Annotated in this window: 412 protein-coding genes, 4 tRNA genes, 1 other RNA gene and 2 riboswitches (1 of these 419 running past the window's edge); of the genes, 208 read left to right on the top strand and 209 right to left on the bottom strand. The window is 61.3% G+C overall.

Annotation, left to right across the window (positions count from 1 at the left end; genetic code table 11):
* Positions 1-1,124, bottom strand: partial view of a sensor domain-containing diguanylate cyclase gene (locus IU367_RS15605; RefSeq protein WP_274452390.1) — the 5' portion only. The gene continues 433 nt to the left of window position 1, outside the view; the window shows 1,124 of its 1,557 coding nt (coding positions 1-1,124); the start codon lies at positions 1,122-1,124; the stop codon falls past the left edge of the window.
* Between the two features lie 209 nt (positions 1,125-1,333).
* Between IU367_RS15605 and IU367_RS15600 the strand changes: the two genes are divergently transcribed.
* The 4 genes from IU367_RS15600 to IU367_RS15585 all read left to right on the top strand — a co-directional run bounded on the left by IU367_RS15600 (position 1,334) and on the right by IU367_RS15585 (position 8,530).
* Positions 1,334-2,383 carry an efflux RND transporter periplasmic adaptor subunit gene (locus IU367_RS15600; protein ID WP_043134617.1) on the top strand — a complete coding sequence of 350 codons (1,050 nt, stop codon included), beginning with the start codon at positions 1,334-1,336 and terminating at the stop codon, positions 2,381-2,383.
* A complete protein-coding gene (locus tag IU367_RS15595) occupies positions 2,383-5,502 on the top strand; it encodes an efflux RND transporter permease subunit (protein ID WP_274452389.1) in 3,120 nt (1,039 codons plus the stop codon). Before IU367_RS15600 ends, IU367_RS15595 begins: the two co-directional genes overlap by 1 nt.
* Positions 5,503-5,596: 94 nt before the next feature.
* Positions 5,597-5,965: a hypothetical protein gene (locus IU367_RS15590; protein ID WP_043134620.1), complete on the top strand. Its 369-nt coding sequence runs from the start codon at positions 5,597-5,599 to the stop codon at positions 5,963-5,965.
* Between the two features lie 138 nt (positions 5,966-6,103).
* Positions 6,104-8,530, top strand: coding sequence for a YgiQ family radical SAM protein (locus IU367_RS15585; protein ID WP_274452388.1), 2,427 nt, complete (start codon positions 6,104-6,106; stop codon positions 8,528-8,530).
* Positions 8,531-8,727: 197 nt separating this feature from the next.
* Here the strand turns inward: IU367_RS15585 and IU367_RS15580 are convergent, their stop codons facing one another.
* Entirely contained in the window at positions 8,728-9,429 is a 702-nt protein-coding gene (locus IU367_RS15580) for a hypothetical protein (RefSeq protein WP_274452387.1), read from the bottom strand.
* Positions 9,429-10,574, bottom strand: coding sequence for an AAA family ATPase (locus IU367_RS15575; RefSeq protein ID WP_274452386.1), 1,146 nt, complete (start codon positions 10,572-10,574; stop codon positions 9,429-9,431). The genes IU367_RS15580 and IU367_RS15575 overlap by 1 nt, the downstream gene beginning before the upstream one ends.
* Before the next feature lie 489 nt (positions 10,575-11,063).
* On the opposite strand from IU367_RS15575, the gene IU367_RS15570 reads away from it, so the two are divergent.
* A complete protein-coding gene (locus IU367_RS15570; protein WP_274452385.1) occupies positions 11,064-11,291 on the top strand; it encodes a hypothetical protein in 228 nt (75 codons plus the stop codon).
* A gap of 35 nt (positions 11,292-11,326) precedes the next feature.
* Here the strand turns inward: IU367_RS15570 and IU367_RS15565 are convergent, their stop codons facing one another.
* Positions 11,327-11,830, bottom strand: a complete 504-nt coding sequence (locus IU367_RS15565) for a DinB family protein (RefSeq protein ID WP_274452384.1) — start codon at positions 11,828-11,830, stop codon at positions 11,327-11,329.
* A 281-nt stretch (positions 11,831-12,111) separates the two neighbouring features.
* On the opposite strand from IU367_RS15565, the gene IU367_RS15560 reads away from it, so the two are divergent.
* From IU367_RS15560 to aqpZ, 3 genes are all read left to right on the top strand, one after another.
* A complete protein-coding gene (locus IU367_RS15560) occupies positions 12,112-13,035 on the top strand; it encodes a Gfo/Idh/MocA family protein (RefSeq protein ID WP_274452383.1) in 924 nt (307 codons plus the stop codon).
* A gap of 271 nt (positions 13,036-13,306) precedes the next feature.
* Positions 13,307-13,828 (top strand): crossover junction endodeoxyribonuclease RuvC, encoded by a 522-nt coding sequence (gene ruvC, locus IU367_RS15555; RefSeq protein ID WP_043134627.1) that lies wholly within the window; start codon positions 13,307-13,309, stop codon positions 13,826-13,828.
* Between the two features lie 338 nt (positions 13,829-14,166).
* Positions 14,167-14,853 (top strand): aquaporin Z, encoded by a 687-nt coding sequence (gene aqpZ / locus IU367_RS15550; RefSeq protein WP_274452382.1) that lies wholly within the window; start codon positions 14,167-14,169, stop codon positions 14,851-14,853.
* Between the two features lie 123 nt (positions 14,854-14,976).
* Here the strand turns inward: aqpZ and IU367_RS15545 are convergent, their stop codons facing one another.
* The 3 genes from IU367_RS15545 to IU367_RS15535 all read right to left on the bottom strand — a co-directional run bounded on the left by IU367_RS15545 (position 14,977) and on the right by IU367_RS15535 (position 18,644).
* The gene (locus tag IU367_RS15545; RefSeq protein ID WP_274454389.1) at positions 14,977-15,732 is read right to left on the bottom strand and encodes a lytic transglycosylase domain-containing protein; all 756 of its coding nucleotides are present in this window, start codon (positions 15,730-15,732) and stop codon (positions 14,977-14,979) included.
* 157 nt (positions 15,733-15,889) lie between these two features.
* Positions 15,890-17,287, bottom strand: coding sequence for an alpha-amylase family protein (locus IU367_RS15540; protein ID WP_274452381.1), 1,398 nt, complete (start codon positions 17,285-17,287; stop codon positions 15,890-15,892).
* 193 nt (positions 17,288-17,480) lie between these two features.
* The gene (locus IU367_RS15535) at positions 17,481-18,644 is read right to left on the bottom strand and encodes a M23 family metallopeptidase (protein WP_274452380.1); all 1,164 of its coding nucleotides are present in this window, start codon (positions 18,642-18,644) and stop codon (positions 17,481-17,483) included.
* A gap of 476 nt (positions 18,645-19,120) precedes the next feature.
* Between IU367_RS15535 and IU367_RS15530 the strand changes: the two genes are divergently transcribed.
* Entirely contained in the window at positions 19,121-19,561 is a 441-nt protein-coding gene (locus tag IU367_RS15530) for a GNAT family N-acetyltransferase (RefSeq protein WP_052449139.1), read from the top strand.
* Between the two features lie 4 nt (positions 19,562-19,565).
* Here the strand turns inward: IU367_RS15530 and IU367_RS15525 are convergent, their stop codons facing one another.
* Positions 19,566-20,108 carry a YceB family lipoprotein gene (locus IU367_RS15525; RefSeq protein WP_026080151.1) on the bottom strand — a complete coding sequence of 181 codons (543 nt, stop codon included), beginning with the start codon at positions 20,106-20,108 and terminating at the stop codon, positions 19,566-19,568.
* 97 nt (positions 20,109-20,205) lie between these two features.
* On the opposite strand from IU367_RS15525, the gene cls reads away from it, so the two are divergent.
* Both cls and IU367_RS15515 read left to right on the top strand, forming a co-directional pair.
* Positions 20,206-21,687: a cardiolipin synthase gene (gene cls / locus IU367_RS15520; RefSeq protein WP_098984681.1), complete on the top strand. Its 1,482-nt coding sequence runs from the start codon at positions 20,206-20,208 to the stop codon at positions 21,685-21,687.
* 95 nt (positions 21,688-21,782) lie between these two features.
* Positions 21,783-23,045, top strand: a complete 1,263-nt coding sequence (locus IU367_RS15515) for a DUF945 family protein (RefSeq protein WP_274452379.1) — start codon at positions 21,783-21,785, stop codon at positions 23,043-23,045.
* Between the two features lie 84 nt (positions 23,046-23,129).
* Here IU367_RS15515 and purU read toward each other — a convergent pair whose 3' ends face one another.
* Positions 23,130-23,966, bottom strand: coding sequence for a formyltetrahydrofolate deformylase (gene purU / locus IU367_RS15510; RefSeq protein WP_043134635.1), 837 nt, complete (start codon positions 23,964-23,966; stop codon positions 23,130-23,132).
* A gap of 209 nt (positions 23,967-24,175) precedes the next feature.
* Positions 24,176-24,329: riboswitch (FMN riboswitch) on the top strand.
* A 105-nt stretch (positions 24,330-24,434) separates the two neighbouring features.
* On the opposite strand from purU, the gene ribB reads away from it, so the two are divergent.
* Entirely contained in the window at positions 24,435-25,088 is a 654-nt protein-coding gene (gene ribB / locus IU367_RS15505; RefSeq protein WP_098984679.1) for a 3,4-dihydroxy-2-butanone-4-phosphate synthase, read from the top strand.
* Positions 25,089-25,313: 225 nt separating this feature from the next.
* On the top strand, positions 25,314-25,556 hold the full coding sequence (locus tag IU367_RS15500; protein WP_005334342.1) for an Lpp/OprI family alanine-zipper lipoprotein: 243 nt from the start codon (positions 25,314-25,316) through the stop codon (positions 25,554-25,556).
* A 140-nt stretch (positions 25,557-25,696) separates the two neighbouring features.
* Here the strand turns inward: IU367_RS15500 and IU367_RS15495 are convergent, their stop codons facing one another.
* Positions 25,697-26,545: a tetratricopeptide repeat protein gene (locus IU367_RS15495; protein WP_274452378.1), complete on the bottom strand. Its 849-nt coding sequence runs from the start codon at positions 26,543-26,545 to the stop codon at positions 25,697-25,699.
* Positions 26,542-27,264: a 4'-phosphopantetheinyl transferase family protein gene (locus tag IU367_RS15490; RefSeq protein ID WP_274452377.1), complete on the bottom strand. Its 723-nt coding sequence runs from the start codon at positions 27,262-27,264 to the stop codon at positions 26,542-26,544. The genes IU367_RS15495 and IU367_RS15490 overlap by 4 nt, the downstream gene beginning before the upstream one ends.
* Before the next feature lie 275 nt (positions 27,265-27,539).
* Here IU367_RS15490 and IU367_RS15485 point away from each other — a divergent pair, with 275 nt between their 5' ends.
* The 3 genes from IU367_RS15485 to IU367_RS15475 all read left to right on the top strand — a co-directional run bounded on the left by IU367_RS15485 (position 27,540) and on the right by IU367_RS15475 (position 30,122).
* On the top strand, positions 27,540-28,028 hold the full coding sequence (locus tag IU367_RS15485; protein WP_043554066.1) for a C40 family peptidase: 489 nt from the start codon (positions 27,540-27,542) through the stop codon (positions 28,026-28,028).
* A 150-nt stretch (positions 28,029-28,178) separates the two neighbouring features.
* The gene (gene rlmF / locus IU367_RS15480; protein ID WP_274452376.1) at positions 28,179-29,135 is read left to right on the top strand and encodes a 23S rRNA (adenine(1618)-N(6))-methyltransferase RlmF; all 957 of its coding nucleotides are present in this window, start codon (positions 28,179-28,181) and stop codon (positions 29,133-29,135) included.
* 267 nt (positions 29,136-29,402) lie between these two features.
* A complete protein-coding gene (locus IU367_RS15475) occupies positions 29,403-30,122 on the top strand; it encodes a MaoC family dehydratase (RefSeq protein WP_274452375.1) in 720 nt (239 codons plus the stop codon).
* Positions 30,123-30,260: 138 nt separating this feature from the next.
* On the opposite strand, the gene IU367_RS15470 is transcribed toward IU367_RS15475, so the two are convergent.
* Positions 30,261-31,259, bottom strand: coding sequence for a DUF481 domain-containing protein (locus tag IU367_RS15470; protein WP_274452374.1), 999 nt, complete (start codon positions 31,257-31,259; stop codon positions 30,261-30,263).
* 30 nt (positions 31,260-31,289) lie between these two features.
* On the bottom strand, positions 31,290-32,207 hold the full coding sequence (locus IU367_RS15465) for a L,D-transpeptidase family protein (protein WP_274452373.1): 918 nt from the start codon (positions 32,205-32,207) through the stop codon (positions 31,290-31,292).
* Between the two features lie 415 nt (positions 32,208-32,622).
* Here IU367_RS15465 and IU367_RS15460 point away from each other — a divergent pair.
* Positions 32,623-32,712 (top strand) — tRNA-Ser (locus tag IU367_RS15460).
* A gap of 114 nt (positions 32,713-32,826) precedes the next feature.
* Positions 32,827-33,006 carry a hypothetical protein gene (locus tag IU367_RS15455; protein ID WP_274452371.1) on the top strand — a complete coding sequence of 60 codons (180 nt, stop codon included), beginning with the start codon at positions 32,827-32,829 and terminating at the stop codon, positions 33,004-33,006.
* 61 nt (positions 33,007-33,067) lie between these two features.
* Here the strand turns inward: IU367_RS15455 and IU367_RS15450 are convergent, their stop codons facing one another.
* The 17 genes from IU367_RS15450 to IU367_RS15370 all read right to left on the bottom strand — a co-directional run bounded on the left by IU367_RS15450 (position 33,068) and on the right by IU367_RS15370 (position 48,048).
* Positions 33,068-33,397 carry a DMT family transporter gene (locus IU367_RS15450; protein WP_098984672.1) on the bottom strand — a complete coding sequence of 110 codons (330 nt, stop codon included), beginning with the start codon at positions 33,395-33,397 and terminating at the stop codon, positions 33,068-33,070.
* A 17-nt stretch (positions 33,398-33,414) separates the two neighbouring features.
* Positions 33,415-33,798 carry a DMT family transporter gene (locus tag IU367_RS15445; RefSeq protein WP_253852778.1) on the bottom strand — a complete coding sequence of 128 codons (384 nt, stop codon included), beginning with the start codon at positions 33,796-33,798 and terminating at the stop codon, positions 33,415-33,417.
* Between the two features lie 49 nt (positions 33,799-33,847).
* Complete coding sequence (locus tag IU367_RS15440; RefSeq protein WP_098984670.1) at positions 33,848-34,540, bottom strand: hypothetical protein; 693 nt, start codon at positions 34,538-34,540, stop codon at positions 33,848-33,850.
* A gap of 11 nt (positions 34,541-34,551) precedes the next feature.
* Positions 34,552-35,172 carry a phosphate propanoyltransferase gene (locus IU367_RS15435; protein ID WP_274452370.1) on the bottom strand — a complete coding sequence of 207 codons (621 nt, stop codon included), beginning with the start codon at positions 35,170-35,172 and terminating at the stop codon, positions 34,552-34,554.
* Positions 35,169-35,621: a BMC domain-containing protein gene (locus IU367_RS22095; protein WP_098984668.1), complete on the bottom strand. Its 453-nt coding sequence runs from the start codon at positions 35,619-35,621 to the stop codon at positions 35,169-35,171. The genes IU367_RS15435 and IU367_RS22095 overlap by 4 nt, the downstream gene beginning before the upstream one ends.
* A gap of 12 nt (positions 35,622-35,633) precedes the next feature.
* Positions 35,634-36,581, bottom strand: coding sequence for a choline TMA-lyase-activating enzyme (cutD, locus tag IU367_RS15425; RefSeq protein ID WP_098984667.1), 948 nt, complete (start codon positions 36,579-36,581; stop codon positions 35,634-35,636).
* Between the two features lie 113 nt (positions 36,582-36,694).
* Positions 36,695-40,081: a choline trimethylamine-lyase gene (gene cutC, locus IU367_RS15420; RefSeq protein WP_274452369.1), complete on the bottom strand. Its 3,387-nt coding sequence runs from the start codon at positions 40,079-40,081 to the stop codon at positions 36,695-36,697.
* 25 nt (positions 40,082-40,106) lie between these two features.
* Positions 40,107-41,261: a 1-propanol dehydrogenase PduQ gene (locus IU367_RS15415; protein ID WP_098984665.1), complete on the bottom strand. Its 1,155-nt coding sequence runs from the start codon at positions 41,259-41,261 to the stop codon at positions 40,107-40,109.
* 15 nt (positions 41,262-41,276) lie between these two features.
* Positions 41,277-41,534, bottom strand: a complete 258-nt coding sequence (locus IU367_RS15410) for a EutN/CcmL family microcompartment protein (RefSeq protein WP_098984664.1) — start codon at positions 41,532-41,534, stop codon at positions 41,277-41,279.
* A 26-nt stretch (positions 41,535-41,560) separates the two neighbouring features.
* A complete protein-coding gene (locus IU367_RS15405) occupies positions 41,561-43,147 on the bottom strand; it encodes an acetaldehyde dehydrogenase (acetylating) (RefSeq protein WP_274452368.1) in 1,587 nt (528 codons plus the stop codon).
* 53 nt (positions 43,148-43,200) lie between these two features.
* Positions 43,201-43,479 (bottom strand): BMC domain-containing protein, encoded by a 279-nt coding sequence (locus IU367_RS15400; RefSeq protein ID WP_098984662.1) that lies wholly within the window; start codon positions 43,477-43,479, stop codon positions 43,201-43,203.
* A gap of 13 nt (positions 43,480-43,492) precedes the next feature.
* On the bottom strand, positions 43,493-43,777 hold the full coding sequence (locus IU367_RS15395; protein WP_098984661.1) for a BMC domain-containing protein: 285 nt from the start codon (positions 43,775-43,777) through the stop codon (positions 43,493-43,495).
* A gap of 16 nt (positions 43,778-43,793) precedes the next feature.
* Positions 43,794-44,072 (bottom strand): BMC domain-containing protein, encoded by a 279-nt coding sequence (locus IU367_RS15390; RefSeq protein ID WP_098984660.1) that lies wholly within the window; start codon positions 44,070-44,072, stop codon positions 43,794-43,796.
* A gap of 738 nt (positions 44,073-44,810) precedes the next feature.
* A complete protein-coding gene (locus tag IU367_RS15385) occupies positions 44,811-45,326 on the bottom strand; it encodes a FidL-like protein (RefSeq protein WP_172955391.1) in 516 nt (171 codons plus the stop codon).
* Positions 45,326-46,135 (bottom strand): winged helix-turn-helix domain-containing protein, encoded by an 810-nt coding sequence (locus IU367_RS15380; RefSeq protein WP_098984658.1) that lies wholly within the window; start codon positions 46,133-46,135, stop codon positions 45,326-45,328. The genes IU367_RS15385 and IU367_RS15380 overlap by 1 nt, the downstream gene beginning before the upstream one ends.
* Before the next feature lie 21 nt (positions 46,136-46,156).
* A complete protein-coding gene (locus tag IU367_RS15375) occupies positions 46,157-46,729 on the bottom strand; it encodes a TetR/AcrR family transcriptional regulator (RefSeq protein WP_172955390.1) in 573 nt (190 codons plus the stop codon).
* A 413-nt stretch (positions 46,730-47,142) separates the two neighbouring features.
* Positions 47,143-48,048, bottom strand: coding sequence for a LysR family transcriptional regulator (locus IU367_RS15370; protein WP_274452367.1), 906 nt, complete (start codon positions 48,046-48,048; stop codon positions 47,143-47,145).
* A 162-nt stretch (positions 48,049-48,210) separates the two neighbouring features.
* Between IU367_RS15370 and fdhD the strand changes: the two genes are divergently transcribed.
* On the top strand, positions 48,211-49,017 hold the full coding sequence (fdhD, locus tag IU367_RS15365; protein ID WP_274452366.1) for a formate dehydrogenase accessory sulfurtransferase FdhD: 807 nt from the start codon (positions 48,211-48,213) through the stop codon (positions 49,015-49,017).
* A complete protein-coding gene (locus IU367_RS15360; RefSeq protein WP_274452365.1) occupies positions 49,004-51,292 on the top strand; it encodes an FdhF/YdeP family oxidoreductase in 2,289 nt (762 codons plus the stop codon). Before fdhD ends, IU367_RS15360 begins: the two co-directional genes overlap by 14 nt.
* Before the next feature lie 185 nt (positions 51,293-51,477).
* On the opposite strand, the gene IU367_RS15355 is transcribed toward IU367_RS15360, so the two are convergent.
* Together IU367_RS15355 and IU367_RS15350 are read right to left on the bottom strand one after the other, a co-directional pair.
* Positions 51,478-51,553, bottom strand: a tRNA-Thr gene (locus IU367_RS15355).
* Between the two features lie 85 nt (positions 51,554-51,638).
* A complete protein-coding gene (locus IU367_RS15350) occupies positions 51,639-52,379 on the bottom strand; it encodes a phosphatase (protein ID WP_274452364.1) in 741 nt (246 codons plus the stop codon).
* A 465-nt stretch (positions 52,380-52,844) separates the two neighbouring features.
* Here IU367_RS15350 and psrA point away from each other — a divergent pair, with 465 nt between their 5' ends.
* The 4 genes from psrA (at position 52,845) to IU367_RS15330 (ending at position 60,170) form a co-directional block, all read left to right on the top strand.
* Positions 52,845-53,498, top strand: a complete 654-nt coding sequence (gene psrA / locus IU367_RS15345; protein ID WP_043134650.1) for a TetR family transcriptional repressor PsrA — start codon at positions 52,845-52,847, stop codon at positions 53,496-53,498.
* 48 nt (positions 53,499-53,546) lie between these two features.
* Complete coding sequence (locus IU367_RS15340; protein WP_274452363.1) at positions 53,547-55,871, top strand: acyl-CoA dehydrogenase; 2,325 nt, start codon at positions 53,547-53,549, stop codon at positions 55,869-55,871.
* 174 nt (positions 55,872-56,045) lie between these two features.
* Entirely contained in the window at positions 56,046-59,108 is a 3,063-nt protein-coding gene (locus IU367_RS15335) for an efflux RND transporter permease subunit (RefSeq protein WP_274452362.1), read from the top strand.
* Between the two features lie 15 nt (positions 59,109-59,123).
* Positions 59,124-60,170, top strand: coding sequence for an efflux RND transporter periplasmic adaptor subunit (locus IU367_RS15330; RefSeq protein ID WP_274452361.1), 1,047 nt, complete (start codon positions 59,124-59,126; stop codon positions 60,168-60,170).
* A gap of 65 nt (positions 60,171-60,235) precedes the next feature.
* On the opposite strand, the gene pyk is transcribed toward IU367_RS15330, so the two are convergent.
* Together pyk and IU367_RS15320 are read right to left on the bottom strand one after the other, a co-directional pair.
* Complete coding sequence (pyk, locus tag IU367_RS15325; protein ID WP_043134654.1) at positions 60,236-61,675, bottom strand: pyruvate kinase; 1,440 nt, start codon at positions 61,673-61,675, stop codon at positions 60,236-60,238.
* Positions 61,676-61,837: 162 nt separating this feature from the next.
* Positions 61,838-62,692, bottom strand: coding sequence for a MurR/RpiR family transcriptional regulator (locus IU367_RS15320; RefSeq protein WP_165576240.1), 855 nt, complete (start codon positions 62,690-62,692; stop codon positions 61,838-61,840).
* Positions 62,693-63,041: 349 nt separating this feature from the next.
* On the opposite strand from IU367_RS15320, the gene glk reads away from it, so the two are divergent.
* Positions 63,042-64,010 (top strand): glucokinase, encoded by a 969-nt coding sequence (gene glk, locus IU367_RS15315; protein ID WP_103471271.1) that lies wholly within the window; start codon positions 63,042-63,044, stop codon positions 64,008-64,010.
* A 337-nt stretch (positions 64,011-64,347) separates the two neighbouring features.
* On the opposite strand, the gene IU367_RS15310 is transcribed toward glk, so the two are convergent.
* From IU367_RS15310 to IU367_RS15290, 5 genes are all read right to left on the bottom strand, one after another.
* Positions 64,348-65,730, bottom strand: coding sequence for an ATP-binding protein (locus IU367_RS15310; protein ID WP_274452359.1), 1,383 nt, complete (start codon positions 65,728-65,730; stop codon positions 64,348-64,350).
* The gene (locus IU367_RS15305) at positions 65,730-66,404 is read right to left on the bottom strand and encodes a response regulator (protein WP_043134657.1); all 675 of its coding nucleotides are present in this window, start codon (positions 66,402-66,404) and stop codon (positions 65,730-65,732) included. Before IU367_RS15305 ends, IU367_RS15310 begins: the two co-directional genes overlap by 1 nt.
* A gap of 114 nt (positions 66,405-66,518) precedes the next feature.
* Positions 66,519-68,675 (bottom strand): type I secretion system permease/ATPase, encoded by a 2,157-nt coding sequence (locus tag IU367_RS15300; protein ID WP_274452358.1) that lies wholly within the window; start codon positions 68,673-68,675, stop codon positions 66,519-66,521.
* 35 nt (positions 68,676-68,710) lie between these two features.
* A complete protein-coding gene (locus tag IU367_RS15295; RefSeq protein ID WP_274452357.1) occupies positions 68,711-70,075 on the bottom strand; it encodes an HlyD family type I secretion periplasmic adaptor subunit in 1,365 nt (454 codons plus the stop codon).
* Positions 70,072-72,108, bottom strand: a complete 2,037-nt coding sequence (locus tag IU367_RS15290; protein WP_274452356.1) for a peptidase domain-containing ABC transporter — start codon at positions 72,106-72,108, stop codon at positions 70,072-70,074. Before IU367_RS15290 ends, IU367_RS15295 begins: the two co-directional genes overlap by 4 nt.
* Positions 72,109-72,466: 358 nt before the next feature.
* Here IU367_RS15290 and rtxH point away from each other — a divergent pair, with 358 nt between their 5' ends.
* From rtxH to IU367_RS15270, 4 genes are all read left to right on the top strand, one after another.
* A complete protein-coding gene (gene rtxH / locus IU367_RS15285) occupies positions 72,467-72,865 on the top strand; it encodes a protein RtxH (RefSeq protein WP_449197744.1) in 399 nt (132 codons plus the stop codon).
* Between the two features lie 19 nt (positions 72,866-72,884).
* A complete protein-coding gene (rtxC, locus tag IU367_RS15280; RefSeq protein WP_274452355.1) occupies positions 72,885-73,346 on the top strand; it encodes an RTX toxin-activating lysine-acyltransferase RtxC in 462 nt (153 codons plus the stop codon).
* 17 nt (positions 73,347-73,363) lie between these two features.
* Entirely contained in the window at positions 73,364-87,889 is a 14,526-nt protein-coding gene (gene rtxA, locus IU367_RS15275; protein ID WP_274452354.1) for an MARTX multifunctional-autoprocessing repeats-in-toxin holotoxin RtxA, read from the top strand.
* A gap of 377 nt (positions 87,890-88,266) precedes the next feature.
* The gene (locus tag IU367_RS15270; RefSeq protein ID WP_274452352.1) at positions 88,267-88,734 is read left to right on the top strand and encodes a GNAT family N-acetyltransferase; all 468 of its coding nucleotides are present in this window, start codon (positions 88,267-88,269) and stop codon (positions 88,732-88,734) included.
* A gap of 145 nt (positions 88,735-88,879) precedes the next feature.
* Here the strand turns inward: IU367_RS15270 and rimO are convergent, their stop codons facing one another.
* Entirely contained in the window at positions 88,880-90,208 is a 1,329-nt protein-coding gene (gene rimO / locus IU367_RS15265; RefSeq protein WP_274452351.1) for a 30S ribosomal protein S12 methylthiotransferase RimO, read from the bottom strand.
* Between the two features lie 280 nt (positions 90,209-90,488).
* Between rimO and IU367_RS15260 the strand changes: the two genes are divergently transcribed.
* Positions 90,489-91,580 carry an HD-GYP domain-containing protein gene (locus IU367_RS15260; protein ID WP_274452350.1) on the top strand — a complete coding sequence of 364 codons (1,092 nt, stop codon included), beginning with the start codon at positions 90,489-90,491 and terminating at the stop codon, positions 91,578-91,580.
* A 98-nt stretch (positions 91,581-91,678) separates the two neighbouring features.
* On the opposite strand, the gene IU367_RS15255 is transcribed toward IU367_RS15260, so the two are convergent.
* Complete coding sequence (locus tag IU367_RS15255; protein ID WP_274452349.1) at positions 91,679-92,206, bottom strand: NifB/NifX family molybdenum-iron cluster-binding protein; 528 nt, start codon at positions 92,204-92,206, stop codon at positions 91,679-91,681.
* Positions 92,203-92,511, bottom strand: coding sequence for a DUF134 domain-containing protein (locus IU367_RS15250; protein ID WP_274452348.1), 309 nt, complete (start codon positions 92,509-92,511; stop codon positions 92,203-92,205). The genes IU367_RS15255 and IU367_RS15250 overlap by 4 nt, the downstream gene beginning before the upstream one ends.
* A 258-nt stretch (positions 92,512-92,769) precedes the next feature.
* Here IU367_RS15250 and IU367_RS15245 point away from each other — a divergent pair, with 258 nt between their 5' ends.
* From IU367_RS15245 to IU367_RS15020, 46 genes are all read left to right on the top strand, one after another.
* Entirely contained in the window at positions 92,770-93,138 is a 369-nt protein-coding gene (locus tag IU367_RS15245) for an ArsR/SmtB family transcription factor (protein WP_103471265.1), read from the top strand.
* Between the two features lie 4 nt (positions 93,139-93,142).
* Complete coding sequence (gene arsD, locus IU367_RS15240; RefSeq protein ID WP_103471264.1) at positions 93,143-93,511, top strand: arsenite efflux transporter metallochaperone ArsD; 369 nt, start codon at positions 93,143-93,145, stop codon at positions 93,509-93,511.
* Positions 93,512-93,571: 60 nt separating this feature from the next.
* A complete protein-coding gene (gene arsA, locus IU367_RS15235) occupies positions 93,572-95,338 on the top strand; it encodes an arsenical pump-driving ATPase (RefSeq protein WP_274452347.1) in 1,767 nt (588 codons plus the stop codon).
* Between the two features lie 134 nt (positions 95,339-95,472).
* Positions 95,473-96,537 carry an ACR3 family arsenite efflux transporter gene (gene arsB, locus IU367_RS15230; RefSeq protein ID WP_274452346.1) on the top strand — a complete coding sequence of 355 codons (1,065 nt, stop codon included), beginning with the start codon at positions 95,473-95,475 and terminating at the stop codon, positions 96,535-96,537.
* A gap of 49 nt (positions 96,538-96,586) precedes the next feature.
* On the top strand, positions 96,587-97,015 hold the full coding sequence (arsC, locus tag IU367_RS15225) for a glutaredoxin-dependent arsenate reductase (RefSeq protein WP_274452345.1): 429 nt from the start codon (positions 96,587-96,589) through the stop codon (positions 97,013-97,015).
* Between the two features lie 177 nt (positions 97,016-97,192).
* A complete protein-coding gene (gene befA, locus IU367_RS15220; protein ID WP_274452344.1) occupies positions 97,193-97,972 on the top strand; it encodes a beta cell expansion factor BefA in 780 nt (259 codons plus the stop codon).
* A gap of 190 nt (positions 97,973-98,162) precedes the next feature.
* On the top strand, positions 98,163-98,480 hold the full coding sequence (gene fliE / locus IU367_RS15215) for a flagellar hook-basal body complex protein FliE (RefSeq protein WP_043134682.1): 318 nt from the start codon (positions 98,163-98,165) through the stop codon (positions 98,478-98,480).
* 58 nt (positions 98,481-98,538) lie between these two features.
* Complete coding sequence (fliF, locus tag IU367_RS15210) at positions 98,539-100,251, top strand: flagellar basal-body MS-ring/collar protein FliF (RefSeq protein ID WP_274452342.1); 1,713 nt, start codon at positions 98,539-98,541, stop codon at positions 100,249-100,251.
* On the top strand, positions 100,244-101,305 hold the full coding sequence (gene fliG / locus IU367_RS15205) for a flagellar motor switch protein FliG (protein ID WP_098984612.1): 1,062 nt from the start codon (positions 100,244-100,246) through the stop codon (positions 101,303-101,305). Before fliF ends, fliG begins: the two co-directional genes overlap by 8 nt.
* A gap of 68 nt (positions 101,306-101,373) precedes the next feature.
* Complete coding sequence (fliH, locus tag IU367_RS15200) at positions 101,374-102,162, top strand: flagellar assembly protein FliH (RefSeq protein WP_043555967.1); 789 nt, start codon at positions 101,374-101,376, stop codon at positions 102,160-102,162.
* Between the two features lie 71 nt (positions 102,163-102,233).
* Entirely contained in the window at positions 102,234-103,565 is a 1,332-nt protein-coding gene (fliI, locus tag IU367_RS15195) for a flagellar protein export ATPase FliI (RefSeq protein WP_274452341.1), read from the top strand.
* 26 nt (positions 103,566-103,591) lie between these two features.
* Positions 103,592-104,032: a flagellar export protein FliJ gene (gene fliJ, locus IU367_RS15190; protein ID WP_042871992.1), complete on the top strand. Its 441-nt coding sequence runs from the start codon at positions 103,592-103,594 to the stop codon at positions 104,030-104,032.
* Between the two features lie 92 nt (positions 104,033-104,124).
* Positions 104,125-106,071, top strand: a complete 1,947-nt coding sequence (locus IU367_RS15185) for a flagellar hook-length control protein FliK (protein ID WP_274452340.1) — start codon at positions 104,125-104,127, stop codon at positions 106,069-106,071.
* A gap of 57 nt (positions 106,072-106,128) precedes the next feature.
* Positions 106,129-106,647 (top strand): flagellar basal body-associated protein FliL, encoded by a 519-nt coding sequence (gene fliL, locus IU367_RS15180; RefSeq protein WP_274452338.1) that lies wholly within the window; start codon positions 106,129-106,131, stop codon positions 106,645-106,647.
* Between the two features lie 9 nt (positions 106,648-106,656).
* Positions 106,657-107,727 (top strand): flagellar motor switch protein FliM, encoded by a 1,071-nt coding sequence (gene fliM, locus IU367_RS15175; protein WP_043134689.1) that lies wholly within the window; start codon positions 106,657-106,659, stop codon positions 107,725-107,727.
* A gap of 51 nt (positions 107,728-107,778) precedes the next feature.
* Complete coding sequence (gene fliN, locus IU367_RS15170; protein WP_017412373.1) at positions 107,779-108,171, top strand: flagellar motor switch protein FliN; 393 nt, start codon at positions 107,779-107,781, stop codon at positions 108,169-108,171.
* 61 nt (positions 108,172-108,232) lie between these two features.
* Entirely contained in the window at positions 108,233-108,616 is a 384-nt protein-coding gene (fliO, locus tag IU367_RS15165; protein ID WP_043134690.1) for a flagellar biosynthetic protein FliO, read from the top strand.
* A complete protein-coding gene (gene fliP, locus IU367_RS15160) occupies positions 108,603-109,379 on the top strand; it encodes a flagellar type III secretion system pore protein FliP (RefSeq protein ID WP_274452337.1) in 777 nt (258 codons plus the stop codon). The genes fliO and fliP overlap by 14 nt, the downstream gene beginning before the upstream one ends.
* The gene (locus IU367_RS15155; protein ID WP_274452336.1) at positions 109,376-109,507 is read left to right on the top strand and encodes a hypothetical protein; all 132 of its coding nucleotides are present in this window, start codon (positions 109,376-109,378) and stop codon (positions 109,505-109,507) included. The genes fliP and IU367_RS15155 overlap by 4 nt, the downstream gene beginning before the upstream one ends.
* 27 nt (positions 109,508-109,534) lie before the next feature.
* Entirely contained in the window at positions 109,535-109,804 is a 270-nt protein-coding gene (fliQ, locus tag IU367_RS15150; RefSeq protein ID WP_043555973.1) for a flagellar biosynthesis protein FliQ, read from the top strand.
* A 79-nt stretch (positions 109,805-109,883) separates the two neighbouring features.
* Positions 109,884-110,681, top strand: coding sequence for a flagellar biosynthetic protein FliR (gene fliR / locus IU367_RS15145; protein WP_043134694.1), 798 nt, complete (start codon positions 109,884-109,886; stop codon positions 110,679-110,681).
* A gap of 86 nt (positions 110,682-110,767) precedes the next feature.
* Complete coding sequence (flhB, locus tag IU367_RS15140; protein WP_043134781.1) at positions 110,768-111,898, top strand: flagellar biosynthesis protein FlhB; 1,131 nt, start codon at positions 110,768-110,770, stop codon at positions 111,896-111,898.
* Between the two features lie 107 nt (positions 111,899-112,005).
* Positions 112,006-114,108, top strand: coding sequence for a flagellar biosynthesis protein FlhA (gene flhA / locus IU367_RS15135; RefSeq protein ID WP_241324529.1), 2,103 nt, complete (start codon positions 112,006-112,008; stop codon positions 114,106-114,108).
* Between the two features lie 16 nt (positions 114,109-114,124).
* Complete coding sequence (gene flhF, locus IU367_RS15130) at positions 114,125-115,543, top strand: flagellar biosynthesis GTPase FlhF (RefSeq protein ID WP_274452335.1); 1,419 nt, start codon at positions 114,125-114,127, stop codon at positions 115,541-115,543.
* Position 115,544: 1 nt separating this feature from the next.
* Complete coding sequence (locus IU367_RS15125; RefSeq protein WP_042872011.1) at positions 115,545-116,420, top strand: MinD/ParA family protein; 876 nt, start codon at positions 115,545-115,547, stop codon at positions 116,418-116,420.
* On the top strand, positions 116,413-117,132 hold the full coding sequence (locus IU367_RS15120; protein WP_043134697.1) for an RNA polymerase sigma factor FliA: 720 nt from the start codon (positions 116,413-116,415) through the stop codon (positions 117,130-117,132). The genes IU367_RS15125 and IU367_RS15120 overlap by 8 nt, the downstream gene beginning before the upstream one ends.
* Before the next feature lie 123 nt (positions 117,133-117,255).
* Positions 117,256-117,627 (top strand): chemotaxis response regulator CheY, encoded by a 372-nt coding sequence (gene cheY, locus IU367_RS15115; protein ID WP_005298814.1) that lies wholly within the window; start codon positions 117,256-117,258, stop codon positions 117,625-117,627.
* A 12-nt stretch (positions 117,628-117,639) separates the two neighbouring features.
* Positions 117,640-118,380: a protein phosphatase CheZ gene (locus IU367_RS15110; RefSeq protein WP_043134698.1), complete on the top strand. Its 741-nt coding sequence runs from the start codon at positions 117,640-117,642 to the stop codon at positions 118,378-118,380.
* An 11-nt stretch (positions 118,381-118,391) separates the two neighbouring features.
* Entirely contained in the window at positions 118,392-120,560 is a 2,169-nt protein-coding gene (locus IU367_RS15105; protein WP_274452334.1) for a chemotaxis protein CheA, read from the top strand.
* A gap of 32 nt (positions 120,561-120,592) precedes the next feature.
* Positions 120,593-121,708, top strand: a complete 1,116-nt coding sequence (locus tag IU367_RS15100) for a protein-glutamate methylesterase/protein-glutamine glutaminase (RefSeq protein ID WP_043555984.1) — start codon at positions 120,593-120,595, stop codon at positions 121,706-121,708.
* A 2-nt stretch (positions 121,709-121,710) separates the two neighbouring features.
* Positions 121,711-122,448 carry a flagellar motor protein gene (locus IU367_RS15095; RefSeq protein WP_043134702.1) on the top strand — a complete coding sequence of 246 codons (738 nt, stop codon included), beginning with the start codon at positions 121,711-121,713 and terminating at the stop codon, positions 122,446-122,448.
* Between the two features lie 2 nt (positions 122,449-122,450).
* Positions 122,451-123,362: a flagellar motor protein MotB gene (locus IU367_RS15090; protein WP_274452333.1), complete on the top strand. Its 912-nt coding sequence runs from the start codon at positions 122,451-122,453 to the stop codon at positions 123,360-123,362.
* 4 nt (positions 123,363-123,366) lie between these two features.
* Positions 123,367-124,161 (top strand): ParA family protein, encoded by a 795-nt coding sequence (locus IU367_RS15085; RefSeq protein ID WP_043555988.1) that lies wholly within the window; start codon positions 123,367-123,369, stop codon positions 124,159-124,161.
* Complete coding sequence (locus tag IU367_RS15080; RefSeq protein ID WP_274452332.1) at positions 124,158-125,030, top strand: chemotaxis protein CheW; 873 nt, start codon at positions 124,158-124,160, stop codon at positions 125,028-125,030. Before IU367_RS15085 ends, IU367_RS15080 begins: the two co-directional genes overlap by 4 nt.
* Positions 125,031-125,099: 69 nt before the next feature.
* Positions 125,100-125,588 carry a chemotaxis protein CheW gene (locus tag IU367_RS15075; protein ID WP_005298836.1) on the top strand — a complete coding sequence of 163 codons (489 nt, stop codon included), beginning with the start codon at positions 125,100-125,102 and terminating at the stop codon, positions 125,586-125,588.
* Positions 125,589-125,606: 18 nt separating this feature from the next.
* Positions 125,607-125,993 (top strand): DUF2802 domain-containing protein, encoded by a 387-nt coding sequence (locus IU367_RS15070; RefSeq protein WP_043134707.1) that lies wholly within the window; start codon positions 125,607-125,609, stop codon positions 125,991-125,993.
* A gap of 163 nt (positions 125,994-126,156) precedes the next feature.
* Positions 126,157-126,792 (top strand): cytochrome c biogenesis heme-transporting ATPase CcmA, encoded by a 636-nt coding sequence (ccmA, locus tag IU367_RS15065; protein WP_264305540.1) that lies wholly within the window; start codon positions 126,157-126,159, stop codon positions 126,790-126,792.
* Positions 126,793-126,796: 4 nt separating this feature from the next.
* Positions 126,797-127,465, top strand: a complete 669-nt coding sequence (gene ccmB / locus IU367_RS15060; protein WP_274452331.1) for a heme exporter protein CcmB — start codon at positions 126,797-126,799, stop codon at positions 127,463-127,465.
* A gap of 162 nt (positions 127,466-127,627) precedes the next feature.
* Positions 127,628-128,368: a heme ABC transporter permease gene (locus tag IU367_RS15055; RefSeq protein WP_042872032.1), complete on the top strand. Its 741-nt coding sequence runs from the start codon at positions 127,628-127,630 to the stop codon at positions 128,366-128,368.
* 2 nt (positions 128,369-128,370) lie between these two features.
* Positions 128,371-128,577: a heme exporter protein CcmD gene (ccmD, locus tag IU367_RS15050; RefSeq protein ID WP_042872035.1), complete on the top strand. Its 207-nt coding sequence runs from the start codon at positions 128,371-128,373 to the stop codon at positions 128,575-128,577.
* The gene (ccmE, locus tag IU367_RS15045) at positions 128,574-129,065 is read left to right on the top strand and encodes a cytochrome c maturation protein CcmE (protein ID WP_042872036.1); all 492 of its coding nucleotides are present in this window, start codon (positions 128,574-128,576) and stop codon (positions 129,063-129,065) included. The genes ccmD and ccmE overlap by 4 nt, the downstream gene beginning before the upstream one ends.
* An 82-nt stretch (positions 129,066-129,147) precedes the next feature.
* Positions 129,148-131,103, top strand: coding sequence for a heme lyase CcmF/NrfE family subunit (locus IU367_RS15040; RefSeq protein ID WP_043555991.1), 1,956 nt, complete (start codon positions 129,148-129,150; stop codon positions 131,101-131,103).
* Positions 131,100-131,630 (top strand): DsbE family thiol:disulfide interchange protein, encoded by a 531-nt coding sequence (locus tag IU367_RS15035; protein ID WP_042872041.1) that lies wholly within the window; start codon positions 131,100-131,102, stop codon positions 131,628-131,630. Before IU367_RS15040 ends, IU367_RS15035 begins: the two co-directional genes overlap by 4 nt.
* 11 nt (positions 131,631-131,641) lie before the next feature.
* Positions 131,642-132,121, top strand: a complete 480-nt coding sequence (locus tag IU367_RS15030; RefSeq protein ID WP_043555993.1) for a cytochrome c-type biogenesis protein — start codon at positions 131,642-131,644, stop codon at positions 132,119-132,121.
* On the top strand, positions 132,118-133,398 hold the full coding sequence (gene ccmI / locus IU367_RS15025) for a c-type cytochrome biogenesis protein CcmI (RefSeq protein WP_274452330.1): 1,281 nt from the start codon (positions 132,118-132,120) through the stop codon (positions 133,396-133,398). The genes IU367_RS15030 and ccmI overlap by 4 nt, the downstream gene beginning before the upstream one ends.
* An 80-nt stretch (positions 133,399-133,478) precedes the next feature.
* Positions 133,479-134,291, top strand: a complete 813-nt coding sequence (locus IU367_RS15020; protein ID WP_274452327.1) for an MlaA family lipoprotein — start codon at positions 133,479-133,481, stop codon at positions 134,289-134,291.
* A 114-nt stretch (positions 134,292-134,405) separates the two neighbouring features.
* Here the strand turns inward: IU367_RS15020 and sodB are convergent, their stop codons facing one another.
* Positions 134,406-134,990, bottom strand: coding sequence for a superoxide dismutase [Fe] (sodB, locus tag IU367_RS15015; RefSeq protein WP_274452326.1), 585 nt, complete (start codon positions 134,988-134,990; stop codon positions 134,406-134,408).
* A 286-nt stretch (positions 134,991-135,276) separates the two neighbouring features.
* Here sodB and IU367_RS15010 point away from each other — a divergent pair, with 286 nt between their 5' ends.
* The gene (locus tag IU367_RS15010; RefSeq protein WP_043134716.1) at positions 135,277-135,621 is read left to right on the top strand and encodes a Grx4 family monothiol glutaredoxin; all 345 of its coding nucleotides are present in this window, start codon (positions 135,277-135,279) and stop codon (positions 135,619-135,621) included.
* 65 nt (positions 135,622-135,686) lie between these two features.
* Here the strand turns inward: IU367_RS15010 and IU367_RS15005 are convergent, their stop codons facing one another.
* Positions 135,687-136,898, bottom strand: coding sequence for an RsmB/NOP family class I SAM-dependent RNA methyltransferase (locus IU367_RS15005; RefSeq protein WP_098984593.1), 1,212 nt, complete (start codon positions 136,896-136,898; stop codon positions 135,687-135,689).
* 209 nt (positions 136,899-137,107) lie between these two features.
* On the opposite strand from IU367_RS15005, the gene IU367_RS15000 reads away from it, so the two are divergent.
* The 9 genes from IU367_RS15000 (at position 137,108) to IU367_RS14960 (ending at position 149,012) form a co-directional block, all read left to right on the top strand.
* On the top strand, positions 137,108-139,084 hold the full coding sequence (locus IU367_RS15000) for a reprolysin-like metallopeptidase (RefSeq protein WP_274452324.1): 1,977 nt from the start codon (positions 137,108-137,110) through the stop codon (positions 139,082-139,084).
* On the top strand, positions 139,081-139,410 hold the full coding sequence (locus IU367_RS14995) for a hypothetical protein (RefSeq protein WP_274452323.1): 330 nt from the start codon (positions 139,081-139,083) through the stop codon (positions 139,408-139,410). The genes IU367_RS15000 and IU367_RS14995 overlap by 4 nt, the downstream gene beginning before the upstream one ends.
* A gap of 247 nt (positions 139,411-139,657) precedes the next feature.
* A complete protein-coding gene (locus IU367_RS14990) occupies positions 139,658-141,619 on the top strand; it encodes a reprolysin-like metallopeptidase (RefSeq protein WP_274452322.1) in 1,962 nt (653 codons plus the stop codon).
* The gene (locus tag IU367_RS14985) at positions 141,598-141,936 is read left to right on the top strand and encodes a hypothetical protein (protein WP_274452321.1); all 339 of its coding nucleotides are present in this window, start codon (positions 141,598-141,600) and stop codon (positions 141,934-141,936) included. The genes IU367_RS14990 and IU367_RS14985 overlap by 22 nt, the downstream gene beginning before the upstream one ends.
* Before the next feature lie 138 nt (positions 141,937-142,074).
* Positions 142,075-142,713 (top strand): pyridoxamine 5'-phosphate oxidase, encoded by a 639-nt coding sequence (pdxH, locus tag IU367_RS14980; protein ID WP_274452320.1) that lies wholly within the window; start codon positions 142,075-142,077, stop codon positions 142,711-142,713.
* A gap of 44 nt (positions 142,714-142,757) precedes the next feature.
* The gene (locus IU367_RS14975) at positions 142,758-143,372 is read left to right on the top strand and encodes a glutathione S-transferase family protein (protein ID WP_274452319.1); all 615 of its coding nucleotides are present in this window, start codon (positions 142,758-142,760) and stop codon (positions 143,370-143,372) included.
* On the top strand, positions 143,372-145,006 hold the full coding sequence (locus IU367_RS14970; protein WP_274452318.1) for a GNAT family N-acetyltransferase: 1,635 nt from the start codon (positions 143,372-143,374) through the stop codon (positions 145,004-145,006). Before IU367_RS14975 ends, IU367_RS14970 begins: the two co-directional genes overlap by 1 nt.
* Positions 145,007-145,038: 32 nt before the next feature.
* On the top strand, positions 145,039-145,548 hold the full coding sequence (locus IU367_RS14965; RefSeq protein ID WP_016350073.1) for a GNAT family N-acetyltransferase: 510 nt from the start codon (positions 145,039-145,041) through the stop codon (positions 145,546-145,548).
* Between the two features lie 620 nt (positions 145,549-146,168).
* Positions 146,169-149,012, top strand: coding sequence for a hypothetical protein (locus IU367_RS14960; protein ID WP_274452316.1), 2,844 nt, complete (start codon positions 146,169-146,171; stop codon positions 149,010-149,012).
* Between the two features lie 149 nt (positions 149,013-149,161).
* Here the strand turns inward: IU367_RS14960 and IU367_RS14955 are convergent, their stop codons facing one another.
* From IU367_RS14955 to IU367_RS14875, 18 genes are all read right to left on the bottom strand, one after another.
* Positions 149,162-149,575, bottom strand: coding sequence for a hypothetical protein (locus tag IU367_RS14955; RefSeq protein WP_274452315.1), 414 nt, complete (start codon positions 149,573-149,575; stop codon positions 149,162-149,164).
* 185 nt (positions 149,576-149,760) lie between these two features.
* On the bottom strand, positions 149,761-150,891 hold the full coding sequence (locus IU367_RS14950) for a ribosomal protein uL16 3-hydroxylase (protein WP_098984585.1): 1,131 nt from the start codon (positions 150,889-150,891) through the stop codon (positions 149,761-149,763).
* A 165-nt stretch (positions 150,892-151,056) separates the two neighbouring features.
* On the bottom strand, positions 151,057-152,427 hold the full coding sequence (purB, locus tag IU367_RS14945) for an adenylosuccinate lyase (RefSeq protein ID WP_274452314.1): 1,371 nt from the start codon (positions 152,425-152,427) through the stop codon (positions 151,057-151,059).
* A gap of 35 nt (positions 152,428-152,462) precedes the next feature.
* Complete coding sequence (gene hflD, locus IU367_RS14940) at positions 152,463-153,074, bottom strand: high frequency lysogenization protein HflD (RefSeq protein WP_043557589.1); 612 nt, start codon at positions 153,072-153,074, stop codon at positions 152,463-152,465.
* Positions 153,075-153,169: 95 nt separating this feature from the next.
* Complete coding sequence (mnmA, locus tag IU367_RS14935) at positions 153,170-154,276, bottom strand: tRNA 2-thiouridine(34) synthase MnmA (protein ID WP_274452313.1); 1,107 nt, start codon at positions 154,274-154,276, stop codon at positions 153,170-153,172.
* Positions 154,277-154,594: 318 nt separating this feature from the next.
* On the bottom strand, positions 154,595-155,074 hold the full coding sequence (locus IU367_RS14930) for an NUDIX hydrolase (RefSeq protein ID WP_274452312.1): 480 nt from the start codon (positions 155,072-155,074) through the stop codon (positions 154,595-154,597).
* Positions 155,074-156,018, bottom strand: a complete 945-nt coding sequence (locus IU367_RS14925) for a pseudouridine synthase (RefSeq protein ID WP_420796484.1) — start codon at positions 156,016-156,018, stop codon at positions 155,074-155,076. The genes IU367_RS14930 and IU367_RS14925 overlap by 1 nt, the downstream gene beginning before the upstream one ends.
* Positions 156,019-156,155: 137 nt before the next feature.
* Positions 156,156-156,923 (bottom strand): PTS sugar transporter subunit IIA, encoded by a 768-nt coding sequence (locus IU367_RS14920; RefSeq protein WP_241324545.1) that lies wholly within the window; start codon positions 156,921-156,923, stop codon positions 156,156-156,158.
* Complete coding sequence (locus IU367_RS14915) at positions 156,924-157,229, bottom strand: PTS fructose transporter subunit IIB (RefSeq protein WP_241280296.1); 306 nt, start codon at positions 157,227-157,229, stop codon at positions 156,924-156,926.
* Positions 157,230-157,490: 261 nt separating this feature from the next.
* Positions 157,491-158,897 carry a hexose-6-phosphate:phosphate antiporter gene (gene uhpT / locus IU367_RS14910; RefSeq protein ID WP_043134733.1) on the bottom strand — a complete coding sequence of 469 codons (1,407 nt, stop codon included), beginning with the start codon at positions 158,895-158,897 and terminating at the stop codon, positions 157,491-157,493.
* Between the two features lie 466 nt (positions 158,898-159,363).
* Positions 159,364-161,268 carry a fructose-specific PTS transporter subunit EIIC gene (locus tag IU367_RS14905; RefSeq protein WP_274452309.1) on the bottom strand — a complete coding sequence of 635 codons (1,905 nt, stop codon included), beginning with the start codon at positions 161,266-161,268 and terminating at the stop codon, positions 159,364-159,366.
* A gap of 663 nt (positions 161,269-161,931) precedes the next feature.
* On the bottom strand, positions 161,932-162,447 hold the full coding sequence (locus IU367_RS14900) for a P-loop NTPase family protein (RefSeq protein WP_274452308.1): 516 nt from the start codon (positions 162,445-162,447) through the stop codon (positions 161,932-161,934).
* A gap of 31 nt (positions 162,448-162,478) precedes the next feature.
* Complete coding sequence (locus tag IU367_RS14895; protein ID WP_274452307.1) at positions 162,479-163,009, bottom strand: GNAT family N-acetyltransferase; 531 nt, start codon at positions 163,007-163,009, stop codon at positions 162,479-162,481.
* Between the two features lie 199 nt (positions 163,010-163,208).
* Positions 163,209-163,460, bottom strand: coding sequence for a GNAT family N-acetyltransferase (locus IU367_RS22090; protein ID WP_420796483.1), 252 nt, complete (start codon positions 163,458-163,460; stop codon positions 163,209-163,211).
* A 3-nt stretch (positions 163,461-163,463) separates the two neighbouring features.
* Positions 163,464-163,754: a hypothetical protein gene (locus IU367_RS14890; RefSeq protein WP_274452306.1), complete on the bottom strand. Its 291-nt coding sequence runs from the start codon at positions 163,752-163,754 to the stop codon at positions 163,464-163,466.
* Between the two features lie 409 nt (positions 163,755-164,163).
* Positions 164,164-164,427, bottom strand: coding sequence for a hypothetical protein (locus IU367_RS14885; protein ID WP_274452305.1), 264 nt, complete (start codon positions 164,425-164,427; stop codon positions 164,164-164,166).
* 366 nt (positions 164,428-164,793) lie between these two features.
* Positions 164,794-165,705, bottom strand: a complete 912-nt coding sequence (locus IU367_RS14880; protein ID WP_274452304.1) for a BRCT domain-containing protein — start codon at positions 165,703-165,705, stop codon at positions 164,794-164,796.
* Positions 165,706-166,054: 349 nt separating this feature from the next.
* Positions 166,055-167,092, bottom strand: coding sequence for a Mal regulon transcriptional regulator MalI (locus IU367_RS14875; RefSeq protein ID WP_274454388.1), 1,038 nt, complete (start codon positions 167,090-167,092; stop codon positions 166,055-166,057).
* A 316-nt stretch (positions 167,093-167,408) separates the two neighbouring features.
* On the opposite strand from IU367_RS14875, the gene malX reads away from it, so the two are divergent.
* Both malX and IU367_RS14865 read left to right on the top strand, forming a co-directional pair.
* Positions 167,409-168,995 (top strand): maltose/glucose-specific PTS transporter subunit IIBC, encoded by a 1,587-nt coding sequence (gene malX / locus IU367_RS14870; protein ID WP_274452303.1) that lies wholly within the window; start codon positions 167,409-167,411, stop codon positions 168,993-168,995.
* A gap of 82 nt (positions 168,996-169,077) precedes the next feature.
* Entirely contained in the window at positions 169,078-170,280 is a 1,203-nt protein-coding gene (locus IU367_RS14865; protein ID WP_274452302.1) for a MalY/PatB family protein, read from the top strand.
* A gap of 27 nt (positions 170,281-170,307) precedes the next feature.
* Here IU367_RS14865 and IU367_RS14860 read toward each other — a convergent pair whose 3' ends face one another.
* The 5 genes from IU367_RS14860 to IU367_RS14840 all read right to left on the bottom strand — a co-directional run bounded on the left by IU367_RS14860 (position 170,308) and on the right by IU367_RS14840 (position 173,893).
* A complete protein-coding gene (locus tag IU367_RS14860; RefSeq protein ID WP_274452301.1) occupies positions 170,308-170,535 on the bottom strand; it encodes a hypothetical protein in 228 nt (75 codons plus the stop codon).
* A 118-nt stretch (positions 170,536-170,653) separates the two neighbouring features.
* Positions 170,654-171,046, bottom strand: a complete 393-nt coding sequence (locus IU367_RS14855; RefSeq protein WP_274452300.1) for a hypothetical protein — start codon at positions 171,044-171,046, stop codon at positions 170,654-170,656.
* A gap of 98 nt (positions 171,047-171,144) precedes the next feature.
* Positions 171,145-171,435 carry a hypothetical protein gene (locus tag IU367_RS14850; protein ID WP_274452299.1) on the bottom strand — a complete coding sequence of 97 codons (291 nt, stop codon included), beginning with the start codon at positions 171,433-171,435 and terminating at the stop codon, positions 171,145-171,147.
* A gap of 40 nt (positions 171,436-171,475) precedes the next feature.
* Positions 171,476-171,763, bottom strand: a complete 288-nt coding sequence (locus IU367_RS14845) for a hypothetical protein (protein ID WP_274452298.1) — start codon at positions 171,761-171,763, stop codon at positions 171,476-171,478.
* Positions 171,764-171,985: 222 nt separating this feature from the next.
* A complete protein-coding gene (locus IU367_RS14840) occupies positions 171,986-173,893 on the bottom strand; it encodes a PTS fructose transporter subunit EIIC (protein WP_274452297.1) in 1,908 nt (635 codons plus the stop codon).
* Between the two features lie 692 nt (positions 173,894-174,585).
* On the opposite strand from IU367_RS14840, the gene IU367_RS14835 reads away from it, so the two are divergent.
* Positions 174,586-174,741 (top strand): hypothetical protein, encoded by a 156-nt coding sequence (locus IU367_RS14835; RefSeq protein WP_167336119.1) that lies wholly within the window; start codon positions 174,586-174,588, stop codon positions 174,739-174,741.
* A 223-nt stretch (positions 174,742-174,964) separates the two neighbouring features.
* On the opposite strand, the gene manA is transcribed toward IU367_RS14835, so the two are convergent.
* Positions 174,965-176,176 carry a mannose-6-phosphate isomerase, class I gene (manA, locus tag IU367_RS14830; RefSeq protein WP_274452296.1) on the bottom strand — a complete coding sequence of 404 codons (1,212 nt, stop codon included), beginning with the start codon at positions 176,174-176,176 and terminating at the stop codon, positions 174,965-174,967.
* Positions 176,177-176,308: 132 nt separating this feature from the next.
* On the opposite strand from manA, the gene IU367_RS14825 reads away from it, so the two are divergent.
* Together IU367_RS14825 and icd are read left to right on the top strand one after the other, a co-directional pair.
* On the top strand, positions 176,309-177,184 hold the full coding sequence (locus IU367_RS14825) for a helix-turn-helix transcriptional regulator (RefSeq protein ID WP_043134753.1): 876 nt from the start codon (positions 176,309-176,311) through the stop codon (positions 177,182-177,184).
* 201 nt (positions 177,185-177,385) lie between these two features.
* The gene (gene icd / locus IU367_RS14820) at positions 177,386-178,639 is read left to right on the top strand and encodes an NADP-dependent isocitrate dehydrogenase (RefSeq protein ID WP_005312750.1); all 1,254 of its coding nucleotides are present in this window, start codon (positions 177,386-177,388) and stop codon (positions 178,637-178,639) included.
* An 86-nt stretch (positions 178,640-178,725) separates the two neighbouring features.
* Here the strand turns inward: icd and IU367_RS14815 are convergent, their stop codons facing one another.
* From IU367_RS14815 to dsdX, 3 genes are all read right to left on the bottom strand, one after another.
* Complete coding sequence (locus IU367_RS14815; protein ID WP_005328937.1) at positions 178,726-178,902, bottom strand: hypothetical protein; 177 nt, start codon at positions 178,900-178,902, stop codon at positions 178,726-178,728.
* Between the two features lie 340 nt (positions 178,903-179,242).
* Positions 179,243-180,574 carry a D-serine ammonia-lyase gene (locus tag IU367_RS14810; protein ID WP_274452295.1) on the bottom strand — a complete coding sequence of 444 codons (1,332 nt, stop codon included), beginning with the start codon at positions 180,572-180,574 and terminating at the stop codon, positions 179,243-179,245.
* Between the two features lie 17 nt (positions 180,575-180,591).
* Entirely contained in the window at positions 180,592-181,929 is a 1,338-nt protein-coding gene (gene dsdX, locus IU367_RS14805; protein ID WP_274452294.1) for a D-serine transporter DsdX, read from the bottom strand.
* A gap of 226 nt (positions 181,930-182,155) precedes the next feature.
* Between dsdX and dsdC the strand changes: the two genes are divergently transcribed.
* Positions 182,156-183,100 carry a DNA-binding transcriptional regulator DsdC gene (dsdC, locus tag IU367_RS14800; protein ID WP_274452293.1) on the top strand — a complete coding sequence of 315 codons (945 nt, stop codon included), beginning with the start codon at positions 182,156-182,158 and terminating at the stop codon, positions 183,098-183,100.
* A gap of 416 nt (positions 183,101-183,516) precedes the next feature.
* On the opposite strand, the gene IU367_RS14795 is transcribed toward dsdC, so the two are convergent.
* The 4 genes from IU367_RS14795 to smpB form a co-directional block, all read right to left on the bottom strand.
* Positions 183,517-184,667, bottom strand: a protein-coding gene (locus IU367_RS14795; protein ID WP_274452291.1) for an IS3 family transposase whose coding sequence is annotated in 2 segments (ribosomal slippage) — positions 183,517-184,439 and positions 184,439-184,667 — 1,152 coding nt in all. Because the reading frame shifts where the segments join, the coding sequence is not laid out codon by codon here.
* A gap of 156 nt (positions 184,668-184,823) precedes the next feature.
* Positions 184,824-185,186 carry an Arm DNA-binding domain-containing protein gene (locus IU367_RS14790; RefSeq protein WP_274452290.1) on the bottom strand — a complete coding sequence of 121 codons (363 nt, stop codon included), beginning with the start codon at positions 185,184-185,186 and terminating at the stop codon, positions 184,824-184,826.
* Positions 185,187-185,357: 171 nt separating this feature from the next.
* Positions 185,358-185,717, bottom strand: a transfer-messenger RNA (tmRNA) gene (gene ssrA / locus IU367_RS14785).
* 122 nt (positions 185,718-185,839) lie between these two features.
* Complete coding sequence (gene smpB, locus IU367_RS14780) at positions 185,840-186,328, bottom strand: SsrA-binding protein SmpB (protein ID WP_042036966.1); 489 nt, start codon at positions 186,326-186,328, stop codon at positions 185,840-185,842.
* A 157-nt stretch (positions 186,329-186,485) separates the two neighbouring features.
* Between smpB and IU367_RS14775 the strand changes: the two genes are divergently transcribed.
* Both IU367_RS14775 and IU367_RS14770 read left to right on the top strand, forming a co-directional pair.
* Entirely contained in the window at positions 186,486-186,920 is a 435-nt protein-coding gene (locus IU367_RS14775) for an SRPBCC family protein (protein ID WP_042873080.1), read from the top strand.
* On the top strand, positions 186,913-187,272 hold the full coding sequence (locus IU367_RS14770) for an RnfH family protein (protein ID WP_098984561.1): 360 nt from the start codon (positions 186,913-186,915) through the stop codon (positions 187,270-187,272). Before IU367_RS14775 ends, IU367_RS14770 begins: the two co-directional genes overlap by 8 nt.
* 95 nt (positions 187,273-187,367) lie before the next feature.
* Here the strand turns inward: IU367_RS14770 and IU367_RS14765 are convergent, their stop codons facing one another.
* The 3 genes from IU367_RS14765 to yiaY all read right to left on the bottom strand — a co-directional run bounded on the left by IU367_RS14765 (position 187,368) and on the right by yiaY (position 189,789).
* Positions 187,368-188,003: an NAD(P)H-binding protein gene (locus IU367_RS14765; protein WP_274452289.1), complete on the bottom strand. Its 636-nt coding sequence runs from the start codon at positions 188,001-188,003 to the stop codon at positions 187,368-187,370.
* Positions 188,004-188,163: 160 nt separating this feature from the next.
* Entirely contained in the window at positions 188,164-188,502 is a 339-nt protein-coding gene (locus tag IU367_RS14760) for an outer membrane protein assembly factor BamE (RefSeq protein WP_011705347.1), read from the bottom strand.
* A 135-nt stretch (positions 188,503-188,637) separates the two neighbouring features.
* The gene (gene yiaY / locus IU367_RS14755) at positions 188,638-189,789 is read right to left on the bottom strand and encodes an L-threonine dehydrogenase (RefSeq protein WP_274452288.1); all 1,152 of its coding nucleotides are present in this window, start codon (positions 189,787-189,789) and stop codon (positions 188,638-188,640) included.
* A gap of 392 nt (positions 189,790-190,181) precedes the next feature.
* Here yiaY and udp point away from each other — a divergent pair, with 392 nt between their 5' ends.
* On the top strand, positions 190,182-190,937 hold the full coding sequence (gene udp / locus IU367_RS14750) for a uridine phosphorylase (protein WP_043138232.1): 756 nt from the start codon (positions 190,182-190,184) through the stop codon (positions 190,935-190,937).
* Positions 190,938-191,078: 141 nt separating this feature from the next.
* On the opposite strand, the gene IU367_RS14745 is transcribed toward udp, so the two are convergent.
* The gene (locus IU367_RS14745) at positions 191,079-191,807 is read right to left on the bottom strand and encodes an RluA family pseudouridine synthase (protein ID WP_274452287.1); all 729 of its coding nucleotides are present in this window, start codon (positions 191,805-191,807) and stop codon (positions 191,079-191,081) included.
* Positions 191,808-191,996: 189 nt separating this feature from the next.
* Here IU367_RS14745 and rihA point away from each other — a divergent pair, with 189 nt between their 5' ends.
* A complete protein-coding gene (rihA, locus tag IU367_RS14740) occupies positions 191,997-192,932 on the top strand; it encodes a pyrimidine-specific ribonucleoside hydrolase RihA (RefSeq protein ID WP_274452286.1) in 936 nt (311 codons plus the stop codon).
* Positions 192,933-192,965: 33 nt separating this feature from the next.
* Positions 192,966-193,436, top strand: coding sequence for a hypothetical protein (locus IU367_RS14735; protein ID WP_274452285.1), 471 nt, complete (start codon positions 192,966-192,968; stop codon positions 193,434-193,436).
* A 130-nt stretch (positions 193,437-193,566) separates the two neighbouring features.
* On the opposite strand, the gene IU367_RS14730 is transcribed toward IU367_RS14735, so the two are convergent.
* From IU367_RS14730 to IU367_RS14715, 4 genes are all read right to left on the bottom strand, one after another.
* Positions 193,567-194,010, bottom strand: coding sequence for a hypothetical protein (locus IU367_RS14730; RefSeq protein ID WP_274452284.1), 444 nt, complete (start codon positions 194,008-194,010; stop codon positions 193,567-193,569).
* A 66-nt stretch (positions 194,011-194,076) separates the two neighbouring features.
* A complete protein-coding gene (locus IU367_RS14725) occupies positions 194,077-194,373 on the bottom strand; it encodes a winged helix-turn-helix domain-containing protein (RefSeq protein ID WP_274452283.1) in 297 nt (98 codons plus the stop codon).
* Positions 194,370-194,900, bottom strand: a complete 531-nt coding sequence (locus tag IU367_RS14720; protein WP_043140986.1) for a DUF1523 family protein — start codon at positions 194,898-194,900, stop codon at positions 194,370-194,372. The genes IU367_RS14725 and IU367_RS14720 overlap by 4 nt, the downstream gene beginning before the upstream one ends.
* 178 nt (positions 194,901-195,078) lie before the next feature.
* Positions 195,079-196,701 (bottom strand): methyl-accepting chemotaxis protein, encoded by a 1,623-nt coding sequence (locus tag IU367_RS14715; RefSeq protein WP_098984543.1) that lies wholly within the window; start codon positions 196,699-196,701, stop codon positions 195,079-195,081.
* Between the two features lie 164 nt (positions 196,702-196,865).
* Between IU367_RS14715 and IU367_RS14710 the strand changes: the two genes are divergently transcribed.
* Both IU367_RS14710 and IU367_RS14705 read left to right on the top strand, forming a co-directional pair.
* A complete protein-coding gene (locus tag IU367_RS14710) occupies positions 196,866-197,498 on the top strand; it encodes a LysE family translocator (RefSeq protein ID WP_043557625.1) in 633 nt (210 codons plus the stop codon).
* Between the two features lie 259 nt (positions 197,499-197,757).
* Positions 197,758-198,549: a DUF1460 domain-containing protein gene (locus IU367_RS14705; RefSeq protein ID WP_274452282.1), complete on the top strand. Its 792-nt coding sequence runs from the start codon at positions 197,758-197,760 to the stop codon at positions 198,547-198,549.
* A gap of 282 nt (positions 198,550-198,831) precedes the next feature.
* On the opposite strand, the gene IU367_RS14700 is transcribed toward IU367_RS14705, so the two are convergent.
* From IU367_RS14700 to IU367_RS14660, 9 genes are all read right to left on the bottom strand, one after another.
* Complete coding sequence (locus tag IU367_RS14700) at positions 198,832-200,040, bottom strand: cation:proton antiporter (protein ID WP_043140977.1); 1,209 nt, start codon at positions 200,038-200,040, stop codon at positions 198,832-198,834.
* Positions 200,041-200,069: 29 nt separating this feature from the next.
* The gene (locus IU367_RS14695; protein ID WP_098984540.1) at positions 200,070-201,173 is read right to left on the bottom strand and encodes a beta-N-acetylglucosaminidase domain-containing protein; all 1,104 of its coding nucleotides are present in this window, start codon (positions 201,171-201,173) and stop codon (positions 200,070-200,072) included.
* 42 nt (positions 201,174-201,215) lie between these two features.
* Positions 201,216-202,943, bottom strand: coding sequence for a potassium/proton antiporter (locus IU367_RS14690; RefSeq protein ID WP_103471962.1), 1,728 nt, complete (start codon positions 202,941-202,943; stop codon positions 201,216-201,218).
* 279 nt (positions 202,944-203,222) lie between these two features.
* Complete coding sequence (locus IU367_RS14685) at positions 203,223-203,369, bottom strand: hypothetical protein (RefSeq protein WP_098984538.1); 147 nt, start codon at positions 203,367-203,369, stop codon at positions 203,223-203,225.
* A gap of 308 nt (positions 203,370-203,677) precedes the next feature.
* A complete protein-coding gene (locus IU367_RS14680) occupies positions 203,678-204,367 on the bottom strand; it encodes a M15 family metallopeptidase (RefSeq protein WP_241278326.1) in 690 nt (229 codons plus the stop codon).
* Positions 204,368-204,428: 61 nt separating this feature from the next.
* On the bottom strand, positions 204,429-205,556 hold the full coding sequence (dapE, locus tag IU367_RS14675; protein ID WP_274452281.1) for a succinyl-diaminopimelate desuccinylase: 1,128 nt from the start codon (positions 205,554-205,556) through the stop codon (positions 204,429-204,431).
* A 22-nt stretch (positions 205,557-205,578) separates the two neighbouring features.
* On the bottom strand, positions 205,579-205,929 hold the full coding sequence (locus tag IU367_RS14670; RefSeq protein ID WP_043140968.1) for an ArsC family reductase: 351 nt from the start codon (positions 205,927-205,929) through the stop codon (positions 205,579-205,581).
* A 215-nt stretch (positions 205,930-206,144) separates the two neighbouring features.
* A complete protein-coding gene (locus IU367_RS14665; protein ID WP_043140966.1) occupies positions 206,145-207,056 on the bottom strand; it encodes a LysR family transcriptional regulator in 912 nt (303 codons plus the stop codon).
* Positions 207,057-207,371: 315 nt separating this feature from the next.
* Positions 207,372-207,686 (bottom strand): hypothetical protein, encoded by a 315-nt coding sequence (locus tag IU367_RS14660; RefSeq protein WP_274452278.1) that lies wholly within the window; start codon positions 207,684-207,686, stop codon positions 207,372-207,374.
* 282 nt (positions 207,687-207,968) lie between these two features.
* Between IU367_RS14660 and dcuC the strand changes: the two genes are divergently transcribed.
* Positions 207,969-209,345 (top strand): C4-dicarboxylate transporter DcuC, encoded by a 1,377-nt coding sequence (gene dcuC / locus IU367_RS14655; RefSeq protein WP_274452277.1) that lies wholly within the window; start codon positions 207,969-207,971, stop codon positions 209,343-209,345.
* Between the two features lie 106 nt (positions 209,346-209,451).
* Positions 209,452-210,591: a M20 family metallopeptidase gene (locus IU367_RS14650; RefSeq protein WP_274452276.1), complete on the top strand. Its 1,140-nt coding sequence runs from the start codon at positions 209,452-209,454 to the stop codon at positions 210,589-210,591.
* 115 nt (positions 210,592-210,706) lie between these two features.
* Here IU367_RS14650 and IU367_RS14645 read toward each other — a convergent pair whose 3' ends face one another.
* From IU367_RS14645 to asnS, 3 genes are all read right to left on the bottom strand, one after another.
* Positions 210,707-211,378: an adenine nucleotide alpha hydrolase gene (locus IU367_RS14645; RefSeq protein ID WP_274452275.1), complete on the bottom strand. Its 672-nt coding sequence runs from the start codon at positions 211,376-211,378 to the stop codon at positions 210,707-210,709.
* A gap of 159 nt (positions 211,379-211,537) precedes the next feature.
* The gene (locus tag IU367_RS14640; protein ID WP_043140950.1) at positions 211,538-212,881 is read right to left on the bottom strand and encodes an anaerobic C4-dicarboxylate transporter; all 1,344 of its coding nucleotides are present in this window, start codon (positions 212,879-212,881) and stop codon (positions 211,538-211,540) included.
* Between the two features lie 355 nt (positions 212,882-213,236).
* Entirely contained in the window at positions 213,237-214,637 is a 1,401-nt protein-coding gene (asnS, locus tag IU367_RS14635) for an asparagine--tRNA ligase (RefSeq protein ID WP_043557632.1), read from the bottom strand.
* Positions 214,638-214,825: 188 nt separating this feature from the next.
* Between asnS and IU367_RS14630 the strand changes: the two genes are divergently transcribed.
* The gene (locus tag IU367_RS14630) at positions 214,826-215,170 is read left to right on the top strand and encodes a hypothetical protein (protein WP_241278321.1); all 345 of its coding nucleotides are present in this window, start codon (positions 214,826-214,828) and stop codon (positions 215,168-215,170) included.
* Here the strand turns inward: IU367_RS14630 and IU367_RS14625 are convergent.
* On the bottom strand, positions 215,167-215,982 hold the full coding sequence (locus tag IU367_RS14625) for a HAMP domain-containing protein (protein ID WP_274452273.1): 816 nt from the start codon (positions 215,980-215,982) through the stop codon (positions 215,167-215,169). The two genes, IU367_RS14630 and IU367_RS14625, sit on opposite strands and share 4 nt — an antisense overlap.
* 135 nt (positions 215,983-216,117) lie before the next feature.
* Positions 216,118-217,392, bottom strand: coding sequence for an adenosylmethionine--8-amino-7-oxononanoate transaminase (gene bioA, locus IU367_RS14620; RefSeq protein ID WP_274452272.1), 1,275 nt, complete (start codon positions 217,390-217,392; stop codon positions 216,118-216,120).
* Positions 217,393-217,581: 189 nt separating this feature from the next.
* Here bioA and bioB point away from each other — a divergent pair, with 189 nt between their 5' ends.
* From bioB to htpX, 5 genes are all read left to right on the top strand, one after another.
* The gene (bioB, locus tag IU367_RS14615; RefSeq protein WP_274452271.1) at positions 217,582-218,670 is read left to right on the top strand and encodes a biotin synthase BioB; all 1,089 of its coding nucleotides are present in this window, start codon (positions 217,582-217,584) and stop codon (positions 218,668-218,670) included.
* Positions 218,667-219,884, top strand: coding sequence for an 8-amino-7-oxononanoate synthase (gene bioF, locus IU367_RS14610; protein WP_274452270.1), 1,218 nt, complete (start codon positions 218,667-218,669; stop codon positions 219,882-219,884). Before bioB ends, bioF begins: the two co-directional genes overlap by 4 nt.
* Entirely contained in the window at positions 219,877-220,677 is an 801-nt protein-coding gene (gene bioC / locus IU367_RS14605) for a malonyl-ACP O-methyltransferase BioC (RefSeq protein WP_274452269.1), read from the top strand. The genes bioF and bioC overlap by 8 nt, the downstream gene beginning before the upstream one ends.
* 113 nt (positions 220,678-220,790) lie before the next feature.
* Entirely contained in the window at positions 220,791-221,471 is a 681-nt protein-coding gene (bioD, locus tag IU367_RS14600) for a dethiobiotin synthase (protein ID WP_241278316.1), read from the top strand.
* A gap of 112 nt (positions 221,472-221,583) precedes the next feature.
* Positions 221,584-222,456, top strand: coding sequence for a protease HtpX (htpX, locus tag IU367_RS14595; protein ID WP_042651327.1), 873 nt, complete (start codon positions 221,584-221,586; stop codon positions 222,454-222,456).
* 74 nt (positions 222,457-222,530) lie between these two features.
* On the opposite strand, the gene IU367_RS14590 is transcribed toward htpX, so the two are convergent.
* Positions 222,531-224,243 carry a methyl-accepting chemotaxis protein gene (locus IU367_RS14590; protein ID WP_043557636.1) on the bottom strand — a complete coding sequence of 571 codons (1,713 nt, stop codon included), beginning with the start codon at positions 224,241-224,243 and terminating at the stop codon, positions 222,531-222,533.
* A 201-nt stretch (positions 224,244-224,444) separates the two neighbouring features.
* A complete protein-coding gene (locus tag IU367_RS14585) occupies positions 224,445-226,253 on the bottom strand; it encodes an MOSC N-terminal beta barrel domain-containing protein (RefSeq protein ID WP_274452268.1) in 1,809 nt (602 codons plus the stop codon).
* A gap of 391 nt (positions 226,254-226,644) precedes the next feature.
* Here IU367_RS14585 and IU367_RS14580 point away from each other — a divergent pair, with 391 nt between their 5' ends.
* Positions 226,645-228,291, top strand: coding sequence for an NAD(P)-binding protein (locus IU367_RS14580; RefSeq protein ID WP_274452267.1), 1,647 nt, complete (start codon positions 226,645-226,647; stop codon positions 228,289-228,291).
* Positions 228,288-231,893: a pyruvate:ferredoxin (flavodoxin) oxidoreductase gene (gene nifJ, locus IU367_RS14575; protein WP_274452266.1), complete on the top strand. Its 3,606-nt coding sequence runs from the start codon at positions 228,288-228,290 to the stop codon at positions 231,891-231,893. Before IU367_RS14580 ends, nifJ begins: the two co-directional genes overlap by 4 nt.
* A gap of 66 nt (positions 231,894-231,959) precedes the next feature.
* On the opposite strand, the gene IU367_RS14570 is transcribed toward nifJ, so the two are convergent.
* The gene (locus IU367_RS14570; RefSeq protein WP_274452265.1) at positions 231,960-234,452 is read right to left on the bottom strand and encodes a penicillin acylase family protein; all 2,493 of its coding nucleotides are present in this window, start codon (positions 234,450-234,452) and stop codon (positions 231,960-231,962) included.
* A gap of 187 nt (positions 234,453-234,639) precedes the next feature.
* Between IU367_RS14570 and IU367_RS14565 the strand changes: the two genes are divergently transcribed.
* Positions 234,640-235,767, top strand: coding sequence for a helix-turn-helix domain-containing protein (locus IU367_RS14565; protein WP_274452264.1), 1,128 nt, complete (start codon positions 234,640-234,642; stop codon positions 235,765-235,767).
* Between the two features lie 72 nt (positions 235,768-235,839).
* Here the strand turns inward: IU367_RS14565 and IU367_RS14560 are convergent, their stop codons facing one another.
* From IU367_RS14560 to IU367_RS14535, 6 genes are all read right to left on the bottom strand, one after another.
* Positions 235,840-236,055: an HP1242/YdcH family protein gene (locus tag IU367_RS14560; protein WP_005313020.1), complete on the bottom strand. Its 216-nt coding sequence runs from the start codon at positions 236,053-236,055 to the stop codon at positions 235,840-235,842.
* Between the two features lie 286 nt (positions 236,056-236,341).
* Positions 236,342-236,932: a hypothetical protein gene (locus IU367_RS14555; RefSeq protein WP_043557254.1), complete on the bottom strand. Its 591-nt coding sequence runs from the start codon at positions 236,930-236,932 to the stop codon at positions 236,342-236,344.
* Positions 236,933-236,943: 11 nt separating this feature from the next.
* Positions 236,944-238,290 (bottom strand): MATE family efflux transporter, encoded by a 1,347-nt coding sequence (locus tag IU367_RS14550; protein ID WP_241278311.1) that lies wholly within the window; start codon positions 238,288-238,290, stop codon positions 236,944-236,946.
* Positions 238,291-238,424: 134 nt separating this feature from the next.
* On the bottom strand, positions 238,425-240,248 hold the full coding sequence (locus tag IU367_RS14545; protein ID WP_043141018.1) for a SulP family inorganic anion transporter: 1,824 nt from the start codon (positions 240,246-240,248) through the stop codon (positions 238,425-238,427).
* Between the two features lie 70 nt (positions 240,249-240,318).
* Positions 240,319-240,912 (bottom strand): nucleotidyltransferase family protein, encoded by a 594-nt coding sequence (locus tag IU367_RS14540; protein ID WP_241278310.1) that lies wholly within the window; start codon positions 240,910-240,912, stop codon positions 240,319-240,321.
* Positions 240,902-241,159 (bottom strand): GNAT family N-acetyltransferase, encoded by a 258-nt coding sequence (locus IU367_RS14535; RefSeq protein WP_011705401.1) that lies wholly within the window; start codon positions 241,157-241,159, stop codon positions 240,902-240,904. The genes IU367_RS14540 and IU367_RS14535 overlap by 11 nt, the downstream gene beginning before the upstream one ends.
* Before the next feature lie 134 nt (positions 241,160-241,293).
* Between IU367_RS14535 and cysM the strand changes: the two genes are divergently transcribed.
* Positions 241,294-242,208: a cysteine synthase CysM gene (gene cysM, locus IU367_RS14530; RefSeq protein ID WP_241278309.1), complete on the top strand. Its 915-nt coding sequence runs from the start codon at positions 241,294-241,296 to the stop codon at positions 242,206-242,208.
* Between the two features lie 156 nt (positions 242,209-242,364).
* Positions 242,365-242,640 carry a hypothetical protein gene (locus tag IU367_RS14525; protein ID WP_098984517.1) on the top strand — a complete coding sequence of 92 codons (276 nt, stop codon included), beginning with the start codon at positions 242,365-242,367 and terminating at the stop codon, positions 242,638-242,640.
* A 36-nt stretch (positions 242,641-242,676) separates the two neighbouring features.
* On the opposite strand, the gene IU367_RS14520 is transcribed toward IU367_RS14525, so the two are convergent.
* From IU367_RS14520 to IU367_RS14505, 4 genes are read right to left on the bottom strand one after another with little or no spacing between them, the layout of a single operon-like run.
* On the bottom strand, positions 242,677-243,861 hold the full coding sequence (locus tag IU367_RS14520; RefSeq protein ID WP_274452263.1) for an iron-containing alcohol dehydrogenase: 1,185 nt from the start codon (positions 243,859-243,861) through the stop codon (positions 242,677-242,679).
* A gap of 17 nt (positions 243,862-243,878) precedes the next feature.
* Positions 243,879-244,397 carry an SCP2 sterol-binding domain-containing protein gene (locus tag IU367_RS14515; RefSeq protein WP_103471939.1) on the bottom strand — a complete coding sequence of 173 codons (519 nt, stop codon included), beginning with the start codon at positions 244,395-244,397 and terminating at the stop codon, positions 243,879-243,881.
* Positions 244,378-244,980 (bottom strand): TetR/AcrR family transcriptional regulator, encoded by a 603-nt coding sequence (locus tag IU367_RS14510; RefSeq protein ID WP_274452262.1) that lies wholly within the window; start codon positions 244,978-244,980, stop codon positions 244,378-244,380. Before IU367_RS14510 ends, IU367_RS14515 begins: the two co-directional genes overlap by 20 nt.
* A gap of 18 nt (positions 244,981-244,998) precedes the next feature.
* The gene (locus tag IU367_RS14505; RefSeq protein WP_043141034.1) at positions 244,999-246,432 is read right to left on the bottom strand and encodes a coniferyl aldehyde dehydrogenase; all 1,434 of its coding nucleotides are present in this window, start codon (positions 246,430-246,432) and stop codon (positions 244,999-245,001) included.
* 213 nt (positions 246,433-246,645) lie between these two features.
* Here IU367_RS14505 and IU367_RS14500 point away from each other — a divergent pair, with 213 nt between their 5' ends.
* On the top strand, positions 246,646-246,939 hold the full coding sequence (locus IU367_RS14500; RefSeq protein WP_241278305.1) for a hypothetical protein: 294 nt from the start codon (positions 246,646-246,648) through the stop codon (positions 246,937-246,939).
* Positions 246,940-247,004: 65 nt separating this feature from the next.
* Here IU367_RS14500 and IU367_RS14495 read toward each other — a convergent pair whose 3' ends face one another.
* Positions 247,005-247,451 (bottom strand): C40 family peptidase, encoded by a 447-nt coding sequence (locus IU367_RS14495; protein WP_042872518.1) that lies wholly within the window; start codon positions 247,449-247,451, stop codon positions 247,005-247,007.
* 837 nt (positions 247,452-248,288) lie between these two features.
* On the opposite strand from IU367_RS14495, the gene ahh1 reads away from it, so the two are divergent.
* Positions 248,289-250,154: a hemolysin Ahh1 gene (gene ahh1 / locus IU367_RS14490; protein WP_274452261.1), complete on the top strand. Its 1,866-nt coding sequence runs from the start codon at positions 248,289-248,291 to the stop codon at positions 250,152-250,154.
* 86 nt (positions 250,155-250,240) lie between these two features.
* Here ahh1 and IU367_RS14485 read toward each other — a convergent pair whose 3' ends face one another.
* Entirely contained in the window at positions 250,241-251,149 is a 909-nt protein-coding gene (locus tag IU367_RS14485; protein ID WP_065402985.1) for a hydrogen peroxide-inducible genes activator, read from the bottom strand.
* Between the two features lie 146 nt (positions 251,150-251,295).
* On the opposite strand from IU367_RS14485, the gene IU367_RS14480 reads away from it, so the two are divergent.
* Positions 251,296-251,898: a peroxiredoxin C gene (locus IU367_RS14480; protein ID WP_042872512.1), complete on the top strand. Its 603-nt coding sequence runs from the start codon at positions 251,296-251,298 to the stop codon at positions 251,896-251,898.
* A gap of 147 nt (positions 251,899-252,045) precedes the next feature.
* Here IU367_RS14480 and IU367_RS14475 read toward each other — a convergent pair whose 3' ends face one another.
* The 6 genes from IU367_RS14475 to IU367_RS14450 all read right to left on the bottom strand — a co-directional run bounded on the left by IU367_RS14475 (position 252,046) and on the right by IU367_RS14450 (position 258,307).
* On the bottom strand, positions 252,046-253,011 hold the full coding sequence (locus IU367_RS14475) for an alpha-L-glutamate ligase-like protein (RefSeq protein WP_043141648.1): 966 nt from the start codon (positions 253,009-253,011) through the stop codon (positions 252,046-252,048).
* A gap of 3 nt (positions 253,012-253,014) precedes the next feature.
* A complete protein-coding gene (locus IU367_RS14470; RefSeq protein WP_274452260.1) occupies positions 253,015-254,553 on the bottom strand; it encodes an inactive transglutaminase family protein in 1,539 nt (512 codons plus the stop codon).
* Positions 254,554-254,556: 3 nt separating this feature from the next.
* Positions 254,557-255,345 (bottom strand): ATP-dependent zinc protease family protein, encoded by a 789-nt coding sequence (locus IU367_RS14465; RefSeq protein ID WP_043141644.1) that lies wholly within the window; start codon positions 255,343-255,345, stop codon positions 254,557-254,559.
* 52 nt (positions 255,346-255,397) lie between these two features.
* Positions 255,398-256,375 carry a tRNA 5-methoxyuridine(34)/uridine 5-oxyacetic acid(34) synthase CmoB gene (gene cmoB, locus IU367_RS14460; protein ID WP_274452259.1) on the bottom strand — a complete coding sequence of 326 codons (978 nt, stop codon included), beginning with the start codon at positions 256,373-256,375 and terminating at the stop codon, positions 255,398-255,400.
* A 3-nt stretch (positions 256,376-256,378) separates the two neighbouring features.
* On the bottom strand, positions 256,379-257,122 hold the full coding sequence (gene cmoA, locus IU367_RS14455) for a carboxy-S-adenosyl-L-methionine synthase CmoA (protein WP_274452258.1): 744 nt from the start codon (positions 257,120-257,122) through the stop codon (positions 256,379-256,381).
* 336 nt (positions 257,123-257,458) lie between these two features.
* Entirely contained in the window at positions 257,459-258,307 is an 849-nt protein-coding gene (locus IU367_RS14450; RefSeq protein ID WP_274452257.1) for a DUF72 domain-containing protein, read from the bottom strand.
* Between the two features lie 432 nt (positions 258,308-258,739).
* Here IU367_RS14450 and aspS point away from each other — a divergent pair, with 432 nt between their 5' ends.
* The 3 genes from aspS (at position 258,740) to IU367_RS14435 (ending at position 263,242) form a co-directional block, all read left to right on the top strand.
* Positions 258,740-260,506 (top strand): aspartate--tRNA ligase, encoded by a 1,767-nt coding sequence (aspS, locus tag IU367_RS14445; protein WP_274452256.1) that lies wholly within the window; start codon positions 258,740-258,742, stop codon positions 260,504-260,506.
* 92 nt (positions 260,507-260,598) lie between these two features.
* Positions 260,599-261,339: a YebC/PmpR family DNA-binding transcriptional regulator gene (locus tag IU367_RS14440; RefSeq protein ID WP_043557237.1), complete on the top strand. Its 741-nt coding sequence runs from the start codon at positions 260,599-260,601 to the stop codon at positions 261,337-261,339.
* Between the two features lie 286 nt (positions 261,340-261,625).
* Positions 261,626-263,242 carry a phosphoethanolamine transferase gene (locus IU367_RS14435; RefSeq protein WP_274452255.1) on the top strand — a complete coding sequence of 539 codons (1,617 nt, stop codon included), beginning with the start codon at positions 261,626-261,628 and terminating at the stop codon, positions 263,240-263,242.
* A 71-nt stretch (positions 263,243-263,313) separates the two neighbouring features.
* Here the strand turns inward: IU367_RS14435 and nagC are convergent, their stop codons facing one another.
* Genes nagC through nagB form a run of 3 tightly spaced genes read right to left on the bottom strand, consistent with a single transcriptional unit; the run spans position 263,314 to position 266,488 of the window.
* Entirely contained in the window at positions 263,314-264,528 is a 1,215-nt protein-coding gene (gene nagC / locus IU367_RS14430) for a DNA-binding transcriptional regulator NagC (RefSeq protein WP_042872493.1), read from the bottom strand.
* Between the two features lie 4 nt (positions 264,529-264,532).
* Entirely contained in the window at positions 264,533-265,678 is a 1,146-nt protein-coding gene (gene nagA / locus IU367_RS14425; RefSeq protein WP_274452254.1) for an N-acetylglucosamine-6-phosphate deacetylase, read from the bottom strand.
* A 9-nt stretch (positions 265,679-265,687) separates the two neighbouring features.
* Positions 265,688-266,488 carry a glucosamine-6-phosphate deaminase gene (nagB, locus tag IU367_RS14420; protein ID WP_042872490.1) on the bottom strand — a complete coding sequence of 267 codons (801 nt, stop codon included), beginning with the start codon at positions 266,486-266,488 and terminating at the stop codon, positions 265,688-265,690.
* Between the two features lie 273 nt (positions 266,489-266,761).
* On the opposite strand from nagB, the gene nagE reads away from it, so the two are divergent.
* From nagE to glnS, 3 genes are all read left to right on the top strand, one after another.
* Entirely contained in the window at positions 266,762-268,216 is a 1,455-nt protein-coding gene (gene nagE, locus IU367_RS14415; RefSeq protein WP_241324596.1) for an N-acetylglucosamine-specific PTS transporter subunit IIBC, read from the top strand.
* Positions 268,217-268,337: 121 nt separating this feature from the next.
* Entirely contained in the window at positions 268,338-271,001 is a 2,664-nt protein-coding gene (locus IU367_RS14410) for a beta-N-acetylhexosaminidase (RefSeq protein ID WP_274452253.1), read from the top strand.
* Positions 271,002-271,348: 347 nt separating this feature from the next.
* Entirely contained in the window at positions 271,349-273,010 is a 1,662-nt protein-coding gene (gene glnS, locus IU367_RS14405; RefSeq protein ID WP_274452252.1) for a glutamine--tRNA ligase, read from the top strand.
* 102 nt (positions 273,011-273,112) lie between these two features.
* On the opposite strand, the gene fur is transcribed toward glnS, so the two are convergent.
* A complete protein-coding gene (gene fur / locus IU367_RS14400; protein ID WP_005309693.1) occupies positions 273,113-273,541 on the bottom strand; it encodes a ferric iron uptake transcriptional regulator in 429 nt (142 codons plus the stop codon).
* A gap of 244 nt (positions 273,542-273,785) precedes the next feature.
* On the opposite strand from fur, the gene IU367_RS14395 reads away from it, so the two are divergent.
* Positions 273,786-274,259: a DUF4442 domain-containing protein gene (locus IU367_RS14395; RefSeq protein WP_172955377.1), complete on the top strand. Its 474-nt coding sequence runs from the start codon at positions 273,786-273,788 to the stop codon at positions 274,257-274,259.
* 71 nt (positions 274,260-274,330) lie between these two features.
* On the opposite strand, the gene fldA is transcribed toward IU367_RS14395, so the two are convergent.
* The 4 genes from fldA to IU367_RS14375 are packed head-to-tail and all read right to left on the bottom strand — an operon-like array spanning position 274,331 to position 276,253.
* Positions 274,331-274,855 carry a flavodoxin FldA gene (gene fldA, locus IU367_RS14390; protein ID WP_017412672.1) on the bottom strand — a complete coding sequence of 175 codons (525 nt, stop codon included), beginning with the start codon at positions 274,853-274,855 and terminating at the stop codon, positions 274,331-274,333.
* Positions 274,856-274,894: 39 nt separating this feature from the next.
* Positions 274,895-275,191, bottom strand: a complete 297-nt coding sequence (gene ybfE / locus IU367_RS14385) for a LexA regulated protein (protein WP_005309699.1) — start codon at positions 275,189-275,191, stop codon at positions 274,895-274,897.
* A gap of 20 nt (positions 275,192-275,211) precedes the next feature.
* The gene (locus IU367_RS14380; protein WP_042036907.1) at positions 275,212-275,433 is read right to left on the bottom strand and encodes a DUF2788 domain-containing protein; all 222 of its coding nucleotides are present in this window, start codon (positions 275,431-275,433) and stop codon (positions 275,212-275,214) included.
* Between the two features lie 55 nt (positions 275,434-275,488).
* Positions 275,489-276,253 (bottom strand): alpha/beta fold hydrolase, encoded by a 765-nt coding sequence (locus IU367_RS14375; RefSeq protein ID WP_103471928.1) that lies wholly within the window; start codon positions 276,251-276,253, stop codon positions 275,489-275,491.
* Positions 276,254-276,541: 288 nt separating this feature from the next.
* Here IU367_RS14375 and seqA point away from each other — a divergent pair, with 288 nt between their 5' ends.
* Positions 276,542-277,051: a replication initiation negative regulator SeqA gene (gene seqA, locus IU367_RS14370; protein ID WP_274452251.1), complete on the top strand. Its 510-nt coding sequence runs from the start codon at positions 276,542-276,544 to the stop codon at positions 277,049-277,051.
* 57 nt (positions 277,052-277,108) lie between these two features.
* The gene (gene pgm / locus IU367_RS14365; RefSeq protein WP_274452250.1) at positions 277,109-278,773 is read left to right on the top strand and encodes a phosphoglucomutase (alpha-D-glucose-1,6-bisphosphate-dependent); all 1,665 of its coding nucleotides are present in this window, start codon (positions 277,109-277,111) and stop codon (positions 278,771-278,773) included.
* Between the two features lie 105 nt (positions 278,774-278,878).
* On the opposite strand, the gene IU367_RS14360 is transcribed toward pgm, so the two are convergent.
* Entirely contained in the window at positions 278,879-279,760 is an 882-nt protein-coding gene (locus tag IU367_RS14360; protein ID WP_065402995.1) for a DMT family transporter, read from the bottom strand.
* A gap of 95 nt (positions 279,761-279,855) precedes the next feature.
* On the opposite strand from IU367_RS14360, the gene IU367_RS14355 reads away from it, so the two are divergent.
* Complete coding sequence (locus tag IU367_RS14355; RefSeq protein ID WP_103471926.1) at positions 279,856-280,338, top strand: MarR family winged helix-turn-helix transcriptional regulator; 483 nt, start codon at positions 279,856-279,858, stop codon at positions 280,336-280,338.
* Between the two features lie 45 nt (positions 280,339-280,383).
* On the opposite strand, the gene mltB is transcribed toward IU367_RS14355, so the two are convergent.
* The 8 genes from mltB to IU367_RS14315 all read right to left on the bottom strand — a co-directional run bounded on the left by mltB (position 280,384) and on the right by IU367_RS14315 (position 289,228).
* Entirely contained in the window at positions 280,384-281,475 is a 1,092-nt protein-coding gene (gene mltB, locus IU367_RS14350; RefSeq protein WP_274452249.1) for a lytic murein transglycosylase B, read from the bottom strand.
* An 86-nt stretch (positions 281,476-281,561) separates the two neighbouring features.
* Positions 281,562-282,185 carry a CDP-alcohol phosphatidyltransferase family protein gene (locus IU367_RS14345; RefSeq protein ID WP_274452248.1) on the bottom strand — a complete coding sequence of 208 codons (624 nt, stop codon included), beginning with the start codon at positions 282,183-282,185 and terminating at the stop codon, positions 281,562-281,564.
* The gene (locus tag IU367_RS14340; protein WP_274452247.1) at positions 282,178-282,843 is read right to left on the bottom strand and encodes an ATP-binding cassette domain-containing protein; all 666 of its coding nucleotides are present in this window, start codon (positions 282,841-282,843) and stop codon (positions 282,178-282,180) included. The genes IU367_RS14345 and IU367_RS14340 overlap by 8 nt, the downstream gene beginning before the upstream one ends.
* A 16-nt stretch (positions 282,844-282,859) precedes the next feature.
* The gene (locus IU367_RS14335) at positions 282,860-284,545 is read right to left on the bottom strand and encodes an ABC transporter permease family protein (protein ID WP_274452246.1); all 1,686 of its coding nucleotides are present in this window, start codon (positions 284,543-284,545) and stop codon (positions 282,860-282,862) included.
* The gene (locus IU367_RS14330) at positions 284,545-285,735 is read right to left on the bottom strand and encodes an ABC transporter substrate-binding protein (protein ID WP_274452245.1); all 1,191 of its coding nucleotides are present in this window, start codon (positions 285,733-285,735) and stop codon (positions 284,545-284,547) included. The genes IU367_RS14335 and IU367_RS14330 overlap by 1 nt, the downstream gene beginning before the upstream one ends.
* A gap of 22 nt (positions 285,736-285,757) precedes the next feature.
* A complete protein-coding gene (locus tag IU367_RS14325; RefSeq protein WP_274452243.1) occupies positions 285,758-287,950 on the bottom strand; it encodes an FAD-dependent oxidoreductase in 2,193 nt (730 codons plus the stop codon).
* Entirely contained in the window at positions 287,950-288,543 is a 594-nt protein-coding gene (locus IU367_RS14320) for a carboxymuconolactone decarboxylase family protein (protein ID WP_103471919.1), read from the bottom strand. The genes IU367_RS14325 and IU367_RS14320 overlap by 1 nt, the downstream gene beginning before the upstream one ends.
* 10 nt (positions 288,544-288,553) lie before the next feature.
* The gene (locus IU367_RS14315; RefSeq protein ID WP_274452242.1) at positions 288,554-289,228 is read right to left on the bottom strand and encodes a DUF1499 domain-containing protein; all 675 of its coding nucleotides are present in this window, start codon (positions 289,226-289,228) and stop codon (positions 288,554-288,556) included.
* 51 nt (positions 289,229-289,279) lie between these two features.
* Between IU367_RS14315 and IU367_RS14310 the strand changes: the two genes are divergently transcribed.
* Positions 289,280-289,837 (top strand): peptide-methionine (S)-S-oxide reductase, encoded by a 558-nt coding sequence (locus IU367_RS14310; protein WP_274452241.1) that lies wholly within the window; start codon positions 289,280-289,282, stop codon positions 289,835-289,837.
* A gap of 4 nt (positions 289,838-289,841) precedes the next feature.
* Here IU367_RS14310 and IU367_RS14305 read toward each other — a convergent pair whose 3' ends face one another.
* Both IU367_RS14305 and IU367_RS14300 read right to left on the bottom strand, forming a co-directional pair.
* Positions 289,842-290,120 (bottom strand): peptidylprolyl isomerase, encoded by a 279-nt coding sequence (locus IU367_RS14305; protein ID WP_043138524.1) that lies wholly within the window; start codon positions 290,118-290,120, stop codon positions 289,842-289,844.
* 82 nt (positions 290,121-290,202) lie between these two features.
* Positions 290,203-290,577: a hypothetical protein gene (locus tag IU367_RS14300; protein WP_042872451.1), complete on the bottom strand. Its 375-nt coding sequence runs from the start codon at positions 290,575-290,577 to the stop codon at positions 290,203-290,205.
* Positions 290,578-291,170: 593 nt separating this feature from the next.
* On the opposite strand from IU367_RS14300, the gene tamA reads away from it, so the two are divergent.
* Together tamA and tamB are read left to right on the top strand one after the other, a co-directional pair.
* Entirely contained in the window at positions 291,171-292,946 is a 1,776-nt protein-coding gene (gene tamA / locus IU367_RS14295; protein WP_274452240.1) for an autotransporter assembly complex protein TamA, read from the top strand.
* A 76-nt stretch (positions 292,947-293,022) separates the two neighbouring features.
* Positions 293,023-296,808 (top strand): autotransporter assembly complex protein TamB, encoded by a 3,786-nt coding sequence (gene tamB / locus IU367_RS14290; RefSeq protein ID WP_274452239.1) that lies wholly within the window; start codon positions 293,023-293,025, stop codon positions 296,806-296,808.
* Positions 296,809-296,935: 127 nt separating this feature from the next.
* Here the strand turns inward: tamB and IU367_RS14285 are convergent.
* Both IU367_RS14285 and IU367_RS14280 read right to left on the bottom strand, forming a co-directional pair.
* Positions 296,936-297,020 (bottom strand) — tRNA-Tyr (locus IU367_RS14285).
* Between the two features lie 52 nt (positions 297,021-297,072).
* Positions 297,073-297,157 (bottom strand) — tRNA-Tyr (locus IU367_RS14280).
* Between the two features lie 125 nt (positions 297,158-297,282).
* Here IU367_RS14280 and IU367_RS14275 point away from each other — a divergent pair.
* Positions 297,283-297,792 carry a VC2046/SO_2500 family protein gene (locus IU367_RS14275; protein WP_274452238.1) on the top strand — a complete coding sequence of 170 codons (510 nt, stop codon included), beginning with the start codon at positions 297,283-297,285 and terminating at the stop codon, positions 297,790-297,792.
* Between the two features lie 102 nt (positions 297,793-297,894).
* Here the strand turns inward: IU367_RS14275 and hpf are convergent, their stop codons facing one another.
* Entirely contained in the window at positions 297,895-298,236 is a 342-nt protein-coding gene (gene hpf / locus IU367_RS14270; protein ID WP_043138515.1) for a ribosome hibernation-promoting factor, HPF/YfiA family, read from the bottom strand.
* 371 nt (positions 298,237-298,607) lie between these two features.
* Here hpf and IU367_RS14265 point away from each other — a divergent pair, with 371 nt between their 5' ends.
* The 5 genes from IU367_RS14265 (at position 298,608) to yciA (ending at position 305,913) form a co-directional block, all read left to right on the top strand.
* The gene (locus tag IU367_RS14265; protein WP_043138511.1) at positions 298,608-301,124 is read left to right on the top strand and encodes a putative bifunctional diguanylate cyclase/phosphodiesterase; all 2,517 of its coding nucleotides are present in this window, start codon (positions 298,608-298,610) and stop codon (positions 301,122-301,124) included.
* Positions 301,125-301,208: 84 nt separating this feature from the next.
* A complete protein-coding gene (locus IU367_RS14260) occupies positions 301,209-303,125 on the top strand; it encodes a transglycosylase SLT domain-containing protein (protein WP_241324610.1) in 1,917 nt (638 codons plus the stop codon).
* Positions 303,126-303,304: 179 nt separating this feature from the next.
* A complete protein-coding gene (locus IU367_RS14255) occupies positions 303,305-304,303 on the top strand; it encodes a LacI family DNA-binding transcriptional regulator (protein ID WP_241324611.1) in 999 nt (332 codons plus the stop codon).
* 260 nt (positions 304,304-304,563) lie between these two features.
* Positions 304,564-305,376, top strand: a complete 813-nt coding sequence (locus tag IU367_RS14250; RefSeq protein ID WP_241324612.1) for an NAD-dependent epimerase/dehydratase family protein — start codon at positions 304,564-304,566, stop codon at positions 305,374-305,376.
* A gap of 138 nt (positions 305,377-305,514) precedes the next feature.
* The gene (yciA, locus tag IU367_RS14245; RefSeq protein ID WP_241324613.1) at positions 305,515-305,913 is read left to right on the top strand and encodes an acyl-CoA thioester hydrolase YciA; all 399 of its coding nucleotides are present in this window, start codon (positions 305,515-305,517) and stop codon (positions 305,911-305,913) included.
* A 6-nt stretch (positions 305,914-305,919) separates the two neighbouring features.
* Here the strand turns inward: yciA and IU367_RS14240 are convergent, their stop codons facing one another.
* Positions 305,920-306,144, bottom strand: a complete 225-nt coding sequence (locus IU367_RS14240) for a hypothetical protein (RefSeq protein ID WP_042872430.1) — start codon at positions 306,142-306,144, stop codon at positions 305,920-305,922.
* 111 nt (positions 306,145-306,255) lie between these two features.
* Here IU367_RS14240 and IU367_RS14235 point away from each other — a divergent pair, with 111 nt between their 5' ends.
* Positions 306,256-307,101, top strand: coding sequence for an endonuclease/exonuclease/phosphatase family protein (locus IU367_RS14235; protein ID WP_042872428.1), 846 nt, complete (start codon positions 306,256-306,258; stop codon positions 307,099-307,101).
* 84 nt (positions 307,102-307,185) lie between these two features.
* Here IU367_RS14235 and IU367_RS14230 read toward each other — a convergent pair whose 3' ends face one another.
* Entirely contained in the window at positions 307,186-308,733 is a 1,548-nt protein-coding gene (locus IU367_RS14230; protein WP_103471912.1) for a lytic transglycosylase, read from the bottom strand.
* A gap of 69 nt (positions 308,734-308,802) precedes the next feature.
* Entirely contained in the window at positions 308,803-309,567 is a 765-nt protein-coding gene (gene gloB / locus IU367_RS14225; protein WP_274452236.1) for a hydroxyacylglutathione hydrolase, read from the bottom strand.
* 71 nt (positions 309,568-309,638) lie between these two features.
* Here gloB and IU367_RS14220 point away from each other — a divergent pair, with 71 nt between their 5' ends.
* A complete protein-coding gene (locus IU367_RS14220; protein ID WP_274452234.1) occupies positions 309,639-310,361 on the top strand; it encodes a class I SAM-dependent methyltransferase in 723 nt (240 codons plus the stop codon).
* A 69-nt stretch (positions 310,362-310,430) separates the two neighbouring features.
* Here IU367_RS14220 and rnhA read toward each other — a convergent pair whose 3' ends face one another.
* Positions 310,431-310,895 (bottom strand): ribonuclease HI, encoded by a 465-nt coding sequence (rnhA, locus tag IU367_RS14215; protein ID WP_274452233.1) that lies wholly within the window; start codon positions 310,893-310,895, stop codon positions 310,431-310,433.
* 75 nt (positions 310,896-310,970) lie between these two features.
* On the opposite strand from rnhA, the gene dnaQ reads away from it, so the two are divergent.
* Both dnaQ and IU367_RS14205 read left to right on the top strand, forming a co-directional pair.
* A complete protein-coding gene (gene dnaQ, locus IU367_RS14210; RefSeq protein WP_042034628.1) occupies positions 310,971-311,705 on the top strand; it encodes a DNA polymerase III subunit epsilon in 735 nt (244 codons plus the stop codon).
* A complete protein-coding gene (locus IU367_RS14205; protein WP_043138491.1) occupies positions 311,702-312,958 on the top strand; it encodes a TIGR03503 family protein in 1,257 nt (418 codons plus the stop codon). Before dnaQ ends, IU367_RS14205 begins: the two co-directional genes overlap by 4 nt.
* A gap of 81 nt (positions 312,959-313,039) precedes the next feature.
* Here IU367_RS14205 and IU367_RS14200 read toward each other — a convergent pair whose 3' ends face one another.
* Positions 313,040-314,557, bottom strand: a complete 1,518-nt coding sequence (locus IU367_RS14200; protein ID WP_043138490.1) for an HD domain-containing phosphohydrolase — start codon at positions 314,555-314,557, stop codon at positions 313,040-313,042.
* Positions 314,558-314,722: 165 nt separating this feature from the next.
* The gene (gene fadE / locus IU367_RS14195; RefSeq protein WP_274452232.1) at positions 314,723-317,179 is read right to left on the bottom strand and encodes an acyl-CoA dehydrogenase FadE; all 2,457 of its coding nucleotides are present in this window, start codon (positions 317,177-317,179) and stop codon (positions 314,723-314,725) included.
* Between the two features lie 246 nt (positions 317,180-317,425).
* On the opposite strand from fadE, the gene lpcA reads away from it, so the two are divergent.
* From lpcA to IU367_RS14180, 3 genes are all read left to right on the top strand, one after another.
* Complete coding sequence (lpcA, locus tag IU367_RS14190) at positions 317,426-318,004, top strand: D-sedoheptulose 7-phosphate isomerase (protein WP_042872411.1); 579 nt, start codon at positions 317,426-317,428, stop codon at positions 318,002-318,004.
* Between the two features lie 148 nt (positions 318,005-318,152).
* Positions 318,153-318,935, top strand: coding sequence for a class II glutamine amidotransferase (locus IU367_RS14185; RefSeq protein WP_274452231.1), 783 nt, complete (start codon positions 318,153-318,155; stop codon positions 318,933-318,935).
* 321 nt (positions 318,936-319,256) lie between these two features.
* Positions 319,257-319,592 carry an Hpt domain-containing protein gene (locus IU367_RS14180; RefSeq protein ID WP_043138484.1) on the top strand — a complete coding sequence of 112 codons (336 nt, stop codon included), beginning with the start codon at positions 319,257-319,259 and terminating at the stop codon, positions 319,590-319,592.
* 51 nt (positions 319,593-319,643) lie between these two features.
* On the opposite strand, the gene IU367_RS14175 is transcribed toward IU367_RS14180, so the two are convergent.
* Positions 319,644-320,555, bottom strand: a complete 912-nt coding sequence (locus IU367_RS14175) for a gluconeogenesis factor YvcK family protein (protein ID WP_043138482.1) — start codon at positions 320,553-320,555, stop codon at positions 319,644-319,646.
* 113 nt (positions 320,556-320,668) lie between these two features.
* Here IU367_RS14175 and IU367_RS14170 point away from each other — a divergent pair, with 113 nt between their 5' ends.
* Both IU367_RS14170 and IU367_RS14165 read left to right on the top strand, forming a co-directional pair.
* The gene (locus IU367_RS14170; protein ID WP_103471906.1) at positions 320,669-321,853 is read left to right on the top strand and encodes an FIST signal transduction protein; all 1,185 of its coding nucleotides are present in this window, start codon (positions 320,669-320,671) and stop codon (positions 321,851-321,853) included.
* Positions 321,854-321,873: 20 nt separating this feature from the next.
* The gene (locus tag IU367_RS14165; protein WP_274452230.1) at positions 321,874-323,970 is read left to right on the top strand and encodes a hybrid sensor histidine kinase/response regulator; all 2,097 of its coding nucleotides are present in this window, start codon (positions 321,874-321,876) and stop codon (positions 323,968-323,970) included.
* Between the two features lie 229 nt (positions 323,971-324,199).
* On the opposite strand, the gene IU367_RS14160 is transcribed toward IU367_RS14165, so the two are convergent.
* From IU367_RS14160 to narQ, 3 genes are all read right to left on the bottom strand, one after another.
* Entirely contained in the window at positions 324,200-324,775 is a 576-nt protein-coding gene (locus tag IU367_RS14160; protein WP_042872396.1) for an LON peptidase substrate-binding domain-containing protein, read from the bottom strand.
* Positions 324,776-325,380: 605 nt separating this feature from the next.
* Positions 325,381-326,019, bottom strand: coding sequence for a two-component system response regulator NarL (gene narL, locus IU367_RS14155; RefSeq protein ID WP_011705476.1), 639 nt, complete (start codon positions 326,017-326,019; stop codon positions 325,381-325,383).
* Positions 326,019-327,731, bottom strand: a complete 1,713-nt coding sequence (gene narQ / locus IU367_RS14150) for a nitrate/nitrite two-component system sensor histidine kinase NarQ (RefSeq protein ID WP_043138475.1) — start codon at positions 327,729-327,731, stop codon at positions 326,019-326,021. Before narQ ends, narL begins: the two co-directional genes overlap by 1 nt.
* A 79-nt stretch (positions 327,732-327,810) precedes the next feature.
* A riboswitch (molybdenum cofactor riboswitch) is annotated at positions 327,811-327,950 on the top strand.
* Between narQ and moaA the strand changes: the two genes are divergently transcribed.
* From moaA to IU367_RS14070, 16 genes are all read left to right on the top strand, one after another.
* Positions 327,938-328,933, top strand: a complete 996-nt coding sequence (gene moaA / locus IU367_RS14145; RefSeq protein WP_042872387.1) for a GTP 3',8-cyclase MoaA — start codon at positions 327,938-327,940, stop codon at positions 328,931-328,933. (Overlaps the previous riboswitch by 13 nt.)
* Positions 328,934-329,185: 252 nt before the next feature.
* Positions 329,186-329,695 carry a ferredoxin-type protein NapF gene (napF, locus tag IU367_RS14140; protein ID WP_274452229.1) on the top strand — a complete coding sequence of 170 codons (510 nt, stop codon included), beginning with the start codon at positions 329,186-329,188 and terminating at the stop codon, positions 329,693-329,695.
* Between the two features lie 29 nt (positions 329,696-329,724).
* A complete protein-coding gene (locus IU367_RS14135) occupies positions 329,725-329,988 on the top strand; it encodes a chaperone NapD (protein WP_043138469.1) in 264 nt (87 codons plus the stop codon).
* A 129-nt stretch (positions 329,989-330,117) separates the two neighbouring features.
* Complete coding sequence (gene napA / locus IU367_RS14130) at positions 330,118-332,607, top strand: nitrate reductase catalytic subunit NapA (RefSeq protein ID WP_274452228.1); 2,490 nt, start codon at positions 330,118-330,120, stop codon at positions 332,605-332,607.
* A 16-nt stretch (positions 332,608-332,623) separates the two neighbouring features.
* A complete protein-coding gene (gene napG / locus IU367_RS14125; protein WP_274452227.1) occupies positions 332,624-333,358 on the top strand; it encodes a ferredoxin-type protein NapG in 735 nt (244 codons plus the stop codon).
* A complete protein-coding gene (gene napH, locus IU367_RS14120) occupies positions 333,355-334,230 on the top strand; it encodes a quinol dehydrogenase ferredoxin subunit NapH (RefSeq protein WP_274452226.1) in 876 nt (291 codons plus the stop codon). Before napG ends, napH begins: the two co-directional genes overlap by 4 nt.
* Positions 334,230-334,688, top strand: a complete 459-nt coding sequence (locus IU367_RS14115) for a nitrate reductase cytochrome c-type subunit (protein ID WP_043138461.1) — start codon at positions 334,230-334,232, stop codon at positions 334,686-334,688. Before napH ends, IU367_RS14115 begins: the two co-directional genes overlap by 1 nt.
* An 11-nt stretch (positions 334,689-334,699) precedes the next feature.
* A complete protein-coding gene (locus IU367_RS14110) occupies positions 334,700-335,290 on the top strand; it encodes a cytochrome c3 family protein (protein WP_043138459.1) in 591 nt (196 codons plus the stop codon).
* 263 nt (positions 335,291-335,553) lie between these two features.
* Positions 335,554-336,060 (top strand): molybdenum cofactor biosynthesis protein B, encoded by a 507-nt coding sequence (gene moaB, locus IU367_RS14105; RefSeq protein WP_043138457.1) that lies wholly within the window; start codon positions 335,554-335,556, stop codon positions 336,058-336,060.
* A 49-nt stretch (positions 336,061-336,109) separates the two neighbouring features.
* On the top strand, positions 336,110-336,604 hold the full coding sequence (gene moaC, locus IU367_RS14100; RefSeq protein ID WP_274452225.1) for a cyclic pyranopterin monophosphate synthase MoaC: 495 nt from the start codon (positions 336,110-336,112) through the stop codon (positions 336,602-336,604).
* Complete coding sequence (moaD, locus tag IU367_RS14095; RefSeq protein WP_274452223.1) at positions 336,601-336,846, top strand: molybdopterin synthase sulfur carrier subunit; 246 nt, start codon at positions 336,601-336,603, stop codon at positions 336,844-336,846. The genes moaC and moaD overlap by 4 nt, the downstream gene beginning before the upstream one ends.
* 101 nt (positions 336,847-336,947) lie before the next feature.
* Positions 336,948-337,427 carry a molybdopterin synthase catalytic subunit MoaE gene (gene moaE / locus IU367_RS14090; RefSeq protein WP_274452222.1) on the top strand — a complete coding sequence of 160 codons (480 nt, stop codon included), beginning with the start codon at positions 336,948-336,950 and terminating at the stop codon, positions 337,425-337,427.
* Positions 337,428-337,515: 88 nt separating this feature from the next.
* Positions 337,516-338,244 (top strand): molybdate ABC transporter substrate-binding protein, encoded by a 729-nt coding sequence (modA, locus tag IU367_RS14085; RefSeq protein WP_274452221.1) that lies wholly within the window; start codon positions 337,516-337,518, stop codon positions 338,242-338,244.
* A 220-nt stretch (positions 338,245-338,464) separates the two neighbouring features.
* Complete coding sequence (gene modB, locus IU367_RS14080) at positions 338,465-339,145, top strand: molybdate ABC transporter permease subunit (protein ID WP_043138440.1); 681 nt, start codon at positions 338,465-338,467, stop codon at positions 339,143-339,145.
* Positions 339,142-340,242, top strand: a complete 1,101-nt coding sequence (modC, locus tag IU367_RS14075) for a molybdenum ABC transporter ATP-binding protein (protein ID WP_274452220.1) — start codon at positions 339,142-339,144, stop codon at positions 340,240-340,242. The genes modB and modC overlap by 4 nt, the downstream gene beginning before the upstream one ends.
* A gap of 129 nt (positions 340,243-340,371) precedes the next feature.
* Positions 340,372-341,151: an alpha/beta fold hydrolase gene (locus IU367_RS14070; RefSeq protein WP_274452219.1), complete on the top strand. Its 780-nt coding sequence runs from the start codon at positions 340,372-340,374 to the stop codon at positions 341,149-341,151.
* 66 nt (positions 341,152-341,217) lie between these two features.
* Here IU367_RS14070 and moeB read toward each other — a convergent pair whose 3' ends face one another.
* Both moeB and moeA read right to left on the bottom strand, forming a co-directional pair.
* Positions 341,218-341,973, bottom strand: coding sequence for a molybdopterin-synthase adenylyltransferase MoeB (gene moeB, locus IU367_RS14065; RefSeq protein ID WP_274452218.1), 756 nt, complete (start codon positions 341,971-341,973; stop codon positions 341,218-341,220).
* Complete coding sequence (gene moeA, locus IU367_RS14060) at positions 341,970-343,196, bottom strand: molybdopterin molybdotransferase MoeA (protein WP_274452217.1); 1,227 nt, start codon at positions 343,194-343,196, stop codon at positions 341,970-341,972. Before moeA ends, moeB begins: the two co-directional genes overlap by 4 nt.
* 306 nt (positions 343,197-343,502) lie before the next feature.
* Here moeA and folE point away from each other — a divergent pair, with 306 nt between their 5' ends.
* Entirely contained in the window at positions 343,503-344,159 is a 657-nt protein-coding gene (gene folE / locus IU367_RS14055) for a GTP cyclohydrolase I FolE (RefSeq protein ID WP_042872363.1), read from the top strand.
* A gap of 399 nt (positions 344,160-344,558) precedes the next feature.
* A complete protein-coding gene (locus IU367_RS14050) occupies positions 344,559-346,214 on the top strand; it encodes a methyl-accepting chemotaxis protein (RefSeq protein ID WP_043557180.1) in 1,656 nt (551 codons plus the stop codon).
* Positions 346,215-346,343: 129 nt separating this feature from the next.
* Here the strand turns inward: IU367_RS14050 and IU367_RS14045 are convergent, their stop codons facing one another.
* Positions 346,344-348,074 carry a formate--tetrahydrofolate ligase gene (locus tag IU367_RS14045; RefSeq protein WP_274452215.1) on the bottom strand — a complete coding sequence of 577 codons (1,731 nt, stop codon included), beginning with the start codon at positions 348,072-348,074 and terminating at the stop codon, positions 346,344-346,346.
* A gap of 66 nt (positions 348,075-348,140) precedes the next feature.
* On the opposite strand from IU367_RS14045, the gene IU367_RS14040 reads away from it, so the two are divergent.
* Positions 348,141-348,557: a hypothetical protein gene (locus IU367_RS14040; protein WP_274452214.1), complete on the top strand. Its 417-nt coding sequence runs from the start codon at positions 348,141-348,143 to the stop codon at positions 348,555-348,557.
* A 31-nt stretch (positions 348,558-348,588) separates the two neighbouring features.
* Here IU367_RS14040 and IU367_RS14035 read toward each other — a convergent pair whose 3' ends face one another.
* Positions 348,589-349,491, bottom strand: a complete 903-nt coding sequence (locus IU367_RS14035) for a LysR family transcriptional regulator (RefSeq protein ID WP_274452213.1) — start codon at positions 349,489-349,491, stop codon at positions 348,589-348,591.
* A gap of 110 nt (positions 349,492-349,601) precedes the next feature.
* On the opposite strand from IU367_RS14035, the gene IU367_RS14030 reads away from it, so the two are divergent.
* The 4 genes from IU367_RS14030 to IU367_RS14015 all read left to right on the top strand — a co-directional run bounded on the left by IU367_RS14030 (position 349,602) and on the right by IU367_RS14015 (position 352,607).
* The gene (locus tag IU367_RS14030; protein WP_241324635.1) at positions 349,602-350,162 is read left to right on the top strand and encodes a YceI family protein; all 561 of its coding nucleotides are present in this window, start codon (positions 349,602-349,604) and stop codon (positions 350,160-350,162) included.
* Positions 350,162-350,899, top strand: coding sequence for a hypothetical protein (locus tag IU367_RS14025; RefSeq protein WP_274452212.1), 738 nt, complete (start codon positions 350,162-350,164; stop codon positions 350,897-350,899). Before IU367_RS14030 ends, IU367_RS14025 begins: the two co-directional genes overlap by 1 nt.
* Positions 350,900-351,085: 186 nt before the next feature.
* Positions 351,086-352,207 carry an adenosylhomocysteinase gene (locus tag IU367_RS14020; RefSeq protein ID WP_098984458.1) on the top strand — a complete coding sequence of 374 codons (1,122 nt, stop codon included), beginning with the start codon at positions 351,086-351,088 and terminating at the stop codon, positions 352,205-352,207.
* A gap of 88 nt (positions 352,208-352,295) precedes the next feature.
* Positions 352,296-352,607: an Rdx family protein gene (locus IU367_RS14015; protein ID WP_274452211.1), complete on the top strand. Its 312-nt coding sequence runs from the start codon at positions 352,296-352,298 to the stop codon at positions 352,605-352,607.
* Between the two features lie 62 nt (positions 352,608-352,669).
* On the opposite strand, the gene olsF is transcribed toward IU367_RS14015, so the two are convergent.
* From olsF to IU367_RS14000, 3 genes are all read right to left on the bottom strand, one after another.
* Positions 352,670-354,394, bottom strand: a complete 1,725-nt coding sequence (gene olsF, locus IU367_RS14010; protein WP_274452210.1) for a bifunctional ornithine lipid synthase OlsF — start codon at positions 354,392-354,394, stop codon at positions 352,670-352,672.
* A gap of 207 nt (positions 354,395-354,601) precedes the next feature.
* Complete coding sequence (gene pepT, locus IU367_RS14005; RefSeq protein ID WP_274452209.1) at positions 354,602-355,825, bottom strand: peptidase T; 1,224 nt, start codon at positions 355,823-355,825, stop codon at positions 354,602-354,604.
* 595 nt (positions 355,826-356,420) lie between these two features.
* Positions 356,421-356,876 (bottom strand): hypothetical protein, encoded by a 456-nt coding sequence (locus IU367_RS14000; RefSeq protein WP_274452208.1) that lies wholly within the window; start codon positions 356,874-356,876, stop codon positions 356,421-356,423.
* Positions 356,877-356,903: 27 nt separating this feature from the next.
* Here IU367_RS14000 and speA point away from each other — a divergent pair, with 27 nt between their 5' ends.
* Positions 356,904-358,805 carry a biosynthetic arginine decarboxylase gene (gene speA / locus IU367_RS13995; protein WP_043135196.1) on the top strand — a complete coding sequence of 634 codons (1,902 nt, stop codon included), beginning with the start codon at positions 356,904-356,906 and terminating at the stop codon, positions 358,803-358,805.
* 288 nt (positions 358,806-359,093) lie between these two features.
* Positions 359,094-359,282 (top strand): hypothetical protein, encoded by a 189-nt coding sequence (locus IU367_RS13990; RefSeq protein WP_043557171.1) that lies wholly within the window; start codon positions 359,094-359,096, stop codon positions 359,280-359,282.
* A gap of 58 nt (positions 359,283-359,340) precedes the next feature.
* On the opposite strand, the gene IU367_RS13985 is transcribed toward IU367_RS13990, so the two are convergent.
* The 3 genes from IU367_RS13985 to IU367_RS13975 form a co-directional block, all read right to left on the bottom strand.
* Positions 359,341-359,631: a hypothetical protein gene (locus IU367_RS13985; RefSeq protein WP_274452207.1), complete on the bottom strand. Its 291-nt coding sequence runs from the start codon at positions 359,629-359,631 to the stop codon at positions 359,341-359,343.
* Positions 359,632-359,893: 262 nt separating this feature from the next.
* Entirely contained in the window at positions 359,894-361,900 is a 2,007-nt protein-coding gene (locus IU367_RS13980) for a methyl-accepting chemotaxis protein (protein WP_274452206.1), read from the bottom strand.
* Positions 361,901-362,111: 211 nt separating this feature from the next.
* A complete protein-coding gene (locus IU367_RS13975; protein ID WP_043557169.1) occupies positions 362,112-363,407 on the bottom strand; it encodes an SLC5/6 family protein in 1,296 nt (431 codons plus the stop codon).
* A 248-nt stretch (positions 363,408-363,655) separates the two neighbouring features.
* Here IU367_RS13975 and IU367_RS13970 point away from each other — a divergent pair, with 248 nt between their 5' ends.
* From IU367_RS13970 to IU367_RS13955, 4 genes are all read left to right on the top strand, one after another.
* Positions 363,656-364,039 carry a RidA family protein gene (locus IU367_RS13970; RefSeq protein ID WP_043135200.1) on the top strand — a complete coding sequence of 128 codons (384 nt, stop codon included), beginning with the start codon at positions 363,656-363,658 and terminating at the stop codon, positions 364,037-364,039.
* 22 nt (positions 364,040-364,061) lie between these two features.
* Positions 364,062-365,351: an L-cysteine desulfidase family protein gene (locus IU367_RS13965; RefSeq protein ID WP_098984453.1), complete on the top strand. Its 1,290-nt coding sequence runs from the start codon at positions 364,062-364,064 to the stop codon at positions 365,349-365,351.
* A gap of 55 nt (positions 365,352-365,406) precedes the next feature.
* Positions 365,407-366,060, top strand: coding sequence for a helix-turn-helix transcriptional regulator (locus IU367_RS13960; RefSeq protein WP_043557263.1), 654 nt, complete (start codon positions 365,407-365,409; stop codon positions 366,058-366,060).
* 141 nt (positions 366,061-366,201) lie between these two features.
* Entirely contained in the window at positions 366,202-366,789 is a 588-nt protein-coding gene (locus IU367_RS13955; protein ID WP_274452205.1) for a histidine phosphatase family protein, read from the top strand.
* A gap of 57 nt (positions 366,790-366,846) precedes the next feature.
* On the opposite strand, the gene IU367_RS13950 is transcribed toward IU367_RS13955, so the two are convergent.
* The gene (locus IU367_RS13950) at positions 366,847-367,524 is read right to left on the bottom strand and encodes an HNH endonuclease (protein ID WP_274452204.1); all 678 of its coding nucleotides are present in this window, start codon (positions 367,522-367,524) and stop codon (positions 366,847-366,849) included.
* A 281-nt stretch (positions 367,525-367,805) separates the two neighbouring features.
* Here IU367_RS13950 and IU367_RS13945 point away from each other — a divergent pair, with 281 nt between their 5' ends.
* Positions 367,806-368,270 (top strand): hypothetical protein, encoded by a 465-nt coding sequence (locus IU367_RS13945; protein ID WP_274452203.1) that lies wholly within the window; start codon positions 367,806-367,808, stop codon positions 368,268-368,270.
* A gap of 153 nt (positions 368,271-368,423) precedes the next feature.
* Positions 368,424-368,792: a VOC family protein gene (locus IU367_RS13940; RefSeq protein WP_274452202.1), complete on the top strand. Its 369-nt coding sequence runs from the start codon at positions 368,424-368,426 to the stop codon at positions 368,790-368,792.
* Between the two features lie 142 nt (positions 368,793-368,934).
* On the opposite strand, the gene IU367_RS13935 is transcribed toward IU367_RS13940, so the two are convergent.
* Both IU367_RS13935 and gdhA read right to left on the bottom strand, forming a co-directional pair.
* On the bottom strand, positions 368,935-370,524 hold the full coding sequence (locus tag IU367_RS13935) for an alpha/beta fold hydrolase (RefSeq protein ID WP_274452201.1): 1,590 nt from the start codon (positions 370,522-370,524) through the stop codon (positions 368,935-368,937).
* 207 nt (positions 370,525-370,731) lie between these two features.
* On the bottom strand, positions 370,732-372,078 hold the full coding sequence (gdhA, locus tag IU367_RS13930) for an NADP-specific glutamate dehydrogenase (protein WP_274452200.1): 1,347 nt from the start codon (positions 372,076-372,078) through the stop codon (positions 370,732-370,734).
* A gap of 559 nt (positions 372,079-372,637) precedes the next feature.
* Between gdhA and IU367_RS13925 the strand changes: the two genes are divergently transcribed.
* Both IU367_RS13925 and rluF read left to right on the top strand, forming a co-directional pair.
* The gene (locus IU367_RS13925; RefSeq protein WP_274452199.1) at positions 372,638-372,760 is read left to right on the top strand and encodes a hypothetical protein; all 123 of its coding nucleotides are present in this window, start codon (positions 372,638-372,640) and stop codon (positions 372,758-372,760) included.
* The gene (gene rluF, locus IU367_RS13920; protein ID WP_274452198.1) at positions 372,750-373,784 is read left to right on the top strand and encodes a 23S rRNA pseudouridine(2604) synthase RluF; all 1,035 of its coding nucleotides are present in this window, start codon (positions 372,750-372,752) and stop codon (positions 373,782-373,784) included. The genes IU367_RS13925 and rluF overlap by 11 nt, the downstream gene beginning before the upstream one ends.
* A gap of 53 nt (positions 373,785-373,837) precedes the next feature.
* Here the strand turns inward: rluF and IU367_RS13915 are convergent, their stop codons facing one another.
* Both IU367_RS13915 and IU367_RS13910 read right to left on the bottom strand, forming a co-directional pair.
* The gene (locus tag IU367_RS13915; protein WP_274452197.1) at positions 373,838-375,091 is read right to left on the bottom strand and encodes a cyanate transporter; all 1,254 of its coding nucleotides are present in this window, start codon (positions 375,089-375,091) and stop codon (positions 373,838-373,840) included.
* The gene (locus IU367_RS13910) at positions 375,084-375,617 is read right to left on the bottom strand and encodes a nucleoside deaminase (RefSeq protein WP_274452196.1); all 534 of its coding nucleotides are present in this window, start codon (positions 375,615-375,617) and stop codon (positions 375,084-375,086) included. The genes IU367_RS13915 and IU367_RS13910 overlap by 8 nt, the downstream gene beginning before the upstream one ends.
* A 110-nt stretch (positions 375,618-375,727) precedes the next feature.
* Between IU367_RS13910 and IU367_RS13905 the strand changes: the two genes are divergently transcribed.
* The gene (locus IU367_RS13905; protein WP_274452195.1) at positions 375,728-376,570 is read left to right on the top strand and encodes a LysR family transcriptional regulator; all 843 of its coding nucleotides are present in this window, start codon (positions 375,728-375,730) and stop codon (positions 376,568-376,570) included.
* A gap of 30 nt (positions 376,571-376,600) precedes the next feature.
* Here the strand turns inward: IU367_RS13905 and IU367_RS13900 are convergent, their stop codons facing one another.
* From IU367_RS13900 to IU367_RS13880, 5 genes are all read right to left on the bottom strand, one after another.
* Positions 376,601-377,068 (bottom strand): GyrI-like domain-containing protein, encoded by a 468-nt coding sequence (locus tag IU367_RS13900; protein WP_274452194.1) that lies wholly within the window; start codon positions 377,066-377,068, stop codon positions 376,601-376,603.
* Positions 377,069-377,108: 40 nt separating this feature from the next.
* A complete protein-coding gene (rsmS, locus tag IU367_RS13895; protein WP_080741068.1) occupies positions 377,109-377,264 on the bottom strand; it encodes a pleiotropic regulatory protein RsmS in 156 nt (51 codons plus the stop codon).
* A gap of 82 nt (positions 377,265-377,346) precedes the next feature.
* A complete protein-coding gene (locus IU367_RS13890; RefSeq protein ID WP_043135262.1) occupies positions 377,347-377,817 on the bottom strand; it encodes an acyl-CoA thioesterase in 471 nt (156 codons plus the stop codon).
* 20 nt (positions 377,818-377,837) lie between these two features.
* The gene (locus IU367_RS13885; protein WP_274452193.1) at positions 377,838-378,137 is read right to left on the bottom strand and encodes a hypothetical protein; all 300 of its coding nucleotides are present in this window, start codon (positions 378,135-378,137) and stop codon (positions 377,838-377,840) included.
* Positions 378,134-378,982, bottom strand: a complete 849-nt coding sequence (locus tag IU367_RS13880) for a DMT family transporter (protein ID WP_103471872.1) — start codon at positions 378,980-378,982, stop codon at positions 378,134-378,136. The genes IU367_RS13885 and IU367_RS13880 overlap by 4 nt, the downstream gene beginning before the upstream one ends.
* Before the next feature lie 62 nt (positions 378,983-379,044).
* Here IU367_RS13880 and IU367_RS13875 point away from each other — a divergent pair, with 62 nt between their 5' ends.
* Positions 379,045-379,695 (top strand): tellurite resistance TerB family protein, encoded by a 651-nt coding sequence (locus IU367_RS13875; RefSeq protein WP_241278239.1) that lies wholly within the window; start codon positions 379,045-379,047, stop codon positions 379,693-379,695.
* Between the two features lie 195 nt (positions 379,696-379,890).
* A complete protein-coding gene (locus tag IU367_RS13870; protein WP_274454387.1) occupies positions 379,891-380,349 on the top strand; it encodes a GNAT family N-acetyltransferase in 459 nt (152 codons plus the stop codon).
* A 33-nt stretch (positions 380,350-380,382) separates the two neighbouring features.
* Here IU367_RS13870 and IU367_RS13865 read toward each other — a convergent pair whose 3' ends face one another.
* Positions 380,383-381,822 carry an aminotransferase-like domain-containing protein gene (locus IU367_RS13865; protein WP_274452192.1) on the bottom strand — a complete coding sequence of 480 codons (1,440 nt, stop codon included), beginning with the start codon at positions 381,820-381,822 and terminating at the stop codon, positions 380,383-380,385.
* A 120-nt stretch (positions 381,823-381,942) separates the two neighbouring features.
* Here IU367_RS13865 and IU367_RS13860 point away from each other — a divergent pair, with 120 nt between their 5' ends.
* Genes IU367_RS13860 through cydX form a run of 3 tightly spaced genes read left to right on the top strand, consistent with a single transcriptional unit; the run spans position 381,943 to position 384,783 of the window.
* On the top strand, positions 381,943-383,514 hold the full coding sequence (locus IU367_RS13860) for a cytochrome ubiquinol oxidase subunit I (protein ID WP_274452191.1): 1,572 nt from the start codon (positions 381,943-381,945) through the stop codon (positions 383,512-383,514).
* Positions 383,514-384,641: a cytochrome d ubiquinol oxidase subunit II gene (cydB, locus tag IU367_RS13855; RefSeq protein WP_042641813.1), complete on the top strand. Its 1,128-nt coding sequence runs from the start codon at positions 383,514-383,516 to the stop codon at positions 384,639-384,641. The genes IU367_RS13860 and cydB overlap by 1 nt, the downstream gene beginning before the upstream one ends.
* 28 nt (positions 384,642-384,669) lie before the next feature.
* Positions 384,670-384,783, top strand: coding sequence for a cytochrome bd-I oxidase subunit CydX (gene cydX / locus IU367_RS13850; protein WP_005310033.1), 114 nt, complete (start codon positions 384,670-384,672; stop codon positions 384,781-384,783).
* Positions 384,784-384,841: 58 nt separating this feature from the next.
* Here the strand turns inward: cydX and IU367_RS13845 are convergent, their stop codons facing one another.
* From IU367_RS13845 to IU367_RS13815, 7 genes are all read right to left on the bottom strand, one after another.
* The gene (locus tag IU367_RS13845) at positions 384,842-386,014 is read right to left on the bottom strand and encodes an MFS transporter (protein WP_274452190.1); all 1,173 of its coding nucleotides are present in this window, start codon (positions 386,012-386,014) and stop codon (positions 384,842-384,844) included.
* A 283-nt stretch (positions 386,015-386,297) separates the two neighbouring features.
* Entirely contained in the window at positions 386,298-387,101 is an 804-nt protein-coding gene (gene dkgB, locus IU367_RS13840; protein ID WP_241324658.1) for a 2,5-didehydrogluconate reductase DkgB, read from the bottom strand.
* Between the two features lie 115 nt (positions 387,102-387,216).
* A complete protein-coding gene (locus IU367_RS13835; protein ID WP_274452188.1) occupies positions 387,217-387,513 on the bottom strand; it encodes a putative quinol monooxygenase in 297 nt (98 codons plus the stop codon).
* 283 nt (positions 387,514-387,796) lie between these two features.
* Entirely contained in the window at positions 387,797-388,516 is a 720-nt protein-coding gene (locus IU367_RS13830) for a hypothetical protein (RefSeq protein ID WP_274452187.1), read from the bottom strand.
* A gap of 370 nt (positions 388,517-388,886) precedes the next feature.
* Complete coding sequence (locus IU367_RS13825; protein ID WP_274452186.1) at positions 388,887-389,249, bottom strand: VOC family protein; 363 nt, start codon at positions 389,247-389,249, stop codon at positions 388,887-388,889.
* Positions 389,250-389,367: 118 nt separating this feature from the next.
* Positions 389,368-389,604: a hypothetical protein gene (locus IU367_RS13820; RefSeq protein WP_274452185.1), complete on the bottom strand. Its 237-nt coding sequence runs from the start codon at positions 389,602-389,604 to the stop codon at positions 389,368-389,370.
* On the bottom strand, positions 389,601-389,984 hold the full coding sequence (locus tag IU367_RS13815) for a DUF6404 family protein (RefSeq protein WP_274454386.1): 384 nt from the start codon (positions 389,982-389,984) through the stop codon (positions 389,601-389,603). Before IU367_RS13815 ends, IU367_RS13820 begins: the two co-directional genes overlap by 4 nt.
* 194 nt (positions 389,985-390,178) lie before the next feature.
* Here IU367_RS13815 and IU367_RS13810 point away from each other — a divergent pair, with 194 nt between their 5' ends.
* Positions 390,179-391,081, top strand: a complete 903-nt coding sequence (locus IU367_RS13810; protein ID WP_043135247.1) for a LysR substrate-binding domain-containing protein — start codon at positions 390,179-390,181, stop codon at positions 391,079-391,081.
* A gap of 310 nt (positions 391,082-391,391) precedes the next feature.
* On the opposite strand, the gene glpK is transcribed toward IU367_RS13810, so the two are convergent.
* Complete coding sequence (gene glpK / locus IU367_RS13805; protein ID WP_005310059.1) at positions 391,392-392,894, bottom strand: glycerol kinase GlpK; 1,503 nt, start codon at positions 392,892-392,894, stop codon at positions 391,392-391,394.
* A 54-nt stretch (positions 392,895-392,948) separates the two neighbouring features.
* Positions 392,949-393,797, bottom strand: a complete 849-nt coding sequence (locus IU367_RS13800) for an MIP/aquaporin family protein (protein WP_043557135.1) — start codon at positions 393,795-393,797, stop codon at positions 392,949-392,951.
* A 488-nt stretch (positions 393,798-394,285) separates the two neighbouring features.
* Between IU367_RS13800 and glpT the strand changes: the two genes are divergently transcribed.
* From glpT to tyrA, 6 genes are all read left to right on the top strand, one after another.
* Entirely contained in the window at positions 394,286-395,644 is a 1,359-nt protein-coding gene (glpT, locus tag IU367_RS13795) for a glycerol-3-phosphate transporter (protein ID WP_098984429.1), read from the top strand.
* A 101-nt stretch (positions 395,645-395,745) separates the two neighbouring features.
* Positions 395,746-396,504, top strand: a complete 759-nt coding sequence (locus tag IU367_RS13790) for a DeoR/GlpR family transcriptional regulator (protein ID WP_005310067.1) — start codon at positions 395,746-395,748, stop codon at positions 396,502-396,504.
* A 320-nt stretch (positions 396,505-396,824) separates the two neighbouring features.
* Positions 396,825-398,312, top strand: a complete 1,488-nt coding sequence (gene glpD, locus IU367_RS13785; protein ID WP_274452183.1) for a glycerol-3-phosphate dehydrogenase — start codon at positions 396,825-396,827, stop codon at positions 398,310-398,312.
* A gap of 102 nt (positions 398,313-398,414) precedes the next feature.
* On the top strand, positions 398,415-399,497 hold the full coding sequence (gene glpQ, locus IU367_RS13780; RefSeq protein ID WP_274452182.1) for a glycerophosphodiester phosphodiesterase: 1,083 nt from the start codon (positions 398,415-398,417) through the stop codon (positions 399,495-399,497).
* Between the two features lie 354 nt (positions 399,498-399,851).
* A complete protein-coding gene (locus IU367_RS13775; protein WP_043557132.1) occupies positions 399,852-400,925 on the top strand; it encodes a 3-deoxy-7-phosphoheptulonate synthase in 1,074 nt (357 codons plus the stop codon).
* Positions 400,926-401,043: 118 nt separating this feature from the next.
* Entirely contained in the window at positions 401,044-402,183 is a 1,140-nt protein-coding gene (gene tyrA / locus IU367_RS13770) for a bifunctional chorismate mutase/prephenate dehydrogenase (RefSeq protein ID WP_274452181.1), read from the top strand.
* 73 nt (positions 402,184-402,256) lie between these two features.
* Here tyrA and hdfR read toward each other — a convergent pair whose 3' ends face one another.
* From hdfR to IU367_RS13720, 10 genes are all read right to left on the bottom strand, one after another.
* Complete coding sequence (gene hdfR / locus IU367_RS13765; RefSeq protein ID WP_103471849.1) at positions 402,257-403,132, bottom strand: HTH-type transcriptional regulator HdfR; 876 nt, start codon at positions 403,130-403,132, stop codon at positions 402,257-402,259.
* Positions 403,132-403,494: a MaoP family protein gene (locus IU367_RS13760; protein ID WP_042865769.1), complete on the bottom strand. Its 363-nt coding sequence runs from the start codon at positions 403,492-403,494 to the stop codon at positions 403,132-403,134. Before IU367_RS13760 ends, hdfR begins: the two co-directional genes overlap by 1 nt.
* 302 nt (positions 403,495-403,796) lie before the next feature.
* Positions 403,797-404,279: a serine protease inhibitor ecotin gene (eco, locus tag IU367_RS13755; protein WP_043557129.1), complete on the bottom strand. Its 483-nt coding sequence runs from the start codon at positions 404,277-404,279 to the stop codon at positions 403,797-403,799.
* Positions 404,280-404,498: 219 nt separating this feature from the next.
* Positions 404,499-405,056, bottom strand: coding sequence for an Lcl C-terminal domain-containing protein (locus tag IU367_RS13750; RefSeq protein WP_241278224.1), 558 nt, complete (start codon positions 405,054-405,056; stop codon positions 404,499-404,501).
* The gene (locus IU367_RS13745; RefSeq protein WP_274452180.1) at positions 405,053-406,423 is read right to left on the bottom strand and encodes an Lcl domain-containing protein; all 1,371 of its coding nucleotides are present in this window, start codon (positions 406,421-406,423) and stop codon (positions 405,053-405,055) included. Before IU367_RS13745 ends, IU367_RS13750 begins: the two co-directional genes overlap by 4 nt.
* 56 nt (positions 406,424-406,479) lie before the next feature.
* Positions 406,480-408,891: a proprotein convertase P-domain-containing protein gene (locus IU367_RS13740; RefSeq protein ID WP_274452179.1), complete on the bottom strand. Its 2,412-nt coding sequence runs from the start codon at positions 408,889-408,891 to the stop codon at positions 406,480-406,482.
* Between the two features lie 32 nt (positions 408,892-408,923).
* Positions 408,924-410,987, bottom strand: coding sequence for a prolyl oligopeptidase family serine peptidase (locus IU367_RS13735; protein WP_274452178.1), 2,064 nt, complete (start codon positions 410,985-410,987; stop codon positions 408,924-408,926).
* The gene (locus tag IU367_RS13730) at positions 410,987-413,149 is read right to left on the bottom strand and encodes a TonB-dependent hemoglobin/transferrin/lactoferrin family receptor (RefSeq protein WP_274452177.1); all 2,163 of its coding nucleotides are present in this window, start codon (positions 413,147-413,149) and stop codon (positions 410,987-410,989) included. Before IU367_RS13730 ends, IU367_RS13735 begins: the two co-directional genes overlap by 1 nt.
* A 307-nt stretch (positions 413,150-413,456) precedes the next feature.
* Complete coding sequence (locus tag IU367_RS13725) at positions 413,457-415,307, bottom strand: DUF3413 domain-containing protein (protein ID WP_103471844.1); 1,851 nt, start codon at positions 415,305-415,307, stop codon at positions 413,457-413,459.
* A 43-nt stretch (positions 415,308-415,350) separates the two neighbouring features.
* Complete coding sequence (locus IU367_RS13720) at positions 415,351-415,578, bottom strand: YejL family protein (RefSeq protein WP_042034515.1); 228 nt, start codon at positions 415,576-415,578, stop codon at positions 415,351-415,353.
* 73 nt (positions 415,579-415,651) lie between these two features.
* Between IU367_RS13720 and yejK the strand changes: the two genes are divergently transcribed.
* The 5 genes from yejK (at position 415,652) to IU367_RS13695 (ending at position 422,337) form a co-directional block, all read left to right on the top strand.
* A complete protein-coding gene (gene yejK / locus IU367_RS13715; RefSeq protein WP_274452176.1) occupies positions 415,652-416,713 on the top strand; it encodes a nucleoid-associated protein YejK in 1,062 nt (353 codons plus the stop codon).
* 395 nt (positions 416,714-417,108) lie between these two features.
* Complete coding sequence (gene malE / locus IU367_RS13710; protein ID WP_098984415.1) at positions 417,109-418,290, top strand: maltose/maltodextrin ABC transporter substrate-binding protein MalE; 1,182 nt, start codon at positions 417,109-417,111, stop codon at positions 418,288-418,290.
* A 75-nt stretch (positions 418,291-418,365) separates the two neighbouring features.
* Complete coding sequence (gene malF / locus IU367_RS13705) at positions 418,366-420,018, top strand: maltose ABC transporter permease MalF (RefSeq protein WP_043136956.1); 1,653 nt, start codon at positions 418,366-418,368, stop codon at positions 420,016-420,018.
* 12 nt (positions 420,019-420,030) lie between these two features.
* On the top strand, positions 420,031-420,921 hold the full coding sequence (gene malG, locus IU367_RS13700; RefSeq protein WP_043136954.1) for a maltose ABC transporter permease MalG: 891 nt from the start codon (positions 420,031-420,033) through the stop codon (positions 420,919-420,921).
* A 279-nt stretch (positions 420,922-421,200) separates the two neighbouring features.
* Positions 421,201-422,337, top strand: a complete 1,137-nt coding sequence (locus IU367_RS13695) for an ABC transporter ATP-binding protein (protein WP_042865784.1) — start codon at positions 421,201-421,203, stop codon at positions 422,335-422,337.
* Positions 422,338-422,448: 111 nt separating this feature from the next.
* On the opposite strand, the gene ppk2 is transcribed toward IU367_RS13695, so the two are convergent.
* On the bottom strand, positions 422,449-423,264 hold the full coding sequence (gene ppk2, locus IU367_RS13690) for a polyphosphate kinase 2 (RefSeq protein ID WP_043136951.1): 816 nt from the start codon (positions 423,262-423,264) through the stop codon (positions 422,449-422,451).
* Between the two features lie 93 nt (positions 423,265-423,357).
* Positions 423,358-423,534, bottom strand: a complete 177-nt coding sequence (locus IU367_RS13685) for a hypothetical protein (RefSeq protein ID WP_274452175.1) — start codon at positions 423,532-423,534, stop codon at positions 423,358-423,360.
* 38 nt (positions 423,535-423,572) lie between these two features.
* Between IU367_RS13685 and IU367_RS13680 the strand changes: the two genes are divergently transcribed.
* The gene (locus IU367_RS13680) at positions 423,573-424,373 is read left to right on the top strand and encodes an alpha/beta fold hydrolase (protein ID WP_274452174.1); all 801 of its coding nucleotides are present in this window, start codon (positions 423,573-423,575) and stop codon (positions 424,371-424,373) included.
* Between the two features lie 78 nt (positions 424,374-424,451).
* Here the strand turns inward: IU367_RS13680 and IU367_RS13675 are convergent, their stop codons facing one another.
* The 3 genes from IU367_RS13675 to IU367_RS13665 all read right to left on the bottom strand — a co-directional run bounded on the left by IU367_RS13675 (position 424,452) and on the right by IU367_RS13665 (position 426,767).
* Entirely contained in the window at positions 424,452-425,258 is an 807-nt protein-coding gene (locus tag IU367_RS13675) for a MipA/OmpV family protein (protein ID WP_274452173.1), read from the bottom strand.
* A gap of 180 nt (positions 425,259-425,438) precedes the next feature.
* Complete coding sequence (locus IU367_RS13670; RefSeq protein WP_098984412.1) at positions 425,439-426,509, bottom strand: AI-2E family transporter; 1,071 nt, start codon at positions 426,507-426,509, stop codon at positions 425,439-425,441.
* Between the two features lie 15 nt (positions 426,510-426,524).
* The gene (locus tag IU367_RS13665) at positions 426,525-426,767 is read right to left on the bottom strand and encodes a sulfurtransferase TusA family protein (RefSeq protein WP_274452172.1); all 243 of its coding nucleotides are present in this window, start codon (positions 426,765-426,767) and stop codon (positions 426,525-426,527) included.
* A 121-nt stretch (positions 426,768-426,888) separates the two neighbouring features.
* On the opposite strand from IU367_RS13665, the gene bepA reads away from it, so the two are divergent.
* Complete coding sequence (gene bepA / locus IU367_RS13660) at positions 426,889-428,343, top strand: beta-barrel assembly-enhancing protease (protein WP_347005396.1); 1,455 nt, start codon at positions 426,889-426,891, stop codon at positions 428,341-428,343.
* Positions 428,344-428,488: 145 nt separating this feature from the next.
* Here bepA and IU367_RS13655 read toward each other — a convergent pair whose 3' ends face one another.
* A complete protein-coding gene (locus tag IU367_RS13655) occupies positions 428,489-428,968 on the bottom strand; it encodes a TlpA family protein disulfide reductase (RefSeq protein WP_274452171.1) in 480 nt (159 codons plus the stop codon).
* A gap of 60 nt (positions 428,969-429,028) precedes the next feature.
* Here IU367_RS13655 and arsC (IU367_RS13650) point away from each other — a divergent pair, with 60 nt between their 5' ends.
* The 3 genes from arsC (IU367_RS13650) (at position 429,029) to IU367_RS13640 (ending at position 431,134) form a co-directional block, all read left to right on the top strand.
* Complete coding sequence (arsC, locus tag IU367_RS13650) at positions 429,029-429,379, top strand: arsenate reductase (glutaredoxin) (protein WP_043557111.1); 351 nt, start codon at positions 429,029-429,031, stop codon at positions 429,377-429,379.
* Complete coding sequence (locus tag IU367_RS13645; RefSeq protein ID WP_043136923.1) at positions 429,376-429,771, top strand: DUF2069 domain-containing protein; 396 nt, start codon at positions 429,376-429,378, stop codon at positions 429,769-429,771. The genes arsC (IU367_RS13650) and IU367_RS13645 overlap by 4 nt, the downstream gene beginning before the upstream one ends.
* Positions 429,772-430,063: 292 nt before the next feature.
* Positions 430,064-431,134, top strand: a complete 1,071-nt coding sequence (locus IU367_RS13640; RefSeq protein ID WP_274452170.1) for a linear amide C-N hydrolase — start codon at positions 430,064-430,066, stop codon at positions 431,132-431,134.
* 36 nt (positions 431,135-431,170) lie between these two features.
* Here IU367_RS13640 and IU367_RS13635 read toward each other — a convergent pair whose 3' ends face one another.
* Positions 431,171-431,791 carry an acyl carrier protein phosphodiesterase gene (locus IU367_RS13635; protein WP_274452169.1) on the bottom strand — a complete coding sequence of 207 codons (621 nt, stop codon included), beginning with the start codon at positions 431,789-431,791 and terminating at the stop codon, positions 431,171-431,173.
* Positions 431,792-431,972: 181 nt separating this feature from the next.
* Between IU367_RS13635 and iadA the strand changes: the two genes are divergently transcribed.
* A complete protein-coding gene (iadA, locus tag IU367_RS13630) occupies positions 431,973-433,103 on the top strand; it encodes a beta-aspartyl-peptidase (protein WP_274454385.1) in 1,131 nt (376 codons plus the stop codon).
* A 92-nt stretch (positions 433,104-433,195) separates the two neighbouring features.
* Here iadA and IU367_RS13625 read toward each other — a convergent pair whose 3' ends face one another.
* Entirely contained in the window at positions 433,196-434,098 is a 903-nt protein-coding gene (locus IU367_RS13625; protein WP_274452168.1) for a LysO family transporter, read from the bottom strand.
* 543 nt (positions 434,099-434,641) lie between these two features.
* Here IU367_RS13625 and IU367_RS13620 point away from each other — a divergent pair.
* The 4 genes from IU367_RS13620 to IU367_RS13605 all read left to right on the top strand — a co-directional run bounded on the left by IU367_RS13620 (position 434,642) and on the right by IU367_RS13605 (position 437,892).
* Positions 434,642-435,412 (top strand): ABC transporter ATP-binding protein, encoded by a 771-nt coding sequence (locus IU367_RS13620; RefSeq protein WP_043136913.1) that lies wholly within the window; start codon positions 434,642-434,644, stop codon positions 435,410-435,412.
* A gap of 65 nt (positions 435,413-435,477) precedes the next feature.
* Positions 435,478-436,251, top strand: coding sequence for an ABC transporter substrate-binding protein (locus IU367_RS13615; protein WP_043136911.1), 774 nt, complete (start codon positions 435,478-435,480; stop codon positions 436,249-436,251).
* A gap of 204 nt (positions 436,252-436,455) precedes the next feature.
* Positions 436,456-437,196 carry an ABC transporter permease gene (locus tag IU367_RS13610; protein WP_043557106.1) on the top strand — a complete coding sequence of 247 codons (741 nt, stop codon included), beginning with the start codon at positions 436,456-436,458 and terminating at the stop codon, positions 437,194-437,196.
* A 3-nt stretch (positions 437,197-437,199) separates the two neighbouring features.
* Positions 437,200-437,892, top strand: a complete 693-nt coding sequence (locus tag IU367_RS13605; protein WP_042641721.1) for an ABC transporter permease — start codon at positions 437,200-437,202, stop codon at positions 437,890-437,892.
* A gap of 50 nt (positions 437,893-437,942) precedes the next feature.
* Here IU367_RS13605 and IU367_RS13600 read toward each other — a convergent pair whose 3' ends face one another.
* The 3 genes from IU367_RS13600 to IU367_RS13590 all read right to left on the bottom strand — a co-directional run bounded on the left by IU367_RS13600 (position 437,943) and on the right by IU367_RS13590 (position 442,493).
* A complete protein-coding gene (locus IU367_RS13600; RefSeq protein WP_098984393.1) occupies positions 437,943-438,584 on the bottom strand; it encodes an energy-coupling factor ABC transporter permease in 642 nt (213 codons plus the stop codon).
* A gap of 97 nt (positions 438,585-438,681) precedes the next feature.
* Positions 438,682-439,488, bottom strand: coding sequence for a pyruvate formate lyase 1-activating protein (pflA, locus tag IU367_RS13595; RefSeq protein ID WP_080741090.1), 807 nt, complete (start codon positions 439,486-439,488; stop codon positions 438,682-438,684).
* 65 nt (positions 439,489-439,553) lie between these two features.
* Positions 439,554-442,493 carry a sensor domain-containing phosphodiesterase gene (locus tag IU367_RS13590; protein WP_274452167.1) on the bottom strand — a complete coding sequence of 980 codons (2,940 nt, stop codon included), beginning with the start codon at positions 442,491-442,493 and terminating at the stop codon, positions 439,554-439,556.
* Between the two features lie 134 nt (positions 442,494-442,627).
* Here IU367_RS13590 and IU367_RS13585 point away from each other — a divergent pair, with 134 nt between their 5' ends.
* Entirely contained in the window at positions 442,628-444,298 is a 1,671-nt protein-coding gene (locus tag IU367_RS13585; protein WP_274452166.1) for an FAD-dependent oxidoreductase, read from the top strand.
* Positions 444,299-444,389: 91 nt separating this feature from the next.
* On the opposite strand, the gene IU367_RS13580 is transcribed toward IU367_RS13585, so the two are convergent.
* The 5 genes from IU367_RS13580 to IU367_RS13560 are packed head-to-tail and all read right to left on the bottom strand — an operon-like array spanning position 444,390 to position 449,512.
* Entirely contained in the window at positions 444,390-444,818 is a 429-nt protein-coding gene (locus IU367_RS13580; protein WP_043136862.1) for an ion channel, read from the bottom strand.
* Position 444,819: 1 nt separating this feature from the next.
* Positions 444,820-445,848, bottom strand: a complete 1,029-nt coding sequence (locus tag IU367_RS13575) for a hypothetical protein (RefSeq protein WP_274452165.1) — start codon at positions 445,846-445,848, stop codon at positions 444,820-444,822.
* Positions 445,849-445,856: 8 nt separating this feature from the next.
* Complete coding sequence (locus tag IU367_RS13570) at positions 445,857-446,951, bottom strand: HlyD family secretion protein (protein ID WP_274452164.1); 1,095 nt, start codon at positions 446,949-446,951, stop codon at positions 445,857-445,859.
* Positions 446,944-448,449, bottom strand: a complete 1,506-nt coding sequence (locus IU367_RS13565) for an efflux transporter outer membrane subunit (RefSeq protein ID WP_253852742.1) — start codon at positions 448,447-448,449, stop codon at positions 446,944-446,946. The genes IU367_RS13570 and IU367_RS13565 overlap by 8 nt, the downstream gene beginning before the upstream one ends.
* 25 nt (positions 448,450-448,474) lie before the next feature.
* Positions 448,475-449,512, bottom strand: a complete 1,038-nt coding sequence (locus IU367_RS13560; RefSeq protein WP_274452163.1) for an AI-2E family transporter — start codon at positions 449,510-449,512, stop codon at positions 448,475-448,477.
* A gap of 583 nt (positions 449,513-450,095) precedes the next feature.
* On the opposite strand from IU367_RS13560, the gene IU367_RS13555 reads away from it, so the two are divergent.
* The gene (locus IU367_RS13555) at positions 450,096-454,997 is read left to right on the top strand and encodes an alpha-2-macroglobulin family protein (protein ID WP_274452162.1); all 4,902 of its coding nucleotides are present in this window, start codon (positions 450,096-450,098) and stop codon (positions 454,995-454,997) included.
* Between the two features lie 19 nt (positions 454,998-455,016).
* The gene (gene pbpC, locus IU367_RS13550; protein WP_420796504.1) at positions 455,017-457,359 is read left to right on the top strand and encodes a penicillin-binding protein 1C; all 2,343 of its coding nucleotides are present in this window, start codon (positions 455,017-455,019) and stop codon (positions 457,357-457,359) included.
* Positions 457,360-457,473: 114 nt separating this feature from the next.
* Here pbpC and IU367_RS13545 read toward each other — a convergent pair whose 3' ends face one another.
* Positions 457,474-458,433, bottom strand: a complete 960-nt coding sequence (locus IU367_RS13545) for a hypothetical protein (RefSeq protein WP_274452161.1) — start codon at positions 458,431-458,433, stop codon at positions 457,474-457,476.
* Between the two features lie 177 nt (positions 458,434-458,610).
* On the opposite strand from IU367_RS13545, the gene thiI reads away from it, so the two are divergent.
* The gene (gene thiI, locus IU367_RS13540) at positions 458,611-460,059 is read left to right on the top strand and encodes a tRNA uracil 4-sulfurtransferase ThiI (protein WP_274452160.1); all 1,449 of its coding nucleotides are present in this window, start codon (positions 458,611-458,613) and stop codon (positions 460,057-460,059) included.
* Positions 460,060-460,143: 84 nt separating this feature from the next.
* On the opposite strand, the gene IU367_RS13535 is transcribed toward thiI, so the two are convergent.
* Entirely contained in the window at positions 460,144-460,536 is a 393-nt protein-coding gene (locus IU367_RS13535) for a hypothetical protein (RefSeq protein ID WP_042865809.1), read from the bottom strand.
* A gap of 104 nt (positions 460,537-460,640) precedes the next feature.
* A complete protein-coding gene (locus IU367_RS13530) occupies positions 460,641-461,273 on the bottom strand; it encodes a trimeric intracellular cation channel family protein (protein ID WP_042865810.1) in 633 nt (210 codons plus the stop codon).
* Positions 461,274-461,373 lie beyond the last annotated feature (100 nt).

The raw sequence follows: 461,373 nt of genomic DNA, 5'->3' as shown, positions 1-461,373 counted from the left end.
GCTCGGGCCTGTTCAAATTCGTCGAAGTAGTGGCGGTTGAAGGCGCCGGTCAGGGCATCGTGGTTGGAGAGATAGTCCAGCTGCCGGTTCAGGCGGTGGGACTTGAGGCTGGAGAGCGCCGCCAGCACCATGAAGAGGATGGCGATCAGGGTCGGGGCAGATTGCCAGAGCAGGGCCTGCAACAGGGAGGGCAGCGGGATGCGATGGATCAGGGTGAGCCCGGTATCGGGAATGGCGTGGACCAGTTGAAAGGCGCCCTGGCGCCATTGGTAGCTATCCCGTTCGGCCTGGAACTTTGGGACAAAGTCAGCTCCCTGATGGTTGCTGGCCAGGATCTGCTGATGCTGATTGACCAGAAACAGGCTGCCTATGCCGGGTGTGGACTCATCCAGCAGCTGTTCGAGCCGCGAGAGCAGCACATCTATGCTGATGACGCCCACCAGCACCTGATCCTTCACTATGGGTTGCGACAGTGAGATCATCTGTCCCTCCCCGGCAAAGTCCTCGTAGGGGCGCGATACGATGGCGCGCTGGCTGGGATTTTGCTGTTTCAGGGCATCCTGCCAGTAGGATTTCAGATAGATGGCGCGATGAAAGCGAAACTGGCTGGAGGGGATCCAGGGGTAGAGGTAGATGAAGTCATCCACCCCGGTGAAGTAGATCCAGGCAACCTTGTCCCCCAGCAGCTTGTTGGTGGTGGAGAGCAGGGGGGAGAGGCTCAGCGCCAGGTGCAGTCTGGCTTCCCGCTCGCTGCCCCGGGCGGGCAGCTGGCCCAGGCCGGTCAGATTGCCGCTGAGCCCCTCGGGCAGGTTGCCGGGCACCTTGTCCAGCGAAAACCCCTTATCTGGCGAGGCTTGCAGGGCGCCATAGAGCTGGCGGGTCAGCGCCGACTGCGGATTGCTGCGCAGTCGCTCCTCGGCCTGGCCGCGCATGGCCTCGAGAAAGGTCTCCATCTGCTGAAACTGGGATCGCAAGCGGGCGGCCGTGTTGAGGGTGTCGCGCTCATAGAGTTCGGTGACATGTTTCAGGGTCTGATGAATCGTGAGGGTCAGCAGCAGTGTGACGACGGCGCCAAGCAGCCATTGCAGTTTGTGTGTGACGAAAGCGGGACTTGGTGCAGGCATAGGCGGTGGGGCTGGGTCTGGGCGGTTCGGTTCATCAGTGTAGGGCAGAACTGTCAGGAACGTCTCCTGTGGATCCGGTTTAGGTGATCTTCCACCGCTGCTGTTACGTTTTGTCACATTTATACATAGTCACGGCATAGTCAGGGGGTAACATTGTACCCATCATTGATGAAGTGCCCCCCTTTTCTCTTAATTTCATGGATTGCTTGATGAAAATGCGTATGTGGCTGTCGATAGCCTGTCTCTCCCTGCTGATGTCGGGTGTCTGGTATTACCGTAACAACGAACCTGCCAGCAAACCCCAGCCCCGCCAGGTCAATATCAGGGCGCAGACGGTCAAGCAGAGCCTGGCCGAACCCACCATCAAGCTGGTGAGCAAGCTGGCGGCCAACCGCTCCGTGGTGATAAGCCCCGAGGTGACCGGCCGCATCGTCAAGATAGCGGTGCGCTCCGGCCAGCAGGTCAAGCGGGGCGATACCCTGATCGCCCTGGATACGGGCAAGCAGCTGGCGGAGCTCGCGGAGCAGAACGCCAGCGTGCGCGACGAGGCCCGCAAGCTGCGGGACATGCGCCGGCTGGTGGCGCGCGGTGCCATCACCACCTCAGAGCTGGAAGGGCAGGAGGCCATAGTGGCCCAGGCCCAGGCCCGCGCCGATGCGGCCAAGTACGAACTGTCGCTGCGCACCCTGCAGGCACCGTTTGACGGCACCGTCAGCCTGATAGACCTGAGTGAAGGGGCCCTGGTCAATAGTGGCGATACCCTGCTCCATCTCGATGAGCTGGCCAAGCTGCGGCTCGATCTGGCGGTGCCAGAACGCTATCTCTCCCTGCTGCGTCCCGGCATGGCGGTGACGGCGACCAGCTCGGCCTGGCCGGACCAAGCGTTCAGCGGCGTGCTGGAGACCCTCGACAGTCGGGTGTCCAACGATACCCAGAACATCAAGGCGCGGGTCATCATTCCCAATCCCGATGGTCAGCTGCGGCCCGGCATGCTGCTCAACGTCGAGCTCTCCCTGCCACCCCAGAAGATGACCCTGATCCCGGCCCAGTCGGTGGAGTATGCCGGCGCGCAACGTTTCGTCTATCGCCTGGAGGCGGACGGTCGGGTGACGCGGGTGCCCGTGGTGCTGGGGGATACCCATGGCGAGGAGGTGTGGGTCACCGAAGGCCTGAAGGTCGGCGATCGCATCGCGGTCGAGGGGCTGGTCAATCTGCGTGACGGTGCCAGCGTGCACGATCTGGCGGAGGTAAAAGGCTGATGTGGCTCTCCGATATTTCTGTCCGACGCCCGCTGGTGGCGGTGGTAGTGAGCGCCCTGCTGACCGTGTTCGGTCTGGTGGCTTTCAGCAAGCTGACGGTGCGGGAGATGCCGGACGTGCAGATCCCGTCCGTCTCCATCTCCACCACCTATGAGGGGGCGGCGCCCGCCGTCATGGAGAGCCAGGTCACCAAGCCCATCGAGGATCAGCTCTCCGGCATCAGCGGCATCAAGAACATCAACTCTGTGACCCGCAAGGGGCGCTCCGTCATCACTGTGGAGTTCAAGCTTGGCTGGAACATGGTGGAGGGCACCTCGGATGTGCGTGACGCCATCTCCCGCGCCCGCCCCAGGCTGCCGGATGACGTGGATGAACCCATGGTCACCAAGGACAACGGCAACGGCGATGTGGCGGTCTGGCTCAACTTCAGCAGCACCCAGATGGACCGTACCGCCATGACCGACTACGCCAACCGCGTGCTGGTCGATCCCCTGAGTCTGGTGGACGGGGTGAGCGAGGTGGCTCTCTCCGGCGATCTGACCCAGGTGATGTACGTGCGGCTGCGCCCCGCCGACATGGCGGCCCGTGGCATCACGGTGGCGGATGTGCAGGACGCCCTCAAGCGCGAGAACATAGAGCTGCCGGGCGGCGAAATTCGCAACAACAGCATGACGATGGCGGTGCAGATAGCCCGTCTCTACCACACGGCCGCCGATTTTCAGGCCTTGCAGGTGCGCACCGCCGACAACGGCCAGAGCATCTACCTGGCGGATATCGCCGACGTGGAGGTGGGCGCCAAGAACGAAGACAGCGCCTACCAGCGCAACGGCCGCGAGAGCCTGGGGATAGGCATAGTGGCCCAGTCCACCGCCAACCCGCTGGCGGTGGCGCAGGGGGTAGAGAAGAAGATGGCCGAGATGCAGCGCTTCCTGCCGGAGGGGGCCACCCTGGAGATTGACTACGACTCCACCATCTTCATCAAGCAGGCCATCGACGAGGTGTACGAGACGCTGGCCATTTGCGCCGTGCTGGTGGTGGCCGTGCTCTACCTGTTCCTGGGGCAGGGGCGCACCACCCTGATCCCGGCCATTACCGTACCTGTGTCGCTCATCTCGGCCTTCATCGGGGCCTGGTATCTCGGTTTTTCCATCAACCTCATCACACTGCTGGCGCTGATCCTCGCCATCGGTCTGGTGGTGGATGACGCCATAGTCGTGGTGGAGAACATCCACCACCACCTGCAACGGGGCGAGCCACCGCTGCTGGCGGCCTGGCACGGCACCCGCGAGGTGGGTTTTGCCGTGGTGGCGACCACGGCCGTGCTGGTGATGGTGTTCGTGCCCATCGCCTTCATGGATGGCATGGTGGGGCGGCTCTTTACCGAGTTCGCCATCCTGCTCTCCCTGGCTGTGCTCTTCTCCTCCCTGGTGGCACTGACCCTGACCCCGGCCATGGGCTCCTGGCTGATGCGCTCGGTCGACAAGCCCAACGTGCTGACGGCGGCGCTCGATCGCGGCCTCGGCTGGGTGGAGAAGCACTATCGCAATCTGCTGGGCTGGGTGCTGCGCCGCTCGGCCTGGACCCCGCTGGTGCTGCTGCTTTGCCTCGGCGGCATCGGCGCCCTGTTTGGCCAGCTGCCCACCAGTCTGACCCCGACCGAGGATCGGGGCGTGCTCTATGTGTTCGTGAAAGGGGCCGAGGGCACCAGCATAGAGCGGATGAAGCGCAACATGCAGCAGGTGGAGGCGGCCATCATGCCGCTGCTGGGCAAGGGGGTGGTGCAGGCCATGAGCTTCAGCACCCCGGCCTTCGGCCGTGGCGGCGATCAGACCGGGATGGCGATCATCCAGCTCACCGACTGGGCCGAGCGGGATGAAACCGCCACCGAGTTTGCCCAGTCCCTGAGCGGGCGGCTGGCCGGCATTCCCGACGTGATGATCCGCACCTTCCAGCCGGGCTTTCGCGGTGGCTCCACCGCCGCGGTGCAGTTCGTGCTGCAGGGCTCGGACTATGCCGAGCTCTATCAGCAGGGGCTGGCCCTGAAAGAGGCGGCGGCCCAGAGCGGCCTGATGGTGACGCCGGATCTCGACTACGCCGAGAAGACCCCCGAACTGCAGGTGACCATAGAGCGGGACAGAGCCAGCCAGCTCGGCATTCCGGTGTCGACCGTGGCCAGCTCGCTGCAGGCCCTGCTCGGTGGCGTCAGCCAGACCACCTATGTGGACAGGGGCGAGGAGTACGACGTCTATCTGCGCGCCAATCAGCGCGACTTCAACGGCGTGTCCGATCTCAGCCGCATCTATCTCAAGGCCGCCAGTGGCGAGATGGTGAGCCTCTCCACCCTGGCGACCGTCACCCAGGTGGCGAGCCCGCAGCGGCTCAACCACTACCAGCGGCAGAAGGCGGTGACCCTGACCGCCGATCTGGCGCCGGATCGCACCCTGGGCGAGGCGCTGGACTTCCTCGACGGCTGGGCCAGTGCCAATCTGCCGAGCGGCATGACGGTGGATTATGCCGGCGAGTCCAAGGACTATCGCGACAACCAGGGCGAGATGGTGATGGTGTTCGCGCTGGCCCTGCTGGTGGTCTATCTGGTGCTGGTGGCCCAGTTTGAAAGCATGCTGACCCCGGCTGTGGTGATGGTGACGGTACCACTTGGCATCTTCGGCGGTCTGCTCGGCCTCTGGCTGACGGGGCAGGAGATGAGCATCTACAGCCAGATCGGCATGATCATGCTGATCGGCATGGTGACCAAGAATGGCATATTGATCGTGGAGTTCATCAACCAGCTGCGCCAGTGTGGCGAGGCCTTCGACGAGGCCATCATAGCCGGCTCGGTGCGCCGTCTACGCCCCATACTGATGACCTCGTTGACCGCCATTATCGGCGCCGTGCCGCTGATGGTCTCCATGGGGGCGGGTTATGAGAGCCGGATGGCTGTGGGGACAGTGGTTTTCTTCGGGCTCTCCTTGGCGACCCTGGTGACCCTGGTGATGGTGCCTGCCATCTATCATCTGCTGGCCAAACGGGCGGGCATGACGGGGGCGCGGGATCTGCTGGTGGACCAGGCGCTGGCGGCCCAGTCGGCGGTCAAGAGTCAGGACAAACCGGCGGCCTGATACCTACACCCATATAGGTGAAAGACGCAGAAAGCAGATGGCATCACCCCAGCGTGCGGTTAATATATAGCCAGTTTTAACGCTGAGGTGAGCTATGTTGCCATCTGCTATCTATGAACCGCTGCCCTTCGCTTATATGGGCAGCGGTTTGCTGTTGTTGGGGGTTGCCGATCATCCGGGCCTGCTGTTGGCCGGACTGGCATTCTATCTGGCCGGATCCCTGGCCTGGTTCAGACGCAGTGCCTACCGTCGCCCCGACAAGCCCGTGGTGCGAAAGCAGGGCTGGCCGCTGTGGCTCTACGAGAGCCGCCCGTTCGCACTGATCCTGCTGGGCTTGCTGATGCTGCGCCTCGCGACCCACCCCATCTTCCTGGCGCCGGCGCTGGTCTGGTGCCTACTCGGTGGTTATCAGCTGCTGCAGCGCCACTACAGCCGCATAGTGCTGGCCCGCGTCCTGGCCTGATCCCGTTCAACCCCGCGTTATTGAGGCGAGCCCGTCACTGGCTCGCCTTTTCCTCGTGCTCTGTGGGGGCAAAAAGCCATCGCCCCCGCTTCGCTCTGCCGGTATAATGCGCGACCCGAATTGTTCCAGGTGTTCAAAATGCAGCCGGTTACCCACCTTTTCTCCTATCCCCGCTACTGGGCCGAGTGCTACGGCACTGCGCCCTTCCTGCCCATGTCCCGCAAGGAGATGGACAAGCTCGGCTGGGACAGCTGCGACATAGTCCTGGTGACCGGTGACGCCTACGTGGATCACCCGAGTTTCGGCATGGCGGTCATAGGCCGCATGCTGGAATCCCAGGGCTTTCGGGTCGGCATCATAGCCCAGCCGGACTGGTCATCTAAGGATGACTTCATGCGCCTGGGCAAACCGAATCTCTTCTACGGGGTAACGGCGGGCAACATGGACTCCATGATCAACCGCTACACCTCCGACAAGAAGCTGCGCCACGACGACGCCTACACCCCGGGGGATGTGGGCGGCAAGCGGCCGGATCGCGCTACCCTGGTCTACACCCAGCGCTGCAAGGAGGCCTTCAAGGAGGTCCCCGTGGTCATAGGTGGCATAGAGGCGTCGCTGCGCCGCATCGCCCACTACGACTACTGGTCCGAGACCATACGCCGCTCCATCCTGCTGGACGCCAAGGCCGACATCCTCATCTATGGCAACGCCGAGCGGCCGCTCATCGAGGTGGCGCACCGCATCGCCAACGGCGAGACCATGGAGACCATGCAGGACATTCGCGGCACCGCCGTGATCCGCAAGGAGCCGCTGCCCGAGTGGCGCGGGGTGGATTCCAGCAAGCTGGATCAGATCGGCCGCATCGACCCCATCATGAACCCCTATATGGAAGGGGCGCCCTGCTCGGACGATGAAGGCACGGCGCCGGTGGAGCAGGAGGCCAAGCCGGTATTGGTGCAGCCGCCCAAGCAGAAACCCTGGGAGAAGACCTACGTCAAGCTGCCGGCGTTCGAGCGGGTGAAGGAAGACAAGGTGCTCTACGCCCATGCGTCGCGCATCCTGCACCACGAAACCAACCCGGGCTGCGCCCGCGCGCTCTCCCAGGCTCACGGCGATCGCATCGTCTGGGTCAACCCGCCCGCCTTCCCGCTGGAAACCGACGAGATGGACGGCGTGTTCGGCCTGCCGTATCAGCGGGTGCCGCACCCGGCCTATGGCAAGGAGAAGATCCCGGCCTACGAGATGATCAAGACCTCGGTCAACATCATGCGTGGCTGCTTCGGCGGCTGCTCCTTCTGCTCCATCACGGAGCACGAGGGGCGCATCATCCAGAGCCGCTCGGAAGAGTCGATCATCAAAGAAATCGAAGAGATCCGCGACAAGGTGCCTGGCTTTACCGGCGTCATCTCGGATCTCGGCGGCCCCACCGCCAACATGTACAAGCTGCGCTGCAAGAGCCCCAAGGCCGAGCAGACCTGTCGCCGCGCCTCCTGTGTCTGGCCGACCATATGCCCGCACATGGACACCGACCATACCCCGACCATAGACCTCTATCGCAAGGCGCGGGATGTGAAGGGCATCAAGAAGATACTGATCGCCTCCGGGGTGCGCTACGACATCGCCGTGGAAGATCCGCGCTACATCAAGGAGCTGGCCAAGTACCACGTCGGCGGCTACCTCAAGATCGCCCCCGAGCACACCGAGGAGGGCCCGCTCTCCAAGATGATGAAGCCGGGCATGGGCAGCTACTACAGCTTCAAGGAGCTGTTCGACAAGTATTCCAAAGAGGCGGGCAAGCAGCAGTACCTGATCCCCTACTTCATCTCCGCCCACCCGGGCACCACGGATGAAGACATGGTGAACATGGCGCTCTGGGTCAAGACCAATAGCTTCAAGCTGGATCAGGTGCAGAACTTCTACCCGTCGCCGCTCGCCAACGCCACCACCATGTATTACACCGAGAAAAACCCGCTCAACAAGGTGAGCCGCCAGGGTGGGGATGTGTTTGTGGTCAAGGGTGAGCGCCGTCGTCGCCTGCACAAGGCGCTGCTGCGCTACCACGATCCGGCCGGCTGGCCGATGATCCGCGAAGCCCTGCTGGAAATGGGCAAGGGTCACCTGATCGGCAACGGCCCCAACTGCCTGGTGCCGCCGGAAGGGCGCGGCGAGGCGGTGGCCTCGCGCAGCATCAACAAGGGGCTGAAACCGGCCCTGACCCGCCACAGCAATATCGTTCATCAGCGGGGCAATGGGGCTGGCAAGGGTGCCTCTGCCGGTAAGGGCGCAGTGGCTGTCGCCTCGCAAGGCAAGGCTCGCAACGACACCCCAGCTGCCAGCAAGGGCGGCAAGGCGGGCAATGGCAAGCCAGTAGGCTCCCAGCCCCCTAAAGGGGCGGGCGGCAACGGTAAACCCGCCGCTCAAGGGGCAGGTCAGGGCAAACCAGCAGGGCAGGGGAAACCTGTGCACAAGGGTAAAGCCCCGACCCGCGCTGGCTCAGCCAAACCGGCAGCCCAAGGTGGCAAGCTTGCCGCAAAAGGCGGAGCAGCCAAGCGACCGGCTCGCTGATATTCCCTGATGGGAAGAGATAGAAATAAAAAGGGCGACTGGATGGTCGCCTTTTGAATAGCTAATTCATATAAAGAGTTTATTGATAAGTTCATGTCATTATTTAATAAAATCGAAATGTGTAATAGCTTTAAATAGTATTATGTATGGCTTTTTGTCCCCCTTTGCCTTCAGAGTGGAAGGCATAGGGGGAAGTATTAAATAACCGCTACTTTCATTTTGGTTCTGATCTGATTTATGCAATTAAGCAGATTTGAAAATGAATTTACATGTGAGCTTTGTTGCGCCCTGATTATTATCTCATCCAAAAAAGGTTGTGTTGCAACCCCACTTGAATTTGACTTTGAATACATTATCCTATTTTCTCTCAACGCAGTGGATGCATATTTAAAGTGGAATTGAGAGTGAGTGTAATCCTCGCTGTAGTTCCCCATTAATTCAGGATCGTCTGCATTTACATCGTAATATCTCTTGAAGTCGACGAGTAATTTTTCCCTCGGCACTCTTGGAATGGCTCTTCTGTTTGCCAACAGAAATGTTTCAAAGCATCGATTCTGAACAATCACGATAACATGCAATCTGTCTGGTATAACTCTCTGGTCAATTTCTTGGCGAACTGAATGCTCACGAGATACTGGGGATTCCTCATCACTATCAATTATTATTATTAAGTAGTCTACATTCGACATGCTTGCATTCTGAATTGCCCCGTCGATATGATCTATAATGGAAGGGTATCCATTTCCACTCACAAAAAAAATACCGGCATCAGAGTTTTTAAACTGCTCAAAATCCTCGGATGTAGTATATATATTTTTAATAGGAAGTAAGCGTTCAAACCATTTTGGGTAAACGGTCATTTCTGTTGAAATACCTTCAACTAAAACATAAATCTTCATTATCTGCTCCCAGAAGATCTATATTGCTTGCTATTTATAAGCTTAATAAATGAATCATGGGCACTAGTAGATTCCATGATTTCTGTTGCTTTGTTTGCTGATATGAGTCCTCCGTTACGAGTCACAATACGCCAGTCTTTTGGTGTTATTTCGTTAATGATTCTTGGGTGGTGAGTACTTATAATTGTCTGTATATCTGCAGACTGTAGTTCAGCGATTATATCTGGTAAGCAGTTTACACCAAGTCCATTTTCAATTTCGTCAATAAAAAGCACGTTATTCCCAACACCTAAATAGATGTAGGCCATGATCATCATTGATTTAAACATTCCAGAAGATATCATCTCTTGAGATACAACACTATCATCTTCCATGACAAGAGATATTGATACGCCACGTCTATTATTAGAGGCAGAACCATTTTGAGATGGGGCTCTACGCGTTGTTGGCTTTATTTCTTTAACGTTAGAGAAGATTGTTTTGAATAAAAATGATAAATCATCAAATCGTTGCTTGTCATATTTATGGCAAAAGAATAGCTTATGTCTGATATCTAAAGACGGAAATAAGGCATTGACTTGGTCAAAAGATAATATTTTATTATCTTTGTTTGCTTTGGACAGCGCTTTTTCTGTCACATCATTAAAATATATTATCATTCTTTCATCTAACACGCTTCGACCATTCGATGAAATGAAAGTCATAGCTTGCAAGCTGTTGTAAATATCACGTAGAGAGTCATCATCTCTCAATGAATGGATAATACTTTTAAACTTATCGATCGCGGGTAGTTTGGTGCCGTTTAAGAAGGATACACCATTACTTTTACTATAAAGTATATTTCCATCTAACAGAATCTCCTCATTAATCAATACAGATTTGCTTTCTTCATCATAATCTGTTTCTGAAGAGAATTCTCCAGACCACGAAATGTCTTTTTTATCAATGCTGATGAAGCGAACAGTCCATTTATCACCAGGAGAGGATTTCCCAGAAGCTATGGATTTCATTGTACCAAAAGCATTCATAATAGTTGTTTTTCCTGCGCCGGAAACACCAACCAATAAATTAGTTTTACCAAATTCAATTTTTTCAATATTAATTTTATTTAATGCATCTGTAAAAGAAAAATCAATAATTCTCATATGACCACCCACAATACATCTGGAGTATAAAATGGCTCCGACAATAAAACTATCAGTCTATCAACTCAAGCTTTTCTTGCTTTGTCTAGATTCGTATCATGTACAGGACCTTAAGCATGAAATATGGGACCTCCAACTTTCGGTGTGAGGCGTAACACCACCAAATCACACGCTACCGCCCGTGGATTGCAGCTTCCAATTTGCTTCATTGACCAGCGTGGGCAGCAACACATCGTATCGCGGCTCAACAGGTTCTGATGGTCATCGTAAGCCAAACGAAGCTGCTTAGGCGAGCATCAGAACTGATACAGCCATCAGAAAGTTATTGTTTTTTGAACTCCGTCATCAAAGCGCATCACCATATGCAATCAAAGCAGCCAGTTTGAGGTGGCTTTGCTATCTTGGCGGCTGACTAAAGGGTAGGAGAGGCATAGCGGACTCTACCCTGAATACATTGCAGCAGCAGATATCCCTGACAGGAGTGAGCAGATGGCAGTTAAAGTCCGATCCAGAAGAGAGAAGATTGGCAGCGGGATCGGGCTGGTGCTCGGGCTTATTGCGTTCAATCTGATTGCGCCTCTGCTCCTCGAATCAACAGAGATCTCCGATATGACCCGGATGATAGGAGCCATGATCAGCGCCATGATCTGCTCCGAGCTGGGGGCCCGAATCGGTAAGTGGCTCAATGCCAGAGAGCAGGCCAAATCCCCAGAGTAGAGGGCGGCATGGGCCGCCCTTGTTTGGTTTGTCGCTTAGCCACCGCGGCGTCCGGGTTCGCTGCGATGCAGGAAGGTGGTCAGGGTATCGCGCGGGGGCGTGATGCCGCACTGCACCAGAATCCGCCCGATGGCCCCCCTGTGATAGCCGCCGTGGGTCACCAGATGGAGCAGCATTTCCTCGCGGCTCATCTGCCCCCTGTCGCCATCGACAAAGCGAAATGAAAGCGAGGTTTCACCCTCTTGCGGGCTCAGGGTAGCGATGTAATCCATCAGCCAGTTATCCAGTGCCGTGACCGAGCTGCGCAGTGCCGCCAGGGTCGGCGTGTCCGGGGTATTGGTGGCCCTGAAGCCGTGGGTCTCCCCCAGCAGATTGGCCTTGAAGATGGCATCGACCACATGGATATGGTTGAAGATCCTAAGGCAGGTGTGGTGGGCTTCGGCATATTGCTGCGCGTCCAGCGTGGCGATCGCATCCAGCAGCTCGTCATCGGCCCAACGCTTGTAGTGAAAGAGGGATTGCAGCGTCTTGTTGCTCATCGGTTCCTTGCCCCTATGTCTCCTTGAAGTGGGGCATGTTAGCCAAAATGGGTGCAATACGAAACCCGTTTTACTGGCGATGTGCATCACTTCGACCCTCCCCTTGGCAGGGGGGAGTAAAGCCACTTCCGTCTGCTCCTCGCCCTTGCGAAGGGGGAGGCTGAGAGGGGGTAGGGCAGCCCGGGTTGCGGCAAGGCTGGATCTGCGGGGAAAATCCTGAGATGGTGCGGGCACTTAGCCGGTTATCCACTTATCCAGTGATCGAGTGACAAGGAGTCCCCATGCGCATTGCCCTAGTAGGTCTTGGTGATATCGCCCAGAAGGCTTATCTGCCGCTGCTCGCGAGCGACGAGCGGGTCACCCCGCTGCTCTGTACCCGGAGTCCAGCTGTGCTGGGCAAGCTGGCCCGCCAGTATCGGATTGAGGAGTGCTTTACCAAGGCGGAGGCGCTGCTCGCGAGCCGCCCGGATGCCGTGATGATCCACGCCGCCACAGCTGTGCACTTTGAGCTGGCCCGCCAGTGCCTGCAAGCGGGTATCCCTACCTTCGTGGACAAGCCGCTCTGCTTTGATTACGCCGAAGTGGAGGCGCTCGCCAATCTCGCTATCTCCCAAGATTGTCCGCTGTTTGTGGGCTTCAACCGCCGCTATCTGCCCGCCATGAGCGCCGCCCGGGCACAGCCGCTTGCAGATAATCAGCCGCTTACCGAGCTCAACTGGCAAAAGCACAGACACGCCCTGCCGGGGCTGCCGCGTCCGTTCCTGTTCGACGACTTTATCCATGTGCTCGACAGCCTCTGTTTCTATGGCGGCGCGCCTACTGGGGATCTCCATGCTGTGCTGCGGCGAAGCCCCCGGCAGCCTGAGCTGCTGGCCGGGGTGAGCGTCGCCTGGCAAAGCGGGCAGGTCGCGGTGAGCGGCAGCATGAATCGCAGCGCCGGCATCACGGAGGAGCGTATCGACGCCTATGGCGACAACCTCTCTCTGCACCTTGAGAACTGCACCCGGGGCACTATTGCCCGAGACAAGACGCTGCAGACCCTGGCACCGGACGACTGGCAGCCGGTGCTGGCCCAGCGGGGCTTCGTGGCTATGCTCGATCACTGGTATCGACAAATCGAGCTGGGCAAGGCCAATGGAGCCCTCATCGAGAGCTATCTGCAGAGCCATCGACTGGCCGAGCGGCTGGTGGCGCTGGCGACCTGATCCTTCTCCTGCGCCTGTGGGCCTGATTGGGCGGGCCCGCACGGGTGAGGAAACAGGCAGACCACTGTACAAGATGGCGGATCCCTGCGCAGTCAGCCGGCGAGGGCGCCGCCGCGCGAGCCAAGCGGACGCTTGTTTGCTATCTTGGCGCCCATGAACTGCCTTCAGAGCAACAGAGTGTCATGAGCATTGTTTTGGGAATGGAGCCGGGCCACCGGCTCACGGGTGACGAGGCTGTGAGCCGCCCCCAGGCCAGCATGGCGGAGCGGCCATGAGCATTATTCTGGGGATAGACCCAGGTTCACGCATCACAGGCTATGGCGTCATCCGCATAGTCGCAGGCAAGGCGGAATACCTGGGCTCGGGCTGCATCCGCACCGATTTGGGCGAGCTGCCGTCGCGCCTCAAGCAGGTGTATGACGGGGTGAGCGAGATCATCACCCAGTTCAAGCCGGACGAGTTCGCCATCGAGCGGGTCTTTATGGCGCGCAATGCCGATTCGGCCTTGAAGCTGGGTCAGGCCCGTGGCAGCGCCATAGTCGCGGCGGTCAATGCCCTGCTGCCGGTCAGCGAATACTCGGCGACCCAGATCAAGCAGGCTGTGGTGGGCACGGGCGGGGCGGCCAAGGAGCAGGTGCAGCACATGGTGACCCATCTGCTCAAGCTGTCGGCCACTCCCCAGGCGGATGCGGCGGATGCGCTCGGGGTGGCGCTCTGCCACTTCCATACCCGCCAGAGCCTGATCAAGATGGCGGGGCGGGCCACCAGCTCGGTGCGCGGCCGCTATCGCTGAACCCTGCCGACGCTGACTGCGTCTGAGGAGCAATGTGAGAGGAGGGCGCCCGGGCGCCCTCCTCGTTTATCCGTTGCGGCTGGGTCCTCAAGTGTGCGCCATCCTGTTGTTAAAAGCCTCAACAGAGTCACAAGTTGTCGTACCAGATGGCGGGACGCCATTCGGGACTGACGACAATCCTCTTGATGAATCAATTACTTGTGACCTTGATCACACTTTCCTGGCGAGACAGGTTCACTTCGCCTCGTCATGTCACGCTCCCATAATGTGGCGCCGTTTAAGAACGGCGACTTCGTGAGCCCAGGCTCATGTTCCATCCATCATTGGGAGAGTTGAGAGTGAAACCTTTTGCAGCTGAGTTTATGGGCACCTTCTGGCTGGTGCTGGGGGGTTGTGGCAGCGCAGTGCTGGCCGCCGCCTTCCCGAACGTGGGAATAGGCCTGCTGGGCGTGGCGCTGGCGTTCGGTCTGACTGTGCTGACCATGGCCTATGCCATAGGCCACATTTCAGGTTGTCACCTGAACCCGGCCGTGACCGTCGGGCTCTGGGCCGGTGGCCGCTTCCCGGCGTCCGGTGTGCTGCCTTACATAGTCGCTCAGGTATTGGGCGGGATTGCGGCGGCAGTCGTGCTCTATGTGATCGCCAGCGGTCAGGCCGGGTTTGACTTAAGCGCCGGTTTTGCCTCCAACGGCTATGGCGAGCACTCGCCGGGCGGCTACAGCCTGCTGGCAGCCCTGGTGTGTGAAGTGGTGATGACCGGTTTCTTCCTGTTCGTCATCATGGGCGCCACCGACAGCCGGGCCCCGGCCGGTTTTGCTCCCATCGCCATCGGTCTGTGCCTGACGCTCATTCACCTCATCAGCATTCCGGTGACCAATACCTCGGTCAACCCGGCGCGCAGCACAGGGGTTGCCCTGTTCGTGGGTGACTGGGCCCTCGGCCAGCTGTGGCTGTTCTGGGTTGCTCCGATCGTCGGTGCCATTCTGGGTGCATTGGCCTATCGCGGGATCGCGACCAAAGCCTGATCCGTCAGGGCAACAAAGTGTGGTATCGACACGCCCCCGGGCGTGTTTTTTCGTTTCTGGCGGGTACGAAAACGGGCCGCAAGGGCCCGGTTGGTTGTGTTGCAGGGTGAAAGAGGGAAGGGGTCACAGGCCCTTGGTGCTCAACATGTCCTTGTAGCGCTGGCGCAACAGCTGCACCCGCTCCACATAGGCGCGGGTCTCGGCATAAGGGGGTATGCCCCCATGTTTTTGCACAGCGCCGGCCCCCGCGTTGTAGGCCGCGGTCGCCAGCGCCACGTTGCCGCCATACTGCTTGAGCAGCCCCGCCAGGTATTTCACCCCGCCAAAGATATTCTGCTCGGCCATCAGGGCATCGCCGACCCCCAGCTCGCGCGCCGTGGCCGGCATCAGCTGGGTCAGCCCCATGGCACCCTTGCGGGAGACCGCCAGCGGGTTGAAGGCGGATTCGGCGTGGATCAGCGCCCGGATGAGCGCGGGCTCCACCTGATAGGCCTTGGCTGCCGCCTGTATCGTGCTGGCGTAGTCGTAGAGAAATAGGCCAGTGGTGCGCCAGTTGACCTTGGAGGCCGGGTCGCAGGCGTAGCAGTCGTTGAACAGCAGCAGCTCGTAGTGGCCCTGCTCCGGCATCATGTCGGAGTAGCGGATCACGCCGTTTTTTTGCACCGATTTGTAGACCTGGATCTGGCGCGTGCCGGGCGGCAGGCTGGCGGTCAGCCGGGTGGGTTCGGGCCGTGCGCTGGGCGCGGGCATTGGCTTGGGCGCCGCAAGAGGAACTGAGAGGGGGGCCTGCGCCTCTGTGGTCAGGATCACCACCTCGGCCGGCGTGGGAGTCTGGCTCCAGCCGGGCGGGGAAAACAGCGGGATCAATCCCATCAACATCCATGCTTTCAACGGCTTGCTCCCTTAGCCTCGTTAGCCTTGTTGAGTAAAGCATCATGGCGCTGGCAGAACAAGCTGCCGATGAGCGCAGCGCCTGAAATAAACCGGCAAATAAAGAGGGGCCGCGCAGTGGCGGCCCCCGTCCGGTGTCTCTTCCTTATTCCTGCAGCCAGAGCCGGGCACTGCGGGCGGGGATGGCGACCCGTACCCACTGGCTCTGCACATTGATCAGGACGTTGCTGTCGAGCACGTCCCGGTAGTTGCGATACCAGTTCATCTCGAACTTGGCGGTATCGAGCCAGTACTCCTGCTCGTAGTCACACTTGTTGATGCCGACCAGCCCCAGCTTACCGCGCTTGAACAGCACGAAGCAGTCGCCGCTGCCGATGAGCTGCATCGGCTGGCCCTGCACCGTATTGTGGAAGCGGATCATCCCCTTGAGGTCGCTGCGCTGATAGTAATCCTGCCAGCGCAGCCCGTCCTTGGCCTGGGTCTCGCCGTGATCGGAATAGACCAGGGGCGAGCCGCCATCGCGGCCGAGCAGGTAGGCATAGGCCAGCTTCTCGTCGGTCTGGTTCAGGATCTGGTAGCGAAAGCCATCGTTGGTGGGAATGTCGTGGGTGATGGCGAAGGTGACAGCCCGGCTGCCCGGCAGGGCCTGACCGTAGGCACCCGGATCCGCCAGCAGGTTCATGCTGCCGCCATAACCCAACGCCCCGCGCAGGGAGGCAAACAGCGGGAAGTCATAGGCCCCCTGACCGCTGCTGTCGAGATAGGGTTTGAGGAAGCGTTCGTAATCCGTGCTGCCGGCGCCCCCCGTGGTGATCACCTCACCAAACACCTGCACGCCCTGTTTGATCTCGGGGGTGAACACGGCGTTGATCTGGTAATCGCTCATGTGCTTGACCGCATCGACCCGAAAGCCCTTGATCCCCATCCCCTTGAGCGCCTTGAGGTAGGCCTGTTGCTGGCTCACCACCCAGTTGTTGGGGTCGAGATCCGGCAGCCCCTTGTCACCGGCGCCGCCGCACAGGCGCCAGTACTGGACGTGGCCCGGATCGCTCCAGTCGGTGATGCAGCCTTCGGGATGAAAATCCGATCCCGCCAGCAAGTTCTGGCCCAGATCGCCGAACAGCTTCTGGCGCTCGAAGTAGGCGGGGTTGGCCGCATACTGGCCGAGCAGTTCGCTGCCGGGGTAGTTGAGATCGCTGCGCTTCCAGCTCTCGTTGGCCATGTGGTTGAGTACCACGTCCGCATAGACGGCTATGCCTCGCGCCTGCATGGCGGCGATCAGCTGCTCGAGATCCTGCTTGTTGCCAAGGGGGGTGTCGATGAGGCGCAGATCCTGCGGTTGATAGCGTGCCCACCACTCGTTGCCCGATGACTTGAGGGGCGGCGAGATGAGCACCTGCTTGTAGCCGGCGGCCTTGATGAGATCGGCCTTGGCGGTGACTTCACTGTATTTCCAGTTGAAGGCGTGCAGTATGACGTCGGCTTGCGCCAGAGGGGCGATCAGCATGCCTGCGATCACCCAGATTCCCGCTGTTTTTTTCATTATTGTCAGTCCTTGTTTGGGTGCCCATGTGGGCACCCAGAGCCTCACATCGGCCCGCCGGGCCGGCAATCTCCTTTTGACTGTTTTGTGAGCATTTTCAAAGGGGAGTATGCGGATCTGTGACGGCTTGCATAAAACCGTCTAGCCCCCGTCATTACTGACTTTTCCATCACTTCAGCGGCTGGCCGGCAACTCAGTCGAGGCCGTTGTTGTAGAGCGGCTGCCAGGCACAGAAACGCTGGCCGTTGCGGCTGTTTTGCAGCCAGAAACGGTTGCAGTTGTCGTCGTAGTTGCTGGCGCCGACGTTGACGGCATAGCTGCTCAGGCGCTGCCCCTGCAGGGATTGGAACACCCCGTTGTAGAGCAGGGAGAAGTGCAGGTGCGGGCCTGTGGAGGAACCGCCCTCGCACAGCGCCTCGTTGCGGTTGCTGGCATAGGTGCCTATGGGGGTGTCGGCGGCCACGTAGTCGCCGCTGCGTACCGAGATGCCGCTCATGTGGTAATAGTTGGTGGCCCAGCCGTTGGGGGCCGTGACTCGTACCTGGCAGCGGGAGAAGACGGTGACTGTGCCGCTGTTGGCGGCGGTGACCGTGTAGGTGGCACCGCCCCAGCCCGGCCAGTCGTAGGAGACGTCGATGGAGGAGTAGGGGTAGCCCGAGCCGCTATGGGAGTGGGCGCCGTTCACCTTCCAGCTGTAGCCCTGGCGCCAGGGCAGCTGGAACTGGCCGCCGGCCAGCCGGGCTGGCGGCCTTGCAGCAGGGGGCTTGGGCGAGATCATGGCCTCCTTGCCAAACAGGGTCTGCCACTGCTCGCTCAACTGCTGCCGCTCGTGCGGGCCAAGCAGGCTGGCCAGGGCGGCCTGGTGCGCGGCAAGCGGGGGCAGGGCGGGGGCGCTGCGCTGGCTCAGCCGCAACTGGGCCTGGGCCTGATAGAAGCGCTCGGAGAGCTGGCGCGCCATCGACTCAACCTGGTTGTCAAAGCCCCTGGCCTTGACCAGCCGGGCGAATGGCGCCGCCATGGCCTGTTCCGAGGGGGCCGAGATGAGCTGGCTGCTCGCCTCCATCAGGGCCAGCAGCAGCTGGGGGTTGAGGCTGGTGATGCCGCTCCAGTGCAGGATCACCTCCTCCTTGGGCAGCAGGTGGGGCGCCTGTTGCAGCAGGAAGTCGTGCAGATCGAACGCCATGGCCGCCTCGCCAAACACGAAGTGGGCCTCGTCCAGCGGCACAGTGACGGCGTCGCTGGCGATGAGCTGCTGCCGGCTGAAGTGGTAGGGAGCAAGCGGGGTGTGGATATCGCCGGCCCAGCTGGCGGTGGGGAGCAAGGCCAGCATCAGCAGTGAAGGTATGGGTCTGAACATGGTATCTCCTTGGCAAAGTGGTGAAGGTGTCAGCGTGGGAGTGATCCCGCTCAGGCAACGACAGCGCGATGCTATGCCAAGGTTTCACCATAGGGTGACAGGCCGGAATTGCTATTCGAATGAGGCTTTTTGTTGCAGTGGATGACCCGTATCAATTGTTAACAAATGTTTACATAAATAGTTTCTGATGCTAAATCAGCCACTTGTTAACGAGTGAGTGAGGCCTGGTCGTAAAATCCGGCGGATCGAGCAAGCAGTGCCCGTGCGGGGGATAGCGTGATAGGATTGCCCCTGGTTTCTGCGGCCGGTTGCCTGTTGAAAAGTGCGCAAGCAGGGGCTGTTATTGGCTTTTTTGTTACTAAAAGGCGTGATATCTTGCTGGTTAATCTGGTCGGATCTCTTGCCGATCTGCAACTGAATATTGAGGGCTGGGCCGAGTGGCCAAGGATGGAACGGGTGTGATAAGCAAGCGGGCGATGGAGCTCACCTTCGAAGAGTACTGTGATGCGGATCTTTCCCTGATCAGGGACTACTACGAAACCACTTTCTCCCATTACGTGCCGGATCTGGCCGAACGTATCTTCGTGGTGCGCGACGCTCACTGGCTGGTGGGCGCCGTGCGTCTACGCGACGAACAGGATTATTACCACCTGTGCGGCTTTCGCCTGCTGCCCCATTACCAGTCGCTGGGACTGGGCTCCCGTCTGTTGCAGCACGCCTGCAACGATCTGCTGGACAAGCCGGTGGTGTGCCAGGCATTGCCGTTCGAGAAGCCGTTTTACCTCAAGGCCGGTTTTGCCGACCTGCCCCTGCACGAGCTGGATGGCCCGCTCTTCTCCCTCTATGACCAGCAGCGCGAACAGGGTTATCAGATCGAGCTGCTGGTGCGTCAGACCAAGGCCCCCGTCTACAACTGACGGCTCACTGGGGCTTGGTCAGCAGGTGGATCTTGCCCGGTGACAGCTCAAGCCCCAGCAGATTCTCTTTCAGCCAGGCCTGGTTCGGGTCCTTGTCGTTGAGGCGATAGACAGGCTGGGTCTCCAGCCGTTTCTCCATGCTCTGCAGCAGCATGCCGAGCATGAAGCCGAACTTCTGCTGCGCCGCTTCCGGCTCCAGCTTGTACTCAATCAATTTCATGTTGTCGAGGAAGAGGGCGCTCTGGGCCTTGTCATAGCGCGGCCTGGCCTCATAGGTCATGTTCAGGCGCGCGTCGTATTCGGTCTGATCCGGCAGGGCGATTTTCAGCTTGCCCTTGCCATAGACGCGGGCGGTATCCGGGCTCTGGCGCCCGATCTGGACGTCGCTCTGCTCGAGCTGCACATGGGCCTTGATGATGCCGGGCAGCTCCAGCTGTTTGTTCACTTGTACCTGGGATTGCAGGTACTGGTTTATCTGTTGCTCATTGATGTCATATGAGCCTTGGCCTAGCATGGCCAGACTCAGCAGCATAGATTGCAGGATCATGCTAACGACCTGATAGAATGGGTGTGTTTTACAGCATACCATCCTGGCCCCGTGGGATCTGCCCACCGCATGTCACTCTGGTGTACAAGGAGTTCTCTTGATCAATGGCTTGGAGCACGACATCCAGCTGCTGTTTTCCCAGTTCCTCGGCTGGCTGCTGCTGCTATTTCACACCGTGATCGTGACGGGGGTCTCCCTGCGGGTGGTGATGAAACGGCGCCCCATCGGTGTCTCGCTGGCCTGGCTGGCCCTCATCTATGCCATCCCGTTTGCTGGGGTAGGCTTCTACGTGCTGTTTGGCGAGATCCGGCTCGGCCGGCGTCGCGCCGAACGGGCCCAGGCCATGTACCGCCCTTACGCCATCTGGATCCGCCAGCTGGCCCGCCTCTTCCCCCAGCACTGCTGTGAGGTGGGGGAGAAGGCCCAGCCGCTGCACGATCTGATCCAGAGCCGGCTGGCCATGCCCATGCTCTCCGGCAACCGGATGACGCTGCTGAGCAGGCCGGAATCCATCTTGCGCGAGATAGTGCGCGACATCCGCCAATCCTCCCAGTCCTGCTATCTGGAGTTCTACATCTGGCATCCGGGTGGCGATGCCGACGAGGTGTGCGAAGCGCTGATGGAGGTAGCGGCGCGCGGCGTGGATTGTCGTCTGCTGCTCGATTCCATGGGCAGCAAGGCCTTCTTCCGCTCGTCCTGGCCGAAGCAGTTGCGCAAGGCGGGGGTCAAGCTGGTGGAGGTGCTGCCGGTCGGCGCCTGGCGCATCCCGTTCCAGCGCCAGGACTTGCGCATGCACCGCAAGCTGGTGGTGATCGACGACAGGGTTGGTTACACCGGCTCCATGAACATGGTGGATCCCCGCTTCTTCAAGCAGAACGCCGGGGTCGGCCAGTGGGTCGACATCATGATCCGGGTGCAGGGGCCCATGGTGCCGCTGATGTGGTCCATCTTCGTCTGGGACTGGGAGATGGAGACCGGCGAGCGGCTGCTCGACAGCCTGCAGCACGAGCCAGAGGCCTGGCCCCAGAGCAACTATCGGGCCCAGCTCATTCCGTCCGGCCCCTTCGTCGGCGGTGACTGCATCCAGCAGAGCCTGCTGCTGGCCATCTATCAGGCCCGTCACCATCTGGTGCTGACCACCCCCTATTTCGTGCCGGATGATCCGCTGGCGGCGGCGCTCTCCTCGGCGGCGGCGCGCGGGGTGCAGGTGCAACTGGTATTGCCGGCGCGCAACGACTCCCTGATGGCCAATCATGCCTGCAACGCCTTCATGGAGGAGCTGCTGGAGGCGGGGGTCGAGGTCTACCGCTACGATGCCGGTCTGCTGCACACCAAGAGCGTGCTGGTGGATGACGACTTCGCGCTGGTGGGCACGGTGAACCTGGACAGACGCAGCCTCTGGCTCAACTTCGAGGTGACCCTGCTCATCGACAACCCGGTGTTTGTCGCCGAGATGACCCAGCTGGTGCAGGGCTACATGATAGAGGCGACCCCCATGTCGCTGGCCAAGTGGCGCGCCCGCCCCTGGTACAAGAAGGTGACGGAGAACATCTTCTATCTGTTCAGCCCCTTGCTGTGACATCACATATTTGCGGCCGACGCCGAATTGGACTTGCCTAGCCCCGATATGGCCCCGTAGAGTGCGGCAATGAGCCTTTGGAGAATCATATAAAGATGAAGAAGCGAGTAGCGCTGGCCGTCGGTGCGGCCCTGGTAGTGGGTGGACTGGGTGCCTGCTGGCACACGGGCAATACGTTCGATCGCATCATGGCCGAGCAGATTGCCAAGGTGAAGCAGGAGAGCGGCGTCGAGCTGACCTGGCAGCCGGGTGGCAGCAACCTGTTCACCCGCGATGGTGTGCTGAAGGTGGTGGTCACGCCACAGACCCTGGCCAGCCTGGATGGTCAGCTGGAAGGGAGCGAGCCGGTCGAGGCGCAGTTCATCGTAAACAGCCGCATCCTGCCGCTCTATATCAAGAGCAACATGCTGCTCGACACCAAACAGGGCTCGCTGGCCCCTGTGTTCAGCGCGCTCAAGCTGGAGCAGTGGCAATTTGGCATAGAGTCGGTCAGCAGCCTCTGGACCGCCAGCAACAGCAGCCGCTTCTGGGCCAACGAATTCAAGGTCAAGCAGGGGCTCGACGAGTTCAGCTTCCTGCCGATGAAGGGCGACTATCACGGCGATCTGGAAGGCAATGGTCACGTCACCTTCCATTGGCAGGGCATGACGCTGCACGAAGAGCAGAGCAAGATGGACATGGTGCTGGCCGAACTCAAGGGCAGCGCCGACATGGCCGAGATCAGCGGTATCTGGCTCTCGCCTCGCAGCGACATGACCCTATCCGCACTGTCGGTGCAACTGCCTGACAGCGTCAAGGTGTCACTGCAGGGGCTGACCACGGAAACCCAGCTGGCAGGGGACGATGCCCAGACCCTCTCCAGCAGCTATCAGATGAAGGTGAATACCCTCAATCTGGAGAACGAGACCGACAACCTGGCGCTGACCCAGAGCAAGCTGGCCCTGAATCTCAAAGGGCTGGATCTGGAAGGCTATCAGGCGCTGCAGGCCGCCAGCGGCCAAGGGGTGGAAGATCAAGCCATCCAGCAGGCGCTGGACAAGCTGCTCAAACGCGGCGCGACCCTGGAGCTGGTGGACTTGAGCGCCCAGCTCAACGGCGAGCCCGTCTCCATGAAGGGGGACGTCAAGCTGGCGGCCACCTCGCTGGAGCAGCTGTTCAACAGTGAAGAGGGGATGCACGCCCTGTCCGGCCTGCTGCACGCCAACCTCAGCGGCCAGCTGGGCAAGGCAGTGCCGCAACTGGCCCCGATGCTGGAGCAGTTTGCCGCCATGGGCTACCTCAAGGCGGACAAGGCCCAGCTGACCGCCGAGTTCAAGCTCGACAAGGGTGCCATGACCATCAATGGTCTGCCGCTGTAAGCCGAATGCAACAACAGGCAGTGCAGAAACAACAAAGGCTCCCGTGGGAGCCTTTGTTGTTTCTGGCGTGATGCCGCAGGCGGGTTACTTGAACACCACCGTCTTGTTGCCGTAGACGAACACCCGCTCGTTGAGCACCAGCTCCAGCGCGCGGCTCAGCACGGATTTCTCCACGTCGCGACCGGCCCTGGCCATGTCGTCGGCACTGAAGGCGTGGCCGACATGGATCACGTCCTGCTCGACTATGGGGCCCTCATCCAGATCGTCGGTGACGAAGTGGGCGGTGGCGCCGATCAGCTTGACCCCGCGATCGAACGCCTGGCGGTAGGGACGGGCACCGATGAAGGCCGGCAGGAAGGAGTGATGTATGTTGAGGATCTTGCGCGGATAGGCCTCGACGAAGCTCGGCGTCAGCACCCGCATGTACTTGGCCAGGATCACGTAGTCGGGCTGATAGCCGTCTATGATGGCGCGTACCTGCTCTTCGTGCTCGGTGCGGCTCAGATCCTCGTGACTGACGGTGTGGAACGGGATGTCGAACTTGCCCGTCAATTCTGCGAGCGTGTCGTAGTTGCCGATCACCGCCACTATGTCCATGTCCAGCGCGCCGGCGTAGTTCTTCATCAGGATGTCGCCGAGGCAGTGAGTCTCCTTGGTCACCAGGATGACGATGCGCTTCTTGCCGGCCTTGACCAGACGGCGTTGGGCACCGGCGGGCAGGGCATCATCCAGATCCGCCAGCAGGGTCTCGTCGTTGAAACGACCCTCCAGCTCGGTGCGCATGAAGAAGCGGCCGTTTTCGTGATCCACGAACTCGTCGTTCTTGTTGATGTTGAGCTGGTGCTTGTAGCAGATGTTGGTGATCTTGGCGATGAGGCCCTTGGCGTCCGGACAGTCCGTCAGCAGTATTTTCTTTTCCATCTCTGTCATGATTCCGTTTGTGGTGTTGGCGCCTGAGTCTGCGCAGGCTGCGCGTTTTTTCAGGCACTATGCCATAAACAAAATCAGAAAAGACAGTGCCCCGTGCGTGCGTGAGTCAAGTTGCTGGCGGCGGGCACAGGTCGGTTCCATATTCATCTTTGATGGGTTTTGGGCTGGTATCCTGCGTTTTTTTTCTTTAGGCTGTCTGCGCTTATTCTCAGGGCGGGGTGAAATTCCCCACCGGCGGTATCCCGATCTGACTCGGGGAGCCCGCGAGCGCCCGACCTTGCAACCAGGTCGGGGTCAGCAGATCCGGTGAGATGCCGGAGCCGACGGTCATAGTCCGGATGAAAGAGGATAAGACAGATATTGCAGGCATGGCCCCCCTTGGGCTGGCCGCTGCATACCTATCTCTGTCTGCCTTTCCATGCCCTGATTCTGGTCCTTGTCTTGTTTAGGAGTCTTACCATGAATCAGTCTCTACTCAGTGAATTCGGTGATCCCCTTGCGCGCGTCGAAGCGGCGTTGGCGGCCCTGCGGGCCGGTCGTGGCGTATTGGTGGCCGACGATGAAGATCGGGAGAACGAAGGCGACCTCATCTTCGCCGCCCAATCCATGACCAATGAACAGATGGCCATGATGATCCGCGAGTGCTCCGGTATCGTCTGCCTCTGTCTGACCGACGAGCGCGTTCGCCAGCTGGCGTTGCCCATGATGGTGGAGGCGAACTCCAGCCACTATCAGACCGCCTTCACCGTCACCATAGAGGCGGCGCAAGGGGTGACCACGGGCGTGTCGGCGGCCGATCGCGTCACCACCATTCGTGCGGCCATCGCCGATGGTGCCAAACCGTCCGATCTGCATCGCCCCGGCCATGTCTTTCCGTTGCGGGCTCGTACCGGCGGTGTGCTGACGCGCCGCGGCCATACCGAAGCCACGGTCGATCTGATGCAGCTGGCCGGCCTCAAACCGTTCGGGGTCTTGTGTGAACTGACCAAGGAAGATGGCTCCATGGCTCGTCTGCCGGACCTGATTGCCTTCGGCCGCCTGCATCAGATGCCTGTGTTGACCATCGAAGATCTGGTGCAATATCGTCAATTGCTGTCAGAACGTTCAGCCTGAGCCTCATACGAAATTGTAATAAGCCCAAAATTTGGTTACGCTCTGTGCGAACCTCATCCAGAGGCACTCATTTTTGCTTAAAGTTTGCACATAAAGTGTGCAACTAAAAAAAAATGAGGGTTTTAATGCATTTATCTGTGATGGGGCCTATCCAAAGTATGATTCTTTTGTGCCATAATCACGCCGCTTGCTAAACGTCTGGCGAGTTAAAGGGAGCTTTTAAAAATGAAAAAATTGTTGTTGGTAGGTGTTGTTGGTCTGTCCGCTCTGCTGGGCGGTTGTGCAAACACCAGCGAACTGGAAACCTCCGTTCAGAATCTGTCTAACAAAGTTGACCAACTGGCTCAAGATGTTAGCGCAGTTCGTGCTGATCAATCCAAGATCGCTGCTGATGTTGCAGAAGCCAAGCAAGAAGCTATGCGTGCTAACCAGCGCATCGACAACATGGCTACTTCCTACAAGAAGTAATCCATGCGAAAAAATGGCGCATTCATGCGCCATTTTTTTTGCCTGAAATTCGTCAATTCCCCGCTTTCCGCCCCTGAAATCCACCTCGGCAAGGCAATGCCGATCCCTCGGCATCACCCCGTCTTTCATTCCCGCATCGATCAGTAGAGCAGGCTGTAGAGCTTGCGACGGTAGCTCTGTGCCGCCGGGTTGCTTCCCATTGTGGTCAGGATGTCGAGATAGGTCTTCTTGGCATCGCCAAAAGCCAGGTCGCGCTTGAGGATGGTGAACAGCAAGGTCAGCGCCTCTTCCTGTCGACCCGCCTGGTTGTATTGCACCGCCAGCTCCTGGGTCAGGGTGAAATTGTCAGGGTCCTGCTCGTGACGCGCCTCCAGAGCCCGCAGTTCCGGACTGTCTGCGGCCTGCAGTGCCAGCGCCAGCCGGGAGCTCAGGGTCTGATAATGGTCATCCTGCGCGATCATGGGGATCTTGCCGAGCCGCTCCTGCGCTTCATCCAGCAGATTGAGATCCAGCGCCGCCTGAATGAGCCACAGGCTGATGTCGTGGCGTTCCGGAGCCAGCTGATGAGCCTTGGTGAGATGGGCATAGGCCACATCCGCCTGGCCGTCTGCCAGGGCCTGCTGCGCCTGCTCGAACAGCAATTCCTCCTCCTTGGGAGCGAAGGCGGCAAAGTAGTGGCGCAGGGTGGCTTCGTCCTGCGGCCCTTCCAGAATGGCCTGCTCGTCCGGGCGACCCTGATGGAAGAGTACCAGGGCGGGCAGGGCACGCAGGCCGAGCTGGCTGGCCAGCGGTTGCAGCTGCGGATCGTTCATGTCGACCCTGGCCAGGGTCACCTGGGGGTTGGCCGGGCCAACCAGTGACTCCACCAGCGGGGTCATGCCCTGACACTCTGGCATCTGGGGGGCGTGGAAATAGATGACGACCGGCTTTTTCATGGAAGCATCGATCAGTGCGGCTTGGAAATTCTGGGGATTGATGTCGACGATCATGAGGCTGACTCTTGGAAAATGGTGTGAGTTAACATGGGGTTGATGGGGGCGGATTTCAAGTTGTCATCCAGCAGCCAGCCGTTGACGGCTAGGGTCGGGGCGGCGAGGCTGAGCCAGCCGCTGCCCAGGGGCCAGTCCTGCACCCGGTAATCGTGCTCATCGAGCCGGTTGTCGAGCCGCCACGCCTGCTGCGGCACAAAGCATACCTTGTCGAGCCCGGCGGCAATGCCGGCACCGTGGGCCTTCAACACTGCCTCCTTGCGTGACCAGAGCCGATAGAAGGCGCTTTCCTGCTCTTCTGCGGGCAGGGCGGCGAGCCACTCGTACTCGCTGGTTGCATAGAAGCGTCTCGCCAGTGGCAGGGTCTGGCGGCGACGCTGGCCCAGCTCTATATCCACCCCAAGCGGCCCCCTGGCACAGAGTGCGATCACCAGCCAGTTACCGCTGTGGCTGAGGTTGAACTGCCAGCGCTGGTCGCTCAGCTCGGGTTTGCCATGGGGATTGGTGCAAAACAGCAGCTCGCTGGCCTGGCATTGCAGGCGATCGGCCAGCAGGCGCCTGAGCAGCACACGGCTGAGCAGGAACTCCTGGCGGCGTCCCGGATGGTGGATCTCCTGCCACTGTTGCCGCTCTGTCGGGGAGAGTGCGTCCGGCAGCAGAGCCAACTGGTCGGCGCTGATATTTGCCGGTTTTAACAAATAGAGATCCACGGAGATCATAATTTTTCACTTTAAAAGAGGGATGAAACAGCGATAAAAGTCAGTTTGATCGAGCAAGGACGGTCGCTTTCGAGATTGTATATTGTTTGGGCATGATCACATTAATCATGAAAAATACTGCATTTCCTTGCAAAAATGTGATGTCGATAGGGATTTTCGCTTGCCTCGATAGAATTCTTGGATATAGTCGGGTGCTGTTGCCTTATAAATTGCCCTTCTGGGCCGTATTTTAACAAGTTTTACTATTTTGCGGGGATAAAGGATTGCGCCACCTGATGCTACTGCTGGTCGCGCTCGGAATGGTGGGTTGTGCCTCGGCACCCCAGCCCGAGGTCGCGAGTAAGATTGAAGTTTCCATGATGGAACCCATTATTGAACCGGAAGCTTCGCAAACACCCGATGTGAATGAAATCCTGACAGTATATAAAGAGTGGCGTGGCGTCCCGTACCGCATGGGAGGCAGCAGCCAGCGAGGCATAGATTGTTCCGCCTTTGCCCGTGAAGTGTTCCGCAATGCCGTCGGTGTCGAGTTACCCCGTGACACCCGCTCCCAAGTCCATGAAGGCACTCGTGTTTCCAAGCAAGATCTGGTCGAGGGTGACCTGGTGTTCTTCAAGATCAATCGTCGTCTCAATCATGTCGGTATCTACGTAGGTAATGGTGAATTCATCCACGCCTCGACCCGTGCCGGGGTGACGCGCTCCAAGCTGGATAGCTCCTATTGGCGCAGCAAGTTCTGGCAAGCACGCCGGATCGACATCTGAGTCAGGCTGGACAAACGGCTCGCAGTACGGACTGTTTTTCCAACCTCACTTGAACCGGGCTCCTGAAGCCCGGTTTTTTGTGGCCGCAATTTAGACTTTCCGGGGCCAAATCACTATAGTGTGGGCCCGTTTTCCCTCGGCAGGCCCAGCATGAAGACCCACTTCGACCGCAAATCCGGATTGCATCCACGCAATCGCCATCAGGCTCCCTATGATTTCGATGCGCTCTGCCAGCGCACCCCCGAGCTGCGGCCCTTGGTATTCGTCAACGAGCACGGTACTCAGACCCTGGATTTTGCCGATCCTGCCGCCGTCAAGGCGCTGAACAAGGCCTTGCTGGCACTGCACTACGGCATTGCGCACTGGGATCTGCCGGCGGGTTATCTCTGCCCGCCTATCCCGGGACGGGTGGACTACCTGCACAGGGTGGCGGATTTGCTGGCCGAGAGTGCGGGACGTGTACCGACCGGCAAGGGGGTACGAGTGCTGGACATAGGCGTGGGGGCGAACTGCATCTACCCGCTGCTGGGGGCGCGCGAATATGGCTGGCGCTTCGTCGGATCCGATATCGATCCTGTCTCGGTCAAGGCGGCAAACCTGCTGGCCAGGAGCAACGGGCTGGGCGGACAGGTCGAGTGCCGCCATCAGGGCAATGCCAAACACATCTTTCGCGGCATCATAAGCCCGCAGGAGCGCTTCGCCCTGACCCTGTGCAACCCCCCGTTCCATGGCTCGCTCGAAGAAGCGAGCAAGGGCAGCGAGCGCAAGCTGCGCAATCTCGGCAAAGCCGTGAAGGGGGCGCCCCTGCTCAATTTCGGCGGCCAGAAGGCCGAGCTCTGGTGTGAGGGGGGTGAGGCCGCGTTTCTCGCCGCCATGATCGTCCAGAGCAAGGAGTTCGCCAGCCAGTGCCTCTGGTTCAGTTCGCTGGTCTCAAAAAAAGAGAACCTGCCGGCCGCGAAGAAAGCGCTGGCCCAGGTCGGGGCCAGTCAGGTGCGGGTGATCGACATGGCGCAGGGCAACAAGACAAGCCGGATCCTGGCCTGGTGTTTTCTGGATGAGACCGCCTGCGGGCAGTGGTGGCAACCGGCGCAGCGTGACGACGCCTGACGGGCCAGGCAGGGTATAGACAGAGGCACTCGGATGGCATTCCCCCCGTTTCGGCCCCTGTCTGCGCGGCGCCCATGGCCGCCTGACGCTGGCCACAGCAATCGTTTTTCCCCTTGTGCCATCAGGCTTGCAGCCGACAGGTTAGTGACCACTTCTGCCCGTGGTACAGCTGTACGCTGAGATTTTTTTGCACTTGCAGTTGAAACTTTCATAAAATAGGACTGGTTAGACCTCTTTACAGGCTTTGAATCGAATAGGGATCGGTAGATGAAAGTTGTCGATTTTCTGAAGCGCAAGCGCGAAATTCTGGCGCAGCACCCCTTTGAGCTCAAGGATTGGCTCTCTCCGGCGATCCGCGACTACTGGCGTGAGTTTCAGCAAAAGGCACACCTCCACCCTCTGCTGGGTCGTGTGCTGGACCTGCAAGCTGACAGCCAGTCCGTGCAGCGGCAAGCGGGCTCGGCGCAGGTTGCCAACGGCCAGCTTCTGCAGGCTGATGAGCCGGCGGTTGAGCTCAATGGTGAGGCTGCGGCCCTGTTTGCCACTCTGCAGCCCAACATAGGTGCCGAGACCCACGTGGGTGAATGGCTGCTGGTGAGCCAGCAGATGATCAATGAGTTTGCCGCCGTGACCGGTGACAATCAGTGGATCCACACCAACCCCGAGCGTGCCGCTGCCGAGTCGCCGTTCAAGACCACCATAGCCCATGGTTTTCTGACCCTGGCGCTGCTGCCACGGCTGACGGGCAGCATCAACGAGGCGACGCCCGAGTTTCCGAACGCCCGCATGGTGGTGAACTTCGGGCTGGACCAGGTGCGTTTCCCGTATCCTATCAAGGTGGACAGCAACATTCGCGCGCGCACCAAGCTGCTGCGGGTGACCCCCATCAAGGGCGGTCTTGAGCTGCTCAAGGAGATCAAGGTCGAGATCGAAGGCATTCGTCGTCCCGGCTGCGTCATTGAATCAGTCACCCGGATCTACTTCTGATGTCGTGACGGCCGTCACCCTGTGGCATGAATCGCATTGAAACAAAACAGGCTCACCTCGGTGAGCCTGTTTTGTTTATGGCGTTATGGTGCTTGTTTGTGGCTCAGCCATTCGCCCGTGAATGGCTTGCCCTGCTGACTAGAAGCTGGCCCCCAGGCTTATCAGGTGACGCCACTCCTTGCCTGCCAGCTGTTGGTGAGTCCCCTGATAGTCCAGCCAGGCATCATCCCAGTCCAGCTCGCTCGACCAGGAGAGGCGTAAATGATCGTTGAAGTAGTAACGCAGCCCCAGACTCCCCTGAATGGATTGCTCCTGGGTCACATAAGGAGAGGGCTGGGCCAGGTAGCGCTTGTAGCCCCCCTTGCTGAACAGCTCTATGTTCTCTGACCACAAGGAGACAGGCTGTCGGTAGTCCCAGCCCAAGTTGAGGAGCGGATAGTTGATGATCCTGTCATCAAAGATGTCGGCAATGTTGGACTCATCGTAGGCAGCGGGTCTGAGATAGGAGCGTTCCAGACCGGCCTGGGTGATGAGCTCAAGGCGATGTTTCTTGTCGTTCCAGAACCTGTAACCCGGGCCGGAAGCATAACTCAGGTTCAGGTAGTTAGCGTCGAGCATCTCGTATTCATAGTCGATGGAGGAGCGCACGAACCAGTTCTGGTCGAAGAAGAAGTCCAGCATGGGCTTGAGCCGATACTCATGGCTGTTGGTGACGTTGTTGGCCGTCTCGTAGATGTACTCTCCATCCAGCGTATAGCGCCAGTCGAGGTTGGCCACTTCGGTAGAGGCCTTCAGATTGACGTTGTTGGTCTGCTTGTCGTTGTGTTTCAGCTTCACGTTCAGGTCGCTGCTGCCGGTCCACAGCCAGGCTTTCTTGTCATCCGGCGTGAGGGCGAGCAGGGTAATGCCGGTCTTCACCGTCGGTCTTGGCTTGTCCTGCTTCTCGATACGCCAGCGTTTGACCGCCTTGCGCTTGACCGTCACCGGCGAGCTGTAGGGCAGTGCTATGCGTACCTGTTCATCTGTGATCTCCTCTATGGTGCCGGTCAGCCGGTCACCGTTGTCCATCCAGAGGATGTCGGCCAGCGCCATCGGGCTGAGCAACAGGGAGAGCAAGCACCAGAAGCGGTATCTCATGGAAAGTCCTTCATGAACACAGGGTTGCCATTAGCCGCTGACGGGGCGTGGAATGCCGTTCTTATTGTTCAGCACGGCAGCCACCTTGTCACCGTCGATCTCGGGCGCTGCGATAAAGGCCTCTACCTCGGGTGAGAGGATCAGGGGGGCGCCCTGCTCCAGCTCCAGTTCGGTGCGAGAGAGGGGGGAGTGGACCTCCAGCCAGTGGCGGCCATCGGGCTCGCTTGCGGTCTTGACCGGCTGGTTGATCACCCGTACCTGAGTGCCGAGGGGAACTATGTTGAACAGGGCCTCGATATCATCGGGGCGTAGGCGAATGCAGCCCGCGCTGACCCGCAGGCCGACGCCAAACTCCTTGTTGGTGCCGTGAATGAGGTAGTCCTGCTTGCCGTAACCCAGGCGCATGGCGAACTTGCCGAGGGGATTGTCCGGGCCTGGCGGTACCACCGCGGGCAGCGTGATCCCCTTCTGCTCCAGCCAGGATTTGCGCACCATGGGGCCGGGTACCCAGGTCGGGTTGGGGTTCTTGGCGATCACGGTTGTGGTCATCTCAGGGGTTTCCCGCCCTATGTCGCCAATGCCGATGGGCAAGACGATCACCTCATTTTTTCCCTTGGGGAAGTAGTAGAGACGCAGTTCGGGCAGGTTGATGACAATGCCTTCTCTTGGCACATCCGGCAGCAGCATCTGGGTCGGCAGGGTCAAGCGGGTGCCCGGTTTTGGTAAATAGGGGTCAACCCCGGGATTTGCCTCGAGCAGGGCCAAAAAACCAATCTGGGTGTGCTTGCCGATCAGTTCAAGGTGCTCGTCCGGCTGGACTATGTAGTCCTCCAGCTCGCCAATCAAACGGCTGCCTGCCGGTGGCAAGTGATAGGTCGTGGCCCAGGTCGGCGCGATCCAGAGGCTGGCTGTCATCAGCAGCAGTGAGACGATTCGTGCATTGAGCATGGTACTTCCTGTCAAATGGCGTGAGGGCCGGTCACTGCCCGCCCTGAAAAAAGAGGTGAAATTGTTAACCAATCCACTCCTGATTACCAGCCCGCCCCACAAGGGCTACAGAGGAGTCTCTCTTCGAAGAAAGCCCCTTTTGACGACTTCCCACACCTTTTTAGTACAGTACCGGATAACCTTGGATGAACGCTGCCCGTGATGGGATATACCGCGACCCGCAGGCAGGCCTGTTGCAGGGGGGTCACAGTCGCCAGGCTGCCTATGGGACTGCTGCGCCAAAGCGTTGTCGACGTGCCATGTGCAGGCTCACGGTCAAAACTGTGTTTCCTGCCTGTTTTATAGGCAGTCGTTTGATCTTTAAAGAGATTCAGGTTGATTTACCAGACCGGGTTCGGTAAGAATGAAGCCCCGTGGAGAGATGCCGGAGTGGCCGAACGGGATTGACTCGAAATCAATTGTGGTAGCAATACCACCCAGGGTTCGAATCCCTGTCTCTCCGCCATTTTTGAGACCCAACTTGCCATGCAGGTTGGGTTTTTTCATTTTTCCTGTCTGCTGGCATGTCACTGGGCAATGCCACTTGATCTTGACTGGCATGCTGTCGAGCTGTCCTGTATTGGACATTGCCTCGGGCCAGTACATTGTATTTGCCATAGCCATAGCCATAGCCATAGCCATAGCCATAGCCATAGCCATAGCCATAGCCATAGCCATAGCCATAGCCATTGCCATTGCCATTGCCATTGCCATAGATAAGGCTGTGTCATTCATTGATGGTGGGCACGGTCCGATATGAGCAGTGCATGGTACAGATAGTAATGAGGGTTGCTTCTTTGCTCGAAGCAACCCGGATCTCATTACATGCTGGAGAAGACGTTCATGACCACTCCGCCCGAGATAATCAGTATCATCGCCAGAATGGCGGGCAGATCCGGCTTTTGCTTGTAGAGGATCATGGAGCAGATAGTGACCCCGACGATGCCAAAGCCACACCACAGTGAATAGGCAACGCCGACCGGGATAGTGCTCATTGCGCGGGTGAGGGCGAAATAGCACAGGCCGTAGGCACAGACCACCAGCACGGATGGTCCCAGCTTACTGAAGCTGTTGGTTTTTTTTATCATCGAGGTGCCGGTGATTTCTGAGCCGATAGACAGCGCCAGCCATAAAAATCCGAAATTAAACATGAGTCATTCCTTTTCCGTTAGTTGGCGATCTTGTTGTTCATGGAGGCAGCGACTGGCTCAGCTGGAGTTTCATCGCTCTCCTCGCTGCCCATTTTGGAGAACAGGTTCATGATGACGATGCCGCTGGCAATGATGGCCATGCCGATAATGGCCGCGGTATCCGGATGCTGGCCATAAAACGCCATTCCCAGCGTGGACACCACTAGAATGCCGGTGCCGGACCAGGTGGCGTAGGCAAGCCCAACGGGAATGTCTTTTACCGCGCGGGAGAGGGAGTAGTAGCAGGTGCAATAGAGCAGCACGAGCAGACCGAGCAGCAGCATCTTGGTGGTTCCTTCACTGCTGCCAAACATCTTGAGGGTGGAGGTGGCCGATGTTTCGGACACGATCACCAGCAGCATCCATAGCCAACATTTTGTTTTTGAAGACATACGTTAAACTCCGGGTTTGTTATTTAAGGTAAGGTTGTTTTTCTTTTCTTCTGCTTTTCAAAAAATCGATGGCGGCATCGGTCAGCTGTGCCTCGGCCGTGTGTGCCAGCGCCGGATCCTTCTCTACATCGCTGACCGTGAGATAGCGCCGCGCCGTGCCCGCCGGCACAGGGGCTGCGTCGTTCGCCGTTGCCAGCTTCTCCAGCAGCTCATTCATGGTGCACAGTACAACGCCAATCTCGCCCAGACGGCTGAGCGCTGCCTGCATGTGTCCGGCGTATGGCGTGCCCGGTTGTGCCCCCAGCAGCTGGTTCAGTTCGCTGGCGGGATCGCAGTGATAGCGCAGCGCCAGCACCGGCAAGCCGCTCAGCAGCGCATCGTGCAGCCGCCGGGCAACGGGACTGCGCAGCGAGCCGCTCAGCAGGTCCATCGCCAGCGGGTAGTCGAGAAAGGGCAGCACCAGTGCGCGATAGGGGACGGGCGGCAGGGCCTGTTGCCAGACGCTTGCCGCCACGGTTTCTCCCAGCGGCTGCCACAGCGCGCCATCCTCAATGCCTTCTTCCAGCGCAAGCTGCAGGGGCAGTCCACAGCCGGCCAGACGGTTTCGAATGGCCTGCCGATAGCCCTGGGCCGCGGTCACCATCACCAGCAGTGGCGGCTGCAGGCGCCTGAGCATCTGTTCGACCAGGCGTTCAATCTGTTCGTCGGTCATGGTGATCTCCGTTAGCCGAGCAGCCTGACCTGCGCGCCGTTTTTCAAGCCGGCGGCGTTGGCCTCTTCGGTATCGATGTGAAATTCCAGGGCGAAATCGTCGCGCACCCGTACCACCACCTCATCGAAGGTCAGCTGACGCTCACCGTCGCTGCGCACCCTCACCTTCTGGCCGTTGGTCACGTTCAGCTGGCGGGCGTCTTGTGGCGAGATGTGGATATGACGCCAGGCGCAGATCACCTGGGATCGCAACTCCACGTGGCCGGCGGGGCCGATGAGCAGCGCACTGCCCGTATTTTCCAGCTGGCCGGATTCGCGTACCGGTGCCTTGACCCCGAGGGTGAAGCAGTCGGCGCGGGAGATCTCCAGCTGTGAAACCGGCCGGGTCGGGCCGAGCACGCGAACACGGGTCAGCGAGCCCTTGGGGCCGACCACGGTGACGCACTCCTCGGCGGCAAACTGGCCCGGCTGGTGCAGCGGTTTGAGCGGCGTCAGGGAGTAGCCCTTGCCGAACAGGGCGTCGACATCCTGTTGCGCCAGATGCACATGACGGTTGGAGATACCGACCGGAATTGCCGGTGACGCCAGGTTCAGGCGGCTGGCAATTTTTTGATGTAGCTGGGGGTCGATCATGCTTTCTTCCCTTTTCTTGCCGCGGCCTGTCTATCTTCCGCCTGATCTACTGCAGGCTGCGTGGCTGGCGGAGTGGCCGGTTCGGTATCGGCACTGCTTTGCGGTGGCAGGGCCGGGGCTGCGCTCGTTGCGGGCGTTATCTCGGTCCTGGTGCTGGCCGGCACGCGCGGCGGGTAGCCCTTGAGGTTGCTGAGCGCCACTACCGCGCTTGGCTCCGGACGGGCAATCACCAGTGAATGGACCTGCTTGTCGATGGTGGCGGCCACCGCGACGCCACGCTCGATGGCGGTGTGGATGGCACTGATCTCCCCTTCGAAGCAGACACTCACCAGCCCAGATCCCACCTTGCGGTAGCCGATGCAGGTCACTCCTGCGGCTTTGCAGGCGGCGTCCACGGCCTGAATGGCGGCGACCAATCCTCGCGTTTCAATTACGCCCAAACTTTTCATCGTCGACTCCTGTTAATGGCGGACCAAGCGAATATCGAAATCAAATTGTTTAAAGAAGGTCTCCAGCCGATCCAATTCGTCCGGCGTGTAAGACGGGTCTTGCGTAATCGGGTAGGGCATATCCAGCCGCTCATATTTCTTGCGGCCCAGCTGGTGGTACGGCAGCATGTCGATCCGCAGGATATTTCCCCGTTTCGCCAATTTCTGTACATATTCGATGGCGCCGGTAATGGCATCCCATGAATCGTTATATCCACGGATGAGCGGCATGCGCACAATCACCTTGGCGCCGTAATCAACCAGCCATTCCAGATTGCGGCGAATACCTTCATTGCCGATACCCAGCATCGCCTTATGCTGTTCGCTGTTGATTTGCTTGATATCGAACAAAAAGGTATCGGTGACGGGAGCCAGCTGCTGGTAATTGGCCAGCGAGGTGGTGCCCTGGGTCTCTATGGCGGTGTTGATCATCATCTTCTTGCATTCGCGAAACAGCGCGACGGCAAAGTCGGTCTGCAGGCTCATTTCGCCGCCGCCTATGGTGACGCCACCGCCGGAGGAGATGTAAAAGTCGTAGTCCTGCATGATGATCTCCATCAGCTCGCTGACGGTGACATCCTTGCCCATGATGTCCAGCGCGTGCTGGGTGCAGACCTCTTCGCATTTGCGGCAGCCGATGCAATCTTTATTGCGATCGACGAAGTGTTTCATGCTGCCGTTCTCTTCGGCCCGGTAATGGACCCCGGCCGGACAGACATTCACGCAGTCACCGCAGTTGATGCATTTGTCGTGCGAGAACATCACCTGAAATTGGCTATTCAGTCCTTCAGGATTGGCGCACCAGGGGCAGCTAAGGTTGCAGCCCTTGAAAAAAACCAGCGTGCGAATGCCATCGCCGTCATATATCGAATATTTCTGGATATTGAATATGCGGCCGGTTAGTTCATTATTTTCGATCACGCTTGCCTCCATCTCCGGATATGGCAGGCCGCAGTCGCATTATTTGCGACCCGCCATTGCGGAGTACTTCCGGTTATTTTTTCAATACAGGGACATTGCTATCAACGTATCGATTAGAACTTCTCAATCACGGTACGGCTGATAATTTCGTCCTGTACCTCTTTGCACAGCTCGACGAAATAGGCGCTGTAGCCGGCGACACGCACTATGAGGTCGCGGTACTTCTCCGGCTCCTGTTGCGCTTTTTTCAGCACATCGTTGTCGACATAGCTGAACTGCATCTGGCCGTTGCCGAGGATGGAGGCGGTGCGCAGCAGGGTGATGAGGCCATGCCGCCCCTCCTGGGTATCCAGCAGTCCCTTGAGGAACTTGAAGTTATGCACCATGCCGATGTTCATGGTCTCCACGTTCATCTTGCTGACGGACTTGATGATGGCCGTCGGACCCTGCTTGTCCGCCCCCTGGGTCGGGCTGATACCGTCGGAGAGCGGCATCCAGGCCAGGCGCCCGTTCGGTGTGGCGTTGGTCAGCTCGCCGATGGGCGTGTTGTTGGAGATGGAGAGGGTGCCGTGGCTCAGGGTGGAGTAGAGCATCTTGTATTGACGGCACTCTTTCTCGGTCCACTCTGTGATATCCAGGGCGTACTGGTCGACGTAGTTGTCATCGTTGCCGTATTTGGGCGCATTGAGGCAGTCGCGGCGCAGCGCTTCGTACCCTTCGAAGTTGGCCAGCAGCGCATCGCGAATTTGTTCGAGTGTGTATTTCTTCTCCTCGAACACCAGCTTGCGGATCGCCGCCATAGAGTCGACGTAGGTCGCCAGCCCCGAGAAGATGAGGCCAGGTCCGTGGTTGACCACGGCGCCACCGGCGGCGACGTCCTTGCCCTTCTCCATGCAGCCTTCCACCAGCAGTGACATCAGCGGTTTCGGGGCCACGTCACGGTGCACACGCTGGCTGATCACTGTGCCGATCGCCGACAGGCGAACGATGTGGGCAATCTGCTGCTTCACCGCCGCATCGAACTGCTCGAAGGTGCGCAGCTCACGCAGATCGCCGGTATCCAGCCCCTGATAGCTGTCGAACAGCACCATGCGACCACGGTTGAGCACGAACTCGATGGCGATCGGCCACTGGGTGTATCCGGTGGAGGTCCACTGATAGATGCGCCCCGATTTTTGCGGCTCGACGCAGCCCATCAGGCAGTAGTCGCGGGCGTCTTCAAAGTCGAACCCCTTGCGCAGCATCATCTTGATGTGGGCGTCATCGAAGTGGCAGGCCGGGAAGCCCATTCCCGCCTTCACGACGTCGACGATCTTCTCCATGTATTTCTGCGGCGATTGGTTGTGAATGCGGCAGGCCAGCGATGGCTGGTAGACCTTCACGAAGCGCACTGCATCCATGATGAGGTAGGTCAGGTCGTTGCAGGCATCGCCGCCGCTGCGCTTCTGGCCGCCCACGGTCAGGTTGATGAAGGGCTGATAGCCGGCGAAGTATTTCGCCCCCAGCTCGCTCGACATCCACATCAGCTCGGCACACTTGATGATGAAGGCCTGCATCATCTCGAGCGCGCCATCGTGGGTCAGGCGCCCCTCGCGAATATCGGCTTCGAACATGGGGTAGCAGTACTGGTCGACCCGACCGAGTGACAGACCGGTCTGGTTCTCTTCGATCTCGAACAGCGACTCCACCGTCCAGATGCTCTGCAGCGCTTCTTGCAGGGTCTTCGGCGGGTTGGCCGGTACGTTCTCGTTCACCTCGGCTATGGTCAGCAGTTCGACGCGGCGCTGGGCATCTTGCTCTTTCGCCGCCAGTTCGCGGGCATGGGCCGCGATGCGGCGGGCGTAGTTGACCACACCTTCGCAGGTATCGATCGCTGACTTGTAGTAGTAGATGCGATCGATATCCTCCGGGTTCTCCATGCTCAGCTGCGCGAGATGGGCCTGGGCGTCGGCCTTGATGCCGTTCATCCCCTTGGTGAACAGCAGCACGTCGTAGCCCGGGCAGGTATCGCCGCCCCCGTTGATCTGGTGGTAGGAGAGATCGCTGACGAAGGTCTCGCCGCTGAAGGCCCAGACGCCGGCTTCCCGGTACTGCGCTTCGCAAATCTCATCCAGCGAGCGGCCTTCCCAGAACGGCACTATCTCTTCGCGGATGGTCTTCTTGTCCGCTTCGTTGATTTCAAAGGGATCTTGCGGGCGGGTGCTCATGGTATCGAGCTCGTCGCGCACCCAGCGCCAGGCAATGTCCGGTGAGAAGGCGCCGGCACGTGGCTTGCCGCATGGATGGCCGACGATCAGCTCGTCGTCCTGGATAAGGATGGGGGCGGTTTCGCAGGCGTGACGGAACGCCTTGGCCCGCAGCAAGATGGTCGGCATGCCAGGGTTGGCTCTGACGACTTCAGTAAAGGCGAGTGCCCGGTAGATGGAGACGCTGGGGCGCACGGTCAGATAGTGGTTGCGCAGGCGTTGCAGACGCGGCGTCAGGCCCTCCATCACAGGCGTATCGGCACAGGCGGAGAACGGGGCGGCAGAGACGTGTTGCACCCCGCGAAAGAGGCGTACCGGCAGCTTGAGGGCGCTCAGGTTTTGCTGGGCGCAGAGGAACATCTCGGAGAGCGCGTTGATGCTAGCCTGCTCCAGGCTGGCGCCGTGCAGCAGGGCATCAAACATGGGGTAACCGTCGATGGCGCAGGTGGCGCGCACTTCGCTCAGCTGTGCCAGCTTGAACCACAGGCACTCGACGATCTCGTACGCCTGTGGTTCGGTCAGCGCGCCGTTGGCGATATCGCGCTGGAAGTAGGGCAGCAGGGCCTTGTCCGCCCCTTCCGGGTTGACTGCATAGCTACCGTTATCGAGCTGCAGCGCCAGCTGGAACAGGTAGAAAGACTGGCAGGCCTCTTTGAAGTTGCGTGCAGGGTGAGCCGGTACCTGGTGCAAAATGGCGGCACTGTCACGCAGCTCGGCCTGGCGGAACGGGTTGGTTTCGGCGGCGGCCAGGGTTTCGGCGCTGTTGGCCAGGTTTTGCGCCAGCGCCATCAGGGCATCGCAGGCATGGATGGCGGCGCGACAGCCGTTGACTTCGTCCATGCCGCTGCGGCTGACGGCACTGCCCAGCGCGCGGGTTTTCTCTTCCAGCTGATGTTTGATGGCCAGCACGCCTTTCTCCACCACCAGCTTGTAGTCGGGGGAGTCGATGGCACTGTTCAGATTCAGGAACTGGAAGGTGGACGGGAGATGCGCGGCACTTTCGTCGTGGAAAATGGCGCCGTGCGGTGTGCGGGTCTGGTTGCCGACAATCAACTCGTCGGCGCTGATGGTCAGCGGCAGTTGGCGCATCAGTTCATGGAAGCGGCGCGCCGGTTTGACGGCTGCGGGAGTGCCCGCGATGTCGCCGTCCAGCCCGTTCAGCATAGTGGCGTGTTCGCTGCACAGGGTGCTGGTGTGCGCCAGTAAACGTTCAGCCAGCACGTTGACGCGCGGCGTTAAGTTGTAGTGTGCCATGGGTAAGGTTCTCCAGTTCTTGTTCTCAGTGGCTCGGGGCGGGGTAGCCGCACCATGCCTTGCGATAGAGTTCGGTTAGTGCTTGGGCATCCGGCGCGCGCGGGTTGGTCGGGGTGCAGTTGTCGCGCAGCGCCTGGCTGACCATCTCCGCCAGACGCTGGTCGAAATCGGCTGCGATGACGCCGGTATCGCCAATCCCGGTCGGCATCTTCATCTCCTCTTTGAGCGCCTGGATGGCCACCAGCAGGCTGTTGACCCCCTCGCGCGGCGTCTGGGCGGGCAAGTCCAGCAGGTGGGCCAGGCGGGCATACTTGTGGGCGGCATGGGTATCACACTGTCCGTCGCGGTCGGCGTTCCATGCCACTACCTGTGCCATGAGGAGCGCGTTGGCACGGCCGTGCGGGACGCGGAACACGCCGCCGAGAGCATGGGCCAGGCTGTGGGTGATGCCGAGCGAGGCGTTGGTGAAGGCCATGCCCGCCATGCAGGAGGCGTTGTGCATCTTCTCCCGCGCCAGCAGATCGTGACCGTCGCGCCAGCAGGCGGGCAGGTAGCGAAAGACCTGCTGCACCACCTTCTCTGCCAGTGCGTCGGAAAAGTCGCTGGCCGCTCGGGAGACATAGGCCTCCAGCGCATGGCACAACACGTCCATCCCGGTGTCGGCGGTGATGGCTGGCGGCACCGATGCCACCAGCGAGGGGTCAAGAATGGCGATATCCGGCAGCAATGACGGGTCGACCAGCACCAGCTTCTCGCTGCGGGCTTTCACCACGGAGAAACTGGTCACTTCGGAGCCGGTGCCACTGGTGGTCGGAATGGCCACGAAGCAGGGGCGCTCGCGGCTCACATCCGGTTGTGTTTTCGCCAGGGCGAACATAACCGCTTTGGCTGCGTCAATCACCGAGCCGCCGCCCAGCGCGATCACCAGATCCGGATAGCGGCTGTCCATGAGCTTCATGCCGCGTACTATCGTGGTGATATCCGGGTCTGCCACCACATCGTCCCAGAGCTGGAAGGCGATGCCGCGCTGGCGCAGGATCTGCGTCACCCGGTCGGCCAGGCCAAACTTCACCATCATCTGATCGGTGACCAGCAGCACGTTGCGGGCGGGCAGCTCGGTCAGGACGGACAGCGCGTCCTGACCGAAGCGGATTCGGGGTTTCAGCGAAAATTCACTCATTGGGCTATTCACTCCTCAAGCGTCCCGAAACACGTTCTCGACGATGGCGACCACCGACATGGCCTTGTAGCGGTCTCTGTTGAGCGCGAGATACTCCTCGGCTAGTACTATGTCGTGCATGCCTGCGCCGACGCTGTCGACGGCGACCCAGGAGCGGTCCTTCATCGGTTGTTGCTCATCGTCCAGCTGGGTTATCAGCAGCAGGTTGCTGCCGCGCAGCTCATCGCACTTCTGCGTGGCGACGACATGTCCGGTTACCTTTGCGAGAATCATGGTTTTTATCGCCTTATCTCAATGCGTTACTTGCCAAGGCGCTCAAGCACCTGACGGATGACGCGCTCCACGTTCTGCTCGCTGATCTCGCCGCCGACCTCGACCGTGGCGCCGGCAAAGCGGTCATCGGCCGAGTTGCAGGCCTGTACCGGGGAGGTGAAGCGGGCGTCATCGAGGATGCTGCAGCGCGGATCCGCGGCCTGGGTGACGATGATTGGCTGCGGTGCAATAGGCTGATCGGGGGCGCGCAGTTCCTCGATGGAGCGCACGCCGTAACCCACCTTGCGGATGTTGAGCAGGTTCATCGGGCCGACGTTGTCGGAGCTGGAGCCGCCACCGACGGCACCGCACCCGAGCGTCAGTGCCGGCGTGAGGTTGGTGGTGGCCCCGATGCCGCCGAGGGCGGCTGGGGTGTTGATAAGAATGCGGTTGACCGGTTTTTCGAGGCTGAACTGGCGGACCACGTCCTGATTGCGGGTATGGATCACCAGGGTGTGACCCAGACCTTCGTTGGTCAGCAGCTCGACCACGCGATGGCAGGCGGCACGCCACTCCTCTTCCACGTACAGGCCGAGTACCGGGCACAGCTTTTCACGGGAGTAGGGGTTGTTGTGGGAGACTGTGGTCTGTTCGGCCACCAGCACGCGGGTGCTGGGGGGGACGCTGAAACCGGCCAGTTGGCTGAGGTAGGTCGCCGTTTTGCCCACCACCTTCGGGTTGATGGTGCCGTTCGGGCGCAGCAGCAGGGCGGCCATCTTGGCGGCTTCACCCTCGTTCATGAAGTAGGCGCCCTGGGCCGCCAGCTCGCGATGAACCTCGTCGTAGATGCAGCTTTCGACGATGATCGACTGCTCGGACGCGCAGATCACGCCGTTGTCGAAGGTCTTGCTGGTGATGATGTCCTTCACCGCCTGGTGAATGTCGGCGCTGCGTTCGATAAAGGCCGGGCCGTTGCCCGGACCGCCGCTGATGGTCGGTGTGCCGGAGGCATAGGCCGCGCGCACCATGCCTTCGCCACCGGTTGCCAGGATCAGTGATATGTCCTTGCTGTGCATCAGCTCGGAGGTTGCCTCCAGGGTCAACTGGGTGACGCCGTCCACTATACCCGCAGGGGCACCGGCGGCTTCGGCGGCCTGCTTGACGATTTCTATGGCTTTCCAGCTGCACTGGCGTGCGCCCGGGTGCGGCGAAAAGATGATGGCATTGCCGGCTTTGAGGGCGATCAGCGTTTTGTAGAAGATGGTGGAGGTCGGGTTGGTGGAGGGCACCAGCGCGCAGAGCACGCCAAGCGGCACCCCCACATCCATCACTTTTTTCTCCTGATCGTCATGAATGATACCGACGGTCTTCATCTCTTTGATGGCATCGTAAACGCGCAGCGAAGCAAACCGGTTCTTCAGAACCTTGTCCTGCCAGTTGCCGAAGCCGGTCTCTTCAGCGGCCATTTTGGCCAGCACTTCGGCGTGGCGCGCGGCTTCTTCGGCTACGTTCTTCACGATGGCGTCGATTTTCTGCTGCGAAAAGGTGGCCATGATCACCTGTGCCTGTTTGGCGTTGCGCACCAGTTCTCTCGCGTTCTGGCGGGAGAGCAAATCGGTATCGAGTTCAATCATGAATCTGTCCTTCATCAGACTAAAAAAGTGCGGACGGGGCGTGCCCTATCGGCTCATGCTTTGTGCTGTTCCGCGATCTTTTCGATGTCGTTGTGCGGTCGTGCAATGACACGAAAAGTGATCACTTCGCCAATACGCTTCGCAGCCTCGACACCGGAATCTACCGCTGCTTTCACCGCGCCTACGTCCCCTTTCACCATCGCGGTAACCAGTCCCGAGCCGACGTTTTCATAGCCGATAAGCTCGACGTTGGCGGCTTTGCACATCGCATCTGCCGCTTCAATACAGGCCACCAGACCTTTGGTTTCGATAAGACCAAGTGCTTCTTTCATTGGTTTGCTCCGGTTATTCCATGATTTTGTAATGTGCGACTATCTTGTTGATGTCGTTGTGCGGACGCGCGATAACCAGCGAGGTCACCACTTCACCGATGCGCTGTGCGGACTCCACGCCGGAATCCACCGCGGCTTTCACTGCCCCCACGTCGCCTTTCACCATGGCGGTGACAAGGCCGGAACCAACGTTTTCATAGCCGATCAGTTCGACGTTGGCGGCTTTACACATGGCGTCCGCCGCTTCAATGCAGGCCACCAGGCCTTTGGTTTCAATCAAACCCAATGCATCACCCATTTGAGATCTCCCGGCTTTAAGCCTTGTGTTTAATGACGATTTTGTTGATGTCGTTATGCGGGCGAGCGATGACCAGCGAGGTCACCACTTCACCGATGCGCTGTGCCGATTCCACGCCGGAATCCACCGCGGCTTTCACCGCCCCCACGTCCCCTTTCACCATGACGGTGACCAGGCCGGAGCCGATGTTTTCATAGCTGATCAGCTCTACGTTGGCGGACTTGCACATTGCATCCGCAGCGCCAATGCAGGCCACCAGCCCCTTGGTTTCGATAAGCCCCAATGCATCACCCATGGTGATCTCCTCAGAACAGGTTGTGTTGTGTGATTAAGGAAAACCGTCCGTGGCACGGCGTTGAGCCAGGGTTGCGGCGTTCAATCGCCACTATAGGTACTGGCAGCATTTGTGGAATTTGAATCTGAAAAATAGTGATATTTAGTTTGTTATTCTGAATTTATGATTTTTATAAGCCATATTTATATATTCATGCTGCGGCCGCGAGGCGGTTTTCGCCTTGTATAAGGCCGAATTCAGGCTCATGAAAATATCGTCGGTCTATGTTAATGGCTTGTTGGGTAATGGAGGCCGAGAGGTAATTTGGCCGGGCGCTAACTGTGGCGGAGATCATGTTTTGCCGGCGACGCTAAATGTAAAAACCGAGCCGGATGTGACGGGAAGGAGGGATGAAGGCGGTGAGGTGACCATTGCGGCGGGTCAGAGGGGGGAGGTTGCATTGGGATCGGGGCGCGGGTCGTGTGCATGCCAGCGCGAGAGCGCATGGGTCGGGCAGGAAAATCTGAAGGAGCTGGTCCTGCTATGCAATGTGTAAGGGCCGTCTTGTCGGTATAGGGTGTGCAGCCGGGGGAAGGGATCGGGGGGCAATCACCACTATGCTGCCTGCATGCTAAAGGGCTGGCAGGCCGCATGAGGGCGGAGCCATCAAGGGGGCTTGAGCACGTCAGGTGGTCGGGGCAGGGCGGTATGTGCCGCGTCATCGACGCTTGGGTCGGGGCATCCGCAGTATTGTCGGGACTAGTTCAGCTCGCTGCCGGATTTGAGGGTGCAGATCCAGAGCGGAGAGTTGATGGAGCTCAGCAGTATGGCCTGCTGATTGAGCCGTTGTGCACTCAGAAACAGCCCATCGTGGCTGTCGGACATCTCGCGCATGAAGTAGTCAAAGATCACGTCCGGAGACTGATCGATGGAGGAGGCGCTCGCTTCCCATTTGTTGATGCGGTACTGACGCTCGGTGGCGGAGACCCGGCTGCTGCTGTAGGTAAACGTGACGTAGCGCTGGAGGTAGAGCCAGCTTGCGGCTGAATCGGTATAGCCTTCAACCACCATGGAGCCCTTCCCCTGGCGGCCAAAATTGAAGTGGATGTTGCCGTTGACGTTCTCTTTGTTCATGTCTTCAAAGCGCATGATGCCTTTAGTGGCGCAGCTCATGACACCGTCATTTTCTTTGGGCAACTGACACAGGGCATAGGCTGCCGCAGCGATGAATACCGTGCAGGACAAGAGAAAGAAGGGACGCGGCGCAAGTCTCATCACGGCTTCCAGGAGTAGTAGAAATAGTTGTCGCAGTAGCTGAACGGGTTGTCTTCGTGCATGGCGCAGTGGGCCAGAAATACCCGGCCCAAGCCGTTGGTTTCCAGTCTGTCCCCGTAGAAAAACAGGAAACGTTCGCCGGGTTTGCAACTGATGTTCAAACGCTGGCGCACCTGGTCGAAATGCTCACCGTAGGCCGCGGCGCTGACCGAGCGCAGCATCTCGTCGCTGGCCAGCAATTCGCACTGGTTATTGGGGATCCCGGTCAGTGTGACGGGGCGGGGCTCACGGGCATTCAATAGACCGAATGCCACCAGCAGCAGGGCAAAAACGAGCATGCAGCCACCCGCGATATACCAGCATATGCCTCGTGAACGGGGAGTGAGAGGAAGTTGCCACTCGGCAGGGTCGAGTACCGGTTCGGGGGTTGTCACCGTAGATGGCGGTGGCGCTATTTCAATGGGCGGTGCAGGCGCATTATCAATAGGCTCAATGTTGACCTCGGGATTGAGCTGCAAATAACCGCGCGATACCGTGATGATGATATTGTCGATATCGTAGTGGCGAAAGGCCTTGCGCAATATGCTCAGGTATTGGTTGAGATTGCTGTTCGATGACGTTAATCCGTTATCGTCCCAGACTTTTTTAAGCACCTCCTCGCGGCTGATGATCCCGGTATTTCGCAAGAAAAAATAAAACAGCGCATTGGCGGTGATGGACAATTGGCTATCCGGCTCAACACTTTCCCGCTGAGTCAAAGAACCATCGGTCGCGTCATAAATGAAGCGGGCATTGATGTGGTAGCGCATCTCGGCCTCAGCTCATGCACTTCAGGTGGGAAGCGTCATATTATACAGGGTCTCCACCAGCGCCTGACGGTGCTCGGCGCTCATGGTGCGCCCTTCGGTCAATTCCGATAGCCAGATGCCGTCCGCGGCATAACGTACCAGTGTGCCGGTATGGCTATTATCCAGTTCATCGCCTTGCGCCAGATGCGTCAGCATCCAGTCACGCCAGCATTTTCGCAGCACCGGTTCGTCCGGCATGGCCAGCGAGAGCACCATCAGCTGGCGACTCTCCTGGGTGTCCGTCAATTCAGGGGCGGAAAGATAGTGCAGGTAAGCGCGAGTAAAGCGACCATAAGAAGTCGTATCCGCCGTCATCAGTGTTGAAATGGCCTCTTCCATGATGGCCAGCAGACGCGCAAACAGGGCAAAGATCAGCGCCTGCTTGTTGGGGAAGTGGTGTAGCAAGCCACCCTTGCTCACCCCGGCTTCATAGGCAACGGCATTCAACGACAGGGCGGCGATACCATCCCGGCCAGCGATGGTGGCTGCCGATTCCAGCAGTTGTCGATAAAGACGTACAGGGTCTTTTTTTCTATGTTGGGTTTCTATGCTCATGGCGCAATCATACCGACCAGACGGTATGATCATTCTTGATCGCCATCAATGTGAGGAAAGGGGACCGGGAGTAAAAGTTGTTATTGTGTGGTGCTTCACAAATAACCTGAAAATAACGATGAAAGAGTCGCTTTAAATATTTAAAATGGATTCGATTGAGGGCTTAAATTATCTGTTGATTTCGACTTACTTATCCCCTTGTTAACGTATATCCAATGAAGAATAACTATTTTAAGGAGTCGGGATAGGGATTAAGTTGTCATTTATTTACCTCATTTCAGCAATCATTTTCCTGAGTGTTTATCTCTAGTTTTTAACCACGGCACGACTGTTTTTTAGCGGGAAGGTATATATTTCTGCCATCTTTGGCTATGGCAGAAATATCGAGGGGAAGTTCGCCTGTTGGCATCACCTTATTTTTCAAGATTGTCATCCGCCTCTTGCACCAGTTCAAGGAAGGCGCGTATGGCGGGGGTGATGCTGTGCTGACGAGTAAGAAAGACAGTGCTGCCGGCCTCGAGCGGCTCAAGGGGCTGGCAGACCAGGTCCGAGAGCTGGCTGGCGGAGTGGGCGAGGCCCGCGCTGACGATGGCCCAGCCCAGCCGGTGGCGCACCGCGCTCACCAGGTGGAACAGGGAGTCTGTCTCCAGCACCACCTTGAGCGGGATCCCCGCCCGCTCGGCGGCGAGATCCAGGTATCTGCGAAACTGCATGGAACGGCTTGGCAGCACCAGGGGTCTGTGTTGCAGATTTGCCAGGGTCATGGGCTCGGAGCAGGGGAGGGGCTCCGCCGCGCTGCGGTTCATCAACACGGCCATCCGGTTGTGACCCTGAGGGTAAACGTAGAAGGCGCTCCTGCCAGGTTCGCCCGGAGGCTCGTCAAACCCCAGGCCTATGTCGCACTGGTGCAGCGCCAGCTGTGACAGCAGGGCCTCGTTGCTCAGCACCGACAGGCGAATGACGATATCGGGGTAGCGCTGCTTGCAGCGGGCGATGAGCGGCATGATGTCGACGTTGGACTGCGGCACTATGCCGATGCGCAAGGTGCCCGACAGTTCGCCGTGAAACAGTGCCAGCTCCTGCTTGAGCGCCTCCTGCTCCAGCAGCATCCGCTCGGCATACTGGCGCACCAGCTCGCCCGCCTCTGTCAGGGCGACGAACTGGCTGGTGCGCACCACCAGATCCGTGCCCAGGTTCTTCTCCAGCGCTGTGATGCTGGCTGAAAGGGTCGGCTGGGTGATGTGGCAGGCCTTGGCCGCCTTGGCAAAATGCCGATGCCTGGCCAGTTCGTGAAAATAGTGCAGCTGCTTGATATTCATGACGGTGTTGCGCGGCGTCGGGCGGGATGATGCTTAAAATTAATCAATTGAAAATTCATCGTCAATAGAGTGATTCTATCAGGAGATAGATTTAATTCATTGGTTTTGCCGGGGCGGTCTCTCTAAACTTGAATGCAGTTTGCATTTTTAGGTCAACCTTTCATGCCTGCGCCCTGCTTAGTCGGCACCCCTGCCAATCCACCTGCCTCGCCTTCGCTCGACCATCTGGTGGAGGAGGTGGCTGTCTCCATCAACATCAATGGCATCAACCACGCAGTGATGATGGCGACCCCGGACGATCTCGACGATTTTGCGGTCGGATTTCTGTTCTGCGAGTCGATCATCTGGCACAACCACGATGTGCACGATATTCGGGTATCCCCCGCTGAACATGGCTTTGTGCTGGATGTTACCATCGCCAACCGCTGTCTGGCGCGGCTACAGCTGCGTCGGCGCAGGCTGACCGGTGCGACCGGCTGCGGCATCTGCGGGGTGGAGGCGGTCGAGCAGGCATTTCCCGCTCTTCGGCCATTGCCGCTGACTCTGCCCCTTGATGTTGCGCTGTTGGCCGAACTGCGGCCGCAAATCGCCCAGTGGCAGCTCAAGGGGCAACACTCCGGCGCCCTGCATGCGGCGCTGGCGCTGGATGAGCAGGGGCAGATCCTCCACTGCCGCGAAGATATAGGGCGTCACAATGCCCTCGACAAGCTGATCGGCCTCTTGCTGCGCCAGAAACTCCCCTGCGACACCCTGGTGGTGACCAGCCGCTGCGGCAGTGAACTGGTGCAAAAAGCGGCGCTGTTCGGCGCTCGTCACCTCGTCTGCCTGGCGTCACCCAGCCAGTTGGCGGTCAGGTTGGCCCTCAAATACAACCTCAACGTCATCCATATTCCCAAGTTTGATGCCCCGGTCAGCTACTCCAGCTATCGCCCGGCGGATCCCATCGGAGAGTGCCATGAGTCATATTGAAAAGCCTGCCAAAGCAGGCGGTTTTTCGTCCCTGCAGTCCACCATGAAGCAGGTGTTGCGCAGCCAGAAGACCCGCCAGAACATCAAGAATCTGTTGCGGGTCAACCAGACCGATGGCTTCGACTGCCCGGGCTGCGCCTGGGGCGACAACGATCACGGCGCCTTCCAGTTCTGCGAAAACGGCGCCAAGGCGGTGGCCTGGGAGTCGACCGGCAAGACGGTGGGGGCCGCGTTTTTTGCGGCCCACTCGGTGCGCCAGCTGGCCACCCAGAGCGATTACTGGCTGGAGTATCAGGGGCGGCTGACCGAGCCGCTGCGCTACAACCCGGCGACCGATCACTATGAGCCGATAAGCTGGGACGACGCCTTTAAGCTTATCGCCGATACCCTCAAGGGGCTCGACGGCCCGGACGAGGTGGAGTTCTACACCTCGGGCCGCGCCAGCAACGAGGCCTCCTACCTCTATCAGCTGTTTGGCCGCCTGTTTGGCACCAACAACTTCCCCGACTGCTCCAACATGTGCCACGAGGCGAGCGGGGTGGCGCTGATTCAGTCGGTCGGTATCGGCAAGGGGACTGTGGTGCTGGATGACTTCGACCAGGCCGATGCGGTGTTCGTCTATGGCCAGAATCCGGGTACCAACCATCCGCGCATGATGAATGCCCTGCGCCAGGCGGCGCGAAATGGCTGCAAGATTGTCAGCTTCAACAACCTCAAAGAGGTGGCCCTCGAGCGCTTTGCCAGTCCGCAAAGTCCGCTCGAGCTGCTGACCCCGGCGGCCACCACCATCAGCCATCAATATCTGACGCCCAAGCTGGGCGGCGACATGGCCGCCATCCGCGGCATGGCCAAATACATGCTGGAAGAGGCGCCACAGGTGGTGGATCGCGACTTCATCGCCCGCCACACCCGCCATTTTGACGAGTATGAGGCGCAGGTGCGCGCCACCGGCTGGGCCGAGATCGAGCAGCAATCCGGGCTGATCCGAGACGACATAGTGCAGGCAGCCCGGGTATTTGCCGCCAGCCGCAGCGTCATCAGCTGCTGGGCCATGGGGCTGACCCAGCATCTGCACTCGGTCGATACCATTCGCGAAATCGTCAACCTGCACCTGATGCGTGGCCAGATGGGCAAGCCGGGGGCTGGGCTCTGTCCGGTACGGGGCCACAGCAACGTGCAGGGCAACCGCACCATGGGGATCAACGAGAAGCCGACCGCCGCCTTTATCGACCGGCTCGAGCGTCACCTGCGGGTGAGCCTGCCGCGGGCTCGTGGTCACAATGTCTATGAGGCGCTCAAGGCGCTGGACGAGAGCAAGAGCAAGGTGCTCATCTGCCTGGGCGGCAATCTGGCCGCAGCGGCCCCCGACACCGACTTCACCTGTGGGGCCATGAAGAAGGCCGAGCTCAATGTGCAGATCAGCACCAAGCTCAACCGCAGCCATCTGCAGGTGGGCAAGGCGGCGCTGATCCTGCCCTGCCTTGGTCGCACCGAGCTCGATATCCAGCGCACGGGCAACCAGAAGATCACGGTGGAGGATACCTTCAGCATGGTGCACGCCTCGACCGGTGCAGCCGAGCCAGTGTCGCCGCTCTGCTTGTCAGAGACCGACATAGTGGCGCGGATGGCCCATGCCACCGTGGGGAGCGAAATTGTCGACTGGCTCGCCCTGCGCGATGACTATGGGCGCATTCGCGATCTCATCGAGCAGACCATCGCCGGTTTTACCGATTTCAATACCCGCATCCAGCAGCCGTGCGGCTTTCATCTGGATAACTCCGCGGCGCAACTGACGTGGAATACCGCCAGCGGCAGCGCCGAGTTTCGTGCCAGTACCCTGCCGCACTCTGTGTTGCCGGAGTGTACCCGCCATGCCGAACAGATGAGCGATCAGCCGGTGTTGCTGCTGCAGAGCCTGCGCTCCCACGATCAGTACAACACGACTATCTACGGCATGGACGATCGCTATCGCGGCATCAAGGGCCAGCGCAACGTGGTGTTCATGAACGGGGTGGATGCCCGCCGCCTCGGTTTTGCCGAAGGGGACAGGGTCGATATGATGGCCATCTGCAACGATGGGCGCGAGCGGATTGTTACCGGATTCAACGTGGTGATCTACGAGATCCCGCAGGGCAATATCGCGGCCTACTATCCCGAAACCAACCCGCTGGTGCCCATCGACAGCATAGGGGAGGGTTCGTTTACCCCCACCTCCAAGTCGATACCCGTGCTGGTGACGGCCACCCGTCAGCAGGATAATTTGTTGCTGATATAGACAAAGCCCTGGTTTGACATGCCAGCTGCTCGGTCAGGCAATCCTGTTCGCGTTGCTGGCCATAGAGGAAAATGAAAGGGCTCGTACTGTGAGGCATGTCCATACCGACCAGTACGATGTAAAGCCCGGAAGTCGTACAAACAACAACGCCGCATAAGATATGCGGCGTTGTTGTTTGCGAGATCTGGTGCCGGTAAGAGGTGTCGAACCCCCGACCTTCGCATTACGAATGCGCTGCTCTACCAACTGAGCTATACCGGCGTGGCACTAGATTCCCGAAAACAGCGGGGCAAGTCAATGAGCTGATATCAATTTTATGAGTTAGCTCATGGAGTTACGGGCAATGTCAGAGGTTGGCAAACTCCGGAATATGGGGGCGGCCACGGCTCTCGAGAAAATCGAGCAGGGCGCGGGGAGATCGCGCCAGGATCCTGTCCAGCGGGAAGTTTGCCTCGGTCACCAACCGATGACAGTGCTCGAAATCCCCCAGGCTGAACGCCACGTGGGAGTCGGAGCCGAAGGTGAGATAGGCACCCAGATCGCGCGCCGCTTCGACGATGGCGCGGCAGTTGCTCTCGCTACCCGGGCGGGAATGGCTGAAGGAGGAGTTGTTGAGCTCCAGCGCCACTCGGTATTCGGCGGCGGCCTTGACCACGGCCTGGATGTCGATGGGGAAGGCGGGGTTGCCCGGGTGGCTTATCATGTCGACCCGACCGCTCCTGATAGCGTTGATCATGGCCTGGGTATGGGTAGCCTGATCGCAGGGGGGAAATACAGGTTCGTGGAAGCCGGCCATTATCATGTCGAGTCGCGACTCGTAGCGCTCGGGGAAGTCGATTTCACCGTCGATATTTTTGATATTGGCTTCGATGCCACGCAGTATGCCGACCCCGTCGACCAGCCGTGGCAGCACATGCAGATTGACGAAGTGCCAGAAGTGGGGGGCATCGGCCATGTCGGGGCCGTGATCCGTGGTGGCGAACAGCTTGATCCCCTTCGCCCTGGCGATGGGCAGATAGTCGTGAATGGTGCTGTAAGCGTGGGTGCTGGCGACGGTATGGGTGTGGGTATCGACCGTATACTTCATCTTCTCTCCCCTTCTGGCGTGAGGCGCCAGCATAGCAAAGGCGGCGGGTCGAGACCATGTTGTGGCTTGTCATACTTTGTCACAAATTGCGGGGGCGTTGACAAAGTTTGAACACGCTTGGCCGCCATGATGGATGAATCGATGAAAGCCTGAACTCGCATCGATGGGTTGGATCAGGATGGTGCAACCTCTTTTCCCCGCCGTCGCGCCCTGCGACGGTTTTTTTTGCCCGCGCATCGTCACCAACACCAACAGGGCAAAAAAATGCCCAACTAGCATGGAGCAGGTTGGGCGAGACTTAATGTTTAATTGCAGTGGCATAGATATAGAGTGTTGTTTGTCAGCTAAGTTCCCGCCTTGTTCTCCATTTTTAGCAAAAACATTCCACTAACACCTGTTCACATTCTCTTGACATAAAAGGTTGTGAAACGTACTTTTTAAACATTCGTTTAAGTGAGGTGTCCTGTGAGTAAAATCGATACCAAAAACCGTATTCTCGATGCCGCCGAGGTGTTGTTTGCCGAACGGGGGTTCGCCGATACCTCTTTGCGTCTGATCACCAGCGAGGCCGATGTCAATCTGGCGTCGGTCAACTACCACTTCGGTTCCAAGAAGGAGCTGATCCAGGCAGTGCTCGATCGCTACCTGAGCCTGTTCATGCCCGAGCTGGATGCGCGCCTGAACACCCTGATGGAGCAGGAGCAGCTGACTCTGCTGCAGGTGTTCGAGAGCTTCGTCGATCCCCTGATGAAGCTGGTGGCGGTGCGCACCAATGGCCCCGCCATCTTCATGCAGCTTCTGGGGCGTGGCTACATCGACAGCCAGGGCCACCTGCGCCGCTTCATCACGGCTCACTACGGCCCCATTTTGCTGCGGATCACCCAGGCGATCTCCAAGGCCAATCCGTCTCTGTCACCGGCGGATCTGTTCTGGCGGCTGCACTTCACCCTGGGCACTGTCGTGTTCACCATGGCCTCCGCCGATGCGCTACGCGACATCGCCCTGGCCGACTTTGGCCAGCAGCTCGATGTGGAAGGGCTGGTGCGCAACGTAATTCCTTATCTGGCGTCCGGTGTCGGGGCGCCCGTGGAGTCGACCAGGCTCTCCCTGGCCGTGTAACAACCAACAATAAATCAACGGAAACAGTGAAATAGAAGGAACTTGAGTATGATCACATTGCTTATCCTGCTGGTGCTGGCGATAGCCGTTGTGCTCGGCGTGCCCTCCATCCGCAAAAAGGTGGTAACCCGTCCCGTGTTCGGCATCTTCAAGAAGATACTGCCGCCCCTGTCGGCCACCGAACGGGAGGCCATGGAAGCCGGCTCCGTCTGGTGGGATGGCGAGTTGTTTCGCGGCAACCCCGACTGGAAAAAACTGCACGGCTACGGCAAGGCCGAGCTGACCGCCGAGGAGCAGGCCTTCATCGACAATCAGGTCGAGACCCTGCTCGCCATGGTCGACGACTTCAAGATCGTCAATGAAACCAAAGATCTGCCGGAGCCGGTGTGGGACTATCTGAAGAAGGAAGGCTTCTTCGCCCTGATCATCCCGAAATCTTACGGCGGCCGCGAGTTTTCGGCCATTGCCAACTCCACCATAGTCACCCGCATCGCCACCAAGAGCCTGAGCGTGGCGGTTACCGTCATGGTGCCGAACTCACTTGGCCCGGGCGAGCTGCTGATGCACTACGGCACCCAGGCCCAGAAGGATTTCTGGCTGCCGGGGCTGGCCAATGGCAAGGAAGTGCCTTGTTTCGCCCTGACCGGCCCGGAAGCGGGCTCGGACGCGGGCGCCATCCCGGACAAGGGGATCGTCTGCAAGGGGATGCACAAGGGTGAAGAGGTGCTTGGTATCAGCCTCAACTGGAACAAGCGTTACATCACCCTGGCCCCCCGTGCCACCGTACTGGGTCTGGCGTTCAAGATGTATGACCCGGAAAAACTGCTGGGTGACAAGGAAGAGCTGGGCATCACCTGCGCCCTGATCCCGACCAGCCACCCCGGCGTGCGCGTGGGCGATCGCCACTACCCCATGGGGCTGGCGTTCCTGAACGGTCCGACCTTCGGCAAGGATGTGTTCATTCCGCTGGACTGGATCATAGGTGGCCCGGATTACGCTGGCCGCGGCTGGCGCATGCTGGTGGAGTGCCTCTCCGCCGGTCGCGGTATCTCGCTGCCTGCACTCGGTACCGCCTGTGGTCACATGACGAGCCGTACCGTGAGTGCCTACTCCTATGTGCGCAAGCAGTTCGGCATGTCCATCGGCAAGTTCGAAGGGGTGCAAGAGGCGCTGGCCCGCATCGGCGGCCTGACGTATCAGCTGGAAGGGGCCCGTCGCATGACGGCCGGTTCGCTGGACTTGGGGCAGGCACCGGCTATCGTCACCGCGATTTCCAAGTACCACATGACCGAAATGGCGCGCCAGGTCATGGATGATTCCATGGACATCCATGCCGGCCGAGCCATCCAGCTGGGTCCGAAGAACTACACCGGCTACGCCTACATGGGCATTCCGGTGGCCATCACGGTGGAAGGGGCCAACATACTGACCCGCAACCTGATGATCTTCGGGCAGGGCGCCACTCGCTGCCATCCCTATGTGTTTGCCGAGCTGGAAGCTGCCGCCGACACCGACGTGGAGCGCGGTCTCGAGAAGTTTGACGCCCTGCTGCTGAAGCACATCGCGTTCGGTACCGGCAACTTCTTCGGTTCCCTGTTCCAGGGGCTGACCCTGGGCCAGTTCAACGGCTCCCCGGTGAGCGGCGAGACCGCCCGTTACTACAAGCAGCTGTCACGGATGAGCAAGGGGCTGGCGCTCTGTGCCGACGTCTCCATGCTGATGCTGGGTGGCGATCTCAAGCGCAAGGAGATGATCTCCGCTCGTCTGGGGGATGTGCTGAGCCACCTCTATCTGGCCTCTTCCACCCTCAAGCACTACGAGGATCAGGGCCGCATGGTCTCCGATCTGCCGTTTGTGCAGTATGCGGTGGAGCGCAACCTCTACCTGATCGGCAAGGCGTTCGAGGGCTTCTTCCAGAACTTCCCGAACAAGGTGGCGGGTGCCGTGCTCAAGCGGGTGGTGTTCCCGTTCGGTGTGGGTTACCAGATGCCGGCGGACGATCGCTGCCACGCCATCTGTCTGGCCATGATGACGCCGGGCGAGTTCCGCGACCGTTTGACGGCGCTGTGCTACGTGGGCAAGGATGATGCGGATCCGGTCGGTCTGATGGATCGCGCCTTCCTGGCCATGGTGGCGGTACAGCCCTACGAGAAGAAGCTGGTGCAGGCCCAGAAAGAGGGCAAGCTGCCCCGCAAGATGGCCCTGCCCGAGCTGGTCGCCGCTGCCCTGTCTCAGTCCATCCTGAGCAAGGACGAGGCGGACAAACTGCTGGCCGCCGATGCCCTGCGCTACGAGGCGATCCAGGTGGACAACTTCGCCCCTGGCGAGCTGGAAGGTCTGTCTCAGCCGAACCCTGTGGTGCATGCCGCCTGAGTCTATTGCCATCACTGAACCTGATGAGAAACCGGCCAAGTTGGCCGGTTTTTTTGTTTGTTAACCATGCATTTACAACCTCGATTAATTCCAGTTTAATGCAATGGCCCCCACCCTTGGGGCAGGAAGCAAGGCCAGCGGAATGGCCGACAACAACAAACTCAGGAAGAGTGAATGAACCTCGCCAAAACGGCGATCGAACGCCCCATCTGGGTGGCGGTTTCGATCGTGCTGATTTTTCTGCTGGGCCTGCTCAGCATCCGGGGGCTGCCGATCCAGCTGTTCCCCGACATCGACCGCCCGCACCTCAACATCTCGGTGGACTGGCGCTCGGCCTCGCCCCAGGAGATGGAGTCGGAAATCACAGATCCAATCGAGCAGGAGATGCAGGGGGTGCAGGGGCTCAAGAACCTCACCAGCAACAGCTTCCCCGGCTTCACCGAGATAGATCTGGAGTTTGCCCTCGGCACCGACATGCAGCGGGCCCAGCTCGACGTCATCTCCCGTCTGAACCGGGTCTCCGGCCTGCCGGACAAGATTGGCGGCCCCTACGTCAACAACTACAGCAGCAACGACACCCTCACCTTCTTCTTCATCCAGCAACTGCCCGGCGCCAAGGGGCAGATCGACGATCATCAGGCGCTGATCGAGGCGCGGGTCAAGCCGGAGCTGGAGCGGATCCCCGGAGTATCGACCGTGGAGGTGGAGGGGATCAACGAGCGTCAGATCCAGATCCGCTTCGACCCTTATCGCGCCGCCGAGCTGGGGGTGGAGATCCCCGTGCTCGCCAGCCGGGCCAGCACAGGCTGGGACATCTCCGCCGGCACCCTCGACATAGGTCGCTGGGAGTACAAGCTGCGCTTCGCCGGTCGCTACGATGTGGAGACCCTGGGGGACAAGGTAGTGGACTGGCGCGACGGCCTGCCCATCTACCTGCGCGATGTGGCCGAAGTCAGGCTGGCCCGGGAGGAGAACCCTGTGCTGCGCATCCAGAACGGCAACACCGCCATCGCGGCCCAGATCTTCAAGGAGAGCGGTGCCAACGCACTGGCGGCGCTGGAGGCGATCAAGCTCAAGGTGGGCGAACTCAACCGCGAGGTGCTGGAGCCGGTCGGGCTGCACATGGAGCAGTCGTTCGACGCCTCCCTCTACATCAATCGGGCGGTGGGCATGGTGACGGCCAATCTGGGGCTCGGCGTGCTGCTCTCCTGCGCCATCCTCTGGGTCTTCCTGCGCCAGCTCAAGGCGACCCTGATGATAGCGCTCGCCATTCCCATCAGCATCATGCTCACCTTCTGCCTGCTCAAGGTGATGGGCAGAACCCTCAATGTCATCTCGCTGGCGGGGATCGCGTTTGCGGTCGGCATGGTGCTCGATGCCGCCATAGTGGTGCTGGAGAGTATCTACCGGCGCCATGAGCGCGGGGATCTGAGCAAGGCGGAGGCGGCGCTGGAGGGGACCCGACAGGTGTGGACCGCGCTGGTGGCCTCCACCCTGACCACGGTCGCCATCTTCTTGCCTGTGCTGCTGCTCAACGACGTGGAGGGGCAGCTGTTTGCCGATCTCGCGCTCACCATCGCCTGTGCCGTGACCGTCTCCATGCTGGTGGCGGTCACAGTGCTGCCGGCGGTGGCGGCGCGCTGGATGGGGCGCGAGCGACTGGTCGATCCCTATGACTCGCTGTGGCGGCGTACCACCCGCCATGTGATCCGCGGGACCAGTACGGCCCCTCGCCGCTGGACCGTCATCACCCTGATGATGAGCCTGCCTGCGCTGGCGACCTGGGCTCTGTTGCCCAAGATGGACTACCTGCCGGATGTGAAACGCGATGCGGTGGACGTGTGGATGAACTTCACCCCGGGCTTCAACCTCAAGGCCCAGCGTGAGGAGGTGATCGACACCCTGATCGCCCGCCTCGCCCCCTACATGAAGGGGGAGAAGGAGCCGGCCCTCAAGAACTACTACATATTGCGTTACCCGGGCGGCGCCCAGATCGGGGTGCGGCCCAAGGATGAAACCCAAATCAAGGCACTGGAAAGCCTGTTGATGAAGCAGCTGCTGGTGGGCATCCCCGATACCCAGATATTCGGCGGCCAGGGTTCGCTGTTCGGCGGCTTTGACAGCGAGAACGGCATAGCCCTGCTGTTGCAGGGCGGCTCTTTGCCTGAGCTCTACCAGGCGGCACGGGCCGCCATGGCCATCGTCAAGCAGGACTTGCCGGGGGCTCAGGTCAGGCCGCAGCCGGATCTCGACTTCACCGCCCCCGAGCTGCGGCTGGTGCCGCAAGACAGGCGTCTCGCCGAGGTGGGCTGGGATCGAACCCCCATGCCTGCCATCATCCAGACCTTCGGCGATGGACTGCGGGTCGGCGAGTATTTCGATGGGGAGGACAGGCTCGATATCATGCTGATGGGACAGGCCTCCGCCAACCCGGACGAGCTCAAGGCGGTGCCGCTGGCGACCCCGTCCGGTCGCATAGTGCCGCTCGGTGAACTGCTGCGGGTGGAGCACGACATGGGCCCGGCCAGCATCTTTCGGGCCGACGGCAGGCGCAGCATCAGCCTGCAGATCTCGCCGCCAGAGGGGATGAGCATGGAGCAGGTGCTCGATACCCTGCAGAGCAAGAGCTTTGCCGCCATCCGGCCGCTGCTGCCCGCCGGCGGCGAGCTGAGAGTCTCGGGCAATGCCGACAGCCTGCAGCAGGCGCTGGACAATCTGGGGGCCATCTTCCTGTTTGCGGTGATGATCCTGCTGATCTTGCTGTGGGGCGTGTTTGCCTCCCTCAAGGATGCCGTGCTGGTGCTGCTGACCCTGCCGCTCGCCACCGTCGGCGGAGTGCTGGCGCTGCACCTGAGCGGCCTGCTGGTGCCGTTGCCGATGGATCTCTTGACCATCATAGGTTTCGTCATCCTGCTGGGGCTGGTGGTCAACAACGCCATCCTGCTGGTGCACCAGACCCGCATGGCCGAAAGGGACGGCATGAGTCGCCAGCTGGCGGTGGCCGATGCCCTGCAAAGCCGGATGCGGCCCATCGCCATGACCAGTCTTACCAGCATCTTTGGCATGTTGCCGCTGATGCTGAGCCCGAGCGAGGGCAGCGAAATCTACCGGGGGCTGGCCACCGTCATCGTCGGCGGCATGAGTTGCAGCACCCTGTTTACCCTGATCCTGTTACCCGCCTTCCTGCGCCTGGGGGAGCGTGCCGATGTGCCGCTTGCCCTGCGCCAGCGGGCCTGAGCAAGGAGCTCATCGATGACACACGGTTTTACAAGGATGGTTGTGGGCGCGGCGCTGCTGGCGGGGGGCGTGTTCCCCGTGCTGGCGCAGGGCAAGATGGTGACCCTGGCGGATGTGACCCGGGGGGATGCGGCGGCCAGCATCTGGGTCAGCGGCACCGTGGCGAGCCGTCAGCAGGCGGCCTTGAGTGCCGAGGTAAGCGGGCGGGTGGAGTGGATTGCCGAGTTCGGCAGCCGGGTCAGGGCGGGGGATGAGCTGCTGCGCCTCGACAGCGCTGCGCTGCGGCTCTCGCTGGAGCAGGCCCAGGCCGAGCAGGCGAAGTGGGCCTGCAACCTGCGCTTCGCCCGCGCCGAGTTTGACCGGTTGGCGACGCTGCACCGCCAGAAGAGCACCTCCCAGAGCCAGTATGACAAGGCGCGCTATGAGGTAGAGCAGGCAGAACTGGCCGAGCGGCTGGCGCGGGTGCAGGTGCGCCAGATTGAGGAGCAGCTGCGCCGCAGCCACATCTTCGCGCCGTTCGACGGGGTGGTGAACAACCACTTCATCCAGCCGGGAGAGCATGTGGATGCCGGTGAGCAGGCACTGGAGCTGGTCAATCCGGATCAGCCCGACATACGCCTGCAGGCTCCCATCATCTGGGCCGGTCAGCTGGCGCCCCGGACCCGGCTGCGGGTGGAGGGGGATCAGCTCAGCAGCCACGGGGTTTACTACCAGCGGGCGGCGAGCGCCGATCCCAAGTCGCGTCTCATCGAACTGCGCCTCAAACCCGAGTCGGGCCGCTTCATCATAGGATCGCCGGTGCGGGTGGCGCTGCCGCTGGGTGAGCAGCAGACCATGCTGTTGCCGCGCGATGCGCTGGTGCTCAATACCGAGGGGAGCGTTGTCTATCAGGTGGAGCAGAGCGGCAAGGATCTGAAAGTGAACCGGGTGCCGGTAACAGTGCTGTTTGGCGACAGCCAGCAGGTGGCGGTGAGCGGGGCGCTCAAGCTGGGTGACAGGGTGGTGGTGCGCGGTGCCGGCAGCTTGCGCCATGGTGACAAGGTCGAACTGTTTCGCGGTTGAGGCGGCGATTTCACCATAAAAAACGGCTCCCGCGGGAGCCGTTTCTGTTGCAGCCAGGTGGGCGATTACTCGACCATCATCACCTTGCAGGTGTTGGTACTGCCGACGGTTTCCATCTTGTCGCCGTGGGTCAGCAACACCATGTCGCCGCTTTGCACCAGCCCCTTGGCCTTGAGCACGTCCAGCGCTTCGCGACACACTTCGTAGACCGGCTTGGTCTCGTCGCCGTCGAACAGCACGGGGGTGACGCCGCGGTAGAGGTTGGTCCAGGCCAGGGTCTTGTTGTGCGGTGACATGGCGAAGATCGGCAGGCCGGAGCTGATGCGGGACATCAGCAGCGGTGTGGTGCCGGATTCGGTCAGTGCCACGATTGCCTTGACCCCTTCCAGGTGGTTGGCGGCGTACATGGTCGACATGGCGACCGCCTCTTCCACCGAAGTGAAGGTGTAGCTCATGCGGTGGTTGGAGACGTTCAGGCTCGGGTGCTTCTCGGCGCCCACGCAGACGCTGGCCATGGAGGTCACTGTCTCGATGGGGAACTGGCCGGCGGCGGTCTCGGCGGAGAGCATCACCGCATCGGTACCGTCCAGCACTGCGTTGGCCACGTCCATCACTTCGGCGCGGGTCGGCAGCGGGGCGTTGATCATGGACTCCATCATCTGGGTCGCTGTGATGACCACGCGGTTCAGACGGCGGGAGTGACGGATCAGCTTCTTCTGTACGCCGACCAGCTCGGGATCGCCGATCTCGACGCCGAGATCACCACGGGCCACCATGACGGCATCGGAGCCGAGAATGATGTCTTCCATTGCCTCGTCGGTGGCGACGGTTTCGGCACGCTCGACCTTGGCCACTATCTTGGCGTTGGAGCCGGCCTCGCGGGCCAGTTCGCGGGCGTAGCGCAGGTCATCGCCACAACGGGGGAAGGAGACGGCCAGGTAGTCCACGTTCATCAGGGCGGCTGTCTTGATGTCTTCCTTGTCCTTCTCGGTCAGGGCCGGGGCGGAGAGACCGCCGCCTTTCTTGTTGATGCCCTTGTTGTTGGAGAGGGGGCCCGCCACAGTCACAGTGGTGTGAATGCGGGTGCCTTCGACCTGCTCCACCTTCAGCTGCACGCGACCATCGTCCAGCAGCAGTATATCGCCGGCGATCACGTCATCGGGCAGGCTCTTGTAGTCGATGCCGACCTGTTCCTGACAGCCTTCGCCCTTGCCGAGCGCCGCATCGAGAATGAACTTGTCGCCGATGGCCAGATAGACCTTGCCATCCTTGAAGGTGGAAACGCGGATCTTGGGGCCCTGCAGGTCACCCATGATGGCGACGTGACGGCCCAGCTTGGCGGCGATGTCGCGCACCTGGTTGGCGCGCAGTATGTGGTCTTCAGCGGTGCCGTGGGAGAAGTTCATCCGCACCATGTCGGCGCCGGCACGGATGATCCCCTCGAGGATCCCCTCGCGATCGGTGGCCGGACCGAGTGTGGTTACAATCTTTGTACGTCTTGGCATGAAAGACTCCAGTTTGAAGTTGATATGACTTGAAATACTGCCCCGTCAAGCGCATGGCCCATTGCACCCGCTTGCAAGCCATCTGGGTGGCTTTTGTTACTAAATTACAATACTACACCAAGGAAGGTGGCATAGACAGCCGGGGGCCAGGGCCCCCGCTCGTCAGGAAGAGTGGGGGGTATCAAAGCGGGATTCGCGCAAACCTTCTTTGACTTTCTTCAGGTTTTCGCGAAATTTCATGCCACGGCGCAGGGTAAAACCGGTCGCCAGCACGTCTACCAGGGCCAGCTGGGCGATGCGAGACGCCATCGGCATGTAGACATCTGTGTCTTCCGGCACGTCCATGGAAAGCACCAGGTTGCACTCGCGGGCCAGCGGGGAATCCTTGGCGGTCATGCCGATGACGGTGGCGTCGTTCTCGCGGGCCAGCGCGGCGATCTCCACCAGCGCCTTGGTGCGGCCTGTGTGGGAGATGAGCACCACCACGTCCCCTTCGCTGCTGTTGATGCAGCTCATGCGCATCATGACGATGTCATCGAAGCTCACCACGGGGATGTTGAAGCGGAAGAACTTGTTCTGGGCATCGCGGGCGACGGCGGAGGAGGCGCCCAGACCAAAGAAGCTGATCTTCTTGGACTGGGTCAGAATATCGACGCAACGATTGATGGCGGAGATATCCAGGCTGTTCTTGGCGGCATCCAGACAGGCCATGGTGGATTCGAAGATCTTGGCGGTATAGGTATCGGGCCCGTCGTCCGCTTCCACGTGGCGGTTCACATAAGGGGTGCCGTTGGCCAGGCTCTGGGCCAGATGCAGTTTGAAGTCGGGAAAGCCTTTGGTATCGAGACGGCGGCAGAAACGGTTGACGGTCGGTTCACTGACGTCGGCCATCTTGGCGAGGGTGGCGATACTGGAGTGAATGGCCGTCTGCGGGGAGGCCAGAATGACCTCGGCAACTTTACGCTCTGATTTACTGAAACTTTCCAAATTATTAGTAATTTTATCAAGGGTATTCATCATCACCACCAGGCATTTTTGTAATTTAGCTTCAGTGTCTTTGCACTAAATTCACGGCTAAGCAGGTTTCCAATCAACTTGATGACTATACAAGACAAGCTCTTATCGAAACTAATCTTGGCCCTGCAAAGTATGACTCATGTCTAATTATTTCGTATTTTTGGTTACAAACTTCCACCCATCCCGTGAAAGCGCTTACAAATGTTGCAAAGCAACAACACTGTGAGCGGGCGCACACTTGCATCCATCAAACGCGCAGCGGGGGGAGGGGCTCGGGTAGAATTGTTGCCAAATAATAATTGCGGGACGGTAAGGGCCGCCCCGACCCAAGTAACGAAGGAGTTGTTTTATGCAGCATACCCATGCGCTGGTCGGCGACGTAGGCGGCACCAATGCGCGGCTGGCCCTGTGCGAGCTGGCGACCGGCACCATTTCCCGGGCCAAGACCTATTCCGGGCTGGCCCACCCCAGCCTCGAGGCCGTGGTGCGCCTCTATCTGGATGAGCATCAGGTGCAGGTGAGCCAGGCCTGTATCGCCATCGCCTGCCCCATCAAGGGCGACTGGGTCGCCATGACCAACCACAGCTGGGAGTTCTCCATCGGCGAGATGCAGGCCAATCTGGGCCTGACCCGCTTGCAGGTGATCAACGACTTCACCGCCGTCTCCATGGCGGTGCCCGTACTGGACGCGGCTGACTGCATCCAGCTGGGGGGCGCGGCGCCCGTGGCCGGCAAGCCCATCGCCATCTACGGCGCAGGCACAGGCCTGGGGGTGGCCCACCTGGTGCACACCGGCGAGCAGTGGCTGAGTCTGCCGGGCGAGGGCGGTCACGTGGATTTTGCCGCCAACAGCGAAGAAGAGGATGCTGTGTTGCAGGTGATGCGCGCCGAGCTGGGTCATGTCTCGGCCGAGCGGCTGCTCTCCGGGCCCGGTCTGGTCAACATCTATCGCGGTCTGGTGAAGTCCGATGGCCGCGAGCCAGAAGCCTTTGCACCCAAAGACATCACAGAGCGGGCGCTGGCGGGCGAATGCCTGGATTGCCGTCGCACCCTGAGCCTGTTCTGCGTGCTGATGGGGCGCTTCGCCGGCAACCTGGCGCTCAATCTGGGCACCTTCGGCGGCGTCTACATCGCCGGCGGAATCGTGCCGCGCTTTCAGGAGTTCTTCATCGGCTCGGGCTTTCGGGTGGCGTTCGAAGATAAGGGGCGTTTCAAGTCCTATCTGAAGGATATTCCCGTCTTCCTCATCACCCACGAGGGGCCGGGTCTGCTCGGTGCCGGGGCCTATCTGCGCCAGTCGCTGGGCATCAAGCTGTAAGCCGAAACAGGGGCTGGATGCCAATCATCCCATGGTTCAGCCTTGATTCAGTGACCATGGGATAGAGTAACAACACGTACTCAAGAGGCCAGGGCCCCATAAGGAATTGGGACTTGTCTTCATCCGCTGGGTGCGTTTGTCACCTGACAAGCCTGAACTGTTTCACCGGTCCTTGTGGCCGGTTTTTTTTATCTTCTGATCTCCTCCGGCTTCCCGATTGTCGCTTCCCCTGCGTCATGTGATCTCGCGGGGCTGTGTCGGCTTGGGAAAGGGGACGGGAGAAAGCACGACGCCTGCGGGCAGGCAGGCGTCGTTATTAGTCGGGGCTGAGTCAAACTCAGGGCAGGTCCAGGGTGAAGCGGGCGCCCCCCAGCGGCGATTCATCCACCATGATCTGGCCGCCGTAGCTGTGCACTATTTCGGTGACCACCGCCAGACCTATGCCCTGGCCGGGTGAGCTGTCGGCGCGCACGCCGCGCTGGAAGATCTGCTGCGACTTGTCCGGATCTATGCCCGGGCCATCGTCTTCAATCTCGATCCGCAGGCGGTCGAGACGGCGACTCACAGTCACCTGGATCTCGCTGATGGCGAACTTGAAGGCGTTGTCGAGCAGGTTGCCCATCAGCTCCATCAAGTCCCCCTGCTCGCCGGCGAAGAAGACGTCGTCATCGAACTTGAAGCGGGTCTGCAGCTTCTTGTGGCGATAGACCTTGGCGAGGCTGGCCAGCAGCTTCTCGATGAGGGGCACGGGTTCCGTGCCCTTGCTGGCGAGGCGTTTGCGGCCGGTGACGGCGCGGCGCAGCTGGTACTGGATGATCTGATCCATGGTCAGGATCTGTTCACTGATGTTGTCGTGGATGTCGCGCCCCAGCTTGATCTCCTGCGCCGTCATCTGGATCAGCGCCAGCCGGGTTTTCAGACTGTGGGCCAGATCGTTCAGGGCGTGCTGGTAGCGCTGGGTCTGCTGGCGTTCGTTCTCCAGCAGCTGGTTGACCGACTCGGTCAGCGGCGTCAGTTCCCGCTCGTAGTCATTGGAGAGCGCCTCCCGCTTGCCCGCCCGGATCTCGTCGATCTGGCGCGCCATGGTGCGCAATGAGGTCAGGCTCCAGAAGCTGGTGAGCAGCAGCAGGGCGCCGAGCAGCGAGTAGGCCAGCAGGGCCTGGCGGATGCACTGATAGAGGTAGCTGCGGGTCTGGGCCAGGTAGCGCTTGGCCGAGTCGACCATCACCACGTAATAGGTGGTGGGGCCCTCACCGTGATTGCGCAGAAACCGCAGGCTGTAGATGAAGTAGCTCTCGCCGTTCTTGATGGTGTGGCGTTTGAAGAAGTAGTCCTGATCCAGGCCGCCGAGGTACTTCATCAGATCCTGACAGATGGTGCCCTTGGAGTGGATCACCTCCGGCATGTGCAGGCTGGACCAGCTCAACTGGCCGTCGGCCCGGCAGATCAGGGTATCCAGATTGGGGTCGATGGCATCTGGCGTGATCTTGCCGAGATCCGTGGTGGCATGGAGATCCGGCAGCTTGGAGGAGAACAGCTTGGAGAGGTTCTCCTGCATGCGGGTGCTGGCCTTCTGGGCCTGCTCCTCGGTGTGGCCCAGATAGAGGATGTAGACGGAGAAGGCCATGATGAGCGCTATGACCAGCATGGCGCTCAGCATCAGCTTGATGTGCAGCGAGCGACGGATCAGTCGCATGGGCCGCGGCAGGCGAAGGCGCATCAGTTGCACGAGAGGTTGAAGATGTAACCCTGGCGCCGGATGGTGGAGATGGGCTGGATGCTCCCCTCCGGGTCCAGCTTCTTGCGCAGCCGGCTCACCATCACTTCTATGGTGTTGGGGTCCCCTTCGCCATCGCCGTAGAGCTGGTCCAGCAGTTGCTGCTTGGAGACCACCTGGCGGGCGTTGCGCATCAGGTATTCGAGGATCAGGTATTCGAAGCTGGTGAGCACGGCCGGCTCGCCGCCTATGGTCAGCTCCTTGCGGGAGAGATCCAGCTCATAGTCGCCGGCCTTGACCTTGGGCGAGATGAAGCCGGCGCTGCGGCGCACCAGGGCATTGAGCCGTGCCAGCAGCTCGTCCTTCTGGAACGGTTTGACCAGATAGTCGTCCGCCCCGGCCTCCAGCCCCTCCACCTTGTCCTGCCAGTTGCCACGGGCGGTCAAGACTATGATGGGGAAGGGGATCTGCCGCTCGCGCAGCTGTCGGATGAGTTGCAAACCGTCCATGTCCGGCAGCCCCAAATCAATGATGGCTACGTCTATGGGGTAATCGGCGGCGTAATGCAGGGCCACCTGGGCACTGTCCGTGCTGTGGACCTGATTCTGGGCCTCGGTCAGCAGGGTGGAGAGGTGGTGATTGAGCAGCTTGTCGTCTTCGACCAACAATATTTTCATAAGGTGCGCGATCATGGGGATCCAGGCTGTCAATTAGAGGGTTTATGCCGGGGAGAGTCAATCCGGATCCTAGCAGGAGTGCCTGTATCGGGACTGAATCAGGGCATTCTTTATTCACTGGTTAATCATTAACGGGCGAGGACCTGGGTGCTCAGCCTCTTCCCCCGTCTGCTGGCGCCACAGCCGGGCATAGAGTCCCGGTCGTGCCAGCAGCTCCTCGTGGCTGCCGGACTCCACTATCTGCCCCGCATCCATCACCAGGATGCGATCGGCATGGCGGAGTGTATTGAGGCGGTGGGCGATGCTGATCAGGGTGCGGCCACGGCGAATGGCCGCCATGTTGGCCATGATGGCCGCCTCGGATTCGTAGTCGAGGGCCGAGGTGGCCTCGTCGAGCAGCAGTATCCTGGGGTTGGCCAGCAGGGCGCGGGCCAGGGCGATGCGCTGGCGTTGCCCGCCAGACAGGCGGGCACCCTTCTCGCCCACCTGCTGCCCAAAACCCTGGGGCAGCTCGCGAATAAAGCCGAGCGCGCCGGCCAGCTGCGCCGCCTGCTCCACCTCGGCCTGGCTGGCATCGGGGCGACAGATGCGGATGTTGTCGGCGATCGAGCCACAAAACAGAATGCTCTCCTGCAGCACCACGCTCATGTTGCGGCGCAATGAGACGGGGTCGGCGATGGCGAGATCCATGTTGTCGACCAGCACCTGACCGTGCTGGGGCACGTAGAGCCGTTGCAGCAAGCGGGTAAGGGTGCTCTTGCCACAACCGGAAGGGCCAGTGATGCCGATGAACTGCCCGGGCTCGATGGAGAGGGAGAGATTGGCCAGCACCTCGGGGGCATCCGGCTGGTAGCGAAAGCGGATGTGGCGAAATTCGATGGCCCCCTCGAGAGCGGGGACGGAGGCGAGCCCGCCATTGCCGTGCTCCGGCGCCTCGTCGAGTATGTCCCCCACCCGGCGCAGGGCGATCAGGGTGTGCTGGAAGTCCTGCCACACCTGGGCCAGCCGCAGCACCGGCTGGGTGACGTGGCCCGCCAGCATGTTGAAGGCCACCAGCTCGCCCGGACTCAGCCTGCCGTTCAGCACCTCGCCGACCCCGAGCCAGAGCAGCAGGGCGGCGGTGAGCTTTTGCACCAGATCTATGCCCTGACCCGCGGCAAGTCCCACCTTTCTTGCCTGAAATCCCCGCCGCAACTGGCGCGCCAGCAGACGCTGCCACTCCTGATAAAAGCGTGGCTCCGTGGCCGTGGTCTTGATGGTTTCGATGCCGGTGACCGCCTCGGTCAGGAAGCTGGTGGCATCGGCATCCGCCTGATACTCGGCCTCGACCCGCTTGCGCACCAGGGGGCCAATCAGCAGCCACAGCAGAAAATAGATGAGCAAGGAGCCCAGCACGCAGCCGGTCAGCACGGGGGCATAATGGAACATGACGCCGACAAACAGCAGGATGAACACCAGGTCCAGCACCAGCATCAGGGTGGAGCCGGTGAGGAACTGGCGGATCTGGGCCATCTCCTTGACCCGGGCTATGATCTGGCCGGTCTGGCGCGCCTTGAAATAGTCGATGGGAAGGCCGACCAGATGGCGATAGAGCTTGCCGGACAGCTCGGCGTTGACCTGGTTGGCCAGATGGCCGAACACCTGACCGCGCAGAAAGCTGTAGAGCGGCTCAGCGCAGGCCAGTGCCACCATGGCCAGGGCCAGCACCTGCAGACTGCCGAGGCTGCGTCCCACCAGCACCTTGTCGATGATGTTCTCAAACAGCAGCGGGCTGGCGAGGGCTATGAGCTGCAACACAATGGCGAAGCAGAAGACGTCTCGAACCTGCTTCTGCTGGCGCAGTACCGCCGGGCTGAACCAGCCCAGCCCGAACTTGACCTCGGCCGGGGTGAGATCCTGCTGGGCCAGCAACAGATAGTGCCACTGCGCCGCCTGCGTGGGGCCCGGCAGCGGCTGCAGGCTGCTGGTGCCAGTCGCCGGATCAAACAGCTGCCAGCCCTCAGGCTCGATGGCGGTGATGGTGTACCAGCGCCCCTCCCGCTTGAGCAGGGCCGGCAGTGGCAGCGCCGCCAGCGGGCAGCCCGGCCCCTGTGACAGGGCGCTGCGCAGGCCGAGCCGGGCGGCGGCCTCGCGCACCGTCAGATCGTCCGGCGCCAGATCGCAACCCATGGCGTGGGCCAGTTGCCCGGCATCTGCGGCCATCATCAGCTGATGGGCCGCGTGGGCGAGAGCGGCGAGGGCGCCATTGGCGATGGGGGCGGGCTCGTTCACGGGGGCCTCCAAGGCTGGCAAAGCGTGTGTCATTGTCATCGCTCCCGCAGTGCCTCGGCCTGGTATTCCCGGATCGGGCTCAGCAGGTAGTCGATCACCCGGCGCCTATCCGTCTTGACCTCGGCCACCACCGACATGCCCGGGGTGAGCCGCACCGGCTGATTGTCTATCTGCATCTCGCCCCGGCTCAGCTTGACCCTGGCGGGAAAGACCAGCCCCAGTTGCTCATCCGTGGTGGCATCGCGCGACACGCTGACCAGCTCGCCGTCTATGGTGCCGTAACGGGTATAAGGAAAGGCATCCACCTTGATGCTGACTGTCTGCCCTTCGTGCACGAAGCCTATGTCCTTGTTGAGGATCTTCACCTCGGCGTACTGGACTCCCTCGTTGGGCACTATGACCAGCAACTGCTGGGCCGGCTGCACCACGGCGCCCTGGGTGTGGATGGCCAGCTGCTGCACTGTGCCCGCCACCGGGGCGCGAATGACTTCCAGGTGCTCCCGCTCGCTCAGCTTGGCGAGCTCCTGCTCGATGGCGGTCAGCTGCAGCTGGGCCTGCTGGCGTTTCTCTATCCACTCCCGCTGTTTCTGTGCCTTGAAGCCGGCCAGCCGCTCCTGCAGGCTCTGCTGCTGGGATTGCAGCACCTCGAGCTCGGCTCTCTGCTGGGCGAGCTGGCGCTGGGTTTCCAGCAGCTCTTTCTCCTGCTCCAGATACTCGACCCGCGAGATGGCCTGGGACCGGCTCAGGGTCTGGCGCGCCTGCAGGCGCGGCCGGATGTTGGCCAGCAGGGTAGTGAGGGAGGCCATGTCTCCCCGTCTGGCGGCCTGATTGGCCTGATTGACCCCAAGCTCGGCCTGCAGGTTGTTGAGGGTGCTCCGGTACTCGTGCAGCTCGCTCTGGTGGTTCTCCGCCAGCGCCTGCTGCTGCGCCGGGGTGAGCCTGGCGTAGTCGGGGTGCTGGCTGACGGTTTCGTTGCCATAGAGTGCCTGATAGCGGATCAGGGTCTGGTACTGGAACGCCTGTTGCTCGCGCAACCGGCTCAGATCCTGGCTCACCCCCAGGGTGTTGAGGGTCAGCAGCGGCGCGTTGGCGGCGACCGCCTGGCCATCTTCCACGTGAATGCCGATCACCCTGGCCTGCTCGTAGGACTGGATCATCTGGCTGCGGCCAAAGACCAGCAGGCGCCCGCTGGCGGTGGCCTGGATGTCGAGCTGGCCCCAGCAGGCCCAGAGCAGGGTGAGCAGCACGCCGGCGCTCAGGGTGAGCGCCGTGATGCGGGCAAAGGGGGAGGGGGGCGTCTCGGCCAGCGCCAGATGGGCGGGCAGGAAGCCGTAGTGGGCCTCCTGCTGCCGGGCTGGACCGGGTTGGCGCCAGCGGCTCAGCCAGGTGCGCAGATTCATGGGGTCTCCTCGTGCAAGTCCTGTTGCAGTTGCCACAGGCGGGCGTAGTGCTGCCCCAGTGCCAGCAGGCTGGCGTGGTCGCCCTGCTCCACTATCTTGCCGCGCTGCAGGACTATGATGCGGTCGCAGTGGCGCACTGTGGAGAGGCGGTGGGCTATGGTGATGACGGTGCGGCCGCTGGCGATCTGGCGCATGTTGTGCTGGATCAGCGCCTGGGATCCGTCATCCAGGGCGCTGGTGGCCTCGTCGAAGATGAGGATCCTGGGGTCGGCCAGCAGGGTGCGGGCGATGGCCAGCCGTTGGCGCTGACCGCCGGAGAGCGAACTGCCCCCTTCCGCCAGCACTGTGTCGTAGCCAAGGGGTAGTCGCAAAATGAACTCATGGGCGCCGGCCAGGGTGGCGGCCCGTATGATCTCGTCCAGGCTGGCGTGGGGCACCGACTGGGCCAGGTTGTCGCGCACCGACTTGTTGAACAGGTGGTTCTCCTGCAACACCACCCCCATCTGCTGGCGCAGGTGGTGGAGCGGGATCTGCTGGATGGGCTGGCCATCGATGAGGATCTGCCCCTGCTCCGGCTGATAGAGCCGCAGCAGCAGACGGGCCAGGGTGCTCTTGCCCGAGCCCGAGCCTCCGACAATCCCCAGCGTCTCGCCGGGCGCCAGGGCGAGGGAGAGATCGTCGATGATGAGGGGGGCATCCGCTTGATAGCGAAAATGCACCCGCTCGAGCACTATGGCGCCGGCGTGGATGCGGCCATCCCCATCGCGCTGATGTTCCGGGGGGAGGTTGAGCATGTCGCCGAGTTTGTCTACCGCGATCCGGGTCTGGATGAACTGGCCCCACAACTCGACCAGGCGCGACAGGGGTTGAGCCACGTGACTGGCCATCATGTTGAAGGCGATGAGCTGGCCTATGGTGAGCTGCAGCGCGATCACCTCGCTGGCACCGAGCCAGAGCACGACGACCGTCACCAGTTTTTGCAGCCACATGACCCCGTGCTGGGAGGCATTGTTGAGTTGCTGCACCCGGTAGCCCGCTTCCACCATCTGGCGGGTCTGCTCATCCCAGCGCCGCACGAAACGCGGTTCCAGCGCCAGGCTCTTGAGGGTCTCGGCCCCGGCGACCGTCTCGTTCAGGAAAGCGGTATTGGTGGCGGCATGGCCGAACTGCTGCTCGACCGCCTGCTGCATGCGTGGCGTGATCCACCAGGCGATCAGCACATAGGCGGGAATGGAGAGCAGGATCACCAGGGTCAGCATGCCGGAGAGGCTGGCCATGACGGCCAGGAAGACAAACATGAACAGCACGTCCACCGTCAGGGTGAACAGGGTGCCTGTCAGGAACTCGCGTATGGTGTTGAGCTCCTGCACCCGGGTCACGATGGCGCCCACCTGGCGACTCTTGAAATAGAGCAGGGGCAGGGCGAACAGGTGCTGCACCATGCGCAGACCGAGCTGGATATCGATCCGGTTGGCGGTGTGGGCATATTGGTATTCCCGCAGCCCGCGCAGGCAGACCTCCACCAGGGCCGTGATCAGCAGCCCGAACACCAGCACATCCAGGGTTGCCCAGGCCTGATGCACCAGCACCTTGTCCATCACCACCTGAAAGAAGAGCGGGGAGATGAGCGCCAGGATCTGCAACACCAGCGAGAACAGCAATATCTCGCCGAGCAGGCGTTTTTGCTGCAGGAAGGCGGGGATGAACCAGCGGATGTCGAAGCGACTCTGCCGTTTGCCGACCTCGAGCAGGCGGCCCCCCCAGCGTGCCAGCAGCTCGTCTTGTGTTATGACCTGCGGCTTGCCCACGGCCGGATCCAGGATCAGCGCCTGTTCACCCTGGCGCTGGGCCAGCACGAACGCCTCGCCAGAGGGGCTCAGCAGTACCACCGGCAGGGTCAGTTTATCGAGTTTGCGAGGGGGGATATGACGCTGACGAATGCGGGTTCCTGTCTGTTGTTGCAGCGTATCGACAATATTGTCAAAGGTGTCGTCTGGCGTGGGTGCTATATCTTGAGAGGGGCAACCCTGCATCCCGATAATAATATTGAGACACGCTAAAACAGACTCTTCACTCGCCGTCATAATATATCCGTTTGCCGCTGTGACACCCCTCCTGTTTATATGGGGCAAGGTGGCCTGTTGCAGGCAGGGCGCGCATACTAACGAGCCATTATTTCACTGTCAAATATTATCTTGATTGATAGCTTGCATAATAAAATGGCCGTGATGGCCCAGTTAATAACGCATTGCATAATGCCGCGGCATTAACCTTAATGATTGAGTTGATATTTATATTGACGTATTTACTCTATTTTTAGGTCATTGTTTAATTGAATCGGATAATAATTTCAAATATGGTAAATATAGTGAAAAGCAAAATGTTGCTCCCGTGTTATTTTACTTGGGAAATTCCTTTTCTTTTTTGTTTGTCTTTATATTTATTGATAATGGAATTTATATGACAGAGCAGTTTGTACAGACAGTATCCAGCGTCAACTATAACAAGGGGATCTTCTCGCTCTATTTCGTCGGACAGGATCCGCTGAAGATGGCGCAAGGGGTCATGGCAGAAAGCGACAACGAGCTGGCGCTGAAGCAGACGGTCCACATGCCTGCCGCTGGCTTTATGTACATGGTTTCAATGATAAAAAATATGCTTGAAGATCCGCGCATGGCTGCCGAGTTTGACAAGTTGATCGCCGCAGGCCTGATCCCGGCCGCCCCTTCTGACGAGCAGCAAGCCGCACCGGCTGCCACAGCACAGGCCGCGCCGCGCAAGAAAAAATAATGTTCCGGTTGGGGATCCAATGAGCTTGGTATTGCAATCAACGGAACCGAACTGGCAACAAAATCAACATATGCTGGGGGGAGTCATGCTGCTGAGTCAGCACTCCTCCCTGCACCGGCGTTATTCCGTCGCCGAGTGGCAGCAGCGAATATTGCCTGCCTTCGAATTGAACCAGTTCAGCTATTATGAAGACTCACACGGGCGCCCGGTTGCATTTTGCAACTGGGCGTTTGTCTCTTTATCCATTCGTGACACCTTGCTGGCCGCCGAGCGGGAGCTGATCCGTGAGGATTGGCAATCCGGCGACCATATTTTTATTCCGGAGATGATAGCGCCATACGGACATGCCCGCGCCGTGGTGAGCGATCTGCGTCGCCGGATATTTCTGCCATGGAAAGGGCAGCGGGTCTGTACCGTGCGCGGTTATGTTCATGCCGAACTTGGCCATTGTGTGCGCAGGGTGCAGTGGTTTTCCATTTAATCATAATGAGTTAATACATGGGAAAGAGTGTATGGAGAAGTATTGAGTACTTCTTTACCGGTAATTACACGGCAGATGATGGCAATAATGACATCAATGCCTTTGGCTTTGGCGGCGTCATCCGTGCCTATGGCGGTGACGACACCATCAAGATCGGCTCCATTGGCGCCACCGTCTATACCGGCACGGGCAATGACAGCGTGTACGGCGGCGCCGCCTACCTCAAGGTGGTCGATGAGTCCGGCAACCTGACCGTCAAGGGGGCGGCGGGCTACGCGGACATCAGCAAGTCCGAGTCCGGCAATATCCACTTTGCCGGTGCCAGCGGTGGCACCAACATAGATCACCAGGGGCGCGAGGGCGACATCCGCTATCAGGGGGCGGCCCTTGCCAACTTCCTGACCCGCAAGGGGATCAGTGGCAACGTCAGCTTCGAGGGGGCCGGTGGTTACAACAAACTCTGGCACCAGACCGACAGGGGCGATCTGACCTTCAGTGGTGCCGGGGCGGCCAACAAGCTGGACCGCACCTGGCACAGCCAGTATCAGGGGTCGCAGGGCAACATCAGCTTCCATGGCGCCGGTGCGGCCAACATCATCAGCTCCCAGGTTGAGTCCGGCAACGTCACCCTGAACGGCGCCGGTGCCTACAACAAGGTGTTCCGCAAGGGGCGCGAGGGGGACGTCACCTTCAACGGCGCCGGCGGCTGGAACGAGATCTCCCGTCTGCGCCATGAGGATGATGCCTATCTGCAGACCCGCGGCGACATCCGCTTCAACGGGGCCGGTGGCTACAACCGGCTGCTCTCCGATGTGGCCGAGGGCAACATCCACTTCAAGGGGGCGGGGGGGTACAACCACCTCTCCCGCAAGGGGTCTGGCAGCGACAGCTCGCCCTTCGCAGGCGCCCGTGCCGACGAGATAGCGTTGACCACGGCCACCATGGGCGGCAGCTGGATCAACCAGTCCCAGGCGGTCACGGCCATCAAGTCGACCCTGCAACCCAATACCTACCTGTTTGCCTTCTTCGATGGCATGTACACCAAGATAAACCGGGTCGAACTCTCCAACGAGGGCGAGCAGGGCCCCCTGCGCTATCTCTCCACCTCCTGGTACAAGGAGGGCGATCACCTCGCCAGCCTGGCCAGCAGCCAGATCAATGAACAACAAGGATTTACCTCGACCCGGACCGACGGCGCGTATCGCCTGACGGACCTGGTGTTTGAACGGCGTCAGCGCATCACATTGCAGGCGGTGGAAGCGGATCTGACCGAAAACAGCTGGATCAACTACGGCGGTGGCGTGAGCGTGGCCGCCGCCGATGTCACCCTCTCCACGGCCAACATGAGTGGTCATGCCATCTATCAAGATGGTACCAAGGTCGCGGTCAGCGCGGTGAAATCCCGGGCGCAGGCCAACACCTATGTGTTTGCCAAGCTGCTTGGCCCCTACACCAAGATAGTGGTGGTAGAGCTGGCCAACGACAGGGAAACCGGTGCGCTCAAGTACCTGGCCAGGGCCTGGTACAAGGAGGGCGATCACATCGCCGGCCTGGCCGATCAGGTCATCTCGGAGCAGACGGGTTTCAGTGCCATGGGCACGGGGGGCTACTCCCTGAGCGAGGTGCACTACCAGCTCGATACCGTCACGGCCGTGTCGGATCGACTGCCGGCCACCCGCGAGTTTTCCAGCCAGCCGTTGCTGCCCCGCCAGCAGAGCGGCGGCAAGAGCAAGGGCGACATCTTCTTCGACGGCGCAGGTGGCGGCAACGTCATCGAGTCCGACGTGACCGAGGGCAATATCCACTTCAACGGCGCCGGGGCGGCCAACGTGCTGATCAAGCGCGGTCAGCGCGGCGATCTGGTGTTCCGTGGTGCCGGCCTGGCCAACGTGCTGGTGCATCAGGGCTCGCAGGGGAAGATGGATGTCTATGCCGTCGGTGCGGCCAACGTGCTGGTACGCAGCGGGGACGGGGAGTATCTGGCCCGCCTGCTGGCCTATGGCAACATCTCGGTGCAGCAGGGCCGTGGCGACAGCCAGGTGGTCATGCTGGGCGGTTACAACACCCACACCCAGATCGGCGATGGCAATGGTCTCTGGCTGGCCGGCGGGGGCTTCAACCTGCTGACCCAGGCCGGCAATGGCCGGCTCGATGCGCTGTCGGTGGGCGGTGCCAACGTGCTGACCAAGCTGGGTGCCGGCCAGCTGACCGCCGGCCTGCTGGGGGGGGCCAACGTGCTCACCCACATCAGCCAGGGGGACGAGGCTGCCGATACCCGCGCCGTGCTGCTGGGGGGCGCCAACGTGCTCACCAAGAAGGGCAATGGCAAGGTGCAGGCCATACTGGGGGGCGGCGTGAATGTGCTGACTCAGATTGGCCGGGGTGATACCCAGGCGCTGCTGCTGGGGGCGGCCAACGTGCTGACCCGGGTCGGTGACGGCGATCTCTCTGCCGTGATGCTGGGGGCGGGCAACGTGCTGACCCATGTCGGCGATGGCGCCACCCTGGGGGTCATGGGTGCCGTTGGCAACCTGTTCACCAAGGTGGGTGACGGCACGGCCATTGCCGCCATGATAGGCGCGGGCAACCTGTTTACCCAGATAGGTCAGGGCGACGCCTGGGCCCTGATGGGCGGGGTGGCCAACGTCTTCACCAAGGTGGGGGATGGCAATGCCCTGGCGCTGATGGTAGCCAAGGCCAACGTCTTCACCCATGTCGGTGACGGCCTGACCGTCGCCCTTATGCTGGCCCAGGGCAACCTGGCGACCAAGGTGGGCAACGGCATGACGCTGGCTGCCATGGTGGGCAATGCCAACGTCTTCACCCATGTCGGCCTTGGTGAGACCTTCGCCGCCATGCTGGGGCAGGCGAACCTGATGACCAAGGTGGGCGATGGCCTGACCGCCGCGCTGATGATCGGCAAGGCCAACATCTACAGCCACATCGGCAACGGCACCAGCCTGGGGTTGTTCGCCGGCGAGCTGAACGTGATGACCAAGGTGGGCGATGGCACCACACTGGCGGCCCTGTTTGGCAAGGCCAACATAGTGACCCATGTGGGCAGCGGTCTGACCGGGGTACTGGCGCTGGGCAAAGCCAACATCATCACCAAGGTCGGGGATGACTTCCTTGGCGTCATCGCCAAGGCCGATGCCAACGTGCTGACCCACGTGGGCAATGGCACCACGGCTGCTGTGTTGTGGGGCAAGGGCAATCTGCTGACCAAGATAGGTGACGGTACCACTGTGGGCCTGCTCATCTCCGAGGTAGGCAACGTCATGACCCATGTCGGTGGCGGCAGCACCATAGGCCTGGCCAAGGGCCGCGCCAACCTGATCACCAAGGTGGGCGACGGCCTGGTGGTGCAGGGGGCCTGGGGGGATGTCAACCTGCTGACCCAGGTCGGTGACGGTGACCGTTACAGCTTCGCCAAGGGCCGCGCCAACGTGCTGACCAAGGTCGGCGATGGCCGCGAGCTGGCGGTGTTGCAAGGGGAGGCCAACCTGGTCACCCAGGTCGGTGACGGCGACAGTTACACAGGTGCCTGGGGTCGCGCCAACATCATCACCAAGGTGGGGGATGGCCGTCAGGTCGTGCTGGCCAAGGGGGATGCGAACATAGTCACCCAGGTGGGGGATGGCGAGAGCTACCAGGCCCTGCTCGGCAAGGCCAACGTCGTCACCCGGGTGGGCGACGGTATCCAGGTCACCCTCGCCAAGGGGGAGGTCAACCAGACCACCACAGTGGGGGATGGCCTGAGCGTCACCGCCGCCTACGGCAAGTTCAACAACAACATCAAGGTCGGCGACGGCACCTCCATCAACCTGGCCTGGGGTGATTACAACCTCAACACCAAGGTGGGGGACGGGCTCAACGTCGCCGTCATGAAGGGCAAGGGCAATGCCAATGTCCAGATCGGCGACGGGCTCGACGTCACGGCGGCCTATGCCCGCCACAACGTGGCCATCAAGATAGGCAACGGCGACTTCTACAGCCTGGCCATCGCCAGCAGCAACACCAGCAGCAACAAGCTCGGTACCCTGTTTGACAACATCAAGCAGACCCTGTTCGGTGCGGCAGGCAACCAGGCGATCAACTACCTGGTACAGGGCGATGAAGAGGGCCCGGTCAAGACGCCACAAGCGGCCAGTCTGGGGGATGTACAGACCCTGAGCGGCTTCGGTCTGGACGAGATTGGCGAGGTGAAATCCTCGCTGGCGAGCGGCCTGACCGGCCAGGTGAGCCAGACCGGCGAGCGCGACGAGCAAGCCATGGACAAGGCGTTGCAGCTCGATGAGCAAGGCCTGGCCAGGGGCGGCGAAAACCTCATCGTCAACGGCGATTTCGAACGGGGCGCCCACGGCTGGCAGCATGCCGGTGACGGGATCGAGGCAGACTTTTCTGCCGCCACCTACGGGCTGGCTGACGAAGGTCATGGCCAGCGTGTCAGTGAACTCTCCACCGACAGAAACACCCAGATTTCCCAGGATCTTGCCGGCCTCCAGGCAGGCGAGACTGTCACTCTGGACTTCGATTTTGCCCGTCGGGCCAACATCTCGCTGCAGCACGGCATCGAGGTACTGTGGAACGGCGAGCGCGTCTTTGCCAGCGAGGGCGACGCCGCCAGCTGGCAGACCAAACGGCTGACCCTGACCGCTCGCGCGGGGAGCAATACCCTGGCGTTCCGGGGCACGGGGGAGAGCAACGGCCTTGGCTATCTGCTCGACAACGTGGTCGCCACGGCGGCTGGCAAGGCCGAGATTGGCCAGGTCAGCGCGCAACTGGCGCAAGACGGCAACGCCGCCCAGGCCCAAGCCGATCGGGCCAGTGCCGATGCCGACAAACAGCGACTGGAGCAGGAGAAGGCACAGCAGCTGGCCGCCCTTTCGGGCGCTCAGTCCCAGCTGGAAGCCACCGATGAGGGCAAGCTGGCCGAGAATGGTCAGGATCAGCGCGGCGTCATCGAGGCGGAAGCGCGCGACATGACGGCTCAGCTCGACACCCTGGCCCGCCAGTTTGAACAGCTCAAACAGCCCGAAGCGGCCACCATCCCGTCCGGCCAGCACTGGCGCAATGGTTTTGCCGACCGCTTGTTGACCGATGCACAGGAAGATCTGGAAGAGGCCAGCGGCACGGCAGGCGAGGCGATTGCGGATGCCAAAACTCGCCGCGAGCAGCAGAGCCAGCAGGTCGATGCCGCCCTGACCCAGTCCAAATCGGGTCAGCAGCGCAGCGAACAGTTGCAGGGCGAGGCCCAGGCGCAGGGGCAGAGCCGGACCGAGCAGGCCGAGCAGCGCCGTCTCGATGCCCTGACCCGCGAGGCCGATGCCCGGCAGCGGCAGCAAGAGGGCGAGTCGAGTGCCAGCCAGGCCCAGGCCGCAGGCGAGCAGGCCAGCAGCCAGGCCAGCCAGCAGGCAACACAGGCCAGACAGAATGCGGCGAGCCTGAAACAAAGCGGTGACAAGCCGAGCCGTCAGGACGCGCATGACGGCCAGATCCCGGTTGCGGCACCCCGGCCGCCTCAGACCGGTGAGCTGGATGCGCCGGATGCCGCAGGTCTGTCGACCTATGCTGCGGCCGGCGCCCAGCCATCGGCCATCGATGCCGCCAATGGCTTGAGTGAACAGGAGCAGTCCGCCCTCGATGGCGCCCTGGCTGCGGTCAATCGCCTGCAGATCAATGCCGGGAACCGTGTTCATGGCACGCCCGCCATCACCCTGCCCGGTATGGTCGGTGAGCGCGAGTCGGGCGCCGCTGTGCCGGCGAGCCATGCGTCTTCGCGCCGCAGCGCCGAGCTGGGTCTGTCCGGGGTCTCCCTGGCCGGGCTGGGAAGCCCGATGCGGGGCCCGGCCGTGGCCGTGCCCGAGACCGCCGGTTTTGCCTTCCAGCTGCTCAGGCGTGAAGACAATGGCTTCATTGACTCCACTCGCCGCCAGCTGGGCAAGCTCTCGACCGACTTGCCAAGCGATCGGCTCAAGGCGGTACGCGAGGCCGTGGTTCGGGTGCAGCAGCAGCCATCGGAGGCGAATCTGGGGCTGCTGGAGCAAAGCCTGTCCCAGTGGCAGGCTCGCGACCCCAAAGAGTTTGCCCAGCGCGGTGAACAGGTGAAGGCGCTGCGCTTCGAGGCCGCCTCCTTGCTGAGCCACACCTTTGCCTTCAGGGCCAAGGCTGCCGGTGTGCATGGTCTGGCCCTGCCGCCTGAACAGACAGCCCGCTTCGAACATCAGCTGGTGTTCGACGGCATAGGCCGGATCACGGGAGTGGTGGGTGAGTTGAGTGCCACCGACATAGCCAGGGTGACCGAGCTCGGCATTCGTCCGCTCACCGACACCAACTCCAACGCCGAGCGGCAGGCGCCCCGTACCGAGCATGACAGTCTGATCGCGTTTGCCCATCAGCTGGGTCAGTTCGACACGCCGCAAACCCGCCAGCTGGCCGCAGCGGTCAAGGCGCTCTGGCTCTCTGGCGAGGTGAATGGGCCTCGTACCATCGCCCTGTTTGAGACTGCCAGCAAGACGCTGGGGGATCAGCCGCAGCTGCAGGTGCTGGCGCAAGCCTTGCTTGCCGATGCGCACAAGAGCAAGGCGACCGGCCAGTACATAGACAACCTGTTTGGCCGTCGTTTCGACTCCGAGATTGCCCATGCGCTGGTGACCTCACCGTCGCAGGCGGCGATCGATACCTCGGCGCAACTGGGTGCCAGCCTGGTGAAGGAGTTTGGCGACTGGATCCAGACACTGCAGCTGGACGAGGCCACCCAGAGCCAGCGCATCGACAAGAAGATGGCGGCATTCGCCGAGGCCATCAAGAAGGACACCCGTCCCTGGTTCAGCCGGGTGCCCAGCCTGACCGATTTCCTGGCCGAGCCGAATCTGGCCAACTTCAAGCAGATGATGACCCGGGTCGACAACGGCTTCGATGTCATCAAGGTGCCCTTCCTTGCGGTGAAGATGGCCACCCATCCCGAGCTCGGCATGGACACGGCCGACTGGAAGAGAGAGGGGGATCGCTTCTATGGCAGCGTCATTACCAAGGCGCGCTCGACCAGCACCGAGATCGCCTCTGCCAAGGACGGTCTGCTGCAAGTCGACTTGCCGGGTCGCACCACCAGCGACTACGGCACGGGTCTGCACTATCAGCCCGGCGGCGACAAGTACGACGACTTCCTGAGCGGGCGCAGCGTGGCCGATGGCCGCATACTGACGCCGGGCAAGGAGACCACCTTCGAGCGCAACGCGCTGGACAAGGGCTTGCCCGTGGTGACCGGGGCCTCCGGCTCCACCAACATCATGGTGCACCTGAACAACTATCTGGCGGCGAAAGACCCTGCTTACTCCCCGAGTCAGGCCTACCTCAACACCCTTGCCTTCCTGGTATTCGATGGCGGCCACTCGGTGAACGAGAGTCTGGCGGTCTATCAGGCGTTGCAGGCGAGCGGGGATGCGCGCAAGCAGGTGCTGGAGAGCTACACCGCCAACTACCGGGATCTGGTGGATCTGGCGGGTGATGCCGGCAAGGCGGCGGTGCAGGATGCCCTCGATCGTGCCTTCGGCCGCACCCTCGATTTTTATCAGCAACACGCCCACTCGGCGCAGCTGGCTGAGCTGGCCGCACTCGGGTCGCCGCGCAAGGTCAGTGCCCCTGTCGAGGTGGTTGAACCCGCCTCATCCGGCAAGCCCGTCTCCATGGAGAACGACGGCTCGGCACCGCTGGACAGGCAGCCGCTCAACCCCCTGACCCGTTTCCTCAACGACAACCTCTATGGCACCCGTGATGAGCGGCGCCAGGTGGGCGACATCACCCGGCAGTTGCTCGACCATGCGGTGAGCAAGGGAGAGGCCGCACAGGTGACCCTGCAAGGGGACGCCGGCCGTCTGTCCGGTTACCTGCACAAGGGTGCCGAACGACAAGAAACTCAGCAGGATGGAAAGCCCGAGGTGGTGCTGTTCCTGCATGGCTCGGGCTCTTCCGCCGAGGAGCAGGCCGATGCCGTTCGCAGTCATTACCAGAAGCAGGGCATCGACATGCTGGCGGTCAACCTGCGTGGCTACGGTGCCAGCGATGGCGGCCCAAGCGAGCAAGGGGTCTATCAGGATGCCCGCACCATGTTCCGCTATCTGGTGGAAGAGCGCGGGGTGGCACCGGACAAGATCCTGATCCACGGCTACTCCATGGGCGGCCCCATCGCCGCCGATCTGGCCCGTTATGCCGCCGAGCAGGGCAAGCCGGTGGGCGCCCTCTTGCTCGATCGCCCCATGCCCAGCATGAGCAAGGCGATCACGGCTCACGAGCTGCCCAACCCGGGCGGCCTGGTCGGGGCGCTTGCCAAGGCGGTCAACGGCCGTTTCTCGGTGGAGAAAAACCTCGACGGCCTGCCCAAGAGCACGCCCATCATGCTGCTGACCGACAACGAAGGGCTCGGCAGCGAGGGGGAAAAACTGCGGGCCAAGCTGGCCGTGGCCGGTTATCAGGTCAGCGGCGAGCAGACCTTCTATGGCCATCTGGCCAGCAACCGCTTGATGGGCCAGTATGCCGAGCAGATTGTGGGTGACTTGTTCAGTCGCACGCCGCCGGCAGCGGACGCCGAGGCGCCGCTCAAGGGCATCGAGGGCATCAAGCGCGATCTCAAGCGCTACCAGGAGGCGCTCGCCCCGCAGGTGGGCAGCAACGGCGTGGCCAAGGACATACGTACCACCAGGGCCTTCCTCGCGGGTTACCAGCAGGGACTGGCCGGCAAGGTGGTTGACGGCTTCCAGCCCGACATGAGCATGACCCAGCTGGTCGACTTGTTCACCCAGCCGACCCTGACGCCACAACAGCAGGGGGCGCTCGCCTGGGAGATCGAGAACCGGGCGCTCAAGAGCACCATCCAGCCCAGGGTTGAACAGTTCAATCGCCTGTTCCGTGACATAGCCTCGCAAGGGGGCGCAGATCCGCTGGCAAGGGAGCACCTGGCACCCCAGTTGTTGTTGCTGAACCTGGCGGATGACGGCTTCGGTGGTCGCTGCGATCCCCTCTCCAAGCTGGTGCTGGTCGCCAAGCAGCTGGAGAGCGAGGGGCAGCCGGATCTGGCGCGGCGCATGATGGAGAAGCTCTACTCGGCCGCCGCCGTCATCAACAATCCGGATCGTTACTCGGTCGCCGAGCTGGACAATGCCCGCAAGCTGGTGGGCAGTCTGGCTGAGATCCACAACAACACGCCGGCGTCCTACAACTACGACAGCCTGCGCAGCATCAAGTACGACATCGTCAAGGATAAGTGGGAGGGCAAGAGCGCCATCTCGCTCGATAGCGTGCTCGGCAAGCTGACCGCCAAGGGGAACGCAGCCCCCGTGCTGCTGGAGCTGGATGCGCCGGGCCACGCCATGGCCGCCTGGTCCAAGCAGGGTGAGTCGGGCCGAGTCTACGGTTTCTACGATCCCAATGTGGGCATAGTCGAGTTCTCCTCCGCCGAGAAATTCAGTCGTTACATGACCCGCTTCTTTGGCAAGGAGGGGCTCGACATGGCGAACGGCTACCATCTGACGCCGGGAGCGGATGGCAAGCCGCTGTTCTTCCGGGTAACCGAGATGAACGGGGGCGAGCTCGCCCGCTTCAAGCCGTCCAAGGATCTGGCCAACAAGGTCACGCTGCAGGAGATCCTGCAGTTGCCGGTGTTTGACGAGAGTCCGATGGCGGGGCTGCCGGGCAAGGTGGTGGCGCAGGAGCGGGCAAGCAGCCTGTTTGCCGATGCCTACAGCCCGGATGAGCTGAAAAAAGCCGCCCAGGTATTTGCCAAGCCCATTGGCGAATCTTATCAGGGGATCCTGGATCAGCTCGCCGTGCTGCACGGTGCGACCGGGCAGGTGCAGGTGGAGGCCGCATTGCGGCTGAACAAGCTGATCGACGACTACCAGGCCAGGCACGAAGGCTCCGGCAGAAACCCGGCGCTGAGCAAGCTGCAGAGCCAGCTCAACGGCGGGCTCTATCACGGTGAGCTGGCGTCGCTGCAAGCCGATGTCGCGGCACTGGCCAAGAGTCGCCCCGATCTGGCAGCCCTCGTCATCGGCAAGGCTGCCGAGGAGGCAAAAGGCCAGCATCCGGGTCTCACCCAGATGTTGCTGCGCTGGGCGGCGCAAGATCCCTATCTGGCGGCCAAGGGGGGATACCAGGGCCAGGCGCCTGCGGATCTGCCCTTTGACGCCAACTTCCATGTCGCGCTCGGCGAGCAGTATGGCGAGCTGAAGAGGTGGCTGGCAGACGCCCAGTCGAAGGGGCTGCTGAGCAAGGCGGTGCTGGACGAGACCGGCAAGGTGCTGCACCTGGGCTACTCCTATCAGGAGTTGCAGGACATGACGGGGGAGCAGTCTGCCCAGATGACTGTCTACTTCATCAAGGAGGCGGCCAAGCAGGCGGCGCCCGGCTCCGAGCTCTCTGCCGAGATGATCATGCTGGACAAGTTTGCCGACCGCCGCTATCTCGGCGAGCTGGAGTCCCGCCGCCTCGAACAGGTTGAGAGCATCTATCGCAGCAGCAAGCAGACGGACGTGGCGGCCTGGGATGCCCGCTATGCCGGCAATGCCCTGCGGGATCTGAACGACCAGGTGGCGCAGGAGAGCACGCTGGCGGGACAGCTGTCACGCCTGCTGGAGAACCGCAACGGCCTGCTGATCGGGGAAACCCATGGCAGCGACGTGAATGGTCTGCGCTTCGTCAACGAGCAGATGGATGCCCTCAAGGCGCAGGGGGTGACCGTCATAGGTCTGGAGCACCTGCGCGGCGAGCTGGCGCAGCCGTTGATCGACCGCTATCTGGCGGGGGGAGACATGTCCCCCGAGCTGGCAACCATGCTGAAAACCAAGCATCTGGATCCCTCCCTGTTCGAGCGAGCGCGTGAGAAAGGGCTGCGGATTGTGGCGCTGGACGACGGCAGCACGGCAAGACCCGCGATTGCCGGGACTGAGCACGGCCTCATGTATCGCGCCGGGGCGGCCAACAACGTCGCCGTCGACGTGCTGGGCAAGTTGCCGGCTGGCGAGAAGTTCGTCGCCATCTACGGCAGCGCGCACCTGGCCTCCCACAAGGGGATCGAAGGCTTTGTGCCGGGCATTACCCACCGTCTGGGGCTGCCCGCCCTGAAGGTGGATGCGGACAACCGCTTCCGCCTGCAGGAGGATGACACCAGCCAGCGCGTCGAGTATGGCGATGTCGCCAGGAAATGGACGCCGCTGGCGGGCCTGGATGGCGTGGATCAGCCGGTACGCAACCAGCAGGTCACCCAGTGGCAGCAGCCTGAGGTGACACCGGGCAGCCAGGGGGGCGAGACCCGCTTCGATGGTCAGATCATCATCCAGACCGAAGATGATCCGGTTGCCGCCAAGGCGGCGGCCAGTCTGGCCGGCAAGCACCCGGATAAGAGCCTGGTGGTGCAGCTGGATGCGGATGGCAACTATCGGGTGGTGTATGGTGATCCTGCGCAGCTGGCCGGCAATATTCGCTGGCAGGTGGTGGGTCACGGTCGCGACGGTGACGAGCAGAACAACAGCCGGCTCAGTGGCTACAGTGCCGATGAGCTGGCCGGGCGTCTGCGCCGCCTGGGCGATCGCCTGCAAGAGGCGGGCGTGGCGAGCAAGCCGAGCTACGTCAGCCTGGTGGGCTGTTCCCTGGTGAGCGACGACCAGCAGACAGGGTTTGCGAGCCGCTTCATCAAGGCATTGAAAAATGAGGGGATCAGCGCCCATATATCGGCCCGCAGCAGCGAGGTGGCGGTCGATCTGGCTGGTCGCAAGCACACCCGTGGTGAAGAGGATGTCTGGACCCGCAAGGTGGCCGGCAACAAGGTGGTGCTGACCCTCAACGAAGCCGGCGAACCTGTGGTGCACACCGAATTGGTGCGCGGCGGCGTGGCCGAAGGGGATATAGATCTGGCCAAAGTGGGCCAGGGTGACGGCGAGAGTCGCGTCCGTGGCGCCATCGCCGACAACGACGAGACCTTCGTCGCCCCCGAAAAACAGCGTCAGTCCGAGCCTGCCGCTGGAAAGGCCGACAATGCCGTCAGCTACTCCGGCAACATTCAGGTCAACGTGGGGGATGGCGAGTTCACCGCCCTCAACTGGGGCACCAGCAACCTGGGTGTCAAAGTGGGCACGGGCGGCATGAAGTCGCTGGCCTTCGGCGACAACAACGTCATGGTGCACATCGGGGATGGCGACAGCAAACACAGCGTCGACATCGCCGGTTACCGGGCGCTGGAGGGGGCCCAGCTGTTCATGGGTCAACGCAACGTCAGTTTCAACCTGGGGCGCAGCAACGATCTCATCGTGATGCTGGAGAAATCCATCCCCACGCCGCCCATGGTCAACCCCTTTGGCGGGGCGGCCCGCATCGCCGGTGCCCTGCAGCAGATTGCCGGTGACGGCTCGCAGCCGAACTGGGTTGCCAGCCAGTGGGAGCAGTGGACCCTGGCCGGCGCCAACAAGTTCGTGGCGGACATGGCCGGGCTGGATCAGACCAGCAGCGTCAAGTACGGCTCGCTCACGGCTCTGGACAGCGACCATGAGCGCAGCAGTCGCGGCCTCAAGAGCGATCTGGAGGCGACCCTCAACAAGGAGTTCAACAAGCGCATCTCTGGCAGTGGCCAGGGTGAACAGGGACCTCTGAGCCGGGCGGACAAGCTGCGCCAGGCCAACGAGAAGCTGGCGTTCAACTTCGCGGTGGCCGGACAGGGGGCCGATATCCAGGTCACCACGGGCAACTGGAACTTCGTGTTTGGTGACAACATCCAGGCGATGCTGGACACCAACCTGGGTTCCCTGTTCGGGATCCTGACCCAGGAGTTCACGTCGACCGGGCAGGCCAAGACCACCTTTACCTTCACTCCGGCCGATCTGCCGCGCCAGTTGCAAAACCGGCTGCTGGGCCGACTGGCCGGGGTCGGCGCCGACACCACGCTGGCGGATATCTTCGGGGTGGATTACAACGCCCGGGGCCAGCTGGTGGCGCGCGATGGCGCGGCCATCGATGCACCTGCGCTGTTGCAGGAGATGCTGGGGGTCATCGCCGAATTTGGTGGCGATCAGCTCAAGAGCCTGACCGATCCGGCCAAGTGGCTCGATCAGCTCAAGGCCGGGCTGGATCTGGGCACAGATGCCCTCGGCGATTTTGCCCGCAGCCATGGCCTGCAGGAGGCGGCGCCCGAGGAGGCCAAACCCGGTGAGGTGACTGTGCAGCAGGGGGAGGGCCCAGCCAGGGCCGCTACCCAGCCGGCCGCCGCACAGGAGAAGGCGTTCGGCTTCAATGCCCTGAGCCTGCCGAATCTGTTTGCGACCCTGTTCAACGGCGACAAGCAGGCGGAGATCAAGGCGCTGGCCAGCAACCTCAAGCAGAACCTGACGGCGGACTTGCTCAACATGCAGGAGCAGACCTTCGACTTCCTGCGCACCAGTGGTCACCTGCAGGGGGATGGCGACATGCACGTCTCCCTTGGCAACTACAACTTCAACTGGGGGGGAGACGGCAAGGATCTGGGGGCCTACCTCGGCGACAACAACAACTTCTGGGGTGGTCGCGGGGACGATGTCTTCTATGCCACCGGCACCTCCAACATCTTCACCGGCGGTGCCGGTCAGGATACCGGCATCATGATGGGGCGGGAGAACATGATGTTTGGCGGGCAGGGTGACGATGTCGCCGTGCTGGCCGGCCGTGTCAACCGCGCCTTCATGGGCGAGGGCAACGATCAGGCCTTCATCTTCGGCGAAGAGGGGATAGTGGAAGGGGGCGCAGGCCAGGATTATCTGGTCACCTCCGGCAACTACAACCAGATCGATGCCGGCGCGGATCAGGACTTTGCGGTGACCATAGGCCATCACAACCAGATCCGGCTGGGTGAGGGGGATGACGTTGCCATTGTGTTCGGCAACCACAACCGCCTGCTGGCGGAGCATGGCAACAACCAGGTCAAGTTGATGGGTTATCACGCCACCATCCGGGGCGGTGACGGCCGGGATCGGCTGATCGCCGATCAGGTCGCGAAGTTCAGCCAGCTCGATGGCGGGGACGGCGATGACCTGCTGGTGCTGGGCGGTTATCAGAACCAGTTCAGCGGTGGCACAGGCGTCGACAGCTTCGTGTTCAGTGGCGCCGTGATAGAGAACCTGGTGCAGGACATCGGCAAGGAGGACTTCATTGTCTTCAACGATGTCAGCTGGCGGGATCTCTGGTTCAAGCGCAGCGGCTACGACTTGCAACTGCTGGTCAACCGTCACACCGACGGGGCGAGCGAGCAGGGCAAGTTCGAGCAACTGGGCAGCGCCACCTTCAGCAACTACTTCGCCGACAACCGGGCCCAGCTGGTCATAGGCCTTGGCGAACAGCAGGCAGAGGGCGAGCGCGCCTACACGGCGCTCTCTCACCATGCGGTCGACAGCCTGATCCAGGCCATGAGCAGCTTCGCCCCCGAAGCGGGCGACATGGGCCTGCTCAATCGCCTCGACAGCCAGGCAAACAGCCTGGTGCAGTCTGCCTGGGGGGATGTGATACAGGGTCGGGCACGCGTCGCCTGAGCGACCTGACGCCAACCCAATGACATGCAAAACCTGCTCTTCGGAGCAGGTTTTTTTATGGGAAAACGGTGGGCGTGAGCCTCCTTGCCAGTGCGTAACAGCAGGAAAGCGCGCCTTGGCTCCCGGCCCCTTAGCGCAGCCTGCTCGCCGCCCATCACAGGCTCGACCAATGGATGGGGCTGTGCCTGCCTTGCCAGGCATAGGCGCCTTCCACTCCCCGGCTGGTTATGATATCCATTCGGTAACCTGGTCTGGGGCCGGCGAGTTCTTGAGACTCGCTGCCGCCGAGGCCGCCGTCCGCTGGCGCGACCCTGGGTTTCGCCTTGCGGTGTTCATCCTTCCCCAGCCGGTCAGGGGTCATACGCAAAAGAGGCTTTATGGAGTTGTTGTTACTGGCTAATGAACCATCTGCCGCAGGCGTGGTTGCCTCATGGTATTTTGACGAATGGTGCCGCGACACTGGTCGCTGCACTCAAGAGCAGGTGCTGGCCAAGGTCACGGCGGCCACCCAGGTCGACCGGGCTCCGCTGATGGTACTGGCCCGCCTGGCCGGTGAATGGGTGGGGGCTGCCGAGCTCAAGATCCGCGAAATGGCGATGTTTCCCGAGTATGAGCATTGGTTGGGTGGGGTATATGTGGTTGAAAAAGCGCGCGGGCAGGGGGTCGCCTCCTTGCTGGTAACAGAGATCCTCAGCCGTGCCCGCAGGGCGGGGATCAGCAAGCTGTACTTGCAAACCGAGAACCTGACGGGTGGCGTTTATTGCCGTCATGGTTTCAAGGCCCTTGAGGAGGTCCATTATAAAGGCCTTCATGTGCTGGTGATGGTGGCGGATACCGGCCTCTAGCTCTCGTCAGAAGCGCTGACCCGGTGACGCCAGGCGCAGCAGCGCGCATAACCATTTTGTGCGATCAATAAAAAAAGCCAGTCAGGGTCACTGACTGGCTTTTTTATTGTCGCCTGCCGGGCAGGTGCCGTCATGGACTGCGGACTTAGCCTATCAGGCTGGCCCAGAGGTCGTATTCGTCCGCCTCGTCGATGCGCACCTTGACCAGATCGCCGGGTTTGAGGCCGGTTTCACCGTTCAGGTAGACCAGACCGTCGATCTCGGGTGCATCGGCGAAGGAGCGACCGGTGGCACCCTCTTCGTCCACTTCGTCGATCAGCACAGTCATCTCCTTGCCGACCTTGCGGGCCAGCTTGCGAACGGAGACCTGCTGCTGCAGCTCCATGAAGCGCTGGAAGCGCTCTTCCTGTACTTCTTCCGGCACAGGATCCGGCAGTTCGTTGGCCTTGGCACCCTCGACCGGGCTGTATTTGAAGCAGCCGACGCGATCCAGCTCCGCCTTGTCGATGAAGTCCAGCAGCATCTGGAACTCTTCTTCGGTCTCGCCGGGGAAGCCGACGATGAAGGTGGAACGCAGGGTGATCTCGGGGCAGATCTCGCGCCACTTCAAGATGCGCTCCAGGGTGCGTTCGACGGTACCGGGGCGCTTCATCAGCTTCAGAATGCGCGGGCTGGCGTGTTGCAGCGGTATGTCGAGGTAGGGCAGCACCTTGCCATCGCGCATCAGCGGTATGACGTCATCCACGTGCGGGTAGGGGTAGACGTAGTGCAGGCGCACCCAGATGTCGAGCTTGGCCAGCTCTTCGCACAGGGCCACCATGCTGGTCTTGACCGGCATGCCGTCATAGAAACCGGTGCGGTGCTTGACGTCCACGCCGTAGGCGGAGGTGTCCTGGGAGATCACCAGTATCTCTTTGACGCCGGCCTCTTTCAGGCGCTTGGCTTCCGCCAGCACCTCGCCGATGGGGCGGCTCACCAGATCCCCGCGCATGGAGGGGATGATGCAGAAGGTGCAGCGGTGGTTGCAGCCTTCGGAAATCTTCAGATAGGCGTAGTGACGGGGAGTCAGCTTGACCCCATGGGCCGGCACCAGGCTGGTGAAGGGGTTGTGGGTAGGCTTGGCCACGTATTTGTGGACGTGCCCCAGTACCTCTTCATAGGCGTGAGGGCCGGTGATTTCGAGCACCTTGGGATGGATCTCGCGGATCTGATCCACTTTGGCGCCGAGGCAGCCGGTGACTATGACCTTGCCGTTCTCGGCCAGGGCCTCGCCGATGGCTTCCAGCGACTCTTGTACCGCGCTGTCGATGAAGCCGCAGGTGTTGACCACCACCAGCTCTGCATCGTCATAGCTGGGCACCACGTCGTACCCTTCGGTACGCAGCTGGGTCAGGATACGCTCGGAATCGACCAGATTTTTGGGGCAACCCAAGGAGACGAATCCTACTTTGGGGGCCTGTTTTGTGTTGGACATCGCTCAATCACTCTTAGGTGGCTCTCTTATAAGGGCGCGGATTTTACCGGAATGGCTAACCAAAAACTATACAGCCAGCATGGCAGAACCGAACAATATCTCTGGCGGGGCAAGATTGTGCGGGTGTGACCCCAGTCACATCGCCCCTTTGGGGGTATCTCCCAGGGGCAGGCCGAACCGTCGACCCGCTCACATCTTGTTGAGCTTTCAGTTAACGAGACGGAAACCTGCAAATGGGCGTCACTATACTAGCTGCAGGCACACCAGCAGGGAGAAGGGGATGGATAGCTCATTTGGCGAGAAAATGCAGAATGTGCACGCCACGCTCAGGCAGCGCTTTGACAAGTTGAGCCGGGTGGCCATCGCTATCTATGACCAGCACACGGATCGGCTCCAGACTTTTGCCCACAGCACCGAGGGGCAATCCCCCCTGGTGCAGTACGAGGTCAAGCTGAGCGAGGTGCCCTCCCTGCGCTATCTGGCCGAACATCAGCAACCCCGCGTGCTCGACAGCCTTGACTCCCTGCTGGGGTCGAGCTCGGAGCACAGCCGCAAACTGCTGGAAGCGGGATATGCCTCCAGCTATACCGAGCCGCTGCTGTTCAACAGCAGGCTGTTTGGCTTTCTGTTTTGCGATGCGATGGAGCCCGGCTACTTCAATGAGCCCATTCGCAGCGAACTGGCAGCCTATGCCCAGATGCTGGCGGCCATCATAGCGGTGGAATTTTTCTCCATTCAGACCCTGAGCGGGGCGCTTACCACGGCGCGGGAGTTCAGCCGTTACCGGGATGAGGAGACTGCCAACCATCTGCGCCGCATGTCGGCTTACTCCTGGCTCATCGCCAGCTCAGTGGCGACGCGCCATGCGCTGAGCGACGAGGAGGTGGAGTTCATCTACCTCTTCTCCGAGCTGCACGACATCGGCAAGATTGCGGTGCCGGACGCCATCTTGCTCAAACCGGGCAAGCTGACGCCGGAAGAGTTCGAGATCATGAAGATCCACCCCGGCAAGGGGCGGGAGATGATTGCGCTGATGATCAGTGAATTTGGCCTCGACGGCATCCATCACACCGACATGTTGAAGAACATCATCGCCTACCATCATGAACGCTTCGACGGTCAAGGTTACCCGGAGGGGCTGGCGGGGGAGGCCATAGCGCTGGAGGCCCGCATCGTTGCGGTGGCGGATGTGTTCGATGCCCTCACCAGCGAGCGCCCCTACAAGCAGGCCTGGCCGTTTGACAGGGCGTTTGCCTATCTGGAGGAGCATGCCGGCAGCCAGTTTGATCCCGTCTGCGTGGAGGCCGCGCTTCGCAACAAGGAGGCGTTTCGCGCCATCCATCTGCAGTATCAGGATCTCGTCACCCGCTAGGGCGGTGGCCATCGCGCACTCCCTTGCTCACGCCTGGCCTCCCGCCCGATCCGCATGCCAAGCCGGTCACGGCACTCCCCGCCAGTCTGGGCAGGGGACTAGCAGCAGGCGTGGCATGCGCCTTCCTCCTTGCCCTGGTGACACCCGGATTTCCCTTCGCCGTGGCAGCATCCCCCCTGACAAGCATGGCGGCTAGGCTCGTCTGCATCGGGGTGGCCGAGGGGTGTGATGGCGTGAATGGTGGATGCGCGGGCATGGCGCCGGGATGGGCGGCCCTGACTGATCTGGGTCAGTGGCAGCAGGTTGCTCGATGCCAGCAGTTGCGGCCATGGCAAGCGCGCTGAGCGACACTGCATCACTTGCAGGCCGCTGGCGAGCAGGCGTTCCAGCATGCGTTCACCTAGGTTGCGCACCAGCACCCGGCTAACCCTATGGGCCTTGAGCGCCGCCAGCAGCGCCTGCTTGCCGCTGCAGCCCTCGCCAGCCGCCGGGTTGGGCAGGGTGGCGAGCACGGCGCCCTCCGGGCTCATGATTTGCAGCTGTTCGGCGCGAGTGAAGTGAGCGGCAAGCCGGCCCTGGCTCAGCATGACGGCGCTGTTGCTTGCCTGGTTATCTGCTTGATTCATTGAAAGTCTTCTCCATGGGGGTCGGGGTCGCCGGCCTGCATCATCAGGGCCTTGCCCTGGCTCAGGCAGTTCACCACCTTGTAGCGCGCTTTTTTCAGTATGTTGGCCAGGGTCTGGCGGGAGACGCCCATCACCAGGGCGGCCTGTTGCTGCTGCATGCCTTCCAGATCCACCAGCCGCAGCGCCTCGAACTCGTCGGCGGCCAGGGTGATCTGCTCCAGCTGGTGCATGGGGCGGCCATTGGGTTTGAAGCAGCTGTTGGCGGGGCGGCCACAGATCTGGCGGGCAATCTTGGGTCTGGGCATGGGGGCTCCTGATTGGCATATGCCATATATCTCCATGGTAATTAGCATATGCCAGTTAAGGGAAGATGTGATTCGGATGCATGATCGGCTGATCCGAACGCGCAGCACGAGCGGCGCCAGCGAATTGCCCTGATGTGATGAGGCTTGGCGATGCCGGTTGGCAAGGGGTGACTCATTGCGGATCCTTGCTTGCGACTTGATCATTTCAATAGTTCTTGTATAGTTGAAATCATGAGTCTGAGAACAAAGGTGAACAGCATGAATAAAGAGACGGCCACCAAGGTGTTTGAATCGCTCGCCTCCGGCATTCGGCTGGATGTGTGGCGGCTGCTGGTGAAGGCGGGGCTGGATGGGCGGGTCGCCGGCGAACTGGCCAGCGAGCTCGATGTCGCCCCCAATACCCTGTCGTTTCACCTCAAGGCCATGCTCAATGCCGGCCTGCTGTCGGTGGCGCAGGAGGGGCGTTTTCTGCGCTACCGCGCCAACATTCCCCTGATGCTGGACCTGATCGGTTATCTCACCGAGGAGTGCTGCGCCGGCCATCCCGAGGCGTGCGGCATGATGCGCGCCGAGTCCGCCTGCTCTCCCCATGTTCTGCCCGCGCAGCCCTGCTGCAACAAGGAGTAATGCCATGTCAGCCATTCAGATTTTTGATCCCGCTCTCTGCTGCTCCAGCGGTGTCTGCGGTACCCAGGTCGAGCAGGCGCTGGTCACCTTTGCCGCCGACCTTGCCTGGGCCAAGGAGCAGGGGGTTGCCATCGAGCGCTTCAATCTGGCGCAGCAGCCGATGCAGTTTGCCGAGACGCCGGCCGTCAGCGCCTTTCTGACCCACGCGGGGGAGGAGGGGCTGCCGCTGGTGCTGGTGGAGGGGCAGGTGGTGCTGACCGGCCGCTATCCGAGCCGCAGCGAGCTGGCCCGCTATGCGGGTCTACCCGCGCCGCAAGCGGCCATCAAGGGGATCGTCAAGGGTGATTGCTGCTCCGGCAGCGGTTGCTGCTGATCCCCTGCGTCAACCCAGATTGCCCAGCCGGGCTCGCCACTCTGTCGACAGGAGTTCGTCATGTTTCAGTTTCTGACCGATCCGCCCCCCTTTCTCTTCTTCACCGGCAAGGGCGGGGTGGGCAAGACCTCGCTGGCCTGCGCCAGTGCCGTGGCACTGTGCGATGCCGGCAAGCGGGTGCTGCTGGTGAGCACGGATCCCGCCTCCAACGTGGGGCAGGTGTTTGCCACCACCATCGGCAATCACATCACCGCCATCGCGGCTGTGCCGGGGTTGTCGGCGTTGGAGATAGACCCCCCCGCAGCGGCCAGGGCCTATCGGGAGCGGATCGTCGGGCCTGTGCGCGGCAAGTTGCCCGAGAGTGTGGTGCGCAGCATAGAGGAGCAGCTCTCCGGTGCCTGCACCACAGAGATTGCCGCCTTTGACGAGTTCACTGCCCTGCTGACCGATCCGGCGCTGCTGGCCGAGTATGACCATATAGTGTTCGATACGGCGCCCACAGGCCACACCATACGCCTGCTGCAACTGCCGGGGGCCTGGAGCGAGTTTCTGGAGCAGGGCAAGGGGGATGCCTCCTGCCTTGGCCCGCTGGCGGGGCTGGAAAAACAGCGCAGCCAGTACGCCGACGCCGTCGCCGCGCTGGCTGATGCTGCCCACACCCGGCTGGTGCTGGTGGCTCGCGCCCAAAGTTCTACCCTGCGGGAAGTGGCCCGCACCCATGAGGAGCTGGCCGCCATCGGGCTCATGAATCAGCAGCTCGTCATCAATGGCCTCTTCCCCGAGGGCGCCATCGCCGGTGATGCTCTGGCCCAGGCCCTCTGGCAGCGTGAGCAGCAGGCCCTCTCTACCATGCCGCTGGCCCTCAGGGCCCTGGCGCAGGATACGATCCCGCTGCTTGCCACCAATCTGGTGGGCGTTGAGAGCCTGCGTCAGTTGCTGCAACCCTGTGCATCCAAAGGGAGTCAGGTATCCGTTGCCCAGCCTCACGACAGTGTGACCCAACCCGATCTGGGGACGCTGGTGGACGAGCTGGCCGCCGATGGCCACGGCCTCATCATGCTGATGGGCAAGGGGGGAGTGGGCAAGACCACCTTGGCGGCCGCCGTGGCGGTGGAGCTGGCCAGTCGCGGCCTGCCGGTGCACCTCACCACCTCGGATCCCGCCGCTCACCTGAGCGAGACGCTGGCAGGCAGCCTGCCCCATCTTGAGGTGAGCCGCATCGACCCCCACGCCGAGACCGAACGTTACCGTGCCCAGGTACTGGCCACCAAGGGGGCGGTGCTGGACGAGCAGGGGAGGGCGCTGCTGGAGGAGGATCTGCGCTCCCCCTGTACCGAGGAGATCGCCGTGTTTCAGGCCTTCTCGCGCATCATACGCGAGGCGGGCAAGCGCTTTGTGGTGATGGATACCGCCCCCACGGGCCACACCCTGCTGCTGCTCGACGCCACCGGCGCCTATCACAGAGAGATCGCTCGCCAGATGGGCAGCAAGGGGCTGCACTTCACCACCCCCATGATGCAGCTGCAGGACCCCAAACAGACCAAGGTGCTGATCGTCACCCTGCCCGAGCCCACGCCGGTGCAGGAGGCGGCCAACCTGCAGGCCGACTTGCGCCGCGCCGGGATCGAGCCCTGGGGCTGGCTCATCAACCACAGTTTGCAGCAGGAGGCGGTCAGCTCGCCTTTGCTGCAACTGCGGGCCGAGCGCCAGTTGCCCCATATCGAGGCGGTTGAACAGTTGCATGCCAGCCGCTACGCAGTGGTGCCGCTGCTGGCCGAAGAGCCGGTGGGGCCGGACGCCCTGCGCCGCCTCTGTCAGCACCATTGAATCGCTGGCCCGGTGCGTTGCCAGGGCGGCTTGAATATGCCGTCAACTTGTTATGAACCCTTTTTTTGAACCTTGTTTTGAACCTTGTTTTGAACAAATAGAAGATGCGGGATTGCGCCGCATCGGGAGCTTTTATGTCTGCAATCTGTGATGCCAAGGCAGCCCCTGCCATCGGCTTTTTTGAACGTTATCTCACCGCCTGGGTGCTGCTCTGCATTCTGGTGGGCATTGGTCTGGGGCAGGGATTGCCGGATCTGTTCAAGGCGATCGGCGCCATGGAGGTGGCCAAGGTCAACCTGCCGGTGGGGCTGCTCATCTGGGTGATGATCATCCCCATGCTGCTCAAGATCGACTTTGGGGCCCTGCATCAGGTGAAGGGCCATATGAAGGGGATAGGCGTGACCCTCTTGATCAACTGGCTGGTCAAGCCCTTCTCCATGGCCTTTCTCGGCTGGCTCTTCATCCGCGTGCTGTTTGCCGACTGGCTGCCGGCGGATCAACTGGACAGCTACGTGGCGGGCCTGATCCTGCTGGCGGCGGCGCCCTGCACCGCCATGGTGTTTGTCTGGAGTCGCCTCACCAACGGCGATCCCTACTTCACCCTGTCGCAGGTGGCGGTGAACGACCTCATCATGGTGTTTGCCTTCGCCCCGCTGGTGGCGCTGCTGCTCGGGGTCTCCAGCATAGTGGTGCCCTGGGATACCCTGCTCACCTCTGTGGTGCTCTATATCGTCATCCCTGTGGTCATCGCCCAGTTGCTGCGCAAGGCGCTGCTGAAAAAGGGGCAGGCCAGTTTCGATGGTGTCATGGCCCGTATCCAGCCCTGGTCGGTGGCGGCCCTGTTGCTCACCCTGGTGCTGCTGTTCGCCTTTCAGGGCAACGCCATCATGGAGCAGCCGCTGGTCATCGCCCTGCTGGCGGTGCCGATCCTGATCCAGGTGCTGTTCAACTCGGGACTCGCCTACTGGCTCAACCGCAAGGTGGGGGAGAAGCACTCGGTGGCCGGCCCCTCTGCCCTGATAGGGGCATCGAATTTCTTCGAGCTGGCGGTGGCCGCCGCCATCAGCCTGTTCGGCTTTCACTCCGGCGCGGCGCTCGCCACTGTCGTCGGCGTGTTGATCGAGGTGCCTGTCATGCTGCTGGTGGTGCGAGTGGTCAACGCCAGCAAACCCTGGTACGAGGCGGGCCTGCGCCGCTAACCCTTTTTATCCAATGTTTTTATTCACTTAAGCCATGAGAGACACGCAAATGAGTGCAATCACCATCTATCACAACCCGGAATGTGGTACCTCCCGCAACACACTGGCGCTTATTCGCAACAGCGGCGTCGAGCCCACCGTGATCCACTATCTGGAGACGCCGCCTTCCCGCGACCAGCTGGTGGCGCTGATCGCCGCCATGGGGATGCCGGTGCGCGAGCTGCTGCGCAAGAACGTGCCCCCCTACGAGGCGCTCGGGCTGGCGGAAGGTAGCTTCAGCGATGAGGCGCTTATCGATGCCATGCTGGCCCATCCGATCCTTATCAACCGCCCCATAGTCGTCACGCCCCTTGGCACCAGGCTGTGCCGCCCGTCGGAGCTGGTGCTCGATATTTTGCCCGATCAGCAAAAAGGGGCCTTCGCCAAGGAGGATGGCGAGCAGGTGGTGGATGCGAGCGGCAAGCGCCTCAAGTCATAAGCGCAGACATGAGCAATGATCACGAGGGCGCCAGGCGCCCTCGTGCACAGACGCTCGGGTGTCGATGGCGGCCAGGGGCTGCGTCATTGCTTGACCGCGCCGTGAGCATAGCCCGATCCGGCGTCGTCCAAATCTGCTACTGTGACCATCGACTCATCACAGAAGGTGGAGAACAGCATGAAGATTCGATTCCTGGTGATTGCAACGACGCTGGCACTGGCGTCGACCCCCGGCCTGGCCGATTGGGCGAAGCTGAAGGCGGCCGCGACCGACCTGGGGAGTGCTGTGAGTGACACCAGCAAGGAGGCGTGGCGGAGCGTCACCGACTTCTCCAAGGCGACCTGGGCGTCCGTCTCACAGTGGGGCTCGGAGGCGTTCAACACCGCCGGGGTCTGGACCGACAAGAGCATGGCGACCGGCAAGGAGTGGCTGGTGGTGGCCGACAAGAAACTCGACGAGATGCTCGAGCCCAAGACGGCCGAGGAGGCGCGACTCGCCCTCGATACCATGGCCGATACCGCGCTGGTGCGACTGTTCAACCAGCAACCTTCCGCCAAGTTGTTGTTTGACAAGGCTTATGGCTATGCGGTGTTCGACTCGCGCAAGTTTTCCCTGATGCTGCACACCAATCAGGGCGCCGGGGTGGCGGTCAATCGCACCAGCGGCAAGCACACCTACATGAAGATGTTCGGCGCCGGGCTCGCGGCCGGGCTCGGCGGCAAGTTCTACCAGCAGGTGATCCTGTTTGAAGACAAGGCCAGGTTCGACGCCTTCGTGACCCAGGGCTGGGAGGCCACCTCGGAGGTGGGAGCCGTGGCGGGCAAGGAGAGCGCCGAGCTCAGAGCCAAATACAACGGCGGCATGGCCATCTACCAGATCGGCGAGAAGGGCTTGCTGCTCGATGCCAACATCTCGGGATCCAAATACTGGGTGGACGAGGATCTGACCAAAAAGTAGGATGCCGCTCATCCCCCGAACATGGCCCGCATTATGCGGGCCATGTTTGTTGTGCTCCGCCTTGCTGAAATCTTGCCCTCACACCGGCTGCCTTGCGTTCGTTTCATGCCCCTCATCACTCGCCTCGAGCGCATTGGCACTCTAATTGCTTATTCGCTGTCAGCGTCAATGATTTGTCTGGGGATGAAATATGGAAATTAGTGCAAGCAGCCTGATGCAAGAGATGCAGGCACTCAAGGTGGAATCCGGGGCGACACCGCTGGCTCAGCCCGGTCGTCAGGTCACGTCCGACTTTGGTCAGTTGCTGCAGCAGGCCCTCGGCAACGTCAACGAGTTGCAAGGGGCCGCCAACGATCTGCGTACTCGCTTCGACATGGGTGACAAGTCTATCGACCTGTCCGAGGTGATGATCGCTGGCCAGAAATCCTCCATCGCCTTCGAGGCGACTGTGCAGGTGCGTAACAAGATGGTCGATGCCTACAAGACCATCATGAACATGCCGGTATAAGGATCGTAAATCGTGGTGACTGAGCATCATGAACATGTCAGTAATAAGGACATAAATCGTGGCTACTGACCAAAACGGCGAACTGCTGATGAACGATGAGGGCTCCGCCGCTCTCGATGAGAATGAGCAGAAGAGCTCCGCACTCGGCTTCCTGTCCAACACGGATGTGCTGCGGCAAATCACCCTGATCCTGGGGCTGGCCATCTGTCTGGCGATCGCCGTTTTCATCCTGCTGTGGGGCAAGGAGCCGGACATGCGTCCGCTGGGTACCTACAATACCCAGGAGCTGGTGTCGACCCTCGATTATCTGGATCAGCAGAAGATCCCCTATGAGGTGGATGGCAAGAGCGTGCTGGTCAGCGCCGAAAAATATGCCGATATCCGCCTGCGCCTGACCCGTGCCGGTCTCGCCACCAATACCGATGCCAGCAACGATGGCGAGTCCATCTTGCTCAAGGATTCCAGCTTCGGCGTCAGCCAGCGCATGGAGACGGAGCGCCTCAAGCTGAGCCGTGAGCGTCAGCTGGCGAGTGCCATCGAGCAGTTCCAGAACGTGGCCAAGGCCCAGGTGCTGCTGGCCATTCCGAAAGACAACGTGTTTGCCCGCAACGAGCGCAAACCCAGCGCGACCGTGGTGCTGAACCTCAAGGGCAACGCCCTCGGCCAGGGGGAAGTGGACTCCATCGTCGACATGGTCGCCTCCGCCGTGCACGGCCTGGAGCCGACCCGCGTCACTGTGACCGATCAGAACGGCCGCCTGCTCAACTCGGGTTCCCAGGATCCCGTCTCTGCCCAGACTCGCAAGGAGTTTGCGATGCAGCAGAAGCAGGAGGTGGAGTACAAACAAAAAATTGACGCCATCCTGATCCCCGTGCTCGGCGCCGACAATTATACGGCGGAGGTCGATCTCTCCCTCGACTTCTCCCAGCAGGAACAGACCCGCAAGACCTACAACCCGGACTTGCCGGCCGTGCGCTCCGAGATGACCCTGGAAGAAAACAGCGCCAATGGCAGCAGCGGCGGTGTACCCGGCGCCCTCTCCAACCAGCCGCCCGCCGCCTCCAATATTCCCCAGCAAGCGACCGGCCCCAATGCCGATGCCAGCGCCGCTGCCTCCGGCCGCTCCCGCAAGGAGGCGACCCGCAACTTCGAACTGGATACCACAGTCAGCCATATCCGGCGTCAGATGGGCGGCATTCGCCGCATGACGGTCTCGGTCGCGGTGGATTACAAATCAATCACCGCCGCCGACGGCAAGGTGACCCGCGAGGCGCGCACCCAGCCAGAGCTCGATACCCTGCGCCGTTTGCTGAGCGGCGGGCTTGGCTTTGACGTGACCCGCGGTGATACTCTGGAAGTGGTCGCCATCCCGTTCAACCGGCCAGAGCTTGAGAACGTGGCCGAAGCGCCCATCTACGAGCAGCCCTGGTTCTGGCGCGCGGTGCGCATCGCCGCCTCGGTGCTGGTCATCATAGTGTTGATCGTGACAGTGGTGCGCCCCATGCTCAAACGCCTGCTCTACCCGGATGCACGTCCGGAAGGGGATCTGGATATGGACAACAGCATAGTGCTGGGTGGGGATGACGAGCTCAGTCTGCTGGCGGCTCAGGCCGATTCCGAGCCTGTGTTCGGGGTACGTGACGGCCATCTGAAACTGCCGGATCTGCACCGTGACGAGGACTTGCTCAAGGCGGTGCGTGCGCTGGTGGCGAACGAACCGGATCTGGCCGCACAGGTCATTAAAGAATGGGTAACGAACAAAGATGCCTGAAGAAAGTAAGACCCAAGTCACCGGCAATGACATTACCGACAGCCAGCGCCAGATCCTGGACCAGATGAGCGGGATGGAGATGGCGGCTGTGCTGATGCTGAGCCTCAACGAAGAGGATGCCGCCCAGATCTTCCGTCACCTCGAGCCCAAGCAGGTGCAGCGGCTCGGCATGTCCATGGCCTCCATGTCGGATTTCAGTCACGACCGGGTGGCGGCGGTGCACCGTCAATTCATCGACGACATCCAGAAGTACACCAACATCGGTATCGGCAGTGAAGACTTCGTGCGCAAGGCGCTGGTGGCGGCCCTTGGCGAAGACAAGGCCAGCAACCTGGTGGATCAGATCATCCTGGGTTCCGGTGCCCGTGGCCTCGATTCCCTCAAGTGGATGGATGCCCGCCAGGTCGCCAGCATCATCCAGAACGAACACCCGCAGATCCAGACCATAGTGCTCTCCTATCTGGAGCCGGAGCAGTCCGCCGAGATCCTGAGCCAGTTCCCGGAGCAGGTGCGCCTGGATCTGGTGATGCGGATCGCCAACCTGGAAGAGGTGCAACCGGCGGCGTTGCAAGAGTTGAACGACATCATGGAGAAACAGTTCGCCGGTGCGGCGGGTGCCCAGGCAGCCAAGATGGGCGGCCTGAAGGCGGCGGCCAACATCATGAACTACCTGGATACCAACATCGAAGGCCAGCTGATGGACTCCATCCGCGAGTCGGACGAAGAGATGAGCCAGCAGATCCAGGACTTGATGTTCGTGTTCGAAAACCTCATCGATGTGGACGATCGCGGCATCCAGACCATGCTGCGGGAAGTGCCGGGAGATCTGCTGCAACGGGCCCTCAAGGGCTCGGACGACCAGATGCGCGAGAAGGTATTCAAGAACATGTCCAAGCGGGCCGCCGAGATGCTGGCGGACGATCTGGAGGCCATGGGGCCGATCCGGGTCTCCGAAGTGGAAGCCGCCCAGAAAGAGATCCTCTCCATCGCCCGCCGTCTGGCGGATGCCGGCGAGATCATGCTGGGTGCCGGTGGCGGCGAGGAGTTCCTCTAAACCATGGACCATCAATTCTACCGTTTCGCCGGGCCGCAGCTGGCGGTGGCGAGGAGCGCCTCTAAAGCATGAACAACAAGCTGCGTGGCTATGTGCGTCCCGACGGGGACGACGCCCGGGTCGAGGCCTGGGGCTGGCCCGAGATGGAGGTCGAATCCGAGGTCGAGACCAATGCCCTCGGACTGACGCCGGACTGGTATCGGCAGGAGGAAGAGGCGCCGGTCGAGGAGCCGGCAGAGGAGCCGACCCCCAGCATCACGGCAGAAGAGCTGGAAGCCATCCGTCAGGCCGCCTGGGACGAGGGCATGGCCGAAGGCCAGGCCGCCGGTTTTGCCAAGGGGCTGGAGGAGGGCAAGCTGGAAGGCCTGCAACAGGGCCATGCCGCCGGGCTGGAGCAGGGCAAGGAGGAGGGACTGGCCATGGGCCGCGAACTGGTGGATCAGCAACTGGCCCACTGGCAGTCACTGGTCGATCGTCTTGCCACCCCCCTCAACGAGCTGGATCAGGCGGTGGAGCAGCAACTCATCGCTCTGGTGCTGCAGCTGACCCGCGCCCTCATACGGCACGAGGCAGAGACGTCTCCCCGCATCCTGCTGGAAGCCCTCAAACAGGGGCTGGCCTTGCTGCCTGCCGCCGAGCAGGGGGTCACCCTGATGCTGCATCCCGATGACATCACCCGGGTCGAGCAGGCGTTCGGGGTGGAAGAGTGCGCCAAGCGTCACTGGCGGCTGCAAAGCGATCCCACCCTCTCCCCCGGCGACTTGCAGCTGGCGACCGAACTCTCCAGCATCGACCTGACGCTGGCGGGACGCATCGACCAGCTGCTGCGCAACTTCTTGCGAGACAATCACGAATAACCGGCGGCGGGCCGGCGCAAGCCGGCCCGCCGCAGGCATGACCCATCTCAATATCGCTTTCAGGAGGCCAGATGAGCGGCTCGTTACTCACTCGGTTGCAAGGGTATCGGGTGCGCGATATCGCCCCCAAGCCGCCCGTCGCCGGCAAGTTGACCCGGGTGGTGGGCCTCACGCTGGAAGCCATCGGCTGCCGCGCCGCCATCGGTGCCCTCTGTCGCATCGATACCCAGGACGGCATGCTGGAGGCCGAAGTAGTGGGTTTCTCCGGCGATCGCCTGTTCCTGATGCCGAGCGAGCAGCTCAAGGGGGTCATCCCGGGTGCCCGTGTGGTGCCCATCACCGAAGAGCACGGCATTCCGGTCGGCATGAACCTGCTGGGCCGGGTCATAGACGGCATAGGCCAGCCGCTGGACGGGCTTGGCCCCATTCTCTCCTCCCAGACGGTGCAGTTTGCCCAGCACCGCATCAATCCGCTCTCCCGCCGACCCATCCATCAACCGATGGACGTGGGCGTGCGCGCCATCAATGCCGTGCTGACTGTGGGTCAGGGCCAGCGGATGGGGCTGTTTGCCGGTTCCGGTGTCGGCAAGTCTGTGCTGCTCGGCATGATGACCCGTGGCTCGGTGGCGGACGTGGTGGTGGTGGGCCTCATCGGTGAGCGGGGCCGGGAAGTGAAAGAGTTTATCGAAGACATTCTGGGGGAGGAGGGGCGTGCCCGCTCCGTGGTGGTGGCGGCCCCGGCCGATGCCTCGCCCCTGATGCGCCTCAAGGGGTGCGAGACGGCGCTCGCCATCGCCGAATATTTTCGCGATCAGGGGCTCAACGTGCTGCTGCTGATGGATTCGCTGACCCGTTACGCCCAGGCCCAGCGTGAAATCGCGCTGGCGGTGGGCGAGCCGCCGGCGACTAAGGGGTATCCGCCCTCGGTATTTGCCAAATTACCGGCGCTGGTGGAGCGGGCCGGCAACGGCAGCGACGGCCAGGGCTCCATCACCGCCTTCTTCACCGTGCTGACCGAGGGGGATGACCTGCAGGATCCCATCGCCGATGCGGCGCGGGCCATCCTCGACGGCCACATAGTGTTGTCGCGCGAGCTGGCCGATGCGGGTCACTACCCGGCCATCGACATCGAAAAATCCATCAGCCGGGTCATGCCCATGGTCACGTCGTCCCAGCACATGGAGCTGGCGCGGACTCTCAAGCAGTTCTATTCCCTCTATCAGCAGAACCGGGATCTCATCACCATAGGCGCTTACAGCCAGGGTTCGGATCCCCGCATCGATCGCGCCATAATACAAAAACCCTATCTGGATCAGTTCTTGCAGCAGGGTATGCGCGAGGTCATTCACTACGATGAGGGCCTGCAATCCCTGCAACTGGTGGCCATGCCCCTGATGCGTTGACCATATGATGAAGAGGGAAGGCAGTCATGAGTAAAGGCTTGGTGATGTTGTCCGAGCGGCTGGTGGAGGCCGAACAGCAGGCGGCGCTGGCGTTGGCCAAGGCCCAGCAGGATCTGAAAATCTTCATGGAGCAGCAGGAAGCGCTCAACCAGTACCGCCAGATCTACCATCAGCAGTGGACAGATCGCGGTCTGCAGGGCATAGCGGCCCAGCAGAATGCCCAGTACCACGCCTTCATCAACAAGCTTGAGCAAGCGGCTACCCAGCAGTACGAAGGTGTGCTGCAGGTGCGCCAGGCGCTGGCGTTGCGGCGCGAAGAGTGGCTGGCCGCCCAGCAGAGGCGCAAGGCGGTGGAGCTGCTGCTGGCCAAGCAGGCCGGGCGTGAGCAGCAGAAGGCCCAGCGTCAGGAGCAGAAGATGCTGGATGAGTACGCCATGCTGCGCCGCTTCCATCATTCTGGCCTGTAACTTGCTTTATTCTGCCCATCCAGTGTGCGCCTCACCGCCATCGCGTTCGTGAGGGCCGCACCAGAACCCGATTGTCGTCAGGGATTTTCATCATGATGCAGACACTGCTAACCAATACCCCCCCCGTTCAGGCTGCTGCGCCTGCCGACAAGAGTGCTCAGCTCCCTCCCCCCTCCGACAGTGGTGAACCGACGTCACAGGGTGAGCCGAAAGGCGGCTTTTCCGATGCGATGGCCAAGGCCCAGGCAGAGGGTGCGCCTGTGACCAAGGCCGCTCAGGCGGCTGCGGGCGAGCCGAAGGCTGGTGGTCAGGTCGTCACTGACCCGGTGGCCGGTGACAAAGGTGCCAGTGACAAGCACGCCGATGCCAAATCTTTGGCGAATGCCACCGAAGGCTCGGTGGCCACCGACGATAAAAAGAAAAAAACGCAAGAAGCCGAGAGCAGTGCCTCTCCCATCGATTTCTTGCAGCGTCTGCAAGATGCCCTCAAGCAGGACACCAGCCTGGTCTCCCCCGCGCCCCTCAACCTGGTTGCGACCGCGCTAGCCGTGGACACGGACGGCAATATGTTGCCGCAAGCGGGGGAGGACGCAGAGGCGGCCGATGTGCTGGTCGGCGCGGGCGACAAGCCGCTCAGCCTGGATGACAGAAAAGCCGCAACCGGCGCAGCCTTGCAGGCACAACAGGCCGCCAGCCTGCTCAAGGGGGAAGGGGTCGAGGTGCCGGCAGCTGAGGGCGAGGCGCAAGCCATGCAGAGCGATGCTGCCGCCATGGCTGCCCAGCTGAAAGAGGCTGGCAAGGAGTCGAAAGAGGCAGGCAAGGACAAAGGGGCGACTGGCACAGACAAAGCGGGCAAGGCCGAGCTCACCGGCGCCGAGCGGGCCGCCTTGCTGAGCAAGGTGTTGCCGACCGAGGCGGTGGACAAGGCCGCCAAAGGCGAGGGGAACAAGTCCGTCGAGATCGATGCCAGCGCCAAACCCGTCACTCCTCCCATGAGCAACAAGGAGGGGGCCGAGAAGGCACATCCCCAGCGTGCTATGGAGCCGGCAGTGCCCACCCAGAAGAGCGCCACCAGGGCGTTTGAAGCGGGTCAGGAGCGGGCCGACACGGATGTGCCCCGTTCGGCGGACGGCGCTCAGGCCAAGAGCGCTGCCGAGGGGGGCGAGCAGGCCCAGGGCAGGGCGACCACGGCCGCCAAGTCAGAGAGTCCGCTGGCCGCCGCTGGCAGCAGCGCCACGGTGCCGGCTGCCCAGCCGCCAGCCGAACCCGTGTTGACGGCCCCGCAACAGGTGCTGGCCAGCAGTGAATCCCAGGGGCCACAGGCCTCGCTGAGCGCCTTGTCGGCCGGGATCAAGCAGATGGAGGCCAGCGAAGGCCGCGAGTCTGCCAAGGTCAGGAGCGAGGTCAAGGTGGACGTGAAGCAGAAGGTGGCCGAGTTTGGCAAAGGCAGCGCCCTCGGGACCGAGTCCAGCCCCCACGACAGTCATCACAGCCAGCAGGTGCAGCAGAACAGCCAGCCCCAGGTGGCCAACAACGACAGCAAACCCACGGTCGACATAGCGGCGCGGCGCGATCCCCAGAATCTGCCCCACCTCAAGCTGGCCAACCCGGAGGCGCCGGCCCAGTTGCACCAGAAGGTGAACCTGATGCTGGCGGACAAGTTGCAGCAGGCGGAGATCCAGCTCGACCCCCTTGGCCTTGGCAAGATGAAGATCCAGATCCAGATTGGCGCCGACAACCAGGCCAACGTGCACTTCGTGGTACAACATGGCCAGACCCGCGAGATGCTGGAGCAGGCCATGCCACGGCTGCGTGATATGCTGGCCGGGCAGGGCATTCAGCTCGGTCAGACCCTGGTGCAACAGCAGCCGCAGCAACAGTCACAGGGTCAGTCGGCCTTTGCCGGACAGGGCCCGCAAGGTCAAAAAGAGAGCGGAACTTTTGCCGAAACAGGCCAAACTGAGGCAGAGGTCACGGCCGCAGGCAGTCGTTTGCTGACGGAATCGACAAACGACAGCGGAATTGATTTCTATGCTTGATGCCAGCCTGAGTAAGTTTATGATATCGAACAAGTTTGAGACTAGGGTGGACAAGGGATGGCAGATGATAACGAACTGACGCTGAAAGACCCGGCGGCAGGCAAGAAAAAGAAGCTGATCATGGTAGTCGCCCTGGCCGTGATTGTGCTGGGTGGCGGTGGTGCCGGTGCCTGGCTGATGCTGTCCGGCGGCGACAAGCCGGCGGCCGAAGCCTCGGCGGAAGGGAAGGATGCCAAGCCCAAGGAGGCGGCGGCCCAGCCCTCGCTCTACGTGGGCATGCCGCGCCCCTTCGTGTTCAACGTCTCGGGTGGTCAGCGGGATCGACTGGTGCAGATCAAGATCCAGCTGATGGTGCGTGGCGCCGCCGACGAGACCCTGGCCAAGCAGAATGTCCCCCTGATCGAAGGCACCCTGCTGCGGGTCTTCAGTGCCGCTACCAGCGAGCAGCTGATGACCTTCGAAGGCAAGGAGAAGCTGCGCAAGGATTCACTGGAAGAGTGCCGTCGGGTGCTCAATGACCTGGTCTCTTCCCCCGTTATCGAACAAGTGCTGTTTACCGGCTTTGTAATGCAATAAGGGTGATGCGTGAGCGATCTGTTAAGTCAGGACGAAATTGATGCCCTCTTGCACGGTGTCGATGATGTCGAAGAGGAAGAGATAGGCGCGGCGGGCGATCCCGGCGTCGCCCAGTTTGACTTCTCCTCCCAGGACCGCATCGTCCGTGGTCGCATGCCGACCCTGGAGCTGGTGAACGAGCGTTTCGCCCGCCACATGCGGATCAGCCTGTTCAACATGATGCGCCGCACCGCCGAGGTCTCCATCAACGGCGTGCAGATGCTCAAGTTCGGCGAGTACGTCCATACCCTATTCGTGCCGACCAGCCTGAACATGGTGCGTTTCCGTCCGCTCAAGGGCACTGCGCTCATCACCATGGAAGCCCGCCTAGTGTTCATCCTGGTGGAGAACTTCTTCGGCGGCGATGGCCGCTATCACGCCAAGATCGAGGGGCGCGAGTTCACCCCCACCGAGCGGCGCATCATCCAGATGCTGCTCAAGCTGGTGTTCGAGGATTACAAGGATGCCTGGGCGCCGGTGATGGATGTGGGCTTCGAATACCTCGACTCCGAGGTGAACCCTGCCATGGCCAACATCGTCAGCCCCACCGAGGTGATCGTCGTGAGCTCGTTCCACATCGAGCTCGATGGCGGCGGCGGGGATTTCCACGTGGCCATGCCTTACTCCATGCTGGAGCCCATTCGCGAGCTGCTGGATGCCGGTGTGCAGAGCGACAAGGGTGACACGGACGTGCGCTGGAGCAAGGCGCTGCGTGACGAGATCATGGACGTCAAGGTCGAGATCAGAGCCAAGCTGCTGGAGACGGATCTGACCCTGCGCGAACTGATGGAGCTGCGACCCGGTGACATCATACCGGTGGAGATGCCGGAGAACCTGCTGGTCTATGTGGAAGATTTGCCCACCTTCCACGCCAAGATGGGGCGGACCAAGGAGAATGTGGCGCTCAAGATTACCGACAAACTCAAACGCCCGGAAGGGGTCAAGACAGAGATGCATCTGGTGACCCGGGGCGGCATACGCATCGATGGCGAGGCCGAGCTGGAAGAGCTCGAGCGCAGCATCGAAGATCAACAGCGATAACATGGACTGCCTGTCACGACAGACGGCCACGAAGCAGCATAAGGAAGCAAGATGAGCGGAACTGATGAAGAGGATCTGATGGCGGACGCCTGGGCAGCCGCCCTGGAAGAGCAGGTGATTGCCGAAGCCAAGCCGGCTCCCCTCGAGGAGCTGACCGATGACGCCCCCATCAGTGCCGAGGAGCGGCGCAAGCTCGACACCATACTCGACATCCCGGTCACCATCGCCATGGAAGTGGGCCGCAGCCAGATCAGCATCCGCAACCTGCTGCAGCTGAACCAGGGTTCGGTGGTGGAGCTGGATAGGGTGGCGGGCGAGCCGCTGGACGTGCTGGTCAACGGCACCCTGATCGCCCACGGCGAGGTGGTGGTGGTAAACGACAAGTTCGGTATCCGTCTGACCGATGTCATCAGTCAGATTGAAAGGATCAAGAAACTCAAATGACCAGAATCATTGCGTTGACGGGTCTCATCATCAATCAGGCCGAAAGGATCAAAAAAACCACATGATCCGCGCGTTCCCGTTACTGCTGTTGTCCCTCCCTGCACTGGCCAATCCCGGTGCGGGGGCCAATCCCCCCAGCCTCACCTCCTGGCTGCTCTCCAGTCTGATGGTCATAGGCCTCATCCTGGTGCTGGGCTTTCTGCTCAAGAAGAGCAAGATAGCCACCGCCATGGGCGGCGGCCAGATGCGGGTCATCGCCAGCCTGCCGGTGGGCTACAAGGAGAAGCTGCTGGTGGTCAAGGTGGGCGAGCAGCAACTGCTGATCGGGGTGACGCCACAGCAGGTCAACTTCCTCTATCGCCTGGAGGAGCCGCTGGACGAGAGCCAGCCCCAGGCGTTTTCCCAGCAGCTTGGCAAATTGATGGGCAAGCATGAAAAAACCTAACCGCTTATGGTCCCTGCTCGGGCTGCTGGTCGGCCTGTTGGCATCCCTGCTCCTGTTGTCACCGCTGGCACTGGCCCAGGATGGCATGTCGGCTGTGACCATCAAGACCATGGCGGACGGCAGTCAGGAATACAGCCTGACCCTGCAAGTGCTGGCGCTGATGACGGCGCTCTCCTTCTTGCCGGCCATGGTCATCATGATGACCTCGTTTACCCGCATCATCATAGTGCTGGGCATACTGCGCCAGGCCATAGGTCTGCAGCAGAGCCCCTCCAACCAGGTGTTGATCGGCATCGCGCTCTTCATGTCGTTCTTCATCATGTCGCCCGTGCTGGATCGCATCAACAACGAGGCGCTGCAGCCCTATCTGGCCGAGACTATTCAGGCCAAGGAGGCGCTGGAGAAGGCCGAGCTGCCCATCCATCAATTCATGCTGGCTCAGACCCGGATCAAGGATCTCAACACCTTCATGGAGATAGCCAACGTACAGGTGGACAAGCCCTCTGAGGTGCCGTTGCGGGTGTTGATCCCGGCGTTCGTCACCAGCGAGCTGAAGACCGCCTTCCAGATAGGTTTCATGCTGTTTCTGCCCTTCCTGGTGATCGATCTGGTGGTGGCCAGTATCCTGATGGCCATGGGGATGATGATGCTGTCGCCTATGCTGGTGTCACTGCCGTTCAAGCTGATGCTGTTCGTCATGGTGGATGGCTGGAACCTGATCCTGGGTTCCCTTGCCAACAGCTTCGGGCTGGGGGCGGGATGATGATGCTCTCTTTCAACCTCGTTCTGGTCTCCCTGCCATTTAAATTGATGCTGTTCGTCATGGTGGATGGCTGGAACCTGATCCTGGGCTCACTGGTCAACAGTTTAGGGCTGGGTGCCGGTGGTTAAGGCGGACAAACGCAAGGAGCAAGCAGCATGAGTCCGGAAACCTTTGTCGACGTCTTTCGCGAGGCACTCTGGCTGGTGACCATCATGGTGTGCGCCGTGATCCTGCCGAGCCTGTGCGTCGGCCTGCTGGTGGCCATCTTTCAGGCCGCCACCTCCATCAACGAACAGACCTTGAGCTTCCTGCCCCGTCTCATCGTCACCCTGTTTGCGCTGGGGGCGGGCGCGCACTGGGGCTTGCAGAGTCTGATGGATTTCTTCCTGCTGATGGTGAGCCAGATTCCCGAGGTGGTGGGATGAGCCATGCCCGGCAAGCCCCTGGGACGTCCTCTGACGGCCCGCTGATGGCGACATCTCACGCCACTTCCGGGGTGGTGAGATGACCTACACGACCGCTCTCATCATGGAGTGGTTGTCTTCCATCCTCTGGCCGCTGGCGCGGGTGAGCGGCCTGTTGATGGTGATGGCGGTGTTTGGCAGTCGCCTGACGCCGGCCCGCATCCGTATTGGGTTGGCGCTGGCGCTGACCTTCATGATCGCTCCCCTGTTGCCCCCCATGCCCAAGATAGAGCTGTTCTCCGTCGGCAGTTTTCTGGTGTTGACCCAGCAGTTGCTCATCGGCATAGCGCTTGGTCTCATGACCCAGTTTCTGATGGAGAGCTTCGTGATGGCCGGTCAGATCATCGCCATGCAGACCAGTCTGGGCTTTGCCACCCTGGTGGATCCCATGAATGGCCAGTCGGCCCCCGTGGTGGGCCAGTTCTACCTGATGCTGGCGACCCTGGTGTTTCTGGCGGTGGATGGTCACCTCATCATGCTGCGCATGGTGGTGCTGAGTTTTGACACCTTGCCGGTCTCAGATGCCGGGCTCACCCTGCCCGCCATTCGCAGCTTGGTCGGATTCCTGGGGGTCATGTACCAGGCCTCGCTGGTGATGGCGCTGTCGGCCATAGTCGCGCTGCTGCTCATCAACTTTGCGTTCGGGGTCATGACGCGGGCGGCGCCCCAGCTCAACATCTTCAGCATAGGTTTCGCGGTCAGCATGATGTCCGGGCTGCTCATCCTCTGGCTCACCATAGGCGGCTTCCTCGGCCACTTCGACTCCATGTGGGAGCGGGTGCAGGAGACCAGTTGCGAGCTCATCAACGTCCAGTGCTTCGGTGGCCAGAATGGCTGATTGCGTGCAGCTGGGTAGCAAACGACTCGATGCCTTCCGGGGGCGAGCACAACTGAGCAAGCTCCCGCGTGTCGGAGGTCGGCAGCATGGCTGATACCGATCAGGAACGTACCGAACAACCCACGGGCAAACGACTGCAACAGGCCCGGGAAAAAGGGCAGATTGCACGTTCCAAGGAGCTGGGTACCGCCAGCGTCCTGCTGGCGGCCGTCTTTGGTCTCTTGATGGTCAAGGAGAGTCTGGCCGGCGCCATGGTCAAGATCCTCACCATGGGCTTCACGCTCGATCGGGACCAGGCCTTCGATCCCAATGCCATGGGGGCCATGGTGCCCGCCCTGTTGAGGGAGCTGCTGCATCCGCTCGGCCTGCTGTTCATGCTGGTGGCCATCGCCGCCTTCGTCGGCAACACCCTGATGGGGGGCATGAACTTCTCCTCCGAGGCCATGCTGCCCAAGTGGAGCAAGCTGAGCCCCTTGAATGGTCTTAAGAGGATGTTCGGGGTGCAATCCTTGGTCGAGCTGATCAAGTCCATCGCCAAGGTGGTGTTCATCACCCTGTTTGCCTGGTGGATGTTGTCGAGCCAGTTCAACCACCTGCTCAACCTCTCCCTGGAGGGCTACCCGGGTGGCATCATAGATGCGCTGGATCTGCTGCTGTGGATGCTGATCATCCTCTGTTGCGCCCTCATCCCCATAGTGGCCATAGACGTGCCGTTCCAGCAGTGGAACCACATGCGCCAGCTCAAGATGACCAAGCAGGAGGTCAAGGACGAGTTCAAGGACAGCGAGGGCAAGCCCGAGGTGAAGGGGCGGATCCGCCGCTTGCAGATGGAGATGGCGATGCGCCGCATGATGGGGGATGTGCCCAAGGCGGACGTGGTCATCACCAACCCGACCCACTACTCGGTGGCGCTCAAATACGATACCGCCAAGCCGGGGGCCGCGCCCAAGGTAGTGGCCAAGGGCACTGATGAGATCGCGATGAAGATCAGGGAGATAGCAAGGGAGTACGAGATCCCCATCATGCCTTCTCCCGGGCTCACCCGCGCCATCTTTCACTCCACCGAGATAGGTCACGAGATACCGGAAGGGCTGTTTGCCGCCGTGGCTCAGGTGCTGGCCTATGTGTATCAGCTCAAGAAGTTCCGCCGTGGCCGTGGCCGGCGCCCCAATCCGCTCGCCAAGGATCTGCCCATTCCGCCTGAATTCCGCAAATGACAAACTTCTGACACAGTAAAAATAAAATCATTTAAAATCAATGCATTGAATTGTTGGCTTGATGTTTGCTTTAATCTGGCACCAGCGGTTTGAGATTGAGAAAAAAGATGAAATTCCAGGCATCATTGGGCCGATTGAAAGAGCACAGGGGATTGCTGACCAAGGGGGTGGGGACACCGCTGCTGGTGCTGGCGTCTCTAGGTATGGTCGTGCTGCCCATACCGCCGCTGATGCTGGATGTACTCTTCTCCTTCAATATCGCGCTCTCCATAGTGGTGCTGCTGGTGGCCGTCTATACCCGACGCCCGCTGGAATTTGCCGCCTTTCCAACCGTCTTGCTGCTCGCCACCTTGCTGCGTCTGGCGCTCAACGTGGCGTCAACCCGGGTGGTCTTGCTGGAAGGCCACAACGGCAGTGCGGCGGCCGGTCATGTGATCGAGGCGTTCGGCAACGTGGTGATCGGCGGCAACTATGCCGTCGGCATCATCGTCTTTACGATCCTGATGATCATCAACTTCGTGGTGATCACCAAGGGTGCCGGGCGGATCGCCGAGGTGAGCGCCCGCTTTACCCTGGATGCCATGCCAGGCAAACAGATGGCCATAGATGCCGATTTGAACGCCGGGCTTATCAACCAGGAAGAGGCGAAGAAGCGCCGCCAGGACGTGACCCAGGAAGCCGACTTCTACGGCTCCATGGACGGTGCCTCCAAATTCGTGAAGGGGGATGCCATTGCGGGTATCATGATCCTCTTCATCAACATCATAGGTGGCTTCATCATCGGCATGATGCAGCACCAGCTGACCTTCAGTGAAGCGGCTCAGATCTACACCCTGCTGGCCATAGGTGACGGTCTGGTGGCCCAGATCCCCTCCCTGCTGCTCTCCATTGCCGCGGCCATCATAGTGACCCGGCAGAACACGGATCAGGACATGGGCACGGCCGTGCTGGGCCAGCTGTTTGACAACCCCAAGGCGCTGATCATCTCGGCCGGCATACTGCTGATGATGGGGCTGGTACCCGGCATGCCGCACTTTGCCTTCCTGAGCCTGGGGATTCTCTCGGCTGCCGGTGCCTGGTGGCTGCTGCGCCGCGAGAAACGGGCCGCCGCCAAGGCTGCCAAGGGTGAACTGATGCCCGCCACGACCGACCAACCCCATGAACAGAAAGAGCTGAGCTGGGACGACGTGATGCCGGTGGACATCATAGGGCTGGAGGTGGGCTATCAGCTCATCCCGCTGGTGGATCGCAATCAGGGCGGGGAGCTGCTCAACCGGATCAAGGGGGTACGCAAGAAACTCTCCCAGGAGCTGGGCTTTCTGGTGCCGGCCGTGCACATTCGCGACAACCTGGATCTCGCACCCAACCAATATCGCATCACCTTGATGGGGGTCAGTACCGGCGAGGCCAATGTTTACCATGATAAGGAAATGGCCATCAATCCGGGTCAGGTGTTCGGCCAGATCCAGGGTATCGCCACCCGGGATCCCGCCTTCGGGCTGGAAGCCGTGTGGGTCGCCAAGGAGCAGGTCTCCCAGGCCCAGACCCTCGGCTATACGGTGGTGGATACCGCCACCGTGGTCGCCACTCATCTGAGCCAGATCCTCTCCAACCATGCGGCCCTGCTGCTGGGCCATGACGAGGTGCAACAGCTGCTCGACATGATAGGGAAGCATCAGAACAAGCTGGTGGAAGGACTGGTTCCTGAAGTCATCAGCATGGGTAACCTGGTGAAGGTATTGCAGAATTTGCTCAATGAAGGCGTGCCAATCCGCGATATGCGCACTATCCTGCAGACCCTGGTGGAATACGCCCCGCGCAGTCCGGATCCGGAAGTGCTGACGGCAGCCTGCCGTATCGCCCTGCGTCGCCTGATAGTGCAGGAGATTGCCGGCCCGGATCCCGAGCTGCCGGTGATCACCTTGGCACCAGAATTGGAACGTATATTGCATCAATCCCTGCAGGCAGGGGGTGGTGATGGTGCCGGCATAGAGCCGGGCCTGGCGGAGCGGATGCAACGCTCGCTGGTGGAAGCCACTCAACGACAAGAACTGGAAGGCCAACCGGCCGTGCTTCTGACATCGGGGATACTGCGCAATACCCTGGCGAAATTTGTCAAGAATGCCATTCCTGGATTGCGCGTTCTGTCTTATCAGGAAGTGCCTGATGACAAGCAAATCCGCATCGTCAGTGCGGTAGGACAGAACTAGTTAGCGGAGATGACGGGTGAAGATTAAGCGGTTTTTTGCCAAGGACATGCGAACGGCTCTGGCCGAGGTCAAGGAGACTCTCGGGCCTGACGCCGTCATCATGTCCAACAAGAAGGTCACTGGTGGGGTGGAGATAGTCGCCGCTGTCGATTATCAATCCCAGGTCCCGGGACCCAAAGATGCGCCGGTTCGCCGTCAGTTGAACGATGAGAGCGTCAATATCTCGTCTGCCGGACGGCAGATGACCCGTCCTGCGCCCACCCAGGCCCAGGAACAGAACGAACACTATGCCGATACCCTGGCCGCCCTGCTGGCGCGCCAGCAGAAGTTGAACCCGGCCAATCCGGCCGCTCTCAAGGGGGCTGCACCCGTTGCCGCCGCCGGTTCAGCTCCCCGCACGCTGGCCGAACAGGGCCAGTGGGGTGCGGCTCCCGAGCCCGCCAAGCCGAAGGCCAGGGCGGCCGCTCCCGGTCGCGCTTCCCAGCCCGCACAGCGGGATCCCGAGATGGAAGGGATGCGCAAGGAGATGGCCAGCATCCGCAAGTTGCTGGAGCACCAGATCTCCGGGCTGATGTGGCAGGAGGTGGAACGTCGCGAGCCGATGCGTGCCCTGCTCATCAAGGAGCTCAAGAAGATAGGCTTTGACGATGCGTTTGCCGATCAGCTGGCTGGCCTCATCCCCGAGGACATGTCCATCCATCAGGCCATGGCCCAGTTGGCCGAGGTGCTGACCGCCCAGCTCAAGATCAGTGAAGACGATATTTTACGTCAGGGTGGGGCGGTTGCCCTGCTCGGACCGACCGGGGTGGGCAAGACCACCACCATCGCCAAGCTGGCGGCGCGGTTTGCCATGAAGTATGGCGCCGAGCAGGTGGCGCTCATCACCACGGACAACTACCGGATCGGCGCCCATGAGCAGTTGCAGACCTATGGTCGCATCATGGGCTGCCCGGTACGGCAGGTGAGGGATGCCGAGGAGCTGGCCACTGCGCTCTATCAGTTCCGCCATCGTCGGCTGGTACTGATCGATACCGCCGGGGTGGGGCAGCGGGATATCCGTCTGACCGAGCAGCTCGATACCCTGGTCAAGAATGCCAAGGTACGCATCCGCAGCTACCTGGTGATGTCCGCCACTTCCCAGCGTCGGGTGATGCAGGAGGCGGTGGACCATTTCCGGCGTATTCCATTAAGCGGCTGCATACTTACCAAATTGGATGAGAGTCTGAATCTGGGCGAAGTGATTAACGTGTGTATCCAGAATGCACTGCCCATCAGCTATATCACTGATGGACAAAGGGTTCCGGAAGATATTCAAGTTGCCAATGCGGCGCAGCTCGTCGGAGCTGCCATGGGCTCGCTGGAGCGGGAAACAGAAGAACCCTATTTCTGGGGTGCAGGCTTTGGCGAGGCCGAAGATTCGGAGTTTTATGAGTAACATGTATATGGATCAGGCGAGTGGTCTGCGCAAAATGCGTCAAAACAATCGAGTAAAAGTGATCGCCGTTTCCGGTGGCAAGGGTGGCGTGGGCAAGACCAACGTGACCCTGAACGTGGCTGGCGCCATGGCCGCACAAGGCAAACGGGTGATGGTGCTGGACGCCGACCTTGGCCTTGCTAACGTTGACGTCATGCTGGGGCTGCGGGTACACCGCAACCTCTCCCATGTCCTGGCTGGCGAGTGCACCATAGACGACATCATAGTCGAGGGCCCCTACGGCATGATGATAGTGCCGGCCACATCGGGTACCCAGTCCATGGTCGAGCTCTCTCCGGTGCAGCATGCCGAACTGATCCGCGCCTTCAGCGAGATGAAGACCCAGGTCGACATACTGCTGGTGGATACGGCGGCGGGGATCTCCGACATGGTGCTGAGCTTCACCCGTGCCGCCCAGGACATCATGATAGTGGTGTGCGATGAGCCGACCTCCATCACGGATGCCTACGCGCTGATCAAGATCCTTTCCAAGGATCACGGCGTGTTTCGCTTCAAGGTGGTGGCCAACATGGTGCGCAGCCTGCGTGAGGGGCAAGAGCTCTACGCCAAGCTGACCCGGGTCACGGACCGCTTTCTGGATACCTCGCTGGAGCTGGTGGCGTGCGTACCTTACGACACCAATCTGCGCGCCGCCGTGCGCAAGCAGAAGCTTATTGTCGAAGCCTTCCCCAAGTCGCCTGCGGCGCTGGCGTTTCGCGCCCTCGCCAACAAGGCGGCAAGCTGGCCCATTCCTAACCAACCCGGCGGTCATCTCGAATTTTTCCTGGAAAATTTGCTGCAAAGGCCGGTCATAGCACAGGAAGGTTCCCGTGAATAAAGCCCAAGCGTACTTGCGTCATCAGGATTCCTATGTGCTGGTCGAGCGTCATGCTCCGCTGGTGAAACGGATTGCCCAGCATTTGTTGGCTCGCCTGCCAAGCAGTGTCTTGCTGGATGACCTGATCCAGGCAGGTATGATTGGGCTGCTCGAAGCTTCCCGCAACTTTGACGGCAGCAAGGGCGCCAGCTTTGAAACCTATGCCGGGATCCGCATCCGCGGCTCCATGCTCGACGAGATACGGCGGGGGGACTGGGTGCCACGCTCGGTGCACCGCAACAGCCGCTCCATCGCCGAAGCCATCGAAAATGTTGAACAAGCACACGGTCGTGATGCCCGTGATACCGAGGTGGCCGCCCAGATGGGGGTCAGCCTCGGCGAGTATCACGCCATGCTGCAGGATGTCTCCTGCGGCAAGATCATCGGTATCGAGGATCTGGGGGTCAGCGAGGATGTGATAGGCCACCCCGACGATGCCGCAGGCAACAGCGGGTTTGACGAGCTGGCGGCCGAGCGTTTTCAAGGCGCCCTGGCCGAACACATAGGCCGTCTGCCGGAACGGGAAGCGCTGGTCCTCTCCCTTTACTACGATGAAGAACTGAACTTGCGTGAAATAGGCGAGGTATTGAATGTCAGCGAGTCTCGCGTGAGCCAGATACACAGTCAGGCCATGCACAGATTACGCGCTCGTTTAAGAGATTGGCATGTATAAGTGTTTGTACTGGCTACACTGAAACAAAACTCTAAGGCATAATCCGCAAAACAAAACCTGCGATCTGCATCATGTAAGTGAGCCGCTATGGCGGCTATTTAGGAGGGAATTTTGGACAAGAACATGAAAATCCTCATTGTTGACGATTTTTCAACGATGCGCCGGATTATCAAGAACTTGCTGCGTGACCTGGGATTTAACAATACCCACGAAGCAGATGATGGCAACACGGCCTTGCCAATGTTGAAAAATGGTGATTTTCAGTTTGTCGTCACCGACTGGAACATGCCCGGTATGCAAGGCATTGACTTGCTCAAGGCTATTCGTGTCGATGACAAGCTCAAGCATCTGCCGGTACTGATGGTAACGGCCGAAGCCAAGCGCGAACAGATCATTGAAGCCGCCCAGGCGGGCGTCAATGGCTATATCGTCAAGCCTTTCACCGCTGCAACGCTCAAAGAGAAACTCGACAAAATCTTTGAACGAATCGGCTAAGGAGCAGCAGGGATGAAGGCCAAAACGAGTGCAATGATTTCGCTCGATCAGGCAAGGATGCTTGTTGCCCATCTTGAGCAAGGCGAATTTGAACAGGCCGATACTATCATCGCAGATGCATGTGCTCCCAATGCGGCTGCTCTGTTTGACAAAGTGGGTCAGCTGACCCGACAACTGCACAGCTCCTTACAAGATTTCCGGCTGGATTCCCGGATCCCCGACTTGGCAACCCATGAAATTCCCGATGCCCGGGAACGTCTCAGCTACGTCATCGACATGACAGACAAGGCAGCCAACCGCACCATGGATGCGGTGGAGGCCAGTTTGCCGATTGCCGACCGGCTCAATGACAACATTCAGCTGGTTATGCCCAACTGGAATGCCCTGATGAGCAGGGAGATGAATGTCGGGCAATTTAAGTCTTTATGTCACCAACTGGATGATTTTATTAAGGCTTCTGAATCTGATGCCGATAAATTACGGCAACTGCTGACAGAGATCCTGATGGCGCAAGATTTTCAGGATTTGACCGGCCAGATGATCCGCAAGGTCATCAAGTTGGTTCAGGAAGTTGAAACTAAATTAATAGAAATGCTGACTATGTTTGGTGAGGCATCTGTTGAGCATTCATCTCGCAGCCTTCCTGTAAGCGGGATTGAAGCTGAAGGCCCCATCATGAACCCTGAGACTCGTTCCGATGTGGTCAATGGTCAGGATGATGTGGACGATCTGCTGTCTAGCCTGGGATTTTAATGGAGTGACGCATGGCCTTCGAAGTTGATGAAGACATACTGCAAGACTTTTTGGTCGAAGCATCCGAAATATTGGAACAGTTGTCCGAACAACTGGTCGACTTGGAAAAGCGACCCGATGACAAGAATCTGTTGAATGCCATATTTCGCGGCTTCCATACCGTCAAAGGCGGCGCCGGTTTTCTCTCTCTGGGTGAGTTGGTAGACGTTTGTCACGGTGCCGAAAACGTGTTCGATATCTTGCGCAATGGCAAGCGAACCGTCACGGCTGAATTGATGGATGTCATTTTGCAGGCGCTGGATGCCATCAATGTGATGTTTGCCCAGGTGCAAAATCGCGAACCGCCTAGCCCTGCCTCCGCTGAAATTCTGCATGACCTGCATGAGCTCTGCAAACCAGAAGGCGAGGAGCAGTTGTTGACCGCCTCGGCGGGCAATAGTGCGCCCGCTGAGACTGTGGCATCTGCTGATGAGGTGATCGCGGTTCCTGAGCCTGAAGCGGTTGCCGAACCTGTTGCCGTCAATGGTGGCGGCTCCATCGATGAGATCTCGGCCGATGAGTTCGAGCGCTTGCTCGATGAACTGCATGGCGTCGGCGGAGCCCCGACTCCAGTTGTGAGCCCAGTGCTGACAGGTACGGGAGATATCACAGACGACGAATTTGAAGCCTTGCTCGACCAGTTGCATGGTCAGGGTCAGCATAGCGGCGCGCCTGAGACCAATCCGTTGAAGTCGGTGCAAAAAGAGGTCGACGAACTGATCGATGATGATGAGTTCGAACGTCTGCTCGATGAGTTGCATGGTCGTGGTCAAGGGCCAAAAACCAGCATCACGCCCCCTGTTGCACCAACAGTCGCCACGCCGGTGCCAGCAGCCCCTGTGGCGCCTGCCCCCGTTGCCAAGCCAATGCCAGCTCCTGCACCCAAACCGGCAGCCGCGCCTGTTGCTGCCGCCAAACCGGCACCGGCCCCCGTCAAGCAAGCCGCTGCACCAGCAGAGAATGCGGTGCAAAGCGATACCACTGTGCGGGTGGATACCAAGACGCTGGACGTCATCATGAACATGGTGGGGGAATTGGTGCTGGTACGGAATCGTCTGGTGAGCCTGGGGATCGCCAGCAACGATGAAGACATGTCAAAAGCGGTTGCCAATCTGGATGTGGTGACCGCAGATCTGCAAGGCGCCGTGATGAAGACGCGCATGCAGCCCATCAAGAAAGTATTCGGCCGCTTCCCCCGGGTCGTGCGCGATCTGGCCCGCACCCTCAAGAAAGATATTGAGCTGGTGATGGTCGGGGAAGAGACAGATCTGGACAAGAACCTGGTCGAGGCCCTGGCCGATCCGCTGGTTCACCTGGTGCGCAACTCCTGTGACCATGGGGTCGAGATGCCGGATGTGCGGGAAAAAGCGGGCAAGCCACGGCAGGGCACCATTACCCTGAGCGCCTCCCAGCAGGGTGACCACATTCTGCTTTGTATCGAAGACGATGGCGCCGGCATGGATCCGGAGAAGCTCAAGTCCATCGCCATCAATCGTGGCGTGCTGGATGCAGACACGGCGGCGCGCATGAGCGACAGCGATGCCTATAACCTGATTTTTGCTCCCGGTTTCTCGACCAAGTCCGAGATTTCCGATATCTCCGGCCGCGGTGTCGGCATGGATGTGGTGAAGACCAGCATAGTGAGCCTCAATGGCTCTGTGCATATCGACTCTACCTGGGGTAAGGGTACTCGCCTCGAGATCAAGGTGCCTTTGACCCTGGCCATCTTGCCAACGCTGATGGTGGAAGTGGGCGAGCAGACATTTGCCTTGCCGCTGGGGTGTGTGAACGAGATTTTCCATCTGGACCTCAAGAAGGCCAACATGGTGGACGGTCAGCTCACCATCATAGTGCGCGACAAGGCCATTCCGCTCTTCTACCTGCACAAGTGGCTGGTGAAAGGGACAAACAAGAAGTCACGGCAGGATACGGGCCATGTGGTCATAGTGCAGATTGGCACTCAGCAGATAGGCTTTGTCGTGGATAATCTGATTGGCCAGGAAGAGGTGGTGATCAAGCCGCTGGACAACCTGCTGCAAGGAACCCCAGGCATGGCCGGGGCCACCATCACCAGCGATGGTGGTATTGCACTCATTCTGGATGTGCCGAGTCTGCTCAAAGCATATGCGCGTAGACATTGATAGCTCAGGCCCAAGGAGTTAGAAAAATAACAATGGCAGTCAAGGTATTAGTTGTCGACGACTCGAGCTTCTTCCGCCGCCGGGTCAGTGAGATCATCAATCAGGATCCTATGCTGACGGTGATCGATACGGCCCAGAATGGACGGGAAGCGGTAGACAAAGCGCTGGCTCTGCGGCCGGATGTGATCACCATGGACATAGAGATGCCCGTGATGGATGGCATCAGCGCCGTGCGCGAGATCATGGCCAAGTGTCCCACTCCGATCCTGATGTTCTCCTCCCTGACCCATGAAGGGGCCAAGGCCACCCTCGATGCCCTGGATGCGGGCGCTCTCGACTTCCTGCCCAAGAAGTTCGAAGACATAGCCCGTGACAAGGACGAAGCCGTTCGCTTGTTGCAACAGCGGGTCAAGGAGATATCGCGCAAGCGCTTCCTGATGGCCGCGCCCGCCAGGCCAAAAGCCCCTGAACCGGCCGCTCGCAGCCCACTGGGCGGCTCGTTGTCACGTCCCGGCGATCGTCAGGTCGAGCCACAACGGGTCGTACCGGTTGCCGCGTTTAAACGCAGCGGGAAAACCTACCAGCTGGTGGCTATCGGCACCTCTACCGGTGGCCCTGTGGCCCTGCAAAATGTGCTGACCAAACTACCGGGCGATTTCCCTCATCCCATTCTGCTGATCCAGCACATGCCGGCAACCTTTACCGCCGCGTTTGCCGCTCGTCTCAACGGTCTGTGCCAGATCGGAGTCAAGGAAGCGGAGGATGGTGATGTACTCAAACCCGGTCACGCCTATCTGGCGCCAGGTGGCAAACAGATGTTGCTGGAAGGGCGCGGAGTCGGTGCCCGCATCCGGATCGTCGATGGCAATGACAAGGTCAACTACAAGCCGTGCGTGGATATCACCTTCGCATCGGCAGCCAAAACCTATGCCGACAAGGTGCTTGCCATCGTATTGACCGGCATGGGGGCGGATGGTCGGGATGGTGCGCGTCTGCTCAAGGAGCAGGGCTCCACCATCTGGGCCCAGGATGAAGCCTCTTGCGTCGTATACGGTATGCCGCAAGCTGTCGCCAAGGCGGGCATCGCCACTGAGTCACTGCCGCTAGACCGGGTAGCACAACGTATTCTGGTTGAGCTGGGTCGCTAAAGATGGGCATGTTTGGCCTGATCCTGGCTCTGGGAGCCATTGCCATTGCCCAGCTATGGCATGGCGGCACCCTGCTCACCCTGCTCGACGGACCGGCATTTGTCATCGTCGTTGGCGGCACCTGGGGGGCCGTCATTTTGCAGACGCCACGCAAATATCTGCTAGAGGCGATCAGGCAGTTGCGCTGGATGTTGCTCCCCCCTGGTTGGGATCTGGTCAATCAGGCCGAACGCTTGCAGGCATGGGCGGTGTTTGCCCGCCAGCAGGGTCTGCTGGCGCTGGAAAATCAGGCCGATCAGGAGAGCGATGAGTTCACCCGTCAGGGGCTCACCATGATAGTGGACGGGGTGTCGATTGATGATATTCGCATGTTGCTGGAAGCGGACATCGACATCGAGCAGGAGCGTAACGAGCACTCGGCCCGGGTCTTCGAGGCCATGGGAGGATACAGTCCGACCATCGGCATCATAGGTGCCGTGATGGGTCTGATCCAGGCCATGTTCCATCTGGAGGATCCGGCAGCCCTCGGCGCCGGCATTGCCGTTGCGTTTGTTGCCACCATTTACGGGGTCGGCTTTGCCAACCTCTTTTATCTGCCGATAGCCAACCGTCTGCGCGCCTTTCATTATCATTACGCCCTGTTCCAGGAGATGACGCTGGAAGGCTTGATGGCGATTGCCCACGGTGAGAATGGCCCGCAGGTTGAGCGGCGGTTGAAGGCTTATCTGAAAGGAGAGTAGCCATGCGCAAGCGCTATCGTTTGCATCTGCAAGGTCGAGAACATCTCGATCGCTGGCTGGTTTCCTACGCCGACTACATGACGCTGATCTTTGCGCTGTTTGTGGTGCTCTATTCGGTGGCGTTGGTCAACAAAGACAAATATCGCGCCGTCATCGACGGCATGACCCAGGCATTCAACGTCATGCAGCCACGCAGTGATGGCCTGCTGGAAGGGCAGGGGAAGTCGCTGTTGAACAACGAGGTATCGGCTGCCCCCTCAGTGCTGGAGAGTGCTTTGCCGCCTTCTCCCTCCCTCGCTCCCATCTCCGGTGTGCCTATCAAACAAGATGGCATGACGCTTGCGAAGATAGATACGCAGCTGAAAGAGAACATGGGCACTCTGGTCGAGGCCGGTGTGGTCAAGCTCACACTGGATGATAACTGGTTGACTGTGGAGTTGAGCTCAGGTCTCTTGTTTGGCAGCGGCAGTGCCTTTATGAGCACCAATGCCGACCCTGTGCTCAATACGCTTTCAGGTATTCTGAAACCGGTCGATAACTATGTGAGAGTGCGGGGCTATACAGATAACCAGCAGATAAATAATGAAATTTTTCGCTCCAACTGGACGCTGTCAGCAGCAAGAGCCGAGGCCGTGCTCACCGCTCTCATCGCCAAGGGCATAGCACCACAGCGGCTTGCCTACGAGGCATACGGGGAGTTTTCTCCCTTTGCCGGGAATGACAGCGAACAGGGACGCTTACAGAATCGCAAGGTGGTGGTCGCTATTTCCAAGTTCGCCTGGGCGCCACCCGCTCCCGTCAAGCCTGTGAGGGTGGAGCCGGTTCCTGCAGTGCAACAGGCGGTAGAGGCAGGCGAGGTCAAGGTGATCACTCTGCCAGGTGGTGGCATACGCATAACAACAAGGCAGGATTGATACAGTGATTGTTTGGACGGTTGCCAACCAAAAAGGTGGGGTCGGTAAAACCACCACAGTGGTCTCGTTAGCCGGTATCCTGGCTCAGCGCGGCCAGCGGGTGCTATTGATTGACACCGATCCCCATGCTTCCCTGACCTCTTATCTCGATTTTGACTCGGATCGGCTGGACGGTACCCTCTATGAGCTGTTTCAGGCCGTCAAACCGACGGCCGAGCTGGTCAATAAACTGACGCTGCGAACCAAGTTTGAGAACATCCACCTGCTGCCGGCCTCCATTACCCTGGCCACTCTGGATCGGGTGATGGGCAACCGCGAAGGCATGGGGTTGGTGATCAAACGTGCCCTGCTGCGCATTCAGGATCAGTATGACTACGTGCTCATCGACTGTCCGCCAGTGCTGGGGGTCATGATGGTCAACGCCCTGGCCGCCTGCGATCGGATCCTGGTGCCGGTTCAGACCGAGTTCTTGGCCCTCAAGGGGTTGGAGCGGATGATGAAGACCTTCGAGATCATGCAGCGATCCAAGCGGGAGAAGTTTCGCTTCACCGTGATCCCCACCATGTTTGACAAGCGTACCCGTGCCTCTCTGATGACACTGAAGTCCATCAAGGATCAACATGGCGATGCGGTATGGAATGCCGTCATCCCCATAGACACCAAGTTTCGGGATGCCAGCTTGCTCCACATTCCCCCTTCCATTTATTCGCCGAGCAGTCGCGGCACTTATGCCTATGAGACCTTGCTCAACTATCTTGATGCCCAGGAGCGTCAACGTGCTCATGAGGTGGCATCATGAGCGACACGACCCAAGTCAGGGCCATGGATGATTATTTTCACTCCCTGTTGCTGGATGAGGCGTTGTTGCCTGATCTGGCAGAGGAGCCGGAACCTGCACCCGTTGTCCGGCTGCTACGTCAGCCTCAGGTGCAGCCTGAGGTGGTGGTGCAACCCTATCTGGAGGCGGATGAGCGGCTCGAACAACTGAGCGAGCTGCTCGCCCAGGTGGGTCAGGTGCAGTTTGAGATGGACGCCCTGAGCCACGAAGAGGTGATCAGCGAGCCGCTGCAGATCGAGGCCGAAGATGCCTTGCTGCCGGTTGAACCCGTATGGCCGGAGGAGATGCCAGCCCCTGTGGTGGCAGAGCCATCGGCGCTGGTGATGACAGAGACGGCGGTGGAACTGGCCCCTCAGGCGGAAGTCGCACCATCGACCTGGGAGAATATCGACACTGGCAAGGAGTTTCAGGCGCTCTTCTTCGAAGTCGCCGGTGTCACCTTCGCGGTGCCCCTGACCGAGCTTGGCGGTATCCATCAGCTGGGAGAGGTCTCGTCACTGTTCGGTCAGCCGGATTGGTACCGTGGCATCATGACCTCCCGCGAGCAGAAGATGAACGTGGTGGACACGGCGCAGTGGGTGATGCCGGGCCAGCATCTGGACATAGCGGATTACAAGTATCTGATCATGCTGGGCGAATCTCCCTGGGGACTTGCCTGCCATCATCTGAAGGGCACAGAGTTATTGCATCGTGATCAGGTCAAATGGCGTCACCAGGAGGGCAAGCGCCCCTGGCTGGCGGGCATGGTCAAGGAGAAGATGTGTGCCCTGCTGCACGTCAGGGAATTGCTCCTGTTGCTGGAGCGTGGGGTCAACATAGAAGGTCGCTGATAACTTCTGCACTTGTGCTGTTTTATTGCTAGTTTTACCAGTAGACGTTTTCATAAAAGGAATAAAAACATGACAGAAAAGCGCAATATTGCACAGAATCTGGCCGAAGATGAAGTGCTGCAATGGGTCACCTTCCAGCTGGAAAATGAAACCTATGGCATCAACGTGATGCAGGTGCAGGAGGTGTTGCGCTACACCGAAATCGCCCCTGTGCCAGGTGCGCCCGAGTATGTGCTGGGCATCATCAACCTGCGCGGCAACGTGGTGACTGTCATCGATACCCGCTCCCGTTTCGGCCTGCCTTCCGGCGATGTGAGCGAGAACTCGCGCATCGTCATCATCGAGGCGGAGAAGCAGGTGATCGGCATCATGGTCGACAGCGTGGCCGAGGTGGTCTATCTGCGCTCCTCCGAGATCGATGCCGCCCCTGCGGTGGGCACAGAAGAGAGCGCCAAGTTCATTCAGGGCGTCAGTAACCGCGATGGTCAGCTGCTGATCCTGGTCGATCTGAACAAGCTGCTCTCCGATGAAGAGTGGGAAGATATTGGTTCCCTCTGATAGGAAAATGATGTGTTGATGATTGAAATAGCCGCCTTGGGGGTGTCCTTGCTGGCGTTGGTGCTGGCCCTGTACGGGGTGATCAGCAGCCGACGTGGCCAGCGAGAGTCCGAGGCCAGGGTGGAGACACTGCAAGGCCAGCTTGAGAGTCTGCGCAAGCAGATGATGGAGCTGCACACGGGGGCCATCGGCATGGGTCAGCGTTTGCAGTCCGTTGAAGGGGCCATGCAGCAGGTCAATGATCGCCAGCAGGAACTGACCCTGCAGGATCCGGAACGCCGCCTTTACAGCCGTGCCGCCAAGATGGTGGAGCTCGGCGCCGACCTCGACGAGGTCATGAATGAATGTGAATTGCCGAAGGCCGAGGCAGAACTGTTGATTTCATTGCGAAAAGGCCGCTCATAGATCCTCAGGAAGGCACCCGCCTTCCTGATTTTTTTCACCCGTCCAGCGTGCCAAAAAGGCGGGATCTCCCCCACAAATCCTGCTGATAGTTGGCATCTTTGAAAAGACGCTCTCCAATACTGTGTTAATATGCAGGCCGCTTCTTTTCACTGATTACATCCTCATGCTGCTTCAAATTAACAATCTGAGCTGCGTGCGTGAAGATCGCACTCTGTTTGAACATCTCTCCTTTGCGGTGGCTCCCGGCGATCTGGTGCAAATTGAAGGCCCCAACGGAGTGGGGAAGACCAGCCTGCTCCGGCTGTTGACCGGCCTGTCGCAGCCATTTGCCGGTGAGGTGTGCTGGAATGGCGAGAATATCCGCAGCTGTCGTGATGAATATCATGCCAACCTGCTCTATCTGGGCCATCAGCCTGGTGTCAAGGCGGCGCTGACGCCGCTCGAAAATCTCACCTTCTATCAAAAGTTGCATCATCCGGCTCAAGCGACGGTAGATTTGTGGCGGGTGCTCGCCCAGGTCGGCCTGGCCGGGTTTGAGGACTATCCCACCGGACAGCTCTCCGCCGGCCAGCAGCGTAGGGTCGCGCTGGCCCGGCTCTGGCTCAGCGACAAGCCGGCACTCTGGATCCTGGATGAGCCGTTCACCGCCATCGACAAGCAGGGCGTCAAGGTGCTGGAGCGGCTGTTCCTGGCCCATGCCGAGCGGGGTGGCATGGTGATCCTCACCACCCATCAGGACATGACTCTGATGGAAGGGCGGTTGAAGACCCTCTCCCTCACGCCCTTGCTGCAGGAGTAGTTTGATGTTGCACGCCGTAATCCACCTTATTCATCGCGAGTTGCTGATGGCCCTGCGCCAGCGCTCCGACATATTCAACCCGCTCTGGTTCTTCCTCATCGTCATCACCTTGTTTCCCCTTGGCATAGGCCCCGAGCCCAAGCTGCTGGCCCGCATTGCCCCCGGCATCATCTGGGTGGCGGCCCTGCTGGCGGCCATGCTCTCGCTGGAGCGGCTGTTTCGCGATGACTTCAGCGACGGTGCGCTGGAACAGATGATGTTGATGCCTCATCCTCTCGGGCTGCTGGCGCTGGCAAAAGTGATCGCTCACTGGCTGTTGACCGGCCTGCCGCTGCTGCTGATCTCCCCGCTGCTCGCCATCCTGCTGTCGCTGGACATGAACACCTATCTGGCGGTGGTCGCCACCCTGGCGCTGGGGACGCCCGTGCTGAGCCTGCTCGGGGCGGTTGGCGTCGCCCTGACGGTCGGGTTGCGCAAGGGGGGCGTTCTGCTCAGCCTGCTGATCCTGCCGCTCTATATTCCGGTACTGATTTTTGCCACGTCCGCCATCGATGCGGCGGGCATGGGGCTGCCCTATTCGGGCCAGCTCGCGATTTTGGGGGCCATGCTGGCCGGTGCGCTGACCCTGACCCCCTTGGCGGTCTCGGCGGCGCTGCGGGTCAGCGTGAACTGATGAAAGCTGTGGTAAGGCGGCTCGGGATGGGCTGTTATAAAAAATATACTTGAGATAGATCAAGAGGATGGCTGCTTATTGCTTTCGGGGGATGTGATGTTTTCCGGCAGTGGGTATGGTAGGCCTCGCCACTATATTAATAACAGAAAGGTTTTGTGAGCTATGTGGAAATGGTTGCACCCTTACGCTAAACCCGAGCGCGCCTATCAGCTGGCAGGGACCTTGCTGCCCTGGTTTGCCGTGACAAGCCTGCTGGCGTTCATCATAGGCACCCTCTGGGGCCTGGCTTTTGCACCCGCTGATTATCAGCAGGGTGACTCCTTCCGGATCATCTACATCCATGTGCCGGCCGCCATCCTCTCCATGGGGGCTTATTCCACCATGGCGGTGGCCGCCTTCATCGGGCTGGTGTGGCAACTGCGGATGGCCGACATGACGGTGGCCGCCGTTGCGCCGGTCGGTGCCGTGTTCACCTTCATCGCGTTGTTTACCGGCGCAGCCTGGGGCAAACCCATGTGGGGCACCTGGTGGGTATGGGATGCCCGTCTCACCTCCGAGCTTATTCTGCTGTTCCTCTATCTGGGGGTGATCGCGCTCTACAACGCCTTCAGCGACAAGGTGCTGGCCGGTCGCGCCGCCGGCATTCTGGCGCTGGTGGGGGTGATCAACCTGCCCATCATTCACTACTCGGTGGAGTGGTGGAACACCCTGCATCAGGGCGCCAGCATCACCAAGTTTGACAAGCCCTCCATCTCCCCCGAGATGCTGTGGCCGCTGCTCATCATGATACTGGCGTTTGCCACCTTCCTCGGGGCCCTCTCCCTGATGCGTTTTCGCAACGAGCTCTTGATGCGGGAGTGGCATCGCCCCTGGGTCATCGATCTTGCCAAGCAGGAGAAGTAAGCATGCACTTTGCCTCTTTCAGTGACTTCATGGCGATGGGCGGCTACGCCTTCTATGTCTGGCTCTCCTTCGGTCTGACCCTGATCTGCCTGGTCGGCATCGTCATTTCCACCCGGTTGAAGACCCGCAGCCTGCTCGGCGAATTGCGCAGCAAGCAGGCCCGCGAGACCCGCCGCAAGGCGGCCCAGCAGATGGAGAACACCCTATGAACCCGAGACGCAAGAAACGCCTCACCATCATATTGGCGATAAGTCTTGGCCTCGCCGCCGTGATAGGCCTGGTGCTCTATGCCCTCAGCCAGAATATCGATCTCTTCTACACCCCGAGCGAGCTGGTGGAGGGCAAGGGGCCGGACAAGATCAAGCCGGAAGAGGGGCAGCGCCTGCGCATCGGTGGCCTGGTGGTGCCGGGGTCTGTGCAGCGGGATCAGCAGAGCCTCAAGGTGGCCTTCAAGCTGGTGGACAACGGCGGCCATCTGGTGACCGTCGAGTTTGACGGCATACTGCCCGACCTGTTTCGCGAAGGGCAGGGCATAGTGGCCCAGGGTACCCTCAAGAACGCCACTACTGTGGAGGCGTTCGAGGTGCTGGCTAAGCACGATGAGAACTACATGCCGCCGGAAGTGGCCGATGCCACCAACGGCATGCATTTCAAGCCGGAATATACAGAGGCGCAGTTGAAGGGAGCCAAGCAATGATCCCGACAGCATTCGCACCGCTTTCACCATTTCAAGCCGGTTTACAGGTTCGTGCTGCGGCTCATTTGAAAGGAGTTCAGCCATGATCCCGGAATTAGGACAGTTTTCACTGATCCTGGCCTTTGCCACCGCCCTGCTGCTGGGCGTTTATCCCTTGCTCGGTGCCCAGTGGGGGCGGCTCGGCATGATGTCGGCGGCCCGTCCGCTGGCCTATGCCCAATTCCTGCTGCTGTTGCTGTCCTTCCTGTGCCTGACCTGGGCCTTCATCGACAATGACTTTACCGTGCAGTACGTGGCCACCAACTCCAATACCCTGTTGCCGCTGGCGTATCGGATCTCCGCCGTCTGGGGCGCCCATGAGGGTTCACTGCTGCTCTGGGTACTGACCCTGGGTGGCTGGACCGCGGCTGTGGCGCTGTTCAGCCGCAGCCTGCCGCTCGATGCGGTGGCGCGGGTACTCGGCGTGCTGGGGCTGATCTCGGTCGGTTTCACCGCCTTCGTGCTGTTCACCTCGGATCCTTTCACTCGTACTCTGCCTTACTTCCCGGTGGATGGACGCGACCTCAACCCGCTGTTGCAGGATCCCGGCCTCATCTTTCACCCGCCCATGCTCTACATGGGCTATGTGGGCTTCTCGGTCGCCTTCGCCTTCGCCATCGCCTCCCTGATGACGGGGCGCCTCGACGCCACCTGGGCGCGCTGGTCCCGTCCCTGGACCATGGCGGCCTGGGTCTTTCTGACTCTCGGTATCGTGCTGGGCTCCTGGTGGGCCTATTACGAGCTTGGCTGGGGTGGCTGGTGGTTCTGGGATCCGGTGGAAAACGCCTCCTTCATGCCCTGGCTGGCGGGCACGGCCCTGCTGCACTCGCTGGCGGTGAGCGAGAAGCGGGCCACCTTCAAGGCCTGGACAGTGCTGCTGGCGCTCTCCGCCTTCTCACTGAGCCTGCTCGGCACCTTCCTGGTGCGCTCCGGCGTGCTGGTTTCGGTGCATGCGTTCGCCTCCGACCCGACCCGCGGTCTGTTCATTCTGGGCTTCCTGCTGGCGGTGATCGGCAGCTCGCTCTTGCTGTTTGCCTTCAAGGGCTCCCAGGTGAAGAGCCACGGCAAACACGAGCTGTGGAGCCGCGAGACCCTGTTGCTGTGCAACAACATCATGCTGGTGGCGGGTCTGCTGACAGTGCTGCTCGGCACCCTGTTGCCGCTGGTGCACAAGGAGCTGGGGCTTGGCAGCATCTCCATCGGCACCCCCTTCTTCAACCACATCTACAGCTGGCTGATCATTCCGTTTGCCCTGCTGCTGGGGATGGGCCCGCTGTTTCGCTGGCGCCGTCAGGATCTGGGTGAGCTCAAGGGCAAGGTGATCCTGGCATTGGTATTGAGCCTGGCCGCCGCCTTCCTGCTGCCGCTGCTGCTGGCCGAGGAGTTCAAACCCTGGGCCGCGCTCGGCATTGGTCTTGGCACTTGGATCATAGTTACCAGCGTGCAGGAAACCTGGGTGCGCGCCACCCACAAACACAGCTTTGCCGTCGGCGTGCGCCGGCTTGGCAACAGCCACTGGGCCATGATCCTGGGCCACGTGGGGCTCGCGGTCAGCATCATAGGCATCGCCTGTACCCAGAACTACAGCATCGAAAAGGATCTGCGCATGCAGGCCGGCGATCGGGTGCACTTTGCCGACTACGAGTTCGTCTTCACCGGTATCAAGGAGAAGAACGGCCCCAACTACGACGGCTTCAAGGGCGTGCTGGAAGTGCACAAGGATGGCAAGCAGATCGCTTTGCTTAAACCCGAGAAACGCATGTACAAGGTGAGCCGGATGCCGATGACGGAAGCGGCCATAGACGCAGGCTTCACCCGGGATCTCTATGCGGCGCTCGGCGAGCAGCTCGACAACGGTGCCTGGGCGGTGCGGATCTACTACAAACCCTTCGTGCGCTGGATCTGGTTTGGCGGCGTCTTCATGGCCATCGGCGGTGTGCTGGCGATGCTGGACAAGCGTTACCGTTTCGGCCGTCGTGACGAGGAGGCCAAGGCATGAGCAAGAAGACCTGGTTGTTTCTGATCCCCTTCATCATCTTTCTGCTGGGGGCCGTCTTCCTGTTTCGCGGGCTCTACTCAGACCCCACCAAGCTCGAATCCGTGATGGTGGGCAAGGAGGTGCCGGTGTTCACCCTGCAGGACATCTATGACCTGAACAAGCAGCATGACAGGAGCATCCTCAAGGGCCGTCCCATGCTGCTCAATGTCTGGGCCACCTGGTGCCCGACCTGCTATGGGGAGCATACCTACCTCAAGCAGCTGGCGGGGCAGGGGATCTACATAGTCGGCATGAACTACAAGGATGAGCGCGCCAAGGCCATCAACTGGCTGGCGGAGCTCGGCAATCCCTACCAGATCAACCTGTATGATCCGGACGGCATGCTGGGGCTGGATCTGGGGGTCTACGGCGCGCCCGAGACCTTCTTCATCGACAGCCAGGGCATCATCCGCTATCGCCACGTGGGGGACGTCAACCCCGAAGTCTGGGCATCGACCCTCAAACCCATCTTTGATGCCATGAAGTGAGGGAGAGCCTGATGAGAGTATTGATTGCATCCCTGCTGTTGCTGGCAGGATTGGGTGGCGCCGGTCAGGCGCTGGCCGCCATCGATGTCTACACCTTCGACAACGATGCCCAGGAGCAGACCTTTCGCGAGCTGACCAAGGAGCTGCGTTGCCCCAAGTGCCAGAACCAGGACATAGCCGATTCCAACGCCGGGCTGGCCAAGGATCTGCGCGACAAGACCTATCAAATGGTGCGCGAGGGCAAGGAGAAGCAGGAAGTGGTGGACTACATGGTCGCCCGCTACGGCAACTTCATTCTGTATAACCCGCCGCTGATGGCGTCGACCCTGATCCTCTGGCTGGGCCCGCTGCTGGTGATCGTCATAGGTGTCGTCACTGTGGTGGTGCGCAGCCGTCGTCGTCCCGCGGCGGCCAGGCCGACGGATAGCGCCCTGAGCGCGGAGGAGCAGCGTCGACTGACTGCCCTGCTCAAAGAGGAAGAGAAACAATGACCGCATTTTGGATAGTGATCGCGGCCCTGCTGGTGCTTGTGAGTCTGGCGCTGGTACTGCCGCTGTGGCGCGGCGAGGGCAAGCAGAGCATCAGCCGTTCGGCCCTCAACAAGCAGCTCTATCGCCAGCGTCTGCTGGAGATAGGCGAAGAGCGTGAACAGGGCATATTGGCGGAGGAGCCGGACTCTCTGGTCGAGCTGCAACGCAGCCTGCTGGACGACATTCCCGATGTGGAGCAGACCGCACGTGGTGGCAAGAGTCTGATCTGGATCCCGGGTGTGCTGGTGCTGGTGGTGGTGAGTCTGGGACTCTATTACCAGCTCGGTTCCTGGCGGGAAGTCCAGCGCTGGCAGGATGCCAATAGCCGGCTCAGTGAGCTGAGCAACCGCATCCTGGTGGAGCGGGATGCCCTGGTGACCGAGCAGGATCTGATGGACTTCATGCTGGGTTTGCGCACCCGTCTGAAAGACGAACCGAACGATTATCGCGGCTGGCTGCTGCTGGGTCGCCTGTCGCTGGATGGCAATGATCCCGAGATGGCCCGTGAGGCGCTGGAGCGGGCCTATGCGCTGGCACCACAGAAGGCCATGGTGGCCGTGCCCTATGCCCAGGCGCTGATGATGACAGGGGATGACGCCCAGGCCGATGAGCTGCTGCGTAGCGCCATTGCGCTGGATCCGGCCAACATAGAGGCGCGTTCCGTCTATGCCTTCATGGCGCTGCAAAAAGAGGACTTCAAGACGGCGCTGCTGCGCTGGCGCGAGATGTTGCCGCTGATGGAGAAGGGCTCGACCCGCTACGCCATGGTGGAGCGCTCCATCGACTATGCCGAGCAGCAGCTGAAGCAGCGTGGCATGGCGGCGCCAGGCGTGCCGGCGACCCAAGGCGAACAGGCACAGAGCCAGGCGCCTGCCCAGGTGCAGGAAGTGAAGGCCGGCGAGTTCCCGCTGCATGTCACCCTGGCTCCCGGCATCCAGTTGCCGGAGGATGCCCATCTGTTCGTGTTTGCGGTGATCCCCAACGGTCCGCCCATGCCCATCGCGGTCAAGCGCATCCCGGGTCCCCAGTTCCCGCTGACCCTGTCCCTCGGGGATGGCGATGCCATGATGGATGGCAGCAAGCTCGCCGCCTACCCTCAGTTGCAGTTCAAGGCGCGGCTCTCCCGCGGTGGCAACGTCATGAACAAGGAAGGGGCGTTTGAAGGGGTATCGGCTCCGATCCCGACGGATGCCATTCCGTCAGCACCGATTGACATCCGCATCGATCACGCCCTCTAATACTCCTTTGGCCCGGCCCCTCGATGGGGCCGGGCTGCCTATAATTCAGATTAATCACAATAAAAAGCTAGGACTTCCATATGCATGTGCGTTTAGGGGCATTGATGGTGGCCTTGTTGCTGGGTGGCTGTGCAGGTGGCCCGCCCAAGCCGGGTCCCGAAAGCCTTGACCTCAAGGAGACCCCGAGTCGACCAGAGGCGACCAGCACGGCCAGCGATGGCCGTGACCCGTTCCAGGGGGCCAACCGAGCCATGTGGGCGGTCAACTACGATGTGCTTGAGCCCTATGTGGCCCGCCCCGTGGTGCATGGCTATGCCCGCTATATTCCACAAGGGATGAAGGACGGCATCGAGAACCTGGTCGAGAACTTCAACGAGCCGAGCAGCATGGTCAACCACCTGATCACGGGGGATCTGAAGGGGGCGGGGACGAACCTGGGCCGCTTTACCCTCAACACGACCGTAGGGCTGCTGGGGATCTTCGATGTGGCCAGGCACACAGGGCTTGAGCGCAACAAGCTGGAACTCAATACTGTGCTGGGGCGCGCCGACATCGGCGATGGCGCCTATCTGATGGTGCCCGTCTACGGCCCGACCACGACCCGCAAGCTGGTGGGGGACACCATAGATACTCTTTACTTCCCGTATGCCTTGCTGACTTTCCCGTTGAAAGTAGCGCACTGGGCGCTGGATGGCCTGGGCACGCGTTCCAAGCTGATCGATCAGGAGCGGATCATCGACAACGCGCTCGATCCTTATGCCCTGACCAAGGACTTCTATCTGCAATACAACCAGAACAAGGTGACGGGTCGCCAGACCGAGCTCAAGCAGGAGCAGAAGGAGAAGGTGGACGACACCAATCTGGACGAGTACCTGGATGAAATCGATCAGTGATGCCACTGGTTGTGCAACAAAGGCGCCTGTGGGCGCCTTTTTCATCTTGGTGCCGCGAATGCCGGCCATAAAAAAACGCCCCGCAGTGCGGGGCGTTTTGGCAAGAAGCGGCTATCAGGCAGCCAGGTTCTTGGCCACGAATTCCCAGTTGACCAGAGTCCAGAAGGTTTCCATGTACTTGGGACGCAGGTTGCGGAAATCGATGTAGTAGGCGTGCTCCCACAGGTCGACGGTCAGCAGCGGGGTAGTCCCGGCTTCGGTCAGCGGGCAGCCGGCGTTGGAGGTGTTGACGATGGCCAGGGAGCCGTCGGTTTTCTTCACCAACCAAGTCCAGCTGGAACCGAAGTTGCCGATGGCAGACTTGGTGAACGCATCCTTGAACTCGGCAAAGGAGCCGAACGCCTTGTTGATGGCATCAGCCAGGGCGCCGGTCGGCTCGTTGCCGCCGTTCGGGGAGAGGCAGTGCCAGTAGAAGGTGTGGTTCCAGATCTGGGCGGCGTTGTTGAAGATACCGCCAGTGGAGGTCTTGATGATCTCTTCCAGGGACTTGCCTTCAAACTCGGTACCCGGCACCAGGTTGTTCAGGTTGACCACATAGGTGTTGTGGTGCTTGCCGTGGTGGTATTCCAGAGTTTCCTGGGAGATGTGCGGTTCCAGAGCATTGATTGCATAGGGCAGAGCGGGAAGTTCGAATGCCATTTTCTACTCTCCATTGGCTGGCCGTGCGAAGGCGACGGTTGCAAGACATTGCGTACTCTTTTCTATTTTGAAAAGAATTGTTCTTGAAATGATGGGACCAAACGGCCCAAAGCCCATCGATTGTACCAGCATCAAAGATGGGCTAACAACTCTTGATTCTCGCCATGACTTGGATCAAGCTGCGGCGTATTGATTCATCACTTCTTGCATCCGGGACGGTTTGTCAGTTTGTGGTCTGCCCGGATTGCAGTAGAATGGCCGCCGAAATCGCTCTAGTGAGGCACCTATGGAAACTATTGAAAAGATCAAACAGCAGCTGGCTGACAATCCCATCATCCTTTACATGAAGGGTTCCCCCAAGCTACCCAGCTGCGGTTTCTCTGCCCAGGCCTCCCAGGCTCTGATGTCCTGTGGCGAGCCGTTTGCTTACGTCGACATACTGCAAAACCCGGACATCCGTGCCGAGTTGCCGAAGTTTGCCAACTGGCCCACCTTCCCCCAGCTGTGGGTTGAGGGTGAGCTGGTCGGTGGCTGCGATATCCTGATCGAGATGTTCCAGGCCGGCGAGCTGCAGACCCTGATCAAGGAAACGGCCGCCAAGCACAAGCAGGATGACGCTGCCGCCGAATAAGGTCGCATCTGCATCATGCAAAAAGGGGAGCCAATGGCTCCCCTTTTTTTATTCCACGACTGGCATCAGGCGATGCGTTCGATCCGTGCCATGTAGAAGCCGTCAAAACCGGTCGCGGACGGGCTGACGGTGTGGTCATCCCGCAGACGATAGTTGTCGTTGGCAGCCAGGAACTTGTCCACCTGCTGGCGGTTCTCCTGGGGCAGGATGGAGCAGGTTGCATAGACCAGCAGACCACCGACCTTCACCATCTGGCTGTAGCGCTGCAGGATTTCTTCCTGCAGGGCGACCAGCACCGGCAGTCGCTCGGCGGTGTCGCGCCACTTGGCATCCGGGTTGCGCTTGAGTACGCCCAGGCCCGAGCAGGGCACGTCCAGCAGCACGCGATCGGCGGTGCCTTTGAGGCGCTTGACAGTCTTGCTGCTCTCGATGACGCGGGTTTCCACGTTGTGGGCACCGGCGCGGCGGGCGCGCTGCTTGAGGTTTTCCAGCTTCCACTCTTCCACATCCATCGCCAGCAGACGGCCCTTGCCGTTCATCATGGCGGCGATGTGCAGCGTCTTGCCGCCGGCGCCGGCGCAGGCGTCGATGACGCGCATGCCAGGCGTCACTTCCAGCGCGGCAGCCACCAGCTGGGAGCCCGCATCCTGCTGCTCGAAGCAGCCATCGGCAAAGGCCTTGGTGCGGAACAGGGCGGCGTCCGAGGTGACCTGCAGGGCGGTATCCACGCCTTCAACGGGAATAGTGGTGACATGCTCTTTGGCCAGAATGGCTTGCAGCTCTTCACGGGTGCACTTGAGGGTGTTGACCCGCAGGTAACGCTTGGGCATCCAGGCCAGGGCGGCGCGCTCGGCAGGCCAGGCCTCGCCGAGCTGCTCGCTGCCCAGTTTTTCCAGCCAGCTGGGGCAACCGTCCATCAGCACGGGGTTCTTCTTCGCTTCGGTCAGGCGGCGACGGAATGCCTCCTCATTGAAACGATCCAGGGTCGGATGGTTGGGTTGAGCTATCTTGTGAAAAGCGTGCCAGCTGTGCAGCAGCGGCCAGACATTCTTCTCGGCCTGACGTACCTGAATGCCGGTCAGGGCGCAATAGAGGCTGAGGCGACGCAGCAGATCGCCAGTGACCAGAGCAATCCTTGCCTGTTCTTGCGGTTTGAGTTCGATGCCGGAGAAGTGACGGGCATAGGCGCGGTCCAGAGTGAGACCCTGGCCCAGCACATCGTCAACAATGGCAACGATCAGGTCCCCGAAACGGGGCAACAGTGGGGATTTGAGCATGAGATTAACCTTGGTCAGATAAAGACGAACTGTCGTCATGGTGACACAGCTCTAAAACTGATAAATCCGCGCAATGATAGGGGCTAGACAGGGTTGGTGCAACACTCCCCATTCGGGGAATATACAGACGATGGCGCTGGACTAATCAGACCAGCAGGAAAATGATGCCGGTTGCAGTTCAGGTGAGTGCATTTAAAAGGACTAAAAAGATGCAGTTAATGAAATATTCTCCCTTGGCGCTGGTCGTGGCCAGCCTGATGAGTTCGGGTGGCCTCGCGGCCAAGGAGTGGAACACGGTGGCGGCGCGCGCCACGGCGGCGGACGGCTATGAAGTGCGGGCCAACCAGTTCCGGGTGGCCAAGGTGCCCCTCGATTACTTTGCCGGGCTGCAGGCCGGGGCGCGTCAGCTGACCCTGCCACTGCCGGACGGGGGTGAGGTGAGCTTCACCCTGCAGGCCTATGACCTGCTGCCTGCCGATCTTGCCGCCAGGTATCCCGAGATCCTGACCTTCAAGGGCCATAACCCGGCGGCGCCGGTGGAGACGGGTCGCTTCGACCTGGGCCCGCAAGGTTTCCACGCCATGTTCACCCACCAGGGCAAGACGGTGTTCGTCGACCCGCTGCGCAATGCCGAAGGCTATGCCGTCTATTACCAGCAGGATGCCTACAGCCGGCTGGAAGAGGAGGCCGACAAGGTGATCGGGGCCGACGCCAAAGCCCTGGCCCGCAAGGTGCAAGTGGATGGCAACGAGCGCAAGCGCTACATCATCGCCATCTCGGCGGCCGGGGAGTACACCCAGTTCCACGGGGGCTCCAAGGTGCTGACCATGGGCGCCCTCGCCACCCTGCTCAACCGGGTGAACGAGGTATATCAGCGCGATGTGGGGGCCGAGTTCCAGCTGGCCAGCGGCAATGACGCCATCATCTTTACCGATCCGGCGAGCGACCCGTTCAGCAATGACGACACTGATGTCGATGTCAACGGCGCGGTACAGGCCAATGCGCAGACCTTGCCCAGCGGGGCGCTGGGACCATTCGACATAGGCCATGTGGTCAACACGGGCGGTGGTGGTCTGGCCGGATTGGGTGTGCTCTGTACGGCCACCAAGTCGGATGGCATGACGGGTTCATCCACCCCGGTGGGGGATGCCTTCTTTATCGACTACGTGGCCCACGAGATCGGCCACCAGTTCGGTGCCGATCACACCTTCAACGGCACCACTGGCAGTTGTGGCAGTGACAACCGTGAGGCGGCACAGGCCTGGGAGCCGGGCAGCGGCACTTCCATCATGGCCTATGCCGGTATCTGTGGTGACGAGAACATCCAGCCCCACAGTGACCCCTATTTCCACAGCAAATCCATCGAGCAGATGCGGGCGCACATGGCGACCGTGCCGACCTGCGGCACCACGCTGCCCCTTGCCAACAACGCTCCCCAGGCGGCTGCCGGGGCCAGCCATATCATTCCCGCCAACACGCCGTTTGTGCTCAAGGGGGCCGGGGCTGATCTGGACACGGATCCCCTGACCTACACCTGGGAGCAGATTGATCTGGGCAACCCGTCCAGCAGCGCCCTCGACATGATCGATGACGGTTCCCGTCCGTTGTTCCGCTTCGTGTCGCCGACCAGCTCGCCGGAGCGGATCCTTCCGAGTCTGCCATCCCTGCTCTCCGGCTCGCTGGCCAAGGGCGAGGCCTGGCCCACCACCAACCGGGATCTCAACTTCCGGCTCACTGTGCGTGACGGCAAGGGCGGCGTCGCCAGCGATGACATGAAGGTGCAGGTGGTCAACACCGGCAGCGCCTTCCGCCTGACCAGCCCCCTTGGCGTTATGGTGACGCCGGGCGCCAGCCAGGCGGTCGGCTGGGATGTGGCGGGCACCAGCGCAGCCCCGATCAACTGCAGCAAGGTAGACCTGTCCGTGACTCAGGATGAGGGCGCAAACTGGGCGACCCTGGCCACCGGCCAGCCCAACAGCGGCTCGGCCACCGTCACCCTGCCGGCCAAGCTCACCAGCAGCGTCAGGTTGAAAGTGGCCTGCAGCGACAACATCTTCTTCGCCATCAGCCCGCTCAAGTTGCCTGTGGTGCAAAGTGGCGGCAACTCGGGCGGTGGTGGTGGCGGTTCGCTCGGTTTCTGGACACTGGCGCTGGCCCTGCTCGGCTGGCAACGGAGGCGGGCATGAGAGTCACCGGCTTGCTGCTGCTCACGCTGCTCGGGGGTTGTCAGGCAGATGCCGACACCCTGGAGCAGGCGGTCAGCGCCAGCCTTGCCAGGCAGGATTACCGGCTGATAGTGCGGGCCGGGCGTGGCGAAGTGGCGCCCGGCATTGCGACCGGTGAGCAGGAAGCGGCCAAGGCGCGCTGTGGCGTGCGCTATCTGGAGGGCTTGGGGGATGTCATCAAACCCGATCAGAAAGAGGCTCAGGCCAGGCTGAGGGCCTATGTGGCCGAATATAACCAGCGCATGCTGGCCCATTGTTCATCAGTTTCTGACGTCGGTAAGCAGTGAAAGTTCAGCCCGCTAACCTAAGTGGGGAATGCTCATACCAATCAGTAAAGGCGCCAATGGCGCCTTTACTTTTTTCAGTTGTTGAATACAGCAAGCTTGTTCCATCTGGGAGCGTTTTGACATTAGTAGTAGCAGAATTTTATGAATGACGGAGGTTTTGTGCAGATTTTCTTTTCTGCCTGTCATGCAGATCGTCCATTTGCGCTGCACCATACTCGTGATCACCAAGGTAGGGCAAGGAGGCTCTATGAAGCATGGTATTGCGGTGATTATCGCGAGTCTGTCTGTTCAGGCTGCAGCAGAACCTCAGTGGACCTTCATGAATGAGAGCGTCGAAAGGGGTCAGGTCTACGGTGTGCGAGCCGACAAGGCAAGAGTGGTTGTTCCGGATAAGCTTTTTGAACTAGGCAATTTTTCCACTGTGTTAACCGTGCCACTACCGGATGGCACTACGGTGCAGTTTGATGTTCATCCCAACGCTCTGCTCCCTGATGCGTTGGCCCAACGTTACCCCTCAATCCATACCTACAGTGGTACCGCAATCGACCATGTGACAGACACTGGTCGATTCGATGTTACTATGCAGGGTTTTCACGGCATGTTTACTCACAAGGGACGTACATTTTATATCGATCCGCTACAGGACGGTTTCTCCTATGCTGTTTATGAGCAGCAGGATGCTTGGCGGCGACAGGATGTGGATCAGGTTATTGATTTTTTTGGAGCCGATCGCGATCGAGTCGTGCTAGTCGATGGCAATTTGCGCAAGCGCTACACCATCGCCATCTCGGCAACGGGGGAATATACTCAGTATCATGGTGGAACCAAGGTCGCAGCGCTTTCGGCGATTGCAAGCTTGCTTAACCGGATCAACGGAGTCTATCGCCGCGATGTAGGTGTCGAGTTTCAGCTTGCGGCCGATACGGACAAGGTGATTTTCACCGATCCGGCTACGGACCCCTTTACCAACTCGACTCAAGATCTCGACACTAATCAAACCCAGCAGGCGTTGTTGCTGAATCCGACCTTTGATTTGGGCCATTTGCTGGCAACGTCAGGTGGCGGCGTGGCAACACAGAAGTCTCTGTGTAACCAGCTCAGTCGTTCCCGCGGTATGACAGGGGGATCACAGCCTACTGGTGATGCGTTCTTTATTGACTATGTGGCTCATGAGTTGGGGCATCAGTTGGGGGCCGAGCACTCTTTCAACGGCATGGCCGACAGTTGTGCCACTGGCCGTAAGGCTAGCTCTGCCTGGGAGCCGGGTAGCGGCTCGACCATCATGGCCTATGCCGGGATCTGTGGTGAAGAGAATCTGCAGATCAACAGCGACCCTTTCTTTCACAGCAAATCGATCGAACAGATGCGCACCTTGATGGCCTCTTTGCCCTCCTGTGGCACCAACCTAGCGCTTGCCAATAATGCACCAGTCGTGAATGCTGGTGTTGACAGAGTGATCCCCGCCAATACCCCTTTTACCCTTGACGGTAGTGCGCTGGATCTGGATGGCAACCCTCTGAGCTACACTTGGGAGGAGCTGGATCTTGGTAACGCATCCTATAGTCTGGTGACCATGGTGGATGATGGATCCCGTCCTCTGTTTCGCTTTGTCTCGCCAACCCAGGATCCCCACCGAACCTTGCCCGCTATGAGTTCCCTGATATCGGGTGTACTGGCCAAAGGGGAGGTGTGGCCGGCGACTAATCGCACTTTCCAGTTTCGCCTTACCGTGCGTGATGGTCAAGGGGCTGTGAGCAGTGATGAGATGGTGGTACAGGTGGTCAATACCGGCGCGGCATTTACCATTACCACCCCGCAGGTCGGCGCGATGGTGGCGGGTAGTACCCAGTTGGTGACCTGGAATGTGGCGGGGACCAATCAACCGCCCATTAACTGCCCCAGTGTCGATCTGGCGCTGACCCAGAATAGTGGGACCACCTGGGCCACACTGGCGAGCGGGCTTGCCAACAACGGCTCGGCCAGTGTGAAGCTGCCTGCCTCGCTGACCCGCACTGCTAGGCTGAAGCTGGCATGCAGCAATAATATTTTTTTCTCTATCAATGGGATAAAAGGTGATGCATCGGACACTACGCAAAGTGCAGCCATCATTACTAACAACAGTGGTGGCGGTGGCGGTGGTGGCGCTGTGAGTATTATCGTTATCCTCCTCATGGGAGGTGCAGCCGTATGGCGCAGATATTACGACTAGTTGCCGGTTTGCTGCTTCTGCATCTGTGCGAGGGGCAGGTTCTGGCTGAATCACTGACTGAGGTGATAGAGGAGAGTCTTGTCGCACAGGATTATCGACTCATTGTGCGTGGCGGGCGCGGTGGTATGGCTCCTGGGGTCGTGGCGTCACGGCAAGCAGAAGCCCGCATCCGGTGCGGGGTACGGTATCTGGAGGGATTCGACGATGTGATTGAGATGGGCAAGGAGGCCGAGTTCGAGCAGCAGGTTGACGATGCCACCCGATATAACCGACGGATGTTGGAAAAGTGCATGCCGGAGGCGATCGCAGGGCAATAGATGGCGCTCAAGCGCAGCGGGGAGGCGATAGCCTCCCCGCTGCGTTATGGCTTGTCACCGCAAGAGGGGCGGAGCACAATGCCTGCAATTATTCTCTCGATGGTCGTGGAGCCATTATTTATTTTAAGGAAAATCAAGATGATGGATGTGGCTGATCTGCGCCGTGAATACACCCGGGGCGGATTGCACCGGGCCGATCTGCCGGCCGACCCCCTGGCACTGTTCGAGAAGTGGCTGGCCCAGGCCTGCGAGGCCAAGTTGACCGATCCCACCGCCATGGTGGTGGCGACCGTGGATGCCGAGGGGCAACCCTGGCAGCGCACCGTGCTGCTCAAGCACTACGACGCCGAGGGCATGGTGTTCTACACCAACATGGGCAGCCGCAAGGCGCGCCAGCTGGAGGGCAATCCCCGCATCAGCCTGCTCTTCCCCTGGCATACCCTGGACCGCCAGGTGCACGTGACCGGCCGGGTGGAGAAGATAAGCACCTTCGAGGTGATGAAGTACTTCCACAGCCGCCCCAAGGACAGTCAGATAGCCGCTTGGGTTTCCCAGCAGTCGACCCGCATCTCGGCCCGCGGCGTGCTGGAGGCCAAATTCCTCGAACTCAAACAGAAATTTGCCAAGGGCGAGGTGCCCTTGCCGAGTTTCTGGGGCGGCTTCCGAGTGGTCATCGACACGGTCGAATTCTGGCAGGGTGGTGAGCACCGGCTGCACGACCGCTTCTACTACAGCCGGGAAGGGGAAGGCTGGCACATAGAGCGGCTGGCCCCCTGATCCCCCGTTTATCCTCTGCAATCCTGTGCTGACAAGGAGTCTGTATGCGTCTGTATGGCGATCTGAGATCCGGCAACTGTTACAAGGGGTGGCTGCTGGCCCGCTGGCTGGCATTGCCTCTCGACTGGGTCTCTGTGGATATCCAGGCCGGTGACACCCAAACCCCGGCCTTTCTGGCCATGAATCCCAACGGCAAGATCCCGGTGCTGGAGCTGGCCCCCGGCGATACCCTGGCGGAATCCAACGCCATCCTCTTCTATCTGGCGCAGGGCTCGGCGCTCTGGCCGGCGGAGCCGCGTCAGCAGGCCGAGGTGCTCAAGTGGCTGTTCTTCGAGCAGTACAGCCACGAGCCCTACATAGCGGTGGCGCGCTTTATCGTTCACTATCTGGGCCGGCCCGAGTCCCAGGAGGCGCGACTCGACGGCCTCAAGGCCGGTGGCGAGCGGGCGCTGGCGGTGATGGAGCAGCAGCTCAAGCGCACCCCCTATCTGTGTGGCGAGGCACCGACCATCGCCGATATCGCCCTCTATGCCTACACCCATGTGGCGGAGGAGGGGATCTTCTCGCTGCAGGGCTGGCCAGCCATCCAGGCCTGGATCGCCCGCATGGAAGCCCATCCTCGCCACTTGAGCCTGCCTGCGGCCTGTCAGGCCGGCTGATGGAGCTGCTGATTGAACGGGCGCTGTGGCAACCCCATTGGGCCCAAGTGCTGCAGGCCTGGCAGCACTTGGGCCATCGCTGGCAACTGCTGCTCAGCAAGGAGGCAGAGTCCCAGCTGGCAGAGGAGGATGATCTCTGGTCCACCTGCCGACCCGACGGTCTCCTCTCGGCCACTTCGCTGCTGGCCGCCTGGCTCGACGGCGATCTGCTCGCGGATGTTCAGGCGGACCCCAGCCGCCAGATCCTCATCAGCGCCTCTGCCTCCCTGCTGACCCTGGCCAAGGAGAGCGGTCTGCTTACCCTGGGTCCGCTCGGGGCCGATCTGGTGCTGACCGCGGACGACGACATGGGCGCCGTGCTCAACCGCCTGCTCGCCCGCCGTTTGACCGTGCCCCTGCTGCGTGAGCCCGCTGCTGCGTCCTCCTCGGCTGCGCTGGTGCTGCGGCCGCTGCTGGCCGACGACGAGGCCGCAGTGGTGCGCTACTGCGGTGACGAGGCGCTCTCCCGTTATACCCTCAACATTCCCCACCCCTACCCGCCGGAGGGGGCCCGTGACTGGCTCGTCGGCAGTTGGCGCAAGGCGGCACTGGGGCTGGGCTGGAGCTGGGCCATGACGCTGCCACAGGGAGATGGGGTGGCCCCGCTGGTCGGGGTGATCTCGCTGCACTGGAACGGCGAGCTGGCCTGGTGGGTCGGCGTCCCCTGGCAGAACCAGGGGCTGGCCACCCGGGCGGCGCAGCGGGTCAAGTCCTTTGCATTCGACACCTTGCAGCTGCCGGCGCTGACTGCGCGCCACATGCCGGGCAACCTCGCCTCCGGCCGGGTGATGGCCAAGCTCGGCATGCACTATCGCGGGCTGCGCGGCCGAACTGCCCAGCAGCCGTGCGAGGTGAGTTATTGGAGATTGGACAGGGCCATCAGCCTCCCCGAGCCAGTGAATCGACAACTGGCGCCCTGGCTGGCGGACGAGCGGGTGGCCGTGGCTGTTCTGCAGGGTGCCGATGCACAGACAGGGTTGGATCATGGCCGCTCGTCGCAACTCACCCTGTTTCTGGATGAGCAGGGTTATGATCCCGACTCGCCGGGGGTCGCCTCTGATGATGGGGCCTGGCTCGATGTCATCTGCTATCCGCTCAGTGAGCTGGATCTGGCCGAACCCGAGCGGCTGCCTCTGCTGGGTGGTGTGCTGCTCAAGGACAGGGATGAGCAGGGGCTTGCCTGCCTGCTGCAACTGGCCAGCCTGCGGCGTCAGGGGCCCGTCCTGCTCACCCGCGCGCAGCGACAGCAGCGGCTCGGCTGGATTGGCAAGATGGCGCGTCGCACCGGCCTGCCCGCGACCGGGGCCAGTGCCGGGGACGCGGTGGCAGGGCGCTATCGCCAGCTCTGGCTGCTGGTGGAGCTGCCTGCCCTCATCGATGAGCTGGCCGGGCATTGGCATCAGGGGCCCGAGCTGGCGCTGGCACGGCTTGAGCGAGAGGATGCCGAGCTGTTTGCGGCCTACCGCGAGGCCATTGACACCCTGACGCCGACAGCCTTGCTGGGGGTGCTGCGGCAACTTGCGGCTCGTTTTCCTGAGTCCACCCTCCCATTTCTGGACAAAGGTGCTCAGGCTGACCGGCACTTTGTGGAATAATGCCCGCTCTGCTGTACGAGGAGTAACGCTGTATGCTGAGAACCGAGCGCCCCGGCGACATGTTGCCGGTCTATGAACTGGTGAGCGCCGCCTTTGGCCGTTCCGATGAGGCCGAACTGGTCAACCGCCTGCGCGAGTGTGGCGCCGCCGTGGTGACCATGGTCGAAGAGGAAGAGTACGAGTTCATGGGGCACCTGATGCTGAGCCCGATCACCATTAACGGCCTGGAAGGGCCCTGGCTCGGTCTGGCGCCGGTGGCCGTGCATCCGGATTGGCAGGGGCAGGGCATTGGCTCGGATCTGGTGCGTGAGGGGCTGGATACGGCGCTGGAGATGGACTGGAAGGCGGTGGTGGTGCTCGGCGACCCGACCTATTACGGCCGCTTCGGTTTTCGTCCCGCCAGCGAGTTCGGCCTGCACTGCATCTACGAGGTGCCCGCCGACTGTTTTCTGGCGATGGAGCTGCAGGAAGGGGGTCTGGCTGGCATGGCCGGCGAGGTGCTCTACCACCCGCTGTTTGACGAGCTTCCCGAAGAACAATGAGCAAAGCAACGGCAGCCCTTTGGCTGCCGTTTTGTTATCTGAATGAGCAGCAAGCGCTTTGCCTTTCCCCCTCGAATAGCCGATGAGTCGCTGTTCTCCCCCGCTCCATCATCCTGGGCAGTATCCGCGACCATGCAACGCATCTTGGCCCCGTGTCGGGATATACGGAGCAAGTCGCCATATCCCTGAATATGACGGTGCTGACTCGCTGTCTGATTGCACGTCGTTGCATTTTTCCGGACGTGTTTCGTTGCAATATCTTGTTACAATTTTGCTCTCAGCAAGATCTGTTTTTGTCTAACGGGTAACACTTTCTGGTTTGACCTCATTATTGATGTTTGACTCAAATGAGGATGTAAAGGTAGGTTGTTGAATATATAAACAAGAAGGCCTGGTGCGATTGCCATGGCTTTAATTATTCATACCTGCCCTTGTCTTATATATATTAGTAGCGTTGCTGTCATATGCGTATCAATCATTCTGATGCGGTAACCTATTTTATTTTCTCACCGGAAAACAACAACCATATGCTCGGTCATGATGATATGGCCTGCCCGGCTATTGTCTGAAGATATCGATCAATCTGGAAAAACCATTGAGCACTGATAGGGATATATTATATGAAAAAACTTTCAGAAATAATCCATCGTGAAGTTTCACAGGGTCGTCGCGATTTCCTCACTTTCTCTTCCATGTCATTGCTTGGCTTGGCGGCGAGCAGCGTTTTTCCTGCCCCGGTGAAGGCCGCCATTTCTATCCTGAATAGTGGCACTTTCGCTGAACTGGATGCGATCGACTTTTACGTGATGGCGTCTAACCAGCCCGCCGTTGATTCAAATCGGGTCAACTTTGTACAAGAAACCGATGAGGCTCAATATCTTGCCCAGGTGATGTTTCAAGAGTTGATGAAATTCGAATTCCAGTATCAGAACAGCACATTAAGTGCAGACTTGGGCGCTGGCATGAAGCCTAATAATAATGTGCTGACAATGAGTGATGGCATCAACTCGGTCAATGCTATTTTCAACAGCAATCGACGCTATTTTACCGATAATATGGTTGAATATGTGAGTGGCTTGTTGCAGCACTCATATAGCAAACAAAAAGATGTCACAGTAGCTGACCGGAAGCTGTATAACTCTTGGGATATGGTGAAGGTAAATGCGAATATTAAGCAAGCAGAAAAGGGGGCGCAATTTAAAGAGATTATCGATCAGCTATACTCTGTCGCCACCCATTATTGTCAAAGTGGAAAGTTAACCGCCTACAAAGCAGGGGGCGAAAACTGGGCTCGTCAACTTATCGGGCACTACTCCAAGAATGAGGTGTTAGACGAACTTATCAGTTCTTTTAAAGTTCAGGAGTATGTGGGGTCAGGCTCATCGTTTGAAAAGGCGATGTGGAAAGTATATAACACCATCAATAAAACAAGAGCGCTCAATATCTCATCCGGTAGTCACATCTCCAGTGATGAGCTGAAAAAATTTGAACGCACCATGGCGGGTTCTGTTTACAGCGGGTTTGCCATGAACATGAGCTGGGGTCACCAAAGCGAGAAATACACAGTCTTGGCCAACAGGAGAAATTTCGATGATGTGGTGACCTTGTTGAGAAATGAAAGCGGTACTCAGCGCACCTTCTGGAACAATTTCTTCAACCAAAATAGCCCGGATAGCTTCTGGAATGAACTGAATAATATGAGCTTGAGAACGAGCACCTTGCAGGATGGGAATGCCAGGCAGCGTATTCTTCAAAGATATCCTGCTCTGGCAGGGGCGACGGGCAGTATGGCTCCCGCTGCCTTCTCCATAGATTCATTCCTTTCCGTGTTTACCTTGTTGCTGGGGGTGGGCAACTTTACTTGGTTGACGGCGACCGAGCGGGAGGAGTGGAGCAACCCTGTTCCTTTGATGGAGTTGGGGGCGGCCCTTTTTGATGTGACATTGAATCTGATCCAGCTCGGTCGCTTCCTTGATAAAGTGACCATGTTTATTTATGGCAATGGTGAAGGCATCATAAATAGCATAGCCATTAATATGGGGAAATTCAGTCAATTCTTGAGCAACCTTACAGCCAAAGGCCAGCATCTCACGAATGTGCTAGAGCGGCAGATAGCCAGCAAGATGTTTCTCGCCACTCAAAATATTGCTCGGGTTATCAATATATGTTTTATTGGATTGGCGGCACTGGGGGCGGCCCTGGCCGCGTATAACCTATATCAGGCTGTCGAGGGTGGGGATGTTGGGGATATTATATTTGCTGCAATAAATATGTTGGTCGCCACTGTGGCGTTGGGTATCGCCATTGCCTCTTTTATGGGGTTTGCCATTGCCGGCCCCTTGGGTATTATTATTGCGGTGATAGGCATAGTGGTGGCCATCGCCCAGTGGATCTACTCGTTACTCAAGAAAGAAGAGATCAAACCTACCCCAATCGCGAGATATACCAACGAATATATTAAACCACGAGGGCTTGAGTATGAAGATCTTGGTGCATATATTTGCCGGGTATCCAGTTACTGGAAGCGTACTCTGGTATGCGCATTCGATGCAAGGACCATGAATACCGATTGGGATTACGTCCCAAGTATCGCTGATCATGATAACCCGATTTATACTCAGCCAGGGGCATTGGTAACCTCCCCAAGAAATGGCAAGATTTATAACTTTGCCAATATTCAGAAGCCAGGCTACGGAAATATATCGAATTTCTTCACGGCGGGAGCCACAACACCAATCAGTAACTGGCGGCCGGGGAGTGATTTGCAGACCTGCTGGCATGCCGTTGAGAGTCAGGCAAGCAATAATAATCGCGCTGCAATATTCGTGGTTCTGGGCAACGGCTCGAGCTTTTCACGCGCCTTCTTGACCTCTCATCTGGAAGATGCCCCGACAAGTAGCAATGAGCTGACGAGTCAATTAAATCTAGAGTGGCAAGAATATCCGCTGGATGTGGTTGCCATCAATGGCCTTGATGAGACCATGTTCCTTATCTTCACTACCCGACACATCTATCAGGTGAAGGGTGGTGTAGCGCGCAGGATAATATCTGACTTTGTCGGTCAGCGCGATGCACCGATAACCTATGGTCTGAATGCACTGGCACTCGGTACCAACGTGAATTTGATCTATCGGTTAAATGGTCTGCAGGCTCCCGAGACCCGCTACCATTATCTGCTGACCCGGGATGACAATGGTGATTATACCAGTATGAAACTACTGCGGACCATCAATAATCCCATGTCCTCAGACTCGCCGATTGTTGGCAGGTTGTTCAAGAAAACCAACGATCTGGTTTCGCGGATGGACTTTATGTATCACGATGGCAAAAGTGGTTATGCGCGCTATGGTGCAATTATGAATAAGACTGGCGATGCCTCATTGTCATTGCACAATGGGGTTGAGTTTCAGGTGCCGGATAATGGATTCAGATCCTTCTACAAGAATGCATTTATTCCTAAATAACGCAGCCAGTACCCTCTCAATCCCTAGGCCATGAAGGGCCCGTATTGAGCGTGACAGTGCCGCAAATAAGCAGCGCCCTTATCGGCAAAACTCAAAAGCCCTCAGCGAGGGCTTTTTTATGTCATCCCACGCTCTGCACAGGGTCTTGCTCAGGCGCTGGTATCGAGCAGGTTACCCTTGCGATCCTCGGCACCCGTCATGCCCTCCAGCTGTTTTCCAAGCGGGCTCTGCCGGTATTGCAGGTAGTCGATGCGCACCTGCTGGCGCTGGTAGCGATTCTCCATCCGATAGATGTCGGTGGCGCTGGGGGCGGTTGTTTCACTGCTCTCCTGCCCGCTTGCTTGCAGGTAACGCTCCACCACGGCTTTATCCTGCTGGTGGGCGGTATAGGAGACTGCCATGGTTCTGCGGGCGCTTGCCTTCTCCTCGCTCTGCGCCTGCACCTCATCCTTCTTGTCCAGTGCCTGGTTGCGGGCCTGATTGATCTGCTCCGGCGTCACGTCGGGGTAGGAGGGATACTTGCTGTAATCGGGCAGCGGCATGGGCCGGGAGGTGATCTGCATGGTGACGCTTCTCTTCTGAACAGGGACGGACGCATGATACTGGTCCGGTTTCGCTCAAGAAAGCACCATCTGTTTGTTCGTCAAGAGTGGGTTCAGCTTCGCGAATCGATTGTTAATTGTACTGCCGCGGAGTAACAAAAAAGGCGCCATCAAGGCGCCTCTGTCGTTTCTGTCAGCCAGCCAAATCAGCTGAAGAACCAGTAACCACGGTTGACCAGACGGGTCAGCAGTTGCAGGAAACCGGCCTGATCGGTAAGCGTAACCATGTCGGCCTGAGTGATGATGTCCTTGTCACACAGCAGGGAGATGGCAGCTGCATCTTCGCTTGCCAGGGTCCAGGCTTCTCCGTCGATATAGCACTGCTGACTGTCGCCGCTGAACCAGACGGTACGCAGGCCAGGCACCTTGATGGCGGGCTCGCCCTGGGTCAGCAGGTCGGCCACTTCCTCGGCACTGTAGTCAGGCTCGACCGGATTGACGTCCAGATCGTGCTTGGCCTCGGAGATCATGGTGCCGAACCACTCCTTGAACAGGGTCTCGTCATCGAGGGCCTGCTGCATCAATTCCCGCAGACGGTGCATCTCATGGGGCAGGATCTCGCCGTGGCGGGCGCGGGGCTTGAGATCCCCATCGCCGTAACGCTCGGTGCGCACCTCGTTGTCGATCAGGTGATCGGCAAAGGAGGAGATGAGCGCCTTGGCATCCGGCGCCCGGAAGCCCACGGAGAAGTTCATGGAAGGCTCGATGGCGTAGCCTTCGTGGGGGAATCCAGGCGGAATGTAGAGGATGTCGCCCGGCTCCATGATGACGTCGATGATCGCCTCGAACGGTTCGCAGTGCAGCAGCGCGGCGTGGGCGGCAAACTCGTTGAGAGGCTTGGCATCGCCGACGCGCCAGTGACGCTTGCCCAGGCCCTGGGTGATGAACACATCGTAGTTGTCGATGTGGGGACCGACACCCGCATGAGGGGTGGAGAAGCTCACCATCACATCGTCAAAGCGCCAGCCCGGGATGAACTGGAACGGCAGTGCCAGCTCGTTGACCTCCGGGGCCCAGTGGTTGCAGGCCTGCACCAGTATGGTCCAGTTCTCTTCCCCCAGGTGATCGTAAGATTCGAAGGGGCCGTGGGCCGCTTCCCACTTGTTGTCGAAGCGGGTCACCAGACGGGACTCGATAACCTCTTCCATGGCCAGACCCGCCAGCTCGTCCGGGCTGATGGGATCCTGAAAATTCTTGAAGCCGCCCTTGATAAGGAGCGGGCGCTTCTGCCAGTAATGCTCGAGGAAGTGAGCGATATCCAGATTGAGTTCGTACATAGGTCTTCTCGTCAAAGGGTTCGACAAAGGTCAAGAGAGGTCTTGCCAGAGGCGGCTGCCGGCCTCGGGCAAGCCCTCTTGCAAACTGTGTATAGGGTGTCACATAAAATAACCGGGGCCCTGTTGCAGATCATGCACAGGGCCCCGGTAACGTCATTTATCCGCTTATTTCAGCAGATCAACCAGACGCTGAGCCTGACCGATATAGTTGGCCGGGGTCAGTTTCTTCAGCTCGACCTTGACCGCTTCCGGCAGTTCGAGGGTGTCGATGAAGGTACGCATGCCTTCGGCATCGACGCGGCGGCCACGGGTCAGCTCTTTGAGCTTCTCGTAGGGCTTCTCGATGCCGTAACGGCGCATGACGGTCTGGATCGGCTCGGCCAGCACTTCCCAGTTGGCATCCAGATCGGCGGCCATGGCACCGGCGTTGGCTTCCAGCTTGGAGATGCCCTTCAGGGTCGCCTGATAGGCAATCAGGGAGTAACCGACCGCCACACCCAGGTTGCGCAGCACGGTCGAATCGGTGAGGTCACGCTGCCAGCGGGAGATGGGCAGCTTGGAGGCCAGGTGCTGGAACACGGCGTTGGCCAGACCCAGGTTGCCTTCGGAGTTCTCGAAGTCGATGGGGTTGACCTTGTGCGGCATGGTGGAGGAGCCGATTTCGCCCGCCACAGTGCGCTGCTTGAAGTGACCAAGTGAGATGTAGCCCCACACGTCCCGATCGAAGTCGATGAGGATGGTGTTGAAGCGGGCCATGGCGTCGAACAGCTCGGCAATGTAGTCGTGCGGCTCGATCTGGGTGGTGTAGGGGTTCCAGTTCAGGCCGAGCGAAGTGACAAACTCCTCGGAGAACTGGTGCCAGTCCACTTCCGGATAGGCGCTGACGTGGGCGTTGTAGTTGCCGACCGCACCGTTGATCTTGCCGAGGATCTCCACCGCCATGATCTGCTTGAACTGGCGCTCCAGGCGATAGGCGACATTGGCCATCTCCTTGCCCATGGTACTCGGGGTGGCCGGCTGGCCGTGGGTGCGCGACAGCAGCGGCATGTCACGGTACTCGTGGGCCAGACGCTTGAGCTCGCTGATGAGCTTCTCGCAGTAAGGCTTGATGACCTCGTCACGGGCGGTTTTCAGCATCAGGCCGTGGGAGTTGTTGTTGATGTCTTCCGAGGTGCAGGCGAAGTGGATGAACTCGCTGACGGCGGCCAGCTCAGGGTTCACTTCCACCTTCTCTTTCAGGAAGTACTCCACCGCTTTCACATCATGGTTGGTGGTGCGCTCGATCTGTTTGATGCGGGCGGCGTCCGCCTCGTTGAAGTCGCTGACGATACCGTCGAGCAGGGCGTTGGCGGCCGCGCTCAGGGCAGGGACTTCCGGGATCCCGGCGTGGCTTGCCAGTTTCTGCAACCAGCGAACCTCGACTTCGACGCGAAAACGCAGCAGACCGAATTCGGAGAAGATGGGACGCAGGGCATCGGCCTTGTCGCCATAACGACCGTCAATCGGGGAAACAGCAGTCAGCGCGGACAGCTCCATGGGGTGAACTCCTGATGTGTGTGGGGGTTAGAAACTCAAAAACGTTTGGCCAGTTCCACCATCTTCTTGCGAGCGAAGATGATCTGGGTGCGGCTGCCGCCGAGCTGGCGCCACAGCACGCAGGCACGTATGCCCGCCAGCAGCAGGGCGCGCACCTTGTGCTGCACCAGCGGCTGTTGCAGGAACAGCGGAGTGCCCGCCACCTGGATCCTGGGGCCAATCGGGCTGATAAGATCGCTGTAGATGCTCGCCATGTTGGCCAGGATCTGCTCGTCGAGCAGATCGAAATGCTGTTGCTGGCGGCCGATCTGACCGATCCGCTCCCCCAGCATGTTGAGTATGTCCTTGCGCTTGGCCAGCTTGCGCTCCAGCGCGATCAGGCTGACCACATAGCGGGTCAGCTCGGCGTTCTTCTGGCTGCCGTCGGAGCCCAGCTGTTCGACCAGGGCGCGATAGCCATCACGAATGGCCAGGTGGTTGCCGAACACCTCCAGCGGCTGCTTGGGGTCGGTCACCAGCACGCTTTGCAGGCTCTCGCGCAGCGAGGCCTCGTCGCAGCTGCCGTCGCGGGCCACTTTCTGTACCAGATAGGCTGCCTGGCAGATGCCGGCAAAGGCCATGGTTCTGTCTTGGAATTTGTCGCTCACGTTCGCGGCCTTCTGTTAATTATTCAAAACACATTCAAGCCCGCGGGCCGAATGCGGTCTGCAAAGGGCCGCGCGTTGCGGCCCTCGTTGTTCATTTATACCGGGTGGCTGAAACGCTGTTCTATGATGCCGCCGCCCAGGCACACTTCCCCGTCATAGAAGACGGCGGACTGGCCCGGGGTCACCGCGGCCTGTTTCTCGTCGAAGATGACCCTGATGGTCTCATCGTCGATGGGCTGAATGAGGCAGGGAATATCCTGCTGGCGGTAACGGGTCTTGACGGTGCAGCGGATCGGGGCGCGGATCGGGGTGCGATCCACCCAGTGCAGCTGGCTGGCAACCAGGCCGTCGGAGTAGAGGCGGGGATGCTCGCCCTGCGCCACCACCAGCACGTTGCGCTCGACCTCTTTGTCGACCACGTACCAGGCCTCTTCGGTGGCGTCTTTGCGACCACCGATGCCGAGCCCCTTGCGCTGGCCCAGGGTGTGATACATCAGGCCCTGGTGCTCGCCGATCACCTTGCCGTCCACGGTTTCGATGGGGCCGGGCTGGGCGGGCAGGAACTTGGCCAGGAAGTCCTTGAATTTGCGCTCACCGATGAAGCAGATACCGGTGGAGTCTTTCTTCTTGGCGGTGATGAGATCCAGCTGCTCGGCGATGCGGCGCACCTCCGGCTTCTCCAGATCCCCGACCGGGAACAGGCTCTGACCCACTTGCTTCTCGCTCAGGGTGTAGAGGAAGTAGCTCTGATCCTTGTTGCTATCCAGACCGCGCAGCAGGCGCGGGTGGCCGGTGCTGTCGTCACGGCGCACGTAGTGGCCGGTGGCTATGTAGGTGGCACCCAGCTCTTCGGCGGCAAATTCCAGGAACGCCTTGAACTTGATCTCCTTGTTGCACAGGATATCCGGGTTCGGCGTGCGGCCTGCCTTGTACTCTTCGAGGAAGTGCTCGAACACATTGTCCCAGTACTCGGCGGCGAAATTGATGGTATGCAGTTTCATACCCAGCTTGTCGCAGACGGCCTTGGCATCAGCCAAATCCTGGGAGGCAGAGCAATACTCGTCCGTGTCGTCTTCTTCCCAGTTCTTCATGAACAAGCCTTCGACCTGATAACCCTGCTGCTGCAGCAGGTAGGCCGAGACGGAAGAATCCACGCCGCCGGACATGCCGACGATCACCTTGATTTGGCTGTTGTCTGTCATTAGTCGAAGTTACCAGTTCGTTTAAACGGGGCGTATTCTACCAGAATTTCGCGCCCCCGGTCACATATCCATGCCCTGGTTCCCATCGGGAGCGCAGCGGCAGGAAATCGTTTTTCTATTTGTCGGCACCATGATGAAAAAATGGTGCCAAACGACCTCAGATGGCCTGTTCACTATCTGTCACGAGAAGCCGGAAGCTCGGTAAAGAGCAGCGCAGGAACCTGAGTGTGTAAATACACATGAGCTTTCCTGATTACAAACAAGCGAGCAGCACATGAGCCTTGATCACGGCCTCGCAGCAAGATCGTGGGCAGGCTCTCAAATAAAGGCCTTGAGGGCCGACAGGGGCAAGCGGGTGCCCCCCAGATAGTCCTGGATGCACTGCCACACCAGCGGGCTGCGCAGGGCCGGTTTGCACTCGGCTATCTCCTCCAGGGTGAGCCAGTGGCAAGCCAGCACGTCGCCGTCAGGATCCTCTGGATGGTGCTTACCCGGCGCCTTTTCAAGGTCGAAGATGACGGCGGTGCGCACAAAGGTGGCCTCGCTGTCGGCCGGTTTGAACAGATAGGTGCCGAGCCAGGCGCTGGGGGCGGCGGTCAGACCCGTCTCCTCTTTCAGCTCGCGGCAGGCCGCTTCAATCAGGTTTTCGCCCGGTTCCACATGGCCGGCGGGTTGATTGAAGCGGCGCTGGCCCTTGATCTCCTCCTCCACCAGCAGGAAGCGGCCCTGCCAGTGCACCAGGGCGGCAACCGTCAATCTGGCTTGCATTCTCTCTTCCATCGGCGGGTGCTTGATCATCATGACTCCTTGTCTGTGGTGTGACGGGCGGGACGGCGGGCTGTGCCGCGACCGCTGCTGCGGGGCTTGCCGCCGGTCGGGCTAGTGGTTGATGCGGTGCTGCGGGGCCGTTGATCCCGTCTCGGTTGGTTTGCCCGCCGTGGCGCCTCGCCTGCCGGTTTGGCTGCGCTGCCATCCGAGCGGGGTGATGAGGGTTTGCGCTGGCGCTGGGCCGGCGCCAACTCGGGGGCGGGCAGGCTGCGGCTCTGCCCGGGGGCCAGCCCGTCTTCTTGCCAGTTACCCAAGTTCCAGTCGCCGATGGCGTAGCGAATAAGGCGCAAGGTGGGGTGACCGATATGGGCCGTCATCCGTCGCACCTGACGATTGCGCCCCTCGATGATTTTGATCTCCAGCCAGCGGGTGGGGATCTCCTTGCGCTCGCGAATGGGGGGAGTGCGCGGCCACACAGCGGGCTCGTCCATGATGCGCGCCTCGGCGGGCAGGGTCATGCCGTCGTTGAGCTCGACTCCGGCGCGCAGGGCGGCCAGCGCCTCCTCGCTTGGGATCCCTTCCACCTGCACCCAGTAGGTCTTGGGGGTCTTTTCCCCCGGCTGGGTGAGGCGCGCCTGCAGCTTGCCGTCGTTGGTGAGCAGCAAGAGCCCCTCGCTGTCTCTGTCCAGCCGGCCCGCGGCATAGATGTCGGGCTCCTTGATGTAATCCTTGAGGGTCTCCCGCCCCGCCTCGTCGGTGAACTGGCAGAGCACCATGTAGGGCTTGTTCAGCAGCAGCAACTTGCGATCGGCGGGGTCCACCTGCGGTTTCTGCCCGGCCTGTTCAGCCTCGTGTGCGTGCCGGGTGCCGGCCCGCGAGCGGGCAAGACCGGGCCGGTTGGCGTCATCCTGTGCGGTGCGGCCGGAGGCGGTCGTGCGGCCTTGGAGGGAGAGACGGGGGCGGGCAGATTTCATCGCATGCATACCAAAAACAGGGGATGGCGCAGTGTATCACAGGGGGCCGAGTGGATGGGGCATGGGGATGCGCTCACCCGGCAGGCCAACGCCCTGAGGGCAATGAACGGGGTGAATTGCACCCTATTCAGAGCATCTCAGCTCAGCAGCCCTTCGATGACGATGGCCTGACGGGCGGGGGCCGAGCCTGCGTGCAGCAACGCCGTGCTGACTACCTCGTCCATCATGGCGCGGGCCAGCCGGGTGAGGGGGCGCAACTGCTCGGGGGCGAGCCCGGCCGGGATCGCCAGCAATATGATGGTCTGCACAGGCCCGAGCGCCGATCCCCACTCGATGGGCTCGGCGCAACTGAGCAGCGAGAGGGCGGGCTGGCGGATGGCGGGGCAGATCACGTGGGGCATGGCGAGGCCGGGCCGGATGATGGTGGCGGCGATCTGTTCGCGCTTGGCAATGGCCTGCTCAAGCATGGGCCTGTCGCGCACCAGCTCGACGGGCAAGAGATCGACCAGCATCCTCAGGGCCAGGGATTTGTCCAGCGATGCCATCGCGTGCCCCAGCTGGGCGAGGGAAAAACAGTAGTCGGGCAGCGCCTGGCCAAGGCGCTGCTCGGCCTGGGCGGCGGTGGCGGGGCGGCCAAGGGGCTGGCCCAGCTCCACGCACCAGCAGGTGAAGGCCATGTGGGCCAGCTCGGCATCCAGTCCTTCGATGAGCAGCAGACAGAGATCGCCGGGCTGGGTGGCCAGGGTGAGCAGGGAGAGCTGGTTGGTCGCCTCCACCGTCTGGCGGCGGCTGACGTTGATGAACTGGATATGGGACTTGAACAGTCCGGCCAGCCGGCTCAGCTGCTTGGCCTGGGTGATGGTCAATCCCAGCTGGCAGAAGAAGGTGAGCTCGCGGGTGAGCATTCAGGCGTCGACGGTGGCGGTTTTGAGCACGGCGTTGGCGTCCAGCAGCACGGATTCCAGCGATACCTGGCGAACCCGGCAGCCGAGGAAGCGATCCTTCTGCTCAATCTCGATGTCGGAGGCGATCAGCACCAGATCGGCGCAGGCGATGTCCCGCGCGGTGAGAATGTTCTCCAGTCCCATGGCGCCCTGGGTTTCAACCTTGATCTTCAGCCCCAGCTTGTCGGCGGCTTTTTGCAGCGCCTCGGCGGCCATGTAGGTGTGGGCTATGCCGGTGGGGCAGGCGGTGACGGCGAGGATCTTCATCGGTTCTCGAAGCAAAGAGAGGTGGGCCAACAAGATAGCGCCAAGGGGCGGACTTTGCCAAAGCTGCGGGGCAAAAATGGGATCTTGGCAGCCCAGTGGTGCCTGCGTGCACAGGGGATGGCAATAGCCTGGATTCATCTGCTGACGATGGGAGCGACAATAAAAAACCGGCCCCGCCAGAAGGCGGGGCCGGTTGCATTCAGTTAACGCGGGTTCAGGCTGACTGGGTTGCCAGCTCGGCGGCGTTCAGTTCACGCTGGTTCAGACGGATTGAGTGGCCAGGGTAGCGGCTTTCAGTTCCCGTTTGATGCGGCGGATCTTGCGCTCCTCAGCCACGGCCACGCAGGCCATCAGCACCAGACAGGCGGCGGCTGCCATGTCCAGCGCCGCGAAGGTGCCGGCCCAGCCGGTCAGACCGAAGATGGGGGTGCCATCGGCGATCATGCCCAGACCCAGCTTGGCGAAGCTGTCACCTATGAGATAGGCGAAGGTGCCCTTGACGCCATCGGCCACGCTTATGCCCTGCTTGGGTACGAAGCCCACGGCGGCCACGCCGATCAGCAGTTGCGGACCAAACACCAGGAAGCCCAGGGTGAACAGTGAGCCCAGGAACATGAACTGGGTGGTGGCGTGCTGGTAGAGACCCAGGGTCGCGATGATCAGCGCCAGTGCCACGCAAGCCACCAGACCACGACGGCCGTTGGCCAGATCGGAGAGGTAACCCCACATCAGGGTGCCGACCAGGGCGCCCACTTCGAAGAAGGTGAAGCCCTGGATGGCGATCTCCTTGGAGAAGCCCAGCTCCTGGTGAGCGTAGACGGTGGACCACTGGTCGATACCGATGCGCACCACGTAGAGGAAGATGTTGGCGAAGCAGAGCAGCCAGATCACCTTGTTCATCAGCACGTACTTGACGAAGATCTGGCCCTTGGTCAGCTTCTGCTCTTCGGTGGCGATGTCTTCTTCGCTGGCCACCTCGTCAAACAGTTCCTCCACCTTGCCCAGGCCATAGGCTTCCGGTGAATCGCTGCCGAAACGCAGGCCAACGAAGCCGACCACCAGCGCTATGATGGACGGGAAGATGAACATGCCGAGCACGTTGCCATCGAACAGGTAGTTGGCACCGAACAGCGCCACACCGGCCGCGCCGGCACCGCCCACGTTGTGGGAGAGGTTCCACATGCCGAGATAAGTGCCGCGCTTGTTGCGGGGGGTCCACTTGGTGATGGTGGAGTAGCTGCAGGAGCCGCCGCAGCTCTGGAAGAAGCCGCTCAGCGCATAGAAGAAGATCATGAAGTAGAGGCTGAACCCAGTGCCGCCCATGCTGGCACTGAAGCCGAGCATGCAGAGGGCGGAGAGGATCAGCATCAGCGGCAGGAACTGCTTGGTGTTCTTGCCATCGGCGTAGTAGGAGACGACCGTCTTGCCCACCCCGTAGGTGATGGAGAAGCCAAGGCCAATCATGCCGAGCTCGGTCATGGAGAGACCGTACTCCTGGATCATGTCATTCTGCGCAATGTTGAAGTTCTTGCGGATCAGATACATGGTCAGATAGCCAATAAATACAACCAGATAGGATTGCATAAAGGGCTTGAACCAGAGTTTGCGCCGGGCTGCGACCGGCAAGTCCAGGGTCGGGACCCGCACCTGCTTGAGAAAATCCAACATATTCATCCTCTGCGAGATAGTCGGTATTTCCGCCGCGCCCCTCACTTTTTGGTTGGTGTTAGAGGTCGCGCCACGGAAAGGACAACAGCAAGAGGTTGGACTGTGCGCCTCGCTCTCCTGTCGATTGAACCCATGCCCACTCCCTGCGCCACTGCGAGGGTCGGGTAACTACATCAGGTAGCGTGACTTTAATGAGGCGCGGCGCAAATGGCGTGAGAGCCATCCCTAGGGGCGTTAGGAAAATTTCCTAGTTTGGCGGGATCCGGCCATGAAGCGTGAAGGGGATCACAGCGTGGCGGCCTACGGCGGCCTGGTGACTGCGGCGATCCGGCGCGCAGGAGATGAGGGGGTGGAGAGCAAAACGTGGGCTGGCCCGGCAGATCAATGGCCGCGCCGGTGCAACATCAGGTGCAATGAAAGAGGCCACCCGCAGGTGGCCTCTTGTCGTATGAGCGTGATAAGGGGATCAGGCCGCCTTGGCCAGTTCCACCTCGTCGGTTTTCTTCACCCGCAGTTTTTTCAGGGCAACCGCCACTACGCCGGTGACGATGGCGCCACAGATCATGCAGAGCAGGGCCAGCAGCGGCTTGTTGACGGCACCCAGCAGGGCCACTATGGGGCCACCGTGGGCCACGCTGTTGGTGATGCCGAACAGGAAGGCCATGACGGCGGCTGTCATGCTGCCCAGCACGTTGGCGGGGATGACCGCCAGCGGGTCGCGAGCGGCGAACGGGATCGCCCCCTCTGAGATACCCACCAGACCCATGGCACCGGCGGCTTTGCCTGCCTCGATTTCGGAGGCATCGAAGATACCCAGCTTGCGACCGAGCACGGTGGCGAGCGACATGCCGAGCGGCGCGGCCGGGATGGCGCAGGCCATGGCACCCATGAACTGGGTCTGGCCGGAGGCAATCATGCCCACCGAGAACAGGAAGGCCACCTTGTTGACCGGGCCGCCCATATCAAAGCCGGCCATACCACCCAGCACTATGCCGAGCAGCACCAGACTGCCGCCGCTCATGGAGAGCAGCATGGCGTTCAGACCCGTCATCATGTCGGCGATGGGCGCACCTATGATGAAGATGAAGACGGCAGCGATAAACAGCGATCCGACGATGGGCGCGATCAGGATCGGCACCAGCGGCTGTACCATCTTGTGATACTGACGGGTCGCAATCCAGCGCACCAGATAACCGACCAGCAGGCCCGCTATGATGGCACCGATAAAGCCGGTACCGGCGTCGGCGCCGTAGAAGCTGCCGTTGTTGGCGATCCAGCCGCCGATAAAGCCCGGGGCCAGGGCCGGGCGATCACCGATGGCGTAGGCGATGTAGCCCGCCAATATGGGGATCATCAAGGTGAAGGCGGCCACGCCCACGTTGAGGATCTGGTTCCACATGCTCCCTTCCGGGATCTGCATGCCGCTCGGGGTCGGGTTGCCGCCGATGGCCAGTGCCAGCGCAATCAAGAGACCGCCGGTCACCACGAACGGGATCATGTGAGAAACGCCGTTCATCAGGTAGCGATAGAGGTCGGAACTGCCGCCCGCACTCTTCTCTTCTCCTTTCTTGTCTTCTTTGCCAGCCACATAGGCCGGCGCCTTCAGCGCCTGCTCGATCAGTCCCTTGCCATCCTTGATGGGGGCCTTGACGCCTGTCTTGATGAGCGGCTTGCCGTTGAAGCGGGCCATGTCCACCTGCTTGTCGCAGGCGACGACTATGGCGCTGGCGCGGGCGATCTCGGCCGCGGTCGGGCTGTTCTTGACGCCGATGGAGCCGTTGGTCTCCACCTTCACCTCAAAGCCCAGCTCCTTGGCGGCACGCTCAAGCGACTCTGCTGCCAGATAGGTGTGGGCTATGCCGGCCGGGCAGCCGGTGACACCTATGATGAAGCCTTTGTCGGCAACAGGGGCGGCTTGCTCTTCTTTCTTCTCGAGCAGCAGGGCCAGCGCGGCGGCCGGGGTCTTGGCAGCCAGCAGTTTGGCAATGAAACCTTCTTCGATCAGCTTGGCGGAGAGCTCGGCCAGCACCTCGATATGGTGGTTGGCGCCACCGGCCGGGGAGGCAATCATGAAGAACAATTTGGATGGCTTACCATCCTCAGCGCCGTACTCGATACCGCTGCGGCTGATGCCGATGGCCACCGCCGGGGTGCTCACCGCCGCGCTCTTGGCGTGGGGCAGGGCTACCCCCTCCTCGAAACCGGTGTTGTCCAGCGCTTCCCGGGCCCACAGATCCTTGATGAACTGTTGCTCATCGCTGACCTTGCCCTGCGCGACCAGCAAGCGGGCCATCTCGCTGAAGACCTCTTCCTTGCGGGTGGCCTTTAAATCGAGCGCGATCAGCTGCTCGTTGATAAGGGTGGTGATCATGGTGTTCTCCCCGCTCCTCGATGGAGCCTGTTGGCATGCCACCCGTGCTGGCACGGCATGCAGACAAAATTGACCTCACTATTATCGCGCCGGGGAGCAAGCCACCCTATCGGACAAATGTGCGAATGACTAGATTTTTGTGCGCCATTGACCTGAGTGTGACCCCGATCGCACAGCAGACCAGCTGACAAAATGGGTCTACATTGAATCGATGAGTGATTTTTTGTTTTTAAAAATCAGTGTCTTGATGTTGATTCTTTCAACGTGCTTTTATGATGGAGTGTGATGTTATCCGGCCATGAATCGGTGCGAAACTGTAAATTTGTGAGGTGAAAAGAGGGGGCTGGGTGTGAGCTGACGCACATAAATGGCGGTGAGGTATGCTTGATAAGGGGAGGCAGGCGAGGGGAAAGGTGGAGAAATGGGTTAAGCCATTGGAGTCAGACAGCTCACCACAACGGGGAAGAAAAACCACAGCCATCGGCGCACCGTAGGGTGCAATGAACGGAGTGAATTGCACCGCCTGTTTGGCCGGTAGTGTGGTGGCAAGAGAGGGAGTGGCTGAAAAGATGAGGTGATAACGCGAACGTCCGAATACGCTCCGCTATTCGAACCTACGGGCTTCCATTTTTACCTGCTCGTGTTGCGTCATCCTCTACCCCGTTAGCTATGAGCGGTCAGTTGAGTGAGATAGCTATTTACCTCTGCGCGAGTCGTGAAACGGCGCTTATCACTTTGGCATCGTTCAAACAGCTCGCGATGGAATTGGCGGGAGCTTTTGCTGACTCGCTGCCCATATTCCGATGCCCACACCAGCAGTTTGTGAAAGTTATCTTCGGCTGCCATTGCATCCCGTTGCTTGGCGCTTTCCGAGCCGCGCGATATCAGTGACTCACGGCATACAGACCAGTCGAGATCCAGAAATAGCAAGGTATCGGCGGCATCAAGCAGTTGCTCGGCCAAGGCACCAAATACCCCTTCGACCACCCATGAGGGCTCTTGAGCAAGAGCCTCAATGGCAAGGTCAATCTCATGCTGGGGCTGTTTTTGGTTAAAGCCGCCCGGCTGCCAGACAATGGTGTCCAGATTGACCTCGCGGATATTTAACCGCTCAGCCAGCTGTGCTGCCAACCAGCTCTTGCCCGAGCCTGAATTGTCAATAATCAGTATTCGCTTCATCCGCGAGAATCCTCGCTTGGTCGGCGTGACATCAGTGCCACTCGTTCTGGAGGGCGGCCAATACCACGGTATCCCACCACTGCTCTTTGAAGAAACGGTGTTCGCGAAAGAGCCCTTCTTGCTTCATGCCTAAAGCGTTGCATAACCGAATCGCAGCGCGATTCTGGCTGATGGTTTCTGCATAGATCCGGTGTACTCGCAATTTATGGAAACCAAAGTTCATCAAGGCGTATACGGCTTCATGTATGAGTCCATGCCCCTGATACTTTCGGGCCATACCACATCCCATCGACGCCTGATTATCCGGCTCAAGACGCAGGCAGACTGTGCCAATAAATTCCCCTGTTGCCTTGTACTCGATGGCCAATTGATAGGCTGTGCGAGGATGTTCGCTCGCTTGCTCGATAAACAGCCTGGTGAGCTGTCGATATTTATCCGGGTCGCAATCTGACTCGCTGTAAAACCGCTGATACTTGCTCTCTTGCGAGATGGCGACAAAAGCCGGTTCATCAGATGGTTGCATATCGCGTAGGATAAGGCGTGTGGTTTCAAGCTGGAACATAATTTTCTTGTTAATCTCTGATGTGCGTATCAAGTGCCGTAGGGTGCAATGAACGAAGTGAATTGAACCGCTTATTTGGTCACCGAAAGTGTGGAGGCCGGAGGGTCGAGGTGATGACGCGAATGTCCGAATACGCTTCGCTATTTGAACCTACGAACCTGGACATACAAGGCCTGGAGAGCATCTCTAAAACTATTCCTTATACATGATTTTTTGTGCAGAGAGTCATCGTAGTTTCTGATACTGACTCTCCGTCAATACGATAAAAATCAGATGTTTCACCTATGATTTTGAAACCACACCTCAAATATAAGCTCTTTGCGGGAATGTTGTTTGAAAGGACGTTTAAATCTAACCAGTCAATACTGTCAGTCTCTTGGCAAAATCGGAATGTTGATTCTAATAGCTTGACGCCTAAACCTTGCTTTCTGGCATTGTTTTTTACACCCATGCCTTACAAAACACGATGAAAATTATATTCTCCACTGTAATGGCGCAAATCTATATGCCCAAGAATATGGCTGCTTGAGTCTTTAGCTAACCAAAGTTTCCTCCAACTTGGCTTACCGATACTAACGCCAAAACCATCTCGAAACTTGGCCCTAAGTTGTTCTGATACTTTGCAGTGATCCTTTGGAATTGGTTGAAATAGTGGTGAGTTGTCGGATGCGTTTTCTAGAAGTTGAACACCTAAATACTCAAAGAAAAGATCTAAATCTGATAATTTTGCTTCTACTATTTCCATATGTTCACCTAGTTACGTATAACACTCGGTTAAATGTCGATCCGATTAGAACTGTAGATTCGATTAGCACAGCGTAATCGGACTTTCGCGAAGACATGTTCAAGACTTTTCACCTTGTTATCAGGCAAGGCTGCCGCACTGAATTTCAGCCTCCAGCCTGCTGTTTTTCACCTGTGATTGGCCTGAAATGGCGTGATAGACCTGTGTCATGAATACGACGCCACCATAGTGTTGGTAGCCAAGTGAAACATCTTAACCAAGGAAATATGGGGTTAACACAGGGAGCCGATAAAAACCGGCTCGGGATCAACAAATTGCTTGTTCGCGGGGTGTGATTGGCTTGCGCTGGACTGGATCTAGTTGCCGCAGACTAGCCAACCGTTTGATGATCCTGTGCTTGAGACGTGGCTCAATACTCGAGAAACTTCTCCCCGCAGCGCTCGCAGATCAGGTGCTTTACATGGGTGGTCTGGTAAGCCAGCGTTTCACCAAATGCCCAGTTGGTGAGGATGCTGGCGCGAAAGGCTTGCCAGAAGGCCTTGCGCGGCTCTTTGGGCATGATGTCCTGGCTGTGATCGCGGGCTACCAGTACCACTATATGGCGGGTGCGCTCCCGGCATTTGTCACAGCGATGGATTTCACTTGGCGGGTTCTGGTCGTGCTGGCTGGTCATGATGACGCTCGTGCAGGCTTGTGAAGATAGTGGGGCGCCCATCATATTCCTCCCCACTTGGCTCTCAACCCCCTCGCCAGAGGGAGTTTGCCAATCGGGATCGGGATCACCTTTACCTGCCAATCTAGGCTAAGCCCTGCTTTGATGGGGCTGCGGTGGGGGAGCGTGTCAAAGCCGATATGTTGGGCCGGGTCATGGAGAGGCGCAGTGGAGTCAGCGCACTAGCTGCGTTCATAAAAACAGGTCATGTGAGCCTGGATAGGGCCAACGACTTGGCTGGGAATGCGCTTATTCTTGCAGATTTCGTCGTGCTTACTGGCGACGGCAGGGGCCAGAGGCCCCTGCTCCTGTGGGGTCGCAATGCGTTCAAGCCGGCTCGCGCCTGGCTTTGGCATAGGCTAGCCAGGCCTCCTCGGTGACAATCTGTACCGCATGTCCCTTCTCCTGCAACAGCATGGCTTTTTCGATTTTTCTGCCGTATGAGGAGAAGCGCCAGTCCCGTGAGCTCAGCTCGCCGATGATGAGATAGTCCAGTTTCTGGGTGACCGAACTCTGCGCTGTTGCGCCCAGTTGTTGAGCTGTCTCCTCGCATTGGCGACGGGTGCCGGACAGAAACATGCCGGTGAAGCAGATGGCGCAGCCATGCAGGGTGTCAATATCGGCATCACCCATAGCCAATCTGGTCGCCATGCCATCCACGGCCCCCAGTTCGAAGGGGTTGCCGACAAACAGCAGCAACTGCTGTTGCAACTCGTCCCGTTCCTCATCCGTGATGATCCCGTCTTTGAGGATCTGCTCCACTGTCTGATAGAGCTGTTTGCCGGGGTAGTGGGCCCGCAGCATGCTGTTCTGTTTCATCCACCAGTTCAGGTAGCGGATCTCGCTGTCGGAGAGATGTTGGTCCCCCATCAGCCCCTTGCAGAGTCCTTCCAGCAACAGCTTGTCTGACTCTTCCGAATAAAAGTCGACGCCCGGCAGATGGCGATAAGACTCCATCAGGCGGGGAAGGGCGCTCATCAGGTGCAGCTTCTCTGCTTCACACAGTTGCCCGTCTTGCAGGACATCGGCCACCATCTCCCGCAGTTCACGAAAGATCCAGCCGTTGAGGCTGGCGCTCTCTCTCAGCCAGATGTCCAGATAGAGCATCTCCTGCTCATCGATGGCGCTGTCGGCCACGATACCATCCAAAATACCCATCAGATTGTTTAGCTGCTTGTCGCGGTTACGTGCCGCGTTGTAATTGGCCAATGGCTGGCCGTGACGATCCAATCCACTCATTGCATGATCCCTGGCTGGTGACGAAGAGAGGGGCATATGTTCTCGCCAGCGGTGACCCTGTGGTCACCTGCATTCCTCATGGCGCCATCATAGCGATGCGGGGTTCAATCAGGCCAGAAAACTCGAAAGGCATAGACGGGAGATGTGAGCGCGGTCGAGGGATCCGGCCCGCCGCCCGCAGCGGGCTGGAAGAGGAGGCGTGCCGCCGGATTGTGGAAGATGATGCCGCTCACCCGAAGTGGGCATGACGGCGAACGAGGGGGAGGAGAAAACACGCTACCAAGGGGGACAGGGTGGCCATGATAAATGGCATCAGAGGGGCGGCTAAACGGCCGGGGCGTCGCCTGCCTCAGGCCGACTCTCGTTTTTGCAGATTGGGGGTGATGATATGGCGATGGGGGGCAAGTTCCGGTTGCTGCATCCGGGTCAGCAGCCGCTGGGCGGCCTGGCGGCCAATTTCGCGGGCTGGTGAGCTGACGAAGGTGAGGGCGGGGGAGGTGAGCTCGGCTTCCGCCACATCGTCAAAGCCGAGCAGGGCGACCTGCTGGCCTATGTAGTTGTCCTTGCCCACGGCGCGCCCGCTCGCCTCCACCCCGTAAATGCCGCCGAGTGCAACCTCGGGGTAGTGGCAGAGCACGGCGGTCACCTTGGGATGCTGGTGCAGCAGCTGGGCTATGGTGTCGGCTGCGCTGCGCTGGGTGCGTTCGCACTCGAGCACCCACTCGGGTTTGAAGGGGAGGCCGTATTGCAGCAGGCTGGCGCAGTAGCCGCCGATGCGCTCGGCGCGGGTGAGGGAATCGGCCCGCCCGCCGACGTAGGCGATATGGCGGTGGCCCTGCTCGATGAGATAGGTGGTGGCCTGCTGGGCGGCATGGGTGTTGTCGGGGCCGATAAAGTCCACGTCATCGCGGTAGTAGGAGCGGGCGGCGCACACCACCGGCAGCTGTGAGCCCAGCAGGGTCTCCAGGGTTTTGGCCGCCGCGCCGCGCACCGGATTGAAGATGATGCCTGCCACCCCCTGGCGCGACAGCGACTGTATGCTCTGCTGCAACCGCTCCGGGCTGTGGCCGCACTGGGTCAGAAACAGCAGATAGCCCTGCTGCTCCAGCACCTCGCTCACCCCTGCCGTGACCTCGGTATAGAAGGGATCCGTGATGTCGCGCAGGATCAGGCCCACCAGGTTGGACTGCTGGCTGCGCAGGTTGGCGGCGGCGCTGTTGGGCACGTAATCGAGCTGTTTGATCGCCTGCTGCACCCGCTCGGCAGTCGCCGGCGAGATGCGTCCCTTGCCGCGCAATACCATGGAGACGGTAGTGACCGAGACCCCCGCCAGCTGGGCGACATCGGTGATCTTGGCGTTTTTCGGTACAAGCGGTTTGGGCGACATAGGTTTGGACGGCATGGGTTGTGACGACATAGGGCGAGTGCTGCAGCCATGGGCAAAGAGACCGGAGAACCACAGCATACCCCCTCGTATACCCAAGTGAAACGTTACATCACGGCTGCGCCGATCTGGCTCACAGATTTTGATCCTCTCGCCACTCGGGCCAGCCATTCTGTGATCCTGTCGGCACTTGTGAGTTGATAAAACGTTTTATCATCCGCAAAACCTGATGCAGGCTCTCTCCGCTGTTTGCCCTCGCCGAGCGCAGTGCGGGAGATCGGCATCGAGACGTGACCTTCACTTCACAAGGATCAGACACATGGCCAAGTCCCCCGCCAAATCCACCATATGGGAGTTTCTGCAGAGCCTCGGCAAGACCTTTATGCTGCCGGTCGCCCTGCTGGCTTTCTCCGGTATCCTGCTCGGTGTCGGCAGTTCGCTCACCAGCGATGCGGTCAAGCAGAGCATGCCCTTCCTCGACAACATGGTGCTGCAACTGCTGTTCCTCTGGATGACCAAGGTGGGGCTGGTGGCCTTTATCTACCTGCCGGTGATGTTTGCTGTCGCCATTCCGCTGGGACTGGCCCGTGAAGAGAAGGGGGTGGCCGCCTTTGCCGGTTTCGTCGGCTATGCGGCGCTCAACCTCTCCATCAACTTCTACCTCACAGTGGCTCATGTCATCGGTGACGGGGCGCAGGAGAAGGCCTACGGGGTGAAATCCATCCTCGGCATCAGCTCCATCGACACCGGCATTCTGGGGGCCATCATAGTCGGGGTGATAGTCGCCAAACTGCACGCCCGTTTTTACACCTACCGGATGCCGGATGCGCTGGCCTTCTTCGGCGGTGCCCGCTTCGTACCCATCATCACGGCGCTGGTGCTGGGAGTGGTCGGTCTGGTGGTGCCCCTGGTTTGGCCCTGGTTTGCGGCCGGCATCAACGGCATAGGGACGCTTATCTCCCACGCCGGTCCCTTCGGCCCCTTCCTGTTCGGTACCGGCGAGCGGCTGCTGCTGCCGCTCGGCCTGCACCACATTCTGGTGGCGCTCATCCGCTTCACCGAAGCGGGCGGCACGTCGCTTGTGTGCGGCAACGAGGTAAGTGGCGCCCTCAATATCTTCTACGCCGAGCTATCCTGCGCCGACACTACCCAGTTCTCGGTGTCGGCCACCTCCTTCCTCTCTCAGGGCAAGATGCCCGCCTTCCTCGGCGGCCTGCCGGGGGCGGCGCTCGCCATGTATCACTGTGCCCGTCCGGAAAATCGCGGCAAGATCAAAGCGCTGCTGGTCTCCGGCGTGGTGGCCTGCATCATCGGCGGCATCACTGAGCCGCTGGAGTTTCTGTTCCTGTTCGTGGCACCCGTGCTCTATGTCATCCACGCCATCCTGACCGGTCTGGGCTTCATGACCATGGGGCTGCTCGGCGTTACCATAGGCAACACAGACGGCAACCTCATCGATTTTCTGGTGTTCGGCGTGCTGCAAGGCACCGCCACCAAGTGGTATCTGGTGCCGGTGGCGGCGGCCATCTGGTTTGCCATCTATTACGGGGTGTTCCGCTTCGCCATAGTGCGCTTCAACCTGAAAACCCCTGGTCGTGAAAAAGAGAGCCGGGAGAGCGAAACCGGCGAGACCGCCCAACCGGCCGGCAAGAAGGCGGGCAACAGCGGTTACAACGGTGAAATCATCCTCAACGCCTTGGGCGGTGCCGATAACATACTGGCGCTGGATAACTGCATCACCCGCCTGCGGATGTCGGTGCAGGACATGAGCCGGGTCGATGACAAGGTATTGAAGGCGAATGGCGCCATCGGGGTGATCAAGCTCGACGAGCACAACCTGCAGGTGGTGATAGGCCCTCAGGTGCATCTGGTGAAAAACCAGCTGCAGAGCCTGATGGGGGCCTGATCCGGCCCGCCTGTTGCCTTGATCCTACGGGGGCGCCATGCCCCCTTGTTCATTCATGCTTTTGCTGGCGAGAGAAAAAGAGATGTCCAACACAGAACTGTTTGATTTTGACCGCCTGGTCGATCGCCACGGCACCTACTGTACCCAGTGGGACTATGTGGCCGACCGCTTCGGCCACGCCGACCTGCTCCCCTTTACCATCTCCGACATGGATTTCGAGACAGCCCCCTGCATTCGCCAGACCCTGGCAACACGCCTCGAGCACGGGGTCTTTGGCTACAGCCGCTGGAATCACGGCGACTTCAAGGGGGCGGTCAGCGACTGGTTTGCCCGCCGCTACGGGGCCAAGCTCGACCCCGAGACTCTGGTCTACGGCCCCTCTGTCATCTATGTGATCGCCCAACTGGTGAGCCTTTGGTCGGCGCCGGGGGAAGGCGTGCTGGTGCATACCCCGGCCTACGACGCCTTCGGCAATATGCTGGCTGCCAATGGTAGGGTGCTGTTGCCATGCCCGCTAATAAAGGCGCAGGGGAGTTACCAGATCGACTGGGCTTGCTTCGAGCGGCAGGCCGCCCGCCCCGATTGCCGCATCCTGCTGCTGTGCAGCCCCCACAACCCCACAGGCCGGGTCTGGACGCGGGATGAATTGAGCCGGATGGCCGCCATCTGCCAACGCCACGGGGTCAGGGTCATCTCGGACGACATCCATATGGATATAAGCTTTTCCCCCTACCTGCCCTGGAGTGAGGTGGCGGTGGATGATGGCTGGGCACTGGTCAGCTCGGGCTCGAAATCCTTCAATATCCCGGCCCTTGGCGGCGCCTACGCCTTTATCGCCAACGCGGATGCGCGGGCCGCCTATCTGCGGCGGCTCAAGGCGGCCCATGGCCTGTCATCGCCACCCATTCTCGGGGTGCTGGCCCATATCAGCGCCTATCGGGACGGCGGCGCCTGGCTCGACGCCCTGAAAGCTTATCTGCACGGCAACCTCGCCCAGGTGGCGGCGCGGCTCAATGGCGCCTTCCCCGCCATCGACTATCGGGTGCCCGAGGGGACCTATCTCGCCTGGATTGACTTAAGCGGCCTTGGCATCGACACCACCGAACGAATGGATGCGCTGCAAGCCTTGCTGGTGGAGAAATACCGGGTCGCCATCATGCGCGGCGACACCTATGGCCCCGAAGGCAAAGGCTATCTTCGCCTCAATGTCGGCTGCCCGCGATCTAAGGTAGATAAAGGCCTCGATGCCCTGATAGGTGCGCTGCAGGAGCTGCTGGCCAGATAGAACGCCGCCGCCCTCGGGCGGCGGTTGTTATTTCGAGGCCGCCTTTTCAGGCTTGTAACGGGTCTGCTCTATCTGATCGAAGCGCAGGATCAGGGTATCGCCCCCCTTGAGGCGATAAGCGCAGTGGGAAGCGTTGCAGGCGATGCGAATATGAGGCTCATCCCCCATCAGGGGAGACTGACTATGGGCCTCGGTAAGCGGCCACTTGCCTTGTTCGAGTTGGAAGGTCTGACGGTTAGCCTCCTTTTCCCCCATTGGTCTAGTGTATTCAGATGCCCAGATGACTAACAGAATAGGAAGCATGAAAAGTGCAAACTTAAAATAGGTATTTTTTAACCAAATCAAACAACTAAACGTAAATGGAGCAGGGTAGTTATGAGCTATTCGCCCACCATGAGAGAGTCAATCGCCATTTCACCTTGAAAAACAGGTATGAGAGCGTGGCAAAGAGCACTCCCACTGTCATGACCAGAGGGAATATGTAAGGTAAGAACAGTTGGAACAGCAGAAAAAATCCGTGGAAAAGAGTGACATCCGCAGGTTGAGAGAACTCTGTATATCCAAGTCCGAAGTGGTGAAGGTAGCCGTGGTAATAACGCATCCCAACCAAATAGACCGCTGCTGTCAGCAAGGGGAGCAGAGCGCACATAATGCCGACAAACCCCGGCATGCCTACTTTCTCTTCATCCTCATCTTTTGCTGCCCGCAGCTCTTGCAGATGCTTCTTAAGCCACTTCCGTTTCAACGCGGTTAAATCCATCTCCATGTGACGATTCCTTGTCTCAAGTACGTGGTGGTGTTTATCTCCTCATGAGTTTTAGTTTCTGCCATCTGGATGAAGAGAGACCGAAAGCCCTAGGCTATTCAACGTGGTTCTTCGGTGCGAAACAACACCTTGCCGCAGGTGAGGCAGGTATGGCGAAAGCGGTGATCAAACCAGCCGGCTTGGGGATGACTCAGCACCTTGTCAGAGCCGCAGGCGCAGCAGCGGGCGTTGAGCGTATCCCCGGTGGCACACTCGGGATGGGCGCTCAGGTACTCGGCGCGGGTGGGCAGGCGCAGCCAGTCGGGGTGGGCGTGGCGCCTGTCCCAGAAACGCATGGCATAGAGGCTGGCCGCAAGGGCAAGCAGGCCAAACAGCCATAAGAGGTCCATGATGTGACTCCTTGGTGAGAAAGCCGATAAGGGGCCTGGATCAGAGAATGGCGCGACTGCGAAACAGTACCTTGCCGCAGGCCAGGCAGGTGTGACGCAGGCGGTAATCACCGACGCCAGTCAGCGGGCTGAACAGCACCTTGTGGGAGCCGCAGGCACAGCAGCTGGCATTCTCGTCATCCTCGGTGGTGCACTCGGGATGCAGGCTGAGGTACTCGGGCAGGGTGGGCAGCTTGTCCCAGTCGGGCTGAGTGACAGAGCGGTTCTTGAGAATGATGCCGGCGGTCACCAGACCCGCCAGGGTGAGCAGTACGTCAGTCAATTCCATGAGCTTAAAGGCTCCGTCCGTGAGGGGCCGCAGGGCCGTGGGGTGTGCGAAGGTGCATTATGGCGTCTATCCTATCGGGTCGCAGGCTGGGGGCGCTATCCCCGTCCGGGTAACGGCTAGTGGGTTGGTGCTTGGCTCCTGCCTGGCATTGAGAATCTATGGATGGAAATAAACGAAGGGGCCTTGGGCCCCTCCTGTTGCACATCAGATAAAGCGCCCTCGTCAGGCCACCTTGCTGCCCGGCTGGGTGCGGGCCAGCAGCCCTTCCGGGTTGTGGATGGCCTCCCTGGTCTTCACATCGATGACCTCGATATTGGCGAAGCGCTCCCGGTTCTTGATGGCCACATCGTGGGCCAGGATGACGCAGCGGGCGTTGGCCACGTCCTTGGCGCTGATGCGGTTGATGATGCCGTTGGCGCCTTGTGTCTCCACTTTCAGCTTGATCCCGGCCTTGGCGGCTGCCTTTTGCAGGCTCTTGGCGGCGAGGAAGGTGTGGGCCACGCCGGACGGGCAGGCGGTGATGGCGAGCACGTCCGCTTCCCCTTCCGCTTCGATGATCTGATAGCCGCTATCGTCGGCCGTCACTGTCTCATCTTCGGTCACCGGCTTTTTCAGCAGGTTGACGATAAGGGCCGTGGTGAGGGCGCCAAGGAGGGTGCCGAGGATATAGCCCATCTTGCCTTCCACTACCGGCAGCACGATCCAGCCGCCCCAGGGGGCGTGGTTGATGCTGTGCATCATGAAGCCGGTGATGTTGCCGACGATGCCGCCTGCGACGATTGCCGGAATGACGCGCACTGGGTCGGCGGCGGCAAACGGAATGGCCCCCTCGCTGATGCCGATCATGCCCATGATGGCGGCCGCCTTGCCCGCTTCACGTTCCTCTTTCTTGTAGCGCTTGGGCGAGAGCAGAGTTGCCAGCGCCATGCCGAGCGGTGGCACGCAGATGGCGATGCCGACGCCGCCCATCAGCCAGGGCTGGGTGTTGACCTGGGTCTGGGCGAACAGGGTCGCCACCTTGTTGACCGGGCCGCCCATGTCAAAGGCGGTCATGCCGCCCAGGATGGCGCCCAGCATCACCTTGCCGGAGCCCGCCATGCTGGAGAGCCAGTGGTTCATCCCCTCCATCATGGCGGCGATGGGCGCACCTATGACCCACATGACGATGCCGCATACCAGGAAGGTGCCGATCAGCGGATAGATGAAGATGGAGCCCAGCGAACTCATGGAGTCCGGTAGTTTTATTCGCTTGAGCTGGTTAACGATAAGCCCGGCGATAAAGCCCACCAGGATGGCGCCGAGAAAACCTGTGTGGAACTGCTGCACCGCTATCCAGGAGCCGATCATGCCGGGCGCCAGCCCCGGTTTGTCCGCCATTGAGTAGGCGATGTAGCCGCCGAGTACGGCGGTAAACAGGGTGAGCCCCGCTATCCCCATGTCGGCCATGTCCTTGAGCACGCCCGCCTCGGGCACGGCGCCCTTGCCGCTCATCATCACGGAGAGCGACAGCAAGACGCCCCCTGCCACTATGAAGGGGATCATGTGGGAGGTGCCAAACAGCAGGTGCTGCTTGAGGGTATTGAGCTGGGCCTTGATGCTGCGATCCTGGGGTTCAGGTGCACTGGCTTTCGGTTGAGCTGCTGCCTCGGCGCGTACCGGCGGCTTGTCGGCTAGGCCGACAGGCGCAGTGGCTGCCAGCAGCTTGAGCACCTCGGCCTTGTTGGTGGCCGCCTGCATCCGGGGGATAAATCCGGGTTCCAGCAGCTTGGTGGAGAGTTCGGCCAGCACCTCGATATGGTGATTGGCGCCGCCCGCAGGGGAGGCAATCATGAAGAACAGTTTGGAGGGCAGTCCATCTTCGGCGCCGTAGTCGATCCCCTGCCGGCTGATGCCGATGACGATGGCGGGCTGCAGCACGGCTTCGCTTTTGGCGTGAGGCAGGGCAACCCCCTGTTCAAAACCCGTGTTGTCGAGGTTTTCCCGTGCCCAGAGGTCGCGCACGAACTGATCCTGATTGCCTATCTTGCCGCAGGCGTTGAGCCGGGCGGCCAGTTCGACAAACAGTCCCTGCTTGTCGTTGGCCGCTATGTCGAGGCAGATCAGTCCTTCATCTATCAAGGTGGTGAGCATAGGTGTCTCCTGGCTCTGCGAGCCCTGGTGATATGAGTAACGAATGGAGCAAACGATTGACCTGCCTATTGTTTCTCCCAAGCCATGTCACCGAAATCGGATATATGTGCCCTTTACTGGATTTTTGTGTCAGTCCCCTCACCCTGTGAGCCGGTTCGCATTTTTGTTGATGCCATCTCCTTGGCTAATTTTTTATTAAAGCCGTTTAAAAACAGATGCTTGGGTTTGTCAGCCAAATGAGAATAAAGAGATGGCGGGGCAGGATCCCCCTAAACCGGCAAGCATGGATGGAGATTTGTGCGCCCTTGTCACCTCTTGAAATGTGAGCCGCTTGGCAAAAGTGCGGTCCTGGAGCCAAAGTGCACATCAGCAAGGGGAGAGAGGCCGGCCTGGTCGAGCCGCGTGAAAAAATGTGCATAACCTGCTGCCCTCGATGATGGCGGTGAGAAAGCTGATGTGGTTGATTTCAATTTACTGATAACAAAAGGAAATTTATGATTCCATTACGCCGGGTTAGGATGATTTTGTATGGTTTCATAAGAGGCTTTTAGCTGTTTTTTAGATTAGCTTTTGCATAATCAATCGTTTATTTAGTTGGACAATCCAGGCGGGATCGGTGTCCAATCAGGGAGCAGGTTGGCCAACAGTGCCGTCAGCCAGTGTGTAACCCTATGATGTAAGGAGACATCCTGATGGAAAAACTTGACCAAGAGATCGACACCATGCGCCAGGAGTTTGAGTCACAAGGCCAGAAACAGGCCCACGACAAATGGCAAGCCAGGGTCGATGAACTGCAACGGGAACGGGAGCGTTCAGAAGCGCCCCAGCCGGAAGCGGCAGAACACTAGCCCGCCGACGGCCACTATCGTGATGGCCATCGGTCAAGCAGATAATAAAAACCCCCACGGCCCGCAAGGGAGGTGGGGATTTTTATTGGCCGGGCGATGGCGCCCTTGAAGGCGTCATGCGGCGCAGACTGACGAACGAAGGCGCAGCCAGGGAACAACAAGGGCCATCAGTGATGGCCCTTGTTGGTTTATCCGCTCATTGAACCCGTGTCGGAGTCACGCCTTAGCAGCGGTTGCCGGCGCGGGCGACCCGGCCTTCGGCCAGCAGCTGGTAGTGGCCGGTGGCGGCAGGGACAAAGGCGGACTGGCCCTTCTCGAGGCGCAGCGTCTCGTCGCCCTGCTTGAGCGTCACAGTGCCATCGATGGCAAACAGGATCTCGGCGCTGGCGGTGGTGAGCTGGTGCTCACCCGCCGGGTAGACGCTGAAGGTGAAATCCGGCACCGGCACGTCGAAGTGCTGCACCGCACCGTCACAGCGGGGGGCCAGCAGGATCTGGTCATCCGGCTTGGGCAGGCAGCGGGTGCAGTCCAGCAGCTCGGCCACGTCTATGTATTTGGGGGTGAGACCCGCGCGCAGCACGTTGTCCGAGTTGGCCATGACCTCGAGGCCGGTGCCGCGCACATAGGCGTGGGGGGTGCAGGCATCGAGGAACATGGCCTGACCCGGCTGCAGGGTCACCACGTTCAAGAGCAGCGGCGAGAAGAGTCCCACATCCCCAGGGTACTGGGCGGCCAGGCTGGTGATCAGCGCAAAGGTCTCCTCATCCTGGTGCGCGGCGGCATAGGCCAGCAGGCCCGCCAGGGCGTCTTCCTTGCACGCACCTTGTAAAATCAGCAGCTGATGGAAGAAGTGCTGCAGGCCCGCTTCGTTCTGGTTGGCGGCAAGGGCCGCGACCAGATCGGCGATGGCCGCCAGCTTGACCCGCTCGAACAGCGCCAGTATGGCGGGAATGGCGCGAAAGCCGTTCATCGCCTGATAGGGGGTGAGGGCAAACACCAGCTCCGGCTTGTGATTGGGGTCTTTGTAGTTGCGATTGGCTGCCTTGATGGGGATGCCGGCGGCTTCTTCTTTGGCAAAGCCAGCTTCGGCCTGGGCCTTGCTCGGGTGTACCTGGATGGAGAGGGCCTTCTCGGCGCACAGCACCTTGAACAGGAACGGCAGGCTGCCGAAACGGGTGACGGTAGCCTCACCCAGCGCGGCGGCCGGGGCCGCGTCGATCACCGCCGAGAGCTTCTGGCCACTGCCCGCCAGGCTCACTTCGGAGCAGCCATTGGGGTGGGCGCCCATCCACAGCTCGGCCTGGGGTTTGCCCGCCGGATTTGGGATGCCAAACAGGGTGGTGAGGGCGTCATGGCTGCCCCAGTCGTAACCTTGAATCGGATTTTGCATTAACAAAAAAGAGGGCAGAAAGGAGGACAGATCGCGACTGCTCATAAGGGACGCCTCATTTAGTGTGAAGAAAGTCGGGTGAAGAAAAGGGTGGCATTGCTGCTGCGGACCGGACTATAACATGGGCGGCCTTTGCCGCCGCAACCGCTTGCCTCTCTCTATTTGATCAGGATCAGCATGTCACTTATCTTCAGCCAACTGCTCGATGGCGCCCTTCATGAGCAGGCCCCCTTCGAGCAGATCTGGTTTGCCCAGGATCAGGGGGTGCCGCCCGGTTTCAGCTATCAGGTCAACTTTCCCCGCCTCGAACTGGTGTTCAGCGGTGAATACCTCAACCAGATCTGGGACAAGGAGCAGGGCTGCAAGGAGATAAGCGTGCTGCCGGGGCAGGCGCTCTACATTCCTCCCAATGGTTGGAACAAGCCGCTGTGGACCACGGACTGCTCTGTGCTGAGCCTGCTGTTTGGCAAGCGCCAGCTGGGGTTCAGCCTGGTGAGCAAGCGGCGGGAAGACCCCGATTTTTTCGACGTGCAAAAGCACAGCATAATGGCGCGGGCCGGCCATGTGATCGAACACATATTGGCGGCGCTCAACGTGCTGACCGAGGATCCCGGCCGCTCCCCCACCGACAACCACTTGTTGCAGGCGCTGCTCACCAGTGCCCGCCAGCTGCTGGCGGAGTCCGCCGCCGAGCGGCCAAGAGGGGCTGACCTGTTTCACGGGATCTGCATCTATATTCAGGAGAACTTTCACCGCCCCATCACCCGCGACTCCATCGCCCACCGCTTCAACGTCTCGGCCAGCCATCTCTCCCACCTGTTTCGCGAGCAGGGCCACATGCGCCTGGCCGATTACATCAGCTGGGTGCGGATCGACAGGGCCAAGTTCATGCTGAAAAAGTACCGGTTTCGGCTGGAAGAGGTGGCGAGCCGCTGCGGTTACGGCGATGTGAACTATTTTTGCCGGGTGTTCAAGCAAAAGACCGGGCTGACCCCTTCCCAGTACCGCTCCCTGAGCCAGCCTCAGGGGCAGGGCGAGGGGCTGGTGGGATAAGCAGGGATGCCGCTGGAACCTGCGTGAGTCAGGTGTTGGCGGGGCCGCTGTGGATCCGGGGTGGGCAGGCTGGACGCATTGTGATCCAGTACTCGACTATGGTCTGACATGCGTGCTCGCCATTTGATTATGAAAACGAATGGGCTAAGATGGCCGCGCGCAACTTACAGATTGATAACAAACGGAAGTTAGGAGATGCCGATGGAAAGCAAAGTAGTTATCCCGACCCAGGGCCAGAAAATCACAGTCGATGCCAACGGCAAGCTGCAGGTTCCCAACCATCCGATCATTCCGTTTATTGAAGGGGATGGCATAGGTGTGGACGTGACCCCGGCCATGTTGAATGTGGTCAATGCCGCGGTCGAGAAAGCCTACAAAGGCGAGCGCAAGATCGCCTGGATGGAGATCTATACCGGCGAGAAGTCGACTCATATCTATGGCGAAGGTGCCTGGCTGCCGGCCGAAACCCTGGATTTCATTCGTGAATACTGCGTGGCCATCAAGGGCCCGCTAACCACCCCGGTCGGTGGCGGTATTCGCTCCCTCAACGTGGCCCTGCGTCAGGAGCTGGATCTCTACATCTGCCTGCGCCCGGTCCGTTACTACGAAGGCACCCCGAGCCCGGTCAAGCGTCCTGACCTGACCGACATGGTGATCTTCCGCGAGAACGCCGAAGACATCTACGCCGGTATCGAGTGGAAGGCGGACAGCGACGAAGCCAAGAAGGTCATCGCCTTCCTGCAAAACGAGATGGGCGTGAAGAAAATTCGCTTCCCCGAGTCCTGCGGCATCGGCATCAAGCCCATGTCCAAGGCCGGTACCGAGCGTCTGGTGCGTGCGGCCATCGAGTACGCCATCGACAACGATCGCGACTCCGTGACCCTGGTGCACAAGGGCAACATCATGAAGTTCACCGAAGGTGCCTTCAAGGATTGGGGCTATGCCCTGGCCCAGAAAGAGTACGATGCCCAGCTCATCGACGGCGGCCCCTGGTGCTCCTTCAAGAACCCGAAAACCGGCAAGACTATCGTGGTCAAGGACGTCATCGCCGACGCCTTCCTGCAACAGATACTGCTGCGTCCGGCCGAGTACGACGTCATCGCCTGTATGAACCTCAACGGTGACTACATCTCCGACGCCCTGGCCGCCCAGGTTGGCGGCATCGGTATCGCCCCTGGCGCCAACATAGGTGACGGTGTGGCCCTGTTCGAGGCGACTCACGGCACCGCGCCCAAGTACGCCGGTCAGGACAAGGTCAACCCGGGTTCGCTGATCCTCTCCGCCGAGATGATGCTGCGCCACATGGGCTGGGTCGAAGCGGCCGATCTCATCATCAAGGGCATGGAAGCGGCCATCGCCAACAAGACCGTGACTTATGACTTCGAGCGACTGATGGAAGGTGCCACCCTGCGCTCCTGCTCCCAGTTCGCCCAGGACATGGTCGATCAGATGTAAGCGGTGAGACTGAAATGCAAAACCGGCGCCATGAGCGCCGGTTTTTTTATGGGTGACAGGCCGCTGGCCTGAAGGTGCACCTGTGATCAGGTGGTCTTTTCCACGTGCTGTTGATAGAGCTGTTGCCACTTGCTGCTTTCGGCTTCATCGCCCTGCGTCTGCCAGAACTCGCAGATGGAGTTGGCGAGCTCGGATGCCATGGCGTGATCTCCATCGCGGCGACTCATCAGATATTGTCCCAGCCAGCTTTGATATTGTTTCATTGCCCGATCTCCTTATCTAAGGTGCCCTTGGTGGTTGCCCGTTTGGCAGACAAGCCTCTCGACCCCTGCCAGACCTGACTCAACCAGGTCACTGTTTTCCTGCGCACCTCTGTTCGTTGTTATCGCCGGATTGGGTAGCGATCTCGCCGGATAACGGCGCTAACGGGGCGCAGATGTCAAAAAACGGTCCCTATCCTATCACAAAATAACCAACTTGGGGGGATTGGCGGCCGAAGGAGGAGAGGTGAGGTGCTCATGCTCAGGGCAAAGGGTGTGCCATCTTGCTGATCCATGAAGAGAAAAACCCGCCAGGGTGGCGGGTTTGTTGGGTGAAAAAAGATCAAATGTTGGCGGTGGCCAGGTATTTTTCCATCTCCTCGGCGGGCACCATGCCGCCGCCGGTGGCCCATACCAGATGGGTCGCCCGGGCCAGGGTAGCGGCATCGAAGCCGCGCTCCGTCTGCCACTCGCGATCAGCCGCCACGCGCCACGGACCCGGCATGCCGGCCAGCGCCGAGGGTTCGAGTTTGATCTGCTCATCCCGTGCCAGCAGCCCCAGCAGGTCATACATCTCCTGATCGCTCAGGGTGAAGAAGCCATCGAGCAGTCGCTCCATGGCGCGGCCGACGAAACCGGAGGCGCGCCCCACCGCCAGACCGTCGGCGGCGGTGAGGTTGTCTATCCCCAGATCCTGCACCGCTATCCCGTCGTGCAGGCCGGTGTGGACCCCCAGCAGCATGCAGGGGGAGTGGGTGGGTTCGGCAAACAGGCAGTGGACGTTATCCCCGAACGCGAGTTTCAGGCCAAAGGCCACGCCGCCGGGGCCGCCGCCCACACCGCAAGGCAGATAGACGAACAGCGGGTGCTCGGCATCCACCTTGATGCCCATATCATCGAACTGCTTTTTCACCCGCTCGCCCGCTACCGAGTAGCCGAGGAACAGGGTGCGGGAGTTCTCGTCGTCGATGAAGAAGCAGCTGGGGTCGCGTTCGGCCTCCTTGCGACCCTGCTCCACCGCTACCCCGTAATCTTCGGCGTATTCCACGACTATGACCCCGTGTTCACGCAATTTGCGCTTCTTCCACTCCCGCGCATCGGCGGACATGTGGACTGTGACGGTGAAACCGAGCTTGGCGCTCATGATGCCGATGGACATGCCGAGGTTGCCGGTGGAGCCCACGGCAATGCTGTACTGGCCGAAGAACTGGCGAAACTCGTCCGTGAACAGCTTGCGATAGTCATCTTCCTCGCGGAGCAACCCTGCCTTGATCGCCAGCTGTTCGGCATGAGTCAGCACCTCGTAGATGCCGCCGCGCGCCTTGATGGAGCCGGAGATGGGCAGATGGCTGTCTTTTTTCAGCAGCAACTTGCCGGTTACCTCGACGCCGTAGCGCGCATTGAGCGTTGCCTGCATGGCCGGGATGGCCGCTATCTCGGACTCCAGAATGCCCTGGCTGGCACGGGTCTCGGGGAAGGCTTCGCACATGTAGGGGGCGAAGCGGGCAAGTCGGGCGGAGGCATCCGCCACATCGCTGCCATCCAGCCCCACATGGGGCAGGCCAACCGCCAGCGTGCTGGCCTTGGGGTTGAACCAGGTCACGGGCTCGAGTGCGATCAGGGATTGCACCAGCGGGAATTGGGTAATGAGTTGTTGGACGTCGATATTTTTCATGGGATGTCTCGGTCTTGTTACACGATATAGGAGAGCAGGAAAGTACCGGCCAGCGCCATCAGGGAGGCGACAAAGGTGGCGGTAGTGTAGTACTTGAGCGTTTCGTTCAGGGTGGCGCCGCAATACTGCTTGACCAGCCAGAACAGGGAGTCGGTCACCATGGTGCAGCCGATGGCGCCGGATCCGATGGCGAGCGTCATGATCTCGGGGCTGATGTTCGGGTAGTGCACCATGATGGGGGAGACGATGGCTGTGGCACCCATCATGGCGACGGTGGCCGAGCCGACGGCGGCGTGCAGCACTATGGCCACCAGCCAGGCCAGCAGTATGGGATGCATGTCCAGCTGGGAGAGAATGGTCGCCAGGCTGTCCCCCAGGCCGCTCGCCTTGAGCACGCCGTTGAAGGCGCCGCCTGCCCCTATGATCAGCAGGATATTGGCGATGGAGGAGAAGCACTGCTCGGTCTGGTTCAGCAGCCCTTCCATCTTCATGTGCTGACGGATCCCCAGCACGTAGTAGGCGGTGAAGGCGGCGATAAACATGGCGGTGATGGGGTTGCCGATAAATTCCAGCAGGGTATAGAGACCGCTGGCGTGATCCATGTTGAGCTCGGCCACCGTCTTGGCCAGCATCAGCAGTATGGGCAGCAGCACGGTGAACAGCGAAGCGCTCAAGGTCGGGAGGCTTGCCTCGTCGCGCGCCTCTATATTCGCAAAGGCGGCGGGCACCTCCTTGAACGGTACCCGTTTACCGAGCAGCTTAAGAAACAGCGGGCCGCCCACCAGGGAGGCAAACAGTCCGACTGCGAGACCGTAGACGATGACGGAACCTATGTCGGCACCCAGCTGATTGGTGACGTAGAGCGCGGCCGGGTGGGGCGGCACTATGCAGTGCACGGCCATCAGGGCGGTGCAGAGCGGGATGGCCAGGGTCAGCAGCGAGGTCCTGGTCTTGCGGGCGATGGAGAAGGCCAGCGGAATGAGCAGTACGACTCCCACTTCGACAAACAACGTGATGCCGCACACCAGACCGACCAGCACCATGATGACCTGGGGCGAGAGCCAGCGGCATTTCTGCAGGGCGAGACCGATGCGCTCTGCCGCGCCGGATACTTCCATCATCTTGCCGAGTATGGTGCCAAGGCCGATGACGGCGGCAAGAAAGCCCAGGGTGCCGCCTATGCCTTCCTCCATGGCATTGACCATCTTGACCGGGTTCATCCCCATCATGGTGCCCACATAGAAGCTCGCCAGCAGCAAAGCCAGGAAAGGATGCACCTTGCCCTTCACTATGGTGAAGACAATCAGAATGATGCTAGTCAGCAAGGTACCGACGACCCACACTTCAGAATTCATACTGCGCCTCTATGTGTCATGAGTGATGATTAGGCGTCTATTGAATGAAAATGACGGGCGGCTGACAAATGATGAAAATGGCGTTTTGGATGAGCCAGATTGATGCAAATGTGCCACATCCATCACATTTATCGGATTTGATGTGGTTTGGGTTGTTTGGCTGCATCCAAAGATGGGATTTCTGGCTATCATCTGTGCGTTTTTTGGGGGCGAAGAGGCGTGCCAGATGTATACCGAAGACAACTACGTATCGAGAAACAAGCTGCTGAACGGTTATCAGCTATCCAAGCTGCATACCTTCGAGGCGGCGGCCCGCCACAGCTCCTTTGCCCTGGCGGCGGATGAGCTGGCACTCAGCCCGAGTGCGGTGAGCCACAGGATCAGTGCGCTGGAAGATGAGCTCGGTTTCAAGCTGTTTCAGCGCTTTCACCGCAAGGTGATGCTGACCGCAGAGGGGCAAAGAGTCTTCTGGGCGCTCAAGTCCTCGCTCGAGTTCATCAATCAGGAGATCCTGGAGATCAGGCATCAGGAACTGTCCGGTTCCCTGACCGTCTACTCCCGCCCCTCCATAGCCCAGTGCTGGTTGGTGCCCAGACTCGCGGATTTTTCTCGCCTGCATCCCCAGATCGATCTCAACGTCATGACAGGCAACGAGAACATCAATCTGCACGGCTATGGCATAGACCTGACTATCTATTTCGATGACAAGACCCCGGAGCGGCTCGCCATCCACCCGCTGATGGATGAGTACATGGTGCCGGTGTGCAGCCCCGAATATGCCGAGCAGCATGGGCTACGGGACAATCCGGACCACTTGTCTCACTGTCGCCTGCTGCACGACAGGCAGGCCTGGGGCCATGATTCAGACAGCGACGAGTGGAGCAGCTGGGCCCGCCAGTGCGGCATCTCCCTCGACGCCTGTCAGTCGAACATGGGGTTCGATCGTTCCGATCTCGCCATTATCGCCGCCATGAACCACGCCGGGGTCGCCATGGGCCGCAAGAACCTGGTGAGCAAGCGGCTGGCCAGACATGAACTGGTTGCCCCCTTCCCTGGCATGGAGGTGCGCTGCGAGCAGCGTTACTACATAGCGACCTTGCCCAACCGCCAGTGCCCCAAGATCCAGGCCTTTGTCGACTGGGTCTGCGCCCAGGCAGAGGAGACACAATAAGCGGCAGGGCCAAGCGCCGTGTTATTCCCCGTCTGGGGTGAAGGATGGAGGGTGAACACCCGGCAAAAAGCGGTGCAGACGGCAGGAGAGACGCCGAAGAGCGGGGAATTCGTCTGACATCCCAGCGAGTTAGCCGAATACACTGCCAGTAAAGGCTCAATCGTTCGACATAGGATGGAAACCGGACATAAATAAAAAAGGCCACTTCTTGCGAAGTGGCCCTTTCCAGCTGGGGGGATGTTGAATTTATATGGTAGTTTTTTGATTTAAAAGAAAAATTACCAATTCAGAAAATTTAAATATGCCTAACCGTATGCCTAACGCCAGAACTTCTGCAGTTAAAGAGTGCTATCTGGGCTGGAATAGCCTGTATGTGGTTAATTGGCTGTGGAGGGGATTGAATCGCCCCGGGTTTTCTAGACACTCTGTTGTTGAACATTGAACTGCTTTTCAAACTCTACCGGCGACAGCCCATCATTGGAACCATGGCGCCTGATTGGGTTGTAAAACATCTCGATATAATCAAATACGTCGCTGCGGGCTTCGTCTCTTGTCAGGTAAATCCTGTGCTTGATCCGCTCCCGTTTGAGTAACTGAAAGAAGCTCTCGGCGACAGCGTTGTCGTGACAGTTACCACGTCGGCTCATACTGCAACTCAGGTTGTGGGCCTTCAGAAAGTCCTGCCATTCACCACCGGTAAACTGACTGCCCTGATCCGAATGCACCAGTACCGGCTGCTTTGGCTTGCGCCGCCAAACCGCCATCAATAACGCGTCAACCGCCAAGTCTGCCGTCATGCGTGGCTTCATTGCCCAGCCGACGATCTGGCGAGAAAACAGATCTAGCACTACAGCCAGATACAGCCACCCTTCTTGAGTACGGATGTAGGTAATGTCGGTCACCCAGGAGATATTGGGGGCTGGGGTCTTAAACTGACGAGCCAGCATGTTCGGAGCAGCCTGCGGGCTCTTACCCCAATAATGCCCCTTACGACGCTGATAGCCGGTTTGCGAACGCAGTCCTTCTCGCCTCATTAATTTGGCCACACGGTGCTTGCCACAGACTTCCCCCAAGTCATGAAGGTCACGATGGATCTTGCGATAACCATAGACAGCACCACTTTCCAGCCAGGATTGCTTGACCAACCCCGTTAGTCGCTCGTCCTCGTGCTGTCGTGGCGATGTAGGCTGTTTCAGCCACGCGTAGAAGCCACTTCGGTGAACCCCCAGGGTCTGGCACAGGGTAGCGACACTGTACCGGTCGAGTCGGGAGGTTATGAACGCGTACCTTTCCTTGACTCGCTGGCAAAGTACGTGGCGGCCTCCTTTAAAATGTTGCGCTCATCGGTGACTTGGCGCAGTTCGGCTTTCAGACGGCGGATCTCGGCTTGCAAGGCAGACTCTTCGAGCTGCTGGTCAGCAGGCTTGCCGTACTGCTTGAGCCAGGCATACAGACTGTGGCTGGACACCCCAAGGGCTCGTGCAACGTCAGCCACCGGCCGTCCGCGCTCGGTGATTTGTTTAACCGCTTCGATCTTGAATGTTTCTGGATAACGCTGACGAGTCATAACACCTCCAATAGTTGCCTCATTTTAAGGCTGTGAGGTGTCTAGGGAACTGGGGGCGATTCACACAGCCCTTGTGGTACTAGTAATGGTACTAAATGAGCTGGCTTCTGGCGACTCCCTCGGACTTTTACGGACAACAAAAAAACCCGCAAAGCCTTACGCTCTGCGGGTTTCTGTACTTCTTCGTTCCCGGCCGGAACATTGTTTGGGCTTGGGATCAATGCCTTGGGCCAGCAGGGCGCGAGCCTTTCGCAGTAGTTCACGGGCTTGGCCAAGGGATACCTCTGGGTAAGTGCCAAAGCTCATGTTTGTGCGCTTATTGTCAGAAGGCTTTGAGTACTTGAAGGCCCAGAGCTTTGAACCCGCCGCACTGATCCTCAGTTCTAACCCATCACCATCGCGCAAGGTGGTCATCTGGCCTTTCGTCTTAGCGTCTTCGGATGGCTTGGCGTTTTTAACTTTTGGGTCGGTTAATCTGCAGTTACCTGTTTCGCGCCTCTTTTTCTCCACCGTGACCATAACGCTCCTTAGTACCATCGAATTGAGTACCACTAACCTTGTGGTACTAATTATAGTACTCGTGAAGCTGGTTTTAGGCGACCACTTCGACTTTGTCGGACAACAAAAAAACCGCAAGACGTTGAATCTTGCGGGTTTCTGTACTTCTTCGTTCCTTCTCGGAACAATATTTGGTGGAGCTGGGGGGATTTGAACCCCCGTCCAAAATTACTACATCCTCGGTACTACATGCTTAGTCACTCTTTACATTCGCCAACCCGCTGCGGAGAGACACGCCACGAATTGACTAGCTCGATTGGTTTTAATGCTTCCGCCCCGAGCAGGACTTCCACACGATCCTGTGAAGGATGACCTTCCGATTCCCTAGGACACAGGCAAGCTAGGGTAGAAGGGCTCAGCGCAGGTTATTAAGCTGCGAGTGCGTAGTTTTCGTCGTTTGCGACTATTTTTTTGCGGTTTGTTAACGAGGCCTACCGCACCTCGGCATGCACCTTGGGTTTCGTGAATCTTGTCGAATCCAGAATCAGCCCCAAGTTGTCAAAACCGATTGTACGCAAAAATCCTGTCATGGCAAGGCGTTGATAGCAATCGACCGGCCTAGGCCGGTCGATTGCTGGTTTATTGGACGCCGCACGGCTGCATGCGGCGCACAATCAGCCGCGATGCTTGTTCTTCATGATGCGGGCTTTCTCCCGATCCCATTCGCGGGCCTTGGTGTCTTCCCGTTTGTCGTGCTCTTTCTTGCCTTTGACCAGACCGATCTCGACCTTGACCCAGCACTCTTTCCAGTAGAGCGCCAGCGGCACTATGGTGTAACCCTGACGGGCGGTCAGGCTCTCCAGCTTGTCGAGTTCACGGCGGCTCAGCAGGAGCTTGCGGGTGCGGGTCGGATCACACACCACGTGGCTGGAGGCGGCGTTCAGTGGCAGGAAAGTGGAGCCGAACAGGAAGGCCTCTCCCTGCAAGAAGATGACATAGGCTTCGCTGATGTTGGCCTTGCCCGCCCGCAGGGATTTGACTTCCCACCCTTGCAGGGACAGACCGGCTTCCACGCGCTCTTCGATGAAGTACTCGTGGCGGGCGGTTCTGTTGAGTGCAATGGTGCTGGACCCGGCTTTGTTTTTACTGTTCTTTTTGCTCATGACGGGCGCCTTTGGCAATGATTAGGAAGGCGCATTATACGTGGGTGGCGGCGGCTGTAAAACGCGCAACTGCTCGAGTGGCGGCTTTGTGAGCGGTTTTGGGGATGATCTTGGCTGACAAGGTGATAAAATCGGCCCGATTGGATGAGGAAAGCCCATGCCCCGTATTACTCGCAGTGCCCTGGTGATGTTCAGCGCAGAACAAATGTTCAGGCTGGTCAATGATGTTCACGCTTATCCGGAGTTTCTGCCCGGTTGTGTCGGCAGCCGTGTCCACGAGACAGGCGATGATTATATGACTGCCTCGGTCGATGTGGCCAAGGCGGGGATTGCCAAGACGTTTACCACCCGCAACCTGCTCGATGCCAACCGGCAGATCAAGATGGAGCTGGTGGAGGGACCCTTCAGCAAGCTGGCCGGCTGGTGGACCTTTACGCCGCTGGATGTGGATGCCTGCAAGGTCGAGTTCGACCTCGATTTTGAGTTCACCTCCAAGCTGATCGAGCTGGCGTTTGGCCAGATTTTCCGCGACCTGGTGGGCTCCATGGTGCTCGCCTTCTCCAACCGCGCCAAGGTGGTGTACGGTGTCTGATCTGCTCAATATCGAAGTTGTGTATGCTCTGCCCGAGCGCCAGACTGTGCTGCGCATCCGGGTTGCTCCCGCCACCAGCGTGCTGGCTGCCATCGAGCAGTCCGGCATAGTGCAGAAGCACCCGGAGATCGATCTGGCGGTCAACAAGTTCGGCATCTACAGCCGGCCGGTCAAGGGGACCGAACTGTTGCAGGACGGGGATCGGATCGAGATCTACCGTCCGCTCATCGCCGATCCGAAAGAGATGCGCAAGAAGCGGGCCGAGAAGGCCAAGGAGGAGGGGCGTGCCGATGTGGTGACCGGCGGCCGGCCCAATGCCAACCGCAAGCGAGGGGACACAGACCCGGCCTGATGCCGCACTCTGGAATAAAAAAGGCGCCTTGGCGCCTTTTTTGATCTGCTTTTCTGTTGAGCCGCCGTCAACTCGCTTCTAGCGGCAAAGCGCTGTCACATCCCGTGCAGCCGCTCGTTTTCCACCACCTCGACGCCACTCTCCTGCTGGCCGAGCACTATCATGGCATGGGCCACCTGCCCGGCCTCGATGGCGCGCCAGCGGCGCAACTTGCCAACCAGCAGGGGGCGCAGCAACGGATAGACAGCCTGGAAACACTGCTCCGACAGGCGCGGTGGCTGGCGATTGCCGAGCAGCATGGCGGGACGCACTATGGCGAGCCTTGGCCAGGCTTGCGCCAGCAATGCCTGTTCCATCTGCCCCTTGGTGCGGGGATAGAGGGCCGGCGAGCCTGGGTTGGCCCCCAGACTCGAGACGACGATCAGACGTTGGCAGCCGTGGCGGCGAGCGAGTGCCGCGAAGGCCAGCACATAGTCGTGATCGACCCGGCGAAACGCTTCGTCGGACCCCGCCTGCTTGCGGGTGGTGCCGAGGCAGCAGAAGGCGATGTCGATGGGGCCGGGCAGCGAAACCTCGTCGAGGCGTTCGAAGTCGGCCGGCAGCCAGTGATGTTGGGGCCGGGGATCACCTGCCTTGCGACAGAGCAGGGTCAGTGAGTGGGCAGGGTCGAGCTGACGGAGCAGCTCCCGGCCGATCAGCCCGCTGGCCCCGGCGATCAGGATCTGGCTCATGCGTGCCTCCCAAGTTCAACGAGGGCCGCCAAGATCTTGCCAGCGAGCCGTCTGTGGGTATGGGGATTCTTGGGCTGGTGCATGGAGGCTTCCTCGCTAAGATGGGATGGCGGTGGCCAAATAAAACAAAACCGGCGCGGGGCCGGTTTTGTGAATGCGATCAGAGCGGGGTGTGGAAGGCCGCTGGCAATGGGAAGTCGCCGGTGACCGTGGCCAATCTGTCGTTGGCAAAGGTCAGGGTGAGCTCCTTGCGCTCCTTCTCGCCGCGACCCGGCTGGAATTCATAGAGGTAATACCAGGTGTTCGGGTCAAAGCCATCGCGCAGCATGGCGGAACCCAGCACGAACTCGACCTGTTCGCGGGTCATGCCCTGGCGCAGTTTGTCGACCTGTTTTTGTTCCACATAGTTGCCCTGGGGAATATCGATGCGATAGACCAGGCTGCAACCGGACAGGGTGAGGGCGGTCAGGGCCGCGGCAATCAGGTGTTTCATCCGCATATCGAGTTCAGATCATCCATTCAAGTCTTTTTAAGCTCGGCAAATCATACCGGCTCCCTCTACGGAAGTAAAAAGCCATTGATCCATCAGCCAATAAAAAGGGCCGCCATGCGACCCTTTCTGCCTGCTGGCGGTTTACATGGCGGCGCGGAAGATGGCGACTATCTCCTCGTGGCTCGCCTGTTTCGGGTTGGTGAAGCCGCAGGCATCTTTCAGGGCGTTGCTGGCCAGGATGTCGAAGTCGTCGGCCTTGACGCCGAGCTGCTCCAGACCGGCCGGGATCTTCACGTCCAGCGCCAGCTGCTTGATGGCAGCGATGGCGGCAGCTGCGCCCTGTTCGTCGTTCATGGCGGTCACGTTGACACCCATATGGCGGGCCACCTCTTTCAGGCGGGTGGCACTCACCTGGGCGTTGTAGGCCTGAACGTGGGGCAGCAGCACGGCGTTGCAGACCCCGTGGGGCAGGTCGTAGAAGCCGCCCAGCTGGTGCGCCATGGCATGCACATAACCCAGGCTTGCGTTGTTGAAGGCCATGCCGGCCAGGAACTGGGCGTAGGCCATCTGCTCGCGGGCGTGCAGGTCATCGCCCTGATTGACGGCTGTACGCAGGTGCCTGGCGATGAGCTGGATTGCCATGATGGCGCTGGCATCGGTCACCGGGGTGGCGATGGTGGAGACATAAGCCTCGATGGCGTGGGTCAGGGCATCCATGCCGGTGGCGGCGGTGAGGCCGGCCGGCTTGGCCAGCATCAGCTCGGGATCGTTGACCGACATCAGCGGGGTGACGTGCTTGTCTATGATGGCCATCTTCACCTGGCGAGCCTCGTCTGTGATGATGCAGAAGCGGGTCATCTCGGAGGCGGTGCCGGCTGTGGTGTTGATGGCGATGAGCGGCAACTGCGGCTTGGCGGAGCGATCCACCCCTTCGTAATCCTGGATGTTGCCGCCGTTGGCAGCCACCAGGGCTATGCCTTTGGCGCAGTCGTGGGGCGAGCCGCCCCCCAGCGAGATGACGCAGTCGCAGCCGTTGGCCTTGATCATCCCCAGACCCGCTTCGACGTTGGTCATGGTGGGGTTGGGCCGGGTTTCATCGAAAACCACGCTTTCAATGCCATGTTCTGCCAAGAGGGTGGTGAGCCTGGCGACCACGCCGATCTGGCCCAGGATCTTGTCGGTGACGATCAGCGCCTTGCGATAGCCATAACCCTGGATATCGGCTGCCGCTTCTTGCAGGCAGCCAGCTCCCATCAGGTTGATTGCGGGAATGTAGAACTTGAATGTCGCCATGATGGACTCCGTATTATTAGCCATTAAGTGGTATACGGGCGCCAACATAGCATCGTCAGTGGGGATGAAAAGGGGTCAAGGGTATCCTGTTTGCAACTTTATGGACTCGATCACGTACCGATAAACCGGGGCGTGACAGGGATTGACAAGGCCGGAGACCACTCCTTTGGAAGAAAAACGTTTTTCAAGAAATTCATAAAGTTAGCAAACGTTTTGCACGGGATTTGTCACTGTCAATGCGTGGAAGTGTGAGGAGCTTCAAGGAATTGGAAAGCGCTTTCGACCATAGTTGGCGCCTCCCCAGAGAGGGGGGTAAAGGCTTGAAAGTATCATAAAGAATCATCTTAACTTGCGCCCTGACCATGCTGGCAGGGGGCAACCAGGAGTCCACTATGTCTGATGTATTTCACTTGGGTTTGAAGAAAGCGGATCTGCAAGGCGCCACCTTGGCGATCGTCCCCGGTGACCCCGAGCGTGTAAAGCGTATCGCAGAGCTGTTGGATAACCCGGTGCACCTGGCCAGCCATCGTGAGTTCACTACCTGGCGCGGCGAGATGGACGGCAAGGCCGTGATCATCTGCTCTACCGGTATCGGTGGCCCGTCCACCTCCATCGCGGTAGAAGAGCTGGCCCAGCTGGGCATCCGCACCTTCCTGCGTATCGGCACCACTGGCGCCATCCAGCCGCACCTGAACGTGGGCGACGTGATCGTCACTACAGGTTCCGTGCGCCTCGACGGTGCCAGCCTGCACTTCGCGCCCATGGAGTTCCCGGCTGTTGCCGACTTCGACTGCACAACAGCGCTGGTCAACACTGCCAAAGAGATGGGCTCCAAGCTGCACATCGGTGTGACTGCCTCTTCCGATACCTTCTACCCGGGTCAGGAGCGTTACGACACCGTATCCGGCCGCGTAGTGAGCCGTTTCCAGGGTTCCATGAAAGAGTGGCAAGCCATGGGCGTGCTGAACTATGAGATGGAATCTGCCACCCTGCTGACCATGTGCACCAGCCAGGGCCTGCGTGCCGGTATGGTAGCCGGCGTTATCGTCAACCGTACCCAGCAGGAAATCCCGAACGCCGAAACCATGGCGAGAACCGAATCTGATGCCATCAAGATCGTGCTGGGCGCCGCCCGCAAGCTGATCTGATAGCCACACCGAGTGGGGGGTGGGGGCCGTTGCGAAAGCACGGCCCCTATCTTTTATCTGCCGTTTGCCTCGTTTTTCCCCTGTTGCGCCTCTGTTGTTCCCTTCGCCTGTTATCACACCACAGCTTGATGCCGCGTCTCGCTAGAAGGGGCTGGCACATCTGACCGCCATCGGTTCACCGCTCACAGGATGCCGCAAATCCAGCTCGCTGGCATGCAGCATCAGCCGCGGCGCCTGCTCTGTGCCTGGCAACGCAAGACCGCCGTAGAGATCGCAGCCCAGTATGGGGTGGCCCAGCAGCTGGCTGTGGATCCGCAGCTGATGGGTGCGGCCGGTTTCCGGCACCAGCCGCACGCGCGTTAATGGTACGGCCTGACCTTGCATCTGCTGCGCCAGCCGCTCAATGACCCGATAGCGGGAGCGGGCGGGCTTGCCGCTGGCGGCGCAGATGGTCATCAGCGGGAAGAGAGCCGGATCCTTGGCGATGGGGGCATCGATCACCCCCTCATCGTCGACCAGATGGCCGCACAGCAGGGCGCTGTAGGCCTTGCTCACCGCCCGCTGGCTGAATTGCTGACAGAGCAGGGCGTTGATGGCCTTGTTTCTGGCCACCACCATGATGCCAGAAGTGCCAAAATCGAGGCGGTGCACCAGGGTGCAGCCGGGATAGTCCTGCACCAGCCGGTAATGGACAGAGTCGAGGTTCTGCGGGTTCTTGCCCGACAGGCTGAGCAGGCCGCTCGGCTTGTTGATGAGCAACAGGTGCTCATCCTCAAACAGGATCTCGATGGCAGCCGCGCAGGGCGGGGCGATGAAGGTATCGACGATGACGGACATAGGGCACACGGGCTGGAAACGGGGGGCGATCATACTCGAACCGGCTGCGCGGGGCGAATCGGCTGCTTGCGCCGTGTGATGGGAGGGGGTCATTCGTTCAACCGCTTGATAACGCAATGGTTTGAAACGCGAGAAGGGCGCCGTTTTGTGACCCCTTCCCGAGTTCATCCGGGGTTTGCTTGTTAAGGTATGGCTCCCTGTCATGTTGTAAGGAGTCTGTCCATGGCGTTGCCCGTTATTCTCGATTGTGATCCCGGCCACGATGATGCCATCGCCCTCATACTGGCGCTGGCCAGTCACGAGCTCAAGGTGCTGGCGGTCACCACCAGCGCGGGCAACCAGACGCCGGACAAGACCCTCAACAATGCCCTGCGCATCCTGACCCTGCTCGGCCGTGACGACATCCCGGTGGCGGCGGGGGCACCCAAACCGCTAATGCGCGAGCTCATCATAGCCGACAACGTCCACGGCGAGTCGGGCCTCGATGGCCCCAAGCTGCCGGATCCCGCCTTTGCCCCGCAAGCCATGACGGGCCTCGAGTTGATGGCCAAATGCCTGCACGAGAGCCCGGAACCTGTGACGCTGGTGCCGACCGGGCCGCTCACCAATATCGCCCTGCTGCTGGCGGCCCATCCTGAGTTGAAATCCAGGATTGCCCGCATCGTGCTGATGGGCGGCGCGGCGGGGGCGGGCAATTGGACCCCGGCGGCGGAATTCAATATTTATGTGGACCCGGAAGCGGCCGATATGGTGTTCAAGTCCGGCATCCCCATCACTATGTGCGGGCTGGATGTGACCCACGAGGCCCAGGTGATGGACGAGGACATAGCGCGGGTGCGCGCCATCGCCAATCCGGTGGCCCAGTGCGTGGCCGGCTTGCTCGACTTCTTCATGATCTACCACAGGGATCCCAAGTGGGGATTTGCTGGCGCGCCGCTGCACGACCCCTGTACCATTGCCTGGTTGCTGGCCCCCGAGCTGTTCCACGGGGTCGAGTGTCGGGTCGATATCGAAACCAGTGGCACCCATACCACCGGCATGACGGTGGTGGATCGCTATGGCCTGACCGGCAAAACGGCCAATGCGCTGGTGCTGCTGGGACTGGATCGTTCGGGCTTCATCGACCTGCTGGTCGAGCGACTGCGGGCGTTTGGCTGACCGCCATTGCACTATTGAGAGAAGGGACGGGAAATGTACAAAGCGTCGCTGGCACTGCTGGCCGGGTTGCAACTGACGGCCTGCTCCACGCCGTTTGAATCTATGTGGCAGGGGCTGGCGACCTGCGAGCTCGATGATCTCTATCTCGACAGCGAGACCGGCGAGCCGGCCCACCCTCAGCTCAAACACTTCACCCCTTACAAGGTGACGGACGGGTTTGCCTGGTACAAGACCCGCCAGGAGCTGCATGGCCTGCCCATCAGCGGCTTTCTCATCCCCTCGTCCACCTTCGAGGTGCACGCCCTGTTCGTGGACACCCCCATCGCCAATGCGCGAAGGCTGACCCACAACGCCTATGGCAGCGAGTTTTCCGACGAGCAGAAGCACAACGAGGGACTGGCCCCCTTGCTGCTGCGCGACCCCAACAACCCCAAGCGATCCATCATAGACTGCACCCAGGGTGAGACCCAGGAGCCGCTGCCGGAAGAGCCCTTCCCGGAATAAGCCTCCCGCCATCTCCAGAGCCTTGGCCGTCCTTCCGACATAAAAAAGCAGGGGCCAGCCTCATCGGCTGGCCCCTCTATTTCATGGCGATAATGCGGTAGTAACGTTCGCATCATTTCGCCCTGTGAGGTTATTTCCTCCCCTTAACCAGGTAGCCGATAAAGCAAAGAAATAGGCCCATGCCTGACCACAGGCCGAAGGCAAATAACTTGGCTACTGTTTCGCCGAATGCTTCGGAGGCCAAGAGTATGATCCCGCATATAGCACGGCATGTGCCACTGCCATTCGGTAGGGGTTGCTGTCCGATGAGAATGCTCGAGCCGTAGAACATGGCAAACACACCAGACAGGATCAGAACCATTCCCATTGGTTTGGCGCTGAGCTTATGGTCAGGGCTTAAGCGTTTTTCCATGTGCTCTTTTAGTACCTGCGTCAGAGCAAGGAGAAGTGCCACAAAGCCAAGTAAAACGACAATGACTGTGAAGTTTGGTATAGGCACAGCAATGAGAGCCGCAAGAGTAATACCCCCTGCGGCAAGAATCACAAGCTGCAAAATGATGCGTATAGCCTTCATTGGTGCGCCCTGGGATTGACTGGGAGAGCCCCCGTTAGTAGGGACATATCGGATTCACCCTCAGGATCAGGGGTAGCTCAGCGTCTCTTTGATAAGCGGCAGTTGCGCCTTAATCCATGTCGGGTTGATCGGCCCCCAGTCGCTGATGCGGTAGTGTCCCTGCAGGTGGCGCGCCCCCTCGGTCTGCTCGAAGGCGCAGCTGATATCGAGCTCGGCCAGGGCGCTTAGCGTGTCCTGGGCCGTGCGTCTGGGCATGCCGGTGGCGGCCATGATGGCCGGGATTGTGTCTGTGCCCTGACTTATCAGCCAGGCCACGTAGAGTCGTCGGTAGAAGCTGGTGCGAGTCTTGCTCGGCTCTGTCATATCTCGTCCTCGAGCCGGTCGAAGTAGCGCCAGGTCGCCAGCGCGGCCTTGCCCATCACCAGTGCCCAGAGGCCGAACCAGAACCAGCGGAAGAAGCTCCAGGTGGAGGCGTCAGGCTGAGTGCTCTCGATCTTGGTGACGTTGGGGAACATGGAGAACATGTTCACGCGCCAGCCGTAGGAGGTGATGATGGCCAGACGCTTCTCGAACTCCATGGACTTGGCCTTGGCCTGCACGTCGGCAGCATTGAACTTGAAGTAGAAGGGCCAGCCCCACTCTGTGTCCTCGTTGCGAAACACGCGGATCTTCTCGCCGGGCCGCTCGGTATAGATGTAGTAGACGTCTGTGGTGGGACCGTCGGCCGGGTTTTTCTGGCTGATGGGGCCATCCTTGTCGGTGCGTTTCACCTCGACGCCCGTGATGGTGGCTATGGTGTGTTCCGGCAGATAGAAGTCGAGCCAGATGGCGGAGACGAGGGCGATGAGGCCCAGGCCGATGAAGGCCGGTTTCTTGAATTTCAGCTTCATGGTGATCTCATGTGAGGGGGAGTGACGTGCCTCTACCATACTCACATTTGGTGGGGTAGCCCAGCCCCTAATGAGGCCACCTCATAAAAAAGACCGTTTAAAACAATAACAAGTCGGCAGCGCCATTAACACTAAGGCCCCGCGAGCGGAGCCTTCGTTTGACGTGATAGCGCAGCCATTACAACTGGAACTGGGCCAGCTGCTTGCGCTGCTGTTCGGCGAGCTGTGACAGTTCGTGACTGGCGGCGGCGCTCTGGCTGATGCCGGCCGCACTCTGGTTCACTATCTCGTGGATGTTGGTGATGTTGCGGTTGATGTCGGCGGTGACGCAGGACTGCTCCTCGGCGGCGGTGGCGACCTGGGCATTGGCACCGTTGATCTGGTTGACCGCCTCCGTGATGCCGCCGAGCAGCGCCTGTACTTCGCCGGAGAGCTGCTGGTTGTGCGCCAGTATGGAGAGGGTCTCCTGCATGCCGCTGTTGGCTGACAGGGACTGGCTCTGCAACTGCTCTATGATGGCCTGGATCTCCTTGGTGGAGTCCTGGGTACGGGCCGCCAGCAGGCGTACCTCGTCGGCCACCACCGCAAAGCCACGGCCGGTTTCACCGGCGCGAGCGGCCTCGATGGCGGCATTCAGCGCCAGCAGATTGGTCTGCTCCGAGATGCTCTGAATGACCTCGATCACCTTGCCGATCTGCTCGGACTGGGACTTGAGGCGTGCCACCACGGCGGCGGCGCTCTCCAGACTGCCCGCCATGCGGCTGTTGGCCTGGATGCTCTCGGCAAACAGCGCCAAGCCCTGCTCGACCCTGTCGTTGGCATCCCGCGCCAGTTCGTCGGCCAGGGCCGCGTTGTGGTTGACGTTGTCGGCCGTGCTGGCCAGCTCGGTCACGGCGGAGGCCACCTGTTCGGTTTCGCTGCGCTGCTGCTGGGCATTGGCCTCGGACTGGGTCATGACGGCGGCCAGCTCGGTGGCGGCGGAGGCCACGTTGCCGCTGATGCCAGTCAGGGTATGCAGTGTGCTGCCCAGCTGGGTCAGGGTCTGGTTGATGTCCCTGGCCAGCTGGCTCAGCTCGTTGTCGCCCTCGGCGGCGGCCCGAACGTTGAAGCGGCCCTGGGCGACGGCGCGCATCACCTCCTGCAGCTGGCCTATGGGGCGCACTATCCGGCCGGACAACCACCAGCCGCCGAGCAGGGCCGCGATCAGGGTAGCGCTCATCAACAGCAGGGTACGCAGCAGGGTGGCGTGGTAGTGCGCCTCCTCCTCGGCGATTTCGGCCTGGATCAGCTGGTTGACGTGGGCCGACATGGTATCTATCTGCTTGATCAGCTGTTCACCCAGCTCGCGAAAGCGCAGCCTGGACTGCTCGTAGGCGGCGGGATCGCCAGCCCCCTGATATTTCTGGGCCAGCAGCGGCAGCATGTTGTTGCGGGTGTGGCCGAGATAGGCTTGCAGGGCGGCGGCCACCTGGCTGTTGTCCTGCTCGGCGCCGGCGATCGCCAGTCGGGCCAGGATGGCCCCTATCTCCTGCTCGGCCGCCGTCAGATCGCTCGGCAACTGGGCGAAGCGCTGCTGATCGTAGAGGCCATAGATGGCGTTGGTACGCATCCGGTAGGTGGCGTGGATCAGGGTGGCTATGTCGTCCTTGTGACGAGTCACGCTGGCTGTGGTCTGGTTCATGTCCGCAATGGCGCCGTCTATCTCCTGCTTGCTGATCCCGGCCATGAGGATCATCAACAGGCTGGCGAGCAGAAGCGGTATGAGAACTTGAAAACGGATAGACAGGTTATTCAATGACATGAAAGGTCCTAACCCAAAAGAGGAGTGAGGCGGCATCTTACACAGACGCGACAAAGGTTGTCACAGGGTTTTTATGGCTGAAATCGTGCTGAACGAAAAGGTTTTTCTTGTGTGAAAAGAGTGTGATAGGCAAGATCACAAGCCTGTTACCATGGAGGTGTCGCGTGTCCGACTGGATTGATCCCGCTATTCTGGCGCTGTTTATTCCCACGTTTTTCTTTGTCTCCGTCACCCCCGGCATGTGCATGACCCTGGCGATGACCCTCGGCATGAGCCTGGGGGTGCGCCGCACCCTGCACATGATGTGGGGGGAGCTCATCGGGGTGGGGCTGGTCTCAGTGCTGTCGGTGATCGGGGTGGCGGCCGTCATGCTCAACTACCCGGCGCTCTTCTCCGCCTTCAAATACGTGGGTGGCGCCTACCTCATCTGGCTCGGCATCCAGATGTGGCAGGCCAAAGGCAAGATGGCCATACCGGCGGATCTCTCGGCCGGGCAGGAGACGCGCCCCCTGGGGCTGGCCATGCAGGGCTTCGTTACCGCCATCGCCAACCCCAAGGGCTGGGCCTTCATGGTCTCCCTGCTGCCCCCCTTCATCAATGCGGCCAAGCCGATGGCCCCCCAGATCAGCGCCCTGGTGGCGCTGATCCTGGTCATAGAGTTCTCCTGCCTGCTGCTCTACGCCAGCGGTGGCCGCACCCTGCGCCACTTCCTTGCCAAGAGCGGCAACGTCACCCTGATGAACCGGATCGCCGGCTCCCTGATGTTTGGCGTCGGTGTCTGGCTGGCACTGGGTTGATATGAGGCCCCTCTTGTAGAGACTGCGGCGCAGACATCGCCCGAGACGGAAATGAAGCAGCCCCGGCAGTGCCGGGGCTGCTTCATTTGGTGGGCAAGGGCCCTGTCAGGTGGGGAACGGGTACATTTGCTTACATTTTTTTTGTTTTCAATCGGCGACTATTTCATCAGTCTCGAATGGCATTAGATGCATGTGCTTTACATGTGATGATGATCCGGGCAATCCAAGTTTTATATTTTTTGGTCAAGGATGGTAATGGATGATGAAGTTAATAGGCGCCGCGTTACTCACTTTTTCGGGTGTGGCAGCGGCCGACAATGGAAAAAACCTGGATTTTTACAATATAGAGGAACAGCAACTCGTTGACATGTTTGCTCAGCATCAGGGCGGCACCCCAGGCCAGTCAATAAAGGATTTCTCCCGCCTGTTTCTGGAGAATCCCTATGTTGCCAATCGGCTGGTGGGGTCGAGTGATACACAAGAGAAACTGGTGGTGGATTTTGGTGAGCTGGATTGCTTCACCTATCTGGATTACGTTGAGTCACTGCGGCACTCAACGAGTGTGCATAATTTCATTGAGAACGTCATGTACACTCGTTACGTAAATGGTGAAGTCAACTATCTGACTAGAAAGCACTTTTTCTCTGACTGGGTACATGGTGGCAATAAGGTCAGCGACGTGACCCATCTGGTGGGAAATTATGTCGTGACGGCCCCTAAAATACTGAATCAGAAAGAGGATGGTGGCCACTATATTCCCGGGCTGGGAGTGAAGAACCGCGACATCAGCTATATTCCGGGTGATCGCGTGGATGAAGATACCTTGAGTCTGTTGGAGGATGGCGATTATATCGGCATCTATACCAATATTGCCGGTCTGGATGTGACCCATACCGGCATCTTCATTCGCGGTGAGAATGGCCCCGTCCTGCGCAATGCCTCGTCTGTCTCGACGAATATGAAGGTGGTGGATTCGCCCTTCCTTGAATATGTGAAGAACAAGCCGGGCATCCTGGTTTACCGGGCCACGGATGACAATGGCCAGTCGTGATAGGGCCGGGCATGAGGACGGCGTTTTAACCTGTTGGCAACGACGGGTGTGAACATACGGGCTTGGTGAGCCGGCTCTCTTCCTGCTGTGACAACAACATAAAAACCCCCGGCCAGTGCCGGGGGTTTTTATGTTGTGGGGGAGGGGGATTGAAGCGAGCCACCGTATTCTGCTGCACCCTGCACCCTGCACCCTGCACCCTGCACCCTGTTCCCCCCTGCCGCCCTTGTCCGCAGCTCGGACTTGTGGCGCCCGTCTCGCAGTGGTGTCGGGCCCGGGGAGTTATGGGGCGTTGAAGCGCCTGACCCAGGGGTTGGCGCTGATGCCGTGCAGTATGACGCTGAGGATGATGGTGCAGAGCACTGTGGCTATGATGGGCTTTTGTCCCAGCAGGGCGGGCTCGTGCTGCAGCACCATGACGGCGAACACTATGCTGGCCAGCCCCCTTGGTCCGAACCAGCCGATAAAGAGCTTGAGCTCAGGTTTGAGGCCCGTGCCCAGCAGGCTCAGCCAGACCGGCAGCATGCGCAGCAGGGTGAGGCTGGCGGCGGCATAGAGCCAGTATTGCCAGTGCAGCAGCTCCGGCAGCATGGGCATCAGGGTGGCGCCGAACACCATCCAGATCACCACTGAGAGCAGATCTCCATACCCCTCGCAGCTGTCCATGTAGGCGTGTTTGTGCTCCCCCAGCCGGCGGCCGATCAAGAGGCCGCCCACGAAGGCGGCGATGAAGCCGCTGCCCCCCAGGGTCTGGGCCAGCGCGAAGCAGAGCAGAGCCAGCCCCGGCATGGTGAGCTGACGCCAGAGTGGCAACTGCCAGCCATTGAGGTAGGAGGTCTTGATCAGACGAATGGTGAGGCCGGCGAGCACCAGGGCCACCAGCAGGCCTATGCCTATCTCTTCCAGCAGCAAGGTGACCGCCAGCATGCCGGTGCCGGCGTGTTGTTCTGTGGGGGCTATGAGGGCGAGCAGCAGCAAGAGCACGGGCACGCAGATGCCGTCGTTGAGGCCGCTCTCCTGGTTGAGCCCTTCCCGGATGGGGGCGGGCACGGCCGGGTTGCTGACCACCGCCTTGCCGAGCGCCGCATCTGTGGGGGCGAGTATGGTGGAGAGGATGGCCATCTCCAGCAGCGGCAAGTCGGGGTAGAGCCAGAGGCCGAACAGGGTGCCGCCGATCAGGGTCAGCGGCAGGCCGATGAGCAGCAGCCGCATGGGCAGGGCGCGGTGGGCCGCCAGCACCTGCCAGTTGGTGTTGGCCGCATCGCTGAACAGCACTATGACCAGGGTCAGCTCCGCCAGCAGCTTGATGCCGTCGCTGTTGATGGAGAGGGAGAGCAGACCCAGTCCACCGGATCCCAGCAGCCAGCCCATCAGCAGAAACAGCAGCGGGCCGTTGACCAGCTTTGATTCGAATCGGCCCGCGATCAGGCTGTAGATCAGCAGGAAGGCGGCGAGCACCGCCAGGTTCTGGTAAATCAGGGATGCGTCCATGCAATCTCCTCAAGGCCCCGGGGGCCGCGTCAGTCAGTCAGGCAATCTGGATCGAACACATATTCACCGGCCAGCCAGCGCATGATTTCGTGCACGCAGGCCTGATCCTGGAACGGCAGGTAACGGGTCTTGAGGTGGATGATCTGCTCCGGGGTGAGCTGGGCCAGCCCTATGTCCTGAAACAGCGGCAGGTCGGCCTGGATCATGGCGGAGATCTGCGGGCCGCAGGTGGCGTTGAGGGAGGCGTGCAGCGCCTTGTCCGGATCGTACTGCTTGCCGAGCTTGTAGCTCATGGGCAGGGTGGCCAGCGGCAACACGGAGAGTGCAGCCTGTTTCATGGGGTTGACCGCGTGGCCCGCCACCAGTTCTGCCAGCTCGGCGGGGCGGTTCTCGAAGGCGCGCAGGTGCAGGAAGCTGCTGGCCTTGCTGCCGTCGTTGACCGGGTAGTTGTCCCACAGGAAGGGCTTGCGGTGCAGCCAGTCGGCGACTTGCCTGAGGTGCGGGGCCGGGTACTCGCCGGAGCAGACTTTGGGGCCGGTCCAGAAGATGTCGATGCGCCGATCCAGCCCCTGGCCCAGATCGGTCAGATAGTGGGGCGGCATGGCGCCGAACACCTTCTCCAGCACGGGATCCGTCGAGTAGTAGCTGGGACAGAACAGCAAGCGGCTGGCGCGGGTGTGGGCCGCTATGTCGTGGGCCATGGTGAGCTGCCAGTGGGCGAGATCCGGGGTATCCCCCTTCATGTCGTCAAACAGCACCGCCAGTATATCGGGCTGGAGTGCCTCGTCGATGAGCCGCACCTTCTCCAGCAGGGCCGGGCGCTTGCGGGCATAGTCGTGATGGGCGCCCATGGGGCTCAGGCCTATGCCGAAGGCGAGGCCGTTTTCACGGCACTGACGGGCCAGCTGGCGCAGGGCTTCGAGCTGGGCCGCAGGCCAGGGCTGGGTCCAGTGCTTGCGCAGATAGCCGTCTTCTTTCGGGGCATAGATATAGAAGCCATAACCGTGGCGTGGCAGCCACTGGGCGTAGCGGGCGCGGGCTTCCCAGCTCCAGCCCTTGCCGAAGAATCCCTCTATCAATCCCAGCTGGGGCGAAGGGGGTTGCAGGCCAGACAACAGGGTTTGGTAAGGCATAGATAACTCCCTTCTCGCTGAGGACGGGTCGGACGAGCGGCGTCAGACCGGGTCTTCTTCCTGAAAGCGCACCCCTATCTTGCGGGGTTCACCCTCTTCCATTTCGGCCACGGTCCAGATCAGGCCCTGCCATTCAAAGTGGTCGCCGACCACCAGATTATCGCCCAACTGGTTGGCAATAAAATGGCCAAGTGTCTGATCCGCCATCTCGCTCACATCCAGCCCGTAGAGCGGGGCCAGATCCACCAGATTGGCGGCGGCTTCCAGCAGGAAGTCGCCAAAGAAGCGGGGGCCCAGATCCTGCTCAGGAGCCTGGCTGAACAGCTGGCCGAGGGCGGGCAGATCCCGTTCGTGGCCGATGACGCAGAGGATGTCATCGGACTGCAGGCAGGTACTGCCCGAGGGGTGCAGCAGCTCCTGATCCCGGAACAGGGCGCAGATGCGGGTCCCCCTGGGCATGCGCAGATCCCGCAGGGGCGAGCCTATGCACCACTTCTCGGCGCTGAGGCGATAGACGAAGGTCTCCCACTGGCTGTCGAGATCTATCTCTAGCCCGGAACGGTTGATGGGCGACGGCGGTGCCGGCACTTCCACCCGCGCCAGCTTTGAGGCCAGCGGCAGCGAGCTGCCCTGCAATATGAGGGAGACCAGCACCACGAAGAAGGCCACATTGAAGTAGAGCTGGGCGTTGGGCAGCCCCGCCATCATGGGGAAGACCGCCAGTATGATGGGTACTGCGCCGCGCAGGCCGACCCAGGAGATGAACCAGCGCTCGCGGGGGGCGAAGTTCTTGAACGGCAGCAGGCCAATCCAGACCGAGACGGGGCGGGCGAACAGTATCATCCACATGGCCAGCGCCAGCGCCGGCAGGGCGATGGGCAGCAGGTTGCTCGGGGTGGCCAGCAGTCCCAGCACCAGGAACATGCCGATCTGGCTGAGCCAGGTCAGGCCATCCAGCACCGACAAGGTGGTGCTGCGGCTGCGCAGGGAGAGGTTGCCGAGCAGGAGGCCGGTGAGATAGATGGCGAGAATGCCGCTGCCCCCTACGGCTGTCGTGAGGGCGAAGATCAGCAGGCCGCCGCTGACGGTGAGCAGCGGATAGAGGCCGGGGGCCAGCCTGGCGCTGTTGATGAGGCGCCACAGCAGCCAGCCGCCGCCAAGACCTATGCCGGCGCCCAGGCCAAACTGCTTGCCCAGCTGCAACAGCAGGAAGCCCCAGTCCAGCCCTTGCTGCTGGGTGGCGAGGATCTCAATCAGGGTCACGGTGAGAAACACCGCCATGGGGTCGTTGCTGCCCGACTCTATCTCAAGAGTGGCGCTGACCCGCTCGTTCAGGCTGCGCCCGCCGAGCAGGGAGAAGACGGCCGCGGCGTCGGTGGAGCCGACGATGGCGCCGATCAGCATGCCCTGCATCAGGCTGAGATCGAACAGCCAGGCGGCGATGAGGCCGGTCAGGCCCGTGGTGATGGCCACCCCCACGGTCGCCAGCGAGAGTGCCGGCCAGAGCGCCACCCGAAACGAGGAGACCCGGGTGCGCATGCCGCCATCGAGCAATATGATGGCGAGCGCCAGGTTGCCCACCAGATAGGCGACCGAGTAGTCAGCGAAGTGAATGCCGCCCGGGCCATCTTCCCCGGCCAGCATGCCGACGGCGAGGAAGATCACCAGAATGGGGATGCCGAGACGAGAGGAGAGCGCGCTCAACAGGACACTGGCTCCCACCAACAAGGCCGCGATTAAAAAGAAACTGTTGATGGTGACGGCATCCAATGGCGAACTCCTTCTGTCAAAATGCAAATCAGGCACATTATATGCAGTTTGTTGGGCGCCGTGTGGCTTAATTGTGCATTAATTTGCAGTTTTTTACATTTTCGGTGCGCGGGTGGCGGGAGCATTTACGCCGAAAACAGCGGGGGGCAAGTGAAGAAAAGAGCCGCTTAATGTGAATCGGTTCACACAATCGACACGGCCTGAGGGCGGCCTGCCGGCCATGTACCCCACAAGCAGCAGGGGCGCCACAATGGCGCCCCTGGCGGGCTGGGAGGGCGGTCAGTCGTCCTCGTCGTCTTTGACTTCCCGGATCTTGTCCTTGTAGTTGGGCAGCTGTTTCTCAAGCTGTTTCATGTCCTTGATGGCATTGAGAAACAGGCCGAGCAGGAACAACAGCGGCAGGCCTATCCATAACCACAGACTCATGAGCTTTTCCTTTCATCGAGACAAAGGGTGACATCATAACTGACCAGGAGTTCGTCGAGCCGGGTCAGCATGGTCAATTTTCCTGCAATATGCCCCGTCTTCATGAGTGATTCCTCGCGTCGGGACAGGGGGTGACGTCATAACTTACCAGGAGCTCGTCGAGCCGGATCAACATGGTCAATTTTCCTTCAATATGTCCCGTCTTCATGAGTGATTCCTCGTGTCGGGACAGAGGGTGACGTCATAACTGACCAGGAGCTCGTCGAGCCGGATCAGCATGGTCAATTTTCCTGCAATATGCCCCATCTTCATGAGTGATTCCTCGCGTCGGGACAGAGGGTGACATAACGGGCCAGGATCTCGTCAAGCTGGGCCAGTATGGTCGACTTGCCTTCAATATCCGCCTGTTGCAGGCAAAGCGCCAGCGCATCCGGATCCAGCCGCTGTTCGCGGGACTCCAGCGCGAAGCTGATATGCCAGGGTTCGTAGGCGACGCCGCTCTCGGCCCCCGCCGGTTTGGCATAAGGCAGGAAGAAGCCGAAGTCGTTCATGTGATCCTCAAGCCAGTTGCCCAGATCGGCAAACCAGCCGCCCTCCTCATACTCCCAGGGTTCCAGCGCCAGCTTGGTGCCTGCAGGCAGGCAGTCGGGATCATAGATGTCCAGATCCGTGCCCCAGTGATGACGACTGGTGCCGGGCAGGGCGCTCCAGCGCAGGATGGCGTGCAGCCGTTCTGTGTCGCTCAGTTGCAGGGCATCCAGCGGCTGGTTGTTGGCATCCAGCAGGGGCCGCTCGCCACGCCACTTGCCATTCCAGATGGCGAGCTGACGGTCGAACCCGCGCCAGCTGGAGGCCGCCTGCAGATTGTGCCCCTCATGGGCGGCGGCCACCTGCATGTCGTTGAAGGCCGCGGCTGTGGCCGCGGTCAGACGATGGGGCCCGCGCCCCACCAGGATGAGGTGGTGCTCGTCTCGCCCCAGCAATTGATCCTGTGTCATGCCCATCCCGAATCCTGTGTGTTGTTGAGCGAAATACCCGCAAGCCTGCGCTGGATAGGCGTCATGCCAGCAACCGATCCAGTATGCCCTGGTACATGTCCGCCAGCAGATCCAGATCGTCCGCCTTCACGCACTCGTTCACCTTGTGGATGGTGGCGTTGACCGGGCCCAGCTCGATCACCTCGGCGCCGGTGGGGGCGATAAAGCGCCCGTCGGAGGTGCCGCCGGTGGTGAGCAGGGCCGGTTGCTGGCCATTGACCTGTTCGATGGCCGCGACGGCGGCATCGAGCAGATCGCCGGTGTCGGTCAGGAAGGGCTGGCCGGAGAGGGTCCAGTCGAGCTGGTAATCCAGCCCGTGTCTGTCCAGCAGCGCCTCGACCCGCTCGCGAATATCCATGTCGGTCAGCTGGGTGCTGAAACGGAAGTTGAACTGAACCTGCAGCTCGCCGGGAATGACGTTGGAGGCGCCTGTGCCCCCCTGAATGTTGGCAATCTGGAAGCTGGTGGGCGGGAAGTAGGCGTTGCCCTGATCCCATACCGTCGCCGCCAGCTCGGTCAGCGCCGGCGCCGCCTTGTGGATGGGGTTGTCCGCCAGATGGGGATAGGCGACGTGGCCTTGTACCCCGCGCACCAGCAGATCGCCGGTGATGGAGCCGCGTCGGCCGTTCTTCACCACGTCTCCCACCACGGCGGTGGAGGAGGGCTCGCCGACGATGCACCAGCGGATCTTCTCGTGGCGTGCCTCCAGGGTATCTATCACCCGGGTGGTGCCGTTGATGAAGGGGCCCTCTTCATCCGAGGTGATGAGAAAGGCGATGGATCCCTTGTGGTCCGGATTGGCCGCGACGAAACGCTCGGTGGCCACCACCATGGATGCCAGCGACCCCTTCATGTCGGCGGCGCCGCGACCGTAGAGCACGCCATCCTGTATGGTCGGCTCGAACGGCGGCGTGTGCCATTTGTCCAGCGGCCCGGCGGGTACCACGTCTGTGTGGCCGGCGAAGCAGAACAGGGGGCCTTCGCTGCCACGGCGGGCCCAGAGGTTGGTGGTGTCTTCAAACACCATGGGTTCGATGAGGAAACCCAGGCGTGCGAGGCGCTCCGCCATCAGGGTCTGGCACCCTTCATCGAGCGGGGTGACTGAGGGGCGGCGGATCAGATCCTTGGCCAGTGCGATGACATCCGACATCGGCGTTCCTTAACAGAAAAGTTTAACGAGAGAAGAGGGATTGGTAGTGATCGGCTTTAAAACCCAGGGTCAGTTCGCCGTCCCGCTCGAGCAAGGGGCGCTTGATCATGGCCGGGTGTTCCAGCAGCAGGGCGCGGGCCTTTGCGGTGTCCAGCCCCTGTTTGGCCTCATCCGGCAGGGCGCGGAAGGTGGTGCCACGGCTGTTGAGCAAGGCTTCCCAGCCAAGCTTTGCCAGCCAGCTGTCCAGCGCGGCGGGATCCAGCCCATCGGCGCGATGGTCGTGAAAACGGTAGTCGATGCCGGCCTCATCCAGCCACTTGCGGGCTTTCTTGATGGTGTCGCAGTTTTTGATGCCATAGAGGGTGGTGGCCATGGGGAGTCCTTGTCTGCGGGCGCGGGCCCTTGGAGCTGAAACGTGAAATCGGCAACTTGAGATCTGAACGCGACATCAAGCAAAGACCCGATTCTGGCATTGTGACTATCCCATGGCAACGGCGGAGCCGCACCTTGGGTGATTTTCCAAAGGCGAACGGGCAACAGGAAGGGGGCGGGGGAGAAAAGAGCCCGGCGCCTGGGGCGCCGGCGGGATCAAAGCTCGCGCTGGGATTGGCACCAGAGGTGCAGCTCGGACTCGAACCAGTTGAGCATGGCGTGGTTGTCGTCGCGGCGATGGCGGATCAGGCTCACTTCAAAGGTCGGCAGGGCGAAGCGGGTCTCGTACTCCACCAGATCCAGCAGCGGCATCAGCGGTCGCAACACCCTGGCGGGGGAGGTCAGCAGCAGGGGCGCGTAGGGCAGGATGAAGGGCGCAGCCAGAAAGCTTTGCACTATCAAGGGGGTATGCCGGGTCATACCGTGGGCGGCCAGCAAGTCGTCGACTATGCCCCCTTCGCTGCCACGGGGGGCGACCAGCAGGTGCTGGGCCTTGGCGAAGGATTCGATGCAGAGCACCTGGCCCTGGAACGGGTGGCTGCGGTGGGCGGTGCAGATCAGCTTGTCTTCAAACAGCGGGATGCGACGAAAACGGCCGGGCACCTCGTCCTGCTTGCTGATCACCATGCTGATCACCCCCTCGTCGAGCTGACGCTCGTAGTCCGCATTGAGGGGCACCATGTGGATGCGCAGGTTGGGTGCCTGCTGCTGCAGGCGCGCCAGCAGGCTCGGCATCATCACGTACTCCACATAGGTGTGGGCACCGATGCGCAGGACGCCCTCGAACTTGCCCGGATCGAGCTGCTCCGGCTGGCTGAAGGTCTGCTCTATGTCGTGCAGTATCTCCCGCAGCGGCAGCAGCAGCGCCTGTGCCCTGGCGGTGGGTTCCATGCCCTGGGGCGTGCGGATCAGCAAGGGATCGTCATAGAGCAGCCGCAGGCGAGCCAGGGCGCGACTGACGGCCGGCTGGCTCATGGCGAGCCGCTCGGCGGCCTTGGTGGTGTTGCGTTCCTCCAGCAGCGCCTTGAGCACCACCAGCAGGTTGAGGTCTACGCCTCGTAAATTCATTCTGTGCATAATGGAATACTAATAAATCATTTCCTTAAGCAGGGCCTTCACTTTAGTCTCATTCCCCGTCGATGGTCAGCATGAAGCTTGGATAAATCAGCGATTTATACAAACCCATGTTGTCCTGTTACCTCTTTCGCGTGGTGCCGGGGGTGGCAAGATTCGACAGCCTGAACTCTTTACTCTGGTCATCCAGAGCGTTGCTTGCTTAGTACCCGCCTTCGAGGCGGGTTTTTTTTGCCTGCGGTTCAGGTGAGCGGGCCCGAAGAAGTACAAAACGCGCCACCGGGCGCGTTGTTGTGATGAGGCTGTGACTCAGGGCGCTACCGGCCACTGGTAGTCAAATACCCTGGCACGTTCCCAGGGGGCGTCCGGCAGGCTGGAGGAGAGGCCGGTATATTTGCCCACATCGTCCACCACTATGGTGGAGAGGATCGGCAGCTGGTGCTCGGTGCAGTACATGCGGATGCGTTGCAGCAGGGTGCGCAGCTCATCCTGGCTATGCTCCAGCCCGGCCTGCCTGGCCAGTTTGGAGTAACGAATGGTGGTGCGTTCCTTTGCAGACTCGACGAGGATGTCCCATAGCTGGTAGTCGCTGGTGGTCATACCCGCGGTTGCTTGGTTTGTCATAACTCTCTCCGGCGCGAAATGGTCGCTGTATCGATGCGCATCTTGGCCAGTTCACTGGCCCCTGACGTTGATCCAAAGCAAAAAGCCTGAGGTTATCCGCCAGAACGGATGGCAAAGGGATTCTAAAGGTTTGCCTTTAGTTTAAACGACCGTTTTTTGTTAAGTAGGTAGCACTTTATTCCATCAAAGGGAGGCGAAGCCACCTTTATTGACAGGGATCAAGGGGAAAGCGAGGCCCGACCACTAGATTCCGCTCCTCGATAATTTTATCAGGAGCGAATATTGGAACTCTTATTTGTCTTGCTCGTACTGATCGCCGTGGTCTACGGCATCATCAAGGATTACAACCCGCAGGCGGTGCTGGCGCTGGCGGGCATGGCCATTTTTGCGGTGGCCTACTGGTTGGGGCTGCACCCCATTCTCCCCGCGGACAAGAGCACCGGCTTCGCCCTGTTCGACCTGTTCGAGGTGTTCAAGGGGATCTTCTCCTACCGCGCGGCCGGGCTCGGCCTTACCATAATGGCGGTGGCGGGCTTTGCCACCTACATGTCCCATATCGGTGCCTCCCAGGCGCTGGTGCGGGTGGCGGTCAAACCGGTGGCGGGCATCCAGTCCAGCTACCTGATGCTTTCAATCTGCTATCTGGTGGCGGTATTCGTCTCCCTGTTCGTCACCTCCGCCACCGGCCTTGGCCTGCTGTTGATGGTCACCATGTATCCTGTGATGCGCAACCTCGGCATCAGCCCGGCCTCCGCCTGTGGCGTCATCGCCACCTCCCAGGCGTTCGAGATAGGCCCGACCCAGACCAACGCCATCTTCTCCGCCGGTCAATCGGGCATGGATCCGACCAGCTACTTCGTCGATTACCAGGTTTGGCTGGTGGCCCCCATGCTGCTGGTGACCATGGTGCTGCACTTCTTCTGGCAGCGTCACTGCGATCGCCAGGATGGCTGGGATCCGGCCCTGCATCGCGGCGAGCACGCCGAGCTGGACGAGCAGGGCACTGAGGCCGTGCAGGCGCCGACCTGGTATGCCCTGCTGCCCATCATTCCCTTCGTGCTGATGATGACCTTCTCCAAGCTGCTGGTGACCACCATCAGTGTCAGCGTGGAGGTGGCCATGCTGCTGTCGGTCTTTATCGGCATGCTGTGCGAACTGCTGCGCAGCCGCTCGCTGCGCACCGCCATGGCCGGACTGTCGAGCTTCCTCGATGGCATGGGCAAGGTGTTCGGCCCGGTCGTGGCGCTGATCGTCTGCGCCGAGCTGTTCGCCGAATCCCTCAAGGCCATAGGTGCCATCGACACCCTGCTGCACTCGGCCAGCAATGCCGGCATCGGCAGCGCGCTGATGACGCTGGTGATGGTGGCGCTGATCATGGTGGCGGCTGTCATCATGGGCTCGGGTAACGCGGCTTTCCTCAGCTTCTCGACCCTGGCGCCGGCGGTGGCGGCCAAGTTCGGGGTGCCCGCGGTGACCATGCTGCTGCCGATGCAGCTCGCCTCCAGCATTGGCCGCACCATATCCCCCATAGCGGCCGTGCTGATCGCCTGCGCGGGGATCGCCAGGGTGTCGCCCTTCGTGGTGGTCAAGCGCACCAGCGTGCCCATGGCGGGCGCCCTGGTGACGGCGCTGGGGCTCAACTATCTGCTGTTTATGTGATGGTCTGCTGTGTATGTAATGACGGGGCGGGCAGCGCGGCTGCCCGCCCTCATCCTGTTGCTGACAGGCCTTGGCCGCGAGTGGCAAGGCTTGCATGGAGAAGATGATGACAGATGTAAAGAGCCCGTTTTCCCTCGATAGCTATCTGGCCGACTTGGCCCCGCTCATCAATCTCGATTGCGGCACCCGCACCCCGGCCGGGGTGGCTCGGGTGGCCGACATCATGACCGAAAAGTATCAGGCGATCGGCTGGCAGGTGACCCGCCACCAGTTCGCTCCTGAGTGCGGCCCCTGCCTCGAGGCAACCAATGCGCCGGGCGCCGATCACTACGACGTGATGCTGTGCGGCCACATGGATACCGTCTTCCCCGAGGGGACGGCGGCCAAGCGTCCGCTGAAAGTCGAAGGCAATCAGGCCTTTGGCCCCGGCGTGTCGGACATGAAGAGCGGCCTGCTCTCTATCTGGTATGCCCTGAAAGAGATGGATCCGGCGCAACTGGCCAAACTCAAGGTGCTGGTTTGCTGCAATTGCGACGAGGAGGTGGGCTCCCCCTGGTCCAAAGATTGGCTGGTGGAGAAGGCCAAACAGAGTGGCTGCGTGCTGGTGGCCGAGGCGGCGCGCCCCGATGGCTCCCTCATCAGCGCCCGCAAGGGCAATGCCAAGTACCGCATCCGCTTCCACGGCAAGGCCTCCCACGCTGGCTCGGCGCTGAGCGAGGGGATCTCGGCCATCACAGAGCTGGCTCATTGGGTGCTGGCCATCAACGATCAGGTCAATCTTGAGACGGGCACCACAATGAACGTCGGGGTGGTGCAGGGCAGCACTGGCGTCAACGTGGTGCCGGACTTTGCCGAGGCGATCGTGGACTTGCGCTTCTGGCGCAACGAAGAGGCGGCGGCTGTGCATGAGCGGCTCGGCTTCATGGCCAACAATCCCTTCCTCGCCGGCTGCCGGGTCGAGGTGGATCGCCAGGCCTTCAAGCCGGCGATGCGCCCGAGTGGCGATACCGAAGCGCTGATGGCGCTGGTGGACGCGGCAGGCCTGGAGGAGGGGATCCCCTTCAACTGGCTGGAGGCAGGTGGCGGCTCGGATGCGAACTTCACCGCCGCGGCCGGAGTGCCGTCGCTGGATGGCTTCGGCCCCATGGGGGGTGGCTTCCACTCGGAGAGCGAATTCCTGCTGCTGGAGAGCATAGAGCCGCGCATCCGCCTGTTGCAGCGGGTGCTGACCAAGCTGGCACGCTGACATATCGAATAAAAGCAGTGCAAACGGGAGGCTCAGGCCTCCCGTTTTTTATGGAAATTGGATGGTCTGGCGCAGCCCTAACTGATTAGATGGCTAGCGCCTAACTGACTAATGCCTAACTGACTAGATGGCTCGCGCCCTCTTCTGCCAGATAGGCCAGATGATCCTGCCGTGCCACCTGCCAGCCATCGAGGTACAAGGGGGCGGCAAAGCCGGGGCCATCGGTCACCATGGTGTGGTACTCCCCCTGCTCGCCGCAGGCATCGAATCCCTGGCGCTCGGCCAGTTGCTGCAGATCGCTGAGGGTGGCCGCATTGAGCGAGCGCCCGGCCCACTCGGGAGCCAGCACCCGGGTATCGACGCAGGAGAGGTGAGCGACTATGCCGCGCGCCAGCATATCCGCCAGCAAGGTTTGGCGAGATTGCTGCCAGAGCGGGGTGTGGACGGCTAGCCCGAGCGGCTGGCTGCGCTCGCGGATCCAGTTTGGTGCGCCGCCCACGCTGTCGATATCGCCGGTCACCACCCCATCGAGCGCCCACTCCTGCTGCAAGCGGCTCAGCGCGGTTTCGTAGCTCTGCTCGAACGGCGCTTCTATGGTGACCAGCAGATGGGGCAGCCCGAGGGCCGCCGCCTGACGGCGCACCAGCGGCAAGGGGTGAGCCAGAAAGCGGGGCGCAGGGGGTGCAAAGGTGGCCAGTGCCACCACCTGATGGCCCGCATCGCGGGCATGGCAGAGGGCCAGCATGGCATCCTTGCCACCGCTCCAGAGCAGGATGACGCGAGACATGGGGAAGAGTCCTATGGTGAACGAGGGAGCATGCTACCCAGTGGCGGGGGCGCAGGTAAAGCCGTGATGTGAAATCGTAACGGGAATAGACAGGGGGAGAAAAGAGCAGGCCCCCGTGTGGGGGCCTGCCTGGCAATGGCGTGATAAATGCCGCTGCGATTAGAGCAGAATGGTGGTCAGCACATACCCCAGGGCGCAGGAGCTGCTGACCCCGATCAGCCCCGGAATGATGAAGCTGTGGTTGATGATGAACTTGCCGATGCGGGTGGTGCCGGAGCGGTCGAAACCGATACAGGCCAGATCGCTCGGGTAGGTCGGCAGCACGAAGTAGCCGTAGCTCGCCGGCAGGAAGGCGATCAGCAGCTTGGGCTCCACCCCCAGCGCCAGCCCCATGGGGGCGATGGCGGTCAGGGCGGCGGCCTGGCTGTTCACCAGCTTGGAGATAAGGAACAGCACCAGGGCGTAGGTCCAGGGCTGGGCCTGTACCACGTGAGCCAGAGTTTCTTTGAGCAGCGGCATGTGAGCCTGGAAGAAGGTCTCGCTCATCCAGGCAACCCCGAACACGGAGAAGATGGCGACCATGCCGGCCTTGAACACGGGGCCGTTGGAGATCTCGCCCGGCTTGACCTTGCAGCGCATCAGTATGATGGCGCCGGCGATCAGCATCATCATCTGGATCACCAGGTTCATGGAGAGCGGGCCCGTCTTGTCCTTGATGGTGAACACGGGGCGCAACCCTTCGTTGGCACCGAGCAATACCACGGCGGCGATGGCGGCGAAGAAGATCCAGGTCGACCAGTAGGCCTCTTTCGGGAACTTGGTGTTGAGCAGGGTTTCACCACCGCCATAGACGAAGGTGCGCTGTTCCGGATCCTTGATCTTGGCCTGGAACTCCTCGTCCTGGTCCAGATCCTTGCCGCGGCGCAGGCTCCACAGGGCCGCCATGATCACGCCGGTCAGGGAGGAGGGGATGGCGATCATCAGGATGTCGAGCAGGCCGTAAGCCTGACCTATGCCATGACCAGCCGCCAGGATGGAGACCATGGAGACCACGGCCACCGAGACCGGGGAGGCGCAGATCGCCATCTGGGAGGCAACGGACGCCACCGCCATTGGCCGCTCGGGACGTATGTTCTTCTGCAGCGCTATGTCGGCGATGATGGGGAACATGGTGTAGACCACGTGGCCAGTGCCGCACAGGAAGGTGAGGGTCCAGGTCGTGAGCGGCGCCAGGATTGTGATGTATTGCGGGTGGCGACGCAGCAGGCGCTCGGCAATCTGCATCATCAGGTTGAGGCCGCCTGCGGTCTGCAGGGTGGCGGCGCAGCCGATCACGGCGAGTATGGTCAGCATCACCTGTACCGGCGGTTCACCCGGGGTGAGACCGAACACGAAGGTCAGCAGGAACAGACCTATGCCGCTGATGAGACCCAGTCCCATGCCCCCAAACCGGGTACCCAGCAGCAAGCAGCCGAGCACCACAAAAAATTCCATCAAGATCATTCCATTACCTCGCGTGATTTAATCCATGTCAGTGTTGTGTTGGGTTCATGGACCGGGATTGTCTGTTTTTTATTTAGCCCTAAAGGGTTAGTTGGTATTGTGCCCTCCTAAAAGGGGTAAAAATTTGAGGTACTTCAATAACTCATCGCTTTTTGATTTAACTGCATAAAAACCACGTATTAACAACATTGTTATTTGTTGTGCCAATAAACGGCACCGTACGGGGCTCTATGTGCTGCAGGGGGCGAGGGGAGTGGAGTGGGTGATTAATTGTGGTGATCTGCAGGGCGGAATGGTGCTGCCCGGATAACAAAAAGCCGACCCTGAGGTCGGCTTTTTCGGCAAGTGGTAGTAATCAGAACTCGGCGGTACGCGGGGTACGCGGGAAGGGGATGACGTCACGCACGTTGCCCATACCGGTCACGTAGACCACCAGACGCTCGAAACCGAGGCCGAAACCGGCGTGCGGGACTGTGCCGAAGCGGCGCAGATCGCGATACCACCAGTAATCTTCCTTGTTCAGACCCATCTCGGCCATGCGCTGATCGAGTACCTCGAGGCGCTCTTCACGCTGGGCACCGCCGATGATCTCGCCGATCCCCGGGGCCAGTACGTCCATGGCGGCAACGGTTTTGCCGTCATCGTTGAGACGCATGTAGAAGGCCTTGATGTCTTTCGGGTAGTTCTTCACCACGACAGGAGACTTGAAGTGCTCCTCGGCCAGATAGCGCTCGTGCTCGGAGGACAAGTCGATGCCCCAGGAGACAGGGAACTCGAAGGTCTTGCCACAGTTTTTCAGCACTTCGATGGCATCTGTGTAGTCGATCTGGGCGAAGTCGGAGGAGACGAAGCGTTCCAGACGACCGATGGCATCCTTGTCGACGTGCTGGGCAAAGAACTCCAGATCGTCGCGGCGCTCGCTCAGCACGGCGTTGAAGACGTATTTGAGCATGGCTTCGGCCAGGGCGGCGTTATCGTCCAGGTTGGCGAAGGCAATTTCCGGCTCTACCATCCAGAACTCGGCCAGATGGCGGCTGGTGTTGGAGTTTTCGGCGCGGAAGGTGGGCCCGAAGGTGTAGACCTTGGAGAGGGCGCAGGCGTAGGTCTCGACGTTGAGCTGACCGGACACGGTCAGGAAGGTCTCCTTGCCGAAGAAGTCCTTGTCGTAATCGACCTTGCCGGCATCGGTGCGCGGCAGGTTTTCCAGATCCAGGGTGGAGACGCGGAACATCTCGCCGGCACCTTCGGTGTCGGAGGCGGTGATGAGCGGAGCCGCAATCCACAGGTAACCCTCTTCGTGGAAGAAGCGGTGGATGGCCTGGGCCAGGCAGTTGCGCACCCGGGTCACGGCACCGACTATGTTGGTGCGCGGACGCAGGTGGGCCTGTTCACGCAGGTACTCTATGCTGTGGCGCTTGGCGGCCATGGGGTAGGTGTCCGGATCTTCGACCCAGCCTACGACCTTGACGTCGGTGGCTTGCAGTTCGAAAGCCTGACCGTTGCCCTGGGAGGCGGCAACCACACCGGTGACTTCCACGGAGCAAGCTGTGGTCAGACGCAGCACTTCATTCTCATAATTGGCCAGGGTATTGGGGACGACGGCCTGCACCGGATGGAAACAGGAGCCATCGGATACGGCCAAAAATGAGATCCCCGCCTTGGAATCACGGCGAGTCCGGATCCACCCTTTGACTGTCTGGGTGGTGCCAACCGCATATTTACCGGTCAGCACATCTACTACGGATGCGTGCGTCATCGAAATATTGTCTCCAGCTTGTTCTTGCAGCGCTATGGGTCTTGCCCGGGCATTGATAGGCCCATCATGGCAGACTAAGCCGTCAATCTTACCCGCGCGGGTTTGATAAACAAGCAAAAATGTCGGACTCTGGAGGGGTTTTGTGCCCGGATCACCTCATGACCGGGCCACTTGGGTGAGGGATGGGCATGAAAGAGCGGCGACATGGACCTGACAGGTTGACCCGGGTGCTGCAGGGCTTGGTGATCCTCTGCTGGGGCGGCTTCATCGCCTTGCTCTCCCTCTATCACTTCGCGCGGCCACAGACGGCCTACGGTTTTCTGATCTATGGCGGGGTCAAGGTGCGCCAGAGCTGGGATCCCGTGCTGACTCCCTGGTTGGTGCACGGGCTCTGGGGTTGCTCTGTGCTGACCCTGGTGGTCTTGCTGTTCGAGCGGCAACGTTGCCGTCGTCGGGAGGATGTCGGCCTGGTGCATCTGGCCATCTTGTTGTTGATCCTCATCGCCAGCCTGTTGTTTTACTACAGGGGCTAATCTTGCTTTTTCTCGTCCCTCTCCGGGCGAGGTGCGGGGCGCTTGCCCAGCTGGCGCTCCACGCTGTCGAGCATCTGGTTGTAGGCCAGCGCGACCCGGCCTATCTCGTCCCCTTCATCCCCTTCCAGTCGATGACCGAAGTCGTGCAGATCGGTGGCCTCCTCCATGGAGCGGGTCAGCTGGTTGAGGGGGCGCACTATCCAGGTGCGGATGACCCAGAGGGTGAGCAGCAGGCCCAGCCCGAAGATGACGGTGAGGCTCAGTGCCGAGGTGAGAATGTTCTGCTCGACCCGGGTAAAGAGGGTATCGAGGGAGTAGTCAAAGCGCACCGCCCCCAGCACGGTATTTTCCGCCACCTGATGGCAGCTGGTGCAGTCGGTGCCGCGAAAATCCTTCTTGGCCAACAGCGGCCGGGTCACCACCAGTTTGCTGTGCATGCCGTCGTGCACCACCTCCAGGCTGCCTTTGCCAGCCAGCGCCAGCTCGTCGAACCTGTCTTTGGGCTGCTCGCTCTCGTGGCCGCCCCCGTACTGCTTGCTCACCGACTCGCCGCGCACTATGCGGGCATCTTCCACGTGGGCGTGATCGAGAAACTTGCTGCGCAGGGTGTCGCGGGCATCCATCTTGCCGGTCAGCATCAGCATGTTGAGACCGTCGAAATAGGCCTCGGTCTGCTCGCGACTCTGCTCCTTGATCAGGGTCAGGATGAGGTCGCGCTCGCGCACCGCCTGATAGGCTGCGGAGAAGACCAGCACCATGGAGAAGATGAACAGCAGGAAGAAGTTGATTTTGGCAGCAATGGAGAGGCGCATGGGAAAGGTACGTCTGTTGGGTAAAACCCGCGCAGTCTACTCGCCCCGGCGGTCCGGGTCTGGTGCCTCGCTCACATTCTGATGAAAAAGAGTCAAAAGGCCCTGCATTCTCATGCAGGGCCTTTTCATTCAGGCTCAGAATTCGCCGCTGGCGATGGCCTCATTGATGGCGCCGGTCAATACCCTCAGCTCCTCGGGGGTGATGACGAAGGGGGGCATCAGGTAGACAAGCTTGCCAAACGGCCGGATCCAGGCCCCAAGCGATACGAACTTGCGCTGGATGCGCGCCACGTCCACCCGTTCCTTCATCTCCACCACGCCGATGGCGCCGAGCACCCGCACATCGGCCACCGCCGGGTTGAGGGTCAGTTCCACCAGCTCGGTACGCAGCTGGTGTTCGATGGCCTGCACCCGTTCCTGCCACGGGGAGGCGAGCAGCAGATCGATGGAGGCGTTGGCGACCGCACATGCCAATGGGTTGCCCATGAAGGTGGGGCCATGCATAAAGACGCCGGCCTTGCCGTCGCAGATGGTGCGGGCAACCTGCTCGGTAGTCAGGGTCGCCGAGAGCGTCAGATAGCCGCCGGTGAGCGCCTTGCCCAGACACATGATGTCGGGACTGATCCCCGCCCAGTCACAGGCAAACAGCTGACCGGTGCGACCAAAGCCGGTGGCGATCTCGTCGGCAATCAAGAGCACGCCGAACTCGTCGCACAGGGCGCGCACCCACTGCAGGTAGCGGGGATGGTAGAAGCGCATGCCGCCGGCGCCCTGCACTATGGGTTCGAGCACGATGGCGGCTATTTCCTCGTGATGGTCCGCCACCAGGGTGGCGAGCTCCACCACGCTCTGCTCGTCCCACTCTGCGTGGAAGCGGCAGCTGGGGGCCGGGGCGAAATGGTGTTCCGGCAGGAAGCCTTTATAGAGCTCGTGCATGCCGCCATCCGGGTCGCAGACGCTCATGGCGCCGAAGGTGTCGCCGTGATAGCCGCCGCGCAGGGTGAGGAACTTGGCTCTGGGGGTGCCCTTGGCGTGCCAGTATTGCTGGGCCATCTTGAGCGCCACCTCCACCGCCACCGAGCCGGAATCGGCAAGGAAGACTCGGTCCAGGCCGGCCGGGGTGATCTCCACCAGCTTGCGACACAGCTCGACGGCCGGGGCATGGGTCAGGCCGCCGAACATCACGTGGGACATCTTGCCGAGCTGGGCGGTGGCGGCCGCGTCCAGTTCCGGCACCTGATAGCCGTGGACGCAGGCCCACCAGGAGCTCATGCCATCCACCAGTTCGCGGCCATCGCTGAGGGTGATTTTTACCCCTTTGGCGCTGGCCACTTCATAGCAGGGCAGGGGGTGGGTGAGGGAGGTATAGGGGTGCCAGACGTGGTGCAGGTCGAATTCTTGATTGGTCATTATATGTTCTGTTGTCAATTTGTTTGATCTGGTCGGTGTTGACAGTCTACGCGCGCTCTCTACACTAGCCAACAATTTCAGCCACTTGGCTCTGCCCATTGAGAAGGTGCAGGCACAGCGGCGGTTTCTGTGTTCGCTCATCCGGGATGGCCGGCGCAGGATCCCACTTATAACAATCGGAAGCCATGTATGAATGCTCTCACCCTGGGCGGCCACGCCCTTCGTCACGACTGGACCCTGTCCGAGGTTCAGGCCCTGTTTGCCCTGCCATTCAACGATCTGCTGTTCCAGGCCCAGACGGTACACCGCGCCCATTTCGATCCCAACGAGGTGCAGGTGAGCACCCTGCTCTCCATCAAGACAGGCGCCTGCCCGGAGGATTGCAAGTATTGCCCCCAGAGCGCCCGTTATCACACCGGGCTCGAGACAGAGCGGCTGATGGAGGTGGAGAAGGTGCTGGAACGGGCCCGCGAGGCCAGGGCCAACGGTTCGTCCCGCTTCTGCATGGGGGCCGCCTGGCGCAACCCCAAGGAGCGGGACATGCCCTACATACTGCGGATGATCGAGGAGGTGCGCGGGCTCGGCATGGAGACCTGCATGACCCTAGGGATGCTGACCGCCGATCAGGCGGCGCGGCTGGGGGCAGCAGGCCTTGACTACTACAACCACAACCTCGACACCTCGCCGGAGTTCTACGGCGAGATCATCTCCACCCGCACCTATCAGGACAGACTCGATACCCTGGAACACGTGCGCGGCGCCGGCATGAAGGTCTGCTCCGGCGGTATCGTCGGCATGGGTGAACAGCCGAAAGACCGGGCGGGCCTCTTGATGGCGCTGGCCAACCTGCCGCGTCACCCGGAGAGCGTGCCCATCAACATGCTGGTCAAGGTGAAGGGGACGCCGCTGGAAAACGAAGAGAATCTCGACTCGTTCGAATTTATCCGCACCATAGCCGTGGCGCGCATCATGATGCCCATCTCCCATGTGCGCCTCTCCGCCGGGCGGGAGAAGATGAACGAGCAGATGCAGGCCATGTGCTTTATGGCCGGGGCCAACTCCATCTTCTACGGCTGCAAGCTGCTGACCACGCCGAACCCCGACGAGAACAGCGACATGCAATTGTTCAAGCGGCTCGGCATCCGTCCCGCCCAGCGGGCCCAGAAGCCGGATCAGGTTCAAGAAGAGGAGCTGCTGGCCGAGGTGAGCCGCCAGAGCGAGCCGGATGAGATGTTTTACGATGCCACCCGTCCCCGTGCAGGCGTAGCGCGTCCATGAAGAGCCCTGTGGTAACGGGTCCCTTTGCGCTGGGTGAGGCGCTGGCCGGGCGCGAGCAGGCCGCCTTGCTGCGCCGCCGCACCGCCACAGATGGCCGCACGGGAGCCAGGCTGGTGGTCGATGGGCGCGACTACCTCAACCTCTCCGCCAACGACTATCTGGGGCTGGCGGATCATCCCGCCATCAAGGCCGCCTTCAAGGAGGGGATTGACCGATATGGAACGGGCTCCGGCGCCTCGCCGCTGGTGACCGGTTACAGCCGCGCCCACCAGCAGTTGGAAGAGACGCTTGCTGACTGGTTGGGAGTGGAGGCTGTGCTGCTGTTCAACTGCGGTTTCTCCGCCAATCAGGCTGTGCTCAAAGCCTTGCTCGGCAAGGATCACCTGCTGTGGCAGGACAAACTCAACCACGCCTCCTTGCAGGAGATGGGCAGCCAGCTGCCCTGCAAGATGAAGCGTTTCGGCCACAACGATATGGCCTCTCTCGGGCGTCAACTCGAACCAAATCGGGGCTTGATCGTCTCGGAAGGGGTGTTCAGCATGGACGGGGATCAGGCCCCTTGGGCTGAACTTGCGGCATTGGCTGCCCGGAGCGGCAACTGGCTGATGATCGACGATGCCCACGGTCTCGGCGTGCTGGGGTCAGAGGGGCGCGGCACCCTGGCGGCGCAGGGCGTTGACCCGGCTTGCGTCCACATCCAGATGGGCACCTTTGGCAAGGCGCTCGGGGTGGCCGGGGCCTTCGTCGGCGGCAGCCGCGAGCTGGTGGACTATCTGGTCAACTTCGCTCGCCACTACGTCTACAGTACCCATATGCCCGCCGCCCAGGCTTGCGCCGTGAGCAAAAGCATCGAGCTGGTACGCGGCGCCGACGGCGCCCGAGTCCGCTTGCAGCAGCTGATAGCCCGCTTTCGGCAGGGTGCCGCCGCCCTTGGCTGGCAGCTTGGGGCGAGCGACACCCCCATACAGCCGCTGCTGGTGGGGGAGAGCGCGGCGGCCTTGCAACTGGCACAGCGGCTGCGCGATAGCGGCGTCTGGGTCAGCGCCATTCGCCCGCCCACTGTGCCGGCGGGCACGGCGCGGCTGCGCATCACCCTGAGCGCGGCCCACAGTGAACAGGATGTGGATCGCCTGCTCTATGCCCTCGGCCCTTGCACCCTGTCGGCCAGCGGGGATCAGGATGCCGCAGACCCGAGAGGTGCTCGCCATGCATGAGCGTTTTCAGTCGGTCGACAAGGCCCAGCTCGCCCGCCGTTTCGGGGCGGCCGCCCGCCACTATGACGCCCACGCCCGCTTCCAGCAGGAGGTGGGGCTGGCGCTGCTCGAGCGGATGCCGGACAGGCAGGTTGGCCTTGAGCTGACGGTGAGCGGGCTGGATCTGGGCTGCGGCACAGGTTTCTTCCTGCCGCACCTGGCGGGCCGTTGTCACCGGCTGCACGGGCTGGATCTCGCCCCCGGCATGCTGGCGCAGGCGGCCCTGCGCGGCAGCGGCGCTCAACTGGTGTGCGGCGATGCGGAGCAGTTGCCCTTTGCCGATCAGAGTCTGGACTGGGTCTTCTCCAGCCTGGCCTTGCAGTGGTGCGAGCGCCCGGCGCAGGCTTTTGCCGAGCTGCATCGGGTGCTCAAACCCGGCGGCCGGCTGCTGTTCTCGACCCTGCTCTCGGATTCGCTCTGGCAATTGCGTGAGGCCTGGCGCATGGTTGACGACAGTCCCCATGTCAATCGCTTCCTCAGCCTGCCACAATTGCAGAATGCCATGGCAGCAGGGGGCTTCAGCGCCCCTCGCCTCGAGAGCCTGACCTGGTCGCTCGCCTATCCCGAACTGAGTGGTCTGCTGCGCGATCTCAAGGGGATAGGGGCCAGCCAGATCAATGACGAGCGTCAGCCTGGCCTCAGCAGCCGGCAGCGCTTGCAGCGCCTGAGCCTGGCTTATGAAGCCCATCGCCAGCCGGACGGCAGGCTGACCGCCAGTTACCAGGTCTGTCTGGGGCAAGCGAGCCGCCGATAAACCGGTCCGAGGTTGAGCAGGCGGTGGATCTGCCGCTTTGCCTGACAGAGTTGATACGCAGGTGATCTGTCCCCACATGCGGATAGGCACCTGATTTGCGTTGAGGAGTCATCATGGTTAAATCCTTCTTTATCACGGGCACGGACACAGATGTGGGCAAGACACTGGTCGCCCGCACCCTGTTGCTGGAATTTGCCGCCCACGGCATCCAGTGCGCCGGTTACAAGCCGGTCTCAGCCGGTTGTGCCCGCACCCCGGATGGGCTGCGCAACCTGGACGCAGTGCTGTTGCAGGAGGCCGCGAGCCTGCCTCTGCCCTACGATCTGGTCAATCCGTTCGCCTTCGAACCACCCATCGCGCCCCATATCGCCGCCAGCGAGGCCCGTGAGGCCATCACGCTGACGGGCTTGTCCGATGGCTTGCGCCAGATAGAGCAGGCGGGGGCCGAGCTGGTGGTGGTGGAGGGAGCCGGGGGCTGGTTTTTGCCGCTGGATCGCAAGCACCTGTTGTCGGACTGGGTCAAGCAGGAGAACATGCCGGTGATCATGGTGGTGGGGGCCAAGCTGGGTTGCCTCAACCATGCGCTGCTCACCTTCGCCGCCATTCGCAATGACAACCTGCCGGTGGCGGGCTGGGTCATCAATCGGCTGCACGGCTCCATGAGTCACTACCAGGAGAACCTGGACACCTTGCGGGGCTTGCTGCCCGCCCCGTTTTTGGGTGAAATACCCTTTGTAAACAATCCGCTCGAGGCCGATCTGCGCGGGCGTCTCGACATTTCGCCCCTGCTCTGAGGCCGACATTCAGCGAACATTCATCGAATCTATCTATTATGTGGGCAGGTGTGGTCCCGGCCGGCAGTGACGCTGTGCGGGGCCACGCATCCATATCTCACAAGGAGTCAATATGAAGCGAATTATGCTATTCCTGGTGACCAACCTGGCCGTCATGCTGGTGCTGGGGGTGGTACTCAATATCCTGTTCTCGGTTCTGGGGATCAACAAGTCCAGCATTTCCGGTCTGTTGGTGTTCTGTGCCGTGTTCGGTTTTGGGGGTTCCTTTATCTCCTTGCTGATGTCCAAGTGGATGGCCAAGCGCAGCTATGGCGTCCAGGTCATCGAGCAACCCCGCAACGAGACCGAGCACTGGCTGGTCAGTACCGTGGCCCGTCAGGCCCGTGAAGCGGGCATCAAGATGCCGGAAGTGGGGATCTACGACTCCCCCGAGATGAATGCGTTCGCCACCGGTGCCCGCCGCGACGATTCGCTGGTCGCCGTCTCCTCCGGCCTGCTCTACAGCATGAGCCGGGACGAGGCGGAAGCCGTGCTGGCCCACGAGGTGAGCCACGTGGCCAACGGCGACATGGTGACCCTTACCCTGATCCAGGGGGTGGTGAACACCTTCGTGATGTTCTTCGCCCGCATCGTGGCCGGCGTCATCAGCAACTTCTTCAGCTCCAACAATAGCGAAGAGAGCAGCAGCTCGGGTGGCTTTGCCTACATGATCACCGTGTTCGTGCTGGAGATGCTGTTCGGCGTGCTGGCCTCCATGATCGTCATGTGGTTCAGCCGCCAGCGTGAGTTTCGCGCCGACGCCGGTGCCGCCAAGCTGGCCGGCCGCGACAAGATGATTGCCGCGCTGCAGCGCCTCTCCCGCGGTGCCGAGCCGCAGATGGAAGGTGCCATGATGGCCTTTGGCATCAACGGCAAGCGCTCCGTGAGCGAGCTGTTTATGAGCCACCCGCCCATCGAGCAGCGCATCGCCGCCCTGCGCGGTTGAGTGTGATGCCAGGGTGACACACCCGCATAAAAAACGGCTGCCTTTGGGCAGCCGTTTTGCTTTGTGCCATAGGATCACAGCTTGAAGTGGCCCATCTCCTGGCGCAGCAGCCGTGACAGCTGCTTGAGCTTGGCGGCCTCCTGGGAGACGTGACGGGCCGCGTCCCCCGACTGCTCTGAGAGGGAGGTGATGTTGCCGACGGTGGAGACCACCTCGTTGGCGGCGGTGGACTGCTCGCGCAGGGTGTGGCTTATCTCCCCCATCAGGCCGGTCAGGTTGGAGGCATGGCTCTTGATGCTGGCGATGGCCTCGCCGGTCTGGTTGGCCAGGCTCACCCCGCGGGAGACGTTGTTGACCGTGTTCTCCATGCTGCGGATGGAGGCATCTGCCCCGCTCTGGATCTTGCTGATCATGCCGGTGATCTGCTGGGTCGAGGCCGCCGAACGGCTGGCGAGGTTGCGTACCTCGTCGGCCACCACGGCGAAGCCGCGTCCCTGCTCACCGGCCCGCGCCGCCTCTATGGCCGCGTTGAGGGCCAGCAGGTTGGTCTGATCGGCGATGCCGCGGATCACCTCTATGATGTCCGAGATCTGCTGGGTGTGGCTGTTGAGCTCGGAGAGGCTGCTGGCCGCGTTGGATACGGTGTCCGAGATGCTCTGTATGCTGTCCAGAGTCTGCTTGATGACGCCGGATCCCTCTTCCAGGGTATTGGCGGAAACCTTGCTCAACTCGTCGGCATGGGTGGCGTTGTCGGAGAGGTGGCTGATGCTCACCACCAGCTCCTCGATGGCCGCCGCCATGGTCTGGGTGCTGGTCTGCTGGGACGTGGCAAACTGGGCGGTCTGCTCCGCTATCTGGGCTATGCTGTCGGCCGATCCCGACAGTTCCTCGGTGGAGTGGGAGACCTGGGCAATGATCCCCTTGAGGGTGGATTGCATGGTGGCCAGCAGGCCGATCAGGCTCTCCTTGGCGCCGCTCGGCACATGGATCTGGCGCGAGAAATCCCCCTGCGCCAGGCTGCCGAGATCGCTCCTGAGCTGGCTGACCGAGGTGCCGACCAGATCGAGCAGGGCCTTGTAGGTGCGCCACAGGAAGAACATCAACACCAGACCCAGGGCGATGAAGAGGTAACGCAGCATGGAGGACTGGCTGGTGGCGTCGTCCACCGCCTGTTGGGTACGGTTCTCCATCATGACGTAGAAATCATCTATGGGGGACATGATGCGCCCCTTGTTCTGGTGATAGGCCTTGTCATGCATCATGGCGATGGCCTTTTGCTGGTTGGCTGCCTGATCACCGTCCGTCTGCTGCACCAGCTTGAAGGCCGCCACCTCTGTGTTGACCAGGGCATCCGAGTTGTTCTTGGCCTCGTTGAGCTTGGCCAGCTCTCCGTCGGTGAAGCCGGCGTCCTTCATCAGATCGATGAGGCCGCGGCGAAGATTGCCGTCGGGTCTCGGATTCTGGCCGTTGGCGGCGACGAAGTCCCAGTAGATGCGGTTGTAGCCCTGTGGCCGGTTCTGTTCACCGTTGCGAATGGCCAGGATCCGCATGTATTGCTGTTCGTAGGCGGGATCCTTGGTGATCACATAGGTGCGACCGAGCCGGGTCAGATCGTCGGAGGATTGCCGCAGTTCATCGGCCAGCAGATAGGATTGGTAGCGTTGCTGATAACTCTGTTCGAGTCGCGTCCCTGACCAGCTGTAGGCAAAAAACACCAGCGACAGCAGGATCAGGGTGACAACGGAGAGCAGGAGGTTGAACTGAAAGGTGGGTCTGTTCTGTTCCATGGTTTGAGCGTCCTTATTCTCACCAGAGCAACCCCCTTTGTCACACGGCGAAGGCCGGTACTTCTGTGGGGTTTTATTGTTGTTGCTGTGAGTATAGGAGCCGGGCTCGGCAAGTTTGGCGGGCAGCGCCGAGAAAAGGGGGAGGGGCTTGAGGGGGAGGGCCGGGATGCATGGACGACGCCATGCTCCCGGCCCCTTGGATTATCGCGGCCCGATCACCAGATCGGTCAGCGGCACGGCGCAGCAGGTGAGGATCTTGCCCTCGGCGCGCTCGGCGGCCGTGATGGCCGGGGCATCCGGGTGATCTACCTCGCCCGAGATCAGGGTCTGCTTGCAACTGCCGCAGATGCCGGCGCGGCAGCTCCAGGGCAGCTCCACGCCCTGCTTGTGGGCCTGATCCAGCACGGTTCCCTGATTGTTGCCGGCAAAGGCCTGTTCACCTATGCGCAGCCGTATCGCCTTGTGGGGGCGCGCCACCGAGAGGATGGCGCCGCCGAAGCTCTCCTGCCGGATCTGGCTGGCGGGCACGCCAAGGGCGGTCAGTCTGGCCGCCGCATCGGCCATAAAGCCATGAGGACCGCACAGGAACACCTCCCGCTGGATCAGCCCCTTGATCTGGGCCAGATGGGTATCGCAGAGGCGCCCTTTCAGCCCCTGCCAGTGACCATCGGGCTGGCTCAGGATCAGGGTGAGCGCCATCCCCTGCTGCGCCATGGCGAAGAGCTCGGCGGCGGCCGGGATGTCGGCCTCGCTGCGACACAGGTGCATGAAGTGAACGTCGGCAAGCTCCCCGCGCAGGGCCAGAGTGCGGGCGATGGCGAGCATGGGGGTGACACCTGAGCCGGCCGAGAGCAGCAACAACGAGCGCTCTGTGCCGAGATGAAACTCGCCAGCCGGTGCGGATGCCAGCAGGGTATCGCCCACCTTCAACTGCTGGTGCAGCCAGGGAGAGATGCGCCCCTCACCGAGGCGCTTGACGCTGATGCTGTAGCGATCCGGCAGATCCGGACTTGAGCTCAGGGTATAGCGCCGCTGCAGTCGCTCGCCCTTGATGTCTAGGCTGATGGGTAGGTGCTGGCCCGGCAGATAGTCAGGCAGCGGCTCGCCATCGGCCGCTTCGAACCAGAAGGTTTCCAGATCCCGTGCCAGCGGCTCGCGGGCCACGCACACCAGCGCCCGCTTCCTGGGCGCCGCGTTGGGGTAGCCCCTGGGACGGGTCGTCTCCAGCACCTCTATCTCGCTGCCCGCCTCAATCCAGCCCGCGTTGAGGGCCACCAGATTCTGGCCGAAATAGACATCCCCATCCTCGCCCCGGCGATAGCGGGTGAGGGTGGCGAGCGGCTCCTTGAGGGCATTGAAGCGATCCGTGCCCGCTTCCACCGTGGTCATGATGCAGCGGCTGCAGGGCTTGTCGACCCTGAACTCCACCTCGCCGATACGGATGCGCACCCAGCTGTCCTCCTCGAACGGACGGGTGCCGCTCGCCACCAGGTTGGTGCGAAACTGGCTCATCTGGTGCAGGGCATCGGAGCGCAGGTTGAGATCCTCGAGCGAGCTCTGGCTGATCAGCAGCAGCGGATAACCGTCGGCAAAGCTGACCCGGGTGCCTGTCTTCTCCCGAAAGCGGTCTGATGTTTCGCCAAGCCAGAGCAGTTGCACCGGCTCCCTCGTCACCTGGCTCAGCCAGTGATCGGCCCGGGGCAGGGTCTGCAGGGCAGTGAAGCTGTCGCCCCAGACCCCTGTGGTCTTGGGCGTGCGGGAAAAATCCTGCTCTCGCAGTGTGAGTGGCTCAAGACCCGGATAGCGCAACTGCAGGCCACCTTCCATGGGGGTGGCCACTACCTGTTGCAACTGGGGATGGGTGCGGGCCGTGATGAAGCTGCCGTCCGGCTTGACCACCATGTAGCGGCGATCCCCCAGCAGGCCCTCTTCGGTCACCCGGGCACGGGCCAGTGGCATGCCTGCCGTCGATTTGATGGGGTAGAGATGAATGCTGTCGAGTGTTGGCATGTCCGGGTCCTTGTGCAGTGGCCTGTGCAGATGAAGAGGAGGCAAGATAACGGTTCCCGCCCCGTGCAGCAATCCTTGCATGGTTGCCGCCCTGTGCCGTCCTTACCTGGCAATCCGGCGCTGACCGCCTCGGTTGGATAAGCCGGTCAACGCCATCCCGTGTGCAATTGGGCAAGATGTTACAGGGGTCACGTTCCGGGCTCCAGACCCCATAAAGTGCAACATTTTTTGATCCTGATCCGCCATTCAGTACAAAAATCAGTCCACTATCGAGACAGCTTCCAGTTTCTAACGCTTTCGCTTCTTCCCTCTCCGGCCACCGTCCGCCCCGGCTAAACGGTATCAAGTGCCATCGGAGGGGGCCTGTCACACAAAAAGAAGAAAGCAATGTATGAGCAAACAACTGGATATGACCCCACAGCCGGATCTCTCCCAGAAAACGGGAACAGGCCCGGTCCGTACTCGGCTACCCGTTTGGCGGCCGGCCCTGCCACCTTGCAACCACGCCTGCCCGGCCGGCGAGAACATCCAGGCCTGGCTTGCCCTGGCCGAAGCGGGCCGCTTTGAAGCGGCCTGGCAGACGCTGATCGAAGAAAATCCCCTGCCCGCCGTCCATGGCCGGGTCTGCTATCACCCCTGCGAGAGCGCCTGCAATCGCGCCCAGGTGGATGATGCCGTCTCCATTCACGCCATCGAACGCTTCCTCGGCGACGAGGCGCTGGCCAAAGGCTGGCAGCCTGCGCCACCTGCGCCCGCCAGTGGCAAGAAGGTGCTGATCGTCGGCGCCGGCCCGTCCGGTTTGTCCTGTGCCTGGCACCTCAACCGACTCGGCCATCAGGTGGAGATCCGCGAAGCGGGGCCGCTGGCCGGCGGCATGCTGCGCTTTGGCATTCCCGCCTACCGCTTGCCCCGCGACGTGCTGGACAGGGAGGTGGCCCGCATCCTGGCCGCCGGCGTCACCCTCACCCTCAATCACAAGGTGGAAGACGTGCTCAAGGCGCGTGACGCGGGGGGCTTTGATGCCGTCTTCATGGCCATTGGCGCCCATCTGGCCAAGCGGGTCGATATTCCGGCCCGGGAGGCGGGCAAGATCCTCGATGCGGTGAGCTTCCTCGAGCAGGCCAGCCTGGCCGAGGAGCAGGGTCTTCCGCCCCCCAAACTGGGACGACGAGTAGCCATCTACGGCGGCGGCAACACCGCCATGGATGCGGCTCGCACCGCCCGCCGCCTCGGGGTGGAGGAGGCGATGATCATCTACCGGCGCGACCGGGATCACATGCCGGCCCACGCCTTCGAGGCCCTTGAAGCCGAGGAGGAGGGGATCAAGATCAACTGGCTGCGCAGCATTCGCCAGCTCGACAACACCAGCATTGAAGTGGAGGTGATGGTGCTGGATGAGCAGGGCAAACCTGTGCCCACCGGCCAGTTCGAAACACTCGAAGCAGACTCCCTCATTCTGGCGCTCGGTCAGGAGGTGGACTTGAGCGTGCTGGAGAGCATTACCGGCGTGCGGGTCAGTCAGGAGGGGGTGGTGCAGGTGGCAGACAACCTCATGACAGACGTGCCCGGGCTGTTTGCCGGCGGCGACATGGTGCCCTCGGAGCGCACAGTCACTATCGCCACCGGCCACGGCAAGAAGGCGGCGCGCCACATGGATGCCTGGCTGCGCGGTCGCCACTACCACAAACCGCTCTCCTATCCATTGGTGGGGCCTGAGCAGCTGCAGCTCTGGTTCCAGACCCATGCGCCCGCCAGCAGTCAGCCGGTCAAACCGGCGTGGGCGCGGGACGACTTTGGCGAGATCATAGGTGGGCTGGACGAGACGGCGGCCCGCTACGAGGCGGCGCGCTGCTACTCCTGCGGCAACTGCTTCGAGTGCGACGGCTGTTATGGCAGCTGCCCCGAGCAGGCCATCGAGAAGCTGGGGCCGGGCCACGGCTATCGGGTGGATGCGGATCGCTGCACCGGCTGCGGTGCCTGTCACGATCAATGCCCCTGCCACGCTATCGAGCTGCGCCAACCGGAGGAGTCCCAATGAAACATGAACTGATCATGGTCGATGGCAACGAAGCCGCGGCCCGGGTGGCGTACCAGCTGAGCGAAGTGTGCGCCATCTATCCCATCACCCCCTCCTCGACCATGGCCGAGCTGGCCGACGCCTGGGCGGACGAGGGGCAGACCAACCTCTGGGGCAATATCCCCACAGTCGTGGAGATGCAGAGCGAAGGAGGGGCGGCCGGGACTGTGCACGGCGCCCTGCAGGCGGGGGCGCTCGCCACCACCTTCACCGCCAGTCAGGGGCTGATGCTGATGCTGCCCAACATGTACAAGATCGCCGGGGAATTGACCGCTGCCGTGTTCCATGTGGCGGCCCGATCGCTGGCGGCGCAGGGGCTCTCGATTTTTGGCGACCATCAGGACGTGATGGCGGCGCGCAGCACCGGCTTTGCCATGCTCGCCTCCGGCTCTGTGCAGGAGGCGCAGGACTTGGCCTTGGTTGCCCACAGCGTCACCCTGCAGTGCCGGGTGCCCTTCATCCACTTCTTCGACGGCTTTCGCACCTCCCACGAGGTGAACAAGATCACCGCCCTGCATAGGGACGAGATCCGTGCCCTCATCGACAACGACTGGGTGCGGGCCCATCGCGCCCGGGCGCTCAACCCGGATCACCCCGTGATGCGCGGCACCGCCCAGAACCCCGATACCTATTTCCAGTCCCGCGAGAGCGTCAACCCCTTCTACGAGGCGGTGCCGGCGCGGGTGCAGCAGTGCATGGACAAGCTGGGATCCCTCACCGGTCGCCACTACCGGCTGGTGGAGTACCACGGCGCCAGCGACGCGACCGACGTCATCTTGCTGATGGGGTCGGGAGCGGCCACCGCCCGCACCACGGTCGACTGGCTCAACCGGCAGGATCGCAAGACAGGGGTGCTGGTGGTGCGCCTCTATCGCCCCTTCCCGGTGCAGGCGCTGCTCGATGCCCTGCCCGCCAGCGTGCGCCGGCTGGCTGTGCTGGATCGCACCAAAGAGCCGGGGGCCGGGGGCGAGCCGCTGCTGCTGGACGTGCAGAGCGCCCTCATCGACGGCTTGCAGCGTGGCCTTATCAAGCGGCTGCCCTGGCTCAGTGGCGGTCGCTATGGCCTCTCCTCCAAGGAGTTCACCCCCGCCATGTGTGCCGCCGTGTTCGAGGAGCTGGCATCCGATGCGCCGCGCCCGCGCTTCACCGTGGGGATAGTGGATGATGTGTCGGGCCTGAGTCTGGCCTGGCATCCCATCGGCGATCTGGAGCCCGCCAGCCGGGTGCGGGCGCTCTTCTTTGGCCTGGGCGCCGACGGCACGGTCGGCGCCAACAAGAACAGCATCAAGATCATCGGCGAGCTGGAGGGCTTCCACGCCCAGGGCTATTTCGTCTACGACTCCAAGAAGTCGGGCTCGCGCACCGTCTCCCACCTGCGTTTTGGCCCCGAGCCCATAGACGCGCCCTGGCTCATCGAGCAGGCGAGCTTCATCGGCTGCCACCAGTGGAGCTTTGTCGAGTCGGTGGACTTGCTGGAGCACGCCGCCGAGGGGGCGACCCTGCTGCTCAACGCCCCCTGTGAGGCAAGCCAAGTCTGGGCCCGCCTGCCCGAGCGGCTGCGGGCCCGCATCCGCGCCCTCAACATCCAGCTCTACTGCATCGACGGGGATCGGGTGGCCGAGCAAAACGGCATGGGCAATCGCATCAACACCATAATGCAGACCTGCTTCTTCGCGCTGGCCGGGATCTTGCCGCGGGACGAGGCCATTGCGCTGATCAAGGAGAGCATAGAGAAGAGCTATGCCCGCAAGGGGCCAGAGGTGGTGGCGCGCAACTTCGCGGCGGTGGACGATACCCTGGCTCACCTCTGCAAGGTGGCGATCCCGGCCGGTGATGAGCCGATCAGCGACTATCCGCTGCCACTGGCCCCCGGCGGCAGCGAGTTTGTGCAGCGGGTGACCGGCGAGATGCTGGCGGGGCGCGGCGATCTCATCCCCGTCTCCATGTTGCCGGTGGATGGCACTTACCCCACAGCCACCAGTCGCTTCGAGAAGCGGGATATCGCCCGCGAGATCCCGATTTGGCATTCGGATATCTGCATCCAGTGCGGCAACTGCGTCTTCGTTTGCCCCCATGCTGCGCTGCGGGCCAAGTTCTATCACCAGGACTGGCTGGCCACCGCCCCCGAGGCGGCCCAGTCGGTGCCCGTCACCGCCAGGGGCTTCCCCGACAGCCGCTACACCTTGCAGCTCTATCCGGAGGATTGCACCGGCTGCGGTCAGTGCGTGCAGGCCTGTCCGGTGCGGGCCGGGGCGGATGCCAGCCATCAAGGCGAGCGTGTTGAAGGAGAGGGCCATGAAGGCGCGCGTGCCATCACCATGATGGACAAGGCACCCCATCTGGCCGGTCAGAAGCAGGCGTTGCGCTGGTTCGAGGGGCTGCCCTGGCCTGCCCGCGAGCGGGTGGATTTTTCCACGGTGCGCGGTGCCCAGTTCCTGGAGCCGCTGTTCGAGTTCTCCGGCGCCTGCGCCGGCTGTGGCGAGACCCCTTATCTCAAGCTGCTGACCCAGCTGTTTGGCGATCGCATGCTGGTGGCCAACGCCACCGGCTGCTCCTCCATCTATGGCGGCAACCTGCCGACCACCCCCTGGGCCAAGAACGGCGAAGGCAAGGGACCAGCCTGGTCCAACTCCCTGTTCGAGGACAACGCCGAGTTCGGCTTTGGCTTCCGCCTCACCGCCGATCAGCATCATGGTCAGGCGGTGGCCGCCCTCAAGGCGATGAAGGGGGAGCTGGGGGATGAGCTGGTCGAGTCGCTTGTCAGCGCCCCGCAGCGGCTGGAGTCACAGATCCGCGCCCAGCGGGGCAGGGTGGCACAGGTGCGCGAACGACTGGAGGAGGTGAACTCGGGACAAGCCCGCGAGCTGCTGTCCCTCATCGATCAACTGGTGCGTCGCTCGGTCTGGATCGTCGGCGGCGATGGTTGGGCCTATGACATAGGCTCGGCGGGGCTCGATCACGTGCTCGCCTCCGGGCGGGATGTGAACGTGCTGGTGATGGATACCGAGGTCTATTCCAACACCGGCGGCCAGATGTCGAAATCGACGCCGCTCGGTGCCGTCGCCAAGTTCGCGGCGGGGGGCAAGACGCTCGCCAAGAAGGATGTGGCGCTGCAGGCCATCTCCTATGGCAATGTCTATGTGGCCCGCATCGCCTTTGGCGCCAATCCGCAGCAGACGTTGCAGGCCCTGCGGGAGGCGGAGGCCTATCCGGGCCCGTCCCTCATCATCGCCTACAGCCACTGCATCGCCCACGGCATCGACATGGAGCTGGGGCTGACCCAGCAGAAACGGGCGGTGGACTCGGGCCACTGGCCGCTGCTGCGCTACAACCCGGTATTGCGCCACGCGGGGCAGAACCCCTTCAGCCTCGACAGCCTGCGCCCTTCGATTCCGCTTGCCGAGTACAGGGCAGAGGAGAACCGCTACCGGGTGCTGGCCCAGAGCCACCCGGAGGAGGCCGAGCGGCTGATGCAGGTGGCACAACAAGTGGCGTGGCAGAAGTGGGCTACCTACGAGGAGATGGCGACCCGGGAGGCCAGCGCCTTCCATCCTCCCGTCTGAGCCGGATCCTGAATGACGAAGCGGGCCTGTCGGCCCGCTTTTTTTATGGCTGGAGAGAGGCGTGGCTCAGGGGCTGGTGGCACGCAGCACCTTGAGGTGCAGGCTGCGCTCCTGATGGGCTTCTATCTCCTGCTCGGTGAAGCGCATGGGTTGCCACTGCTGGCGGGCAAACTGCTCGGTCTGATCGGTGAAGTGCGGGCTCTCGGGATCGTGGGACTGGCCGTAGCTCAGGAAGCGTTCCGCTTTGGGCCTGGTGGCATCGAACTGCAGGGCCAGCACGAAGCTGGAGCCGTAGTTGGCGCGATAGCGCAGCTCGGGCTGGCCGTCACCGTCGTCATCCAGGCTGCGCAGCGTGGTGTCCGCCACGCTCTTGCCGGTCACTATGTTGGCGAGATCCGAGCTGCTGCGCGAAGGCAGATTGGTCTGCACCATGTTGAACAGCCCCTCGAACGAGTTGCCTCCCGGCAGCGCTATGGGGGTCAGCCCGGCCGCCTTTTGCACGAACTGCAGCGCGCCGAGTTCGGCATCCGGCGCGATACCGGCGGCCTGCAACCGCTGCTGGGCATGGGCCAGCGCCAGCAGGGCGGGATCCAGATCCGGCGCGCCGCCCCAGGGAGCCAGCCCGCTCGGCGTGGTGGCGCCCCTGGCCGGATCGAAGGGGATGGCAAACAGGGCATCCTTGATGTCTCTGTGGCCGCTGGTGCGAAACGCCGTCAGCCATTCGCGCATCAGGTGGGCGCCCCGGCTCTCCAGCTGATACTCGCCATCCCAGTTGGCGAGCGCATTGCAACTCGGGGTCAGGTCCAGCGGGCCGCTCGTCAGCTGGATCAGCGGATGGGCCTGGCAACGGGCCAGCAGGGGATCCCTGAGTTCGCGGGCAAACAGGGAGCCGTTGTGGGTCAGCACCCGTTGCAGCGCCGGCAGGGTGAAGCGGCGATCGGCCCCGGTCAGTCCCATGGTCTCTGGGGTGCTGATGAGCTGGGCGTTGTAGCGGGTGCGCGGGCTGCGCACCGTCTGCTCCGGTCCGTAGAGGATGGAGTAACCCTCCAGCGGCGCCGCCAGGTTGGTCAGCCAGTGGCTGCTGTTGGCGTTGTAGACGTAGTCGCTGCGGGTCTGGCGGGGGGCCTGGCTCAGGGGGACAAGGCCGGGGGCCCGGGTCTGGCCGCTGTCGACCCACTCGAAATCGGGGTCGTTGCCCGGCAGCAGCACGCTGCCCTCGCCATCCAGCCAGACGGGGGCCAACTGCGGGGTCTGGGAGGCCATTCGCCACCAGGCTTCGGCCTTGGCGCCGAGGCGGGGCACCTGGGTGGCATCCACATAGCTGGCCTGGCCCGCCTTGTCGATCATCAGGATATTGACCCAGGGCACCCCCTGATGCTCGGCCAGTGCGTCAAAGAAGGCCGGGGTACTCTGGGCCTTGGCCATGGCCAGCCACTGCTCCAGCATCTTGTAGTTGCCGGCGTTGGCATCGCGGAAGCTGATGGCGCTGCTGCTGGTCCAGCCCAGGGTGGGCGAGAGGGAGGCGAGGTTGACCACGGGGCCGAAGTGGCTGGCATAGACGGTCTGGGCATAGGGCTGCAGGCTGCCATCGGCCTGGCGCACTTGCAGCGTGATGGTTTTCTGGCTCATCTCCCGCCACTGGTCGCCGTAGCGGTAGCGCAGCGGATTGGCGGGATCCAGGGTGAGCTGATAGAGGGTGAAGCGCTTGGACTGGGAGACGGTATGGGTCCAGCCCAGCTGTTCGTTGAAGCCGATCAGGATGGCGGGAAAACCCATCATGGTGGCGCCGGTCACGTTGAGTTTGCCCGGGATCTGCAGGTGCTGTTCGTAGAACCTGAGTTCGCCATCCCAGGGGAAGTGGGGGTTGCCGAGCAGCAAACTGTTGGCGTTGCTGCTGCGATCCGCCCCCAGCGCCCAGCCGTTGCTGCCGATCCCCTCGGCGGTGAGCAGCCACTCGGCTTCCGGGTCAGGCAGGGCACGCGCCTGCGTCCCGCTGCCGGGGGGCTGGGCGCTCGCCATGGCGCCGATGAAGCTGCGGCCGCTGGCGAGCTGGGCGAGATCCAGGTGATAGGCCAGCAGCTGGGTCGGGGTGATGGGCTCGACCCACTCGGCCCCACGGCAGGGGGAAGGATAGTCCGCCGGGCTGGCTCGTCCCGCGAGTGAGTGGTTGAAGCCCGCCACATAGCCCTCGATGAGATCGCGGGCATCCGGCGCCAGCTTGCCATACAGAGCGGCGGCCTGGGCGGGCAGATCCAGCGAGCGATAGCCCACGTCGGAGAGCAGGTTGCGCTGCTGCTCTCCCGCTCCCAGCCAGCGGGATTTTTCCCCCCGCAGTTTCATGATCTGCTCGCTCAGGGTGCAGAGGTTCTCCTCGGCATGGGCGTAACCCGCCCCGAAGCCGAGGCTGGCGTAGTCATTCGCCTTGATGTGGGGCACCCCCTGCTCCGTGTAGGTGAGGGTGACGTCATAGTGGCGAGCGGGATCCGGCTCGCTGCTGTTCTCCTGGCAGCCGGCCAGAACGAGGCAGCCGAGCAGGGTAAGGGGAAAGGGAGATCGCATTTGAGTTCCTTCTGTTGTCCGTGCTTGTTATGGTTCTGTTGCTTTTTGCCCGCAGGAGAGGGTATTTAAGAGCAGGGCGAGCTGGCTGTCGCTCCGCTGGATGGAACCGGTCATAGTTCCAAAAACAGAATAAAAACAAGGATAAACAGGTCCGTCTCGATGGAGCCGTACCTGGGGGAGCAAGCATATGCAGTGGGAAGAAGTGGCGGCCTTGCTCAGTCTGAGCCTGGCGGGCATGTTGTTGCTGGCGGCGCTCGGCTGGCAGTGGCGGGGACGCTGGGACTCAGCCTCCGATTATCTGCTGGCCCTGCTCGCCCTGAGCAGCGTGCAGGCGCTGGAGTATCTCTACCATCAGCAGCAGCTGTTCGAACGCTGGCCTCATCTGCTCAAACTGGCGGATCCCCTGGTGGTGATGCTGCCGTTCTGCCTCTATGGCTATATCCGGGCCCTGCAGGGGGAGCCGGTGCTCGGCCGCTGGCGTGACCGCATGGTGCACAGTCTGCCGCTGTTGCTGGTGGCCGTGCTGGCGCTGCCTTACTGGTTGCTGCCTGGCGCCGAGAAGGTGCGCTGGATCCTGCTCGGCAAGCAGGGGGATGGGTTGTGGCCCGGCATCACCCTCTACGGCAATCGTTATCTGGCCATCATGGCCCTGCTGGGGCTGATCTACTGGTGGCGGCAGCAGCGGCTTGGGGTCGTCAGCCGCAAGCCGGCGCTGCGGGCCTGGGTGAGCCAGTTGCAGGGACTGCAACTGTTGGTGGCCTTGTTGCTGCTGGGGCGGATCGCCCTGAGCTGGCTCGGCTGGCCGCTCTCCACCGTCTATCTGCAGGCCCCCGTCACCGCCTATCTGCTGTTGCAGGTACTGGCCCATGCCCGCCTGCCGCAACAGGCGGCCTCGGCAGAGATCACGCAACCCGGCGGGAGTGAGGGTCAGGCCTGCATCATGAGCCCGGCACTGGACGCGAGCCAGCAGCCGCTGTTTGACGAGCTGGAGCGGCGGCTGAAGGAGGGGGCCTATCGGGATCCCGGGCTCTCCCTCGGCAAGCTGGCTGGCGAGTGCGGCCTGAGTACCCATCAGGCCTCCACCGCCATCAACGCCTGCTCGGGGGGCAACTTCTACGACTGGCTAAACCGTTATCGGGTGGAGGAGGCCAAACGGCTGCTGCAGGCGGGAGACGAGACGGTGGCCAGCATCTGCTACCGGGCCGGTTTCAACAGCAAGTCCACCTTCAACACCGCCTTTCGCCGCCATACGGGGCAGACCCCGAGCGAATTTCGCCGTCAGGGCCTGCCAGCGTTTCGGACGGCTTCCCCGTGACGAGACGATAAAAAGCCCGGCTTGAGCCGGGCTGGAGGGATAAGTTGCTTATCCGGGTATTCGTCGAGGCGTCTAGTGTGGATGTTGTTTGAGGATGTCGTATATCTCCTCTTTCAGTTTAAGTTTCTGTTTTTTCAGATCCTTCACCTCGGAGCTGTAGTCGCTGGCGTGATGCTTTTCCAACTTTCTAATCTCCGCATCCAGGTCGTTGTGCAAGTCAAACTTCTTCTGGAAATGGACATCACTGCTCTTCAGTTTCGAGATGAGATCTCTGTACTCTGGGAACATGTAATGAAGCCTCCTTGGTTTCGTTTGATTGTGCCTTCAAAACCAAAGTACCCCTTCCCCCCACAGATAAATGTGATCCCGATCGAATTCGGGACCAATGATTTGCTGCATCTGGGGGATGATTTTTAACTGCTTGAATCACAAGCTGATAAGCCATTTGTAAGTAAGAAACTGAGCTTCAAACTGGAATCGCGATCACAGTTGTGACGGTTTGATGACGGTGGAGGGCTGGCAAGCGGGCAGCAAAAAGGGGCCAGGGGCCCCTTCTTGAGAACAGGTGTGGCGTTTACTCTTTTTTCTTTTTCTTCTCGGGCAGCGGCTTGCCGTCTCTGGCGATCACCTTGCCCACCTCGAAGCCAATCTGCGCCGCCAGCTCTTCCAGATCCGGCGCCTTGGCCTCGTTGCCGATGGCGTACTGGTAGTTGGCTATGGTGATCTTCTCGGCCACCGGGGTCCCCGGGAGTATGGGTTCACGCCAGCCCTGGCCGACATGCGCCACCAGCGTGCCGTTCATGATGAGCTCGCCGACTATCTCCTGGGTGGGGATGCCCTTGCCGTAGGTGAGACCCTGCGGGTGCTTCTTGCCGACCAGCGGCTCCGTGCTGGCAGGCATCAACTTGGTGCGGATCAGCCACTTGGGATCCTGGGTCTTGCCGAGTGCTTTGCCGGTCTGGTATTCGTTGATCTTGATGGTCTTGATCATCTGGGCTGTAAAATCTTTGGTCAGCGCCTTCTGGGCCTCGCTTGTCTCGTCGATGGCGATGGGTGCCACATACCAGGTTTTGGCGGCTTGCGCCTTGGGAGCCGCGGGCGCGGTTTGCGCCATGGCCAGCGGGCTGAGCAGGATGGCAGCCAACAAGAGTCCGATTTTCTTCATTGTGATTCCGCTTATGTTTCAACAAGAATTTTGTTTTGCCAGCGACGACTGCGCCAGCGCCAGAACATGGCCAGACCGCGCACCCACTCATCGCAGGCGAGCGCCAACCAGATGCCGACCAGTCCATAGCCCTGCATGATACCAAGGAAATAGGCGAGCGGAACGGCAATCCCCCACATGGAGACGAGCGCCATGTAGAGCGGGAAACGGGCATCCCCGGTGGCACGCAGGGCGTTGATCACCACCAGGTTGAAGGTGCGGCCGGGTTCGAGGATGAGGCTGATGAGAAACAGCTGGGCCACCTGGGTGATGATGTCGGGATCGTCGGTGAACAAACTGATGATGGCGCGGCCATTGAGGGCGGCGGCGATGGCGATCAGGGTCGTGACGATGAGGCCGAGCTTGAGGCTCTTCATCAGCTGGTTGTAGGCCTGCTCGAAGCGGCGGGCCCCCGCCAGATGGCCGATGATGATCTCGTTGCCAAGACCGATGGAGAGGCCGAACAGCAGGATGAACAGGCAGATCTGGAAGAAATAGGACTGGGTCGCCAGCGCCTTGTCGCCGAGCAGGCCGACGAAGGCGGTGACCACCATGAACTGCAGCATCCAGGAGAGGTTCTCCCCCGCCGCCGGCAGGCCTATGTGCAGCACCTTGTCCAGCATGACCTTGCTGGGGCGGACTATCTCGGGCAAACGCAACTTGATACCTGTCTTGCGCGCCACCAGCCACACCAGCAACACAACGCCGACGATGCGACCCGCCACCGTGCTGATGGCGACCCCGGCCACTCCCAGCTGGGGCAGGCCGAACCAGCCGTAGAGCAGCAGCAGGTTGCCGACGAAGGTGATGAGGTTGACGGTCAGGGTCACGTACATGGCCTGACGGGTATGGCCGTGGGCACGCAGGGTGGCGGCCAGGCAGAGTGCCGCCGCCTCCGGCAGCAGGCACAGGCCGATGATCTGCAGATAAAGGGTGGCATCGCCCATCAGGTGGGCGGGCAGGTTCATCAGGGAGAGCATGGTGCTGGCGCCGGCGAGCACGCCGACCGCGGCCACCAGCCCCACCAGCAGGTTGAAGCCGATGGCGGTGTGGATGACGATGCGCGCCTTCTCCCGATCGCCGGCCCCCAGATACTGGGTGATCACCACGCTGGTGCCTATGCTGACGAAGCTGAACAAGGTGATGGCCAGATCGAACACCTGGTTGCCGACCGCCAGTGCCGCCACGCCCTGATAGGAGACGTGGCCCACCATGAAGGTGTTGAGGGCCCCGGTCAGAAAGTGCAGGGCGAGATCGATAAACAGCGGCCAGGTCAGGGAGAAGAGAGTGCCTGGGCCCGCCTGGGATTGAGTTTGCATGGGGTGTCCAAATACTGGGGATGGCCCTCGTCAGCGCCATCTGGACGGGCATTTAACACCAAGAGTCCGCAGGGTGCAATCCTGCCCTGAGCTGAGAGTGCGCCAGACCCTCCCGGGGAGAGTCCGGCTCCCGATCAGGCCGGGGTGGCGCCTGCCTCCTGCTCAGAGGGGAGCGTGAGCCGCGCCGAGTCCGGCAGCGCATCATCCTGGGGCCAGTGGGAGAGGATGGCGTCCGTGGTGCTCTCCACCACTGTGTCATCTTTGAACACGGGCTCCCGGTAGCAGCGGGTCATGCGCAGCGCCTGATACATGTCGGGGCAGAGGATGACCCCCTCGTCGCCCACCCGGATCCCCGCCTGCTTGAGCCACTGGCTCATCTGGCCGTGGCGACCAGCCATCACCATGTGGATGCCGCGCCGTTTCAGATCCTTGTGCAGCTCCCCCACCATGCTCATCACGCTGATGTCCTGATGGGTGAAACAGGCCACCGCATCCACCACCAGGCATTTGGGGTTGTGGGGATCCTGCACCAGCAGCGCCAGCACCCGCCGCTTGAAGTAGGGGGCGTTGAAGTAGGTGAGCGGCGAGTTGAAGCGATAGACCAGGATGCCGGGAATGGCCTTGGCCTGCTCGTTGTCCCCCAGGGTACGCACCACCCCCTCGTCATCCATGCCGAGCAACTGGTCGGTGGGGCGCATCACATTGCGCAGGAACTGGAACAGCCCCAGCAGCACGGCGAGGGTGATCCCCGGGATCACCCCCATGGCCAGCACGCTGACGAAGGTGATGAGCGCCAGCCAGAAGGCGGCCCGATCCGAGTGGCGCAGGGCCCACAGGCCGCGAAAATCGGTCAGCGACAGCGACGCCATCACCAGTACCACGCCGAGGGCGGCCGTGGGTATGTATTGCAGCGGCGCCGTCAGGTAGAAGGTGACCAGGGCGATGGCGGCGGCCGCTATGATGGAGACCAGCTGGCTCTTGCCGCCGTTGGCATCGTTGACCGCGGTGCGCGAATCCGCCCCGCTGATGGCAAAGCCCTGAGAGGCAGCCGCCGCCAGGTTGGCCATCCCCAGCGCCCGAAACTCCTTGTCCGCATCGATTTCATAGCCGTTCTTGGCGGCGAAGCTGCGGGCGGTGAGCATCATGGAGACGAAGCTCACCATGGCGAGGTTGAGCGCCGGCAGCACCAGCTCGCGCATCAGACCTGGGGGAAATTCCGGCAACTGGAAGACGGGCATACCCGAGCCGATGGCCCCCAGGGTGGCGATGCCGAACTGGCCGAGATCCAGTCCCCACACCAGGGCCGCCGTCACTACCATGGCCACCATGGAGGAGGGCCAGGCCGGCTTGTAGCGCTTGGCCAGCAGCAGGGTGAGCAAGGCGGTCAGGCTCATGGCCAGGGTCGGCAGATGGGTCTGGGTAATGTAGTTGGCACCGCCCGCGATCCGCTCTATGAGGTAGCGCTCGCTGAAGGTGAAGCCGAAGATCTTGGAGAGCTGACCCACCATTATGGTGATGGCCACGCCGTTGAGCAGCCCCATCAATATGGGACGGGAGAGAAAGTCCGCCAGCACCCCCAGCTTGAAGCGGCTGGCGATGAGGCACCAGAAGCCGGTCATGGCGGTCATTGTCATCACCAGCTGCCAATGGCGGGTGGCATCACCGGCGGCGAGCGGGGTGACCACGGCGGCTATCACCGCGCAGGTGGCGGCGTCCGGGCCGACGATCAGCTGGCGGGAGGTGCCAAACAGGGCGTAGACCAGCATGGGCAGTATGCAGGAGTAGAGGCCGACCAGGGGCCCCACGCCGGCGAGTTCGGCATAGGCGATGGCCACGGGCAGCGCCACGGCCGCCACCGACAGTCCAGCGCGCACATCCGGCATCAGCCAGGCCCGCTGGTATTGCAGCAGGGCGGCGAGGCCCGGTAGCCAGCGTTCGAGTGAGAAGAAGTCGCGCATTATTTAACCCATTGAGTTACAAACAGCTTTTCCCTAGTGTGCCCAAGGTTGCCGAAACATTGCAATCAGGTTATGGCCAGTTCACCACCAGGTCAGGCCACAGCCGTTGCCACTCCTTGGCCTTGACCCGTTCGGTAAAAACCCGGCTCTCCTGGCGGCAGCGCGGGTTGGGATCCACCTGCAGGGACCAGTTGGGGGCAAAGCCATGGGGGGCCAGCCACTCGAACTCGCCGTCTGGCAGCAACCTGACCCCGATGCAGGTAGGCACCTCCACCCAGTGGCTGAGGGCCTCCAGACTGCTGACAAAGGGGGGAACCCGTTGGCGCTGGTGCATGCGGGCCTGATTGCGCACTTCCCAGCGTTGGCCCGGCACCCTGGCGGCCAGCCAGGCCTCGTGATCGGCCTCCTTCAATCCAGCCGGATCAGCACTGTCCAGATAGATGAGATCGATATCGTTGAGCGGGGTAGGGACTGATTTACAGTGCAGATGATCCCAGATGAGATTGCGGATAAAGCCGGCCCCCAGCGCCCAGTCGGGCAGCGCCAGCTCGCGCGCTGCCTGCAGGCAGGCCATGCGCTGGCCATCGGCCCGCAGCAGGATTTCGGTTTGCGCTTGCAGGCGCGCCTCTTGCGTACTCTGACGCGTCTGTGCGTCAACCTGCATTGCGGCGCAGCCAGACGTCTATGTAGCTGCAGCTGGGCACTATGGTGAGCCCCTCCGCCTGGGTCCAGCTGTAGAAGGTGCGCGCCAGCTGATCGGCGATGCCCTGTACCCTGAGCTCCGGCGGGACGAAGGTGCTGTAGGCGTCTATGGTCTTGGCATCGAGCCGCCGGTAACGCAGCCTGGACTCCTTGCCGTCCACCACGCAGATGAATTGTTGCTGGTTGGCCTGATGAATGATCTCGCTCATGCTTGCTCCTCGGTACGGGGAATGGGGTTATCTGACCACGTTGGCAGCCCTTTGCCAACTGCACGGGCTCGCTTACACTGCGAGCCCGACCGGGTGCATACCCGCTAGCCAAGGTATAGAACAGTTAACAGAGGATGGATCCCATTATGGCCTTCGCCACGCTGGAAGATCTGATTGGCAATACCCCCCTGCTGGCGCTGCGCCGCATCAATCCCTGGCCAGAGGTCACCCTGCTGGTGAAGCTGGAGGGCAACAATCCCGCCGGTTCGGTCAAGGACAGGCCGGCGCTGAACCTCATCAAGATCGCCGAAGCGAGCGGTCGCTTGCTGCCGGGAGCCCGGCTCATCGAGGCCACCTCCGGCAACACCGGCATAGCACTGGCCATGGTGGCGGCGGCGCGGGGCTATCGGATGCGGCTCATCATGCCGCGCACCATGAGCCAGGAGCGGCGCGATGCCATGCAGGCCTATGGCGCCGAGCTGGTGCTGGTGGAAAACGGCATGGAAGAGGCGCGGGATCTGGCGCTGGCCATGGAGGCACGCGGGGAGGGACTGGTGCTCGATCAGTTCAACAACCCGGCCAACCCGGATGCCCACTATCAATCGACCGGCCCCGAGATCTGGCGCCAGAGCGAGGGGGCGGTCACTCACTTCGTCTCGGCCATGGGCACCACGGGCACCATAATGGGGGTCTCCCGCTACCTCAAGGAGCAGAACCCGGCGGTGCAGGTGATAGGTCTGCAACCGGCAGAGGGGAGCCAGATCCCTGGCATTCGCCGCTGGCCTGTGGCCTACCTGCCCACCATTTTCGAGCCACAAAGGGTCGATCGGGTGCTGGACGTGACCCAGCAGGAGGCGCTGCTCATGATGCGCCGGCTGGCGCGGGAGGAGGGGATCTGCTGCGGGGTCAGCTCAGGTGGTGCCGTGGCCGGTGCCCTGCGGGTGGCGGCAGAGATCAAGCAGGGGGTGGTGGTGGTCATCATCTGTGATCGGGGGGATCGCTACCTCTCCACCGGGGTCTTTACGCCGGATCCGGCAGAGACGAACTGAGTGAAGTGGTCGGTAACATGATACGTATCAATAACTTGCTGACAAACTGCTTGATGTACCCTTTGTAACAATCAACAGCTTTCACAAGGTTGAATCCCTTTGTCTCCTGTTTGACACTCGGCGCCCTCTCGTCACCGATGCAAACAGGAGCGTCACATGATCTTGCCTTACTCCCTGAGTGTTTCTCTCATTGGCCTGGCCCTGGCGGGCTGCACCGTCGAACCCTATGCCTACCAGTGCGGCGACAAGCACTGCGCCGTCATCGATCACAAGGGGGAGAAACATGAGCGGCCACTGGACGAGATGAAACCCGTCTGGGAGCGCAACCAGGAACGGGAAGAGGCCATTCGCCGCAACAAGGAGTCCATCTGGCGCGAGAAGACGCCGGAGGGAAGGGACAACTATGGGGCCGGTGCCACCATCAGCTGGTAGCAAGCGGCCCCGCCATGCGGGGCCTGGCCAAGCCGGCTATTCCCAGGCCAGCTCCAGCAGGCCGAGCAGCTGGGTCCGGTCGGCATCCTTGCGGTTGTAGAGCAGGGCGCCGTCGTTGATGGCGAGATCCCGGATCTCGGGCAGCAGGGCCTTGTCGGTGACGCCGGCTTCGCGCAGGGTGCGCGGCAGCTTCACCGCCTGCCACAGGGTATCGCGCAAGGAGCACAGAGCCTGGATACTGGCCTGTGCCCGCTCTGCGAGCGGGGTTGCCGCGAAGCGCTCGGCGCCGACCAGGGGCAGCAGCAGGCGAGCCAGCTCCTCATCTATGCCCGGCCGGTTGTAGTCGAGCACGGTCGGCAGGAAGAGGTTCATGCACAGACCGTGGGGCAGGTGACAGCGGGCCCCCAGGCTGTGGCCGAGGGCGTGCACCAGCCCCACCATGGAGTTGGAAAACGCCATGCCCGCCAGGGTGGAGCCCTCCGCCAGTTGCAACCGCAGCCGCTTGTCCTGCGGGTTGTTCAGCACCTGGGGCAGGGCACTGGCGATCTTCTCCACCGCCATCAGCGCCAGGGCGTCGCTGACCGGGTTCTTGGCGTTGCCGATGAAGGCCTCGATGGCGTGGGTCATGGCATCCATGGCGGTGGCCGCCGTGATGTTGAGGGGCAAGCCCTGGGTGAGGCGCGGATCCAGCACCGCCAGCTGCGGCAGCAGGAAGGGGGAGGTGAAGGGCACCTTGCGCCCGCTCGCCTCATCCTTGATCACCGCCACCAGCGTCACCTCGGATCCCGTGCCCGCCGTGGTGGGCACCACCGCCAGCGGCTGCAGGGGTCTGGTCAGGCAGCCTGCGCCGGCGTAATCCAGCAGCCGATCCCCGCCCATGGAGGCGAGGATGTTGACCGCCTTGGCGGTGTCGATGACGGAGCCGCCGCCAAGCGCCACCAGGCTATCGCATTTGAGCTCCCGATAGCGGGCCGCGATCCGCTCCACCACGGCGGTGGAGGAGTCGGCCGGGATCTCGTCCCAGATGTCGGCGACCGGCAGCTCCCCCTCGGCCAGCACATTGGCCAGCAGGGTGGCGAGTCCGGTGCCGCTGACCCCCTTGTCGGTGAGCAGCAGCGGGCGGCGCGCGCCCAATCCGGCCAGCTCGCCCGCGAGCTGCTCCAGTGCCTGTTCGCCCGCCATCAGCTTGACCGGGCAGAAAAAATCGTAATAGCGACTCATGGTGCTCATCCTCTTGTTCAGCCGGTCAACAGACCCAGGTAGATGTGGCAGGCTCGCGCCAGCTTGCGGCGCGGGTCAGGATAGTGGCGCAGCAGTGGCCGCGCGATGAAGGCGGGCAGGATCAGGGCCTGCAGCTGTTCCAGCGCCCGTACCAGGTGCATGGCGACGGTGAGATCCCCCTCCACCAGCAAGCGGTTTTCGCTGAATGCCTGATTGACCCCGAGCCGAAAGCTGAGGGCGCGAAAGGCGATGCCAGGATGCTTGAAACGCACTCGCAGCGGGTGCAGATCGCCGCTGGTATGGGTCGGTGCGCCGCACTGCCAGCGACCAGCCGCCTTGTGGATGATCAGCGCCTGGCTGAGGCCCGCCACCTCCAGCCGTATGGTGAGGCCGTCGGGCAGGGGGGCGAGTTCTTGTCGCACCGCCTCATCGACCCGGGCGGCGCGGCACAGGGTGCGCCCTATGACCCAGAGCAGGGTGGCTATCCAGAGACGGCGGCCAAGGGCCGCCAGGGATTCAAGCGTCCGGTTTTGCATTAGGGTTCACTCCCGAGATGGCGGACCAGAACAGGGCGAAGGCACTGGCTTGCCAGTGAGCGTCCCGTCCCAGTTCAGGTTGGTCGACAAACAGGGAGGCGCAGGCCAGAAACTGGCTCTGGCACACCTCCAGCATCAGGGCCGGCGGGGCTTGCATCAGGGCACCGCTGGCCTGGCCCAGGCTCAGCAGGCGCGGCAGAAAGCGCAGGGTATCGCTCAGGATCTGGCTGCGCAGGGGGCGCGCCAGCAGGGGGGAGTGGAAGAACCCCAGCACGAACTTGAGCTCGTTGGGATGGGCCAGCATCCACTGCATCGCCTGCTGCCAGTAATGGCGGGCCTGCTCGCGCAGGGGCAGGGCGGCATCCGCCTCCGTGATGGCGGCGCCGAGCCGCAGTTTGACATCCTGATAGAGGCACTGGATCAGCACCTCCTTGCTGGGGAAGTGGTGAAACAGGGTGCCGTTGGCCACCCCAGCCGCCTTGGCGATGCGGGCGGTGGCGGCGCCTTGCAGCCCATCCTCGGCGCACAGGGCGAGGGCGGCATCCAGGATCTGGCGGCGCTTGTCTGTCATGGGTTTGTGCATGCAGGTCTCCGGCGCCCGTCAGCGTAAAAACAGCGCCATCATCAGCCGCTGGTGCCAGCGCCGATAAGGGGGGTGAACCAGTGAGCCTGTGCTGAACCTGCCACGGCTCAACACGGTTTTCGCCTTGGAGAAGGTGAGAAAGCCTTCGTGACCGTGGTAGTGGCCCATGCCGGAGGCGCCGATGCCGCCAAAGGGCACGTCATCGGCCGCCACCTGGAACAGGCTCTCGTTGATGGCCATGCCGCCTGAGTGGGTCTCCCGGGTCACTCTGGCCTGCAGCGCCGGATCCAGGCTCATCAGATAGAAGGCGAGGGGGCGTGGGCGGGCGGCTATGTAGGCGAGCGCCTCGTCCAGGCTGTCGTAGGGCACCAGCGGTAACAGGGGGCCGAAGATCTCCTGCTGCATCAGCTGGCAGTGGTTGGGCACGTCGGTCAGCAGGTGGGGCACCAGCCGGTGGGCGACGTCGTCCCGGGCCGGGCTGCCGCAGGGGTGCACCTGGGCACCGGCCTGCTCGGCCTCGGCCAGCCAGCCGGTGAGCCGCTCATACTGGCGCCCGTTGATGATGGAGCCGTAATCCGGACTCCCCAGCCCCTGGGGATAGAGGCGGGCGAAGTGGTTGCGGTAAGCCTCGATGAAGGCCTGCTCCTGGCCCCGTGGCAGCAGCACATAGTCGGGGGCCACGCAGATCTGGCCGGCGTTGAGGCTCTTGCCGAAGATCATCCGCTCTACCGCGAGCGCTATGGGCATGTCGGGGGCTATGAGGCAGGGACTCTTGCCACCTAGCTCCAGGGTGAGCGGGGTGAGCTGGGGGGCGGCGGCGGCCATCACCAGCTTGCCCACCGCGGTCGAGCCGGTGAACAGCAGATGATCGAACGGCAGGGCGCTGAAGGCGGCTGCCACCTGGGCATCCCCCTCGACCACTGTGACCTCATCCTCATCGAACACCTGATCCAGCAAGGTGCGCAGCACGGCGTTGGTGTGAGGGGTGAATTCGGAGAGTTTGAGCATGGCCCGGTTGCCGGCGGCGATGGCGCTGATGAGGGGCCCCAGGCTCAGCATCACGGGGAAGTTCCACGGCACTATGATGCCGACCACCCCGAGCGGTTGATAGAACACCTCGACCCTGGCCGGGGCCAGCAGCAGCCCTGTGTGGCGGCGGTGCGGGCGCATCCAGCGCTTGATCCGGCGCTGGGTGTAGTTGATCTGCATGACGCTGGGGAGTATGTCGGCGATCAGGCTGTCGTAATCGCTGCGCTGGCCATAATCCCGGGCCAGGGCGTCACACAACGGCTGCTTGTGGGCCAGCAGGGCACGCTTGAGCTGGCTCAGGTGGGCTCTGCGTTCGCTCAGACCCGGCATGGGATTGGCCTGACAGGCCTGCCTGAGCCGGGCCAGCTTGCCCGGTAGCGACAGCTTGTCTGTGGTGGTCTCCTGCAACTGAACCGCTTCCATGGCATACCTCGCGCGTTAATTGACCGACTGATTGGTCGGTCTAAATCTAGCGGCTTGTTAATCGGCTGTAAAGTTTTGCCATCTGGCTTAGCATAGGGTCGCGGATGACTCACCTGTGAACTGTGCGACCCACCACAGTTTCGAGATTTGGTGGTTGGTGACTTATCCAATTAGGGGTAGTTTTTGGCCATCAACCTACAAGGAGTGAGCGACATGACCAGGGAACTGAACAGCTTGTTGGCCCGGCTTGATGATGTGGTCGAGCGGATGCCGGATTGCTTCAACACCTATGAATTTGCCCAGAAGCTGGCGCTGCAACACCAGCGCGAGTTCTTTGCCGCGGGTCACTCCCTGGCCGAGCAGGAGGGACGCTTGCTGCGGGTGCTGCATCAGAAGATTGCCGAGGCGCTGGCCAGCAGCGATTCGGTGATCGAGGGGGCCTTGTTGCCATGCGTCACCCCCTGGGGCGAGAAGGCCACCTCGCCGCGCTGGCATCGCAAGCACTGAGTCGGCAAACAGATAATGAGAAAGGCCCGTCACGGGCCTTTCTCATTTCTCATGGTGAGCGGGGCTCACTGCGTCAGACGGCGCGCCTGCCAGTAGCGGCTGTTCCAGTAGACATTGTCGAGGCGTGAGCGGATCACCCCCTTGCTGGTGGAGGCGTGAATGAACTCCCCGGCCCCCGTGTAGACACCGACATGGTATTGTTGCCAGCCGGTCTTGAAGAAGACCAGATCGCCGTGCTGCAAGCGGTAGCGATCGACCGGCGTGCCCAGGCTGGCCTGGGATTCAGTGGTTCTGGGCAGGTTGAAGCCGAGCACCTGCTGGTAGGCAAGCTGGGTGAAGGCGGAGCAGTCGAGCCCGGCCCGGCTGGCCCCACCCATGCGATAGGGCACGCCGCGCCATTGCTGGTAGAAGCCGTCGAAGGCACTGCTCTGACGGGGGGGCGGCGGTTCGGGCGTGCTGGAACAGGCGGCCAGCAACAGGGCCAGCAGGGGCAGCAGTAACTTGCAATGCATGGGGGCTCCTTCGACTCGACGACCCGCTCATCATAAACGGGGTTTGGGGCTCGAACATAGCCTTGTTGGCAATAAACCGCGCCTGAGCGCCCGGAAAGGGCATGAGCCGAGTGACGTCATATTATCGGTTGTATTCATTTGAATAATATTTGGCGGCTATCTTGAATGAGCATTTCAATATTAACGTAATTATTCTATTCAAGTTTGAATGATTTTATCATTAACTTTATTGACGCCGTTGCGTGATCTGTGTCACGTTATTATTTCAGGCTAATTCGTTATGATGAAACCCTATTACAGCAGGCCGCTAGACAGGCCACCCCCGTCACCAATATGGTGGCAGCAAATTAGATATATATGGGTATATTCCCGCAACTGGTTCACATAATAATATTTGGTCAATGACTGGCGTTGGCTGACAATATCACCAGACAGAGGAGGGCCACCCCATGATATCGAGCCCATAGCAGTGAGTGTTTCCTCGCGGCAGAATGCCCAAGGCATCAGGCTCCCGCTTCATCGTTCAGGCCGATGAACAGGGACGCGAGGCTAAAGACAGGTGTCACCCGCATCCAAAATGGGCAGCGCTATCAGAGCGCGACAACCGTGTAATAGCATCGGCGAGCGCCGAATCTTCCACCTTAGACTGCACCGCAGTCCTTGTTTTGTCATATGAAATACCCGCCATGAATACGCTGTTAATTCACAGCGAGAAAAATGGCTGGCATTGAGCGGCAAGCAAGCAGAATAACACCGAAATATAACCATCAATAATAGGGTTATGCTGTTCCATCTCATGGTGGAAATAGTCGGGTGTGATTCGACAAGGAGCTAACAATGAAAAACAAAAAACCACGCAAATTCATCACTCAGGCTCCCACTCTCAGTCTGCTCGCGCTGGCCTTGCTGGCAGGCAGCGTGCATGCCGAAGACATAGGCGAGCGTACCGATCAGGGCACAGCCATGCTGGCCAGCCTGCAATCGGAACAGGGACTTGTCTACCTCAACGCCGGCGTCTGGCTGGATGAGCAGCAGGCCGCCAGGGGGCTGACCCCTGATCAACTGCGCGAGCGCGTGCTGGGGCAGGGGGAGCGCGTCTTCATCGACTTCAGCGCCATCACTGACAAGGGCGAGCGGCAACAGGCCAGAAAGGCCATGGAGCAGCTGGCCGGCATTTCGTTCGATGCCGACTGGGTGCTGGTCTCCGCTTACAAGGGCGCGCTGCTGTTTACCCCGCTGGGGGGCGTCGATGATCCAGCCTTCTATCGGGTGATGGAGCGGGTCGAGAGTCTTGCGGGGCAGGGCAAACGCCACAAACGCTCCCTGACCCAGCCGGCCACCGCCGAAGCCGGCTTGCCGCACGTGGCCTTCTACCTCAACGTCAATCGCAAGATCAGCGATACCGAGTGCACCTTCCCGCGTTCGCGCACCTGGGATCGGGGGGATCGGCTGTTCTGTGACTCGCCGAACATCTCGCTGGTCTATCGGGTGAACCTGGAGCGTTCCCTGCAATTTGGCAACACGGGCTCCGCCACGCCGGATGCCAAGATAGTGCGGATCTCGCTGGATGAGGAGTCGGCCGGTGCCGGTATCCAGCTCAACGAAGATCTCACCTGGAGCGAGAACTTTGCCGGCTACACCCTGCTCGACGGATGGGCGCGGGACTATGCCACCGATGCCATCGCCCAGGACTACCGCTTCACCATCGAAGCCTCCAACGCCAAGGCGGCCGTGCTCAAGAGCCTGCCCACCAACCTCAACAGCAAGTATGAGCATCGCGAGATCTCCGGCTTCGAGGTGGGGGTGACCGGCGGGGTCGAGGTGAACAAGGACGGGCCCAAGGCCAAGCTGGAGGCCTCGGCCAAATTCAGCCAGCAGCGCCAGCTCGCCTACAACACCCAGGACTATCGGGTCGAGCGCTCGGCGCCCAGTGCCCAGAAGGTGAGTTTCAGCTGGGGGCGGGATCAATACGCGACGGCGGAGTCTCTGCTCTCGTCCAAGACGGCCACCGTCTGGGGCATGGGATACGATGTGGATCACAATCGCATCCAGCCGCTGAGCTACAAGGGCTTCGTGCCGAATCTGGACGTCATCTACAAGGCGGCGCCCAACGAGCAGGGCAGTACCGAGTTCAAGATTGACTCCTCGGTCAACATCCGCCCCATCTACACCGGCATCTACAAGCACTATTACGTGGTGGGAGCCCATGTCTCCTTCCAGGGCTTCGAGGATGTCGACAAGCGCAGACGGGTGACCGCCTCCACCAGTTTCAAGGTGGACTGGAACCACCCGGTGTTTACCGGCGGTCGCCCGGTCAACCTGCAACTGGGCGGCTTTGACAACCGCTGCCTGAGCGCCGATGCCCAGCAAGGCGTGAGCGCCGTGACCTGTGACGAGACCTCGGCCGCCCAGTCCTTCATCTATGACCAGTACGGCCGCTATGTCAGTGCGCTGGATACCCGCCACTGCCTGGATGGCAACAACCTGGGCCAGTTGCAGAGCTGCAGCCTGAGTCTGGGACAACGCTGGGAGTGGAAACCGGAGAGCGATGCACTCAGCAACCTGAGCGCCCATCAGCTGCTGGGTCACAACAAGCAGACGGGCGCGCTGGCGCTTTATGACGAGAATGGCCAGCCTGGTGACGTCAGCCTGCGTACCCTGACCTCTTACACCCAGATCTTCGGGCCACCGACCGGCAACTGACGGTTCGGCAGCTGATCCAGTGTCAGAGTCTTGACCAATGAAAACGCCGGCAAGTTGCCGGCGTTTTCGTGGAGGTCTGTCTAAGTTCAGGCCTTGGGTTCGATCAGCGGGGTGAGCAGCTCGGCCAGCTTGTAGAAGGTCTGTACCCGGGTCGTGCTGGGACGCCACACCAGGCCTATCTCGCGGTACGGCTTCTCCCCCGGCAGGGGAATGGCCACCAGATCCGTGTTGTCGAGGATGCCGGCATCTATGGCCATCTGCGGCAGGAAGGTGGTGCCAAGCCCGGCGCCGACCATCTGCACCAGGGTGTGCAGGCTGGTGGCGGCGAACGGGTTGATCTTGCTCTTGTCCCGCAACCGGCAGGCACTGACCGCATGCTCGGTGAGGCAGTGCTCCCGCTCCAGCAGGAAGATGCTCTGATTGGGCAGCTCCTTGTAGTCGAACGGGGTGTGCAGACCGGCCGCCATGCTGGCGGGCATCACCATGTGGAAGGGGTCCTGGCCGACCATCTTGCAGTGGAAGCCGCCGATCTCCACCGGCAGCGCCAGGATCAGCAAGTCGAGCTGACCCTGCTCCAGCTGCTTGAGCAGGTTGGTGGTGGTGTCTTCACGCAGCAACAATTCCAGCTCAGGATAGGTCTTGCCACATACCTGCAGCAGCTTGCTGAGCAGGAAGGGGGCTATGGTGGGGATGCAGCCGAGCCGCACAGTGCCATGCATGACGCCGCCCTGATGCTGGCCGAGTTCCATCAGATCCCGTGCATCCGAGAGCAAATTGCGAGCCCGCTCGACGATTTCCATGCCGACCGGGGTCATAATGAAGCTCTTGTGGTCCCGCTCCACCAGTTGCAGGTTCATCATGTCTTCCAGCGTCTGGATCCCGGTACTCAGGGTGGACTGGCTGACATGACAGGCCTTGGCGGCGCGGTTGAAGTTCTTGTGCTCGTCGAGAGCGACCAGATATTGCAGCTGTTTCAGGCTGGGCCAACGTTGCATAGGAAAACCCGATTAATGCTATCTATTTAATTTGATTTAACTAATCTACCACCGGGTCTATAGTTTGTCGCTTGAATTAGACGGACTTGGCTCTAGGTAGCCCAATCCTGACAGGATTGTTCACTTCACATAAAGAGGAATTGAATATGGTATTGGTAGGCCGTCCCGCACCCGATTTCACCGCTGCTGCCGTTCTGGGCAATGGCCAGATCGTTGACACCTTCAACCTGGCATCCCACATCAAAGGCAAGGCAGCCGTCCTGTTCTTCTATCCGCTCGATTTCACCTTCGTCTGCCCGTCCGAGCTGATTGCCTTCGATCACCGCCTGGAAGAGTTCAACAAGCGTGGCGTGGAAGTGATCGGTGTCTCCATCGACTCCGAGTTCTCCCACAACGCCTGGCGCAACACCAAGATCGAAGACGGCGGCATTGGCCCGGTCAAGTACCCGCTGGTTGCCGACATCAAGCACGAGATCTGCAAAGCCTATGACGTCGAGCACCCGGAAGCCGGTGTGGCGTTCCGTGGCTCCTTCCTGATCGACAGCCACGGCGTGGTTCGTCACCAGGTCGTGAACGATCTGCCGCTGGGTCGCAACATCGACGAGATGCTGCGCATGGTCGATGCCCTGCAATTCCACGAAGAGCACGGCGAAGTGTGCCCGGCTCAGTGGGAGAAAGGCAAAAAAGGCATGACCGCCTCCCCGGATGGCGTTGCCAAGTATCTGTCCGAGAACGCTGCTTCCCTGTAATAAGGTCTGCGTACCGGATACTGAAAAACCGATGCCAAGGCATCGGTTTTTTTATGTCTTTTTTTGCGCCGGATCTCGTCACCCGGCCAAATGCCAGCCATAAAAAAGCGCGCCCACAGGCGCGCTTTTACTAGTCAGGCTGTGAGGCTATTCGTCGAAGATACCGAAGTGATCCTTGGCGAAGTTGACTCGCTGCTCCACGTTCATCTTGACCTGGCCCAGTTTCTCTATGGTCTTGAGATTGGGCACCAGGCCGCGACCGTTGGCGATCTGGATGGCGAGACCCGGCCGGGCGTTGAGCTCCAGCAACATGGGGCCGCGGAACTTGTCCAGCACCATGTCGGTGCCTATGTAACCCAGACCCGACATCTCGTAGCAGGAGGCCGCCAGGGTCAGCAGGGTATCCCAGTGGGGCACCTTGAGTTCGTACAGATCGAGGCCGGTATCCGGGTGATGACGCAGCGGATTGCCAAACTGCACCGCCCGCAGTGCCCGACCGGTGCGCAGGCACAGACCCACCCCCACGGCGCCCTGGTGCAGGTTCGCCTTGCCGTCGGAGGCGGCGGTGGAGAGGCGCATCATGGCCATCACAGGGAAGCCCTTGAAGATGATCACCCGGGCATCGGGTACCCCTTCGAACGAGTAGCCATCGAAGACGTCATCGAAGTTGATGAGGCCTTCCACCAGCGCCACGTCGGGCTTGCCGCCCAGCGAGTAGAGCCCGGCCAGTATGTTGGAGACATGGCGCTCCAGATCCTGACCATTGCTGGCGCTGCCGTTTGGCTTGTAGAAGAGACCCTCTTCCTGACGCAGGATCACCAGGATCCCCTTGCCGCCCGAACCGCGCGCCGGCTTGATGCAGAAACCCGGCCAATCCTTGACCAGCTGGGTGATGCGGGTCACGTCATGCTGTTCGCGGATGGTGCCGATCAGTTCCGGCACAGTCACCCCCGCATCCAGCGCTATGCGCTTGGTCTGCAGCTTGTCATCCACCAGCGGGTAGAGGCTGCGCGGGTTGTAGCGGCTGATGTAGGAGTGGTTGCGTTTGTTCATGCCGAGGATGCCTGCCTGGGACAGGCTCCACGGACTGGTGTATTTTTCCCAGAACCACATCTGTTACTTGTCCTTACCCGGGGTGGCGCCAGACTTGATCTCGTTCACCAGCGGTTTGAAACGCTTGAGCTCGCTCAGCTTGTAGCCGGTGTAGTTACCCAGCAGCAGCACGGTCGCCATCAGCACCAGCTGCAGGCCGAGGAAGTTGAAGGTCAGGTGACGGATCAGCTCGTTGTCCATGGCCAGGTAGGCGATGACCGCCACCAGCAGGGAACCACCGCCCTGACGGACGACCTCTTTCGGACCCTCTTCTTCCCACAGAATGGACATCCGCTCTATGGTCCAGGAGAGGATGATCATCGGGAAGAAGGTGATCTTCATGCCGTCGGTCAGCCCCAGCTTGAAGGCGAACGCGGAGAAGATGCCGATCATCGAGATCACCATGATGATGATCGCCGATATTCGGGCCACCAGCAGCAAGTTGAGCCGCGACAGGTAGGAACGGATGATGAGACCCGTGCCGACGATCAGCAGGAAGCCGATCAGACCCGTGATGAGGGAGGTCTGGATGAAGGCGACCGCGATCAGCACAGGCATGAAGGTGCCCGAGGTCTTGATACCGACGATGACCCGCAGGAACACCACCATCAGCACGCCGATGGGGATCAGCAGCAAGCCCTTGAACAGCGCCTGCTCTTCCAGCGGCAGACTGTGGATGGAGAAGTTCATCATCTCTGATTTTTCGAACTTCTGCGCCAGCGCCACGTTCACCGGTTGCTCCTGCTCGATCATCGAGAAGGTCACCTTGGAGTTGTGGCCGCCGGTCACGTCCAGCAGGGCGCCTGAGTTGTATTCCCACAGCAGCAGGTTGGCAGGGCGACCCTGTTCACCGGTTTGCGGGTTGAACAGCTTGTAGTCGGTCGAGCTGTTGAACACCTGCAGGTAATCCACCAGCTCCTGGCGACGACGGCCGTCTTCCAGGCTCAGGGCATGGACGACCCGGGCCGGGACGTCAGCGTTGCTCAGCAGCTCGGCGATCAGGTTGGCGCGACTCTTGTGAGACTTCAGCAGCTCGGCGTTCTGCTCCTGCTTCTCGATCTCCTTGATGATCTCGCGGGTCAGGGTGTAGCCGTCGGCGGAGCGCTCCTGCGCCCGCTCGGAGATCTGCTTCATCGCGGTGGCGTAAGGCTCGCTCTCGATCTGCTTCTCGATGACGGGGGGCTGGGCCAGCGCCGCCGGTTTGGCGTGCTCGTCAGCCATCATGTCGACGCGATAGTAGAGTTCCTGACGGCCGGAGGCGGTGCGAATGGACCACTCGGCACGGGCATCGCCATCTTTCTCGACAAACGACAGGCCATAGCCTGGGCTCGCGGCGTTCTCGTTCATCAGGGTGAAACCGGGCTGGGTGCCCGGAATGGCCAGGGAGGCGATCACAGGCTCGCCGGTGGCTTCAAATTCCAGCTTGGCCTCGATGGACCAGATCTGGCGTTTTTCACCCGGCGTCAGCGGCACGTCCAACGCTATGTGGTGATAAAACGTCATCCCCAGGCCGACAATGTACAGCAGGGCGACCAGCAAATAGAACGGCTTACGGGAAACCATGGATTATTTCACATCCTTGAGCTTGGGTTTTGGTTGGATATATTCGCGGGCCACATCAACCACGGCGATGTCTTTCAAAAATTCGCGACCCAGCAGCACGGGGAAGGTCATGTCGCTGCGGTCTTTCAGGGTAAATTCAGCTTTTTCTGTCATGTCGCCGATCCGCACAGCCAGACGCACCACGGGACGACGATCGAGATCGTCGGCGGACGCCTGACGCACCCGCACGTGACGTACCAGCGGCGCTTCGATCTGGATCTTGTCATCCATCTCCTGGTGGCTCAGGAAGAAGCGCACCCAGTTTTTGCCGTTGCGCTCGAAGATGGTGATGTCCTGGGCGCTGATGGAGGAGGTGGTGGCACCGGTATCGACCCGCGCCTGGAAGGCGTCATTGGCGGCGTCTACCCAGATCCACTCGGCTTCACCGACCAGCAGTTTGCCATCGACCGTGTGGCCCTGGCTTGGTGCCTGGCACTTCTCGGTCGGGATCGCCATGGGCTTGGGCGGCTCGGGCGGCAAGGATTCGAGCTTGCTGTCGACTTTTTTCACGGACTCTTTCATGTTGTTGACATCAGTGTTGAGCTGAACCAGCAGGTGCTGTTGCTGCACGTACTGCTTCTGTTGCTGTTCCATGGATGTTTGCAGACGTTGCTCGCTCAGATTGATCTCGGTGCGAAGCTCGGCCAGCGTCAAGGTAGGTACCGGGGGCGCTTTCTCCATACTGACACACCCGCCGAGACTGAGCAGGGAGAGCAGGGTCATTCCTTTTAATTTGCTTTTCATGTCATTCATTTAACTGTGCTTCCTGGAATTGGGTCAGTGTAACTTCCACAGGCGCCATCGGCTAGTCTTTGGCCTTTCTGGCAATCAGTACGGCACGTTTCGGCGCCGGGTGTCCTTCCACCGTGAGCGCTGGATCTTGAGGGTCCAGGTAATCGCTCAGGGATTCATTTATCATCCAGTCGGTACGACGCTGTTCGTCGGTGCTGGTCATATTCTCGTCTACTATCCGCACGTCGGTGAAGCCGCAGCGCTCGACCCAGAGCTTGAGGGCCGCGCTTGAGGGGATGAACCAGACGTTGCGCATCTTGCCGTAACGGTCGGTGGGCACCAGCACGTCGTTGACGCCCCCATCGATCACCAGGGTTTCCAGCACCAGCTCGCCATCGTCTTTGAGCTGGTTGCGCAGCTGCTCTATGTGCTCGATGGGGGACTTGCGGTGATAGAGCACCCCCATGGAGAAGACGGTGTCAAAGGCGCGCAGCTCCGGCAGTTCCTGAATGCCGAGCGGCAACAGGTGGGCGCGCTGGTCGCCGCCGAGAAAGTGGCGGATGGCCTCGAACTGGCAGAGAAACAGCGGGCTTGGGTCTATGCCGACCGCGAGTTTGGCGCCTTCCCCCACCATGCGCCAGAGGTGATAGCCGCTGCCGCAGCCCACATCCAGCACATAGCGACCGGCTAGCGGGCTGATATGGGGCACGACCCGATCCCACTTCCAGTCGGAGCGCCATTCGGTGTCGATGTGGATGCCGTGCACCGTGAACGGGCCCTTGCGCCAGGGCATGAAGTGGCGCAGCAGGCTCTCGACCTTCTTGCGCTCCCCCTCGCTCAGGCTCTCGGCATGGCCGATCTCGACCCCATGTTGCAGTTCGATGGGGCCGGGCGCGACCGTGGGCAGTTTGTTGAGGGCACGATTCCAGCGCGGCAAATCCCCGTGCTGGTTGTCATGCTGCCAGGCGTGCAACTGGGCGGGCAGGGTATGCAGCCAGTGGCTCAGCCGGTTTTTGGCGATCAGTTGATAAAAATTGGCAAAGTCGATCATGGCTTAGTTGGCGTCGCTGGATTTGATGGCAATCATGGAACCGAAGTTGAAGCACTGGAACCAGAGATCCTGGTGAACGAAACCGGCGTCCCGCAGGCGGGCTCTGTGTATCTCCAGGCTGTCGGTGCGCATCACGTTCTCGAGGGCGTTGCGCTTCTGGCTTATCTCCAGCTCGCTGTAGCCATTGGCCCGCTTGAAATCCAGGTGCAGATCGATGAGCAGCTCGTTGACCGGCGCATCCTCGAAGCGGAACTTCTCGCTCAGGATCAGGATGCCGCCCGGGCGCAGCCCATCAAAGATGCGCTGGATCAGGGTCATCCGCTTGTCGGGGTCCACGAACTGCAAGGTGAAGTTGAGCACCACCACGGAGGCGTTCTCGATTTCGACGTCGCAGATGTCCGCTTCCACCAGTTCTACCGGCACCTCGGATTTGAAGCCGGAGAGGTGGGCGCGGGCGCGCTCTATCATCGGATGGGAGAGATCCACCGCCGTGATGGCGCAACCCGGCTGGGTCACGTGGCGACGCATGGCCTGGGTGGCGGCGCCCAGCGAACAGCCGAGGTCATAGAGCCGACTCTCGGGCTGGGCGTAGCGGGCGGCCATCATGCCGATGGCGGAGATGATGTTGCTGTAACCCGGCACCGAGCGCTGGATCATGTCGGGGAAGACATCGACGACCTGTTCGTCAAAGCAAAAGTCCCCCAATCGGGCGATGGGGGCGGCAAAAATCTGGTCTTTGGTATGCATGCTGGCGCAACCTGACAGCCGGTATATGAACCGACTGTTTGTTCAATTGAGTCGTTGGGTGACACCCTTCTGGGTTGTTTTATCACCGGTTTACGAACGGGGTGGCTGGCCGTGAGATCCTTAGGGCCGGCCCTGTTCGCAATGGGCCATCATCCGGGCCCTTGATCCGGAGCCGCGCTGTCCTCTTGTTGCAATGAATTGCAATAGTCAACGAAGGCCCCTTGCTTGGGGCGCTAGTGTAGAGGATTGATGGGCGTTTGTCTTGACGCCGAGCCCCGTCCAGCCACAAAAAAGCGGCTTTTTTTACGCATGCCCGATGGCCCATGAAATGGCTGACTAAAAGCGCAGCACGCCCTGGCGCGCGCGATCGTTTTCCCCCGGCCAGGGGGCCATCTCCTGCCCCAACAGGCGGGTTATCTGGCGGGCCAGCTCGGGTGACTGGGCATTGTCAGCGGTATGTATAAAGAGGTAGAGATCCTTGCCCTCCGCCAGCCACTGACGCCAATGGGGCAACCAGCTGGGCAGGAAGGGGTGATTGGCGGCCGGATCCGGCAGACCGATGAGCCGTACCACGGGGGCGCTGGCGGTGGCCAGCAGATGTACCGGCAGTCTGGGCTTCTTGCCCTGGGCATCTATCATGGCTGCCGTGGTGGCCGGCACAGAGAACAGCGGCCGGCTGTCGAGCATGATGCGGTTGATGCCTTTTTCCATCAGCATACGGTTCAGGCTGCGCTCCGCCTCGCCCTTGGCGAAGAAATCGGGGTGGCGTACCTCGAGGGCATAGCGAAACTGTGTCGGCAGCCGGTTGAAGAATTCAGCGAGACGGGGAAGGCCGCTCGGGCCGAAGCGGGCGGGCAGTTGCAGCTTGAGCAGTCCCAGCTTGTCATGCAAGGGTTCCAGCAGGCGGATAAAGTCGCTCACCTGTTTGTCGGCGCTCACCAGATCGCTCTGATGGCTGATTTCTTTCGGAAACTTGAAGCTGAAGCGAAAGTGGGCGGGCACGGCATCGGCCCAGCGTAGCACCGTTTCCGGGGTCGGCGAGGCGTAGAAGGTGGTGTTGCCTTCTACCGTGTTGAACACCCGGGCGTAGTGGGCGAGGTGCTCGGCGGGTTTGGCCCCCACGCCCAATAATTGACCGGGCCAGGCCGGGTGTGACCATTGTGGCAGGCCCAAAAAGAGGCTCATGGCGGATCCTGTCTGCGGGTTTATCTCGTTTTGCGCCCATTTTTTGCCTTGAGATGTAAAAAACAGGGCAAAGGGGGCTGCTGGCCATTTTACCCAAATGGGGGTTTTCCTCTATAATGCCAGCCCTTTTGTTTGCCAATTTGTTGTGACTCACGCCGCTGTGCGCATATTGTGGCGACGGTAGCGGCCATGAATTGGCCAAACAACGACGCTTTCCGATGCCCTCTGACCGACTGCCCGGCCGCTTGCCAGCCGCCTCTGGTCGAGCCGATATCGGTGGCAGGTGTCCGATCCAGGGGATCGGACGGTATGAGACAGATTTCAAACCGGGTAAGAACAAGACTCTGGCCAGCTGTGAGACAGACGGTGCTTGCCAGTCGTGCCCGGCGACCCAGGTTCACCGTCTCTCTACAATTTCGAAGGAAGAAGTCCATGCGCTCTATCTATTGCGGACAGGTCAATGAGGCCCATGCTGGGCAGACCATTACATTGTGCGGTTGGGTTCATCGTCGTCGCGACCTCGGCGGTCTGATCTTTATCGACATGCGTGACCGGGAAGGGATCGTGCAGGTGTTCTTCGATCCGGACAAGCCGGACGCCTTCGCCCTGGCCTCCGAGCTGCGCGGCGAGTTCTGCATCCAGGTGACCGGTGTGGTGCGTACCCGTCCGGACTCCCAGCGCAACAGCGACATGGCCACTGGCGCCATCGAAGTGTTCGCCCACGAACTCAACATCATCAACCGTGCCGAGCCGCTGCCCCTTGACTTCAACCAGGTCAACAGCGAAGAGATCAGCCTCAAGTATCGCTACCTGGATCTGCGTCGCCCCGAGATGGCCAAGTACCTGAAGACCCGTGCCAAGGCCAGCGCCTTCGTACGCCGCTTCATGGACGAGCACGGCTTCCTCGACATCGAAACCCCCATGCTGACCAAGGCCACTCCGGAAGGTGCCCGTGACTATCTGGTACCTAGCCGCGTGCACAAGGGCAAGTTCTACGCCCTGCCGCAGTCCCCGCAGCTGTTCAAGCAGTTGCTGATGATGTCCGGCTTCGACCGTTACTACCAGATCGTCAAGTGCTTCCGTGACGAAGACCTGCGTGCCGACCGCCAGCCGGAATTCACCCAGATCGACGTGGAGACCTCCTTCATGACGGCGCCGCAAGTGCGTGAAATCATGGAAGAGATGATCTGCAAACTGTGGATGCACATCCTGAATGTGGATCTGGGCGACTTCCCGATCATGACCTTCGACGAGGCCATGCGCCGTTTCGGCTCCGACAAGCCGGATCTGCGTCTGCCGATGGAGCTGGTCGATGTGGCTGATCTGCTGACCGCCGTCGAGTTCGCCGTGTTCGCCGGCCCCGCCAACGATCCGAAAGGCCGCGTGGCAGCCCTGAAAGTCCCGGGCGGCGCCGAGCTGTCCCGCAAGCAAATCGACGAGTACACCAAGTTTGTCGGCATCTACGGTGCCAAGGGCCTGGCCTGGATGAAGGTCAACGACGCCGCCAACGGCCTCGAAGGCGTACAGTCTCCGGTGGCCAAGTTCCTGTCTGACGAGATAGTGCGCGAGATCCTGGCCCGTACCGGCGCAGCTGACGGCGACATCATCTTCTTCGGCGCTGACTCCAAGAAAGTGGTCTGCGATGCCATCGGTGCCCTGCGCCTGAAAGTGGGCCGCGATCTGGGTCTGATGGAAAACAGCTGGAAGCCGCTGTGGGTCATCGACTTCCCCATGTTCGAGGAAGACAGCGAAGGCGGCCTGGCTGCCATGCACCACCCCTTCACCGCACCGAGCAACATGGGCCCGGCCGAGCTGAAAGCCAACCCGGTGGCTGCGTACGCCAACGCCTACGACATGGTGATCAACGGTTACGAAGTGGGCGGCGGCTCTGTGCGTATCCACAACAGCGAGATGCAGGCCACCGTCTTCGACATCCTCGGCATCACCCCGGCCGAGCAGCGTCTGAAGTTCGGCTTCCTGCTGGATGCGCTGAAGTACGGTACCCCGCCGCACGCCGGTCTGGCCTTCGGCCTGGATCGCCTCAGCATGCTGCTGACCGGTACCGACAACATCCGGGACGTGATTGCCTTCCCGAAAACCACGGCGGCCGCCTGTCTGATGACAGACGCCCCCAGCTTTGCCAACCAGGCGCAGATGAGCGAACTGGCGATTGCGACGACCGTCAAGGGTGATGAATAAGCCGGCATCCGGCACAGTCCCGGCCGCGCCCGGCGCGGCCTACCCGGTCACTTTGTGTTATTGAAATCTAAAAAATATAACGGAGAGTCTCTATGGCAGGTCACAGTAAGTGGGCCAACATCAAACACCGCAAGGCAGCTCAGGATGCCAAGCGCGGCAAGATCTTCACCAAGCTGATCCGTGAAATCACCACCTCGGCTCGTATCGGTGATCCGGATCCCGCCAACAACCCACGCCTGCGTGCGGCGGTGGCGGCTGCCCTGACCGGCAACATGACCCGCGACACCATCAACCGCGCCATCGCACGTGGGGCCGGTGGTGGCGACGGCGAGCAGCTCGAGACCATAGTCTACGAAGGCTACGGCCCGGCTGGCTCCGCCGTCATGGTGGAGTGCCTGACCGACAACCGCAACCGTACCGTGGCGGAAGTGCGTCACGCCTTCAGCAAGTGCGGCGGCAACCTGGGCACCGACGGCTCGGTCGCCTACCTGTTCAGCAAGAAAGGGCTGCTGACCTTCGTCGGTGTCGATGAAGATGCCCTGATGGATGCGGCCCTGGAAGCGGGCGCCGATGACGTGGTGACCGAGGAAGATGGTTCCATCGAGGTGTACACCACCCCGAACGACTTCGGGACCGTGCTGGATGCGCTGGAGGCCGCCGGCTTCAAGGCCGAGAGCGCTGAAGTGACCATGATCCCTTCCACCGAAGCCGAGCTGGATGCGGAAACCGCCCCCAAGCTGATGCGCCTCATTGACATGCTGGAAGATCTGGACGACGTGCAGGAGGTGTACCACAACGGCTCCATCTCCGACGAAGTCGCCGCGACCCTGTAATCCGGTCCGTGAACACTCAGGTGGCGACGCTCTGTTCGCCCCCGCTAAAACGGCAGCCTCGGCTGCCGTTTTTCTTATGATGAGCTGGCACCTGATGATCGTGCCGACCATGGCATTGCCCGCCTTAATTTTCCCTTAAGTTTGGCGACTTAAGCTGCCTGCCGTGTCCGGGCGCCCAGCCCCTTGCCGCGCTTGCCCTCAGGAAGAGGTGCGCGGCAAGCGAGCACTCACAACGGGTGCCCCCATGCAGGGGCCCCAGTCCTGCCTGGTTTGTCGGAGTATCGTTATGCGCATCACCCTGGGAGTGATGAAGGTGAATCTGTTGCTGGTGCTGCTGTTTGCACTGGTGTTCAACTGGCCCATCTTCCTGCACTTTTACCACATTCTCACCCAGCTGGAGCACGTCAAGGCGGGCTTTGCCCTCTCTATCCCCCTGGTGCTGCTGGCCGCGCTCAATGCGGTGTTTCTGCCCTTTACCTTCCGCTATCTGCTCAAGCCCTTCTTCGTGCTGCTGATCCTGATGGGCTCTGTGGTCAGCTACGCCATGCTCAAGTACGGCGTCATCTTCGACGTGAGCATGGTGCAGAACATAGTCGAGACCAACAGCGGGGAGGCAACGGCCTACCTCAATGGCTCGGTCGCGCTCTGGTTCCTGCTGACCGGCGTGCTGCCGGCGCTGGCCTTGCTGTGGGTGAAAATAGCCTATCCCAGCCCCTGGTATAAGGGACTGGGGTTGCGCCTTGGCTCCATCGCCCTGTCGCTGCTGTTTCTGGTGGGGGTGGCCGCACTCTATTACCAGGATTACGCCTCGGTCGGGCGCAACAACAAGTCCCTCGGCAAGGAGATAGTGCCCGCCAACTATGTGCACGGTCTCTATCGCTATGCCACCGACATCCTGTTTGCCACCCCCATCCCCTATCAGCCGTTGGGGACGGATGCCAAAGTGGTGGGGCAGGGCGGCAAGCCGACCCTGATGTTCCTGGTGGTGGGGGAGACGGCCCGCAGCCAGAACTACTCCCTCAACGGCTACGGGAAGCAGACCAACAGCTTCACCGCGCAGGAGGCGGGCATGGTCTCGTTTCGCAACGTGCGCTCCTGCGGCACCGCCACGGCTGTCTCCGTGCCCTGCATGTTCTCCAATCTCACGCGCCGGGAATATGACGACACCCTGGCCCAGTCGCGGGATGGCATGCTGGATGTGCTGCAACACGCCGGCATCTCCGTGCTGTGGAAGGAGAACGACGGCGGCTGCAAGGGGGTGTGCAAGAACGTGCCCACCATAGACATAGAGGCCAAGGCGTTCCCGCAGTATTGCCAGAGAGGCTCCTGCTACGACGAGGTGATGCTGGAGGGGCTGGATCAGCAGATAGCGCAGATGAAGGGCAACAAGCTGGTGGCTTTTCACCTGATGGGCAGCCACGGCCCGACCTACTATCGGCGCTACCCCGCCTCCGAGCGCTTCTTCGTGCCGGACTGCCCGCGCAGCGACATCGAAAACTGCACCAATGAAGAGCTGGTCAACAGCTATGACAACACCATACGTTACACCGACAAGGTGGTGGCACGGCTGATCGACAAGCTCAAGACGCTGCAGAACGACTACAACGTGGGGCTGGTCTATCTCTCCGATCACGGCGAGTCCCTCGGTGCCATGGGGCTCTACCTGCACGGCACCCCTTACAAGTTCGCGCCGGACGATCAGACCCGGGTGCCGCTGCTGACCTGGCTCTCCCCCCAGTTGCAGGCAGATCGGCGGCTGAACATGGATTGCCTGCAGCAGGAGGCGGCCAGCCAGCGCTTCTCCCACGACAACCTGTTCCACTCAATGCTGGGGATCATGGATGTGCAGACAAAGGTGTATGACGGGGCCCTGGATCTGTTCAAACCGTGCCGGGCGGGGTAAACCGGCGAACAGCACACAATAAAAAAACGGCAGCCAGTGGCTGCCGTTTTTTATCTCGCAAGGCCAGCGCCTTACTTCTGCTCCATGATGATCTGCAACAGATCACCCTCCAGCAGGGCCCGTTTCACCAGGGCGAAGCCGCCTATGGTGGGTTGGTTCTGGAAGCGCGCCTTCACTATGGGCAGGCCACGGTGGAAGCTCGGCAGAGACTGGTGCTCCACGCAGCGGCGGATGGCCGGGAACAGAATCTCTTCGGCGGCGGTGATTTCACCGGCGATCAGCACCTTCTGCGGGTTGAACAGGTTGACCGTGATGGCCACCGCCCGTCCCAGATGCTCACCCACGTTCTCGATCACGCTGCGGGCCAGTTCATCACCGGCCATGGCGGCCTTGCACACCTCCTGGATGGTGATGTGCTTCTCCTGCAGCGAGCTCAGGTGGCCGCGGCTGATGAGCTCTTTCACCTTGTCGACGATGGCCTCGTTGGAGGCTATGGTCTCCAGACAGCCAAAGTTGCCGCAGTGGCAGCGCTTGCCGAGCGGTTCGACCTGGATGTGGCCGATCTCGCCGACGTTGCGGTTCTGACCGAGGAACACCTTGCCCTTGGTGATGATGCCGGAGCCGGCCCCCTGGTGCACGCTCACCAGGATGGAGTCCATGCAGTCGCGGGATTCACCGAAGAAGTGCTCGGCCAGCGCCAGGGAACGGGTGTCGTTGCCCACGTAGCAGGGCAGGTTGAAGTGGTTCTCCAGCAGCTTGGCCAGCGCCAGATTGCGGATCTGGTACTTGGGGGTATAGATGACCATGCCCGATTCCGGATTGACCAGACCCGGCATGGTCAGCGCTATGCTGATCAGGTTGCGGCTGCGCTCCTGCTGGGCGTCGATGAAGGCACCAATTTCGCGCAGCAGCATGTCGACCACGGGCTGCTGGTCGATCTCGGTCACCTGGGTGATGTGCTGATCGAGCTCCTTGCCGTCGAGATCGTACAGGCTCAGCTGCAGATAGCCGCGGCCGAGCTTGGCGGACACAAACTGAAAGCGATGCTTGATGGTGGTCAGGGAGATGGCGCGCCGCCCGCCGGTAGAAGCTTGCGGTGAGGTCTCCTTGATCAGGCCATGTTCGATCAGTTGCCGGGTTATTTTGGTCACGCTGGCCGGGGCCAGCTGACTCAACTCGGCAATTTTGACCCGCGAGATGGGGCCTTGCAGGTCGATGAGCCGATATACGGCCGCACTGTTGACCTGCTTGATAAGATCTACGTTTGCTATTTGTCCGCCAGTCATAGTGTCACTGTGTTGTGTAGTGTCCGTTAACCACGGTCCCGCAGACCGTGAAGGCCTGATCAAAGACAGTCAGGTTGGCTATTTTTCCGACCTGGATACTACCGAGATGTGAGTCCCATCCAATGGCGCGAGCGGGATATAGGGTGGCCATTCTCAGTGCTTCATCGAGCGGTAATCCGACCTGTTTGACCAGATTTTCCACCCCTTCAATCATGGTGAGGGCAGAACCGCCGAGTGTACCATTCTCGTCGACGCACTGACCATCGCGGAAATAGACGGTTGCGCCACAAAAATCAAACTTCTCAAAGCCTTCCGGCGCACCGGCGGCAGCGGTGGCGTCGGTGACCAGCACCAGCCGATCCCCCAGCATCTTGTGGGCCAGCCGCACGTTGGCCCAGTGCACGTGATGCCCATCGACGATGACGCCGGCATAGACATCCTTGCGATCGTAGATGGCGCCCACTACGCCCGGCTCGCGGCCGTTCACGGTCGGGGTCATGGCGTTGTAGAGGTGGGTGGCAAAGCGGATGCCGTTGTCAAAGCCGGCCATGGCCTGATCGTAGTTGGCGGCGGTATGGCCGGCAGAGACCAGGATGCCCGCTTCCACCAGCTGGCGTATGTGCTCCGGTTTGTTACGCTCCGGCGCCAGGGTGATCTTGGCGATGGCGTCGCTGTTGGCACAGAAGAAGTCGATCATCTCGTCGGCGGGCTGACGGATCTGCTCGGCAGGGTGAATGCCCTTGCGCTTGAGGTTGGTGTAGGGCCCCTCCAGATGCACGCCCAGTACCTCATTGGGGTGGGCAGCCATGTAGTCGCGCGTTACCGCAACTGCCTGCTTCATGTCCGCATCCGGACTGGTGATCAGGGTCGGCAGGAAGCTGGTGGTACCGGATTTCAGGTTGGCGGCCTGCATGGTCGCCAGGGTCTGGGTGGTGATGTGGCCGTTGAACATGACGCCGCCGCAGCCGTTGAGCTGCACGTCGATGAAGCCGGCGCAGAGGTTGGCGCCGTGCAAATCATGTTGTTTTATGCCGGCGGGCAGTTCGGCCCGGCGGGAGATGGCGACAATCTTGTCGCCCTCGATCACCACCCCGTAACCGGTCAGCACACAGCTGCCGGTGTAGAGGGTGCAGTTGGTCAATGCGTACATGGTGGCTCCTTACAGACGGCCGATGTTGGCGGCTTCCAGCTGCTGGAAGTAACGCACCGTCTTGACCTTGAGCTCCATGGTGGAGGGCTCGTCGCACACCATCATTCCCTTCGGATGCAGTTGCAGGGTGGAGATGGTCCACATGTGGTTGACGCTGCCTTCCACTGCGGCTTGCAGGGCCTGGGCCTTGCCGTGGCCGGTCACCAGGATCATGATCTCCTCGGCGTCCATCAGGGTGCCGACACCCACGGTCAGCGCCAGCTTGGGCACCTGCTCCATGTCGCCGCCGAAGAAGCGGGAGTTGGCGATGCGGGTGTCTTCGGTCAGGGTCTTGACCCGGGTACGGGAGGAGAGGGAAGAGGCCGGTTCGTTGAACGCTATGTGGCCGTCATTGCCGACGCCGCCCATGAAGAGGTTGATCTTGCCGTAGGACTTGATCTTCTCCTCGTAGCGCTTGCACTCGGCCACCAGATCCGGGGCGTTGCCGTTGAGGATGTTGATGTTCTCGGGGCGGATGTCGATGTGACAGAAGAAGTTGTTGTGCATGAAGCTGTGGTAGCTCTCGGGGTGATCTTCCGGCAGGCCGACGTATTCGTCCATGTTGAAGCTGACCACGTGCTCGAAGCTCACCTCGCCCGCTTTATGCAGCTCGATCAGGCGCTTGTAGGTGTTGAGCGGGGTGCCACCGGTGGGCAGGCCCAGTACGAAGGGGCGATCAGCAGTGGGTTTGAACGCATTGATACGGTCAACGATGTAACGGGCAGACCACAGGCCCACTTGGCTGGCAGATTTCAACGGGATCAGGCGCATTGTAGATACCTCTGTACGGGTTGCTGCCGGGGTGTCGGCGGCAAATAGGCTGAGACGGATTCAAGTTGTTTTATAGCGTAAATAAAGATTGCGAACTAAGCCACATGTATCCGCTACCTTTATCTCGTTTGGGTGATAATGATCACGAATATACGTTTATTAATTTGCGCAGCGAAATAAAAGCCCTAGACTGCCAAACAAGCCTTGATGGCTTATGCGTCAAACGTGATAAGCACTTAATTTCTAGAAAAACATTAACTAAGGAGAGGAACCGTGAACATTCTCGGTTATTTGCAAAAGATCGGCCGTGCCCTGATGGTGCCGGTAGCGGTATTGCCTGCCGCCGCGATCCTGATGGGGGTTGGCTACTGGATTGATCCGAACGGTTGGGGTGGTGACAGCGCGCTGGCTGCCTTCCTGATCAAGGCGGGTGCCGCCATTATCGACAAGATGGCCATCCTGTTTGCTGTCGGTGTCGCTTATGGCATGTCCAAGGATAAAGACGGTTCCGCCGCGCTGGCCGGTCTGGTCGGCTACCTGGTCGTGACCACCTTGCTGAGCCCGGGCGCCGTGTCGCAAATCCAGCAGATCCCGCTGGATCAAGTGCCTGCCGCATTCGGCAAGATTGAGAACCAGTTCATCGGTATCTTGACCGGTGTGATCGCCGCCGAGCTTTACAACCGCTTCAGCAGCGTCGAACTGCACAAGGCGCTGGCCTTCTTCTCTGGCCGTCGTCTGGTGCCGATCGTGACCTCAGTGGTGATGATAGTCGTCGCCTTCATCCTGATGGCCGTCTGGCCGGTTATCTATGGTGGCCTGGTCTCCTTCGGTGAATCCATCGTCAACCTGGGCTCTACCGGTGCCGGTATCTACGCCTTCTTCAACCGTCTGCTGATCCCCGTGGGTCTGCACCACGCCCTGAACTCAGTGTTCTGGTTCGACGTGGCCGGCATCAACGACATCCCGAACTTCCTGGGTGGCCAATCCTCCATCGACGCCGGTAAAGCGGTTGTGGGTGTCACTGGTATGTACCAGGCTGGCTTCTTCCCCATCATGATGTTCGGTCTGCCGGGCGCCGCGCTGGCCATCTACCACTCCGCCAAGAAAGAGAACAAGGACAAGGTTGCATCCATCATGATCGCCGCCGCCTTCGCCGCCTTCTTCACCGGTGTGACCGAGCCGCTCGAATTCTCCTTCATGTTCGTGGCACCCGTGCTCTATGTCATCCACGCCGTGTTGACCGGTATCTCCGTGTTCATCGCCGCCAGCATGCAGTGGATTGCCGGTTTCGGCTTCAGTGCCGGTCTGGTGGATATGGTGCTCTCCAGCCGCAACCCGCTGGCGACTCACTGGTACATGCTGCTGGCACAGGGTCTGGTGTTCTTCGGCCTCTACTACGTCATATTCCGTGCCGTCATCGTCAAGTTCAACCTGAAAACCCCGGGTCGTGAAGATGACGAAGCCGTACCGGTACAGGCTCAAACCACAGACCGCACCGAACTGGCTCGCCAGTATCTGGAAGTGCTGGGTGGTCAAGAGAACCTGGTCACCATAGATGCCTGCATCACCCGTCTGCGTCTGACCCTGAAAGACCGCAGCATAGTGGATGAGCGCAAGCTGAAAGCTCTGGGCGCGGCCGGTGTGGTCAAGCTCGGTGAACAGAACCTGCAGGTGATTCTGGGCCCCTTGGCCGAAATCATCGCCGGTGAGATGAAGGCCCTGCGTTAATCGGGCGCCAAGCTCGCCTCAAGTCTAAGTCCATTGTTGACATAACTAGGGCCCCGCCTCGGGGCCCAATATAAAAAAAGCCAAGAAATTCCAACCTTTACTTCAAATGAGAGCAGCAGTTATGAACTTGAAACATTCTCTGTTAGCCATTGCCATGTCTACCGTTTTCGTCAGCCAGGTACAGGCAGCCGATGCCGCCAAGCAAGCCGTGGTCGATTCCCTCGCCAGCAACCTCGTCGTCAAGTACGAAGTCGTCACCAACGACGGTGCCGGCGCCGGCCTCGATTGCCAGGCGCTGGGTTCCGAGTGGGCGAGCTGTGGCGTTGCCAAGCTGCACCTGACCAATACAGGTGCTGACGTGACTTCCAAGGACTGGAGCATCTATGTCTCCTCCATCCGTCGCATCCAGCGGGTCGACAACGACCAGTTCACCATCACCCATCTGACCGGCGACCTCTATCGTTTGACGCCAACCGAGCAGTTTAAGGGCTTTGCCAAGGATGCCACGGTCGAAGTGCCGTTGGTGGTGGAATACTGGGTACTGTTCGAATCTGACATCATGCCGAACTGGTATGTCGCCAGCGAAGGTGCCGAGCCGAAAGTACTGGCCAGCATGAGCAACATCGATGACGCCAGCACCTACGAGAAGCCGATGCCGGCCGATGGCTGGAAGCGCACCAAGGATGACAACAACATCCTGATGAACAGCGAAACCCGTTTCGCCGCCAACCTGACCAGCAGCCTGCTGCCGGCCAGCAAGATCGATGACCAGATACTGCCGACCCCGCTCAAGCAAGTCATCAAGGCGGGCCCGCAGGTTGACTTCTCCACCATCAAGCTCAATGCGCTGGACCTGCCGAGCGATCGCGCCGACGCCCTGAAGGCTCAACTGACCAAGCTGGGTGTTACCCTCTCCGACACCGGCTATCCAGTGACCGTCAAGCTCGGCAGCAAGCTCAAGCAGGCCGAAGGTTATGACATGACCGTAGGCCCGAAAGGCACTGTGATCCAGGGTCATGACATCGAAGGCGCCTTCTGGGGCGCGCAGTCCCTGATCTCCCTCTTGGGGGTCAACGACAAGCTGGTCAGCCAGATGAGCGTCGAGGATGCGCCGCGCTTTGAATACCGCGGCATGCAGACCGACGTGGCCCGCCACTTCAGAAGCCCGGAAACCTTGCACAAGCTGATCGACCAGATGTCGGCCATGAAGCTCAACAAGCTGCACCTGGGCCTGACCAACGATGAAGGCTGGCGTCTGGAGATCCCGGGGTTGCCGGAGCTGACCGACGTGGGCAGCCAGCGTTGCCACGATATCTCCGAGACCAAGTGTCTGATGCCGCAGTTGGGTTCCGGCCCGACCAGCGACAACCAGGGCTCTGATTTCTACAGCAAGTCCGACTACATCGACCTGGTGCGTTATGCCAAGGCCCGTGGCGTGACCGTGATCCCCGAGATCAACATGCCGGCCCACGCTCGTGCCGCCGTGGTCTCCATGGAGGCGCGCTACCAGCGGCTGATGGCCGAGGGCAAAGAAGCGGAAGCCAACCAGTTCCGTCTGACCGACCCGGCGGATACCTCCAACGTCACCTCGGTCCAGTTCTACGACAAAATGTCCTTCATCAACCCTTGCCAGCCGGGTGCTGCCACCTTCGTGAGCAAGGTGATGGATGAAGTGGCCCAGATGCACCAGGCCGCCGGCCAGCCGCTGACCGCCTGGCACTACGGTGGTGACGAGGCGAAGAACATCATGCAAGGCGGTGGCTATCAGGATCCGGCCGTCACCAAGAAAGAAGAGCTGGTCGCCTGGAAGGGCAACGTCGACTCCAGCAAGCAGGACAAGCCGTTCGGCAAGTCGCCGGTCTGCCAGAAGATGATCGACGATGGCAAGATCAAGGACGTGGCCGAGCTGCCTGTCTATTTCGCCAAGGAAGTGAGCGAGCTGGCCAAGAGCCGTGGCTTCTCCACCCTGCAGGCATGGGAAGATGGCCTCAAGTACGCCAATAGCGCCAAGGATTTTGCCACCGACAAGACAGTGGTCAACTTCTGGGAAACCCTCTACTGGGGTGGTTTCAACGAGGCGATGAAGTGGGCGCACAAGGGCTATGACGTGGTGCTCTCCAACCCGGATTACCTCTACTTCGACTTCCCGAACGAGGTGCACCCGGCCGAGCGCGGCTACTACTGGGCAACCCGCGTCAACGACACCCGCAAGGTGTTCGCCTTCGCCCCGGAAAACCTGCCGCAGAACGCCGAGACCTCGGTTGACCGCGACGGCAACGCCTTCGTGGCCAAGGGCGACCAGGATCCGGTCAAGTTCCGCGGGATCTCCGGTCAGCAGTGGAGTGAAACCGTGCGTACCGATGCTCAATACGAGTACATGGTCTACCCGCGCATCTTCTCCATGGCCGAGCGTGCCTGGCACAAGGGTGGCTTCGAGCTGAACTATGTGAAGGGTCGCGAGTTCTCCGGTGAGACCAAGCATGTCAACAAGGCCACCCTGAACAAGGAGTGGAACCAGTTCGCCAACCTGCTGGGTCAGCGCATCCTGCCGAAACTGGATGTCCAGGGCGTCGAGTATCGTCTCTCCGTGCCGGGCGCCAAGGTCATCGATGGCAAGCTGGAAGCGAACGTGGATCTGCCGGGCCTGCCCATCCAGTACAGCCTGGACGGCAAGAGCTGGAGCGCCTACGACGCCGCGGCCAAGCCAAGCGTGACCGGCAAGGTCTACCTGCGTACCACCAGCTTCGATGGCAAGCGCACCAGCCGCGTCACCGAGCTGAACTGATAGCAGTCAACCGTTAACGCAAGGTGGGTCGCAAGACCCGCCTTTCCCAAGTCCGATAACGTATCGGCCTTGGGAAAGGTTGACTGTGCGTGTGAGCCTTTGTTGTGTGTGTATTGTCTGTTTTTGTTTTTTCATCACCTTGAACCCCGCCCAGTGCGGGGTCTTTTTTTATCCGTCATGACATTCAGCCTGCGGGCGCGTGCCATTTTGGCCTGCCCGCGCCCCGAATTGGGTAAATTCAGGTTGAGACAGGGCGCGTAATGAGGGATCATAACCGGCTTGACGGCGGGGGGATGAGGGTGCCAGCCGGCACAACTTCCGCCAGTGACGCATTTTTGAGGTGAGCCATGAGTCAGGCGAACAGCCCAACTAACTTTATTCGTCAGATCATTGATGAAGATCTGGCCAGCGGTAAGCACAAGAGCGTGCATACCCGTTTTCCGCCCGAGCCGAACGGTTATCTCCATATCGGCCACGCCAAGTCCATCTGCCTGAACTTCGGCATCGCCCGTGACTATCAGGGTCAGTGCAACCTGCGTTTCGATGACACCAACCCGGTGAAAGAAGACATCGAATACGTGGAGTCCATCAAGCAGGACGTGCAGTGGCTCGGCTTCCAGTGGAACGGCGAGATCTGCTACTCCTCCGACTATTTCGACAAGCTGCACGGCTACGCCATCGAGCTTATCGAAAAGGGTCTGGCCTATGTGGACGAGTTGTCTGCCGAGCAGATGCGCGAATACCGCGGCACCCTGACCGAAGCCGGCAAGAACAGCCCGTTCCGCGATCGCAGCGTGGAAGAGAACCTGGCGCTGTTTGCCAAGATGAAGAACGGCGAGTTCACCGAGGGCAGCGCCTGCCTGCGCGCCAAGATCGACATGGCGTCCCCCTTCATGGTGATGCGCGATCCGGTTATCTATCGCATCAAGTTTGCCCACCACCACCAGACAGGTGACAAGTGGTGCATCTACCCGATGTACGACTTCACCCACTGCATCTCGGACGCGCTGGAAGGGATCACCCACTCCATCTGTACCCTGGAATTCCAGGACAACCGTCGTCTGTATGACTGGGTGCTGGACAACATCACCATCGACTGCCACCCCCGTCAGTACGAGTTCTCTCGTCTGAACCTCGAATACACCGTCATGTCCAAGCGCAAGCTGAACCTGCTGGTGACCGAGAAGCACGTGGATGGCTGGGACGATCCGCGCATGCTGACCGTCTCCGGTCTGCGTCGTCGTGGCTACACCTCTGCCTCCATCCGCGAGTTCTGCAAGCGCATCGGCGTGACCAAGCAGGACAACATAGTCGAGATGAGCATGCTGGAAGCCTGCATCCGTGACGATCTCAACGAGAATGCACCGCGCGCCATGGCCGTGCTGCATCCGGTGAAGGTGGTCATCGAGAACCTGGCGGCCGACGAGGTGCTGACTGCACCGGCGCACCCGAACAACGCCGAGATGGGCACCCGCGAGTTGAACTTTACCCGCGAGATCTTCATCGACGAAGCGGACTTCAAAGAAGAAGCGAACAAGCAGTTCAAGCGGCTGGTGCTGGGCAAGGAAGTGCGCCTGCGCAACGCCTATGTGATCAAGGCTGAGCGGGTCGAGAAGGATGCGGATGGCAAGGTGACTTGCATCTACTGCTCCTACGATCCCGAGACCCTGGGCAAGGATCCGGCCGATGGCCGCAAGGTGAAGGGCGTGATCCACTGGGTCAGCGCCACTCACTCCTTGCCGGCCGAGATCCGTCTCTACGATCGTCTGTTCAAGATGCCGAACCCGGGTGCCGAGGCTGACTTCGAAGGGGCACTCAATCCGGATTCGCTGGTGATCATCGAGGGGGCCCGCGTCGAGGCTTCCCTCAAGGACGCCAAGCCGGAGTTTGCCTACCAGTTCGAGCGCGAAGGCTATTTTTGCGCCGACAACAAGCTCTCCAGCGCCGAGCGCCTGGTGTTCAACCGCACCGTGGCCCTGCGCGATGTCTGGGGCAAGGCCGAGGCCTGATAAGCAGAGGGCAGGGGAGACCCTGCCACTTCTTGTCCGGATTACGGACACAAAAAAAGCCAGCGCTATGCTGGCTTTTTTATTGACCGGTGCAAGACGCCATCAGTCGTCGTGCTTGCAGTCGCCGTTGGCGCAGTGGCCGTACAGATAGAGGCTGTGATTGGTCAGGCGAATATTGTGATGCTTGGCGATATCGCGCTGGCGCTGCTCGATCACTTCGTCGGAAAACTCGATCACCTTGCCACAATCGAGGCAGACCAGGTGGTCGTGGTGTTCCTGGGTGGCCAGCTCGAATACCGACTTGCCACCTTCGAAGTGGTGACGGGTAACAATACCGGCATCATCAAACTGGTTGAGAACGCGATATACGGTAGCGAGACCAATCTCTTCACCCTGGTCGATCAGTCGTTTGTACAGATCTTCCGCACTGGTGTGCTGGCAATCCGGCTGTTGCAGGATTTCCAGGATTTTGACGCGGGGCAAGGTGATCTTGAGCCCGGCCTTTTTTAACGCTTGGTTGTTGTCTGCCATATTCTACTTATTCGCATTCTCGAAGGTGTGGTTATTCTGATTGACTGCCGCTGGAATGGCAACCACGAACTCGCTTGGCCTGTCATTATAGGTCGTAGCCAACCTAAAAATAAACCCAGTAATTCAAGGGCTTTAGCGCAAAGTCCGCCATCTGGCCGAATTGGTGAAATCGCGGCACCGGCTTGCTCGCCCGTCGAATGTTGATAAGATGTAACATTCTTCATTGTCTGGTCGGATGAGATCTATGGATTGGCTTTTTGACAACGCGGCCTGGGTGCGCCGCGCCCTCAACGCCTGGCCCCCCTTCTGGGGCGCAGGCATCAAGATAGAGGCGCTGAGCGATGATTTTCGCTACTGCCGGGTGACGCTCAAGTCCCGCTGGTGGAACAAGAACGCCAACCGTACCCAGTTTGGCGGCAGCATGTTTGCGATGACGGACCCCATCTATCCGCTGATGCTGATGGGCTATTTCAAGAACCGCTATTACGTCTGGGACAAGGCGGGCAGCATCAACTACATCAAGCCGGGCAAGGGCAAGCTGGTGGCCGAATTCAACCTGACCGACGGCAAGCTGGCCGAGATAGCGGCGGCGACCGAGGGGGGCAACAAGCACTTCCCCGAGTTCGAGGTGACGGTGCAGGACAAGGGCGGCGAGCTGGTGGCCCAGGTCAAACGCACTCTCTATGTGCGCGCCAAACCCGAACACAGAGGGGGTTGAAAAGCGCATGTCGCAGAAACAACAAGGGCCCCGATGGGACCCTTGTTGTCAGAGGTGGCTGGCTTGCCGGATCACTCCAGCTCGGCCAGGCACATCTCTTCATGCAGCTGCTTGCACCAGCCTTTGACGCGCTCGGCGGTCAGCTCCGGCTGGCGATCTTCGTCGATACCCAGACCGACGAAGTGCTTGTCATCCACCACAGCCTTGGAGGCTTCAAATTCGTAACCGGCGGTTGGCCAGTTGCCGATGATGATGGCGCCTTTGGCTTCGACTATGTCACGCAGTGTGCCCATGGCGTCGAGGAAGTACTCGGCATAGTCTTCCTGATCGCCGCATCCGAAGATGGCGACCAGCTTGTTGGTGAAGTCGATCTCTTCCAGCTCGGGGAAAAAGTCATCCCAATCGGCTTGGGCTTCGCCGTAGTACCAAGTCGGGATACCGAACATCAGCAGATCGAAGCTGTCGATGTCGGCCTTGCTGCTCTTGGCAATGTCACGGACTTCAATCAGTTGTTTGCCCAGTTCTTTCTGGATCATCTTGGCGACAGCTTCGGTATTACCGGTATCGCTGCCGAAAAACAGACCTACACTAGCCATAGTGTTTAGTTACCCGTATCTGGTGTTAATGCTTAACGGTCAGATTGCGATGCCTGCTGCGAAAGCAGACTCAATCTGTTGCTTCAGGATAGATTGGATCAGCTCGGCTCGGCTGACGTTCTGTTGTAACGCAAGTTGGTTCAGGCGCTCCAGCAACTCGGCCTCCACCTTTAACTCAACCCGTTTCAGGCCATTCTCTCGATCGCGCTTAAGCTGGTTGCGCTTGTTGATCTTGAGCTGGGTCTCACGGGGGAGTGGATTGGTCTTTGGCCTGCCGGGGCGCTTCTCATTTGCGAACAGATCCAGTGTTGTTCGATCAGTTTGCTGTTTGGCCATACATCACAGATGAAAATAAGTTAGCCGATCCCTGAGCCTTCCCAGCCCAATTCGATCAGCCCCTTGGCGACAAAACCCGCGCAACCGAGAAAGAGAACCAACCAGACGATGAGTCGGCCGAAACGGGGCACATTACCGCGTTTGAGCACGTCGTGAATGGCCAGGCCAATCAATATGAAAATGGCCAGAAAGAACAACTTCAGGCCCAGACTCTCGATAAGATCGATATGTTCACTCAGCATGGATTGCGCACACTCCTTATGACGGGCGCACTATATCACAAAGGATTTGAAACTGTTAACCGCCTGTCGACAGGAAATCCACAACCAATTTGTTGAACAAAACCGGCTTTTCGGCGTGCAGCCAGTGGCCGGTTCCGGCGATGACCCGCGCCTTTGCCGCCGGGAATTGCGCCATCACAGTCTCGGTATGCTGGGGCTGCATGTAGTCAGAATCCCCCCCCTTGATGAAGAGCGCGGGCCCCTCGAAGCGGCTCTGGTCGTCGGGCCAGCCCATGATGTTGGCGTAGTTGCGCTCCAGCGCCGGCACGTTGAAGCGCCAGCCCCAACCCGACTCCCCCTTGGCAAAAGACTTGAGCAGGAACTGGCGCACGCCGGGGATCTCGACGTATTGGGCCAGCAGGGCTTCCGCCTCGCTGCGGCTCTGCACCGGCTGGCGCAGGGTGGCGTTGAGACCGGCAAACACATTCTGATGGCGGGCATGGGGATAGGCGACCGGCGCTATGTCGGCCACCACCAGCTTGCCGATCCGGGCGGGGGCCTGCTTGGCCAGCTGCATGGCGACCTTGCCGCCCATGGAGTGACCGACCAGGGCCACCTGATCCAGCGCCAGGGCATCGAGCAGGGCGAGCACGTCGGCGGCTTGCTGGGGATAGCTCATCTCGTCGCAGTGGAAGGAGGCGCCATGGTTGCGCAGATCCACGCTGATGACGCGATAGTGCTCGCCGAGTGCGCGGGCCAGCAGCCCCAGATTGTCCAGGCTGCCGAACAGACCGTGGATCAGCACGACAGCCTGGCCCTGGCCCTGTTCCTTGAAGTTCAATAATGAGTTTTGTTGCAAAATGACACCTTGCCGGTCGTGGGCTTTTTCGCCTGTTTTTTAACACACTGAAAGAAAAGGATTTCATTCCCTGGGAGGCATTTTTTTGTGGTTTTTTTTCAAAAAAATGGCCCCGTATGCGCTATCAGTGCGGAGGATCACACACTTGGCCCGCCATTATGCCGTATTCTCGATGAGATTCATGCACATCTGCCAGCCCTTGGCTTGGGCTGCCGGGTTTGCCTATGTATAATCGCCGCATCCGAATTTCGACGAGTCCAGCGCATCCCTATGAAAACCATCGAGCTTGATGACGATCTCTACTTCTATATCGCCAGCCAGACCCGGCACATTGGTGAGAGTGCCTCCGATATCCTGCGCCGTCTGCTGGAACACCCCACGCACATCGCAGTGCCGCCGGCCGAGCCGGTCGCCATTGCCCAGCCGCGCGTCGTCGCCGACCCCATAGGGCTGCAGGCCCTGCTCGATTCGGGTGAGCTGCAAAAAGAAGAGAAGTCCATCAACCGCTTCATGCAGGTGCTCAGTACCCTCTACCGGGATGACCCGGTCGGGTTTACCCAGGCCACCGAAATCAAGGGGCGCAAGCGCGTCTATTTCTCGCAGGATCCCGAGGCACTGCGTGCCAGCGGCAGCACCACCAAGCCCAAGCCGGTGCCACAGACCCCGTTCTGGGTGATCACCAATACCAATACCAGTCGCAAGCAGAACATGGTGGCCCAGCTGATGGCCAGCATGGGCTATGGCGAAGAGGTGATCGCGCAGGTGTGCAGCGCAATTTAACGCTTCATCAGACTCAGGCCTTGCCGGGCAAGGCCGCCATCAAGCAAGGACAACGCCATGGCACAGCATTCCCACGCCGGTCAGCCGGCCCGTTTAAGTGACCTGACCAACATCCCCCGCCTGGTCAGCGCCTACTACCTCAACAAGCCGGATATGAGCCGCCCCGAGCAGCGGGTGGCCTTCGGCACCTCCGGCCACCGTGGCAGCGCCCTGCACAACGCCTTCACCGAATCCCACATCCTGGCGGTGACCCAGGCGCTGGTGGAATATCGCCAGCAGGCCGGCATCCAGGGCCCGCTGTTTGTCGGCATGGATACCCACGCCCTGTCCGAATCCGCCTTTGCCAGCGCCGTGGAAGTACTGGCCGCCAACGGGGTCGAGACGCGCATTCAGGCAGGCCTCGGCTTCACGCCGACCCCGGTCATCTCTCACGCCATCCTGCGCTACAACGCTGGCAAGGAAGGGGCTGGCAAGCCTGCGGCGCTGGCGGACGGCGTGGTGATCACCCCGTCCCACAACCCGCCGGAAGATGGTGGCTTCAAGTACAACCCGCCCCACGGCGGCCCAGCGGAAGGGGAGATCACCAAGTGGGTGGAAGACCGCGCCAACGCCATTCTGGAAGCCGGTCTGGCCGGGGTGAAACGGATGCCGTTTGCCGATGCCCTCAAGAGCCCCTTCGTGGTCGAGCACGACTATGTCACCCCCTATGTGGATGACCTGAAAAACGTGCTGGATCTGGACGCCATCAAGAAAGCGGGTATCAAGATAGGTGTGGATCCGCTGGGCGGCTCAGGTGTCGCCTACTGGGACGTCATCGCCAAGACCTACGGTCTGAACATAGAGGTGGTCAACTACAAGGTAGATCCCACCTTCTCCTTCATGACCCTGGACAAGGACGGCAAGATCCGGATGGACTGCTCCAGCCCCTTCGCCATGGCGAGCCTGATCGCGCTCAAAGACAAGTTCGACATCGCCCTTGGCAACGACCCTGACTATGACCGTCACGGCATAGTCACCAAGGCGGGGCTGATGAACCCTAACCACTATCTGGCGGTGGCGATCCAGTATCTGTTTACCCATCGTACCGGCTGGCCCAAAGCGGCAGCCGTCGGCAAGACACTGGTCTCTTCCTCCATGATCGACCGGGTTGCCGGCGAGATCGGCCGTACCCTGAAAGAGGTGCCGGTCGGCTTCAAGTGGTTCGTGGATGGCCTCTACAGCGGCGAGTTTGGCTTCGGCGGCGAAGAGAGCGCCGGTGCCTCCTTCCTGCGCAAGGACGGCACCGTCTGGACCACCGACAAGGATGGTTTCATTCTGGCGCTGCTGGCCGCCGAAATTCTGGCGGTGACTGGCAAGGATCCGCAGGCCCACTACGACGCGCTGGAAGCCAAGTTCGGTCGCTCCAGCTACCGCCGTATCGACGCCCCGGCCAACAGCGCCCAAAAAGCCGTGCTCTCCAAGCTGGATCCGGCGCTGGTTGAAGCCTCTACCCTGGCAGGTGAGCCCATCATCGCCAAGCTGACCCGGGCGCCGGGCAACGACGCCGCCATCGGCGGTCTCAAGGTGGTGACCGAGAACGGCTGGTTTGCGGCGCGCCCCTCCGGCACAGAGTCCATCTACAAGATCTACATGGAGAGCTTCAAGGGCGAGGCGCACCTGGACCTCATACAGCAGGAAGCCCAGCAGATTGTCTCCGCTGCGCTGGCTAAAGCGGGCGTCTGAGTCAGCATCAAGCCACTGAAAGCTAAATAAAAACTGACTTAAAATCAAAAGAGGAGCCGCAATGGCTCCTCTTTTTTATTCCTCTTGGCCGAGGCGGTCTGGCATTCACGCCTGGTCGCACTGGCCAGTGCTCGCCCTGCGGGCCTGCCAGCGCTTGAAGAAGGGCCGCGCCGGCAGCTTCATCAGGAAGAGGGAGAGCAGGATCACCCCGATGCCGAGCCACTGGCGGCCATCCAGGGTTTCACCCACCATCAGCACGCCGCAGGAGACAGCCACCATGGGATTGGTGAGGGCCAGCATGCCCATCACTTCCGGGCCGTGGCGCTTGAGCCCCCACAACCAGGCCCAGTAGGCCAGTGCCGTGTTGAGCAGAATAAGCCAGATCAGCCCTGGCGCACTCGCCGAATGGGGCAGCGGCATGGGGCCGGCCAGCCACCAGGCGAGCGGGATCAGCATCAGGCCGCCGAGCAGCAATTGCCAGGCGGTCAGCGCCAGCAGATCGCTCACCGGCCAGCGCTGCATCCAGCGGCTGGATTGGCCGATGAGCAGGGTGGCCAGCAGGGCGCAGGTCACGCCTACGGGATCCAGATTGGCGGAGGGGTTGAGCAGCAGCAAGACCCCGGCCAGCCCCATCAACCCCAGCAGCAGCCACTTCAGGCTGGGCCGTGTGCCATCCTGCAGCCAGGCCAGCAACATCAAGACCAGCGGCAGTGTGGCGCCGAGCGTGCCCGCCACGGCCCCCGGCAGCCGGAAGGCGGCGACGAACAGCAGGGCGAAGAAGGCGGCTATGTTGCAAAACGCCAGCAGGAATTGCTTGCCCCAGGGCAGGGGCGGCAGGCGCGGGTGCAGCAACAGCAGTAGCAGCCCGGCGGGCAAGGCGCGCCACACCGCCACCCAGTAGGGGGAGTAGTCGGTCAGATAGAGGCTGACGACGGCATAGGTGCTGCCCCACAGCAGGGGAGCCAGCAGGGCGATCAGTAGAGGCATGATTTATCTCTTTGTGAAGTATCTTCAAGTAAAGATAATATAGTCCTGGATTGGTTTACTATCAAGTATCTCGATGAAAAGATAAGTGACCTGAGATGGACAGTGATCATGTAGACCTGCTGCTGGCCCAGTGGGCCCGGCAGAGACCGGATCTCGACTGCTCGCCCATGGGGGTGCTGGGTCGGGTGGCGCGGATGGCGGCGATCGCCGGACGGGAGGTGAGCGACGAGCTCAAGGAGTGCGGCCTGCTCGGCAGCGACTTCGACATTCTGGCGACCCTGCGCCGGGCCGGCGAGCCGCTGACGCCGACCGTGCTCTATCAATCCGCCATGCTGAGCTCGGGGGCCATGACGGCCCGGCTCGACAAGCTGGCCGAGCGGGGACTGGTAGAGCGGCAGGCGGCGCCAAGCGACAGGCGCAGCCTGCTGGTCTGCCTGACCGAGTCGGGCAAGACCTTGATCGACCGTGCGGTCGAGCTGCACGTGGCCAACGAGCGGCGTCTGCTGGCGCCGCTGACCCTGGCCGAGCAGGCCCAGCTGGCGGCCCTGCTCAAACGCTGGCTGCTGGAAAACGAATAAAAAAACGGGCCCGCTGGCCCGTTTTTGTTGTCGCCGGATCTCGGTTCAGTAACCGCCTCTGGCATCCTTCACCGCCAACCCCAGCTGCCATACCGCCATGGCGTAGTGGGTGCTGTGGTTGTAGCGGGTGATGGCGTAGAAGTTGGGCAGACCGTACCAGTACTGGTAACCGGTGCCGACATCCAGGCGCAGCAGGCTCGACTCGTTGTGGTTGCCGAGGGGGCTGGTGGGGGTCAGCCCGGCGCGGCGCAGGGAGGCGACGGGGTAGCGGGTCTGGAAGCCGTGCTCATAGCCGGGCAGCTGGCCCTGACCACGTACCGCCACCGGCTGGCCCTTCTCCCAGCCGTGGGCCTTGAAGTAGTTGGCCACGCTGCCGATGGCATCCACCGGATCCCACAGGTTGGTGTGGCCGTTGCCGTTGAAGTCCACCGCGTAGCGCTGGAAGCTGGACGGCATGAACTGGCCATAACCCATGGCACCGGCGTAGGAGCCCTTGGGTTCGGTGGGTTCCATCCCCTCATCCCGGGTCATCACCAGGAAGGATTCCAGCTCGCTGGTGAAGAACTCGGCCCGGCGCGGGTAGTCAAACGCCAGGGTCGCCAGCGCATCCAGGATGCGGGTCTTGCCCATCACCCGACCCCAGCGGGTCTCCACCCCTATGATGCCGACTATGATCTCCGGCGGCACCCCATACACCTGCTGGGCGCGGTTGAGCTCGCTCTCGTATTCGCGCCAGAAGCTGACGCCATTTTGCACGTTGTCCGGGGTGATGAACTTGGCGCGGTAGCGATTCCAGGCGCCGGTCGGGCCCGTGGGCTTGCTCGGCGTGGGGGCCTGGGCATCCATCAGCCGGATGATCCAGTCATAACGCTGTGCCTGGGCCAGCACACCGTGCAGCTCTGCGCCGTCAAACCCGTGCTTTTGCACCATGCGTTGCACGAACTGATCCACGTTGCTGCGATTGGCAAAATCCCCCTTGCTGACCCCCTGGCCGTAGACGGGGCGGCTAGGCGGCGTCTGGTTGATGAAGGCGCTGTTGGGCTGGGGTTTGACCACGGGTTTGGCAGCCGGCGTGCTGCTGCAGCCGTAGAGCAGGGGAAACAGGGAAAGCGTGAGCACGGAGACAAGGCGACGCATAAGGTTCTCATGAGCCTGAAAAAGAGTGCCGCCATGGTAAAACATTGTCATCCATGCGCAAGTGCTCAGTGCATCGCAGGGCCTGTTCATCCCTCCCTGTGCCCTTGCTGCCGCAGTGTGTGATAACCGCTCCAGAGCCGGGTCAGGGTGGTGATGAGGCAGAGCAGGGCAAAGCCGTAGGCGAGCGGTGCAAACGCCGAGGGCCAGAGGCACATCAGCACGAACAGGGCTATGGTCTCGCTCCCCTCGGTGAGCCCGCCCAGATAGTAGAGGGACTTGTGGTGGTAGACGGGGTTTTCGATCCCCCGCTTGCCCGCCATGATGGCGAAGGCCAGAAAGCTCGAGCCCGTGCCCATGAAGGCGAACAGCAGGGTGGCGGCGGGCAGCGCATTGGCGGGAGCGGCGAGGGCAAAGCCCAGCACCACGGCGGCGTAGAAAATAAAGTCCAGCGTGATGTCGAGAAAGCCGCCGCAGTCGGTGATCCCGGTTTCCCGCGCCACGGCGCCGTCCAGCCCGTCCAGCAAGCGGTTGAGCAGTATGACGACCAGCGCCAGCGGATAGAGGCCAAAGGCCAGCAGCGGCAGCGCCAGCATGCCGATGGCAAAACCGGTGAGGCTTATCTGGTTGGCGCTGATCCCGGCTCGGCACAGGGGCCTGGCCAGCCGGGTGAGGGGGCTGCGGATCAGGGGAATAAGGTGGCGATCAAACAAGGTCGGGGTCCTCGGTTGGCAGACAAAGAGAGGGTGTGAGATCGAGTATGGTGCCGGGGGCATCCTCCTCGTCATGGGTCACCAGGATGGCAGGCATGCCTCTGGCCTTGAGCCGCTCGAACACCAGGGTTCTGAACGCGGCGCGCAGCGGTTTGTCGAGGCGCGAGAAGGGCTCGTCCAGCAGCAGGGCTTGCGGCTCGGCCAGCAGGGCCCGCAGCAGGCTGACTCGCGCCTTCTGGCCGCCGGAGAGCGCCCCCGGCAACTTGTCGGCCTGATCCGCCAGCGCCACTTGCGTCAGTGCGGCCAGCGCGGCTGCCCGTCTGGCCGCCAATCCCTTGAGGGTGGCGGGCATGCCGAACATCAGGTTCTCCGCCACCGTCAGGTGGGCAAACAGCAGATCATCCTGAAACAGCATGCCAATGCGCCGCGCCTGGGGGGGCAAGGGGGTGAGCAGCCGCTTGCCGAGCCGTATCTCCCCCTCCAGCCGGATGGGGCCCCTGGGGGGCAAGACTCCTGCCAGCGCCGCCAGCAGCGAGCTCTTGCCGCAACCGCTTGGCCCCATCAGGGTCAGCACCTCGCCGGGGGCCACCTGCAGGGCGGGGAGCGAGAGCAGCAGGTTTTCGTCGAGGTAGAGGCGAAGGGGCGTGGTGCTCAGCATCGGCAAGTTCTCGTGTTCAGCGGGCGCCCTTGAGCGCCGGGTTGAGCCTGGCCGGCAGCCAGAGCGCCAGCAGATAGATAAAGAGCGGCAGCAGCAGTTGCAGCAGGCCGTAGAGGCCCGCCAGCCGCCGGTTGAGGCCGCTGCCGATGGCCACCGCCTCTGTGGTGATGGTGACCACTCTTCCTGCCCCAAACAGCAGGGTCGGCAGATACTGGGCCAGGCTCACCGCCGCTCCCACCGCGAAGGCGAACAGCAGCGGGCGGGCCAGCAGAGGTCCCTTCACCCGCCACCAGGTGCGCCAGGGGCCTGCCCCCAGCGTCAGCGCGGCCTGCACCAGGCGCGGGTCGAACTGACGATAGGGGCCGTGCAGGCAAAGGTAAACGTAGGGGAAGACAAACAGCAGCTGGCTCCAGAGCACCCAGCCCCAGCCGATGCCATTGCCTGTCCAGCGAAGACTTAGCCAGTCGAGCCCGAGGCGGACGCCAAACAGCAGGCTGGCCTGGGGCAGCAAGAGCGGCAGACAGATGAGCCAGAGCGGCCAGGGGCGGCGGCCCTGCTGCGCCTCCAGGCTCAGCACCACCATGATCAGCGCCAGCAGCCCGCTCGCCAGCGCCAGCAGGGCGCTATCAATGAGCAGCGGCATCAAGCCCGGCAGCAGATCTTGCCAATGCTGGCCGCTCCACTGGCTCGGCCAGAGGTCGGGGAAGGACCAGCGCCGGGTCAGCGACCAGAGCAGCAGTGCCCCCAGCACCGCCAGATTGACCGCGATCAGAACAAATACGCTGCCGCTGGCCAGGCGGGCGGCCAGCAGACCAGGCCCGGTCCGGCGGCCATCGAGCCAGGCGTGCTTGCCGATGCTCGTGTGGCCCCACTCCAGCAGCCGCAAACCGGCGAGCAGCAGCAGGCTGAGGGCGAGCAGCAAGAGGGCCCCGCTGGCGGTGGCGCCACGCCAGACGAGATCCGGATCCTGATACCAGAGCCACAACCTGACCGCCAGCGGGGCGGGGGCATCGGGCCCCAGCAGCTGGGCCAGATCCACCACGGCCACCCCGTAGGCGGCAACCGCATAGAGAGGCAGGCGCAGGGCGGGCCACAGCGCCGGCAGCAGCAGACGCCACCAGATCTGCGGCGCGCTAAAGCCCAGGCTGGCGCCGAGCCACTGCTGGCGCGCCAGCTTGGTGGGCTCCAGTGCGGCCAGCGCCATCAGCAGCAGAAAGGGGGTTTCCTTGAGGATCAGGGTGAAGATCAGCCCAAGACCCAGCGGATCCTTGATGGTCTGCCAGTCGGGGGGAAACTCGAAACCTGTGAGCGCTGGCGAGACGAGGCGCAGCAGCCAGCCGGAGGGGGCGAGCAGAAAGGCCAAACCGATGGCGAAGGCGACGTGGGGCAGCGCCAGCAGGGGAGAGAGCAGGCGCTGCAGCAGCGAGAAGGCCCGGCTCTTTGCCCCCAGCAGGCCGCTGTGCGCCAGCAGCAGGGCGGTCAGCAGCAGGCTGCCCAGGGTCGAGGCGGTGCCAATCCAGAGGCTCAGGGTCGCCGAGTGCCAGAGCCCGGGCTGGGCCAGCAGCCGTTGAAGGTGCGGGGGGGCCACCCCTTCGGCCAGCAACAACCCCAGCCCCGCCAGCAAGGGGGCGGCCAGCAGGGCGGTGCAGCCGGCGCCAAACAAGGGGCGCCAGTGGGACTCAAGGTGACCGACCGGGCTCATCAGTGACCGTAACGCTCGGCCCAAGCCGCTTCGAGCCTGAGCTGCCAGCTGGGGTGGGGCTCAGGCTTAGCCTTGAAGCGCAGCGCAGGCGCCTGTTTGGCCGAGACCGGCAGGGCGCTGGCTTGCAGCACGCTGGGATCGCCCCAGAAGGCGGGCTCGGCCTTGCGGGCCTGGGCCACCGGGCTCAGCAGGAAGTTGGCCACCACCTTGGCGCCGGCCCGGGCCGTGGCGTTGAAGGGGATGGCGAGAAAGTGGCTGTTGGTCAGCGCCCCCTTCTCCATGGCGACCGCCACCACATTGGGTGGCAGGGTGCCGTTTTGCACCGCGCTCTGCGCTTCCTGGGGATTGAAGCTGATGGCCATGGCGAGCTCGCCATCATCGAGCAGCTGGCGGGTCTCGGCGGCGCTAGCGGGGAACAGCTTGCCCTTGCGCCAGAGCGCCGGATGCAGCTCATCGAGCCAGGCCCAGAGCGGCGCCGTGAGCCGGTCAAAGTCGGCGTCGGTCGCCTCCCGATAGAGGGGGGCGGGATCGGCCGTCAACTCCAGCAGGATCTGCTTGAGGAAGCTGGAACCATGAAACTGGGGCGGCTTGGGATAGGTGAAGCGACCGGGATGTTCCTTGACCCAGGCGAGCAGGGTTGCCGCCGAGGTGGGCGGGGTGGCCACCAGATCTCCATTGACCATGAAGTTGAGCTGGCCTATGCCCCAGGGCGCTTCCAGTCCTTCGACCGGCACAGTGAAGTCCTCACTCACCGGCAGCGTCTTGTCTACCTGCGCCATATTGGGCAGATCACCGGTAAAGGGGGCACCCAGCAGCCCCTGCTCCTTGAGCGCCTTGAAGTTCTCGCCGTTGACCCAGAGCAGATCGATGGGGCCGCCCGTGTCCTTGCCCGCCTGCTTGTTGGCAAGCAGCTGGCTGACGCTCTGGGCTATGTCATCCACCTTCACCTGCACCAGCTTGACCTGATACTGGCGCTCAAGCTCCTGGCCGGCCCACACCAGATAGGCGTTGATCTCAGGGCTGCCGCCCCAGGCGTTGAAGTAGACTGTCTGCCCCTTCGCCTGGGCCAGGGTTTGCTGCCAGTGGGCATCCTTGGCCTCGTTGGCACTGGCATGGGCAAAGAGGGCGCCGCCTGCCAGCAGGGGCAGGGCGCACAACAGGGATTTGAGCAAGGGCAGTGTCTTGATCATGTGAGTTACCTTGGGCAAAGGATCAGGCGCCGCGGCGCCAGCTATGATAACGGGCCAGCAGGGCCAGCACCCGGGTGGGCTGATGGGCCCGCTTCCACTCACCGGCCAGGTACTTGTTCCCCTCCATCAGGGTGGGATAAGCGTGTATGGTGGCGAGGATCTTGCCAAGCCCCAGCCGGTGGCGCATGGCGAGCACAAATTCGGCGATCCGCTCGCCGGCGTGAGTGCCCACTATGGTGGCACCCAGGATCTGGTCCTTGCCGGGCACGGTCAGCACTTCGATAAAGCCGTGGCGCTCCCCGTCGGCGATGGCGCGATCCAGCTCGGCCAGTTCGAAGCGGGTCGCCTCGAAGGGGATACCCTCGGCTTCGGCCTCCTTGCGGTTGAGGCCGACCCGGGCGATTTCCGGCGTGGTGTAGGTGGCCGCCGGGATCACCCTGTAGTCCGCCTTGAACCGCTTGAACTGGCCGAACAGGGCATTGACGGCGGCATACCAGGCCTGATGGGCGGCAACATGGGTGAACTGGTAAGGGCCGGCTACGTCCCCCACCGCCAAAATGCTGGGGTAGTTGGTGGCCAGAAAACCATCGACGGCCACAGTGCCGCGGGGCGCCAGTTCCACCCCCAGTGCCTCCAGCCCGAAGCCGCTCACATTGGCGACGCGGCCCAGCGCCAGCAGCAGTTGATCCCCCTCAATCACTCGCACTTCATCGCCCCGGCGCAGTTGCAGCCGAATGGGCAAGGCGCTTTGCGCTTCCCCTGATTGCGGCTGCGGGTCTGATGCCTGCTCCTCCTCTGGCCGATAGTCGACCCGTTCGGCGCGCCAGCCGGTGAGCACTGTGACACAGTCACGGGTCAGTTGGGATTGCAGCGCGTCGGCCACCTCCCGCTCCTCGCGTGGCAGCAGCTGATCGGCCAGTTCCACCAAGGTGACCGGCACGCCGAGCAGGGCAAGGCTCTGGGCCAGTTCGCAGCCGATGGGGCCGCCGCCAAGCACCAGCAGCTGGCGCGGCGGGGTGCGCAGCTGCCAGACTGTGTCCGAGGTGAGATAAGGCACGTCGGCCACTCCTGGCAGATCCGGCACCCAGGGTCTGGCGCCGGTGGCCAGCACTATATGGCGGCTGGCAAGGCGCCGGCCGTTCACCTCCAGCTCCCAGGGGGAGACCAGAGTTGCTTCCCCGGCGATGCACTCCACCCCCAGCGCCCGATAGCGTTCCACCGAGTCGTGAGGCTCGACCTCCTTTACCACCCTGGCGACCCGTTCCATCACGGCGGCAAAGTCGGCGCGGGCCTGACTCGGACTGAAGCCCAGCTCGCTTGCCCTGCGTTGCTCGGCGGCAAAGCGGGCGCTTCGGATCAGCGCCTTGGAGGGGACGCAGCCGCTGTTGAGGCAATCGCCCCCCATCTTGTGTTTCTCGATCAGCGCCACCTTGGCCTTCACCGCCGCGGCGAGATAGCTGGTGACCAGACCGCCGGCGCCGGCCCCGATCACCAGCAGGTTGTAGTCATAACGGGCAGGCTTTCGATAGGGGGCATGGAGGCGGCGCAGGGCAAGCTGTTGCATGGCGCGCCTGATCAAGAAGGGCATCAGCCCCAGCAGGGTCAGCGCCACCATCAGGCCGGGAGAGAGGATATTGCCGGTGCTGGTGAGGGTCGCAAGTTCGCTGCCCGCCAGCACGTAGACGAAGGTGCCGGGCAGCATGCCGAGCTGGCTCACCCAGTAGTAGGTACTGACTCTGATGGGGGTGAGCCCCATCAGCAGGTTGACCAGAAAGAAGGGGAAGAGGGGGATGAGGCGCAGACTCAGCAGGTAGAAGGTGCCGTCCTTCTCCATCCCGGCCTGGAAGGTGGCCAGCTTGTCGCCAAAGCGGGCCCTGACCCAGTCGCGCAGCAGGAAGCGGGCGCTGAGAAAGGCCAGGGTGGCGCCCAGGGTGCTGGCAAAGGAGACCAGCAGCAGCCCCCAGCCGATCCCGAATATTGCGCTGCCCGCCAGGGTCAGCAGGCTGGCGCCGGGCAGGGAGAGGGCCGTGCTCAGCACATAGAGGACCACGAACAGCAGGGCGGCGCTGACGAAATGGCGGTCGACCCATTGTGCCAGGGCATCCTGATGGGCCTGCAGCTGGGCCAGGTTCAGGTAGCGGCCGAGATCGAATGCGAAGAAGGCGCCGATGAGGCACCCCATCACCAGCAGGAGCAGCAGGCGGGCCCGTGTCATCAGGCGTCCTTGCCGGGTTGCTGATCGGGGGCCGCGGCGGGGCGCTCGGGTTGCACCGGCAGCTGGCAGAAGCCCTGGGGGGCTATGTCGAGGGCGGCGTTGAACTTGGCGGACATGTTCTGGAAGGCGATGAGGCCGGTCAGCTCCACCATGGCATCGTCGTCGAACCAGGGTTTGAGGCGCGCAGCCTGCGCGTCGCTCACCCCATCCAGGCCTGTCATGGCTTCTGTGTAGTCGAGCACCGCCTTTTCCCGTTCATCGAACAGGGGGCTGCTGCGCCAGTGGGCCAGTGCCTCCACCTTGGCGCTGGAGCCGGCCCGCTTGATGAGGGTCATGGCGTTGATGTCGACGCAGAAGCGGCACCAGTTGAGCTGGGAGACCCGCACCGTCACCAGGGAGCGCAGCACGGGATCTATGGGCGAGCGCTTGCGGTTGATGACGCCGTAGAGAGTGGCCACGGCGGCAAACAGCCGTGGCGAGCGGCCCCAGCATTTGCCCGGGATCAGCACCTGGCCGTAGTTGCGTTTCTGCAGCCAGAAAAAGGGGCGGATGAACCAGGCATATTCCCGATCGGGCTTGACCTCGACGCGCATTGATTACCTTCTATTGCTTCAAATTGGGTTTGTAGGCCTGACCGAGCCGCTCGTTGAGGCGAGTCAGAAACTCCTCTATCCGTGCCCGGTTGGTGCCTAGATCACTGCGCCCCTGGCGGGAGGCCGATCGCATGTCGATGCGGGTCTCTTTCGGGCCGGCAAAGACTCGCAGCGCCACGTCATCCTGAAAACCGAACCAGCCGGTGGTGGCCACCGCATCCAGGCCATCCTGGCTTGGTCGCACTTGCCAGCCCAGCTCCTCCATCAGCTCGTTCGCCTCGGTGATCACCTCGATCGGAGAGGCGCTGGTATAGAGAGGACCGGGTTTGCTCTCGAATGCTTTCAAGGGGGCCGCATTGATGGGCAGATCATGCGCCGTTCTCAGCTCGGCGGCCCAGCGCAGGGGCGGCGGGTTATAGGGATCCGTGCTGATGTCGTTGAGCGGCGGCATGCGCAGTGCCTGCACCAGCAACAGCAAGGGCAGCAGCAGCGGGGTTATCCCCCACAGGCTCGGGACCTTGCGCCCGCTCCAGGGCAGGCGGACCAGCAACAGGAGCGATATCAGCGCACCGAGCAGACAGATGGCGAACCCCAGCCACCAGGGCCAGAGGTGAAGGCGGCTGCCGAGGGCGCCAGCGAGGGGCAGCAACCAGGCCAGCAGGGGCCACCACAAATAACTGGGCATAACGGGGATCCACTGGTTATGATGGACAAGTGCCCAGAAGGATAAACTTAATTGACTGATAACGTTAGTAAATTTATCTCAATCCTGCTGCTTTTCCCAAGCGCTTCGCTGTGGGCTGACACGGCCGTGCTGGCGGCGGGGGACATGTGGCGCGCCGAGATCGTCTATGAGGCCGTGCCCGGGGTGACGCGGGTCGAACCCGGCTATGTCATCCCCTTGCCCGAGGGGACCGCGCCTGCACAGGGGGCGGCGCGCCGCCAGGCGGTGCGCATCGATTACGATCCGGCCCTGGTGGGTTATGGGGATCTGCTCAATGTCTTCTGGCAGCTGGTGGATGGGCACGATGGTGGCGGGCAATATTGCAATCGCGGTCAGGAATTTGTCCCGGCCCTGCTGCCCAGGGATGACTATCAGTGGCGTCTGGCCCAGGTGAGCCTGACGCGCTGGCAGGCGCTGCATGGCCGCGCGAGCCGGGTATCGCTCTGGCCGGATAGCCGCTTCACGCCGGCACCCGAGATGGAGGACTGGGCGCAGCGCCATCCCTGGCGCTTTGGCTTCTATGCCCGCCGTTGCGGCGGCTGGCCGGTGACATTGACACCCGAGCCCTGAGCCATCAGTTGCGGTAGAGCACCTTGATGAGGTGAAAGCCGAACTTGGTGCGTATCGGGCCGAGCACGGTCAGCAGTTCGCCCTTGAACACGGCATCGTCAAACGGCTTGACCATGTCGCCCTTCGAAAACTCCCCCAGATCCCCCGAACGTTTGGACGAGGCACAGGTGGAAAAACGCTTGGCCATCTGACCAAAGTCGGCCCCCTTGGCAAGTTTCTCCTTGATCTCCAGACACTGCTTCTCTGTCTTGACCAGGATGTGCTGGGCACAGGCTTTCTTCATGATGTTGGCGCTCCTCGGCGGCGGGCAAATCGGGGCGCAAGATTACTCCAATTCCCGCCGCGCGTCAGCCTTCATGCAGGGATTAACTGCGGGCACGGGCGCCGAGGCGGGCCCTTGGACGCGATTGCCACAGGATCTCCAGCCCCAGCAGGGCATGCAGGCTCCAGATGGCCAAGGGGTTGAGCCAGTCGCCCCCCAGTTGCAGGGTGGCCAGGGCGCAGCCCGCCAGCAAGAGGGTGATGCCCGGCAGACGCCAGTGCGCCGGCAGGGGCGCCAGCATGGCCATGCCCAGCAGTATGGCGAGCCCGAACGGCAGATTGAGGGCGGTAAAGGCCAGTGCCTGCTGGCCGTTCATGCCGGTCAGCAGGGCTAGCAGGGCGCTGCAACAGGCGAGAAAGGTGATGAACTCGAGTCGGTCGGCAATGTAGTCAGCCATCTGTTCGCTGCGTGCATGCATGATGTGTCTCCTTCGGTTGAGAGCGTCGGGGGCAACGGGCCCCTGGACTCATGACGCCGGTGCGGGCGATGCGTTTTCTTTGGTAGATGAACCCAGTGTGGGCGAGACGAGCGGCGGGGGGCAGCGGGATAAATCGATTGAGGCGAACGAGGCTTTGATTATTCAAATTCAACCAGTTGATTTTTATCATCTAAATAAGCTTTGGATTGAAGAGGGAGGCCGGGACTCAGGGGGCAGGTAGCGGGCCGGCCGTCGTCATCTTGACCAGTTGCCGACAGTTGATGTCGCGTGGGCGAGGGGGCGTTGGCGCAAGGGGGAGGCGAGACGAACCGCCGTTTGTGATGCCTGTCATGGCCTGATGGCTGAGGAATGGCCCTTTTTTACCCACAATGGCATAAGTCTGTGGGGCAGGCGGGAGGAAAGTGAGCAAGCCGAGCGGCAAAGGCTTCAATAATAGGGTGAATTTCGATGCCGCTCCGCTCTGATGTTGCGCCGGGGATATGCTAGGATGAGGCGCGCTTGCCATCGAGTGAGCCTCATATTCATTCTAAATATTGCATTATTTTAATCATGTTCTTCGGGGAAATTGACGTTTGACAGGATGCAATCCGCCCCTGCCTGCAGGGATCTCATCGCCCGGACGGGTTTTCCGTCGTGGGCTCCGCGCGCTGGGCCTGAGCCTCTGTCTGCTGCTGTTCGTCACGCCGGCCATGGCGGCCAAACTCACCTATCAGATCAAGGGTCTGAGAGGGGAGACCAAGGATAACGTCGAAGCCTATCTCAATGCGCTGCCTGTCTATCAGGAGCGCCAATACCGGCCGGCCCGCGCCAAGATCACCGAGAGCGTGCAAAAAGCGCTGCAGGTCTATGGCTACTACCAGCCCAAGATCACCCTGAGCCGAGACAAAAAAGCCCCCGCCAGGGTGGTGGTCGAGGTGGACGCGGGCAAGCCAGTCATCATCTCCCGCCTCGACATACTGCTGGAAGGGGACGCGGGCAGCGACGAGATCTACAGCGAGCTGCTGGACAAGCTGCCCCTGAAGGAGGGGGATCCCCTCAACCACGGCAAATACGAGTCCATCAAGGCGGATCTCGGCAGCCTGGGGCTGGCCCGCGGCTACTTCGACGCCAAGATCAGCAAGAGTCAGGTCAAGGTGTTCCCGGATCAGGGCACGGCCGAGATCTACATACTGTTTCGCTCCGGCCCCCGCTATCACTTCGGCGAGATCCACTACGACGCCACGCCGGAGGCGCTGCGCCTCATTCGGCCGCTCATCAACATCAAGAGCGGCGACCCCTATCTGGCGATCCGGCTGGCCGAGATGTCGCAGGATGTCTCCTCCACCAAGCTGTTCAAGCAGGTGGATATCAAGCCCATGATCAGCCAGGCCGAGGGCAACCGGGTGCCGGTGCAGGTGACCCTCTCCAACCGGGTCGACCACGAGATAGAGACGGGTATCGGCTTTGCCACCGACGTGGGCCCGCGCATGAGCGCTACCTGGGAGAAGCCCTGGGTCAACCGCTACGGCCATCGCCTCAACGCCACCGCCAAGGTCTCGCAACCCGAGGCCGAGTTGAGCTTTGACTACCAGATCCCGGTGGGCAACCCGCTGCGGGATTACTACTCGCTGCAGGCGGGTTATCAATACAAGGACAGCAACGATACCCGCTCCGACCTGACCACCGTCAGCGTGCACCGCTGGAAGCGGCGGCCGGAGAGCTGGGACAGGGACGTCTTCATCCGGCTCGAGAACGAGATCTATACCCAGGGTGCCGACGAGGGGAACAGCTTGCTGTTGATCCCCGGTGTCTCCTGGTCGCGGCTGCGGGTGCGTGGCGGTCTGGTGCCCGACTGGGGCGATCGCCAGCAGCTGACCCTGGAGTTTTCCGATCCCTACTGGGGCTCCGACATCAGCTTCGTGCGGGTGTGGGGGCGCAGCAAGTGGCTGCGCACCCTGGGCGAGGATCACCGCTTCCTGCTGCGGGCCGAGCAGGGCGCCATCATAGGGGACAGCTTCTCGCTGGTGCCGCCTTCCCTGCGCTTCTTCACCGGTGGTGACCAGACGGTGCGTGGCTATGGCTACGAGACCATATCGCCGCGCGGCAGTGACGGCAAGCTGCTGGGGGGCCGTTACGTGAGCGTCGCCAGCGCCGAATACAACTACCGCTTCAGCGACAAGTGGCTAGGCGCCCTGTTCGTGGATGGCGGGACGGCCACGGTCGACTACAGCGAGGCCTGGAAGATAGGCACCGGGATCGGCGTGCGCTGGGTCACCCCCATAGGTCAGGTCAGGCTCGATCTGGCGGTGGGCATTTCCGAGGAAGACAAGCCGCTGCGACTCCACTTCGCGCTGGGGCCTGAATTATGATCCGGTTTGAACCCACTCATTCTCTCTGTTTTCTTTCCTGGCCGCTGCGGCTGCATGTTTCGCGGGGGTCTGCGCTGTGATCTGGGTAAAACGCATTTTTCTCTGGCTGATGGGGCTCGTCTTCCTGCTGCTCATCGGCGTCAGCCTGCTGGGCTTCACCCATCAGGGCAACAAGTGGCTGTGGCTGCAGGCCAGGGCGGCGCTGCCCTCCCTCAAGGGGGAGCTGGTGGCGGGCCAACTCGGTTATGGCTGGACCCTGGAAGGGGTCGGCTGGCAGGACGAGCTGGTGGATGTCACAGTCGATCGCGCCGTGCTGGACTGGGATCTGGGCAAGTTGTTGCAGGGCAAGCTCTGGATCAAATCCCTGACGGTCACCCACCCCGTGGTCAAGGTCGCCGAGTCCGAGCCGGTGCCGGAAGAGCCGTCAGAGCCCTTCGTCTGGCATCCGCTGCCCCTCAGGATCCAGGTCGACAGCCTCAAGGTGGCGGATCTCGATCTGGCGGTGCCCGGCGTGGGTGTGACTCTCAAGTCCCTCGACATAGGTGCCACCCTCAGTCGCAAGGGGCTCATAGTGCGAGGGCCCGTGCTGGACGGTCTGAACGTCACTCTGGCCGAGACGCCGGCTGCCGATGCCGCCAAACCGGCGGCCGGCAAGGCAACCACCAAAGACAAGGCGGCTGCCAAGGCACCTGTCACCGCCAAGGCGAAGCCGGCGGATGAGAGCAAGGCGCAGAAGGCAACCAAGGCGGTGCCCATCGAGCTGCCCGCCATCCGGCTGCCTTTCCCCATCCAGCTGGAAGGATTGCAGGCCACGGCGTTTCGCTATCAACAAGGGGATCTGATTGAAGGGCTCGACACCCTGCGGCTGTCGGCCAGTGCCAAAGAGGAGCGCATCGAGGTGCGCGAGCTCTCCCTGCGCCATGCCATGGCGGATCTGGCGCTCAAGGGCCATGTCCGGCTGATCGAGGATTATCCGCTCGAGTTGACTCTGGATGCCAAGGCCCGCAAGGGGCTGCTGGATGGCGAACTCAAAGGGCAGCAGGCGACCCTGACCCTGGGTGGCTCGGTAGGCAAGCTGGCGCTGGCGTTGCAAGCCAAGGGGCCTGTGGCCGCCAACCTCAAGGGATCATTGGCCGCCCTCAATCCTGACTTGCCGTTTGACCTGGGGCTGGAGTGGAAGCGCCTCGGCTGGCCGCTGCACAAGCCGACTCAAGATGAGCCCAGCTATCAGCTGGACAAGGGCAGCCTGACCGCCAAGGGCAAGCTCTCCGGCTATCAGTTTGCCTTGAATACCGCCGGCAAGGGCACGGATGTGCCTCCCTTCAAGCTGGCGCTGACGGGCAAGGGGGACCTGGCACAACTGCACCAGATAAACCTGCTGCTCAACGCCCTGAAAGGAGAGCTCAAGCTTGACGGCAAGCTCGCCTGGGACAAAGGGGTACGCTGGCAGGGCACCACAGAATTCAAGGGGATCAACCCGGCCGAGCTGGCGCCCGAGCTCAAGGGGGCGCTGGCGGGCAAGATTGCCAGTCGTTTCGAGCTCGATGAAGCCGGCCATTGGCAGCTGCAACTGCCCGAGCTGAAGGTGGACGGCAAGCTCAACCAGTATCCGCTGGCCATCAAGGGCAGCGCGAGCGGCAACGACAAGATGGAGTGGACCATCCCCGCGCTGGCGCTGCAAAGCGGCCCCAACCAGTTGCAGGCCAAGGGCAGCCTGAGCCAGCAGGTGTGGAAGCTGGATGCGGATATCGATGCCCCCAACCTGGCCGGGCTCTACCCCGGCCTGAAGGGGGACATCAAGGGACAGGTGCGCCTCACCGGCAATCAGCAGGCACCGCGGGTCACCACAGATCTGGCCGCCAGCCGGCTCTACTATGCGGGCACGGATCTGAAAGGGATCGCCATCAAGGGCAATGCCCTGGTCGGCGACAAACCGGCCGGCGAGCTGGCGCTGACGGTAGCGAGTCTGGCACAGGGGGCCAACGCGCTCAGCCAGCTGGCCCTGAACCTGAGCGGTGACCTCAATCAGCATGTCTTGTCGCTGACCATGAAGGGCGATCCTGTGGCCGCCAACCTCAAGCTGAGCGGTGGCCTGCGCGGGGATCGCTGGCGCGGCGCCCTGTCGGAACTCAAGTTGAAGACGCCGCTGCGCCGTTGGGAGCTGACCGCCCCCTGGGCGCTCGACCTCGATCTGCCGCGTCAGCGGCTGACCATGGGGGATCTCTGCCTGGGATCCCAGGGGGCCAGCCTCTGCGTCAAGGGCAGCCAGGTGTCGGCCCAGCAGGGCAGCCTCGAATTTGCCCTGAGCGGCTTCGATCTCAAGCGCTTGCGCCCCTGGCTGCCGGACAACTTCCGCTGGCTGGCGGTGCTCTCCGCCGATGGCCGGGCCAGCTGGCGCGGCAACCAGCCGACCCTGCACGCCACAGTGCGTACCACGCCGGGCACCCTGGTCGCCGATGAGCTCAAGACCGACTACCAGCGCCTCGAGCTCGGGGTCGATTTCGAGCGTCAGCAGGCGGCGATCCGGCTCGACTTCGTCTCCAAACAGATAGGCACTATCGATACCGATCTGCTGATCAAGGATCCGTCCGGCCGTGGCCAGCTGTCGGGTCAGCTCAAATTTGACGACCTCAAGCTGACCACCTTCGCCCCGCTCATCCCCGAGGTGCGCTCTCTGCAGGGGATCATCTCCGCCGATGCCCGCTTCGATGGCACCCTGGCCGCCCCCCTGCTGTTTGGTCAGCTCAACCTGCTGGATGGGGAGGTGCAGACCCATTCCGACATGGTGACCCTCTCCAAGCTGGTGACCCGGCTCAAGATCGAGGGCAACCGGGCCGAGCTCGACGGCACCATGCTGGTGGGCAAGGGCCCGCTGGCGCTGGGGGGCTGGCTGAGCTGGGCCAGGATGCCGGTCAGCGGCAGCCTCACCATTCAGGGCAAGGAGCTGGAAGCCCAGTATCCTGGCATGGGACGGGTGCGGGTCTCCCCCGACATCGCCATCTCGCTGGGAGAGGAGACCCTGATCACGGGTCAGGTCGACATTCCCTGGGCGCGGATCCTGGTCAAGAGCCTGCCCGAGAGTGCGGTGGCCGTCTCCGATGACGTGACCGTGGTCTATGACGATCTGCCGCCGCTGCCGAAGACGGCGCCGTTGCCGATGGCGATCAAGCTGGCGATCCGGCTCGGCGACGACGTGCGGCTGGAGGCCATGGGCCTCAAGACCAAGGTGGGGGGGGGCATCAACATCCGCCAGGAGCCGTCCCGGCCGCTGGCGGGCAACGGCCAGCTGGTGCTCAACGATGGCCGCTTCAAGGCCTATGGCCAGAACCTCATCATCAAGGATGGCCGCATCCTCTTCTCCGGCCCCCTCGATCAGCCCTTCCTCAACATAGAGGCGTATCGGGATCCCGATACCATAGAGGACAAGGTGACGGTCGGGGTGCGGGTGACCGGGCCGGCGAGCAAGCCCAAGATCACCGTCTACTCGGAGCCGCAGATGGCCCAGTCAGAGCAGCTCTCCTATCTGCTGCGCGGCAAGGGGCTGCAGACCAGTGGCGAGGATGGCGGTTTCAACGGTCTGCTGGTGGCCGGTGCCGTCAGCCAGGCCAACGGCGTGGTTTCCAGCCTGGGGGAATCTCTCGGCATGAGCGATGTGGCGCTCGATACCGCCGGCAGCGGTGACAACACCCAGGTGACCCTGTCGGCCTATCTGCTGCCCGGCTTGCAGTTCCAGTACGGGGTGGGGGTGTTCAGCCCCATCGCCGAGTTCAAGCTGCGCTACGAGCTGATGCCCAGACTCTACCTGCAGGCCATGAGCGGGGTGGCCCAGGCGGTGGACATCTTCTATCGCTTCACCCTGTAGGGCCGGTTGATGCAAAACGGGAGGCCCAGGCCTCCCGTTTTTTTATGTGAGCTGTTGAATGCGGCTCGGGCCGGTCGCGCCTGGCCAGAAATGCGAAAACCCGGCGCAGGCCGGGTTTTCTGAAGGGTGGTGGAGGGAGAAGGATTCGAACCTTCGAAGGCAGAGCCGTCAGATTTACAGTCTGATCCCTTTGGCCGCTCGGGAACCCCTCCACGGGGTATTACCAATTTTTATCCACGACTCGCGCCGTGATTGCACTTGAAATGGTGGAGGGAGAAGGATTCGAACCTTCGAAGGCAGAGCCGTCAGATTTACAGTCTGATCCCTTTGGCCGCTCGGGAACCCCTCCACAAGTGCGAGGCGCATACTAACAGATCTTCCGCTGTTGTGAACCCCTTGGCGGGATTTTTCCTGCTCACAGGATCCGATTTGCGGCCGATAAGCGATGAAACCACCATTTCCAAGAGTTATCTCATGCTACCCAGCGCGATACGTGATCAGCTGTTGGTTGACGAGGCCCAACTGGGGCAACGTCTCAACCGGGATCTCCAGCACGGCGACAGGGCCGACTTTCGTCTGCACCTGGCTCTGCTGACCGACGCTGTGGAGGAGCAGCCCTGGTTCGAGCCGGCGGCCGTGTCCAGACCGGATCCCCAGGATTGGCGCAGCCGCTTTGCGCTGCCGGCGGTGGCCCCCCTGCAAGGGGGTGAGGACGACGGGGAGGGCGTGCGGCTCAACGAGCGGCTGCAGCAGGGGGGCTCCATGGTGGATGTCAGGCTCTGGCTGGCGCTGCGCTCGCCGCCCTTGCTGGGCCCGCAGCCGGCGCTGGAGCCCGCCGTGTATGACAACCTCTCGCCCCTGGGTCGCGAGCGCTGGCAACGCAAGCTGGCTGATCAACCGAGGCGCGATGATCCGCTGCTCATGCTGCCCATACTGGATGCGCTGCAACAGGGGGTGGATGCCCGCCTGCACTGGTTGAGCTGAGCCGGGGCAAGGAGGGAGGGAGTACCGGCTCGCGGCAACGTCAGGATGCAAAAAGGCGGGAAGATCCCGCCTTGGCATTTGATTCGTGTGATGTGTGGCAGATTATGCGTCGGCTTCATCCGCTTGGGGTACGACGTCCTTGGCACTGGCGGCCGCGCGACGGGCCATGGGCTTCTCGATGTGGCGGTTGAGCTGACGTTCCAGCTTTTGCCCCAGTTCGGTGATGGCGGCGTACATATCCTCGTGTTCTGCCTGGGCAAACAGTTTGCCGTTGGGGATGCCAGCACTGGCTTCAACGATAAACATCAGACGCTCTTTGGAGACAATCACATGGGGTGTGATAAGAGGCACCTGAAGACGTTCGAGCTTTTCAAAGCGGGATTCAATGCGCTCGCGGATAGCCGGGGTGATGTCGATGATTTTGCTGGTAATTTCGATTTTCATATTGGCCCCCTTCGGGTCGTCTTGCTTGTGTCTTCACCTTCAGATTACTCATGGCGGAATATTGAAATGTGATCTGAGTCACGAAATGACTCCTTTACTATCACGCGACTTATAAATTGTGATCTTTTCCCGTTCTGCGCCAAAAAGCGCTTGAGCTCCATGAAACTGGCAGGCAGTATGGGGAAACTTGGATTGTTTCTGTCCCCTCTTGGCAGCGCCGCATGTCGACCTCATGTCCGGTTTTCACCGCATAGTCTCGCCTCTTTTGCACTCCTCACGTATCGCCCTATGCCCTTAGTGCGAGAGGGGGTTGTGGGCTCTATCAAGTTGTCAGGGTAGTGAACGTGGTTGTCGTGGTGTTGGAGTAGTAGATGAAACAGCAGGCCACTCAGATGATGTGGTTTTATGATCGGCAACATGAGCAGTGGAGCCTGTCCGATCATGCCTCTTACCAGCTATGGCAAGGGGAGGGGCCACACCCCTGGGCCGGTCAGCTGGCCGTGGACGATGAACCCGGCTTCTCTGATTTTCTCTCCAGACTCTACCACTCACGCCAGCCAGCACAGTTCATCGGGCACCTGATGGACGAGAATGGCGAGGTGCGCCATGTGCTCTGGAGCGGCCAGTACGTCTCTGCCCAGCAGGTATGCTGTGGCTGGCTGGCCCCGCTCGATACCACCCGCAGCACGCCGCTGCCCGCCGAGCTGTCCCAGCAACTGCCCCTGTTGCAAGATCCCCTGCTGGCCCAGCTGGCCCAGGCGCTCTCCGCCAGAACCGGGCTCGACTTTTTCGATACCCTGATCAACCAGCTCGCCCATATTCTGGTCGCGGATGCGGTCTGGCTGGCGGAGCGCACCAGCAGCGATCGCCTCAAGGTATTGGCCTGTCACGGGATCGACCTCAAGGAGTACGAACTCGCCGGCATGCCCTGCCAGCAGGTCTATCGGCGTGGTGAGGCTTGCGTGGTCACCATCGAGGCCGATTGCCAGCTCAATCCGCAGTTGAAAGCGGGGCAGCGTTATTACGCCCAGCCGCTGTTCGACCGACACGGTCAGATCCTGGGTCATCTGGCGCTGCTCTTCTCCAGCGAGATAGAGATCCCCAACCTGGGCTCAGTGCTGACCATTTTCTCCGTGCGCATGGTGGCCGAGCTGGAGCGGTTGCAGAGCGATGCCCAGCTGCGGCTCTCAGCGGTGGCCTTCGAAACCCATGAAGGCATCATCATCACGGATCCCGACTTCAAGATATTGCGGGTCAACCATGCCTTCAGCCAGATCACCGGCTTTGACAGCCAGCGGGTGATAGGCCTGCATCTTGGCAATGATCTCTGGTCAGGACTGGGGGGGCTTGGCTATGAGCTCAACACCCTGAGCCGCTGGCAGGGAGAGACTCTGCGCCTGCACGTCGATGGTCACATCTATCCCCAGTGGGAAATCGTCACGCCCGTGCAGGATGACAAGGGGGTGATCAGCCACTTCGTCATCTGTTTCGAAGACATCTCCGAGCGCAAGGAGGCCGAGCGCCGCATCCAGGATCTCGCCTACTACGACGAGCTGACCGGCCTGCCCAATCGCCGCCAGCTGCACGAGACCCTGGCGCAGGCGTTCAGCGAGGCGAGCCGCGACAACCTGATCGGGGCCCTGCTGTTCATCGATCTGGATCACTTCAAGACCATCAACGACTCCCTGGGTCACGCCACCGGCGACTGGCTGCTCAAGGAGGTGGCCACTCGTCTCAAACGGCTGGTGCGCCAGGGGGATTGCCTGGCGAGGCTGGGTGGCGACGAATTCGTGCTGCTGCTGCCTTCCCTGTCGGCCAGCCCGCCCCAGGCGGAGATGCAGGCCGACCTTATCGCCGAGCGGCTCATCAGCGAGATCGCCGCCCCCTACACCCATGGTGGGCAGGTGCTGCACATAGGCGCCAGCGTCGGCATTACCCTCTTCCCCGGCCGTGAGCAGGGGGTGGACGATCTGCTCAAGCAGGCGGATACCGCTATGTATCAGGCCAAATCGGCGGGTCGCAAGACCCGGCGCTTCTTCGATGCCTCCATGCAGCAGCAGGCGGATCGTCGGCTGCTCATTCACAACGAACTGCGCAATGCCTTGAGCCAGCAGGAGCTGACCCTCTACTACCAGCCTCAGCACATGGTGGAGGGGGGGGACATCATAGGCGTCGAGGCGCTGATCCGCTGGCAACCGCCGGGGCGGGCACTGGTCTCGCCCGCCGAGTTCATTCCCATCGCCGAGGAGACGGATCTCATCGTCGACATCGGCAACTGGGTGCTGCACGAGGCGTGCGCCCAATATGTGCTGTGGGAAGAGAACGGCATCCATATCCCTCAGCTGTCGGTCAATGTCAGTGCCAAGCAGTTCCATGCCACCGATTTTGTCGAGCGCATTCACGACGTGCTGGCCGCCACCGGCATGGATCCCGCCTGCCTGAATCTGGAGATCACCGAATCCGTGGTGCTCGGCCATGCGGAAGACACCATCAGCAAGATGAGCGAGCTCAAGGTGCTCGGCATCAGTTTCGCCATCGATGATTTCGGCGCCGGTTACTCCTCCCTGAGCTACCTCAAGCGGCTGCCGGCCGATGAGCTCAAGATAGATCGCTCCTTCATCCAGGACATTCCCAAGGATGGCGACAACATGGCCATCGTCGAGGCCGTGATCGCCATGGCGCGTCATATGGGATTCAACGTGACGGCGGAAGGGGTGGAGTCACGCCAGCAGCTGGAGTTTCTGCAGGCACAGGGCTGCCATTTCTATCAGGGCTATCTGGCCTCCAAGCCGCTGCCCGTCCCCTATCTGGAGCGTTATGTCAAACGTCTTGCCCGCCCTGATGGCGCCGTTTCAGGCGCGAAAAATAGTGTGGTGAGCGAGCTGTAGCCCTGGGCGTTAACGGGTAGAATGAGGGGATACAAGACCACCGCCAGCGGGCGGTGGCATTGCCTCTCAAGGGAGAAGTCTTTCGTGAAAGCCGTGCAGGGAATCATTTTATCGGCGCTGTGCGTGCCAGGGCTGCTGGCGCAAGTCGCGGCGCAAACCACGGAGCAGTCTCTCTATCGACAGGCCTATGATGCGGTTCGTGCCGACGATCAGGCCCGTTTCCAGCAAATTCGTGCCCGTTTGACCCATTATCCGCTGCTGCCCTATCTGGATTACTACCAGCTGGCCTTCCGGCCCGGGGCGGCAGAGTATGACGACGTGACCCGCTTCATCCGACAGCACGGCGACACGCCGCAATCCAACCGGCTGGAGCGCAGCTACCTCACCTATCTGGCCCAGAGCCAGCAGTGGTCCCAGTTCCTGCGCTTCTACCCGGCCAAGCCGAGTTCCACCGATCTGCTCTGCATGCACTATCAGGCGCGCTACTACACGGGGCAGCAGACGCAGGCCTTGCAGGAGGCGGGCAAGCTCTGGCTCAGTGGCCAGTCTCGTCCCGATGCCTGCACCCCCTTGTTCCAGCTCTGGCAGCAGGCCGGTTTGCGCACCCAGGAGAAAATCTGGACCCGCATGACCTTGGCGTTTGAAGCGGAGAACCCGAATCTGATCCGCCATCTCGGCGCCCAGCTTGGCAGCGGCATGCAGCCTTATGGCGATCAGATGGTCGCCCTGTTCGAGCAGCCCGCCAAGGCGATGAACCCGGCCTATTTTTCCACCGCCGCTCCCTCAAAGCGACTGTTGCTGCTGGGCCTGGCCCGTTATGCCAATCAGCAGCCCGAATCCGTGCTGAGCCAATTGCCCGCGATGCGTACGCGCTTCGGGCTGACCCCCACAGAGCTCAAACCGGTGGAGCGAGCCGTGGCTCGCCGTCTGCTGCTGGATCGTGCCACTGCCCAGCGCGGCTGGGTGGATGCCACAGTGGTGCGGCTGGTCGATCCGGATCTGCTGGAGCTGCGGGCCCGGCTCGCCATCTGGGAGCAGGACTGGCGCGGGCTCTCCGGCTGGGTCAAGCGCATGCCCATCGCCCTGCAGAAGGAGGATCGCTGGCGTTACTGGCTGGCCCGCTCGCTGGAGGTGCAGGGTCAGAAAAAACCGGCGCGGGATCTCTATCTGGAAACCGCCAACTTGCGCGGCTTCTACGGCTTCATGGCGGCGCAGCGCAGCGGCGTGCCCTATCGAATGAAGAACCAGAGTGCGGTGAAGCGGGTGCCGGAGTGGCGCACCGCCAGCGCCCGTTGGCCCTTCCTGCTGCGGGTGCGTGAACTGCTCGACATGAACGAGATCACGGCGGCGCGCTCTGAGTGGATCCACAACATGGATCGCAACCCCGTGGCCCAGCGCATCGAGTTTGGCCACATAGCCCTCAATCAGGGCTGGCATGAGCTGGCGATCCTGGCCAGCATCCGGGCCGAGGCCTGGGATGCGCTCGACCTGCGCTTCCCGCTGCCGCTCAAGCGTACCTTCTCCCAGATGGCGCAGGAGCGGACCATGAACACCAGCCTGCTCTACGCCATCTCCCGCCAGGAGAGCGCCCTCTATCCGCTGGCGCAATCGCCGGTCGGGGCGCGCGGTCTGATGCAACTGATGCCGGCCACCGCCAGGGAGACCGCCAGCAAGCTGGGGGTGCCCTATCGCAACGAGCAGCAGTTGTTCGATCCCGCCATGAACATCCGCCTCGGCAGCGCCTATCTCAAGCGGCTGCTGGATGTGTATGACGGCAACCGCATCCTGGCTGCGGCGGCCTACAACGCCGGGCCTGGCCGGGTCAAACGCTGGCGCGACCAGAGTGCGGACAAGCCGATGGATGTCTGGGTCGAGAGCATCCCCTACAAGGAGACGCGCAACTATGTACAGAACGTGTTGTCGTTCGATCTCATCTATCAGCACAAGCTGCAGCAGCCGCTGCGTTTCATGTCCGATCGCGAGCTGAGTCACGCTTATTGAGACGGCAGCCGCCCCGGCGGCTGCCAGATTCCCTTTCCTTCCCCAAAATGGTTATTATCCCATAAGGTTTTGTTACAAAAGGAAACCTGTCAGGTGATCGGGCGCCACGTCTTGGTCTGACAGGTTCGATATAATCGCTCGATCAACACAGACAGGCTTCCCCAACAAAGGAATTGATAGTGGCAACGATTAAAGACGTTTCTCGGTTGGCTAATGTGTCCATTTCAACTGTGTCGCGGGTGATCAACAACACGGCTCAGGTGGCACCAGAAAAGCGTGAGGCCGTATTGGCGGCCATGAAGGAACTGAATTTTCGTCCCAACAGTTTTGCCCAGGCACTGGTCAGCAAGCGCTCCAACTGCATCGGCGTTCTGGTGGGGGACCTGTGTGGCGGCCCCTTCTTTGCCCAGATGATGCGGGGCATCGAGACTATGGTCGACAAGGCGGACAAGTTCACCATCGTCATGTCCGGCAACCACGATGCGGTGCGCGAGCGTCACGCCATCCAGGCGCTGCTGCAGCGTCAGTGCGATGCGCTGATCCTGCACAGCAAGGCGCTGCCCGACGAGGAGTTGAGCGAGCTGGTGGCCGGCAATACCCCCATCGTCTTCATCAACCGCCAGGTGCCGGGCGCCGAGGATCGTTGTGTCTGGCTGGACAACCAGGCCGGCATCACCACCGCCTGCCAGCATCTGCTGGATGCGGGTCACCGCAAGATCGCCTTCGTGACCTCGGATGATGAAGAGTTCGTCGACGGCCAGCAGCGGATGGCGGGTTACCTTCACGCCTTGCAACGGGCGGGCATCGAGCTGGATCCGGCCTTGATTGGTCGTGCCTTCGCCGATGAGAATGGCGGTTATGTGGCCATGGGTGAGCTGCTGGAGCGGGGCGTCGAATTTACCGCCGTGCTCGGTTTCAACGATGCCATGGTGGCGGGGGCCATCTCCTGCCTGCTGGAGCGCGGCTACAAGATACCGCAGCAGATCTCTGTGGTGGGTTTCGATGACATACCCTATGCCCGCTACATCTATCCCAAGCTCACCACTGTGCGCTATCCCATCGAGGAGATGGGGGGACGGGCGGCCGAGCTGGCCCTGCGCCTGCTGGATCACAAGCCGGTCGACGGGCTGGCGCTCAAGTTCGAAGCCGAGCTGGTCAGACGGGAATCCGTCGCCTGACGAGACAGAATTGGCCCTGAATGGGCCAATTCTTCGTCGATGCGCAGCCAAAAATTTGAAAGCGTTTTCAGAAATCCTTTTCAACTGTGATCCGCTTCAAAGCTTTTTGGCCTGCCTGCCACTAGCATAGGCCCCACGAATTAGGAGCCTGCGCTCCCGATTTTCCCGCTGTGGGAGGTAACTGGTCAATCCAGCTATTTCCTTCGTTACTTTCGACGGTCATCATGGATGGCCGTTTTTTTTTGCCAGGATTTTTGCCAATGACAACAGAATGTAAACAGCAGACGGGGATAGTGGGGGCGGGTTGGCTGGGGCTGCCGCTGGCGAGGGCATTGCAGACGCAAGGCAAGGCCGTGGTGGTGACGGTCAGCTCGGCCGAGAAGGCCGCACGCCTGACGGCCGAAGGGGTAGCTGCCTGGCCGCTGCAGCTGTCGGCCCAGCTGGACGCCTTGCCGTTGCACTGCCGCGAGCTGGTGATCTGCGTGCCGCCGAGCAAGACGGAGGATTACCCGGCGGCCATCGCCCGCCTGTGCCAGCTGGCAAAGGCTGCGGGTGTGCAGCGGGTATTGTTCGTGAGCGCCACCTCGGTATGGGCGCCAGGGCAGGGGGAGGATGAACAGCCGGCTCCTGCCCACGCTCGCGGGATGCGGATGCTGGCCGCCGAGCAGGCGGTGCTGGCCACAGGTTTTGAGTGTGCCATGGTGCTGCGTCCCGCCGGCCTGTACGGTCCGGAACGCCATCCAGGGCGTTTCCTGGCGGGCAAGACTCTGGAGGGCGGTGGTCAGGCGGTGAACCTGGTGCATCTGGATGACGTGGTGGCCGCCTGCCAGCTGATACTGGCACAAGGCAAGGATGGCGATGCCTACAACCTGAGTGCGCCGGTCCATCCGCGCCGCGAGCAGTTCTATCCCTTTGCGGCCCGCCAGCTCGGCTTGCCGGTACCCGTCTTCATCGAGCCTGCCGGGATCTTTGCCCCGGTCGAGGGTCAGCGCATCTGTGAGCAACTCGGTTTTGCCTATCGCTGGCCCGATCCGGCCCACTGGTTTGCCGAGCTGGCCGCACAGGGTAACTGAGCATACCGCCCGGTTCTATGGGGTGGCATGGCGGTGGGGCACAGGCGACTCCAATGGCTTGGCACGGCGGGCAATTGAGGTTTGCCAAGGCGGGGCTCGCCCCCTATCATGCCGCCATCCATGATAGAGAGAGCGGTAATGATGGTAGATACAAGACGTCACCCCGATGGGGAGCTGTTGCTGAGAACCCTGGCAATGCCAGCCGATACCAACCCCAATGGCGACATCTTCGGGGGCTGGATCATGTCCCAGATGGATATAGGTGGGGGCATCATGGCCAAGGAGCTGGCAAAAGGACGTATTTGTACCGTTTCCGTCGAGGGCATGACCTTTCACAGCCCGGTCAAGGTAGGCGATGTGGTGTGCTGCTACGGGTGTTGCCTGAAGATTGGGCGCAGCTCCATGCGCCTTAAACTGGAGGTCTGGGTCAAGCCGGTGCTGCGTGCAAACGAAGCCCAGCGTTACTGCGTGACCGAGGGGATTTTCACCTACGTCGCCATCGACGATCAGGGCAAATCCCGCCCGGTTCCAGTCTGATCCGGCTCAGATCAGCCGGGCGTTGATGATGGATATTTCCTGCTCAAAGCCGGTTTTTTGCCGTATCATGCGTTCCAGCATCTCTTCCGAGCCGACACACTGCTCAGTGTCGAACAGGCAGAGATCGCACTGGGGATCCCGTCTGATCTGATAGACGGTGGAAAGCTCCACTTGATGACAATTTCCTTGTTGATCATAGAATGTCACGCGGTACTGGTGCTGTCTCGCCATCGTTGAATTCCTTCTGGATGCGCCGGGCCGGACACGAATCATTAGCCTAGTCGGCTGCGATGACATTTGTGATGGTCATGACACAATGCAGAGGCAGGTGGTTGTTAGCCAATGAAAAATAGTTATCGCATTCTGGGAACGTCGCTGCTGACGTTGGGGTTGGTCGGCTGTTTCGAGGTGCCGGATCAGGATCATCTGGTGACGGCGCAGGGCATCATTCCCGGCGTCAATTGCCAGAAGCCGCCGCTGGTAGCGCTGGCGTCCACCGCCTTGCCCCGCGAGTTTGGCATCACCGTCTGGAACCTCTACAAGGGTCAGCGTAAAAACTGGCGCGAGGGGCTGGACGAGTATGCAAAATCCCAGGATCTGGTGCTGCTGCAGGAGTCGGCGACCCGCCCGGACATGCTGGCGTGGCTCAAGGCCGGTGAGTTCCAGTGGCAACAGTTGCAGGCGTTCACCCAGGGTGGCGTCTCGTTTGGCGTCATGACGGTCGCCAAAACGCCACAGGCCTTCGTCTGCGGCGTTCGTTCGCCAGAGCCTCTGCTACGCATTCCCAAGTCCGGTCTGGTCAGCCTGTACCCCTTGCAGGGCGATCCTGACGGTGTACTGGTGGTGAACCTGCATGCGGTCAACTTCGAACTGGGCATGGCTACCTTCCGCGAGCAGCTCAATGATCTGACCGCCCTCATCCATCGCCATCAGGGCCCTGTCATTCTGGCGGGGGATTTCAACACCTGGAGCGACAAGCGCGAATTCTGGCTGAACAAGCTGGTGGGCGAGCTGGGGCTGCAGGAAGCCATTCCGGTGCCGGATCTGCGCCGTACCGCGTTTGGCCGTCCGCTGGATCACCTCTACTACCGCAATCTGGACCTGGTGGAAGTGAGCAGCCCGGCGACCGATGCCTCGGATCACAATCCCATCATGGCGCGTTTCGCGGCCCAGGCCATCACTCCCTGATGGCCCGCGGCTGCACCAGCAGTCGGCATCGATAAAAAAACACCCCGCACTTGGCGGGGTGTTTTTTTATGAAGTGACGGCGGCTCAGCTGTTGTTCTTCACGAACAGGGTCAGTTCCTGACCCGGCTTGAGGTAGTCGCTCTTGCCGAGCTGATTCCAGCGCATCACATCCATCACGGCGACCTGGAAGCGGGCGGCGATGGAGGAGAGGGAATCCCCCCGACGAACCTGATAGACCATGGACTTGTTGCTGCTCTTGCCCTGCTTGGGCCAGACCACCAGCTTCATGCCGGGTTTCAGGGCCGACCTGGCGTTAAGACCGTTCCACTTGGCCAGCTGATCATGGGTCACCCCGTGTGCCTGGCTGATGCTCCAGAGATTGTCACCGGAACGCACCTTGTACTGGATCTTGCTGCCGCTGCGACTGGCAATCTGCTGCGACTTGCTCTGGGCTGCCTGACTGGTGACCTGTTTGCTGCCACCGGTCGGGATCATCAGGGTCTGGCCACGGCGCAGGTTGTTGCCACTCAGGTTGTTGGCCAGCTTGAGCTGTTGCACGCTCACCCCGTGATTCTGGGCGATGCGGGAGAGGGTATCGCCACTGGTGACCTGATAGGAGCGGGTGCGGATGCGCTCGCTCTGGGGCAGATCGGCCAGGGCCAGTTCCAGGGTATCGGCATATTCGACCGGTACCAGCAGGCGATAGGGGCCCTGAGGCGAGGTCGACCAGCGGCTCAGGGCCGGATTGACCTCTTTCAACTGGGCCGGGCGCAGACCCGCCAGCTGGGCGGCCACGTTCAAATCGATCTGGCCCCCGGTGTTGACCACCCGCAGCTGCGGTTTGTTGGCCAGTACCGGCAGGGTGACATTGTATTTGTCCGCGTTGCGGATCATGTCAGCCATGGCCAGGATCTTGGGCACATACATCCGGGTCTCACGGGGCAGATCGAGGGACCAGTAGTCGGTTGGACGACCGGCCTTCTGATTGCGGACTATGGCATTGCGCACGCGCCCTTCACCGGCATTGTAGGCGGCCAGCGTTTGCAGCCAGTCACCATCAAAGAAGCGGTTCAGGTACTCCAGATAATCCAGCGCGGCATTGGTGGAAGCCAATACATCGCGGCGGCCGTCATACCAGCTGTCGTGGCGCAGGCCGAAGTTCTTGCCGGTCGCAGGGACGAATTGCCACAGACCGACCGCATTGCTGCGGGAGCGGGCGTGGGGATCGAACATGCTCTCGATCATGGGGATGGTAATAAGCTCCATTGGCAGCTCACGCCGTTCGATTTCCTCTACCATCAGATACAGGTAGGGCTCAGCCCGGCTGGCAATGGTCGCCAGATGCTTATCATTGCGTAGTAACCAATCGCGCTGCTGGCGGACACGGTCGTTCTCCTGCGGATCAAACTGCATATCATCGCTGATACGCACCCACAGGTTCTCGGTGTCATCCAGTTCGTCTATCTGTTCGTCACCAAACAGGAAGCGCGCAGAATGTTTTTTATACGCTTTTTTGTTGACTTGGGGGGACTTGATCGGCTCGATTGCCGTTAGCGCCCGGTCATCCTGATGGCTCAGGTTTTGGCAGCCGCTGAGAAACAGCGCCGCCAATAAGGCCGTTCGTACCTTCATCTCGCTCAGGTCATCTCTTGAAAAACAGCTGGCATCATAAGGGGCAATGGCCCCCTGATCAAGGTTTGTTCAAAAAACGTCCTTCCAGCTGCGTAGCACGGCGAAGGTATCCTCTGGATTTTCCAAGCATTTTAAGGCGTGCTTCTCAGCAGAAAATTTCACGGAATCCTGTTCGCAGCGCAGAAAAACGTTGAACTCACGCTCATCACCCAGCCGGGAGGGGAGACTCGGCAGGCCCTGCTGGCGCAGTTTGCTGATCAGCCCGATCCGCTGCTGGATCGCCTGGTTGTCAGGCTCGACCGCGTAGGCGAAACGCAGGTTGGAGAGGGTGTACTCATGGGCACAATAGATGAGGGTGTCGTCGGGCAGGGCGGCGAGCCGTTGCAGCGAGTCATGCATCTGGGCCGGGGTCCCTTCGAACAGGCGACCGCAACCGGCGGAGAAGAGGGTATCACCACAGAACAGCATGCCATGGCCGTGGTAGGCGATGTGGCCACGGGTATGGCCTGGCACGTGGATGACATCCAGGCTCAGGCCATGCCAGTTGATCTGATCCCCGTCATCGAGCCACTGACCGTGGTGATCGGGCATGGGATCATGTTTGGGGCCATAGAGTCTTGCATGAGGGAAGTGAGCGAGCAGGGCGGTGACGCCGCCCACATGATCCTGGTGGTGGTGAGTCAGCAGGATGGCGTCGAGTTGCAGCTCCAGCACCGCCAGCCGCTCCAGCACGGGGGCCGCATCGCCAGGGTCGACTACCAGACAGTGATTTTCGTGTCGGATCAACCAGATGTAGTTGTCGTTAAAGGCTGGAACTGTGATCACTGGATACATGAGTCTGCTTCTCTTTATGGAGGGTATCTTATATAACTGGATGGCGTTCGAACCCCAAGTTGAGCCCTATTATGCAGTTGGCACGTACCGAACAACAAATCGAGATCCCGACCAGCTGGTCGGCGTTACCCATGGGGGACTGGGTGGCGGCCGAGATCCAGGAGCGGCTCGACAGCTGGTGCCCACATCTGTTTGGTTATCATCTGCTTAAAGTCGGCGCCCTGAGCGCCGAGCTCTCCTGTGGCTGCTCTTCCATCCACCACCAGATAGGGGTGGCGACCAGTGGTCGGCTGCTGGATATCCAGGGCGATCCACTGGCCTTGCCGGTGCGAACCGGCAGCGTGGATGCCTGTCTGCTTGCCCATTGTCTCGATTTCTCGCCCGACCCCCACCAGGTGCTGCGTGAAGCCGAACGTGTGTTGACCGACGATGGCTGGCTCATCGTCAGCGGCTATAACCCGCTCAGTCTGGTCGGTATCGGTCATTGTCTGCCTTTCCTGCGTCAACATCTGCCCTGGTCGGCTCGCATGTTCACCCCGGCGCGGGTCACCGACTGGTTGCAACTGCTCGGTTGCGAGGTGATGTTTGATGAGCGCTTCGGCTATTCGTTCATGAGCAAGCAGAGCCGGATCGGCTGGTGGCGGGAGAGTGTGGGGCGGGATTACTTCAGACCCTTTGCATCTGTCTATGTGATAGCCGCGCGCAAGCGGCGTTTTCCACTCATCCCGGTGCGCCGTCGCTGGCGTTTGCCTGAGTCGATAGCGGCACCGGGCATGGCGCGTCAGGGCTGGTAGCCCATATCCTAGACGAACAACTCGCGACCGCTCGGGTCAAAGACGCTCGTCACCCTTTGACAGGTGGGATCAGGGTTGATAGCCGGTGTCTTCGGCGAGTTGCTTGCCACTGGCGGCATCGCGCGCCAGCACATCGCAGCGTTCATTCTCGGGGTGACCCGAGTGTCCCTTGACCCAGAGCCACTCGATCTGATGGCGGGCCACTTCCGCATCCAGCTCCTTCCAGAGGTCGACGTTCTTGACCGGCTGGCGGTTTGAGGTCATCCATCCCTTCTTCTTCCAGCCGATGATCCACTGGGTGATCCCCTGGCGCACATACTGGCTGTCGGTGGTGAGCCGTACCTGGCAGGCCGCATTGAGGGTGCGCAGCCCCATGATGGCGGCCATCAGCTCCATCCGGTTATTGGTGGTCAGCCGAAAACCACCGGAAATCTCCTTGCGGTGATCGCCATAGACCAGGACGGCGCCATAGCCACCCGGGCCAGGATTGCCTAGGCAGGAACCATCCGTGTATAAATCAATGTGTTTTAACATGAGCAATCGATCTTTTTTAGCATGAGTCTTGGGGTAAACTAGCGGGTAAGGCCGAAGTTTGACATAGATTGGATCATGAACACACCCCAACTGAATCGCCAGATCATTCTGGATACTGAAACCACAGGTATGAACACCGCCGGTGGCCCCATCTATCTGGGACACCGCATCATAGAGATCGGCTGTGTGGAGGTGATCAACCGCAAGCTGACCGGCAATCACTACCACGTCTATATCAAGCCGGATCGGCTGGTGGATCCCGAGGCCATCCAGGTGCACGGCATCACGGATGCCTTCCTGGTTGACAAGCCCCCGTTCAGCCAGATCGCCAACGACTTCATCGAGTTCATCCGTGGCGCCGAGCTTATCGCCCACAACGCGCCCTTTGACGTGAGCTTCATGGACTACGAGTTCGGCAAGCTCGGACTCAACTTCAAGACCAAGGATATCTGCAGCATCACAGATACCCTGGCGATGGCGCGGGATCTCTTCCCGGGCAAACGCAACAACCTGGATGTGCTGTGCGATCGCTATGGCATAGACAACTCCCACCGGACCTTGCACGGGGCTTTGCTCGATGCGGAGATCCTGGCCGACGTTTACCTGCTGATGACGGGTGGCCAGACCAAGCTGAACCTGGCCACCGAAAGCCAGGAGAACGAGCGCAATCAGGACACCAGCATCCGTCGACTGGAGAGCAACCGTCCGCCACTCAAGGTCGTGCGTGCCGGCGCCGACATCGAAGCCGTGCACGAGGCGAGGCTGGATCTGGTCCAGAAGAAAGGAGGAGCCTGCCTGTGGCGGCAATGAGCAAGCTATGGAGCGGTCTGCTGCTGCTGACCTCGCTGACGGCCGGGGCCAACGAGGTGTTTGCCCCCTCCGACATTCCCCTGCTCGATAATCGCTTTCGCATCGATTACGGGGTAAAGGAGATCACCTTCATAGTGACGCGCAAGCCGGGCACTCCTTCGGTGATCCTGGTGCGGCCCGATGGCAGCAAGTTGTATGTCGGCAAGGTGACGCCGCCCGAGGTGGGCTGGCTGGCGCTCAAGGATCAGGATCTCATCACCATCCGTGACCCCATGCCGGGTCCCTGGCAGGCCATCGGCGAGGTGGATCCTGAAAACAGGGTGCGCATCCTGTCGAACATCAAGCTGGAAACCGATCTGCTGCCGACCCAGCTCTATCAGGGAGAAATCGTCAAGCTCAAGTCCTGGTTGCTGATCGACGATGCCCCGCCCAAGGAGGGTTACTACCTCACGGATCTCGGCATGACGGTGAAGCTGCAGCGCTTCAACGATGCCAAGCAGCAGGGCGAGCCCATTCTGGATGAGGTGCTCGGCCACTATCGCGATGATGGCAAGGGGCTCGACGAGGTGCCGGGTGATGGCATCATGACCGCCAAGGCGGTGCTGGATGTCCCGGCCGGCAAATACAGAGCGCTCTACAGCACCGGCAATCAGGTCTTCTCGCGCGCCCGCTATCAGGATGTGCTGATCTACCCGCTACCGGTCGGTTATACCCTGGCGGCGCCGTCGAAAGAGTACGGTGCCCGGCTCTCCTTCCTGATTGACGGCGATGAGCTGGATCCCGCCTCCGTGATCATCAAGGGCAAGGCAACCAATACCGTAGGGGCCAGCATGGCGTTCAGCGCGGTGGCGACCGAGCCCAGGGTGGAGGTCGATCTCTCCGTCATCAAGGAGGTGGGCCAGTATGACGTGACGGCCACCCTGTTCGGGACCACCCGTCTGGGCCGCGAGATTCAGGTCACTCTGCCGGTCAAGTCATTCAACATCTTCCCCGTGCTGGCGCCACCCCCTTCGGCCGCGTCCGCAGCTTCGGCAGCCGTACCCGATCAAGTGAAATTTGAGGAGAAAGAGAGCAGCGGCTGGCTGTTCTGGTTGCTGGGCGGTGTCGGTATCCTGGTGACTCTGCTCGGCGGGGTTGGGTTCATCCTGTTGCAAAAGCGCCGGGCATTGCAAAAGGCGATGGCTGCGCAGAAGGCTGAGAATGAGGGGGCCAAATCCGAGGCCAAGCTGGACTTGAACCTGCCCGAGCAGTAAGAGTTTGCCCTCAATGAAAAAGCCGCCCTGTTGAGGCGGCTTTTTCATGTGTAGTGGTTGGCCAGTCTGGGTGAGGGAGGATCAGTGATCCCCGACGTAGATATCCTTGTGCTGATCACGGATCTCGAGGAACTTGTCCAGATTGGCCAGCATCAGCTCCACCAGCCGGGGATCAAAGTGCTGTCCCTTCTCCTCTTCAATCAGCGCCAGTACCTTGTCCAATGGCCACGCCTTCTTGTAGCAGCGATCCGAGCCCAGGGCATCGAACACGTCGGCCAGCGCCACCACTCGCCCTTCGAGCGGTATTGAATCGCCCTTGAGGCCGCGGGGATAGCCGCTGCCATTCCATTTCTCATGGTGGTTGCCGGCTATGGTGGCGCCTATCTGGAACAGCGCCAGATCGCTGCCGGAGAGCATGTCCTGCCCCAGCTGGGCGTGGGTCTTCATGATCTCCCACTCTTCCGGGGTCAGCTTGCCCGGCTTGTGGAGGATGGCATCCGGGATCCCCACCTTACCGATGTCGTGCAGCGGGGAGGCGCGCTTGATGAGCTCACTCTGCTCTTCGCTCATGCCGAGCAACTGGCAGAACAGCTCTGTGTAGAGGGCGACCCGCTTGACGTGCAGGCCAGACTCCTTGGAGCGGGTCTCCACCAGCTCACCGATGCGGTAGATGATCTCGCGCTGGTTGTCGGCGATGACCTCGTTGAGCCGGATATTTTCCAGCGCCACTATGATGTTTTCGGTAAACAGGCTCAGCAGGCCCGTGTCCATCTGGCTGAGATGGCGGGTCGTCTCGATATGAAACAGCAGGTGATGACGGGGATTCTGGCAGTAGAGCACCATCTGGTTGCCGTCATAGACGTTGGCGCGATTGGCCATTGCCTGGCGCAAGATCAGGGGGGCATCGACCAGCCGCACGGACGGATGGCCAGGCAGCAGGGGCTCCAGGATCTGATCCCGCACCTCGTAGGCAAACTGTTTTACATCATAGATCTGGGACTCTTCCAGATTGAGCAGGGCACCGAGCTGCTCCTGAGCTCCTTCGACGAACTGGCGCAGTGCCCGTTTCTCGAAGATCCCCTTGGAGGCCTCGATGACCTTCTCCAGCCCCTGGCGATTGCTCTCCAGAGTACGAATATCGCGGTATGAACGCAGGCTGGCCCGCAGCAGGGTTCGCAGCTTCTGGGAGGTGAGCTCTGTCTTGTCCTTGTAATCGTTGATGTCGTAGTTGGTGACCACATCATCTTCCGGCGCCTGACCCGGTTGTCCGGTCCGCAGCACTATGCGCACCATTTTGTTCTGCAGATCCTCGCGCACGAACTTGACCACATCGAGTCCGGCGTGATCGACTTCCATGACGACGTCGAGCAGCAACAAGGCTACATCCGGGGTCTTGGCGAGCAACTCCTTGGCCTGCGCGGCTGAATAAGCATGCAAAAATTCAATGGGTTTGTTATCGAATTCAAACTTGCTCAGGGTGATCTTGGTGATGCGATGTACCTCGGGTTCATCGTCCACAATCATCACCTTCCATCCAGCCTGCTGGTTATCGAGAAGGGGCAGATCGTCATCGTCAATAATCAGGATTTGGTCATCCATCATGCAATCCTGTTTGGGATCCTGTGCTTACATTAACTGCTTCACTAAGGATAGGAAACTTATTGGGAAATAAAATTTGATCTGTGAAATCTCTTTGTTGTCATCGTGATCCAGGCCCATAAAAAACGCCTCCACATGGGAGGCGTTTGGCTATTTTCCTGTGGGTCAGGCTGCTCTGTGATAGGCCGATGGCTCGAACAGGGCCTTGTTGGCAACCAGGTCGATGGGGTCGAAATCATCGACGTTGATGGTGCGCAGGCGGCTTTCTTCGGCACGGCGCAGCAAGTCAGCCTCGCTCTGGTTGAGTACTCCCAGTGCCAGGCCTGCATCCGCCACCTTGTTCAGCTGCATAAACGGACGCTTGATACCGTCAGCCTTGCATACTTTCTCAAACAGCGGTTCGGCAGAGAGCACGTCATCGAGTGCCTGTTCCAGCAGACCGAAGGGGTTGCCCTCTTCGCGGGTCAGATACTGGCCCATGGCCAGACGGCTGCGAGTCTCGCTCGGCGTCTGCAGCAGACGGGCAACCTGGCTGTCCAGCTTGTCGCTCGGGCGCTTCATGTCACGGCCAAGGGGCAGCACTATGACGCGCAGAGCCAAGCCAATCCAGCGGTTCGGGAAGTTGCGCAGCAGCTCGTCGATCGCCTCTTGCGCCTTGAACATAGCATCCTGCAGCGCCCAGTGCAGCAGCGGCAGATCCGCCTGCTGACGACCCTCATCCTGATAACGCTTGAGGGCACTCGAAGCCAGATAGAGCTGACTCAGCACATCGCCCAGGCGGGCGGAGACCCGCTCCTTGCGCTTGAGCTCGCCGCCCAGGGTGCCCATCGCCATGTCTGACAGGAAGGCCAGGTTGGCAGAGAGGCGGGAGAGTTGCTGGTAGTAGCCCTTGGTCTGATCCTTGAACGGTGCGGGCGCAAGGCGGGCACCGGTCAGGCCCAGCCAGAAGCTGCGTACCAGGTTGCTGATGGCAAAACCGACGTGACTGAACATCGCCTTGTCAAAATCCTTCAGTGCCTGATCCTTGTCAGGGTGGCTGGCGGCCAGCATCTCCGGCAACACATAGGGGTGGCAGCGAATGGCGCCCTGACCGTAGATGATCATGCTGCGGGTCAGGATGTTGGCGCCCTCTACGGTGACGGCGATGGGCGCACCCTGATAGCCGCGGGCCAGATAGTTGTTGGGGCCCATGCAGATGGCCTTGCCGCCGTGGATGTCCATGGCATCTATGATGCACTTCTGGGCACGGTCGGTGAGGTGGTATTTGACGATGGCGGAGATGACCGAGGGTTTTTCCCCCAGATCGATGCCGGTTACCGTCAGGTTGGCGGCGGCGCCCATGATGTAGGCGTTGCCACCGAGACGGGCCAGCGGCTCTTCAATGCCTTCCATCTTGCCGATGGGCAGCTTGAACTGGCGACGGATGCGGCTGTAGGCGCCGGTCGCCAGGGCCAGCATCTTGACGCCGCCCGTGCTGTTGGAGGGCAGCGTGATGCCGCGGCCAACCGAGAGGCATTCGACCAGCATGCGCCAGCCCTGACCGGCCATGGCCGGGCCACCTATGATGAAATCGAGCGGTACGAACACATTGTCGCCACGGGTCGGGCCATTCTGGAACGGCACGTTGAGCGGGAAGTGGCGGCGGCCGATCTCGACCCCCTTGATGTGGGTCGGGATCAGGGCACAGGTGATCCCCAGCTCCTCGTCTTCACCCAGCAGGTGATCCGGGTCACGCAGCTTGAAGGCCAGACCCAGTACGGTGGCGATGGGGGCGAGCGTGATGTAGCGCTTGTTCCAGGTCAGCCGCATACCGAGCACCTCTTCCCCTTCCCACTCACCCTTGCAGATGATGCCGAAGTCGGGGATGGAGCCTGCGTCTGAACCCGCTTCCGGGCTGGTCAGTGCGAAGCAGGGGATCTCCTTGCCGATTGCCAGACGGGGCAGGTAGTGGTCTTTCTGCTCATCGGTGCCGTAGTGCTGCAGCAGTTCACCCGGGCCGAGCGAGTTGGGCACGCCCACGGTGGAAGCCAGCACGGCGCTGGCGCCACACAGTTTTTGCAGTACGCAGGACTGGGCATAGGCGGAGAATTCCAGACCACCGTATTTCTTCTTGATGATCATGGCGAAGAACTTGTTGTCCTTCAGGTATTGCCACACCTCGGGGGAGAGATCGGCCCGCTCGTGGGTCACTTCCCAGTCGTTGACCATGCGGCAGACTTCTTCAACCGGACCGTCCATGAAGGCTTGCTCTTCGGCTGACAGCACGCTGACAGGGATGGCGTGCAGCTTCTTCCAGTTCGGGTTGCCGGCAAACAGATCGGCTTCCCACCAGGTGGTGCCCGCCTCGATGGCTTCCTTCTCGGTGCGGGACATCTCCGGCATGATGGACTTGTAGAGCTTGAACAGCGGCTTGGTCAGCTGATTGCGGCGAAAATCCACCAGATTGAGGGGGATGGCAATCACGGCGAACAGTGCCCACACCAGCAGGGGGACATGGCCATAGAATGTGCCGGCGACCAGGGCGGCGGCCGTGGCAAGCGTGGATGTGAACAGAGACGCCCGGCGATAAGCCATGGCGCCGATCACCAGGATCACCCCGAGCAGAGTGAGGGTCGTCGTCATTTTTCGCTCCTTGCATGAGTTGCCGAAGTTGGGTGAAAAGTGGGTTAGCTGATCCAGAGGTCTGACCTGTTGGATATGGCCCCTGTTGTAATTCATACGCACAAACTTATCAAGCTGTTTACAAGCTTGTTACCTTGGCTCTGTGATCGGCATAACGTCCTGCAGGCGGCATCTTGACGGGCGGGGGGGCGACTCCGGGATTGGCTTGTGCGACAATGACATCGCCCATATTTTGGAAGAGACATCATGTACCAAGAACTGATCCGCAATGAATTGACCGAAGCTGCCGGCGTGCTCCAGGCGTTCCTGGCAGATGAGCAGAATCTGAAAAACATTGAAGCCGCCGCCAGGCTGCTCGCCGACTCCTTCAAGCAGGAAGGCAAGGTGCTCTCCTGTGGCAACGGGGGCTCCCACTGCGATGCCATGCATTTTGCCGAAGAGCTGACCGGCCGCTATCGCGAGAACCGTCCCGGTTATGCCGGCATCGCCATCTCGGATCCCAGCCACCTCTCCTGCGTCTCCAACGACTTTGGCTACGACTATGTGTTCTCCCGTTATGTGGAAGCGGTCGGCCGTCGTGGTGACGTGCTGCTCGGTATTTCCACCAGCGGCAACTCAGGCAACATCCTCAAGGCCATCGAAGCCGCCCATGCCAAAGGCATGAAGGTGATCGCGCTGACCGGCAAGGATGGTGGCAAGATGGCGGGTCTGGCCGACGTCGAAATCCGGGTGCCGCACTTTGGCTATGCCGACCGCATTCAGGAAGTGCACATCAAGGTGATCCATATCCTGATCCAGCTGGTCGAAAAAGAGATGGCCAAGTAAGGCAGCATGTCCAGCCGGGATGTGCGAGCCTCTCCAGGCCATGTCCCGGTTGTGCCTGTCCGATAAGCGGCGGGATCGGCGGTGCTCTGCATCTGGCTGGTCCCGCTGATTGAAAAAGATGGCCCAGTAATTAAGGAGTCCGCTGCTTATGTGCGAACTGCTCGGCATGAGTGCCAATGTGCCGACCGACATCTGCTTCAGCTTTACCGGTCTGATGCTGCGCGGCGGCAAGACGGGGCCACACAAGGATGGCTGGGGGATCACCTTCTATGAGGGGAGGGGGTTTCGCACCTTCAAGGATCCCGAGCCCAGTGCCCAGTCACCGATAGCCAAGCTGGTACAGGCGTTGCCCATCAAGAGCCGCGCCGTGGTCAGTCATATCCGGCAGGCGAACCGCGGCTGCGTGTCGCTGGAAAATACCCATCCGTTCACCCGTGAACTGTGGGGCCGCTACTGGACCTTCGCCCACAATGGCCAGCTGACCGGTTACAAGCGACTCGCCACCGGGCGGCACCGCCCGGTGGGGGACACCGACAGCGAGCACGCATTTTGCTGGCTGCTCAACCGGCTGGAGCAGAAATATCCCAAGCGTCCTGCCAACTTCCCTGCCATGTTTCGCCATCTGGCCACCCTGTGCGACGAGTTGCGCGGACTCGGGGTATTCAACATGCTGCTGTCGGATGGGGAATTTGTGATGACCTATTGCAGCAACAACCTGTACTGGCTTACCCGGCGGGCGCCCTTTGGCGAGGCCAGGCTGCTGGATGAAGATGTGGCCATCGATTTCCAGAGTGAGACGACCCCGGATGACGTGGTGACCCTGATCGCGACCCGTCCGCTGACCGGCAATGAAGATTGGGTCAGGATGGCGCCAGGCGAGTTCAGCCTGTTTCGGCTGGGTGAGCGCGTATGCGGCAGTCAAGACCGGTAATCATCTGATTTAAATATAAAAAAATACCAGGGTAGAATCCTACCCTGGTTCTTCGCAGCAGCCATACAGGCAAAAGGGATGAGAGAGGTGTTGCTGAGTCGCATCATTCTCACGGCCTCCATTGTTATTTAAATGTTAATTTGCTGGCAACATTTATGTTTCAATCCGGCCTGCCTATCGCCACATTACTAGAACTGGATCACACTTTTCGTTTTGCGGCCGTTCGCCGCTCGACAAGCAGAAGGTGGGTGAGGGATGACGCTGTCGCGCCGGGCATCTATAGTATGTTCTGTTTGAATACCGCCAAATGAGGACTGAGGGATGGAATGGTTGGATCAGAAGGTGCTGCGACAGCTGGCGGAAGATATAGGCCAGGAGATGATGCCTGTGGTGATCTCGGTGTTTATCGAGGAAGTGGGAGAGCAGCTCGCCCAGCTGCGACCGCTCTATGAACGGCGGGACTGGCCTGCGCTAGCGCGGCTTGCCCACAGCATGAAATCCTCCTGCGGCAGCTACGGCGCCCAGCTCAGCTACCAGCAGGTGGTAGCACTGGAGCTGGCCTGCAAGCATGAAGATGCCGATGACGTCGCCCGGCTGCTGACCCAGCTGGAGCAATCCCTGCCCCAGGTGCTCTCTCACCTTGCCAACTACCACTGAGCTTGCTGCACAGCGGGGAACCAGCCGGTTCACCGCTGCGCGTAGCTGCCATCAGCGTTGATTGACCAGTTGCTGGATCACCCGATCCAGCGCCAGCTTGAGTTTCAGTCTGTCGTGGCGATGAGGGAGCTCGGCCTCACCCAGCTCGGCCTGGATCAGGCGGCTGGCCAACTCGGCCGGATACTCCCCTGTGGGCGCCAGAATGGCATCGACACGACCCGTACCGACCCGTGACTCCAGCCAGCGCCATTGGTTGATCAGACTCAGCTGACTGGCGGGGCCATTCTCGGCTACCAGATTGCAGATGAACACCAGCATGGCATCGCTCTCATTGATGGCTTGCGCCACCTCGGCCAGCAGCAGGGGCGGCATGATGGAGGTGAGGAAGCTGCCGGGCCCGAGTATAATCATGTCGGCCTGAGCCAGCGCCTGCACCGCTTCGCGAGTCGCCGGTACTTCCGGGCTCAGGCTCAGGGAGAGCGGTGGCGTATCGAGCTGATCGATGGAGACCTCTCCCAGGATCTGCTTGCCACAGACGGTGTGGGCGCACAGGTCGGTGGGAAATTCTGACATGGGTAACAATTGTGACTCTATTTTCAGCATGTCACTGATGAGCTTGATAGCATCAAGAGGGCGCACGCAGAGGTTGTCGAGCGCCAGCAGCATCAGGTTGCCGAGGTTGTGACCCGCCAGCTCACCGCGGCCGGCGAAGCGATATTCAAACAACAGACTGCCGATGCTGGGATCCGTCACCAGCTGATTGAGGCAGTTGCGCAGATCTCCCCAGGCGATACACTCCTGGCTCTTGCGCAGGCGCCCAGTGGATCCGCCATCGTCCGTGGTGGCGACTATGCCGGTCAGCCGCTGGCCGAGAAACGAGAGTGAAGAGAGCACGCGGCCCATGCCGTGGCCGCCACCGATGGCGACGACCCGGTCAAAGTCATTGATGTTTTTCTGCCACATGCAGCTGTCCTGTGGTTGGGCTCAATTGAGGGCCATTCTAGCCGATGAAATCAGATAATTGTTTGATAAAGGTATGATTTTTGCTTACCCCCAGCATCATGAACAACTAGGAGATGGTGTTGAACTTTCTGACGGCTCACTCTCTTGAAGAGACCTCCCTGCTGGCTGCCCGGCAGGTCAGTGAGCGGCTGCTCGCTCAATCGCCCCATTCCCCTTCGCTGTTATTGGTCTATTTTACCCAAGCTCATGATGCCGAGGAACTGCGTCGTCACCTCAAGCAGCAGTTTCCGACGACCCGACTGATAGGGTGCAGCTCCTGCGGCGGCGTCATGACCCAGGTTGGCCACCACGCCCGTCAGGGGATAGGGCTGGCGGTGGCCGCCCTCTACGATGACAAGGGAGCCTATGGGGTGGCGGGGCAGGCGGGGGATGAGGTGGATATTCGCCAGCTGTTGCGCGCCGCCATCGCCGATGGGGGGCGTCCCGGCGAGCTGCCTCAGCTCATACTGTTGCACGCCAGCCCGGGTCAGGAGGAGGCGATGCTGGCCAGTATCGAAGCCGAGCTGGGAACGACCGTCCCTGTCGTGGGAGGCTCGGCGGCCGACAACAGTGTCAGCGGCGATTGGCAGTTGTGCTGGGATGAGGGCAGTGCCCGCGAGGGAGTGGTGCTGGCTGTGCTCTATCCCGATTGCCAGCTGGCGTTCCAGTTTCATTCGGGCTATGTCCCGACCGAGCATCGCGGCACCATTACCGCCCTGGCAGGGCGCGAGATCCTCACCATAGATCATGAGCCCGCCGCCGAGGTCTACGCTCGCTGGACCGGGCGAACCACTGCCTGGCCTGTGGGGCCCATACTGCGGGATACCACTCTCTCGCCGCTGGCCCGCCAGGTGGGCACCCTGGACGACATGCCCTACTACAAGCTCTCCCATCCCGAGGCGGTGACAGAAGGTGGCGGATTGCGCCTCTTCACCGATACCCGGCTCGGCGAGCGGCTGCTGTTGATGTACAGCAGTCAGGAGGGGCTGCTGCAGCGCAGTCTGAATGCGACCCGCATCGAACCCGAGTACGGCATGACCGCCGAGATGCAGCCGTTCGGGGCCCTAGTGATCTTTTGTGCTGGTTGTCGCTTGGCTCTTGGTGATAGCTTATGCCAATTCGTCGATCAATTTCACACCCGGCTGGGGGAGATCCCCTTCATTACCCCGTTCACCTTCGGTGAGCAGGGGCGTCTGCCCCACGGTGAGCTGGCACACGGCAACCTGATGGTATCGAGCGTGATCTTCCTCGACAGCTGATATATGGCGCTGGAAACAAGATGATAGGTAATACGGAATTGGAAGCCCTGGGTGACAAGCTGCAGACCACGCTGGTGGAGCTGTTGCGTTGTCGGGAACGCGAGGCCAAGTACCGCCAGGAGTCGCAGACCCTGCTGTGCGGGGTCGCGACGCTGGCCGATGCCCAGACCCTGGAGCAGGTGCTGGACAGCCTCATCCAGGCGCTCAAGCCCTTCATCGGTTTCGAACATGCGGATGTGGTGGCCTGGGAAGCTGGTGGTGGCATCACCCACCTCAGTACCCAGGATGGCGAGGTGGGGCGCCGCTGGCAGCTGACCCCGCTCTTCTCTCGCGCCATCGAGGGGGAGACCCTGGTCATCTATGACCCGACCCAGTTGCCCGAGCTGGCGCCACTGGCCGATGTGGCCGGCTGGGCCAGCGTCATGATGACGGGGTTGCGCGCCCCCGGTTTCTCCGGCGTCCTCATCTGCCGTCATGCCGTGATGGGCACCTTCGATCTCAAGAGCAAGGCGGCGATGCAACGCTGCCGTCCGCTCATCTCCCAGGCGCTGGTCAACATCGCCTATCGGGCCCGCTTGCAGGAGCAGGTCGAGCTCAAGACGCTGGCGCTGCAGACCAGCGAGCAGCGTTTTCGCAGCTTTGCCGGCATGGCCTCCGACTGGTTCTGGGAGACGGACACGGAACACAGGCTCAGCTATGTGTCGGCGCCCGGCTATCAGGGGGATGTGAAAGCGCATCCACCCGGTCAGAGCCTCTACGATTACGTCTATGATCGGCGGGATCCCGAGTGGGGCAAGTACCGTCGTCTCATCGAGCTGCATCTGCCGGTGCGGGCGGTACGAGCCCAGGTCAGCCTGGCCAGGGGCCCCTGCTGGATGGAGATCAACGCCGAGCCCTGCTTTGACGCCGCCGGTGTCTTCATCGGCTATCGGGGCACGGCGCGGGATGTGGGCAACCAGATCCGCCGCGAGCAGGAGCTGGCCCGGGCACGGGATGAGGCTGAGGCGGCCAACCGTGCCAAGTCGCAGTTCCTGGCCATGATGACCCACGAGATCCGCTCCCCCATGAATGCGGTGCTGGGCATGCTGGATCTGTTGCAACATGCCCAGCTCGAGCCTCAGCAGCAGACCCTGCTCGGGCATGCCACCCACTCGGCCCGTCTGCTGCAGACCATCATCGACGATGTGCTCGATTTCTCGAAAATCGAATCCCATACCCTGGAGTTTCATTGCGAGACCCTGCTCCCCACCCAGCTGTGCCAATCCCTGATCGAACCGCTGCAAGAGCGCGCCAGGAGCAAAGGCATAGCCCTGCGCTGGCGGGTGGGTGAGGCGGTTCCGCCCCAGTTGCAGGGGGATCCGGTGCGGCTGTCGCAGGTGATCAGCAACCTGCTCGGCAATGCGGTGAAGTTCACCAGCCAGGGCAGCGTCTTGCTGCAACTGGACTGGCACGAGCAACGGCTGCGGGTGTCGGTGACCGATACCGGGATCGGCATCTCAGCCGAGGATCAGGCGCTCCTGTTCGAGCCCTTCTCCCAGGTTGACAGCTCGGCGACCCGCCGTTTCTCCGGGACCGGGCTGGGGCTGGCCATCAGCAAACGGCTGGTAGAGCTGATGGGCGGGGAGATCCGCCTGCAGAGCGCGCCCGGCCAGGGCAGCTGCTTCTGGTTCGAGCTGCCCGGCATGGCACTGCCGTGCGAGTGCAGCAGCCGGCCCGAGCCGGATCAATTGCCCATTCAGGATCTGGATGTGCTGGTGGTGGAAGACAGCCCGGTCAACCAGCTGGTGGTGTCCCTCATGCTGCAAAAACTGGTGAGCCGGGTGCGGCTCGCGGCCAATGGCCTGGAGGCGCTGGCCCAGGTGGCGGAGCAGCAGCCGGATCTCATCCTGATGGACATGCGGATGCCGCAGATGGATGGGCTGGAGGCGACTCGCCGCTTGCGAGAACTGGGCTGCAAGGTGCCCATAGTGGCCTTGACGGCCAATGCCATGGCCGAAGACAGGGCCCGTTGTCTGGCCCAGGGAATGGATGATTTTCTGGCCAAGCCCATCAGCCTGATGCGACTGAGAGAGTGCCTGCAGCGCCATATCAGCCCAGTGTTGCCGGATCGCAGGTAAAAAAAATGGTCAACCTGGGTGGTTGACCAATTCTTCAGCAAATACTGAAGAGAGCACGGGATAAATCGGGTTGTATGATTCTATATGAAAAAGTCGTGCCAACTTTTCAGAACCTGTTTATGCGGCTTGCGGCTGTGTTATTGCTTTTTATCGATCACCGCCGTTTGCAAAATGCGAAATTCTTATTTTCATTGTGGGAATATTCGCATTTTGCAATGTTCTCTTTGACTCACTGTGCGATCAGTCGGCGCAGGAATTGACGGGCCGCTTCGCTATTTTGTTTGGCAATCAACATCTGTTTTTCGTAGATGGGCATGGGCAGAATTTCGAGCCAGCGTTGGCAGAGCCAGGCCGCATCGTCAAACTGTTTGTCCGGGTAGAGCTCATCGAGCTCCGGATACTGCTCGAACACTTCCCGCAGCCGGGTGACCAGCGGTTTGTCACTGAAGTCTGAATGGGCGCTCGGCCAGTTGGGCAGCGCTTCGACCTTGGCCCGGCGCAATCCCATCTCGTCCGTTTCCATCTCATGGATGCAGAAACGTTCCATGCCGAGCACAGTGACGCCGAGCAGGCCGTCATTCAGGGTGTAGAAATCGGTCACCTTCACCCGGGTGCCGACCGGCAGTATGCGCCCGGACTTGCCCGTGGTGGTCGCCTCTTCCATCACTATGCCGAAACCCTGGTCATTGATGAATGACTCTTTGAGCATCTGCAGGTGGCGCGGTTCAAACAAACGCAGCGGAAGCTTGCCACCAGGCAGTATGTGGGAAGGCAAGGGGAACAATGCCAAGGGTTGAAGTTTCATGTTCCGTCCTCCATTGAGTAGTTGCTGAATAGGACAATGCAGCGACTGTGCCAGAGGATGAAAAAGGCCCCGGAATGGGGGTGTTAGTCTCCAAATTGAGTCTGAAATTTATTAATAATCAGATATTTATATTTTTATCTTTTTTTTCCAAGGTGATCCCGTAGTCAGCTGAATACGGCCGGATCCTGAGTACTCGCCCCCCGCTCTCTTTGCGTCCTGAATTGAAGCGCATCGCATCTTGCAAAGAGCCAAGTGCAAAATGCGCATGGCCGTTGCGGCGGCGTGCAAGCCGCGTCGCTGGCCTGAGTACAAGGTGTGAGCAGGCAGGGGAGTCCGGTTCGAGAAGCGAGAAGATAGAAGTGCGCCGCAGTGACGGATGCGGTGAATCGGCGGGTGAATTCCGCTTCCACACAAGCGGGAGTGTGTGGCCGCCCATCTTGCTTGTTGTGAGGTGAAGGGGGACGGGTCGGGTTTCGGGCGGATGTAGCGCAGATAAGGAAAGCCCCGACGATGCGGGGCTTTGGTTTTTTCTCAGTCTGGTCAAGGCATGAATAGAGCGAAGCAAGGCGCTGGGTTGCCTGCGTTCATCCACCTCTGCCAGCGCGTTAGTTACGCTGCTCCAGGTACATGACGGCCGCTTCCACGCGGCTCTGGGCCTCGAGTTTCTTCAGCAGACTCTTCACGTGTACCTTGACCGTGCCCTCGGAAATATGGAGCACGGAGGCGACCTGTTTGTTGGAGAGGCCCTTGGCAATCTCGCGCAGGATCTGCATCTCGCGACGGGTCAGGCTCTCCAGCTTCTGTTGCAGATGATCCAGCTCGTAGATGTTCTCCAGATAAGGGCGCAGCGGCTCGCTCAGGATCTGCTTGCCTGTCATCACGTCCGCCAGCTGGGCGAGCAACATCTCTGGCTCGGTATCCTTGAGCAGATAGCCATCGGCGCCGGCCTTGAGCAGGGCGACCACGTCCTGGCGGGCATCCGAGACGGTCAGGATCACCACCCGGGAGGTGACCTCTTCGGTGCGCAGCGCCTTGAGGGTATCCAGACCGGAGAGGCCTTTCATGTTGAGGTCGAGCAGGATCAGATCCGGTTCGGACTCCTTGGCCATGGCGACGGCGTCGGTGCCGTTGGACGCTTCACCGACCACCTCTATGTTCTCTTCCAGGGCCAGCAATTGCACAATCCCTTTGCGCATGAGGGGATGGTCATCCACGACCAGAACACTATATTTCATCTCGTCCATCAGGCATCTCTTGTTAGGCTGGTGGGAAAGGTCAGATGTACGCAGGTGCCTCTGGGCGGCTGCTCACTGATGGTCAGCAGACCATGCAACTTGCTGGCACGCTCATTCATGATGCTAAGGCCATAGTGGTTGACCGCCGAGCTTGCGATCCCTATTCCAACACCGTCATCTGAAATCTGAACCTGAATGTTACCATTGGCGAGGGTCTCACAGCTAACATCAATCACTTGCGCGTTGGCATGTTTGATGGCGTTGAGCACTGCCTCACGGATCAGCTGCAGGATATGGATATGCTGGCCCGCCTCCAGATCCGTATCGGCCAGACCGTAATGGAGCCCGATCTCGGCCTGGGTCTGTGGCTTGAGCTGTTCCAGCATCACCTTGATGGCTTCCCCCAAATTGGCGTCACCTATGCTGAGGCGGAAGGTGCCGAGCAGCTCGCGCAGCTGGGTGTAGGCGCTGCTGAGCCCCTCGTCGATCTGTTGCATGGCGGCCTCTGTCTTGGCGGATTCCCCCTTGGCGAAGGCGCGTTTGAGCAGGGTGGACTGGATCTTGAGATAGGAGAGCGCCTGGGCCAGCGAGTCGTGCAGCTCGCGGGCGATGACGGCTCTCTCTTCCATCAGCAGCAGCCGCTGATGTTGCAGCAGGGTCTGATCCTTGTGCAGCACCTGGGCCAGCAGCATGGAGAAGTTCTTCATCAGCCGCTCGTCTATGGGATGGCTGCTGATCACGTCAAGCCGGCCGTACTCCTGCTCATCCATCTGCAGATGAAAGCTCACCACTGAGTCGAGATCGCCGGGCCAGCCCTTGCGCCCCGTGATGTAGTCCGGCATGGCGTTGTGTTCGAAGCGGGTCAGCCGTATGTGGTCTATGTGCTGATGGGCCGCGGCCCGCTCCAGCAGCTTGAGCAGGGTGCGCCGGCTCAGCGGCGCCGCATGCAGCTTCTGGGCTGTGCTGTAGAGGAAGGATAGGGTGTCGTTGGCCTGCTGCAGCTTGGCGGTCTTCTCTTCCACCTTGCTCTCCAGCTCCCGATAAAGCTTGCCCAGCTCGTCGGCCATGGTGACGAAGGCACCCGACAACTCCCCCAGCTCGTTCTCGCAATGGGGGGGCAGGGTGAGATCGAACTCCTGGCGCTGGATCTGGCGGGCACAATAGACCAGCTGGTTGAGTGGTGCCACCACCTGCTGGCGGGTAAACCGCACGGTAAACCAGGCGATGGTGATGATGGAGAGCAGTCCCAGCCCCTCCGCCAGTGCCAGCATGCGCACCTTGAACTCCACGTGGTACTGCATCTGGTTGACGAAGTCGTCGATGGCCGCCACAAACTGCTCAGTGTTGTCTGTGTAGCGTCTGGGGGTGGCATTCTCGATGTGCTCGCGCATCACCTGCCATTGCAGCAACACCTCGCCATAGGTGCGACGCAGGGAGGCAGGGGTGATCCAGCGCTGGGTCTCCTGCAACTCGGCCGCATGCAGCGTCTGTTCAAACTGATCGAGTCGTCCCAGCACGGGCTGGCCCTGCTCTATCTCGTAGGCCATGCGGTAGGCCTGCATTCGCAGCGAACCCGACAGGTTGATCGCCTTGGCATCGGGTACCGAGTAGAACAGGGTCACCATGGCCACCACGGCGATCAGGCTCGCCATGAACAGAATGAGCACCATTGAGCGCCCGATGGCGCTGCTGACCGAATGCACTTTGAACCACTTTCCCATGCTGATCGTCTTCCTTCGCATCAGACAATAACCCCACAAAGTAGCATGGGAGTGTACTCCAACTTGTGCTAGCATCGAAAAACTAGATGAACTCCGAGCTGTTTTGCCTAAGTCCTTGCGATAGGGGAAAACCGCCGTCAGCCGATGTTCGAGCTGTAAGGGTCAGGAAAGAAATGCCCTGGCCTCCCGTATTTGGAAAGGTGTTTATGTCGCCACTGCAAGATGGTTTTTCCCGTCGTTTTTACTATTTGCGCCTGTCGGTTACCGATGTGTGCAATTTTCGTTGTACCTACTGTTTGCCCGACGGCTATCGTCCTCCGGACGGGAACAAAGAGGGGCGCAAGTCGTTTCTCTCGCTGGACGAGATCCGCCGCATTGTCTCGGGCTTCGCCGCCATGGGCACCCGCAAGGTGCGCCTGACCGGAGGCGAGCCCTCCCTGCGCCGGGACTTCACCGCCATCATAGAGACGGTGGCCAATACCCCTGGCATAGAGAAGGTGGCCATGACCACCAATGGCTACCGCTTGAAAGAGCGCGCCCAGGAGTGGTTCGATGCGGGCCTCACCGCCCTCAACGTCAGCGTCGACAGTCTGGATCCCCGTCAGTTTCACCAGATCACCGGTGAGAACAAACTGGCGGAGGTGATGGACGGGATCGAAGCGGCGCTGGCCGCCGGTTTCAAATCGGTGAAGATCAATGCGGTGCTGCTCAAGGGGCTCAATGACCATCAACTGGATGCGTTTCTGGCCTGGATCCGGCACAAGCCCATCGAGCTGCGTTTCATCGAGCTGATGCAGACCGGCGAGATGGATACCCTGTTTCAGAACCATCACGCCAGCGGTGACCTCATCAAGCAGCGGCTGCTCGAGAGTGGCTGGGTCCAGCAGTTGCGTGGTGCGGACGATGGTCCGGCCCAGGTCTTCATGCATCCTGAGTCAATGGGGGGCGTGGGGCTCATCATGCCCTACAGCAAGGATTTCTGTGCCGGTTGCAACCGGCTGCGGGTCTCCTCCGTGGGCAAGCTGCACCTGTGTCTGTTCGGTGACAACGGGGTGGAGCTGCGTGATCTGCTGGCGGCAGATAACCAGCAGGATGCACTGCAACAGCGCATTCGTGCCGCCCTCACCGGCAAGGCTGCATCCCATCGCTTGCACGAGGGCAATGCCGGCATGACCCCTCATCTGGCCTCCATCGGCGGCTAACTCTCAGGTGGGCTTGAAAAAATAGCCATCGATTAATAAGCAATCCTCAAATGGGGGTATTTTCACCTACCCCCCTTCTCTCTCTTGACGCCAAGGGTTTGATCCAGCGCAAGAATCCCCCCTGTTTATCTCCCTAGTGGTATATCCCTGACCTTGTCAGGGCCGCAATATACACCCACTCTTATAATAGGTATTGAAAATGCCTGTCATGGGACTCGCTCGTGCGCTATCAACCACCAGAAAGGAGTCGATATGCCGGATGGGGTCAACCTGTCGCGTCGTGGTCTGTTTCGAGGTCGCCTGACATCGAGCGACCCTCAGGTTCAGTTGCCCTGGTCAGTCTCCTGGCCCGAGTTCGTGGCCGACTGCACCCGCTGTGGCGATTGCCTGGCGGCCTGCCCGGAGCAGATCCTGATCAAGGGCGACGGTGGTTATCCTGCGGTGGATTTCCTGCGTGGCGAGTGCACCTTCTGCGGTGATTGCGTCACGGCCTGCAAGGCGCCGGTATTTCGTCCCATGACGGAGGCGCCCTGGCGATACATAGCCCATATTGAAGCCAGCTGTCTGGCCAGTACCCAGGTTTTCTGCCAGCGTTGCCAGGATAGCTGCGAAACCCGCGCGATCCGCTTTTCTCCCGTGCTGGGCCGGGTACCAACTCCCAGCATAGATGTCGCCTCGTGTACCGGCTGTGGCGCCTGCGTGATGGACTGTCCGGTGGGCAGCATCCGGGTCGGCGCACCCAAATCCGAGGATCCAACATGAGTCAGGATGTGTGTGAAGCAGGAGCCACAATGAACCAAGAGTTCCATGTATCGAGCCTGGTGGTGCTGACCCAGCCCTCCCTGCGTCACCAGCTCGCAGAACAGATAGCATCCCTTGAGGGGGCCGAGGTCCACGCCGTCAGTGAGATCGGCAAGCTGGTGGTGACCCTGGAAGGGCCAAGCCAGCGTCCCATCATGGATGCCATAGATGCGATAAATGCCATGCCGGGCGTGTTGTCCGCCGCCCTGATCTACCATCAGTTCGATGAGCTCGATGTCGAATGCAAGGAATAGAAACGCCGTGAGGGCGGGGCCGCGAGGTTCGCGATGCCCGATAAAAGCAATAAAGCGCCATGAAGCTGAGCCAGCGCGGCTCGTCACTATGGCTGTCATTGATGTGATTAAGCAATGTGAGGATATGTCATGAAGCTGAGTCGACGCGACTTTATGAAGGCCAATGCGGTGGCTGCTGCCGCGGCCGTGGCCGGAGTCAGTGCCCCCACGCTGGCGGCCAACCTGATCACCAGCACCGACAAGACCGCCATCACCTGGGACAAGGCGCCGTGCCGCTTCTGCGGTACCGGCTGTTCCGTGCTGGTGGGTTCCCAGAATGGGCGCGTCGTGGCGACCCAGGGCGATCCCGATGCACCGGTCAACCGTGGCCTGAACTGCATCAAGGGCTACTTCCTGTCCAAGATCATGTATGGCCAGGACAGGCTGACCCAGCCCATGCTGCGCATGACGGATGGCAAGTTCGACAAGAACGGTGACTTTGCCCCCATCAGCTGGGATCAGGCATTCGACATCATGGCCGAGAAGTTCAAGGCAACCCTGAAAGAGAAGGGGCCGACCGCCGTCGGCATGTTTGGCTCCGGCCAGTGGACAGTGTGGGAAGGCTACGCCGCCGCCAAGCTGATGAAGGCGGGGCTGCGGACCAACAACCTGGATCCCAATGCCCGTCACTGCATGGCCTCGGCCGTGGTGGGTTTCATGCGCACCTTCGGCATGGACGAGCCCATGGGCTGCTACGACGACATAGAGCAGGCCGACGCCTTCGTGTTGTGGGGCTCCAACATGGCCGAGATGCACCCTATCCTCTGGTCACGCATCTCGGATCGCCGTTTGTCCCATCAAGAGGTGCAGGTACACGTGCTCTCCACCTTCGAGCACCGCAGCTTCGAACTGGCCGACAACGGCATGGTGTTCACGCCGCAGACCGACTTGGCGATCCTCAACTACATAGCCAACTACATCATCCAGAACGACAAGGTGAACTGGGACTTTGTCAACAAGCACACAGTGTTCAAGAAGGGGGTCACCGACATCGGTTACGGCCTGCGCCCGACCGATCCGCTGCAGCAGAAAGCGAAGAACCCGGACAGCGGCGATGCCACTCCGATGACCTTCGAGGAGTTTGCCAAGTTCGTGGCAGATTACGATGTGGAGTCGGTTGCCAAGCTCTCCGGCGTCTCCAAAGACAAGCTCGAGAAGCTGGCCCAGCTCTATGCCGACCCGAGCAAGAAGGTGGTCTCCTACTGGACCATGGGCTTCAACCAGCACACCCGTGGCGTCTGGGCCAACAACCTCTGCTACAACATCCACCTGTTGACCGGCAAGATCTCCACCCCGGGCTCGGGTCCCTTCTCCCTGACCGGTCAGCCTTCTGCCTGCGGTACCGCGCGCGAAGTGGGCACCTTCGCCCACCGTTTGCCGGCCGACATGGTGGTGACCGAGCCCAAGCACCGCGCCATCGCCGAGAAGATCTGGAAACTGCCGGAAGGCACCATACCGGAGAAGGTGGGTTACCACGCCGTGCTGCAAAACCGCATGCTCAAAGACGGCAAGCTCAACGCCTACTGGGTGATGTGCAACAACAACATGCAGGCCGGCCCCAACATGAACGAAGAGGGGCTGCCCGGTTACCGCAACCCGGCCAACTTCATCGTGGTGTCCGACCCTTACCCGACCGTGACTGCCCAGGCCGCGGATCTCATCCTGCCCACCGCCATGTGGGTGGAGAAAGAGGGGGCCTATGGCAACGCCGAGCGCCGCACCCAGTTCTGGCACCAGCAGGTCAAGCCGCCGGAAGGGGCAAAGTCCGATCTGTGGCAGCTGATGGAGTTCGCCAAGCGCTTCACGGTGGAAGAGGTGTGGTCGGCCGAGCTTATCGCCAAGATGCCGGAAGTGAAGGGCAAGACCCTGTATGAGGTGCTCTACAAGAACGGTCAGGTCGATCAGTTCCCGAAAGAGCAGAGCAAGGGTGTCCTCAACGACGAGGCTGAACACTTCGGTTTCTACGTCCAGAAGGGGCTGTTCGAAGAGTACGCCAGCTTCGGCCGCGGTCATGGTCACGATCTGGCCCCCTTCGATCAGTATCACGAGGCGCGCGGTCTGCGCTGGCCCGTGGTGGATGGCAAGGAGACCCTGTGGCGCTACCGTGAAGGGTTCGACCCCTATGTGAAGGCGGGCGAGGGGGTGCGTTTCTACGGCAAGCCAGATGGCAAGGCGGTGATCTTCGCGCTGCCTTACGAGCCGGCCGCCGAGGCACCTGACAAAGAGTACGACATGTGGCTCTCTACCGGCCGCGTGCTGGAACACTGGCACACAGGCACCATGACCCGTCGCGTGCCCGAGCTCTATCGCGCCTTCCCGGATGCCGTGCTCTTCATGCACCCGGAAGATGCCAAGGCCCGCGGCGTGCGTCGTGGCGAAGAGGTGATCGTCTCCTCCCGTCGTGGCGAGGTGAAGACCCGGGTCGAGACCCGCGGCCGCAACCGTCCGCCCAAAGGCCTGGTGTTCATGCCCTTCTTCGACGCGAGCCAGCTGGTCAACAAGCTGACCCTGGACGCGACGGATCCGCTCTCCAAAGAGACGGATTACAAGAAGTGCGCCGTCAAGGTCGTCAAGGCATAAGGCGGGGGAGCGCGAGATGAGTCGTAGTCGGCGCCAGTTTCTGGCCGACATGGCCAAGGGGGCCTGCGGTGTGGGCCTGCTTGGTGTGGGGCTCGGCGGCATGGCGCACCAGCAGGTGCAAGCCGTGCCTGCCCAGGCGCTGCGCCCGCCAGCCGCCCTCGACGAGGCAGAGTTCCTCAGCGCCTGCGTGCGCTGCGGGCTCTGCGTCGAGGCCTGCCCCTACGACACTCTCAAGCTTGCCCGGCTGTTTGAACCCGTGACCACCGGCACCCCCTATTTTGATGCGCGGGCCGTGCCGTGCGAGATGTGTGACGACATCCCCTGCGTGGTGGCCTGCCCGAGCGGGGCGCTGGATCAAGGAATGACCGATATCGATCAGGCGCGCATGGGGGTGGCAGTGCTCATCGATCACGAGACCTGCCTCAACTACCTGGGGCTGCGCTGCGATGTCTGCTACCGGGTCTGCCCCTTGATTGACAAGGCGATCACTCTGGAGCTGCAGCACAATCAGCGCACCGGCAAGCACGCCATGTTTCTGCCCACAGTGCACAGCGACATCTGCACCGGCTGCGGCAAGTGCGAGCACGCCTGTGTGCTGGAGGAGTCTGCCATCAAGGTGGTACCCCGTCAGCTCGCCAAGGGGGAGCTGGGCCATCACTACCGGCTCGGCTGGGAAGAGAAGCGCAAGGCGGGCAAGTCGCTCATCGGTGATCGGCTCAGCCTGCCTACCCGCAAACCGGAGGGGCTATGAGTCGTTATCCGGGGGCGGAGGCTCGTGCGCGGCTCGGCTGGTGGCGGTCACATCGCTTCCTGCTGCTGCGGCGACTGACCCAGTGCTGCGTGCTGGGGCTGTTTCTGCTGGGGCCGCTGGCGGGCGTCTGGATCCTCAAGGGCAACCTCTCCAGCTCACTCTTGCTGGAGACGGTCCCGCTCACGGATCCCCTCACCCTGCTGCAGTCGGTGGCGGCGGGCCATTGGCCCATCACCACCCTCTGGCTGGGGGCGGCCCTGGTGCTGCTGGGGTACTGGCTGGTCGGGGGGCGGGTGTTCTGCTCCTGGGTCTGTCCGGTCAACCTCATCACGGATGCCGCCGCCTGGGTCAGGGCCCGGCTTGGCCTCAAGGGCAACGGTCAGTTCAACCGCAATACGCGCTACTGGCTGCTGGCCATGGTGCTGGTGGCCCCGGCCATCGCGGGTGTGCTGGTGTGGGAGCTGGTCAATCCGGTCTCGCTCGCCCTGCGCGGTCTGCTGTTTGGCATGGGGGCTGGGTGGGCCTTGCTGGCGGTGCTCTTCCTGTTCGACCTCTTTGTGGTGGAGCGGGGCTGGTGTGGTCATCTCTGCCCTGTGGGAGCCTTCTATGCCCTGGTCAACCGGGTCGGGTTCATCAAGATTTCTGCCAGGGGGCGTGAGCGGTGCAGCAACTGCATGGATTGTTATGCGGTCTGCCCCGAGCGTCCCATTCTGCGCGGCCCCGTTCACGGTGCCAAGCGTGGTCACGGGCCCTTGATTGTGGCTCAAGAGTGTACCAACTGCGGCCGTTGCATTGATGTCTGCGCGGAGCAAGTTTTTGAAATCACTGTAGGTTTTGCCGTCAAGGCTGATAAAACGTCGGAGAACAGATAATGAAAAAGCTGATTGGAGCAATGCTGGCCTGCCTGGTGGCGGGGTCCTTGATGGCAGCACAGAATCCCGAAATCACGACGGAGACCGGTGGCATCAAGTCTGAACGGGGCACCACGGATCTCGGGACCGAGGCCGAAGCCGCCCCCATGAAGAACTTTCGCAAGGATGGCGACCTCTACGATCGCCAGTACATGCATCAGCCACCGCTGATCCCCCACGACACCCGCAACTATGAAGTGGACAACAAGGTCAACAAGTGCCTGGCCTGTCACAGCTTCAAGAATGCCAGCAAGATGAAGGCCCCCAAGATCAGCCCGACTCACTTCGAGACCCGTGACGGCATGACCTTGGGTGAGGTCTCGCCGCGTCGCTACTTCTGCCTGCAGTGCCACGTGCCGCAAACGGATGCCAAGCCGCTGGTGGAAAATACGTTTAAACCGGTTGAAGCGCTGAACTGAGGAACCCATAGATGAAATTACCTGGTTTTGTGCAACGACTGTGGACCACCTTCAAGTCTCCCTCCAAGGCCGCCCTCTGGGTGTTGCTGATGATGGGCTTCTTTGGCGGGGTCATCTTCTGGGGCGGTTTCAACACCGCCATGGAAGCCTCCAACACCGAGAAGTTTTGTACCGGTTGTCACGAGATGAAGGACAACGTGTTCGTGGAGTATCGCGACACCATCCACTACGCCAACCGTTCCGGCGTGCGCGCCAGCTGCCCGGATTGCCACGTGCCCCACGAATGGACCTACAAGATCATTCGCAAGGTGCAGGCGTCCAAGGAGCTGTGGGGCATGCTGACCGGCAAGGTGGATACCCGCGAGAAGTTCGAGAGCCACCGCCGCGAGATGGCCGAGCGGGAGTGGAAGCGCATGAAGGACACGGATTCGAGGGAGTGTCGCAACTGCCACAACTTCGAGTACATGGACTTCTCCCTGCAAGGCAAGCGGGGGGCCCAGATGCACTCCACCAGTCTGGCCAGTGGCGAGAGCACCTGCATTGACTGTCACAAGGGCATAGCTCACCAACTGCCTGACATGACAGGGGTGAAGGGCTTCTAAGGTAGCCAGATCCAGGCCGGGCTTGCCCGGCCTGTTCATATTGCAGCCAACCGCGCCAAAACGGCATTTGCGTGCCCTTTAAATCCCCCCTCTGGCACGAGTTTTGGTAGAATCGGGCCGCCGTGAGTCGCAGCGAGTGACCATGTGGTAAGGGTCATGCCTGCGCAGGTATGGATCACCTCCCGGATCAAACGCTGCACACCAGGATCCTGGCTACTCTCTTCTTCTCTTTTCTCACGGTCCTTTGTTATCAGGAGCTGCCCATGGGACAGAACATGACCGCATTCATTCCCCTCAAGATCGCCGTGTTGACGGTCTCCGACAGTCGTACCAGCGCCAATGACAGCTCGGGCGACTATCTGGTCTCGGCCGTGACCGACGCCGGTCACCAGCTGGCCGATCGGGCCCTGCTCGCCGACAACCTCTATCAAGTTCGCTCCCGGGTCAGCCAGTGGATCGCCGATGAGGGCATCCAGGTGGTGCTGATCAATGGCGGCACGGGTTTCACCGACCAGAACTGGGTGCCGGAGGCGGTCGGCGTCTTGTTTGACCGCACCGTCAAGGGCTTTGGCGAGTTGTTCCGTCAGCTCTCGTTTGCCGAGATCGAAGGTTCGGCCATGCAGAGCCGTGCCCTGGCCGGGCTCGCTAACCGCACCCTGGTCTGCTGTCTGCCCGGTTCTCCCGGCGCCTGCCAGCTGGGCTGGGAGCAGCTCATCCGGGATCAGCTCGATGCCCGTACCCAGCCCTGCAACTTCGTGACCCATCTCTGAGTCACGAGCCATGGATCCCAGCACTCTTTCAGCCTTCAAGGGGAACCTGATGAACCTGACCCATCTCAACCAAAGCGGCGAAGCCCACATGGTGGACGTGACCGACAAGCAGGTCACCGAACGTGAGGCCCGCGCCGAGGCTTTCGTCGCCATGGCACCTGAAACCCTGGCGCTGATCCTGAGCGGTCAGCACCACAAGGGGGACGTGTTCGCCACCGCCCGCATCGCCGGCATCATGGCGGCCAAGAAAACGGCGGATCTCATCCCCCTTTGCCACCCCCTGGCCCTTACCCGGGTGGAGGTGGAGATTGAACCTCTGCCGGCGCACAATAGGGTCCATATTCGCACCCTCTGCAAACTCTCCGGCAAGACAGGGGTGGAGATGGAGGCGCTGACCGCAGCCTCGGTGGCGGCGCTGACCATCTACGACATGTGCAAGGCGGTGCAAAAGGACATGGTGATCGAACAGGTGCGACTGGTGGAGAAAAAGGGCGGCAAGTCCGGCCACTTTCAGTTGGGCGCGAATGCAGGGGAGCAGGCATGATCAAGGTACTGTTTTTTGCGCAAGTAAGAGAGCTGGTGGCCTGTGACGAACTGAGCCTGCCCTGCGACTGCGCCACCGCCGAGCAGTTGCGGGAGGCCCTGTGTGAGCGTGGTGACAAGTGGGCACTGGCGCTGGAGGCGGGCAAATTGCTGGTCGCGGTCAACCAGACACTGGTACCCCTCGATACCCCCATCAATGATGGCGATGAAGTGGCCTTCTTCCCCCCCGTGACCGGAGGCTGAGGATGAGCGAGATAACGACCGTGGATCGCACCACTGAGCTGTGGGACTGGGATGAGGCCGCCTTCTTCCCTCTCCTTCCAGTCACGACCGGAGGCTGAGCCATGTCTCAAGCAACTACGACGCCCATAGATCGCATCCTGGTGCAGCGGGAAGACTTCTCACTAGCCGATGAGTATGCCCGTCTCGCCACCCGCGCCGACAGTGGCGCCATCGTCACCTTCGTGGGCAAGGTGCGCGACTTCAATCAGGGGGAGGAGGTGAAGGGGCTGGCCCTCGAGCACTATCCCGGCATGACCGAGAAGGCGCTGGCCGACATAGTGCAGGAGGCCCGCCGCCGCTGGCCGCTGCAGGAGTGCACCCTCATTCACCGCATCGGCGAGTTGCTGCTCGGCGATCAGATAGTGCTGGTGGCGGTGAGCAGTGCCCACCGCGATGCCGCGTTTGATGCCTGTCACTTCATCATGGATTTTCTGAAAACCCGGGCACCGTTCTGGAAAAAAGAGCTGACCGCCGAGGGGATTCAACGCTGGGTCGAGGCCAAGGAGAGCGACAGCGCTGCCGCCGCCCGCTGGAAGATTTGACCTGTTCATCGTAGGGGCTCAGGTTCAACGGGAACCTTGCCCCTGTTTTCGGGCCTGGTGAGACCAGACCCACATCAGGAGGAAGGGAATGAAACCGTTGTTATCTGTTGTCATTGCAGGCGTCTGTGCCGCGGCGCTGAACCCCATTGCCGTACAAGCCGACGAGGTGAAGGTGGCCGTGGCCGCCAACTTCAAGGGCACCATAGAGCGCATCGGCAAGGAGTTCACCGCCAAGACCGGCCACAGCGTCATCATCAGCTCTGCCGCCACCGGCGTGCTCTACACCCAGATCAGTCACGGCGCGCCGTTCGATCTCTTCCTCTCCGCCGATGTGGCCACCCCCGAGAAGCTGGAGAAGGAGGGCAAGGGCAGCGATCGTTTCACCTATGCCATCGGCCAGCTGGGCTTGTGGAAGAAGGGCGGCCCAGCCCCCGACGAGGCGAGCCTGCGCAGCTGGAAAGGCAACCTCGCCATCGCCAATGCCCGTACCGCTCCCTATGGCGCTGCCGCCATGGCGACCCTGGAGAGCCTCAAGATCGATCCCAAACAGTACCGTCTGCTGACCGGCGCCAACATAGGCCAGACCTGGCAGTTCGTCGATACCGGCAACGCCGAGCTGGGCTTCGTCGCCTGGGCCAACCTGGTGGAGGCGGGCAAGACAGGCGAAGCCTGGGCTGTGCCGAACAAGCTGTATCCGGCCATCGAACAGCAGGGGCTGGTGCTGAAGAAGGGCGCCGCCGTCGAGGCGCTGGTCGCCTGGCTCAAGGGACCGGGTCAGGCGCAGATCAAGGCCGCGGGCTATGCCCTGCCCCAATAAGGACATGAGCCTGATGCGCAACCAGGAGTGGTCGGCCTTGGGGTCGACCACGCTTTGCCATGAGGATGCACACCATGTCGTTGGCTGATCCCAACCGGGAGCTTGGCGATGAATAAAAGGGATCTGCTGGCGATGACCTGCCTGACTCAGGGTCAGGTCTATCGGGGGATCTGCTCATTCGCAGTGTCTGGTGCTGAACCTGGCGTTGGGAGTGAGTTCGATGAGTGAAGGGGATCTGCAGGCCATCTGGCTCACCCTGAAGCTGGCGGCCAGCACTACCGGCATCCTATTGCTGCTGTCGCCGCCGCTGGCTTGGTGGCTGTCCCGCAGCCAGAACAAGCTGCGGCCCTTGGTGGAGGCGCTGGTGGCCCTGCCTCTGGTGCTGCCCCCCACGGTACTCGGTTTCTATCTGCTGCTCGCCTTCTCACCCTCATACGGCCTAGGTGCCTGGTGGCGTGACACCTTTGGCGCACCGCTTGCCTTCAGCTTTCTCGGTCTGCTGCTGGCCTCCATCCTCTACTCGCTCCCCTTCGTGGTGCAGCCGCTCACCTCTGCTTTCGTCAACATGGGCAACAAGGAGCTGGAAGCTGCCGCCACCCTGGGGCTCGGGCCGCTGGAGCGCTTCTTTCACATCATTTTGCCGATGACGCTGCCCAGCTTCGTGATGGCGGCGGCCCTTGGCTTTGCCCACACCCTGGGGGAGTTTGGCGTTGTGCTGATGATCGGCGGCAACATCCCGGGGGAGACCCAGGTGCTCTCCATCGCCCTGTTTGATCATGTGGAGGCGATGGATTACCAAAACGCCCATATTCTGGCTGGCGGCCTGATGGGCTTCTCGTTGGTGATGCTGGTGCTGGTCTATGGCGTATTGCAGCGCCGGCAACGGAGGCTGTTCGGATGAACCCGCCAGCCAATATGTCTCAGGGTCACGCCCTGCACCGCCAGTCCCTGCAACTTAATGCCAGGCGCGAGTTTGGCGCCTTTACCCTCGACTGCGAACTGGCCCTCGAGCCGGGGGGTATTCTCGGCCTGTTCGGCCCCTCCGGCTGCGGCAAGAGCACACTGCTGCGCATCATGGCCGGGCTGGATCGCCAGAGCGGCGATCGCCTGTGGTGGCGAGGACGTGAACTGGCCGATCTGCTGCCCGAAGCGCGTCGCATCGGACTGGTGTTTCAGGATTCGCGGCTCTTCCCCCATCTGAGCGTGCTGGGCAATCTGCAGCTGGCGGCCCGCAAGGGGCGAGGGCGCTGGCAGCCAGAGGCGCTGGCGGCGCGACTCGGCTTTGCCGAGTTGCTGGCGCAGCCGGCTCATGGCCTCTCCGGCGGCCAGCGCCAGCGGGTGGCACTGGGGCGGGCCCTGTTGGCTGAGCCCGATCTGCTGCTGCTGGATGAGCCTTTTTCTGCGCTGGACAGGCGTAGCCGCATTCATCAGGCCCACGTGCTCAAGGGGTTGCAGCAGGAGAGTGGCATCCCCATGATCTTCGTCAGCCACGCCATGGAAGAGGTGAGCCTGCTCTGCGATCAGCTGGTGTTGCTGGAGGGCGGCCGGGTGGAGGCGCAGGGGCGGCCGAGCGAGATCTTCGCTCGCACCGATCTCTCGCTCGCCAGTCGCGACGATGCCGGTGTTATGCTGGATGCCACCCTGGCCCACTACGATGACGACGAGCAGATGGCGACCCTGCAGCTCGGCGAGCAGCGCCTGCGGGTCACCATGAATCATGTGCCGGACGAGCGCGGCCCCTTGCAGATCAAGGTGGCGGGGCGGGACGTGGTGATCGCCACCGCCCCCATAGAGCACTCCAGCCTCTCCAACTGCCTCGTCACTCGCTTGCTGGCGGTGCGCGAGGTGCGCCCCGGCCAGACCCTGTTGCAGTTGGCGCTGGGGGAGCAGATACTGCTGGCCCGGATCACCAGCCGTTCCGCCACCCGGCTGGCGCTGGCGCCGGAGCAGCAGATATACGCCTATATCAAGGCGGTCAGTCTGGTCAGCGAAGGCTGAGTCGGCGTCGTTCTGGTACATTGTGGAACGGCATCCCTGGTGGGTGCTGGGGGATGCCAGCAAGCTGGCGGATGACTATCGGGGTAAACAAGGCATGGTTCAGGCGATGAGTCGAGAGGCAATGAGCTGATGCGTCGCAATCAGGTGATGAAATCCAACGGTCTTGCCCTGCGCAGTGCGGGGGAGGGCCCCTTGCTGTTGCTGCTGCACGGGTTGGGCTCCTCCAGCCTCGACTGGCAGGCGCAGATAGAGCGCTTCTCCGAACACTATCGGGTGGTGGCCCTCGATCTGCGCGGCCATGGTCAGAGCATGCAGGAGGGGCCGTTCGACGTGGCCACCCTGGCTGCCGACGTGGTGCGCTGGCTCGACGAACAACCTGAGCCCGCATGGGTGGTGGGTCTCTCTCTGGGGGCCATGGTGGCACTGGAGCTGGCCTTGCAACTTCCTCACAAGGTACGAGGTCTGGTGCTGGTCAACGGTGTTAGCGAGTTTCTGCTGGAGACCCCGAAGGAGCAGGAGCGCTACGCCCAGCGCCTCAAGTGGCTGCGCTGGTTCGGCATGCGGCCGCTCGCCTGGTGGCTGGGGCGCGAGCTCTTCCCCGGCCCGGATCTCGCCCAGGTGCGCCACACCTTCCGGCTGCGCTTCGTGCGTAGCAACAAAAAGAAGACCTATCGGGCGCTGCTCGACGCCTTGCCCGGCTGGTCGGTGCGCGCCCGGCTCGGCGCCATCTGGCAGCCGGTGGCCATCATCTCCACCAGCCACGACTATCTGCCGCTTGCCAAGCGGGTGGAGCAGTTTGCCTCCCTGCCCAACGCCACCATCCACACCCCCAATGGCCACCACGCCTGGCCGGCAGAAGATCCCTCTGGGTTCAACCACCTGCTGCAGCGGATCCTCTCCACCCACTGAACGCGGGTCCGGGATACGAAAAAGCCGACCCCGTGGGGTCGGCTTTTTTGTGGGTATCGCTCGGGTTCAAGGATGGGAGCAAACCGGGCAGTCGGGGCGTTTGGGCAGCTTCATCTCGCGGAAGGTGCCGGTGAGGCCATCGATCATCAAGAGGCGGCCGCTGTAGCTGCGCCCCGTGCCCGCCAGTAATTTTATCGCCTCCAGCGCCTGCAGGCTGCCCACCAGCCCGACCACGGGGGCGAGTACCCCCGCCTCGACGCAGGTAAGTGCCTGCTCGCCAAACAGGGCGCTGAGGCAGGCGTAGCAGGGCTCACCCTCCTGCCAGGTGAAGCTGCACAGCTGCCCCTCCAGCCGGATGGCGGCGCCGCTGACCAGCGGCACCCTGTGTTTGCGCGCGTATTGGTTGAGCAGATTGCGGATGGTCAGGTTGTCGGTACAGTCGAGCACCAGCTGATGGCTGGGTAGCAGGGCATCGAGCAGCGCCTCGTCGGCAACAGAGGCGTGAGTCTCCACCTTGAGCCAGGGGTTGAGCGCGCGCAGGGACTGGGCGGCGGAGTCCACCTTGTAGTGGCCGATGCGCTCATCTGTGTGCAGTACCTGGCGTTGCAGATTGGATAGCTCCACCTTGTCAAAATCCACCAGGGTGAGCTGGCCGACCCCGGCCACCGCCAGATACTGGCTGGCGGCGCAGCCCAGGCCCCCTGCACCTATCACCAGCACGCTGGCCTGCTTGAGCGCCTCCTGCCCCTCGAAGTCGAAGGATTTGAGGATGATCTGGCGGTTGTAGCGCAAGAGCTCGGCGTCCGAGAGAATGTCGCTCACAGCAGCAAGCCCCCGAACGGTTCGACGGTGACGGCTTCACCCGCCGCCACCTTGCCCCGCTCACGTTCAAGCACTATGTAGCAGTTGGCCCGCGACAGTGAGCTGAACACGGCGGAATCCTGGGAGCCTGTGCTGCGCACCTCGAGGCCGTCTGGCCCCTGGCTCAGGATGCCGCGCTGGAAGTCGAGCCGACCCGGCGCTTTTTTCAGAGGCTCACTGGCGATGGCCTGCAGTTGCAGCGGACGCTCGAACTGCTGCCCGGCCATCTTGGCCAGCGCAGGTTGCACCAGCTGATCGAAGGTGACCATGGCGGAAACCGGGTTGCCCGGCAGACCGAAGAACCAGGCGTTGGGCAGACGGCCGAAGGCGAATGGCTTGCCCGGCTTGATGGCCAGCTTCCAGAAGCCGATCTCGCCGAGTTCCTCGAGCAACTGCTTGGTGAAGTCTGCCTCACCGACCGAGACGCCCCCCGTGGTGATCAGGGCATCGGCCTCGCGTTCGGCCTGCAGGAAGGCGGCGCGCAGCTGCGCGGGGTCGTCCGGTATGATGCCAAGGTCGAGGCACTCACAGCCCATGCGCGCCAGCATGGCCTTGACCCCGTAACGGTTGGAGTCATAGATGTCGCCGTGGGCGAGCGGGGTGCCGACCGGCTTGAGTTCGTCGCCTGTGCTGAAGATGGCGACTCGCAGCGGGCGGCGCACGCTGACGGTGGCTATGCCGAGGGAGGCCAGCAGCGGCAGCTCGCGGGGGGTGAGCCGGGTACCGGCGCAGAGCACGCTGGCTCCCTCGCGGATATCTTCACCGCGGCGGCGGATATTCTGGCCCGGGGCGGGTGGCACCAGAAAAGTGATCTTGTCACCGTCGGCCTGGGTTTCCTCCTGCATCACTACCGCATCCGTCCCCTCTGGCACGGGCGCGCCCGTCATGATCCGCACGCAGTGGCCGGCGGGCCACTCCCCCTGATAGGGCTGACCGGCGAAGGCCTTGCCCGCCATGATGAGCGGAGTGCCGGCAGCGAGATCGGCCAGCCGCACGGCGTAACCGTCCATGGCGGCGTTGTCGAACGGAGGCACTGACAAGGGGGAGGCGATATCTGCCGCGAGCACCCGGCCGAGGGCCTGGGGCAGGGGCACTTGCTCGGTATCGCAGCAGCAGGCGAGTTGGTCCAGCATCCCTTGCAGGGCATAGCTCAGGGGGAGTAGTCCGCTGGTATCAAATCCCATCGTCATTACCTCTTTGGTGTGGTTGAGGGCGGATTATCCCAAAAATCAGGGTGGATGGGCAGGCTTATCAGGAGCTGGCACCGGGCTGTCTGGCACAGGGGGGGCGGAAGAGGGATTGTTTGTTGCAATCCTCCCCGTATGGGGGGGCCATCAAGGGGTAAAAGTCGACGGATTGGCATAAAGTCAGGAGACGGACTTGAGTTAGCTTGAATTATGGCAATAATCGCCGTTTACTATTGCGCCACAACAAAGTGCCGTCACAGACAAGGCGGCCATCACAGTCCCTGAGCGTGGGAGAGGAACAAGATGACGAGCTTAAGCCAGGAAGCCCTGTTGGTCAGGGCAGCCCTCGAGGCCGAGGGCCTCGAGACACCTCTGGTGGCCAATGCACTGGATGGTCAGCAGAAAAGGGAGAAGATCGAAGGCCACATGCGCGCCATCATGGAGACGCTGGGGCTGGATCTGACCGATGACAGCCTGGCGGAGACGCCGCACCGCATCGCCAAGATGTACGTGAACGAGATCTTCTCCGGCCTCGATTACAGCACCTTCCCCAAGGTGACAGTGATCGAGAACAAGATGAAGGTGGACGAGATGATCATGGTGCGGGACATCAGTCTCACCAGCACCTGTGAACACCACTTCGTCACTATCGACGGGCTGGCCCACGTGGCCTATATCCCCCGTGGCAAGGTGATCGGGCTGTCAAAAATCAACCGCATAGTGCAGTTCTTCGCCCGTCGTCCCCAGGTGCAGGAGCGGCTTACCCAGCAGATCCTGCTGGCGTTGCAGACCCTGCTCGGCACCAAGGATGTGGCCATCAGCATCAAGGCGACCCACTTCTGCGTGAAGGCGCGCGGCGTGATGGACTCCACCTCCTATACCACCACCACCTCTCTCGGTGGCGTGTTCAAGACCCAGCCCGACACCCGTGCCGAGTTTCTGGGCGGCCTGAAAGGCTGATCTGCCAGGAGGCATGCCGCCTAGCTGCATGCCTCCCTCTTCTGTTCATGCGGCCAGTCGGCCATCTCTGCTGTTTCCTCCGCAAATTTCCTTAAGGGATCGGTCGGCCCGGTCGATATACCTCGTCATGGATCACTTTGGCTCTCTTTTGTGCCCATGTTGAGCCAGCTGAGGTGCCCTGTGCCTGTGGTCGTCCCGCCCAGTGGGATGCTCTCCTGCTGACCCGAAAGGGCTGGTCAGGCAGGCGTGCGGCACCTTGCAAAGGTTCTCGCCTCGTTCATGTAAGGATACATATTCATCAAGGCTGGATGAGCCGCCATGGAGGGCAGTCACAGTGATCCGTGCCGACAGGCGCGGATCAGACGGGCGCTATCTGTTCACTCATATCCAGGACATGCCATGAATACCAGTACCATGACCATAGGCAAGAAGCTCACCGCCGGCTTTGCCGTGCTCGGCCTGATGGTGGCCTTTATCGGCGGTTTCTCGCTGCTCGAGTTCAGCAACATGAACCGGGCCGCCATCGGTTTCACCGACAGCATTTTGCCTGCAGTCAACCGCACCAATGCCATCGGCGAGAGCATCAGCGAGCTGCGCCGCTATGAGCTGGGGTTCTTCCTGATCGCCTCGGATCCGCAGAAAAAGGCGGAGTATCGTACCGAGACGGCCCGCAAGTTTGAACAGGTTGCCCAGCAGCTGGTCGCACACGATGCCACCATCTGGGCGGAGGATGTGGAGGAGCGCCGCACCTTCGATACCGTCAAGGCGGATTGGGCCCGTTATTCGGCCCTGCACCAGCGGGTGAAACAGCTGCAGGAGAGCGACCAGCTGGCCGCAGCCCAGCAGGTCTTCATGAGCGAGGGGATCCCGCTCTACCTCAACCTGACCAAGTCGGTCAGTGACCTCATTCGCATCAACCATGGCTATGCCAAAGCGTCGCGCAAGGTGGTGGTGGCCGCCTATGACTCCGCCAAGTTGAGCGTCACCATTTCTCTGCTGGTGGGTCTGGTGCTGGTGGTTTGCCTCTCAGTGGTGCTGACCCGTCAGATCCGCGATCCCCTCATCATGTTGGCCCGTCAGGCTCAGCGCATCGCCAACGGCGATCTGGGCAAGGGGGAGTTGCAGGAGTGGATCCAGGACAATCGCTTCAACCGCGACGAGCTGGGTCAGCTGGGCTCGGCCCTCAACCGGATGCAAAACGCGCTGGCCAATCTGGTGAGCGAAATTGCTGGCTCTGTGAGCCAGCTCAGCAGCGCCGTGGAGGAGGTGAGTGCCATCTCAGAACAGTCCGCCACCGGCATGGCTCGCCAGCAGAGCGAGGTCTCCCAGGTGGCCACCGCCATGAACGAGATGCAGTCCACGGTCAACGAAGTGGCCCGCAATACCACGGATGCCATGAGTGCCGCCAAGGATGCCTCCCGCACCTCGTCCCAGGGCAACCAGGTGGTGCGCAGCGCCATCAGCAGCATCGAAGATGTGTCGGTCAAGATTGAACAGGCGGGCGCCGTGGTGCAGCAGCTGGAGACCGACAGCGCCAACATCAGCATGGTGCTGGATGTGATCCGCGACATCGCCGGTCAGACCAATCTGCTGGCGCTCAACGCCGCCATCGAGGCCGCCCGTGCCGGCGAACAGGGACGCGGTTTCGCCGTGGTGGCGGACGAGGTGCGCTCCCTGGCCCAGCGGACTCAGGACTCGACCGCCGAGATCAGCAAGATGATAGAGCTGCTGCAGAGCCGCGCCGCCGAGGCGGGCAGCGCCATGCAGCTGAGCCGTCAGCAGATGCAGGAGAGCGTCGGGCTGGCGCGGGATGCGGGCAGCAGCATAGATACCATCAATGGGGCCGTCACCCAGATCACCGACATGAACACTCTGATCGCCACCGCGACCGAGGAGCAGAATGCGGTGACCGAGGAGCTCAACCGCAGCATAGTCAACATCCACAATGCCGCCGACGAGAACGCCCAGGGGGCGCAGCAGACCGCCCAGGCCTGCGTCGAGCTGAGCAAGCTGGCGACCTCGCTGCACCATATGACCCAGCGCTTCACCCTTTAGGGGCAGGCCAGCGAGTTGTATGGCTACTAACAACAAGGCCCCGTCCATTGGCGGGGCCTTGTTGTTTCCGACGATCTTGAGCGTGGAGGCTGTCGAGGCGGTGGCTTGGCCTGCAGCTGCCACTCACCATCAGCTCAGTCCGACGATCTCGCCATCATCATCGATGTCGATATGACGATAGGCCGGCAGGCTGCCGAGCCCAGGCATTGTCATGATGGGGCCCGCCAGGGCATAGACGAAGCCGGCACCGGCGCACAGCTTCACCTCGTCGATGGGCACCTCGAAATCGGTCGGCACTCCCTTGAGGGCAGGGTCATGGCTGATGGAGAGCGGCGTCTTGGCCACGCAGATGGGCAGGTGATCCCAGCCTGCGGCCGAGAGCGCCGCCAGCTGGTGGCGTGCCTTGTCAGAGAGCCGCACACCGCGCCCGCCATAACCGCACTCCACCAGGGTGGCGAGCTTGGCACACAGGCTCATCTCATCGGGATAGAGCAGCTGGATCTGGCTTGGCATCTCGCAGGCGGCGACCACGGCACGGGCCAGCTCGCTGGCACCCGCGCCCCCTTGAGTGAAGGCGCTGGAGATGGCCGTTCCGCAGGCGCCGGCTTGGCGCGCCTCGCGCATCAGCAGATCCAGCTCGGCCTGACTGTCGGTGGGGAAACGGTTGACCGCCACCACCACGGGCACGCCATAACGGCGGGCATTGTTGATATGCCAGGCGAGGTTGGCACAGCCTTTCTCGAGGGTGGGCAAGTCTTCCCCCAGCAGGCTCTCGGGCAGCGGCTGACCGGGACGGATATCGAGCAGGCCGCTGTTGGCCTTGAGGCCGCGCACCGTGGCCACCAGTACCATGCAGGCCGGCGCTATGCCGGACTGGCGGTGCTTGATGTTGAAGAACTTCTCCAGCCCCATGTCAGAACCAAAGCCCGCCTCTGTCACCACATAGTCGGTCAGTTGCAGCGCCATGCGATCGGCGATCACCGAGGAGTTGCCGTGGGCTATGTTGGCAAACGGGCCCGCGTGCACCAGTACCGGGGTCTGCTCCGTGGTCTGCATCAGGGTCGGCTGCAGCGCGTCTTTGAGCAGCACAGTCATGGCGCCGGCGACTTCCAGCTGCTCGGCTGTGATGGGGTTGCCCTGGCTATCGAGGGCCAGCTGGATGCGGCCGATGCGCTCGCGCAAGTCTTTCAGATCGCTGGCCAGCGCCAGAATGGCCATCAGCTCGGAGGCGGCGGTGATGACGAAGCGATCCTGGCGTTCAACGCCATCGGCGGCGCTCCCCTGCCCAATCGTGAGGTGGCGCAGGGCGCGATCGTTCATGTCGAGGGTCCGCGGCCAGAGGATGTTGGCGGGGTCGATATCGAGCCGTACCAGCCCCGTCCTGGCGGTGAACTCGGCGCCGAGCCGGGTCTCGTGGAACAGGCGGGCATCCAGCGCGGCGGCCGCCAGGTTGTGGGCGGCGGTGAGGGCGTGAAAATCCCCGGTCAGGTGCAGGTTCATCTCCTCCATCGGCACCACCTGGGCGTGGCCGCCACCGGCCGCGCCCCCCTTGACCCCGAATACCGGGCCCAGGCTCGGCTGGCGTATGGTGGCCATGCTGGGCTGGCCTATGTGGTTGAGCCCCATGGAGAGACCCAGAGTGGTGACCGTCTTGCCCTCGCCGAGGGGCGTCGGTGTGATGGCACTCACCAGCACCAGCTTGCCTGCCTTGCCAGCGGGTTGCCTGAGCAGATCCAGGCTGAGTTTGCCCTTGTAGTGACCGTGAGGGCTGAGCAGCCGAGCCGGGATGCACAAACGCTCGGCCAGCGCATGGATGGGAAGGCGGGGGGACTGGCGGGAGATCTCGATATCGCTTAGCATCAGCACCTCGTTGGCATGTCAGGTCAAATATGCGGCGCAGTCTAGTGGAATCAACAGGGTTATCCAATGAGTAATAACATTTTATCCGGCAGTCGTGAGCTGCATCTAACGCCCATACTGCTGGATCTCAACGCCCTCTACCACCCGCCCAAGCGGCCGCTCACCGCCCTTGGCATCGTCAGCGCCTTCATGCCGCTGTTCGGTTATGGCTGGCAGGCGATGACCCAGGATCCCGAGACCCACTTTCGCCAGGAGCTCGGCAAACGCATCAACAAGCACAAGACGGATGAGGCCAATCTCATCCTGATGTTGCAGCTGGCCGGCATGCTCGATTGCCACTGCCTGCACATCGCTCTGCCCTATGCCTTGAGCGAGGAGCAGCTCGCCACCTTGCGCCGCCGCCTGCCGCGCTGGCAACTGGTGCAGACCGATCAACTGCTGGTGGCCGAGCTGCCGCTGCCCGCCGAAACCGCCGCTTCATAGGCATCCAGTCACCTCGGTCGCGACAAGGATTTTAAGCCTTGCGATCCCAGTAGTGGGGGGCGAGATAGCGTTCCTGCACGAATTCGATGAAACAGCGCACCTTGGCCGAGACGAAACGGCGGTGCGGATAGAGGGCATAGAGTCCCACCTGCCCCTTCTCCCACTCCGGCAGCAATGACACCAGCTCCCCCGAGCGCAGCGCATCGCCGACGATGAAGGTGGGCTGCAATATGATGCCCTGATGATCGCAGGCGGCCCGGGTCAGGGCCACGCCGTTGTTGGCCCGCAGCGGCCCCTGCGGGCGCACGCTCAGCTGCTCCCCATCCCGCTTGAACACCCAGTCCGGCTGGGTCAGGGTGTAGATGAGGCAGTCGTGCTGCTTGAGATCCTCCGGGGTCTTGGGGGCGCCCTTGCGGGCCAGGTAAGCAGGGCTGGCACACACCTCCAGCCTCATCATGGCCAGCGGCTTGGCCACCAGGGAGGAGTCCGGCAGGTTGCCGATGCGCAGCGCCAGATCGAACCCCTCTTCCACCAGGGCCACCCGCCGGTCGCTGTACTCTATCTCCAGCTTCAGATCCGGGAAGCGTTCACGGAACAGCGGCAGGGCGGGGGAGAGGTGCAGGTAGCCAAAGTCCATCGGCACCGACAGCTTGAGGGTGCCCTGGGGCTGCTGGTTGTTGCGGGTGAGCTGGCTGTGGGTCTCTTCGAGCTCCGCCAGCAGGGCCTGGGAGCGCTGGTAGTAGAACTGGCCGGCCTCTGTGGGGTTGACCTGACGGGTGGTGCGCGACAGCAAGCGGGTGGAGAGGGACTCCTCCAGCTGCTGCATCAGCTTGGAGGTCATGGCGACCGAGATGCCGAGCTGGTTGGCGGCCTTGGTAAAACTCTGACACTCCACCACCTTGATGAAGGTGCGCATGGCGGCTATCTGGTCCATCTTTCACTCTCAGTTGATAATTATTTTAATAAATCGCTGATTATCTATTCCGATATGGAGGTTAGCATCTTGGTTGTTGTTGTGAACCCCCAATATGAAGGAACGAACGGATGAAAATGACCAAGGCCCTGCTGGCCTCCTGCCTGTTTATGGCGGCCCCCCTGATGGCGGCCGATTACGATGTCGATGCGGCTCACACCACTGTCCAGTTCAAGGTGGGGCACCTCGGCTTCTCCGAGCTGGTCGGTCGTTTCAACACCTTCAGCGGCACCTTCAGCATGGACGATGCCAACCCGGCAGCGGCCAAGGCAAGCTTCGAAATCGACGCCGCCAGTGTGGACTCCAACCACGAGCCGCGCGACAAACACCTGCGCAGCCCCGATTTTCTGGATGTGAAACAGTACCCCAAGATGACCTTCGTCAGCTCCGGCTATGAAGGCACCAAGGAGAAGGGCGTGTTGAAAGGCACCCTGACCCTGCATGGCATCAGCAAGCCGGTGGCATTCGAGCTGGTTCACATCGGTGAAGGCAAGGATCCTTGGGGCGGCTATCGCAGCGGCTTCAACGCCTCCACCACCATCAAGCGCAGTGACTTTGGCGTGAGCTACATGTTGCCCGGCATTCCGGACGAGATGAGCATCAACCTGTTCGTCGAAGGCGTGCGCAAGTAATGGGCGCAGCACTCCTGCTACAAACCCTGGCGGCTCCTTTGGGGGCCGCTTTGCTGTCATGGCGCTGGTCACGACTGGGGTATCTATGGGGCGCCCTGGCGCTCTGGCTGGTGGGCTGCCTGCTGGGTGGTGCCTATGGGCTGCCGGTCAAGGCGTGGCAGTGGCTGCCGCTGACCCTGCTGGTGCCGGCGATGGCGGCGCAACTGGCCGACAAGCGGGCCGCGCTCTTGCTGTTCGCGGCGCTCGCCGCCCTGGTGTGGTGGCAGGGGCTCGCCTCTGTGCTGAGCAGTGAGCCTCGCATCTGGCTGGCGCTGCTGCCTGCCATCGTCTGGGTTGGCTGGGCTGATTTGCGCGGTGACAGCCACGAGGGGCTCGGCTTTGCGCTCGGCTTCATCTGGCTGGCGCTGGTGATCGGCATAGACGGCAGCCTGCTGATTGCCCAGCTGGCGGGGGCCCTGGCTGCCTTTGCCGGTTTCCGTGCCCTGCTTGGCGCCTTTGCCGGCGTCAAGGCGGCGCCTGCCGCGCTCGGGTTGGCACTGGCCTTCATGCAGATGCTCGCCTGGCAATACGTGGAAGTGCCGCTTGCGGTCTTGCTGCCGGTCTGGCTGTTGCCGCTGCTGGAGTGGGTCTTGCGCAACAAGCCCTGGATCCAGCGTTGGGTTGTGCTGATCCTGCTGGCGGGAGTCGGCACCGGATTGAGTCTGTGGAAGGTATGGCCCGAGGCCTCTTTGTACTGATTTTTAGCATAAAAAACAGGCAATTAACCCTAAAGTTGACGACTTCGTCATAGTCTGCACAGATAAAGATTGAGCCCCCTTGTGGATTCAGATAAAAAGGATTTTCAATTATCTGGACACACACAGAACCCGGTCATGCCGGGTTCTGTTTGCCTGCTTGTTTGCGGCGCGCTAAGGAGGCCACAGTTGCGCAGTCAAGGATCTGAGCATCTGTTTTTTCGCCATTTCACCGAGCAGGGACGCCTCGACGGTCTCTGCATCCTGCTGGTTACCCATCTGCTTCCCGATCGCCCCCAGTTTATCCAGGCTCTCGATCAAATCGGGCGGATCGGCGCCATCCTGCCCAAACCCAAGTCAGTGCACGGACCGACCCTGACCTGGGCCCAGCAGCACTACCCGGTGCTGCCGCTCAACCGCCAGTGGACCAACACGCCGCAGGGGGTGATAGAGCACATAGCCCCCCTGGTGGCCCCCCATGAACGGTTGATCATTCTGGACATAGGCGGCTACTTTGCCAAGACCCAGGCGACCCTGAGTGAGTATTTCGGCCCCCGCTTCCTCGGGGTAGTGGAGATGACCGAAAACGGCCATCAGCGCTACGAGCAGGAGGTGCTGGCCACCCCTGTCATCTCGGTGGCGCGCAGCCCCCTCAAGCAGGCCGAGGATATCCAGATTGGCCTGAGCGTGGTCTACTCCGCCGAGTCCCTGGCCCGCACCCTCAACCGTACCTTCAACGTCTGTCAGGCCGCCCTGTTCGGCTATGGCAAGGTGGGGCGCAGCATCGCCCGCGAGCTCAGGTGCCGCAACCTGCACCTGGAGCTGGTGGAGACAGACGTGCTGCGCCAGGTGGAGGCGCTCTCCCACGGCTTCAAGCTGGTGGGCAAGGCCGAAGCACTGAGTCGGGCCGAGCTGGTGATCTGCTCCACCGGCAACGGTGCGCTGGATCTGGCCGACCTGCAGCAGTTGCGCCCCGGCGCCATGCTGGCCTCGGTCACCTCGGCCGACGACGAGTTTGCCTTTTGTCTCTCCCAGCTGCCCTGGCCGAGCGAGGAGGTGTGCCCCCATGTGCTGGCGCTGACCCGGCCCGACGGCAGCACCATCTTCCTGCTCAACCGGGGGGAGGCGGTCAATTTCGTTCACGGCGCCGTCATCGGCGAATACGTCTATCTGGTGCTGGCGGAGATCATCGAGGGGGTGCGTCAGCTGGCGCAGCAACCCCTGGCCCCCGGCCTGTTCGATCTGCCGCAGTCCACCATGCGCACCATAGCCCGCCACTGGTTGACCGATTTCCATGGGGTCAGCCAGTGAGCCAGGCGCTGCTTTTTGCTATTGCAGCCGGCATGGCGGGCCATCATTATCCCCATTTCCCGCTGGCCGATTTTTATGGAGTCACCCAATGACAGAGTCGTTAACCCCCATCAGCAAGCCCCGCATCGAGATCCGCTACTGCACCCTCTGTCGCTGGATGCTGCGCGCCGCCTGGCTGGCGCAGGAGCTGCTTTCCACCTTTGACAGCGATCTTGGCGAGGTGGCGCTGGTACCCGCCAGCAAGGGGGAATTTCGCATCCTGGTCAATGGCGTGCTGGTGTGGGACAGGGTGGCCGACGAGGGCTTCCCCGAGGCGAAAGAGATCAAGCAGCGGGTGCGCGATGTCATCGCCCCCGAGCGCGACCTGGGCCATGCCGATCGCAAGTCGGCCGCCGAGTAGGCCACAGCACCAATGACAAAGAGAGGGAGGCATAGGCCTCCCTCTCTCGTTGTGGCGTCCGGTCAACGGTCGGCAGCTGTGCTCGGCTTATCTTCGGCGGGGAGGCCGATATAGCGGGCCCGCTTGTGGGGTTTGAGGCGGCTTGTGTCCACCCACACCAGACCGTCGATGCAGTGATTGAAGTCGGGGTCTATGCCGAAATCCATGAACTGCACGCCGCCCGGCTCGCACAGCTCGGAATACTGCTTGTAGAGGGTGGGGATGGCGCAGCCCAGATTGTCGAGCCGGGCCTTGAGCTCCCGCAGATCGGCGGCGTAATCCTGCCCCGCAAACAGCGGCGCTGTGGCTGGGTAGGGGCGGCGCGACGGAGCTAGGGCCAGCTCGGGGGCAAAGTGCTGGCGGTAGAAACTCACCAGCAGATCCTTGGCCGCCGGCGGCAGGCTGCCGGACAGCGACACAGGGCCGAACAGGTAGCGGTAGTGGGGATAGCGGGCCAGGTAGGCACCTATGCCGAACCAGAGGTAATCCAGCCCCCGCTTGCCCCAGTAGGCGGGCTGGATGAAGCTGCGGCCCAGCTCGATGGCGAGCTCCAGCCGCGGCAGCAGCTTCTCCTCGAAACCGAACAGGGTGTGGCTGTAGAGGCCGGCCAGTCCCTTGCTTGCCATCAGCTCGGCCACGGGGGCGAAGCGGTAGGCGCCTATGATCTCGAGCCGGGCCGGATCCCACAGGATCAGGTGGTGGTAGTCATCGTCGAAGGCGTCGAGATCCCGCCGCTTGCCCGAGCCTTCCCCCACGGCGCGAAAGGCTATTTCCCTCAGCCGTCCCAGCTCGCGCAGGATCACCGAATGGCTCAGCTCATGGCGCCGGTAGAGGTAGATCCCCTGGCCGTCCGGGGTGTGGCCGAGGGCCTCGCAAGCCTCGATGGCCTGCTTGAGCTGACGGCGCTCCTCCGGCAGGGCTATGGGGGCCTCGGTCGCGAGTTTGCCCCGCTTGCCCTTGCCGATCCGGTAGAGGTGACTGCGCACCAGTTGCGCTGCCGTCTTGGCAGGGAGTCCGGCCAGGCTGGCCGGCGGAATGCGCGCCCCTATGGTGACCGCAATGCGCCCGCCCTGCTGGCGAAACAGCTGCTTGACCAGCAAGAGACCCGCCCAGGCGTTGTTGAGCCAGGCGGCGAGATAGAAACCCAGACCGTTGCGCCCGCCCAGGTGGATGGGTACCAGCGGGGTGCGGGTACGCTGGGCCAGTTTGATGAAGCCCCCCTGCCAGGGACCATCCTTCACCCCCCTGGGGCCGAGACGCGACACTTCGCCGGCGGGGAAGATAACCAGGGCCCCTTCGCTCGCCAGGTGTTCCCCCATCGCCAGGATGGCGCGTCGGTCGGTTTTGCCCCCCAGGTTGTCCACCGGCAGCAGCAAGGGGCGCAGCGGCGCCAGCTGGGCCAGCAGCTGGTTGGCCACTATCTTGACGTCCGGCCGGATACGACCTAGCAGGCGCAGCAGCGCCAGCCCGTCCAGCGAGCCTATGGGGTGATTGGCGACGATAATGACCCGGCCCGAGGTCGGTATGTGCTCCAGCTGTGTCTCGCTCACCCGGTAGTCAAAATCGAGCTGCTGCAGCGCCTGTTCGACAAAGTCGAGTCCGCGCAGATGGGGGTAGCGGCCGGCAAAGTGCTGGAAGGCCTCTTCGTGCAGCAGCCAGCGCAGGCCCCGGCCGAGCAGGGGGCGCAGCGGCGTCTTGTCCGGGAGGTGGGGCAGGTATTGTCGTAGCAGGGTATCGACGCTGAACATGGGCAAAGCTCCGGTGAACCTTTGCCCCAGCATGTGCGGTTTCTGTTCCCGCCATGTGGCAGCGGGATGACGGTTTGATGGCAGGGGCAGGGAATGGCCGTGTTCTGTTCCCTCCCTTGCTGGCAGCGGGATGACTGCTTGCTAGCAAAGAGGGGAGCCGGTTAACCGGCTCCCCTCTTTGTGGTCGTGGTAGCGCTGGTTATCCGATTAACTGCGCCAGGCCGATGTCAGCCGCACCAGCTCGACCAGGGTGGCGACCGCTTTCTCCATGGATTGCAGCGGGATGAACTCGTGCTTGCCGTGGAAGTTGTGACCACCGGTGAAAATGTTGGGGCAGGGGAGGCCCATGAAGGAGAGGCGGGCGCCATCGGTACCACCGCGAATGGGCTTGATCTTGGGCACCACGTCGGCGGCCAGCATGGCGGCCCTGGCCAGCTCGATGATGTGCATGTGCGGCTCTATCTGGCTGCGCATGTTGCGATAGCTGTCGGTCAGGGTGAGCTCGATGCGTGCCTTGGGGGCATCCAGCTGCGAAGAGGCGACCCGCTCCTTGAGCTGGGCCTTGCGGGCGGCGAAGCTGTCATCATCGAAGTCGCGGATGATGTAATGCAGGGTACTCTCCTCCACAGTGCCGCTCATCTGGGCCAGATGGAAGAAGCCCTCGTAGCCGTCGGTCGCCTCCGGGGTCTGCTCGGGGGGCATGGCGGCGTGGAAGCGGGCGGCCAGGGTCTGGCTGTTGATCATGCTGCCCTTGGCGGTGCCCGGGTGCACGTTGTTGCCGACAAACCGTACAGTGGCGCTGGCGGCGTTGAAGTTTTCATACTCCAGCTCGCCCAGTTCACCGCCATCGACGGTATAAGCCCATTTGGCCGGGAAGCGGTCCAGCGGGAACAGATCGGCGCCGCGGCCTATCTCCTCATCCGGGGTGAGGCCGACCCAGACGTCGCCACGGGGGATCTCGGGGTGGGCCTGCAGGTGAGCGATGGCGCTGAGGATCTCGGCGATGCCCGCCTTGTCGTCGGCGCCCAGCAGGGTGGTGCCATCCGTGGTGATGAGATCCTGGCCCAGGTAGTTTTTCAGGCAGCGATACTGGCGAATGGCCAGCACCTCGTCCCCTTTGCCCAGGCAGATGTCCCCTCCCTGATAGTTCTCGATGATCTGGGGCACCACCTGCTCGGCCTCGTAGTCGGCGGTGTCCATGTGGGCAATCAAGCCGATGGCCGGCGCATCCGGCTGGTTGCCCGGCAGGCAGGCGGTGAGGTAGCCGTGCTCGTCCAGGGTGACCTGGGTCAGCCCCATCTGCTGCATCTCACCTTGCAGGGCGCGGGCGAAGATCAGCTGCCCCTCGCTGCTGGGACAGACGGGATTGGTCGCATCGGAGCGGGTATGAAAAGTCACGTAACGCAGAAAACGCTCAAGCAGGGTATCCATTGGCAAGCCTCAAACCTGTGGTGAAGGGCCATTGTGGCCAATCTTGCCGGGGCGCTTATTGCGTCAGCGCAGTTTTTGTCACATTTTTTGGCGAAGATGTGGCGTGAAGCGTGTAAGGTAGAGCAAGCGGTGGCTACTGATATTCCACGTAGAATAAAATAACGAGAAATCGGCATTTTTAAGCGTGTTGTAATTAAGCCTCATCCGGTGTGCGGCGTGGTGCCACAAGGGCTCTGCCCGAGGGGGCCAATCCCGCGCTATTTTCAGGGGCAAGAATGGCCTGCGGGCTAGCCTCGGCATCCCAGTGCCAGCCTCATCGGCAGCAAGATTTGATCGCCTTATTAAAAGCAGTTTTTGAACACTATTTTTTATTGTCACCGCTGGCGGTAAGTGTGTACACTCCGCGCCGATCCAAGGGTAACCCTGAAGCAGGCAGAGGCCGCCAGAAACCTGAAAGATCATACGCCTATAGGGCGAGGCACGCAGAAACGACAGACACTGCTGGGGTATGGTTTCTTTAATACCGGTTAGGCTCCGGTATCAGGGAGAACAACGGACACTCATTATCCATCTGACCGAGTGAGCCAATGGCTCATCATCTTCCCTTGTCATGGGCGGTCACTGGTGTTGAGTTGGGCTGTGGTCGTGGTCGTCCATCAACACGCTTGCGTGCTGGCGCCTTCGCTTTCTTCTTTGAAACCTCCCTTGTCGTCGTGATGCGGCCGAATGATGAACTGACGGCGTGGCTGATGTCGTCTGTCATCAAAGTACCGCGGCGCTGTTTGCTCAGCACCGCATACCGTTGAGCTTGATGTAAAGCCACCAGCCCCACATCAAGACTCGTTACTTCCCAAAATCCACCAGGCAGCCACAGGCTTGCCGCGATGTGCAAAGAGATGGTCTGGATGTGACAGAGAGTCACGGTCGAGGTCAGGCGGCCCTGCGCCGCGGGCTCAGACAGATGACTTTCCAGACGCCAGCAGGCAGCTTTGGCTCGCCACGCTTTGTACTCGATGGTCTGGATGTGATTGAGGGTAACGAAGGCGGCCACTGGCCGCTCATTTGCGAGGCATAGCCCATGACTAACTGGTCCAGCAAGGACTCCTTGAAGGTCTACAACGTTCCCTACTGGGGTGCGGGTTTTTTCAACATCAATGACGCCGGTCATGTGACCGTCGCTCCCGACAAGTCACGCCCTGACGCACACATCGTCATCTCTGATGCCATCGAACAGTTGCGTCAGTCCGGGCTGACCACCCCAGTGTTGCTGCGCTTCCCCGACATCCTCAAGAGCCGGGTCGATGCGCTGTTCAACGCCTTTGGCCAGGCCATCGAGAAGTCAGGCTATGAAGGGGACTACCTGTGCGTTTACCCGATCAAGGTAAACCAGCAGCGTCGTGTCATCGAGACCATCAGCCAGTCCTACAGCGACAAGCCCCGGCTTGGCCTGGAAGCTGGTTCCAAACCGGAACTGCTGGCCGTGCTGTCCCATCACCATGAGCAAGGCTCGGTGATCGTCTGCAACGGTTACAAAGACCGCGAATATATCCGCCACGCCCTCCTGGGCAACCTGATGGGCCACAAGGTCTATATAGTGGTGGAAAAACCCTCCGAGCTGGAAATGGTGCTGGACGAGTCAGCTCGCCTCAACATCAAGCCCAACATAGGGGTGCGTGCCAAGCTTGCCTCCACCGGCTCCGGCATGTGGGAGTCGAGCGGCGGCTCCATGTCCAAATTCGGCCTCTCCGCCTCCCAGATCCTGGCGCTGGTCGAGCGCCTGCGCAGCGTCGGCAAGCTGGATTGCCTGCAACTGCTGCACTTCCATCTGGGCTCCCAGATCGCCAACATCCGTGACATCCAGGGCGGTATCCGCGAGTGCGGCCGCTTCTATTCCGAGTTGCGTCGCTTGGGCGTGCCCATCGACGTGGTCGACGTGGGTGGTGGTCTGGGTGTGGACTATGAGGGCACCCGCTCCCAGAGTCACTGCTCTGCCAACTACAGCCTGTCCGAGTACGCCAACAACGTGGTGTGGGGCATAGGCGATGTGTGCCGCGAGTTCGACCTGCCGCACCCGACCATCATCAGCGAGTCCGGCCGTGCCCTGACCGCCCACCACGCCGTGCTGGTCACCAATCTGATTGGTGCCGAAGGGGTGGAGATGAGCGACATCAGCGCACCGGATGACGACGCCCCCACCATTTTGCAGAACATGTGGAAAGGCTGGCTGGACCTGCGCAGCGAAGATCCCTCCCTGCTGGAGATCTTCCACGACTCGGTGGCGGATCTGGGCGACGTGAACACCCAGTACACCATGGGTCTGCTCAACCTGGAGCAACGCGCCTGGGCCGAGATGCTGCACCAGAACACCTGCCTGGCGCTCAAAGAGCTGCTCAACCCGGTCAACCGCAACCACCGCGCGCTGGCTGACGAGCTCTCCGAGAAACTGGCCGACAAGTGCTTTGCCAACTTCTCCCTGTTCCAGTCCCTGCCGGATGCCTGGGGTATAGGCCAGGTGTTCCCCGTGATGCCGCTGACCGGTCTCGAGCGTCCGCTCAGCCGCCGCGGCATCCTGATGGATATCACCTGCGACTCGGACGGTCAGGTGGAGCACTACGTCGACGGTCTGGGTGTCGAGAGCACGCTGCCGATGCCGGAGTACGCCGAGAACGAAGTGTGCCACGTCGGCTTCTTCCTGGTCGGTGCCTATCAGGAGATCCTGGGGGATCTGCACAACCTGTTCGGTGACACCCACTGCGCGGAAGTGTGGCTCGATGACGAAGGCAAGATGGACATTCGCAACGTGGTGCGCGGCGATACCGTCGATCAGCTGCTGCGTTACGTCAACATAGACCCCTCCGTCATTCGCGAGAACTATCAGCGCATCGTCTCCCACCCGGCGCTGGACGACGCGACCCGCAAGGCCCTGCTCGACGAGCTGGAGCTGGGTCTGCAAGGCTACGCCTACCTGGAAGACGAATAAGCCTCCGGCTTGTTCGCCCCGTCGGTGGAAACAAAAAGACGGGAATGAAAAACGGCGCCTTCGGGCGCCGTTTTTGTTGATGGCATCGCCATCCTCTTGCGGCGCGCGGGAGGCGGGGCGGCCATCGTCATTTGAGTAGTGGATGTTTGCAGTAGGGGGCTCAAGGCCCGGATCCGGCAGATATCGGCCTCAGTCCGCCTCTTCTCTTGATCTGCATCAAGCCTGCCGTGGGCGGGTTATTTTACGGTCAGGAGTGATGTTGGTGGTATGTAACAAAAGGATGTGAATATGGAACTTGAAAGGGACCCGAGATGCTATACCGACGTCTGTATCGACGGTAAGTGGTATCACTATGACCACTGCAGCACGCAAGTTTACATGCTGATGGGGGGCGCGGCACCGAGACTGGAGCTGGCCTGTGAGCCCAGCAGCGAGGAGGAGCTGATCGCCATGCTCCAGCAACTGGCCCGCTTCTGAGCCTGTCTGATGGCCATCGGGCAATGCGCCGCGATGGCCACCTTCTGTTTCTTTCCCGTCAGCCGTTCGTCTTGCGCTCAAACAGCTGCTTGCCCATCTCCATCAGGGCGCTCGCCGCGGCGTAGCTGCCGTCTGACTTGCCAACCTCATCGGCCACGTAGAGGAAGTTGGATCTGTACTTCTCCACCGCCTCTTCCCGGCTGTGCGCATCGATAAAATCCTCTTCCACCTCGAACCCCTGCGCCAGCAGCGCCTCTTTCTCAATCAGAAAGGTGGGGGAGGCCATGTCGACAAAGGTGTACTGCTGCCGGTTGGATGCCGGGACGGTAAAAAACTGGTATCTGGCCATCTGCGATTCCTCGCCTGAACGGGTGATAAATGATGTGACCTTCATCTTGTCGAACTGATCCCCGCGCCTCTTGCAGACAAAAAAGGTAACGTTCGAATCTTGTTGTGGCTGGAGATTACCCTGCTTCCACCGCATCGCACAATGGGTGGCCGATACTTTTTTCGCCAGACAAAACAATGGGCTCTGCCTGGCAGGGCAAACAAAAAAACCAGCCTCATCACGAGGCTGGTGGCAGGGTTGTCGAACGAGCCATCAACCGGCGTCAGAGCACGAAGCTCTGCACCATGGTACGCATCTGCTCTGTGAGCTGGTGGATCTGGCGGGCGGCATCGCGGGCGGCGTTGGCCACCTGCAGCGCCTCGTCGCTGCCATCCGAGATGCGCACCACGTTGCGTTCTATCTCGTTGACCACGGCCCCCTGCTGCTCGATGGCGCTGGCGATGACGGAGTTGGTATCGACCATGCGATCCACCTTCTCTGTGATGGCGCCAAAGGCCTGTTTCGCCTCCCGAGCCAGACCGACCCCCTCCTGCGCCTCATGGCTGGCCGACGACATGGCCGTGACCGAGGCGCGAGCGCCGGACTGCAACTGTTCTATCATCTGCTGGATCTCGACGGTCGCCCCCTGGGTGCGGTTGGCAAGGGAGCGCACCTCGTCGGCCACCACCGCGAAGCCGCGTCCCTGCTCGCCGGCCCGCGCCGCCTCGATGGCGGCGTTGAGGGCCAGCAGGTTGGTCTGCTCGGCGATGCCGCGGATCACGCTGATGACGCCGCCTATCTGGCTGCACCTTTGCTCCAGCTGGCCGATGGCGTCGGCGGTGCGCAGCACCTCGCGGTTGATGTGGTCGATGGCCGCTATGGTGCGCTCGACCACGGCCTCGCCCTGGCCGACCACGGTTTGCGCCTCCTGGGTCATGCGGGCGGCCTGCAGGGCGTTGCCCGCCATGTCGTGGGAGGTGGCCGCCAGCTCCTTGATGGCGGTGGCAACCTGGTGGGTCTCCCCTTGCTGATCGGAAATCACCTCCTGGGAGCGGCAGGTGCGCGCCTCTATGTCGGTGGCACTCTCCACCACGGTAACGCCGTTTTCCCGCACCCGCAGCATCAGGGTGCGCAGCGTCTGCAGCGTCACGTTGTAATCCCGGCTGATGTCAGCCAGCTCATCCTGGCCGACGATCTCGATCTGCTGGCTGAGATCCTGGGCATTGACCCTGGCGGCTATCTCCCGCACCCGGCCTACTGTGCCGCGCAGGGAGAGGTAGGCGCCGATCATCAGATAGAGATAGAGCAGCAGTATGGCGGTCAGCGGCGCCGTCACCCACCAGAAGTGGCGCTGGTTGGCGGCCAGCCGCTGGTGCAGATCCGCCTCCAGCCGCTGGCGCACCTGGCCAGCCAGTGCCGTGATGGCGGTGTCCATGCCATCCCCCAGCGCCAGCACCTCTTTGGTCGAGAGCTGTACCAGCTGATCCTTCATCATCTTGTTTTCCAGGGTATCGACTCCCTGGCGCAGCTGCTGCAACAGGGAGTCGGTCTGCTGGCCCAGCTCGGTGCGGTAGGCGGGAGCTATCTGGTAGAGCAGGGTCAGGTCGGCCTCCAGCTCCTGCAGGGTGGCGCTGATGAGATCGAGGCGAAAGCGCAGGCCGCTGTAGCCCTCTGCCTGAAACAGGCCGAAGTCGGCTATGGTGGCGGCCCGATCCCGCACCTGGGCCAGCAGATCGCGCAATTGGGGCAGCCGCTCGCTGGCCAGGATCACCATGTAGTAGGTGCCGAGCGCAGGATCCTGGATCAGGCTGCTGGCGGCCGTGGTGCTCTTGTAGAGGTGGCGCACCTCGGTCAGCAGTTTGTCGTGGCGCAGGTTGCTCTGCTCCACCTCCAGCCCGAGCGCCTCGCTTTGCAGGCTTGACCAGCCTTGCGCCAGGGCATCGAAGGCGGGGTTGCTCTGTTTGGTGTCGACGAAGGCGGCAAGGCTGGCCTCCACGGCCCGGGCCGCCGCCTTGACCTCCTCCTCGGTGGCCGGGGCCTGCTCATAGGCGTGGCGGGTGACCAGATTGCGATGGGTCAGCAGCGCCTGCTCGATGGCGGGGACAGGGGCCAGCTTGACCACGCCCGCCAGCTCCCTGCGGGCCAGGTTGTTGTCATCCTGCAATCGCCCCAGCAGGTTGGTCATGCTGTAGGCCAGCGGCAACAGCATCAGGCAGGACCAGAGCAGGAACTTGTATTTGAAGGAGAGCTGATTGCCCAGCCGGATGGCCGGAGTGAAAATCCATTTCATGTGAAGCCTCGATACCCGAAGTGGCGGGTGTGCACCGCGATGGCTGGATATTACCCTTAGCCGGCGAGGTCCGGTGAGACTGGGGTGCAAGTTGTGATCCCCTTGGCTTTTTCGGGGCAGGGCGGGGCTGTCTGAGTCAGACAAACGGGCCACCCAGAGGGTGGCCCGTTATTGGTTGAACATCGGGCCGCGCGGCCCGGTTGGCGGTGGGTCAGTTGAACGCCAGGAAGGGCGAGACGCACAGCAGCAGGCCGGTGATTATGATGACGTAGAGGGAGGCGCCCTTGTACTTGTGCAGCGCCGGCACCTGATAGACCAGATAGGCCGGGATGAGGCACCCTACCATGCCGAAGATGGGGCTGCAGATGGAGGTGAAGCTCAGCACGGGGGCGTTGAGCACGATGGCGCCCCAGGAGAGCAGCACGGTGAACAGCATGATGCCGCGACCCACCAGCCCCTTGTTGATGCGATCTTCCGGCATCATCCGGCGCAGCAGGTTCATCGCCAGTCCCTGGCAGGCCTCACGAAAGCCCAGGTAGACGCCGAAGTAGGCAGTCATCACGGCGAAGATGTTGAGGGTCAGGCTCAAGAGCTTGAGGGTCTGGCCCGGCATGCCTTGCGCCACCATGGCCAGCGCCGAGATGTTCTCTTCGGAGGCCTTGACCGCCTGCTCGTGGCCCATGGCCAGGGTGAAGGAGACGGCGTAGAAGAAGACCACCACGAACAGGATGCCGAAGGCGATGTTCATGGCGCGCATCGCCTTGAAGCGGGCCACTTCCAGCGACTTCTCCCGCGAGCGGTAGGAGATCACCATGGGGCTCAGGCTCTGGATGAAGAGGATGGAGGTGAGGGTGAAGGGCAGCATTATGATGGCGTCCTTCATCCAGTCACCGGCCGCCGGCATGGCGGTGATGTTGGCCGCATCCCACTTGTCGACCATCATGAGGCCGAGCACGGCCACCACGCTTATCTTGGTCAGCACCATGAAGGTGGAGATCTTGAACAGCAGGTTCTCGCCGCGCGACGCCAGCGCCACCAGACCGCAGATCAGCACCAGGCCGTAGAAGGGGTTCTCGGAGAGCAGCTGTTGGGTGACCCCGAAGCTTTGCAGGAAGGAGGCGCTGTCATTGGTGATGGCGGTGGAGTAGACGAACACCCAGATCACCAGCATCACGAAGTAGAGGGCGCCGAGCAGCATGCCCCAGTTCTTGCCGAGGTAGCCGGTGATGACGCTGGGGTAATCCTTGCACTCGGGCGAGGTGGCCAGGGTATTGATGAAGAGGCGCTGGAACATGTACATGGCCGGGTAGCCGATCACCGCCGACAGCAGGAAGACCCACAAGCCCATCAACCCCACCTGCACCGGCAAAAAGACGATCCCCGCGCCTATGGCCATGCCGATGCTCATGATGATCCAGCCCCAGTCGGTGCTGTCAAAACGAACTGCTTCTTTCCATTCCAGCGTGCCCATGGCGGGCCGGGTGAGTGTCGTGCTGTGAGCGTCCATGGTTGACCTTGTTGTTATGTGAGTGATTGTTGGCGCAAATATAGTTGAATAAAAAACCCTAAACAATGGCGGGTTTCTCTCATCGGCTCAAATCGGAATGGCGCTCACAGTTTGTGTTAATGCGGCGTTATCGCGCTAATCTGGTTTTAAATTTATAAAATAGTTGAACGGATGGCTTTAAAAGCAAATAATGTTGCATGAAACAAATTGCACAAGTGCAACATTATTTGAATGTAAGTGGAGGCCATATGAAAACCATCATCACATCAGCCGCAGCACCCGATGCCATCGGTCCCTACAGCCATGGCACCGCCTATGGCGACCTCATCTTTACCTCAGGCCAGCTGCCGGTGTGCAAGCAGCAGGGCGGCGTGGTGGAGGGGGGGATCGCAGCCCAGACCCGCCAATCGCTGGAAAACCTGAGATCCGTGCTGGAAGCGGCCGGTGGCAGCCTGGATACGGTGCTCAAGACCACCTGTTATCTGGCGGAGATCGGCGATTTTGCCCAGTTCAATGCCGTCTACAAAGACTATTTCCAGCAAGATTGCCCGGCCCGCAGCTGCTTTGCAGTGAAGGATCTGCCGATGGGCGTCAAGGTTGAAATCGAAGCGATTGCCCACATCGCCCGTTAATGCTGATAAAAAGGTCCCCGCAATGAAGCAAGCATGGCAGCAGTATCTGCAGATTATTCAACAGGTTGTCAAACCGGCGCTGGGCTGTACCGAGCCCATCGCCGCCGCTTATGCCGCCGCCGTCGCCGCTCGGCAACTGGGCTGTGAAGTCCGGCGCATTGAGGTCGCGGTGTCGGATAATCTCTACAAGAACTCCATGGGGGTCTATGTGCCCGGCACCGGCAAGATAGGGCTGGCCATAGCCGCGGCCGCCGGTGCCATCGGCGGCAAGGCCGATGCCGGACTGGAGGTGCTGGCCGCCATCACCCCGGCGCAGGTTGCCCGTGCCCAGACCCTGATCGATGCCGGTGGTGTCCAGGTCAGCCGCACCGAGGCGCCCGAGTTTATCTACTGCCGCGTGAGTGTGTTCGGCGCTGATGAGAAGGGGGAGGAGCACAGCGCCGACGTGACCCTGTGCGGCGGCCATACCCGCATCGTCGAGCAGCGCCGCGACGGCGAGGTGACCTTCACCGCCGATCAGAGCCAGCGTGGGGCCACAGGCGCCATCTGTGACGGCGTCGACATCAGCATCGCCGCCATCCATGAGTTCGCTACCCAGGTGGAATTTGAGCAGATCCGCTTCATCCTCCAGGCCTCCGAGCTCAACGGCAAGCTCTCCGACGAGGGGATGAATCACCCCTATGGCCTGGAGATAGGTCGCACCATGCAAAAGAGCATCAGCGCCGGCTTCATCGGCGAAGATGTGATGAACCGCATAGTGATGCGTACCGCCGCCGCCTCCGACGCCCGCATGGGGGGCGCCAGCCTGCCGGCCATGAGCAACTTCGGCAGCGGCAACCAGGGCATAGCCGCCACCATCCCCGTGGTGGTGATCGCCGAGCGTTACGGCGCCAGCGAGGAGCAGTTGGCGCGGGCCCTCATCATGAGCCACCTGGGGGCCATCTACATCAAGTCCCACTATCCGCCCTTGTCGGCGTTCTGTGGCAATACGGTCACCAGCGCGGCGGCCGCCATGGCCATGGTCTATCTGGCGGGCGGCAGCCTGGCGCAATCCTGTCACGCCATCCAGAACGTGCTGAGCGACAGCGCCGGCATGGTGTGTGACGGGGCGAAAGCCTCCTGCGCCATGAAGGTGAGCACCTCCTCCGGCGCGGCCGTGCGCGGCTTCCTGATGGCCATCAACAGCCATTCGGTGTCGGGGCAGGGGATCGTCTCGCACGATGTCGAGCAAACTATCAAAAATATCGGGCAGATGGTAAAAGACGGCATGTCTGCCACAGACATCACCATTATCGACATCATGTCTGCTTGATCACGCGACCTGGCTGCTGCCGGTGACGGGCAGCAGCACTACCATGAAGGCCCCCATGAAACTGCAAGAGTTGACCCCGACTGACTTCGAGATCCTCAAGGCGATGGAGATCATAGTGGATGGCATAGCCGCCATGTATGGCCAGCACACAGAGGTGCTGCTGCACAGCCTGGATGTGCGCAATCCTGCCATCATCAAGATTGCCAACGGCCATATCACGGGCCGCAGTGTCGGGGCCCCCATCACCAACCTGGCGATGATGAAGCTCAAGAGCGGGCAGGATATCTCCAGCCCCTACATGACCAAGTGCGCCACCGGCAAGACGCTGCGCTCTCTCACCACCGTCATTCGCAATGGCGAGGGGCAGGCCATAGGACTGCTCTGCATCAACACCGACATGGACGCCCCGCTGCAATCCGTGCTGCGCACCATGATGCCCGAGTGCATGCAGCACCATGAGCCGAGCGGCACGCCGGAAGTGTTCGCCCGCAACATAGACGAGGCCCTCAACAGCACCATAGACACCGTCAGTGCCGAGGTGCGTGGCAACGACGCCGTGCCGCCATCCCAGAAGACCCGGGTCATGGTCAACCAACTGCATGATCTGGGGATCTTCGAGCTCAAAGACAGCGCCCAGATAGCCGCCCGCCAGCTCGACATCTCGGTGCACTCCATCTACCGCTATCTGCGGGAAATCAAGAAAGGCTGAGCCCGCCCAGCCTGAACGCCGTGGCAGGAACCGGGTCAGCCCTGACCCGTTTGCCTACCCCTTGCTGCCAGCTGAGTCTCCATCGCCCCGCTCATCTGTTATCATCTGCCCTTTCGTCTATCTCAACTTGCTGGAGAAACCATGCCTCGCACCCTCTACCTGCTGCGCCACGGCCAGACCCGCTATAACGCCGAGCTGAGGCTGCAGGGGCGCTGCAACTCGGATCTGACCGCCAAGGGGGAGGCGCAAGCCACCGCCATGGGCGCTCGCCTGCACGAGCTGCTGGATGATGCCGCACGCTGGACTCTCTATGCCAGTCCGCTCGGTCGGGCGCGGCAGACGGCGCAACTGGTGTGCCAACAGCTTGGGTTCGATAGCGAGCGCATCGTCTGGGACGAGCGGCTGGTGGAACTGGACATGGGGGAGTGGGAGAGTCGCCGGGTGCCCGAGCTGCTGGCGGCCCACCCAGATCTCGATCTGGAACAGCCCGACTGGTATCTGCAAGCCCCCGAGGGCGAGAGTTTTGAGTGCATTCAACGCCGGGCCCGGAGCTGGCTGCAGGATGAGCGCATTGCCGAGCGCGCCATCGTGGTCTCCCACGGCCTGTTCGGCGCCATGCTGCGCGGCGCCTATGCCGATCTCGACTACACCACCACCTGGTCACAAGAGCTGCCGCAGGATGCCTTCTTCAAACTCAGCGGCGGCCACATCGAGCGGATCGCCTGCTGACCCCGACGAAAACGGCTCGCCACTGGCGAGCCGTTTTTTTTAGTGCTGGAAGGGGCTTTATTCTCGCACCAGCCTGGGCAGCTGTTGGTAGAGGGCTTCACGTTTCTGCGCCTTATTGGCGCCATAGTGCAGCTCGCGGTGGCAATTGGGGCAGAGCGCTACCGTGTTGCTGACCCTATCCGAGCCCCCTTCCGCCAAGGTTCGCAGATGATGCACCTCCAGAAAGGGTTCCCCGGTGACCGTGATAAAGGGCGCCAGGTTACCGCAGCCTTCGCACTTCTGTGCCGCCATCATGAGTACCCAGGCTTTTACCTGCGGATCCCTCACATAACTAGTTGTGGTGGCGTAGCTCTGGGTCGGCTCCTGGATCCCCTCAGGCATGGGCAGCGCTGGTTTGGTCTTGTACCTGATGACCCTGTGTTCAAACTCGGCCCGCCCCGTATAAGGCTGGCCGTCGAGTTCACAGATTAAGCGCTCTATGATAGGCGCATTATGCGGGCCCACGTTTTTGGCAGGCTTTAAGCCTGAGATCCAGGCCAGGCCCATCAAGGAGCAGATGTAGGAGATATTCTGCATTCGATACTCGAAAGCCTTCTCGGTGCGGCCGAACTGATTGGCGAGTTCGGCGTAATGATGCTTTTTAACGAAGGGGATACCGTTTAACTCTTTCGAGCGCATCTCCATGTAAGCCGCTACCGTCGCTCTTAACTCTTCTTCCGTCCAATTGCCGCTCAAGACCGACTCCTATCATTCAGGACGCAATACCGATGGCGCCACCCTTCACCGTTTTACACGATAGGGTTGGTTTCATCCGGATTGCATTATATCGGTCTGCATCTTAATCCAAACGACACCATTATTCAGCCGGCATCTCACTATAATGTGCGCGCAATCAATGGATTTTTGTAAATAAATCAGTAGGCTAGTTTTTGCTCTTTCGTCTTAGGCGGTGAATGTATGTGGTGAAGGGATCGCCATATCGCGGAGCATGCCATAACAACCACAGGGAGGTGGTGATGGATCCGGTTTCTTATCTTTTTTCGGCCTATCTCAATCTGGTGCAGCAACAGGTATCGGATATTTATGGCACCGAGCCCAAGTCGCTGGTGGTGGAGTATGAGGGGGAGCAGATCCCCTTTGTCTTCCAGTTTTGGCAGCTTCAGCCCAAAAGCGTCTGCCGCAGCTACGAGCAGGATGCGCGACGCTTCAGCCAGTGCACCGTCAAGGCGGCAGCCCTGTTTGGCAAGCTGTGTGACGAGTTGTCTCGCCAGGACAGTAATTGGCAGCAACCTCAGTATCGCGCCATGTACTGCGCGGCGTCAGTCAACTATCGCCCCATGATCGCCGATATTCGCGAGAGCAAACAGGATCCTGCCCGGCAGGCTGAACGCGCCTGTAATCAGGCCATTCTGGCGGCCATGGACAGTGATGATGAAACCCTGCGGGCTCAGCGTGAACAGGCTTGTAGCGCGCAGCGGTGAACACCAAGGCCTCTTTCACTCAGCCATCAGCCGTTCTAGGCCATCTTTGCGCCTTGCGGCACAGTTGCCATGTGTGCAATTGGATATGATGAGGGGGCTGGCGGGCCAGTCTGTACGGCCTGCGGCATCGACACACAGCAACCAGGAGGGGACATGATCAGCCACATCGACCATCTGGTATTGACGGTGAGCGACATAGAGCGGGCCGTCGCGTTTTACAGCTCTGTGCTCAACATGGAGGCCATCACCTTTGGCAAGGGGCGCCGGGCGCTGCGCTTTGGCAACCAGAAGATCAATCTGCAACTGCTGGGGCAGGAGCCGCGCAACCGGGCGCAGGTGGGGGCGGGGGATCTCTGCCTCATCACTCGCTGGCCGCTGGAACAGGTCATAGCCCAGCTCCATTGCCACGGGGTCGAGATAGTGGAGGGGCCCGTCACCAAGAGCGGCGCCTGCGGGCCCATCGAATCCGTCTACTGCCTGGATCCGGATCAGAACCTGGTCGAGATCAGCCGCTATCCCTGATGGGACGGTCTGATCCCTGCCGGCGAATGCTGCGGGCCCTGCCATGGCTTGGGCCCGTCAGACCCTATCGCAATCGGCTGCCTCTGGAGGGGGGATGACGCCCCTCGGCTGACGACTCGCGCTTGACTGCCTGCCGACCGCCCTAAAAGGGAGAGTCCGGCGTATCCGCTTCATCCAAAAACGCGTCTATGTCGGCCCGATAGTCGGCATCGCTGCGCTCGTTGCCGACCTGTGCCGGCTGCCCCATGGCCGCCGACGGGGGCTGGGTTGGCGCCGCCAGCGTCTCCATCACCCGCGCCTGCAGATAGGGGTAGAAGGGGTTGGAAGAGGTGCGGGTGAGGGAGCCAGGATTGACGATCAGCACCCCGCGCTCCCCGCGCAGGGCCAGGCCGCCCAGGTTGATGCCGTACTGGTTCATCTGCTCGGGGCGTGGCGCCATGCCATAGAGGGGATCGTCCATGGGGAAGGGTAGGGCCACGTGGGAGAGGGAGTAGATCTCCTTGGGATAGTCGATGCCAAGGGGCAGGATCTGCTGCGGCCCGCCGCCTGCGGCCAGGGTGCTGGCCTGGGTCTGTGGACGGGACGTCGCCTCGTTGCCCACCACCGTCAGCCGATAGGGCTGGGGCTGGCTCGGCAGCAGGTGACTTAGGGCCAGCTCGGAGGCGCTGTTCATCAGGGGGCCGAAGACAGAGCCGCGATTGATGTCGAACAGCACCAGCTCGCTGCCGTTGGCCGGCAGGAAGTGGTAGAGATCGGCGATGATGGAGCGGGTGCTGACCGTGTAGTCCATCACCGACTGGAAGGTGAGGGCCGGGGGAAATGCCGCCAGCTCGCCACTGGCTGCCAGCTGGCGCACCTGCTGCTGGATGGCGTGGGTCAGCCGGTAGGATTGGCGTGCCCCGTTGACCGGGAAGGAGTTGTATTTGAACGGATTGAACTCCGGCATGATGCCGAGCCAGGCCGCGTTGGCAAAGGCGGGCAGCAGGGCGGGCACCGCCTTCAGGCCGGCGAAGCGGGCAAAGCGGGTCACCCCTATCATGGGGGAGATGAGCACCAGCCGATCCGGCCTCGCCAAGGTGCCTGTCTTGTCTTCCAGCGCATCCAGCGCGTATTTCACCGCCAGTGCGCCACCGTTGGAAAAGCCCACCAGATGCAGCGGCAACTTGCCCGGGGCCAGCACCCTGGCCTCGCGCACCGCCAGTCGGGTGGCCGCCAGCCAGGTTTCCCACTCCATCTTGACCAGCCCGGCGGGCACTGTGCCGTGGCCGGGTATGCGCAGGCCCAGGGCGATGAAGCCCTGCTCGCGATAGCGCTGGGCCAGGTGACGCAGGCTGTAGGGGGAGTCGGTCAGGCCGTGCAGGAACACGGCTACCCCCTTCACCTCGCCATCCGGGCGCAGCAGGTAGGATCGGTTCCAGTTATCGCGAAAATGGGCGGGATTGATGGGGGCATCCTGAAAGTAGCGATTGCCCGCCAGCTGTTGCTCCGGCGGCGTCTTGGCGACCACCTCCCGCTCCACCAGACTGAACAACTGCTGCTCGCGGGTCAGATAGGCTTGCCAGTCGCAGCTATCCAGCTCCTCGGCACTGAGTTCGGGTGGCACAAAGGTGTGCCACAGTTGCAGCGGCGCCGCCTGCCAGGCGAGGTAGGCGATCACCCCCCAGCCGAGCAGCAGCGCCAGCAACAGGGTCAGCAGAGAGAGGCGAAGGAGGCGACGGGTACGAGCCAGCATGAAACTGTCCTTGGCAATGAAGAGGGGGCCGGCACAGGTTGGGGCGGGCTGCCGGAATGAACGCTGCGATGTGAATGCAGAAATATGGTCTAAAGCCTAATGGAAACAAGGTGATAAGTACAGGTGGTGGCAGGTGGCAAGGCCATGAAAAACGCGGCAGCCCCTGGGCTGCCGCGCTGTGTGTTGGGCCTGGTCAGTTGAGCTGAACTAGCAGACCCCCTGCGCCAGCATGGCATCGGCCACCTTGACGAAGCCGGCGATGTTGGCGCCGCTCTCGTAGTTCACATGGCCCTCGCCATCCTGTCCGAAGCGGACACAGGTGGCGTGTATGCTGGTCATGATCTCCCTGAGGCGGGCATCCACCTCTTCCCGGCTCCAGGAGAGGCGCTGGGCATTCTGGCTCATCTCGAGGCCCGAGGTGGCCACGCCCCCCGCATTGGCCGCCTTGCCCGGGGCAAATAGCACCCGGGCCTCGTGGAATAGCTGGATGGCGGCGGCGCTGCTCGGCATGTTGGCCCCCTCGGCCACCAGCTGCACGCCGTTCGCGATGAGGGTGACGGCGTCCTCTTCCCCCAATTCGTTCTGGGTGGCGCAGGGCAGGGCAATCTGGGTGGGCAGGTGCCAGGGCGTGCGGCCGCTCAAAAACTCCAGCCCCAGCTCGTGGGCATAATCGGCAACCCGCTTGCGCTGCTCGTTCTTGAGTGCCATCAGGCGAGCCAGCTTGTCGGGGGTAAAGCCATCCGGATCATGGACAGTGCCACCGGAGTCGGAGGCGGTGATCACCCTGGCGCCGAGCGCCATCGCCTTCTCGATGGCGTATTGGGCCACGTTGCCCGAGCCCGATACCGACACCGTCATGCCCGCCAGCGACTGATCGCGATGGGCCAGCATGGCCTGGGCGAAATAGAGCAGGCCGTAGCCGGTGGCCTCGGGGCGAATGAGGCTGCCGCCAAAGGAGAGTCCCTTGCCGGTGAAGACGCACTCGGCGCTGTTGGTGAGCTTCTTCATCATGCCCGCCATGTAACTCACCTCGCGCCCGCCCACCCCGATATCGCCGGCCGGCACGTCTGTGTTGGCCCCCAGGTGGCGATAGAGCTCCAACATCAGCGCCTGGCAGAAGCGCATCACCTCTCCCTCGCTCTTGCCCTTGGGATCAAAATCACTGCCGCCCTTGCCGCCGCCCATGGGCAAGGTGGTGAGGGCGTTCTTGAAGGTCTGCTCGAAGGCGAGGAATTTCAGTACCGAGAGATCCACCGAGGGATGAAAGCGCATGCCGCCCTTGAAGGGGCCTATGGCCGAGCTGTGCTGGATGCGATAGCCGCGATTGACCTGTACCCGGCCCTGGTCGTCGACCCAGCTCACCCGAAACTGGATCAGCCGCTCCGGCTCCACCAGTCGCTCCAGCAGGCCGTGCTGCAAATAGCGGGGGTGGCGTTCCACATAGGGCCAGATGGAGGCGACCACCTCGCTCACCGCCTGAATGAACTCGGGCTGGTGGGGGTTGCGGCTGGCCACCTGGGCCAGAAAATCCGTCTGGGATAGGGAATGACTCATCTGTAACTCCTGTAATGAATGATGAAATTGGCCTCTTGCCAGAGAAAAGCGCATGCCGTGCATCCAAATTTATGATTTGTGTTGGGGATGAATGCGGACAAAGATTTGGTTTTGTGTCTGGTTTGCCAACGATTATTGTGTTGGCCGCCGAAAGTCACAGAAAACCGGGATGGCTGCAGCAAGATAATTCGCGACAACGAAAATCTTTTTATGCATTTTAAGTTAATAAATAGCAAGCGGTTATTGGTGGCGCAGGGCGCATGGGCAAGCCGGTTGCATATGGCGTGAATGTTTTCAGGGTGAAAATGGGAGGCTCTTTATGCCTCGCCCTGGTCGCCATTTTTTAATCTTTTTCTTGGCCGCATCCCGGCCTTGCCGTGTTGGGCGAGGAGCAAGGCACCAGCGGTGCGGCTTCATAATGGCATGACGCCACGCACATTTTGGGGGGGCGCGTCGCCGTGGATGGCAAGTATCCGGCGTGCTGGACGGGGCAATATGCTACTGTAGCGGCGTTTTTTGATGGTTAAGCTGGCCTTGGCCTTTTTGAAGATGGAATGGTATGCAGAACTTTGACGTAGTGAATCGGCTGATGCAGCAGACAGCCTCCCCGGCCTGGCCGGAACCGGCAACCGCGCAACTGGATGGGGCTATCGGCCTGTGGCAGGTGACTCATGCTGGCTGATGAATCCATGCGCCTGAACAAATACATCAGCGAGAGCGGCATCTGCTCGCGCCGTGAGGCCGACCGCTTCATCGAGCAGGGTCAGGTCTTTATCAATGGCAAGCGGGCCGGGATCGGCGATCAGGTGTTTGCCGGGGATCTGGTCAAGGTCAACGGTCAGGTGATCGAGGCGCGGGAAGCCGACAGCCTGGTGTTCATCGTGCTCAACAAGCCGGTGGGCATAGTCTCCACCACTGAGGCGGGCGAGAAGGACAATATCGTCGACTTCGTCAACCACAGCACCCGCGTCTTCCCCATAGGGCGGCTCGACAAGGACTCTCAGGGGCTCATCTTCCTGACCAACCACGGCGATCTGGTCAACAAGATACTGAGGGCGGGCAACGATCACGAGAAAGAGTACCTGGTGACCGTCGACAAGCCGGTGACCGACGAGTTTGTGCGCGGGATGGCGGCCGGGGTGCCTATCCTCGGCGCCGTCACCAAGAAGTGCAAGGTGAAGAAAGAGGCGCCCTTCGTGTTTCGCATCACCCTGGTGCAGGGGCTCAATCGCCAGATCCGCCGCATGTGCGAGCACTTCGGCTTCGAGGTGACCAGGCTCGAGCGCATTCGCATTATGAACGTCAGCCTCAAGGGGTTGCCGGTGGGCGAGTGGCGGGATCTGACCGATGACGAGCTGATCGAGCTGTTCAAGCTGATCGAGGACTCCTCCTCCGAGGTGAAACCAGCCAAAGGCGACAAGCCCAAGGCGGCCAAAGCCGCTGTTGCCCAAACCGGCAAGGCGGCGCAAGGCAAGAAGCTGCGCCGGGATGATGATCACGAGATAGGCGGTCGTCCCAATGTGCCGGGCCCGGAGGCCTTCGAGAAGAAGAGCCCGGTGGGCAAGGTCGGATCCGGTAAAGGGGCTGCCAACAAAGGCGGCGCTGGAAAAGCCGCCGCAGGCAAAGGGGCCCCCAACAAGGGCGGCAAACCGGCCGCAGCCAAACCACGCGCCGGCCAGTCCGGCCGCCAGAAGAAGGGGCGCTGAGACGCAACCCTGAGCGGCGTCAGCCTCCCCTTGTTATCCCCAAAACACCGGCCTCAGGCCGGTGTTTTGCTTTGGGCCTGACTGCTGGCCGTGGCCGCAGACGCTGGCAACCTCATCACCTTGCCATAGCTGCGCGGATCGAGGCGCAGCACCAGCAGGCTCATCAGCACCAGGCCCCCCAGCTGCCACTGCCAGGCGGCGGCGAAGTCACCGCTCAGGTGATGGAGGCGGGCGGCCACCCAGGGGCCGGTCGCTGCCAGCATGAAGCCAAATCCCTGCATCAGGGCGCTGAGGGTGCCGGCGCGGCGCGGGTCGGGCAGGTGATCGAGCGCAATGACCATGATGAGGGAGAAGCTGCCGCCAAGCCCTGCGCCACACAGCATGCACCAGAGGATGGGGGCGGCTTGTGGGGCGAGCCAGAGGCCGCCAAATCCCGCCAGTTGCATGACAATGGCCAACCCCATCCAGGGGCGCCGGTCTGTGTTGCGTGCCGCCAGCAGCGGCAGGCCGAGGCCGCTGGCGGTCTGGGCCAGTGCCAGCCAGGCCACCAGCTCGCCTCCCTGCTGAGGGCTCCAGCCTTGCGCCATGTAGGCGGGTGCCAGCCAGGCGACGACGATTCCGTAGCCGCTGTTGATGATGCCAAAGCAGCTTATCAGCAGCCAGCTGCGGGGCAGGGCGATCAGCCGCTGCTCGCCGTGGGGAATGGCGATCGCGGCGGCGCCTGGCAGCCGTACCCGCCAGATAAGCCAGACCATGGCCAGCAGCACCGGCAGGCTCCACAGCGCCAGCGCCCGCGACCAGTCGAGGCTCGCCGCCAGCTGCGGGGTGAGGCTGGCTCCCAGCGCCCCGCCCCCCATCATGCAGGCGGAGAAGATCCCCATCACCAGCGGCACCTTGTGGGCGAAGCGCTGCTTGATAAGGCCGGGCAGCACCCCTTGCACCAGCGCCGAGCCCAGGCCACAGAGCGCCGCGCTGGCGATCAGCAGGGCGCCGCTCTGGGCATCGAAGCGCATGGCATTGCCCATCCCCAGCAGCAAGAGGGCGGCCCCCAGCAGTTGGCGCGGGCCTGTGAGACGACGCAGGCCAGGGGTGATCAGCACGCCGACCCCGATAAGCCAGAGCGGCAGCAGGGTCAGCCAAGCCAGGGTATCCATGCCGAGCCCGAGCGCCTCGGCAATGTCGCGGCTCAGGGGGCCAATGGCGGTGAGAAAGGGGCGCAGGTTGAGGCCAATCAGGATCACCAGCACCAGCAGGGCCAGTGCCTGCTTGCCATTGGCGGCGGCACCGGCAGGCAGGCCCTTACTCATGAGCCGGCTCCGCCTGCGGCTTGGGAGCCTCATCACCATAGAGGCAGGCGGCGCTGATGGGGCTCGGCAGCTTGATGAGGGGCAGGGGGGGCGGCTTGAGGGGCAGTCGCAGCTTGTCATAGCTCGATGTGCTGTCAAAGCCGAAGGGGGCGGCATCCTGATTGTCGAAGGCGTAATAGACGGCGCGAATGCCGTTCATCACCAGGGCGCTCAGGCACATGGGGCAGGGGTGACCGCTGGCATAGACGATGGCCCCCGCCAGCGGCCCCGATTGGCTAGCCTGGCGCAGGGCCTCCAGCTCCGCATGGCGGGTGGGGTCGCCGTCCAGATGCATGGCGTTGACGGCGCTTGCCACCAGCCGCTCATCCTGCACCAGCAGGGCGGCGAAGGGGCGGCCACCCTGCCGGCGGTTGCAAAGGGCCAGCTGCAACGCCTGCTCCAGCCACCCTTGATGGGCGGGATCCGTGAGGACGGTCAGCGAAGGGGCAAGGCGAGTGCCTGTGGGGTCGACAGGGGTATGGGACATGAGAGAGACCTTGAGCCAATGAGGGGAGCAGACCAGCCTAGCGGGGGATCCTGTCATGGGGAAATTAAATGATAGAATGGAATTCAGTGGTTTTGTAAATGGAGTGCCCCATGCTGGATCCCCTGTTGCTACGCAGCTTCGTCGCCATCGTCGACACCGGCAGCTTCACCCGCGCCGGTGAGCGGGTGCACCTGACCCAGTCCACCATCAGTCAGCAGATGCGGCGCCTCGAGCAGCAGCTCGGCTGCCCGCTGCTTGATCGCTCCGGCCGCCAGGTGGTGACCACGGCGGAGGGTGAAAAGCTGTTGGGGCTGGCTCGCCGCATCCTGGCGTTGCTGATGCAGGCCGAGGAGCAGGTGACCGAAGGGAGCCTGCAACTGAGCCTGGGGGTGCCGGAGGACTTCGCCGCCGGCGCCATGGCCCCTGTGCTGGCGGCCTTTGCCCGCGACCATCCGCAGGTACGGCTGGAGGTGCACAGCGGCCTCAGCCACGAGATCTGGCAGCGGTTCGAGGCTGGCGAGCTGGACTTGGCGCTGGTCAAGCAGGCGCGGGGGCAGGGGGCGCCGCTCGCCAGCTGGCGTGAACCCCTGGCCTGGGTCGACAGTCGCGACTGGCCCGCCAGCGAGCGAAACCCTCTGCCGCTGGTGGTGTTCCCGAGCGAGGGGCTCTATCGGCGGCAGATCACCGAGGCGCTCGATGGACAGGGGCTGCGCTGGCGCATCGCCTATGTCAGCGCCAGCCTCGCCAGTTTGCAGGGGGCCGTGAGTGCGGGGATCGGGGTCAGTCTGTTGCCAAGACGGCTGCTGCAACCGGATCAGCGGGAGCTGAGCCACTGGCCGGCGGTGGCGCCGGTGGAGCTGGCACTGCATTTGGGGGCGGAGCGCGGCGAACCGCTGACTCGCCTCGGCGAGGCCCTCATCGGCCTGTGCGACCAGGTGATGGGGCCTGCCTGAATGGTTGGGCTCGCCGTCGAGGGGTCAGCCTCAGGCCATGGCCTGGCGCGGCAGCACGGCGAGCCAGAGCTCGACCTCGCCGCTGCCGGTGTGCGGGTCAAAGGCCGCGCCATAGCGTTCGAAATCGGGCTTGTGCGCAGACTGGTAACCGGACTGCGCCAGCCAGTCCAGCGCCTGCTGCCAGGTATTCGGCATGGTCGAGACATGCCCCTGATGCAGGAAGACGGCATAGGTCTGGGGTTCGATGCGCATTCGCCCCAGGGTCTTGGGCAGCACCTCCAGCACGGCGACTTCCACCGCACACATGTATTCGCATTGGGTGGCGGTCACGCCGCAGATGACGCCATAGGCATGCTCGCCCAGCTGGCCTGGCAACGGGCCCAGGGCGCTGAAGTCACGCCATTGGCCACCGAAGTCGGCGTGGGCGAAGGCATGGTGACGGCGCAGACCGCCAAACAGCATGGGGCGGCCGGTTTCGAAACGGATAGGGCCTGTCATGGTACCTCCTGTGTGGGGTGGGGCGGCAGCGCTGCCGCGCTCAGCAATCCTTGCCTTCTTTGAGCTTGCGTTGATAGTCCTCGGATACGATGGCCAGCGCCGCCAGGGCCAGCGCCGGATCGATCCGGTTGGTCTCCAGCAGCTCGATGAGATCCACCGCGAGCTTGACCTCGGGCGGGGCATTTTCCAGTGACATGACAGACTCCGTAATGGGCAAAACGCCATTATACAGAGCCGCACCCGGATAGGGATCGGCCCAGTGTCACGAGCGATCCGGCTCAGAGGTGCTGGCGCATCTCCTTGTCAATCTCCTCGCGCAGGGCCATCAGCTTCTTGGCGTACTGCTGCAACTGCCGATCGGCGGCCGAGACGGGTTGCCACTGGGGCACTGGGGTCGGTGTGCCCGTCTCGTCCATGGCCACGAAGATGATGATGCAGTGGGTGGTCTTGTGGCGCTCCCGGCTGGCCGGGTGGCGGCTGTAGACATCCACTGCCAGGTGCATGCTGGTGGTGCCTGTGTGGATCACCTGGGCGTGTACCTCCACCAGCTGGCCTATCTGGATGGGGCGCAGGAAGCGGATCCCCCCCACGTAGACGGTGACCGCATAGCCGCCGCACCAGCCGGCGGCGCAGGCATAACCCGCCTGATCGATCCACTTCATCACCATGCCGCCGTGCACCTTGCCGCCGAAGTTGACGTCGGCGGGTTCGGCCAGGAACTGCAGGGTCAGCTCGCGGGGTGGGGTCAGGTTCTCTCCAGGGGCCGGGCTCATTGACGGTAACTCTTGCGATAGGCATCGGCCTGCTGGCAGGGGGGCAGGCTGTTGAGATCGGGCCGCTTGTTGCCCTCCCGCTGGCCGAAGCCGGCGAACTCCTGCTGGCATTTGGCGGCCTTGCCACCCGCCTTGATGCAGGCATCGATCCGCTGTTGCTTGCCCTGTTCGACCAGCTGTTGCTGGGCTTGCTGGCAGGCGGCATCCAGCTTGGCCTGCTGGGCTTCCCTGTCTTCTACCGCGGCCAGCAGGCTGGCCGAGAGGCTGCAACCGAGCAGCAGTATGGCAATTTTCATGGCTTGTCTCCTGAAGGGGGGCGTCCCGCTATGACCAGGGCTATGCCCCCCAGAATGCCCAGTGATGACAATAACAACCGCAGTGACCATGACTCATCCAACCAGATGAGACCGGCCAGCGCCGCGAGCAGGGGCACCAGCAACTGCACGCTGGCGGCCAGGGTGCGCCCCAGCTGGGGCAACACCTGGTACCAGAGTGAATAGCCCAGGCCGGAGGCGAGGGCCCCCGAGGCCAGGGCATAGCCGATGGCGGCCGGGCTGGCCTCAAGCTGACCCAGCAGCAGATAAAGGAGGCTGGCCGGCAGGCTGGCGCGCAGGAAGTGGCCGGCATTGGCTGCGACCGGATCGGCAAAACGCGATGCCCGCAGGGTATAGCAGGCCCAGGCGATGCCGGCCGCGATCATCAGGGCCGCGCCCAGGGGATCCGGAGCCCGGATGCCTGGCAACAGCAGCAGTACCAGCCCCGCCATGGCGAGCAGCAGACCGGCCCACTGGCGCCGTGGCAGAGACTCCCCGCGCAGCAGAGGGGGCGCCAGCATGCTGAGCTGAACGGCGGCAAACAGCAGCAGGGCGCCAGTGCCCGTGGTCAGGGTGAGATAGGCAAAGGAGAAGGCGGCTGCGTAGACGAGGAGGGCCAGGGCGCCGCCCCAGTCTCCCTGGCGAGGCGACGGCTGACGGGCCCGGCACAGCAGGAGCAGCACCAGGGCGCCACTGGTCAGCCGCAGCAGGGTGAACAGGGCCGGATCCATCCGTTCTTCAAACAGGGCAAGACGGCAGAGCACAGAGTTGGCGGCGAACGCCGTCAGGGTCAGCAGGGTCAGCAGCAACAGGCGTGGCAGTGGCATCCATTCACCTTGAGTTCAGTGGGCGCGGCCCAGCATGGAAAATCATGCAAAGCGGAGGTCTTATGAAACAGATGCTGGAGCAATTAATGGGCGCTGGCAAGGGCTGGCTCAACGAAGGCGGCGACAGCCGCAAGTCGCAGATGAAGGGCATGGCGCAGGGCGGCCTGGCCGCTGGCGCCATGGCCTTGCTGCTTGGCAACAAGAAGGTGCGCAAGTATGGCGGCAAGGTGGCGGCGGTAGGCGGCGCGGCGGCCCTCGGCGGCCTCGCCTACAAGCTCTATCAGGATTGGCAGGCCCAGCAGAGCGGGGCCGCCCAACCTGCCCAGTCCCTCGATACCCTGCAGGGTCAGGCGCTGGATGCGCGTGCCACCCTGCTGGTGCGCGCCATGGTGGCGGCGGCCCGGGCCGACGGCCATATCGACGCCGCCGAGCGCCAGAAGATCCAGGACTACCTGACCGAGCAGGGCCAAAGCGATGCGGCGCGCTGGATTGACGCCGAGCTGGCCCGTCCCCTGGATCCGCAGGCGTTGGCCCGGGATGTGACCGACATGGAGCAGGCCACCGAGGTCTACCTCGCCTCCCTGCTCGCCATCGACGTGGACCATTTCATGGAACGCGGCTATCTGGATGAGCTGGCGCGGGCCTTGAAACTCGATGACAACCTCAAGGGAAGTATCGAGCGGCAGGTGGCCCAGCTGGGATCCCCGAGCTGACGCCTTAGCGGGAATAGCCATAACGCCCCGTCACGGGGCGTTGTTGTTGCCAGCAGCGAGACCGGCCATCGGCCATGACAGGATACGATTGACCCTTTTTGTTGCCGCTGACTCCCACTATGATGGGTCTCTCGCCCATCTCAAAGAGGATGGACGACCCCACCTGTAAGCCAACGCCAGAGCAAGGAGCACATGTTGGAGATACGCAAGGCAACCGAGCAGGATATCGACGCCATTCTCGAGCTGAATCGGCAGATAGGCTTGATCCACTTTGAACATGCCCCCGAGGTGTTCTGTCCGCCATCACCGCAGGAGCGGGATTTTCTGCTCAATGCCATCGGCAGCGAAGGGCGACTGTTTTGCGTTGCCGAGCAGGAGGGCGCCGTGGTGGGCTTTTTGACTGCGCGCATCGACATCAACGAAACCATCCCGTTTCTCAGCAAGCAGCCCATCTGCCGCATCGGCTCAGTGGTGGTTGACGAAAACCACAGATCCCGAGGCATAGGCAAGGCGCTGATCGCCCATTGCGATGACTGGGGCAAGGCGCACGGTGCCCACCAGATCCGGCTGGAGGTGATGTCGTTCAACGAACGAGCCAAGGCACTCTACGAATCCCTGGGGTTCACGCGCCAGTCGGAAATTTATGCCAGATAGCCTGCTCAAGCCGGGCAAGCCAGTCGGGCCCCGTTACGGGGCCTTGTTGTTTTTGGCTGGGACGACGGCCAGTTGCTGATGGATAAGCTCGACCAGCCGGGCGAGGGCGGCTTCCTGTTGCGGGCTCCAGGGATGTGAGCTGTTGAGGCGCAGGCAGTGGTTGTGCATCCCCTGGCTGGAGAAGAGGGCGCCGGGCGCCAGCGAGAAGCCGCAACTGAGCGCCTGGGCGTGCAGTGAACGACTGTCCATGCGAGGGTCAAACTCCAGCCAGAGGAAGTGACCGCCATCGGGTGCGCTGATGCGCACCTCATCCGGGAAGAGGCGCAGCAGGGCCGCCCGCATCTGCTGCTGGCGCTGGGCCAGGGTGTGGCGCAGGCGACGAAAGTGGGCATCGACGCCGCCGTTGAGCAGCATGTCGGCGAGCGCCAGCTGACTCGGCACATTGGTGGAGAGGGTCGACATCAGCTGCAGTCGCTGCACCCGCTCGGCGTGGCGGCCGGCCACCACCCAGCCAACCCGAAAGCCGGGCGCCAGGCACTTGGAAAACGAGCTGCACAGCAGGCTCTCGCCACGCGCATCCCAATACTTGATGGGGCGAGGCCGCTCGCGGCCAAAATAGAGCTCGGCGTAGACGTCGTCCTCCACCAGCGGCACTTCATGCGCGTTGAGCAGCGCCATCAGCGCCTGCTTGTGTCCATCCGGCATCGTATGGCCGAGCGGGTGCTGCACGTTGCCCATCAGCCAGCACGCCTTGATAGGGCGCTGGGCCAGCGCCTCGGCCAGCAGCGCCAGATCGATACCGACCCCCGGGATCACCGGGATCTCCACCGCGTTCAGTTTCAGCCGCTCCATGGCCTGCAGGGCGCCGTAGAAGGTGGGGGTCTCCACCACCACCCAGTCCCCCGGCTCGGTCAGCACCTGCAGGCCGAGGGAGAGCGCCTCCATGGCGCCCGTGGTGATGATGATCTGCTGGGGGTCGACCGCCAGCCCGTCACCGGCATAACGCTGGGCGATGGCGCGGCGCAGCGCCTCGTTGCCGGGGGGAAGGTCTGCCACCGTGCTGAAGGGGTCGAGCCGACGCATGCAGCTGGCCAGGGCCCGGCCGAGCTGGGGGTGGGGGAAGAGGGCGGGATCCGCCACCGCCATGCCGAGCGGCACCAGTTCGCGGGACTTGCTCGCCTGCAACACCTCGAACACCAGATCGTTGATGTCCACCGAGCCGCTGTAGTGGGCCTGTTGCGGCGCGCTGGCCCGCAGCGGGGAGGGGGCGGCCTTGACGTAGTAGCCGGACTGGGGCCGCGCCAGTATCAGGCCGCGGCTCTCCAGCAGCTGATAGGCCTGCAGCACCGTCATGGGGCTGAGGGCGTGGGTCTTGCAGCTCTGGCGGATGGAGGGAATGCGCTCGCCGGGTTGCCATACCCCGGCTTCAATCTGCTGTTGCAGGCGGTCGGCCAGCTGACGGTAAAGGGACATGCGATAAGACAACTGTTATAGGTGTAATTCAATATAACTGCATCTGTTATAGGTGTCATGACTCATGTTGTACTTGGCAGGCGAAAACCTGTCTGTTAAATGCAACATAGAGAGTCCTGCATGATTAGCCTGGATGATGTGGTAAGCCTGTCCCGATTGCAGTTCGGGGCCACGGCCATGTTTCACTTCCTGTTTGTGCCCCTCACCCTGGGGCTGTCCTGGATCCTGGTGATCGCCGAATCCGCCTACGTGATGACCGGCAAGGTGATCTACAAGGACATCACCCGTTTCTGGGGCAAGCTGTTTGGTATCAACTTCGTGATGGGGGTGACCACGGGGATCACCCTGGAGTTTCAGTTCGGCACCAACTGGGCCTACTACTCCCACTATGTCGGCGACATCTTCGGCGCCCCCCTGGCGGTGGAAGGGCTGATGGCCTTCTTCCTCGAATCCACCCTGGTGGGCCTGTTCTTCTTTGGCTGGGACAGGCTCTCCCGTGGTCAGCACCTGCTGGTGACCATGCTGGTGGCGCTGGGCTCCAACCTCTCCGCGCTCTGGATCCTGATCGCCAACGGCTGGATGCAGAACCCGGTCGGCGCCGAGTTCAATCCCATGACGATGCGCATGGAGCTGACCGACGTCACCGCCGTGCTGTTCAACCCTGTGGCCCAGGTCAAGTTTGTGCACACTGTGGCGGCGGGTTACGTGGCCGCCTCCCTGTTCGTGATGGGGGTGAGCAGCTGGTATCTGCTGCGCCGCATGGAGGTGCGCTTCGCCTTGCGCTCCTTCGCCATCGCCTCCGGCTTCGGCCTGGCCGCCATCCTCTCGGTCATCGTCCTCGGCGACGAGTCAGGTTATCGCACCGGTGAGGTTCAGAAGGTCAAGCTCGCCGCCATCGAGGCGGAGTGGGAGACAGAGCCCGCCCCGGCGGCCTTCACCCTGTTCGGCTGGCCCGATCAGCACGCCGAGACCACCCATGCGGCCGTCAAGATCCCCTATCTGATGGGCATCATAGCCACCCGCTCCCTCGATGAGGCGGTGACCGGCATCAAGGATCTCAAGGCCGAGCACGAGGTGCGCATCCGCAGCGGCATGCTGGCCTATGGCGCCCTGGAGGCGCTGCGCCAGGACGGTGGCAACGGCGCCGCCCGCGCCACCTTCGAGCAGCACCGCCAGGATCTCGGCTACGGCCTGTTGCTGACTCCCCATGCCAAGGACATAGCCCAGGCCGACGAGGCGGCCATCGCCCTGGCGGTGGAGGATTCAGTGCCCCAGGTGGCGCCGCTGTTCTGGAGCTTCCGGCTGATGGTGGGCATAGGGGTTGTGCTGCTGGTGCTCTTTGCCGCCTCCTTCCTGCAGTTGTGCCGGGGCCGGCTGGTGCAATCGCCGCGCCTGCTGAGGGTGCTGTTCTGGAGCATACCGCTGCCCTGGGTCGCCATCGAGGCGGGCTGGTTCGTGGCCGAGTTTGGTCGCCAGCCCTGGACCATCAGCGAGGTGCTGCCGGTCTCGGCCTCTGTCTCTCTGCTGCAGCCGGGCCAGATCTGGTTCAGCCTCATCTCCATCAGCCTCATCTACACCAGCCTGCTGGTGGTGGAGCTGTTCTTGTTGCGTCATGTGATCCGCAAAGGGCCCGCCAGCCTGAAGACGGGTCGTTATCAAGGTGAAGTCTTGGCAAGCGGGAGTGCGCTCTGATGGATTACGAAACCCTGAAATTGATCTGGTGGGGCTTGGTGCTGTTCATGCTCATCGGCTTCGTGGTGATGGACGGCTTCGATCTGGGGGTGGGCCTGCTGCTGCCCATCGTCGGCAAGACAGATGAGGAGCGGCGGGTGCTGCTCAACAGCGTGGGCCCGGTGTGGGAGGGCAACCAGGTGTGGCTCATCGCCGGTGCCGGCGCCCTGTTCGCCGCCTGGCCGCTGGTCTATGCCGCCGCCTTCTCGGCGCTCTACGTGCCCTTCATGTTCCTGCTGTTTGGCCTCTTCCTGCGCCCGGTGGGCTTTGACTATCGCAGCAAGCTGGAATCGGCCCAGTGGCGCCGCTGGTGGGACAGGGCCCTGGTGACGGGGGCCCTGCTGCCGACCTTGGTATTCGGCGCGACGCTGGGCTTCCTGCTGCAAGGCTTGCCGTTTCGCTTCGATTCGCACCTTCGCATCCACTACGGCGCCTTCGAGTTCAACTGGCCGCTGCTGCTGACCTGCATGGGCACGGCGCTGGCCCTGCTGATGCTGCACGGCGCCAGCTTCCTGCAGTGCAAGACTCAAGGGGTGATCGCCGAGCGCTGCGCCCGCCAGAGCCTCTGGCTCGGCCCCCTGGCGAGCGGCCTGTTCGCCCTCGGTGGCGTCTGGCTCAGCCAGATGGAAGGTTACCGCTTACAGGAGATCGGCGATCTCAACGGCGCCCTCACCCCGCTGATGAAGCAGGTGGCGCTGGCACCGGACGGCTGGTTCAGCAACTTCGCGGCGCAGCCCTGGCTCTGGTGCGTGCCGGCCCTGGGCCTGCTGCTGCCCATGGTGAGCAGTCTCGCCAGTGCCCGTGGCCTGCCGCGCCTGGCGATCATGGCCAGCGGCGGCGCCTGCGCCACCATGATGCTGACCATCGCCATCGCCCTGTTCCCCTTCGTGCTGCCCTCGTCCCTGGATCCGTCGAGCAGCCTGACCCTGTGGGACGGCACCTCCAGCGAGGGCACCCTGCTGATCATGCTGGGGATAGTGGGGGTGCTGATGCCCATCAACATCGGTTACACCCTCTGGGTCTACCGGGTGGTGCGTGGCAAGGTCAGCACCGATCAGGTTCGCCAGCACGGTCACAGCCTCTACTAACCGTCTTCTACTCAAGGGAGTTTCGATTATGTGGTATTTCACCTGGATTCTGGGGCTGGGCTTTGCCCTGCTGTGCGGTTTGGTCAACCTGCTCTGGCTGGAGGCCCGCTGGGCCGCGGACGAGGATCTCAAGGAGTCTTGAGCCCTGCCGGAAATGAAAAAGGCCGACACCAGGTGTCGGCCTTTTCGTTTGAGGGGGGTTAGACCGCCAGCGCCAATCTGGCCTCGCGCTTCTCGCTGACGTGGGTCAGGCCGTAGGCCAGCAGCACGATCAGCGCACCTATCCAGGGAGTGTGCATCAACCCCAGGTGCTCCACCACGAAACCACCAACGACAGAGCCCAAGGCGATGCCGACGTTGAAGGCGGCGATGTTGAGGCCGGAGGCCACGTCCACGGCGTTGGGGGTATGGATCTCGGCCTGCTTGACCACCAGTACCTGCAACCCAGGCACGTTGCCAAAGGCGAAGGCACCCCACACCAGCACGGTCAGCACTGCCAGCACCGGATGGGGCGCGGTGAAGGTGAGCAGCAGCAGGATGACAGCCAATCCGGCAAACATCAGCTTCAGGGCGGGCAATGGGCCCATCTTGTCCGCCAGCTTGCCGCCCCAGATGTTGCCGAACGCCACCGATACCCCGTACACCAGCAGGATCAGGCTGACCGCGTTGGCCCCGAAGCCGCTCACCTGTTGCAAGATGGGGGCGAGGAAGGTAAACGCCGTGAAGGCGCCGCCGTACCCGAGCGCTGTCTTGGCGTAGACCAGCAGCAGCGGCTTCTTGGTCAGCACCAGCAGTTGTTCACGGATGCTGGAGGCCGCCCCCTTGGGCAGGTTGTTCGGGATCAGCAGCAGGCTGCCCACCATGGCGATGAGGCCCAAGAGGCTCACCACCAGGAAGGTCTCGCGCCAGCCAAACTGTTGGCCAATCCAGGTGCCGAGCGGCACGCCGGTGACCAGAGCGACGGTCAGGCCGCTGAACATGATGGCGATGGCGCTGGCCGCCTTCTCCTTGGCCACCAGACCGGTGGCTATAGTGGAGCCCACCGAGAAGAAGACCCCGTGGGCCAGCCCGGTCAGCACGCGGGCGACGATCAGGCTCTCGTAGCCGGGAGCCTGCCAGGCGAGCAGGTTGCCGGCGGTGAACAGCGCCATCAGGCCCACCAGCAGCCACTTGCGCGGCAACTTGCCGGTGAGGGCCGTCAGAAGCGGCGCGCCTATGGCGACGCCGAGGGCGTAGAGGCTGACCAAGAGGCCTGCGGAGGGCAGGGAGACATGAAGTTGCTCGGCTATGGTGGGAATGAGCCCCACTATCACAAATTCGGTGGTGCCGATCGCAAAGGCACTCAGGGTGAGGGCAAATAACGCCAGTGGCATACAAACTCCTTGGATAGGACTCCCGACGGGAGAATGGCGCCAGTATGCCGATGAGCTTTGTTGGCAAAAATGACGATGACATCAAATTACTTTTGCTTAATCAGCAGCAATCAGCAGCAATCATCGCGATGGATCGGGTCTTGTCGGGCGGGGAATTACGTGGGTGGCGCACAAAACCAAAAAAAGCGGGAGGCACAGTGCCTCCCGCTTGGGGTCGAAGAGATGTCCCGAACTGTTGTTCTCCCTTCTCCCCTGGCGGGAGAAGGGCCGGGGATGAGGGGGATCAGTCCCAGGCCGGTGCAAAGTCCGGGTTGGCGCAGCGCTCGCCCCGCTCCAGGGTGGCGATCTGGGCCATCTCGTCGGGGCTGAGCTGCACCTTGAGGGCGGCCAGGTTGGCGGCCTGGTTCTCCCGCTTGGTGGAGCTCGGGATCACCTTCATGCCCTGGGCCAGCAGCCAGGCCAGCGACACCTGGGCCGCCGAGACGCCGTGGCGTTTGCCGATCTCGATCAGGAGCGGCTCGGTGAGCACCTTGCCATAGGCGAGCGGCATGTAGGCGGTGATGGCGATGCCCTGCTCGCGGCAGAATTCCACCACCTTGCGGTTTTGCAGCAATGGGTGGATCTCCACCTGCTGGTGGGCGATGGCGCCCGGCCCCAGGATCTCGACGGCTTCTTTAAGCTGGGCCACCGTGAAGTTGGATACCCCTATCTCCCGGGTCAGGCCTTGCGCCCTGGCCTCGGCCAGCTGCTCCAGGTAGACCGCCATCGGCACCTCATCCTTGGGGGAGGGCCAGTGAATCAGCGCCAGATCCAGATAATCGGTGCGCAGTTTCGCCAAGCTGGTCTTGAGGCTGGGGATCAGCTTGCCCGGGCCAAACTCGCTGGTCCACACCTTGGTGGTGAGGTAGATATTCGAGCGAGGGACAGCAGTGCTGGCCAGCACCTCGCCCACTTCGCTTTCGTTGTCGTAAATCTGGGCGGTATCGATATGGCGATAGCCGAGCGCCAGGCCGGTATTCAGGGTTGCAAGCAGGGGCTCACCTTTCAGGCGAAAGGTGCCCAGACCCATGGCGGGCATTTTCATCATCTATTTCCTCAAATGGGGTGGTTGGCCCTTGCCCAGAGCAAGGGGGGGGGCTCGGTGCACAGGCCGTGGCGGCGTTGCAAGTTGGCAGCGCCATCGTCAACGAGTCTCGGGATACTCAGGCCGGGAGTCGGCGGTAATTGCGAATAAGGCTGCTGGCAAACCAGGGCTCGGCCCTGGCGACAAACGCGAGGAAGTGAGCTTGCTGCTGGTGGGCTTTGAGCGCGGCTTCGCTCTCCCACTCCTCGTGCAGCATCCAGCCATGGGGGTTGTCCAGGCTCTGGTGCAACTGGTAACGCAGGCAGCCGGCCTCCTGCAGGGTGGCCGCTATCAGCGGCTCAAGGGCGGCCCGAAACTGGGTGGAAAATTCGGGTTTGGCTTCAAGTTGGGCAATCACAATCACGGGTGCTGACATCTGAACCTCCTTGCAAAAACGAAGGTCAGTATGCCTGCCGCAGGGGGAGGGAAATAGGGCCATTATGGCAATAGTGAATTGAGGTGAGAGCAGCAATGGATATTAAATCTTGGGGCGTTTTTACTTGTAGTGGCGAACCCAAGGATGGTTGTTAAATAATTTTATTAAAACATAATGTTCATGTGGTCTGAAGATAGCTGTAACTACATACACTTTCGCTTAGTTGGATGTATATCTCTAGTTATGGTGCTAGAGATGCTAGCACCATAACTGTTAAATTAGGCTAAACTAGTGGTACTCCATCAAATTTCACTCCTTTTCTTATACCATTCATGCCTGAAAACTTCACACGTAAAGATGTTAATCTCTGGGATGATTCATTCGGGAGTTTGAATGCTATTATCACTGTGGTTTTAACCCCTTTGGGCAGCACAAATGTTTTATAAGTAGATACATTGGAAGAACCTATAGCTAATGAATCTAGCTCCATTTCATTGCTTGCATCATCAAATGCTCTAGTTTCCCCAGATAACGATAGGTCTCGGTCTGCATTTTTATTTAAGAGGTCTAGTCTACAAACTATCTTACCCATGACCTTTTGGCACCCTTTTAATTGAATTGAAACATTTTCAATAGTTTCAATTCTTTTTCCAAGAATAGTTGCACTATCATTATATGCGTATATAGCCTCTTGCTCTGAACTACCAAATAATGGATCTTGATATTTAGTTCCCACCCAGAAAAAGCTAATAGCCGTCAAGGAGTATAGAATTATAATTGACGAGTGGCGAAGGAATGATGGAACTTTCTGCAAGAAAAAATAAATAAAAATCCAAAGCGTCGCTACTAAAAAAGATGTAAAAAGGAGAATGTTTTTCCAGTTTATAGCTTCCATCCCTAATACTGAAGGGTCCGGCACAACATAAGTGAAAACACCCCACCCAGCACCAAGGATTGAGGTTAAAACTCCAAAAGACCATCCAAGTATGTTTCTATTTTCCATAATAACCCTCAACATATCTAATGTATAAAACCTTTAAAAACAATGGAAGCGCTCCCATAAAAATCATGGACGGCTATCTATGTCAATTTTTCATGTAAAATATTTTTTTTCACTTTAATTTTCTATAAAAACAACATCAGAATTCATTTTAATAAACAATCATCTAATTTATTATTTTTGTTTAAAAAAACAACGCTGTCGCCACATTTAAAGGAGAAACCTAGATGGGGATAGTATTTCATTCTAACCAAAACTAATAGTGGTAACATCAAAAAATATGTGATTTATCATAGGCTTTTTAGATAGGTCACTGGAGGTAAAGTTTGGTTTGTGGATCTGAGGGGAATATTGCCAATGCCCCCTATCTCTATTAGACGATAGTCGTTTCCGACCAGACCGCGAACTCATTACCGCTGGGCTCGACGAAGTGGAAGCGACGGCCACCGGGGAAGTCGAACAGGGGGCGAATGATGGTGCCACCATGCTGGCTCACCTTGGCCTGGGTTGCTTCGATATCGGCGCTGTAAAACACCAGCAGGGCGCCGCCCTGAGCCGTGTTGCTGCGCAGATCCGCTTTATAGAAACCGCCGTCCAGCCCCTCATCGGCAAAGGCGCAGTAGTCGGGGCCATAATCGACAAACTGCCAGTCAAAGGCGGCCTGAAAGAAGGCCTTGGTGGCCGCGAGATCCCTGGCGGCAAACTCCACATAGTTTAGTTTTTCATGGGCTTTCATGCTGTTTTGCTCCCTGCGTGTCCATCTTGTGTCAAGAAGAGGCTGATTAAAGAGTGCCTAGTTAACAATACCCCATCAAATCATTTCCCTGAAATTGTTGCGCTGGCAAAACGGAAGGCTATTTGAACTCTTCGCCGTGGTTTTCCAGTCGCTCCAGTCCGCACTGTTGGCACACCACATAGCGGTCGAGCAGCTCAAGTGCGGCTATGCCATGACCGCCGACCCCGGAGAAAAATCCGTTGAGAAATGCCCTGAACTGGCCGCGGCGGGTCTTGGGATAAGGGGAAGGCTTCTGCTTTATCCGCTCGCTGTGCTTGGTATCCATCCCGCAGCGGGGGCAACACTGTTTGGTCATGCCTGGTCCTTGCTGCTGGTACTGACATGTTCTGCCAGCTGCTCCCACGGGGTCAATGCAAGCTGCTTGCGCCTAAGCCAGAGCCAACTTGCCATCAAAATACCGAATAATCCGGCAAACAGGGCTGTTTGGCGCAGTGCAAATAGCGGCTCCATCCCCATGGGTTGCCAGCTGAAAAACCACATCAACAGACCCCAGAACAGCCCTATGCTGATGCCAAACCCGAGAACGTTGGCGAGCCAGCTCTGATAGTGAGGCGGTTTGACCGGGTAACCCAGCCTGCGCAGCAGTCTGAGCAAGAGGGGATTGTAGTTGGCGTGCCACACGCCTTTGCTTTCAAGCTCCTGGTGGGCTGCCGCCAGCCGCGCTTCGAATGTCATGGTTTCCTTCCTTGTCAGATTATGGCGCCATACGATGCCGTTTTGGCTGTATTGTACCGGCAATGGGCGAGTCTGGTTTGAGCTGGCCATCACGTTATTTATCTGTGCAAACAAAGATGTTGCACCAGAGCTCACTTGCCAATCCACAGCGACTGCGCCTATAAAGGCCCATTACTCTTGTCTGGATAACAGCAATGAAGACCCATTCTGATGAACTGACCCTGTTTGTGGCGGTGGTGGAGGCTGGCAGTTTCCGCCAGGCGGCGGAGAACCTGGGGATGGACAACTCCGTAGTGAGCCGCGGTATCAAGCGGCTGGAGGAGAAGCTTGCGACCGTGCTGCTCAACCGCACCACCCGCCGGGTCAGCCTGACCGAGGAGGGGAGCTGGTTCTATCAGCGGGCCGTGAAGATTCTGACCGAGATGAGCGAGGCTGAGGGGCACCTGCTCAGCCGCAAGGAGCAGCCGGAGGGGATTTTGCGGGTCGATGCGGCCACCCCCTTCATCCTGCACCGGCTGGTGCCCATCATAGGCGAGTTTCGCCGCCGCTATCCCGGCATCGAGCTGCAGCTGCACAGCTCGGAGGGTTTCATCAACCTGATGGAGCGGCGTGTGGACATGGCCATCCGCATCGGCGAGCTGACCGACTCTTCCCTGCGCGCCCTGCCGCTTGGCCACTCACGGCTGCGGTTGCTGGCATCCCCCGCTTACCTGAGCGAGCGCGGGACCCCGCGCCAGCCGGCGGATCTGCTGGCGGGCCACGAGCTGCTGGGCTTTTTGCACCCCGATCACCTCAACCACTGGCCGCTGCTCAGTGCCGAGCAGGGGGATCGCTTCCCCATTACCCCGACCCTGCGCGCCAGCAGCGGCGAGACCTTGCGCCAGCTGGCGCTGGCGGGGCAGGGGATCGTCTGCCTGTCTGACTTCATGACAGGGCCGGATCGGGCCAGCGGCGCCCTGGTGGAGGTGCTGGCCCGCAGCAACAGCGGCGCCTCGCGCCCCATCAATGCGGTGTTCTACTCCGATGCCCAGCGCGACATCCGGCTGCGGGTCTGGCTCGACTTTATCAAGGAGCAGCTCGGTAGCCATACCCTGTGATGGCAGCATGTTAAGGGCCGACATTCTTCCGGCCAAAGGGGAGGGGATGTTGGCGACCGGCCATGACAACCAGGTTGCATAGGCTGGCGTCTTCCCTTGGCAACAGAAGGGGCTAGGTAGCCTCTGGCAGCTCAGACAAGTGGGAGGGAAGAAAGAGCCGGCCTCCATCCATGACAAGAGGAAGGGAGCCGACCGGCTGTCCGCCAGAGGTGGTGAATGACCACTGTGGATGCCTGGCTGAATAAAGAAGAGGCCGACATCGCTGTCGGCCTCTTTGTATTTTCATCTCGAAAAGATGTCGGTTGCCCGATTAATCCTCTTCGGCCCAGCGGCGTGAACGCTCAACCGCTTTCTGCCAGCCGTGGTAGAGCTTGTTGCGCTCTTCGTGGCTCATCTGCGGGATGAATTCGCGATCCACGCTGAACTTGTCTTCCAGCTCGTCCGAGCTCTTCCAGAAGCCGACGGCCAGACCGGCCAGGAAGGCGGCGCCCATGGCGGTGGTCTCGATGCGGGTCGGACGCACCACAGGGGTGTGCATCATGTCGGACTGGAACTGCATCAGGAAGTCGTTGGCTACCGCGCCACCGTCCACCTTGAGGGCGGCCAGCTTGATGCCGGAGTCCTGCTGCATGGCATCCAGCACATCGCGGCTCTGGTAGGCGATGGATTCCAGTGCGGCACGAATGATGTGGTTGCGGTTGGCGCCACGGGTCAGGCCGACCATGGTGCCGCGAGCATACGGATCCCAGTAGGGCGCGCCCAGACCGACGAAGGCCGGTACCAGATAGACACCGTTGGTGTCACCCACCTTGGAGGCGAAGTAGTCGGTATCGCGGGCATCGTGGATGAGCTTCAGTTCGTCACGCAGCCACTGCACTGTGGCGCCGCCCATAAAGACAGCCCCTTCCAGCGCGTAGTTCACTTCCCCTTTCGGGCCGATGGCGACCGTGGTCAGCAGGCCGTTGCTGGAGCGAACCGGCTCTGTGCCCGTGTTCATCAGCAAGAAGCAGCCGGTACCGTAGGTGTTCTTGGCCATCCCTTTTTCGAAGCAGAGCTGGCCGAACAGGGCAGACTGCTGGTCACCGGCGATGCCGGCGATGGGGATGCGGGAACCGCCGCCACGGGTGGTGTAGCCGTAGACTTCGGAAGAGGGTTTGACCTCTGGCAGCATGGACAAGGGGATGCCCAGCTCGTCCAGCATCTTCTCGTCCCACTTCAGGTCGCGGATGTTGTAGAGCATGGTACGGGAGGCGTTGGTCGGGTCGGTGACGTGCACTTCGCCGTTGGTCATCTTCCATACCAGCCAGGTGTCTATGGTGCCGAACAGCAGCTCGCCGTTCATCGCCTTCTCGCGGGCTCCTTCGACGTTGTCGAGGATCCACTTCACCTTGGTGCCGGAGAAGTAGGCGTCCAGCACCAGGCCGGTGTTCTCGCGCACATACTCTTCCAGGCCACGGGCCTTGAGCTCTTCACAGATGGCCGCGGTGCGGCGGCACTGCCAGACGATGGCGTTGTAGATGGGTTTGCCGGTGGCCTTTTCCCACACCACTGTGGTTTCACGCTGGTTGGTGATGCCGATGGCGGCGATCTCTTCGCTGCGCAGGCCTGTCTTGGCCAGCACTTCGGTGAAGACGGAGGACTGGGTCGCCCAGATCTCCATGGGGTCGTGCTCTACCCAGCCCGCTTTCGGGTAGTGCTGGGTGAATTCGCGCTGGGAGGTGCCGACTATGTTGGCATCCTGGTCAAACACGATGGCGCGGGAAGAGGTAGTACCCTGGTCCAGAGCGACGACATATTTTTTTTCAGCAGACATGATGTTCTCCACGTTTTTATTTTCCACGTTTTTACACGTTGGGGAGGGCCGCTCTTATGCGGCGGCCTCTTCTTTGGCGGTTTGGGCAGCTTGCTCGGTGGCGGCAACACGGTTGCCCGGCACACAGGGAGCCAACACTTTCACATACAGGGCGGTACCAAGCTGGGCACCGACGATGGGGCCAAGGATGGGGACCCAGAAGTAGGGGTTGTCACGACCACCTGTCATGGCCACGTCACCCCAGCCTGCCAGGAAGGCAAACAGTTTGGGGCCGAAATCACGGGCCGGGTTCATGGCAAAACCGGTTAACGGGCCGAGGGAGGCGCCGATCACGGCGATCAGGATCCCGATCAGCAGGGCGGCGGCGAAGCCTTTGGGGGCGCCGTTGTTGTTGTCACCCAGTGCCATGATGCCCAGCATCAGGACGGCGGTGATCACCAGCTCGACCGCGAAGGCTTGCATATTGGAGAGCAGGGCGTTCGGGTAGGTAGAGAAGATGCCGGCTGTGCCGAGGCTCTCGACGCTGCCGCGCACCACGTTGTGGGTCACTTCCCACTGGGTGAACAGGCCGCCGTAGAGGAAGTAGACAAGGGCGGCGAAGCAGAAGGCGCCTGCGACCTGAGCGATGATGTAGGGCACCACTTTACGCTTGTCGAACCCGCAGAAGGTCATCAGCGCCAGGGTCACGGCCGGGTTCAGGTGGGCACCTGAAATACCGCCGGTCACATAGATGGCGATGGCGACACCCAGACCCCAGGTAATGGAGATTTCCCATTGTCCGAAGTTGGCACCGGCCAGCACCAGGGCGGCCACACAACCGACGCCGAAAAATATCAGCAGGCCGGTTCCGATAAACTCGGCAATGCACTCGCCAAGCAGGGTATTGGGTCTTTGTATGCTCATACCGTTATTCCTTATATCCACCCAGAGTAGGTTTGATGTTCCGTTTTGTTGTTTTTTCAGTCCCATTGTTGCGTCCGAAAACGTTTTTTCTTGTTTTTTGAGCTGGCGCAAACGTTATGCTCGTTTGCGCTCGTTCTCGGACGAGAGAGAAAATAAACCTAAATCGAACATTCACCACGCTCTCCCCGCAGGAAATGTGGACAAGATCCCACTCATTGCTAAGAAAATGTGACGGAAAGCAAGTTGCAACAGTGGCTATACCACTTAGTGGGTAGCTGAAAGCCTTGCTATACAAGGGATTGCGGCTGATGAGTGACCACTCACTTGGCACTTTCTTTTGTAATAAAACTGCAATATTTGAGCCTCCATCACAGATTAAATGTTCACATATGAGCACAATAGGCTCGCTTTCGAATCAGGACTCCTCTGGTTGGTCAGCATGGACAGGGCACCCTCAACCGCCCACAACAACAATAAGGAAGCAGAACATGCTTAGTCTCTTCAGGCCTGCACCACATATAGACAGGCTCCCGGCCGACAAGGTCGATCCCTTCTACAAACGCATGCGTTGGCAGGTGTTTTTCGGGATCTTCTTCGGTTATGCCGGTTACTACCTGGTACGGAAAAACTTCAGTCTGGCGATGCCTTATCTGATCGAACAGGGATTCTCCCGCGGCGATCTGGGCCTGGCCCTGTCCGGGGTCTCCATCGCTTATGGTCTGTCCAAGTTCCTGATGGGGAACGTGTCTGACCGCTCCAATGCGCGCTACTTCCTCTCCGCCGGCCTGCTGCTGTCGGCGGGCATCATGTTCATGATGGGGACAGTGCACTGGGCCACCTCCAGCATCGGCATCATGTTTGTGCTGTTGTTCCTGAACGGCTGGGCACAGGGCATGGGCTGGCCGCCCTGCGGTCGCACCATGGTGCACTGGTGGTCACAGAAGGAGCGTGGCGAAGTGGTCGCGGTCTGGAACGTGGCGCACAACGTCGGCGGCGGCATGATAGGCCCGCTGTTCATCCTGGGGATGGGCTGGTTCAACGACTGGCGCAGTGCCTTCTATGTGCCGGCGGCGGCGGCGGCCGCCATCGCGGTGATTGCCTTCTTCGTGATGCGCGACACCCCGCAATCCGTGGGTCTGCCTCCCATCGAAGAGCACAAGAACGACTATCCGAAGGACTATAACGAAAGCCACGAGCAGGAGTTTTCCGCCAAGGAGATCTTCGTCAAGTACGTGCTGCACAACAAGCTGCTGTGGTACATCGCCATTGCCAACGCCTTCGTTTACCTCATTCGTTACGGCGTGCTGGACTGGGCTCCCACCTACCTGAAAGAGGCCAAGGACTTCAGCGTCGACAACTCCTCCTGGGCTTACTTCCTGTACGAGTGGGCCGGTATTCCGGGCACCCTGCTGTGCGGCTGGATCTCGGACAAGATGTTCCAGGGTCGCCGTGCCCCGGCCGGTATCCTGTTCATGGTGCTGGTGACCCTGGCCGTGCTGGTTTACTGGTTCAACCCGGCTGGCAACCCGACCATCGACATGATGGCGCTGGTGGCCATCGGCTTCCTGATCTACGGTCCCGTCATGCTGATCGGTCTGTATGCGCTGGAGCTGGCACCCAAGAAGGCGGCCGGTACTGCGGCAGGCTTCACCGGGCTGTTCGGTTATCTGGGTGGTGCCGTGGCGGCCAACGCCATGCTGGGCTACACGGTTGACCACTTCGGCTGGGATGGTGGCTTCATGGTGCTGACCGCGTCTTGCGTGCTCTCCATCATCTTGCTGGCGATGACCCTCAAGCACGAGAACATTGCCGTCGCGGCCAAGAAAGCGGCTGCCGATAAGGCATAAAACGTGATCCTGCCCTTATCGATCCGAAAAGGGATCAGGTAAACTGCCAAAGGCCCCGCATCTGCCGGGGCCTTTTTTCGTCTCATCATCGGAGTTCAAGCGTGAAGCAAACCCAACGACATCTGGAGATCCTGGACGTCCTGACGCGGCAGGGCTTTGTCTCGACCGAGGATCTGGTGACCCACTTTGACGTCAGCCCCCAGACCATTCGCCGCGATCTGAATGATCTCGCCGAACAGAACAAGATCCGGCGCCATCATGGCGGTGCCTCCCTGCATTCGAGTACCGTCAATACCGCCTACAGCGCCCGTAAAGTGATGCAGCTCAAGGAGAAAGAGCGCATCGCCCGCGAAGTGGCCGCCAACATTCCCGACGGTTCATCGCTCTTCATCGACATAGGCACCACCACAGAAGCCATCGCCCGCGCCCTGCTCGATCACCGCGAGCTGCGCGTGGTCACCAACAACCTCAACGTGGCCAGCATTCTCACCGCCAAGGATGACTTCACCGTCATCATAGCCGGTGGCGAGATCCGCAACCGGGATGGCGGCATAGTAGGGGAGGCGACCCGCGACTTCATCGGCCAGTTCCGCATGGACTACGGTGTCATCGGCATCTCGGGCATCGACAACGATGGCTCTCTGCTCGATTTTGACTACCATGAGGTGAAGATTGCCCAGGCCATCATAGCCCACTCCCGTCAGGTGTTTCTGGCCGCCGACCACACCAAGTTTGGCCGCAATGCCATGGTCAATCTGGGCAACCTCAACCAGATCCACGCCCTGTTCACCGATCAGGAGCCGCCCGAGAAGCTGATGCGGCTGATGTCCCAGCATCAGATCGAGTGCCACATCTGCTGAGCCGCCGTTAACCCCTCTCTGGCATCAGGCCGCCACACTGGCGGCCGCTTCTTTTCCGCTTTCTCCGCTCTGCTTGCACACCTTCCGCGCCCCACTGCTTAGATGTTCCCCGACATGAGCGCGTTCTCGCGCACGTTTTCGGGCCCGGCAGCCCGGTGCTGACGCCCTGATCACCGACTGGCAGCATTTTTAGCATTGCCAAAACAATCGCGATCACATTTTCTCCATAAAATGTTCGTTTATCATTTTTTCATGCTCTAATATGAGCGAAATCAAACATTGCCGTCATGGCAACACAAAATAAGAAAGAGTAGGTGAACATGAGCGAACATTATGATCTGGTCGTCGTTGGCGGCGGCATCAATGGGGTGGGCATTGCGGCTGATGCAGCGGGTCGGGGTCTGCAGGTTGCCCTGTTCGAGGCACAGGATCTCGCCTCTGCCACCTCCTCCAACTCCAGCAAGCTGATCCACGGTGGCTTGCGTTACCTCGAACATTACGAATTCCGGTTGGTGAAAGAGGCGCTGGCGGAGCGGGAAGTGCTGCTCGGCATGGCCCCCCACATCGCCCGTCCCATGCGTTTTCGGCTGCCCCACCGCCCGCACCTGCGTCCGGCCTGGATGATCCGCGCCGGCCTCTTCCTGTATGACAACCTGGCCAAGCGCGACAAGCTCAAGGGCAGTTGCGGCGTGCGCTTCCTGCCGCAAGACGGTCTCAAGAGCGGCATCAACAAGGGCTTCGAATACTCGGATGCCTGGGTCGATGACGCTCGCCTGGTGGTGCTCAATGCCATGATGGCCCGCGACAAGGGCGCCGACGTGCAGACCCGTACCCGCTGCGTCAAGGCGGTGCGCGGTTCCAAACACTGGACCCTGACCCTGGAGCGGGAAGGGGGCGAGCAGTTCACCGTCACCTGCCGCGGTCTGGTCAATGCGGCCGGCCCCTGGGTCAAGACCTTCTATGATGAGAGCCTGCACGAGAAATCTCCCCGTGGCATCCGCCTCATCAAGGGCAGCCACATCATAGTGCCGCGCATCCATGAGCGCGAAGAGGCCTATATCCTGCAAAACGAGGACAACCGCATCGTCTTCGTCATCCCCTATCAGCAGGACTACTCCCTCATCGGCACCACGGACGTGGAGCATCACGGCAGCCCGCGGGAAGCGAAGATCAGCGATGCCGAGATCAGCTACCTGTGCAAGGTGGTCAACGCCCACTTCACCCGCCAGATAGCACCCAAAGAGGTCATCTGGACCTATGCCGGCGTGCGCCCGCTGTGCGATGACGAATCCGATTCCCCCCAGGCGGTGACCCGCGACTACACCCTGGAGCTCTCCGGCGAATCCGACGGCGCGCCGCTCCTGTCCGTGTTTGGCGGCAAGCTCACCACCTATCGCAAGCTGGCCCAGGCCGCCTGCAACAAGCTCAAGCCCTGGTTCAGCCAGATGGGCGAAGATTGGACCGCGAGCAGCCGTCTGCCCGGTGGCGAGTTCGACTGCTCCACCACAGAGCTGGCCCGTGCCTACATGCTCGAGTTCGACTGGCTGGATGAGCGCAACGCCCGTCGTATCGCCGAGGCCTATGGCAGTCATGCCCGCCTCTGGTTGCACGAAGAGCGCGGCCAGCACTTTGGCGCCGGCTTGTACGAGTCGGAAGTGCGTTATCTGATGAGCCGCGAGTGGGCCCATTCGATGGAAGACATATTGTGGCGCCGCAGCAAGCTGGGGCTGCGTCTGTCCCAGCCTGAGCAGCAGCAACTGCACGCCTGGCTGGAGCAACACCAGCACGCCCTGCCCAAGGCCAGCTGATGAAGAGGCGGGCGGCCCCTTGGCCGCCCGTCGTTAAAATGCAATAAACCTCTGTTATAACAATAACCTACACCCAATAAACAATAACAAAGAGCACCGCGCATGAAAAAACTCTCTCTCTCCCTGATCGCCCTTGGCCTGGGGGCCGCCCTCGCATTGCCCGTTCTGGCTGCCGATGAAGGTAAAATCGTGATCGCCCACCGTGGCGCCTCCGGCTACCTGCCCGAGCACACCCTGGAATCCAAGGCGCTGGCCTATGGCATGGGGGCCGACTATCTGGAGCAGGATCTGGTGATGACCAAGGATGACCAGCTGGTGGTGATGCACGATCACTTCCTCGATGGCATCACGGACGTGGCCGAGCGCTTCCCCGGCCGGGCCCGTCCGGACGGTCGCTACTATGTGGTGGACTTTACCCTGGCCGAGGTGCGCTCCCTGCGCATGACGGAGCCGTTCCAGCTGGTGGATGGCAAGCAGGTGCCCGTTTATCCGGCCCGCTTCCCGTTGTGGAAGTCCAGCTTCAAGATCCACACCTTCCAGGAAGAGATAGAGATGATCCAGGGGCTCAACAAGAGCACCGGCAAAAACATAGGTATCTACCCGGAGATCAAGGCCCCCTGGCTGTTCCGCCACGAGGGCAAGGACATCTCCAAGGCAGTGCTCAAGGTGCTGAAGGAGTACGGCTACACCAGCAAGAACGACAAGGTCTATCTGCAGTGCTTCGATGCCGACGAGCTCAAGCGCATCAACAGCGAGCTGATGCCCGCCATGGGGATGGACTTGAAACTGGTGCAGCTGATGGCCGAGACCGACTGGAACGAGACCATGGTCTATGACGCCAAGGGCAAGGCAACCCCTTACGACTATGACTGGATGTTCAAGCCGGGCGCCATGAAGACCATAGCCGGCTATGCGGAAGGGATCGGCCCCTGGAAGCCGATGATAGTCACTGAGCCGGGTACCCTGGGCAAACCAGTGTTTACCAATATGGTGAAAGAGGCCCATGCCGCCGGTCTCAAGGTGCATCCTTATACCTTCCGCCAGGATGAGGGGCAGATCCCGGCCTATGCCAAGGACTTCAGCGACCTGCTCAACATCTTCCTCTATCAGGCCGATGTGGACGGGGTGTTCAGCGACTTCCCGGACAAGGCGGTCGAAGCCATCAAGGCACACGGCAAATCATAAAAGAAGAGCAACACGGGAACGCAAGCGGGGCCAGGTGCCCCGCTTTTTTTTTTATAAAATGGAGGCAAGCACTGGGGTGGGATTGTGGTCTAGCAGCACTGACGGCAGTATTGGGATGTAACTATATGTTTACGATGTTGTCGGGTCAGGGGCTTTTCACCCGCTACTTTCTGGCTGTTCAGGTCGCCGCGCTGGTCGTTTATCCACCTGTTAGACAGTTAACCCGCTAGTTTCACTTGATTGTTTGTTTTTCCTTGGTAAGGTGAGGGCGGTTGCGTAACAAAGTGCTGACTTGTGTAAATAAAATAATACACTCGGTGCAATTGGCTTAAATACTGTAGAGAGAATGAGAAAATGCAAAGAGACCCCCTGAACAACATCCATATCCAGTCCGAACAAGTGATGATCACGCCTGCCCAGCTCAAGGAGAAGCTACCCATCTCCGACCAGGCGCTGGCATTCGTGCAAGGGGCCCGCACTACCATAGCCGACATCATCCACCGTCGCGATCACCGCCTGCTGGTGATCTGTGGACCCTGTTCCATCCACGATATGGACGCCGCCAAAGAGTACGCAACCAGACTCAAAGCGCTGCATGATGCCTACCAGGATTCTCTCTACATTGTCATGCGGGTCTACTTTGAGAAGCCGCGCACCACGGTCGGCTGGAAAGGGTTCATCAATGACCCGAACCTGGACGGTACCTTCGATGTGGAGCTGGGGCTGCATCGTGCCCGCGAGCTGCTCTGCTGGCTGGCGGAGCTGGAATTGCCGCTGGCGACCGAAGCGCTCGACCCCATCAGCCCGCAATACCTGGCAGAGCTCTTCTCCTGGTCGGCCATAGGTGCGCGCACCACAGAATCCCAGACCCACAGGGAGATGGCGTCCGGCCTCTCCATGCCGGTGGGTTTCAAGAACGGCACAGACGGCAACCTCGGCACCGCCATCAATGCGCTGCAGGCGGCTTCCAGCCCCCACGCCTTCATGGGGATCAACCAGCAGGGCCAGGTTGCCTTGCTGCAGACCCAGGGCAACCCGGATGGCCACGTGATACTGCGCGGCGGCAAGCACCCGAACTACGACTCGGTCAATGTGTCGCTGGCGGAAGAGGCGCTGGAGAAAGCGGGCCTGCTGCCCGGCCTGGTGGTGGATTGCAGCCACGGCAACTCCAGCAAGGATCACCGCTTGCAGCCCAAGGTGGCCGACAACGTCATCCACCAGATCCAGGAGGGCAACCGCTCCATCATAGGGGTGATGCTTGAATCCAACCTGTTCGAGGGCAATCAGTCCAGCGAGCAGCCCAAGGAGCAGATGCGCTACGGCGTCTCCATCACAGATGCCTGTATCGACTGGGATAGCACAGCCAATCTGCTGGCGCGATGCCATCGCGAGCTGGCGGCGCCGCTCAGGGGCAGAACCGGGCGTTAAGCCGTGGTATCTTGTCGTAACTGATTGAACCATAGAGGTATCACCGCCCATGCGGTGATACCTTGTTGCCTCTTGAATCACAGGGCGCCGCCGCCAGCGGCGCCAGCAGGGACTGGATATGGCTGAAGAGTTGAATGCCCTCAGGGACAAGATAGATGCGGTGGACAGGCAGCTGATCGATCTGCTGGCCGCCCGTCTGGCCCTGGTGGGGGAAGTGGGTGAGGTGAAGAGCCGCCATGGCCTGCCCATCTATGCGCCGGACAGGGAGGCGAGCATGCTGGCCCGCCGCCGAGCCGAGGCCGAGCTGCTGGGGGTGCCCGGCGATCTCATCGAAGACGTGCTGCGCCGTGTGATGCGCGAATCCTACATCCTCGAATCGGCCAGCGAAAAAGAGAACCATTTCAAATGCATGAAGCCGGAGCTTGGCAAGGTGGTCATCATAGGTGGCCAGGGCCAGCTGGGCCGCTTGTTCGGCCAGATGTTCGGCCTCTCCGGCTACCGGGTCGAGACCCTGGAACAAGCCGATTGGCCAAGGGCTGACGCCATCCTGGCCGACGCGGGTCTGGTGATGGTGGCCGTGCCCATCGACATCACCTGCCAGATCATCGACCGGCTCGGCAACTTGCCCGCCGACTGTCTGCTGGTGGATGTCACCAGCGTGAAGGCGGCGCCACTCGAGCACATGCTGGCGGTGCACAAAGGCCCGGTGCTGGGGCTGCACCCCATGTTCGGACCGGATGTGGCGAGCCTCGCCAAGCAGGTGATCGTCTGCTGTCAGGGCCGTGACGCGGCCGCCAGTCAGTGGCTGCTGGATCAGATGACCATCTGGGGCGCCCGTCTGCAACAGGTGGAAGCCAAGGCTCACGACGAGGCCATGACCCTCATCCAGGCGCTGCGCCACTTCGCCACCTTCGCCTACGGCTGGCACCTCTCCCGGGAGCGGGCCAATCTGGATCGCCTGCTGAGCCTGAGCTCTCCCATCTACCGGCTGGAGCTGGCCATGGTGGGGCGGCTGTTTGCCCAGGACCCCGAGCTCTATGCCGACATCATATTGTCGTCCCCGCAGAATCTGGCGATGATCCGCCGCTACTACCAGAACTTTGGCGAGGTGCTGGGGCTGCTGGAGCAGGGGGACAGGGCCGGCTTCATCGATGCCTTCTCGCAGGTGTCCGGTTTCTTCGGCGAACATGCCGACGAGTTCCTGCGTGAGAGCCGCATGCTGCTGGCCCAGGCCAACGACCGCCGCCAGCACGGCTGACGAGATCGCACACAAGCATCATAAAAAAGGGGCCTGTTCGGCCCCTTTTCTGTCTGTGCTATCCGGCCCGAAGTTATTCGAGCTGCGGCAGGCGCAGATCGGCGCCATCCCAACCGAGCGGCAGGGTCAGCAGCTGATCGATCAGCTCCCGGCGATCGGATTTCTCCAGATAGGCGAGGTAGAGCGGACGACTGAGCGGCTGGCCTCCCTCCACCAGATGCAGCCGTCCCTGCTCCAGGAAGGGGCTCACCATGCGCCGTGGCAGATAGGCGGCGCCACCGTTGGCCAGCACGAACTGCAGTGCCATGTTGGCAGAGCTCGAGTGCAGCACCGGGGTCTTTTGCAGGCTCTGCAAGCGGCTGGGCTGCGGCTCGAAGCTGGTGCCCCAATCCAGATGAATGTGGGGCATCTGCATCAGGCTGTCGGCGTTGGCGGCGGCATCCCGGCTGACCAGCTCGAACACCAGCTCGCCTATGGGGTGCAGGGCTATCTCGTCGATCTTGGTCGGCTCGGAGAGCAGAGCGAGATCGAGAGAGCGCTCCAGCAACTGGCGGCACAGGTGCTCGCGGGAAGCCGTTTCGAGCCGCACCGCGAGGCCGGGGGCCAGCGCATAGACATGGTTGAGCCAGTCGTTGAAATCGAGCTCCCAAAACACGGCGGGCGCACCTATGGCGAGCTGCTGGCTGAAACCGGGGGAGAGGGCCACATCCTGTCTGGCCCGGCCCAGGGTATGCAAGATGGCGTCTGCATAGGGCAGCAGACGCTCACCGGAGGCGGTCAGGCGGATGTTGTTGCGATGACGGGCAAACAGACTGACCCCGAGTTGCTGCTCGAGCTGGCGGATCCGAAAGCTCACCGCCGACTGGGTCAGGTAGAGATTCTCAGCAGCCCGGCCAAAGTGCCGGGTCTTGCTGACCTCGATAAAGGTCCGAAGCAGTTCGGTATCCATTAATCGATGGACTCGTCGCTGCCGCCGCCACTGCCACCTTCAAACCCGCCGCCACCGGTTTCCTCGTTGGCGCCACCCGCGACTGTGCACAGACGATGCACGCGCTTGGGACCTATTACCTTCAGATACTTGAACCACACCTTGGCGTGGGGGTTGCTGCCGGCGGCGCCGGATTTGATCTGTTCGAGAAAGGCGCTTTCTATGTCATCGCGCGGCGTCAGGTTGCCCTGATAGAGCGCCAGCATGGCGGTGCCGTATTTTTCCAGACTGTCCGCTTCGGCCACAGTGAATTCGCCACTGCGACGCAGGCCACGGGGAAAATGTTTGAAGTCGTTGAAACGCTTGTCGGATTCGAAGCTCATAGTGCTCTTTTTCTGGTTAGTTTGACCTTTGCGGGCAAGTATCATCAGGCCGTCGCAGAGTGCAAAATCAATTTTTTCACTATATGGATAAATCTCTTTCATCGAAAGTGATTTCGCCATGATCCAGTGGGCATTCAGGGGAGACAGGAGCAAAAAAGCGAGAAAAAAAGCGGAGTTATGTCAGGTTCTGTAAAGGTTTGGCGCGCGGGGCAGACGATTTTTGGCCAAAAATAAAGCGCCATTCGGCGCTCTATTTTACATCAATCATGAACCAAAGCGGGAGGTTTGGTCTCGATGGAGACTTACTCTATCATGGCTGGCTGGGCCAGGTTGTCGGCACGCCACAGACGGTAGCGCACTTCATACTCCTGCGGGACGTAGAGCACGAACGGCAGCTTGGAGTTGTAGTTCACGAAGAAGCCCTGACCGTAGATCTGGACGAAGGTCTCTTTCTTCTGGCCATCCGGGCAGGCCATCAGGGTGCTGATGGGATCGGATACCTTGCCGAGCATCAGGTAGTTGTAGCCCCAGCCCTTAACGCTGTGCTGCTCCAGATTGCCCGCGAAGCGCGGCACATTGCAATCGACCATCATTTTCTTGCCGACCTGCAGCTCGACCATCATGTCGGCTTCGTTCTCGACTTCCGGCAGGCGGATCACGACACGTTCCTGGTTTACTTCGGCGGCCGGGAACATGCTGATATCAAATTTTTTCGGTTCGGCGGCGAAGGCATGGCCGCCCAGCAACAAGGCGCCCAGCAGGCTAAAACGCAATACGGTTTTCATCTGTACCTCATGGGGTTGGTTCAACGCCGCTAGACTAACCGCTCTGCCCGTTTCATGCCAGCGATCTGCGGTGCAAATCATGCCGGATCCGGCACAGGATGACGTGTTCTGGCTGTTTTCTGACAGGGCGCACACTCCTTGTACGCCTCACCGGCAAGGGGCTGGGGTGGCCGGAAGCGGATCCTGTTTTCAGCAGTACCCCCGGCCACCCCTGCGCACTCAGCGTACCAGGAGCAGCTGCTTGGCCCAGGCGCCAGGCGCCCGCATGCCAACGGCGCCACTGGTGATATCCAGATAGGCGACGCTCTTGCTGGCCGGCACCGGGGTCGAGGACCAGAGATAGACGTAACCGTCGTTCACCTCTTTCCCTTCCCCGGCCATGGCGCGGGGGAATATGGTCTCGTTCAGCGCAGGCTTGTAGCAGGCGGATTCCAGCACGCTGGTCAGCTCCTTGATGGTAGGCAGGCGCCAATCCCGGTAACCGCCAAAGCCGTACAGGGCATGACTGGGCTCGGTGCGGATCCGCTCTGCCGTCAGCAGGGCCTGCTGCCAGTAAAGCCGGGTCGGCTCGCCGCTGCAGCTCTGGTCGCGCCAGGTCTGGCCGAGCTGGCAGCGCATCCAGGTCAGGCCCGTGCTCCTGTCCGTGACTGTGCCGTTGCCGCGATCGATGAAGCGGGCGGTGGGGCTGGTTCTGGGCATGGTGTCATCGCAGATGGCGGTGGCCAGGGCGAGGGGGCTGCCGAGGGTCAGCAGCAGGGTCAACATCAATCGGTTCATCGGGTTACCTCCGCCACCAGTCGCAGTTGCAGACCGTTGGCATCATCGCTGTTTTGAACTGTGGTGGCGTAGTCGGTGCCGGCGTCATCGCCGAGGAAGATATGGGCGATGGCGCTCAGGGGGGCGCTCTCCAGCCGACGGGACGGGGTCAGGGTCTGGCTCCAGTAGTAGCCGCTGAAATCTTTGGTCGTGGTGCCGACATCGGGGAAGTAGCGCACATCCAGGGTGACCAGCTGGCCATACTGGCGGGCGAGCGAGCCGTAGTGTTGCAGGCTCATCAGCTCGCGCGAGTGGGGCATGCGCCAGCTGGTGATGCCGCACAGCTGCTGGGCGTTGAGCCACTGGCGATACTGCTCCGTGGTACAGATGGCCTCGCCTTGCGGGCAGGCGTAGTCGCGCTCCTCCTGGGTGGGGTGATAGTCGCCAAGCTCCCAGGCGAAGGTGCGGTGCAGATCGCGGGGGCTCTTAGCATCATCCTGCTTTTTCTCCCAGATGAGGCGGGTAGTGAGATCCTCCACACACTCCCAGACGGGGGCGTCATCCGGCAGGGGCTGGCCCTTGCCATCCAGCTTGCGATAGCGCAGGGGGGCCTTGTTCAGGCTGGCCTCCTGGCCCGGGTGGTCGGCGGGCTCCTCGGTGAGCAGGTAGTCGACACCATCCGTGTAGGTAGTGACGCCGCTGCCGGTGACCAGGGGATGGGAGTATTGCTGTTGCAGCAGGCGGGAGACGCTCTCCTGCAGGCTGGTCAGCTCGCCGTGCTGGGCGAAGTGGCTGGCCAGCTCGGGCAGCAGGCTGCCGAGGGCCGGCCACACCACGGCTTGCACGAGGACGGGTGAAAGGTCCGATATCCCCGGCTCGGCATCGATCACCGTCTGCAGCAGTTGCCCCAGCGCCAGGTTGAAGTCGGCCAGTTGCGACAGGGCGGCCAGCCCCTGACCCGGTTGCAGCGGCGCCAGCGCGCTCAGCATCTGGTCGAGTGCCTGTTTGGGGGGATGTCCCTCGGCGATGCGGCTTTGCAGCAGGGTGCTGAGCAGGCTGGGGGTCAGGGTCTGGTCATCCAGTCGGGCGGCCGGATGCAGCAGCGTCGGCGCCGCCGGATTGGTTGGCAGGAACAGCAGCGGACTGGTCAGCAGGGCGGGGGAGGTGCCGCTCAGCTGACGGGCACCGGCCACGCCGCTGACGCCGGGCTCTCCCTCGTCACAGCGGGTGTTCTGGTTGAGATTGACGCACAGGGTGCCACTCTCGGGCAGATTGACGTTCAGGGTATAGGCTGGTGCCGCCAGCGGCGCCTCATCCGAGCCACCGCCACCGCAGGCGGTGAGCAGGGGGGCCAGCAGGCAGGCCAGACGGGAATAGGTTGGGTTCATCTCTTGTCCTTGGGAAGGGGCTCTGGGCCCCTTCTTCTTATATATGGGTGGGTTACTCAGCCGCGCCGGCGAAGGCTGCGCCAGACTGCCAGCGGCAGCAGCCAGAGCAGGTTGGCGGCGCCACCGCCGCTGCTGTCGGAAACGTTGAAATGGATGATGCCGTCATCCGGCGGGGCGACCGGTTCACCACACTGGGCGCCGATGCGCTGGCTGATGCTCCAGCCATTGATGCGGCCCTGGTGCCCGGGTTTGCTGTCCACCACTTCCAGCGTCCATCTGCCGGCCAGTGGCTCTCCCAGCAAGGGGGTGAAGGGTTGCAGGGACTGCAGCTCGGTGGGGAAGAGCCCCTTCAGCCGTGGCAAGGGGCTGTAGCCCTTGTCCCAGATCTGGATGCGGGTGCCGGAGGGGGAGTTGAGCCAGATCTCCAGCTCATCCAGGGCATCGTGTTGCAGATCCAGGCTCAGTTGCAGCTGCTCACTCACCTTGGCACTGCTCTGCTCCAGCAACAGGCTGGCTTGGCTCAAGCCGCGAACCTCCTCGCTCTGGGCATCGTTGAGGAGCAGCGGCTGACCAGTGGCGCGGCTGATGATGGGCGTGCCTATGGGCAGGCTCAGTGGTTGCTGCCACTGACGCTCGGTCGGGCTGGTCCCCGTCATGGCGAGGCTCACCGGCAGACTCACCTCATCGCCGCAGGCCAGCGGACTCTGGGCCAGCAGCCGCAGCGTGGTGGTGGTGCTGGCACCCGCCGCCAGTGTGGTGGCTTGCCACTGATAGGGATCGGCCTGCAGCCCGGCGGGCAGGGTCAGGGTCAGCTCATTGAGGGTCACAGGTGCCGGGCCCTGGTTGGTGAGGGTCAGCTGCACGGATTGACGCTGCCCCAGCTCGATGGCGCTGCCCTCGGCCAGGGCGATATTGACCGGCGCCAGCAAGAGGCCGTGCTGGCGGAAGGCCTGCTCCAGATGGCTGGCGTAGTGACGGACCGGATAGAGCCGCGCCGCCGTGTCCACAGTGATGCGGGCCAGTTGTGGCATGCGAATGGCCGGGCCCAGCCCGAAGTGGGATTCGATGATGACGCGGTCAAACTCGTCCCGGGCCCCTTCGCCATGCTCGGTCACCGACGCCAGCAGGGCCTGGAACAGCGGAGTGCCCCACAACTGATCGCCGTTGCTGCCGTTGATGGTGCGGTGGGCCGGGTAGCTGTAGTCCGGGTGGTAGCGGGCCCGCAGATCGTCCAGCTGGCGCGGGGTGCGGTCGGTGAAACGGGCATCCCAGTTGAACACCATGGCCGGTTCGAACTGGCGACCCGCCTCGCTGCGCTGGCGGTGGCTGGCGGCCAGGTAGTCGCTGAAACCCTCGCCGATGGCGCCCCAGTCCGCCTCGTCCCCGAGATCCGGCACTATGTGGTGTTGCACCGCGTGGCCGAACTCGTGCCAGATCACCATGGGATCCTCGGCATCGGGCACGCCGCTGCGGCCCAGCTCCAGCCTGCGCTCGAACGGATCGTAGAGGGAGTTGTCCTGATAGCCGGCCTCTGTGTCTATGTCGAGGGCCCCCGGGATGAGCCCGCTAAAGCCCAGCTTCTTGAGGTGGCGCTGGGCCAAGTCCAGATGGTAATAGGCGTTGATGTCGGCGAAGCCCCGATCGTCCCGGGTCAGCCGGAACGCCTGCGGGGTGTCGCCGCTGAAGGGGGCCGTATCGGGCTCCATGGCATCCACCACCCGGGCGTGGGGGCCGCTCAGCAGATAGTGGCCGCCCGCCAGGGTAACCGGCAGCGCCACCTTGTCCTGATAGGCGGCGTCCGCCAGTACCAGCTCGTCGTGCCAGACCAGGCTGGCGTCTTGCAACTGGGTGCGGGGATCCGGATCGAATACGCGTGCTTCCACCTGGGTGTCGCCGGCGTCGGCGATGCGGCTGGCCCGGGTGCTGGCCGCATCCATCCAGCGGCCCAGCTCCCGGCTGCCGTCGCAACTGGCGAACAGCTGCACATAGCTGGCCTTGGCGTTGCCCGCCTGGTGCTCGCGCACCCGCTGGCGCAGGGCGGGCACCAGGGTGTCGCCGTCGCGCCAGTACCAGGCTTCGACCGCGCCCAGCGGATCGAGCTCGTTGCCCGCATCGCGCAACTGGCCGAGCAGGAGATCCAGGTTGCCGGCGGCATCGCAGCCGGGTTCGCTGCTCTGCAGCGGTCGGCTGTTGTGATAGAGGCGCCAGGGCTTGCCGGCCTTGTCGACGCTGACGGCGGCCTGGATGGTGGCCACCGGCAGGCCGTTGACCAGCTGGCGGAAGCTGTAGTGATGGCCGAGCAGGCTGGCCCTGTCGTAGTCGGGGGCGAGTGTCACGCAGAGGCGCTGTTCGAGCCACTGCTGTGGCGTCGTGGTCAGCGGTTGTTCATCGACAAACTGCAGCTCGGCCGCCAGCAGAGGCTGGGAGAGCAAGGTCGCCAGCCAGAGGGCCAGGGAAGAGGGTTTCATGGTTTACTCCAACACAAAAATGAGAAAAGGGATCACTGGCTGACACCCGCCAGGGTGAGCAGGAAGGCATACTCGCGGGCCGCCTGCTGGCGCGCCTTGCCGGCGCTGGCCTGGTGGCCGCTGTCGAGGGCCGTGCTCAGCAGATAGGGGCCCGTGCCTGTGCTGTGCTCCCGCAACCGGGCGACCCACTTGAGCGGCTCCCAGTAGGGCACCTGGCTGTCGTGCAGTCCGGCCGTCACATAGACGGGGGGATAGGGGGCCGCGTGCAGGTTGTCGTAAGGGCTCAGGCGGCGCATGGCGGCATAGTCGGCGGGGATGGCCGGGTTGCCCCACTCGGCGTACTCCTGACGGGTGAGCGGCAGTTCGGGATCGCTCATGGTGCCGAGCAGATCGACGAAGGGCACCTGCAGCACGGCCCCGGCGAAGCGGGTCGGCGCCTGGTTGAGGGCCGCCGCCACCAGCAGGCCGCCGGCACTGCCACCCATGGCGAACAGCCGGGCGGAATCGATGGCCGGATCCCGGGCCAGCGCCTCGGCCACGGTCAGGAAGTCGTCCACGCTGTGCTGCTTTTGCCGGCCTCGCCCCGCCAGATACCAGTCGTCCCCCAGCATGCCGCCGCCGCGCACATGGGCGATGGCGTAGACGAAGCCGCGATCCAGCAGGCTCAGCACCTGCGGCTGGTAATAGGGGCGCATGGGGGTGCCATAGGCGCCATAGCCGTAAAGCAGCAGCGCCTTGGGCTTGATGATGTCGGTGCGCCACACCAGGGAGACCGGCACCTTGACGCCGTCCTTGCCCACCACCCAGCGTCGCTCGCTCCGGTAGGGGGAGGGGCGCTGCGCCTGCGCATCGGCTTGCCACTGGCCGCTCGCCAGATTGAGCCAGCGCTGGTGCGGCGGCTCGGCCATGCCCTGGCGGCGGATCAGGATCTGCCCGCTGGCCGGGTCGTGGGCACCCTGGATCCAGGCCGTGCCGGCCCCCTCGGTCAGGAGCAAGTGGTGGCTGAGCTTGCCGCCACCGTCCAGCACGTCGAGCCAGTCATCCCCGTTGTGGCGATACTGCAGGACCGTGTGGTCGACAAACAGGCGCCACTTCTCGAGACTCTTGTCCTCGCCGGACCATAGCGGTTGCCAGCGGCCCTCGGCCACCTGGGCCAGGCTGGCCACTTGATAGAGACCCAGGGCGCCATCCCGATTGCTCTTGAGCAGCACCCGCTCCCCCTGGGTATCCAGGTAGTACTCTAGCCCGGCCTGACGGGCCTTGAGCAGAGAGGGTGCCCCCGCGTCCAGCAAGTACTGCTCCGAGCTGTCGTGGTTGTTGCTCTGCAGCAGCAGGTGGCGCTTGTCCGTGGTGCGATAGAGGCTGAGCAGCCAGGCGGGATCGGCCTCCTGGTGTACTAGCCGCTCCTTGCCATCCTGCCAGGCCCACAGCTGCCAGGGGCGCAGGGTACGGCGCTCGTTGGCAAGGGTGTAGAGGGTCTTGTCATCCAGGCTCCAGAGCAGATCGGCGGCTCGGTGCGCCAGAGTAGCGAGAGTCTTGCCGTCGACCAGATCGAGCAAGGTGATGCGGTAGTCCCGATCGCCGCGCAGATCTTCGGCCAGCGCCAGCCAGCGCCCGTTCGGGTGCAGGGCCCAGCCGGCCAGCTCGTAGTAGCCGCTGGCCGGCTGGCGGGTCGCCAGCCGTTGGCGGGGCTCAGCCTGCTCGCCGTCTCGCTGCCACAGGCTGCCGTCGGCTTCCATCCGCCACTGGCTGCCCGCCTCGCTCAGCCACTCTTGTGGCATGGGCTCACCGCGCGGCTGCGCTTGCCACTCGGCTTGCAGAGCCTGCTCCAGCGGCCGCTGGCCGGCGAGCTGCTGCTCGGTCCAGCGATTCTGTTCGCCCAGCATGGCCAGCAGGACGGGATCCTGGCGGCTGTCGTCACGCCAGCCGCCATAGGGATCGCGCCGCGCCGTGTCGCCCTTCATCAGCAGGGGCCGCTTGGCAATGGCGGGTGCGCTCTGTGGCGCCGTGGTGGTGACCGTCATGCCCGCGGCCTCGGTGGGGGAGGCCGCCGCCGGATTGGCCAGCAGAGCCGTCATTATCAAGAGCGCGTGCATCAGATCCCCACGAAGGTGTAGCGCAGGCTGGCGCTCAGGGAGCGGCCCGTCTGGGTGTAGAGGCCCGCATCCGTGCCCGCTTCCAGCCCGGCAACGTCCTGATAGCGGGTGTAGCGGGTATCGAGCAGGTTATCGAGCTTGAGGTTGGCCTTGAGGGCGTCTGTGATCTGCCAGTCGGCGGTCAGGGCGAAGCTGAGCCAGCCGGCGGTCTTCATGCACTCACCCTGCTGCTGGGTCAGGCTGTTGCCGCAGGTGGGCACCCGGCTCATGGCGGTGGCGTAGTCGGCCTGCAGTCCCAGGCTCCAGTCGTTGGCCTGATAGCTGAGGCGGGTGTTGCCCTCGAGCGGGGTGAGGGCGCGCGGCGACTCGCCCTGGCTGTCCTTACCGTCGACCCAGCCAAGCTTGGTGGCCAGTTCCCACTGCTGGGTCAGCCAGTAGCTGGCGGCGATCTCGGCGCCCCAGGTCTCGGACTTGGCCACGTTGCGGTATTGGCGCAGCATGACGCCGTCGCTCAGGCGAAAGCCCACCTCGCGCCAGTCGACGAAGTTGTAGTAGCGGTTGTAGAAGAGCGCCGGCTTGATGCTCCACTCCTCCCCTTCGCCGCTCATACCCCACTCGAAGCTGTGGCTGGTCTCCTCCTTGAGGGCCGGGTTGGCGATGATCTCGAACGGCGGCAGGGCAAAGTAGTGGGGAATGTTGCCGTACACCTTGTCGTAGGAGGGGGCACGGAAGCCGTTGGCGTAGCTGAGCCAGCTGCGCCACTGCTCGTTGAAGCGGTAGCTGGTGGCCAGACTCGGGGAGAGGTGCCAGCTGTGGTTGCTCTCGCCCCGGCCATCCTGCGGGCTCAGCCACTGGTGATCCATGCGCAGCGTGGGGGTGAACTGCCACTTGCCCAGGGTCGCCACGTCCCCCAGCCAGATGCCGGCCCGATCGGTGCGGGCGCTGCTGAAGGGGGCGGACTGGGTAGGTTGGGGAATGCCGGCTTCCAGCATCAGCTTCTCCACCGGTCGCTCGTGGCGGGTGCGCTCCAGCTCGACGCCATAACTCAGCTGGTGTGCGACGGCGCCCGTGGTCAGGTCACGGCGGATATCCAGCTCGCTGCCGATCAGATCCTCGGTGAAGGTGGCCAGCTCCCGCTCGCTGCGATAGCGCGGGTAGCCGCTCAGCTCGTCATTTTGCAGCAGGCTGCGCTTGTTGGCGCTGTTCTTGGCGTGGTTGCCGTGCAGGCTCCAGGTGAACTGATCCGCCAGCAGATGATCCAGACTGCGGGCCTCCCAGCTCAGCTTGCCGCCCTGGGTCTGCTGGGCGCCGTTTTCCCGGTACTGGCGTACCTGCCACTTGCCATCGGGCTGGGGCATTTCGCGCGGCCCCTGATCCCGCTTGGCGTTGTCTTCGAAGTAGTCGAGCTCGAGGCGCAGCAGGTGGTGCTCATTCAGGGTGAAACGAGAGCTGGTGGAGGCACTGAGGCCGTCGAGATCCGCCGGGATGCGGCTCTGCTCGTAGTTGGCGGTCTCGTGTCCCTGCCAGCCGGAGAGGCGCAGCAGGTGTTCCGTCATTCCCCAGCGGGCGGCGCCGGTGGCGCTCAGTTTCTGCTTGTCGCTGCTGCCGTCGTGCAGGACCTTGCTGCTGAGGTAGGCATCCTGCCCCTGCAGGTAATCTTCCGGCTGCTTGGTGGTGATGACCACGGTACCGCCGATGGCGTCCGAGCCGTGCAGGGCGGAGCCAGCCCCCTTGGCCACCTCTATCTGCTTGACGTCATCGAGATCGAAGCTGAAACGGCCCACCTTGTCGTTGAGGTCGTCGGCGCCGAAGCCGTCGCTGACCCTGACCCCGTCCTTGATGATCAGCACCCGGTTGCCACCGATGCCGCGGATGCTGATGTTTTGCGGCCGGCCCGCCGAGCCGGTCACAGAGACGCCGGGTTCGTTCTTGAACACGTCTGTGAGCTCGGTGGCTACCTGGCGCTCCAGATCCTCTTCGGTGATGACTGTGATGGAGCCCGAGATATCGGACAGTTTCTGTTCGACCCGCTGTCCCTTGACCACTATGGTCTCGCGCGCCTTGGGCGGGGTGGTGCCGGAGGTGTCTATTCCGGCGGGATCGCCGGCGGCCAGCGCTGTACCGGACAGCAGCATGGGCCAGTAGTGAAGCAGTGTTTTCATGTTGAGAATAATTATTATTTGAGCCTGAAGGCCGCGGATTATTGCAGAGAGGTCCAGTCAGATCAACGATTGATAATCATTATCATTTTGTTTTTATGATCCTGATCAGACTGGTGTTTTTGATAGCAAGCTCAGCAAGGGAGGGGCGAACGTTTGCGTTTGTCTGGGAGGCGATCTGGCGGGTCACTGGGGACGAAAGGCACCGATTGGCTATGAGTGCCGAGGTGTTCTCTTCAGGTTGTGCTGACGGAGACGCAATAAAAAGCCCGCTGCGAGAGCGGGCTGTTCATTGCGAGCGGGCTTGGCCTCAGGGGGCGCGATAGAAGCGGTTCAGCTCGTTCATCACCTGGATCATGACGCCCATGTCGGGGGTGCCGTGCTTGATGGGTCGGTAGCTGTTTCGCTCCAGCAACTCGAAGTCACCCTGTTTGTTGAAGTGAGTGATGGTGTTGCCCTGATAGATGGCAAAGTCGCGCTGATCTCCCGCCAGCAGCCAGTTGCGCGGGCTGGTGTCGAACAGGTTGCGGCCTATGCTGTAGTCCCGCGCCGGATTGCGTACCCCCAGCATGCTCTGCATCAGGGTCGGCACCAGATCCAGGTGACTGCTCACCTGACTCTGCGGCAGGCTGTCGTTGCCCGGCCAGGCCAGCACGAAGGGCACCTGCACCTGATAGGGCGAGTAGTTGGTGCCATAGCCCCAGCTGTTGTTCTGGGTTTCGTTGAACTCCTGACCGTGGTTGGAGGTCACCACGACTATGGTCTGCTCATTGAGCCCCTGCTGTTGCAACTGGGTCAGCATCTGCTCCAGCAACTGATCGGTATAGAAGACGGTGTTCTTGTAGCGGTTCTCCAGCTTTTGCAGGTTCTCGGCCTGATAGGCGGTGGCCGGATTGAACTTGGTCAGTTCGGGCTGGAAGGGCCCCTTGATGTTGGCCGGCAGCTGGTAATCACCCGGGCTCGACAGATAGACCAGCGAGAACCAGGGCCTGTCCGGTGAACGCTTGGCGAGCCACTGCTGCCAGTCGCCGATCAGCTGGTTGTCATCTGTCTGCTCTGAGACGAACACCTGCTTGCGCAGGCCCGAGAGTATGCTCTGGCGATACTTCTGGGCATCTTCCAACGCGCCGAACAGGCCGAACTGATAGTCCTGGCGCAGCATCTCGTCGAACAGTACCGGTGGTGTCTTGTCATTGCGAATGTCGTCGTAATAGTGGCCGGGCAGGCCATAGAAGAGGCTGAACATCCCCATCACATCATCGTTGCCGCCACTCATGTGGTTACGGAAGTTGAGGTGCTGATCCGCATAGCGCTGCAGATTGGGCATGTTGATGTTGTTGAGCATGTCGGCTCGCAGCGAGTCCACCACCACGATCAGCAGATTCTTGTGCTCGACGGGGGCATTGACGCTGAGCGGACGCAGCGGGTAGCGCAAGCGGCTCGCGCTGTCGCCGTCCTGGGATTCGGCCTTCTTCTCGTACTGATCCAGATCCAGCCAGCCGTGTTTGGCCAGGAAGCTCTTGGCAGTCATGGGGTAGGAGAGCGGGAAGTTGGCGCGCTGCATTGTGATGGGCTGATACAGGGTGGCATCGGCCCAGCTGTTGACCACGTGGGTCAGAATGAAGCAGACCAGCAGGGCCAGCCCCACCTGATTGCCGTACTGGCGGCGTTTGCGCTTGTTGATCTTGCGCCAGACATAGGCCGACAGCAGCAGTTGCAGCAGGAAGATGGTCGGCACCGCCACGAAGATGATGCTCCAGATCGAGCCCTCCTCGGTCTGGGCCTGATCCAGCAGCAGCTGCCACACCTGACCGTTCAGGTGGAACTTGAACAGCTGGAACACCTGGGTGTCGATGAGCAGCAGCACCAGCGCCAGGGTGGCTATGATGGCCGAAATGAAGCGCAGCGCCTTCTCTTTGGGCAGCACGAAGCTCAGCGGAAATACCGTCAACAGATAGGTGACAAAGCTCAGAAACGAGAAGTGACCTATCCAGCTGATGATGAGATAGGTCACGCCGAGCGTGGTCGACGGCCAGCTGATCGCCCCCAGATAGCGGGTGGCAATCAGCATGGCCAGTATGATGTTGAAGAAGGAGAACCAATGCCCCCAGGTGATCAGGCGAGAGACATTATCACGATAGGGGTTGCCGGTTTCGACCATAGTGATCCATCTGCTTTGAGAAACGTCAAAAAAAAGCGGCGATTCAGTGTGCGTCGTGGCGATTGTCGACCGAGGAAGTCAGTGCCTGGACAAATTTTTCAGTGATCGCCTGGCGTTGTGCCGGGGCCATGCCGTTGATGATATTGGTTGTCACGTTACCCAGCACCATCAGGCTGAGGTCGACTGGCGCTTTGTGCTTCTCCAGTACTGTGATCAGGTCATTCATCAGGTCATCAAATTGCTGGTTTGTGTACTTTGATACGATGGGCATAATCTTGGGTTCATCTCGGTTCAAAGCGCCTTATAATACTTCACCCTTTCGGCTAACACTATGGCTTTGTGACATGAGTCTCGATATCGACAAGATCATTCTTCACTCCCTGCGCCAGGGCGGCGATGGTCAACCTCACGCCGACACCCGCAGCCAGACCCTGCCTGCCGATGAGGCGGTACAGGGGCTGATGGCGGAGCTGCATCGCATTTACAACGGCAAGGGTGGCAAGGGCTTCGGCTTCTTTGCCGACCCCGAAGCCGCCGTCGCCGAGCTGGCCGACGGTGAGGACGCCCCCAGGCAGCCTTCTCCCGCCTTTCGCATCGCCCTCGAGCAACTGCTCGGCGAACAGACCGAATTCGTGCCCTTCTCGGTCAACATGACCCAGCTGCTGGTGAAAAACCTGGTGGATCACGCCCTCGATGAGCAGGGGGTGCTGCTGTTTGCCAAATACAACTACGTCGGGGTCGATTACCTGATGCTTGCCCTGCTGGAAGGCAAGGAGAGCGTCACCGTCAGCGAGGCGCTGGACTTGCGCCATATCCATTATCTGGATATCGGCAAACTCAATCTGGTGGCCCGCATCGATCTGACCGAATGGAAAACCCAGCCGGATTCTCGTCGATATATCACCTTCAGCAAGGGGCGGGTCGGCCGCAAGCTGGGCGACTTCTTCATGGATCTGCTGGGTGCCCGCGAGGGGATGGATGCCAAGGTGCAAAATAAGGGGTTGCTGCAGGCGGTGGACGATTATTGCGACAGCCGTCAGCTTGAACCGGCCGAGCGCAACGACTACAAGAAGCAGGTCTTCAAATATTGCACCGAGCAGGCCAGCGCCGGTGAAGAGATCGAAATCAAGGAGCTCTCCGCCGAACTCTCTGCAAAAGAAGCGGGCGAGGGCGACCTCGATTTTTACAGCTTCATCGGCCAGGAGTATGAGCTGGAGGATCGCTTCCCCGCCGATCGCTCCACCCTGCGCGGCCTGACCAAGTTCGTCGGATCCGGCGGTGGTCTGACCCTGAGCTTCGAGCAGAAGTTGCTGAACAGCCGGGTGTTTTATGATCCCCAGACCGACACCCTGACCATTCGTGGCGTGCCGCCCAATCTCAAGGATCAGCTGCTGCGCCAGTCGTAATGTGATCTGCTTTCCACTTTTGGCAAAAAGACACCGCACTTCGCTGCGGTGTCTTTTTATTTAAGGGGGTAAGTCGCATCGAAACCAACTCGGTGCTTTGTTAACAAATTAAACAGAATAACCACCATGAAAGGGTTTTCAATGAGGTGAAAACCCTTTCATTCGTGTTTTTTTATTTCCATTTGGTAATTTAATTTCCATTTTTGGCGAGGAATATGCCAATAAATGGCGATAACCCCCTGAAATAAGAAAATGTTTTCAGAACTTTCTGGAAGAAAATACGTAATTGCATTTCAAAAATGCGAGTTGCGTCATGTGAGGCGGTGACGGCTTGGGATAATATTCATCTCGCACACAATGCTCTTACAGCGCGGAACTAATACAAGGAAAGGCTCATGAAAAAGAAATTGCTGTCATCCCTGATCGGTCTGGCTACTCTGGGCGTGGCTTGCTCTGCCACTGCCGCCATTGACGAAGGTCAACTGACCATCTGGATTAACGGTGACAAGGGATACAATGGTCTGGCTGAAGTCGGCAAGAAGTTTGAAGCCGAAACCGGCATCAAGGTGACGGTTGCTCACCCTGATCAGGTGGAAGTGAAATTCCAGCAAGCCGCTGCCACCGGCAACGGTCCGGACATCTTCTTCTGGGCTCACGACCGTTACGGTGAGTGGGTCAAGGCCGGTCTGCTGGTCCCCGTGACCCCGAACGCAGCCACCAAAGCCAAGTTTGAACAGTTCGCCTGGGATGCCATGGCAGTCGATGGCAAGACCTACGGTTATCCGGTTGCGGTGGAAGCCGTCAGCCTGATTTACAACAAGGATCTGCTGCCTGAGCCGCCGAAGACCTTCGAAGAGATCGCCAAGATTGACGAGACTCTGAAGAAGAACGGCAAGCGCGCCATCATGTGGGCCTATGACACCCCCTATTTCAGCTATCCGCTGGTGGCTGCCAACGGTGGCTACGCCTTCAAGAAAACCGCTACCGGTTATGACGTGAAAGATACCGGCGTGAACAACGCAGGCGCCAAGGCCGGTGTGGGCTATATCTCCGAGATGATCAAATCCGGTCACCTGGAAAAAGGCATCGACTACGGTGTGATGGACGCCAAGTTCAACAAGGGCGAAGTGGCCATGATGATCAACGGTCCCTGGGCCTGGAGCAACCTGGACAAGAGCGGCATCAAGTACGGCGTAGCGCCGCTGCCGACCCTGAACGGCAAGCCGGCCAAAGCCTTCGTTGGCGTATTGGGTGCCACCATCAACGCCGCCAGCCCGAACAAGGATCTGGCCATCGAGTTCCTGGAAAACTACCTGCTGACCGACGCCGGTCTGGCTCCGGTGAACGCCGACAAACCGCTGGGCGCCGTGGCACTGAAGTCCTTCCAGAAGACCCTGGAATCCGATCCGCACATCAAGGCCACCATGCAAAACGCCCAGAATGGCGAGCCTATGCCGTCCGTGCCTGAGATGAGCCGTTTCTGGTCTTCCTTCGAAACTGCCCTCAAGAACGTGACCTCCGGCCGTCAGAGCGTTGACGAAGCCCTGGATACCGCTGCCAAGCGTATCGTTCAGTAAGCATGCACTACCCGGGAGGCCGCAATGGCCTCCCACTCTCTCAAATCTCTCTTGGCGTTATAAAGGTTAATTGGCATGGAAGTAGTACCTTCTATTGAATCCTATGCCGGTCCGAAGGATAAGCACACCTGGCTTAAGTGGACCATCGCTGCTCTGGTAGCCATCCTCAACGGTTATGCGGCCGTGATGATGTACGCCAGCGGTGAGTGGGTATTCGCTCTGCTCGATCTGGTGGTGGTCTCCGTCGGTCTGTATGTCTTCATGAACAAGAAGACCTATGCCCACCGCTATATCTTCCCCGGTGTGGCTGGCATGGTTGTGTTTATCATCTTCCCTCTTGCCTACACGATCGGCATCGCCTTCACCAACTATTCGGGATCCAACTTGCTCTCCCTCGAGCAGGCACGGGATTACCATCTGAAAAAAAGCTACAAGGTGGCAGGCGGTGAGTTCGATTTCACCCTGCTGGGTGGTGAGAACAATCAGTTTCAGCTGCTGCTGAAACAGGACGACCAATCCTTTATCAGTCCACCTGTTTCCCTGATGAACAACAAGGCGCGTGAGCTGGCGACCCGTGAGGGCCGAGTGCAAAGCACCCAGCAAGTGGTCGAACTGCAGCCCTTCACTGGCGAAGCGGCCAGCAAGGCCGCCCCGATCCGTGCCATCGTTGAGCATCGTACTCACCTGAGTGACCTGGATCTGGTCCTGCCGGATGGCGGCACCCACCTGACCCTGAGCAGCCTGCGCAAGTTTGCCGCCCAGAAACAGCAATACACCCGTCTGATGGATGGCGCCGTGCTCAAGTCCGGCGTGGTGATCAAGGACAGCAATCTGCTGCGTGACACCCAGACCGGCGAGCTGATGCTGCCCAATGGCGACACCGGCTTCTATCAATACATAGACGAGCAGGGACAGTTTGTCGGCAAGGGCATGGCCCCCGGTTTCGTGGTGAGCGTGGGGTGGAAAAACTTCGTGCGCATCATGACAGACCCGGGTATCCAGGGGCCCTTCATGCAGATCTTCGTCTGGACCGTGATCTTCTCCGCCGGTTCAGTGGCCTTCACCCTGGCCATCGGCATGGTGATGGCGTGCCTGGTGCAGTGGGAGCAGCTCAGAGGTCGCGGCTTCTACCGGGTCATGCTGATCCTGCCCTACGCGATACCGGCCTTCATCTCCATCCTGGTGTTCAAGGGCTTGTTCAACCAGAACTTCGGCGAGATCAACCTGTTCCTGGAAGCGGCGTTCGGCATCAAGCCGGACTGGTACACCACCCCCTTCCTGGCCAAGGTGATGATCCTCATCGTCAACACCTGGCTCGGCTACCCCTACATGATGATCCTCTGCATGGGCCTGCTCAAAGCCATCCCGGAAGATCTCTATGAGGCGTCCGCCATGGACGGTGCGGGTCCGGTGCAGAACTTCTTCAAGATCACGGTTCCGCTCTTGATGAAGCCGCTCACGCCGCTGCTGATCGCATCCTTTGCCTTCAACTTCAACAACTTCGTACTCATACAGTTGTTGACCAACGGGGCACCGGACATCATAGGCGCCAGTACCCCGGCCGGGACCACGGATCTGTTGGTGAACTACACCTACCGGATCGCGTTCCAGGGCTCGGGTGGTCAGGACTACGGTCTGGCCAGTGCCATCGCCACCGCCATCTTCCTGATCGTCGGCGCGCTTGCACTGCTCAACCTGAAATTGTCCAAAGCCGACAAGCAACAGTAAGGAGGCTTCTCAATGGCTATCGTACAACCCAAATCAGTCAAATACCGGGTGTGGGCAACCCACCTGGTCATGTGGGGCTTCCTGGCGCTGATCATCTTCCCGGTGATCATGGTCATCGCCATCTCGTTTCGTAACGGCAACTTCTCGGTGGGGGAGATCATCCCCTCCAATCCGACCCTGGATCACTGGAAGCTGGCGCTCGGCATGTCCATCACCAACGCCGATGGCAGCATAACGCCGCCGCCGTTCCCCGTGCTGACCTGGCTGTGGAACTCCATCAAGATCGCGTGCATCACGGCGCTGATGATAGTGACGCTGTCGACCACCTGTGCCTATGCGTTTGCCCGCCTGCGCTTTCGTGGCAAGCAGACCATATTGCAGGGCATGCTGATCTTCCAGATGTTCCCGGCCGTGCTGGCGCTGGTGGCCATCTATGCGCTGTTCAACAAGATAGGCGACTATGTGCCCTGGCTGGGTCTCAACACCCACGGTGGCCTGATCCTGGCCTACATGGGTGGCATAGCGCTGCACGTGTGGACCATCAAGGGCTACTTTGAGACCATAGACTCTTCGCTTGAAGAAGCGGCGGCCATCGACGGTGCGACCCCCTGGCAGGCGTTCCGCCTGATCCTGTTGCCCCTGTCGGTGCCCATACTGGCGGTGGTGTTCATTCTGGCCTTCATCGGCACCATCACAGAGGTGCCCGTGGCCTCCATCCTGCTGCAGGATGTGAACAACCTGACCCTGGCGGTCGGTGCCCAGCAATACCTCTATCCGCAGAACTATCTGTGGGGTGACTTCGCCGCAGCCGCCGTGCTGTCTGGCCTGCCCATCACTGTGGTGTTCCTGATGGCGCAGCGCTGGCTGGTCGGTGGCCTCACTGCCGGTGGCGTGAAAGGTTAAGTGTGTTGCCGCATGCGCCACACAGCCAGCACCAAGGTGTTCCTGCTGGTCTGTCACAGGGCTGGCTGGTCGGTGGCCTCACTGCCGGTGGCGTGAAAGGTTAAGTGTGTTGCCGCATGCGCCACACAGCCAGCACCAAGGTGTTCCTGCTGGTCTGTCGCAGGGCTGGCTGGTCGGTGGCCTCACTGCTGGTGGTGTGAAAGGTTAAGGTTTTAATGGCCGGGGGAGCTGACTCCCCCCGCCGTCACGATTTGCACAGATTTAAGAGCGGAGCTCGTCATGGCTGAAGTAGTACTCAACAACGTTCGCAAGAACTACGATCCGGCGGTCCACAAGGACACGCTGCGCAACATCAACCTGGCCATCAAGGAAGGGGAGTTCATCGTCTTCGTCGGCCCGTCCGGCTGCGGCAAGTCCACCCTGCTGCGCATGATCGCAGGGCTCGAGGACATCACCAGCGGTGAGCTGACCATAGGCGGTCGTTACATGAACGACGTGCCGCCGGTGGAGCGCAACGTGGGCATGGTGTTCCAGTCCTACGCCCTCTACCCGCACATGAACATCTACGAGAACATGGCGTTCGGCCTCAAGCTCAAGAAGATGGACAAGGAGAACATCCACAAGCGGGTGATGCGCGCCGCCGAGATTCTGGGGCTTGAGCCATTGCTGGACCGTAAGCCCAAGGCCCTCTCCGGCGGTCAGCGCCAGCGGGTGGCCATAGGTCGCTCCATAGTGCAGCAGCCCCAGGTGTTCCTGTTCGACGAACCCCTGTCGAACCTGGATGCCGCCCTGCGGGTCAAGATGCGCATCGAGATAGCCAAGCTGCACAAGGAGCTCAACTCCACCATCATCTACGTGACCCACGATCAGGTGGAGGCCATGACGCTGGCCAACCGCATCGTGGTGCTGAGCCCGCTCAAGGGCGATGCCGAGACCAATCTGGAGCAGTTCGGCACCCCGCTCGATCTCTACCACAACCCGGACAACAAGTTCGTGGCGGGCTTCATCGGCTCCCCCAAGATGAACTTCCTGGCGGGGGAGTTGCTGGAAATCGGCGAGCAGGAGTGCGTGGTCAAGCTCACTTCCGGCGATACGGTGCGGGCGCGGGTAGATGCCCGTCGCGGCGCAGTCGGTGACAAGGTGGAGCTGGGCATTCGCCCCGAGCACCTGGTGACCCTGGATCACCCCCATGCGCACAGCAAGGTGACCGGCGTCGTGCAGGTGGCCGAGCATCTGGGCGCCGAGTCTTTCGTCTATATGGATGTGGATGGCCACGACTTCACCGTCAAGGCGCATTCCGATATCGACGTGGCCACGGGTCAGGCGTACAGCGTCGGCATTCCGGCCGAAGCCTGCTACCTGTTCGATGCCAACGAACAAGCCTTCCCGCGCATGGCTCGCTATGTAAGGGCCTGATGGCGCCGAGGTTTTCCAATAAATTCAATGCCTTTTTGCCGGTCGCAAGACCGGCTTTTTATTGCCTGCCGTTCGGGGCTCGTCCGGCAGGCCTGGCTCCCTGGCCTTTGCTCAGGTCTCCAGCGCGGCCGTGATGTCGGGCACGAAGGTCTGGCTGGTCAGGGGCGGGCGCTCATAGCCCTCGGTCTTGATGGGGGGGAGTGTGATGGGCTCGTAGTGGATCGCCTCGTAGGGCACCTTGCTGAGCAGGTGGGCGACGCAGTTGAGACGGGCCCGGCGCTTGTCGTCCGCCTCCACCACGAACCAGGGACTGTCTTGCGTGTCCGTGTAGGTGAACATGTCATCCTTGGCGCGGGAGTACTCCACCCAGCGCGAACGGGATTGCAGATCCATGGGGCTGAACTTCCAGCGCTTGATGGGGGTGTTGATGCGCTCCTTGAAGCGCTTCTCCTGCTCTTCGTCCGACACCGAGAACCAGTACTTGATCAGGGTGATCCCCGAGCGGATCAGCATGCGTTCGAACTCGGGGCAGGCGCGCAGAAACTCGCGATACTCGTTGTCGCTGCAAAAGCCCATCACCCGCTCGACCCCGGCCCGGTTGTACCAGGAGCGGTCGAACAGCACCATCTCGCCGGCGGCGGGCAGGTGGGCGGCATAGCGCTGAAAATACCACTGGGATCGCTCCCGATCCGAGGGGGCGGGCAGGGCCGTGACCCGGCAGACCCGGGGGTTGAGGGGCTCGGTGATCGCCTTGATGACGCCCCCCTTGCCGGCGGCATCGCGTCCCTCGAACAGCACCACCACTTTCAGTCCCTCCTGCTTGACCCACTCCTGCAGCTTGACCAGCTCCTCCTGCAAGTGGGCGAGGTGGTGCTCGTAGCATTTCTTGTCCAGGCGCGGGCGTTTCTTGCTCTTTTCCTTGGGCATGGCTCTCTCCTTTTTGAGTCCTTTTTGTGCGTCACCCCAGCTTGCACCAGGGAGGCGCCACTGCCAAGGCCGACGTGTTACACTGCCGCCCCGTTAACAGATGGCAACGGAAACAGAAGAAAACATGAGGCGGTGTATGGCGCTTGTGATGGCCGCCTCATCAGCCGCTGGCAATAGAAAAAACATGAAGCCATTTATGGCGATTGATACGGCCGCCTCATCAGCCGCTGGCAATGGAAAAAACATGAAGCCATTTATGGCGATTTGCACTGCCGTCTCATCATCAGCAGCTGGCAACAGGAGAAAACATGAAGCAATTTATGGAGATAGCGGGCCGCCAAATGGCCTATCTGGACGAGGGGCAGGGCCCGGTTCTGTTGTTTGGTCACAGCTACCTGTGGGACAGCGCCATGTGGGCGCCGCAAGTCGCCGCGCTCAAGAGCCAGTACCGCTGCATAGTGCCCGAGCTGTGGGGCCACGGTGATTCCGACCGGTTGCCGGAAGGCCCTTGCACCCTGGCGACCCTGGCGCGGGATCACCTGGCCCTGCTCGACGGCCTCGGCATCGACGAGTGCGTGCTGGTGGGCCTCTCCATCGGTGGCATGTGGGGTGTGGAGCTGACCAGGATGGCGCCAAATCGCATCAAGGGTCTGGTGCTGATGGACAGCTTCGTCGGCCTGGAGCCGCAGATCACCTGCGAACGTTACCTCGGCATGCTGGGCATGATTGGGCAGCTCGGCACCATACCGGCCCTCATCGTCGAGCAGGTGGCGCCGCTGTTCTTTGCCAACCAGCCGGATGTGGCCCTGATGGCCGACTTCAAGGGGCGTCTCGCCGCCTGGCCAGGGGAGAAGATCGCCGCCATGGTGGCGGTGGGGCGCAGTTTCGTGACCCGGGAAGATCGCATCGACTGGCTGGAAGAGATGGCCATGCCTGCGCTGGTGATGACGGGGTGCGAAGACAAGGCACGCCCCGTGCTGGAAGGCTACCTGATGGCCGAGGTACTGGGTTGCCCCTTCAAGGAGATCCCGGCTGCGGGCCATATATCGTCGCTGGAAAATCCCGCCTTCGTCAATCAGGCCCTGGCGGCGTTTCTGGCCGACCTCTGATACAGCTACGGCCATGTTGCCAGAGCAGGAAGGGAGCCATGGGCTCCCTTCCTGCTTGTGATGGCATGGCGGCGCGGCTTACCAGATATAGCCGATCCCGAAGCCGGCGTAGAGCTCCCCCTGGTGCTGGACCAGGGGGCTGTTGGCAACCTCCTCGTCATAGCGTTCGTAGTTGGCGGCGAACATGCCGATCCAGTTGGGAGTGAAGCGGTAGCTGGTGACTATGGCCACCATGGGTGAGAGGGTTGCCCCCGTGTCCCATGCTGGTCGCTGCGCCGTGGCCTCGCTCTCGGAAACGCCGCCGAAGTAGTAGTTCGCCAGCTTGCTGCTGCGGATCATCATCCCCATGCCGGGCATGATGAGCAGCCGGTCGCGGATGATGGGAAAGTCGGCCCACAGCAGCAGCTCCTGGCCCTGGCTGCGGCCGGTCACGTCCGTGCTGAGGCGGGTGCTGAGCAGGGCGTAGGGGGTGATCAGGCTGGCTCCCATGCCCCCTTCCAGTTCCCACTTGCGTGGTTCCATGCCGTTGAACTGCACATATTCGTCGGGATCCAGGTTGCCAAAGCGCAGCCGTCCATAGCCGTAGGCGGCCAGGGTCTCATCCTTGTAGAAGTAGTAGCGGGCCCGATCGCCCAGGTACATGAACTGGTCGCCAAAGTAGATGAAGCCGGGAATGACGTAGCCTGCGGCATCTTGCGCCTGATAGCGCGCATCTCCGCCTATGACCGCCGTCCCCAGTACCAGCCCCTTGGGGACAGGACTGGTGGGGCTGTCGTGGGCGAACACGTCGAGGGAGCCCAGATCGATCTCGGCATGGGCCGCGGTACTGAGCAGTGTGAGGGCTGTGAGTGCGCTGGCAAGCCGGCGTGCGCTAGGTAGGGTCATTGTCGCTCGGGCTCCATGAACATGAGGCGTCCATCCTGGTCGGTTGGCACTGTGAGGCTGGATATTAGCGCACTTTATCAGGGCGCTGACAGCGCCAGCCAGCAGATGTTCAAGATGACACAGGGCATGTCCGAAGAGATGCCCTGTGGGGATGCAGCGGGCGTGCGGGAAGGCGCCTCGTCAGGCTCCTGGCTGGGGGGCGTCATCGCGCTTGGGCCAGGCGTTGAGCACGGCCTTGACCAGGGTGGCGAGGGGAATGGCGAAGAAGACGCCCCAGAATCCCCAGAGCCCGCCAAACACCAGCACGGCTATGATGATGGCCACAGGATGGAGGTTGAGCGCCTCGGAGAAGAGCACGGGCTCCAGCACGTTGCCGGTGAGCACCTGGATCACGGTATAGACCACCATCAGCCAGGTGAATTCTGGGGTCAGCCCCCACTGGAACAGGGCCACCATGGCGACCGGTACCGTCACGGCGGCGGCCCCTATGTAGGGAATGAGCACGGAGAAGCCGACCGCCACCGCCAGCAGCACCGAATAGCGCAGCCCCAGCATGGCAAAGGCGCCGTAGCTGATGACCCCGACGATGAGGATCTCGATCACCTTGCCGCGGATGTAGTTGAGGATCTGCTCGTTCATCTCCACCCAGACCCGGTTGACCAGGGTGCGGTTGCGCGGCAGGAAGCGGCGCAGGCTGCCCATCAGCACCTGTTTGTCCTTGAGCATGAAGAACGCCATCAAGGGGACCAGTATGAGGTAGATGAGGATGGCCACCACGTTGACCAGCGAGTTCAGGGAGGCGCTCACCAGCTGCTCGCCACCGGTCAGAATGCGCTGGCGAATGTTGTCTATGATGGTCTCGACCAGGGTCACGTTGATGAGCTCGGGATACTGCTCCGGCAGGGTGCGCACATAGTCCTGGGCATGGGCCAGCATGGAGGGGGACTCCTTGGCCAGGTTGATGCCCTGGCTCACCAGCGTCGGGATCAGGCCCAGGAATGCCATGACCGTCAGGGCGATGAACAGCAGCAGGATCAGGCTGGTGCCCAGGGTTCGGGAGAGACCGAGGCGCTGCAGCCGGCTCACCGGCCACTCCAGCAGGTAGGCCATTACCAGCGCCACCAGCAGCGGCGCCAGCAGATCGCCAAACAGCCAGAGCACGGCGAAGCAGGCCACCAGCAACAGGAAGAGGGTGACCGCATCGGGGTCGGAGAAGCGGGTCTGATACCAGCGTTTGAGCACATCTAACATGACAGCATCCTTTCGTTACCGGGGCTCATGATGGTGCTGTGCCCCGACGACCAACTGCAAAGAGAGCGTATTGTCCTGCGCCTGCTGCACCGTGAAGCGGTGACCCTGACGTTGCAGATAGGCCGGAATGTCCTGCCGGGAGCCGGCATCGGCCAGCCGAATGGTCACGGTTTGACCGCTTTTGGCCTCCCTTAGCCAGAGCTTGAGCCGGATCAGCGGCTCGGGGCAGCGCCAGGGGGTCAGATCGAGGTGTTCCATGAGGGCTCCAGCAGGCGTGAGGCGGCTATTATGGCCGTGATGAGAGCACGAAACAACGCTTGTAGCCCTTGAGGGGCAAGGGTATTCTGCCGAGGCCCCTTCTGATGGAGATAGAGATAACGTGGCACGCTTTTCCCCCCTGATGGCATCGCTTCCCCTGCTGGCTTCCCTGATGGGTGCCACCTTCCATGCCCAGGCGAACAACCAGCTTCCCGACATAGGCACCGCCGGGGTGGCCGCCCTGCCCATCGAGCAGGAGGTGCGCTATGGCAACGCCTTCATGCGTTTTGCCCGGGCCGGCCTGCCGATCATAGATGATCCCGTGCTGAGCCAGTACATAGACGATCTCGGCCAGCGGCTGCTCTCCAACGCCGATGGGGTACGCTTCCCGTTTACCTTCTTCCTCATCAATGACCCCAGCATCAACGCGGCCGCCTTCCTGGGCGGACGGGTCAAGGTGCACACAGGCCTGTTCCTCTACGCCGACAGCGAGAGCGAGCTGGCCTCGGTGCTGGCGCACGAAATCACCCACGTGACCCAGCGCCATATAGCCCGCTACATGGAGGCGCAGGCAAGCAGCTCCGCCATGACCCTGGCCGGGCTGGTGGGCTCCATCGCGCTGGCGGTGATCAACCCCACCGCCGGTATCGCCGCCCTGCAGACCACGCTCGGCCTATCCATGCAGTCGGCCATCAACTACACCCGCGATAACGAGTACGAAGCGGACCGGATCGGCATGAAGACCCTGTATGATGCAGGCTTCGATCCCATGGGCATGGCCAACTTCTTCCAGAAACTGGCGGCCGAGTATCGCTACGCCAGCAAGCCGCCCGAGATGCTGCTGACTCACCCGCTGCCCGAGACCCGGATCTCCGAGGCCCGTGGCCGCGCCTCCAGCTATGCTCGCCGCAACCTGCCCCCCAGCCTCGACTTCTGGCTGGCCAAGGTGCGCATCCAGGTGCGCTATGGCACCGAAAGCCCGCAGGCGCTGCTCAGCTATTTCGACAACCGCCTGCAGAAAGGGGATTACCCGCTCAAGGATGCGGCCACCTACGGCAAGGCGCTGGCGCTGTTGCAGCTCAAGCGCACCGACGAGGCCGACACCCTGATGCAGGAGCTGGCGAGCCGTCACCCGGAAGATCTGTTCGTGGTGGATGCCCTCACCGACATTGATCTTGCCAAGGGGCGCAGCGCCCAGGCCATCGCCCGGCTGGAGAAGTTCCGCACCCGCATGCCGGACAACGAAGTGGTGGTGGTCAACCTCGGCAACGCCTATCTGGAAGGGGGCAACTACAAGAAATCCATCGCCATCCTGGATCCCTATGCCCGCGAGCACGAAGAGAACAACCTGGCCTGGAGCCTGCTCTCCGACGCCTATCGCAAGGCGGGACGGATGACGGACCTGCACATGGCGCGAGCCGAGATGCTCTCCCTGCGCGGGGATTATCAGGCCGCCATCGACGAGCTGATCGTGGCCCGTGGCACCACCAGCGACAAGCTGACCCTGGCCAGGCTGGAGGCACGCATCACTGAGCTGGAGCGGGCGAAGAAGGATCTCGACAGCCTGAAGGGGTGATGCATCAGAGGTGCGGTGAAACGGGGTGTGCCAGCAATGGGACACCCCGTTTCCTTTTCCACCGGTACCATGGCGTCGTGCAGGTCCATCCCGTCGTCGTGTGTGGGTGTGATAGGCCCCATCCTTACCAAGGAGAGGGGGCGCCCTAGCGAACCGCCGCAGCCTGTGCCTTGAGGGCGGCAATCTGCGGCGCATCGAGTTCGCCGACGATCGTCTGTTGCAGCTTGCCCTCTGCATCGAGCAGATAACTGGTGGGCAGCCCGGTCGGGTGGGGGAAAGGCAGGCTTGCCGTGTCATGGGCGATCAACAGCGGCAGGCTGACCCGGTAGCGGCTCGCCAGTGCCGCCAGCTCGGCCGGGGTGGCCGGATCATAGTGGATGGCCACCACGGCGAGGGAGCCCTCCTGTGCCAGCGCCTCCAGCAGCGGCAACTCTCGCAGGCAGGGGGCGCACCAGGGGGCGAAGTAGTTGACCAAGAGCGGCTTGCCGGCAAACTGGGCCAGTGCCACCGGCTGGCCCTGGCCGTTGGTGAATTCGGGCGCCGGGGTGCAGGCGCTCAGCAGACCGGCCACAATCAGCCAACAAATTCGTTTCAATTCCTTTCCAGTGCCGCTTACCCTGACCATCAGTTTCCCCTACAATAGTGCCGTTTCTTGTCCCATCTTGCGATCAATCAGGGAGTTACCATGAGCGAGACCCAAATTTACCACAATCCGCGCTGCTCAAAGAGCCGTGAAACCCTGGCCCTGCTGGAGCAGCACGGGATCGCCCCTGATGTGGTGCTCTATCTGGAGCAGGCCCCGAGCGAGGCGCAAATCCGCACCCTGCTGAGCCAGCTAGGCTTCACCGATCCGCGCCAGCTGATGCGCACCAAGGAAGAGCTCTACAAGGAGCTGGGGCTGGGCGAGGTGAACGGCGATGCCCTTATTCGCGCCATGCATCAGCACCCCAAGCTGATCGAGCGCCCCATCGTCATCAAGGATGGTCAGGCCCGCATCGGCCGTCCGCCCGAGCAGGTGCTGGAGATCCTCAAGTGAGCACCCGCTTCGCCCGTCTGCTGACCCTGGTCGGCTTCTTTGGCCTGCTGGGCTGGGTCATCCTCTGGCACCTGTGGCTCTCGCCCCACCCTGAGCTCAACCCCTGGCTGCTGCCGGTGATCTGGACTGTGCCGCTGCTGTTCCCGCTCAAGGGAATCGTGCAGGGCAACCCCTACACCCACGCCTGGGGCAACTTCGTGCTGATGCCCTATTTCCTGCACGCCCTGACCCTGATCACCACGGACGAGGGAGAGCGTTGGCTGGCGGTGGTGGAGCTGGTGTTCACCATACTCGCCTTCGTCGGCACCATCTATTACGCCCGCCTGCGTGGCCGTGAGCTGGGGCTTAGCATCCGCAAGAAGAAAGGTGAGCCGTCACAGCAAGAGAAATGAGGCCTGCGTCAGCGCGCCTCTATCTGCAAACCGGACCCTGGGTCCGGTTTTTTTATGGATGTGCAGCCTGGCATGACGTGACCGGGGTTGACGTGACAGCGGCTGGGCCAAAAGCCTGCTGGCAACGCAGATGCCAGGTGTATCTCGCTGATCTTGCTGTAACTATGTCGACATGATCACATCTTGGCCGCAACGAGGTGGGAGCGTGGCGGGCGGCTGACTATCCTCATTAAGCTCCCATACAGCGGTAGCCGTTAGCCTGTCGTTTTCACCAGCCTGAGTGATGCATCCTATGAAACGTCAATCCAGCCCCCTGTTCCAGAAAACCCTGTTGGCATTGACCATGGCCCTGTCGGTTAGCTCGCTGGCCGATGCCTGCACCCGCGCCGTTTATCAGGGCGACGGCGGTCTGGTGGTGACCGGCCGCACCATGGACTGGCGCGCCGCCATGCCGACCAACCTCTGGGCCTTGCCGCGTGGCATCGATCGGAGCGGGGCGGCCGGTCCGCACTCCATGAAGTGGAACGCGCGCTATGGCTCCCTGGTCGCCGCAGGTTTTGACGCGGGTACCGCCGATGGCATGAACGAAAAGGGGCTGGTGGCCAATTTGCTCTATCTGACCGAGTCCGAGTATGTGACTCCGAGCGACAAGGATCCGCGCAAGACGCTCTCCATCTCCCTCTGGGCCCAGTATGTGCTGGACAATTTTGCCACCGTCACCGAGGCGGTCGCCGCCTTGTCGAAGGACGAGTTCTATGTGGTGACCACTCTGACGCCGGATGGCAAGCCGGGCCAGCTGCACCTCTCCATCTCGGATGCCAGCGGTGACTCGGCCATTTTCCAGTACGTGGATGGCAAGTTGCAGATCCATCACGACCGCAGCTATCAGGTGATGACCAACTCCCCCGTTTTCGACAAGCAGCTGGCACTCAACGAGTACTGGGAGGAAATAGGCGGGCTCACCATGCTGCCGGGCACCAACCGTTCGGCGGATCGTTTCGCACGGGCCTCTTTTTATATCAAGACCCTGCCCAAGACGGATCAGGCCAATGAAGCCGTTGCCGGTGTGATGAGCGTGATGCGCAACGTCTCGGTGCCCATGGGGATCAGTACACCGGATCAACCCAACATCTCCACCACTCTTTGGCGCAGCGTGTCGGATCAACAGCATCGCCGCTACTTCTTCGAGCTGACTCATTTGCCCAACACCTTCTGGGTGAGCATGGATCAGCTGGATCTGAGTGCGGGCGCCCCGGTCAAGAAACTCCCGCTGACCGAGCGTCAATTCTATGCGGGCGAAACGGCGGACAAGTTTGTGCCGGCCAAGGCGTTCACCTTCCTGCATGCCACGCCAGGGGCCTGATGAAGAGTTGGTAGAAGGCCCCTCACGGGGTCTTTTTTATGGCCGCACGCCGGCGTGACCGCCAGTCTCGCGATAGTGGGCGAGCTGCTGCTCGCTAAAGCGCATCAACTGGGGATAAAAGCGCAGAAATCCCTGTTCGCCATTATGCCAGCTGGCATCGTCCAGGGTGGCGAGGGCATCGCCCAGCAAGATGGGGCGGCGCAACCGGTGACCTATGCCGTTGAGGGCGCGGCCCAGCCCCTCCCTGTGGCGATAGGAGGCGATCCAGTTCTGCTCCGCCATCCGCGTGAGCGCAACGGGCAAGCCATCCGGCAGGCGCTGATGATCCGCCAGCAGCTGCCCATAACTCTGCTGCAGAAAGCGGGGCAGGGGGTCTTCGCCAAATTGTGGCCAGTGCAGGCTGAGCCAATGGTCGTAGAGCATGTCCACCAGGATGCCGCCGAAGCGGCGCCAGGGCGCCTCGAAGCAGGCCACCGCCGCCCTGTGCTCTGGGTGGGCATCGGTGAAGGCATCGATTCTGCGGTGCAGCCAGATCCCCTCATCGAAGGCGGGACCGAGCGTGCTTGGCAAAGGGCCCTTGACGAAATCCCCCAGCAGGTTGCCGGTGAGGGAGCTTTGGGTATGGGCGGCCAGATGCAGGTGAGCCAGATAGTTCATGACGGTGGATGTCGACCAGCAAACGGGAATTGCTGGTGAGCCTAGCCGATCCCCTCTCCCTTGCCTATGCCGATCATGGCAAACTGGCCGGCAGGCACTGCCGTTACCGAGAGGCAAATGGTGGGCAAATAGCGATTTCTCTCTTTTCCCCGCAGGGGATAGCTTGCAAGGAGTAGCCATGATGTTGACCCTGATCGAGGGCGCCGAGATCTTCAGTCCCACTCACCTCGGCCAGCAGGATCTGCTGGTGGCCGATGGCCGCATCGCCTGGATTGGCAAGGGGTTGACGGCCCCCGCAGATTGGCCGTTGACGCGGGTCGATGGTCGCGGTCGCTATCTGGTGCCCGGGCTGGTGGATCCGCTGGCCCATATCACCGGGGGCGGCGGCGAGGGGGGCTTTGCATTTCGCACGCCCGAACTCGCCGCGAGCGAGGCCCTCAAGGCGGGGGTGACCACGCTGGTGGCGGCGCTCGGCACCGACAGCCTGACCCGCAGCCCGGCCCAAGTGCTCGGCAAGGTGCGCGAGTTTCGCGCCGCCGGGGTGAGCGCCTTCATGTATACCGGCTCCTACCATCTGCCCGTCAAGAGCCTCACCGGCACGGTGGAGTCCGACATCATGCTCATTCCCGAAGTGCTGGGGGTGGGGGAGCTGGCCATCAGCGATCACAGATCCAGCGCCCCCACCCACGACGAGCTGGCCCGGCTGGTGAGCGAGGCGCGGGTGGCCGGGCTGCTCTCGGGCAAGAGCGGCGTCAGCTTCTTCCATCTGGGGGATGGCCGCGGGGCGCTGGCACCGCTGCGGGCCCTGCGCGATGAAACCGACATTCCGCTGCGCCAGCTCTATCCGACCCACTGCAACCGCAACCCCTGGCTGTTTGCCGAGGCGATCGCCTGGGGCAAGGCGGGAGGCTGGGTCGATCTCACCACTTCCAGCTTCCCCGATCTGGTGGAGGATGGCGAACGGTTGGCCGCCGATGGATTGATCGAGTTGCTGGCCGCCGGCGTGCCTGCCGATCGCATCACCTTCAGCTCAGATGCCAACGCCAGCCTGCCGCGCTTTGATGGCGAGGGGCGCCTTATCGAGATGCGCTGCGGCCAGATTGCCAGCCTGTGGCAGGAGTGCGTGCGCGCCTGCCAGCTCGGGGTGTCGCTCGAGGTGGCGCTGGCGGTGGTGAGTACCCATCCGGCACGAGTGCTGGGATTGGCCGCAAAGGGGCGGATCGCAGTGGGGCAGGATGCGGATCTGCTGCTGATCCATCCTCACTCTTTCGCCATCGAGCGGGTGATGAGCGGCGGTCAGTGGCGCGGATAAACGGCGGATAGCGCGAGAGTGCGGTATATCCAGATGAAAGAAGCCCGACAGCAAGGTCGGGCTTCTTTCATTCTGCGGGCGGCAGGTGTGGCCTAGATCGCCAGGAAGCCCAGGATCAGGATGGGGCCGAGCAGGCTCAGGATAAAGCCGGAGACGATGGCCACGGGTACCATCTGGATGCCGCCGGATTTTTGAATGACCGGCAGGGTGAAGTCCAGCGCGGTGGCACCGCCGTAGCCGATGGCGGCGGAGGGGTGGCGACGCATCAGCATGGGAATGATCAGGATGGCGATGAGCTCGCGCCCCAGATCGTTGATGAAGGCGGCGGAGCCGAGCACGGGCCCCAGCTTGTCGGCCACCAGAATGCCCGACAGCGAATACCAGCCGAAGCTGGAGCTGAGCGCCAGGGCGTGGCTCAGCGGCATGCCCAGCAGCTGGGCCGCCAGCACGCTGCCCAGCCAGCTGCTGCTGATGACGGTGAAGGCGATCTTCATGCCCCAGGGGTTGAGCAGGATCTGGCGTAGCCGCATGCCGGAGTTGCGCATCTGCACCCCGATGAGAAACAGCAGCAGCATCAGGGCCCACTCGCTCAGCTTGTCGATGGGCAGGGCTTGCAGATCGACCAGCAGCCCCAGCAGCACGCCCCCCAGCACCACGAAGCAGAGCTGGAGGGATTCCCACAGCAGGTGCAGCTTGCTCGGCATCTTGGCGTCGCTGGCCTCGTGGGTCGGCGGGCTGCGCTTGTCCAGCCACCAGAGCGCCAGCAGGTTGCACAGGGTAATGGCGGCCAGCATGACACCGGCCACCTTGAAGATCACCGCCAGATTGCTGCCGAGGTTTTCCACATAGGCCAGTCCCAGCCCCATCAGAAACAGGATGAGGTAGACCATCTTGCCGAGGGACTGATTGACCAGCTTGATGAGCCGGGCGGAGGAGAGGGGGATCAGATAGCCGACGCCTAACGGCAGCAGGATCAGCAATACATTGAGCAACATCGGGGCCTCGATCACAAAAACTGATAAAAATGACACCTTATCACTACTTATTGGCTCTGTGTCACATTTCTGTGAGTTTGGATGGCTCATCCGGGGCTTTTTATCAGGTTGTTATGTTTTTGGTGCAAGCAACTGCACTCATTTGGCTCAAAGGCCCACCTTGGTGCGGCAAGCGTGCCGCCATGAAATCACGCTCATCGCCCATTTTTCAACAAGATGCAAACATCGATGGGGTGAATAAAGTCGCTTTCGCCATCTTGCTGTCATGATGTCGGAATTTTCTTGCCACCCTTGCGATCAGGGTATAAAAAGGCGGTGTCGTTCGACGGGTCCAAACCAAGTTTTATGCAGACAAAGTGCTGAAAAATACCAGTGAGACCAATAAAAATACAGACAAAACACCAAAGACCTCTGTTCTGTATTGTTTTTTAACTATTCGAGTGATATTTTCGCTGAAGGTTGCCATCGGTTAACTTTTTGTTAAATCCATGATGGTGTGAGTCACGCCCCAGCGGCGTCTAGGGACAGACAAGGTTGTAATGGATGAGTGACGTTGCCGCACTGGAAGTTCGTGAACTGCACAAGTATTTCGGCACCCACGAAGTGCTCAAGGGCATCGATATGACAGCCCGCAAGGGGGATGTCATCTCCCTGATCGGCTCCTCCGGCTCGGGGAAGTCGACCTTTCTTCGTTGTATCAATCTGCTGGAAACACCCTCTTCCGGCACAGTTTCACTCCATGGCGAGCTTATTCGCATGAAATCCAACCGGGCCGGTGAGCGGCTGCCGGAGGACATGCGTCAGGTGGAGCGCATTCGCAGCCGGCTGGCCATGGTGTTTCAAAGTTTCAACCTCTGGTCGCACATGACCATAATGCAGAACATCATAGAGGTGCCTATCCAGGTGCTGAAAGTTCCCCGTGCCGAGGCCATCGCCAAGGCGGAACACCTGCTCAACCGGGTGGGTCTGTGGGAGCGGCGCGACTACTATCCCGGTCACCTCTCCGGCGGCCAGCAGCAGCGGGCCGCCATCGCCAGGGCACTGGCGGTGGAGCCGGAGGTGATGCTGTTTGACGAACCCACCTCGGCGCTGGATCCCGAGCTGGTGGGGGAGGTGCTCGGCCTGATGCGCGAGCTGGCCGAAGAGGGGCGCACCATGCTGGTGGTGACCCACGAGATGTCGTTTGCCCGTGATGTGTCGAACAAGGTAATGTTTCTGCATCAGGGGCGCGTGGAAGAGGAGGGCAATCCCAAGGAGATCTTCGCCCATCCCAAGTCGGAACGGTTCAAGCAATTCATCTCCTCCATCTATTGATGGGCGGGATCTGTTTTCAACAAGCTGCAACTTCAACAGTCGACGATTTTATCAAGGAGAGATACATGAACAAGCTGATGCTGGCGACTGCCATAGTCACTGCCCTGTCTTCCGGCAGCCTGATGGCCAAGGAGTGGAAAGAGGTGCGGATCGGGGTCGAGGGTGCATACCCTCCCTTCTCCTGGACCGAGCCCAGTGGCGAGGTGAAAGGCTTCGATATCGACATCGCCAACGCCCTGTGCGAAGAGATGAAGGTGAAGTGTACCCTGGTCAAGCAAGACTGGGACGGCATCATTCCGGCGCTGCTGTCGCGCAAATATGACGCCATCATAGCCACCATGGACATCACCGAAGAGCGCAAGAAGAAGGTGGATTTCACCCAGAAGTACCAGCATATTCCGGCCCGCTTCGCCGCCAAGAAGGGCACAGAGGTCAAGCTCGACAAGGCCTTCATGGACGGTAAAACCGTGGCGGTGCAACGCGCCACTTCCATGGATACCTACATCACGGACAACTTCCCGAACGCCACCATCAAGCGTTACGGCACCGCAGATGAAGCCTATCTCGATCTGAAATCCGGTCGGGTTGACTATGTGATGGCCGACTCCGCCGCCATCAGCGACGGTCTGCTGAAGAAGGAAGGGGGCGATGCCTACGAGTTCGTCGGCCCGAAACTGACCGATCCCAAGTGGTTTGGCGAGGGTGCCGGCATAGCGGTCCGCAAGGCTGACAAGGATCTGAAAGAGAAATTCAACGCCGCCATCCTGGCGCTGCGCGCCAACGGCAAGTACAAGGCAATCAACGACAAGTACTTCGACTTCGACGTCTACGGCGAGTAACCCCCAGGCGCGCTACACCGAGTAGCAGCCGAAGGGATTGCGGCGAATCATCACGACAGGTTGACCCTTGTCTGTAGTCATCGGGCCCGTTGTCTCTCGCAAGGGAGCGATGGGCCCGCTTAGTTGCAATGGAGCTGCATGTGTTTGGTTTGAAAGGATATTGGGACGGGCTGGCCCGCTCAATGCGTTGCAATGGAGCCGCATATGTTTGATTTGAAAGGATACGAAGCCTCCCTGCTGGAGGGCGCCTGGATCACCCTGGAGGTGGCGCTGGCCTCGCTGCTGCTGGCGTTGCTGCTGGGCATGCTGGGGGCTCTCGCCAAGCTCTCCCCCTACAAGTGGGCACGTGGCATCGCCACCGCCTACACCACCGTCATTCGTGGCATTCCCGATCTGGTGCTGATGATGCTGCTGTTCTTCGGCGGCCAGGTGCTGATCAACAGCCTCTGCAGCTGGGTCAACGAGAGTTACAACAACTACCTGCTGGCGAGCGATCCGAACCAGGAGTGGGTCTCCCTGCTGCCTGACTACATCGACATCAGCCCGTTCGCGGCTGGTGTGGCCACCATAGGCTTCATCTTCGGCGCCTACATGACAGAGACCTTCCGCGGCGCCATTCTGGCGGTGGACAAGGGGGAGCTGGAAGCGGCTCGCGCCTTTGGCATGCGGGCGACCCAGGTGTTTGTGCGGATCCTCTTCCCCCAGATGATGCGCCACGCCCTGCCGGGTTTTGGCAACAACTGGCTGGTGCTGCTGAAAACCACGGCGCTGGTCTCCATCATCGGGCTCGATGACATGGTGCGCAAAGCATCTCTGGCTGCGGGGTCGACCCAGCAGCCCTTCACCTTCTACATGGCGGTGGCCCTGATCTTCCTGATCTTCACTGCGGTCTCCACCTCGGCACTGAAATGGGCCGAGCGTCACTACGCGATAAAGACGAGGTAAGCCATGGATTTCTCAATCATTCTCAAAGAGTGGCCCACCTACTGGGAGGGGCTCTACACCACGGTGCTGCTGGTGGCGGCCTCTCTGGTGCTCGGTCTGGCCCTGGCGGTGCCCATGGGGATACTGCGCAACAGCCGCAACTGGCTGATCAAGGGACCGATCTGGGCCTATATCTACTTCTTCCGTGGCACCCCGCTCTTGGTGCAACTGTTCATCATCTACTACGGCGCCGCCCAGTGGGAGTGGCTGAAGAACAGCGCCGCCTGGGAGCTGTTCGCCCAGGCCTGGTTCTGCGCCTTGCTGGCATTCACCCTCAATACCGGCGCCTACACCGCCGAGATAGTGCGTGGCGCCGTGCTCAACATGCCCAAGGGGCAGATTGAAGCGGCCAACGCCTTTGGCATGACCCGCTGGCAGACCCTGACCCGCATCATATTGCCCAACTCGTTTCGCCGTGCGCTGCCTGCCTACAGCAACGAGGTGATCTTCATGCTGCAGGGCTCGGCGGTGGCCGGCATCATCACCATAGTCGACCTGACAGGTGCGGCGCGGATCATCAACTCCCGCTACTACAGCCCGTTCGAGGCGTTTTTGACCGCAGGCCTGCTCTACATGCTGCTGACCTTCGTCATCGTCTGGCTGTTCAAGAAGTGGGAAGCCCGCTGGCACGCACACCTGCGCCCCCGCACCGTGTAATCCCCACAAAAAAGCCCGCAATCGCGGGCTTTTTTGTGGGTAATCGTCACTCAGCGCCCCAGGTATTCCCGATCGAAGAAGGTGTTGACCCAGTGGGGGCGATAGATGGCGAGCAGTGTCATTGTCATGCCGTTGAGCAGGGCTTCGGGGAAGAGCAGCAGCGGCCAGATGGAGAGGTAGTCGGCGCTGATGGTGTGCCACGGATAGGTACCACTCATGCCCATCAGCAGGGCGCTGGCGATCACCTTGACCGAGATGCTCAGCGCCCCTCCACCGAAGGCGACCACGAACAGGTAGACGAACAGGTGGCGGGGCATCCAGGCCCAGCTGGCCAGAAACAGCAGCCAAGTGGTGGCCACGGGCAGGGCGATGCCGATCAGCGCCTGCCAGCCGATGTCGGCGAGCTCGATGACATCGAAGTAGCCGAGCACCAGCAGTGTCAGGCAGGGAGCGAGCAGGGCGAGGCGCCACCCCAGCAGCAGGGTCAGGCTGGTGAGACCGAGAAAATGCACCTCCAGCCCCTCGTGCAGGCCGGCACGCAAGACCCAGAGTGGTACCAGCGCTATGGCGCCGCCAAGGCAGAGGTGCTGATAGAGTGGCTGGGCAAGCAGGGTTCGCAGCAGGGCGCCGCGCAGGCTGAATATAAGCAGCAATAGCCAGAGCAGGAGGGCTGCGGCTTGTCCTTCACTCATGGCATGTCCTTGTCATGTGATGGCGTACTGAGCGAGCAGGGGTGACGGATAACAATAACAAGGGCTGGCGTCTTCCCTGCCAGCCCTGCTGTAACAATCAGTATTTGACGAGCTTGTGATACTTGCTGAGGATGCCCTGGACGCGGTCCATGGTCTCCTTGCTGGGGGGCTTGATCCCGGTCAGATCATAGTTCTCACCCAGTACGTCCCACTTGTGCTTGCCCAGTTCGTGGTAGGGCAGCAGCTCCACCTTCTCGACGCAATCACCCAGCTCGGCGATGAACTGACCCAGCCCTTCGGCGCTCTCGTCATCGTCTGACCAGGTCGGCACCACCACGTAGCGGATCCACATGGTCTTGCCCCTGGCGGCCAGGTAGCGGGCGAACTCCAGGGTGTACTTGTTGCTGACGTGGGTGAGCGGTATGTGCTTCTCGTCATTGATCTGCTTGATGTCGAGCAGCACCAGATCCGTGTTGTCGAGCACCTTGTCGAGCTGTTCGTCGTAGTGACGCACGAAGCCGTTGGTATCGAGACAGGTGTGTATGCCTTTCTCTTTGCAGGCGGCGAACAGTTCGGCGATGAAGTTTTGTTGCAACATGGCTTCGCCACCCGAGGCGGTCACGCCACCGCCGGAGGCATTCATGAAGTGGCGATAGCTGGTGATGTCGCTCATCAACTCCGGCACAGTCACTTCGCGGCCACCCTGGGTGTCCCAGGTGTCCCGGTTGTGGCAGTACTTGCAGCGCATCAGGCAGCCTTGCATGAACACGATAAACCGTATCCCGGGGCCATCGACGGTGCCGCAGGTTTCAACGGAATGGATCCGGCCAATGATCCCGGACGCGCTGGTTTCAGCGACCACACCGCTGGTTTCGACAGCAGGGATCCGATTAATGACAGACATAGACAACTCCAACGATTCGAGCAGGTCGTTATTTTATTACATAAAGCCCTATAAATCCTACATGTTTAGCCCGGCTGGGGTGAACCCAGCAGGCTCTCCAGGGCCCTGACAGTGAGTGGCCGACTGGTCAGGAAGCCTTGATAATGCTGGCATCCCAGCGCTTTGAGGATGGCGAGCTGCTCCTCATCTTCCACCCCTTCGGCGGTGACGGTAAAGCGGAAAACCTTGGCCAAGTCCAGGATAGCCTTGACGATGGCCTTGTCCTGTTCGCTGTGCACCAGGGTCTGAATGAAACTTCTGTCGAGCTTCACTTCGTCCGCCGGCAAGTCGCGCAGGTAGGCGAGCGACGAGTAGCCGGTGCCGAAGTCGTCGATGGAGAGCAGGATGCCGAGATCCTTGAGCTGGCGCATGCGGGCTATGCTCTCCAGCCGGTTCTCCAGCACCACGGATTCGGTCACCTCCAGCAGCAGGCGGGAGGGGGGCACGCCTGTGTCGCGCAATATGTACTCCACCTGCTGCACGAACCCCGCTGTGTGGAACTGGCGGGCGCTGACGTTGACCGACAGGTGGGGAATGGCAAAGCCGCGGTTGAGCCAGAAGCTGTACTGGGCGCAGGCGGTCTTCATCACCCAGTAGCCTATGTCCTGGATGAGGCTGGTCTCCTCGGCGATGGGGATGAAGTCTCCCGGCGGCACCATGGTACCGTCGCTGCGCTGCCAGCGCAGCAGCGCCTCTATCCCTGACAAGCTGCCATTGTCGACCCTGTATTGCGGCTGGTAGTAAAGCTGCAGCTCGTGATTGCGCAGGGCATCGCGCAGCTGGTTGTTGAGGGCCAGCTTGTTCTTCTCCTTCTCCGCCATGGCCTCGCTGAAGAACACATAGTTGCCCTGGCCGGAGCGCTTGGCCATGTGCGTGGCGGTATCGGCCTGCTGCATCAGCACCAGGTGATCCTGATCCTCGTTGGAGAAGAGGCTGATGCCCACAGAGGCGCTGCAGTGCAGCTTGTGATCCTCGATGTCGAACGGGGTGCGAAACAGCCCCATCAGCTCGCGGGCGAAGTGCTCGGCCAGGATCTTGGCGGTGACATAGCCCTGACCCAGGGCGGTAAACAGCAGGGCGAACTCGTCCCCCGAGATGCGGGCCAGCACCAGGTTGTCCTGGGGCAGCCCCTTGAGCCGCTCCACCACGGCTTGCAGCAGCAGATCGCCGTAGGCGTGGCCGAGGGAGTCGTTGATCGACTTGAAGTTGTCCAGATCCACCAGCAACAGGGCGCCCCACTGGCCACTGGGCGCCTGCAGGGTGCGCTGCATGATGTCGTTGAGGCTGCGCCTGTTGTAGAGGCTGCACAGATCGTCGTAATAGGCGAGCTGCTCTATGTGGCGGGCGGCGTCCTTCTCCCGGGTGATGTCGTAGAAACTGCAGACATAATGGCTGAGCTCGCCATGCTCGTCCTTGACGCCGCTCACCATCAGCCGTACCGGGAACAGGTGACCATCCTGGTGCAGGCAGCGCTCCTCGCCCATCCAGAACTCCTGCTCATCGACCGCCCGTCTGACATCCTCTTTCAGGTGATCGCCGTAATAGGTGGGCCGCAGCTTGACGATATGCTGGCCGATCATCTCATCATCGCCAAAGCCGGTGATGCGGCCAAAGGAGCGGTTGACCTTGAGGATGATCCCCTGGTGATCCATCACCAGCAGGCCGTCGTGGGTATTGAAGGCGACCTCCGCCAGGCGCAGGGCATCGTCGGCGGCAAGCCGCTGCAGCTCGATGGCCGCGCGCTCGTGCTGGCTGCTGAGGGCATCGAGCAGCGGCATGGGGTCGGCCAGCGGCTCGTCGAGCAGCAGGGTGAGCTGGCCCATGGGGGCGCCGCTCGGCCCGTGCAGCGGTATGCCGACATAGGCCCTGGCGTTGAGGGCCAGCAGCTGGGCCGCCTGGGGGTAGCGCAGGGGCAGGTCTTCCACATAGACAGCCTGACCGTGCTGGAACAGCTCCTGGCCGGGGCCCGGATCCATTTGTATGGGCTTGAGGACGGAGAAGGTCTCCCCCTCCAGCACGCAGCGCGGAATGATCCAGAGATCCTGGCCGCGCGGCTGGTACTCACCGATCCAGCCGATGCGGGCGCCACAGGCGGTCATGGCCCAGTGCACCAGGGCGCGGCAATAGGCGATGCCGGTCAGCAGGGTCAGCTCGGCCGGCAGGGTCAGCCCGGGACTGAGCAGGGGCTCGGGTTCCGGCTGCCAGTGGCCGAGCAGTTGGGCGCTGTGGCGCACCAGCTGCAGCATCTCCTCGCTGAGCGGGGTGGCGTTGAGGTATTCGAGGCTCAGCACGCCTATGAGTTTTTCCTGCTCCAGCAGGGCCCCGTCGAGGCGCGAGCTTATCCCCGCGCTGGCCAGGTAGTAGTGCTGGCTCAGCATGGGCTGGTGCGCGGCTTCGGAAAAGCTCAAGGACTTGCGGGTGCGCAGGGCGCGTATGTAGCGGCTGTCACCCCGGATGGCTGCAAGCCCCTCGGCGCCGAGGGCAAAGACAGGGGTCAACTGCTCACTGCCGAGCGAGCCGTTGGCCTGATAGTGCCAAAGAATGAGGCGATCGGCCCCCAGGCTCTCCTTGAGGGCCTCCAGCATGGCGGCAAACTGCTGCTGGCTGGCCATCTGGCTCAGCCGTGGCAGCTGCAACGCCAGATCGGCGATGGGCTCCTGGCGCAGGGTCTGCAGGCAGATGAGCCAGAAGGCATCCTGCTCGTGGGAGAGGGCTATGTGCCACTGTTGGCCGGCGAAGCGCAGCACCAGCTTGCCTCCCTGGCCGCTGGCAAGGGCTTGTTCTATGGGCAGGCGCAGGGCATCGGGCAACTGGGCGGGCCAGGCGCTTCTCGGTTCATCCAGCCAGTAGAGCGGGGTTTGCATCACATCGGTCAGGGCGACCAGCCGTTGGCTGCGCACATCCAGACGAAAGAACAGGGGTGTCTGGCTGGCAGGGGGAAGGTGACTGAGCGCGGTAGACGACATGAACTGGTAACATCCTGTTGAACAACTGTCGGGTGGCAAGAATACTGCAAAATCGACGCAAACAAAATTTCATTGAAATCTAAATTAGATATTACTAATGTAGTGGCAATCTGTAGTTAACCGGAGTCTTGCTGATGAAACGGATCCTGATTGTAGGCGGTGTGGCGGGCGGTGCCTCGGCGGCGGCCAGAGCCCGCCGTCTGAGCGAAACGGCCGAGATAGTGATGTTCGAGCGGGGCGAGTTTGTCAGCTTCGCCAACTGTGGTCTGCCTTATCATATCGGTGGCGACATTCAGGACCGCTCGGCCCTGCTGCTGCAGACGCCGCAGAGCTTCAAGCGCCGTTTCAACGTGGATGTGCGGGTCTTTCACGATGTGATCGACATCGACAGGGCCGGCAAGACCCTCCTGGTGCGCAACCTGCTCACCGGCGAAGAGCGGCGCGAATCTTATGATCAGCTGCTGCTGAGCCCGGGGGCGGCCCCCATTCGCCCGCCTTTCCCCGGCATCGACAGCCAAGGCGTGCATACCCTGCGCAACATTCCGGACATGGACCGCATACTGGCGGCGCTGCAGCGCGATGATCCGCGCCACGTCACAGTGGTGGGGGGCGGCTTCATCGGGCTGGAGATGATGGAGGCACTGCACCAGCGCAAGCTGGATGTCACCCTGCTGGAGCTCTCCGATCAGGTGATGGCACCGGTCGATAAAGAGATGGCCAACATGCTCCATGCCCGCATCCGAGAAGAGGGGATCGACCTGCGACTGCACACCGGCCTCTCGGCCATCGAGCGCCTGGACGGGCAGCCGGCGCAAACGGCCAGCACCGGCTTGCGGCTGACCCTGAGCGACGGCACACGGCTCGATACCGGCCTGCTGATCCTGGCCATCGGCGTCAAGCCAGAAACCCTGCTCGCCGCCAAGGCGGGGCTCGAGCTGGGGCCGCGCGGCGGCATCAAGGTGGATGCCGGCATGCGCACCTCGGATCCCTTCATCTATGCGGTGGGGGATGCGGTGGAAGAGACAGATTTTGTGACCGGCGAGTCCGTGCTGATCCCGCTGGCGGGCCCCGCCAACCGGCAGGGACGCATCGCCGCCGACAACATGCTGGGCCGAGCTGAAACCTACAAGAAGACCCAGGGCACCGCCATCTGCAAGCTGTTCGATCTGGCGGTGGCCAGCACGGGTCTCAACGAGAAACGGTTGCTGCAACTGGGGTTGCCGTTCGAGAAGGCCTATGTGCATCCGGGCAGTCACGCCGGTTACTACCCGGGCGCCCACCCGGTCAGCCTCAAGCTGTTGTTTGCCCCCGATGGCAAGATCTACGGCGCCCAGGCCATCGGCAAGAATGGGGTCGACAAGCGCATCGACGTGCTGGCGGTGGCCCAACGTGCCGGGCTCAGCGTGTTTGATCTGCAGGATCTGGAGCTCACCTATGCGCCGCCGTTCGGCTCGGCCAAGGACGTGATCAACATGGCGGGCTTCGTGGCGAGCAACCACTTGAAGGGGGATACCCTGCTCTGCCACGCCGCCGAGGTGCAGGCCCGTCATCCCCATCAACAGGTGCTGGATGTGCGCAATGGCCCCGAGCTCGACAAGCTGGGTCGTATCCCGGGTGCCCTGCACATCCCCCTCGATGAGCTGCGCGGCCGGCTGGATGAACTGCCCAGGGATAAAGAGCTGCTTATCAGCTGTCAGGTGGGCTTGCGCGGTCACGTGGCCTGTCGCCTGCTCAGCCAGCACGGCTTCAAGGTGAAGAACCTCTCCGGTGGCTTCAAAACCTGGCAGATGGCCACCATCGAATAGCGCTGACCCCGAGGGGGATCCGGGTCAACATCAGCCAAAAGGCCACTCGGGGGAGTGGCCTTTTTGTTTTCGTTACTTGCCTGATGAATGGCTAGTGCGGCGTGTTGCCCAGTTGCTTGCGAACATGGTGTTGTAGGATCGCCAGCATGCAGGCGCCGGAGAGGCCTATCATCAGGGCGCCGTTGACCGCCTCGAGCGGCCCGAGCAGCTTCCACTGTGCGCTCATGACGATGTCGCCATAGCCCAGGGTGGCGAAGTTGACGCCCGAGTGGTAGACGGCTTCCTGCAGCGTGTTGAACTCGCCCAACCACAGGAACAGGGCGCCCCAGATACCGATCTGCGCCAGGTTGCCCAGCATCACCAGGGTGATGATGCCAAACAGCGCCAACACCCCGGCGAGCATGCCTTCCCGCTCACTGAATCGCTTGACGTAGAAGCGGATGCACCAGACGGACATCAGGGATTGCAACAGCATGTTGGCCAGGATCACCGGGATGCCGACCAGAAAAATGGAAAACATATCAGTCTCCTATCGATGCTTCTGCCAGTGGTCGGCCGACGGGCCAGCACTGTTCGAGCAGCCAGATACACAGCCAGCCGTAACCGGCCACCAACAGATAGAGGCCGCAGCGCATCGCGGCCGCCAGCCAGACATCCTTGCCGGTGGCACTGTCCTCGATCGCCGGGCCAAACAGGATCAGCGCCGTGATCCAGGCGTTGCTCCAGAAGGAGGGCGGGAAGCGACCCCGTACCAGCTGCGTCAGTCGTCGCGCCAGCCAGAGCGTCATCAGGCCCAGCATGAGTACCAGCATCAACAGGGAGGGCCAGAGGCTGAGTCCCAGCCAGAGCACAAACGCCAGCAGGGCGCCCATCAGCGTCGACAGCACCAGCTCCCGACCCGCCTGTCTGGCGTTGAGGGAGGTACTCTGCTGGGCCAGCGCCACCGTCTTCATCACCGCCGGAATGTAGAATGCCGGGTTGCCGAGGGCCAGCAGCCACACCGGCAGCACTATGGCGACGGCGCGCAGCGCCAGCCGTTTGGGATGTTCGGGGGGCAATGGCACCGGCCTTGACGCCGCTCCCGCCACCGGCAGGGGAGGGAAGAGTGCGTGAGCCATGCGGTTGACCAGGGTACCTATCAGGATCCCCAGCCCCATCATCTGGGCGATGGCGATGGCAAGGGACTGCTCGATGAGCCCGGCCACCGGGATCACCGTAATGGCCATGATGAGCAGCATGGCGGCGGCCCCCTTGCCGGCCATCGACTGCTGCATCAGCAGGTAGAGCAGCAGGCCGATGAGCAGCACGGCCGCCAGGGCATAGTGGGTCAGCAGAGGGACCAGCAGCACTCCGGCGGCCATGATCCCCAGCAGCAGGAGCCCCCCTGCCAGCCCCTTCTTCAGGCCGAGCGCCTCCCCGGGGCGGCACAGCACCACCCAGGCCATGATGACGCCGAGGTGGGGCATGGGCAGGGCCAATCCGTAACAGATCCCCGCCGCGAGCCCGATGCCCGTGCCAATGCGCAGTACAGCCCTGTCGGCGTTATGCATATGGCGCCTCAATAGAGGAAGGAGAAGAGGCTCATCAGCCGGATATAGAGCGCCCCCAGGAAGTGCATCACCCCGCTCTCGCCGGTGTAGACCAGCACATCGGCCTGGCCGCCGACCCGCAGCGCCTCGACCGGCGGAAAGTCATCACTCTGGAAGGCGATTTTGACCGGGAAACGCTGCGCCTGACGCAGCCAGTCGCGGTTGTTGTCCACCGTGGGCAGGGCACCGGCGGGCTGGCTCTTGCCATCGCCTACCCCGTAGCCGACGCTGCGGATCTCTCCCTTGAACAGCTGTCCGGGCAAGCTGTCGAGCAAGATGGTGACCTTGTCCCCTGGCCGGACGTTGCCCAGGTTGTTCTCCGTCAGATCCGCCGACACCCAGACGTCATGGATGGCGATCAGTGTCATGGCCGGTGCGCCGGCCCCGATGAACTGGCCGGCATCCGTACTGAGATCCGTGATGAGGCCGCGACCCGGTGCCACTACTCGGGTGTTCTGGCGATCCAGTTGCGCCTTATGGACCGCCGAGCGGGCGCTGAGCAGCTGGGAGTTGTCATCACCGCTCGCCCCGGCGGCCTCGATGGCGCGACGGACGTCGGCTTCCGCTGCCGCCACCTGGCTCCTGGCCGTCTCGCGGGTGGCCTGGGCCACCTCGAGGCGACGTACCGAGATGGCGCCCGGATCCTCGCGATAGAGCCGCTCCTGGCGCTCCGCATCCTTGGCCGCGTTGTCATAGGCGGCGCGCATGGCCATCAGGGAGGCCTCGGCCGCCTTGACCCCTTCGGTGTTCGCCTTGACGCCGCTCAAGACCGTCTGGTAGTCGGAGTTGGCCTTGGCCAGGGCAATGTCATAGGGTTCGGGGTCTATCTCGAACAGGGGGGAGCCTGCGTCCACGTCCTGATTGTCGTGGACATAGACCCGCTTAATCTGGCCGGACACCTCGGCGGCGACGGGGATCACGAAGGCCTGCACGCGAGCCTGGGAGCTGTAAGGCGTCAGCCGGTCGGCCAGCAGATACCAGCCAAGCAGCAGGACGATTAACCCCAGCAGCCCTTGGGTGGCGCGGCGGCTGGCCTGACCGGGCGAGGCAGATCTGTCAGTCATGGGTGATTACCTTGATGGTCGTGGGTGGGGGCCGGGTGGCATCGAGCAGGGGAGCCCAGTCGGCGCGGGCTCTGAGCCGGGCATCGACCTCTGGGGTCACCAGGGCGCGCGTTCGTCCCGGTTCCCAGCCACCGCCGAGAGCCTTGTAGAGCGTGATGAGGTCGCGCATCTGGGCACCGCGACTGTTGACCAGGCGCTCCTGCTGGTTGAACAGGGCGCGCTGGGAGTCGAGTACCCGCTGGAAGTCGGCCATCCCCTCGCGGTACTGGGTGTTGGCGATGTCCAGAGAGCGACGGGCCGCCGCCCCTGTCTGGATCAGCAGGGCGAGCTCATCCTGGTCGTTGGCATAGGCCACGGCCGCATCGTCCACCTCGCGAGCCGCCTTGAACACGGTATCGCGATAGCGTTCGTGCAACTGCTGGAAGCGAGCATCCTGCACCAGGATCTGGTTGCCGAGCCGCCCCTGATCGAGCAGGTTCCAGCTCAGTGACGGCCCGACGGCCCAGGAGAAGGTCTCGCTGCTGCCGCTGGTCGCGCTGATCCCCAGGGTGCCGAGCAGGGTGATGGTGGGGTAGAGTTCGGCCTCTGCGACCCCGATCAGCGCCGACTGGGCGGCCAGTTGCCGCTCCGCGACGCGCACGTCGGGGCGACGGCGCAGCAAGTCTGCCGGCATCTCGGCGACCAGTGCGAGCGCACCTTGCGGGATCTTCCCGGTATGGCGGCTCATCTCCGGCAGTGGCCCCGGAGCCCTGGCAAGCAGGGTACTGAGGGCATTCTGACTCTGGCGCAGGTTGGTTTCGAGCTGCGGGATGCCGGAGAGGGTGCCGAGGTACTGGGTCTTGGCCTGCTGCACATCCAGTTCGGCGCTGTTGCCGCTTTTGAACAGCCGCTCGGTGATCTCCAGGCTGCGCTGCTGGATGCGGGCGTTCTCATTGGCTATCTGCAGGCGGGCCTCGACTGTGCGTATGCTCACATAGAGCTGGGCCACCTGGGCAATCATCAACACCTGCACATCGTCATACTGCGCCAGGGTGGCAAAGTAGTTGGCATCCGCCGACTCGACACCACGCTGGAACCTGCCCCAGAAGTCGAGTTCCCAGCCGAGGTTGAAGCCAGCGCCATAGCGACTGCCCGCGCTGCTGTGGCCGCTCTGGGTCTGGCCGGCCTGCAGCCATTCCCCCGTGCCCACAGTGGCTTGCGGGCCGAGCAGGCTCTCGGCTATGCCGAGCTGGGCCTGGGCCTCGAGGATGCGCAGGCCCGCGATCCGTACGTCCGGGTTTTTGACCAGAGCCTCCTCGACCAGCGCAGTCAGCACGGGGTCATTCAGCCGCTGCCACCACTGGTGATAGTCGAGAGAGCGAGCCGCTGCTGGCATCTCGTGCTGGCTGGCGTTCTGCCAGCTGGCTATCTCCTCGACTCGGGGCGTCTGATAGTCGGGGCCGAGCAGGGTACAGGCGCCGAGCAACAGGCATGCGCCCCCGGCAAGCAGGGGGCGCATGAGAGGCAGGTCGGGAGCCATAGGGTTATTGGCCCGTGCTGGCCAGACCTTCGTTAACCCAGGCCATGAAGATGCGATAGCCGATGGAGAGCAGGGTGGCCCCGATGAACATGCCGAGGATACCGCTGCTGGCCATGCCGCCCAGGGCACCGAGCAGCACCACCGGCATGGGGGCATCGACACCACGACCCAGCAGCAGCGGCTTGAGCACGTTGTCTGCCATGCCCGCCACGATTAGCAGCACAGAGTAAATGATGTTCACTACTGTGCCGTGATCGCCCGTCGCCCACATGTAAGCGATGGCGGGGCCTGTCACCAGAATAACGGGGACCTGGGCTATGCCAAGGATAAGGGCCAGGATGAAGAAGATGCCGACCGCCGGGATCCCTGCCAAGGACATGACGATGCCTGCCAGCAGGGCTTGAATGAAGGCGACCCCGATGACCCCTTGAGCGACGGCCCGTATGGTGCTGGTACACAGCTTGGTCAGGGCGAGGCCCTTGTGCTCATCCGTGATGCGCATGGCGATGCGGTCGGCACTGACGGCACCTGCCGTGCCCCAGGCCATCATGATGCCGGCGACGATGAAGGAGACAACGAAGCCAAGCAAGCCGCCCCCCATGCTGGCCAGCATGCCGACGACTTGCTTGGCCAGATCCCCCAACTGCGGCCGGTAGCTGCTCACCAGGCTGGGCAGATCCTGCGAAGCTTTTGACCAGATGCCATGCAGCTTGGCGCCCACCAGCGGAATGCTGGCGATGTCAGCAGAAGGTGCCGGGATCACCAGAGTATTGTTGTCCATCTTGTCGACCAGGGCGCTGACGCTGTCGCCCAGAGAGCTGAGCATGGCGACGGTGGGGGCCACGATCAGCAGCACGCCAAGCAGCACCAGCAGGGTCGATGCCCGCCCTTGCTTTCCCCCCAGCCGTGCGGCAAAGCGCTGGTGCAGCGGATAGAGGGTCACGGCCAGGATCAGGGCCCACAGCATCATGTTCATGAAGGGTGAAAATACGGTAAAGCAGAAAGAGCCCAACCCCATGATCAGACCAAACTTGATGAACATATCCAGGAATCTGGCAACTAGTCGTTTTTCAAAAAGAGACTGGTCATTATTTTCCATTTTGACGAAACCTCATGATTAACAAAGGGGGCATACTATTCGGTCGTGGCTAACGTCCAAGCCGGCAATCACATAAATATAATTTGATCTTTCATGTCGCTATATTCATGGTTGCACATCATTTCGGATGATGTTTGTCGCAATGCATTGAATAAATTAGATGTTTATCAAGCTTCTTAAAGATGGATTCTCTTTGTAATTTCCATTTCGACATGCTCTAAAAACAGTTGTTGTCTGAGCCTGAACCATCGTTAACTTCAGTAAAGATGACAGTGACATTCAGTTTAGCCGGGGTTGATAGAAAGGATGTGGGTAGCGTCACACCAAGCATGGGTTTCGTAAGCGGTGCCCAATGACATGTCTGCCGGCTTGTTATTCGAACGACAACGCTATGGCCGTCTGGAATCACTGCTGAACAGTGAGGCGCTTGGCCTCCAGGAAATGAGTTTTGTGTCAAGCGAGTCGGATGTCTTATCCTGTTGCCTATCGCGCTGCTGTGGCAGCGATCCAATCCGGGATGGAACCTATGCGCCCCTTTGACCCTCGCCCTGCTGCCCACCACCTTGCTCCCCTGCGGCTTGCGCCGCGCCGGCGTCGCTGGTCTGCCTTGTTGTTGAGCGGGCTGGCCGGTCTGCTCCTGGCCGGCTGCGGCCCTGACAAGCCCGCCACTCATGCCACAGCCAGTGCGCCGACTGCGCAAACCGGCGCGCAGCAGGAGGCAGGAGCACCTGGCTCAGTGGTGCAGGCCAATGCCCGCCAATATAGAGACGCACCGGCGCTGGCGCTGGTCTTCTCCGGCCCGCTGGCGCCGAGGGCGAACTGGCAGAGCTGGCTGGCGGTGAGCCAGGGGGGCAAGCAGGTGCAGGGGGAGTGGATCCTGGCCGAGGATGGCCGCACCCTCTACTTCCCGCAGGTCGCACCCGACCAAAGCTACGAGGTGACCCTCAAATCGGGCCTGGGTCCTGAGCCCCAGCGCTGGACCCTCAAGACCCGGCCGCTGGAGGCGGGGGCCTCGTTTACCGCCAGCGGCATGGTGTTGCCGCTGCGCCAGGAGCTGCGCCTGCCCATCAGCGCGGTCAACGTGGATGAGGTCAATATCGACTTCTTCCGGGTCGATGCCGGCTATCTGCCGCGCTTCTTGGCCGAGTACAGACCCGGCGCCGGCATGGGCAACTGGGAGCTGGATCAGATCACCAGCCGCGCCAAGCGGGTATTCAGCGGCCGCTACGCGCTGGCACTGGATGCCAACCGCCGCGAGACCCGCCTCATCAACGTCAAGGAGCCGCAGCTGGCCGAGGCCGGTGTCTACTTCGCCGTCATGTCCCCCCTTGGCAACTACGACTGGCGCAAGGAGACCACCTATTTCGCGGTGAGCGACATGGGGCTCAGTGCCCGCCGTTACCGAGATCAGCTGGAGGTGTTTGTCAGCTCGCTGGCGAGTGCGGATCCCCTCAAGGAGGTACAGCTCTCCCTGCTCGACGAGAAGGGCAACCGGCTGCAGGTGCAGACCAGTGACAATCAGGGCCATCGCCGCTTCGACCAGGTGCAGGGCGCCCGCCTGCTACTGGCCGAACAGGGCAGCCATCTGGCTGTGCTGCGCCTCGATGGCGCCGCGCTGGATCTCGCCGCCTTCGATCTCGGCACCCAGCCCTGGCAGGCCCAGCAGCTTTATCTGTTCAGCGGGCGGGATCTCTACCGTCCCGGCGAGCGGCTGGACAGCGAGATCTTGCTCAAGGGGCAGGATGGACAGCTGCTGCCGGGAATGGCGGTGGAGCTGGAGGTGAAACAGCCGGACGGCCAGCTGCTCGAACAGAAACGGCTGCTGCCGGACAGCCTGGGGGCTGCCCACTACGGTCTGCGTCTGCCGGATGACGCGCCGCTCGGGCGCTGGACCATCAACCTGAAAACCGCCGCCGGCAGCCGCTTCGAGTGGCCCTTCCTGGTGGAGGAGTTCCTGCCGGAGCGGCTCAAGCTGCAACTCGGCAAGGGGCCGGATGGCGAATTGCTGACCCCGCAAGAGGCGCTCATCCTGCCGTTGCAGGGGGATTATCTCTACGGCGCCCCCGCCAGCAACACCAAGGCGAAGGCCGACGTGAAAATAAGCCGCGCGGCCATGCCTTTCACCCAGTGGCAGGAATTCACCCTGGGGGACGTGCTGCTCGCCGAGCAAACCAAGGAGCTGGAACCCCTCAGCCTCCCCCTCAATGAACAGGGGCAGGGGACCTTCTCGCTGGCAGATGAGCTGGATGGCGTGAGTGCCCTAGGACCGCTGGAGGTGGCCTATCGGGTGTCGCTCTCCGAGCCCGGTGGTCGCGCCGTCAATCGCAGTCGCACCCAGTACGGCTGGCCGGCGGGCAGCCAGTGGCCGGCACTCAGGGCCGATTTCGTGGCGGACAGGGTGGAAGGGGGCAAGCCGCTGCCCTTCCAGATCCTCAACCTGGATGACAAGGGCCAGCCGGTGGCGGGCGAGGTGAAGGTGCGACTGGTCAACGAATACCGCGACTACTACTGGCACTACGCCGATGGCGAGGGGTGGAAGTACGAGTTCAACAGCCAGCCCTATCTGGAGCAGGAGCAGACCTTGCAACTCGATGGCAAGGGGCCGACCGCCCTCAGTTTGCAACTGGCGGCGGGCTGGTATCGATTGGAGGTAGAGAACAGTCAGGGCCATCAATCCAGCCTGAGGGTCGAGATCGGCAGTTACGCCTGGGGCGGTGGCGGTGAGCAGGCGCGGCCTGACAAGATTGCCATCAGCCTCGACAAGCGTGCCTATCAGGCCGGCGACAAGGCGAAGGTGACCCTGGTTGCCCCCCGTGCCGGCAAGGGGCTGCTGCTGGTGGAAGATGGTGACGGCCTGCGCTGGTGGCAGCGTATCGAGCTGCGCGCCGAAGGCGGCGGATCGGCGGAGGCGCGTGGCGAGTTCGAGATCCCCGTCAGCCCTGAGTGGCAGCGTCACGATCTGCATATCTCAGCCCAGATCGCCGCTCCCGACAGCGAATCAAAGCCGGTGAGCCAAAAGAGCGTGCAGAGTCTGCGTTCGGTCGGCCTGGTGCCGCTCACCCTGGACAGAGAAGCCCGCCGCCTGCCGCTCAGCCTGAGTGCGCCGGACAAGGCGGTGCCGCTCACCCGTTTCGAGGTAACCGCCACCTCCACCCCCAACAGTCAGGGGCGAGTGGTATTGGCGGCGGTGGATCGGGGCGTGCTCAATATCAGCGATTACCAGCCCCTCTCCCCGTTCGAGGTCTTCTTTGGCCGCAAGCGCTTCGCGCAAGACTTGTTCGACAACTACGGTCAGGTGATACCGCCGCAGGATGGCAAGCTGGCCCGCCTCAACTACGGCGGCGATGCCCCGGCGCTGAAGAAGGGCGGTGCGCTGGAGAGCCGGGTCGAGATCGCCGCGCTCTGGAGCGGTGAGGTGAGTTTTGATGAGAGTGGCAAGGCGGTGATCCCGCTCGATCTGCCCAACTTCAACGGCGAGCTGGCGCTGATGGCGCTGGCCTGGAACGCGCAGCAGGTGGGGGAGGCCGAGCGCGCCGTCAAGGTGGTGGCACCGCTGGTGGCCGAGATCGGCTGGCCGCGCTTTGGGGCCAGGGGGGATCAGACCCGCGCCCTGATGCAGCTGCGCAACATGAGCGGCGAGGATCAGAGCCTGTCGCTGGTCTGGACCCTGACCGGCGGCTTGCAGGCGGGCGGCGAACTGCCCGAGACGCTGACGCTTAAAAACGGCGAGGAACAGTGGCTGACCCTGCCGCTCACAGTGACCGGGGCGAGCGGGGTGGCCCGCCTGCAATTGGCGGCGAGCGGCAAGGGCTTTGCGATAAGCCGCGACTGGTCGCTGCCGCTGCGCTCCCCCTGGCCTGCCCAGACGCGCCAGCGCTACCAGATGCTGACCCCTGGCCAGCAGATGAGCTTTGCCCAGAGCGAGCTGGCCGGGCTGGATCCCGCCAATCTGCAGGGGCTGCTCAGCCTCTCAGGTACGCCACCCTGGGATCCGGCGGCCCAGTGGCAGGCGCTGGCCGATTATCCCTACGCCTGTCTGGAGCAGACCCTGTCCCGCGCCTGGCCTTACTTGCTGACCACGGCGGATGAGCGTGCGGTCTGGTCCAAACCTGTGCAGGGGAGCAAGCCGGTGAGCGAGGCGGATCTGCAGCGCACCCTGCTGCAGCGGCTGCAACGGTTGCAACTGCCGAGCGGCGGCTTTGGCCTGTGGGACGGTCGATCCGACGAGGAGCAGTGGCTCACCGCCTATGCGGCCGACTACCTGCTGACCCGCAAGGAGGCCGGGGACGCCGTGCCCGAGGCCATGTTGAGTCAGGCCCTCAATCGCCTGCAGAGCTACCTCACCGACAGCCAGTACGGCGATCGCTGGAGCAGTGCCCCAGAGCACAGCCGGTTGGCCTATCAGGCCTACAGCGCCTATGTGCTGGCGCGGGTGGGCAAGGCGCCACTCGCCACCCTGCGCCTCATCTGGGAGCAGCAGGCGGATCACGCCCGCTCAGGCCTGCCGCTCTTGCACCTCTCGCTGGCGCTTTCGGCCATGGGGGATAAGCAGAATGCCGCCAAGGCCCTGGCTCGGGCATTGGCGACCGAGCGCGGTGAGGATTATCTGGGGGATTACGGTTCACCGTTGCGCGACCAAGCTCTTGCACTTTCGCTGCTGCGCCAGCACAAGCTGGCCGAGGATCGCTGGCCTGCGCTGAGCGCCAGGGTGGCCGATACCCTGGCTCACCGTCAGTGGCTCAGCACCCAGGAGCGCCTTGCCTTGCTGCGACTGGCGCAAGTTGATCCCGCTGCCGACTGGCAGGCAAGGCTAGTGTCAATCAATGGCGATCATCCCGTTGCCGGTCAAAACAGCCTGCAGATCGGCGCACCCGAGGCACTGGCGGCGAGCGCCGTCACCAACGAGGGCAAGGGCTCCCTGTATGTGCAGCGCACCCTGATCGGTTACCCGGAGCAGGCGCCCGCGCGCATCAGCCAGGGCATGAGCGTGACCCGCAGCTGGTTCAATGCCGATGGTAAGCCGCTCGATCCGGCCAAGGTGCGGGTCGGCGATCTGGTGGTGGTGCGGCTCAATGTGAGCAGCGAGCAGACGGTGCCCGACGCCCTGCTGGTGGAGATGCTGCCGGCGGGCTTCGAGCTGGAAAACCCGGCCCTTGGCACCAGCATCAAGCTCGAGGAGCTCAGCATAGAGGGCAAACCTGCGTGGCAGAGCGAGTGGAATGACTACCTCAAGCATCAGGAGTTTCGTGACGACCGCTACACGGCGGCGCTGGATCTGAGCGAGGGGGGCAATCAGCAGCTGGTCTACCTGATGCGGGCCGTGACCCCGGGCCGTTATCAGGTGCCGCCGACCCAGGTGGAGGATATGTACCGGCCTGAGCTACGGGCGGTCGGGCAGGATATTCACGAGGTGATCATCTCTGAGTAACGCCCCCTTGCTGGAGACGATTCTCCCGGCCACCTTCTGGCAACGTGGCCGTCTGTGGTTGCGCCAGACTTGGCTTGTGCTGCAGCATCTGCCCCGCTGGCTGCGCCTGACGGGGCTGTTATTGGCTGGCGTGATCCTGTTGTTGCTGGTGCTGGATCGCGCCTTTCCGCCGCCACCACTGGATCCCGCCTTTGCGCGGGTGGTGCTCGACATCAAGGGGCGGCCGCTGCGGGCCTTCGCCGATACCAGCGGGGTGTGGCGCTATCCCGTGACCCTGGAGCAGGTCTCCCCCCGCTATATAGAGGCGCTGCTGGGCTACGAGGATCGCTATTTCTGGCGCCATCCCGGGGTCAACCCTGTGGCCATGGTGCGCGGCATCGGTCAGTGGCTGCGCTATGGGCGGGCTGTTTCGGGGGGCTCGACTCTCACCATGCAGGTGGCCCGCCTCATCGAACCCTATCACAGGAGCGTGCCCGGCAAGCTGCGCCAGATGGCGCGGGCGCTGCAACTGGAGTGGCACTACGACAAGCGCACCCTGCTTACCGTTTACCTCAATCGGGCGCCGTTTGGCGGCAACCTCGAAGGGGTGCAGGCGGCCAGCTTTGCCTATCTGGGCAAGAGTGCGGCCAAACTCACCCATGCCGAGGCCGCCCTGCTGGCGGTGCTGCCGCAGGCACCCAGCCGTTACCGGCCGGACAGGCACCCGGATCGCGCCCGCGCCGCCCGTGACAAGGTGATGCAGCGACTGGTCAGGCAGGGGGCCTGGCCAGCGGCAGTCTGGACGGAGGGGCGCATCGAACCCGTGCTGGCGCGCGGCCACTTCACCCCCATGGAGGCGCCGCTGTTTGCCCGCCTCGCCGCCGACAGCCAGCCGGGGGCCCTGGTGCACACCACCATAGACGGGGATCTGCAGCGCTGGCTTGAGGCGCGGGTGGAGAGCTATATCCGCCGTTTCCCGGAGCAGACCTCCGCCGCCCTGTTGCTGGTGGACAACCAGACCATGGCGGTGCGCGCCTACGTGGGCAGCGCCGAGTACGGCAACTTGAGGCGCCACGGCTACCTCGACATGGTGCAGGCGATCCGCTCCCCCGGCTCCACCCTCAAGCCGTTTATCTACGGTCTGGCGCTTGATGCCGGGCTGGTTCACTCCGCCTCCCTGCTCTCCGATGCCCCCAGATTGGGGTCTGACTATAGACCCGCCAACTTTACCGGGGCCTTTCAGGGACCCGTGACCCTGACCCAGGCACTGCAGCAATCTCTCAACGTGCCGGCCGTGCAGGTACTGGAGGCGCTGGGGCCCGCTACCCTGGTCAATCGACTGGACAACGCCGGGGTCAGGCTGGCGCTCTCCGACAAGCCCAACCCCGCCATTGCGCTCGGGGCGGCGGGCATTCGGCTGGAGCAGCTGGTGGCCCTCTACAGTGCGCTCACCCGGCAGGGACAGGTGGCGATGCCGGTCTGGCTGGCGGGACAACAGGCGGTCTCGCGCCCCTTGCTGAGCCCTGGATCCGCCTGGGTCATCTGGCAGATCTTGAGTGCGCAGGGGCGGGCGGATCAGCCCTTTGCCAGCGAGGCGACCGGCCGGGTCAACCGGCTGGCCTGGAAGACGGGCACCAGCTACGGCTATCGCGACAGCTGGGCGCTGGGGGTCTCCGGTCGCTGGACCATTGGTGTCTGGCTGGGGCGCCCGGACGGCACCCCCTTGCCCGGTTTTTACGGCCAGAGTGCGGCCGTGCCGTTGCTGCTCTCCGTTTATTCGCGGCTGGGGGACAACAGCCCCTTGCCGGCGCAGCCCAATACGGTGAGCGAGGCCGACATCTGCTGGCCGCTCGGGCGGCGGGTGAGTGCCACCCTGCCAGAGGCCTGCCTGCAGCAACAGAGCGCCTGGCTGCTGGATGAGCGTGATCCCCCCACCTTGCCCGATCCCATGGATTGGCCCTCACCGCTGCGCCAGGTTGCGCTGACCGAGCAGGGAACTCCCACCCTGGCGCGCTGCAGTGATGCGACCCATTCAAGCTGGCGAGCGCTCTGGCCGCTCTCGCTGGAACCCTGGCGGGCGCCGGGGGAACGGCGCACGGCGCTGCTGGCAAGCCATTGTGCGGGGGAGGGGCAGAGTGCCGAGCTGCAGGCGCCCATTCGCATTGTCGCGCTGGGGGAGGGCAACCTTATCCGCAGCCAGCGCTATCGCCTGCAACCCAGGGTGCTGGGTGGCGTGGGCAAGCCGTTCTGGTTTCTCAACGGCCAGCGGCTGCGTTGGGACGGGGATCAGGTATTGAGCGAGGCGGGGCGCTACCAGCTGGTGGTGGTGGATGAGGCGGGCAACAGCGACAGAGTCGAATTTCGGCTGGAAAACCCCTCCTGAGGAGACTCCTGATCCGCGCTGACCAAGCGCCAGAATATTGACGGCACCTCATCTCACCAAGACGGGATCAGGCTGTGAGCCGATCCCGTTGGACCCTGTTGGCGGCTGGCGGGCTCAGGGTTTGACTTGCCCCAGCCGGGTGAAGAAGTGCTGGCTCTTGCGCTGGTGGAAATGACTCTTCTTGATGGGATGGAAGATGAGGCTGCTCTTTGGGTGGCTCGCCTTGAGCTGATGGATCATCGCCATGGCGGGCAGGCCTGTGCTGACCAGCGTGGTGAGCGGCAGGCTGTGAGTCTCTGGCCCCAGCAGCTGATTGAGCCCTTGCTGCGCCAGCTCGAAACGGGTCAGGGCCGTTGGCTCGGCATAGCCGCTGCCGAGCATGGCCAGCAGGGCATCGAGGGACTGATGAAACTCGGCCAGCTGCTGGCGAAAGCCGCTGCGGGCGCGCAGGGCAATCAGCTCGGCAAACGGGATCTCGCTCAGGTGAGTGGGCACTTGCAATGGTATTTCGAGGTGGAAGCAGTCCTGCCCGCCCCGATTGTGGTAGCGGGATTCGAGCAGGTGCAGCAGCCGGTCCAGATAGTCGTGATCCGTGATGAGCGCACCCTCATTGGCGAGTGCCCACTCACGGGCGAGGCGCATGGAGAGCATATTCGCGAAGCGCCGCGCCATCCTGATCCCCCCCTCATCTTGCGTAGCAAAGCCGTGAGTCAGGCAAAAGCCGTGCAGCTGCTCGAGACCGGCCTGGGTCGGGCAGAAGCAGTCGTGGTTGGCGCCTTGGCGCCAGCGAGTGATCAGCTCCTTGTTGCCGAACACCTTGTGGCGAGTGAAGTCAGGGGCTATGAGACCGCCGAGCTGGCTCTCCAGCTGCGGGGTGATGTCTGCAAAGAAGCCAGGCTCAGGCCGCTCTGCCAGCAGATCGGTCTGCTCTTCCAGGGTATGGAGCAGGGCGGTGAGGCCGCTCTTTTCACTGACGGTAAAGACGAAGGCGAGTCGCTCCAGATAGAGCAGGGCAAACTTGAGCCAGAGCTCGTCGCGTACCTCCATGCCGGGGTAGTAGATATAGGTCTTCATCGGATCAGTCTGTTGTCAGGGGGTTGCCAGGGCGCAGGCTTGGGAATATACGCAAGATTGCCGCCGCGTCGCAAACGTTGCGTGGGGGAATGTGAGCAAACGCGCATCCAGTAGGCGCCGGCCAGAAAGTTCTGATATAATTCGCGCCCTTAAATCAAGGCCACCCGAGTCAAAACCATGAAGTTCATTATCAAGCTGTTCCCGGAAATCACCATCAAGAGCAAGTCAGTTCGCCAGCGCTTCACCAAGATGTTGCAGGGCAACATTCGCAACGTGTTGCGCCGCTTCGACGAAGACGCCCGCGTACGGATGGATTGGGACAAGCTGGTAGTGAGCTCCCGCAACGATCAGTTCCACGCCCAGTATCTGGAGACGCTGGCCTGCATCCCGGGCATCCAGTATTTCCTCGAAGTGAAGCTGAGCAACTTCACCGACCTGCACGACATCTTCGAGCAGACCCGCGCCGTCTGGGGCGATCGCCTGAAAGGCAAGACCTTCTGCGTGCGTGCCCGCCGCGTCGGCAAGCACGACTTCAGCTCGCTGGAGCTGGAACGCTATGTGGGCGGTGGCCTCAATCAGCATTGCGAAACCGCCGGTGTGCGCCTGAAAAAGCCCGATATCCAGGTCAACCTGGAAGTGGAAAATGACGAGCTCTACATCATCAGCGCCGTTCACCACGGCATGGGCGGCTTCCCCATGGCGACCCAGGAAGATGTGCTGAGCCTGCTCTCCGGCGGCTTTGACTCGGGCGTGGCCTCTTACCAGTTCATCAAGCGTGGTTGCCGGGTGCACTACTGCTTCTTCAATCTCGGCGGCGCAGCCCACGAGATCGGTGTCAAGCAGGTGGCCTACTACCTGTGGAACAAGTTTGGGGCCTCCCACAAGGTGCGTTTCACCGCCATCGACTTTGAACCCGTGGTGGCCGAAATCCTCGAGAAGATCGACAACGGCCAGATGGGCGTGGTGCTCAAGCGGATGATGATGCGTGCCGCCGGTCAGGTCGCCGACTACTTCCAGATCCCGGCGCTGGTGACGGGGGAGTGCGTCGGCCAAGTCTCCAGCCAGACCCTCACCAACCTCAACGTCATCGATCGGGTGACCGACAAGGTGATCCTGCGTCCGCTCATCACCTGGGACAAGCCGGACATCATCAGCGAAGCCCGCCGCATCGGCACCCTGGAGTTTGCCGAGACCATGCCGGAGTATTGCGGCGTCATCTCCAAGAAGCCGACCATCAAGGCTGTGCTGTCCAACATAGAGGCGGAAGAGGCCAACTTTGACTTCGCCATCCTGGACAAGGTGGTCTCCGAGGCCCGTTACCTCGACATCCGCCGCATCGGTGAAGAGACTGCCGCTGAGGTACAGGAGGTGGAGACCACGCAAGTGCTAGCTGCCGATGAGGTGATCCTGGATATCCGCGCCAGTGATGAGCGCGACGAGAAGCCGCTGGTGGTGGAAGGACGCGAGGTACAGCACCTTCCCTTCTTCAAGCTGGCCACCACCTTTGGCGATCTGCCAAAAGAGAAGACCTACCTGCTCTACTGCGATCGCGGCGTGATGAGCAAGCTGCAGGCGCTCTATCTGAAAGAGAAGGGCTTTGACAATGTGAAGGTGTACCGCCCGTAACGGCATGCGCTTTCCATAAAAAATCCGGCCAATGTGCCGGATTTTTTTATTTCACGCTGATTGCATCCTGACGTCGCGCGCGGCTCAGGGGCAGGGGACGGGTGTAAAGGTCGATTGCCCCTGACAGCGCCAGCCCATTTCGGCTTGCCGCATCTGCCACAGGTTGTTGCTGCGAAACAGGGTCAGGATGTAGATCATGTCGCTCTTGTTGCCATCGAGGGCCACCGAGAGCACCAGATCGTTGTCCAGCTGTTGTGCCTGGATACGACTGGGTATGTCGCTGTGGCCGACAAAACGCAGCGCCACTTCACGATAATCATTGACCCAGGTTTGCTGGGCAGTGCTTGCCTGGCGGATCTGCTGGTTGAACTGCTGTACCGGGGTAGAAGCCAGTCGTCCGAACAGTACCTGTGCATCGGCTTGCGCCGTTGCCACATTCATCAGTAACAGGGAAGTGATGAGCCCAAGTTTTTGCATGAGGGATTCCGGCTTACAACGACTGGATCCTATGACAACAGAAAAGCCTGCTTGGTTCAACGTAACGAGGCCGGGAGTGCGACATGGCGCCCCCGGCCTGGATATCAATGGCGTTGCAGCGAGAAGGTGGGCAGTGACAGGTGCCAGTAGATGGCGGCAACCCGCAAACCGAACACGGCCGTCATGCAGATGAGCATGGCGGTGACCCTGTCCATATTGACCTCAAGTGCCAGGGTATAGAGGATGCCGCCCAGGATGCAGGCGGTGGCATAGATCTCCTTTTGCAGCACCATGGGCACCTCCCGGGCCAGCACATCGCGGATCATGCCGCCAGCCACCCCTGTCATGGTTCCCATGATCACGGCAATCAGGCCGGGGGAACCAAAGTTGAGGGCCTTCTGGGTACCGATCACGGTGAAGAGGGCCAGCCCGAAGGCATCCGCCACCGGCAGCACATACCAGGGCATGCGACGGGGCAGCTTGACCATCCACATGCCGATCAGCGCCGTGGCGATAACGACCCAGATATAGAGAGGGTCGCGCACCCAGAACACGGGGGTGGCCCCCAGGATCATGTCACGTATGGTACCGCCACCAATGGCGGTGACGGCTGCCAGCACCATGACACCAAAGCCATCCATCCTGAGCCGCCCCGCAACCAGCACGCCCGAAAACGCGAATACCGCAGTACCAAACATGTCGCTGATGTAAACAATCTGCTCAACCAGTGTCTGCATGGAGAACAACTCACGTCCAATTGTTGATGGGGCCGCGATTTTAGGGGCTGGGCCAGCATCTGACCAATGGCTGCCTGCAAAAGTGGGAGCCAGACCAAGT

The sequence above is a fragment of the Aeromonas bestiarum genome (genome assembly GCF_028751155.1).
GTDB classification, from domain to species: domain Bacteria; phylum Pseudomonadota; class Gammaproteobacteria; order Enterobacterales; family Aeromonadaceae; genus Aeromonas; species Aeromonas bestiarum.
This window is presented reverse-complemented; position numbering and strand designations above follow the sequence as displayed.

Bases quoted from the DNA above. Each gene is read 5' to 3' on its own strand.
- IU367_RS15445 (WP_253852778.1), bottom strand. From the start codon at position 33,798: ATGCTGCTGGTGATCGTGTCCGAAACATCGGCCACCTCCACCCTCAAG.
- IU367_RS14720 (WP_043140986.1), bottom strand. From the start codon at position 194,900: ATGAAGCTGAAATTCAAGAAACCGGCCTTCATCGGCCTGGGCCTCATC.
- IU367_RS15340 (WP_274452363.1), top strand. From the start codon at position 53,547: ATGATCACATTGCTTATCCTGCTGGTGCTGGCGATAGCCGTTGTGCTC.
- IU367_RS14315 (WP_274452242.1), bottom strand. From the start codon at position 289,228: ATGCCCAGTTATTTGTGGTGGCCCCTGCTGGCCTGGTTGCTGCCCCTC.
- IU367_RS13880 (WP_103471872.1), bottom strand. From the start codon at position 378,982: ATGCCACTGCCACGCCTGTTGCTGCTGACCCTGCTGACCCTGACGGCG.
- IU367_RS14180 (WP_043138484.1), top strand. From the start codon at position 319,257: ATGGAATGGTTGGATCAGAAGGTGCTGCGACAGCTGGCGGAAGATATA.
- IU367_RS14625 (WP_274452273.1), bottom strand. From the start codon at position 215,982: ATGCGCCTCTCCATTGCTGCCAAAATCAACTTCTTCCTGCTGTTCATC.
- IU367_RS13885 (WP_274452193.1), bottom strand. From the start codon at position 378,137: ATGAAAATTGCCATACTGCTGCTCGGTTGCAGCCTCTCGGCCAGCCTG.
- IU367_RS14640 (WP_043140950.1), bottom strand. From the start codon at position 212,881: ATGATCTTGATGGAATTTTTTGTGGTGCTCGGCTGCTTGCTGCTGGGT.
- IU367_RS15410 (WP_098984664.1), bottom strand. From the start codon at position 41,534: ATGATTCTCGCAAAGGTAACCGGACATGTCGTCGCCACGCAGAAGTGC.
- IU367_RS15575 (WP_274452386.1), bottom strand. From the start codon at position 10,574: ATGAGAATTATTGATTTTTCTTTTACAGATGCATTAAATAAAATTAAT.
- IU367_RS22090 (WP_420796483.1), bottom strand. From the start codon at position 163,460: ATGGGTGTAAAAAACAATGCCAGAAAGCAAGGTTTAGGCGTCAAGCTA.
- malE (WP_098984415.1), top strand. From the start codon at position 417,109: ATGAAAAAGAAATTGCTGTCATCCCTGATCGGTCTGGCTACTCTGGGC.
- pgm (WP_274452250.1), top strand. From the start codon at position 277,109: ATGGCACAGCATTCCCACGCCGGTCAGCCGGCCCGTTTAAGTGACCTG.
- yejK (WP_274452176.1), top strand. From the start codon at position 415,652: ATGAGTCTCGATATCGACAAGATCATTCTTCACTCCCTGCGCCAGGGC.
- sodB (WP_274452326.1), bottom strand. From the start codon at position 134,990: ATGGCATTCGAACTTCCCGCTCTGCCCTATGCAATCAATGCTCTGGAA.
- asnS (WP_043557632.1), bottom strand. From the start codon at position 214,637: ATGACGCACGCATCCGTAGTAGATGTGCTGACCGGTAAATATGCGGTT.
- IU367_RS14725 (WP_274452283.1), bottom strand. From the start codon at position 194,373: ATGACAGAGCCGAGCAAGACTCGCACCAGCTTCTACCGACGACTCTAC.
- IU367_RS14825 (WP_043134753.1), top strand. From the start codon at position 176,309: ATGTCACTTATCTTCAGCCAACTGCTCGATGGCGCCCTTCATGAGCAG.
- glnS (WP_274452252.1), top strand. From the start codon at position 271,349: ATGAGTCAGGCGAACAGCCCAACTAACTTTATTCGTCAGATCATTGAT.
- IU367_RS15320 (WP_165576240.1), bottom strand. From the start codon at position 62,692: ATGAATACCCTTGATAAAATTACTAATAATTTGGAAAGTTTCAGTAAA.
- IU367_RS13530 (WP_042865810.1), bottom strand. From the start codon at position 461,273: ATGCAGACACTGGTTGAGCAGATTGTTTACATCAGCGACATGTTTGGT.
- ccmD (WP_042872035.1), top strand. From the start codon at position 128,371: ATGCACTTTGCCTCTTTCAGTGACTTCATGGCGATGGGCGGCTACGCC.
- IU367_RS14560 (WP_005313020.1), bottom strand. From the start codon at position 236,055: ATGTTCCCAGAGTACAGAGATCTCATCTCGAAACTGAAGAGCAGTGAT.
- IU367_RS14525 (WP_098984517.1), top strand. From the start codon at position 242,365: ATGATCTTGCCTTACTCCCTGAGTGTTTCTCTCATTGGCCTGGCCCTG.
- modB (WP_043138440.1), top strand. From the start codon at position 338,465: ATGAGTGAAGGGGATCTGCAGGCCATCTGGCTCACCCTGAAGCTGGCG.
- IU367_RS13835 (WP_274452188.1), bottom strand. From the start codon at position 387,513: ATGTCAGCACCCGTGATTGTGATTGCCCAACTTGAAGCCAAACCCGAA.
- IU367_RS14115 (WP_043138461.1), top strand. From the start codon at position 334,230: ATGAAAAAGCTGATTGGAGCAATGCTGGCCTGCCTGGTGGCGGGGTCC.
- IU367_RS14045 (WP_274452215.1), bottom strand. From the start codon at position 348,074: ATGCTAAGCGATATCGAGATCTCCCGCCAGTCCCCCCGCCTTCCCATC.
- fliI (WP_274452341.1), top strand. From the start codon at position 102,234: ATGAGCGGCTCGTTACTCACTCGGTTGCAAGGGTATCGGGTGCGCGAT.
- IU367_RS14905 (WP_274452309.1), bottom strand. From the start codon at position 161,268: ATGATCACCACCCTTATCAACGAGCAGCTGATCGCGCTCGATTTAAAG.
- IU367_RS15110 (WP_043134698.1), top strand. From the start codon at position 117,640: ATGAAGGCCAAAACGAGTGCAATGATTTCGCTCGATCAGGCAAGGATG.
- yciA (WP_241324613.1), top strand. From the start codon at position 305,515: ATGATGGTAGATACAAGACGTCACCCCGATGGGGAGCTGTTGCTGAGA.
- IU367_RS15090 (WP_274452333.1), top strand. From the start codon at position 122,451: ATGCGCAAGCGCTATCGTTTGCATCTGCAAGGTCGAGAACATCTCGAT.
- IU367_RS14970 (WP_274452318.1), top strand. From the start codon at position 143,372: ATGGAGCTGCTGATTGAACGGGCGCTGTGGCAACCCCATTGGGCCCAA.
- fdhD (WP_274452366.1), top strand. From the start codon at position 48,211: ATGCCTGCGCCCTGCTTAGTCGGCACCCCTGCCAATCCACCTGCCTCG.
- arsA (WP_274452347.1), top strand. From the start codon at position 93,572: ATGTTTCAGTTTCTGACCGATCCGCCCCCCTTTCTCTTCTTCACCGGC.
- IU367_RS14715 (WP_098984543.1), bottom strand. From the start codon at position 196,701: ATGTCATTGAATAACCTGTCTATCCGTTTTCAAGTTCTCATACCGCTT.
- IU367_RS14030 (WP_241324635.1), top strand. From the start codon at position 349,602: ATGAAAATGACCAAGGCCCTGCTGGCCTCCTGCCTGTTTATGGCGGCC.
- IU367_RS13960 (WP_043557263.1), top strand. From the start codon at position 365,407: ATGAAACTGCAAGAGTTGACCCCGACTGACTTCGAGATCCTCAAGGCG.
- IU367_RS14665 (WP_043140966.1), bottom strand. From the start codon at position 207,056: ATGAATTTACGAGGCGTAGACCTCAACCTGCTGGTGGTGCTCAAGGCG.
- IU367_RS15255 (WP_274452349.1), bottom strand. From the start codon at position 92,206: ATGAATCAAGCAGATAACCAGGCAAGCAACAGCGCCGTCATGCTGAGC.
- IU367_RS13940 (WP_274452202.1), top strand. From the start codon at position 368,424: ATGATCAGCCACATCGACCATCTGGTATTGACGGTGAGCGACATAGAG.
- IU367_RS14660 (WP_274452278.1), bottom strand. From the start codon at position 207,686: ATGACAAACCAAGCAACCGCGGGTATGACCACCAGCGACTACCAGCTA.
- IU367_RS14840 (WP_274452297.1), bottom strand. From the start codon at position 173,893: ATGCTCACCACCTTGATAGATGAAGGACTGATCTGCCTCGACATAGCG.
- IU367_RS14890 (WP_274452306.1), bottom strand. From the start codon at position 163,754: ATGGAAATAGTAGAAGCAAAATTATCAGATTTAGATCTTTTCTTTGAG.
- IU367_RS15415 (WP_098984665.1), bottom strand. From the start codon at position 41,261: ATGAGTGAATTTTCGCTGAAACCCCGAATCCGCTTCGGTCAGGACGCG.
- cutC (WP_274452369.1), bottom strand. From the start codon at position 40,081: ATGGCACACTACAACTTAACGCCGCGCGTCAACGTGCTGGCTGAACGT.
- cmoA (WP_274452258.1), bottom strand. From the start codon at position 257,122: ATGCATACCAAAGACCAGATTTTTGCCGCCCCCATCGCCCGATTGGGG.
- IU367_RS13820 (WP_274452185.1), bottom strand. From the start codon at position 389,604: ATGACCAAACAGTGTTGCCCCCGCTGCGGGATGGATACCAAGCACAGC.
- IU367_RS15380 (WP_098984658.1), bottom strand. From the start codon at position 46,135: ATGCGCTACCACATCAATGCCCGCTTCATTTATGACGCGACCGATGGT.
- pdxH (WP_274452320.1), top strand. From the start codon at position 142,075: ATGATGGATGTGGCTGATCTGCGCCGTGAATACACCCGGGGCGGATTG.
- IU367_RS14930 (WP_274452312.1), bottom strand. From the start codon at position 155,074: ATGATCAAGCACCCGCCGATGGAAGAGAGAATGCAAGCCAGATTGACG.
- IU367_RS15395 (WP_098984661.1), bottom strand. From the start codon at position 43,777: ATGGGTGATGCATTGGGTTTGATTGAAACCAAAGGCCTGGTGGCCTGC.
- dkgB (WP_241324658.1), bottom strand. From the start codon at position 387,101: ATGATGAAAATGCCCGCCATGGGTCTGGGCACCTTTCGCCTGAAAGGT.
- purB (WP_274452314.1), bottom strand. From the start codon at position 152,427: ATGGAGCTGTCCGCGCTGACTGCTGTTTCCCCGATTGACGGTCGTTAT.
- IU367_RS14680 (WP_241278326.1), bottom strand. From the start codon at position 204,367: ATGACACAGGATCAATTGCTGGGGCGAGACGAGCACCACCTCATCCTG.
- IU367_RS15595 (WP_274452389.1), top strand. From the start codon at position 2,383: ATGTGGCTCTCCGATATTTCTGTCCGACGCCCGCTGGTGGCGGTGGTA.
- IU367_RS13585 (WP_274452166.1), top strand. From the start codon at position 442,628: ATGAAACGGATCCTGATTGTAGGCGGTGTGGCGGGCGGTGCCTCGGCG.
- IU367_RS14555 (WP_043557254.1), bottom strand. From the start codon at position 236,932: ATGAAGAAAATCGGACTCTTGTTGGCTGCCATCCTGCTCAGCCCGCTG.
- olsF (WP_274452210.1), bottom strand. From the start codon at position 354,394: ATGTTCAGCGTCGATACCCTGCTACGACAATACCTGCCCCACCTCCCG.
- cysM (WP_241278309.1), top strand. From the start codon at position 241,294: ATGGATCCCATTATGGCCTTCGCCACGCTGGAAGATCTGATTGGCAAT.
- IU367_RS15335 (WP_274452362.1), top strand. From the start codon at position 56,046: ATGAACCTCGCCAAAACGGCGATCGAACGCCCCATCTGGGTGGCGGTT.
- IU367_RS13675 (WP_274452173.1), bottom strand. From the start codon at position 425,258: ATGACCCTACCTAGCGCACGCCGGCTTGCCAGCGCACTCACAGCCCTC.
- IU367_RS14670 (WP_043140968.1), bottom strand. From the start codon at position 205,929: ATGGCCACCACCCTCTATGGCATCAAAAACTGCGACACCATCAAGAAA.
- IU367_RS14110 (WP_043138459.1), top strand. From the start codon at position 334,700: ATGAAATTACCTGGTTTTGTGCAACGACTGTGGACCACCTTCAAGTCT.
- htpX (WP_042651327.1), top strand. From the start codon at position 221,584: ATGAAGCGAATTATGCTATTCCTGGTGACCAACCTGGCCGTCATGCTG.
- rnhA (WP_274452233.1), bottom strand. From the start codon at position 310,895: ATGTTAAAACACATTGATTTATACACGGATGGTTCCTGCCTAGGCAAT.
- IU367_RS15475 (WP_274452375.1), top strand. From the start codon at position 29,403: ATGAAAGTTGTCGATTTTCTGAAGCGCAAGCGCGAAATTCTGGCGCAG.
- napA (WP_274452228.1), top strand. From the start codon at position 330,118: ATGAAGCTGAGTCGACGCGACTTTATGAAGGCCAATGCGGTGGCTGCT.
- IU367_RS14440 (WP_043557237.1), top strand. From the start codon at position 260,599: ATGGCAGGTCACAGTAAGTGGGCCAACATCAAACACCGCAAGGCAGCT.
- IU367_RS14965 (WP_016350073.1), top strand. From the start codon at position 145,039: ATGCTGAGAACCGAGCGCCCCGGCGACATGTTGCCGGTCTATGAACTG.
- IU367_RS15070 (WP_043134707.1), top strand. From the start codon at position 125,607: ATGATTGAAATAGCCGCCTTGGGGGTGTCCTTGCTGGCGTTGGTGCTG.
- IU367_RS14705 (WP_274452282.1), top strand. From the start codon at position 197,758: ATGATGAAGTTAATAGGCGCCGCGTTACTCACTTTTTCGGGTGTGGCA.
- IU367_RS14880 (WP_274452304.1), bottom strand. From the start codon at position 165,705: ATGAGTGGATTGGATCGTCACGGCCAGCCATTGGCCAATTACAACGCG.
- IU367_RS15390 (WP_098984660.1), bottom strand. From the start codon at position 44,072: ATGGGTGATGCATTGGGGCTTATCGAAACCAAGGGGCTGGTGGCCTGC.
- gloB (WP_274452236.1), bottom strand. From the start codon at position 309,567: ATGTATCCAGTGATCACAGTTCCAGCCTTTAACGACAACTACATCTGG.
- IU367_RS14920 (WP_241324545.1), bottom strand. From the start codon at position 156,923: ATGCTCACCCGCGAGCTCACCTTCTTCTGCCAGCTGGGATTGACCATC.
- IU367_RS15590 (WP_043134620.1), top strand. From the start codon at position 5,597: ATGTTGCCATCTGCTATCTATGAACCGCTGCCCTTCGCTTATATGGGC.
- IU367_RS14165 (WP_274452230.1), top strand. From the start codon at position 321,874: ATGATAGGTAATACGGAATTGGAAGCCCTGGGTGACAAGCTGCAGACC.
- IU367_RS15515 (WP_274452379.1), top strand. From the start codon at position 21,783: ATGAAGAAGCGAGTAGCGCTGGCCGTCGGTGCGGCCCTGGTAGTGGGT.
- IU367_RS13670 (WP_098984412.1), bottom strand. From the start codon at position 426,509: ATGTTAGATGTGCTCAAACGCTGGTATCAGACCCGCTTCTCCGACCCC.
- IU367_RS14535 (WP_011705401.1), bottom strand. From the start codon at position 241,159: ATGAGCGAGATCATTCATCAGGCCAACCAGCAACAATTCATCTGCGTG.
- IU367_RS14035 (WP_274452213.1), bottom strand. From the start codon at position 349,491: ATGGACCAGATAGCCGCCATGCGCACCTTCATCAAGGTGGTGGAGTGT.
- IU367_RS13875 (WP_241278239.1), top strand. From the start codon at position 379,045: ATGAAACAGATGCTGGAGCAATTAATGGGCGCTGGCAAGGGCTGGCTC.
- IU367_RS14960 (WP_274452316.1), top strand. From the start codon at position 146,169: ATGAAAAAACTTTCAGAAATAATCCATCGTGAAGTTTCACAGGGTCGT.
- IU367_RS13635 (WP_274452169.1), bottom strand. From the start codon at position 431,791: ATGAACTATCTGGCTCACCTGCATCTGGCCGCCCATACCCAAAGCTCC.
- IU367_RS15375 (WP_172955390.1), bottom strand. From the start codon at position 46,729: ATGAGCATAGAAACCCAACATAGAAAAAAAGACCCTGTACGTCTTTAT.
- IU367_RS15095 (WP_043134702.1), top strand. From the start codon at position 121,711: ATGGGCATGTTTGGCCTGATCCTGGCTCTGGGAGCCATTGCCATTGCC.
- IU367_RS15540 (WP_274452381.1), bottom strand. From the start codon at position 17,287: ATGAAAAAAACAGCGGGAATCTGGGTGATCGCAGGCATGCTGATCGCC.
- fliP (WP_274452337.1), top strand. From the start codon at position 108,603: ATGAAAAAACCTAACCGCTTATGGTCCCTGCTCGGGCTGCTGGTCGGC.
- fadE (WP_274452232.1), bottom strand. From the start codon at position 317,179: ATGACGACGACCCTCACTCTGCTCGGGGTGATCCTGGTGATCGGCGCC.
- ccmA (WP_264305540.1), top strand. From the start codon at position 126,157: ATGCTGCTTCAAATTAACAATCTGAGCTGCGTGCGTGAAGATCGCACT.
- IU367_RS13615 (WP_043136911.1), top strand. From the start codon at position 435,478: ATGAACAAGCTGATGCTGGCGACTGCCATAGTCACTGCCCTGTCTTCC.
- IU367_RS13545 (WP_274452161.1), bottom strand. From the start codon at position 458,433: ATGAAGACCTATATCTACTACCCCGGCATGGAGGTACGCGACGAGCTC.
- IU367_RS14485 (WP_065402985.1), bottom strand. From the start codon at position 251,149: ATGCAACGTTGGCCCAGCCTGAAACAGCTGCAATATCTGGTCGCTCTC.
- moaC (WP_274452225.1), top strand. From the start codon at position 336,110: ATGAACCTGACCCATCTCAACCAAAGCGGCGAAGCCCACATGGTGGAC.
- IU367_RS14885 (WP_274452305.1), bottom strand. From the start codon at position 164,427: ATGACCAGCCAGCACGACCAGAACCCGCCAAGTGAAATCCATCGCTGT.
- IU367_RS14265 (WP_043138511.1), top strand. From the start codon at position 298,608: ATGAAACAGCAGGCCACTCAGATGATGTGGTTTTATGATCGGCAACAT.
- IU367_RS14170 (WP_103471906.1), top strand. From the start codon at position 320,669: ATGGTGTTGAACTTTCTGACGGCTCACTCTCTTGAAGAGACCTCCCTG.
- IU367_RS15360 (WP_274452365.1), top strand. From the start codon at position 49,004: ATGAGTCATATTGAAAAGCCTGCCAAAGCAGGCGGTTTTTCGTCCCTG.
- IU367_RS14760 (WP_011705347.1), bottom strand. From the start codon at position 188,502: ATGCGGATGAAACACCTGATTGCCGCGGCCCTGACCGCCCTCACCCTG.
- moaB (WP_043138457.1), top strand. From the start codon at position 335,554: ATGGGACAGAACATGACCGCATTCATTCCCCTCAAGATCGCCGTGTTG.
- IU367_RS14435 (WP_274452255.1), top strand. From the start codon at position 261,626: ATGCGCATCACCCTGGGAGTGATGAAGGTGAATCTGTTGCTGGTGCTG.
- IU367_RS14015 (WP_274452211.1), top strand. From the start codon at position 352,296: ATGACAGAGTCGTTAACCCCCATCAGCAAGCCCCGCATCGAGATCCGC.
- flhB (WP_043134781.1), top strand. From the start codon at position 110,768: ATGGCTGATACCGATCAGGAACGTACCGAACAACCCACGGGCAAACGA.
- IU367_RS13590 (WP_274452167.1), bottom strand. From the start codon at position 442,493: ATGTCGTCTACCGCGCTCAGTCACCTTCCCCCTGCCAGCCAGACACCC.
- IU367_RS14955 (WP_274452315.1), bottom strand. From the start codon at position 149,575: ATGCAGATCACCTCCCGGCCCATGCCGCTGCCCGATTACAGCAAGTAT.
- thiI (WP_274452160.1), top strand. From the start codon at position 458,611: ATGAAGTTCATTATCAAGCTGTTCCCGGAAATCACCATCAAGAGCAAG.
- IU367_RS14205 (WP_043138491.1), top strand. From the start codon at position 311,702: ATGAGCAAGCTATGGAGCGGTCTGCTGCTGCTGACCTCGCTGACGGCC.
- moeA (WP_274452217.1), bottom strand. From the start codon at position 343,196: ATGGGATTTGATACCAGCGGACTACTCCCCCTGAGCTATGCCCTGCAA.
- IU367_RS15000 (WP_274452324.1), top strand. From the start codon at position 137,108: ATGCAGTTAATGAAATATTCTCCCTTGGCGCTGGTCGTGGCCAGCCTG.
- IU367_RS15440 (WP_098984670.1), bottom strand. From the start codon at position 34,540: ATGACCGACGAACAGATTGAACGCCTGGTCGAACAGATGCTCAGGCGC.
- IU367_RS15295 (WP_274452357.1), bottom strand. From the start codon at position 70,075: ATGAATCTGCGCACCTGGCTGAGCCGCTGGCGCCAACCCGGTCCAGCC.
- eco (WP_043557129.1), bottom strand. From the start codon at position 404,279: ATGAAAACCGTATTGCGTTTTAGCCTGCTGGGCGCCTTGTTGCTGGGC.
- IU367_RS15035 (WP_042872041.1), top strand. From the start codon at position 131,100: ATGAGCAAGAAGACCTGGTTGTTTCTGATCCCCTTCATCATCTTTCTG.
- IU367_RS14570 (WP_274452265.1), bottom strand. From the start codon at position 234,452: ATGCGATCTCCCTTTCCCCTTACCCTGCTCGGCTGCCTCGTTCTGGCC.
- IU367_RS14050 (WP_043557180.1), top strand. From the start codon at position 344,559: ATGAATACCAGTACCATGACCATAGGCAAGAAGCTCACCGCCGGCTTT.
- IU367_RS14325 (WP_274452243.1), bottom strand. From the start codon at position 287,950: ATGACACGGGCCCGCCTGCTGCTCCTGCTGGTGATGGGGTGCCTCATC.
- napH (WP_274452226.1), top strand. From the start codon at position 333,355: ATGAGTCGTTATCCGGGGGCGGAGGCTCGTGCGCGGCTCGGCTGGTGG.
- IU367_RS14160 (WP_042872396.1), bottom strand. From the start codon at position 324,775: ATGAAACTTCAACCCTTGGCATTGTTCCCCTTGCCTTCCCACATACTG.
- IU367_RS14580 (WP_274452267.1), top strand. From the start codon at position 226,645: ATGAGCAAACAACTGGATATGACCCCACAGCCGGATCTCTCCCAGAAA.
- IU367_RS13535 (WP_042865809.1), bottom strand. From the start codon at position 460,536: ATGCAAAAACTTGGGCTCATCACTTCCCTGTTACTGATGAATGTGGCA.
- IU367_RS14465 (WP_043141644.1), bottom strand. From the start codon at position 255,345: ATGAATGACATGAAAAGCAAATTAAAAGGAATGACCCTGCTCTCCCTG.
- IU367_RS15525 (WP_026080151.1), bottom strand. From the start codon at position 20,108: ATGATCCTGCAATCTATGCTGCTGAGTCTGGCCATGCTAGGCCAAGGC.
- pflA (WP_080741090.1), bottom strand. From the start codon at position 439,488: ATGTCTGTCATTAATCGGATCCCTGCTGTCGAAACCAGCGGTGTGGTC.
- IU367_RS15500 (WP_005334342.1), top strand. From the start codon at position 25,314: ATGAAAAAATTGTTGTTGGTAGGTGTTGTTGGTCTGTCCGCTCTGCTG.
- folE (WP_042872363.1), top strand. From the start codon at position 343,503: ATGACGAGCTTAAGCCAGGAAGCCCTGTTGGTCAGGGCAGCCCTCGAG.
- IU367_RS14685 (WP_098984538.1), bottom strand. From the start codon at position 203,369: ATGAGTCTGTGGTTATGGATAGGCCTGCCGCTGTTGTTCCTGCTCGGC.
- ccmB (WP_274452331.1), top strand. From the start codon at position 126,797: ATGTTGCACGCCGTAATCCACCTTATTCATCGCGAGTTGCTGATGGCC.
- IU367_RS14695 (WP_098984540.1), bottom strand. From the start codon at position 201,173: ATGCCTTACCAAACCCTGTTGTCTGGCCTGCAACCCCCTTCGCCCCAG.
- IU367_RS14250 (WP_241324612.1), top strand. From the start codon at position 304,564: ATGACAACAGAATGTAAACAGCAGACGGGGATAGTGGGGGCGGGTTGG.
- IU367_RS15155 (WP_274452336.1), top strand. From the start codon at position 109,376: ATGATGATGCTCTCTTTCAACCTCGTTCTGGTCTCCCTGCCATTTAAA.
- bioB (WP_274452271.1), top strand. From the start codon at position 217,582: ATGAATGCTCTCACCCTGGGCGGCCACGCCCTTCGTCACGACTGGACC.
- IU367_RS15465 (WP_274452373.1), bottom strand. From the start codon at position 32,207: ATGCTCAATGCACGAATCGTCTCACTGCTGCTGATGACAGCCAGCCTC.
- IU367_RS14915 (WP_241280296.1), bottom strand. From the start codon at position 157,229: ATGAAGATCCTCGCCGTCACCGCCTGCCCCACCGGCATAGCCCACACC.
- IU367_RS14900 (WP_274452308.1), bottom strand. From the start codon at position 162,447: ATGAAGCGAATACTGATTATTGACAATTCAGGCTCGGGCAAGAGCTGG.
- IU367_RS14630 (WP_241278321.1), top strand. From the start codon at position 214,826: ATGAAAGAGCGGCGACATGGACCTGACAGGTTGACCCGGGTGCTGCAG.
- nagA (WP_274452254.1), bottom strand. From the start codon at position 265,678: ATGTACGCATTGACCAACTGCACCCTCTACACCGGCAGCTGTGTGCTG.
- IU367_RS14790 (WP_274452290.1), bottom strand. From the start codon at position 185,186: ATGGTCACGGTGGAGAAAAAGAGGCGCGAAACAGGTAACTGCAGATTA.
- IU367_RS14875 (WP_274454388.1), bottom strand. From the start codon at position 167,092: ATGTCGCCCAAACCGCTTGTACCGAAAAACGCCAAGATCACCGATGTC.
- bioD (WP_241278316.1), top strand. From the start codon at position 220,791: ATGGTTAAATCCTTCTTTATCACGGGCACGGACACAGATGTGGGCAAG.
- IU367_RS13900 (WP_274452194.1), bottom strand. From the start codon at position 377,068: ATGACAGGCCCTATCCGTTTCGAAACCGGCCGCCCCATGCTGTTTGGC.
- IU367_RS13800 (WP_043557135.1), bottom strand. From the start codon at position 393,797: ATGAGCATACAAAGACCCAATACCCTGCTTGGCGAGTGCATTGCCGAG.
- IU367_RS14360 (WP_065402995.1), bottom strand. From the start codon at position 279,760: ATGCCTCTACTGATCGCCCTGCTGGCTCCCCTGCTGTGGGGCAGCACC.
- IU367_RS14475 (WP_043141648.1), bottom strand. From the start codon at position 253,011: ATGTGGTTCTGGGAAAAATACACCAGTCCGTGGAGCCTGTCCCAGGCA.
- IU367_RS15535 (WP_274452380.1), bottom strand. From the start codon at position 18,644: ATGTTCAGACCCATACCTTCACTGCTGATGCTGGCCTTGCTCCCCACC.
- dsdX (WP_274452294.1), bottom strand. From the start codon at position 181,929: ATGAATTCTGAAGTGTGGGTCGTCGGTACCTTGCTGACTAGCATCATT.
- napG (WP_274452227.1), top strand. From the start codon at position 332,624: ATGAGTCGTAGTCGGCGCCAGTTTCTGGCCGACATGGCCAAGGGGGCC.
- IU367_RS14300 (WP_042872451.1), bottom strand. From the start codon at position 290,577: ATGCATGCACGCAGCGAACAGATGGCTGACTACATTGCCGACCGACTC.
- IU367_RS15125 (WP_042872011.1), top strand. From the start codon at position 115,545: ATGTATATGGATCAGGCGAGTGGTCTGCGCAAAATGCGTCAAAACAAT.
- uhpT (WP_043134733.1), bottom strand. From the start codon at position 158,897: ATGTTGGATTTTCTCAAGCAGGTGCGGGTCCCGACCCTGGACTTGCCG.
- IU367_RS15485 (WP_043554066.1), top strand. From the start codon at position 27,540: ATGCTACTGCTGGTCGCGCTCGGAATGGTGGGTTGTGCCTCGGCACCC.
- IU367_RS15250 (WP_274452348.1), bottom strand. From the start codon at position 92,511: ATGCCCAGACCCAAGATTGCCCGCCAGATCTGTGGCCGCCCCGCCAAC.
- IU367_RS14990 (WP_274452322.1), top strand. From the start codon at position 139,658: ATGAAGCATGGTATTGCGGTGATTATCGCGAGTCTGTCTGTTCAGGCT.
- fliN (WP_017412373.1), top strand. From the start codon at position 107,779: ATGAGCGGAACTGATGAAGAGGATCTGATGGCGGACGCCTGGGCAGCC.
- icd (WP_005312750.1), top strand. From the start codon at position 177,386: ATGGAAAGCAAAGTAGTTATCCCGACCCAGGGCCAGAAAATCACAGTC.
- IU367_RS14500 (WP_241278305.1), top strand. From the start codon at position 246,646: ATGACCAGGGAACTGAACAGCTTGTTGGCCCGGCTTGATGATGTGGTC.
- IU367_RS14495 (WP_042872518.1), bottom strand. From the start codon at position 247,451: ATGCATTGCAAGTTACTGCTGCCCCTGCTGGCCCTGTTGCTGGCCGCC.
- fliO (WP_043134690.1), top strand. From the start codon at position 108,233: ATGATCCGCGCGTTCCCGTTACTGCTGTTGTCCCTCCCTGCACTGGCC.
- arsC (WP_274452345.1), top strand. From the start codon at position 96,587: ATGAGTGCAATCACCATCTATCACAACCCGGAATGTGGTACCTCCCGC.
- bioF (WP_274452270.1), top strand. From the start codon at position 218,667: ATGAAGAGCCCTGTGGTAACGGGTCCCTTTGCGCTGGGTGAGGCGCTG.
- ccmE (WP_042872036.1), top strand. From the start codon at position 128,574: ATGAACCCGAGACGCAAGAAACGCCTCACCATCATATTGGCGATAAGT.
- IU367_RS13580 (WP_043136862.1), bottom strand. From the start codon at position 444,818: ATGTTTTCCATTTTTCTGGTCGGCATCCCGGTGATCCTGGCCAACATG.
- moaD (WP_274452223.1), top strand. From the start codon at position 336,601: ATGATCAAGGTACTGTTTTTTGCGCAAGTAAGAGAGCTGGTGGCCTGT.
- IU367_RS14810 (WP_274452295.1), bottom strand. From the start codon at position 180,574: ATGAAAAATATCGACGTCCAACAACTCATTACCCAATTCCCGCTGGTG.
- rimO (WP_274452351.1), bottom strand. From the start codon at position 90,208: ATGTCCAACACAAAACAGGCCCCCAAAGTAGGATTCGTCTCCTTGGGT.
- IU367_RS13865 (WP_274452192.1), bottom strand. From the start codon at position 381,822: ATGTCCCTTTACCGTCAGCTGGCCGACCGCCTGCAACAGCAGATTGAA.
- rsmS (WP_080741068.1), bottom strand. From the start codon at position 377,264: ATGTCACTGGAAAATGCCCCGCCCGAGGTCAAGCTCGCGGTGGATCTC.
- glpQ (WP_274452182.1), top strand. From the start codon at position 398,415: ATGAAAAAACTCTCTCTCTCCCTGATCGCCCTTGGCCTGGGGGCCGCC.
- IU367_RS15100 (WP_043555984.1), top strand. From the start codon at position 120,593: ATGGCAGTCAAGGTATTAGTTGTCGACGACTCGAGCTTCTTCCGCCGC.
- IU367_RS15545 (WP_274454389.1), bottom strand. From the start codon at position 15,732: ATGTTGATGGGATTGATCCCGCTGTTTTCCCCGCCCGGCTGGAGCCAG.
- IU367_RS14860 (WP_274452301.1), bottom strand. From the start codon at position 170,535: ATGGGGGAAAAGGAGGCTAACCGTCAGACCTTCCAACTCGAACAAGGC.
- IU367_RS15530 (WP_052449139.1), top strand. From the start codon at position 19,121: ATGGAGCTCACCTTCGAAGAGTACTGTGATGCGGATCTTTCCCTGATC.
- IU367_RS14650 (WP_274452276.1), top strand. From the start codon at position 209,452: ATGACAGATGTAAAGAGCCCGTTTTCCCTCGATAGCTATCTGGCCGAC.
- IU367_RS13970 (WP_043135200.1), top strand. From the start codon at position 363,656: ATGAAAACCATCATCACATCAGCCGCAGCACCCGATGCCATCGGTCCC.
- IU367_RS13745 (WP_274452180.1), bottom strand. From the start codon at position 406,423: ATGAACCCAACCTATTCCCGTCTGGCCTGCCTGCTGGCCCCCCTGCTC.
- IU367_RS13555 (WP_274452162.1), top strand. From the start codon at position 450,096: ATGCGCCCCTTTGACCCTCGCCCTGCTGCCCACCACCTTGCTCCCCTG.
- glpT (WP_098984429.1), top strand. From the start codon at position 394,286: ATGCTTAGTCTCTTCAGGCCTGCACCACATATAGACAGGCTCCCGGCC.
- tyrA (WP_274452181.1), top strand. From the start codon at position 401,044: ATGGCTGAAGAGTTGAATGCCCTCAGGGACAAGATAGATGCGGTGGAC.
- malG (WP_043136954.1), top strand. From the start codon at position 420,031: ATGGCTATCGTACAACCCAAATCAGTCAAATACCGGGTGTGGGCAACC.
- IU367_RS14235 (WP_042872428.1), top strand. From the start codon at position 306,256: ATGAAAAATAGTTATCGCATTCTGGGAACGTCGCTGCTGACGTTGGGG.
- IU367_RS15570 (WP_274452385.1), top strand. From the start codon at position 11,064: ATGGCAGTTAAAGTCCGATCCAGAAGAGAGAAGATTGGCAGCGGGATC.
- IU367_RS14520 (WP_274452263.1), bottom strand. From the start codon at position 243,861: ATGAGTCGCTATTACGATTTTTTCTGCCCGGTCAAGCTGATGGCGGGC.
- rluF (WP_274452198.1), top strand. From the start codon at position 372,750: ATGCTGGCTGATGAATCCATGCGCCTGAACAAATACATCAGCGAGAGC.
- IU367_RS14835 (WP_167336119.1), top strand. From the start codon at position 174,586: ATGGAAAAACTTGACCAAGAGATCGACACCATGCGCCAGGAGTTTGAG.
- IU367_RS14730 (WP_274452284.1), bottom strand. From the start codon at position 194,010: ATGAAGGCTATACGCATCATTTTGCAGCTTGTGATTCTTGCCGCAGGG.
- IU367_RS13610 (WP_043557106.1), top strand. From the start codon at position 436,456: ATGTTTGATTTGAAAGGATACGAAGCCTCCCTGCTGGAGGGCGCCTGG.
- IU367_RS13810 (WP_043135247.1), top strand. From the start codon at position 390,179: ATGAAGACCCATTCTGATGAACTGACCCTGTTTGTGGCGGTGGTGGAG.
- manA (WP_274452296.1), bottom strand. From the start codon at position 176,176: ATGAGCAGTCGCGATCTGTCCTCCTTTCTGCCCTCTTTTTTGTTAATG.
- ahh1 (WP_274452261.1), top strand. From the start codon at position 248,289: ATGAAAAACAAAAAACCACGCAAATTCATCACTCAGGCTCCCACTCTC.
- IU367_RS13935 (WP_274452201.1), bottom strand. From the start codon at position 370,524: ATGCTGGCTCGTACCCGTCGCCTCCTTCGCCTCTCTCTGCTGACCCTG.
- hdfR (WP_103471849.1), bottom strand. From the start codon at position 403,132: ATGGATACCGAACTGCTTCGGACCTTTATCGAGGTCAGCAAGACCCGG.
- IU367_RS14590 (WP_043557636.1), bottom strand. From the start codon at position 224,243: ATGGAACAGAACAGACCCACCTTTCAGTTCAACCTCCTGCTCTCCGTT.
- fliG (WP_098984612.1), top strand. From the start codon at position 100,244: ATGCCTGAAGAAAGTAAGACCCAAGTCACCGGCAATGACATTACCGAC.
- bioC (WP_274452269.1), top strand. From the start codon at position 219,877: ATGCATGAGCGTTTTCAGTCGGTCGACAAGGCCCAGCTCGCCCGCCGT.
- IU367_RS15075 (WP_005298836.1), top strand. From the start codon at position 125,100: ATGACAGAAAAGCGCAATATTGCACAGAATCTGGCCGAAGATGAAGTG.
- IU367_RS14330 (WP_274452245.1), bottom strand. From the start codon at position 285,735: ATGATCAAGACACTGCCCTTGCTCAAATCCCTGTTGTGCGCCCTGCCC.
- mltB (WP_274452249.1), bottom strand. From the start codon at position 281,475: ATGCGTCGCCTTGTCTCCGTGCTCACGCTTTCCCTGTTTCCCCTGCTC.
- arsD (WP_103471264.1), top strand. From the start codon at position 93,143: ATGTCAGCCATTCAGATTTTTGATCCCGCTCTCTGCTGCTCCAGCGGT.
- bioA (WP_274452272.1), bottom strand. From the start codon at position 217,392: ATGACCAATCAAGAATTCGACCTGCACCACGTCTGGCACCCCTATACC.
- IU367_RS13680 (WP_274452174.1), top strand. From the start codon at position 423,573: ATGAAGCAATTTATGGAGATAGCGGGCCGCCAAATGGCCTATCTGGAC.
- IU367_RS14700 (WP_043140977.1), bottom strand. From the start codon at position 200,040: ATGGACGCATCCCTGATTTACCAGAACCTGGCGGTGCTCGCCGCCTTC.
- IU367_RS14845 (WP_274452298.1), bottom strand. From the start codon at position 171,763: ATGGAATTGACTGACGTACTGCTCACCCTGGCGGGTCTGGTGACCGCC.
- IU367_RS14335 (WP_274452246.1), bottom strand. From the start codon at position 284,545: ATGAGCCCGGTCGGTCACCTTGAGTCCCACTGGCGCCCCTTGTTTGGC.
- moaA (WP_042872387.1), top strand. From the start codon at position 327,938: ATGTCGCCACTGCAAGATGGTTTTTCCCGTCGTTTTTACTATTTGCGC.
- IU367_RS13640 (WP_274452170.1), top strand. From the start codon at position 430,064: ATGAAACGTCAATCCAGCCCCCTGTTCCAGAAAACCCTGTTGGCATTG.
- IU367_RS13975 (WP_043557169.1), bottom strand. From the start codon at position 363,407: ATGGACGCTCACAGCACGACACTCACCCGGCCCGCCATGGGCACGCTG.
- gdhA (WP_274452200.1), bottom strand. From the start codon at position 372,078: ATGAGTCATTCCCTATCCCAGACGGATTTTCTGGCCCAGGTGGCCAGC.
- rtxC (WP_274452355.1), top strand. From the start codon at position 72,885: ATGAGCTTGGTATTGCAATCAACGGAACCGAACTGGCAACAAAATCAA.
- purU (WP_043134635.1), bottom strand. From the start codon at position 23,966: ATGGAAAAGAAAATACTGCTGACGGACTGTCCGGACGCCAAGGGCCTC.
- ribB (WP_098984679.1), top strand. From the start codon at position 24,435: ATGAATCAGTCTCTACTCAGTGAATTCGGTGATCCCCTTGCGCGCGTC.
- IU367_RS15450 (WP_098984672.1), bottom strand. From the start codon at position 33,397: ATGTTTAATTTCGGATTTTTATGGCTGGCGCTGTCTATCGGCTCAGAA.
- IU367_RS15005 (WP_098984593.1), bottom strand. From the start codon at position 136,898: ATGCTCAAATCCCCACTGTTGCCCCGTTTCGGGGACCTGATCGTTGCC.
- IU367_RS14545 (WP_043141018.1), bottom strand. From the start codon at position 240,248: ATGCGCGACTTCTTCTCACTCGAACGCTGGCTACCGGGCCTCGCCGCC.
- IU367_RS15565 (WP_274452384.1), bottom strand. From the start codon at position 11,830: ATGAGCAACAAGACGCTGCAATCCCTCTTTCACTACAAGCGTTGGGCC.
- rtxA (WP_274452354.1), top strand. From the start codon at position 73,364: ATGGGAAAGAGTGTATGGAGAAGTATTGAGTACTTCTTTACCGGTAAT.
- IU367_RS13955 (WP_274452205.1), top strand. From the start codon at position 366,202: ATGCCTCGCACCCTCTACCTGCTGCGCCACGGCCAGACCCGCTATAAC.
- IU367_RS14025 (WP_274452212.1), top strand. From the start codon at position 350,162: ATGGGCGCAGCACTCCTGCTACAAACCCTGGCGGCTCCTTTGGGGGCC.
- IU367_RS14895 (WP_274452307.1), bottom strand. From the start codon at position 163,009: ATGTTCCAGCTTGAAACCACACGCCTTATCCTACGCGATATGCAACCA.
- IU367_RS15350 (WP_274452364.1), bottom strand. From the start codon at position 52,379: ATGAAGTATACGGTCGATACCCACACCCATACCGTCGCCAGCACCCAC.
- IU367_RS15400 (WP_098984662.1), bottom strand. From the start codon at position 43,479: ATGAAAGAAGCACTTGGTCTTATCGAAACCAAAGGTCTGGTGGCCTGT.
- IU367_RS14230 (WP_103471912.1), bottom strand. From the start codon at position 308,733: ATGAAGGTACGAACGGCCTTATTGGCGGCGCTGTTTCTCAGCGGCTGC.
- yiaY (WP_274452288.1), bottom strand. From the start codon at position 189,789: ATGGCGACATTCAAGTTCTACATTCCCGCAATCAACCTGATGGGAGCT.
- IU367_RS15385 (WP_172955391.1), bottom strand. From the start codon at position 45,326: ATGAGACTTGCGCCGCGTCCCTTCTTTCTCTTGTCCTGCACGGTATTC.
- lpcA (WP_042872411.1), top strand. From the start codon at position 317,426: ATGTACCAAGAACTGATCCGCAATGAATTGACCGAAGCTGCCGGCGTG.
- IU367_RS14070 (WP_274452219.1), top strand. From the start codon at position 340,372: ATGCGTCGCAATCAGGTGATGAAATCCAACGGTCTTGCCCTGCGCAGT.
- fliE (WP_043134682.1), top strand. From the start codon at position 98,163: ATGGAAATTAGTGCAAGCAGCCTGATGCAAGAGATGCAGGCACTCAAG.
- IU367_RS13575 (WP_274452165.1), bottom strand. From the start codon at position 445,848: ATGCATAACGCCGACAGGGCTGTACTGCGCATTGGCACGGGCATCGGG.
- nagB (WP_042872490.1), bottom strand. From the start codon at position 266,488: ATGCGCCTGATCCCGTTGAAATCTGCCAGCCAAGTGGGCCTGTGGTCT.
- IU367_RS15560 (WP_274452383.1), top strand. From the start codon at position 12,112: ATGCGCATTGCCCTAGTAGGTCTTGGTGATATCGCCCAGAAGGCTTAT.
- IU367_RS14925 (WP_420796484.1), bottom strand. From the start codon at position 156,018: ATGAAATCTGCCCGCCCCCGTCTCTCCCTCCAAGGCCGCACGACCGCC.
- IU367_RS15580 (WP_274452387.1), bottom strand. From the start codon at position 9,429: ATGAAGATTTATGTTTTAGTTGAAGGTATTTCAACAGAAATGACCGTT.
- IU367_RS15055 (WP_042872032.1), top strand. From the start codon at position 127,628: ATGTGGAAATGGTTGCACCCTTACGCTAAACCCGAGCGCGCCTATCAG.
- glpK (WP_005310059.1), bottom strand. From the start codon at position 392,894: ATGTCTGCTGAAAAAAAATATGTCGTCGCTCTGGACCAGGGTACTACC.
- malF (WP_043136956.1), top strand. From the start codon at position 418,366: ATGGAAGTAGTACCTTCTATTGAATCCTATGCCGGTCCGAAGGATAAG.
- IU367_RS15030 (WP_043555993.1), top strand. From the start codon at position 131,642: ATGAGAGTATTGATTGCATCCCTGCTGTTGCTGGCAGGATTGGGTGGC.
- IU367_RS15080 (WP_274452332.1), top strand. From the start codon at position 124,158: ATGAGCGACACGACCCAAGTCAGGGCCATGGATGATTATTTTCACTCC.
- IU367_RS14540 (WP_241278310.1), bottom strand. From the start codon at position 240,912: ATGCAGGTTGACGCACAGACGCGTCAGAGTACGCAAGAGGCGCGCCTG.
- IU367_RS13725 (WP_103471844.1), bottom strand. From the start codon at position 415,307: ATGGTCGAAACCGGCAACCCCTATCGTGATAATGTCTCTCGCCTGATC.
- IU367_RS15040 (WP_043555991.1), top strand. From the start codon at position 129,148: ATGATCCCGGAATTAGGACAGTTTTCACTGATCCTGGCCTTTGCCACC.
- IU367_RS15290 (WP_274452356.1), bottom strand. From the start codon at position 72,108: ATGCAGGGTTGCCCCTCTCAAGATATAGCACCCACGCCAGACGACACC.
- IU367_RS13760 (WP_042865769.1), bottom strand. From the start codon at position 403,494: ATGAGCTTCGAATCCGACAAGCGTTTCAACGACTTCAAACATTTTCCC.
- IU367_RS15245 (WP_103471265.1), top strand. From the start codon at position 92,770: ATGAATAAAGAGACGGCCACCAAGGTGTTTGAATCGCTCGCCTCCGGC.
- glpD (WP_274452183.1), top strand. From the start codon at position 396,825: ATGAGCGAACATTATGATCTGGTCGTCGTTGGCGGCGGCATCAATGGG.
- hpf (WP_043138515.1), bottom strand. From the start codon at position 298,236: ATGAAAATCGAAATTACCAGCAAAATCATCGACATCACCCCGGCTATC.
- IU367_RS14565 (WP_274452264.1), top strand. From the start codon at position 234,640: ATGCAGTGGGAAGAAGTGGCGGCCTTGCTCAGTCTGAGCCTGGCGGGC.
- IU367_RS15310 (WP_274452359.1), bottom strand. From the start codon at position 65,730: ATGCGCCTTCGCCTGCCGCGGCCCATGCGACTGATCCGTCGCTCGCTG.
- IU367_RS13665 (WP_274452172.1), bottom strand. From the start codon at position 426,767: ATGGAACACCTCGATCTGACCCCCTGGCGCTGCCCCGAGCCGCTGATC.
- IU367_RS13815 (WP_274454386.1), bottom strand. From the start codon at position 389,984: ATGACATTCGAAGCGCGGCTGGCGGCAGCCCACCAGGAGCTTGAAAGC.
- IU367_RS13625 (WP_274452168.1), bottom strand. From the start codon at position 434,098: ATGTTGCTCAATGTATTGCTGATCCTGCTGCCGTTAGGCGTCGGCTAT.
- cydB (WP_042641813.1), top strand. From the start codon at position 383,514: ATGGATTACGAAACCCTGAAATTGATCTGGTGGGGCTTGGTGCTGTTC.
- IU367_RS14220 (WP_274452234.1), top strand. From the start codon at position 309,639: ATGCAGTTGGCACGTACCGAACAACAAATCGAGATCCCGACCAGCTGG.
- IU367_RS15585 (WP_274452388.1), top strand. From the start codon at position 6,104: ATGCAGCCGGTTACCCACCTTTTCTCCTATCCCCGCTACTGGGCCGAG.
- fliL (WP_274452338.1), top strand. From the start codon at position 106,129: ATGGCAGATGATAACGAACTGACGCTGAAAGACCCGGCGGCAGGCAAG.
- nagC (WP_042872493.1), bottom strand. From the start codon at position 264,528: ATGACTGGCGGACAAATAGCAAACGTAGATCTTATCAAGCAGGTCAAC.
- IU367_RS13910 (WP_274452196.1), bottom strand. From the start codon at position 375,617: ATGTCCCATACCCCTGTCGACCCCACAGGCACTCGCCTTGCCCCTTCG.
- fliR (WP_043134694.1), top strand. From the start codon at position 109,884: ATGACCTACACGACCGCTCTCATCATGGAGTGGTTGTCTTCCATCCTC.
- moaE (WP_274452222.1), top strand. From the start codon at position 336,948: ATGTCTCAAGCAACTACGACGCCCATAGATCGCATCCTGGTGCAGCGG.
- IU367_RS14585 (WP_274452268.1), bottom strand. From the start codon at position 226,253: ATGCCAACACTCGACAGCATTCATCTCTACCCCATCAAATCGACGGCA.
- IU367_RS14515 (WP_103471939.1), bottom strand. From the start codon at position 244,397: ATGCAAAACCGGACGCTTGAATCCCTGGCGGCCCTTGGCCGCCGTCTC.
- modC (WP_274452220.1), top strand. From the start codon at position 339,142: ATGAACCCGCCAGCCAATATGTCTCAGGGTCACGCCCTGCACCGCCAG.
- IU367_RS14040 (WP_274452214.1), top strand. From the start codon at position 348,141: ATGAGTAATAACATTTTATCCGGCAGTCGTGAGCTGCATCTAACGCCC.
- napF (WP_274452229.1), top strand. From the start codon at position 329,186: ATGCCGGATGGGGTCAACCTGTCGCGTCGTGGTCTGTTTCGAGGTCGC.
- cmoB (WP_274452259.1), bottom strand. From the start codon at position 256,375: ATGATCGACTTTGCCAATTTTTATCAACTGATCGCCAAAAACCGGCTG.
- IU367_RS14985 (WP_274452321.1), top strand. From the start codon at position 141,598: ATGGCGCAGATATTACGACTAGTTGCCGGTTTGCTGCTTCTGCATCTG.
- IU367_RS13985 (WP_274452207.1), bottom strand. From the start codon at position 359,631: ATGGCCAGATACCAGTTTTTTACCGTCCCGGCATCCAACCGGCAGCAG.
- pyk (WP_043134654.1), bottom strand. From the start codon at position 61,675: ATGCCAAGACGTACAAAGATTGTAACCACACTCGGTCCGGCCACCGAT.
- IU367_RS14480 (WP_042872512.1), top strand. From the start codon at position 251,296: ATGGTATTGGTAGGCCGTCCCGCACCCGATTTCACCGCTGCTGCCGTT.
- IU367_RS13570 (WP_274452164.1), bottom strand. From the start codon at position 446,951: ATGACTGACAGATCTGCCTCGCCCGGTCAGGCCAGCCGCCGCGCCACC.
- IU367_RS22095 (WP_098984668.1), bottom strand. From the start codon at position 35,621: ATGAAAAGTTTGGGCGTAATTGAAACGCGAGGATTGGTCGCCGCCATT.
- seqA (WP_274452251.1), top strand. From the start codon at position 276,542: ATGAAAACCATCGAGCTTGATGACGATCTCTACTTCTATATCGCCAGC.
- IU367_RS13825 (WP_274452186.1), bottom strand. From the start codon at position 389,249: ATGAAAGCCCATGAAAAACTAAACTATGTGGAGTTTGCCGCCAGGGAT.
- IU367_RS14505 (WP_043141034.1), bottom strand. From the start codon at position 246,432: ATGGAAGCGGTTCAGTTGCAGGAGACCACCACAGACAAGCTGTCGCTA.
- IU367_RS14240 (WP_042872430.1), bottom strand. From the start codon at position 306,144: ATGGCGAGACAGCACCAGTACCGCGTGACATTCTATGATCAACAAGGA.
- IU367_RS14510 (WP_274452262.1), bottom strand. From the start codon at position 244,980: ATGCACAAACCCATGACAGACAAGCGCCGCCAGATCCTGGATGCCGCC.
- ybfE (WP_005309699.1), bottom strand. From the start codon at position 275,191: ATGGCCAAACAGCAAACTGATCGAACAACACTGGATCTGTTCGCAAAT.
- IU367_RS14855 (WP_274452300.1), bottom strand. From the start codon at position 171,046: ATGGAGATGGATTTAACCGCGTTGAAACGGAAGTGGCTTAAGAAGCAT.
- IU367_RS13965 (WP_098984453.1), top strand. From the start codon at position 364,062: ATGAAGCAAGCATGGCAGCAGTATCTGCAGATTATTCAACAGGTTGTC.
- IU367_RS13905 (WP_274452195.1), top strand. From the start codon at position 375,728: ATGCTGGATCCCCTGTTGCTACGCAGCTTCGTCGCCATCGTCGACACC.
- IU367_RS14550 (WP_241278311.1), bottom strand. From the start codon at position 238,290: ATGCAAACTCAATCCCAGGCGGGCCCAGGCACTCTCTTCTCCCTGACC.
- cheY (WP_005298814.1), top strand. From the start codon at position 117,256: ATGAAAATCCTCATTGTTGACGATTTTTCAACGATGCGCCGGATTATC.
- IU367_RS14765 (WP_274452289.1), bottom strand. From the start codon at position 188,003: ATGAGCCAGATCCTGATCGCCGGGGCCAGCGGGCTGATCGGCCGGGAG.
- IU367_RS15270 (WP_274452352.1), top strand. From the start codon at position 88,267: ATGGAGTTGTTGTTACTGGCTAATGAACCATCTGCCGCAGGCGTGGTT.
- IU367_RS15490 (WP_274452377.1), bottom strand. From the start codon at position 27,264: ATGATCTCCGTGGATCTCTATTTGTTAAAACCGGCAAATATCAGCGCC.
- dapE (WP_274452281.1), bottom strand. From the start codon at position 205,556: ATGTCGGATGTCATCGCACTGGCCAAGGATCTGATCCGCCGCCCCTCA.
- IU367_RS14185 (WP_274452231.1), top strand. From the start codon at position 318,153: ATGTGCGAACTGCTCGGCATGAGTGCCAATGTGCCGACCGACATCTGC.
- IU367_RS14865 (WP_274452302.1), top strand. From the start codon at position 169,078: ATGTCCAACACAGAACTGTTTGATTTTGACCGCCTGGTCGATCGCCAC.
- IU367_RS13915 (WP_274452197.1), bottom strand. From the start codon at position 375,091: ATGAGTAAGGGCCTGCCTGCCGGTGCCGCCGCCAATGGCAAGCAGGCA.
- IU367_RS15600 (WP_043134617.1), top strand. From the start codon at position 1,334: ATGAAAATGCGTATGTGGCTGTCGATAGCCTGTCTCTCCCTGCTGATG.
- IU367_RS13655 (WP_274452171.1), bottom strand. From the start codon at position 428,968: ATGGTCAGGGTAAGCGGCACTGGAAAGGAATTGAAACGAATTTGTTGG.
- glk (WP_103471271.1), top strand. From the start codon at position 63,042: ATGCAGCATACCCATGCGCTGGTCGGCGACGTAGGCGGCACCAATGCG.
- IU367_RS15260 (WP_274452350.1), top strand. From the start codon at position 90,489: ATGGATAGCTCATTTGGCGAGAAAATGCAGAATGTGCACGCCACGCTC.
- dsdC (WP_274452293.1), top strand. From the start codon at position 182,156: ATGTATACCGAAGACAACTACGTATCGAGAAACAAGCTGCTGAACGGT.
- iadA (WP_274454385.1), top strand. From the start codon at position 431,973: ATGTTGACCCTGATCGAGGGCGCCGAGATCTTCAGTCCCACTCACCTC.
- ppk2 (WP_043136951.1), bottom strand. From the start codon at position 423,264: ATGCCCAAGGAAAAGAGCAAGAAACGCCCGCGCCTGGACAAGAAATGC.
- IU367_RS14995 (WP_274452323.1), top strand. From the start codon at position 139,081: ATGAGAGTCACCGGCTTGCTGCTGCTCACGCTGCTCGGGGGTTGTCAG.
- IU367_RS13735 (WP_274452178.1), bottom strand. From the start codon at position 410,987: ATGCACGCGCTCTTGATAATGACGGCTCTGCTGGCCAATCCGGCGGCG.
- IU367_RS14975 (WP_274452319.1), top strand. From the start codon at position 142,758: ATGCGTCTGTATGGCGATCTGAGATCCGGCAACTGTTACAAGGGGTGG.
- IU367_RS13945 (WP_274452203.1), top strand. From the start codon at position 367,806: ATGGATCCGGTTTCTTATCTTTTTTCGGCCTATCTCAATCTGGTGCAG.
- IU367_RS14450 (WP_274452257.1), bottom strand. From the start codon at position 258,307: ATGAGCCTCTTTTTGGGCCTGCCACAATGGTCACACCCGGCCTGGCCC.
- IU367_RS15405 (WP_274452368.1), bottom strand. From the start codon at position 43,147: ATGATTGAACTCGATACCGATTTGCTCTCCCGCCAGAACGCGAGAGAA.
- IU367_RS15020 (WP_274452327.1), top strand. From the start codon at position 133,479: ATGCATGTGCGTTTAGGGGCATTGATGGTGGCCTTGTTGCTGGGTGGC.
- IU367_RS13980 (WP_274452206.1), bottom strand. From the start codon at position 361,900: ATGAAATGGATTTTCACTCCGGCCATCCGGCTGGGCAATCAGCTCTCC.
- ruvC (WP_043134627.1), top strand. From the start codon at position 13,307: ATGAGCATTATTCTGGGGATAGACCCAGGTTCACGCATCACAGGCTAT.
- nifJ (WP_274452266.1), top strand. From the start codon at position 228,288: ATGAAACATGAACTGATCATGGTCGATGGCAACGAAGCCGCGGCCCGG.
- flhA (WP_241324529.1), top strand. From the start codon at position 112,006: ATGAAATTCCAGGCATCATTGGGCCGATTGAAAGAGCACAGGGGATTG.
- fliH (WP_043555967.1), top strand. From the start codon at position 101,374: ATGAACAACAAGCTGCGTGGCTATGTGCGTCCCGACGGGGACGACGCC.
- IU367_RS13860 (WP_274452191.1), top strand. From the start codon at position 381,943: ATGATTAGCCTGGATGATGTGGTAAGCCTGTCCCGATTGCAGTTCGGG.
- IU367_RS13565 (WP_253852742.1), bottom strand. From the start codon at position 448,449: ATGCGCCCCCTGCTTGCCGGGGGCGCATGCCTGTTGCTCGGCGCCTGT.
- IU367_RS13740 (WP_274452179.1), bottom strand. From the start codon at position 408,891: ATGAAACCCTCTTCCCTGGCCCTCTGGCTGGCGACCTTGCTCTCCCAG.
- IU367_RS14815 (WP_005328937.1), bottom strand. From the start codon at position 178,902: ATGAAACAATATCAAAGCTGGCTGGGACAATATCTGATGAGTCGCCGC.
- IU367_RS13695 (WP_042865784.1), top strand. From the start codon at position 421,201: ATGGCTGAAGTAGTACTCAACAACGTTCGCAAGAACTACGATCCGGCG.
- fldA (WP_017412672.1), bottom strand. From the start codon at position 274,855: ATGGCTAGTGTAGGTCTGTTTTTCGGCAGCGATACCGGTAATACCGAA.
- IU367_RS14850 (WP_274452299.1), bottom strand. From the start codon at position 171,435: ATGGACCTCTTATGGCTGTTTGGCCTGCTTGCCCTTGCGGCCAGCCTC.
- IU367_RS14775 (WP_042873080.1), top strand. From the start codon at position 186,486: ATGCCCCGTATTACTCGCAGTGCCCTGGTGATGTTCAGCGCAGAACAA.
- befA (WP_274452344.1), top strand. From the start codon at position 97,193: ATGAAGATTCGATTCCTGGTGATTGCAACGACGCTGGCACTGGCGTCG.
- fur (WP_005309693.1), bottom strand. From the start codon at position 273,541: ATGGCAGACAACAACCAAGCGTTAAAAAAGGCCGGGCTCAAGATCACC.
- IU367_RS14175 (WP_043138482.1), bottom strand. From the start codon at position 320,555: ATGTGGCAGAAAAACATCAATGACTTTGACCGGGTCGTCGCCATCGGT.
- IU367_RS15370 (WP_274452367.1), bottom strand. From the start codon at position 48,048: ATGAATATCAAGCAGCTGCACTATTTTCACGAACTGGCCAGGCATCGG.
- fliQ (WP_043555973.1), top strand. From the start codon at position 109,535: ATGAGTCCGGAAACCTTTGTCGACGTCTTTCGCGAGGCACTCTGGCTG.
- IU367_RS14950 (WP_098984585.1), bottom strand. From the start codon at position 150,891: ATGTACGAACTCAATCTGGATATCGCTCACTTCCTCGAGCATTACTGG.
- malX (WP_274452303.1), top strand. From the start codon at position 167,409: ATGGCCAAGTCCCCCGCCAAATCCACCATATGGGAGTTTCTGCAGAGC.
- mnmA (WP_274452313.1), bottom strand. From the start codon at position 154,276: ATGACAGACAACAGCCAAATCAAGGTGATCGTCGGCATGTCCGGCGGC.
- IU367_RS13620 (WP_043136913.1), top strand. From the start codon at position 434,642: ATGAGTGACGTTGCCGCACTGGAAGTTCGTGAACTGCACAAGTATTTC.
- IU367_RS14135 (WP_043138469.1), top strand. From the start codon at position 329,725: ATGAACCAAGAGTTCCATGTATCGAGCCTGGTGGTGCTGACCCAGCCC.
- IU367_RS14410 (WP_274452253.1), top strand. From the start codon at position 268,338: ATGAACTTGAAACATTCTCTGTTAGCCATTGCCATGTCTACCGTTTTC.
- IU367_RS15435 (WP_274452370.1), bottom strand. From the start codon at position 35,172: ATGATCGACCCCCAGCTACATCAAAAAATTGCCAGCCGCCTGAACCTG.
- IU367_RS14470 (WP_274452260.1), bottom strand. From the start codon at position 254,553: ATGGTTTCCCGTAAGCCGTTCTATTTGCTGGTCGCCCTGCTGTACATT.
- ccmI (WP_274452330.1), top strand. From the start codon at position 132,118: ATGACCGCATTTTGGATAGTGATCGCGGCCCTGCTGGTGCTTGTGAGT.
- cydX (WP_005310033.1), top strand. From the start codon at position 384,670: ATGTGGTATTTCACCTGGATTCTGGGGCTGGGCTTTGCCCTGCTGTGC.
- smpB (WP_042036966.1), bottom strand. From the start codon at position 186,328: ATGAGCAAAAAGAACAGTAAAAACAAAGCCGGGTCCAGCACCATTGCA.
- IU367_RS13775 (WP_043557132.1), top strand. From the start codon at position 399,852: ATGCAAAGAGACCCCCTGAACAACATCCATATCCAGTCCGAACAAGTG.
- fliJ (WP_042871992.1), top strand. From the start codon at position 103,592: ATGAGTAAAGGCTTGGTGATGTTGTCCGAGCGGCTGGTGGAGGCCGAA.
- IU367_RS14340 (WP_274452247.1), bottom strand. From the start codon at position 282,843: ATGCTGAGCACCACGCCCCTTCGCCTCTACCTCGACGAAAACCTGCTG.
- narL (WP_011705476.1), bottom strand. From the start codon at position 326,019: ATGGACGAGATGAAATATAGTGTTCTGGTCGTGGATGACCATCCCCTC.
- IU367_RS14380 (WP_042036907.1), bottom strand. From the start codon at position 275,433: ATGCTGAGTGAACATATCGATCTTATCGAGAGTCTGGGCCTGAAGTTG.
- IU367_RS15495 (WP_274452378.1), bottom strand. From the start codon at position 26,545: ATGATCGTCGACATCAATCCCCAGAATTTCCAAGCCGCACTGATCGAT.
- IU367_RS15105 (WP_274452334.1), top strand. From the start codon at position 118,392: ATGGCCTTCGAAGTTGATGAAGACATACTGCAAGACTTTTTGGTCGAA.
- rihA (WP_274452286.1), top strand. From the start codon at position 191,997: ATGGCGTTGCCCGTTATTCTCGATTGTGATCCCGGCCACGATGATGCC.
- speA (WP_043135196.1), top strand. From the start codon at position 356,904: ATGACTAACTGGTCCAGCAAGGACTCCTTGAAGGTCTACAACGTTCCC.
- IU367_RS13925 (WP_274452199.1), top strand. From the start codon at position 372,638: ATGCAGAACTTTGACGTAGTGAATCGGCTGATGCAGCAGACAGCCTCC.
- IU367_RS14320 (WP_103471919.1), bottom strand. From the start codon at position 288,543: ATGCGCGTCGAGGTCAAGCCCGATCGGGAATATGCCTGGTTCATCCGC.
- IU367_RS13830 (WP_274452187.1), bottom strand. From the start codon at position 388,516: ATGGAAAATAGAAACATACTTGGATGGTCTTTTGGAGTTTTAACCTCA.
- IU367_RS14645 (WP_274452275.1), bottom strand. From the start codon at position 211,378: ATGTCTCGCGTCATCCTGCTCTGGAGCGGTGGCAAGGATGCCATGCTG.
- arsB (WP_274452346.1), top strand. From the start codon at position 95,473: ATGTCTGCAATCTGTGATGCCAAGGCAGCCCCTGCCATCGGCTTTTTT.
- IU367_RS15330 (WP_274452361.1), top strand. From the start codon at position 59,124: ATGACACACGGTTTTACAAGGATGGTTGTGGGCGCGGCGCTGCTGGCG.
- IU367_RS13560 (WP_274452163.1), bottom strand. From the start codon at position 449,512: ATGTTCATCAAGTTTGGTCTGATCATGGGGTTGGGCTCTTTCTGCTTT.
- IU367_RS14200 (WP_043138490.1), bottom strand. From the start codon at position 314,557: ATGGATGACCAAATCCTGATTATTGACGATGACGATCTGCCCCTTCTC.
- pepT (WP_274452209.1), bottom strand. From the start codon at position 355,825: ATGGATACCCTGCTTGAGCGTTTTCTGCGTTACGTGACTTTTCATACC.
- IU367_RS14745 (WP_274452287.1), bottom strand. From the start codon at position 191,807: ATGATCGCCCCCCGTTTCCAGCCCGTGTGCCCTATGTCCGTCATCGTC.
- IU367_RS13730 (WP_274452177.1), bottom strand. From the start codon at position 413,149: ATGAAAACACTGCTTCACTACTGGCCCATGCTGCTGTCCGGTACAGCG.
- IU367_RS14355 (WP_103471926.1), top strand. From the start codon at position 279,856: ATGGACAGTGATCATGTAGACCTGCTGCTGGCCCAGTGGGCCCGGCAG.
- IU367_RS13845 (WP_274452190.1), bottom strand. From the start codon at position 386,014: ATGCCACTGGCGTTATTTGCCCTCACCCTGAGTGCCTTTGCGATCGGC.
- udp (WP_043138232.1), top strand. From the start codon at position 190,182: ATGTCTGATGTATTTCACTTGGGTTTGAAGAAAGCGGATCTGCAAGGC.
- arsC (WP_043557111.1), top strand. From the start codon at position 429,029: ATGAGCGAGACCCAAATTTACCACAATCCGCGCTGCTCAAAGAGCCGT.
- dnaQ (WP_042034628.1), top strand. From the start codon at position 310,971: ATGAACACACCCCAACTGAATCGCCAGATCATTCTGGATACTGAAACC.
- IU367_RS13605 (WP_042641721.1), top strand. From the start codon at position 437,200: ATGGATTTCTCAATCATTCTCAAAGAGTGGCCCACCTACTGGGAGGGG.
- IU367_RS13720 (WP_042034515.1), bottom strand. From the start codon at position 415,578: ATGCCCATCGTATCAAAGTACACAAACCAGCAATTTGATGACCTGATG.
- IU367_RS14735 (WP_274452285.1), top strand. From the start codon at position 192,966: ATGTACAAAGCGTCGCTGGCACTGCTGGCCGGGTTGCAACTGACGGCC.
- IU367_RS15010 (WP_043134716.1), top strand. From the start codon at position 135,277: ATGGAAACTATTGAAAAGATCAAACAGCAGCTGGCTGACAATCCCATC.
- IU367_RS14275 (WP_274452238.1), top strand. From the start codon at position 297,283: ATGCTACCCAGCGCGATACGTGATCAGCTGTTGGTTGACGAGGCCCAA.
- rlmF (WP_274452376.1), top strand. From the start codon at position 28,179: ATGAAGACCCACTTCGACCGCAAATCCGGATTGCATCCACGCAATCGC.
- IU367_RS15185 (WP_274452340.1), top strand. From the start codon at position 104,125: ATGATGCAGACACTGCTAACCAATACCCCCCCCGTTCAGGCTGCTGCG.
- IU367_RS15470 (WP_274452374.1), bottom strand. From the start codon at position 31,259: ATGAGATACCGCTTCTGGTGCTTGCTCTCCCTGTTGCTCAGCCCGATG.
- IU367_RS13600 (WP_098984393.1), bottom strand. From the start codon at position 438,584: ATGAGTGAAGGACAAGCCGCAGCCCTCCTGCTCTGGCTATTGCTGCTT.
- narQ (WP_043138475.1), bottom strand. From the start codon at position 327,731: ATGGGAAAGTGGTTCAAAGTGCATTCGGTCAGCAGCGCCATCGGGCGC.
- IU367_RS13990 (WP_043557171.1), top strand. From the start codon at position 359,094: ATGGAACTTGAAAGGGACCCGAGATGCTATACCGACGTCTGTATCGAC.
- IU367_RS15305 (WP_043134657.1), bottom strand. From the start codon at position 66,404: ATGAAAATATTGTTGGTCGAAGACGACAAGCTGCTCAATCACCACCTC.
- modA (WP_274452221.1), top strand. From the start codon at position 337,516: ATGAAACCGTTGTTATCTGTTGTCATTGCAGGCGTCTGTGCCGCGGCG.
- IU367_RS14305 (WP_043138524.1), bottom strand. From the start codon at position 290,120: ATGAAGAAAGCCTGTGCCCAGCACATCCTGGTCAAGACAGAGAAGCAG.
- IU367_RS14395 (WP_172955377.1), top strand. From the start codon at position 273,786: ATGGATTGGCTTTTTGACAACGCGGCCTGGGTGCGCCGCGCCCTCAAC.
- IU367_RS13750 (WP_241278224.1), bottom strand. From the start codon at position 405,056: ATGAACCGATTGATGTTGACCCTGCTGCTGACCCTCGGCAGCCCCCTC.
- aspS (WP_274452256.1), top strand. From the start codon at position 258,740: ATGCGCTCTATCTATTGCGGACAGGTCAATGAGGCCCATGCTGGGCAG.